Source organism: Pedobacter sp. (assembly GCF_965227205.1).
Lineage (GTDB): Bacteria > Bacteroidota > Bacteroidia > Sphingobacteriales > Sphingobacteriaceae > Pedobacter.
In genome coordinates this window covers 3,460,294-3,921,666 of the sequence record NZ_OZ245727.1, presented here as the reverse complement: position 1 = coordinate 3,921,666, position 461,373 = coordinate 3,460,294, and the positions used below count along the sequence as shown (strand labels likewise).

Below are 461,373 nucleotides of genomic sequence, written 5' to 3'. Positions count from 1 at the left end.
AATAGATTTTTTAAAATCGATTCTATCGCTACTTACAGTTACCATAATTTGTCGGCTAAAACGTGTTGCAGTTATAAATGCAACCTCATCCATAAGGTGCATTGCTGTACCACCGAATAGTGTATCGTAATGATTTGTTGTATTCGGAAAAACGGCTTTGAATATACTTGTTTTTGATGCTTGTATTCTTTCTTCTAGGGTCATGATTGGGGTTTAAAATATTGCCACGGAAACACGGATTTTAGTTTTTATGCTTCCGCGGCAAAAATAATTTAATTAATAAGATTCTCTTCGGCTAAAACGTTTTCCGTTTTACGCATTTCTTTAGCCGCTTCAACCATTTCGATTAATGCTTTTTTGGTTTCATCCCAACCACGGGTTTTTAAACCACAATCAGGGTTTACCCAAAGCTGTGCGGATGGAATAACCGCTTTCGCTTTTTTAAGCAGCGTTATCATTTCTTCCCGTTTAGGCACTCTTGGCGAATGTATATCGTAAACACCTGGACCAATTTCGTTCGGATATTTAAAATCGGCAAAGGCATCTAACAATTCCATTTGCGAGCGAGATGTCTCGATGGTAATTACATCGGCATCCATATCCGCAATGTTTTGAATAATATCGTTAAATTCAGAATAGCACATGTGCGTATGAATCTGCGTTTCATCCTGAACACCGCTTGCAGAAATTTTAAATGCATCAACCGCCCAGTTTAGGTATTCTTGCCAATCCGCTTTGCGTAAAGGCAAACCTTCTCTAATTGCAGGTTCATCAATCTGGATAATTTTAATTCCGGCTTTTTCTAAATCGCAAACTTCATCTCTAATGGCTAAAGCAATTTGTTTACAAGTAACCGAACGTGGCTGATCGTTACGCACAAACGACCATTGCAAAATCGTCACTGGGCCGGTTAACATGCCCTTCATATGCCTTTCTGTAAGAGATTGAGCGTAAGAAGTCCATTTTACAGTCATCGCTTCCGGACGAGAAACATCGCCAAAAATTATTGGTGGCTTTACACAACGAGAGCCATAGCTTTGAACCCAGCCGTTTTTTGAAAAGGCAAAACCATCCAGCTGTTCGCCGAAATATTCTACCATATCGTTACGCTCAAATTCTCCATGAACCAACACATCCAAATCAATTTCTTCCTGCCATTTTACAGCTTTTGCAGTTTCTTCGGCAATAAGCGTATTGTATTCTTCTTCTGAAAAAGTACCGTTTTTGAACTTCGCTCTCCAGCTTCTAACTTCTGTTGTTTGCGGAAAAGAACCAATTGTAGTTGTTGCGTATTGCGGCAAATTAAGCACCTGTTGCTTAATTTTTCTAGTCGAAAACTCGCTCAAACGGTCAGAATCTTGAGGTTTTAGTGCAGAAACCCTTTGCTTAACTTCAGAGTTATGAATTAACGAAGAACTTTTTCTATTAGCGATGGCTGTTTTATTTGCTTCGAATTTTTGCAGGGTAGATGCAGGGTTTTCGTTTGTAGCTAGTTTTTTAAGTATTACAATTTCATCAACTTTTTGCTTCGCGAAGGCAAGCCATTGTTTTACTTCAGCAGAAAGATTTTTTTCGTTCGTTTCGTTGTCTAAATCAACAGGAGCATGAATTAAAGAGCACGAAGATGAAACCCAGATTCTATCAGAACCGATTTTTTCTACTGCATTGTTTATAGTTTTTAATGAGGATTCAAAATCATTTTTCCAGATATTTCTGCCATCTACTAAGCCAAGTGAAAGAATAGTTTTTTCGTTTAAACTTTCTAAAACTTCGTTTAATTGTAGTGGTGCTCTTACTAAATCAACATGTAAAACATCAACAGGTAAAGAAGTTGTTAAGGATAAATTATTACCTAAACCTTCAAAATATGTTGCCAGAATAATTTTTAATCGAGGGAAAGCTTTTCTGATTTGTTTGTAAGCATAATCGAAAGCTTGTTTTTCCTTTTCAGATAAATCGAGTGTTAAAAATGGTTCATCAAACTGAACATACTCAACATCTAAAGCAGTTAAACGCGTTAAAATATCTAAATAAACGGGTAAAAGATTTTTAATTAAATCGATTTTTTCGAAACCGGCTTCTTTTTCTTTTCCCAATAAAAGATAAGATACAGGGCCGATTAAAACCGGCTTAGTTGTAATACCAATTTGTTTGGCCTCATAAAACTCATCAATTATTTTTGTTGAAAAAAGTTTAAAAGGTTGGTCTTTGTAAAATTCTGGTACAATGTAATGGTAATTGGTATCGAACCATTTAGTCATTTCCATCGCAACCACATCAAGTCCATGTTTTTGATAACCCCTGGCCATAGCAAAATATAAATCCAGTTCAGAATTTCCCTTTTTAAGGATAACCTCGTTGTAACGTTGGGGAATTGCACCAAAACTTAACGAATGATCGAGTACATGATCATAAAATGAAAAATCGTTAGAAGGAATTAAATCTATTCCTGCTGATTTTTGAAGTTGCCAGTTTTCGTGGCGAATGTTTTTTCCAACCTGCAATACATTTTTGTAGCCGGTTTTATCTGCCCAATAATTTTCGCAGATTCTTTTCAATTCTCGTTGGCTACCAATTCGCGGGTAACCCAGATTTTGCGTTAGCATTTCTTTTAAAGATTAAGTAAATAAATCGTTTAAAAGCTCTTTTGGCAATATTTTGCAATACGAAAGTTAAAAAACTAAAAGGAGAGATGCGGACACAACAAAACCACTTAACGGCCAGTTTGGCTTAAAGAAAAGCGAATAAAATTTAATTTATTGTTGTAAATCGAACCTGACCAATGGCTTTATAACGCGAAAGCATCGTCAATTCGATATGGGCAGGTCTCCTGACTTATTCCCGATTTTATCGCCTTCCCATACTTTTGTACAGTGGCATTAATGATAAAACCGTTGCCTTTTTACAGGCAGAATTTACAGTTGCGCGACAGCTCGTGATTTGCACACGATTCCCTATTAACTCCAGCATTACCCGGAGACCAACATCGGTTGATGAAAAAATAAAGTTAAGAACTTACATCAACAGCAAATGTATGCATTAACAACGAGGAAAGGAAGCTGTAAATTAAGTAACAAATTTACAGCAGAGAATTTAAAGCGGCTTTTCTCATTATATTTGATATAACCAACCAAACTTTCTTAAATTATGATAAAAAACTACTTTAAAAAGCTGTGTTTTGCTTTTTTAATTTTGAGTAGCTCCACGGCTATTGCTCAAGAAGTGCCAAGCCCTAAAAGCCATTTCGGATTTGATATCGGCGATGATTACCAGCTTGCAAACTACACTCAAACCGAAGCTTATTTTAAAAAACTTGCTGAGACATCGAAAAGGGTTAAACTTGTAGATATTGGCAAAACCGAAGAAGGCAGAAGCCAGTACATGCTTGTTGTAAGTTCTCCAGAGAACTTAACAAAACTTGATAGATATAAAGAAATTTCGCAGCAGTTAGCGCATGCAGAGCTATCGAAAGAACAAGCAAAAGCACTAGCACAAGAAGGTAAAGCTGTAGTTTGGATAGATGGTGGTTTGCATGCAACTGAGGTTGTTGGGGCGCATCAGCTTATTCAAACGGCTTATGAATTTGCTTCGAAAACGGATGCTGAAACGTTAAGGATTTTAGATAATGTGATTATTCTTTTTACCCACGCAAATCCGGATGGGCAAGAGCTTGTAAGCGATTGGTATATGCGAGAGAAAGACCCGAAAAAAAGAACAACTTCGGGTTTACCAAGACTTTATGAAAAATATGCCGGACATGATAATAACCGCGATTTTTTCATGCTTAACTTAAAGGAAACTCAAAACATGGGGCGTCAGCTTTTTGTAGAGTGGCTGCCTCAAATTATGTATAACCATCACCAAGCTGGTCCTGCCGGAACTGTCGTTGCCGGTCCGCCATACCGCGATCCTTTTAACTATGTTTTCGATGCTACAATTTTAACCAGCTTAGACGCAGTTGGCGCAGCAATGCATAACCGTATGAATGTGGAAAACAAGCCTGGTTACACGCAACGTGGCGGTTCTGTTTTTTCTACCTGGTATAACGGAGGTTTGCGCACCACAACTTATTTCCATAATATGATTGGCTTGTTAACAGAAATTGTGGGCAGTCCAACGCCTTCTGAAATTCCTTTGGTTCCTTCCAGATTATTACCTAACGGAGATTCGCCAAATCCCATTACACCACGCAAATGGTTTTTTAAAAATTCGATAGATTATTCCGTTTCGTTAAACTATGCTGTTTTAGGTTATGCACAGCGTTATCGTGATGAATTATTGTTTAACATTTACCAAATGGGCAGAAACTCTATCGAAAGAGGTAAAAAAGATTATTGGGCTTTCTCTCCGAAAAAAATTGATGCAATAAATGCTGCTGCAAAAACTCAAACAGCTTCTGTTGGTGAGTTTGGCAGAAGAGCAGTTAGCCAAAAAGCTTTTGATACGGTAATGACCGCACCTGCTAATCGTGATGCCCGAGGTTACATTTTATCTGCAGAGCAGCCGGATTTTAATTCAGCAATTAAGTTTTTAAATGCGCTGATTAGAACAGGTATTTTAGTTCAGAAAGCTACAGCGCCATTTACTGTTGAAGGTAAGAAATATCCTACCGGAAGTTATGTTGTTAAAACCGATCAGGCATTCCGTCCGCACGTTTTGGATATGTTTGAGCCACAAGATCACCCTAACGATTTTAAATACGAAGGGGCCGCACCTACAGCGCCTTACGATGCTGCTGGCTGGACATTGGCTTACATGATGAACGTTAAATTTGATAGGTTTCAAAATGATTTTACAGGCCCGTTTGAAAGAATTCCTTTTGGACAATTATTAAAGCCTGAAAATAAAATCCCTTCAGGTTCAAATTATGTTTTAAGTGCTTCGCAAAATGATTCTTACGTTGCGGTTAACGATCTTTTAAAAGCAAAGGCTGATGTTTATCGCTCAACAGAAAATGGTGACTTTTATGTTTCTGCTTCTGGCAATGCAAAGAGCATTTTAGAAAAGGCTAATGTAAAATTGAAATCGGCTTCAGCGCCAAACAATAAGGTAAAAATTAATCCGGGCAGAATAGCTATTTGGGATACTTATGGTGGCTCTATGGCTTCGGGTTGGGTACGTTGGATGATGGAGCAATACCATTACAATGCTACAATTATCTATCCGCAAGATATTGATGCAGGAAATTTAAAATCGAAGTATGATGTAATTTTATTTGTGGGTGGTGCAATACCAGCATTACCAAACGCAGGTGCTTCAGGTCGCGGTGGTGGTGGTTTTGGTGCGCAGGCAGCTCAAAATGTTCCTGAAGAATATAAAAAGCAAACCGGAAGAATTACGCCTGATAAATCAATTCCTCAGATTAAAAAATTCTTGGAAGATGGTGGAAATGTAATCACAATTGGATCGAGTACAAATCTCGCTTATCATTTAGGATTACCTGTTCGTAATGCAATGGTGGAAATTGTTAACGGCACAGAAAAAAGACTTCCTGACGAGAAATATTATGTTCCGGGAAGTGTATTAAATGTTGAGGTTGATAATAATCAATCTGCTAACTGGGGCATGGAAAAAAAAGCCGATGTTTATTTTGACAACAGTCCGGTTTTTAAACTTACTGGCGATGCTATTGCAAATGGAAAAATAATACCTTTAATGTGGTTTAATTCTGCAACGCCTTTACGTAGCGGCTGGGCTTGGGGACAAGCTTATTTGCAAGATGGCGTAACTGCTTTCGAAGCAAAAATTGGTAAAGGAAAGCTCTTGGCTTTTGGTCCGGAGGTTGCATTTAGAGCGCAAACACACGGAACTTTTAAACTGCTGTTTAATCAGCTTTACAAATAAAACTCAAAATTAAAGCCGCTAAACTTATGGTTAGCGGCTTTTTACTTTATGCTTACTTTGCTTAAAAATCAATCGCCTAATTTTACAATATGAAAGTAGAAATCTGGTCGGATGTAATGTGTCCGTTTTGCTATATCGGTAAACGTCATTTTGAGCAAGCAATTGAAAAATTGCCTTTTAAAAATGAGATTGAAGTGGATTGGAAAAGCTATCAGCTCAATCCTGAATATCACAATACAAATAATGAAACTATTTACGATTATTTGTCGCGGAGTAAAGGAATGCCAATTGAGCAAGCTAAACAAATGACCAAGCAAGTTGTTGAAATGGCTTCAAATGCTGGCTTAACCATTGATTTTGATAAAAATGTTCCGGCAAATACTTTTGATGCTCATCGTTTAATTCATTTGGCGGCAAAACATGGCTTGCAAGATTTAGCTGAAGAAAAACTTTTCGAAGCCCATTTTGTAAAAGGTTTAAACCTTGGCAAGGCATCAGCTTTACTTAACGTTGCAGAAGAAATTGGACTTGTTAGAGCAGAAGCCGAATCGGTTCTAAAAGGTGATGAGTTTGCAGAAGCTGTTCGTTACGATGTTTACGAGAGCCAAAACTTAGGTATTCGTGGTGTACCATATTTTGTAATGGATAGAAAATATGGTGTTTCTGGTGCGCAGCCTGTTCAGGCCTTTACTGATGCTTTAACACAAAGTTTTACAGAGTGGAAAGAAGCTCAGCCTAAAACTCAAATTACATCCTTAAATAAAAATAATGATGCGGTTTGTGATGAAAATGGATGTGAGATATAGGCAATTTTTATGGTCTGTGGAGACACAGACCATGGCTAATGCTATTTGTTTAAGCTCCCGTCATTGCGAGGTACGAAGCAATCCTACAACTAAAGCTAAATATCAAATGCATTAAGATTGCTTCGTACCTTGCAATGACGATTTCTGAGAGCATGTGCTTACCTTCTCGGTCTGTGTCCTCACAGACCGAAACTTACCTTAATACTTCCCATTCTTCAACGGCGTTAACAAATATTCTAAGCCGTTAACCCGAATTTCGAACATCGTTGCCATTAAATCTCCCAGTTTTCCCTTTGGGAAACCTTTATCTTTATACCAAAGCAAATAACTTTCTGGGATGTTGCAAATTAAATAGCCTTTATACTTGCCATAAGGCATTTGCATTTTTACTAGTTCAAGAAGCAGGTTTGAATCGAACATTAATCAATTAATTCTAATACCTGAATGGCTTCATCAACATTAGCAATGTTATCAAAAGCGATTCTTAAAGTATTTTTAACTTCTTTTAAATTACACATTCGCGGATGATTTTGTGCAAAACCTAAAATTTTAGAGAAGGTTTCGGTATCAAAATATTTCGATTGTTTATCGCTTAAAAAATAGCCACGTAAACTGTTTTTCTTGAAGCTGATTTTCTCAAATCCTAACTTTTTACCAAGCCACTGTAACCTAACTACACTTAACATCGTTTTTACTTGTGGCGGTACAGGACCAAATCTATCGGCCAAATGCTTTTCAAAAGTGGCTAAATCGGTTTCGTTTTCTAATTTTGATAACTCTGTATAAAGATTATATCGTTCAGTAATATTTGTGATGTAGGCATCAGGAATGTAAAGTTCCAAATCGGTATCAACCTGTGTAAAACCAACAAATGGGCGGGTTGGTTCATTCTCAAATAAGCCTTTAAATTCTGCTTCTTTTAATTCCTGAATGGCTTCATCCAGAATTTTATGATACATTTCAAAACCAATTTCAGCAATAAAACCACTTTGCTCCGCACCTAATAAATTTCCGCTACCGCGGATATCTAAATCCCTCATGGCAACATTAAAACCGCTTCCTAAATCAGAAAATTCTTCAATTGCACTTAGTCGTTTTCTCGCCTCAGAGGTTAAAGTTGATAATGGCGGAGAAAGTAAATAACAGAAAGCTTTTTTGTTACTTCGGCCTACGCGACCACGCATCTGGTGTAAATCGCTTAAACCGAACATGTGGGCGTGATTAATGATAATTGTGTTGGCGTTTGGAATGTCCAAACCAGCTTCGATAATAGTAGTGGCCACCAAAACATCTTTTTCACCATTGATAAAATCGAGCATCACATCTTCCAATGCATCACCATCTAACTGACCATGAGCAATACCAATTCTGGCTTTTGGTACTAATTTCTGAATCAAACCACCTAATTGCATCAAATCGTTTACACGGTTATGAATAAAGAATGCTTGTCCACCTCTATCTAATTCGAATTGAATCGCCTCTTGTATCAATTTATCATTAAAAACATGCAATTCTGTGCTTACAGGTTGCCTGTTTGGTGGTGGCGTACTAATTATTGATAAATCTCTTGCACCCATTAACGAGAAATGCAGCGTTCTCGGAATCGGCGTAGCTGTTAAAGTTAAAGTATCAACATTAACACGTAAAGCCTTTAATTTTTCTTTTGCGGTAACGCCAAATTTTTGCTCTTCATCAATAATCATGATGCCGAGATCTTTAAACTTCACATCTTTACTTAGTAATCGGTGTGTACCAATCAAAATATCAACTTTACCATCAGCGGCTTCAGCCAAAGTATCTTTAATTTGCTTGCTGGTTTTAAAGCGATTAATGTAATCTACCGTAACCGGAAAATCTTTTAAACGAGAAGAAAAAGTTTTAAAATGCTGCAAGGCTAAAATAGTTGTTGGAACTAAAATAGCAGCTTGCTTACCCTCTGCAACGGCTTTAAAAGCCGCACGAACCGCAATTTCTGTTTTACCAAATCCAACATCACCACAAACCAATCTATCCATCGGGTGTGGTGATTCCATATCTTTCTTTACATCAAGCGTAGCCTTTAATTGGTCGGGTGTGTCCTCATAAATAAAGGAAGCCTCTAATTCAGTTTGTAAATATCCATCAGGAGAAAAAGCGGTTCCGGCCTGCGTTTTACGTAAAGCATAAAGCTTAATTAAATCGCGGGCAATATCTTTAACTTTTTTTTTAGTAGTTTTTTTTAGCTTATCCCAAGCATCAGTACCCAATTTATTCATTTTAGGTACGCCGCTATCTTTCCCGCTGTATTTCGCAATGCGATTTAAAGAGTTAATGTTTACATACAGTAAGTCATTATCTGCATAAATCAAGCGAATCATTTCCTGCGTTTTCCCGTTAACCTCGACCTTTTCTAAACCAGCGTATTTGCCAATTCCATGGTCAATGTGGGTAACATAATCGCCAGATTTTAGCTCACGCAAATCTTTTAAAGTAATGGCCTGGCTTTTCTGGTAACCCTTTTTAAGCTTGTATTTATAGTAACGATCAAAAATTTGATGGTCGGTGTAAAACGCGGTTTGAATTTGTGCATCAACAAAGCCCTCACGCAACATACTATTTATGGGTGTAAACTTTGCGCTTTTGTCAATATCATCTAAAATGGCATATAAACGCTCTATCTGTTTAGGCGAATCAGTAAAAATAAAGTTTACAATTCCGGCCTTTTCGTTTTCTTTTAAATTGTGAATTAAAAGATTAAAATCTTTATTAAAAGAAGGCTGGGGACGCGTTTCAAACTCAAAACGATTATCAGTTTGATAAAAAAACTGCTTGCCAAATTCTATAATCGGGAAATCCTGAAGATGATCGCCCAGTAGTTTTTCATCTGTAAAAGCAAATTTTGGGTCTATCCATTCCGGGTTTTGGGTTTTATCTGCAGCAGATAAAGCCTTCCAAAGTTCAACCGCTTTTTTGTAGCCTGCTTTTACAATATCCAGTGTAAACTCAACATCTTTAAACCAAAGTTGGGTGTCAGCATCAATATAATCTAGAATGCTAATGTTACTTTCTGTTAAAAATTTGGCTTGTACATTGGGTACAATTGTAAGCGATTTTGTATCGGCTACCGAAAGCTGACTTTCAATATCAAAACTGCGGATACTTTCTACTTCATCTCCAAAAAATTCAATCCTGAAAGGTAAATCCGAAGAAAAGGAAAATATATCTACAATACCACCACGAATAGAAAACTGCCCGGGTTCGTAAACAAAATCACGGCGGTCGAAATCATAATCAATTAAAAACTCATTAATAAAATCGATGCCAAGTTTAGCGCCAACCGCAATTTCTAAAGTGTTTTTCTCTAAAGCAGAACGGTCGATAACTTTCTCAGCAATCGCTTCCGGGTAGGAAACAACAATTTTACCATATTCCGAGTCGTGGTTAAGTTCATTTAAAACTTCGGCCCGGGCCAAAACATTTGCCGTATCAACTTGCGTAAAATCGAAAGATTTCCGGTAAGAAGACGGGAACAATAAAACCTGTTTATCCAGCACACTTTCTAAATCCGATTGGAAATAAGCCGCCTCTTCCCTATCCGGAAAAATAAATAACAAAGGCTTATGAAGTAAAAAGTAAGAAGAAAGCGCAACGATAGCATCGGCAGAGCCAACTAATCCTTTTAATTGAATTTTTGGGTTTTTGGCTGCATTTAACGCCTTTGTAAAAGCAGTAACCCTATCGTCGGTTTTGTATCGGTTTATTAAATCGCGGATATTCACTAATACAAATTTAAGGTTTATTTCTCAATTGCTGTTTCCATAATAGAATTAACCACCAATTTGCCCGATGGTTTTAAACCAGATATAATAATTATTTGAAGCGCAATTGCAGTACAAGAAAATAAATTCGCTCCTGTTTTTCGCTTGTACGCTTCGCTTCGTCGGTTTCCTCCTTGCTGCAGGGTACCGCTGCAACCCGGGGCTAAATGGCGCATTCTGTGGTTCTATTGGTGTACACAGGGTGCAAAACCTGATTTCTAAACCCGACCGAAGCGATCACGGAGTGTAACGAAGTAAAGCGGATGGCGGGACTAAAAGCCGGCATGAGATGCTGAACCGCTCGTTTTCAAATAATACTTAAAAAATTGTTAAATTGCCATTACCTAAATCAAACCAACCATGAAATTTATTTTTCCATCACTGATTTTGCTTGGTGCAATTTCAGCCTGTAACAACCCACAAAAAAAAGAAATGGAACCCATAAAATGGCCCGATGCGAAAGCGCCTGTAGCAGAAATTATTCCGCATAAAAGAATTATTCACGGCGATACGGTTGTAGATAATTATTACTGGATGATTGATTATTTTAAAAAAGGACCTGATAGCACCAAAGTTGTAAATTATCTGAAAGCCGAAAACGCTTATCTCGACACGATGATGAAGGGAACAGATAAATTTCAAGCCGATTTATTTACAGAAATGAAAGGCCGGATTAAAGAAAAAGATGAATCGGTTCCGGTTTTTAAGAATGGCTATTTTTACTACACCCGAACCGAAGACGGGAAACAATACTATAAATACTGTCGAAAAAAAGGAAGCTTAACCGCAAAAGAAGAAATTTTATTAGATGTTGATGATTTGGCAAAAGGACATGCATATTACAGCGCAAGCGGTTTTAGCATTAGTCCGGATAATAAATTATTGGCTTATGGAGTAGATATTGTTTCGCGTAGACAATACACCATAAACATTAAAAATTTAGAAACAGGAGAGATTCTTAAAGACGCAATTACAAACACGCAAGGAGGCGTGGCTTGGGCAAATGACAATAAAACCTTCTTCTACACATCAAAAAATCCGGTTACTTTACTGAGTGAAAAAATTAAAAAACATGTGCTCGGTGCTGATGCAAAAACGGATGCCGTAGTTTACGATGAAAAAGACAATACTAATTATATCGGCGTTGGTAAATCGAAAAATGGCAAGTACATTTTAATTTCTTCATCGGGTACTTTAACCAACGAAATGCGGTTAATAGACGCCGATAAACCAGAATCTGCATTTAAGGTTTTTGCTGCTCGTTCGAAAGATGTTTTATATGATGTGCTTCCTGTTGATAATAAATTCTACATCGTAACAAACTGGGATGCGAAAAACTTTCGATTAATGGAGTGCCCATTAGATAAAACCGGAAAGGAAAACTGGAAAGAAGTTATCGCAAACCGTAAAGATGTTTTACTAGAATACGGCGAAGAATTTAAAGATTATCTGGTTCTATCTGAACGTAAAAATGGCTTGACTGAATTACGTGTTTTGAAAGCCGACGGCAGTGATTATTACATAAAATTTGATGAGCCTGTTTATTCGGCAGGTGTTGGCGCCAACCCGGAATATAATGCGAAAACGCTGCGATATTCTTACACATCGTTAACTACGCCAAGCTCTACTTACGATTACGATTTAGAGAAAAAGGATAAAAAATTAATGAAGCAACAGGAAGTTGTTGGCGGTTACAAACCTGAAGATTATGTAACTGAACGTGTTTTTGCAACGGCGAAAGACGGAACCAAAATTCCGATTGCTTTAGTTTATAAAAAAGGTTTTGAGAAGAATAGCAACTCGCCATTACTACTTTATGCATATGGTTCTTACGGCTCGAGTACCGATGCAACATTTTCTTCGCCAAGATTAAGCTTGTTAAATCGTGGGTTTGTTTTTGCAATTGCAAATATTCGCGGGGGACAAGAAATGGGTCGCCAATGGTATGAAGATGGTAAATTGATGAAAAAGAAAAACACTTTTACCGATTTTATTGCTGCGGGCGAATACTTGGTTGACCAAAAATATACTTCTAAAAAACACCTTTACGCACACGGCGGCAGCGCTGGTGGTTTGCTTATGGGTGCGGTTGTAAATTTAGCACCAGATTTATGGAACGGCGTAATTGCCGATGTACCATTTGTTGATGTAATTAACACCATGCTTGATGAGAGTATTCCATTAACTACAAATGAATTTGATGAGTGGGGAAATCCGAAGAAAAAAGATGCTTACGATTATATGAAAAGCTATTCTCCATACGAAAATGTTGAGAAAAAAGCTTACCCGAATATGCTTGTAACCACAGGTTTGCATGATAGTCAGGTGCAGTATTTCGAACCTGCAAAATGGGTTGCAAAACTAAGGGCAACTAAAACCGATAAAAATGTATTATTGTTAAAAACTAATATGGAGTTTGGACATGGTGGCGCATCTGGTCGTTTCGATTACTTAAAAGATGTATCGCTTAGATGGGCATTTTTATTTGCGTTAGAAGGCATAAATAAATAAATAATTTAAACAACATACATAGCCGTTTAGAAAGTCCGTTTATCGGTTTTCTAAACGGCTTTTTATATAAATTGATTTCTGCTTTACAATTGAAGCAACAGGAAACAAAGGCTTTATAATCAATTACCGTATCTTTGCCAACCAATGGAATACAACGTTCATACTTTACCGAACGGCATTCGCATATTGCATGTGCCTTCGGCTTCAGCAATATCTCACGCCTGCATCATCGTAAACACAGGTTCAAGAGATGAGCCTGAAGGAAAAGCTGGTTTGGCACATTTTATCGAACACCTAATTTTTAAGCGTACCGAAAAAAGAAGTACAAATCAAATTTTAAATCGTTTAGAAAGTGTTGGCGCAGACTTAAATGCCTACACAACAAAAGAATATACTTGCGTTCATGCTTCGTTTTTAAATCCTTATTTAGATAGAGCTTTAGAACTTTTTAACGATATCATCTTCCATTCTACATTCCCCGAAGAAGAAATGGACAAAGAAAAAAGTGTAATTCTAGATGAAATTGCTTCTTATTTAGACCAACCCGAAGAAGCCATTAACGATGATTTTGAGGATATGCTTTTCGCCGGAAATGCTTTGGGTAACAACATTTTAGGTACAACTGAAAGTGTAAGTAATTTCACTAGGCAAGATGTTATAAATTTTCGAAAGGCAAATTACAGAACAAACGAAATTGTAATCGCCGTTTTAGGTAATTACAGTTTAAAAAGTGTTGCAACTAAAGGCACAAAACATTTCGCCGATGTGGAAGAAAACACTCCTGCAAGAAATAGAAAAAAACCTGAAATTTTAAGTACTAAAACAACCAACATTTATAAGCCGATTACCCAATCGCATTGTATACTTGGTGCACAAACTTATTCTATCCATCATAATAATAAAGCAGGTTTAATGCTGTTAAACAACTATTTTGGCGGTAATGGAATGAGCTCTGTTCTGAATTTACAAATCAGAGAAAAGTATGGAATTGCTTATACCATTGAATCTAATTTTTCACCAATAAGTGATACGGGAATATTTTCAATTTATTTCGGAACGGATAAGGAAAAGCACCAAAAGGCATTGTCTTTAATTTTCAAAGAAATGAAAAAGCTTAAAGATAATCCGCTGAACGATTTGCAATTACAAAAGGCAAAAAACAAATTTATCGGACAAATTGCTTTAGGCGAAGAAAATAGAATTGGTTTAATTATTTCGATGGCGAAGAATCTAATCGACTATAATAAAATTGATTCTTTAGAGCAGTTATTTGAAAAAATTAACGGAGTAAAAGCCAGTCAAATTGCCCAAATAGTAGACGAAGTTTTTGCACCAGAACAATTGAATATTTTTACTTTCAGTCCAATACTGGAATAATTGTTATTTTTGTAAGATTAAATTATACTGTCATGTCATCCTGAGCTTGTCGAAGGACTAAAAAGTATATGGGTCTTCGACAGGCTCAGGATGACAAATCATTGAAATAGTACTCAGATTATTAATCTGAAAAACATAACACATAATGAAATTACCAATAGTAGCATACGGAGATCCTGTTTTAAAAAGAGTGGGAGCCGATATAGATGAAGATTATCCGGAATTAAAGCAGTTGATTAGCGATATGTTCGATACCATGTATTACGCGAATGGTGTTGGGCTTGCAGCGCCTCAAATCGGTTTGCCAATTCGATTATTTATTGTTGATACCGGAGATGATGAAGATGGCTCGAAGGGTTACAAAAAGGTTTTTATAAATGCTCAAATTGTTGAAGAAACAGGCGAGCCTTGGGTTTTCAACGAAGGCTGTTTAAGTATTCCCGATATCCGCGAAAACATTTCACGCAAGCCAAACATTAAAATCAATTACCTTGATGAAAATTTTGTAGAGCATACAGATGATGTAGATGGCTTGGCTGCTCGCGTTATTCAGCACGAGTACGATCATATTGAGGGAAAACTTTTTACAGATAAAGTAAGTGTTTTGCGTAAAACGATGTTAAAAAGCAAGTTAGATGCAATTTCGAAAGGAAATATTAAAACGGATTACAAAATGAAGTTTCCGAATAAGAGTAAGAAAAGATAGGTTTTGATGGAAGATATTATAGGGAAAATGGAAACGTTTTCCCTTTTTTTATTTTTTGTAGCGCAAAAACCTGTGTTAATGGGTTAAAGCAGTCCTGCTTTCCATTATAGCTCCAATTTAAAAAAATTGGAGGCTGCCATTCCAATCAGGGCTATGATGATTTGTTTCTGCAAAAAAGCCTAAATATTAAAAAAAATAATGCAGCCTTTTGATAATACTTTGGGTTATGCGTTAGGGATTGTAAGGGTTCAGTACCGATTTTTCATCGGTACCGTAGCGCAGCGAAGCCCTGAAAAGCCCGACCCTTGCGCAGCTTGGGTAACGCCATAATATTCTCTGTTGTTAAATGTATAGAAAATATTAAAGGAGAAATGAAGACGTTTTTTCCATTGAAGATTGCTTCTTACCTCGCAATAAAGGATTTTTTATCTAGTTCTCGCTGCGGCTTCTATCGCCGTCGAAGATAGATTGCATTAGCTTACCCCAGGCAAAAGGATTTAACAATGGGTTCGTTTGAACCATGTTTTTGTTAATCATCCTATCAAAATTATATCGATAATTCTGACTTCCAATTTCCTGTGCATCACGAGGCAAAGCCTGAATCATGCCGTTAATGGATGAACGGGAAAGGTTTCTCTTTGCAATCGCCATATCATCGTCGGCAATTTTCATCGATAAAAAATCTTTGGTAAATTCCTCTGTTGTAGCCCATGGAAAAACCCTAACCGTAGGTAAATTGATTACTTCGGCTTTTAGCTTTACCATAATGGTGTATTTACTATCGGGTGTACTTTGGGGTATTACAGTAGAGAATTTCTTGTAACCAATTGCTGTGAAAAGAATCGTATCGCCAGGATTTACAATGAAAGAGAAATAACCCCGATAATCTGCCGCCACACGTTTGCTGTTGGCAGAAAGATTAGTCATGGTTACATAAGGAATAACATTTGTGCTATCAATATCTGTAATTATGCCCGAAAATTGAATAAGTTTTTCCTGTGCCGGCTTTTGTTGCGCAAAAGCGGTTATCGAAAAAAGAATACAAATTAGGGCAATACAATATCTCATTAAGGCAAATGTAAATTTAAAATATAAATCTGCTTGTTAAATATTGTTAATCTTGTTCGGCCATGTTTACCGCAACAACCGAAGTAATTTCCGGAACTGCTTTCATAATTGCCTGTTCAATTCCCGATTTCATTGTCATGAAACTCATTGGGCAAGAACCACAGTTGCCTAAAAGCTTAAGTTTTACCGTTCCTTCTGATGTAATTTCTTCAACAGAAACATCACCCCCATCAGCCTTTAAATATGGCCTGATAGTTTCCAATGCCTGTTCTACTTGCTCTGTTAAATTCATTATTTGTTTTTTAAGGTATAAAAATAGTAATTTTTTAGCAATTCACCATTTGCGCATTATTGATGGAAATTTGCTGTGCAATTTTGCTTGCAATATCTCCAAATATTTCTTCAATTATTGCATTTTGGTTTAATGCAACAGGTTTTCCATTGTCGCCTGCCTCTGCAATACTTTGTATAATTGGTATTTCTCCCAAAAATGGAACATCAAATCTTTCTGCTAACGTTGTACCGCCACCTTTACCGAAGATGTAATATTTATTTTCAGGTAATTCTGCAGGTGTAAAATACGACATGTTTTCGATTACGCCTAAAATTGGAATATTTATACCCGGCATACGGAACATGGCTAAACCTTTATGCGTATCGGCCAATGCAACTTGCTGCGGTGTTGTAACCACAACAGCTCCAGAAATTGGGAAACTCTGTGTAATGGTGATGTGAATATCGCCGGTGCCCGGAGGTAAATCGACGATTAAATAATCTAATTCGCCCCAGTTTGTATCGTTAAATAATTGCTTTACCGCGTTAGAAGCCATTGGTCCACGCCAAGGTACTGGTTGTCCGGGATCTGCAAAAAAGCCCAGTGATAATAGTTTGATTCCATATTTTTCAATTGGAATAATTTTAGTTTTACCATCTGCAGTTTCCTCAGCACCAGGTTTTGCATCAACCAAATCAAACATGGTTGGTACAGATGGGCCATAAATATCGGCATCAATTAACCCAACTTTTGCGCCATCTTTAGCCAAGGTAACCGCCAGATTACTAGCCACTGTAGATTTACCAACACCACCTTTACCTGATGAAACTAAAATGATGTTTTTGATGTTATCTAAAGATGATGAATTTACAGGTTGCGTAACTCTTGAGGTTATGTTTATCGAAATTTCTGCTTCTGCATCTACAAAATGTTTAATTGCATTTGTACAGGCATTTTTTAGCATATCCTTCATCGGGCATGCCGGGGTAGTAAGTTCAAGTGTAAAATTTACTTGTTTATCAACGATGTTTAAATCCTTAATCATGTTTAAGGTTACCAAATCCTTTTTAAGGTCTGGATCTTCTACATTTTTAAGCGCATCTAATACTTGTTGTGGGCTAATTTGCATCTGATTAATTTAAATTCAAAATTAACAAAACATCGCCATAAATACTTTTATTTAGGGTTTTTAACTGTAATTTTAACACGAAATAAACATTTAATTGTTACGTTTAAGCAATTAACCATTTTAACGACTGTATGCAGATACCGAAAATTAACATCCCAAAGAAATATTTAAAAATTGGCGCCTGGGTATTGGGTGTTTTTTTCATCGTTTGTATTGCACTTGGCGCTGTTGCTTATAGTAAAAGAGAAGCGTTACTTAAAAAAATGGTTGCAAAGGCAATTGCTAAAGCCAATAAAGATTACGACCTGGATGTAAAAATTGGTAGCGCAGGTTTTACAGGTTTAAGTACCGTAAAAATGACTGCAATTTCTGTTGTACCAAAAGATAGAGATACGCTTTCCAACATCAGTGAGTTAAGCGTTGGCGTTAAATTATTCCCTTTAATTTTTGGAAATGTAAAGTTATCAGAAATAAAATTGAACAATGGCTTTGTAAGTGTTGTGCTTAAAGATTCTACAACCAACATCGATTTTATTTTAAAAAGAAAAAAGAAAGATAGCACCGAAACCAAAGGCAAAGTTAATTTAGCTGATATTGCCAACAACGTTTTAAACGAGGTTTTATATAAAATACCCGATGATATGGATGTTAAAAACATGGTTTTTAAGTTCAACGATCATGATACTGCGAAGCTGAGTTTTGCTACTGAAGCCAAAATTGATGGCGGGGATTTAAAATCTACAATAAATGTAAATGAGGGTGAATCAACCTGGCATATTGATGGTTATGTAAATCCTGGAAGTAAGGAATTAAGCTTTACCGCTTATGCTGATGGAAAAAAACTTGAACTGCCCTACTTAAACAACAAACTACATGCAAAACTAAGTTTTGATACGCTGCAAACCGAACTTAAAAATGCCAAGTATAGTGGCGATGATTACAAAATTTCGGGCTCATGGTCGGTTAAAAATATGTTGATAAACCAACCTAGAATTGCATCGAATGATATTATTGTACAAAGCGCAAAATTAGATGCCGATGTTTTGGTTGGTCCGAATTATATTGCCTTAGATAGTACGTCAACAGCATATTTAAAAAATGCCTCTATTCATCCTTTTGTTAAATATACTTTAGGAAAAGATAAAATTTACGAGTTAAAACTTAATGCTGAGGAACAGGATGCACAATCAATTTTCGAAGCCTTTCCTCAAGGTTTATTCGAATCTTTAGATGGTTTGAAAGTTCAGGGGAAAGTTAAATACAACCTTAATTTTTATTTAGATACAAAAATACCTGATAGTGTTCGTTTCAATTCGACTTTAACACCTGTCGATTTTAAAATTTTGCAATGGGGAAAAACCAATCTTCAAAAAATTAACAGTCCATTTGTTTATACGCCGTATGAGTATGGAAAACCAATGCGTGATATTACCATTGGCCCATCAAACCCAAATTTTACACCTTTAAATTCAATTTCTAAAAACTTTATAAATGCGGTTTTAACAGCAGAAGATCCTTCGTTTTTTACGCATAATGGTTTTGTTGAAGAATCGATCAGAAAATCAATTGCGGTAAATTACAAAGAGAAAAAGTTTAAGCGTGGCGGAAGTACAATCAGCATGCAGTTGGTTAAGAACATTTATTTAAGTCGCCAGAAAACTTTAGCCCGAAAAGCTGAAGAAATTTTAATTGTTTGGTTAATCGAACATAATCATCTGGTAAGTAAACAGCGAATGCTGGAGGTTTATTTCAATATTATGGAGCTTGGACAAAATATTTATGGTATTGGCGAAGCATCAAGGTATTATTTTGGAAAACAGCCAGCCGATTTAACTATTGGTGATGGTTTATTTTTAGCGAGTATTGTTCCAAAGCCAAAAGCGTCTATGTATAAATTTATGGCCGATGGAAGTTTGAAACCTTACATGTATAATTATTTCAGGTTTATGGGAAATATTATGGCAAGACGAGGCTTAACACCTTCTGATACTTCTGGTTATGGTTTCTATAATGTTAGATTACGAGAAGGTTTAAGACAATATTTAGCGCCAGATACAGCTGTTATTGATACTACTGTTTTTGATGATGATGATAGCGAAATGCCTCCAATAATTATGCAGGATAAGAATAAGAATCTTTTCGATCGTATTTTTGGTGGCGGAAAAAAAGATTCGGCATCAATAAAACCTGCTGATACAACCAAAACCAAAAAACAATTAAGGCAAGAACGTAGAGAACAGAGAAGGAAAGAAAGAGAGCTTGAAAACGGACAACAGCCATTTTAATATTCTAAATTTTTCAACATTCAACGTTTCAACATTACAACAATAAAATGCACAAAATAAAAGTAGAAGATAAGGAGTTTGAAATTTTTTTAGAGAATGACACATTAAACAAACGCATTAGGCTTTTAGGTATTCAAATGAATGTTGATTACGAGCAAAAATGCCCATTGTTTATCGGAGTACTTAATGGAAGCTTCCTTTTTATGGCCGATTTGATTAAAGAAATTGATGTGCCTTGCGAAGTTGCTTTTATGCGTGTTGCATCCTATCAGGGAACTGAAAGTTCAGGTAATGTGAAAGAATTAATTGGTTTACCTGATGATTTAGAAGGTAGAGATATTGTTATTGTTGAAGATATTGTAGACACAGGCTTAACCTTAACACACATTTTAAAAACGATAAAAGAGAAAAATCCAGCATCGGTTAAAGTTGCATCGTTATTACTTAAACCAGCAGCATTAAAATATCAAATTGAAGAACTTGAATACATTGGTTTTGAGATTCCTAATGAATTTGTTGTGGGTTATGGTTTAGATTACAACGGACTTGGCAGAAACCTGACTGATATTTACAGAGCAACCGGAGAATAATTTCTAAGCACATTAATTTATTTTTCGCACCTTTGCCAAATAATTTCTAATACAATGACGATTCACAAAGAAGGCTATACATCCATCGCCCTAACTATATTATTTATTTTTATCCTCAACGCCTTTGTTGATTATAAATATTACGATGTAACCTGGCTACGCTGGTTTATATACATTCTTTCTGCTTTGTTGTTTTTAACTGTATTGCAATTTTTCCGCAATCCTAGCCGTAGTTTTTCTGCCGGAGAGAATCTGGTAATTTGCCCGGCTGATGGTAAAGTTGTAGTAATTGAAGAAACTGAAGAAGGTGAATATTTTGAAGATAAACGTTTACAGGTTTCGATTTTTATGTCGCCGGTAAATGTTCATATTAACCGTAATCCGATTTCGGGTGTGGTAAAGTTTTTCAAATACCATCCGGGTAAATACTTAGCGGCTTGGAATCCTAAATCTTCTACAGAAAACGAACGTACTACAACTGTTGTAGAGCATAAAAATGGCACATCAATTTTATTCAGACAGATTGCAGGAGCTTTGGCTCGTAGAATTGTTTGGTATGTTAAAGAGGGCGATAACGTGGTACAAACTGAGCAATTTGGTTTTATAAAATTTGGTTCTCGTGTTGATGTTTTTCTTCCGACTGGAACAAAAGTTAACGTAGAGCTTAATCAGGTTGTAAAAGGCGGAATAACTACTTTAGCAACATTAAGCTAAGGGAAATACAAAATATAAAAAGCCGATTTAGAAATTATAAATCGGCTTTTTTTGCTTTTAGCTTTTGATAAGAATTAATCCATCGCATCATTTCCAACTTCTTTATCGTGAGTTGTTAATGGTATATCGCTAATTAACCTTTGTGTTGGATAAGCAAAATCAGACTTATTTCTCATTACAATATCCATAATCTCCAGGTTAATTTCCTGTCTGATTTTTAGGAACTCTGCATAACTTAGAATCGTAACGAAATATGAAATCTCAATATTTAAGCCCGATTCACCAAAGTTTTTGAATGAAACATTTATATCTGCTGTTCCTTCTCTGTTTGTTATATAATTTTCAATCTCAGCTACGATATTCTTAACTGAGCCGGCATTTGTTTCGTAAGTTAAGCCAATTGTAAAGGCTACCTTTCGAGAGTTTCTTAACGAAAGGTTTTCCAGAACCCCATCAATCATCCCTCGGTTTGGAATGGTTGCCATAGTTTTTTCTGAAGTGCGAATTCTGGTGCTTCTAAAACCAACTTTTTCAACGGTTCCCTCAACGCCATCAACCTTAACTAAATCGCCAACTACAAAAGGCTTATCTAAAAATATGGTGAAAGAACCTATCAGGTTTTCTAAACTCTCTTTAGCGGCCAAAGCAATGGCAATACCGCCAATTCCAAGTCCAGTTATCAATGTTAATACATTAACTTCAAAAACGAAGCCTAAGAGCGTAAAAAAGCCAATGAATATTACTAGTGTTTTAAAAAGTTCTTTTAAGAAAGGTACTAACTGGTCGTCGGATTTGTTATCAGTTAATGATGCTTTGAATAATAAAACATGACTAATGAAGTCAATAATCCTTAAAATAATCCAGAATATCGATAAGATAATCATAAACAAGAAAATCCTGTCTATACAATCGCCAATGCTTACCGGAATCGATTCTTTAACCTTGCCAACTAATTTGCTGTAATGGAAAAGCGCAACTTCTAACGGATGTTTTAATTGATTTATGGATAAGTAGAGCGTAGAAAGAAGTATTAAGCTTTCTATCGGTTTTACCAATAAAGCAACAAATGCTTCATCATGAGATTGCTGCGAAAACTTTTTGAAAAGCTTAAATAAAAGCTTACTTAAAAGTTTTGAAACGATACGCTTAAAAATTAATCCGAATAAAAGTATTCCACCAAAAAGGCAATAAGCTCTTACGGTATTGCCCCAGAAAACCTGCTCAAAAAATGCTGAATCTAACATAAAAACAAAGGTATAAACAAAAAAACCTCCACGAAATTAATCGTGAAGGCTATATCTTATTCTAAAGAATATTATTTTCTCAAAGATTTGATACGAGCAGCTTTACCAGTTAAAGCACGTAAGTAGAATAATTTCGCTCTACGAACTTTACCATAGCTATTTACTTCTACTTTCTCGATATTTGGAGAATTGATAGGGAAAATACGCTCAACACCAATACTGTTACTAATTTTACGAACAGTGAAAGTTTCGTTAGCACCCGCACTATTACGTTGAATTACAACACCTTGGTAAATTTGAATACGTTCTTTATTACCTTCGCGAATTTTATAGTGTACGCTCACTGTATCGCCAGACTTGAACGCAGGAAAATCTTTTTTCGCGATGGCCTGCTCTTCAACAAATTTTACTAAATCCATGATTTTAAGCTATTAAATCGATATTTCAACCCGTGAAAATCGGATTGCAATATTAGGGAATTTTTTTTATAAAAAAAAGTAATTTTTATTTTTTCCACAATCTTTATGAAATCCACAATAGAAAGGGCTAAATGCTTCTATTCCAAAAGGTCAGGTCTACGTTGCTTGGTGCGCTCTAAAGCCTGTTCGTGCCTCCATTCGTTAACTTTTGCTTCGTGTCCGCTTAGTAAAACATCAGGCACTTTATGTCCACGCCAATCTGCAGGGCGAGTATAAACCGGAGCATCTAAAAGCTCTCCCTGAAAGCTATCAGATAATGCAGAAGTTTCATCATTTAACACACCAGGAATTAATCGAACTACGGCATCAACAACAATAGCTGCCGGCAATTCTCCGCCACTTAAAACATAATCTCCTACAGAAATTTCACGGGTTACAAAAATATCGCGAATGCGTTGGTCAATACCTTTGTAATGTCCGCATAAAATGATAATATTTTTCTTTATAGAAAGTTCGTTGGCTGTGCTTTGGTTTAGCGTAACACCATCCGGACTCATAAAAATAATTTCGTCATAAGTTCTTTCTGCCTGCAATTTTTCTATACATGCAGCAAATGGCTCAATGCTCATTACCATTCCGCTACCGCCACCATATTGGTAATCGTCAACGCTTTTTTGCTTATTAGTAGCATAATCGCGAAGGTTGTGAACAACGATTTCAGCAATGCCTTTTTTTTGTGCTCTTTGTAAAATAGAGTGTGCAAAAGGACTTTCCAATAATGCCGGAAGAACAGTTATAATATCAAAACGCATGGTACAAATATATGGAAAATGGAAGATGTAAAATGGAAGATGGAAATTGTATCAGGTAGTTTATTTTTCTAGATAAACATCCAATAAACCTTCTGGCAAATCAAGCGTAACCACTTTTTCCTCATCATCAATCTCAACAATAAAATCTTCATTTAATGGGAAAAGAACTTCGGTTTCTTTGTATAAAACCGTAGCTACAAATTGTTGTGGGTATTCATTTACTTCAGTAATCTCGCCCAGTTCTCCCAGGGTTTCATCAACGGCTGTAAATCCTTTTAAATCGGTGTATAAAAACTCGTCTTCGCCACGCTCCGGCATTTTGTCAATCGGTAGATAAAGCTTCTTTTTCAAAAGCGGTTGCGCTTTATCAATGTGGTCAACATCATCAAAATTAAAATAACCAGTTTTATTGGCTTGCAATTTTGCCGATGCTACAAAATACGGAACAAGTTTACCATTCATGTCTGCAAAAAGAATATCAAATTCAAGTTGCTCGTATTCATCAAACTCAAAAAATATTTGAACCTCGCCCTTTAAACCTCTTGTTTTGGTTACGTAACCTATGTAAAATGCTTCCTCGTGTTTCATAAACCCCCAAACCCCTAAAGGGGCTTCTAAATAAATCGTCACCCTGAATTTATTTAAGGGTCTTAATAGATAGAAAGATGCTAAAACAAGTTCAGCATGACGTGCTGTTATAAATAATCGTTTAAATAAAAATAGCGAAGCTCTTTTGAAAGAAACCTCGCTATTTCTGCAACAAAATAATTTAAATTATTCTGCGCCTTCTTCTTTAGTAGCTTCTGCTGCAGGAGCCTCTTCAGTTGCCTCAGCTTCAACAGCTGGAGCTTCTTCTTCAACAACTTCTTCTGCAACTGGTGCATTTTTAGCTGCAATTGCTGCTGCTCTATCTTCTTTTTTCTTAGCTTCTGCTGCTAAAGCCGCCTTACGAGCATCTGCTTTATAAGTTGCTAAACCTTCTGATTTACCAGAAATTTTACCAGCTTTTGCATCTAACCACTCAGCAAATTTAGCATCTGCTTGTTCTTGAGTTAAAGCTCCTTTTTTAACACCACCTTCTAAGTGTTTTTTGTATAAAACACCTTTGTAAGAAAGGATAGCACGAGCAGTATCAGTTGGTTGTGCACCACTGTTAACCCAAGCTAAAGTTTTTTCGAAATTAATTTCGATGGTTGCAGGATTGGTGTTTGGGTTGTATGAACCTAAACGCTCAATAAATTTACCATCACGTGGAGAGCGAGAATCTGCTACCACAACGTGGAAAAAAGGTTTCCCTTTTTTACCGAATCTTTGCAATCTGATTTTAGTTGCCATTTTTCAATTTTATTTATGTATTCAACATAGTTCCCGGAGCTTCGTGCTGCGGGGATGCAAAGATAAGTAAAATACTGTAAATTAAAAACATAGTTTAATTTCTTTGTTTTAAAGATATTTGCCACACAAATATTAGCTGTTACAACATGGATAGAATTGCCATTGATATGGATGAAGTTATTGCCGATGTCATCCCAAAATTTATAAAACTTTACAACCGTGATTTTGGCGTACCATTGGATTTAGTTATTGAACCCGGTAACGAGGTTTTTATGCAAATACCTGAAGATGTTAACCAAAAATGGCACGAATACATTAATGAGCCTGGTTTTTTTCGCGATTTAGATGTGATTAAGGATAGCCAGGAAGTAATTAGAGCATTGCAGGAAAAGTATGATGTTTATATTGTTTCGGCAGCAATGGAGTTTAGAAACTCGTTAGTTGATAAATACGATTGGCTTGCAGAACATTTTCCTTTTTTAGATTGGCAACACATTATGTTCTGTGGAAATAAAATTGTTGAAGTTGATGTTTTAATTGATGACCGAATTAAAAACTTCGTAAATTGTAAAGGCCGCCCGTTGTTATACACCTCTCCACACAATTTATTAATTACCGAATACGAAAGAGTTAATAGCTGGAAAGATATTGCCAGTTTGTTGCTATAATAATTTAAAGTTAATATACCGTCATTTCGATCGAGGTATAACGAAGTGGAGAGATCTTTTACCAAAGTCAACTTTAAAAGATTTCTCCACTCGTCGAAATGACGGATGCTTCTAGAAATTAAATTCTCCTACTAAATTTCCGTTTTTATTATCGGCTGCCATAGGCAATACAATTACTTTTCTTTGTTGGTTACCTGTAGCATAACGGGTATAAATTTCGGCGGTTACAGTAGTTGGTCCACTGATGTTAATTTGCCTGTCGCCAAAATAATTAACTTCAATTTTATACTTTCCTTTAACGGCTTTTTTAATCATAAACTGCTCTGGGCCATAACCCGAAGTAAAGTCGTTACTAATTCTGCCGCCAATTTTAGTTCTTGAGTTTCCGTAGTAACCACGTTCGCCGGTTGGATCTGTTAACCATAAATCGATATCGGTATCGTTTTTATTCCAGTTTAAAACTACTCTAACATCAACCGGAAGTGGTACAATTAACCTTTTATCAATTCCCTTAAGATTTAATTTATTACCATGTTTTGTAATTAAATTATTGATTTCTGAAATGATAATTTCTTCAATTCCCTGATCTCTATCTGCAATTTGCGAATTATAACTTCGGGTTAAAACTTTGTACAAATTATTTAAAGCCTTTTGATATTGACCAGCATCGGCCAAAGCCAAAGCATAATCGCGATAACTTTGCGCATCCATTGGGCGCCATTGCAAAACCTTCTCAGTTATAAAAATTTCGCTATCGTAATTACCTGTCTGCTTTAATTTGTATGCAAGAGTTTTGTATAAATCAGCATTCTCTAAATCTAAATCGGCTATGCTGCTTAATATTGTTAAGGCTCTTACACTATCTTTTTGTTGATAAAACCAATTAGCAACATCAAAATAAAACATTGGTGTGGTAATATAACTTGGCCTCATTTTCAAATAAGCATTATATGCACTATCTGGTGTGCCAGTCAAGTTTTTCATGTAATCCTTATCACTTTTAAATTCAGGAATGATGATAGTTGGCTGTTGTTCTCTTGTGACTTTGCTTTTATTTTGTATGCTAAGACCCGCAACTTGGCCCTGTAAAGCATTTGCAGAACTTATACTTGGAGCGGAAACTAAGTTTTCTGAACTAACTTTTGCGATGGAGGCTGTGGTTATCATTCGTTTAGCCTGTGTAGCATTGCCTGTAACCACCACTTCATTCAATTGGTCTTTTGCCTCTGCTTCTCTTGCTCTTTCTACCCTTGGTGGTGCAGGAGCACTTACTGGGCGTGGTGGAGTGGCATCATTTAACGCCGCTGCTGCTACATTACGTTGGGGGTGAACGGTAGTTGGGGCGGCAACTTCAGCTACAGCATCTCTAACGGGAGCAGGATAGTCGTTTTTATTCTTTATTGGCTCTTTGTAGTAAAAATTTGTGTTCCACCAGGTTTTTAAATCTTTGGTCATGGTAACCGCTGCATTTAATAAATCTGTTTTGCGCTCTTGAATATCTATTCTACGTTGTTTCATAATTGCATCATAATGTTGACGTAACTCTGTAGGTGGAACAATATCGTAGCGAACGTAATCATCTAAATTTTCTAATACAATTAAGCTTGTATTTCTGGTAACGATACCAAACTGCTTGCTTAAAACACTAATGTCATCTTTATTGGCTTCGTATTGAATATCCATTTCGGCAATTTTCTTCTGTGCCCAAACGCGACTAACATCAATGCTATTTAAAGCGTGTTCCGTTCCGTTTAATCGAATTACTTGCTCTGAAGTTACATTATTGCCATACCCAAATTGAAGCGTAATTTCAGTGTTCAGCCCGTTTAAAATGCCTGCTAAAGATAAATGTCCATTTACATTTGTATGTATAGACGGATAAGTTTGACGGACATCTGCTCCATTTTTTATGCCTAAGAACTGTAGGTTTTCTTCACTTAATTGATTAAAACCATCGTTAGTAGAAATGGTATTTAGGTTAATAAATTGCCCACCTGTTTTAAGGCTAATGTATTTTAAAGTACTATAATCTGCCTTAGAGGCCGTATTTATGGAATGAACAGGCTTGTTAAGCGATAAAGTATTCTTGCCAAAAGTAGAAAGACCATCACTAAATAAAATATATTCGTCAGCTTGGATGGATTGTTGATTTGCCGCACTGAAATTAGTGCCGCCGTCGTAAACAATATTTTCGAGCGCATCTTTTAGCTTAGCCCAGTTTCCGTTGGAGATAATAAACGTGCCTGAATTTTTAAATCGATTATTTAGTGTGGCTAAACTTATTGTTAGGTTTTGTTTTTTAGCGATTATTAAACCTAACAGTTCGATTTCTTTTTTGGTATCGCGTTGTAATCCGCTTAAAGAATTATCCCAAATTAAGCCAATATGATTTGACCATTGTCTTGGTCTGCTCTCGCTTTTAGGAAAAACATTAACCAGAAAATAATAGCCATTTGAAGCTTTTTGCATCTGCACTTCGGGCAAATCATTTCTTTTTGGCAAACTGATGGTTAACCCATTTTTAGGTTGATAATTCGTCTTATTAATTTCACCAACGTATGTGTTTCCGTTAGCTTTTAAACCAAAACTTCCATCGGGTTGCTCGCTAAGTTCTGGTTTCAAAATGCTTTCAAAAACGGTAGTTTTTAGGCTGAAATTATCAATTGCCTGATTGTAATCTAAAGGCAAATGATATTTTAATGCTTGGTTTTTGCTAAATCTAAGCTCCTCTTCGTAACCAACAATTATTGTTCTGCTACCATTTGCTGGTAATGGATAAATTCTGGTTCTGAAATTATTTCCTTCTACTTTTTCTAACAGACCTGGGTCGACACGCCGGCGTTCTATACTTTCAAAAACTTCTGTAGCCTTAGCTTTTTCTACCGGAACGGCTTCTCTCATTTTACCGTTGATATCTAAAGCATATCTGCTGATGCTAACACCTTCGGGCATTGGAAACGTAAGTTCACCTTCCAGAATTCTATTGGTGTTATTGTGAAAGGTCATAGTCATTACCGTAGTTGCGATGTTTCCGGTAATCTGAACATCGATGATTAATTTTTTTAAGTTAACAGCTTCTTTTTGCCCATTATTGCCTTGAACTTTTAGCACAGGCATTTGTGCAATAGAAATGAAAGGGATGGATAACAGTGTAAGGATGAGTAGTATTTTAGATGCTTTCATAAAAAATAGATTTTACATATTGATGCAAAACCTTTAAAGATTGCATAAATTTATTTTAAGCAATTTGTTTTGAGCAGAAATATTCCTGTTCATTTTAAATCGCTTGTCTTGGCCAGACAGGCTTTTTTCTTTTGACAACAAAAGAAACAAAATTGCCGGCTGAAAATTTTTGTATTGAAGTTTGTACTTAGGCTTAGATACTGCATCCCCAAAAATTTGTTAGGCCGGATTGAGTGAAACGGAGATTTGGTGGTAAGGCCTTGCTAAGCTTAGCAACAGAGCGTATTAGAATAATGTCAAAAGCGCATACCAAACTTTTCAAAAAAATGTAACATTTGAAGGAAATCACATTCTAATTATAAAAAAACAAGACTATGTTAGTAACCACAACGCCTTCTGTTGAGGGCAAGAAAATAGTAAAGTATATTGGCTTGGTAACTGGAGAAACCATTATTGGAGCCAATATTTTTAAAGATATGTTTGCCGGAATTAGAGATATTGTTGGCGGACGCTCTAGCTCTTACGAGCGTGTTTTACGTGAGGGGAAAGACATTGCGGTTAATGAAATGCAACAGTTCGCCGCTGCTATGGGTGCAAACGCAATTGTTGGTGTAGATTTAGATTACGAAACTGTTGGAACCGGAGGCAGTATGCTTATGGTTACGGCGAGCGGAACTGCAGTAATTTTAGAAGATTAAAATATTGTTTTGGCTTGCGCCGAACATAAATGAGAAAGTCCTTCCGGTGCGGGAAGGACTTTTCTTTTTTATAATAATTTTGGTTTTAGAATGATAAAATATCAATCAATTTTAACCATTTAGAACTTACTTTTTCTGCATCAATGTGTTTTATTGCATGGTCGAAAGGTGTGAAAACGATTTCGCGGTTCAGCTGACCTGCCATAACACTTCTTTCTCCGTTTATTAAACCTTCTACAGCGGCTACACCTAGTTGGCTAGCTAAAACTCTATCCATACAACTCGGTTTTCCTCCGCGTTGTATGTGGCCTAAAACAGAAACTTTTGTATCGTAATGCGGATATTTTTCTTGTAAAATTTCTCCAACTTTGAATGCACCACCGGTATCATCACCTTCGGCAACAATAATGATCTTTGAAGCTTTGTCTCTACGACTATGTTCTAATTTGTGTAAAATGTCATCAGCATTCATGTTTGCTTCAGGAATCATAATCGCTTCTGCACCTACGCCGATACCACTACGCAAAGCAATTAATCCAGAATCTCGTCCCATAACCTCTACAATAAAAAGTCTGTCGTGAGATTCTGCCGTGTCTCTGATTCTGTCAACGGCATCAATTACTGTATTTATTGCCGAATCGTAACCTATTGTAAGGTCGGTTCCGGCTAAATCATTGTCAATTGTACCAGGTAAACCGATAATTGGAAAGTCGAATTCCTGAGCAAAAACATTTGCGCCGGTAAATGTACCATCGCCACCGATTACAACTAAGGCGTCAATTCCGCGGTTTTTTAAATTATTGTAAGCCGTTTGTCTACCTTCTGTTGTTCTGAAAGCCTCACTGCGGGCGGTTTTTAAAATTGTCCCGCCTCTTTGAATAATGTTTGCAACAGATTTACGATCCATTGGTTGTGCATCGTCGTTTATTAAACCTTCGTATCCGCGAAGAAAACCTGTTACTTCAATGTCGTAATAAATTGATGCTCTTACAACAGCTCTGATTGCGGCATTCATGCCCGGAGAATCGCCTCCGGAGGTTAAAACACCAATGTTTTTTATCTTATTCATTTGTTTGTTTCTTGGCAAATTCTGATAATCCCTTATCAAGATATTGCAAATATTTTTCTATGTCAAATTCAACCCCAATTGGAGGAGAAACTAATTCTTTTTCATCGGTACCCAAAAGTACATAATATGGTTGCGAAATTGTGTTAAATCTTTCAGCTTGTAAATGTTTAAACTTTTTACCAACCGTATTTACCTTTGCAGGACTATCTTTCGAACCTAAAATTACAGACTCAAATTGCTCATTTTCTGGCAAATCGGTTTTATCATCAGTATATAATGATACAACGATATAATCTTCTTTTAATTTTTTCAAAACCCTTGGGTCAGACCATACTCTGGCTTCCATTTCACGGCAATTAACACAACCATGTCCGGTAAAGTCTAGAAATAATGGTTTTTTAACCTCTTTAGCATAAGCTAATGCTTCTTCGTAATCAAAAAAGCCATCAATATTATGTGGGATGTGAAGAAAATCTGCATATTTTCTTTTTGCATGGTTAACTGCTGGAGCGGCGGATGAACTTTCTTGCCCAATAACAAAATCTTGGGTTGATAATGGCGGAACCAAAGCACTAACAGCTTTTAATGGTGCTCCGAATAACCCTGGGATTAAATAAAATGCAAAAGTAAATGCTGCACCACCTAAAAATAATCTCGGTATAGAAACGTAAGGAATATCACTATCGTGAGAAAATTTGATTTTCCCTAACAGGTAGAATCCGAGAATAAATGCGATTACAATCCATACTGCGATGAAAACTTCGCGATCTAAAATTCCCCAATGGTAAGCTAAATCTGCAGTTGATAAAAACTTTAAAGCCAATCCAATTTCCAGAAAACCTAGAACAACCTTTACCGAATTTAGCCATCCCCCAGATTTTGGTAACGATGTTAACCAGCTTGGAAAGATTGCAAAAACTGTAAAAATTAATGCTAATGATAAAGAAAAGCCAAACATTGCAACAACTGGAGCAAGGTAATCGCCTGTGCTACTTACTGCAACCAATACGGAGCCGATAACCGGACCGGTACAAGAAAATGAAACAACTGCTAAAGTTGCCGCCATGAAAAATATTCCGCCTAAGCCTCTGGAATCTGATTTAGAATCTATTTTATTTACAAATGAACTTGGCAATGTAATTTCGAAAGCACCTAAGAAAGATATTCCAAAGATTAACAAAACTGCGAAAATGAAAATGTTGAATATACCATCTGTGGCCAGCTCATTTAAAGCTCCGGCACCAAAAATTAAGGTTATGATAAAACCAAGCGCAACATAAATGATTATGATTGATAAGCCGTAAATAATAGCTCCACGTATTCCTTTTCCTTTGGTTTCAGCTCTTTTGGTAAAGAAACTTATGGTTAATGGTACCATTGGGTAAATACATGGTAAGAAAAACGCAATGAAACCACCGATTAATCCTGCAATAAAAATTCCCCAAAGAGAATCTTTAGCTTCAGGTGTTTTTTGAACTTTTGTGTCTTTTACTGCTGTCGTAGTATCTTTCGAAACCGAATCTTTAATTTCACTATTTGCTGCTTTATCTTGCTCTGAGCCAACTTCTGTGAATTGGATATCATCAGGCACGGTTGCGCTAACAGTATCTTGTTGGGTTTGAGCGTTACTTTGTAATGTTGGCAATGCGGTTAGCATGGCAAAAAACATAAGTAACAATATTACCTTTTTCATTATGTGTGTGTTTTTGAAATGGCGAAATTACAGAAAACGATTAATCTATAAGAACCAGCAACGTAGATTTTACTTTAAACAGAAAGAGTTCCGATGTTTCGGAACTCTTTCTGTTATATCTTATTGATTATTTTACTGGAATACTGAATTCTACCTCTTCTGGTGGAAGGCATTCCCTATCATTACATGTCATGAATTCTACTTTGCCTTTTACAGCAGTTGTGCTTTTATTTAATTTAATTCTCTGCTGAAAAATAACCTGATCTTCAAAATAACTAACATTCATTTTAAAAGTGTTTTCGTATTTAGTTATTGCTTTAGGCTCAGCGGTTTTGCCAACAAGTGCATAATCTTTAGAAGGAGTAAATGCAAATGTAGTTTTTACAGGTCCGCCACTTTTTACGTTTTGAGAATAAATATGCCATTTATCATCAATTGAAGCCTTAATATATAAAACAGCTTCAGTTTTGCTTACCTTTTTTGCAACATACGACCATGTTACAGGTTTTTCTATTTGAGCGAATGCGCCCACAATAGTAAATAGTACTAACGAAAGTACTAGGGTGATCTTTTTCATTGTGTGTTTATTTTGTGTGTATGTATTCTATTTCTTTAAAATTGAAATTGCGTATTTCGCTGTCAATCTCCATCGCTAAAATACCGTTTTCTCTAACACCTTTTATAATTCCTTCAAAAACCTGACCGTTTTGTTTGTATTTAGCTGCAGTTTCAAAATTTAAAAGTTGCTCTAAATACGTTTTTTGAAGAAAACTATATCTCTGTGATTTCAAATTTAGATAGTATTTCTCCATATAAACGAATATTTTTTCCAATACGCTCTCTAATTGAACATTCTTATGTAAAATTTGAAATACAGATGTAGCTTTTTCTTCAAGTTCGGGCTGAAATTTTTCCTGATTGATGTTTAATCCAAAACCAATTACCGATGATTTTATAACAGAACCTGACAGTGCATTTTCAATTAAAATACCACCAAGTTTTTTGCCATTATAGTAGATATCATTTGGCCATTTAATATTTACAGCTTCTGGTAAAAAAAAAGTTAACGCCTCGCTTATAGCTACGCTAACCGCCATATTCAAATAAAATTGCTTATTAATTGGTAAGAAAGCTGGTTTTAAAAATACACTTGCGCTAATATTTTTTCCAGGCTCGGTTTGCCAAATTGTATCTTGTTGTCCTCTTCCGGCAAATTGATGGTCTGCCATAATTACAGTACCCTCTGTTAATGGCTCGGATTTTGAAGCCAAATTCTTTAAATAATTATTTGTAGAATCAACCTCATTTAATTTGATGATATTTTGACCAACAAATAGTGTTGAAAAAGTGTTATTTTGCAAGTGTTGAATTTATAGTATTTTAATTCCAAAATTAAAGCATTTTAATGGTAAAAAAGAAAATTGTAAACCTTTCTACATACCTTTCTGAGTTAGCTGTTCATGGCGTTCAAGAAAAAAAGGGAGAAGATATAGTGCGGTTAGACCTTAGAAATATCCACAGCTCTGTTGCCGATTTTTTTATTATTTGCAGTGCCAATTCTGGTACGCAGGTAAAGGCTATTGCAGATAGTGTAGAAAAGGAAATATATAAAGCCACTCAGGCAGACCCAAGACATAAAGAAGGATTTGAATCTGCAGATTGGATAATTTTAGATTATTTTGATGTGGTTGTGCACATTTTTAAAACCGAAAAGCGCCACTTTTATGGCATTGAAGAATTATGGGGCGATGCTGAAAGCACAAATTACCAAAGCGCTTAACCATTCAAAATTTTGAAAAAAAGAAATGAACGATAATCAAAATACAAACGAAAACAAACCAGGTAAGAAATTACCAAACATCCCAAAAAAACCACAGAAAGGACCAAAATTTAATATTTTTTGGGTTTACGCAGCAATAATTATTGCAATTGTAGCGGCACAATATTTTTTTACTGGCGATACAACTAAGAAAATCGATTATAATGATTTCGCTTCGAAAATGTTGTTAAAGGGCGATGTTCAAAGAATTGTTGCTTATAAATCAGAAGATTTAGTAAAAGTTGAAGTATTTATTAAAAAGGATAGTTTAGATAAAAAACCACTTTATAAAGATTTTAGAGCAAAAAACTCTTTCGGTTCTGCAACCGGGCCAACTTTTTATTTTAACGAAGGAAGTTTCGATGCTTTAGATAAAAAACTAGCAGAAACGCAGAAGGCTCTTCCTGCTGATCAACAGATTCCGGCAGAAAAAGATACTAGAAGCAATCCTCTTGCAAGTTGGTTCTTAAGCATTATACTCCCGGTATTACTTTTAATTGGTTTCTGGATATTTATGATGCGCAGAATGGGTGGTGGTGCTGGTGGTGGCGGTCAGATTTTCAGTATTGGAAAATCGAAAGCTACTTTATTTGACGAAAAGAACGATTTAAAAGTAACATTTAAAGATGTTGCAGGATTGGAAGGTGCAAAAGAAGAAATTCAGGAAATTGTAGAATTCTTAAAAAATCCTCAAAAATATACCGTTTTAGGTGGTAAAATCCCTAAAGGAGCTTTATTAGTAGGTTCTCCAGGTACAGGTAAAACTTTATTAGCGAAAGCTGTTGCAGGAGAAGCTCAAGTGCCTTTCTTCTCATTATCAGGGTCTGATTTTGTGGAGATGTTTGTTGGTGTTGGTGCATCGAGAGTAAGAGATTTGTTTAAGCAAGCAAAAGATAAATCACCTTGTATTATTTTTATTGATGAGATTGACGCAATTGGTCGTGCTCGTGGTAAAAATGGTGTAATGGGGGGAAATGATGAACGCGAAAACACACTAAATCAACTTTTGGTTGAAATGGATGGTTTTGGTACAAATACACACGTTATCATTTTGGCTGCTACAAACCGTGCTGACGTTTTAGATAAAGCATTACTAAGAGCTGGTCGTTTTGACAGACAAATTTATGTTGACTTACCAGATGTTAGAGAGCGTAAAGAAATCTTCGAAGTTCATCTTAAGCCAATCAAAATGATCGAAGGATTGGATACAGAATTTTTAGCAAAACAAACACCTGGTTTCTCTGGTGCTGATATTGCAAATGTTTGTAATGAGGCAGCATTAATCGCAGCGAGAAAAAACAAAACAGCTGTAGATAAACAAGATTTCTTAGATGCGGTTGATAGAATTGTTGGTGGTTTAGAGAAGAAAAACAAAATTGTAACGCCATCAGAAAAGAGAGCAATTGCAATTCATGAAGCTGGCCACGCAACTGTGAGTTGGATGTTAGAACACGCTGCCCCACTTATTAAGGTAACTATTGTTCCTCGGGGACAAAGCTTAGGCGCTGCTTGGTATTTACCAGAAGAACGTTTAATTGTTCGTCCGCACCAAATGCTTGATGAAATGTGCGCTACAATGGGTGGACGTGCGGCTGAGAAAGTAATTTTCGATACGATTTCTACGGGTGCTTTAAGCGATTTAGAAAAGGTAAACAAACAAGCCAGAGCAATGATTACCATTTATGGTTTGAATGATAAGCTGGGAAACATCACATATTATGATTCTTCAGGCCAAAATGAATACAACTTTAATAAGCCATATTCAGAAGAAACAGCATTAATTATCGATAAGGAAATTTCTGCATTAATTGAAAGTCAATATCAAAGAGCAATTAATCTTTTGCAAGAAAATAAAGATAAATTGATTCAGTTAGCTGATATCTTAATTGACAAAGAAGTATTATTTAAAGATGATTTAGAAACCATATTTGGTAAACGCCTTTTCGGTACAGAAAATGCCGAAGAAGCAGCTAAAGGTTCTGGAACAAATAATATTCCTCCTGTTGAAGCTTAAAGGATTAATAAAATCCTTTTAAAAAATAACATTTATGCATAAGTTTGAAACCTTGGATTTCTATATCCAAGGTTTTATTTTTTAGGTTGATGAAAGACAATACCACGGCTAAGGAGCAAATGCTAAAGAGGATAAGAAAAGCGCTTTTAGAGAAGCGTGAAAATCCTTATCCTAATTTAGAAGAATCACCTCTGTACAAAAAAAACGAAGATGAATTAGAGGTTTTATTTGCGGAGCAACTTACAGCTGTGGCCGGAAATTTTATCTTTTGCGAAGATGGAATTGATTTTTTCGAAAATATGCTTCAATTGGCAGACCAATATAAATGGCGCAAAATTTATTGTTGGGAACCAGAACTTCAGGCATTTCTTTCTAAGTATGAATTTCCCTTTTATCAAACTGACAAAGATTTTGAGCATGCAGAAGTTGGCATAACCTTGTGTGAAGCCCTAATCGCCAGAAACGGCAGCGTAATGGTTAGTAACCAAGGCGCCGCCGGAAGAAGACTGAGTATTTTTCCTCACCATCATATTGTTATTGCTAAAACCAGTCAATTAGTTTTAGATTTAAAAGATGGTTTTCAGATTCTGAAAAATAAGTATGGAAACCAAATTCCATCTATGATAAGTAACATTACAGGGCCGAGCAGAACCGCAGATATTGAAAAAACTTTGGTATTGGGCGCACATGGTCCGAAAGAACTTTTTGTTTTCTTGATAGATGATTTTAGTTAGGGATTATTACGGATTTATATAGCAACTTCGTTAACTAATATTCGGCGATATTTTATCGTTGGAGTAGAGCCATGAACTTGATCGCAACCAAGTTCAATTCGCCCCCAAGGATCAATAACATAAACATTATTTTTAGTAAGTGGCGGAGTGCCATAGCTCTTCGTTGGTCTAAAACTCTAAATTTTTTTGTTCCGCTTGGGTTAACAAGTAGTCTATTCTACCAGAACCGTAGTCACCACAATTTCCTTCTTTATTAATAGTGCAGTTCATAGTTAATTTTAATGAATTTATACATCCAAAGTGCAGCTTGGTTCTTAAAATCTAAACCCCAAGCTTAATCCTGCCCTAACTCCTGCCCATGGCCCTTTGAAATCTACAACAGCACCATTTGCATCAACTGTGTAAGTAGCTTTAACTATTGGCAAATCTTTAATTTCTTCAAGCTGCTCTCTTAAGGCTTGCTGTTCATTTGCTGTGAGCGGTTTCTTGCCGGCTATGCTGCCATTTGAACCACCATAATGTGGGCCGAGAATCCACCAGTCCAGAGATAGGTGTTTTCCCAAGTTAAATTGAGAACCGAATAAAATTCCTCCGGTTAGTGTTGTCAAATCGCCAGAAAGATAAATGTCCTGACTGTAAGATGTTGTTCCATTTTCTACTTCGAACGGATAATCTAACGCTGCAGAATATCTAGCATATCTGCCAAACGGAGCAATATAAATTCCCTTCAAATTGCCTTTTCCCATGTAAAAGCGAATGGTTGCGGTAATGGCTTGGTTTCCCAATTTTGCGGTTTTAATGCGTTCGTTCCAATTATCTTCATCATCATTTAACAGTTCTGCTATACTGTTGGCAAACGGAATGCTCCCTTTCGACATATATCTGATTCCAATAGCAGCCGATATTCTCTGTGTTAATCCTCGCTCATACTCAACATTAATATTTTTTAATGGTAAGCTGAGTAAGTTAAGTTTAATGATGTTTTTACCTAAATCTTGCCCGAAACAAGATGTTGCAATTACTGCAGATAGTAAAAAGGAGAGCGTTAATTTTTTCATGATATTTATTAATTTAATTTAGAGTTTTGGCTAGGTGATTGAAGAGTAGGATAATACTATAATAATGAATTCATCTGCTATAAAGCTACAGCCAAAATTTCGCTCTATATATACCGATAATTAGGTATTTTTAAAGATAATAAAAGCGTTATTGATATAATTATTGCTGGTATTAGCATTATCTAAATGCGAACAATTTGAAGTTGATGGAAAATATAATAATAGTAATGAAGCGTTTCTTAAACGTAGTGATGTTGAAAAAACTAATTGGACAAAATTTTTCTTCTGCACAAATTGCAACTAAGTTATATATTAGTATTTTCACCGTAGATACGCATCGAAAAAACATGCTGCAAAAGTTAAATGTAGATAAGAAGAATGGTCTATATAATTTTGCCAAGGAAAATAATTTAGCATAAATTTCCATTTCCAATTTATTAACCATAGTTTTATACTACATACCGTTTTAGTATGCGGTATTATAATTATGAGCACAACTATTAATACGGTAATTACCGGAACTGGAAGCTATATACCAGAAAATATTATTTCTGGAAATGAGTTTCTAAATTCTGTTTTTTTTGAGAACGGAAATCGCATAGATAAAGAAAATGCAGAAATTATTCATAAATTTTCTGAGATAACAGAAATCGTTGAAAGACGATATGCCTGTCCTGACCAATTGAGTAATCAAATCGGTGCAAAAGCAGCAGAAAAAGCTATTGAAAACGCGGGAATAGATAAAGAAACTTTAGATTACATCATATTCTGCCATAATTTTGGTGATATCCCATTAAATAGCAATCGTATCGATATTTTGCCTTCATTGGCATCAAAAGTAAAACAACAGTTAAGTATTCTAAATCCTGATTGTGTAGCTTATGATATTATTTTTGGCTGCCCGGGTTGGGTACAGGGCGCAATACAAGCCGATTATTACATTAAAAGCGGCGATGCTAAACGAGTGTTAGTTATTGGCGCAGAAACACTATCAAGAATTATTGATCCGCATGACAGGGATAGCATGATATTTTCAGACGGTGCTGGTGCTGTAATATTTGAAGCTAAGACCGAAGAAAAACAAGGGATACTTGCTCATAAAACTGAAACCCATGCTGTAAATTATGGCAATTTGTTAACGATGGGTAAAGGTTCTCATCCTGAAGAAACAAGTGGCAATTACTACCTTAAAATGAATGGACGCAAACTATATGAGTTTGCTGTTGTTCAGGTTCCACAAGTTATTAAAAAAGCTATTGATAAGGCTGGATTAAGTGTTGAAGACGTAAACATTGTTTTCGTACATCAGGCAAATGGCAAAATGGATGCTGCAATTATGAAACGCCTGTTTAAACTTTATGGTTTAGATACGGTGCCAGAAAACCTAGTTCCAATGACAATTTCATGGCTAGGAAACAGTAGTGTAGCAACAGTGCCAACATTGTTGGATTTAGTGTTAAAAGAACAAGTTAAAGGATATAAAGTAAAAAAAGGCGATGTGGCAGTATTTGCTTCAGTCGGAGCAGGTATGCACATTAATGCTTTTGTTTACAGGTTTTAATTAAGTCGCTTTAACCCTACTTTTGCCTGGCTTTCAATACTGTTTTCGTATTCATGGTTTTTCATGGAGATGGCTGTATTGAAAGCCTCTTTTGCTTTAGCCTTATTTCCTTTTTTCTCGTAAACCTTGCCCATTTGTAATGCTGCATTTGCAGCAAAAAAGTACTTCAAATTTCTACCTTGATTTATGGTAGATTGGTAATAATTAATCGCAGCATCGTCTTTTCCTAAATCATCGTTTATACGTCCCATTCGGTAAGTAAATTCTGTTTTATCCTTTTCTGATGAATAATTTCCAACATCTTTATCATCAAGCTGTTGTAGTGCTTTTGTAAAATATCCACCATCAAAAAGTAATCTGGCTTTCAATAAATCAGCTGGCGGAGCTGGAGCCGTAGCTTCACTCTGAGCTTGTTTGTCCTTGTCGTAATAACTATAGCCACCATCAATAACTTTCTTAGCATATGATGAATAACCACTTTTGTCGCCTTTTAAGAGCGCAATCCATGCTAACCGAAGGTTAGAGTCTTTAATGTAGTTTACGCCCTTATTCGTTTGTAAAAACTTATTTAGATAAGTTGCTGCGGATAAATCTAATTTATTTAAATGCGCTACCCCTTCTAGGTACTCTAAATAAGGAAAAGACTGAAAAGTAGCGCCTTCCGGTCGCTTACTTAAAATTGATATTGCTTCTTCGTTATGGCCAGTTTTAATGCAAATATATCCTTGCAAATAGCTTTTTAATAAACTCGAATCGGCAATACGCTGCGTAAATTTCATGGTTTTTGCATAAGCTGATGGGCTATGTGCTACATCACTTAAAACGTAGGCATAATAAAAAACCAGTTCCTCATAAAATGGCTCATAAGCTGTTTTTGGTAAACTTTCGGCAAGCTTATCCAGCATGTTTAAACCGTTTTGTAAATTGCCTTTGATACCGAAAGTAGCTAGTGTGCTTTTTAATGCGCCGTCTGGTAAATTTCCCATAACCGCATTAATTAAACCTAAGCCTTTTGTATTTAGCAAAAAATTTGGGAATTTTTTAGCATTCTCCTGTAAGAGATTATTTGCTTTTCGAATTTCCAATGCAGCATTAAAATACTCTCCAAAACGACCACGGGCTAAAGCCCACTGAAGATTGATTTCTGCTTGAGCATATAAGTAGAATGGAGAACTCTTATCATCATCGCTTATTTGGTCTAAACGAGCCGATTTATTGCCTTTTAGCCTGTCGAAATCTGCTTTACTATCAGATGTTATTAATACAAAATAATCTACATAATTCTCCAGCAATGGAATGATTGAATTATTAGGCCTCAATTTCTTTTCTGTTGAAATATAAGCTCTTGCATTACCCAGCTTTAACTCAAAAATACTTTTATATGCCTTAAGGCAATTTGCGTTAAAATCGAAATTTGAAAATGCTGAAAATGGAGTCAAGAGAGCGATTAGAAAAAATAATCGTAAGCTTTTAGTCATGCTGTAGTATTCGCGTTTATATTTAAATCGCTAAAGAACAAATATTGTACCTTAAATTTAATATAGGTACAATTAAAAAAGTTTTTGCCTTAAAAACAAAAAAGGCCTTGAGAATTTCAAGACCTTTTAAAAAATTTTATTTTGAATTAAGCTTCAGCAACTTCGTGAGTTAAAGCCTCATCAACCAAAATACGTCCGCAGTGCTCGCAAACGATAATTTTTTTACGCTGACGAATATCTAATTGACGCTGAGGTGGAATTTGATTGAAACATCCAGAACATGAATCGCGATCGATAGTTACAACAGCTAAACCGTTGATAGCATTTTTGCGTAAACGCTTGTAAGCTACTAATAAACGCTCTTCGATAGCAGGCTCTGATTTATCAGCTTTAGCTTGTAAATCTTGCTCCTCTTTTTCAGTCTCTGAAGTAATTACGCCCAGTTCGTTTTTCTTAATATCTAAATCTTTCTTTCTGCCTTCTAAATCTGTTAAAGCAGCTTGGTAGATTTCAGTTTTTGAAGTAATTTCGAAACCGTGCTCTTTAATTTTCTTTTCAGAAACCTGAATGTCTAATCCTTGAATTTCAATTTCTTTAGTTAAAGCATCGTATTCACGATTGTTTTTAACTTCTTTTAATTGAGTATCGTATCTTTTTATAGCTGCTTGCGCATCTTTAATTGTGTTTTTACGGGTTACGATAGAATCTTCAAGATCATCAAGTTCTGACTTAATTTTCTGAATTCTGGTTTCTAATCCTAACACATCATCCTCAAGGTCGGCAACTTCCATTGGTAATTCGCCTCTAACCTGACGGATTTTATCGATTTTTGTGTGGATATTTTGTAATTCGTATAAAGCCTTTAGCTTTTGTTCTACGGTTTGTTCCATTAAAACAAGTAATTTATGGGGTTTGTATTTTGCTCCGTTAAACGGATTGCAAAGTTAGTAAATTTTTTCTGAATAATTTCAACCAATAAATTTGATGTAAATTGTTCAGTTTCAAAGTGTCCGATGTCGGCAATGATGATTTTTTCTTCGGCATCAAAAAACTCGTGATATTTAAAATCGGCAGTAATAAAAGCATCAGCACCTGCAGCAATAGCTTCTTTTAATAGAAAACTGCCTGAGCCACCACAAACTGCAACTTTTTTTATCCTTTTAGGCAAAACCGATGTATGGCGCACAACTTTGGCATTCATTTTATCTTTTACCATGTGGAGAAAATCATAAGATTCCATATCATACTCTAGCCAACCCAACATACCAGAACCAACTTGCTGGTGTTTGTTTTCCAAGTTGTAAATATCGTAGGCTACTTCTTCGTAAGGATGGTTTTCGAAAAGTGCGACTAAAACTTTTCTTTTCGCTTGTGCCGGGAAAATGGTTTCTATGCGTACTTCGGCTTCGTGATGTTGAATGCCCTTTTCGCCGACATAAGGTTCTGCAGATTCATTTCCTTTAAAAGTACCTGTGCCATTTGTATTAAAACTGGTTTCGCTATACTTGCCAATGTTGCCCGCACCAGCATAAAAAAGTGCCTGGCGCAATTGTTCTGCCTGTGCATGCGGACAAAAAGTTACCAGTTTCTTGAGAATCCCTGATTTCGGTGCTAAAACTTTAGTGCCTGTTAAACCTAACCGCTCACATATTCTGGCGTTAACGCCTGTGTGTACACTATCCAGATTGGTATGTATTGCGTATAATGCTACATTATTTTTTATTGCTTTTAGTATAACACGCTCCACATAGTTTTTTCCGTTGAATTTTTTTAGGCCTTTAAAAACAATGGGGTGATGGGTAATAATGAGATTACAGCCTGTTGAAATAGCTTCGTCAACGATTTTTTCTACACAATCTAAAGCCACAAGAGCAGCCCGAACTTCCATGTTCGGATCGCCGACAATTAAACCTGAATTATCGTAATCTTCCTGATAATTTAAGGGTGCGATACTTTCGAGGTAGTTGGTGATTTCTGATAATCTCATGGTATAAAGATAGAAATTTTGAGGTTTTAGTTAGAAAGGAATTTTTTTATGCGCTTGTCATCCTGAGCTTGTCGAAGGACACAATCTTTTGTTTACAATAAAAAAAAGGTCTTCGACAAGCTCAGACTGACAACGGCTTTTCTTAAGTTAATGACATTAGGGGTGGTAAAACCAAACCCAAGAAATACAATATTTACAAGGCTAAACCCGATAGAAATGAAAAGCCCGCAAACCCGATTCTTCATCGGGTGCGGACTTGTAATGTATAGCGGGACTAACGCTTAATTATTGAACTGAACTTGCTTTTCGGATAAAAGATTACTGAAATCCGCCCATTCTAACCATTTGCAAACTTTCGAAAGCCATTTTTTGATTATGCTCAAAAGCTAATTGTTTGTGGTTAATAATATCTACGATTGAACCTATGAAACACAAGCCGATTGTAAACAAATACAATAAACCCATACCAATTTGGCCAATTATAAAGCGTTGTAAGCCCGGAACAACCAATAAACCGATGATACAGAATATTAACATATCTGATGGGTTTTTTCTTTTGCTGCTGTAAACCATCAAAAAGTTACGTAATTGCTGCTCGGTTAAACCTGTAGTTGCTTGTTGTAAGTATGAAAATTCTTCTGGCGTTATACCTGGTAACGACATAAGAGGTGATTGATAAATATCCATAATGTTATATTTTTGATATTGTGTGTTTGTTTTGTGTTATGTTGTTAATTAAAACTATTATTCTGTAACCAATAATTGCCAGCGCCGGAAATCCAAACCAATGTTGTTTAAAACTTTCGCTAAATTCTCCGTGGAAAATATGGCTTATCGATCGGCCTAATCCACAACCGGGGCACCAACTTTCGAAGCCTAAATTTGCCAGCGGGCAAAGTGTAAAATGATGTTCATGAGCATTGGATGTTGCCAATAATACTAAAGCCGTAATCCAGAAAAATAATTCTATCGGGAAGCTTTTAAAGTATTTCATGTTACTCGTTTTATATTAATTAGAAACAATGATAAGTTTTTTGTTACGCCATTTAAAGCCTATTCGACCAACTGAAAGTAAATATCGACAAACTCGCCAATGGCTTCGAAGAAAACGTATTAAATAACTGTGTAGGAGCAAAGTTAGCATTAAGTAAAGCTCCAATAACCAAAAAATTACCACCTATTGTTTAAAAACTCATGCAATTGTACTACTTTACACCAAACAATTTACCGAAAGATTAGAAGATGAAGTTAACGTTTTGGGGCGCTGCACAACAAGTAACCGGAAGTATGCACCTGTTAGAGGTTGGGCATTACAAAATACTGATAGATTGTGGTTTGGATTACGAAAAGGAAACCTATCAGGAAGAAAACCAGCAATTTCCTTTCGATCCATCAGATATAAATTTGGTGATTTTAACCCATGCACACATTGACCATTCGGGTAACTTACCAACTTTAGTACGCCTTGGTTTTGATGGGCAAGTGCTTTGCACACCGCCAACTGCTGATTTAACTTCCATATTATTATTCGATTCTGTTGAGCTTTTTTTACGTAAGCAAAGTCGAAAACCACGTACCAAACGAGGAAATTTTAGTGGCCCAAAACCTTTGTATCTGCATAAACATGTGATGGATACGATTGATAGATTCGTAACCATCGCATTTAACAAGCCTTTTAGAATTAATGGGGATATTAGTTTAACTTTTATTCCGGTTGGCCATTTATTAGGTGCAGCAGCAGCTGTTTTAACCATAAATGATAACGGCGAAGAGAAGAAAATTGCTTTCTCTGGTGATATTGGTAGGGAAAATTATCCGGTTTTGGTAAAGCCTGAGCCAATGCCCGAAGTAGATTATTTTGTTTGCGAATCTACTTATGGGGGTCGGTACCATACCAAAGACCAAACTTTGGAAGAGCGATTGGTTAAAGAAATTGAAGAAGCTTGCATTAAAACACCCGGAAGATTAATTATTCCGGCGTTTAGTATTGGCAGAACGCAATCGTTGGTTTTTGCACTAAACCAGATTTTTACAAAAAAGCTTTTGCCTCCGGTTCAAATTTTTGTTGATAGTCCGATGGCGATACAGGCAACTGATGTTTATCGTAAGCATCATAATCTGGTTAATCAAGAAGCTAAAGATTTTTATAAAACCATGGGTGATGAATTTGAATTTGAGCATTTGGCTTACGTTCAAACGATGAAAGAGAGTAAGGATGTTTCTAATTATTTCGATCCTTGTATCATCATTTCATCAGCCGGAATGCTAGAGGGCGGACGAATTCAAGATCACTTATACTACAACATACAAAACTATTACTGTACCATTCTTTTTATTGGTTATTGTGCCAAAGGAACGCTTGGTTACAAACTTTTAAGTGGTGCACCAATTGTTAGAATTAAAGACCGCGAAATGATGGTCTATGCAACCATTCGCCAAACAGATTTATTAAGTGGCCACGGCGACCATGACGATTTAATGAGAACGGTAAAACAAACAGGGCAACCTAAAAAGGTTTTTCTGGTACATGGTGAGGATAAAAGCTTACAGAGTTTAACCGCTGCTTTGCAGGACGAAGGTTTTAATGTTGTTGCGCCAGAAAGGGGAGAAGTGTTTGAGATTTAATTGGTTCACTAGTGTTTTCGTCATTGCTAGGCACGAAGCAATCTTAAAGCGAAAGGTATAATCCAAATTGTAAGATTGCTTCGTGCCTAGCAATGACGCGTTGTCTATCCCCTCACTTGCCCATCACCTCTAACTACCCATTTATAACTGGTTAATTCCTGCAGCCCCATTGGCCCACGTGCGTGGAGTTTTTGTGTACTAATGCCAATTTCTGCACCTAAACCAAACTGAGCGCCATCCGTAAATCCTGTTGAAGCATTGGCATAGACCGCAGCCGCATCTACCTCATTTAAAAATCTGGTAATGTTTTCTGCATTTTCTGAGATAATGGCTTCGCTATGTTTAGAACTATAATTAGCAATGTGATTTAATGCTGAATCTAAATCTTCAACCACTTTAACTGCTAACTTTAAAGATAAAAACTCGGTGCCAAAATGCTCGGCTGTAGCCGTTTGTAAAAGCGTAGCCGGATAGGAGTTTTTCAAAACATCATAGCTTTTTTCATCCGCGAAAATTTCAACTTTTGCATCAGCCAAAGGCGATAAAAGCACAGATAAATCATTTAACCTGTTTTGATGAATTAATAGACAATCTAACGAATTACAAACGCTTACTCTTCTTGTTTTTGCGTTAAAAATAATTGCCTTTCCTTTTTCTAAATCTCCGGTTTCATCAAAATAAGTATGAACAATTCCTGCTCCGGTTTCAATTACTGGAATTTTACTGTTTTCGCGAACGTAATTAATTAACGATTGACTGCCGCGAGGAATGAGTACATCTACAAATCCTCTTGCATTAAGCAAAGCTTCGGTAGCAGCTCTTTCTGTTGGCAATAAAGTTAAAACATCAGGGTTTATATTGTGTGTTTTCAAAACATTTTGAATCACTTTTGTAATTGCAAGGTTTGAACATTCTGCATCGCTCCCACCTTTTAACACAGCAACATTTCCGGTTTTAAAACAAAGTGAAAATACATCGGCAGTAACATTTGGACGGGCTTCATAAATAACCCCAACAACACCAAGCGGAACCCTAATTTTTTGAATATGAAGTTTATTTTCAAGAGTTTTATCTGAAAGCACTTCGCCCAACGGACTATCTAAATTGACTACGTTTTTAACATCATTTGCAATATCAGAAATACGCTGTTCGGTGAGTTTAAGTCTATCGTATTTCGGATCTTCCTGAGGCATTTTCTCCAAATCTTTAGCATTTTCAGCTAAGATTTCTGCTGTATGAATAACTAAAGCATCAGCTAAATTTGCTAATACTGTATTGATTTTATCTTTGCTCAAGCTTACCATTGTGCGGCTTGCTTGTTGCGCCTTTTCGAAGTATTGTTTATAGTTCATTTTTTGTAGTATCAAGTAGCGGGAATCAAGTATAAAGATTGATGTATTGGAAAGCATTAAGATTGCTTCGTACCTCGCAATGACGATAGTATAAAACTTCCCCATGGCTTTGGTCTTTCTGCTTTAGTCTTTCAACTTATATCGCAGAGTAAAAATAATCGTAATGCACCAAAGCTTTTTGTTTTTTTAATCCGATTCTTTCTTTTGCCTTGTCAGAACCGTACTCGGCTATACCTAAGCCAATAAGCTGGTTTTTTTCATCCATAATTTTAATAATATCGCCTTTTAAAAAATCTGATTGAATTTCGATTATACCAATAGGCAATAAACTTGTGGCTTTGCCAGATGTTAAAACTTCTTTTGCACCATTATTTAGCTTTACTACACCCGTTGCCGAAGTTTCTGAATGCGCTATCCATTTCTTTTTGCCCGATTTAATTTTCTCAGGCACAAAGCGTGTGTGGATAAGATTTTTATCTAATAAAGATGTAAGCACATTATCTGTAGTTCCGTTGGCAATGTGAACTGTGATGCCAAGTTTGGCAACCTTTTGCGCCATGGTCGATTTTGTTACCATGCCACCACGACCAAATTGTGATTTACCAGTTTGAATAAATGAAGCCAGATTTGAAACTGAACCCGAAATCTCTTCAATAACTTCAGAACCTTCTATTTTAGGATCGCCGTTGTAAATGCCATTTACGTTTGATAAAATGATGAGTGCATCGGCATTTAACATTGATGCAATTAAACCTGCCAACTCATCATTATCAGTAAACATTAATTCGGTTACCGAAACAACATCGTTTTCGTTAACAACAGGAATTACATCGTTCTGCAGCAAAATTTGCATACAGTTTTTCATGTTGAGGTAATGTGCCCTATCTCTAAAATCTTCTTTTGTTACTAAAACCTGTGCACATTTTATTTTATGTGGTTCGAAGAAATTGGAGTAAGTATTAATCAATTTTACCTGACCAATTGCGGCTAATAATTGTCTTGTTGTAACGGCATCTTGCTTTTCGGAAACTTTTATAAGGCTTCTACCTGATGCTACCGCACCTGATGAAACCAAAATTACTTCAATTCCTTGCTTTTTTATTTCAGCCAATTGATTAACCAAATGTTGAATTCGGGATTCATCTGGTAATCCGTTTGCCTGAGTTATTACATTCGACCCAACTTTAACAACAATTTTTTTGTACGCTAATTTCATTCTATTAAAACCACATTTGATGCGGCAATTTAACATCTATTTTCTTCAATTTATGTCAATATCAATGCAATGCCAAATTTTTACGAAAATGTTAATTTCCTGCACTGGGTTTTGTTTTGCCAAGGGATTGAGGCTTTGTGCCTAAACCCGACAGCAGCGAAAATACTTTTGATTAAACTATAAGGATTTTAAAACCTTATAGGTTTGAAAAAGATTGAAGTGTATGGCGGGACTGTAAACCGCTATGGTAAACCAGAACGTTAGTTTCTAAATCTTTTTTGGCAATCTATTATTCCATTTTAAGCTTTATCTTTGGTGAAAAAAGTAGCGATGGAAGAACCTTTTGATATAGAAATTGGCCCAGTAAATTATTCGGTTTTCCCGGAAGGAAATGACCAATACACCATTTTTAAAGATGGTAAAGAATACATTCAAATTCAGAAAGATACCTCTTCGATTTGGTTAAAAATGGATTATAAAACTGAGCTTCCGATTTTTGAGGAAGACGAAGAAGTTAATGCGATTGGGCAGGCTATTGAGAAATATGTGCCTGAAGAAGAGGACGAGGAAGAAGAAGAATTATAAAAAAAGTCCTGATGCAAAATCAGGACTTTTATGTTAAATAAACTATCTGGTGCAATTTGCAGTCCAGGTTTCACCATCTTTTGAAACCAATATTTTAAGGTTACTTGCATCGACACTTATGCCTGTTAATCCAGTTCCGACACTTACATAAGTATTGTCGTCTGTTTTCTCAAACCTAACTCCTGTAATATCTGGAATCCCGCTACCGAAGAAAAATCTGTAATTTTCTCCAATTTTAGTTACGGTTACTTTACCATCGGTACTATTTATAGTGGTTGTGCCGCTACGGTAAGATACTGTTCCAGTATAAGTTCCAACAAAAAAATCTCTGTCTGAAGGGGCAGTATCTTTTTTACAAGATACCATTACTGTTAACGCAATTAAAATCACGCTAAAAATTTGAATTGTCTTTTTCATGTTCTGTTTTTCAATTATGAATTTGCCGGGGTAGACAACAAATTCGGTTAGTAAATGTAACGTCAGGTTTACAATCACTATGCCAACGATTAAGTTTTAAGTTGAAAACAACATTGAAAAACATGGAAAAATTACAGATTTTAAGCTTTTGAGGGGCTTAAAACAACTAATATAAATTCTTAACAAAAAAACTAATAGATTAACGATTGCGGAGATAAAGTGATTTATTTACTCCAAAGCGTGTTTACTAAAGTAGAATTTATTTAACGCCGACCCACCATTGTTTAAAAACTTGCTTATCATTTTTTAGGTAAACAAATTCGCCAATTATTGGTGTAACCAGTGGAATTTTCGCTTTCTTATTCAATTCTGTAATTTTCATCAAAGGTTCATCCCAAGGGTGATTTGCCAATACGAATTTTGATGAATGCACAGGAAACAATCGTTTTGCATTTAAATCTTTTGCGGCTTGTAAACCTTGTTCCGGCATCAGATGGATGTATTTCCATTTTTTATCGTACTGACCATCTTCTAAAATCGCTAAGTCTATCGGTCCAAATTTTTTGCCAATAGTAGCGTAATGTGTATCGTAACCACTATCGCCACCAATGTAAATTTTCATGCTCGGGCTTTGAAAAACGTACGACATCCAAAGGGTATTATTTCTGCTGAAACCTCTACTCGAAAAATGTCTGGCCGGTGTGGTGTGAATGAAAAAACCGCTTCCCAAATCGATGGTTTCATTCCAATCTTTTTCTAAAATATCGTTTACGTTGTAGCCCCATTCTTCAAAATCGGCACCCACGCCTAAGCCACAGATAACTTTTTTAGTTTTAGATTTTAGCTTGATTAAACTTTCGTAATCCACGTGGTCGTAATGGTCATGAGAGATAATAAGGTAATCGATATTTGGTAAATCCTCTACTTTATAACGCTCCGTTCCTTTAAATGCTACAACCGTTCCCGGAATTGGCGAGGCATTTCCACTAAACACTGGGTCGACCAGTATTCGTTTACCATCCAGTTGGATGAAATAAGAGGAATGACCGAACCAAACTAAAACATCTTCATCAATTGGCAGGTTCAGTAAATCTACTTTTTTAGATGGAATGCTATCAACAGGAGTCAATCTTGGATAGTTTGTGAATAATTTATCGGCAATAATACCCATAGTAGTGTAACCTTCGGTTACAGCTGGAGTATTATGAATGTTTTGGAAAACGCCATCCTTAAAATTTGGCGATTTTTTCATTCGCTCTAGTCTTGCACCTTCTGCCGCCTTACCAAATAATGGCTTTTTCATGTAGAAATAGGTAACCAAAAATAGTAGCACTATCAGTGCGATAAGAATCGCAAAAAACCATTTTATCGTTTTAAAAACTTTATGCTTCATAGATAAATTATATCGAAAACTTTTTCAAAGTAAATGCAAAAAATGGTGCAAATTAACTTGTTTTCGAAAATTTACAGTGTGCTGTATTTTTATGATGCTGAAATTTGAATTACGCCCCTATTAAATAAGTCATTAATCCTTAAGATTGCCTCGCAATGATGTTCTTATTGCATAGGCTTTCTACAACGATTTATAAAAATCGGTTTCCATTACTTCTTTTGCGAAGCTTGTGCTGGTAAAATTATTACAACGGGAAATACTATAAATGAGGAAGGTAAATCATTTGGTTTTAGCTCTCCTATTCTTTTCCGCAGTTTTATGTTTTTCTACAGGTCCTTCTAATTGTGTTTGATAAGAAAAATAGCTCTCTTCATTAAACCCTTCAAGATAAATTTTGTTGAATTTCATCTTAGTTTTTATGGTTGGGATTTTTACCAATTCGCCTTTTTCGTTATTTGCCAAATGGTCGTAGTAATTCCAATTGCCAATGTAATCTCCCGTTAATAAGTTTGCGCTCGCTTCGCCACTACCCTCGTTAGCAGCGTTGCCAAAAGCATACTCATTTATTCCAATTAAACGTATGCGTTTTTCCTTTTTCTCGTACCTAAACTGACAAGCAAAGCCAGCCCGCATCCAATTATTTCTTAATTCAAATCCATTTCGGGTCGATTTAATAAAAGTATTATTGCTTGACATTTCGAAAGTCTTGCTCTTCAATTTTTTAAAATTTTGCGTCGACAATCTGCATACGATTTGCGCTGCTTTTTGGTCGATGTAAACAGTGTCTTTTTTGCCATCGAAATCGAGGTCTTTCACAAGTTTTTCTTGAGCGAAGGCTGATAATTTTATTAAAAGAAGCGAGGTGATTAAAACTATTTTTTTCATTGTAGGATGATTAATTTATTGCGACTATACATAGATAAATAACAAATGCATAACAAAGCAACGAAAACCCAAATAATGAAAGACAATACTTGACCTAAATTGCTGAATTCCCAGAGCAACTCATCAAGATTTCGAGCTAATCGATTTGTAAGAATCTCAAAACTATAGCTTCCATTTTGTATCAAAAAATTTTAAAAACTCATTTTTTTCGTTTTTAAGTTCGTAATCCTTCACTTGATAAGTTGCAAAATCATAAAGATTATCTGCTTTATTTACAATTGTTCCATTGCTTTTATTGTATTCATCTAGGTCTTCTTTAGACAAGGTATGTCTGGTAATTATGCCGAACTTATCAGCTGGTTTCCTATCTCTTTCGGTAATATCAGTGATGGTTACTTTTGCATTTTTGATTACTTCGTTTAGAAATTGCTCTGTTTCCACATCAGTATATTTGTAATCATTATTACATGAAACCATAGTTAGAATAATTGCGAAAAGAATTAAAAGATTTTTCATTGCTATAATGATGTTATGTATCGGTCAATGTTCATTATTTATTAATTTTCCGTCATTGGGAAATCGGTTTTTCATCGATTGAAGCAATCTTATTAAAGTTATTATGCAAAGCGTATGAGATTGCTTCGTACCTCGCAATGACGACCGCCAAAATTATCTCTTCTGCGCTTGGTTATAAATGGCTCCCGTAACTTTCTCTCCGTTGAGGTAATAATGGGTAAAAAGTGCAGTTCCATCTGGCTTGTACATATGCGCAACGCCGTGGCGTTTACCATTTACAAACTCTGCATCCATATTTTTCTTCCCCATTGAATAAGTGGTCGATAAGCCATTCTGTACATCATCTTTATAATTCGTTTCCGTCATGATTTGACCATCGTTATAGACCCGATAAATACCATCTCGTTTATCGCCTTTATAATTAATTTCTGTAGCTAATTTTCCATCCAAACTGTAAGTTTTGGATGTTCCGTTACGCAAATCGTTTTCATAATAAGCTTCAGTTGTTACCTGGTCGCCAGAAAAAGTTTGAGATAAACCATGTTTTTTATCGGCCTTATAAACTGATTTATTAACCAATTTACCACTGCTGTGCATTTCGCTAGTACCATTTTTCTTGCCATCCTTATATTCCTGACGCAGCCAAACTTTGCCTTCGTTATCGTAATTTTCTTTTAAGCCATTTCGAACGCCGTTTTTGTAATAAAGCTTACATTCCATTCTTCCGCCTTGCGAATACCAAAACGCTTCGCCAGTAATTATGCCTCTTTTAATGTTGTAGAGGGCGAAACCACCTTCATCAAAAGGAATTTTATACTTGCCTTGCAACAACTGGTTATTTAAACTGAGCACCAATTCGCTACTATCGGCATTGTAGGTTTTTTGAAGGTGTTTCCATTTAATTTCTTCGGGCAATTGGGCAAAAATTGCGGTGGAGAAGAAAAGAAGCGTAATTGTAAAACAGAATTTTAAAGTTGTAATCATTATTGCTGTGATTTGTAAACCAATTTAATTAGTTTTTCTTCATCAAAATTTGTTCTCTATTATTCGCTGCAAACAATTTATTATTCGCCGATATTTTGATGATTTACCATCATTCTATGTATTTATTTTTCTTTTGATACTCCCATAGTTCGGTATTTTTTTCGATGTAGCGAGTTGGTGTATCAATGTAATTCGCTCTAGCTTCGAAGCCTTTATCAAGCTTGTTTTTTAAACTATCTGATAAGCGTTCAAAACGCTGCTTAAGGTAAGCTTCTTTTGTAAGTTGGGCACCATAATAAGTATCATCGCCCTGCGGTTGCTTAGCCTTTAACTTCTGTTTTACAAGAAATTTATCTAAATAAATTCCTTGCAACCAAACGGCAAGATTACCATCGTTTGCAATTCCAATTAAAAAGCTTAAGCCTTTTCCGCTAACACCTCCATATTTAGAAAACCCAATGGCTTGCTTATTGCGAATGGCCGATTTGAAAATACTTCTGATTTCATTCTCATTAAGGTTAATCGTATCGTTGTAGAACTTTTTGTCTCTGTAAGAAGCGTATTGAAGCACCAATTTTAACGGTAATCTCTGCTTTTCAAAATCGCTCGAAATGAAATCATCTTGTCCCCAATTTGTATTAAAATCATCAACATCGGTGTGAGTTATAAAATCTGTTTCGCCGTCTGCCAAGATGAAATGTGCATTACGTATCGCTATCGGCTGAGTGCTTGGCGCACAAATACTGGTTACGTAATAGTACCTATCCCAGCTTTTAAAGCTGAAAAATTTAATTGCAATTCCAATGCTTAAGCCTATCGCAATTGCGATATATATTTTATTAATTAGGTTCAGTTTCATTATTAATGTTGAAAGGCTTTAGCCAAACCAGCTACATACCACAATAAAACAAATAGTGCAATGGAAATGATTAAGGCAATGCCGAATAACCATTTTGCAATTCTATAACCTTTGCCATGATAACTGAAAGCATAGCCACCAAGCAAGATAGTACCGCCAATTACTAGAAGAATGTAACTGATTATTTCTTGGTCTTCGCTTAAGGTGCCAATTTTTGCGAAAACCAAAAGAAGAATAATGTTAACGATAATAAGCAAAATAGATAGATTGCTATTTTTTTGCTTGCTAATCTCTAAGCTATTTGATTCCATTTATTTAAGATTTTTTAACAGTCGTAATTTTCGTAGTGAGTTCTTTCTAAAGCTTCTTCAAATATTTCTTTTAGTTTAGCAGGCAAGCTTTGCTTATTTAAAACAACTTTAAAGTGTGTTTTATTATCAGGACTTATCCATACACCTTCTAAAATATTCTGTTTTTTATTTAAGATAAGAACGCCTGTGAAAAGATATTCTGTCATTGCAAAATTCCCTTTGTTGTTTGTTTGAATATGTAATTCTATCCAGTTTTTGCCATTACCGTATTGATAAATTGCTGAATAAATATCAGGAGCACCGCAGTCATTCGTCTGTTGTTTTAAGTATAACCGAACAGGCTTATTGTTAATTAATCCTTTGTAATAGTTAGTAGTTTCTTGAGCCGATAAATTTGTGAAACTCGAAAAACAGATAAAGAGAAATAGATAAATCACTTTCATATTTATGGCTATGTATTAAAAACTTGAAACACCGTTGTTAATAATCTCATCTTCCAGAAATACGGTATCATGATTTAAAAAAGCTTTAAGACATTCAACTACAAAAGGTTTGCTGCATTCTTCCATCCAAATTTCGCTGGAAACCGTTTTCGTTGTTGCAGCACCAAGACCAAAAAAGCCTTTGCTGGTTTTTTCAATTGGGCAAGTGTAGCGAACATCAAACTGCACGCCATTCAGTTCTAAATTTTCACCGTGTGTATAAGCGCCACCAATATTTAGGATGTTTTTATGGTTCCCAAAATCGATGTAGCTAACCTCAAAAAAATAATAGTCGTGTATTACATCATCATGTTTTTCATATATATCGGTATTTAATTTTTCCCAATTTATAGCTAAAAACGATTGTATTGTTTGTTCCTTATTGCTGTAAATAATAGACTCTTCAAATTCGTTAAAAGGATTCTGAAACTTGATAACTACATTCTGCATACTTCTTAGATTTTTACCTATCTAAAATACAATTAATTGCAGGTAGTGTTTACCTTAATTATTATTCGCAGAACTTAAACCTTTATTTGATAGAATAAAGCCGTTTTTTGTTTTTGCATTCTCCAGATTTTATCGGGATAGTAATTGTAACAACTGTACCCAATTTCTCATCGTTTTTAATATCGATACCTGCATTTAAACCACTTTCTTTAGCTATGTATGATAAGCGTTCTTTGCTGATTCTGGTTAATAATGATTGATGAGTTGATGATTTTACAACAGTGGATTTGCCATTTCCGTTGTCTTTAATGTTAACAACAAGAATTTCGTTTTCGATATCGAAATTTATTGTGATAAGCCCATTTTTCCCGTTTGGATTAATACCATGCAGAATTGCATTTTCTACAAATGGTTGCATTAACATTGGTGGGACTAACATACTTTCCGTTTCATGTACTTCATCAATATTTATTTGATAATTGAAAGCATCGTCATATCGCATTTTTTGTAAACTGAGATAGTTTTCCAGCGCTTCAATTTCTTCACTCAATTTTACCCAACTTTCTCTTGATAGCTGCAAGCTACTTCTTAACAAGCGACCAAATTGATGAAGGTATTTTAATGCTTTTTCATTATCGTTAAAAACGGATAAAACTTTGCAAAGCAGAAAGTGTATTGAAAATAAAATGAGGTTCCATTTGTGTGCGTAGAAGTTGCTGGTCCAGCTGCACTTTCTCGCTTTCGGTTTTCAACTTTTTTTGCCTATGGAAAAAATACAGTAAAAACGCTACTGAAATAGCTAATAGAAATGTTAAGGTGCTTACAGCTAACCACAATGTGTTTCGCAGCAATTTGGTTTGCGATAGTGTAACGGTTTCACTTAAGTTGTGTATTGATTTGTCTTTTGCTTCTAACTGAAAAAGGACTCCCATTTCTGCAACGGTACTTGCATTTTCTTTTTCGTAAACAACTTTTACTCTTTTCAATAAAATTTCTTGTTGTTGTTCGGCTTCAGCAAACTTTTTGGCTGCAAATAAATAAGATATCCTAATTTGCTCGTAAAGCATCACATTTTCTTCATCAACATTTTTTGGGTATTTTTTTAAAAATCTGCAGCTTGTTTAAGATATTTTTGCACGCTATCTAATTTATTCAAATCGAGGTAAACACCCGCCATATTAGTATAGCTCAAATATAAATTGCCAGTTATAACGCTACTGGCCATCTTACCATTCTGCAATTCGTCTTTAGCATCCATACTTAATCTTTTTTTACTGTAAATTAGTGATGAATCTTTTTGACCTTTTTTAAAGAAATAATTAGCTTTTCTATCTAGAATAAATCGCTTACTAATTGAATTTGGAGCATCTAATTGCTCCATTTTTTTAATGTAGTAATTTACTGTGTCCAAAATAGTTTTCTAAATCTTCTGATGGGATTTGTCCAGACGCTGCTAAAATTCCAATGGCAATCGGCAAATCGTAAGCAGAGCCCTCTTTTCTAATATCAGCAGGCGCAAGGTTAACCACAATTTTTTGACGAGGCATTCTGAAACCCGCTACATGAATGGCACTTTCTACCCTCTGCAAACTTTCTTTAACAGCGTTATCTGGCAACCCAACCATGTAATATTTAGTGCCAGCGCTAATGCTTACTTCAATCGTTATCGTCAAAGCATTCACGCCAAAAACTGCACTCCCGTATGTTTTTACAAGCATTAATTTCTCGGTAAAAAAAATGGGATGTTATATTATTCGGGGATGAATAAATATTTGGTTCAGGCTAATATATAAAGAAATATCTAAATACAGTTGGTTGAAACTAGCGGCAATGAAAAATGAAATGTTGCAGATTAGACCTATAAGGTTTTCAAAACCTTATAGGTCTTGGATCAAAAAAAATCTCAACCATTTCTGATTGAGATTTTCAAATATTTACAATAAGCTATTTTCGCTTTAAGCTTTAGTCTTTCTGCTTTTAACTTTCGAAAACCCTACCTTCTACCCATTGGCATTTTCGGCATACCTTTCATCATTGCTGCTGCGGCTGCCGGGTTCGAAAACTGTTTCATCATTTTACGCATATCTTCAAACTGCTTAATTAATTTAGTAACCTCTTCAACCTTGCTACCAGAACCTTTTGCAATTCTTAAACGGCGGCTTTGTTGAATCGCATCCGGATTTTCTTTTTCAAACGGTGTCATCGAGTTAATAATTGCTTCAATAGATTTAAAAGCATCATCCTGAATGTCAACATTCTTCATCATTTTGCCCACACCTGGAATCATACCCATCAAATCTTTCATATTACCCATCTTCTTAATCTGCTGAATTTGGTTATAGAAATCGTTGAAATCGAATTTATTTTTGCGGATTTTTTTCTGTAGTTCTGCAGCTTCTTTCTCATCAAACTGCATTTGAGCACGTTCAACAAGTGAAACCACATCACCCATACCTAAAATACGCGATGCCATACGGTCTGGATAAAACACATCAAGTGCTTCCATTTTCTCGCCCGTACCAATAAATTTTATCGGTTTGTTGACTACCGATTTAATGGAAAGCGCAGCACCACCACGAGTATCACCATCTAATTTGGTTAAAACAACACCCGTAAAATCTAATCTGTCGTTAAAAACTTTTGCTGTGTTTACCGCATCCTGACCCGTCATCGAATCCACTACGAATAAAATTTCGTGTGGTTGCGTTTTGGCTTTAACTTCCGAAATCTCGTTCATTAAAGATTCGTCAATCGCTAAACGACCAGCCGTATCGATAATGATTACATTATTTCCGTTTTGTTTACCATGCTCAATACCTTCTAAAGCAATACCAACCGGGTCTTTAGAATCGCGGTTTGCATAAACAGATACACCAACAGAAGTTCCTAAAACCTCCAATTGATCTACCGCTGCTGGGCGATACATATCACCAGCAACTAATAAAGGTTTTTTACCCTTGCCTTTTAAGTGTAAAGCTAATTTACCGGCAAAAGTAGTTTTACCGGCACCATTTAAACCAGCAATTAAAATAATAGTTGGGTTTGCTTTTGTTTCAAGTTCGGTAACCTCGCCACCCATTAAGGCTGCAAGCTCATCGTTCATTATTTTTGTAAGCAACTGACCAGGAGAAACCGCAGTTAATACGTTTTGTCCTAATGCTTTTTGCCTAACCTCATCTGTAAAGGATTTGGCGGTTTTATAGTTAACATCGGCATCTAATAACGCTTTACGAATCTCTTTCATGGTTTCTGCCACGTTAATTTCCGTAATACTGCCTTGTCCTTTTAATACTTTAAATGCTCTGTCTAGCTTGTCCTGTAAATTATCAAACATCTTTTTATAAGCTAAAAGCTTTTGCCTTTGGGCACAAGCTATTTGTTTTTAATAAAAGGCAAATGTATCAATTTTTGATTGTAAATCTTTGCAACCCAAGGTCAAAAATCATTTAATTAAAAATGCTTTGCTGCTTTACTCTTTTGAAAATTATCGTTCATCTCTGTTGATGGGCTGCAGTCCCGCCATACACTTCAATCTTTTTAAACTTCTGTCATTCATCTTTTTGCGTCATTGCGAGGAGGAACAACGTGGCAACCTTATCCATTAAGTACAACAAAGGAGTATTTCCGTTGCTGTCGGGTTTGGGCACAACGGTCGGTTGCAAAACGTTCAAAAAAGCATCAGTATTTTCCATTAGCCCTGGGTGCAGCAGTACCCTGCAGCAAGGAAGGAACTTACGAAGCGAAGCGTACAAGCAAAACACAGGAAGCAACAGAGTGTATTGCAGAAGCATTGCGCTTCAAAAATTAATATATTTTATAGTGCAACATTTCTAAAGTTTAAGAGTCTTATGCTTACCAAACCAAACTTATGAAATTCTATCTAACCCTTTTGTTGGTGTTATCTATGAGCTTTATTTTTGCTCAAGACCCATCTAAACAAAAGGAATTAAAAGCAGTTCGTACTGCTGAAACACCGAAAATAGACGGCGTTTTAGATGATGCCTGCTGGATAAATGTGCCAATTGCAACAGATTTTTTCGAAATCAGACCCGTACCTGGCCGCGTTGAAAAGCAAGATAGACGAACAGAAATGAAAGTTTTGTACGACGATGTGGCGATTTACGTTTACGCCCGCATGTATGATGCGAGGGATAGCGTTTCGCATGAGCTGGTTTCGAGAGATAATATTGGTAACGCTGATTTTATTTCGATAATTGTAGATCCGTTTTACGATAAAATGAATGGTAACGGCTTCTTTGTAACCGCTGCGGGTGTACAGTTCGATGCAAAATATTCTCAAGTTGGCGATGAAGACCCAAACTGGAATGCGGTGTGGGAAAGTGCAGTAAAAATTGACGATAAAGGCTGGACTTGTGAAATGAAAATTCCCTATTCTGCGCTCCGTTTTTCAAGTAAGGATATTCAAAACTGGGGTTTAAATTTTAGCAGGAGAATTCAAAGAAGCAACACACAAACTTTCTGGAATTTTGTTGACCCAAAAGTTAACGGCTTCATTAATCAGGAAGGTTTATGGACTGGCTTAACTAACATTAAGCCACCTGTAAGACTTTCTTTTTCACCATATCTTTCTGCTTATGTAAACCATTTCCCTGCAAATTTGCCAGGCGTTAAAAACACTACAGCTCGCTTTAACGGAGGTATGGATGTTAAGTACGGCATAAATAATAGCTTCACTTTAGATATGACGTTGGTGCCAGATTTTGGTCAGGTGCAATCAGATAACCGCATTTTAAACCTTACTCCGTTTGAAGTAAAATTTAACGAAAACAGGCAATTTTTTACTGAAGGAACCGAATTGTTTAATAAAGGCGATTTGTTCTATTCGAAACGTATTGGCTCGATTCCATCATACTCTAATTACAGTGAAATTGGTGCGGGCGATAAGATTATTAAAGACCAAACGGAAGCTAAAGTGCTAAACGCAACTAAAATCTCAGGCAGAACCGCAAAAGGTTTAGGTGTTGGTATTTTTAATGCAATAACCAATAGCATGCAAACCGAGGTTGAAGATGCAAATGGCAATCTTCGCGAGGTAGAAACCCAGCCTTTAACCAATTATAACATTCTGGTTTTCGATCAATCTTTAAAAAATAACAGCTCAGCAACATTTATAAACACCAACGTTTTAAGGCAAGGCAGTGCTTACGATGCCAATGTTTCGGCACTACTTTTTAACCTGAACAACAAAGACAACAAGTATTTTGTTAACGGCGGTGGTAAAATGAGTTATTTGCGTGGTGCAGAAACAAGTACTGGCTACAGTTACTCTTTAAGGTTTGGCAAGCAAAGTGGGAATTTTAACTGGAGCTATAATCAGGTTTATGCAGATGATAAATTTGACCCATCGGATATGGGCTTTTTTACAAACAACAACTTTTTAGATCAACGTGTGGGCTTTGGTTATAACATTTTTAAACCAAGCAAATGGTACAACGAATGGCAAAGTTGGTTCAGTATGTCTTATTCGAGAAGGGTAAATCCTGGCGATTACCAAAACTATGAAATAGAAACAGGAACATACGTTAGGTTTAAAAATTTATGGTCGGCAGAGTTTAATGCAAATTATGGCGCTAAGGGGAACGATTTTTACGAAGCCAGAAACGGACAAGTTTACAAAGCGCCAGAAACGTATCAAGTTGGTTTGTTCATCAATCCAAATCGGGCTAAAGCGTATAACTTCGGCGGTAACATTCGCTTTAGAGAGCAGCAATTATTTAAAGGCAAGTCTTATCACTATTACTTATTTCAAAACTTTAGGCTAAACGACAAAGTCGCTTTTGGTTTAGATTTATACTTTAACCCAAGTTACAATTATGTAAACTGGGCAACCATGCAAGGCAATCAATCTATTTTCTCTAGGTACGACCGCCGAACGGTAGAAAATTCTTTCGATGCTAAATATACTTTCACAAATTTGATGGGCGTAGCCGTTGTATTTCGCCATTATTGGAGCGATAGGCGAAATAAAGAATTTTATCTGCTTAAACCAGATGGAAACTTAGCCGATTATCAAGGTACTACGCCAACCGGCACAGATAGAAATTATAATGTTTTCAATGTTGATTTAATATATACCTGGCAATTTGCGCCGGGCAGCACATTAACGTTATCGTATAAAGATGCCGCAGAAACGTATCAAACCTACTATTTGGAAAAATACAACCGAAATTTGAGCGGAATTTTATCTGCACCACAGAATAATAGCTTATCGGTTAAGGTTTTATATTTTGTAGATTACCTCGACTTAAAGAAAAAGCACAAAAAGATTTAATTGGAAATGAATGTTTGGTTGCTTGTGGCGGCCATCAGTCCTGCTTTCACTCCAATCTTTTAGATAAATCTTATAGGTTGCTTTCCTTATTGCTATTAAAGCTATAAGGTTTACAAAAAGTATTTCCGTTTAATCAGGTTTATTTAACAAAGTGAGCTCCTGCAAAAACAAAAAACTATCTAGGAAAAACAAATGCAAAACCCAAAGCTAAAGTCTGGCTGGCTTGTATTTTGTTAGTTTGCATATCGGTATCAAATAGCGCAATTCCTGTTAAGCTCGTGTTCATAAAACGGTTAATCTTCGCAGTTAACGCAACATCTAAACGATGATCAATTCTAGAATACCTGAAATTTTCGTAAGGAATTAACATTGCATATCTTGCTTTCAGGTTGGTATTGGTAAATATGTCTTTATCAAAAGCAGATACAATCTGGAATGCAAGGTCGTTCTTTATTTTTTTGCCATATTCTACACCATAAACTTTTTGGGTAAGTCTTTTAACAGGATCTGGCTCATTATAAAGTTCCTGATCTAACACAAAAGTTTGGCGGGCTGTACCTGTACCAAAACGGGTAGAGAAATATTTATTTGGCTTATACTCAAAACCTACAGATTCAGTTAAATAACCCGGACCCATAAATTTTGAAATTAACTTAGCTGTTTCAACACCGTTTACCACGGAATATGAAAAACCATTATCAAACTGAGATTCAAAGTTTATCGAACCAAAGAAATACCAGTTTTTAGATAATTGAAATGAAGCCTTATTATCCCAGAAAATCCTATCGTTGGTTTTCTTTTGCAGCTGATCTTTATTTTTAATTTTTCCGTATTGCAAAATTACCTCACTAACATAGCTGTAACTGTTTTTGCTATACTCGGCTTTCCAGTTAACTAAACCACCTACTGCTATTGAGTTAACACCACCACCCTTCCAGTTATCACTAAATTGTGCCTGGTTAATGTTTATGCCAACCGATGTTCTGGTTTTCCAATAATTAACCTTTGCGTTAACCACCGCCGGACGCAATTTAACAGGTTCGAAAGATAATGGTAATATTCTGCTTGGTAACGGGCTACGCTTTAGCTTTATGTTCAAATCTTTAGTGTCGATAGGAATAGTATCAACTTCCTGAGCATATAGCTTAGTAGAACTGAGGCTTAAAAAGATGATTATGACGGCTAAATATTTCTTCATTAGGTACAAAGAAAAAGAAAATTTATTAGAGATTAAAAGGTTTCAGTATCAATATGATAAATTATAATCCAAAAAGGCAAAATGTTTTTAACGTTTTATGGTAGTTTTAATGCCCTAACATTTTTTATCCAGCCAAACCAATTATTGTTTTTAAGGTAGCTTAAATTATCCTCATTATCATAAGCTTCCTGTTCGAAAACAATTTTCATATAAGCCAGATGATGCTTTTTATAAACCAGGAGGTTAATTAAATAGTTAAATAAATAGATGGCGTAAAATGGTAAAATGAGTAATTCTAATTGCTGCCTTAAATGTATTTTCTCGTGATTTATTAGCGAGACATTATTTTTATCTGTTTTCCGCTTAACTAAAATGAATGGAAATATGGCCATGCCATTGGCTGGTAATCGTTTAATAATTAAAACGGGAGCTCTCACAGTTTATCGATACTTAATTGTGGCAATTGTGGTAATCTTAAAGCACTGGGATTTGCCCTGTAACTTTTATAAGCATTTCTAACAAACATATTAAACGAATAATCAGATGCTTCTAAAACAAACTGATAAGTTGGACGGTATTGCTCCATAAAATCTTTTAGTTCAGCCTCTTTTAAACCCAAAATTTGCTGTACAAGATTCGGATTGTAGCGATAATCAATCAAATCCTCCCGATAATCTTTCTCTAAAATCTTCTGTAAATGTCTGGCGTTTTTGCCTTGTCTGCTCAGCAAATTATAAATAGCATCAATACCCAAACCAACACCGCCGTTTCCAAAATTTAATAAATCTTTACTGCTGCCTCTTTGGGTTGCATAACGAAATTCCTTAATCGATTTTTCGTACTGCTGCTGCGGTGTTAATCTTTTTTGTTGTATCAATACATCTCTTAAACGAATTCCGAGCGGTTTTAATTGAAAATATGCTGCAGACTGACCTTTAAAAATTACAGTATCAACACCATAACCAGCCAAAGCGGCAACCAAAGTATCGCCAGGAACTGCAAAGGTACTAAATTCACCTTTTGTGGTGTTGTAAAGCCCATCACCACTCCTGGTATTGTAAATATAAACTTTTGCTAGCCTTTGTTTGGATTCCTTATCAATAACCACGCCTTGCACAGGTTTTGTTTGTGCAAAGAGCATCGCCGAAAGGCCAATAAAAAAAGCAAACGCTATTAAAAATCTCATTGAATAACAAAACTACAATTAATGGGGCAGTACTTATGCCGATTAACATTATTTAACCTTCAATACCTGCCCAAGTTTAATGCCATCTGTAGTTAAATTGTTTAAAATTTTTAAATCTTCTACACCAATGTTAAATCTTTTGGCAATGTTATAAAGTGTATCGCCTTTAATTACGGTGTAGGTTCCATCGGCTAAAATTGGTTTTGCACCCGGAGGAGGCGTTTCTACTGGTGTAAATTTCTTTTTTTCCAATGGGATGTTTTCATTTATCTCGGAGAAAACCCGATCTTCTCTTGCGATTTTTTGTTTCTCCGTTTCAGATTGATCGTACTGATAAAGCTGATATTTCTCAATCATGTTAATTAACAAATCAGGATATTTTGGATTTGTTGCATAACCAGCTTGCTTTAAACCTAAGGCCCAGCTTTTGTAATCATTTTTATCTAACTGAAAAAGTGCGCTGTAGCGTTTGCGTTTTAAAAACTCTGAGTGGTCTTTGAACGATTCGCGGGCATCTTTGTAAACCCTGAAACAATCATTTTTTTGATCATCATCTCTGAAATAATTTTTGCCTTTCCAATCGGATGTACATTTAATACCGAAGTGATTATTCGCATATTTCGCTAAATCGCTGTTTCCACTACCCGATTCCAGAATACCTTGCGCCAATGTAATACTTGCCGGAATACCAAAGGCATTCATTTCCTCTATCGCTACAGCTTTAAATTCGTCTATATAACTTAGTGTATTATAGCTTTTATAAGTGTTGTTATTTGCTTTGTTTGCAGCCTTTTCTATCTGTTTATTGTTCTTGCTGAATTTTCTTGATGAGCAAGAGCTTAAAAATAGAGCAATAAGAGCAAAGCAAATGTGTTTAATATTCATATTTTGGTTGATGTATTTTGATGATGGCAATTTATAATTTGATTTTCTGACCAGGCTTAAGGTTGGCCTTTTTTAAGCCATTTTTATTCATTAAAGCTTTAACGGTTGTGCCTTTCTTTTTTGCAATTACGCTTAAATTATCGCCTGGTTTTACGGTGTAATTTTTTGAAACTCTGGCTTTACTGCTTTTTCTTCTATATGCCGATTTGTAAACTGGTTCAACGTAATCTTCCGGGCGCTCATCGTATTTGTACAATTCGTACTTTTTAACCATTGCAATTACCTGGCTTGCCCAGGTTCTACTATGTGCATAACCAGAACGCTGTATGCCTCTTGCCCAACCTTTATAATCATACTGATCGTATTTTTCGAAAAGATTATTAAATGGAGCACGGGTTTCCATAATCTCTACAAAATGGCTGTAAGATTCGTCGGCGCTTAAATAATCGCGGTAAGAAGATCGAATTTCAGTATTGTTATTTGGGCCTTTAACACCAAAATGATTGTTTAGGTACTGAGCAATTCTGCTATTTCCGGCAGCCGATTCGTGAATGGCTACAGCTAATATTAAACTCGCTGGTAGTTTATGATCACGCATTAAGGTTTGCGCAAATTCTGCATGATCCGTTATGTATTCTTCTGTTTCTTGTGCTTTCGAAATAAATACACTAAAAAGTAAAAGGCAAAAAGTAAAAATTTTCATCATCGTTGGTTAATTGGTTAACTGTTTAAATGGTTTATCACCTTCTAAATCCAGTTAACCGGTTTAAACAATTACACGCTTAACCCAGTTTCCTTATCACAAAAAGGCCGTCTCTAACCGGTAAAATTAATTTTTCAACTCGCTTATCTTCAGCTATTTTATCATTAAAGCTAGTAATATTCTTGGTGTCTTTGTCTTGTTTTTCCTGAAGTACTTTTCCACTCCATAGTACATTATCAACAATAATAATTCCACCAGGGCGAACACGATCGAATATCAAATCGTAGTAAGTACCATTATTTTTTTTATCAGCATCGATAAAAACGATGTCGAAAATCTCATCAAGCTTATTTACTGTTTGAGTGGCATCGCCTAAAATGTATTTGATTTTATCGTTGTAAGGAGATTTTGAAAAGCTACTGCGCACCATTTCCTCAAGCTCAACATTAATATCAAGCGTGTAAATAATTCCGTTGTTTGTTAAGCCTTCTGCTAAACAAAGCGTTGCATAACCAGTAAAAGTTCCTATTTCTAATATCCTATCTGGAGAAACCATTTTGCTCAGCATACTCAAAACCCTGCCTTGATAATGTCCGGATAGCATTCTCGGCATCAGCACTTTTAAGTTGGTTTCTCTATCTATTTGCTGAAGCAATTCACTTTCAGGCTCGCAATAGTTTAGAAGTAAATCTTGTAAATCGTCGTTTATCAGGCTCATTTTGTTTGGTTATAAACGGTTACTTTCCATAAAATATTGTAAAATAATGGTAGCGGCAATGGTATCAACACGTTCTTTATCTCTTCTGTCTGATTTTTTTAAACCACTTTGCATAATGGTTTGATGTGCCATTTTAGAAGTGAAACGTTCATCAACCCAATGTTGAGGAATTGTTGGAAAAGCTTTTTTTAATGAGGTTGAAAAACCTTTTACGTGTTGTTTCGAATCAGAATCAGAACCGTCCATTTGTTTAGGGTCGCCTATCACAAAAGCTTCTACTTGCTCAGTAGAAATATATTTCTTAATGTATTCGATAGCATCTTTTGGATGAACGGTATCTAAACCTGTGGCTATAATTTGTAATGGATCGGTAACGGCAATGCCGATGCGTTTGGTTCCATAATCGAAGGCAAGGATTCTGGGCATATCGAAGTATAAAACCTAAATTTTATTAGATTAGGTTTGTTAACAAGCCTCAAAGGTAAGATTTTTTAATAAATTGGTTTTTTGCAGAGGAAATTACAAATCAGAACTAAGAGCCTGCCCTTTTCATTTCATCGGTAACACCACCGTTTGACCGTTTAGGTAATTTTAAAGGTTTCCCAAAACGAAAGCTAAAGCTTAAGAAAAAAAGACGGCTATCTCGTGTTAGTTTAAAATATTCTTGCGCCTGTGGAAAATCCGTTAAACCTTCCATCGCCTGGTTAAAGAAAATATCTCTGGCACTAAATTTTAAAGTTCCTTTGCCTTTAAGAATCGTTTTAGATAAACCTGCTGAAATCTGACCGGTTGGATAAAGCAATTCTTGCAAATCGTTACGTGCCTGCGTAATGTAAAAACCAGAAAGTTCGGCACTGAGTGTTTTTAAAATAGTAAACTGGTTACTGATGTTAAACTGAAATTGGTTTACAGATGATCGGTAGCTAACGTTTTGATAGCCGTTAAATTTTTTATAATTAAAATTCCCCTGTCCGTTAAACAACCACCATTTAGTTGGCGATAATTGCAGCGATGCTGATAACCCAAGATTTTTCATCTCCCCAACATTTCCATCTGTGTAAATTAAAATATTTGTGCCTTCTGATAAGAAAAGTTGTGAAAAGTAATCTTTAATAATGTTGTAAGATACCGTTGTGGTTAATAATTGACTGTAGCGGTGACTCAATTCTACATTCCAACTGTATTGTGGAACGATATATGGATTACCTCTTTGAATGGTGTATTTGTTAACAATAAATGTAAATGGATTCAGCTTTTGATAAGCCGGCCTATCAATTCTTCTACTTGCAGTTATTGTAAAAGTGTTTAAAGAATCGGTTTGGTAACTTAAATATCCTGAAGGAAATAAATTTGCATAACTTCTTGAAAACGATGAATCTGGTTTGGCACTATTCCCTAATTGATTGGCATCGTAATCTGTATTTTCAAAGCGTAAGCCAAATTGCGCATTTATTTTTCCAGCCCTATGCTCTAAACTAGCATATAAGGCATTAATATTTTCCTTGTATTTAAAATGATTACTTCTATTTAAATCTCTGGTGCGAATAAGCTCATTAATGTTTACATAATCAGCATTATTATCTGTACTTATTGATGAGGATTTAAATCCAGATTCGAAAGTGTTGTTTTTGTTCAGGCGAATTGTATAATCTGCTTTAGCAGAAAAAATTTTAATTGTTGATGGTATTTGAATATCAGTGCCTTGATTGTAGCTGTTGGTTGAAATCAATCTGTTGGTAAACTGTTGATTGTTATTCATGCTATATCTTAGCAAGTCTACATCAACAGATAAATCCTGGTTTTTGCCAATAGATTGCTTTAAATTAAGATTTAATGCTCCATTTCTAAATTTATATAAGCTATTACTTACTGTAGATATGGCAGAATCAACTGCTCCGTTAGTCTTTTTCCAGGTTGCAATGGCGTCGCTATTTCCATCTCTTTGAATTAACGTTCCACTAGCAGAAAAGCCAATTGTTGTGGTTTTCGAAGCATAGAAATCTACGCCTGTCTTAACAAATTTATAGTGTAAAAGGTTAGCAATTGCGGTATTCTGATCAAGAATTCCGGTTACATTATTATTCTGTCCTAAATAACTTCTGTAAGCGTAAATATCGGTGAAGTTGTTATTAATGTTATAATTTATAGCTGCGAAGGCATTGATTTTGCCTTTTTTGTAGTTTAACAACAATCCATTATTATTTTTATAATCTCTACTCCAACCTCCAATAATACTCACCGAACCATTAAATCCTTCCTGAGTAATTTTTTTGGTCTTGATATTTATGATACCGCCATTCCCACTCGCATCATACTTTGCGGATGGATTGGTCATTAATTCGATTTGATTAACCTGTGCCGAACTCATACTCGCTAACAGATTAGTCAAATCACCACCAGTTAAATAAGTTGGTTTTTCATCAATCATTACCAAAACATTTGATTTGCCTTGTAAACTGATTACCCCATCTTTATCAACCATTACGCCAGGTGATTTCTCGAGCAATTCCAACACGGTTGTACCAACATTTGTAGCGCCCGCATCAATATTTAAAATAACTTTTCCCTGAATATGCTGTATTGGCGATTTGTTGCCTTCAACTACCACCTCTTTGAGTACTTGGCTGCTTGGTAGAATTTTTAAATTAATGGTGCTTAGTACAAAAGGAGATTTAATCATTGTTGATTTACGGCTTTCGTAACCAACAGCTTTTGCATTAAAATAATAATTGCCCTTAATTGGTTCGCTAAAAAGTACCGAACCCTTTTTGTCTGTTTTTCCAGATTTTAAAATGATGTTTTTTGCAGATAAGAGTTGTACCGTTACATTCTCGAAAGGAACATTCTTTTCATTAAAAACAATAATTTTTATAAGCTTAGATTTATTCTGAGTAAAGCCTACTATTGTGTACAGCAACAGGAATAGCCACAATAAAGACTTTAAGAGGTTCATTCTGATAAACAATAGTTAGTTGAGCGTTTCGGTTGGGTGCCAAATATATGAAAAAAATAGTCACACCCATGTTACACAGTTAATTTTGTCTAAGTTTTAATTTCTGAAACCGCTTGAACTATAATTATATAGGTTTGACAGGGTTTGGTCTAGGTCAAAATATAAGGGTAATTTAACTTATTTCAATTCAAATTCTTATTTTGCACCAAATGCAGTTTAAAGAAATAATAGGACAAGAGCGAATTAAGCAACAGTTGGTGCAAACGGTTAAAGAAAACCGGATAAGCCATGCGCAGTTGTTTTTATCACCTCAAGGTGCAGGTGCTTTGCCACTTGCTATTGCCTATGCACAGTACATAAATTGTTTAGAAAAAGTTGCTGATGATAGTTGTGGCAGTTGCGCAAGTTGCAGAAAATATGAGCGTTTAATTCACCCCGATTTGCACTTTTCTTATCCGTTTTTCGCTTCTACAAGTATTAAAACAGCTGTAGATGTTTTAGATGAGTGGCGAAATATGGTTCTTGGAGATACTTATTTCGATATGGATATCTGGCGCTCAAAGCTAGATGCCGGAAATAAACAGCCAAATATTCCAATTTCAGAATGCCATGATATTATTAAGAAATTAAGCTATAAAGCTTTCGAAGCTGAAACGAAAGTTTTAATTATGTGGTTGCCAGAATATTTGGATAAAGCAGGAAATGCTTTGTTAAAATTGATTGAGGAACCACCCGCCAATACATTATTTATTTTAATCGCTCAAAACCAGGAGCAAATTTTAACCACTATACTTTCCCGAACACAAATTGTTAAAATTCCGAAGCTGAGCAATCAGGAAGTGTCTGATTATTTGCTTGCAAACAGTAGCGTTAGCGATAACCAGGCAATTGATTATGCTTTTTTGGCTGATGGAAACATAATTGAAGCAAAGGCTTTGGCGGCTGATACACAGAATGATAGTTCTGGCACTTTTGCTTCTTGGCTAAGAAATGGCTACAGTAATAAAGTACCCGATTTAATTGATTTTACCGACGAAGCTGCAAAATGGGGCAGAGAAAATCAGAAGAATTTTTTAAAGTATGGCATAAATTATTTACGGGAGTGTTGTTTAATTCTCAGCGGAGCTGAAGAGTTGGTGAAATTACCTCCATTAACGCTAGAAACTGCTAAAAAGCTAAGTACGCATGTGCTTACTTTGCCAATGGCAGAAGCCATTATTGCCGAATTAGAAACGGCACATTACCATATTGAAAGAAATGCAAACCCGAAAATTCTGTTTTTAGATGTATCTTTACAATTGGTAAAAATTATCAAGTTTAAAACGCTCCCTGCGGGGACTCAATATATATACAATTAGCTATGGGATGTGGAAGTTGTTCTACAGGTGGTGGTTGCACCCCTAATGGATGCAAAAGTAATGGCTCTTGCGGCACTGGTGGGTGCCAAACAATGGAAGTTCACGATTGGCTATCCAACCTGGATATGCCCTCAAATTATAAACCTTTTCAGGTTACAGAAATAAAATTCAAAGGTTCTCGTAAAGAGTTTTTCGTTAATACTGATAATATTTATCTCGAAATTGGCGAGCTTGTTGCCGTTGAAGGTCCAACTGGAGGCTTTGATGTTGGGCACGTTTCTTTAACCGGAGAATTGGTTCGTGTGCAAATGAAACGCCGTAAAACCAATATCGACCAGGTTACGAAAAAAATATACCGTAAAGCAACAGAAGCTGATGTTGAAAAATGGAATGCAGCAAAAGGGATGGAATGGGAAACCATGCACAAAGCCCGTAAACTTGCATTAGATTTACGTTTATCAATGAAAATTAGCGATGTTGATTATCAGGCAGATAAAACTAAAGCAACGTTTTTTTATACAGCAGATGGACGTGTAGATTTTCGTGAGTTGATTAAGAAAATGGCAGAGAGTTTCCGTATTCGTATAGAAATGCGCCAGATTGGAATGCGCCAGGAAGCTGGACGTTTAGGTGGTATCGGTTCTTGCGGTCGCGAATTATGCTGCTCTACTTGGCTAACCAATTTCAAAACCGTGTCTACAGCTGCGGCACGTTATCAAAACTTATCATTAAATACTTTAAAGCTTGCTGGTCAGTGCGGAAAGTTAAAATGTTGCTTAAACTATGAACTTGATACTTACCTGGATGCTTTAAAAGATATTCCAGATAGAATTGAAAACCTTGACACAGAAGCAGGTTATGCCCGTCATCAAAAAACTGATATTTTTAAGAAGGTAATGTGGTTTAGTTATCAGGGCGATGAAAACTGGATTCCGGTCGCTGCGGCTCGTGTTAAAGAAATCATGGCAATGAATAAGGCTGGCAAAAAAGCGCCAAACTTAAAAGAAGAAGCGGTACAAATTGCTGCTCCAGTTGTTGTAGAGAAATCTTTCGATTATGAAAATGTTGTTGGTCAGGATAGTTTAACAAGGTTAGACGAACGTTCTAGAAATAAAAACAACAAAAATAAAAAGGGTAAAAGTAACCAAAACAGAGGCGATAAAGCTCCGAATGTAAATCCTAATCAGCGTCCGCAAAATCAGGAGCAAAAACAAGGTAACGGAAAGCCGCAACAACAAGGGCAAAAACCACAACAGAATCAAAATCAAAGAAATCAGCCGCAGGCGGTGCCTAAGCCTGCACATGTAAACGGACCAAAACCTCAACATAAAAATCAAAAACCTCAGGGCGAGCAAACGCAAGCTGTTGTTAGTGCTGATGGAAGCATACCAGTTGAAGGGAATAAAACCGAGCAAAATAAAAACAGGAATAGAAATAACAGAAGGAAAAACAATAATCGCCGCAAGGAAAATGGCTCAGATAATAAACCAGCTGCAGAATAAGAAATTTGCACCCTTGTTTTGCATTTTATTAATTGCTACATTTTTTTTAGGATGTAAGCCCGGCGTTGTGGATAGTAATAATGAAATTACCGACCGCAAATGGACTTACAGAAATCGGATAATTACTTCTTTTGATATTAAGGATAATAGCAAAAGCTATAACTTGTATTTTAAGTTAAGGCATACAGCGGATTATAAGTATTCTAACATTTTTATTTTGGCGCACTTTGTTGATGGAATAAATAAAATAACCAAAAGATATCAATATAAACTCGCTAAAAATGATGGTGAATGGCTTGGTAGTGGCTCTGGTAATATTTTCAGTTACAATTTGCCATTATTAACTAAGCATCATTTTCCAAGAAATGGTAAGTTTTCTATCGAGATTGAGCAAAACATGCGTGACAATCCATTATTAGAAATTACCGATGCAGGTATTTTGGTAGAAGAAACACAGTAAGTTATAAATACTGTAGTAAATTCTCCAGTTTCATGCCTCTCGAACCCTTTAAAAGCACCAGATTATTTTTAATCGGTTTTTCTTGAAGATAGGTTGCGGCTTCTGTCGGTGTTTCAAAAAAGATGGCATCAAGTTTATCTTTCAAAACAAAAAAGTATTTTCCTATCAGGATAATTTCCTGTAAACTGCTATCAACGGCTTGATTTGCAATAATCTCGTGCTGCAAGGCTGATTCCTCTCCAAGTTCAAACATATCTCCTAAAATCACCGTTTTATTTTCCGCAGATAATGAAGAAATATTTGTTAGGGCGGCACTCATGCTGCTTGGATTTGCATTGTAAAAATCACAAATCACAGTATTGTTTTTTGTTTTGGTTAACTGAGATCGGTTGTTTTTCGGTTGATAATTAGATAAGCCATTGTTTATTTCATCAACTTCCATATCAAAAAAATCACCTATACAAATCGCAGCTAAAATATTTTCGAAATTGTAGCTTCCCGTTAGGTTTGTTTTAACGGTTGATGAAACTTCGTGATTAGTCCATTCAACCTCAATAAAAGGATCACTACTTTTTAAATTACCTTTTATGGTATTCCCGTTTTCGGTTCCGTAATAAATAAGTTTGCTTAAACCAGCGGTTGCACACATTTCCTGCAAATACGAATTATCTCTATTGATAAAAGTATAACCATTTGTTTCTTTTAAATAAGCGTAAAGTTCTGCTTTTCCTTTCTTCACACCTTCGAAACCACCAAAACCATCTAAATGGGCCATGCCAACATTTGTAATAATGCCATGAGTTGGTTGTGCAATTGTGCAAAGTAATTCTATCTCCTTTTGATGATTAGCGCCCATTTCGATGATTGCAATTTGCACATCATTTGTAATAGAAAGAATGGAAAGCGGTACGCCAATGTGGTTATTCAAGTTGCCAAAAGTTGCAAAGGTTTTGTATCGCTCTGCTAAAACAGCATTTACAAGTTCTTTGCTGGTAGTTTTTCCGTTACTTCCCGTTAAACCAATTACAGGAATTTTTAATTGTTTACGATGGTGGCGAGCTAAATCCTGCAAAGCAGATAAAACATCTTCAACTAAAAGACATCGCTCATTTGCATATTTTGCTTCATCTACAATAGCGTAAGATGCGCCATTATCAACCGCTTGTTGCGCAAATTCGTTAGCATTAAAATTATCGCCTTTTAAGGCAAAAAAGATACTTCCTTTAGTAATACTTCTCGTATCGGTAGATATAGAAGGGTTTTCTAAAAAATAATTATAAAGCTTTTCGGTTGTTAACATACTCATCGTAAAAAATATGCTGTAAAATTAAGCTTTAGCATCAACAAAAAACAAAATTTGTACATTAGGTAAATTTTATTTTAAAATGAAGAAAACGCTAACGCTTTGTTTGCTTTTATTAAGCTCTATACTGTTTGTTTCTGCTCAGGTTAAATCTCCTGATGAATTTTTGGGCTATGAACTCGGTACACATTTTACGCCACATTATAAGGTTGCCGATTATTTTAGGCAAACGGCTTTGGCCTCTTCGAAAAATGTAAAATTAATTGAATATGGTAAAACCAACGAGGGAAGACCTTTAATGGTTGCCGTTATTTCATCACCAGAAAATATTTCAAAAATTGAACAAATCAGGAATAATAACCTTTCGCTTGCTACGGGAAAATCGAGTGGAATTGATTTGGCAAGTCAGCCAGGTATTTTGTGGTTAAGCTACAATGTGCATGGAAACGAAGCAAATTCTACTGAAACTTCTATGAAAATGCTTTACAATTTGGTTTCAGGAACAAATCAGCCAGCAAATGAATGGTTAAAAAATACAGTTGTAGTTATCGATCCATGTTTAAATCCTGATGGTAGAGACCGTTATGTAAACTATTTTAATAGTGTTGTTGGTAGTAAACCAAATTCAGATCCTTCATCAAGAGAGCATATTGAACCTTGGCCGGGTGGCAGACCAAACCATTATTATTTCGATTTGAATAGAGATTGGGCGTGGCAAACACAGCTCGAAAGTAAGCAAAGGTTAAATTTATATAACCAATGGATGCCTCAGGTTCATGTCGATTTCCATGAGCAAAGCTACAATGACCCGTATTATTTTGCACCCGCTGCAGAGCCTGTTCATCAAGACATTACACCTTGGCAAAAAAGCTTTCAAATTGTTGTAGGTAAAAATAACGCAAAATATTTTGATGCTCAAGGTTGGCAATATTTCACAAAAGAACGTTTCGATTTACTTTATCCATCTTATGGAGATACATATCCATTATACAATGGAGCAATTGGTATGACGTATGAGCAAGGTGGAATCAGAGCCGGGTTATCGGTTGTAACGAATGATGGTGATACCTTAACGCTTAAAGACAGAATTGCCCATCACTACACTACAGGAATGTCAACGCTTGAGGTTACATCTTTAAACCACACAAAACTTTTAGATGAGTATAAGAAATACTTTCAGCAAGAATTAACCACTTCTCCAGGTGTTTATAAAAGTTATATTATTAAACCAACAAACTTATCTCGTTTAAAGAAATTAGCAGAACTCTTAACTAAAAATAAAATTGAGTTTGCTTTTGGTGGAGATAAAGGCGGTAGAGGTTACGATTATGATACTCAAAAGGAAGAAAACTTTATAATTGGTCGTAATGATCTAATTGTAAATCTTCAACAATCTCGTGCTGTGCTTGCAAATGTACTTTTAGAACCTCAAACCGTTGTTACCGATTCAAATACATACGACATTACCGCGTGGGCTTTGCCTTATGTTTATGGGTTAAAAGCTTATGCAAGTAAAGAAAGTATTAAGGGCAAGTATAGCTCAATGCAGGATGCTGAAATTATTTCTAATGATTTAGATAAACCGCTGGCTTGGTTATTTGGTTGGGGAACAGGTGAAGATGCTCAGGTTTTGAGTGCTTTGCAAAAGGAAGGTATTAAAGTTAGACAAGCAGATCAGGCTTTTTCTGTAGCTGGAAAAGATTATAGCGCCGGAACATTAATTGTTTTAAGGGTAGAAAATGAGAAAACGGTTAAAACATTAAGAGATAAAGTTGTTAAAATTGCTAAAGAAGTAGGTAAGCCTGTTCAAGCCATTACAAGCGGTTTTGTAGATAAAGGAAAAGACTTTGGTTCATCTGTTTATCCAATTTTAAAACAGCCTAAAATTGCTATTGTTTCAGGTAGCGAAGTTTCTTCATTAGCCTTTGGTGAGGTTTGGTATTATATAGAACATGATTTAGGCTTATCACCAGTAATCATTAACGCCCGAGACTTAAACAACTTAGATATTAATAAGGTTAATACTGTAATTCTTCCAGATGGAAGTTATACCAGTTTTATTGATGAAGGCTTAAAAGGCTGGATTAATAGAGGCGGGAAGTTAATTTTAATGGAAGATGCAATAGAAAGTGTGCTGGATAAAAAAGGTTTCGATATTAAAAGGAAAGAAGCGGTAGTTAAGAAAGATGAAAAGCCAGAGCCAAGTAAACTTCTTTTTAAAGATAAAGATAGAGACGATTACGAAAACAGTATCCCGGGCGCTATTTATAAGATTAACATGGATGCTTCCCATCCGTTTGCTTATGGTTTGGGTAAAAACTACTACTCATTAAAAACTGATCGTAAAATTTACGAACCTTTAACCAAAGGTTGGAATGTTGGTCAGCTATCAGATAAAAGTTTAATGGCTGGAGTTGTAGGTAAAAAAGCTCGCGAAGAGTTAAAAACCGGCTTGTTAATTGGCGTTCAGGATTCTGGAAGAGGAAGCATCGTTTACCTTGCAAATGATCCACTTTTTAGAAATTTTTGGGAAGGTGGAAAGACACTTTTTGGAAATATTATTTTCTGTAGCTACTAGCAAATTCTAATATTGCTTTAATTAATTCAGAGATTTTGGCCGGATTATAATGGAGGTTTAATTCCATTATAATCCGGCTTTAATTTATTAATCACTTTTCATTTTAATGTAACTTTAATGTTGAGTGTATGCGCTTAACATAATTTGAAGTGTTAAATGTTAAAAAATGTTAAAGATAAATTTGGTGTTATTGCCAACTAACTATACTTTAGCACTTTATTAACTATCATTAACTAACCTATTTTCAAATTATGAAAAAACTTCTACAAAGTTTGTTCATACTTATGTTCGTTGCTGTAACGGCAATGGCGCAAGATCGAACAATCACTGGAACGGTTACTTCAGCGGACGACAAATTGCCGATTCCGGGTGTAAGCGTTAGAATTAAGGGAGCTAATACTGGAACATCTACCGATGCAACTGGTAAATTTACTCTTAATGTTGGGGCAGGTACCGTCCTTGAATTTACTTCAATCGGGTACACAAAACAATCAAGAACAGTTGGTACATCAAACACAATTAACATTGTATTGGTTGCTGATGCTCAATCGTTAAACGAAGTTGTTATTACAACATCTTTAGGTATCAGAAGATCTGCAGCTACAACTGGTTACAGCAGTCAAACACTTGATAACAAATCTTTAACAGAAGGTAAAGTAACCAACTTAGTTACAGGTTTGGCATCTAAAGTAGCTGGTTTACAAATCAACTTAAATAACAACGGTGTAAATCCATCTACACGTGTTATTTTACGTGGTAACCGTTCATTAACAGGTAATAACGAAGCATTAATTGTTGTTGATGGTGTTCCTGTTCCAAAAGATGTATTAGCAGCTTTAAACCCAAATGATGTTGAAGATGTAACAGTACTGAAAGGTGCTAACGCTGCTTCTCTTTATGGTTCTGAAGGTGTTAACGGTGTTTTAATTGTAACAACTAAAAAGGGTAAAAGCGGTAACAATCAGGTAAATTTCAGCAGCACTACTTCGTTAGAAACTGTTGCTTACATGCCTAAAATGCAGGAATCTTTTGGTAATGGATACGATTTAAATACTTATGTGCCTTTTGAAAATACATCATGGGGACCAAAATACGATGGTAGCATTGTAACTGTTGGACCAACCTTAGCAAATGGTGCAGAATGGAAATTACCTTATTCAGCTATCGAAAACGAGAAAATGAATTTCTGGGATACTGGTAGAACTTTCCAAAACGACTTATCTTTTTCTGGTGGTGATGATAAATCAACCTATTTCTTCTCTGTTCAAGATGTTAAAATCAAAGGTATCATTCCTAAAGATGAGAACAGAAGAACAAGTGCTAGAATGAATGCTAGTCGTACTTTTGGAAAACTAACTGCATCATTTACGGCTAACTATGCTGTTGCAAATCCAAAAATAACAGCTTCTAACGTTTACAACAACTTATTAAATATTCCTCAAAACGTGCCGATTACTCAATTGAAAGATTGGGAGAATAATCAGTTTGCTACGCCTAACGGTTATTTCTCAGGATATTATGTAAATCCTTATTGGGAAATTGACAATAACCGTAAAAACACTCGTACTGAAACTTTTAACGGTACAGGTGAATTAAAGTATGAATTTGCTAAATGGTTAAGTGCTACATATAGATTGGGCGTTTTTAATACCAACAGTAATTTCAAGCAATATTATCAAAAAGTAGCTTACACAACTGCTTATGATAGACCAACAAATGCAAGTGGTAATGTTACTGATAGAGCAGATAATTTCAGAAGATTAAACTCTGATATTATTCTTCAGGCTAATCACAGCGTTGGAGACTTTAAATTTAGCTTACTTGCAGGTAACAACGTTAGAAACGATTTTACGAAATATACTTCTGAAACTGCAAATGCATTAGTTATTCCTGGTTTATACAATGTTTCTAACCGTGTAGGTGAAGCTACTGTTGAATCTAAATATACTCAAAGGAGACAAGTTGCTGTTTTTGGTGAATTAAATGTTGATTACAAAGATTACCTGCACTTAGCGGTTACAGGAAGAAACGAATGGATTTCTGTTTTAAATGCAACTAATAGATCTTACTTCTATCCAGCTGCTGCATTATCATTTGTGTTTTCGAATGCTTTCCCTTCTATTAAAGAAAATAGCCCGCTTTCATTTGGTAAAGCATATGTGTCTGCTAACAAAACAGCAAACGTTAACTTAGGTGCTTATAATTTAGAAACAGCTTTTAACATTAGTGCGGGCTTTCCATACGGAAACCTTCCTGGTTTCTCTGTAGGTAATACTTTCGCTAATCCTGATTTGCAGCCTGAGTTCGTAAAATCATATGAAGGTGGTATTCAATTGGGTTTCTTTAACGATAGAATTAACTTCGAAGGTACCTATGCTTATAGCGATTCTAAAGGTCAGATTATTCCAATTTCAACATCTTTCTCTACTGGCTATAGTAATGCTTTTGTTAATGCTGGTCGTGTTACTAATAAAACTATTGAATTAAGTTTAAGAGCGATTGCGGTAAGAAGCACAAACTGGACTTGGAACGTTGGTATTAATTATTCTCACTTTAACAATAAAGTGCTTGATTTGTACCAAGGTGTTAATGAAATTCCTCTTGGTGGATACGCTAACTCAGCTTATGTTTATGCAGTAAAAGGTGAAGCTTACCCGGTAATTAAAACAACATCTTACTTAAGAGACCCTCAAGGCAGAATTGTGGTAGATGGAACAACTGGTTATCCAAAAAATGCTGGAGCTTTATTAAATCAAGGTCAAACTAACGCACCTACTAACCTAGGTTTTAACACAAGCGTACGTTATAAAAACTTCACTCTTGCTGGTCAAATTGATTACAGAACAGGTAACGTTTTTTATAACATTTTAGGTAACTTGAATGATTTTACTGGTTTATCTTACACCAGTGCTCAATATGACAGATTGCCGTTTGTAGTGCCTAATTCATCAATTGAATCTCCAGCTGGCTCAGGTAATTTTATTCCAAATACATCGGTTAAAACGCTTGATGGTGGTTTTGATTACTGGTATGGTCAATATAGAAACATTCAGGAAAACTATGTTAATGATGCAACTTTTGTTAAGTTAAGAGAGTTATCATTAACATACAATCTTCCTGCATCTTGGTTAAGCAAGCAAAAAGTTGTTAAAAGAGCAAGTATTGGATTAGTTGGTCGTAACTTATTAACCTGGTTACCGAAAGAAAATATCTTTACAGATCCTGAATTCAGCTTTACTGATGGTAACTCTACAGGTATATCAGATTATATTGCTCCTCCAACAAGAATTTATGGTTTTAACTTAAATGTAACATTCTAGTCTTATGAAGAAGTTATCAAAATATTTATCAGTAGCGCTTATTGGCGCTGCTGTACTTACAGGATGTGAGAAGAATTTCCTAGATATAAATTCAAATCCAAATGATCCTGTTATCGCTTCACCACCGCTGGTTTTGTCATCTGCATTAAACAGAACAACATCTAATGTGGCGGTTTCATTAAACGAGTTAGGCTCAATTTGGTCAGGCTATTGGGCGCCACCTACCGATTATCTATATTATATTGATGAAAAGCAGTATAACATTACATCATCATTTCGTGGTGCAGTTTGGGAAACTACTTATGATAATTTAAATGATTATCAAGCTGTTGAAACAAGCGCAACTGCTGGTGGTTTGCTTAATTATGTGGGTATCGCTAAAATTATGAAAGCTTATAATTTTCAGATATTGGCAGATGCATATAATAACGTTCCATTTACTGATGCTTTAAAAGGTACAACAGCTTTAAGACCAAAATACGATGCTGGACAGGCGGTTTACGAAGGAAGTTTGGCATTAATTGATGCTGGTATTGCAGCTATTAAATCTGCTGGGACCAGTGGTGTTAAGCCAGGTGCAGATGATATTTTCTTCGCTGGAAATATGACGCTTTGGATTAAGTTTGCTAATACCGTTAAATTAAGAATGTTGTTAAGACAATCTGAAATTCCTGGAAGAACAGCTTATATACAAACCGAAATTGCTAAAATAGTAGCAGAAGGTTCTGGTTTTATTGGTGTAGGCGAATCTGTACTATCAAGCCCGGGTTACGTAAGTTCTTCAGGTAAACTGAATCCTTTCTGGGAACGTTATAATACTGATGCTGCTGGTGCGGTAACTGGTAACAATAGAGCAACCCGCCCGACTGTTTATGTTGTTAATAAGTATTTAAATACTGCAGATCCACGTATTACAAGATTATATACACCAGTTGGTGGTATATATAAAGGAGTAGAATTAGGTAGAAATACAGGTGATGCACAAGCAACTTTTTATAAATCAAACGTGCTTTCTCCATTTTTACCTCTTGGTGGATTGTTAAAATCTGCTACTCAGAAATCAGTAATTATGTTATCGTCAGAAAGTTTGTTTTTACAAGCTGAGGCTGCTCAAAGAGGATTTATCACTGGTTCTGCAGAAACATTCTACAATTCAGGAATTAGTGAATCTTTTGTTTACTTAGGTGTAACTAATGCAGCTGCAGCGGCAGCTACTTATTATGCTCAGCCATTACAAAATGTAAATTTTGCAACTTCTACAGATAAAATCCAGGCAATAATTTTCCAGAAATGGTTAGCTTTAAACAGCATAAGTGGATGGGAATCTTGGAATGATTTCAGAAGAACCAAATTCCCTCTTGACAATCCTTTATCATTAGCGGCAATTGGAACTAAGCATCCGGCAAGATTACTTTATCCAAACTCAGAATTAGGAACTAATGGAGAAGAAGTAACTAAACAAGGAACGATAAGTCCTTTTGACTCAAAAGTTTTCTGGGATAAGAAGTAATTCTCCTTAACAACTTATTAGGAAAGACTCGAAGAATATTTATTCTTTGAGTCTTTTTTGCTTTACAACCTGAAAGAATAGAACATACAACTATATTTTGTAAAAAATGGGGAAACAATGAAGAATCCATCTTGTTTGTCATTTAAAAATCATAAAATATTTGATTTTAGTTAAAATTTGTTAAAAAAATCTTTTGAACTCTATATTTAGAGTTGAATAATGAACTAATTAACATTTAACTAACTTAAATTTCATGAAAAAACTTTTACAAAGTTTGTTCGTGATGATGCTTTTCGCAATAACTGCGTTAGCTCAGGAACGAACAATTACTGGTACAGTTACAGCTAAGGAAGATGGATTACCAATCCCTGGTGCAACCGTGCGAATTAAAAATTCAACAGTAGGTACAACCACAAATGCAAATGGACAGTATACCATTAAGGCGCCGGCTGGTGCTGCGCAATTTGACTTCTCATCTATTGGTTACAGCACTATTACTAAGGCATTATCTGCCGGTGCAACAACTTTAAATGCGGTATTAGAAAATGACAACAGAATTTTGGATGAAGTTGTAGTCACTGGTTATGGATCTGGAAGAAGACTTTCTGGTACTGTAGGTTCAGTTGCAACAGTAAGCGCTAAAACTGTTGAAAATAAGCCAGTTGCGAATGCTTTTGATGCAATGCAAGGTAAAGTAGCAGGTTTAACAGTATTTACTTCCTCAGGTGAGCCTTCTTCAGCATCTACTTTAAGATTGCATGGTGTTGGCTCTTTGGGTGCTAGTAATACTCCACTATTTTTATTGGATGGTATCCAAGTAGAAGAGAGTACTATTACCAATATGAATCCAAATGATATTGAAACCATTTCAGTATTAAAGGATGCATCTTCAACATCTATTTACGGTGCACGTGCGGCAAATGGTGTAGTTTATGTTAGCACTAAAAGAGGTAAAATAGCTAGTGATGCAACAATTTCAGTATTAGGACAATATTCTGTGGCGAATCCTGCAAGTGATAAGTTTTACAGAAGCATGTTAAATACAGCTCAGTTGAGCCAATTACAGATAGAACAGGGCTTAAGAACTCCAGCTGCAACTGCTGCATTATTAGCACAATATCCTAATGATACAAAATGGTATGACTACTATTACAAAAAAGATGTGCCTACATATCAAACTGATTTAACAGTGTCTGGTGGTGGAGGTAAAACTGCTTATTACATTTCTGGTAGTTTTTTCCAGGGAGAAGGAAATAGATTCCGTTCAGGATTTGACAGATATACCCTACGTTCAAATTTAACATCAACACTAAATCAATACATTAAAATTGGTATGAATTTAGCTGCAGGTACTTCAAACACACAGCTTAATGATTTAGCTGGTAATGATACTAATGGTCCTTTAGCTTTATTAGCTCAGCCTTGGTTTTCACCATATGATGCAAATGGAAACGAGTATTACGGTACAATTATTCCAGGTTGGGGTAGATATAGTCCTCGATATATTGCTGATAATACACCATATAATAGAAATAGAATAACATTCAATCCAACTGGTTTTGTGGAAATTACTCCGGTAAAAAATGTTACAATTAAATCTCAGGGCGGTATTGATGGATATATTGACAGATTAACTGATGCAAGATTAGCTTCAGATGTACGCTTTCCAGGTGCTGGTTTGTTAGCAGAATCTTACTCGAGAAAATTGAATAAAACTGTTACAAATACTATCGAATACAGGTTTTCAATTGATAGGCACAATTTCACTGCTTTAGGTGGACAGGAATATGTTGATGGTGTGATTCAGAATTTTGCTGCAAGCACTAGTAGACTTCCAAATGATGGTTTATTCATTCTTCAAAATGGAGATGCTACGAATAGAGGCGTTAGTTCATCTAAAACTGAATACTCTTTCAAATCTTTATTTGGCCGTTTAGAGTATAACTTTAGCAATAAATATTTCTTAGATGGTTCAATCCGTGAAGATAAATCATCTCGTTTTGGTGCAAACAAACAAACGGCAACCTTTTGGTCTGTAGGTGGTATGTGGAGAGCTAAACAAGAAGATTTCTTAAAAGATGTTAAATGGTTAAATGACTTAACCGTTAGAGCGAGTACTGGTACAAGTGGTAACTCTGCTATTGGTAACTATGAAAGTTTAGCTACCGCTGCCGGAAGTCCAAACTACAATGGTTTGCCGGGTGTAGTTCAAAATGCTCCAGGTAATCCAGATTTAGGATGGGAAAAACAACAAAAAACAAGTGCTGGATTTAAAGCATCGTTTTTAAACCGCATCAGATTAGACGTTGAATTTTACTATCGCGAAACAAGCAATCAATTAATTAACGTGCCTCAGGTTTTCACAACAGGTTATTCTTTAGTTAGAACAAACGTTGGTGCTTTACAGAATAAAGGTGTAGATATTACTTTAGATTTTGACGCTTACATTAACGATAAGCACAGAGCTTATATAACGCCTTACATTAATGCGAATATGAACAGAAACAAAATCACTGAACTATTTCAAGGTAAAAACTTTTACGTGAATCCAGGAACAGGGGTTTTATGGGCAATTGGCGAACCAGTTTCTTATGTTTATCCAATGTGGGCGGGTGTTAACCCTGCTAATGGTTTACCTCAGTGGTATGTACCTAATGCAGGTGATGGAAGTATCGTTACCAGAACAGATCCTAATGCTGTAACAAGCAGTTTCTCAGCAGCTAATTTACAACAGAACACAGGTATCCAACGTTATGCTTGGTTAAATGGTGGTTTTGGTTTTGCGGCAGGTTACGAAGGTTTATATATTAATGTTGATTTTACATACTCTAAAGGTAAATATATGATCAACAATGATAGATATTTCTTTGAAAATCCAACATCATTCCCAGGTTTTAACCAATCAACTACAGTTTTAGATTACTGGAAAACGCCGGGTCAAAATGCAACCTTCCCCAACTTAACACAACAGTTTACACAATTTGATAGCAGATTAATTGAAGATGCATCATTTATCAGATTGAAAAACTTACAAGTGGGTTACAGCTTACCAAGGTCAATTTTAGATAAAACAAAAGCCATTAAAGGCGCAAAGCTTTACTTCCTTTCTCGTAACTTGTTAACTTTCACAAAGTATACAGGTCCGGATCCGGAGATTGATGCAAACTTATCTTTAGGAGCATATCCTAATACAAGACAAGTTGGTTTTGGTTTACAATTGACGTTTTAATAAATAAAGAATATACTTTAAGATATAATAAAGTTATGAAAAAAATAATTTTAGGATTAGTAGGGGCGGCGATGACTTTAACGGCAATTACATCATGTAAAAAGCTAGATTTAAAGCCGTATGATGCCATAGATATAACTACAGGATTCAATACAGTTCAAGATGCTAAATATTGGAATTCTGGTATGTATAGTGGTTTAAGAGCCCGTACATACGGATCTTTTAATATACCACAGGAGGTTCAAAATGAACAACTAAATGCATCTGGTGATTTCGGTAATAGAAATGGATCATTTCACCGTTGGGGCACTTTCTTAAATGCTGATGATTTTTCAGGTGTTTACGCTTCTTATTATAGTGCATTATCTAACGTTAATGTGATGATAAAAGGTTTCGAACAAATCCAGGCAACTGCCGGAGCCCAAACAGATAGTTTGAATACATACAAGGCAGATGCACGTATGATGAGAGCATATTACTATCATGAATTAGCTACTAGATTTGCAAAAGCCTATAACCCGGCAACTGCTGCTAACGAATTAGGCGTTCCATTAGTAACTGAATTTGATTTAGCTGCAAAACCAGGAAGAGCAAGTTTAAAAGCTGTTTATGATTTGATTTTGGCTGATATTGCAATTGCGAAGAGCTTAAATAAAAGAGCAAATGTTAGAGGAGCGAGATATTTTACTCCTGATGCTGTTTTAGCTTTTGAAGCTAGAGTTAAATTGGCTACTCAAGATTGGGCAGGTGCTTACACAGCAGCTAACACTTTGATTGCTTCTGGTAGGTATCCATTATACACTACAGCTGCAAACTTAAAATCTTATTGGGCAACTGATGCAACTCAGGAAGATATTATGCGTATTAATGCTACACTTACTGAAACCGTTAACACCAATGCTATTTATTTAGGTTTAAATGGAGCAGGTGGTTATTTTGTTCCTGATTTTATCCCAACTCAAACAGTTGTCGACAGTTATGATGCTGCAGATTTACGTAAAAATGTATATTTTGAGCAGAAATTAATTTTGATTCAAGGTGTTAGATATAATAATGTTTGGTTAGTAAATAAATTCCCAGGTAACCCTGCTTTATTTACCACTACATTTACCAATTATCAAAATGCAAATAAGGTTTTCCGTATTGGAGAGGTTTATACAATTGCTGCTGAAGCTGCTGCAAACCTTACAAATGCACCAGATGCTTTAACGGCATTGAATGGTTTACGTACCGCTCGTGGTTTAACTGCAGTATCTGGTCTTACAGGAACAGCCTTAACTACAGAAGTTAGAGCAGAACGTACTCGTGAACTAAACTTTGATGGTTTCCACCTGTGGGATTTAAAACGTTGGGGTTTAGGCTTTACAAGAGGCGCTGCTCAGGTACCTGCTGCAGTTCAAAACAGTACTGGTTTTACTGGCTTAACTATTGCTGCAACAGATCCTAAATTTACATGGGGATTTCCAACAAATGATTTGATTTTGAACCCAAATATTGTTCAAAACCCAGGTTGGTAGTTTAATATGATTCAAAACCCCCAGTTACTAATGTAGCTGGGGGTTTTTTATTTTTAGTCGGTATTTTCATATTTAATTATCCATTTTATTGTACAAAGGAATAAAATACTGTCGTGTTTTTGTGTTAAAATCACTTTTTTGTTGGTGTAATTTGAAATAAAATAGCAATATTCTTATATTGTCCCCCCAAATCAAACAACTAATTTAAATTTCATGAAAAAACTTCTACAAAGTTTGTTCGTGCTTTTGTTTGTTGCATTTAGTGCAATGGCTCAAGACCGAACGATTACTGGTACAGTAACGTCTACTGAAGATGGAAATCCAATTCCAGGTGCTTCAGTCAAAATCAAAGAAAGCGCAAGTGCCGGCGCACTAACAGGTAATGATGGAAAATATTCAATTCGTGTTGGTCAAAATGGCAGAACATTAGTAATTTCTTCCGTTGGTTATATTACCAGAGAAGTAACAATTACTGGTACAACAATGAATTTATCATTAGCTACAGATACTAAATCTTTGGATGAGGTGCTAATCGTTGGTTACGGTACAGCTAAAAAGGAAACTTTTACTGGTTCAACTGCACAAATTAATGCCGAAGAGTTTGCCAAACGTCCCATCACTAACGTACTTAGTGCGGTTGTTGGTGCTGCACCTGGTATTCAAACCAACCTTGCAGGTGGAGCGCCAGGTTCTTCTGCTGCTATTCGCGTAAGAGGATTTGGTTCCATTTCCGCTTCCAATTCTGCTTTAATTGTGGTTGATGGTGTGGTTTATGATGGAACAATGTCAAATATCAATCCTGATGATGTTGAAAATGTTGCAATTCTGAAAGATGCATCAACAACAGCATTATATGGTTCAAGAGCCGCAAATGGTGTAGTAATGATTACTACTAAAAAAGGTAAAAAGAATTCAGATAATTTGACTTTCAAAGCGACTTTGGGATGGTTGGATCGTGGTTTACCTGAATATGAAAGAGTAGATGCAAACGCATATTATCCATTAATGTGGGAAGTACAAAGAAATACATTACAGTATGGTTCTTTAGCAATTCCTCGTAATATTGCTGGTCAAATTGCTGCAGGTACAATTACTAGTTACAATGGAGCCAATTATACCGGTGTAAAATCATTATTGGGTTACAATCCTTATAATGTAGCCGATAATCAAATTGTTTCTGCTGATGGAGTATTAAATCCAAATGCTTCATTATTGTATGGTGATGATTTAAATTGGGCTGATGCAGCAAGTCAAGGAGGTAAGAAGAGACAGAATTACAATATGACCTACTCTGGTGGTAACGCTAAATCCGACTTTTTCGGTTCATTAGGTTATACAAATGAAGAAGGGTTCTTAATCAACTCTGGTTTAAAGAGATTTAACGGGCGTGTAGCAGTTAATGCTAATCCAATAAAATGGTTTAAAACTGGCTTGAATTTAACGGGTACTTATACAAAATCATTAACTGATAATGTTGGAGATGGTGGATCTTCATTTATTAATCCATTCTATATTTCTCGTTACATCGGACCAATTTACCCAGTTTACTTACACAATGCTTCTGGTGAATACTCTTTAGATGCCAACGGTCAACGTCAGTTTGATTTTGGAAATGGTCGCCCATTTTCACAAGGTCGCCACACTATTTTCGAAAATTTAAATGATTCTCAAAGATCGGCAAGAGGTGTAATAAATGCTAGAACTTATGCAACTGTAAATTTCACCAGTGATTTGAAAGCTACAGCAAACGTAAGTTTTGATTTGCAAGATACACATGAGCGTTTATATGATAACCCGCTTGTTGGTGATGGAGCGCCAGCTGGGCGTGCTTATCAATATCTGTACCGCACAACTGGTGTAACATTTAATCAGTTATTAGAGTATAATAAAACATTCGGCAAGCACAATATTAATGCTCTTGCAGGTCACGAATCTTATACTTATAAATATAATTATTTGTCAGGTAGTAGAAGTGGGCAAAGTTTTGACGGTATTACAGAACTGTCAAACTTCGCAACAGTACTAGGAACAACCTCTTATGAAGATAACTATGCAATTGAGAGTTATTTGGGACGTATTAACTACGATTTCGATGGCAAATATTTAATTAGTGCAAACTTTAGAAGAGATGGTAATTCAAGATTTTCATCAATGGTTCGCTGGAATAACTTCTATGGTGTAAGTGCTGGTTGGAATATTCACAAAGAATCTTTCTTTAATGTAAACTGGGTTGATCAATTAAAACTAAGAACATCATATGGTGAACTTGGTAATGATGCAGGTATAGACTATTATGCTTACAAAGCTTTATATAACTTAGGTAATAACAACCAAGCAGAATCTGGAGCTAGACAAGCAAGATTAGCAAACCCAGATTTAACATGGGAAACCGCTAAAAACTTTGACGCTGCTTTAGAATTTGGATTATTTAAAAACAGATTAACTGGTACAGTTGAGTATTTCAATAGAGTAACAGATGGTTTGATTTTCGATGTTCCTCAACCATTGTCAAATGGAGGTTCTACATCAAGCCCGTATTATTTTGCTATTCCAACAAATATTGGTAGCTTATATAACAGAGGTTGGGAGGCACAAATTACAGGTGAAGTTGTTAGAAACAAAGACTTTAGATATACTGCAACTGTTAATCTAACTAAGTTCAAAAATAAAATCACCAGAATGCCAGACAATCAACCTTTGATTCAATCCGGTACAAAAGCTTATAGCGTAGGTCATTCTATTTATGATTTTTATTTAAGAGAATTCTATGGAGTTGATTCACAAACTGGCGAGGCATTATACAGAACAAATAGCTTAACAACTAATGCGAAAATTTTAAATGGCACAGATACGGTAACCAAAGTAATAGGAGAAGCAAATTATAGATATACTGGCAACTCGTCAATCCCTGATTTATACGGATCGATGACAAATACTTTTAGCTACAAAAATCTAAGCTTAAGCTTCTTATTTACTTTCCAGTTTGGCGGTAGAGTTTTTGATAGCGCATACCAATCGTTAATGCACGGAGGTACTTACGGTACTGCTATGCATATTGATGCGATGAATCGTTGGCAGAATCCTGGCGATGTTACCAATGTACCAAGATTTGATAACAACCGCATAACTGATTTTACAGGTTCAAGTTCAAGATGGTTAACAAATGCAAGTTATCTTCAGTTAAATAACATTACCTTAAATTATCAACTGCCAAAACGTTGGTTAGGAGAGATTAATGCTAAATCAGCTAATGTATTTGTAACGGGAGAAAATCTAGCTTTATTTTCACATCGTAAAGGAATGGGTGTATCAAGTACATTCAACGGAACCGTAGGCAACAATTACTATTTTAGTAAAGTAGTTTCAGTTGGTATTAATGTAGGCTTTTAATTCATTATATAGAATATTATGAAAAAGATTTTAAGTAAAGTGATGATTGTTGGTGTGCTGTTAGCTACAATCACTTCATGTAAAAAAAGTTTCCTTGAAACTACCCCAACAGATCAAGTTTCTACAGATGTACTTTTTAGTACGACGAAAAATGCCTGGACGGCAGTAAATGGTATTCATCGGTTAATGTATAATCAGATTTTTGGTTCTCAACCTCAAGGTGGCCAAAGCGGTAATATGTTATATATGGATATCATGGGTGAAGATTTGGTATTTAACACAGCTTCAAGTTCGGGGTTGATTAATGAATACAAATGGATATCACATAGAAATCCAAACAGTACAATGCTATTTTACAATTATCAGTTTTATTATGTAATAATTGGTAATGCAAATATGATTATTGCAAATATTGACAACGCAGAAGGTCCTGCAGCAGATAAAGCAGCCATCAAGGCAGAAGCATTAACTTACCGTGGTTGGGCTTATTACCAAATGGTTCAATTATTTGGAGAGCGTTACGTTGCAGGGCAGCCAAACGGAGGATTAGCAGTTCCGCTTATATTAGCGCCAACCAATGAAAAAAAACCAAGAAGTACAGTTGCACAAGTATATGCTCAGGCAAATAAAGATGTGGATGATGCAATTGGTTTGTTTGCAGGTTATGCTCGTACAAATAAATCACATTTTAATATTGATGTAGCAAAAGGGATTAAAGCAAGAATCGCACTTACTCAACAAAATTGGGCAGACGCAGTTAAATTTGCTAAGGAAGCTAGAGTTGGTTACACTTTAATGAACAACACACAATACCTTGCTGGTTTCAACGATTATAGTAATACTGAATGGATGTGGTCATCTAGAATAACATCTGATCAAACAAATTATTTTTATTCATTCTTTGCATACATGTCTGCAAACTATAATTCAACAGTTATCAGAACAAGTCCAAAGTCAATTAATTCAACACTTTATAATTGGATTCCTGCGACTGATGTTCGTAAAAAACTTTGGGATCCAACAGGAACAAATACTGCAGAGTTTCCAATTCCAACCACAGTATCTAGCCGTTATAGGTACATGAGCCGTAAATTTAGGGTTGCAGATGTTTCTTTAAGTATTGGTGATGTACCGTATATGCGTGCCGCAGAAATGTATTTGATTGAAGCAGAAGCAGAAGCAAGAAGAGGAAATGATTTACTAGCAGCTCAGGCTTTATTTCCACTTGCTGTTAATCGTAATCCATCTTATGTATTATCTACTAATACAGGTGCAGCTTTGATTACTGAAATTATGAATCAAAGAAGAGTGGAGCTTTGGGGTGAAGGCTTTAGATTTTACGATTTAAAACGTACAAATTCAGCTTTAGATAGAACTGGTGCTAACCATAATGTTTCTTATGCAAACATTTTAACAATACCAGTTGGCGATAAACAATGGCAATTTTTAATTCCTCAAGATGAAATTAATATTGGAAACGGCGCAGTAACGCAAAATCCTTTATAAACTCAACCTTTTAATATTTTTAAGGGAGGCAAAATTTGCCTCCCTTTTTTTGTAAAAAATTTTCTTTAAAAAGATTACTACTTTACTCTTCCATTGTCTTCCTAAATCGTTTTATATCATAAATTAAGTCTACTTAAACGCTATACATTATTTGAGTAATAATTGCATTACATTGTAATTTCTATTATATTAGAATTTAATTAATCAGACTAAACTAAAACTTTATGAAAAAACTATTACAAAGTTTGTTCATAATGCTCTTTATTGCGGCTACCGCTTTTGGGCAGGAAAGAACAATCACAGGAACAGTCACTGGAAAGGATGACGGGCAACCGATTCCTGGAGTAAGTGTAAAAATCAAAGGCTCTAATGTAGGAACCACTACAGGAGCAGATGGAAAGTATTCATTAAGAACTTCCTTAACCACAGGTACAATTGAGTTCTCTTCAATTGGGTATCTTAGCCAAAGCAGAAGCTTAGCTTCTACTCCAATTAACGTTTCATTAGCAACAGATTCCAAAACCCTAACTGATGTTGTAGTAACAGGTTACACCACTCAATCTAAAAGAGATGTTACGGGTTCAATCGCCAGCGTGGGTGCAGAAAAACTGAAAAATCAACCAATTCAGAGTTTTGAGCAAGCCTTAGCAGGAAAGGCAGCAGGTGTTAACATCATCCAGCCAAATGGTGTATTAAATAATCCACCAGTTTTCAGGGTTCGTGGTTTTAACTCTATCTCATTAAGTTCTTATCCTTTGGTTATTGTTGATGGTATTCCGGTTTTTACAGGAGACCAATCTGGCAACAGCGCTGCGGGTAATGCATTGGGTGATATCAACCCTGCAGATATTGAAAGTATTGATATCTTAAAAGATGCTGCTTCATCTGCAATCTATGGTTCAAGAGCGGCAAATGGTGTTGTGGTAATTACTACCAAAAAAGGTAAGCAAGGTAATACACGTGTTAATTATGAAGCTTGGGTAGGTTCTACTAAAGCCCAAAATTTAACGCCACTATTAAATGCGGCAGAATATGTACAAATCAAAAATGAGGCTAGAACTAATATTGGTTTAGCGCCAGCATTTTTTCTTCAAACTAGGTCGGATGGTACACAGGTCGAAACCGATTGGTACGATTATGCTTATAGAACTGCAACTTCTCAAAATCATGCTTTAAACTTTTCTGGTGCAACTGAAAAAACATCTTACTATGTATCCTTAGGTTACAGTAAACAAGAAGGTTTTATTCAGGGTAACTCTTTCGAAAGAAAAAGTGGTCGTGTTAACTTAGATCATAAGTTATTCAAAGGCGTAACAATTGGAACAAATTTCTCTTATGGTAATACGCTAAACAGAGCCCCAAATACTGGTTCGTTACCTGGTCAAACTTTCTCTACAGTAGGTTTAGGTCGCTTAGCTATTGTATTACCTCCTAACGTTTCTCCATACAACGAAGATGGATCATATAATATGAATGGTTCAGCTGTTGGTCTTGGTGCAAATACAATTGCATCTAATTATCCAAATGCTGCGGTATTGGTAAAAGAAGATAAAAATACTTCAGAAAGTGATCGAATCATTGCTAATGTGTATGCCTCTATCCAACTTCTAAAAGGCTTAACCTTTAAAACTAGTTATGGATTAGATAATTTAAAAATTGACAATAACTCTTTTGTTAACCGCTTGCAAGGTGATGGTGTTGCCTACAATGGTGGTGCAACCAGTAACTTTGTAAAGAATAACAGATGGAATTGGGCGAATACCTTAAATTATAATAATACCTTCGGAGACCATAGTTTAGGCTTGTTACTTGGAGCTGAGGATCAATCTACCTCTTCAGATGGTTATGGAGCTACAAGACAAAATGTGATTGATCCATTTATTCAGGTATATCAAGGTGCTTTTGGAATCATTACTCCTGCAGGATTAGTTCAAGGAGATAACACATTTCGTTCGTACTTTGCTAATGTAAATTATGACTACAAAAAACGATATTTCTTAACAGGCTCATTCAGAAGAGACGGATATTCTGGATTATCAGCAGGCAATAAGTATGGTAATTTTGGAGGTGCATCTGCAGGGTGGGCAATATCTGAAGAAAACTTTTATAAAGATTCTGGATTCAGCAAAGTAGTGAGCCGTATTAAATTACGTGGAAGCTATGGTGAGGTTGGTAACATTAACATCGGTAACTATCCTGCATTATTTTTATATAGTCCTGGTTTATATGGAGCTGATCCGGCATTATCATTCTCTCAGGCAGGTAATCCAAACTTACAATGGGAAACCAGTAAGAAAACAGATGTGGGTTTAAGCTTAGAATTTTTGAGCGGTCGTTTCTCACTAGATGTTGATTATTATCACAATGACATTAATAACCTTGTTCAATTTGCTCCTCAGGCACCATCTAAAGGTATCCCTGGTAATGCAATCACAACCAACGTAGGTGCAATGTATAACAAAGGTTTTGAGTTCACTTTCAATTCTAAGAACATCAACACTGATAACTTCAGCTGGAATACAACATTAACTTTTAGTACATTGAAAAATGAAGTTACAGCTTTAGGTAACAACAATGCTGATTTGTTTGGTGCAACTCAATTAGAAACAGCAAACATTACTCGCGTAGGTTATCCAATCGGCTCGATCTATACTGTAAAAACTGATGGTGTTGACCCAGCGACTGGTGAACGTATTTTCATCAATAGAAATGGAGAAAGATTAAGATTTAGCTTCCAAAGAGCAACAGCTGCCCGTTATCAATATTTAGATGGTGCTAGAGCAGGACAGAATGCACCTGCTATTGATGCTGCTTTAGACGCTCAAATCATCGGTCCGTCAATACCAAAATGGTTCGGCGGTTTAGATAATAATTTCCGTTACAAAGATTTTGATTTAACCTTAGGCTTAACATTCTCTGGAGGTAATAAAATTTATTATGGTTCATTAGCAGGTCTTCGTGACCAACGTTTCTGGAACAACGAAAAAGATGTGTTAAACAGATGGACAGCTCCGGGACAAGTTACTGATATTCCTCGTTTAGTTTACGGAGATAATACATCAAACGGTTCGGCATTTGCTCAATCTCAAAACGTTTTCTCAGGTAATTTCTTAAAAGTACGTAACCTTGCTTTAGGTTATACTTTGCCTCAAAATTTCTTATCAAAATATGGCATTTCAAGCGTAAGAGTATATGCGCAGTCTAGTAACCTTTGGATCATTTCTAACTATCCAGGTCCTGACCCAGAGGTTTCGGTTAATGGAAACTCAACCGCTACCGGTAACAGTGGTAACCTAGCTCCAGGGGTCGATAGAAACTCAGTGCCTTCTGGCAGAACATTCACTTTTGGGCTTAATGTTGGATTTTAAAAATTAGCGATTATGAAAATTAAATTAAATAATAAAATAAAATATCTTTTTGTAGCGGCACCTATATTGTTTGCCACATCTTGCAAGAAAGATTTTTTAAATACCGCACCGGATACTGCGCTGCCGATTGAAGATGCTTTTTCCAATCCTGCCAGAATTTTATCTCAGGTAAATGGTATTTATTCAGGAGTTAAGAATGGTAATTTTTACGGTGGTAGGTACCTAATTTATAATGATATACGAGGAGAGGAGTTTATTGTAAACAAACCAAATGGTGTTACAGGTTTAGATACCTGGAGATTTAACTTGACGTCGCAAACGAATGAAGTAAATAACCTTTGGGGTGCAGTTTACGCTGGAATTAACCGTGCAAATTTGGTTATTGAGGGCGTTACGGCAAATGCATCATTGTTAACGCCTGCCTTATCCAGACAATACATTGCTGAGGCAAAGTTTTTAAGAGCACTAAGTTATTATAGTCTTTTACAGCTTTATGCTAAACCTTTTATTACTGATAATGGAGCAAGTTTAGGCGTTCCACTAAGATTAAAAGCTGAAAAGGATTTAACTGGTAACGATTTGAAACGTAGTACAGTCGCTGAGGTTTACACTCAGGTTTTAAAGGATTTAAATGAAGCAGAGCCCGATTTAGCCCTTACAGGAGTTGCAACAAAAGCGACAAGAAATACGGCTATTGCACTAAAAACCAGAGTGTACTTATCAATGGGTAATTTACCATCTGTTGTTACCGAAGCAAATAAGATTGTAAGTACAGCTTTTCCATTTACTGCAACTACAGGTAGAGCAAATAAGCTGGAAGCTAATGTAACTACAGTATTTAGTGGTAATTATACAGGTGATGAAGCGTTATTAACTTTTCCAATGGCTGACTTAGATGCACCTGGAACGCAGAATCAATTGGCTTACTATTATAATGTAGAAACTAATGGCGCAGGTGGTAATCAGGAGTTCTTTTTAAATCCAACTGGTATTTTTGGGAATGCAGCTTTTGCTACTGGCTCTACAGATGCAAGAAAAGGATTAACATTAGTTTCTGGTGCTAATACTTATTTAACAAAGTTTAAACGTCCTTCTCCTTATACGGATTATGTTCCTGTAATTCGTTATGCTGAAGTATTATTAAACTTAGCTGAAGCAACGGTAGATTCAGATCCAACGCGTTCTATTGCTTTATTAACAGCAGTTAGACAAAGATCTAATCCAACCTATATTTTTCCTGCAACTGATTTATTGCCGGCAAACCTGAAAAATACAATTCTTACAGAAAGAAGGATCGAATTATTAGGTGAAGGATTACGTTCTCCGGATGTTATGCGTTTAGGTTTGGGTTTTGTTGCTAAAAGTGGTTCTCAAGGTACTGCTCCGGCAATTCCATTCAATACTGCTGGTTACATTTGGCCAATCGCTTCATTAGAAGTTCAAAACAATAAACTGATTGTTCAGAATTAATTAATGAATCAGTAAACGAAAAAGGGTCGGCAATATTTATTGCCGACCCTTTTTTTGTTCAAAGAATTTGATTATTTCTTATCCACACTATATTTACCTGGCCCAATAAAAATTAAACTAAAAAATACAATGCCTAATTCAATTGCATGGCTTGCACCCTGTAAGCCATCCCCTTTACCAAAATGAACCAATGCGGCGATAATCATCGTAAAAACTAATAGAATACAAGCCGGGCGATAAAATAGACCTACAATTAATAGAAAGCCGCCAAAGGTTTCTGTCGCTGCTGCCATAAAACCCCAAAACACGGGTAAGAAATCAATGCCTATCACTTTCATGCTTCCACCCAAGCCTTCCCAACCTTTTGGGCCACCTGCCAGTTTTGGGAATCCATGAATAATAAACATTATACCAACGCCTATTCTCAGTAATAATAAACCTGTGTTGCGGTACTTTCCTAAATTATCTAAAATTGCCATGTTATATATATCTAAATTCTACTTTATTTGTTTCCACTTTTAACCCCACTGTTGCCCCTAAAATCATGGTTAGGTTGTTATCTATATGTCCGCTGGGGAAATTAAAACATACCGGATAATCATAATCCTTTACAATCTCCCAAATCACTTCATCTGCACTCTGCCCGAAAGGAATCTTTTCTTCAGATATTTCATTGAAAGCACCAACAATTAAGCCTTTTAATTTTGCCAGTTTACCTGCCCGATTAAGCATTCTTAGCATTCTATCAATCGAATACTCATGCTCGCCTACATCCTCAATAAACAGAATCTTTCCATCAAAATCCATTTCAGATGTTGAACCTTCAAGAAAACAAAGTAAGGTCAGGTTTCCACCAATTAAAGTTCCACTACCCTCACCCGGGCGATTGTTAAATAAACTTTCGTAATTGTAAGTCTGCTGTTCCCCAAAAATTGCCCTTCTCAGGGATAGTAATGATTCTGGTGTAGCTTCATCAAAAGTATAAGGCATCTGCGCATGCATAGATTGTGTTTCGTAATGCGCAAATAAATGGGAGAGCAATACCGTAATATCACTAAAGCCAATTATCCACTTTGGGCTTTGCTCAAAAACGGTAAAATCCAGTTCGTCAATAATCCGAATGGTTCCATAGCCGCCACGACCGGCAATTATGGCTTTAATCTCTGTATCATCAAGAAATTGCTGTATATCAGCGGCACGCAATTCATCTGTGCCGGCAAACTGATGCGATTCTGCATAAACACTTTTTCCAATCACCACCTCTAAACCCCAGCTTTGCAAAAGGGCTATAGCATAATCAATTGGTTTTGGTAATTTCTTTGCCGGACAAACAATGGCAATCTTATCACCTTTTTTTAAATATGGAGGCTGCTTTATCATGTTCAAAACACTTATCTTTGCCAAAATAAATAATTTGTTTTGGATAATAGTAAAATAAAAAGATATACGGTTACGGCGGCACTCCCTTACACCAACGGACCAGTTCATATTGGCCACTTAGCAGGCGTATACATTCCTGCTGATATTTATGCAAGATACCTGCGTTCTAATAAAAGAGATGTGAAGTTTGTTTGCGGCTCTGATGAAAATGGTGTTCCAATAACGTTAAAGGCTAAAAGAGAAGGCATTACGCCGCAAGAAGTAGTAGATAAATACCATAAAATTATTGGCGATTCTTTTAAAGAGTTTGGCGTTTCTTTTGATATTTACCACCGTACGTCTTCATTAACTCATCACCAAACAGCCTCCGATTTTTTTGAAACCCTTTACGATAAAGGTGTTTTTACCGAAGAAGTTACCGAACAATATTATGATGAAACGGCAAAACAGTTTTTAGCCGATAGATACATTACGGGTACTTGCCCAAATTGCGGCAATGAAAATGCCTATGGCGACCAATGTGAAAACTGCGGAACAACCCTTAACGCAACCGATTTAATTAATCCAAAATCTACCCTATCGGGTGATAAACCTATTTTAAAGGAAACTAAAAACTGGTTTTTACCACTGGATAAATACGAAGAGAGATTAAGAGCTTACATAGAAAGCCATAAAGAATGGCGACCAAATGTGTACGGGCAATGCCAGAGCTGGTTAAATGCCGGTTTACATCCTCGTGCCATGACCCGCGATTTAGATTGGGGTATCCGTGTTCCGGTTCGTGGTGCCGAAGGCAAGGTTTTGTACGTTTGGTTCGATGCGCCAATCGGTTACATCTCTGCCACTAAAGAACTTTGTAATTACGCAAAGCTTGATGTTTGGAACCCAAAAGCCGAAGAATATTACATTAACAATTACGAAAGCGATAAATGTGGATGGGAAGAATACTGGAAAAGTGATGAAACCAAATTGGTTCACTTTATAGGTAAGGATAATATTGTTTTCCACTGCATTATTTTCCCTGCAATGTTAATGGCACATGGTGAATATACCCTTGCTGATAATGTACCTGCAAATGAGTTTTTAAACCTTGAAGGACAGAAAATCTCCACTTCAAAAAACTGGGCAGTTTGGTTAAACGAATACCTACGTGAGTTTGAAGGCAAGCAAGATGTTTTACGTTACGTTTTAACTGCCACTGCTCCCGAAACAAAAGATAACGATTTTACCTGGAAAGATTTTCAGGCTAGAAATAACAACGAACTGGTTGCCGTGTTAGGTAATTTTGTAAACCGAGTTACGGTACTTACCCATAAATATTTTAATGGTGTTGTGCCAACCTTAATGCAGGTTACTGAGCAAGATCAGGCTGTAATTGATGAACTGGCGACTTTCCCTGCTAAAATCTCTGCATCTATAGAAAACTATCGTTTTAGAGAAGCTTTATCAGAAGTGATGAATGTTGCCCGTTTAGGAAATAAGTATTTAGCCGAAACAGAGCCATGGAAATTAATTAAAACCGATGAAGACAGGGTTCGTACCATTCTTAATATTTCATTACAAATTTGTGCCAACCTGCAAATTCTGATTGAACCTTTTATGCCTTTCACAGCAGAGAAGTTAATGAGAATGCTGAATAACGGAAGACAGGAATGGTTAGAAGCAGGCTCTACGCATTTAATTAAACGTGGTCATACCATAAATGAAGCGGTACTTTTATTCGAAAAGATTGAAGATGCTGCAATCGATTTTCAGATTGAAAAACTAAATCAAAGCAAAACCGCTAATGCTGCTCCGGCGCAAGCGCTACCTGCTAAAGAAAACATCCAGTTTGATGATTTTTCTAAAATGGATATTCGTGTGGCCACCATTATTGCCGCAGAGAAGGTAGAGAAAACCAAGAAACTTTTAAAGCTTACGGTTAATACAGGTATAGATGAGCGCACAGTAGTTTCTGGTATTGCAGAATATTATAAACCTGAAGATATTGTAGGTAAACAGGTAAGCATGATTGTAAACCTGGCACCAAGAGAAATCAAGGGGATTTTATCTCAGGGGATGATTTTAATGGCTGAAAATTCGGCAGGAAAACTTACTTTTGTGGCACCTTCAGAACAGTTTGAAGAAGGCAGCGTAATAAGATAGAAGTGATGAGGATTGCGATTGAAAGACTAAATCTAAAATCGTAAATCTAAAATTGTATATCGGTTTGGCCCCGTAGTTCAACGGATAGAATAGAAGTTTCCTAAACTTTAGATAGCAGTTCGATTCTGCTCGGGGCTACCATAGTGGGCAAATCAAATTTTTGTTTGGTTTGCCCCTTTTTTTTGCCCTCAAAAACGGCCTTTAAAGTACCTAGAACGCGGACAGCCTCATTCATTCGAACAGTTCGATGTTGTGTTCCGTCAAAAGTGAGTTTTTGGGGATAGATCGAACTAATTAATCGCCTTTTTCCTTCAGAATCTGCCTCTATATATGTTTCATGTAGGTTTTTGAGCAACCCAGTCGCTTTTCCGATTAGTTCACCAATATTCTCTTTTCCCCTGGATAAATCGATGAGTCTATTTTCAAGAACAAGGATATTTCTTTCACAGTCTGATTTTATTTTCCTGTACTCAAAATCAAGAATTACATCGTTGAGCATCTTGTCCCTAGCCTTCGAAATTCTATTATTAAACTCCTCCAACTGTTTTTTTACATTTGATAATTCATTATTATCTTCACTTGCAAAAGCTTGATAAACCTGCTTCAAAATCATAACATAGGCCTCATGCAACAGTGGATCTATAGTGTATTTTTTTAACTCCTCCACGAAAAGCTTATTGACTTTGTCCGCATTATATCTCACCCCACATTTAGAAAAGCAATGGTAATAGTGATAGTGCTTGCTGTAACCTTTTGAAGCACTACCTGAGAGCATGTAGCCGCACTTTGGACATATCAGAAAGCCACGCAAGGGAAGCGCATCAGGAGAAGATATAGTAGTCTTTTTTGGTTTGTTTCTGCCGTTCAAAACATCCATAGCTTTATAAAAGATGCTTTCCGAAACTATCGCTTTATGTTGCCCTATAACTGTATGGGCTTCCTCGTCCTTATATTTCGCAATGGGTATCCTACCGCAGTAAATGGGATTTCTAATTATCTGCCAAAAATTTTTTCTACCTGTCTTCAGCCCTTTATCCGATGCTGCCTTCCAGATCTGATCAATGAACCACTTACCCGTAGATAATTCGTCATATACCCACTTCATTATTGACGCTTGTGGCTCTACAGGACAAATATACTTTCGCCCGTCTTCGGTTACCTTGTTAGTATAACCTATGGGAGCAGGCCCCATCCATCGCCCTTCTTTTCTTGCTCTTCTCATTCCATGAAAAGTATTGAGTGCTCTTCTATCATTCTCGACCTCGGGAGCTGCGAGATAGAAAGCCAGCATCATTTTGTTTTCAGGAATTGAGATATCAAGAGGCTGTTCAATGGCCTGAGGCTCTATACCGAGATCACCCAAAATTTTTATCATCTGATAGGCATCCCCCGCATTTCTACTGAATCTGTCCCACTTGGTGAAAAGTACCAAATCCGTTTGTCCTCTTTTCTTTTTTAGATCAGCCAATAATTTTTGCCAGGCAGGGCGTATAAAGCTTTTGGCGGAATGATCCTCAAAAACAACTTTCCTCACTTTGATATCTCTGGCGAAACAATATTTCTGTAAAACCTCTTCTTGGTTGCGTTGAGAATATCCCTTATCAGCCTGTTCATCAGTACTTACTCTTATATATAAATCTGCTGTAATCATCTTTTTAAAACTTGCTCTACTTCCAAAATAGCTAAAATATATAGCAAATCCAAGATTTCCTTCGCTTGATTTATAGACATTTTTACTCCTTTTTTCTTTAACATTTCCATTAATTTCTCAGGGGTCATTCGGTCTATCGGAAGATGTCTCATAAGCTGTGGATAAACCTAAAATTAATTACACGTCAAATGAACATTTGTATATTACGTTCGGGATCACGTGTTTTTTTTTGCCATATTTACTGCTTTGGAATAATGCAATTTGGATTTATACCTTTTCTTTCACAATAGTGATTCGGATATTTTTTTGAAATCAAAATTAATCGGTAGAAGCAAATTAGCATTACGCTATGGTGGGGTCCACAATCCACAGATGAGCGCTGGCCATTCTAATTTTGCTCGAAACTTAGATAAGTTCCGACTTTGAAAAGGTTTTTACTACTACCCTTATAGTTATAGGGTAAAAAAGGCATTTTTATTTTTAGCTTTCTTTGCTCTGCATTAGGGATATCTTACTTATCGATATAAATCTCGCATATTCGTAGTGTACAAAAACGTCTTCCATTTAGTATACTGGAGATTTCGGCTTCATTGACCGTGTAATTCCGTAGCGGACTGACCAATCCAAGAAAACACATAACTCATCTTTAGCATATTAAATATTAGTTTATTGGAGTGGTCAATCTAGACCGAAACAAACTGACCTTAAATTCCGAAATGAGTTGATCACTCCTAGCGAAATCTCCAACCTAGCCCCTGTTTCCTGTATTCTTCTTTCACCCAAAGGATGCTGATTTCTAAGCCGTTCCAGCAACCTATGCCACCTAAGACACCGCCAATTTCTATGCCTTCACTGTTTTTGGCAACAAATTGAAGGGGCCTCCAAATTTCAGAAAGCGCAGGCACCTGGATCTGATTGTATTCATTAATTCCATCAACAATATTTTTAATGTTTTCCTTTTCGCATACTTCAATGTTATACTTGAAAGAGTCAGTCATAGTTGTATTTAATTACATTTATTGCAAATATAGGTCATCGGACAAAGGTATTATTATGCATGTAAATCAACGAATATTGCTGACTACTTTGGTCTTCAGCAAAATATCATCAGATCACTGAACAAACATTAAGTTTAACATTCCCAAAAAACGGTGGATTTTTGATAGGTTGAGGGATTTGTAATTATATTTTTCGTCTCAAAAAACGAAGGTATCCTTCCCCTATTCAGTCCTCATTTCTCACTGGTTACAGCAAAAAGAAAAAACTAATTGAGACAAAATGTTAGGGCTAAATATTCTGATGAATAAATCGTAATTTTAGTGCATTATTTGTCAACATGCGGTATAACCCATATTCTGCTGTTAACATAGCCTTAAAGCTGTAAATGAGTATATTCAAAACAAACAACGTTAATATAATAGGTAAAGGGACATCCACAATAATGTTCGCTCATGGATTTGGTTGCGACCAGAATATGTGGAGATTTATCACCGAAGCGTTTGAAGAAACCCATAAAATCATTTTATTTGATCATGTTGGCGCAGGACAGTCTGATCTTACTGCTTATAATCCGGTGAAATACCAAGAACTAGACGGCTATGTTGAAGATATTATAAATATAGCCAATACCTTGGAATTAAAAGGGGTAATTTTTGTTGGTCATTCAGTAAGTGCTATAATGGGAATCATGGCGGCAGAAAAAGAGCCTACTTTGTTTAAATCCTTAATTTTGGTTTCCCCCTCTCCCTCATATATTAATGATAGAGATTATATCGGAGGCTTTAGCCGAATGGAAATAGAAGAACTCTTGCAGTCCCTGGACGAAAACCACCTCGGATGGTCAATGACCATGGCTCCGCTCATCATGGCAAATTCTGACAGGGCTGAACTTGGCGAGGAACTTACCAATAGTTTTTGCAGCACAGACCCAACGATTGCCAAGCAATTCGCCAGGGTAACCTTTCTCACGGACAGCAGAGCTTTGTTGCCACAGTGCAAAACTCCGTCCCTGATACTGCAATGCTCTGATGACATAATAGCTCCTGTTGAAGTTGGTCAGTATATGCATGAGCAGATGGATAATAGCCATCTTGTTATTCTTGAAGCAACTGGTCATTGTCCACACTTGAGCGCCCCCAAGGAAACCACAGCTGCGATTCTGAATTTTCTTAATAACTAAGCCGGACACCTCACATGGATTTAATATCAAATGAGCATGATTACCAGGATTTTCTTGAAAATTCATTATCCGGATACCTCTCCACAGATCAGAACGGAAGAATAAGGAGTGCTAATTCCAAGATGCTTGAATGGCTTGGGTGTGGAATGGAGGAAGTCCTTGGAAAACGCGTTTCATCGTTCTTAACAATAGGGAGTAGAATGTTCTATGAAACTCATCTTCTCCCCTTATTGAAATTAAAAGGGTCATTTGAAGAAATTTCTGTCGAGTTATTAGCCTTGGATAGCAATAAACTTAAGGTATTGATGAATGCATATGAAAGGAAAAGCGTCGATGGCAAAATAAGTTTCATGCGCATGAATTTCTACCGCGCGACGGAAAGAAACCTATATGAGGAAAATTTGCGCCATTCTATCTATTCTGGTGAAAACACTCTGAAAGAGGAACGTGAGTTTGCTACATTACGTGAACAGTTTATTGCTGTACTGGGTCACGATCTTCGAAATCCCCTTGGGGCAATAAAATCTGGCACTTCGCTTTTGAAACGTTCTGCACAATCTGACCGGGAAAAATCAATCTGGGCGACTATTGACAGAAGTACCTCGCGGATGGAGGAACTGATCGCAAACGTAATGGACTTCGCGAGAGTGCGTATGGGTGCGGGAATCTCTCTCGAAAGAAAAGAGGTGTTACTTGAGCCAATACTTAGACATATCATAGAGGAACTGACCATAAAATTTCCCACCCGGAATGTGATTACTGATTTTCAGATAGAAGATACTATCCTATGTGATGCTAACCGTATTTCTCAAATATTATCAAACCTGCTTGCCAACGCCATTACCCATGGTGCAGTTAGCGATCCGATAAATGTTATTGCTAAGCTCGAAAACGGTAAATTTATTTTGAAGATTTCGAATGGTGGAAGTCCAATACCGAAAAACACCTTAAAGACTTTGTTCGAGCCATTTACCAGAGAGGCAACCTCACCCAGCCAGCAGGGCTTAGGACTTGGTTTATATATTGCTTCACAAATAGCCATAGCACATAGCGGAACATTAACCGCGAGTTCCGATCCACACGAGACATGTTTTACTTTCATAATGCCATGCGCTTAATATCATATTCGACTTCTTAATGCATAATATTCTGAGCAAGATTTATACTAAACGATATTAAAGGGTAGATTTCAATTCCAGTTACCATTGTCACCAGTTCTGATTTTATCAAAAAACAGTGGATTTGTGATAGGACAAAAAATGTATCGCGTAAATTTCGTCTCAAGAAACGAACCTTATTTTAATGTTTAAGATAATTAGCAACTTTCACTAATTCCTGCAAATCAGATAAGAAAAAATTCGAAATCCGTCCAGTAACGGCTACTAAATATGCATCAATCATAAAAATGGTTGATGCATTTTTATTTTATAGAGCCTAATTCTTTGCGAAAACTTGATTTAAGTGCTTAACGCAATTGTTCTTCATGTTTAATTTAAAATCACTTGTACTCACAATGAATCATGAGGATGTATATTTACTTCCCCCTTAGCTTCCCCCCTTATCTAATTTTCGTTTTTAAGAATTTGTCCTCTAACCCATCCATTATCAATATTTATCTAGTTAGATATTGATAATTTCTAAAATAACAATTTAGCCATCTATTGGTGAGCCAATTTTTTTGAACAAAAAAAGCCACCATTTAAATTTGGTGGCTTATCTTTTTAACAAAAAACTATCCCTTTGGGGGGAAAGGGTCATTACCGTAAGAATTTCTATCCCGTATTTGACCATTTGGTCTGTGTATAACTACTTCAGACCTTTGATTGATTGCTATATCGCGAGCAATTCTAATTGCCTCCGTCTGAGTATTTACAATGCGGGTAACTCTTTCGTTTCCAGCACCTCTTACACCCCAACTTCCATTGTGGGGTACTACATGTTGGTTTTTAGCCATTTTCTTAGTTTTTTAAAGTGATTAAAAAGAGGGTGTTCTTCACACCCTCTAAACATTTTATGCGTAGGCCTCTAACCTCCACGTTACGGCTTTTCCTCCGTATGGTGGCATAGTGTTGCCTTTAGCAATTGGGGCTGTTGTTGAAGGATTTCCTACAACTCTCCAAACACCGCTTTCAGGGCATGAATGACCTGTCGTTGCTGTTGTACCTATTTGAGCTTTCATTTCAAAAAGATTAACCTCTCCAATTGTATAAGGGCGGAACACGTGACCCCTCTAAGAAAATTTGTAATTCAACAGAAAAAGAGTATTTTCGTTTCGCTAAAAACAATAACCTTCACTGGTGAACGCCAAGTCTATTTTCTTATTGAAGGCTTGGCTTTTTTATGCAAAATATTTTATTTTACCAATTGTAATAATCAATCATTTACAAAACAAAGGTAGGAGTTATTTAAAGTAATCAAAATTTTTACTGACATTTTTTAATCCAAAATAGTCAGTAAAAATGACTAAATGTGTTTCTAAACAAATTTATCCGATATTTGTATTTAAGATAGATAAAAAGTATATTGTGTCAGCGAAAGAAAATCAATCTGAATTTTATAAGAAATTAGGCGTTTCTATTAAACGGGCTAGGCAGAGAGCTTTTCTGAAGCAGGAATACGTTGCTTATCAACTAGGGCTTACACGAACTTCATTAGTCAATATTGAACAAGGTAATCAAAAGATACAAGTGCACGCTTTAGTCCAATTAGCTGAAATTTTAAATATTAGCTTAAACGAATTGATACCATCTACTTTAGACGTTTCAAAAGTTAGTCTTGACAAAAAATCTGAAACGAAATTAACTAAAGAGCTCGATAAGCAAGTTAATAATACAAAAGAGACTTTTGAAATATTGAGTAATTTTTTAAAATTATCACAAAATAAAAATTCAAATAAATAAATGTCCCTAGCAAGAAATTTTCATAGAGAAGTTTTCGAAGTCGTTACAAAGTTATTGGTGAACGCAGGCATATCTATGGCTCCTATACCAATTAAGAAAATAGCGGAAAATTGCGGTGCATCAGTTCTCGCATATAATCTGGGGGAAGAGGTTTCAGGAGTTTTAGTCGTTGAGGCGGGAAAGGGTACGATAGGCTATAATTCATCTAATCATAAGGTTCGTCAAAGATTTACCATAGCACACGAGTTAGGGCACTTGCTGTTGCATGTCAGTGCTAATAACAAATCTGAAGAACTTTTTGTAGACAAAGATTTTATAGTAAAATTTAGGAGTGAAAAACAATATTCTCCAAAAGAGGCTAAGCAAGAACGCGAAGCAAATGCATTTGCTGCGGCTATACTAATGCCGAAAGAGTTGATACTGAAAGAGGTAAGGAATGAAAAATATATTGGTTTTAACGAAACTACTTTGATTGAGGAGCTAGCTAAATTATTTGAAGTAAGTGTACCTGCTATGACATATCGTTTCGCAGATCTAAACATTTTTGCTTATTAATTGATTAATAGCTCAGAATAATCTATACTCAATTTAACTCTCTTGCTGAAGTTGATATTTTAGCCACTCGAGTGGAGCAGAGTTCAATTCATTATCTACGGCTTTTTCGTTTGAAAACAAAACAACGAGCTCAGCCACTAATTGAGAAAAATTCATGTTTATAACCTTTAGAAGCTTAAAGTCAACATCTTGATCTGCTACTATTCGAAATTCATGTACAATTTTATTGCGACAAGCGTAGATTGCTGCTCCGATTGGTGTAGTATCATTGATTTCCTGTGAGAAATGATTCATAAATGGTTTAATGGCAACAATAAGATCCGCTGTTGAGCTTAAACCTTTACGTAAATAATCCTCAAAAAGTCGGGTTATTCGATAGTCCATATTTGCTGTAGCCTCAATTTTTTTCTTAATATCATGTGGGGGAAGGCTTCGAGCTTGGGCTTCATTGAATATTTTGATAATCTCAAAATCATATACTTTGTCGATCAATAACTCAATAATTTGAAAAAGTAAATAAAATTGGACCAAGGGGTGATTTTGCTTCTTTAAGTAAGTCTTGAATAGTGTTTTAGCGAAGTCATTGTCTTCCAAGTTGTCTGATATCTTTTGGATGCTAATACTGGTGACAATTGGAGGTTTGACCGGGTTCTCCACTGAGCTGTCAAAGTCAGCGAGGCTAGGGCAAAAATAATATCCATAAGCATAAAATGATTGCAAATAATTATCAATATTGAATTTTGGAATACCCGTAATAGTATTATTGCTTATAGATAAAACTATTAGGTCTGAAGGATAAATACTTTCCAAAGCGAGTGCCCCTCCTGAACCGATATCATCCATCAAAATTAAAGTTTCTGGGAATAGTTCGCCCCTTAGAAGTTTCTCAAAAGTAACGAATGCATATCTTAAAAAATGCTGATTATCTGCTTCATTATGTTCTTTTGATATTAGCGCCTGAATTGTAAAAATCCATCCAATTCGAGCAGCTTTTACAATATGCTGTTTTAAGTTAACTTGAAATATATTGTTTTCCTTATTGAAGATTGAACTACTGAATCCCACACAAGTAAAATTTTGAGGAAGATAGCCTTCGTAAACATGTAGGGGGAAACTGACCGTATAGTTGATCGAGGCATCTTCAGATGACTCTACTAAAAAATAGCTCTCAACGTCCTCTTTAATGAAACGGATTCTATCTAAAGACCATTCTCTACCTGTTTGCCTGGAGCGAAGCTTTAACATTGAAATTTTAATTATTTTGTCTAAAACGCCTGAATGCACTTTCTACCGAGTTATCTATTGATAGATAAGTGTCTCCTTCTGGATTAAATAGTTCTCGGAAAAAGTAGTAAAAGTATTCGCGCTGAGCATTTCCAATTTTAGTAGCATTTACTTTCAAATCGTCAAGTTTACTGAGCATATAATATATTGCACTTCCTGGATCTCCATCGAATTTAAGCCGTTTTATATCTAAAATAATCTTATTAAGATCAGTTAATTCTCGATCTTTTAGGAAAGCGATGGCAGCACCCAATCCAGTCATCACCTGTGATTTACTAAATATGGTTAAAGCATCTTTACCAAAAGGTGCAGAGGTTAATGTATATTCTGAGTCAATATCATTGTATTCCCAGTTGCCTAAAACTAGTCTCATTCGTTCTAGAAAAGCATGAAATAATTCCAGATAACTTTTGAAAATATCAGCCCCTTGGTTTTCTTTTGAAAGCTTTTCAAGGCTTTTAATATTTTCTAAAAGGTCTCCACGATCAAATGTTAAGTAATCCTGCATTAAATAAGAAGTCAGTCCCTCAATAATGTCCTTGAAAGAATAATGTCCAAAGCCTTTTGAGCCAGTATCTACTTCTCGGATAAGCGTTATACCATTAGTTGAATGCTTCAAATAGTCAGAATATAAGATTTCAATCTTGTATTCGATCCATTTCTGCAATGAAGCCGCTTAAACCATCAACTGTTGTTCGTGAATCTTCAATACGTTTGCGTAGCTTAGGAGAGTTCTCCATTTTTCGTGCTACAGATGGTCGAGCAATTTTCTTTGGATCGGTTGAATCACATAGAACACTCTCTATTAGGCATACGAAATACTCCTCATCTATTGAAAAGCTTTGGTTACAGCTGTTGCAACATCCAACGACTGGCAGATTTGTTGGGTACGGTACTTCCAAAAGACATTTAGAAGGGACGTGATCTCTTGTTTTCGCTGTTGCCCCACAATATATGCATCCTTGAATCAACCTAGTGTCAGCATAGTTATTTAATTGATCCATAAAATATAATTAAATTCTGGTTGTAATATTAGGGTTTAGCGAAGGCAACTCAATGAACTAAATTACAGAATATCTGAGAATAACAATAGCAATGGTTAAAGTGAAATATGCAAAGAAAAAATCGTTGATATCTAAGTATTAAACTGTTTTTCTTTGCATTCTTCTTTGCAAATTTCCAAACTTAGGTACACCGATTTGAGTAGAAGGGTGAAGCTCGATAATATGATCTAGCCTTTAAAAACATTATTCCGATGCCACCCCACAGCATCCCTTTCAGGAAAATGAATTTGCTTATTTGGTAGCAGTATTTTTCGGCCTGCTAAATTGCCTAATGCATAACTGTGTTTATCATTTTCGATAAGGTGTCTGGAAACCAGAATGGTGTATTCATTTGAGATGGAAACCAAGCCCCTATCAAAAGCACGATGCAGATTCGGGCAAAGCGCAATGCCGTTGGTTACTTTATCATTATGGGTTAAACTAAAAGGTACGATATGGCAGGCATCAACAAAACTATGCCCGAATGTGCTGCTAAGTTGCATGCCTGTAAAACTGCATTGGTTGGCGTAAACCTTCGGTACTAGTTTTTTAAACAATCCGTTTCTAACAAATACATCTTCTTCCGTATGGATGATAACCCTTTTATATTTTACGTCGGGTTCATTTAATACAAAATCTTCCTGATCATGTAAATAGCCTCTGCCCTGATGTTTTGCCAGATTGAATGCGGCTTTACTTTCTGCAAAATAAACATCGAGCAATAAGTTGTTTGCTATTGCTCTGTTTTGCGCATCGCTCAATAATAAAAATAATTCTGCATCAAAATAACCGAACGCACAGGTTTCGCTTAAGCGGGTTACCGATTTAATGTGCGCATTGATTTGCATCCCTAAATTGGCTTGCAGAAACCAAAAAGATTGTCCAGCTACTTTTTCGCTTTGCAAATAATAAAATGGTTGTGTAAAATCGGGTTGGTGTAAAGTAGGCACTAACAGTAACCAGTTTTCTTTAAAGGTGGCAACTAAATCGGCATTTACCTCGAACTGGTTATTGCTTACCAAACCTTTTTCCATCAGCTCAATTAAGCTTAACAAAAGTACAGGCTTGTGTGGTGCTAAACCATATTTGGTAACGCCACGTTTAAGACGGCTAAAGGCAGCAAGGTATTTTTGGAATGTAAAGTTCAATTTAAGAGCAGTGATTAAGATGCATAAATGTATCGATTCAACAAGAGAAGTACAAGTTTGTTAGTACAAGTATTGTTTGTTTTAATTGTGATCCTCAATAAAAGACTGTTTAGTCAAGCTCAATATTATTACTTTCTTTGACTTGCGGAAAAGTATCTGAAGGATTATAATTAACGATAAGCTTACGCATATGCCCTTTATTACTAAAGTGCTTACTTACATTGATAACTTTGTCGTTAAAATCCCCATTATAATGAAATAGCCTAATAGATTTACAATTCTCATGCTCGAAAATTTCCTTAAACATGGTACGGTCTGATAAACCACAAGAGTGCCCCATTACAAACACCTGGTAATTACTACTGTTTAAGAAGTTTAATAAGTTCCGATAATTTGGTGTTTGCAAATATTGGTGTGATTTAATATGCTTAAAAAGTTCATTGTTACGATGTTCCTCAAACTCTAAATATTGCTTATCATGCTCATCACCAAAACCAAAAATAATATGGTTATCTACATTATCTAACTGGCCATGAATATAATTTATTTCAGTTTTTGAAAAATGCGTATTTATTGAATTTAATCTATCAAGATATGATTGTACACTATTAGTATAATTAAAATTTAAAAAATACAGTTTGTGTGTTATTTGTGCACCTACAGTTTTATCATATCCTAGCTCTAACTTTGTATCTTCATAGCCCATCACTGGTTCAAAATCTGAAATTTCAAATTTAGAACCTATCGCACTCAAAAGTTCTGGTATAATATTAACACTTGATTGCTTTTGTTGTAAAGCTAAATACTCCTCTAATTTTTGCCTTATATAGCTAAAGTCGCTATTAAGTTGCCTTACTTTCTCTATTTCAAATTCACCTCCATCTTTGCAAGCTTTAAGCTGATCGAAATACTCATTCTCTATATCAACCCAATTGCAGTCTTGGCAGTTAATTATTAAGCTTTTTAAAAAATCAGATTTAATGTGGACACTGAAGGGATATCTATTATTATAATTATTAGTTGAGTGAAATTCATTATTATCAGAAATTACTATTTCAGAAACATTTTCATCATTGATATTCAAGAGCTCTATAATGGTTTGCTCTTTAAAACACTTTTCTACAAAATCATTAAATTCTTTTTCCGTTATCGCAAATGAGCCTAAACCACTTCTGTAAAAGAAAGAGTTAAAAGAATTAAAATCTTCAAAGCTAATTTGCAATAATCTATCTTCATGTATTCTTGGGAGATAACCTCTACTAAAAAGAGATTTGGAAAGGTACCAAAGTATAAAATCTTTATAGCTTGTTTTTAAACCATGAGCTAAATCAAAGCCATTACCTACCAAGATTAATCTATTCATAATAATACAAGTTGTTTGGAGCTACAACATATTTGGAAATTACACTTTTTTGAAATTGTTTATTCTGATACAAACAGCGATTGAAGGGATCTTAAAAACCGCAAAGCCCGGTACATTTCGGGATGTATCGGACTTCGAATCTTTTTCCTCCAAGACTGGCAGGATAAGCAGGTTAAATATAAAGATATTTTTACTGTTTTGAAGTTACTTTTGATTCCCTAAATGTATTTAATCCCCTGCACATGCAAAAATTTTTAAGAATGGTAATTGCGCATTGAAATTTTCCTGAATAATATTATTTTTATCAGCGATTTAACCAGATAAGTTTTTCCTCCCGTTTTCGATCACATCCCATATTCATTTTATGCAGAATATGGCCACCCCAATTAAATTATTGTTTGATGCGCTGAGCAATCAGCTGGAAGATGCTGCGGCACTGGCAAAAAGAACCGACTACCATTCGGCCATCTGGCGGTTGAAGGAATTTAACAACCAGGCTACCGATTTGGTTAATGAAGTAATTGCAGAAATGGAGGTGCGGTTGTTTATAGAGCAGAATCAGGTAGGGCATTTGCTTGGTATGAAGATTTCTAATTTGAAGCTAAGTAAAAGAACCCTAAATGCATTAAACGCTGTAAATATTAACACCATTGCCGATTTGCTACAATACGATTTAAAGGAGATTGTAAAAATGGCAAAAATTGGTTTAAAGGCTGTACATGAAATTCAGAATGCTTTAATTGCTAATAAGCTTACCTGGGCGTTGCTGAAGAAGGTTAGGGTTGAGGGGGTGGAGTTTGAGGTGAAGGATAAGGTTGAGGGTAATGTCATTAACTTAAGAACAGCCGTTGTCTGTCTGAGCTTGTCGAAGACCTTTTTCATAGTCGAAAAACAAAAAAATATTTGTCCTTCGACTACTTGTCCCGAATCTTCGGGAAGCTCAGGATGACAATGTTTTTTTTCTCCTTAATTTAATGGCATTGGGATTTAGGGTTTAAGGTTGAGATTAAGGTTTAGGGTTGAGACTAAGATTAAGGTTCTTGTATTAATTACTTGATTTTAAGTATTTTTTTTCGTGTTTTAAGTTGTAAATTCATGCAAGAATGTTTAACGATTGGGCAGAGGCTTAATCTGTTAGCATAAAATATTAACCTCTCAAATTAATCTTTATGTTCTCAAAATTAGCACTTGCTATTGTAATTCTATTCACAACAGTTTCTGCCGCTCAGGCACAAAATCTATTTAAAGAATCTCAGATATTAGCTGAATTTTTGAAGGGCTCGAAAAATGATTCACTACGTAACCGGGTAGGTGAAATACTAACAAAGTTAAAAACCGAATCTGGTGGGCGGCAAAATATGCCAAAATTAGTAGAGTTAAATGATACGTATCTAACTCAAGCAATATCTAAAAAAACTGCAATCAATAAAGATTTATTTGTGCAGGCCATAATTGATGAAATTAATGCAAGTAAAGATGTTAATGAAAAGCTGGCTCCGATAAAACTTTTGCTTTCTGAGCGTAATGCAATTGATAATAATATAAAAAAATATCAAGAAAATATTCTGCAATGGCAGAATCCAATAGGAAATAAAAATAGTGCATTGATCAAATCGGTTACTAACAAAGACAGTCTTTTGAAAGTGGATAGTACTAAATTAAAGCAGATAACTGATACTCTGAATATTAAAATTAAAGAAGCTAGTGTAACCATTTTACATCTGCAAGAGCAACGTAGAACGCTATCAAAAAAGATTAATGAGCAAGTATCAGATTCTATAGAGGATATAAATGCGATAAGAGGATTGAAATTTGTTGATGAATTATTTACTAAAAATCAAAGCAATATTCAAAGTGTAGTTAAAGAAGGAATTAAAAAATGGAATGAGTCAATACCCCAAGTTCCGGTTCAGGAGGCAGTTGTGGTAAGCCAAGGATTGACAAACTTCAAGTTACCCTCCCAAACTGAAATGATAGATGCCTTGGCAACCTACATTGCCAAGCGGGCTAAACAGGAGGCCATTGTATATTTTTTGAAAAACTGGAAAACCCGCTTTAGCGATTCGGTAGTGTCAAAGTTTCTCCCGGCTACCTCAGAAAAATTTAAGCAATTTGATGACTACAGTACACCTAGTTTTGACGGTTCCTGGCGGTATGCTTTTTCTAAAGACATCAATATGCTACCGGCCAATATCATTAAATATGTAGCAAAAGATACTTCCAGATTAGGCATTGCATTAAGAGATAGCTTTTTTTATTTAAGTGATGCAGAAGTAATGGCTAAAATGGTGATTAAGAAGTATAGTTTTATCGATATCATTAACTTATCTGCAGATAATAGATTCAGAACACCCGGATTGAGAACATTTGCAAGCTTAATGCAAATATTCAATAACGAATTTTATGATGCTACCGATTCAAGTAAGTATTGGATTAGTTCTACAAAATTTCTTTCGGAAGTAAATAATCATAAAGAGTCTTTGGAGATATTTATGCAGCTTTTGGCAAACAAATACAAAGATTTTCCACTATTAACAGAGATTAATGTAAATGCAATGACTGTAGACGATGTTGCAAGAACAAAATCCTGGATTTCCAGCACACTCATTGCATTAATGCACTTAGAATCCAGCCAAAAATCGGTTTATGTAGAATCAAAAGATTACAGTATAAATAATTATTGGCAGGCATTATCCGAACTTATAGAGATATCAACCGGGCAGCAAATGGTTAAATCTATGATTAAACAATCTAAAAGTTTTGCGGCAGGGCTTCGTATGACAAACCAACTCTTGGAGGTATATCAACTCATGCAAAATAAAAACTATGCAGGGGGATCGGTAACCTGTTTGGAACTAATTAAACCTTTTCTGAAAACTTCTCCCGATGGTAGTTTAAAATTTGCAATGAAGGTTACCGCCTTTGTTACTGATGTAATGCAGTCAAAAAATTCTGACGATTTAGCTAAAGTTATTGAAACGCATGCCTTACCACCTGCGTCATTTAGGTTAAAGGGGCAACATAAGGGCAGTATCTCTTTAGGAGCCTATTTTGGTCCTTATGGAGGCATTGAAATAATTAACGACGATGAGAGAAAACCCAAGGCGGTTTTTGGGCTTAGTGCGCCAATTAGTTTAGATTTTAATTTTGCCGCATTTAATGAATCATATTTTACACTGAGTGTAGTATTAGTAGATATTGGTGCTGCGGTATCTTACCGGATTAGTCACGATAACCAGGGCTTACCTGAAAATGTTCGCTGGTCGCAATTGTTCTCGCCCGGATTAGCCGGTCGGGTGGGACTTGGAAATACACCTTTAACCTTTAGTTTAGGCGGTCAGCTTAATCCTCAGTTACGGGATTTTGGTCAGCAGGCAAAAAATGATGCTTTTCGGGTTTATGCAGGATTAATGTTAGATATGCCTCTGTTATTTGCAAAGAAAGGGAAAGAACGTAAAGTAAGACCACCCAAAGTAAATACAAAACCAACGGATGTTAAAAAAATAACGACGGAAAACAAAAAGATAAATCAATCTAAGCCCTAATTAACACAATTTCCAAACCTTTTTTCTGCTTGTTGGTTTTATTTGCCAATACCAACCAAATGTAGCCTGCGGCATTTAGCAAATTGCGGTGCGCCATTGTTGTTGGGTAAAACCAAAAAAGAACCGCTTGGAAACACAGATTAAAGATTCGGCAGAACGCAAAACCTATTTGCCTAAGCTTCTGCTCATTTTCGCACTGGCAATATTGCTGGGTGTAGAAGGTTATTTCGGGCTGAAGCTGCATGCGCTTTCTGAGCAGCAGGAGCAGATTAAGGAAGATTATTCTAATATTAATAACATTACTTACGGGCTGTTTTCGGTACAGCAGTGGAAGGATAATGTGGCAAGCATTGTACATAAGCAGGTGCGTAACCTGAAAATGACCAAGCGCCAGAAAAAGGTTTTGCAGGGCGAGGTAGAGCAGGTATTGCTGGTACTGATTGATAAGGCAGAGGCATTGGTAAATAAACCGAAGAAAACCATTAGCGGTAAAATACAGAAGTTTGCCATTAAAAACTTTGTTAACTCCGATAGTATAAAGGCACAGGTTCCGGGTTTCGCCCGAACCATTATTGCAGAAGTAGATAACCCGAAAAACAAACGCCAGTTAAGTTCAATGGCTATTGGCGAATTTAACGACCTGGCAAAAGAAGAAAGTTTAGATAGTGCCTTTGTAGCCAAAACCGCTGCGGTAAAAGCCATGTATGGCAGGTATAAGGTAAATTCTACCGATGAGCTGAATAAGAAATTAACCGCAACACTGGGCGAAATTCGAAGTAAAACTTACACCTATTCTTTCGGTATGCTGGCTTGTATTAGCGTAGTGCTTATTTTATGGTGGGTTTTGCGCCGCCGCCGCGATTTGCACGTAACGCTTTTTGTAATGTCTTTACTGTTTGCCTTTATTTTACTGGCGGTAGGGCTTACCGCTTCGATGATTGAGGTAGATGCCCGCATACGGTCGCTTGATTTTGTATTGCTGGGCGAACATGTAACCTTTAAAGACCAGGTACTGTTTTTCCAGAGCAAGAGTATTATGGATGTGGTGCGGGTATTAATCGGGCAGCCCGGTATCGATTCGATTTTGGTTGGGGTGCTGATTTTGGCTTTTAGTATTTTGTTTCCGGTGGTGAAGCTGAGTTCTACAGGTATACACCTTCTGGGCAGAAAAAAACTGGCCGAGAATGGCATTATAAAATACTTTGCTTTTCAATCGGGTAAATGGAGCATGGCCGATGTAATTGTAATTGCCATCCTGATGGCCTACATTGGTTTAAATGGTTTGCTGGAGGGACAATTGCAGGCGCTGAACATTAAAAATGATTCGCTAACCATCCTTACAACCAACAATACGGCACTACAACCGGGTTACATCATTTTCATCAGCTTTGTATTGTATGGCTTAATTCTCTCTACAATTTTAAAGTTTATTACACCGCATGATGCGCATTAACGGGCTATGCTCAACGCTTTTTGATTAATTTTATGGCGACGAACACAAATTCTCCTCAAGATATAACGGCAAAAAAAAGCCGATGGGCCGCTCCCCTGCTCATTGTTGGCTTATCTGTATTATTAGTGGCTACTGCTTTTTCGGGCTACCGCTTTTACCAGCTTGCTTTTGAGCAAAAACGCATAAAGGAAGATTACAGCCTTTCGAACAACATTACTTTTGGTATTTTCTCTGTTGATAGATGGGGCGAAAAAATCTCTGCCGTTGTAGATAGGCGGGTAAAGGGCTTTAAGCTTACCAAGAAGCAGAAGTCGGAAATGCAGGAACAGGTGGAAAAGGAATTGCATGGCATGGTGAATAAAGCAGTAGCTGATTTTACCAAACCAAAGAAAGGCCTTGGCGCAAAGCTTAAAAAACTTGCTTTTGATGCTTTTGTAGATGTGGATGAACTGCATGCGCAGGTACCATCTTTCGCCCGCACCATAGTGCAGAAGATTACCAGTCCGTCGAGTTTGAAAAAGATTAAAGGCATTGCCGAGAGTAAGGTAGATGAACTGGAAGCCCAGACTTACGACCGTACAGATACTACCATCACCACGGTTGAGCATACCATTTACCGGAAGTATAAGGTTACAAATTCTGCTGATTTTGATAAGGTTGTGAAAGCGAAGCTTAGCCAGATTAAGGCCTTAAGTCACCAGTTTGCTTTTGTAATGATTATTTCGGTGGCGATTGCCTTGCTGCTTTGGTTAATTTTAAGGAAACGGGCACACCTGCATATTCCACTGTTTTTTATGTCGCTCTTGTTTGCGGTGGTGTTGCTAGCCGTTGGTGTAATTTCACCGATTATAGAAGTGGATGCCCGTATCCAGTCGCTGGAGTTTGCCTTACTGGGCGATAAACTTGTGTTTACCAACCAGGTGCTGTTTTTCCAGAGTAAAAGTATAATCGGTATTATCAGTACATTAATTGAGCAACCTAAACCAGATGCCGTATTGGTTGGCGTGCTGCTGATGTTGTTTGTAGTGGTATTGCCATTGCTTCGCTTACTGGCGAGAGGCATACACATTTCTTGCAGTCACCTGTTTCAAAACCCTAAAGTGTTGCGCTTTATGGCATTCGATTTAGGTAAATGGGATATGGCAGATGTAATGGTTGTCGGCATTGCCATGACTTACATTGGTTTGAATGGTATTTTGAAAAGCCAGCTTTCGGGTTTAAACATCGAAAACGATACTTTAAAAACCATCACGGAAAATAATTCCGCATTACAACCGGGCTTCTTTGTGTTTGTTGCCTATGTTGCTTTTGCCAAGCTGCTTTCCTTCCTGTTGAAGCGTATTGATGAAAGGAATGGAGGGTGTTAAGCAGGGTTTTAATATTCTACTTGTCATGCTGATCTTGTCGAAGCAGCTCTTGTAGTTCTTTCTTCTCACTGTCTTGCCTCGGCTCGCCGTCGCCGAAGGACTCTTACCTTTTTCTTGATAAAAAGGTAACCAAAAATCAAGGCTTGGATCTGATGTCGGATAAATTCGTTAAAACTTTAATTGCGGCAATACAAGTACCCGATGAAGAATCGGGCATGACGCGTTGCCTTGGTTTGTAGTGATTGAAAGTTTTTGCAGAAGTTTTAACGTTTTCTCCTTCTATCATTTCCTATGCCGGATAGCAGGGTGCTTTAAACCCCCATCCGCCTGTCGGCACCTTCCCCCTGAAAGAGGAAGGGTAGCAGAGAGCAGAACCCATTTCCCAGTTGATTGTCATCCTGAGCGTAGTCGAAGGACCGTCATTGCGAGGTACGAAGCAATCTCCTTCCTCTAGTTATTTAATTATCCCCATCGCTGTTATGCCTCGGCTCGCCGTCGCCGAAGGACTTTTTCTTTTGGCTTAGCCCAAAAGAAACAAACCTGAGCGCAGCGAAAGCATGCCTGCCGTTGAAACAAACGACAAAGGGCATAAACCCAAGGCTTGCACCTTTTGTCGCATAAAGCTAAGCGAATACCATTAGCGATATTTGAGGCCAGCCTTTCGCAAGTCCCCTTCGGCTGCAAATCTCCTTGGTCATTCATTAGTTTAAGGGTGGTGCATGTATTCGCTTGCTTTCTGCTTCCAAAATCTGCTATGCCGGATAGCATGGTGCTTTAAAGCCCCCATCCGCCTTTCGGCACCTTCCCCCTGAAAGGGGAAGGATAGCAAAGTGCAGAACCCACTTGCTAATTCTGTCATTGAGGGGATTAAAGAAACTATGAGGGGCAACTCCCCTCTTTATTCAAGGAGGGGTCGGGGGTGGTTTTAACTCAATTCCGTCATTGCGAGGTACGAAGCAATCTCCTCCCTCTAGTTATTTAATTATCCCTCTCACTGGTCTTGCCTCGGCTCGCCGTCGCCGAAGGACTCTTTCTTTTGGCTTAGCCCAAAAGAAACAAAAACCCAAGGCTTGGATCTGATGTCGGCTATGCTTGTCGAAACTTTTAATGCGTCAGCACAAGCCCGATGAAGAATCGGGAGGGTGCGCTGCCTTGTTTCATCTTGTATTGAAGATTGTGCAAAAGTTTCAACAGCCTATCCTTCCATCATTTCCTATGCCGGATAGCAAAGTGCAGAACCAGCTTTCTTTATATTCAATTCGTTATTCCCCTCTAGAGCGGGTCGGGGGGTGGTTTTTAGCACAATTCCGTCATTGCGAGGTACGAAGCAATCTCCTCCCTCTAGTTATTTAATTATCCCCATCACTAGTCTTGCCTCGGCTCGCCGTCGCCGAAGGACTCTTTCTTTTGGCTTAGCCCAAAAGAAACAAAAACCCAAGGCTTGCACCTTTTGTCGCATAAAGCTAAGCGAATACCATTAGCGGATATTTGAGGCCAGCCTTTCGGAAGTCCCCTTCGGCTGCAAATCTCCTTGGTCATTCATTAGTTTAACGGTAGTGCATGTATTCGCTTGCTTTCTGCTTCAAAAATCTGCTATGCCGGATAGCATGGTGCAGAACCCCTCGTTTTTTTATGCGTTTCGCTATCCCCCTTTGGAGGGGGCAGGGGGAGGATAAAAAAACTATGAGGGTCAACTCCCCTTCTTATTTTCAAGGAGGGGAGCCTGCAAGGCGGGGTGGTCATTTGCTGCCCTTCCCTTCGACTCCGCTCAGGGTGACATTAACTATGCGACATTGACTTAGTTGCCATTAATTTAGATGATATTACTGTGGTTAATGTTTTATCACCAACACTAAATCCTCTAATAGAAAAATCCAAAACCTGTATTATATTTGCATTCCTATTAAAAAGTCAGCTATCCTTTCGTCATCCCGATAGCAAACTATTATATTTATTATCTAGATGACGTTTAATATATTTTATTTCCTGAAAATAGATAGCGCAAAATGCAAATCGGTATTGCAGGAGAAGCTATAAATTTTTATTTCTAAAGGATGCTGGTCAGAAAAAATATTACCCTAAAAGGGATATTGGAATTTGCAGGTCACCATTTCTGGTGGCTAACGGCTTATATGTTTATTATCGCTTTGCTTTATAAGCTCGGCTGGCAGTGGATTTCTATTCCATGGCTTCCTGTTTCGCTCATCGGAACGGCAGTTGCTTTTTACGTTGGCTTTAAAAATAACCAATCGTACGACAGAGTTTGGGAAGCCCGGAAAATCTGGGGTGCCATTGTAAACAGCAGCCGAAGCTGGGCGGTAATGATAAATGCTTATGTACGCAAGCCAGATACTGCTGATGCTGAAATTAAAACCATAAAAACTGCCTTAATTTATCGCCACATTGCATGGCTTTACACTTTACGAGAGCAATTGCTCGTACCAACACAGTGGGAACATGTAAGTTTAAAGCACCTTTTCGGACGGCTCGCTGCTCAACGCAGAGAGCGTTTTGGTATCGGTCAGTTTAAAGATTTCCTAAACGAACACCAGAAGCATAACTATTTCCACGATAAACATACCTGGGATTTTGCCGCTAACCACGCCACACAAATTATCAACTTACAATCGCAGCATTTGGCAGAACTGGAAGAGCAAGAATTCCTGCACATGCGCAGGCAACTGGATACGCAAACGGTGTTGAATGATTTTTACGACCACCAGGGAAGAGCCGAGCGCATTAAGAAATTTCCTTTACCTCGTCAATATGCAAACCTGAGTTTTATCTTTAACTGCATATTTATTTTTCTGTTGCCATTGGGCATTGTGGCCGAATTTGCTAAACTTGGTGAGGCAGGTGTGTGGCTGATGATTCCTTTCGGTACCATTGTAGGCTGGATATACGTGGTGATGGAATTAATTGGCGATTATTCTGAAAATCCTTTCGAAGGTTTGGGTACGGATGTGCCGATGCTTTCCATTTGCCGCACCATAGAGATTGATATGTTGCAAATTCTGGGTGAAACGGAAATTCCGAAACCGATTCAGCCGGTAAACGATGTGTTGATGTAACCAAACGATATAATTTAATTTTTTTTAATGCATTCTATTCTACCTTTCTTGCTCGCTATGATAGCCATTATTGTGGTGTTAAATATGTGGGCGGCAAAACTTAAAATCGCCTACCCTATCTTATTGGTCGTTGGCGGGTTGGTTATCAGCTTTATTCCCGGTTTGCCAAGGGTTAAAATTGATCCGAACCTTATCTTTTTTATCTTTCTTCCTCCCCTGCTTTTTGAAGCAGCCTGGGCCATTTCAGTTAAAGAGATGAAAAAGTGGTGGCGCATCATCGGTAGTTTTGCTTTTCTCGTGGTATTTTTTACTGCCCTTTCTGTTGCACTGGTCACAAACTATTATATTCCGGGCTTTACAATTGCATTAGGGTTTTTATTAGGCGGAATCGTATCTCCTCCCGATGCGGTGAGTACAGGCGCCATCATGAAGTTTGTTAAAATCCCAAAGTCTACATCAGCTATATTAGAAGGAGAAAGTTTATTAAATGATGCTTCTTCCCTGATTATTTTCCGTTTCGGATTGGTGGCCGTTGGTACAGGTCAGTTTATCTGGCAGGAAGCGGCAACAAGTTTTTTGTGGATGGTAATTGGCGGTGCAGGCATCGGTTTACTGTTGGGTTGGATTTTTGTAGAAGCGCATAAACGTTTACCAACAGATGCAACTTCTGATATTGCACTTACCTTAATAGAACCTTACTTTATGTATTGGATTGCCGAACAGCTGCACAGCTCGGGTGTAATGGCAGTGGTTAGTGGCGGTTTATTCATGTCGGCAAGGCGATTAATTTTCTTAAACAGCACCAGCAGGATAATGGGCTACAGTGTTTGGGAAAGTTTTGTTTTCATTTTGAACGGTATTGTATTCCTGATTATTGGACTGGAACTACCCGAGATTGTGGATGGCCTGCGTAGCAATGGCATTCCTTTAGGCACAGCTATTGGTTATGGGGTGTTGGTTACGGGTATTTTGGTTGTCGCCAGAATCATAAGTTCATATGCGGCGATGATCGCCACCTTAATCTTCCGTCCGGGGGTTGCACCAAGAGCATCGTCGAACCGGGTGCGTTTTACCATGCCTTTAGTGCTCGGCTGGACCGGCATGCGTGGTGTGGTTTCATTGGCTGCGGCTTTGGCCATTCCGGTAACAATGGAAAATCACCAGCCTTTCCCCCACCGAAACCTGATATTGTTTATCACTTTCGTGGTGATATTGCTTACCCTTTTAGTACAAGGCCTAACCTTACCCTATATTATTAAGAGGATTTCTTTCTTTAATGATATCATTACAGAGGAGAATGAAGCTTTAACCAGGCAGAAAATGAAACAAGGGCTAAAGCAACATGTGTACGAAGTGCTGAAGGCTAAGTATGAAAATGAATTGCAGGGTCATGCCGGAATAGAAAGAATATTAAAACAATGGGAAGAGCGATCTAAAGCAAGCGATGATAGCTGGATGAATGAAAAAACGAAACTCATCTTCGTCGAATTGCTAGAGAGCCAGCGAACATACCTTACCGAATTGAATAAAGATCCGAAGATTGATGAGGAAATTATCCGCCAGCAATTGTATCAGATCGATTTAGAAGAGGAGCGCCTGAAGATCATTTAATCAATATCGTGCGATTCGTATTTGCCACTCACTGCTGTTAGTTCAATTTTATAAACAATGATACTTTGATGCGCTTCCGGAGCAATGCCATGAGAAGGTTTTTCACTGGGTCTGTCAGTTAACGGCATCATTCTATGTATAATACCTTGCATCGCTTGTTGTCGTTCAACACCTTTTAGTTCGGTAAAGTTTCCCCAAAGGATAGCACTTTGCCACCTGAAGGTATCTGCAATTTCATCAACCTGAAAACAGACTTTAGGGTTAAGTCGCATCATTTCAATTTTTTTACCATTTGCCGAATGCGCATAAATGGCATTGTCTCTATAGACATAATTAATGGGTACTATATAAGTTTCACCGTTTGCATGGCAACCTAGTCTGCCAAACACCTGGCGTTCTAACAAATCTATAATCTGCCTTTTATTTAAATCTCCTAGCATTTCTTTATCATTTAATACTATAAATATCAATACGGCATAAGTAAAAAGAAATGATAAGGATCACAATTGGCGGTGATTTAGTTTTAGATTGTTGAGGTTTGGAATGTTATGAGGTTGAATTGTTCCATTGTTGAAATGTTTGAAAGTTGAAATGTTAACCTGTATCGAGCAAGCAGAATCAGGTTACCTTACCTAAATGTCCTTATATTACTTATATGTCTTATATGGTTAAAACGAGCCTGCATTCAGCATACAATCACTTAACTTAGCTGTTCTAAGATGTCTTAGATGGTAAAAACTTGTTTTCGAAGCAAAGAAATCTTTTTCAATCTGCGATATTTATCTGCGTAAATTAGCGGGAAAGCTTTTAAGCGTGATACAAAAACAACATTTTCAAACGATGAAAACCTCTTGAAACAAACTTTGCGGTTAAAAAGTTTTATAGGGGCATGATTTTTTCTCCCTGAAATCCATGCACTTATATGCAATAAGTAAAATAAAAGCGGTGCTGGCTTTGCGTAAGCGGATAATTTTTCTACTTTTGCAACCCGCTTCGGAGGAAGAGGGATTAAAAAATGAGAGACTGAAATCACTGGAAATTATTTTCAAATAAAATTTGGTGATTGATAAAAGTTTTCTACTTTTGCAACCCGCTTCGGAAGGAAGCAGGTGTTCTGAAAAGAACAAATATTGAAGAGCAGGATTAAGAAGAAAAAGGCGACGAAAAAATAAAATTTATTTTATTTGGAAGTTAAAAAAAGATTCTTACCTTTGCACTCCCAACCGAAAGGAAAGGAAAAAAATCAGAACGGCGGATGTCGGGAAGATAGAAAAAAACAAGATTGAAACGGATGAAACATACATAGGACGAACAAGACCTGTGGAAACTGAAACCCGAAGATATATAAAAGGCCGCCGCGAGGTACCGAGCCGAATAAGTTCTTAAAAGAGATGTCAATGTAGCGCAAGCGGGGTAATGAAGTACGGATTCAAGTACAGAGTACCGAAGCTTGATTTTAAAGTCAATGTCTGACAGACATAATTAAAAAAAAAGAAGACTATTTTTAACGATAGTTAAAACTGGTCAGAATCTTACAACACATTTTACAATGGAGAGTTTGATCCTGGCTCAGGATGAACGCTAGCGGCAGGCCTAATACATGCAAGTCGAACGATATTATCCAGCTTGCTGGATAAGAAAGTGGCGCACGGGTGCGTAACGCGTATGCAACCTACCTTAATCAGGGGGATAGCCCGAAGAAATTCGGATTAACACCGCATAAAAACACAGAGTAGCATTACTCAATGTTCAAATATTTATAGGATTAAGATGGGCATGCGTGTCATTAGCTAGTTGGCGGGGTAACGGCCCACCAAGGCGACGATGACTAGGGGATCTGAGAGGATGACCCCCCACACTGGTACTGAGACACGGACCAGACTCCTACGGGAGGCAGCAGTAAGGAATATTGGTCAATGGAGGCAACTCTGAACCAGCCATGCCGCGTGCAGGAAGACTGCCCTATGGGTTGTAAACTGCTTTTATCTGGGAATAAACCTTTCTACGTGTAGAGAGCTGAATGTACCAGAAGAATAAGGATCGGCTAACTCCGTGCCAGCAGCCGCGGTAATACGGAGGATCCAAGCGTTATCCGGATTTATTGGGTTTAAAGGGTGCGTAGGCGGCCTGTTAAGTCAGAGGTGAAAGACGGTAGCTCAACTATCGCAGTGCCTTTGATACTGATGGGCTTGAATAAACTAGAGGTAGGCGGAATGAGACAAGTAGCGGTGAAATGCATAGATATGTCTCAGAACACCGATTGCGAAGGCAGCTTACTATGGTTTTATTGACGCTGAGGCACGAAAGCGTGGGGATCAAACAGGATTAGATACCCTGGTAGTCCACGCCCTAAACGATGAATACTCGCTGTTAGCGATATACAGTTAGCGGCTAAGCGAAAGCGTTAAGTATTCCACCTGGGGAGTACGCTCGCAAGAGTGAAACTCAAAGGAATTGACGGGGGCCCGCACAAGCGGAGGAGCATGTGGTTTAATTCGATGATACGCGAGGAACCTTACCCGGGCTTGAAAGTTAGTGAATTATTCAGAGATGAATAAGTGAGCAATCACACGAAACTAGGTGCTGCATGGCTGTCGTCAGCTCGTGCCGTGAGGTGTTGGGTTAAGTCCCGCAACGAGCGCAACCCCTATGTTTAGTTGCCAGCATGTAATGATGGGGACTCTAAACAGACTGCCTGTGCAAACAGAGAGGAAGGAGGGGACGACGTCAAGTCATCATGGCCCTTACGTCCGGGGCTACACACGTGCTACAATGGATGGTACAGAGGGCAGCTAGCTAGCAATAGTATGCGAATCTCACAAAGCCATTCACAGTTCGGATTGGGGTCTGCAACTCGACCCCATGAAGTTGGATTCGCTAGTAATCGCGTATCAGCAATGACGCGGTGAATACGTTCCCGGGCCTTGTACACACCGCCCGTCAAGCCATGGAAGTTGGGGGTACCTAAAGTATGTAACCGTAAGGAGCGTCCTAGGGTAAAACCGATAACTGGGGCTAAGTCGTAACAAGGTAGCCGTACCGGAAGGTGCGGCTGGAATACCTCCTTTCTGGAGCAGAGTTGACTACTCGCTGCGCAACATGATACTCTAATAAGTTATAGGTTGATGAGTTATAAGTTATACGTTGATAAAACGTAAGACTAAATAACAAACCAACGAAATAACTAAGACACTAAAAGAAGAAACACCCAAAAGATTGAAGCACTTAGTTGCACTAACGAATCTTTGAGAGGCGAGATTAAATTGAATTACGAATTTTGATTTACGATTTACGAATGCTGTAGCGATATACAAATCTAAAATCGTCAATCAATAAATCTAAAATCAAATAGTCCCGTAGCTCAGCCTGGTTAGAGCACTACACTGATAATGTAGGGGTCTCCAGTTCAAATCTGGACGGGACTACAATAATCAAATCCTTTGGGGGATTAGCTCAGCTGGCTAGAGCGCCTGCCTTGCACGCAGGAGGTCAACGGTTCGACTCCGTTATTCTCCACCATTAAGCTGTAAAGCTTAAAGATAAAAGCAGAAAGCTTTTAAAAAACATAATACGATTACCGGGATAGGTAAACTACATTGACATAACTGAAGAAAATAGGAAACGCCATAGGGGCACAAGAAACGGTTCGAGCCCGCAGTTTTTTACTCATCACCCGAACCTGGTACAAAAGGTTTGCGCAAATAGCTAAAGGTATTAATACTTTAAGCGGGGATTGAAAAGTTCTTTGACATATTGGAAGAAGTTAAAAAAGAAGAGCAAACAACAATAGGCGACTGTTGTGTTTGTGTTCACCACTCAAATGAGCAATCAGATGAATGGTATGAGACATCATAACAAGAGCAAAAAAAGCATACTATACGGCGCAAAAGGCGTATAAGTAGAAGAAAGTAAGAAAGAGTACACGGGGGATGCCTTGGCTCTCAGAGGCGATGAAGGACGTGATAAGCTGCGATAAGCTTCGGGTATTTGCAAATAGGAATTAATCCGAAGATTTCCGAATGGGGCAACCCGGCTGGTTGAAGACCAGTCACATATAATGAGCAAACCTGCCGAACTGAAACATCTAAGTAAGCAGAGGAAGAGAAAATAATAATGATTTCCTGAGTAGTGGCGAGCGAAAGGGAAAGAGCCCAAACCTACTTTGTTACGGCAAAGTGGGGGTTGTAGGACTACGATGTGGTATTAACAAACAGAAGTGGAACGGGATGGGAAGCCCGGCGATACATGGTGATAGCCCAGTACACGTATAGAATGTTAGCCTAGTAGTATCCTGAGTACCGCGAGGTCGGAGACGCCTTGTGGGAATCTGCCGGCACCATCCGGTAAGGCTAAATACTCCTGAGAGACCGATAGTGAACCAGTACCGTGAGGGAAAGGTGAAAAGAACCCCGAACAGGGGAGTGAAATAGAACCTGAAACCGTGTACTTACAAGCGGTCGGAGCGTACAAGTTGCGTGACGGCGTGCCTTTTGCATAATGAGCCTACGAGTTACTCTTCTCTGGCAAGGTTAAGTGTTTAAGACACGGATCCGAAGCGAAAGCGAGTCTGAATAGGGCGTATAGTCAGAGGAGGTAGACGCGAAACCTTGTGATCTACCCATGGACAGGTTGAAGGTGCGGTAACACGTACTGGAGGACCGAACCGATAAACGTTGAAAAGTTTCCGGATGATCTGTGGGTAGGGGTGAAAGGCTAATCAAACTGGGAAATAGCTCGTACTCCCCGAAATGTTTTTAGGAACAGCGTGGATATTAAGTTTCATAGAGGTAGAGCTACTGATTGGGTGCGGGGGAGTCAAATCCTACCAAATCCAGACAAACTCCGAATGCTATGAAATATGATCTGCAGTGAGGCGCGGGGTGCTAAGGTCACGCGCCGAGAGGGAAAGAACCCAGACCATCAGCTAAGGTCCCCAAGTGTACGCTAAGTTGAACTAACGAGGTCCGATTGCACAGACAGCTAGGATGTTGGCTTGGAAGCAGCCATTCATTTAAAGAGTGCGTAACAGCTCACTAGTCGAGCGATCGGGCATGGATAATAAACGGGCATTAAGTGTATCACCGAAGCTATGGGATTGAAATATATCGGTAGGGGAGCATTCTATATACAGTGAAGGTATCTGGTAATGGGTGCTGGAGTGTATAGAAAAGCAAATGTAGGCATAAGTAACGATAAGGCAGGCGAGAAACCTGCCCACCGAAAGGATAAGGTTTCCTGATCAACGCTAATCGGATCAGGGTTAGTCGGGACCTAAGGAGAACCCGAAGGGGATATTCGATGGACAACTGGTTAATATTCCAGTACTTTTTATAACTGCGATGTGGGGACGGAGTAGTGACACTGCCGCGAACTGACGGAATAGTTCGTTAAAGGTTGTAGGTATTAGGACGGTAGGCAAATCCGCCGACCTAGCTGAAAACTAATAGTACCGCGAGTCTTCGGATGAGTGGATAGAGCAGGTAAACAGACTTCCAAGAAAAACCGCTAAGCTTCAGGTTATAAAAACCCGTACCGCAAACCGACACAGGTATCCGGGAAGAGGATTCTAAGGTGCTCGAGTGAATCATGGCTAAGGAACTCGGCAAAATGGCCCTGTAACTTCGGGAGAAGGGGCGCTGGCAGTAATGTCAGCCGCAGTGAAAAGGCCCAGGCGACTGTTTAACAAAAACACATGGCTTTGCAAAATCGAAAGATGAAGTATAAGGCCTGACACCTGCCCGGTGCTGGAAGGTTAAGAGGGGATGTCATCCGCAAGGAGAAGCATTGAATCGAAGCCCCAGTAAACGGCGGCCGTAACTATAACGGTCCTAAGGTAGCGAAATTCCTTGTCGGGTAAGTTCCGACCTGCACGAATGGTGTAACGATCTGGGCGCTGTCTCAGCCATGAGCTCGGTGAAATTGTGGTCCCGGTGAAGACGCCGGGTACCCGCAACGGGACGGAAAGACCCCATGCACCTTCACTACAATTTAACATTGACATTGGGTACAGGATGTGTAGGATAGGTGGGAGACTATGAAGCGGCGTCGCCAGGCGTCGTGGAGTCAACGTTGAAATACCACCCTTTCTGTATTCGGTGTCTAACTCCACTAAGTGGAGGACATTGTTTGATGGGTAGTTTGACTGGGGTGGTCGCCTCCAAAAAGGTAACGGAGGCTTTCAAAGGTAAGCTCAATACGCTTGGTAACCGTATGAGGAGTGCAATAGCATAAGCTTGCTTGACTGTGAGACCTACAAGTCGATCAGGGTCGAAAGACGGATATAGTGATCCGGTGGTTCTGCATGGAAGGGCCATCGCTCAAAGGATAAAAGGTACGCTGGGGATAACAGGCTGATCTCCCCCAAGAGCTCATATCGACGGGGAGGTTTGGCACCTCGATGTCGGCTCGTCACATCCTGGGGCTGGAGAAGGTCCCAAGGGTTCGGCTGTTCGCCGATTAAAGTGGCACGCGAGCTGGGTTCAGAACGTCGCGAGACAGTTCGGTCCCTATCTGTTGTGGGCGTAGGAATTTTGAGTGGGGCTGACCTTAGTACGAGAGGACCGGGTTGGACTAGCCTCTAGTGAATCTGTTGTTCCGCCAGGGGCATTGCAGAGTAGCTACGCTGGGAATAGATAAGCGCTGAAAGCATCTAAGTGCGAAACTAGCCACGAGATGAGAATTCCATATAGGACCGTAGAAGATGACTACGTTGATAGGTTATAGATGTAAAGCTGGTGACAGCATAGTCGAGTAATACTAATCATCCGAAGCTTTCAAAGCAAACAGACTGTTGTTTGTTCTTCAAAACTTAACTTCTTTCAATAATATGTCATTTGTTTTGGGTATTTGGTTTATCGTTTTTTAGTTGTTTGGATTCTAAACAACAAAACAACCAACCAACTAACCAACTACAATTAAAAACATTTAGGTGCCTATATCGGTGGTGTCCACCTCTTCCCATTCCGAACAGAGAAGTTAAGCCCACCAGAGCCGATGGTACTGCGGTAACACGTGGGAGAGTAGGTCGGTGCCAAATCTTAAAAGAAGAGCCTTGTAACAATTGTTGCAAGGCTTTCTTTGTTTATAACAATTTCTGCAGGGAGCATGGAGCTTCGAGCAAAGAGCGGAAAGGCTAAAGCTGAAAGTAGAAAGTTGAAAATGCTAGTACACCTGACTATCGACAATCAAACCATTCACTGGTAGACAATGCTCCAGGTACATCTAAATACTTCGTAATGCAATATTTAATATTCATTCCCGCAGATTGGCACAGATAAGAAGCACAGATTAAAGGGGATTCTAAATAAGTTGCAGATTGTTTTACCACCTAAGGCATCTAAGAACAGCTAAGCGTTTGGTGCAGAGGGATTGGTTAGACTGGCTTGAGGTTTCAAGTTGTTAATCGGAGCGCCAAACACTGCCAGCTAAACCTGATGGAAGTGGAAATCCTTTTTGGGTTCGCAGGTTTTCAATAACTTCTAATCCAATCACCAAAAAGATTGCAACACACAGCAGGGCTGAAGAACCGATGGAAGGATGGCTTTCGTTTGCTAATGGTTTGAGATTACAGCTAATAAGATTAAATGGCTATTTCGCTTTTGGCTTTCTCCACTCCCATGGAGCAATAGGGTTTGGCTCTTTCCATAAACCTATCCTATTTTTTCTGGCGTTATTTTCTAATACTGCATAAGTAACATCGGAAGAATATTTTTTGAAATGCCAGGCCATGCCAACCTTAACCATTTCCTGATTAACGGTTTGTTTTTTGCTATTTATGATTATGGCTATTAGCCTTTTATAGCGGTCGTACTTTTGTGGGTAAACGAGTACATTTTGACTGAAACATAAATCGGATAATGCCTTCTTTGCATTATTTCCGAAAGGTTGACTGTTTCGCTTTTCGGGGCTATCTATGTGCGCTAAACGGATTTTAATAGGGGTATTATTGTATAATACTTCCATTGTATCGCCATCCATAATGCGAATGACTTTTGCGTTAAAAGGTAGCTTTTGATGGCTAATTGCCAGCGTATCTGATTTATTGGGGCTACTAAATGAAGTACTGAATAGTAAAGCGCTAATTAATAGAATTACTTTTCCCAACCACATAGCGTTTTCTTTTCTTGCTTAACTTTTTCCATTGTGGATTTAACGATTTTGTACTGGCAATTGCTTAATCCCCGGCAGCTGGCTTTTAAATGATATTTGGTTGTTTTGCCGCTGTTGCAAATGTAAACTTCTTTTGGTGCTTCCTTGCAGGCAAGGTTAATTAAAAGGATGATGGTTAGGGAGAGGGTTTTCATTTGGGAATTCTTAACTTCTAAAGAAATAATTATTTTCCAATAATTATTTTTGTAATAACTGGATCTAAGTCTGATGGTAATTCAGCCGATTTTATATTAAACTTATTAATTCCCATACTTTTGAACCAGTCAGACCAATATTGCGTTATAACCTCTTCTTCAAAAGGATTATTTTTTGAAGGATTAATTCCTAATACTAATACTTCCAAGTTTTGAAGTTTATCAGATGCAGGAATAAATCCAAAATTATTACTCTTAATTTTTACCTTATAATCAGCCGTATTAAGTTTATTAGTTTGAATAAGAGATGGTGTGATATAAGAAGTTTTATTTTCTATATTGAACTTGCTATTTTTATGAAACATGTATCCATCAGTTAATATTACTAGAATATTCCGATGCTTTTCTTGTATACAATAATCTTTTACATTTTTTTGAAAGAATCTCCAAATATCTGAACCGATAAATTTCTTCTCTTTAATCGCGTATTGATATATTTTTGGAGGAATATCTGAAAAGATTTTGTCGACATCCAAAATTTGGTTTTTACTCGAATTTTTATCAAAATTGATTCTTAACTGTTTGCTTAATTTGTTAATCTCTGGATTACTTGGTGTTGGATCAAAGAAAACTTGAATTTGATCATTTAAGCTCATGATCTTTTTTTGTTTAACATGACTGATAAAAGCTTTTTCGACTGATTTAATATATTGAATATCTCTCTGATAATATTCCATTGAAATATTTGAATTTTTCTTGGTGTCTATCCTATCTGATAAGTCAAGTAAAAAACTGATATTGAGGTTTTGTGAGTTATAGCTTTGAATTGAATTACTTTTTTCGCTTTTGAAACTTCCAAAAACCAATATTACAGTGATTAAACTAAGAACATTTTTAAACATGATAATTGATATTAAACTGCTGATAAATAAATTGAATTTTGGGTATCGTGTGTTGCACCAACCGACTCACAGTGAATGTTGTAGGCTTCAATACATTCTCTGACTAAGTTTTCTTTTTCCGTTTTTGCAACAAATAGCTTCTCATGAATAAAAGTTATCCAACCCTGCAAATATTCAGAGGCATATAGAACATATTCCTTTGTTGGGATAATTACAGCATCTATAATTCTTTGAAGCTCAGTAATTCGTCCATATGCTTTAGCAATAAGCTCTTTTATACTGTTCAAATCCTTCATAATTGAATTTTTATTTTCTTCCAAATCTGAAATTCTCTCTTGATGAATTTGTATATCTTTTTTTCTCAATTGCTGTTCATGCTTTATTTTATCTTTTTCTTTATTCTCTTTCATAATAAAATCAAAGACTAATCCCCAAATAATATACACAACAAAACCGGCGAATATTATTCCCCAAAATTGGATTTTTGTAAATGCAATTGGTAAATCGAAAGGCTTCGAATCAAAAGTTTTATTAAGTTCGTATATCTTCTCTTCTATCTGATAAGCAAGAATTGCGTCAAAAATGAATGTGGTTAAAAATAATATGCCGATTTTAATATAGCTAGATATGTTTTTATTCTCACTGAACATGTGAATTAAGTAGCCTAAGCCAATGAATACAAATGGAATTAATGTTACAAATGCTCCTTCTAAAGCTCCATCGCTCCAAGCCTTTTCATAGGCTTTAGGATCTAATACGTTCATCATGATATTACTATCAAGGTCAAATACTTTAAAAAAAGCAGAGTATGAAGTCGAAACATAAAATGTAAATAGATATAAACTTATTGGTATTAAAATGAAAAGTCCAATCCAAAATTTTGTTGATGCACCTTTTTTTGCGTTTATATAATATTTCTCAGGATCTCTAACTAAGTCATTCATCTCAAATTTTAATGTTTCTATTTGATCTTTTATATCTCTGATTTTTACGTCTAACTGCGTTATTTGCTCTTCTTTATTCTCCTTACTTACTGTTAGCGCTTTAACTTCAGTTTCTTTATTCTTTTGCTCAACAAAATATGGTTCTTTAATATGCTTTTGTTTTTCTATAAATTCCTTTTCTTCGTTCTGAAATTTTGCATAAATGGCATTTAAGCATATTTTAAGAGCATACTGGCTTCCGATATTTCTAGAGCCATCCCGAAAACCTGTTTCATGATAAGTTCTCTTCCTAGACTCGTCATTTTCACCTACCTTTGAGTTTATTGCTTCGCTATTTTCACCATCGAAATTAGTATTTGATTTTAAGCGAAATAGATTTTTGATTTGTATAGTCATACTCTTAGTTTTGAAGTTCGCTTATAATAGTTTGTTTAGTTTTATTTGACTTCACAGATTCTAGAAAATATTCAGCAATTGCGGCGATATTCTCTTCCATAAAACCAAATAGCTTAATATACTTTTCTAGGGTTATTCGCTCATTCTCATCGATTTTTTCATCAGCCCATATCATAACAGTTAAATCATATAGGTATTCAATCTTTTCTTCTAGGAGGTCTGGAAAATTACTTTTTGAATCAATTGGATTTAGTAGAATTTCATCCAAGTTTTTTGGAGTTATACCTCGTTCTTCTGCGAATTTATAAAGCATTTTTAGCTCTAACGAACTAAAATCATCATCGCAAATCGCCATCTGATAAAGCCTTAAGAAATGTGCCTTTAATTTTTCTGGTATCTGTAAGATTTCCATAATTTTTTATTTTTTAGGGTAAATTATTCGGTCTCGCGTATACAATTTTTTTGTTACCTCCTCGTTCATTTTGATCATACCCGGCAGTCCAGGTTTTTTTTGGATGAATAGAATTCCTAAAAAAAGTATACCTGTAATGGCATCAAAGATGATCCAAATCATTTTTAAGCGTAAGTAAATTGGAAATATTGGATTGAAGAGAGTAAGAATAACCGAAAAGATAGCTATCCAATAAAAATTCTTATTAACTACTGAATTAGAAATTGCAAACAATGCGCCAATTGAAATTGCATACCTAAGAAAAGTATAATATCCAATTGGTAATTTTAAGATCGCTAGAAAGCAACAAAATGCACAAATAGCGTATATAGTTTTTCTCGGCATTATAAGTAATTTAATTTCCAAAAAACGAGGAATTGCCTGCTTCTGTCCCGAGAAACTTTTGGCAATCCCTACATTTTTTTGAGAGCGGAGCGTTAATAAGTTTCTAAGGTTTGATGTAATTGGTTTCTGAAGCCATAGATTTCATCCAGATTGCTTATTTGTGTTTTTTCGCCTGCATCTTTACCATTGTGAAATAGTTCTACATATTTATTGACGGTGTTAAAGTGGAAACGGCAAATCGGTTTTCGATTGTTATTATCTAACAATACGCCGAAGTAAGATTGAGTGTCTCTTGGAGCAATTCTATCGGCTGTAATCTTTTCTCTTAAAATTGCTTTTACAATATGAAAGGCATCCAATTCTTCTTCTGTTGTAATAACTTTATTTGCATCAATATTATCGTCTATCGGATTTATCTTTGTCTCCTCCTGTTTCTCCAGTTTTTCATTGATGTTTAGTGCCGATTTAAGCCTATAGCTTATGGATTCATTTATAGAAATGGATAATGCTTTCTTGGCATATTCTTTAAATGTGGCCATACGACTTGCTGTTAGAGGCTTATCAAAGAACCTATTTACTAAGAGTTTAACAATCTCATCTGAAGGGTTTTCAATCTCTTTTTCAAATTCTTTACGGATTGCTTTAATGTATTTTAAGGCTTCTGCAGAGTCTAAAATATTCTCCAGGTTATATTCATTTTTCGTAAAGCTTTCGAGTATTTTTATTGAGCCGTCTTTTAAGTCTTCCAGATCTATGGTTAAGAATGGTTTCTCATCCATAATGTTAGGTTTCTCTAAATCTGAGTAGAAATTGTATATGGTTCCATTTGTTAAAACCCCAAATCTGGCTTTTGAAACATGGTAATAGCGATGTAGCTGAGAGTTATGTGCATCTGCATTTTCTTTCCAATGTTTACATTCGAAAATTAATATTGGCTCGTTATTCTTTTTGATTACATAATCTATCTTTTCTCCTTTTTTGGTTCCGATATCACATATGTGTTCTGGAATAACTTCAGTTGGATTAAAAATATCGTATCCTAAAATCTGAATAAAAGGCATTACAAAAGCATTTTTAGTTGCTTCTTCGGTATTGATTTGATCTTTTAAGCCATTTACCCTTTGGTGTAGCTGTTCGAGCTTTAATTTTAATTCCATAATACAGAGATGATTTAATCTGTTGGTTATGAAGTAAATTTACAGTGGTTATAAATGGTTTTTTTACGGGAAACCGTAATGTGAGCGATAAATTGAAATTTAATCGGAAAGTGCTGAATTAGAAACGTTTCGACAGGCTCAACGTGACAATTAGACTAGTTATGAGTTCTTTGGTTTTTGCAAATCTGAATTAAATTGGAGATTTCGCTGAAATTGACCACCCTGTTTCGGTTTAAACTGACCACCTGTTCCGCGGGAAACTGACCACTGGATTTCGGACCAAATTGACCAGTCCGAACGATCGGCAAATGCTATAGATACAAGTCTATTTTTGGGATATACATAATTCCCGAAGATGGCAAATACGACTATTAGCATGAGCAAGATAAGACAGATTCTCAGAATGTACAGCCAGGGGCGAAGCAAGCTTTCCATAGCGACCCAGGTCGGTGTTTCCCGCAATACAGCAAAAAGATACTTCAGTGCGTTTGATTCCGGTGGGTGTACATTTGAACAGATAAATGCACTTAATGACAAGGAGCTTGAGGATTTTTTTGGAAAGAGCCGGGAACGGGCACCCGATAGCCGTCTTTTAACTTTACAACGTTGTTTTCCTGGTATTGACAAAGAACTTAAACGCACTGGGGTAACCCGTGTGATGCTCTGGGAAGCTTATCTAAAGGAATTTCCCAATGGCTTTCATTACACGCAGTTCTGCTTCTATTATAACCAGTGGAAGTCCCGTGTGAACCCGGTGATGCACCTTGACCACAAGGCGGGCGATAAACTCTTTGTTGATTTTGCCGGACAGAAACTCTCCATTGTTGACCAGGAAACCGGTGAGGTGATTGATGTCGAGGTGTTCGTTGCCATCCTTGGTGCCAGCCAGCTTACCTATGTGGAGGCCGTACTCACACAACAGAAAGAAGACTTTATATCTGCGTGCGAGAATACATTCCATTATATTGGTGGGGTCTCAGCGGCCATTGTTCCCGATAACCTCAAGGCAGCGGTAACCAAGAGCAACAAATACGAGCCTACCCTGAACGAGACCTTTGCGGATTTTGCCGACCATTACGGAACAACTATTCTGCCTGCACGGGCATACCGCCCAAGGGACAAGGCACTTGTTGAAGGAGCTGTTAAGATTGCCTATAGCCGGATCTACGCGCCATTAAGAAAACATGTCTTTCACTCCCTGGCAGAACTGAATGTTGCAATACTTGAGGCACTTGAGGTGCACAATAGCCAGCCCCTCAAGGGAAGAAACTATAGCAGACGCTTGCAGTTCGAGGAGATTGAGCGGGAGGCACTCAATCCTTTGCCAGTGCTGAAATACGAGTTCAAGAAACAGCACCACGCAACGGTGATGAAAAATGGCCACGTCAATCTTGGTCCCGATAAGCATTATTACAGTGTCCCATTCCGTTTTATCGGTAAAAAAGTCAAGATACTCTACTCCAGGTCAAATGTGGAGGTCTTCTATCACTATGAGCGCATAGCGATGCACAAACGGATGAAAAGTCCTTATAGTTACACTACGGATAAAGACCATATGGCCACTACCCATAAGTTCGTCACGGAATGGACACCGGACCGTTTTCTGGAGTGGGCATCCAGCATAGATGAGGACGTCAAGCTTTATATCCTTAAAATACTCGACAGGAAACAGCATCCTGAGCAGGCGTACAAATCATGCGTGGGCATATTAAGCTTTTCGAAGAAAGCCGGGAACCAGCGATTAATCAATGCCTGCAGACGGGCCCTTGGCTTTGGGATATACAGTTATAAAACCATACAGACCATACTTGAACGCAACCTTGACCAGTATGAGGAAAGCCTGTTCGCTGATGAACTGCCAATGCCAGCCCATGACAACATTCGCGGAGGCGACTACTACAAGTAACCATTAAAACCATATAGAAATGAATACGAATACACTTGACAAAATGCGAAGGCTGAAGTTCTATGGAATGTTCCATGCCTTCAAAAGCAGTATTGAAACTGGACAGACCACAGAATATACCGCTGATGAACTGTTGGCACACCTGATAGAGGCTGAATGGGATGACAGGCAAAACCGAAAGATTGAACGGCAGATCCTTTACGCCAGGTTCCGTTATAAGGCATCCATAGAGGATCTGCATTATCATGTAGAAAGAAGTATTGACAGAAACCAGATTATGAGATTGGCGGACTGCACCTTTATCGACAGGTTTGAAAATCTACTTATAACAGGAAGCACTGGCATAGGAAAAAGTTATCTTGCCTCAGCAATCGGTTATCAGGCATGTATGCTCGGTTACAGGGTTCTGTATGGAAGTACACCAAAGCTATTCGCAAAGCTAAAGATGGCAAAGGCTGATGGATCTTATATCAAAGAGGTTTCACGTATTGAAAAACAACAGCTTCTGATACTGGACGATTTCGGGATACAGCCATTCGACTCACAAAGTAGGGCTGCACTCATGGAGATCATTGAGGATAGGCATGGTAAGACATCACTTATTATAACATCACAGCTTCCGGTAAGTAAATGGCATGAGGTAATTGGAGAAAAAACGATTGCTGATGCAATCTTGGACAGGATTGTTCACGATGCCCACAGGATAGAACTCAAGGGCGAATCGATGCGCAAGAAAAGGACCGTTGCTCCCGAAAATACCTATCTGTAAAAATTACTTTTAAATCATTACTTTTAAATCATTACTTTTGACATCATACCTATAGCATCTGCTGCACTCGTTCGCCAGCAATTCAGGTGGTCAGTTTGCCACGGAATCACATGGTCAGTTTCTCCGAAATATACAATTAAATAATGTGCCTGTCTTTACAATAGGCAATTAACTGTTCGTTGTTTGAAATGTTTAAGATGGTTTTAATTGTTCCTAAACGTTTTTCTATACTGCTTAAACCTGAGGGTTTAATATTGTTTTTTTGTAGATAAAATGGAATGTCTTTTTGTGGTGTTCCTTTTGCAAGGAGTGAAATAATGGTTTTATCGAAATGTGTAAATTCGAAAGGTATTTTTTCTCCGGTTATTTTTTTAAGATTGGGTGAAAGGTATTTAAGATTTTGAGCGATAGTTTCTATTGCCAATTTAAGATCTTTTGCATCGCCCCGGGCTTTTGGTACAAAGGCATCGATGCCTAAATCGGCCATTATTTTACTTGCAACACTAAACCTGTTTTCAATGGAAAAAACTAAAACTTTTAAATCAGGCTGAATAAGTTTTGCGGCTTTGATAAGTTCTAAACCTGTATTAATTTCCTGTGGTCTATCGTTTTCGAATGACAGATCGGTTATGAGCAGCTCATAAGGAAGCTGTGCTCTCATTGCTTTTTTAATTCGACCGAGTGCATCATCACAGTAGTAAACATAGTTACTCTGCTCGTGGATAATATTTAAATCTGATAACGTTTTTTGAACGGAAATGCTTACGCTTTCGTGGTCTTCAGCTATTAATACTTTTTTAAACATATTGGCTAATTAAGAAACAGGGAATGAAATTACAATTTTCAAACCCTTTTCAACTTTTGTATCAAAGGTAATTTTGCCATTAATATATTCAATACGGTTTCCCGTATTTGTAAGTCCGTTGTTATACTTCACTGGCTCTTTTATGCCAATTCCATCATCGGTATAAGTGATTTGTATATGGTTTTGGTGGTGTTCAAATGTGATTATCACATTGGTTGCAGAACTATGCTTTTTCATGTTAACCATGAGTTCCTGAAGAATATGCTCAATTTCTTTTCTGGTAACATCACTAGTTTCAAACCATAAACTTTCTGTATTTCCGTGTGTATTAATTTTAGTTGAAGCTGTATTAAAGGATTGGAGCAATGCTTCTACTTGTATATGGAAGTTGGGTTCTGTATTTTCCGGTTCCTCAACTTCGTAAGAGATATCTCTGGATTTTTGATACATGTAATCAAGCCTATCCAGTATTTCTTCTCTTTCTATTTCCTCTTTGTTTTCAATCTCGGTCATTACTCTATATAAACCGTTAGCCACAACATCATGTACTTTTTTAGAGGTTTTTAGGAGATTATCCTGTATGGTTTTTTTCACTTCAGCATCTAATCTCTGTTTTCTTTTTTTGGATAGATTATAAACAAAAAATATTGCTACAATTACACTCACCAATACGCTGAAAATGATGATGTCTCTTTTAATGATCTGATATTTTTTATCGGTGTTTTCTTTCTGCAGCTTCAAGTTATCAGCTTTGTGCTTTTCTGTTTCAAAACGAATAAGCGCAAATTGATTTTTTGCAGCATTTCTTGCAGTTTGTAAACTATCATTTAGTTTGTGGTATACTTCAAAATATGACTTTGCTTCTGTAGCCGGGCTAAATTTTATCAATTTCTGTAAGGCAGTCATTAAATCATCAGGACTGCTAAGTTCTTTTGCTACTTCATACATCTTTTTTGCATAATCCAAAGCCAGTTTTGTTTCTACAGTTTCGTAATAATCTGCCAAATGTGCATAACTGGCGTTAAGCCCCCATTTGTCTTTTTCGCTTTGCCTAATTTTTAATGCCGTTAAAAACTCTGGTATAGGATTATAAGTTTTATCGTTTAACCATTTTGCATAAGTTAAATTAGTTAGTGCTCTGGCATATTCGGTATTTGTAGATTTATGTTGAGGTAAAATCTGCTTGTAAATTTTAATGGCTTCGTTATACTTTTTTTGCTCACGTAATGCTAGTGCTTTATTGTTAAGGATTACAAGTTTTGAAGGTGTGTCGGTAGCATATTTAAGGGCCAAATTGCTGTAATTTACAGCTTCGTCGAAGTTTTCTAGTGTTATTGTATTTAATGTAAGTTCATTATAACATGAGGATATTTGGTCGAAATGTGTTGGAGATTTTTCTGATAAATATTTTAATGCAGTAAGTGCACTTTCATTGCTACCGAAGTAATCGCCTGCCTGGCTTTGTATAATTGCCATGTAATTATACGCTAAGGCGATTTGTAAGTTATCTTTTGAATTTGCTGCAGTTTTATTAAAATAATAAAATGCCGAATCGTTATTAGCGTTAAAGAATGATTCAGCTTTTTTGTAGTCGGCATCCTTCTGATAGGCAACTTTTTTTTGCTGCTTTGTGCATGAAAAAATTAAGAGAATGGGAGCGATTAATAGAATTATTTTTTTCAAGAGCGATGATTTGTTCAAATATAAAAAATGGAGCAGTATTACTGCTCCATTTTTTATAAAAAACTATGGTTTTTTAGGAGGAAGGTGACCACCATCTCCACCTGTTCCATCATTGCCATCGTCATCAGGGTCGCCATCTTCGCGACCTCCATTGTCATCTGGATTGCTTTGGGTTGATACTACTGTGCCACTGTTTGGAGCACAGTTACTATTTGTGTTTGAAGGATTAACCAACCCTAACATAATTGCAAGAAATAAAGGAATAAACATAATTCAAAAATTTAGAAATGAAATACTGGTAGTTCCCTGCGTACCTTACGCAGGGGTTGCTACAAACTGTAAATCAGAAGGCCTTCTGAAATTTTTGGGAAGTGTTTTGAGTTTCAATCGCGGTTGCTGTTTGCTACTTCCCGTTCGGCTCATAGTAACCGCGATATTCACTCTAATTAGAAATCAATTTTAATGAGGCTCAGTTAGCTTGAAAGAATCTGCGCTGATTTCTGAAACAAATGTAGAGGAGCTTAATTGATTAATTAGCAGGGGATTCCGAGAATACTGATTTTACTTATTGAATTCTTAAATTACCCTTGGTGATGTCAAAAATTCCGATTTTCTTTGTAAGAATTAATGCTTCCCTAATGTTTGAAGAATATCAAAATAGAGTTATAACGGATTATAAAACCAAAAAAGAAAATGGTTTATTGCCGCAATTTATCGGCATCACTCCTGCTGTTTTAAAGCAAGAATGCTTAAATGTTTATAGGGAAAGAGGTGCTCCTGATAAGGATAATTTTATCATACGAAGTTTCTTCGGAGTGGATGAAAAGAACAAAGGATATGCAAGAATCATAGCTGATTGCCCAACACCAAAATTCAGATCCTTGAGTAATTTTTTTCAGAGTGGAAGCGCAAAGCCAGACAGAGTCAATACTGAAATTATTGCATGGCTTATAGATTTCAAACCCCGACCATATGCAGAAGCATTAGATGCTTATGAAGTTTCTCAGCAAGAAATAAAAGCTGAAAAGGATAATAACATTGAAGAAGTTGATATACCTAGAATCGGGCAAGCTGGTGTTTCAAATGATTCAGAATTCACCAAGTTAACATCGGGTTTTGATGAAGGTAATGGAATATCAGAAGAGATAGCGAAGATTAGAACTTGGAACAATAAAAATATTGAGAGAGCAACTATATCTTTTTTTGCTGCTTTTTTGGTAATCTGCGGGAGTTATATTTGGTGGAAATATGCAGATAAACAATGTATGTATTGGACTGGAGATCATTACGAAATCGTAGATTGCAAGAAAAATTCAAGTGATAAGATCATTCTTGCTTTGGATAAGCAAAAAGTAACCGCACTGAAGATGATAACAAAAAGGGATACCATAACAGCTGCCTCTATTGGAAATGTTCATTATGCTAAAGTAACCGTTGACAGCGTAGATTTCTATACTTCTGGAGGAACACATCCTACTGATAGTAGAAAGAGACTATTGCCTTTAAGTGATCATATTTTTAAGAAATACATTCTTGGTAAAAGAAATTGAGCGTTTATCCAGAAGAAAATATAACTCATAAACTATTGCTATTTCTTCTGGATATATGTATTTATTTATAACTTCCGAAGTTTACCATCCATTGGATGCCGAACTTATCGGTTAAGCTGCCAAAATAATCGCCCCAAAACATATCTTCCATTGGCATTTCTATATCGCCATCTGCTGATAAACCATTAAATAATCTATCTGCTTCCTCACGACTATCGGTATTGATGTTGATGTACATATTGTTTCCCTTTTTCAATATATGCCCTGCAGAAGGGAGACAATCAGATGCCATTAAAATGGTATGTTCGTTAATTGGCAGGGCCACGTGCATTACACGGTTTTTTTCATTGTCTGGTATTTTATCTGCATCAGGTGCATCGCCCATTTTTTGCAACATCAGAAACTCGCCTCCAAAAACTGATTTATAAAAATTAAATGCTTCTTCGGCCTGGCCATCGAAGTTTAGGTAAGGGTGCATTGTATTCATCTCTTATTTGTTTTATTAAGCTAAACTATAAAATATTGCTATTACAATATGGGGGCAAAAAAGACAAATAGAGGGCAGTTTTTTACCGATATAGGGCTGGTTTAAATAACTTTTTTGATACTTATATCAAGAGTGTATCTTTGTTTATAACTTAAGAAATTATTTCGCTCCAAAAGCCATGACCAAACTTTTTACCTGTATTTTCTTTACCCTATTCTTTTGTTTAAAAATAACTTATGGTCAGAATGTAACAAGCGACAGTTTATTACATTCTAGCCTTGCGGAGCACAATACTATTGAGTATTTCAATAAGGCAATCGGTACGCAATCCAGACTTTCTAATGGTCAATCTTACAACAGCTACCGTACAAACATTGATGGTTCAGCTTATTTTCCTGAAGATAAATTATTGCGCAAAGGAATGGTGGTGTATGATGGTTATCGGTTTGAAAATGTACCTCTATTGTATGATATATATAAAGACTTATTAGTAACCACCACTGCTGATGGATTTTTACAGCTTAGTTTAGTTTCTGAGCGAGTAAAAGAATTTACGATTTCCGGGCATAAGCATATTTATATTAATACCGGAAGTGATAGTACAAATATTCCGTTCAAATCTGGTTTTCTGGAGCAGGTTTATAAAGGTAAAACAGAGGTTTTAGTAAAACGAAGTACAAGCTTGCAGCAAGCTTCCGGAACGCGTGATTTGCGCAAATACTTCTTGCTAAGAACTCAGTATTTCTTTAAAAAAGATAATATCTATTATAAAATTACGAGTGAAAGTGCTTTCCTGAAACTTTATAAAGAAAGAAAAGCTGAGCTTAAGAAATTATTAAGGTCTAATTCAATTCGATTTAAGAAAGACCAGATTTCTGCCCTGAAACTTTTAGCCGCACATATCGATAATACTTCTAACTAAACATGCGTAATCTCACGAAAATTTTAACTTTATTTTTATCGTTAATTGCTATACAATCAATTGCGCAGGATAACTCAAAACTTATTTCTGTTGATTTTAATCAGGCGAAAATTGAGGAAGTTGTAAAAGATATTGAGGCGAAAGCCAGCTTTAAATTCTATTACGATTTATCTACAATGGATAGCTTAAGGGTTTCTGTTAGAGCAGAAAATAAAACCGTATCATTTATACTGGAACAAGCTTTTAAAGATTCAGATTTTCACTTTGCCGTAAGCGGAAACTATATTTTTCTAACAAAAGGTAAACAAATAAAAACCTTATTGGCTGATGGTTACTACCCTAACAAAATTGGCACCGATAAGCCGGTTACTATACAGGAAAAAGATTATTTTAACGATAACCAGACTGAGAAAGTTGCAGATGCTACGATAGAAAATAAGATATATGCTGTTGGTGTTAAAACAAATAATTTAAAGCCGGGTAAAGTAACAATGGCAGGTTATCTGCGAGATATTAAATCTGGAGAACCTATTGTTGGTGCAAGTATTTATTCTGTTGATGCAAAAGTTGGCGCCATGTCTGATCAGTTTGGCTTTTATTCGATAACACTTCCAACAGGAAAACATACTTTATTAATAAAATCTGTTATTTCAAAAGATGCCAAAAGGCAGATTATGTTGTACAACGATGGGAAATTAAATATCGAGCTTCAAGAGCAGGTTTTATCGCTTAAGGAGGTGAAAATTTCTGCCGACAAAATAGCGAATATTAAAAGTGTGGAAATGGGCGTTAACCGTTTGAATATTAAAGATATTAAACAGGTACCTTCTGTATTTGGTGAGCCGGATATTTTAAGGGTTGTATTAACCTTACCAGGTGTACAATCTGTAGGTGAGGCAAGTACGGGTTTTAGCGTTCGTGGTGGTTCTCAGGATCAGAACTTAATTTTACTGAATGATGCAACAATTTACAATCCATCTCACTTTTTTGGGTTCTTCTCTGCGTTTAACCCGGATATAGTAAAGGATGTACAACTTTATAAAAGCACCATTCCTGAGCGTTTCGGAGGTAGATTATCATCCGTTTTAGAGGTTAATAACCGCGAAGGAAACAAAAAGAAATTTACGGGTACAGCTGGTATAGGTTTAATTACAAGTCGTTTTAATATCGAAGGCCCGATTGACAGTAATAAAACATCATTTATTTTAGGGGGAAGAACAACTTATTCTAACTGGTTATTAAAGCTCTTGCCTGATGATTACAAAAATAGCAAAGCCTCGTTTACAGATATAAATCTGGGTATAAGTCATCAGTTTAACGAGAAAAACAATCTTTACTTTTCTGGCTATTTTAGTACAGATAAGTTTAAGTTGAATAGCGATACTACATATAGTTACAGCAATAAAAATATCTCACTAAAGTGGAAACATATTTTTAATAACAAAATTTATGGCGTGTTCTCTGCCGGTGCAGATAGATATGAGTATAATATTAATAGTGAAGTTAATCCGCTTAATGCTTACAGCCTTGATTTTAACATTAATCAACTGAATTTCAAATCAGATTTTACCTATTATGTTAGTAACAATCATACAGTAAATTTTGGATTATCCAGCATACACTATAAACTGAATCCTGGTAGTTACCAACCATTAGGTGATGAATCTATTACTCGTCCGGATGTTATACCAGCAGAGCAGGCATTGGAGAGTGCACTTTACATTGGCGATAAATATGATATTGGGAATAATCTCTCTATAAGCGCAGGCTTACGTTATTCGCTTTATAATTATTTAGGTCCGCAAACCATTAACAATTACGCACCGGGCTTGCCTCGTACTTCTGTAAACCAGGTTGATAGTACAATTTACGGTAGCAATAAACTTATCAAAACTTACTCTGGACCAGAAATCAGGCTTTCTGCCAGATACAATGTAAATGATAATTTCTCTATAAAAGGTGCTTACAATACATTGAGGCAGTACATTCACTTACTATCTAATACAACTGCTATTGCACCTACTGATGTTTGGAAACTAAGCGACCCGAATATAAAACCGCAATTTGGCAGCCAGGTTTCTTTAGGGTTCTATAAAAATTTCAAGTCTCAAACTATAGAAACTTCGGTAGAATTCTACTACAAAAATTTAAAAGATTATCTTGATTATCGTAGTGGTGCAAATCTTGTGCTAAACCACCATATTGAAACAGATGTTTTAAATACTGAAGGCAAGGCTTATGGTGTGGAGCTTTTTGTTCGTAAAACCACCGGCAATTTAAATGGCTGGATGAGTTATGCTTATTCCAGAACTTTATTAAAAATGAATGACCCGACAGTTGCTGTGCCAATAAATGACGGCGATTATTACCCGGCAAATTATGATAAACCACATGCTTTTAACTTTACAGGGAATTATCGTTTTTCTCATCGATTCAGCATCTCCTTAAATGCAACTTACAGCACAGGCAGGCCAATTACTTTGCCTATCGCTAAATATTATTACGCTGGTAGCGAAAGGGTTTTTTACTCGGATAGAAATGCATACCGAATACCCGATTATTTTAGAACGGATCTTTCTATGAATATTGAGGGCAATCATAAAGTTCATCAGCGCACACACAACTCGTGGACAATTGGCGTGTATAACCTAACGGGAAGACAAAATGCGTATTCAGCCTATTTCACGCAAGAGTCTGGCGTAATTAAGGGCTTTCAATTATCCATATTTGCAACAGCCATTCCTTTTGTTAACTATAATATAAGATTTTAAGAAAATGAAAATATTTAAGAAATTATATATCGTAATTGTGCTGCTGGTTTTATTATGTTGCAAAAAGGCATATAACCCGGATATTACGGCAACTAATTATAACTTTTTGGTTGTAGAAGGCCTTATTAATACAGGTACAGATTCTACATTCATTCGGCTAAGTCGAACGGTTTTATTGGATAGTAAAACGACTTTAAAACCAGAAAGCGGCGCAACGGTAACTGTAGAGAGCGATGCAAATCAGGTTTATAATCTTTTGGAGAAACCTTCGGGAACCTACTCTTCAGCTCCGCTTAATTTAGATAACACCAGAAAATACAGGGTAAGAATTAGAACCAAAGGCGCTACTTATTTATCGGATTTTGTTGAGGCAAAAGTTTCTCCACAGATTGATAGTCTTAATTATAAAGTGGCAGAAACCGGATTGCAAATTTATTCTAACACACACGATGTAACCAATAAAACCCGCTATTACAGATGGGAGTATAACGAGACCTGGCAATTTAACGCAAAATACTTTTCTGGCTTTAAAGCCGATGGGAAGGCAATTGTTTCTCGTGATATGAATACAGAAAACATATATAACTGTTGGGGTAATAGTATTTCCAGTTCGATAGTATTAGGCTCTTCATCTAAATTAATAAATGATGTTATTTATTTAAATCCTATAACTCTGGTTCCTTCCGATTCGGAAAAAATTGGCATTAAATACAGCATTCTGGTTAAACAATATGCCTTAACAAAAGAAGCTTTTGAATTTTGGGAATTACTCAAAAAAAATACGGAAAATCTGGGTTCGATATTCGATGCACAGCCATCGCAGCTTACCGGGAATATTCATAACATTTCAAATGCAGCAGAACCAGTTATCGGATACATAAGTGCTGGTACTTTTAGTCAGAAAAGAATATACGTAACTAAAGATAAGTTGCCGAACTGGCGAGTTACCTACCCTTTTTCTTGCAGCGAGCCGGATACCGTTTATACTGTTAATCCCAAAACCGGAACAAGGGATGAAGATTTACTTTTTCAAACCAAAAGACTTATTCCTCTTGGAGAAATTTTGAACGAATCTGGTAGCGCTGTTATCGGGCATACAGGTGCAGGTTCAGGATGTTCAGATTGTACAATTAGAGGTACAAATAAAAAACCCGCTTTTTGGCAATAAATTTTTAATATAATGATGCGCTTTTTTAAATTTTTTATATCCTTCTTTTTATTGCTGATGTTATCTGTAAGTGGTAATGCACAAGTATTGCCCGCTATCGAAAAGGCGTTTGCTAATTACTCAGATAATACATTTAAAGAAAAAATATATGTTCAATCGGATAATGATTTCTACTTAACCGGGGAGATACTTTGGTTTAAAGTTTATTGTGTAAATGCACAAAATAATAAACCTGCAGCGGTAAGTAAATTGGCTTATTTAGAGATTTTGGATGAGAAGAATAATCCGGTTTTACAGACAAAAATTGCGCTGAAGGAAGGCATTGGAAGTGGCTCAATATTTATTCCTGTTAATTTAAGCAACGGTAATTACAAAATACGTTCTTACACCAACTGGATGAAAAATTTTGGTGCTGAAACTTTCTTCGAAAAGAAAATTACAATCGTTAATACGCTCAATATACCACAGACCGTAAAAGCAGAAGAAAAAAAATACGATTTTCAGTTTTTTCCGGAAGGTGGAGATTTGGTTGAAGGCATTCAGTCGAAAGTTGGATTTAAAATATTAGGACTTGACGGCAAAGGTTTAGATGTTAGTGGTGTAATTGTAAGTAGCAAAGGCGATACGGCTGCTCGTTTTCAATCTTTAAAATTTGGTATCGGAACTTTTAATCTAACTCCTGCACCAAATACAACTTATAAAGCTGTTGCAAAATCGGGTTCAAAAGACATTATTTTTCAGGAATTACCTGTTGCCAGAAAAAATGGCTTTGTCTTAAAAGTTGTAGAATCGAATAATAATTTAACTGCATCTGTTAGTGCTAATTTGGGTGAAGGAAGAATTTATGTAATAACGCATGATGGAAGCAAAATCTTATACTCAGAAACGGGTACTTTATCTGCAGGCAAAGCAAATTTTAGCTTTAACATAAGCAGATTAAAAGAAGGCACAAATTATATAACTGTTTTTAATGGCGAAGGGAAAGCTGTAGCAGAAAGGTTGTATTTTAAAAAGCCTGAAAAAAGATTAAATATAGTTACAACCACCGATTTAAATAGTTACACCAGCAGGCAAGCGGTAAATGTTGATGTATCTACAGGTATAAATGAAAAATTAAATGAAACAGCAAGTGCTTCGGTTAGCGTTTACCGAATAGATTCACTTGATGTTAAGAATGAGATAAACATCGAAAATTATTTCATGTTGTTTTCTAATTTGAAAGGTAATGTCGAATCTCCCGGATTTTATTTTCAAAGCAATGATACGAACGCTAAAGAAGCATTAGATAATTTGATGATAACACAAGGCTGGAGAAGATTTGACTGGGACAAAATATTATCGAATACAAAGCCAAACTTTAAATATTTACCAGAGTACAACGGGCATTTAATCTCTGGTAAGATTAATGATAAAAACGGAAAACCGGTAAAGAATGTATTTACTTACATGGGCGTTCCAGGCAAACGGATTCAGTTCTATGGTGCTTCCAGCGATAGTACTGGTCATTTTCTATTCAATACTAGAGATTTTTACGGGCAAAATGAAATTGTTTTGCAGCCTAATTACGAATTAGACAGTACTTTGCAGGTATCATTGAATAATCCATTTTTCGAAAGCTATTTGCCTTTTAAATACGGAACGTTAAATGTTGGAGCGAACCAGTTAAGAGATTTAAATACCAGAAGCTTAAACATGCAGGTTCAAAATATTTATGCAGGTAATAAATTAAGACAATTTTACACACCTGATATAGATAGTTCATCTTTTTACCTTAAGCCGTACAAAACTTATAATTTAAACGATTATACCCGTTTTAGAACGATGGAAGAAGTTTTGAGGGAATACGTTGCTCAGGTTTTTGTGTACAAAAAACAAAAAAGATTTCACTTTCATATTTTAGGCGAAGAAGCGATGCTCGATCAGGAAATAGACCCTTTAGTATTACTAGATGGGGTACCATATTTTAATTTGGATAGAGTTATTAATATCGACCCTTTAAAAATCGAAAAACTTGAAGTTTTTAGAGAACGTTATTATTTTGGTCCGTTAAGTATTGAAGGTATTTTGAGTTTTAAAACACCCAAAGGCGATTTAGGAGGAACCGAGATAGACCCGCACGCAGTTGTTTTAGATTACGAAGGAATGCAGTTGCAACGAGAGTTTTATGCACCAAAATATGATTCAGCACAGCTAAAAGCGAGCAGAACACCCGATTTTAGAAATACTTTGTATTGGTCGCCAGAGATAAACTTTGATAAAAATGGTAAGGGTAAAATAAATTTCTATACTTCCGACCAAACTGGTTTATACATTGGTGTTATTCAAGGCATAAGCAACTTGGGCTTACCCGGCAGCGGAACATTTAGTTTTGAGGTTAAAAAATAACTTAAAAGCATCATAACTCATTTTTACTCTGCAAATAACTTGTAGCGCAAATGCTGTGCGATTAGGTTTGGGAAGTCCCGCCAGTACTACTTCCGATGAAAAGTCGGAATTCGATATGTTTAGGCTGTTTAACAACGTGTTGTACTTTTTTGAGGGGTTTTTGATGCAGAGGCTGTTGTAAATAAACCCGATAGAAGCGAGCACGAAGCCCGATTTAAGCACAGTATTTATTATTTTTAGCTGTGTAATGCTTGTTTCACAGGTCTAATCGGGCGAGTAAAGCGGATAGCGGGACTAAATGTTCCGAAGAAAACAGCGCTTTCATTTCTAAAAGTTATTATTCTTTTTAGCTATTAAGCTAAGCTTAAAAACATTCTACTTCCCAGAATCTTTTCCAGCTTTTTCCGGTTTCCAGTTTAATAATTCCTTCTTTTTGAATAAGTTTTTGATTGTGATCAACGCTATCGGCAACACCACACCATGGCTCTAAACAAATAAATGGCGCATCTTTGGCGGCCCAAATTCCGAAGTAAGGGAAGTCATCAAAATGAAAATGTAACCCATAATCGTTTTTGGTGTTAAGTAAGCTTATACAATTGCTTTGCAGTGATTTAAAAACAAGCGCATCATCATAAAAAAGATCGTGTTTTAAATTTAAGCGATGTCTACTCAGCTCAATCGTTTCAGTTTCTGTGGATACAAGTCCATCTTCCAGTTTCCAATAGGTTAGTCTTTCGTCCTCATTAAAGGCTAAATAATAATCTTCATATTTAGTATCTGGCGTATTTGGAACTGCAAAGGCTGGGTGCGCACCGATTGAAAAATATATTTTCTTTGTGTCGATGTTTTTAACCGTGTAATTTAAAACGAGTTTTCTCTCAATAAGTTGATAGCTCAATTTCAGCTCAAACTTAAAAGGGAAATTTTTAAGCATTTCTTCTGTAGATGTTAAGGTAAAAAATGCTTCTGTATCGCTCGTTTTCTCTGCAGCGAAATCATAATCTCTGGCAAAACCATGGCGAGGAAGTTCATATTCTTTATCCTTAAAAGTATAACTGTTGTTTTTTAACGAGCCAACAATCGGAAACAAAACCGGGCTATGCTTTGCCCAATAATTGGCATCGCCATTCCACATATATTCGATGCTTGTTTCCTTACTAAACAGGCTTTGTAATTCAGCGCCTTTTAAAGCAATTTCAGCTTTTAAAAAATCGTTCTCTAGTGTTACCATTTATCATTAAAAATAAACAATTGAATTAAATTGTATTGCATTTATATAAATCAATTAACTGTTTTCTTCCCAAATGCAGGCAATGTTAATAATGGTTTGCACAGCTTTTTCCATATCCTGAACGCTAACCCACTCTTGCTTACTGTGAAAAGCGTGTTCTCCGGCAAAAATATTAGGACAAGGTAAACCCATGTAAGATAAACGCGAACCATCGGTTCCGCCACGAATGCTTTGTTTTTTTGCTTTAATTCCTGCTCTTTCTATCGCCAATATACCATACTCCACAACTTTAGGGTATTTATCTAAAATCTGTTTCATATTTCTATATTGCGCTTTTACGTTTAAGTTGTAATTAGAATTCGGATAATTTTTCAATACTAATTCTGATACTTCTTTTATAACGTTGGCATGCGATTGAAGCTTTTCGTCGGTAAAATCGCGGATGATGAACTGTGCTTCAGCATGCTCTACCTGCCCCTTAATGCTTACCGGATGAATAAAACCTTCTTTAAATTCAGTTGTTTCTGGCGTTAAACCATCTTTTGGAAGTTTATCTAAAATTTCGGCAAGTATTTTTATCGCACTTTCCATTTTCCCTTTTGCAAAACCAGGGTGACTGCTTACTCCATTAATGGTTAACCTTGCACCATCGGCAGAAAAAGTTTCATCTTCAATTGAACCTAAAGTTTCACCATCTATTGTGTAGCCAAAATCAGCAGCTAATTTTTTAAGGTTAGCTTTATCAACGCCTCTTCCAATTTCTTCATCAGGCGTAAATAATATTTTTATTGTACCGTGCTTAACTTCTTTGTTTTGTGCAAAAAAAGCAGCGGCTTCCATAATTTCTGCAACGCCGGCTTTATTATCTGCACCTAAAAGTGTAGTGCCGCTTGCTGTAATAATATCATTTCCTAGCTGATTTTGTAAATCTTTATGCTCAGCTAGTTTTATAATTATCGACTCATCATCTGGCAAAATAATATCGTTTCCGTTATAATTTTTATGAATAATTGGCTTAACATTTTCGCCGCTACAATCTGGTGATGTATCCATATGCGAACAAAAACAAATTACAGGAACGTTTTTATCAGTAGTTGCAGGAATGGTTGCATACACGTAACCATTATCGTCCATGTGCGCATCTTCAATGCCTAATTGTAGTAACTCTTTCACTAGCTCAATTGCAAGATTTTTCTGCTTCTCTGTTGATGGACAGGTTGGCGATTCGGGATCAGATTGCGTATCAATCTTTGCATATTTAATAAATCTATTTTCTAAAGATTTGTTAAAGTTTTGATAAGTATTCATTTTCCAAAGTTAAAAGTTATGGATGTTCAATAAACATATTATTTTTGTAAAAAAACAATATGATTTTCAAGTCACTAAGGATTATATACTTTTCTATTTTTTTATTAGCTGTAGCCAATTTTTCATCTGCGCAATCTAATTATTTTAAATGGTCATACGGTTTTGGTGCAGGGCCTAATTATTCTAAAACTGACGTTCAGGAAGGCAATTGGGGCTATACAATCTATGGTACAATCGATCATCATTTTACTCCTTTTTTAACAGGTGGTTTAGAAGCCCAATATGGAATGGTACAAGGTGGAGATATTGAAACTGATTTACATAACAGACAGTTTGTAAATAAATACAATGGTATAAATGCTAATGTTAAGCTAATGCTTGGCGAGCTGATAGACTATAACAAAACAAACTTTTTGTATAGCATTAGAGGCCTGTACGCAGGGATTGGTATTGGAGCTGTTAAAAATAAAATTACTGATATTGTAAGGTATAAGCCAAGTTGGGCAGCTTACGATCCAGGATATGGGCCTTTTCCAGGTAAAGATAAAGGTGTAGATTTATGGGTACCTATTAACTTCGGGATGAACTTTTATATTAATGATGGTTATGGTTATGTGCGTTATGTTATTAATGTAAACGCACAAGGGAACTTTACTTTTGGCGAAGGTTTAGATGGTTATAATGACCCATCTACCAAGTTTAAAAACTACGATCCTGATACGTACAATGTTTACAGTGTAGGCTTAAAATATTACTTCGGAAATATCAAAGTTTACAGAAAAACACTTTAATTGCATCCAATCATTCCTTTCAACATGAGAAATATTTTCGTGTTTTGTTTGTTGCTTGCGTGTTTGTCAACTTTTGCACAACAAACACCTTATGAGAATAGCAGCAAAAAAGAAACTACCACATATAAAGCTGCTATAGAATATTATCAGGCGTTAGCGAAAAAATACCCGCAGGCAAAACTACAAACTTATGGTACAACTGATTTTGGCTTGCCATTGCATTTAGTTATTTTATCAAAGGATAAAATTTTTGAGCCATCGGCGGTTAAAAAAGCAAATAAGCGTGTCTTGCTGATAAATAATGGCATTCACCCGGGCGAGCCTGAAGGTATCGATGCATCTATGATGCTTGCCCGTGATTTGTTGAAGAATAACAATCTGCCTAAAGATGTAGTAATCTGCATAATTCCTGTTTATAATATTGATGGAAGTTTTAACAGAACGGGTACATCAAGGGCAAATCAAAACGGACCAGTTGCTTACGGTTTTAGAGGGAATAGTAAAAACCTCGATTTAAACCGTGATTTCATTAAAACTGATTCTAAAAACTCGGCAGCTTTTCAGTTGATTTTTAATACGTGGAAACCAGAGGTATTTGTTGATACACATACAAGTAACGGTTCGGATTATCAGTATGTAATGACTTTAATTCCGACTCAGAAAGATAAGTTAAATTCAATATTATCATCTTATTTAACCACAACATTAGTACCCGATTTATATAAAGGCATGGCGCAGGTTGGCTATCCAATGGTTCCATACGTTAATTCTATTGGTGAAACACCAGAAAGTGGAATAGCGGGTTTTATAGAATCGCCAAGATATTCTACGGGATATGCAAATTTGCACAACTCGATAGGTTTTATGCCTGAAACACACATGCTAAAATCTTTCGATTTACGTGTTGATGCTACTTACAAACTTTTAAAAAACTATGTAAATATAGTACAACGTGATGCAAACCTAATTGGAGAAAATAAACGCAAAGCGGACGAATTTATAGCGAAGCAAAAAACTTTTCCTTTAGAGTGGAAACTGAATCGGGAGCAATTTGACAGCATTTCTTTCAAAGGTTTTGAAGGTGCAAAAAAGCCAAGCACTATTAGCGGATTTGATAGGTTGTATTACGATAGAACAAAGCCATATATCAAAGCCATAAAACAATGGAATAATTATGAGCCTTCTGCTAGTATTGAAAAGCCGATTGCCTATATCATTCCGAAAGCATGGGATAAGGTAATTACACTTTTAAAGCTTAATAACGTAAAACTGAATGAACTTAAGAATGATGTTAAACTGAATGTGGAGAGTTACTATATTGCCGATTTAAAAACTGGTGCTCGTCCGTATGAAGGTCATTATTTGCACAATTCGGTGAAACTTAATCCGGTGATGCAGCAATTGCAATATTACGCCGGGGATTTTGTGGTGTATGTAAATCAACCAGAAAACCGTTATATTGTTGAAACGCTGGAGCCACAAGCAACAGATTCATTTTTTAACTGGAATTTTTTCGATTCTATATTAGATATGAAAGAACACTTTTCAGCTTATATTTTTGAAGATACAGCTACTGAACTTCTGAAAAATAACCTAGCATTGAAAACAAAGCTTGAAGAAAAAAAGTTAAGCGATACAAGCTTTGCTAAAAGCGGCTCAGCGCAATTAGATTTTATTTATAAAAATTCAGATTATTACGAGAAAACACATAACAGATATCCTGTGGCAAGGTTAATTAAAGGTGTAAAACTCGACTTAAAATAATATTATGGAGTATTTTAACATGGCTCCCGTAGCCTCATTAATTTTTGTTTTTACGGTAATAACCAGCTTATATGCATTTTACGATAATAGCATTTATGGCAAATTTATGCTGCATCCGTATAGCGTATCAAAGGGTAAAAACATATTTACATTAATTACAAGTGGTTTAATTCATGCCGATTGGATGCACTTATTTTTTAACATGTTTACCTTTTATGCTTTTGCTTTCACGCTGGAAAGGTTAATGGGAAGCTGGCAATTTGGTTTGCTTTACTTTGTAGCATTAATTTTAAGCGATATTCCTACCGTTTTTAGATATAAAGATAGTTTTAATTATAATAGTTTGGGTGCTTCTGGTGCAATTAGCGCCGTGCTTTTTAGTTATATATTATTCAATCCAATGTCTAAAATTTACATCATGTTTATCCCTATCGGGATTCCAGCAGTGATTTTTGGATTTCTATACTTAATCTATTGTGCTTACGCTTCTAAAAATTCCAGAGATGGCATAAACCACGATGCTCACTTTTATGGTGCACTAACGGGTTTAATCTTCACTATAATTTTTGTTCCGGGTATTCTTCAAAACTTTATCGGTATTTTAACCGGCAACAGGTAAGCAAGGATTTTCAAAAAAGCTCATGGGTTCATCAGGGTTTTTAATAATCTCGAAAACTACATAACCCCATGGTTTCCAGAAATTTTCGAGCACTTGCGCATAGACCTTATTTTGCCAAACATCAAATAATGGTTTACTCATATTTCCACGTAACGGCATCGCTTCTATGTAAGTTGTACCTTCAACGGGCATAAAGGTATATTCGGGTAGTCTGTTAAAAAGATAAGCTGAATAATAAAACCTTGCGGTTAGTTCTTCAAATTGTTCAGCTGATAGAGTTTTGCCTTTAATCTCATTCAGTATTTCCTGATGATAACGATTGTTTGTTCCATTATCTTGCAAGCAAGCTATAATCCCAAAATCTTTAAATTTTAGAGAGAATGTTAACGTATTAATTTCATCGCGAAAGCTAAAAGGCGTTTCTGTATTTTCCAGCTTTACCACATTGATAGACCATGGGGTGAAATCTTCGAACTCAATACTAGTGTAGAGATTCTGTAACATGAAATTCAGATTGGCAAATTTCATCATTAAAGATTGAGACATGTTCAGCCCATCAGCAGTCATTTCTTTACGCAGTGCCCCATGCATTTCTGTATATACAAATCCATATAGAAACTTTCCTATCCAGTTAAATAAATCGAGTTCGCTTAATGCTGAAATAGTTTCATAACCGCCTTCAAAAGCTTTTTCAATTTTGTTTTCCAGCGGATTTAGAAACTGCTCGTTAACTTCTGCATTTACCGGAATGAAAATACTGTTATACGAACGAATACTTTCATCTAAAAACTGTATTTGCTCTTCGCCAGTTAAACCAGCCTGCTCCAATAACCATTTTGGAATTAATGGAATTTGTATAATGGGGGATTTAAATGTATTTCCGCTCAGGAAGCAATTTTTATAAAGAAAATCGAAATTTTTGAAAGGATTGTATAAGCCGGTATTCATCACTGCAATATTAACCATTATAATTTTATGGCTTAGCAGCGATGAATTATTTTAACGTTTGGATTACAAGGTGAACTGTTTATTCTAACGCTGTTCCTATCCGCTATGGTCTGTGGAGACACAGACCGAGGCGTGGCTTACCATCGGCAATTGTTCCTCCGATATGTGTACTCAGGCGACTAAAAAATCTTCGAACATCTCTCTTTGTCTGCAGGAAAACCTAATAGTTATTGTAAAAATAGCTTATTGCGTTTACCAAATCACTGTAAATTGGCTTTGTAAATTCAAGAAACAATGCATCTGGTGGCGGCGGAACAACTTCCCTTCTTCTGGTCATTGCTAATTGTTGCTTGGTTAATGCTCGGTCATCACCTTTATAACTAGCCCAACTATCAACCCAAACATATGTACCCGGAAACTTTTGCTGACGAACAATTTTTTTACTTTGCCAATCGCTTATAGTCATATCCAATAAGCCAGAAGAAGAAATATTTTTTTCGAAAATACTTAGCGTTGCTTTAACTGTTCCGTAAATGGGTTTTCTTTCACGTGTTTCGCCAATTACAACACTATCTCGTTTTAACTTTTCTACACGCTCTTTAACGTAGGTTTGACCCACGATAAAATCGTCAAAATTTAAGCTTAATACTTGGTCGGGCACAATTTTTTGTTTGGTCGCTTGTTGTTCAGAATAAAAAAGTACGAATTTATTTCTTGAGTAGTTGCCCATAAATTCATCAATCTGTTGTTGGAAATAATCTCCGCTAAGTTTATATAATCTGCTGTTCACAAAAATTGGTTGCACTACAACTCTGGTTACCGCAATCCAATACGCATCATCCATTTTGGCTTTAACATCTTTATAGTTTGCCTGCAAATTTTGAACTTTTTCAAATTCGTAATAAGCCTTTTTAGCCGACTGGCGATTATTTGCACTTAAGTACTGAATACCTGAATTATATCTTGCTGTAGCGGCATTGTATTTACTTTCATCAATTTCTTTAATGTATTTTGATGGATTTGGAATAACAGTTAAACAAGCCGGGCAGCTATTAATCTCTTCAGCAAGCTGATTGATTTTCTGATAATTGTACATTACCGTCTCCCATCTATATAAATCATTTGATAGCTTACTCTCGTTAATCTTTCTTAAATGATCCTGCAATGCAAAACCATAAGCAGTTTGTAAAACACTTAATGCCTCGCTGTTTTTTGGTGAGTTTTGTAGACGGCTTACAGCTTTTAAAACTGAAGCATCAAAATCGCCTTTTTGTAAGGCTTTTTTTCCTGTGGTACATCCTCCAATAAATATTAAGGATAAATAAATAAAATACCGTAATCTTGAAATGTTTTTCATGGCAGGAATGGTTTGCGTTAATAAAACAAATATACTTCTGTAGAGCTAATAACTCTAATATTATAATAGACGATTGATAATGAAAATAAGTTGCAAGCAGTTTGAATTAGAATTAAAACATCCTTTCTCAATTTCGAAATTTACGCGTACTAGTACACCACTTATGCTTTTGAAAATTGATTTCGAAGGTTTTACAGGTTATGGAGAGGCATCTATGGTGCCGTACATGGGCGAAAGTTACGAGAGCGCAAATGCATTTTTGAAAATGTTTGATTGGAACAAAATTCAATACCCTTTCAACTTCGAAGAAATTATCGCCTATCTGGATAGTCTTGCTCCTGGTCAGCCGGCAATAAAAGCCGCAATAGATATTGCCTTGAACGACCTGAACGGGAAAATTTTAGACAGGCCTTGTTACGAAATTTACGGTGCAAATCCAGATAAAATGCCGGTAACTTCTTACACTATTGGTATAGATACTCCGGAAGTTATTAGAGAGAAACTTAAAGATGCAGAAGCCTTTAAAGTAATTAAGGTAAAACTTGGACGAGATAACGATAAGGAAATTATAGAAACTATACGAAGTATTACGGATGTACCTTTGTATGTTGATGCAAACCAAGGGTGGACAGATAAAATAAAGGCCATCGATTTAATTTATTGGCTACATAATCAGGGTGTGGTTTTAATAGAGCAACCTATGGATAAAAACAATATCGATGGAAATGCCTGGTTAACTGAACGTAGTCCGATTCCATTATTGGCAGATGAAGCGATGCAACGACTGGCAGATATGGATAAACTAAAGGGTGCTTACCACGGCATTAATGTAAAGTTGATGAAAAGCTGTGGAATGTATGAAGGCCATCAAATGATTTTGAAAGCTCGCTCTTTTGGTATGAAGGTTTTGATTGGCTGTATGAGCGAAACCAGTTGCGCTACTCTTGCTGCTGCGGCGCTTGCTCCGCTGTGTAATTGGGCAGATTTAGATGGGCCTTGGTTAACGAAGAATAATCCGTTTGCTGATCCTGATTTTGAGAACGGAAAATATATTTTGAAAAATTTACCTGGTTTAGGATTAGAAGGCGTTACTCCGGATCTTTTTCCCCATACGTTTTCCTAATCTGTTTCATTAACTGGACTTTAAAGTATAGAAAACAAGCTGCCGTACCCACAAGAAATGCACCTGGCAAATATTTATGGTTATTATAGCACCAAACCACACCCAAAACCGAAAGGATAATGGCAAGGTTGTAAAATATATTTAAAGCAAATTTTTTACCCACGGGTGAAATTATTGTTTTTCTAAAAGATTAATGTACAAGAATCAAATTTCAATTATCAAACCCGTTTAGCTTAGGAATGCAATTCGCAAAGTTTGATAATTGAAATTTTATATTGGTTATTTTAATATACCGGCATATTCGGGTCATAAGCTTCTTGCCAAGCCAAAATACCACCTTTTAAGTTATATAGATTTTCGAAACCATATTGCGATTCTAATTGCATAACGGCAGCAGCACTTCTTTTACCACTACGGCATTGAATAATAACCGGTTTATCTTTCGAGATTTTATCAGCCTCAATTAATATACCACCCAAAGGGATGTTTTCTCCATCAAGGTTAGAAACCTCGTACTCAAATGTTTCTCGAACATCAATTAATTGGAAATCTTCTTTATTGTCGATTTTCTGCTTTAGTTCCTGTACTGATACTTCTTTCATGTGAAATTTATTTTTACAAACTTATATAAATTAGTTCATGGCTACAATAATGCTTTTTCTTATAACATTTTAATTACGGTGGCTAAACATTTTGATAGTAAAATATTTAGCTTAGAACTGTAACAACTTAAACCTTTGGGCGTTTAACTATAAAATATTTTTATGAACAAGCTTAACCGATTCTTTTGGTTTTGTTCCGGTGCCCATATCCCGACACTGGAAAAATATTCTACTGAGCAAAATAAATATACAGGCATTGGTGCAACTATCTTTTTTACGGGCTTATTTGCTGCGTTATCTGGTGGTTATGCCATGTATTTTGTTTTTAAAGGCGATGACTTAGCGGTAATTTTTGCACTTATCTTTGGCTTCTTGTGGGGAGCCGCAATCTTTAATATGGATAGATACATCGTATCGAGCATAAATAAAAGTGCATCAACCAATAAGCAAATACTGCAAGCTACACCTCGAATTCTATTGGCAATAATGATTGGTATCGTAATTTCCAGGCCAATTGAATTGAAGATTTTTGATAAGGAAATAAAAGAACGACTAAAAGTTAGTTACCTGAACGGTCAGCGGAAAAAAATTGACACGCTAAATAAGGCTTTTGAAAAAAAATATCAGGTAGAATTTGGACGTTTAAATCAACAAAAAGCAACAAGAGATAGCTTAGAAAAAGGAATTAAAGCCGATAGACAAAAACTTAATTTCGAGATTTTTGGCAATAAAACCAACGAAACCTCTGGTGTTATGGGTTATGGCCCGTATGCTAAAAGGAAGGAAACGGAAATTAAGCAACGTACAGCAGAGCTGGATAGCTTAAAGGCAAATATTAATAAGTCAGAAGCTTTTGTTGATAAACGAAAAGAATTTGATGGTTTATTTACTGAAAAATTATACACCGCAAAACAGTTGGATAGCCTTTCCAATATTGCAGGTTTCGCCGATAGAAATTCAGCGCTTGGTCAGCTTTCCATAAATGCCGATGGTACAAAAGATACCAATACAGCAATGGCTGTAACGTTTATTGGGTTGCTATTTATTTTCTTTGAGTGTTTGCCGGTTTTTGTAAAACTTATGAGTGCCCGTGGACCATACGATTATGTTACTGCCGACGGCGACGAGGCCGATATCTACGAATCTAAAAAACATAAAGATTTTAGGATGGAAGTTGCCAATAACATCCACGAAACCAGAGTTGATTCTGAATCGTCTAAAAGAAAAGAAATCATCAAAGGAAAAGCTTACCGCGATTTAGAAAAATACGACTGGGATGGGGAATAGATGATGTAAAATGGAATATGTGAGATGGATGATGTAAAATGGGGATGTTAACTTATAAGTTGGATTTTTCCATCAACCATATTACATCTTCCATTTATTGATAATTCATCTTCCATTTTTCGTATTTTAAGGCCATCAAATTATTCGTATGAAACCATCATGATTTTTCAAACCACGCAGTGGGATGAACAAATCCGATAGCTTCATCTCCACTAAAAACATTATATATAGATGAAAAAAATTATTGGAGCTGTTGTAATGACGCTCTTATCAATAGGGGCTTCTGCACAAAATGAAATCAGTTATTCTGTTTCGTTTCCAAATGCGATTCATCATGAAGCTCAAATTTCGATGCAAATTCCGAACGTTCCGGCAGGGAAGTTAAAGGTCAGAATGAGCCGTTCATCTCCAGGAAGATACGCTACGCATGAATTTGGCAAGAATGTATACAATTTAAAGGCTTTTGATGAGAACGGAAAGTTGCTTAAAATTAATCAGCCGGCAGGCGATGAATATGAAATTGCAGAACATGGTAAAAACATCAAAATAACCTATACACTTTTCGGGAATTGGATAGATGGCACTTATGCGGGTTTTGATGAAACGCATGCCCACATGAATATTCCTGCAACATTTGCTTTTCCGGTAGGTTTGGATGCCCGTCCCCGATTGGTAAAATTTAATTACAACGAAAAGCAAAACTGGAAAGTTGCAACTCAGTTAAAGCCAATGGGAAATAATACATTTTATGCTGGAAATTTTCAGTATTTTATGGATAGCCCAACCGAGATTGCTAATTATAAATCGGCCAGTTGGCAATTAAAAAACAAAGATGGTAAACTGCAAACCATTCATTTGATTTCGCATTCAAAAGACGAACAAAAAACCATAGATAATTATGCAGAAATGCTTAAGAAAATGGTTGATGAACATTACGCCGTTTGGGGTGAATATCCGGTTTACGATTATGGAAATTATTATTTCCTGCATGATGTTTATCCTGATTATGCAGGCGATGGAATGGAGCATAGAAACTCGACAGTTATTGTTCAGCGCACACCAAAAATCGAAGGCTACGAATCGAACCTTTTAGGTACATTCTCTCACGAATTTTTTCACAGCTGGAATGTAGAAAGGCTTCGTCCGAAAACATTAGAACCATTTGATTTTACACATTCTGATATTAGCAATGAACTTTGGCTAGCTGAAGGCTTTACACAATATTATGGCAATTTACTTTTAACAAGGGCAGGTTTTAAAACGGCTGACAATGCTGCTCAGACTTTTAATGGTTTGGTAAATGCAGCTGTTAACTCGCCTGGAGGGAAAAACTTTTCGCCAATAGAAGCAAGTCGTTATGCAGTTTTTGCTGATGCAGGAGTTGCCATCGACCAAAGCAACAAAGGAAACATATTCCTTTCTTATTACACTTACGGCGCTGCAACAGCTTTGGCGTTGGATTTAAAACTTCGTGCAGATTTTAAGCTTACGCTTGATGATTATATGCGGGCACTTTGGAAAGCTTACGGTAAGCCGGAAATTGCTTACACAATTCCAGATTTGGAAAAAACATTAGGTCTGTTGACTAAAAATCAGGCTTTTGCGGCTGATTTCTTCAAAAGATATATCTACGGAACAGATAAAAATGATTACGCAAAATTGCTGTTAAATGCTGGTTATGTATTACGTAAAGCAAATGCCGGAAAAGCTTATACAGGAATTGGCAGGATAACTTTTGAGGATGGTAAAGCAATTGTTCCGCAAACTTTAACAGGTACACCAGCCTACGATGCAGGTTTGGATTTTGGTGCTTTACTTTTAACGATTGATGGTGTCGAAATGAAAGACCAGGCAGCATTAACGAAGGTTACAGATGCGCACAAACCCGGAGATGTAGTTGATGTTACTTATAGCTATCACGGAATTGCGAAGTCGACAAAACTTACTTTTACAGAAAATCCAATCTTAGAAATCTTATCAATTGAAAAAACAGGTGGTAGTTTGACTAAGGACATGCAGAGTTTTAGAGATAATTGGTTAAACTCGCAGGTAAAATCAAAATAAAGAATTAAATAGACATACTAATAAACATAAATGAAAAAGATTTTCCTTTTTGCGCTAGCCGGAATGGCAACTTTGCAGCTAAGTGCACAAAATATCGATAAAATTATAACTCGAGAATATACCGACAATTTGATTAAAACTTTAAGTAGCGATGCAATGGAAGGCCGTGGTACTTTTACGCCTGGCATTGATAAAGCTGCAACTTTTATCGAATCAGAATTTAAAAAAATCGGTTTAAAACCTTTAACGGGTGAAAGCTCTTTCCGCCAGACTTTTTATAAAATGAGGTTAACACCTGAGCCAACCAAATTGGTTATTGATGGCAAAACTATTCCACAGGAAAATATTTTAGTTTGGGCAAAATCTCCATCAATTATATTTGATCAGACAAACGCTGATGGTATAATAAAACTAGATACTACAAAAACCTTTGCAGCTCAATATCGCTTGCTAAACCGTCCGGGTAAAAAGCAAATTGTTTTGGTTGATGCAAAATTTGCAGCTGATTTTAAGCGTTATAAATCCTTTTGGAATCGTGGTGCTGTTCTAGATGAAAAAGATGCTCAATCGCCAACGCCAGATGCGACAATTTTTGTATTGGGTCTAAATGAAGCAAAAGAATTTACCGCTGAAGTAAAAAACAAAGTAGAAAAACTTTCTTTATTCAATGTTGCAGGCATGATTCCCGGCAAATCGAAAGAAAAAGAACTGGTTGTGTTTTCAGGCCATTATGATCACTTAGGAATAACTAAATCAGTAGAAGGTGATAGCATTGCAAATGGTGCGGATGATGATGCTTCAGGAACTACAGCGATGATTGCATTGGCAAAGTATTATAAAGCGCAAAAAAATAATGAACGTACCTTAATTTTTGTGGCTTTTACAGCTGAAGAAATTGGTGGTTTCGGCGCAAAGTATTTTTCTGAGAAGTTAAATCCTGATGATGTTGTGGCGATGTTTAATATTGAAATGATTGGAAAGGATTCTAAATTTGGTAAAAATTCAGCTTTTATTACAGGTTACGATAAATCAGATTTCGGAAAAATTTTACAGAAGAATTTAGCGGGAACCGAGTTTACTTTCCATCCGGATCCTTATAAAGAACAAAATTTATTTTACAGAAGTGATAATGCAACATTGGCTGCTTTAGGTGTACCGGCACATACAATTAGCACCGACCAAATTGATGTTGACAAATTTTATCACACGGTGAAAGATGAATACAGCACTTTGGATGTAGAGAATATTTTATCAACAATAAAAGCGATAGCGAAAAGCGCAACTTCTATTGTTAACGGAACTGATGCACCAACCAGGATTCCGAAGTTGAAGCAATAAGGAGTTATTTAAAAGCCACAGGTTTACAGATTATATGAATTTTGATTTGTAAATCTGTGGCTTTCTTTTTACAATTCGTCATTGCGAGGCATGAAGCAATCTACTTTATAAAAATCTTTTCATTTGGTCTGTGAAGACACAGACCAGGGCTTGAGTTTTAATCTGCAAATCTGTGGCTTTTTTTTACGGCCGTTTTAGGTATTATCACATTAAAACGTATACTCCATAACATAATCATCCATAAAATAACCATCCCCAATATCAAGTTTTACTGATTCTTTAATATTGAAACCAGCTTTAAGATAGAAATCTTTTGCCTTATTGTTTTTATTTACATTGAGTTGCAATGCAGAAGCCCCGATGTTTTTTACCTGATTAAAAACCTCATTAATTAAGATTTTACCTACGCCCTTTCCATTTGCAGATGGCAAAACATAAAGTTTATGCAGTTTGTAAATGCGCTCTTCGTGGTTAATTATAGAGTATCCTGCAAAGCCATATTGTTTTTCACCATCTTCAGCAATTAAGAAAATATGGCCATCCATAAGTTGTTTTATCAACTCTCCGCGATTATACATTTTCTTCAACATATAATCTATCTGTGCTTGTCCAATAATTTCTAAATAGGCAGTCGGCCAGGTTTCAGCGGCTATGGATCGGATGATTTCAATATCTTCCTCTTTAGCTTTTCTTATTGTAATCATAACAATGGTTCACTAATAAAAATTGGGCTGCCAGAAAATGTAAAGTCAACAAAACCGTCATTAACAACCACAAAAATTTCTTCTTCTGTTTGCATTAAGTTGGTTACTTCTAAGTAAGAATTTCCATGGATTAAGAATTCACTTCCGGCAGGTTTCCAAACTGAAAACCCAGATTTTATTTGATAATGTTTAGCCCTTTCTGTAAATACGACTAAATTAATTTCATCTTCAAAACCAGCGAATTTTTCTAAATCGAATTTTGCGGTAATTACATTTACAGCAGGATATTTTTCGCCCACAAGGTGATTCATGGCTACCATAAAGGCATCAGCCGGACCTTGAACAATCTTTGTGTCTTCCTGCACTTGCTGGTCATTTCCGTTAATCAAAACATCAACCTTTAAGCCAAGAGAAATAATTTTATCGTAATTATCTCCATTAACCAAAAGCGTTGGGCTCCACTCCAAAAGCTGACCCAAAAGTTCCTCATTAAAGTTGCCAAGCTCATCAATATACAAGGCTGGCTCTTGTTTTTCTTTTACAATATGGTGTGAAGACATATTGCGAAGATAAGTTAATTTCAGATTTTTCGAAATTTAAAGCAGAGCGTAAAAATCCTGATATGCCTGAATAAAATCATCAGCATTATTAATTGCACCAGCCACTGCAATGCCATGAATATTAGTTTGCATTAAGGCTTCAACATCGTATAAAGTAATTCCGCCAACGGCCAAAATTGGCAAATTAATTCCCTCTTCAGTTAATTTATCAGTTGCCTTTTTATAGTCTTCAAATGTTAGAACCGGATATTTATTCGGCTTAGTTTCGCTTATTGCGAATGGTCCAAAACCGGCATAATCTGCACCTTCTTTTGCTAAGCGAAGCAAACCATTAACAGTATTCGCAGAACCGCCTAGAGTTATGTCATCACCAACAAGTTTTCGCAAAGCGATGAAATCTGCATCCATATCTTCTATATGAAATCCCTGTATATCGGCTTTGCCATTTAAATGGATGTGATTGGTTACGATTAAAGTTGTGCCCCAGTCATCACATATTTCAGCGATTGTGTTAATCTCTTGCATAAGTTCAGCATCAGCTTTGCTTAAGCAGCGATATTGAATCCATTTTGCACCAGCTTCACAAGCAAGTTGCACTTGCTCTACGTGAGAGAAATTTGGAATATCGTGAGTGATGTAATGGAGTTTTTCTATGTATTTCATAACACTGTTATTTGAATTCTACGTTAAATCGTCATTGCGAGGTACGAAGCAATCTCACTCATAAGATTGCTTCGTGCCTCTCAATGACGGATAGATTTTTCTTAAAACTTAACGTTCAAATTTAGCAAGAAATTAGTGCCTGCTTGGGGATAATAAAAGTTTTCAGTGATTCTGCTTCCACCTAAAAGATAGCCGTAGGTATAACCATTGCTTTCATACTTTTTATCTAAAAGATTATTTACCAGTAAGCCCAGGTTTACATTTTTTACACCAGCAAATTTAAAATCGTAACCTAAACGGGCATTACTAACCCAATAACCGTTAATGGTTCTGTTGTTATTTTGCGTGTTATCTAAATACTGTTTGCTTACATATTTACTTTGTAAAGCTATTGCGAAACCTTTAACAGGTTTATACACAACTTCTCCAAAAAGCACTGCCGAAGGAGAATACGAAATATCAGTTAGCTCATAATTATTTACAACCTGACCGCCGTTATCATAATCATCATAATATTCTGTAAAGTTTCTAATCTTATTTCTGCTAAATGCTGCATTCGCATTTAAGGCGAAAAATTTATTGATGATGTAAGAACCGTCCAACTCCAATCCTAAGCGATAACTTTTATCTACATTCTGGCGGAAGTTACCGCCCGTATCGTTAATTTTTCCGGTTACCACTAACTGGTTTTTGTAGAACATACCATAAGCATTTGCACCTAAATTAAAGTTGCTGTTTTTAAAACGGTAACCAAATTCAACATCGTTAAGTCTTTCGGCTTTTGGAAATGTACCAATTGCTGCATCTGTATAATCATTACGATTTGGCTCTTTGTTGGCTACACTAAACGATGCGTATAAATTACTTTGCGGATTAATAAAATAAGTTGCTCCAATTTTCGGATTGAAGAAGTTAAGTTTATCATTAATAGATAAAAAGTTCAACTTATTTTCTGTTCCTAAAATATCGTAATACACGCGGCGGTACTGTAAATCGGCAAATAAACTTAAAGCCTCAACCGGACTATAATTTACTTTTCCATAAATGTTAAAGTCGGTTTTAAAACCTTCGTTGTCGTAATAATGTCTATCAATATTTCCGTTTGATGCATATTGCGCCCAGATAATCTGTCCGAAATGCGCACCCTTGTATTCATTGTATGCACCACCAAGCGTAAAGTTTAAGTTCTTTTGCGGCACATAGTTAAATGCGTAGGTTACGCCATAAAAGTCGTTATCTAACCATCTGCGACGAATTAAATCTGTACGCGAAATTGTTGTGCCACCAATTACAACAGAGCTTAAACCATAATCACTTAACCTGTTATTTGCTCTGTATTCTTCATAATAACCTTCACCTTGTGTATAATGCAAAGCGCCGTTGAAGGAGAAATTATCAGAAATCTGTCTCGCATAAATTAACTGATAATGATTTTGCCAGTAATTATCTGTTTGATTATTGTAAGTGAAACTATTGTAAGTCCTTCCAGAATTTAAGAGGTTAGCAGCATCTTCATCATTTAGTTCGTTTCTTGCTATATATGCTTTCATGCCCGCAACGTCATTGTTCAATCTCGACTCTGGAATTCCATTCCACGATTGATAGGTTTTCTCTGCACCAGCAAAAACGTTAATGCGAAGTAAATCTTTATTGCCATGGTAAGCTCCAGATAAGAAATAAGATTTAAGAAGCGATGAACCTCTATCTACATAACCATCAGAACTAATTCTCGATAAACGGCCATCAAAACTGAATCGATTGTTTATTAAACCTGTACCAACTTTTACTGTGTTTTTCCACGTATCGAAACTACCATAAGTGCTGTTCACCTCTGCATAAGGTTCTACTTCGCTGGCAGTTGTTTGAATGTTTAAACTTGCACCAAAAGCACCAGCACCATTCGTAGATGTACCTACACCACGCTGAATTTGAATGTTATCAACAGATGAAGCAAAATCGGGCATATTAACATAAAATGTACCCTGGCTTTCACTATCGTTAATTGGAATACCGTTAACCGTTACATTTATTCTGCTGTTATCGCTACCACGGATGCGAATTCCTGTATAACCAACACCTGCACCAGCGTCAGAATTTACAACAACACCGGGTGTGTTTTGTAAAATAAAAGGCAAGTCCTGCCCGAAGTTATTTTCCTGAATTTCTGCTTTGCTTACGTTTTTGTAAGTTGTTGCCGATTTTTCATTCGCCCTGGTTGCTCTAACTACAACTTCATCGGCAAGAAAATTTTGAGCAATTAAGGTAATGTTTAAATTCTCGTTCTGATTTAAATTAACAGAACTTTCGGTGGTTCTAAAACCTAAATAACTTGCTGTAATTACATGCCTACCAGATGATAAATTGCCGATTGTGAAATTTCCATTTTCATCAGCAGAAACCGTAATTTTTGTGTTTTTTACCTTAATTGTTGCGCCAGGTAATGCTTTTTGATTGTTGTCTGTTACTTTTCCGGTAACAGAAAATTGTGCCAATGCAAAGAAAGGCAGCATTGCAGTTAAAGCTGCAAAAAGTAGTTTTTTCAATGTTTTTGTTTTTAGTTAAACCCATCGGAAATAGGGGTACTCCCGATTTCAGTTAAACTTCCATAACTCCAATCCCTACGCCGGCATTACCCGGATCAGGTGCATTTAAAGCTTAAGGCTTAAAGCTTAAAGACTAAAGCTTGGTAATTAACCATAGCTTTTAGCTTTTTTGCTTTCCTCTTTCTGCTTCAAAATGGGTATGATCTCAGCCCGTTTTTGTGTTATTTAAAACAAGGCACCCCTAATGATGTGGCAAATGTAGAAAAATATGTTTAGGATTGCTTAAAATAGCTTTATCTTTTTTTAGAAAAGCAATATTTGTAGGTGGTTCACTCACGATAGTCACGCTTTTTGCTGCAATCTTTTTTGAATAGAAACGATGCCAGCGCTTTCCAAAATCTATAAAGCTAAAAAGTCATCAATCACATCAATGGCGTTTTGTTGTCTTTGCTCGCCAATGCCACCAATTACTTTGTAATTTGCGTTTAAAGCTTTTAATTCCTTATGCCAAATTTCCATAAAATATTCTCGCTGGTTCGGAAAATCTCTCAATGGGTCGTCCTGCCAAGGTAAATCAATATCCATTAAAAGGTATAAATCGTAAGGTCTTTTCGGTAAAGCATCCAAAACCAATTCGGGAGTTTCGCCGAGCATTTCGTCGCTCCAGATTTTTACGGTTATAAAAGTTGTGTCGCAAATAACAAATTCGCCTTTGGTAATGTTGAGAACGGCATCTTCTAATGCAATTTGACCATAATACATGTTCAGCTCATCCTGTAAAGAATATGGTGCTTCTAAATTTGCGCAGTAATAACGGGCATACTCAGGTACCCAGGAAACATTGTAATGGTTTGCCAAAAATTTTGACATGGTCGATTTTCCGGTGCTTTCCGGGCCAACTATAGCTATCTTTTTAATATTCTTGTTCACGGTATGTTTTTCTCCAATCCAGATAGCCTTTGTAGGCAATAATAATTAACACAAAATATAATATTGCACTTAAATTTAAGTGCTTGTAAATAAAAAGCGGAACATAGCAGATGTTTGCAAATACCCATAACAGCCAGTTTTGTAACACTTTTCTAGTCAGCAAAATTTGTGCTACGAAACTTATTGATGTGCAAAACCCATCAGCATATGGTACTGTGCTATTTGTAAAGTTTGCCATAAACCAGCCTAATAAAAAACTTAAGGCAATTATGAATAAAATGGCTAAAAACCAGCCTTCTTTTTTTAATAAAGTAATGGGCTTATCAACTTCTTCTTTTTTGCTGAACCAAAAGTACCATCCATAAAAGGCTGTAAAAAGAAAGTATATCTGCAAAGTCATGTCGCCATACATGGCTTCTCTAAAAAATAAAAAGCCATAACAAACTACACTTATAATAGAGATTGGCCAATTCCAAATACTTTCTTTGGCAGCTAAATAAATGCAGATAAAGCCTGTAATTACAGCAAACCATTCTAAAACTGATGTTTGTAAAAATTGATCGGTTAGAAAATCAAAAAAAGGTGCAGCAGCAATTGTCATGTATTCAAAAATAGAAACAAAAACCACATTAAAGAAAAAATCCGGTCGAGGAGGGCTCCTCTGACCGGATAATAAACCAAACAAACTATTTATGAAGAAATCCTCTTTGCGGGTAACTAAGCCGCTGAGGAAGCTTTAGATCGAACTCTAAAGTATTTACAAAACGCAAATACGATAGGCTTATTACAACATTGTTGCCAATAATATTCAATTCATTCATTCGTGACTTAAACATGACTTGATAATTAAAACGCGATTAAAAATTGGCTTCTGATTAAAAGATCCTTGCTATAATGCTCGTCAAATAGGTTTTTCTACCTGTCCAAGAATTAATACAGTGTGTAAATTACACTTCATTGTTTGAAACTTTTTTGAGTTTGAAGCGTTTATATTTAACATAATTTAACTTTGTGAAAAGTTATCTGAAATATTTTATCAAGATGAAAAAGCAAAATATATTTATTGTAGCATTTTTAATGTTAACTGTTACAATTTTTGCCTTTACCAATGTTAAACTTGGTGGCATAAGCGGAAAAATTACGCCTGCTGATGGTGTTGCAACTATAGCACTTGTTGCAGGAACAGACACGTTAAAAGCTGATTTGAATCAAGGCGCTTTTACTTTTACAAACTTAAAAGAAGGTGTTTACAAAGTTTGGATTAAAGCAAACGCACCATATAAAGATGCAACAATCGAAAACGTTGCAGTAAAAGATAGTTCTACAACAGATTTAGGCGAAATAAAATTACAGCAATAACGTGTTTTGCAAAAGAAAAATTTATAAGGAGGGTTAATTTTACCCTCTTTTTTATTTTAAAAAAATAGGCTTAAAATAACTTCTAAAGGTGTATCTTTGCATCCCGACAGAACAGTTGGGATTTTCTTCCATAAAGCAAAAAACCAACTTGCTTCTTCAGCCTTCAGAGGCGCAAAAACTTTAGAATTTTAATTATTGTATTAAGCTTTATCATGCCTAAAGACACTTCCATACGCTCAGTATTAATTATCGGATCGGGACCAATTATTATTGGCCAAGCCTGCGAATTTGATTATTCCGGTTCTCAAGCGGCACTTTCTTTAAAAGAAGAAGGAATTACCGTTTCAATCATCAACTCTAATCCGGCAACGATTATGACGGATAAAGTTATCGGCGACCATGTTTATCTGCGTCCGTTGACTGTAGATTCGATTGAGGTTATTTTGCAAGAGCATATCAACTCTCCGGATTTGCCTAAAATTGATGCGGTATTACCTACGATGGGTGGTCAAACTGCATTAAACCTTTGTGTGGAAGCCTCTGAGCGTGGTGTTTGGGAAAAATATGGTGTTAGAGTTATTGGTGTTGATGTAGCAGCTATCGAAAAAACTGAAAACCGCGAAGCGTTCCGCCAGTTAATGGTTGATATAGGTGTAGGTGTAGCGCCATCTAAAATTGCCAATTCATTTTTAGAAGGTAAAGAAGCCGCTCAAGAAATAGGTTTTCCATTGGTAATTCGCCCATCTTACACTTTAGGTGGTTCTGGTGGTGGTTTTGTACACAAAAAAGAAGAATTTGATGCTGCGCTTAAACGCGGTTTAGAAGCTTCTCCAACTCACGAAGTTTTAGTAGAACAAGCCGTTTTAGGTTGGAAAGAATATGAATTAGAGTTATTGAGAGACAGTAATGATAACGTGATTATCATTTGTTCAATCGAAAACTTCGACCCAATGGGTATTCACACCGGAGATTCGATTACGGTTGCACCGGCAATGACATTATCTGACCGTTGCTACCAGGAAATGCGTAACCAGGCAATTAAAATGATGCGTGCCATAGGAACTTTTGCAGGTGGTTGTAACGTTCAATTCTCGGTTAATCCTGCTAATGATGATATTATCGCCATCGAAATTAATCCACGTGTATCACGTTCATCAGCTTTAGCAAGTAAGGCAACTGGTTATCCAATTGCTAAAATCGCAGCAAAATTAGCCATCGGTTACAACTTAGATGAAATCGAAAATCAGATTACAAAAACAACTTCAGCATATTTCGAACCTACTTTAGATTACGTAATTGTAAAAATTCCTCGCTGGAATTTCGATAAATTCAAAGGCGCTAATAAAGAGCTTGGTTTACAAATGAAATCTGTAGGTGAGGTTATGGCAATTGGCCGTACTTTCATCGAAGCTTTACAAAAAGCCTGTCAGAGTTTAGAAATAAACCGTGCTGGTTTAGGTGCAGATGGCAGACAAGTGCGTAACATCGAAGAAATAATGGATGGTTTGGAGCACGCTTCATGGAACCGTTTATTCTTAATAAAAGATGCCATGACAATGGGAGTGCCTTTAGAATCTATTCGTAAGGTTACTAAAATTGACAAATGGTTCTTAAATCAAATTCAGGATCTTGTTGCTTTAGAAGTTGAACTTAAGAGATATTCATTAAATAACATTCCTCAGGACTTCTTCTTCACACTTAAACAAAAAGGTTTCTCTGATGTACAAATTGCCTGGTTATTAGGCAATGTAACCGAAGATGAAGTTTACGACCGTAGAAAAGAACTTGGCATAAAGAGAGTTTATAAAATGGTTGATACTTGCGCTGCGGAATTTCCGGCGCAAACACCATATTATTACTCATCATTTGATGAAGAAAACGAATCCAAATCTTCTGATAAGAAAAAAGTTATCGTTTTAGGTTCTGGTCCAAACCGTATTGGCCAAGGTATAGAATTTGATTATTCTTGTGTACACGGATTATTGGCAGCCAAAGAATCTGGCTTTGAAGCCATCATGGTTAATTGTAACCCTGAAACGGTTTCTACAGATTTTAACATGGCTGATAAACTTTACTTCGAGCCGGTTTTCTGGGAACATGTTCGCGAAATTATCGATTTAGAGAAACCTGAAGGCGTCATTGTACAGTTAGGTGGGCAAACAGCTTTGAAAATGGCTGAAAAACTAACGGAAAAAGGTATAAAGATTATCGGAACTTCTTTCGAGAATATGGATATCGCCGAGGACCGTGGTCGCTTTTCTGATTTATTGAAAGAATTAGATATTCCTTATCCAAAATATGGTGTTGCAGAAAATGCTGAGGAAGCAATTGTTGTTGCTAATGAGGTAGGTTATCCGGTTTTAGTTCGCCCAAGTTATGTATTAGGTGGACAAGGAATGAGCATTGTAATTAACGATGAAGACCTTGAAAAAGCAGTTGTAAAATTATTAGGCGATTTACCGGGCAACCGTGTGTTAATCGACCACTTTTTAGATAGAGCAGAAGAGGCAGAATCTGATTCGATTTCTGATGGAGATGATGTGCACATTGTAGGTATGATGGAACACATCGAGCCTGCAGGTATTCACTCTGGAGATTCATTCGCAGTATTGCCAACTTTTAGCTTGCCAGAAACGGTAACTAAAGCAATGGAAGAATACTCTATTAAAATTGCAAAAGCTTTAGATGTTAGAGGTTTGTTAAACATTCAGTTTGCGATTAAAGATGAGAAGGTTTATGTAATTGAAGCCAATCCAAGAGCTTCCAGAACAGTTCCATTCATCGCGAAAGCGTATGATGTTCCTTACATTAACATTGCGGCTAAAATTATGTTAGGTGTTGCTAAATTGAAAGATTTCACCATCGAACGTAAGCTACAAGGCTATGCAATTAAAGAACCTGTTTTCTCTTATGAGAAATTCCCTGAAGTAACTAAAGAACTTGGTCCGGAAATGAAATCTACAGGTGAGGCTATTCGTTTCATCAAAGATTTAGAAGACCCTTACTTCCGTAAGCTTTACAAAGATAAATCAATGTATTTGAGTAAATAATAGCAAAGGGCGATGGAAACATCGCCCTTTTTTAATTAGTAAAAAGCCCGACTAACGATGTTCGTATCCGGGCTTTTGCTTTTCAAAGGATTTGTAATTTAGTTTTTCATTCGGCCTTGTTCGGCTTCTAAACCCGTACTTCGGTTACGGGCAGGTTTAATTTCGTTTTTACCAAAGCGATAAGTGAAACTTACGCTAACGTATTGCCTATCGTTATTGCCGTAAAGCGTGTAATATAGGCCAGGGAAAGCGCTGTTTATTCTATTGATTTGGGTATTGAAAATATCGGTTGCAGCTAGTTTCAAACTTGCTTTTTTGTTGAATAAAGATTTACTTACACCTGCATCTAAACCATATCTGCGGCCAATTTCCATCACTCCGAAAGTAACCGGGCTATCATACCTAAACATTAACTCTGCTGATAAACCCGGGCGAATATTAAAGGTGTGTTGCGATTTGAACTGAAACGATGTGCTTTTGTTATCCAATTTTTGTCCGGCAAGATCTGGCGCTTTAAAACCAATGTGGAAAATGTTTAAACTGTTATTGCTATTCCACCATTTTATAAATTGAACAGGTGCATTCAACACCAAAGAGTAAGCATTTTGCGTAGCAATGTTTTCGTTGGTTTGATATAAAGCCTGTTTTTCATTATCAGGAAGTAACACTTCGGTAATTACATCGGTAGTGCGGCTATAGTTTAAAGTAACCGAATATTTCTTTTTAAGCAGGTAAGTAAATTCGAAATTGTTTGTGTATTGAGGGTTTAAGAACGGGTTACCTTGGTTGTAAGTGTACTGATCTAGAAAATATACAAACGGATTTAAAGCATCGTAACTTGGTCTATCAATACGGCGGCTATAAGATATATTAATGTCGTTGTTTTTATCCAACACCTGATTAATAAAAACACTTGGGAAGAAGTTTAAGTATTCTCTATCTATAACTTTATTAGTTGTAATAGAATTTCCTTTTGAGTTGGTTTGCTCGGCTCTTAAACCCAACTGTACGCTGGTTGTTTTAAACTGCTTATTAAAATTTAAGTAAGCTGCATTTACATTTTCATCGTAAATAAACTGATTACTAAGTAGCTGATTGTTTCGCCAGGCATTATTTACAAACTGTTCGGCAATTAGATTATTATCAGTTGTAACCCAGCTGCTTTTTAATCCGGCTTCTAGCTTCATTTGTTTTTTTAGTGGCAAGGCATAATCCACTTTAAAAGCTTTAATATTTATAATAGATGGTGTAATGTTTCTGGTAATAACCGTTGGTCTGATTAAGCCGCCGTTGTTAAAGAAATAATCGCTCACATAATCTGCGTCATCGTCACCTTTATATCTGCCATAATCTAAATCAATGGTAATTTCTTGCCCTGCGGTATCTAAAACAGATTTATAGTTAAGGTTGTAAGAAATATTATTGTACTTATTTCTGATAATGTTATTAGCTAAAACCGAAGAATCTCTTTGAGAAAACGAAGCGCCAATATTTGTTTTATTTACTGAGCCTTCATTACTAGCTCCATCGTAACCAGTTATTAATACGCCAATGGTGTTATTCTTATTCAAGAAAAAATCAGCTCCGGCTTTAAAATTATGACCATTATTTTTCCTTTCAAACTCGCTAATTTGCGAAAAATACCTGTCACCAGCACTTGCATTGGCAATCCTGTCGATCGTTAAATCGGTTTCTCTTGTGTTATTGTAGTAGCTGTAGTTACCAAATAAGTTTACAGATTTTGTTCGGTGATTAATGCTTCCGCCTGTACTTGCTCTAAATCTCTGGCCACGACCAAAAGCTGCATTAACACTACCATTTGTGCCGCCACCTTTATTTTTTTTAGTTTTAATGTTTATAATACCAGAATTACCTGCAGCATCGTATTTTGCAGATGGGTTGGTAATCAACTCGATGGTTTCAATTTCCGAACTCTGCATGCTTTTCAGTAAAGTGGCTACATCAGCATTGCTCATATAAGTTTGCTTTCCATCAATTTGAATCATTACACCTTGTTTACCAAGCATCGAAATATTATCGTTTTGGTCAACATTTACGCCAGGTGCTTTTTGCAACAACTCTAAAGCCGTAGAACCAATTGCTGTAGAACTGCTAGAAACGTTCATAACCGTTCTATCCATTTTTCGCTCAATTAATGGAACAGTTGCCGCAACGGTAACTTCTTTTAAATTCTGACTTGTAGAAGCCAGCTGAGCTGTTCCGAAATCGATTTTTAAATCATCGCCAAGTGCTAAAGTTTTACTTTTTATTGCAGCGTAACCCATGCTGCTTGCTTTGTAAAAATAACTGCCTTTAGCATTTATCGAAAAGCCAAATACGCCGCTTGGATCGGTAAAGGCGGTTTTCACTATGCTAGAATCTGCTGCTTTATAAAGCACTACTGTTACATAATCGGCCGGTTTTTTATTTTCATCAACAATAATTCCGGTAATATTTGGCTTTGGTGTGGTTTGCGCAATAGCTGCTTCTGATGTAAAAATGCTTGTAACAATTATTGCTATTTTGTATAGGTTTTTCATTGGTTTTTATGCTGTATTCGGTTAAAAAATGGCAAAACAATTTCTATAGCACCAATTTCTCGTGCTTTAATTGCAAGCTTAATTTTTAAAGTTTAGTTAGAAACGAAATGTTTCTTTTGCTTAGTTATAAGTAAGACGACCGTTTTTTTAAAAGGTTACAAGAAATTTAAAAAAGGTTGGCTGTAAATATTTTGGAAGTGAAAACCAGTAGTTTATGGCTCATTTAGTCCTGCCATTTGCTGCAATCTTTTGGCGAAACTTATTTTGGCGAAACTTACGAAGTCTTTACTAAGGGAAATCTCAAGTGACTTCGTAAGTTTTAGACTCTGGTTCGCCAAAAGTATTTTCGCTGCTGTCAGGCTTATTTAACAAAATTTACTGCAAAAAAAACCGCAGATGTACAGTTCTGAATCTGCGCATCTGCGGTCAAAAATTTATTGTGTAATTTATTTTACGCCAAGTACATCAACACCTTGTTCAAAAACAACATCAACCGGAATGTTCTTTTTCATTAATCTGTCTAAATCATTCTGAAGTTCGGTTGAGATATTCGCTTTTTCTTTTTGAGCTTTCTCAACCGCAACCTTATCTCCGTTGCCTTGTAACGTTATAATAAAGGCGCTTAAATCATTCATAGCTAATGCAAATTTTTCATAATTTACACTGTATGTTCCTTTTGCAGAACGTTCAAATGCACCTTTTTCTTTAAAATAATTAAAGCATTGCATATTAGCTTTTCCATGTGCACTTGCTGCTCCAAAACGAACAGAGCGTAAAATGCCGGCCATAAATGTGGTGTAATAATCTTTAATATCGCCTTGCAATTCTCCTTTTTTAAGTAAGCCGGTTACCATATATAAACCTAAAATATCGGCTTTGCCTTCTTCTAACCAACTGTACTGTTCTTTAAGTGCCTCGCGAACAAAACCTTTACCTGTAACCGTTTTTTTAATGCCCAAACCATGCGCAACTTCATGGAACATTACGTTTGCAAAAAACGCATCAAACTTGATGTATTTTTGCTGGTCTGCAGCAATAAGCTCTTTCGAAATCGGAACTAAAATTTTATCAAATTTTGCCTGCATCGCATTTTTTAACTGCGAACGACGTGTACCTTTTTCTTGCTGAATTTTTTCATCGTTAGGCAAATTAACCGCAATTGTTTTCGAACCAGAATTGCAATCTCCTGCGTAATAAACCACATCATAGGCGTTTAATTCAGAATCTGTTCCAGGTTTTTCTGCCTTGTATTTTGCAGCAACGGGTAAGTTTTTCTGCAATTCTGGAAGCATTTTTACATACTTGGCTAAACGCTTGCTCCACTCTTTATCCTTAACCAAAACGTAAGCTTCGTAACTAGTTCTGGCGTTAAATAACTTGTCTTCGTAATTTTCAATCGGACCGATTATAATATCCAATCCATTAGTTTTCATATCTAACCAGGCATAGTCACTCGCTGTAAAATTATCGGATACTAGAGCATCTGCTCTTAAGTTCAGGTATTTCTTTAAGCCGGCATCTTCAGTAATTAATGCAGCTTGCTTAAGCAATGAAGACGCTCTTTGTAATTCTGATGCAAATAGTACGTGGTAAGGAATAGTACTAAGTTTTCCTGTACTATCTCTTCTAACAACAGAATAAGCCCCAAATTTATCGGCTAGGTCTGATTTTTCAATCTCAGCTTTCGTTATTCCATAAGGATAAAATGATGCTCCGTCTGGTTTAGCGCCAACACCACTAACAAACGGTTTATCATTATTTAATCTATCCCAAGGGCCGTAATTTATGTTGAAGAAATCACGTGTTTTTTCATCCTTAATTGTGGCAAGCAAACTATCTTTTTGTGGATAAGTTTGTTTCCAGTAAAGTTCATCCATAATTTCTGCCGCCTGGATAAGTAGCGGTAAAATTTTGCGGTCGCTAATGCTTAAGCTGTTAATGTTTGTGGTAAGCTTCACACGCTCATAAATTGGCAAGCGTTGTGCAACATAACCAGTTAAGCTATCTTTTTGTACTGTAACTTGTTTATTGTTTTCAGTTGTGTTGTTTCCACTACAAGCCGCGAAGATACAGGCTGTAAGCGATATTAGAAGTATATTCGATTTGTATAAATTCTTCATTTTAAAATTGATAAGGGTGCTAAATTAGTAAAATTTAAAAGCTTTGGATAATTTTGATGAATTGGATGAAGTTTAGTATAACTTTGTCGTTTTACTACATTAACAAAAGCTTATATGTTTTCGTTTAAAATATCAAAATTTTCTTCTTCGTTTGTTATAGTTTCTGCTATGCTTGCAGCATCTTGTACAACCAATAAATATGCCGCAACAGAAAAAATTTATAAGCAAAAAGCTAAAGATTTTTCTGAAATAATAAAGACTACACCTCCAACTGGTCAGTTATACGATTCATTGAGCGCTACAAATCAGCAATGGGTTGGTTCCGTAAATTTTGGAATTAGAAAACCAAATTTTGTGGTTATCCACCATACGGCGCAAGATAGTTTGGCACAAACCATTAAAACTTTTCATTCTACCAAAGCCGGAACAAGTGCGCATTATGTAATTAGTCGCGATGGTAAAGTTGTGCACATGGTTAACGATTACCTGCGTGCAAACCATGCAGGTATTAGTAAATGGGGCAAAGATACCGACCTGAATTCATCATCTATTGGGATCGAATTAGATAATAATGGCGTTGGTGATGTTTGGCAAGATGCTCAGATTAACAGTTTAATAAAGCTATTGGCGACACTGAAAAAGACTTATAATATTCCAACTGCTAATTTTATTGGCCATGCCGATATTGCTCCTGGCCGTAAAAATGACCCTAAAAATTTCCCTTGGAAAAAGTTAGCTGATAAAGGTTTTGGTTTTTGGTACGATCAAGTTTTAAAAAATCCACCAGCTGATTTCGATACGGAAAAGGCGTTAAGATACATTGGCTATAATACAACTAATTTACCTGCTGCAATCGAAGCCTTTAAAATACACTTTATTCAAACAGATATTAGTAAAAAGCTTACTCTGGTAGATATTTTGGTGTTGTATAATCTCTACTTGAAGTATTAGGGAAAAGATAAGGGAATAAATCAGGCCCAAAAATCATTACAATTTCTTTGACAACCCTTTTTTCAATTGCAAAAAAAACACGGATAAATCTGTGCTTATCCGTGTTCATCTGTGCTTAAAATTTTTTCTCTTAATTAGGCTTTTTAAAAGTATCTTTTAATGTTACCGTTCTATTGAAAACCAATTTTTCAGCATTAGAATCTTTGTCTAAACAGAAATATCCTTTACGGATGAATTGATAACGTCCATCTAAATCAGCATCTGCTAAAGCTGGCTCTATGTATACGCTTGGCAAAACAGTTAAGCTATTTGGATTTAAATAATCTTTGAAATCGCCTTCTTCCGCATCAGGTGTTTCAGAAGTAAATAAGCGGTCGTATAAACGGATTTCAGCTGTTTTTGCATGTTGTGCACTCACCCAGTGAATAGTTCCTTTAACGTTAATTCCACTTGTATCGCTTCCGCTTTTTGATTCAGGAATATAGGTACAGTGAATTTCGGTTACATTTCCATTTTCGTCTTTTACAAAATCCTCACACTTAACAATGTATGCGAATTTTAAACGAACCATAGCACCTGGCGCCAAACGGAACCATTTTTTCGCGGGAACTTCCATGAAATCTTCACGCTCAATCCAAAGTTCTTTACTGAATGGAATAATACGAGTACCACCGCCATCTTCAGCTTCAGGATTGTTTTCGCCGATTAAATCTTCAGTACCTTTTTCGTAATTGGTAATGATTAATTTAATCGGATCTAAAACTGCCATTACACGATTAGCGGTTTTATTTAAATCCTCACGGATACAAAACTCCAATAAACTTAATTCGATTAAATTTTCGCGTTTAGCGATACCAATTCGCTCACAAAATTCACGTACACTTTTTGGAGTGAAACCTCTTCTGCGTAAGCCCGAAATTGTAGGCATGCGTGGATCATCCCAGCCACTAACTAAATTCTCGTTTACCAACTGAAGTAACTTACGTTTACTCATTACTGTAGAAGTAAGGTTTAAACGGGCAAATTCATATTGTTTAGATGGAAAAATCTCTAACTTTTCGATAAACCAATCGTACAATTCGCGGTGCGAAACATATTCTAAAGTACAAATCGAGTGGGTAATGTTTTCAATGCTATCACTTTGGCCGTGAGCAAAATCGTACATTGGGTAAATGCACCATTTATTTCCAGTACGATGGTGTTCTGCGTGTTTAATGCGGTAAATAATTGGGTCACGCATTAACATATTCGGACTAGCCATATCAATTTTGGCTCTTAAGATATAAGCTCCATCAGCAAATTCGCCATTTTTCATTTTAGTGAAAAGTTCTAAATTTTCTGCTGCGCTGCGGTTACGGTATGGACTATCCTGACCAGGTTCTGTTGGTGTTCCTTTTAATGCTGCAATTTCATCAGCAGAACTTTCATCAACATAAGCTAAACCTTTTTCGATTAGTTTAACGGCAAACGAATATAATTCATCAAAATAATCTGATGCATACAATTCATTTTTCCAGTTAAAACCCAACCATTTAATATCTTCTTGCTGGCTATTTACATATTCAGTTTTTTCAGTTACCGGGTTGGTATCATCAAAACGTAAGTTGGTATAACCGCCGTATTTTTGTGTTAGTCCGAAGTTTAAGCATATTGCTTTCGCGTGGCCAATGTGTAAATAACCGTTTGGCTCAGGCGGAAATCGCGTAACCAAGGTTTCATACTTACCACTATTTAAGTCGTTCTCAACAATTTCTTCAATAAAGTTCAATGACTTTTCTTCACTCATAAAAACCTGTAAATTAGGAATGCAAATGTAAAAAGATTGAGCGTAATTATATAAGGAATAGTGAATAGAATAATTTGGGGTAGGGGAAGTGTAATTACGGGGAATTGGAAATGGGGAATAGGATAATAAGAGGATAGGAAATTGAGAAATAGAGAATAGTAAAAAAATAGGAAATGTATTGAATGATAAAATTTGCAATGACTTAAACCTTCAATCAATTTCCTGTTTTCAATTCCCCAAATCTATGTAACCCGTAATCCATTCCTATTTTCAATTCTCTATTCCCTTAAAGAGAAAATTCGATACATTTACATTAACTTAATATTCATTATGAGCAAAGTATTAAACAGGCCAATACGTGTTTTAGTTGCTAAAGTTGGGCTCGATGGACACGATAGAGGCGCTAAAGTTATCGCAACATCTTTAAGGGATGCCGGTATGGAAGTAATTTACACCGGACTTCGGCAAACTCCAGAAATGGTTGTAAATACAGCTTTGCAAGAAGATGTTGATGCTATCGGCGTTTCGATTTTATCTGGTGCACACATGACTGTCTTTCCAAAAATTATTCATTTTATGAAAGAAAAACAGCTTGATGATGTACTGTTGACAGGTGGTGGAATTATTCCGGAAGCAGACAGAAAGAAGCTTGCAGATTTAGGTGTTGGAGAATTATTTCCACCGGGAACAACAATGGCAAGCATTGTAGAGTATATTCAAAATTGGGTTTCAGAAAACAGAAATTTTTAAGAGATGGCATATCAAAATTTAATATCCGAGGTAAAAGAAAATATTTTATACGTAACGATAAATCGTGAAAAAGCGTTAAACGCATTAAATAAAGATACACTTGCCGAACTAGCAGATGTTATAGATTTTGCAGGAAAAACTGATGAAGTTAGAGGTGTAATTATTACCGGAGCAGGCGAAAAGGCTTTTGTTGCAGGTGCAGATATTAAAGAATTTTCTGATTACAATGGAAAACAAGGTGAGGAGTTGGCAAGACAGGGACAGGAAAAAGTTTTTAATGCAATAGAAAATTCTTCTAAACCATTTATTGCTGCAATTAACGGTTTTGCATTAGGCGGAGGATTAGAATTGGCGATGGCTTGTCACATCAGAATCGCATCAGATATTGCCAAATTAGGCTTGCCAGAAGTTACTTTGGGTTTGATACCCGGTTACGGTGGCACACAAAGGTTAACCCAGTTGGTTGGCAAAGGAAAAGCTGTAGAAATGATCATCACCGCCAATATGATTAAGGCTCAAGAAGCAGAACAAATCGGTTTAGTAAATTACGTTGTACCGCAAGCTGATCTAATTAGCAAGGCTGAAGAAATTTTAGGTTTTGTTAAACAAAGGGCTCCTCTTGCAGTTGCAGGAGCAATAAGGGCTGTGGTTGCATCGCTCAATCATTCAGGTTATCAAGTTGAAATCGAGTCGTTTGGCAAGTGCTTCGAAACAGAAGATTTTAAAGAAGGTGTTTCGGCATTTATACAAAAAAGAGCTGCTGGTTTTGAAGGCCGATAGTAGCTGTATTATTAATTCTATATAGTATTGGTCAAAAGTGTAGAGAAAATTTCCCAAGTTCATTTTTTTTATCTAATTATGCACTACGATTCTCGCATATGAAAAAAAGATATTAATAATTGATGATGAGGTGAATATTGGCCTCCTACTCTCCAAGTTCCTAACCAGAAATGGTTTTGAGGTAGCCAATGCTATCACTGGCAATTCAGCGATGGATATTTTGACTACAGAAACTTTTGATTTGGTACTATGCGATTACAGATTGGATGATACTGATGGCAGAGAAATTCTCATCAAAATAAAAGAAAATTATCCATCTACTGGTGTTATCATTATCACAGGTTATTCTGATATTAAACTTGCAGTAGAATTAATCAAATTAGGTGCTTACGATTATATCACTAAGCCACTATATCCTGATGAAATTTTAAACACAATAAATAAGGCTTTAGAAACTCAACGGGCTTTAAATGAAAGTGTTGGCAGTATCAATACAAAAAGCAACAGTAAAAACGCTGAACAAGAGTACATCAACCATAGTGATTATATCGATGGAATGAGTTATGTTTCTAAAACGTTGCTAAAACAAATCAATCTTATTGCCCCAACTTCTTATAGTATTATTTTAACCGGTAAAAGCGGAACAGGTAAAGAGTATGTGGCAAAAACAATTCACCTAAACAGTTTAAGAAAAGATAAGCCTTTTATCGCTATGGATTGTGGCTCTTTAACTAAAGAACTTGCAGGTAGTGAATTTTTCGGGCATGAAAAGGGGTCTTTTACAGGTGCTTTATATACTAAAATCGGACACTTTGAGCAAGCGAACGGCGGTACATTGTTTTTAGATGAAATAGGAAACTTATCTTATGAAATTCAGGCAACACTTTTAAGAACCGTTCAGGAACGAAAAGTTAAGCGCATTGGCAGTACCAAAGAAATAGATTTAGATGTTCGCATTATTGTGGCCACAAATGAAAATTTGGTGGAAAATATTTCAAAAGGAACTTTTAGAGAAGATTTATACCATCGTTTTAATGAGTTTTCAATTCATATTCCCTCACTAAAAAAACGTGGTAAGGATATTTTAGTTTTTGCAGAAAATTTTTTGAAAGTAGCCAATAATGAATTAGGTAAAAATATCAAAGGTTTTTCTGAAGGAGTTAAAGAATCTTTTTTAAATTACAATTGGCCAGGAAATGTTCGTGAATTGAAAAACGTTATAAGACGTGTTGCCTTGTTAACAGAAGGTAATGAAATTCAGGTCGATGTTTTGCCTTTGGAATTATCAAATCATGTTAAAGATTATGATAGAGACGAAATTTTAACTCAGGTAAAACTTAAACTTAGCGATAAGCCTAAGGATTTGAAAAATGCAGCCTTAGAAGCAGAATACGATACTATTTTAAGAGTTTTAAAAGAGGTAAATTTTAACAAAACAAAGGCGGCGAAAATTTTAAATATTGATAGAAAAACGCTGTACAATAAAATCAAGGCAATCAAGATTGATGATCAGGAGTAAATCTTAATTCTGCAAAAACAAATACTATGTTTTTTGTATTTAGAAAGTACCAAGCAACTAGAATTCTATGTCAGTATTTTCTTATAAGCAACGCAATAATATAAACCTTGTTATTATAATAGCACTTGGGCTGTTAATAGCATATTCTTTACAAGGAATTTTCAGTGCAATATTAAGTACGCTTGTGCTGTACACCATAATGCGTCCTGGTTATATTTATTTTGCTGAAGTAAAAGGCTGGAATAAAAGATTTGTAGCAATATTAATCATCGCAATAAGTGTTGTGCTAATTATATTACCTTTCTATGCGTTAAGCAGCATGGTAATTAGTAAAATATCCGAACTAAAAAATAACGAAATCTTCTTTAAAAACTTACTGGTTAAAATCCAGCACTTAATTCCGGTTAAAATAAACGAAAGTTTAATTCAAGATGGAATGAACAGGTTGGGCAATTGGGCTACTCAGCTTTTTCCATCTTTAATTTCGAGTGCAATAAATATTATACTGAGTTTATTGGTGATGTACTTTTTACTGTACTTTATGCTAATAGAAAGGAAAAAATTCGAATTATCTTTAATAAAATATGCTCCGCTTCGCGAACAAAATGCCTTACGTTTTGGCGATGAAATGCGTAATACAACTTATGCAAATGTTATTGGCCAAGGTTTAATTTGCCTGGTTCAAGGTTCTTTAGTAAGCTTATCTTTTTTTGTTTTAGGCTATAAAGATCCTGTCTTTTGGGGTGTTATAACAACATTTATCTCTTTTGTTCCGGTATTAGGCCCGCCTGTTGTATTTGTGCCTGCTGCAATATTCCAAATTGCAAATGGGAATAACTTCGCCGGATGGGCTATGCTCATCTTTGGCTTCGTAGTTATTATAAATATCGATAATGTTCTTAGATTTATAATAGCGAAAAAAGTTGGCAACATACATCCAATAATTACAGTAATTGGCGTAATTATTGGTATTCCTTTATTCGGAATACTTGGACTTGTATTTGGTCCGCTATTGCTATCTTATTTTATATTGCTCGTTAAAATTTACGAAACCAGTACACTGGCATCAGAAAGATTGGAAAGAATTAAAACAAATAATGAGCAAAATGAGTTATAATTTATAGCTTAACGAAAATAATATAGCACTGTTATATTGTAATGTTAAACCCTTAAATAGATAATTATGAATGATAACTCAAAAGTTGTAGTTGCCCTTTTAGCAGGATTAGCTGCAGGAGCCGCATTAGGAATCTTATTTGCACCAGAAAAAGGTGAAGAAACCCGTGATAAATTAAGCCAATCGTTAAAAGATTTAGGCGATTCTATACGCGATAAAGCTGCCGATGAAATTAACAACCTTTCTAGCTTAAAAGATAAAGTTGTAGACTCAATTAAAACTAAATTGAGAAGTGTTGAAGAAGAATATAGTGACGACGTAGAGCACGCGTAATAAATTTTTTAAAACCGGATGTTTTAACATCCGGTTTCATTTACCCATCTAAACTATGCAAGAAAATAAAGAAAAAAGTATCGAAGATATTGTTGACGATGCCAAAGGCTATTTGGAGGCTAGAATAGAATATACCAGACTTTATCTGGTTGAAAAAGTATCCAAGATTTTCGCCGATTTAGTTACAAACACTGCCGTTATTGTTTGCTTTATACTGGCATTTTTATTTGGTTCGGTTACGCTTGCGCTATTTTTATCTGATGTGCTGGGGAGCTTTGCCCGTGGTTTTGGCTGCGTATCGCTCATCTATATCTTGTTGGCTGTAATTGTTTATGCAACTAAAGATAAGTATATAGAAAAGGCAATTATAAATGTAGCTGTGCGTAAGTATTTTGATAAGTTAGCAGATAAGGAGGACGAAGATGAAAAGTTATAAAAACATTCGCACTCTTGAAGATTTGCAAGCCAAAAAGCTTGAGCTTAAGGTTGAATATACGCTTAAAGAAAATTTGCTTAAATCGGATGTGAAGGTTTATTTAAAGCAATTTACACTGAGTGCCTTAATAAAGAAATATGCTACACCAAGTAATCTTTTTAAGGTTGATGATAAACTGAACTTGAGTGGAACTGCAATGTCTTTGCTTTTGCCAATGTTTATGAACAAAACTGTTTTTAGAGGTGCTGGTTTTTTAACAAAGGCAGCGGTAGGATTGGTTTCAGGTAAAGTTGGCAAATCGCTAGATGCAGAGCATATATCGGCCATTTTTAACTCTGTTAAAGGATGGTTTGGTAAAAGAAAAGAGAAAAAAGATAAGAAGTTTGTAGATTATGGCATTCCACCAGATAGTGAAACTTATTAGTTCATTGGTATCACTTGTTCATTAGTGTCATTGGCTCAATAGTATTAGCTGTTCATCAGTTTATAAGATGAACCGATAAAAATAAAAAACCCGCTTAACAGTGTGCTAATCGGGTTTTTTATTGTCAAAATCCTTGTGCGATTAGCCCAATGAACTAATCAACAATGAACTATTAGGATATCTACAAATCAGTTTTGATTTTAAGTTCTTTCAATTGTTTTTCATCAATTGTACTCGGACTATCAATCATTACATCTCTTCCTGAGTTATTTTTAGGGAAAGCAATTACATCACGAATCGAATCCAAACCTGCAAAAATTGAGGTTAAGCGGTCGAAACCAAAAGCTATACCGCCATGAGGAGGTGCACCAAATTCGAAAGCATCCATTAAGAAACCAAATTGTTTTTGAGCTTCTTCTGCACTGAAACCTAAATGTTTAAACATTAAAGCCTGTAAAGCTCTATCGTGAATACGGATTGAGCCACCACCAACTTCTGTTCCGTTAATTACCATATCGTAAGCATTTGCCCTAACATTTTTAGGGTCGCTATCTAATAAAGCAATGTCTTCTGGTTTTGGAGAAGTAAATGGATGGTGCATAGCATGGTAACGTTCAGTTTCTTCATCCCATTCTAAAAGAGGAAAATCTAATACCCAAAGTGCCGAGAATTTATTTTTATCACGTAAGCCTAAACGGTTACCCATTTCTAAACGAAGTTCGTTTAGTTGTTTGCGAACTTTGTCTGTTGAGCCAGCTAAAACTAAAATTAAATCGCCTTTTTCTGTTGAGAATGCTTCACTCCATTGTTTTAAATCTTCTTCGTTAAAGAATTTATCTACTGATGATTTAATAGTGTCATCATCATTATGGCGAGCATAAATTAAACCAGTTGCACCAATTTGCGGGCGTTTGATAAAATCTGTTAACTCATCTAATTGCTTACGTGTATAACTTGCCGCACCTTTTGCATTAATACCAACAACTAATTCAGCATTATCAAAAACCGGGAAGCCTTTACCTTTTACTAAATCGTTCAGTTCTACAAATTGCATATCGAAACGTGTATCTGGCTTATCTGAGCCATATAAGCGCATCGCATCTGCATATTGCATACGCGGAACTTCAGGTAAATCGTAATTACGAACTTCTTTAAATAAAGTACGGATTAAGCCTTCGAAAGTATTTAAAATATCTTCCTGCTCGATGAAAGACATCTCACAATCAATTTGAGTAAACTCTGGTTGGCGGTCAGCTCTTAAATCTTCATCTCTGAAACATTTAACAATTTGAAAATACCTGTCGAAACCCGAAACCATTAACAATTGTTTAAAGGTTTGAGGAGATTGAGGCAAAGCATAAAATTCACCTTCGTTCATACGGCTTGGTACAACGAAATCTCTTGCACCTTCTGGTGTAGATTTAATTAAAACCGGAGTTTCTACCTCGATAAAATCTAGAGCATCTAAATAGCGACGCACCGATTGCGCCATTTTATGACGTAAAACCAGGTTATTACGAACCGGATTACGACGTAAATCCAAGTAACGGTATTTCATTCGCAATTCATCGCCACCATCAGTTTCATCATCGATTAAAAACGGAGGTAATTTTGCTGCATTAAGTATTTCTAATGCAGAAATTTTAATTTCTACATCACCGGTTGACATTTTTGGGTTTTTGTTACTACGCTCAACAACAGTTCCGGTAGCTTTAATTACAAACTCTCTGCCAAGCGTACGTGCAGCTTCGCAAAGAGTACGATTATCATCCATGTTAAAAACTAACTGTGTTATGCCATAACGATCGCGAATGTCTATAAAAGTCATACCGCCTAAATCTCTTGATTTTTGTACCCAACCACATAGAGTTACACTTTCGCCTAGGTTATTAAGGTTTAGTGCACCACAAGTTACTGTTCTTAACATATATTGTAATCTAAATTGAGCGGCAAAAATACCGATTTTGTTTTAAAGTTTTGAGGAAAATTATGTTGCTGTTTTGTTTGCCACGGAAGCACTGAAAACACGGAATTAGTGATGCAATTGTCTTTAAATAGTTAACATTGAATTCTATGTTGTTCAGATAAACAAGATTCAGCAAAATCAATTATGCTATCTGATTCAAGAATTAACAGTTTACTTTTGACAATTGAGTAATTTACTTCTTCAGGAACGTTAATAACAAAATAGCCTTCAGAAAGCTTCTCTGATTCACAGCCTAAATGGTTAAAAATTTCCCGAATATTATTTGTTTTAGTTGATTTGTTGGTGAGGACAACTTGTATCGTCGAATTATTTGATGCTTTAATTAGTTCTCTATAAGTAAGCATTTCTTGGTCATCGTCATATTCGGCGAAGATGATATCATCACAAGCAAATGAAGCGTAGAAAGGAATATTCTCAATTCTGAAATGGCCTTTGTCCAAGTCAACTATTTCTGTCCACATTGTTTCAACAGTCCATTTTTCTAATGCATCACTATAAAACTTAAAAAGCACCCTAACAAAGCCGTCGTTATTCTCATTCATCCTAATACTTTTCCTCTAAAGTAATTTCAATAGATATGGCTTTCCATTCATTGCCAAATTTCTTCCATTGGTAAATTTCTTCGGTTTGAGTTGTTTTCTTTTTAGTGAATATTAACATATTGCTTTGATGCACAACAGATTTTCTGGCAATTTTTTCGGTAAATATTTCATTATCGAATGATGATTTAATTCGATAATGCGAAGTGCTTAAAGATTTCAAACTTTTAAAATGCCTTTTAATTTCATCAGATAATTCGGTTTTTTTCAATATTGTTCCGTCGGCATTTTTATAATCAATGCTCTCATCAAGAAAATACGCGTATGCGCCAACGTCTTTCTGCTCTAATGCTAAATCAATTTCCCTGTGTATCGCATCTATTTCCGAAATAATTAAATCTGTTTCCATGGTATGAAGTTAATTCTTTGTTTCAGGGATTTCAAATTTATGATGAATTGAATAGGGCGTTTTGCAATTCCCCTCCTTTGGAGGGGTGCCTGCAAGGCGGGGTGGTTATTTTGTTGCAGAAATTAAGTTTACTAAACCCGATTATAGTGGAAATACTTTTTTTTTATGGATTTCCGAAATAGATTGCCACGTCGTGCCTTCTCGCAATGACGGAAATGGCGAGAATTGAGAGAGGTTAAAAAAAGATTGAAACGAAAAACGGGGCTGCAGTATCCTAAAAGCTACTGTAATTGCTTTTCTAAAATTTATAAACATTGCATCTTTACAAGCATAAAACGGTTTCTTTAATTTTTTTATACCTTGATGCAACGTTTTAAAATCTCATATGTCTTATAATCAGAATCATCAAAATTTTGGAGACTGTTTACATCGATAAAAACCTTGAATTAGTAAAAGAATGCATGCAGGGCAGCCGGGCAGCGCAGTTTGAATTGTATAAACTGTATGCCAAGGCAATGTATAATGTAGCCTTGCGGATTCTAAATTACGAAGAAGAAGCAGAAGATGTTTTGCAAGAATCGTTTTTAGATGCCTTTACCAGAATTGTTGATTTTAGGCAGGAAACAACTTTCGGCTTGTGGTTAAAGCAAATTGTAATTAACAAATCGATTAATTACTTGCGTAAACGCAAAATGGAATTTGTGAGTACAGATGAAATAAGTGAAGTGCCTGATGAAGTGAGTTTTGATGAGCATGAAACCGTACTGCAAGCAGAGGAGATTAGAAAAGCCATTACGCAATTGCCAGATGGTTACCGAGTGGTGTTGAGTTTATATTTGCTGGAAGGTTACGACCATGAAGAAATATCGCATATTTTAAAAATTAGTGAAAATACAAGTCGCACGCAATACATGAGGGCGAAAAAGAAATTGAAGAGTATTTTAGAAATGAAAGGGATGAGAGATGAACAATAGATTAGAAACATTTGTTAAGGATAACCGAAAGGCTTTTGATGTAATGGAACCATCGGCAGCACTTTGGGCAAAAATTGAGAAACAATTAGATGAACAGAAACCTGCAAAGATTGTAAAATCGAAAAGGTTGTATTTGTGGACGAGTACAGCAGCAGCAATTGTAGTTGTTTTCGGTTTAGTTTGGTTGTATAAAGGTAGAACTCAAAATCTGGATGTTGAAATTGCAGATGTAAATGCAGCGGCAGCAAAAAGAGAAATTCAGTTTACGAGTTTAATTACTGAAAAGAGAGATAGTTTAGCAATTTTCGCTTCTGCAAATCCGGATTTGTACAAAAAATTTACAGCCGATTTAAAGAAACTTGATGAAGATTACGAACGCTTAAAAGCAGAGTTGCCAACTACGCCAAACCAATTATTTGTGGTTAAGGCAATGGTTAAAAACCGCGAGCTTCAGTTAAATTTATTAAAACAACAACTTTTGATTATAAACCAGGTTGACGATTATAAAAGGGTTAACCAAATATAGGAATAGAGGTTAAAGCTTAAAGATCAAAGAAAAAAAAATTAAATAACAAAACATGCGCTCATAACATTAAAACTTAAGCCAGCCGGCAGGTTTAAGTAATGGTGTTTAAAAAACTAACAACATGAAAAAAGCAATACTTTTAGCCTTTGTGGCTGCAATCGCCGTAAAAACTTACGCTCAGCAAACTGTATCTATTACAACCGCTAACACTAATTATGCCGTTGTAAATACGAAAGTAACCACTAATACTTCATCGGTAGTAAATATTAATAGTAATGATATTCAGGAAAATGGTGGTGATAGTGAACGCTCTAAATCTTTTAGCAAGAGTTTTAGTGTAGATAATGGTGATAAGGTTAATCTGAACAACCAATATGGCTCAATGGTTATCAAAACCTGGGACAAAAAAGAAGTTAAGGTTGAAGTTGATATCAAGGCATACAGTACTTCTGACAGCGATGCTCAAAAATTAATTGATGAGGTTACTATTGATGCAAACAAAAGTGGCGATCAAGTTTCTTTTAAAACTAATGTTGGCGATAGAAGCGGGCGTTATGGTAGAAACGTAAAAAACGGTGTGACTACTTGGAGAAGAGAGGTTAAAGTTAATTATACAGTTTACATGCCATCTGTAAATGCGCTAACGGTTCTACAACAATATGGAAATGTAGATTTAGTTGATTTTTCTGGGCCAACGTCTTTAAAAGTGCAATACGGAAATTTAACTGCCGGAAACTTATCTAACAGTAATAATTACGTTAATGTTCAATACGGTAAGGCAACTATAGAAGAATTAAATACTGCAATTGTAAAACATCAGTATGGTGGTGGTGTAAGCATTGGAGCTGTTAATACGATTGATTTAGATGCACAATACGTTGGGGTTAACATTAACACAATCCGTAAATCGGCAGATTTGAAAGTACAATATGGTTCTGGCTTAACAGTTGGTAATATTGGCGGAAATTTATTGCTGAATGCAGAATATGCAAAAGTTAATATCAATAATGTAAAAGGAAATACCGTAATTAAACAAGGTTATGGCAGCTTGACATTGGCAAGCGTAGGTAAACTATCTTTAAGAAGTGAATATACCAGCGTTTCTTTGGGTACTTTAAATGGCGATGCTAACATCACTATGAGTTACAATAAACTAAATATTGCCGAAATTACACCTGCTTGCAAAACCTTAACTTTTGATGGTGAATATGTAGGTGTTGGTGTTGGTTTTGATGATAGATATGCTGCGAATTTTAACGTAACAACAACTTACGCAGGTTTTAAATATGGTTCTAATGTATCGGCAAGTAAAACCAGCGGAGATTATGACCAAACAAAAAGATATACAGGAAAAGTTGGAAATGGTGGCAATGCCAACATTTCAATTAAATCTGAATATGGCTCTGTAGTTTTTAAATAAGATAATTTCTAGGAAAAGGTCTTGTCTCTTAATCGGGGCAAGACTTTTTTTGTTTAGAGAATTTTATATAACAGCTTCATAAAGAAAAACCAAACTAAATCCATCAATTAGAGTTGTTAAAATCAAATTGCTTTTTTCATATCTTCGCTCTATCAGATAAACAAACTATGGATTTTTTAAGTACGCCCGAAGCGTGGATTTCATTATTAACTTTAACTGTTCTTGAAATTGTTTTAGGGATAGATAATATCGTTTTCATTTCTATTTTATCAGGTAAACTGCCTGCTAATCAACAGAAAAAAGCCAGACAGCTTGGTTTAGGTTTAGCCATGATTACCCGGGTATTATTGCTTCTATCTTTAAGCTGGATAATGACTTTAACATCTCCATTATTTAATATTGGAAGTTGGATTGGTATTACAGATGGGGAATGGTTCGAAAAGTTGGCAATTTCTGGTAGGGATTTGATTTTGATTATCGGAGGTTTGTTTTTGATTTACAAAAGCACACACGAAATTCACAATAAATTAGAGGGCGAAGAAGATGAAGAAGGCAATGCTAAAAAGCATTCTTTTTGGGCTACGATTGTTCAAATTTTAATATTGGATATTGTGTTTTCGCTTGATTCTGTAATTACCGCAGTTGGTATGGCAGAACACATAGAAATTATGATTGCTGCAGTTGTTATTGCTGTTATTATTATGATGTTCTCAGCAGGCGCAATTAGCACTTTTGTAAACGACCATCCAACGGTTAAAATGCTTGCATTATCATTTTTATTATTAATCGGGGTTTCTTTATTAGCAGAAGGTTTGGATCAACACATCCCGAAAGGATACGTTTATTTTGCAATGGCATTTTCTGTTTTGGTTGAGATGCTGAATCTAAAAATGAAAAAAAATACTGGCAGTAAAAAGCCGGTTAAACTTAGAAATATACCTAAGAAATAATCTGTTGCCATCAGCAAAAAAAAATGCTTACCTTGTTTTAGGGTAAGCATTTTTTTTGGCCCGACATTGATAAATCATTCTCTCTCTATTAGTTATGAAGTCACATTCTTTTGCAAGATTTTACGCAGTAATTTCTGTATTAATCATTTGGTTTGCGCTCGGCTTGCAGTTTAAGTTAAGTTTAGGTCTTGAAGATGGCGATGTTGTATCGACCATTAAAATCTATCTATCTTACTTTACTGTTCTTACCAATATTTTATGTGCAGTTTGCCTAACGGCAATTTTGCTATTTCAAAATGCTGCTGTAGGCAGGTTTTTCTCAAAATCTTCAACCATAACGGCAATAACCATTTATATATTAGTTGTTGGTATAATTTATAATTTATCGCTCCGCGGATTAGTAGAATTGAATGGTTGGCATGCAGCAGCAAACGAACTTTTGCATGTGGTTAGTCCGTTGTTGTTTTTAGGTTTATGGCTATTTTTTGTAGATAAGGCTCACCTAAATTACAGACAGGCGTTTGGTTGGCTTATTTATCCTTTGTGCTACGTAATACTGACGATTATTAGAGGCGCAATTATTAACGAATACCCTTATCCTTTTATTAATGTTGTGAAATTAGGTTATCCTAAAGCAATCTTGAATACGGTAATTATAATGCTTATTTTTTGGCTCTTATCCTTGCTTTTTATCTTTATTGGTAAACGCCTGGAAAGCAAAAATTAAAGGATATATTCATCGTTAATCGGTTTTACCGGCTCCGGGATTTCTTCTTCCTCAAGCATTTGCAGTAAATTAATTTCAATTGTTCTAGTAATAGAGTTAAGTGGAACACCAGCCGAATTGTTTTCGAAAGGGTTAACCAAGCTCATACCATTAATTTGGGTTGATACAAATACAAAACCAATTAACCAACCTAAAAAGATAGAATACACACCAGCCGATTGGCTGATTACTAAAGTAAATGTTACTACAAAAAGCCAGATAAACACCTTTGTTAAATAGCTGTAGGTAGTTGGAAATATGGTGTTTTTGATACGCTCGCTCATTCCCATCGAATCAGAAAACCTGACAAGCATCTCGTTAATTTCTATAAACCTAAAACCATCAATGGTATTCGATTTTGAAAGTTTTTGTAAATCTCTCGATTGAATATTTAGTAAAGCATTGTGTGTATTTTTATGCTTCGCGATTTCAGCGAGATCTGCTTCATCAAGATATTTAATGTAGATTTCGTCAACCGTATCTCTCAAACTTGCTTTTAATGCATAAAGGAAAGCAATATGTCTGTAAACCATTCGCTTCACTATAACTTTATCGTCTTCTGCATAGTTTATTACGTTTCTTGCAAACGAACGGGAGTCGTTAACTAATGCGCCCCAAATTTTTCTGGCTTCCCACCATCTGTCATATGCCTGGTTATTATTAAAACCGATAAAAAATGCAATCGCCGTACCTAAAACAGTTGGTATTATAGATGGGATTTCGAAATGATGTGCAATTAAATACTCGCGAACCAGATATGCTACGGTGCAGGATGCAATCATAATCAAATCAACCTGCCATGTATTTCTTAATATTCTACTTAATCTAATGTTCTGTATTAAAAGCATAAATTTTATTTTCCGTATGAAAATACAAAAGTAAAGCTGAAATGTTTTATTTGTAACAATTTAAATCAACCAATAAGGTATTTATTGTTTTGAAGTGCAAATGTTTATCTTAGAAAACCAAATACCTTTTTTATGAGTGAAGTACTTCCAAAGAATAATATTTTTAAAGTTATTGGTGCCTCATCATTGGGCACATTAATCGAGTGGTACGACTTTTATATTTTTGGTAGCCTGGCGGTAATTATTGGTCACCAACTTTTTCCTGAAGATGCTGGTGCTTCTGCGCTAATCAATACACTTGCAATTTTTGCTGCGGGTTTTATTGTTCGTCCTTTTGGAGCTTTGGTATTTGGCCGATTAGGTGATTTAATTGGCCGGAAATATACTTTTCTATTAACGTTAGTGTTAATGGGTGGTTCTACTTTTCTAATCGGATTAATTCCATCTTACAAAACCATCGGTTATGCCGCACCTATTTTAGTTTTAATATTGCGCTTAATTCAAGGTTTGGCTTTGGGTGGAGAATACGGGGGTGCAGCAACCTATGTTGCAGAACATGCGCCAAAAAACAAACGCGGTTTTTTTACAAGTTGGATTCAAACTACCGCAACCTTAGGTTTATTTCTTTCGCTTGGCGTAATTGTAATTACTAAAAACATTCTAGGTGCCGAACTATTTGGCGATTGGGGCTGGCGAATTCCTTTTTTACTCTCTATCCTTTTAGTTGTTGTTTCAATTTACATCAGGTTGAAAATGCACGAATCGCCGATGTTTTCTAAACTTAAATCGGAAGGAAAGGTTTCTAAAAATCCTTTAAAAGAAAGCTTTAACAATAAAGCAAATTTTAAAATGGTTTTGCTTGCTTTGTTTGGCGCAACCATGGGGCAAGGTGTTATTTGGTATACCGGACAATTTTATGCCCAATCTTTCTTGGAGAATACCTGCAAACTCGATTTTAATGATTCGAGGTATATTTTACTTTGGGGAATAGCTTTTGCAACACCATTCTTTGTAGTATTTGGTGCCTGGAGTGATAAAGTTGGGCGAAAATGGATTATGCTAAGCGGAATGTTGCTTGGTATTATCTTTTACAGACCGATTTATAAAATTTTCCTTAACGATACTAACCCTGATAATTATGGCGATGTTAAAACTTTTTCTGCGCTTCAAGGTTCTCCAAAAGTTATTCCATTAATTAATACCAATGATAGTTTAAGGACAGTTGAAACTAAAGTTACTCTAACGAATGGCTTTGGGTACACTAGCATTCATACAGATACTTTAACAAATAATGGTGGTATTTTGCCGGCTGCTGATGTTCTCAAGGATAAAGTTTTACCAACCCCGATATTCTGGAAATTTGTAGGTTTAATTTTCTTCCAGATATTGTTAGTAACTATGGTTTACGGGCCAATTGCTGCGTTTTTGGTTGAGCTTTTCCCAACTAAAATACGTTATACTTCAATGTCGCTCCCGTATCATATTGGCAATGGCGTATTTGGAGGTCTGGTTCCTTTTATAGCAACATTAATAGCAAGTTTTGCAGGTTCAACACCACTTTCTGGCTTATGGTATCCTATCGGGATTGCAACTTTAAGTTTGATAATCGGGACTATTTATTTATCAAACAAGGCAGATGAGAGTATTAACGATTAAATAGAAATTTATGAATACGGTAAAGAAATTCTTAGGCTTAGCTTGGATGGTTTTAGGGCCAATTGCAATGGTTTTTCTATTTATTCAAGCTGTTGATAAAGTTGGTTTGGCACATTCAGATATCGAACGGACAAATACCATTTTGCAATGGGGAATTATACTTTTTATCTTCTTCCCGATTAGCCTTGGACTGATGATTTTTGGTTTTTATGCCTGGAAAGGTGAGTATGAAACAGTTGAAAGTTCAGAGAAGATTTAAAGATTTGGTTTGCCACGGAAACACGGATTAACATGGAATTTTTTTGTGTATTCTGTATTTCCGTGGTATTTTTTTTACAAAACCCTTAGCAGTAAACCTTTTAAATACTCCCCTTCAGAAAATGAAATCCTAACCGGATGATCTTCAGGTTGGCAGAATTGTTTGATAATCTGAACTTCTTTTCCGGCATCAAGCGCCGACCAAGCAATAATTTGTTTGAAAGTTTCAATATCAACTGCGCCAGAGCAAGAAAAAGTTGCCAATAAACCACCTTTTTCCAACAACAACATACCTAAACGATTTAAATCTTTGTATGCTCTTGCAGCTCTATCCATTGCAGAACGAGATGGCGCATATTTTGGTGGATCTAGAACAATTACATCAAACAGTTCTCCACTTTCTTTAAAAGCTCTTAGTTGCTTGTTTACATCAGATTGAATTGCGGTAACCTTGTCTACATCGAACTTGTTTAAAGTTAAGTTTTGTTTTAAGGTTTCGATAGCCAATGCAGAGCTATCAACGCTTGTTACGCTTTTAGCATTTTTTGCCAGACTATTTAATGTGAAACCGCCACTATAACTAAAGCAATCTAATACTTTTTTACCATCAGTGTAACTTGCTAAAATACTTCTGTTATCTCGCTGGTCACAATAGAAGCCAGATTTTTGCCCTTCGGCGATGTTAATATGGTAAGAAATTCCATTCTCTTTTACTTCTAAAAATTCTGGTGGATTTTCTCCCCAAAGCAAACCGTTTTCAATTGGTAAACCTTCGTGCCCGCGAGCGGTTGCATCACTTTTATCGAAAATTCCCTTTGGGTTAAGTTCTGATTTTAAAATTTCAACAATATCACCTTTTACGGTTTCAATGCCCGAACTCAAAATCTGTAAAGAAAGAAAATCGGCGTATTTATCTACAATAAGTCCGGGTAAAAAATCGGCTTCACTGAATACTAAACGGCAAGTATTGGTTTGTTCATTTAAAATAAACTGGCGTGATGCTATGGCTTGTTTCAATCGGTTTTGATACCAATTTTTATCTATGGTTTGATTCTCATCCCATTCTAAAAGTCGAACAGCTACTCGAGAATTGCTGTTGTAATAACCATATCCTAGAAATTCATTATCAAAAGCAAAAACTTTAACAACTTCTCCATTTTCAGGCTTGCCTTTTACTTTTTCTAACGCACCAGAAAATATCCATGGGTGTCTTTGAATAGCCGCTTTCTCTTTGCCTCTTTTTAAAATGATTTCTACCATTTGGCAAAGGTAAGTAAAAGAGATTTAGGCTTTAAATATTTATTGGTTTTGTAGCTTGATGATTTACAAGAAAGGATTACCTACATTTTTCTGCATTCTAACCAATTCGGTATCCAATACTTTGGTTTCAAATTCAGTAACGGGTCTTTTAGCTTCAATCATCGAAATTAACAATTCGGTAGCAACCTGGCCCATTTCAAAAGCGGGTTGTTTTACTGAAGTTAGCGATGGACTAAATAAATCAACCAAATTGGAGTTGGTGAAGCCTGCTATGGCAATTTTATGGGCAATTTCAGGACTGCTTTTCTTTAAAGCCATAATACAGCCTGTGGTTAATCTATCGCTTGAGATGAAAATTCCATCAGGTTTAAAAGGCAGAAGTTCTTTTACTGCATCTTCTAACTCAGCACTGTGCATCCCACCATGTTGACAATATTTTACCAAATCAGGATTAAAATTAATGTGATATTTAGCAAGTGCAGCTTTATAACCGGCCAATCTTTCCTTAGTAATAGAAAGCGTTTCTGAATTGGTAAGATGTGCTATCGTTCGTTTTCCCGATAAAATTAAATGTTCGGTTGCATCAAAAGCACCTTTAAAATTATTGGCAATTACCTTATGTGTTTCGAAATTATCAGGTACTCTATCAAAAAAAACAATTGGCAAGCCTTTTTGGTATAAGTCCTTTAGGTAACTTACATCTTGTGTTTCTGATGAGAGAGCGATAAGTAAACCATCAATAGAACGTGACGCAAGGTGTTCAACATTCAGTTTTTCCTGCTTAAAAGATTCGTGACTTTGAGCTATGATAACATGATAATCTCTCGCATAAGCGATTGATTCCATACCGTTTATCACCTGAGAGAAAAAATTGTTTGCAATTTCGCTTACAATAATTCCGATGGAATAACTTCTTCTTTCTTTTAAACTTCTGGCTATAGGGTTTGCCCGATAATTTACTTTTTCAGCATAAGCTAAAACAACTTTTTTGGTTTCTTCACTAATCTCATAGCGGTCTCTCAAAGCTCTTGAAACTGTAGAAGTAGAAAGTCCTAAAGCTTTGGCAATATCTTTTATAGTGGAAGTTTCAAATCTCATCTTTTGTACTTGCACACAAGTTACAAAAAATATCTCTTTTAGGCTTTTTAAGGAGATTTTTAATAAACGTCAAAAGTACGTTTTTGGGAACGTTTGCACACTTTTTTAGTTAAATCTGATTTCAAGCCGTTTTTAGTTTGTAAAATTGTTACACCATAAAACCAAATATTAGTACAGAATATTTCAGTAACTAGAAATAATATTCTACACGCAAGCAATTGCACAATCAATAAAACCAAATATCAAACAACCAACAGTTATGAGCAGAATTTTACTCTTTTTTAGTGTATTTGCTTTTTACTTCAGCACTGCGCTAGGGCAAACCAAAACGGTTTCTGGCACGGTATCAGAAGAAGGAGGTGAAACCATTCCAGGTGTGAGCGTTTTAATAAAAGGAACTAAGACTGGTACACAAACCGATAACAACGGAAAATTCACAATTTCAGTAAATCAAGGTGCTGTATTGGTGTTTAACTACATCGGTTACAAAAGCAAAGAAATCACCATCGGCAGCCAAAATAATTTAAAAGTTAGTCTTGAATCAAATTCTACAGAGTTAGATGAAGTTGTGGCAATTGGTTATGCTACCGTAAATCGTAGAGATTTAACTGGTTCAGTTTCATCAGTTGGAGCCAAACAATTAAAGGATATTCCGAATAACTCACTTGCTGAGTCAATTGCTGGTCGTTTAGCGGGTGTTCAGATAACAGTTTCTGAAGGTACACCAAATGCAAGCGCTCAAATTAGAATTCGTGGTGGTGGTTCGATTACTCAAGATAATACGCCGCTTTATGTAGTTGATGGTATTCAGGTAGAAAATGCATTATCTGTTTTATCTCCGCAGGATATTGAAAGTATCGATGTTTTAAAAGATGCGTCAGCAACTGCTATTTACGGTTCTCGTGGTGCAAATGGGGTTGTTTTAATTACAACAAAGGGCGGTAAAGAGATGAAAACCACAATAACTTACAATGGTTTGGCGGGTATCAGACAGCTTGCAAACAAGCTTGATGTAATGAATCCTTACGATTTTGTCAAATATCAATATGAAGCAAGTCGAGGTAATGCAACGAGTGAAAGTTTGTACGCAGGTTACTACGGAACTTTTGCCGATTTAGAAAATTATAAAAGCACGCCATTTGTAGATTGGCAGGAAGAATTGTTTGGTAGAAATGCTTTAATGCAAACGCATAATGTAAGCGTTACGGGTGGCGATGCAAAATCTACTTTTAATTTAAGTGTAACATCAAATACCGAAGATGGCGTTATGCTTGCTTCAGACTTCGACAGAAAATTAATCAACTTTAAATTCGACCATAAATTTAACAACAAGCTAAAAGTTGGCTTTAATGTTAGATACAATAACACGGTTGTGAATGGTGCAGGTACAAGTAACGAAGGTTCATCATCGCTTAACAGATTGCGCCAGGCTGTAAAATACAGACCATTGCTGGTTAAGGGTCAGGATATTTATGCTTATGACCCTGATTATGCCAGCGAAACGAATGGAAATAGCCTTTCTTTAGTAAATCCGTTATTGCTAAACGATGCGGAGTATAAAAAAGTACTTACCAATGTTACCAACTTCAATGGCTACTTTAACTATACAATTTATAAAGGTTTATCTTTCAAAAGTACCTTAGGTGTAGATTTTAGTAATAACAGAACCAACATTTTTAATGATATTATTACAAATGAATCAAGACTTGTAGGTTCTTCACAGCCTATTGCTTCTATCGGTACATCGAACAGACAAACAATTAATAACTCGAACGTAATTTCATACACAAACTCAGGTTCAAAATCGGAATTTAGCAAACACCACAGCATTGATGCATTAGTTGGGCAAGAGCTTTATCAGGATAAAGTTCAGGCTTACTTTACCGAAAACAGATTATTTCCTATCGGGATAACTGCCGAACGTGCTTTATCAAACATGGCTTTAGGAACAACACCTGCTGGTGCAGCAACTTCTAGCGATTTAACGGCAAGATTATTTTCTGTTTTTACAAGACTTAATTACTCATTTGATAAGAAATACCTATTAACATTGAGTATGAGAGCCGATGGTTCTTCGAAATTTGCTGAAGGAAATAAATGGGGCTATTTCCCATCAGGTTCATTAGCCTGGAGAATTTCTGATGAGAAATTTATGGATGGAATCAAATCTGCAATCAAAATGAATGATTTGAAATTGAGAGTGAGTTATGGCGAAGCCGGTAATAATCGTATTGCCGATTTCCTGTACACCACTCAATTCAGGCCAACAGCTTTTTACGATATCAATAACACATTGGTAACTGCATTAGTTGCACCAGAACTTGCAAATCCAAATTTAAAATGGGAAACAACCATCTCTAGAAATATTGGTTTAGATGCAGGTTTTTTAAATAACAGATTACAATTCTCTCTTGATGTTTACAGCAACAAAACCAAAGGCCTTTTAGTTAACAATCCATTCCCATCAACAAGTGGATACGCATTTCAACTTCAAAACATTGGTTCTACAAGTAACAAAGGGATAGAATTTCAAATAAATGGAACACCGGTACAAACAAAGAATTTCTCTTGGTCTACCAATTTCAACATATCATTTAATAAAAACAAAGTTGAAAGCCTGGGCGAATACCAAAAATCATTCCTAATAAATTCTGGATGGGCAGGTACAAACGTTCCGGCAGATTATCAGGTTGCAGTTGGACAAGCAGTTGGTAAAATGTACGGTTTAGTAAATGATGGTTTTTACAAAATAGAAGACTTTAACTATGCAAATGGAGTTTATACCTTGAAACCGGGCGTTCCGAACAATTCGAGTGTAACATCATTAACGCCGAAACCAGGTGTTATCAAATTTAAAGATTTGAATGGCGATGGAGTTGTTGATATTACAAACGACAGAACCATTATTGGTGATGCGAATCCAAAATTCACAGGCGGTTTCAATCAATCGTTTACTTACAAAAACTGGGATTTGAATGTATTCTTGAATTTCCAGGTTGGTAATGATATTTTAAATGCAAATAAACTTGAGTTTACAAGTGGCTATACGGCTAACGGTAACCTTTTAGCAACAATGAATGGCAGATGGAGAAACGTTAACGACCAAGGTGTTGTTGTTACCGACCCGACAGAATTAGCGGCACTTAATGCAAACGCAACACTTTGGAGCCCATTAACAAGCAATAGTTCTTTCTTCGTAAATTCTTATGCTGTAGAGGATGGTTCTTTCTTAAGAATTAATAACATCACTTTAGGTTATACCATGCCAAGTGATTTATTAAAGAAAATCAAAATAAACAGAATGCGTTTTTATGCAACGGTTAACAACCTTGCGGTAATTACAAACTATTCTGGTTATGACCCTGAAGTAAATACCCGTCGTTCAAATGGAACAACTCCAGGTGTAGATTATTCGGCATATCCCCGTAGCAGAGCATTTATTTTTGGTATAAACTTTACGCTTTAAACTGAGCAAAATGAAAACTAACTTAAAATTAATTATAGGTGGACTTTTTATCACCACAACACTTTTTACGGTTTCTTCTTGTAAAAAATTCTTAGAGGTAGAGCCTATCTCATCCTTTGGAAACGATTATGTTTTTAGCAATGTTACCAATGCACAAAAAGCTGTGCTTGGGGCGTATGCTGCACTTGGAGGAGACCAGGGTTATGGTATTCGTTTGAGTATGTATTATCCTTACGATAACGATGAAATGATGGGGCAGGGTGGTACACCTTATCCAGATAATGAGCGTAGAGATATTGCACACTTTAACGTTCAGCCAGCAAACACACAACTTGCAGGGCCATTTAACCAATTGTACACAGGTATCGAACGTGCAAATATTTGTATAGATAACATCCCGAAAATGGATGCTTATACAAATGGTAGTGCAGCAGATCAAAAAGAATTAAAGCGACTTTACGGTGAAGCATTAACTTTAAGAGCACAGTTTTATTTTGAAGTGGTTAGAAACTGGGGCGATGTTCCGGCTCAATTTACATCATCTATTAATGTTTCAGACCCGTACAACGGCAGAACAGATAGAGATACAATTTATAATCGCATTATTCGCGATCTTGCTGTTGCTGCACCGTTGGTGCCGTGGCGTACAGAATCTTCAGTTACGAGTGATAGAATAAGTCAGGGTGCAATTAGAGCTTTACGTGCAAGATATGCACTTTTTAGAGGTGGTTATGCGCTACGTAGCGATAGAACAATGAAGCGTAATGCCGATTATAAAACATTCTATCAGATTGCGAAAGATGAGTGTGCAATTATTATGGCCAGAGCCGATCATAAATTAAATTCAAGCTTTCAATCTGTTTTTAAGGATGGACTTAATGCGCATAGATTTGAACCAAACGGAGAAATTTTGTGGGAAGTTGGTATGACTGGTGGAAGTTCTGGCGTTGGTGATAGTAAATTAGGATATTATAATGGTCCTCGCCAATTTACAGTTGCAACACCTGGTACTACAGCTTTGGGAAATGCGGCATTAACCATTTTACCAACTTATTTTTATGCTTTTGATGCAAACGATAGACGTAGAGATGTTACTTGTGCACCTTACGATAATAACCTGGAATTAACTTTGCGTCCACGTTCTATGGTAACCATGCTTGATGGTAAATTTAGAAGAGATTGGCAAACACCATCTGTTTTAACAAGTGCATCGCAATATTTCGGTGTTAACTGGCCAATTATCCGTTTCTCCGACGTTTTGTTAATGTTTGCTGAAGTAGATAATGAACTAAGTGCAGGTCCAACTGCTGCAGCTAAAGCTGCATACGAACAGGTAAGAGTACGTGGTTTTGGCGGTACGGCTTCACTAATTGGAACTACACCTTCAGATTATGCAGGTTTCTTCAATGCTATCGTTAGAGAACGTCAGTTTGAATTTGGTGGAGAAGGTATTCGTAAATATGATTTAATCAGATGGAATATGCTGGCTTCAAAAATTGCTGAAACTAAGGCTAATTTAGCTTTAATGGCTACAAGGTCTGCACCTTATGCTAATTTGCCTGCTACAATGTATTACACGCCAAATCAAGCAACTGTTGTATGGCTTAATTCCTTCTATTCGCCATCTCCAACAGCTCCAGCTGGTTCTGCAAATGTTGCCTGGGTTAATCCAGCGACTATTAACAGTACTTTGTTAGCATATTATGCCGTTGCATTTACCGCAAATAAAAGTGAATTGTTACCATTGCCACAATCGGTTATAGATGCCAATCCAAAATTGGGTGGTCAGTTATATGGCTATTAATTATTAACAAACAATTAATCTGGAAAAAAGGGCTATTTTTATTAGCCCTTTTTCTTTGAAACGAAATTTTAAAAAAGGCCAATTTTTGATAATGGAATTTATTCGAATTAGATTTTTACTATTTTTTCTTTCACTATTTGTAGTCAATAATTTATGCGGACAAAATAAAACTTACCCTTCAAAAATTATTGTAGATGTAAACGGAAATGGCAATTATAAAACCATCCAGGAGGCTGTAAATTCTATTAGAGATTTGGGCGAACAAGAAGTTGAAATTTTTGTTAAAAACGGAATCTATAACGAGAAACTTATCATCCCATCATGGAAAACTAAAATTCTACTAGTAGGAGAGAGTAAAGAAAAAACAATCATCACCAATAATGATTATTCGGGTAAAGTTATCCCAGCTGGTAAAGATGAATTTGGAAATGCAAAGTTTTCTACATTCACATCTTACACGGTGCAGGTGTTGGCTAATGATGTAACCTTTCAAAATTTAACAATTGCAAACACAGCCGGAAGAGTTGGACAAGCTGTAGCCTTACATGTTGAAGGCGATAGATTTTCTGCCATAAATTGTAGTTTTTTGGGTAATCAGGATACGCTTTATTTAGCCACAGATAATAGCAGACAATATTATTTTAATTGTTATGTAGAAGGTACAACCGATTTTATTTTCGGCTCGGCCACGGTGGTTTTTGATAGATGTACAATTAAAAATTTGACAAATTCATTTATAACTGCTGCTTCAACACTAAAAGTTCAACAATTTGGCTTTGTGTTTTTACACTGTAAGTTAATTGCTGAAGCAGATGTTACCAAGGCTTATCTTGGCAGACCATGGCGTCCGAATGCAAAAACTGTTTTTCTTTATTGTGAGTTAGGTAAACATATCAATGTCGATGGATGGAATCCATGGAAAGGTGATGCTATGTTTCCTGAAAAGGAAAAAACAACTTTTTATGCAGAGTTTGAAAATACAGGCGAAGGCTCCGCAACCAACCAGAGAGTTAATTGGTCGAAACAATTAAGTAAAAAAGAAGCTAAAAAATATACTGTTCAAAATATTTTAAAGGGAAATGATGGCTGGAATCCTGAAAAGTAATACAAGGAAAATTTTAATTTATGGTTTGGTTGGTTTACTGGCGATGATGTCTTTTTCGTTTCAGAAGAAGACAACAATTTATATAATCGGCGATTCTACTGCCGCGAATAAAAAGCCTCAAGCGTATCCTGAAATTGGATGGGGAATGGAACTTCAGTCTTTTTTTAAAAATTCGGTTGTAGTTGATAACAGAGCTTTAAATGGTAGAAGTACTAAATCTTTTTTAAACGAAAATCAATGGAAACCCATAACCGAAAAACTTCAGCCAGGTGATTATGTGTTTATTGAATTTGGCCATAATGATGAGAAGATAGACCGACCAGCTATTGGAACATCATTAACTGAGTTTAAAGCAAATCTGGTTAAATATGTATTAGAAACACGAGATAAACAAGCTATTCCGGTTTTGCTAACGCCAATTTCGCGGCGAAGTTTTAAGGATGGAAAACTGGTTGATACGCATGGTGGCTATCCTAATGCAACCAGGCAAGTGGCAGATTCTTTAAAAGTGCCATTAATCGATATGCTTTTCAAAACTGAAAATTTATTAAACCAACTCGGAGATAAATCTTCAATTAAACTTTTTAACTACGTTGATTCTGGTCATGTTAATTATCCGACAGGAAAGAAAGATGATACACATTTAAGCCCGGATGGTGCTAAAACAATTGCAGGTCTAGTTGTAGAAGGTGTTAAAGAATTAATGCTAAGCTTGGCGAAGAAGTTGAAATAAACAGTAAAGCCACAGATTAACAGATTCTATTCTAAAATCTGTCAATCTGTGGCTTATCTTTAATTTATCTCCTTAGAAAATATACTTCGTACTTAGGAAATTAGAATCATCACCACTCACAATCTCATTCAATAACTTTTTATTATTATCGGTAAGTTTAGTAGCAACTAATGATCTGATTGAAAACGAACGCAATGCATCTACAACAGATAAGGTTCCTTCGGCGCTATCTTTTCTTCCCGTAAAAGGAAAAACATCTGGTCCGCGTTGGCATTGGCAATTTACATTTACTCTGCTTACTTGGTTAACCAAAGGATCGATAAGCGATGAAATTACTGCTGCATTATTGCTGAAAATACTAACTTGTTGTCCGTGTGGTGAGCCAATTAAATATTCAATAGGTTCTTCCAAATCATCAAACGGAACAACCGGAATTACCGGACCAAACTGTTCTTCGCGATATAACTTCATGTTGCTGTTAACCGGGTAAACAACTGCTGGAAATACAAATGTTTCTAAAGTTTGTCCGCCGTTTTTATTAACAACTTTAGCGCCATGAGCTACTGCATCATCAATACATTCTTTTAAATATTCTGGTTTGTTTAACTCTGGAAGTGGCGTTAAAGCAACTCCTTTTTCCCAAGGCATACCAAATTTTAATTTTTCAACTTCTGCTGATAAACGTTTTAAAAATTCTTGCGCCAAGCTGCGGTGAACATAAACAATTTTGATTGCGGTACAACGTTGTCCGTTAAAAGATAATGAACCTAAAACGGTTTCAGAAACTGCTAAATCTAAATCTGCATCTTTAGTAATAATTGCAGCGTTTTTAGCATCCAAACCTAAAATTGCCCTTAAACGGTTTACTTTAGGGTGAAGTTTTTTCAACTCATTCGCAACCTTGCTCGACCCAATTAAGGTTAAAACATTTACCTTGCCCGATTTCATTAATCCAGGTACAATCGTATTTCCTCTTCCATAAATTGTATTAACAACACCTTTTGGAAAGCTTGAACGAAAAGCCTCTAGTAATGGATAATGTAATAATGTACCATGTTTAGGTGGTTTGAAAAGGAGCGTGTTGCCCATAATCAAAGCCGGAATCAAGGTAGTAAAGGTTTCATTTAAAGGATAATTAAATGGCCCCATACAAAGCACAACACCTAAAGGAGAACGACGAACCTGAGCGACAATGCCTTGTTCAATCTCAAAACGGGAAGATTGTCTGTCGATATCTTTTAGTGCATCAATTGTTGCGTAAATGTATTCTACGGTACGATCAAATTCTTTGATAGAATCAGCGTATGATTTCCCTATTTCCCACATAATTAACTTCGCAACAATTTCTTTTTGCTCAATCATTTTATGGGTGAAGTTTTCTACGCAACTAATGCGATCTGCCACGCTCATAGTAGGCCATTGCCCGCGGCCATTATCATAAGCTGCAACTGCTGCATCAAGCGCTTCAGTAGATTCTTTTTCGGTACAAACCGGGAAACTACCAATGCGCTTACGCTTTAAGCCATTAGGTGTTTTAACGCATACAGGCGAAAAAACTTCGTTAAATGGTCCGTTCCAGGTTTTCATTTCTCCATTAGAGAGAAACTCTTTCTGTTCTATTTCTTCATGAAGCCGAAATTCCTCCGGAATCTGGCTTTCATCAACGAAAATACTTTCGAGGTTTAAGTTTGTGCTCAATTTGGTTTATTGTTAGGTTTATAATTCTGTAAATCTATAGTTTAAGTATAGATTTACTGTTTAGTTTACTTTGAGGTTCTATTTATGTTTATCATAAAATTGATAAACCTAGAAATTAGATTATTTTAACTCGATAACTTTATATTTTGGCACTAAAGTTTTCATAACTGTCCAGCCGATTAAATAACAAACGGCACAGATTGAAAATATAATGAAATAGCCTGCTTCTTCACCTTTAAAGCCCATAAAAACAATTGAGTTTTTTCCTGTATAATCAAAAAGTACACCTGAGCCTTTGTTGATTATAAAAGCACCAATACCACCAGCCATACCCCCAATTCCTGTAATTGTAGCAATGGCTTTCTTCGGAAACATATCACCAACAGTTGAAAAGATATTTGCAGACCAAGCTTGGTGCGCTGCACCAGAAATGCCAATTATTATTACAGGAATCCAATACGTAATATGACCCAATGGTTGTGCAAGCAAAGCCAAAAGAGGGAAAAAGGCAAAGATTAACATTGCTTTCATTCTACCTTCATAAGGGTTCATACCTTTCTTATCAACAAAATAGGTTGGAAGCCAGCCTCCGATTATTGATAATAAAGTAATCATATACAATACAAACAAAGGCAATGCACTTGTTGTAGAATCCATTCCGTACACAGATTTTAAATATGCGGGTGTCCAGAATAGAAAGAACCACCATACACCATCTGTCATAAACTTACCAAGCGCAAATGCCCAAGTTTGTTTAAATTTAAAAACATCAGTAAATGAAACTTTTTCTTTGGTTTCTTCTACGTAATTAGCAAGTTTTCTATCCGCAATTAAATCTTGCTGTATGTATGCAAGTTCTTCTGCACTTACCCTTTTATGTACTTCTGGTTTATCATACACAAATACCCAAAAACCCATCCAAACAAACCCCAATGCGCCAATAATGATAAACGACATTTCCCAACCGTAAGCTCTTGCAATAAAAGGGATTGTTATAGGAGCAGCTAGTGCACCAACAGTTGCTCCTGCGTTGAAAATACTGGTAGCAAAAGCACGATCTTTCTTTGGGAAATACTCTGCAGTAGCTTTAATTGCAGCAGGGAAATTTCCGGCTTCTCCAACAGCTAAAACAAAACGGGCAAAAATGAAAAGCGCAACACTAACTGAAACTACCATGCCGGTATTGTTGACTAAAGCAATTGCTTCTTTAGCACCTTCAAAACCAACAAACCAGTTCCCCGATACAATTCCTGCAGTTGCAATACCACAAAAGGCGTGTAAACATGCACCCACCGACCAAACTCCAATGGCCCATAAAAAGCCTTTTTTTGTATCTAATTTATCAACCAATCTGCCTGCAAAAAGCATAGAAATTGCATAAAAGATAGAAAATAGCGCTGTAATATTGCCATAATCATTATTATCCCAATGAAATTCTGGCTTGATAAAATCTGTCCACGTTAGTGAAAGTACCTGTCTATCTAAATAATTTATGGTTGTAGCAAGAAACAGAAGCAAACATATATTCCATCTGTACTTACTTGTTTTTGGTTGGCTCATTTCGGTTAGGTATGTTTTAGTTATTTGCTTTGTTGAATCAAATCAAGCGCAAGTTTTGTGTTTTCAAATAAATCATCGTAAAGACCTTTGCTCATAACATCCTTACTAATTAATTTACTACCCATTCCAACAGCGCAAACTCCAGACTTAAACCAGGTTTTCAGGTTGTCTAAATTAATTTCTACGCCACCAGTTGGCATAAAAAGTTGGCCGGCAAATAAATCTTTAATAGATGAAATAAATTCTGGACCAAGAATATTGGCTGGGAAAATTTTAATTAACATCGCCTTATGCTCTTGTGCAACGCTGATTTCCGTTGGCGTCATACATCCTGGAATCCAAAGCATACCTATTTTATTGGCAATTTCTGCAACCGCAGGATTAACAATTGGCGCAACAATAAAATCGGTTCCGGCCTCAATAAATGCATTTGCATCGGCAGGCGTTTTTATGGTGCCAATGCCTAAATATAAATCAGGCATTTCCGCATCGCGGATTTCTTTTAGCTTTTTAAAATTTGGCAAAGCCGATTTACCGCGATTTGTATACTCAAAAACGCGAACACCAGCTTTATAAAGCGTACGCAAGATTTCTACACTACCATCTTCGCTATCTTGATAGAAAAGTGGTAACATACCTTGCTCTAAAATGGCATCTAAAATTTTATGCTTGTTGCTTATCATTTCTTATAATTCTTTGTTCTATATCGGTTACAGTACTTGTTGTCGCATCACTTGGGATATATAATTTATCGTAAGCGGCAGCTGTAGCAAAATCTAAAGTTTCTTGTATGCTGCGGTTATTGTAAAAACCATATATCAAACCACCCATAAAGCAATCTCCGCTACCAACTTTATCTAAAATTTCTTCAGAAATATATTCTGCTGATACCGTTAACTCGTTATTGGTATAAATTGCTGTGTAATATCTAATGCCTTTCCCATTATCAAACCGAAAAGTATTTGCAACCGCTTTACAGGATGGGAAATTGTTAATTATTTCTTTTGAAGTATCAACAGCTTGCTGTAAAAGTGTTTCTTTTTCGTAACCTTCAGCAGGTTTTAAATCATCATGCAAGGCTGTGCCTAACATTTTGTTTGCAGCCCAAACATTGCCCATAATTAAAGTGCAATATTTGGCAAGTTCTGGCAAAACTTCAATGGGTTCTTTGCCGTATTTCCAAAGTTTAGAGCGATAATTCAAATCAAGAGAAATGGTAATATTTTTTGATTGCGCAACTTTTAAAGCTTCAAGGCAAACATCGGCAACACCCTGGTTTATCGCCGGGCAAATTGCACTAAAATGAAACCAGGTTACGCCTTCAAAAACTTCATCCCAATTAATCTGGCCTGTTTTCAAGGTTGCATATGCAGAGTTTGCTCTATCGTAAATTACGCCAGCGTTTTTTAAATCTTTTCCTTTTGGTAAATAATATAAACCCAATCTTTCGCCATGATAAACCATTGGCTTAGTATCTACGTTTTTATTATTCAGGTAATCAATAATTTCATTCGTAACAGAATTTTTTGGCACAGCCGATAAGTAAGCCGATGGAACATTCCACAAAGCAAGTGCAGTAGCAACATTTAGCTCTGCACCACCAATGTAAAATGGCAGTATATTTTCTTTAAGCCATTGTCCATCCATGTCAGGGCAAATGCGTAAAAGTAATTCGCCAAAACTTAAAACTTTTTCTCCTTTTTTTAATGAAGATGATATCGGGTTGCTCATTTTTCTGTTTAATCGGCATATTTAGCGCTATTTTCATAGCTGCAATAGAAACTTAAGGAAAACGATTGAAACGATTTGATTCGAATAGTTTTCATTTAAAAAGCCTGATTTTGGTTAAAATTTAAAGTAATTTTTTGCGTTAAAATACGAAATATCCTGAACTATCTTGCCAATCCATTCGATGTCGTTTGGTAATTCTCCGTTCTCAACATCGGTTCCGAAAAGGTTACAAACTATTCTTCTGAAATATTCGTGACGAGGGAAAGAAAGAAAACTTCTTGAATCTGTTAACATACCAACCAAGCGACTTAATAGCCCCATATTTGATAATGCATTAAGTTGTTTAATCATGCCGTCTTTTTGATCTAAAAACCACCAGGCAGAACCAAATTGAACTTTACCAGCAACAGAACCATCATTAAAATTGCCAATCATCGTTGCAATTAATTCATTATCTGCCGGGTTTAAATTATAGATAATAGTTTTAGCAAGTTTATCCTGAGTATCTAAACGGTTTAAAAATTTTGAAAGCATTCTAGCCTGGCTAAAATCACCAATTGAATCCCAACCTGTATCCGGACCGAGCTTGCTCAGCATTCTTGCATTATTATTTCTTAACGCACCTAAATGGTATTGCTGAACCCAGCCTTTTTCATGATCCCATTCTGCAAAATAAACCAGCATAGCTGATTTAAATTTCAGATTTTCCTCATAAGAGATATTTTGTTTGCTTCTGATTTTATCAAAAATTGATGAAATTTCCGTAGCGGTATAATCTTCAGCATAAATTTGCTCTAAACCATGATCTGAAACCGAACAGCCATTTTCATTAAAGTAATCATGTCTGCTTTTTAAAGCATCAATATAATCCTGAAAACCGCTGATGCTTTTATTAACAACCTTTTCTAACTTATCGATATATTCATTTAAGCCCGAAACATCATCGCTATTCATTGCCTTGTCCGGACGAAATGCAGGCAACATTTTTAGTTTAGCACTTTCATTTGCTAATTGCTGATGAAAATTCAAACTATCCAAAGGATCGTCTGTCGTGCAAACCGCTTCAACATTCATTTTAGCGAGCAAACCTCTAACAGAAAACTCTGGTGTTTGCAGTTTAGCCGAACATTCATCAAAAATCTTTTGAGCAGTTTTGCCGGTTAGCAAATCATTTATACCAAAATAGCGTTGTAGTTCTAGGTGTGTCCAATGATATAATGGATTTCTTAACGTATAAGGAACAGTTTCTGCCCATTTTTCAAATTTTTCAAAATCAGAACCAGCACCTGTAATAAATTTTTCATCTACGCCATTTGCACGCATTGCTCTCCACTTGTAATGGTCGCCCGCAAGCCAAACCTGACTTATATTTTCAAATTGAACATCGTTTGCAATTTGCTCAGGTATTAAATGGTTGTGGTAATCAATTATAGGTAAAGCTTTTGCAAAGTCGTGATATAACTTTTCCGCAGTCTTAGTTTCTAAAAGGAAATTATCATCTAAAAAAGGTTTCATGCTCAATATATTTAAGATGTTTTAGCGCAACAAAAGTTTATTGCTAAAATCTATTATTTTGTAATTATATATTTGTTTTGTCTATTCTGTTTTTTGAGTGATTGCTTGATTATAAACTAACCCCTCTTTTCCAAGGGATAAAATCATCCTGGTTAAGTAAAACTGCTTTAGGGATAACTTCACCGCTTGCTGCTTTAATACAATACTCTAAAATATCCTCTCCCATCTCCTCGATGGTTTTTTCACCCTCTATCACAGGACCGCAATTGATATCAATAATATCGCTCATTCGTTTAGTAAGTGCATTATTAGTAGCAACCTTAATTGTTGGACAAACCGGGTTTCCGGTTGGTGTACCTAATCCAGTAGTAAATAAAATAAGTGTAGCGCCTGATGCTGCTTTACCAGTGGTTGCTTCAACATCGTTTCCTGGTGTGCAAACCAGATTTAGGCCCGGTTTAGTTGCAGGTTCGGTATAATCTAAAACGTCTTCTACTGGAGATGTACCACCTTTCTTTGCGGCTCCAGTACTTTTTATCGCGTCAGTAATTAATCCGTCTTTAATATTTCCTGGAGATGGATTCATGAAAAATCCTGAACCAACATTTTCAGCAGCTTGGTTGTAGCTTGTCATTAATTGAATAAACTTACGGGCTGCTGTTTCATCTTTGGTTCTATCAATAAGTTGTTGTTCTGCACCACATAATTCGGGAAACTCTGCCAATAATACTGTACCACCAAGTGCAACCAATAAATCTGAAGTATAGCCAACCGCAGGATTTGCGCTAATACCGCTAAAACCATCGCTACCACCACATTTAACGCCTAATACTAATTTGTTCAGAGGCGCAGGTTGACGCTCGAATTTATTAATCTCTGTTAAGCCAACAAAGGTTTTGCGGATAGCTTCTTTTACAAGTTGTTCTTCGCTTTGCGATTGTTGTTGCTCAAAAATAAATAGTGGCTTATCAAAATTAGGGCTGCGTAACTTTAAATCGTTTACAAAATCCTGAACCTGTAAATTCTGGCAGCCTAAGCTTAAAACCGTTACGCCTGCAACGTTAGGATGATCTGCATAAGAGGCTAAAAGTTTGCTTAAAACAGCCGCATCCTGGCGTGTACCACCACAACCACCTTGGTGATTTAAGAACTTTATTCCATCAACGTTTTTAAAAATTCTATTGGAAACATGATTTGCCTGAGCGATAGAATTGCTATCCGCTTCGCTTAGGCTTTCGCCATTTTTGTAAGCTTCTACAAGATGGTGCGTATAAGTTTTGTATTTATCGGTAACAGCATAACCTAATTCATTATGTAATGCTTCTCTGATTACATCAAGGTTACGGTTTTCGCAAAATACGGTAGGGATAAACAACCAATAATTTGCTGTTCCAACTCTGCCATCGTTGCGGATATAACCGTTAAAAGTTTTGCCCTCAAATTTAGAAACATCCGGTGCATGCCATTCGTAGTGATAAGGGCGAAACTCGAAAGGATCTGAAGCATGTTTAGTGTTTTCAGTATCCATCAAACCACCTTTTAAAATAAAATGCTGCGCTTTTCCTACCAATACGCCATACATAATGATGTGGTCGCCTGCATTCATATCCTGCATAAAAAACTTATGCTTTGCCTGAATATCATCTTGTAAAATATATTCGTGGCCATCGTGTATAATAGTTTCTCCCTTTGCAAGATTTTGCAAGGCTACTAATACATTATCATTCGGGTGAATTTTTAAAATTCTTGTTACCATTTTAAAGTGTTCTTTCTGTATGCAAATTACTTAAAGTTTCTTTTGCACCTTTATTTTGTAATAATTCTACGTAATTTTTAATGGCTGCGTTAAAGCCAGGGTAGTTGTTCAGGTTTTTATCCCACAAACGTCTATCGCCTAAAATATTATCAACCGCAGTTTCAGGATTTTTCCAGTAATCAAATAAAATTTGTGCAAATTCATCATCAATAGCAAACTTCTTGTCGTTTACATTGGCGGTAAATGTTTCACCTTCTTTTGCAGTATTCATAAAAATAATATAAGCCGCTAAACCAACTGCCATTAATGGCGGCACCTCGTTTTTCTGACTATAATATTTTCTAATTAGCGGCATGTTGCGCATTTGCATTTTTGAAGTGAAATTCAAAGTTATTGCCTGCCACTTGTGCTCTAAAAACGGATTGCTAAATCTATCGATTACACTCTTTGCAAAGTCAACTGCATCGTTATAAGTAATGTCGTCATTTTCTAAAGAATGGGCAATTTCGCCTTGCATTAAGTTTGATACATAATTGGCAAAAGTTTCATCAGCCATTGCTTCTTTAACGGTATTAAAGCCCGAAAGTATTGCTAAGCCACAACTAAAAGTGTGCGTACCATTAAGCAAACGAAGTTTTAATTCTTTAAATTTATTGATTGATGGAACGATGAAAATTCCTTTATCAGCTTTTGCAAACGATAAAATTTCTTTTACCCTTTCACTTGATGATTCGATTGCCCACAAACGGAAAGGTTCTGCCATAATCATAAGTTCATCGCTATAACCCAATTCTTTTTCAATTGATTCCTGAGCTTCTGCCGGAAGTTTTCCAGGAACAATTCTATCAACCAAGGTTTTGCAGAAATGATTTGCCGTTTTTAACCATTGTTGAAAATCCCAGCTTAGTTTATTATGAATGGCAAGATTTAGTAAAATGTCTTTTAATTTATCGGCGTTATCGCTAATTAATTCTGTTGGCACTATAACCATTCCGCTTTCTGCAGAGCCATTAAATGCTGTAAATCTCTCATGTAAAAAAGCAAGTAATTTACCCGGGAAAGATTGCGGAGGTGTTTCTGTAATTTTATCCTCGCTTGCTACAATACCAACTTCTGTAGTGTTTGATATTACAACTTGCAAATCGGGATTATGAGCGGCTTTAAGAATTTCTGCCCAATCCTGCGAAGCAGATAATACTCTGCTGATTGAAGAATTGATGGTATTTTCTTCAACATTTTTACCATCTTCAATTCCCTTTACGCAAAGCGTGTAAAGGTTGTCTTGTTTAGAAAAAGCATCCGCACCACCTTTAGCAGTAGATTTTACAACTAAAACACGGCCATTAAAAATTCCGTTACGATTGGCTTTATCAATAAAATAATCGGGTAAGCCTCGAAGTAAAACACCTGTGCCAAATTGAATAACTCTTTCAGGCAATTCTAAAAGTTCTGCTGCAGGAATATTTACGTTTTCTGCGCTTATGTTTTTTAAATTTTCTTTGTTTAAAATCATTGTTTTCATTTTGCCGTCAACGACGAGTTATACATTATTTTGTTCCGTTGGTGGTTAACCATTTTGGATATTCTTTATCTAATAATTTCTGTGCAAAATTTCCGTACCAGGCATAACCGTTTCTACGCTCAGGTGATAAATCTTCTAGCTTAAGTTTTATGCTGTTATCTCTATCTCCGAAAATTGGTGTGTTCTTTTCCAAATCATAAAAACGAGCCCAAACTGTGCTGTTCGCATCAGCAATTAGCACAGCACTTTTATTGTTGGTTTTTGAATCCGCTGTGCGCTCAAATCTATAACCTGTAATTTTGTATTTATCAAACCACTTAATTGCTGCGGCTACCGACTCCTTAATCTCTGGAGATGGTTTTGGAAGACGCAATAGAAATCTAACAATGCTTACAGATTCTGCCGTACTTAAAGATGCAGGCTCAAAATTTCTTGCTTTTGCAGGTAACATCGAATCTTTGCCGTATTGAGCCGCCCAAATTGTTAAATTTCCATTTTGCTTTACCTGAGTTTTTAAAATGCAAGCAATTCCTTTTTTTACTGCCAATTCTGCTTTTGGAATATAGCTTTGATTAACCGCATCAAAACCGTTTGATTTTGTTGAAATATCTTGAAGAATGTTCAGCACATTAATCATTGCATCATCATTGTATGTTATTTGAGCACGATACAATGCTTTGTCAGGGAAATATTGCGGCCAACCGCCATTTGCATTTTGTGCAGATAAAGCGTAATCCAAACCTTTTTCAACAGCTTTTAAATACTCTGGTTTTTTAGTTGTGTTGTATGCTTTTATCAGATAAACAATTTCTCTACTTGTTGCCTTATTATCAAAAGTTGCATGTGCAATTGTTGTAGCTTTGATTTTAGAAAGCAAATCTTCAGTTAATGGTAAGCCATAATTTACTACACTTTTATCTTCTAATTGCTTCGGCCAACCACCATTTTCCAGCTGATAGACTAACATCTTATCGGCAGTGGAGTCGGTTCGAGTTTGGGCATAACAAGACATTAGTAAAAAACTAAATAGGAGGGATGATAATATTTTTAATTTATTTATCATTATTTAGATTGAGCTTGTTTAATTAACCAGTTTACCAAATCGTTAGTTGCTTTAAAATTTTCTAAGTCTTTGGGTAATTTTCTTCCATCGATATATTCATTGTAAAACCAAGGATCGCCAACTGCAAAAACAGTTCCTTTGCCGTATTTTGCTGTCGCGATGATTACATCGCCATTATCAGTTAAAGCAGAAGTTGCAGGTTTACTAACTTTTATGGTCGAAATTTCTTTGATGTAAACTTTTTTAGCGGTTTTGAAAATTGTATTTCCTTCCGGGATTTTTATTGCGCCTTGCTCAAAATTTAATCCCTGAACTTTATTTCGGCTATCCTCATTAAAGTGAATGCCAAAAGTTTCTGGCAAAACATTAAATTTTGAGATTTCACAATTTCCAACATCATTTAAAAGCAAAACCAAAACACCGCCTGCTTTTACCCATTCGCTAATTTGTTTCGCGTGTTCGGCATTCATGTAATTTGGTGCAGCGGTTTCTTTTTCCGTATCCGGATCTACAATGATGTAAATGTTACTACCTTTTAAATTTGCAGTTGTTGGTGCCACTTTTAGTGTTGAAGTTGCTACGCCTGCATCGTTAAATATTTTCCCGAAAAGAGAGAAACCATTATTGTCGTCTTCATCCCATAAATAATGGAAAGGAATTTTGCTCCCTGTTGGGCCAGTCATGTATTCGTTGTTAAAGAAGTTATCAACCGTAACCTTTAAACCTTTGCCTGGTTTTGGTAAGGCTGCAATCTCCATTTCTGCCGAAGCACAAATAAATGCACCAACACCTTTTGGGTCGTTTGTTATTACCTTCTCACTTATGTAATATTCAAAACTTCCATCACGATACTTCGGTTTGCCACCTAAACCAGATACAGAAACCGTTTTGGTTAAATTAACCCTTTCAGCTCCGGCTTGTTCGATAAATTCTTTCTTTAAACCTGCATAACCTTTACTAGCCGCTGCTGTAAAGGTTTTTGGTAACCATCCTTTTCTAACACCTTTTGCTAAGCCATAAACAAACATGCTCGATGCTGATGATTCCAAATAATTTCCTTCACGCTTCGGCATATCTAAAATATCGAACCAAACACCCGATTTTGCATCTTGGTATTTAACCGTTACAGTAGCTGTACGATTTAAAATGGCTACCAACTCATTATATTTTGGATGATTTTTTGGGAAGTAATCTAAAACATCAACAAGGGACATTATGTACCAGCCCATTGCTCTGCCCCAAAAATTTGGCGATTTTCCAGTTGTTTTATCCGCCCATTTTTCTTCGCGACTTTCATCCCAACCGTGGTAAAGTAAACCCGTTTTTGAATCTCTGGCATTTTTTTCCATCCAGATAAACTGATTGGCAATGTCATCAAATGCAGCATCTTTTTTTATCAATGTTGCATACTCTGCATAAAATGGCTCGGCCATGTATAATCCATCCAGCCACATTTGGTTTGGATAGATTTTTTTATGCCAAAAACCACCTTCTTTGGTACGGGGTTGTTGCTGTAACTGATCGTATAATTTTGTTGCAGCTAGTAAGTATTTCTGCTGCCCGGTAACTTTATAAAGCAATAATAAAGCACGACCGTTTTTTACGTTGTCGATGTTAAAATCTTCTGCTTTGTATGTTTTTATGTTGCCATCTTTATCCAAATAAGCATCCATAGAATATTGGATGTATTTAAAATAATCGCCATTTCCTGTGTTTCTCCAAACCGCTGCTGCTCCTTCTAAAACAACGCCCATATCATAACTCCATCTTGGTCCTTTTGCTGTTTTCAAAACGGTTGTGTCTTGAAAAAGCTTTTCCATTGCAGTTAATGTAAGCTGTTCAGAAAGTTTTTTTTGAGCAAAACCATTTATAGATAAAATGCTTAAGCCAATTGATACAACCGTTGTATATAAAATAGATAATCTCATTTTTAAATTATTTAGAAATTTCTAATACCGATTTATTTACTTCTTCGCCAAAGGTTGATGTTTTCTTTGCTTTTGATACATCCGTTCCGTTTACTTTAACAGCTTTGGTTTTTTCTCCGTTGATGTTGAATAAAAGTTCAGCGCCGTTTTTATATTGCAATCCGCTAATGTTTACATTGCTTGCATTTTGGATATATATAATCGGATTTGTATCTGCAGTGATAACATTTACATTTTTTAAAGAAATGCCTGTTGCTTCGATGATTTCGATACCTTTTTTAGCTTGAATGGTTACATTCTCCAAATAGATATCTTTAATATTCATTTCAGGTAATCCTCTAAAAAATATTGCTTTTTCAGCACCATTTGCCACAACATTTTTGATGTACATATTTTTAAATTGTGGCGTAGCCTCTGTTACGGGAACGGTTACAGTTTTAATCGCTTCGCGTTTTTCGCCAGCAAGCACAATTGGGTCTTGCGCAGCATAATACATATCGAAAAGAATTGCTTCGCCCGGAATATCAATCATGTTAATTCTATCAACATAAATATTTTCTACAACGCCACCTCGTCCGCGGGCTGTTTTAAAGCGTAAACCAATATCGGTACCAATAAACGAGCAATCGTAAACCCAAATGTTTTTAGCACCTCCACTCATTTCGCTGCCAATTACAAAGCCACCGTGGGCATGGTAAACAACATTATTTCTAATAATTACATTTTCTGTCGGCACACCACGTTTGCGGCCTGCTTCATCTCTACCAGATTTAATACAGATGCCGTCATCACCAACATCAAAAGTGCTGCCTTCAATCAGTACGTTTTTGCAAGATTCTACATCAACACCATCACCATTTTGAGCAAACCATGGATTTTTAACTTGTAGATTTCTCAAAGTCAAATCTTCGCAAAGCAGTGGATGCAGGTTCCATGCAGGTGAATTTTGAAAAGTAACGCCTTCTAAAAGAATCTTTTTGCAGTTTGTTAATACCAATAAATTTGGACGAAGAAAATCTTTAATGTCTTCGTAATCGGCGGCTGTTTTGCCTGGCACAATTACTCCCGCATTTTTAGTCTTAGAGCCTTTAACCGTTTTCTCTGAGGGATACCATAGTTTTCCATCATCACTAACCGAACCACCTGATGAGGTAAGGTTTTTCCATTGAGACTCTGTTAACTTATCTTTTTTAACCATTCGCCAAGCACCACCGTTTCCATCGATAATTCCGGTTCCTGTAATTGCAATGTTTTCCAGGTTGGTACCTGATATCGGGCTTTGGTTTCTCCAGGCAGGCTGCCCTTCCCAGTTTCCCTGAACCAGTTTATATTGATTAAAATCTGCCGTAAACTGCAAAATTGCATCACGTTTTATGTGTAAGTTAACGTTGCTTTTTAGTTCAATTGGGCCTGTTAACCATAAGCCAGAGGGAATTAAAACCACGCCGCCACCTTTTTGGTTCATTGCCGAAATCGCCTTGTTAATGCTTTGTGTATTTAAGGTAACGCCATCGCCTTTGGCACCAAAATTTGCAATGCTTATTGTATCTTTTTTAAACTTAACTTGTTGGATGGTTGGTAACTTTTGATTTTGAGCTCCTGCTATGCTTGCAGAAAACAAAATGGCTGTAAATAATAGCCCTTTAAATTGGTTCAGACGACCAGAATTATGTTTCATTAGTTGCTCAGTTAAAATATACTTGGTTGTTAATAAACAAGTGTACGGTGTTTACTGCTAAAATCGAAGAGAAATCTATGCAATCGTTGCCAAAGAAAATGGCATAAAGGCAGTGTTGATTAGTATTAAGTGTCTGTAAATAAGAGATTTGTTGTTTTATTTGGCCTCCGGTATCCATCCTCGGAAAACGTTTTCCAAAGTATATAACTCAAATTCTTGTTGGGTTAATTGATGCGCCCATTTTACTCTTGAGTTCGATTTTGAGCCTGCTCCGCTATTATTGTACTCAGCATAATAAGCAGTTTTTTCATTACTATCTTTGCCCCAGTTGTTCCAGCCTTCGGGTTTAATAACTGCTGATAATTCACAATTTAAGAAAGCCACTTTTGCATACGGACGCCACGGACGGCCTAAGTAAAAGCTGTTATTCGGAGCATCTCCAATTATTTTGCATTTATTAAAAACGTGGCCAAATTTTGTTGTATCAGCGGTGGATGCGGCAGAAATATACCCTGCTTTTTTGCAAAATAAGGTGCAGTTTTCGAACCAGGCCGTTGCTGCTCCAAAAATATAATCTACGGTTCCTTCAATGTAGCAGTTTTTATAATACTGGCGATTATTACCTCCGTAGGTGTATAAAGTATCTTGAAAACCTAAAAAACGACAATTTATGAATGTAGATTTGTCGCCACCTGACCAAACAGCAACAGCCTGACCAACCGGGCCAGCAGAATTTTCAAACGTCAAATTTTCAGCAGAAAAACCTTCTCCATAAATATAAAAACTAGATGAGCCCGAAGTTCCTTTTTCCTCGCCGAAAACATTCTTTTTTTGAGCAAAATCATCATAGGTTAAAATCGTTTTTCTTAAATCTTCTCCAATAAATTTAACATTCTTCTTTGAGCCTGCCAGAATCAGCTTCTCTTTATATGTTCCTTTTTTTATGAAAATAACGGTTTGCTTGTTCCTAAAATCAGGCACCGCATTTATTGCCTCCTGAACAGTTTTGAAATTACCTGTTCCGTCGTTAGCTACTATATAATCCGGCTTAATTTCAACTGCACTAGCTGTAAAGCAAAAGATAGAAAGCAGTAGGGAAATGAGTAATTTCATACAATTTGGTTAGATAAAATTAAAATCGGCTGCATTTTTTGGTAAACCTCAAAAGCAGCCGAGTTCTAAAACTAAAATATGATGGACAATTTTAATCAATAAACTTAAAGCTAAAGAAGGTTTATCAAAATTTAAAGATGCAATCGATGTCGGGAACGATTGCATAACTTGAGTTGGTTTCAACTTAAAATTACGCTAACCTTGTTTAACCAAATATAAGTTTTAACTTTTTCTTCCCGCTAATGAAATCTCTTTTAAATACTATTTTCTGGACATTAATTAGTACCTCTTGTTTCGCACAACAGAATCAAAATATTTCTAAAGTTTGGGTTTCCGATCAAAGGAACGGAACATATAAAAACCCGGTTATTAATGCAGATTATTCTGACCCAGATGCAATTAGAGTTGGAGAAGATTTTTACATGGTTGCCTCAAGTTTCGATGCGGTTCCGGGCTTGCCTATATTACATTCGAAGGATTTGGTAAACTGGAAAATCGTAGCACATGCTTTATTGAGACAGCCGCCGTTTGAACATTTTGAAAAAACACAACATGGAAATGGCGTTTGGGCGCCTGCAATTAGATTCAGAAATGGGGAGTTTTATATTTACTACCCTGATCCCGACTTCGGTATTTACCTAACAAAAGCAAAAAGCGTTACCGGAGCTTGGTCTGAACCAAAATTAGTTGTTGCAGGTAAAGGCTTAATAGATCCTTGTCCGTTATGGGATGATGATGGAAAAACTTATCTCGCTTATGCCTACGCTGGTAGTCGTGCCGGAATTAAGAGTGTGTTAGCTGTTATGCCTTTAAATGCTGATGGAACAAAAGCTACTGGCAATGGACAAATAGTTTATGATGGGCACGAACTTGATCCAACTATTGAAGGGCCAAAAGCTTACAAACGGAATGGTTATTATTATCTTTTTGCTCCTGCAGGAGGTGTTTCAACTGGTTGGCAAGTAGTTTTAAGGAGTAAAAATATTTACGGGCCTTACGAACGGAAAGTCGTAATGCATCAAGGGAAATCTGTGATTAACGGTCCTCATCAAGGTGCTTGGGTTAATACTACTACTGGCGAGGATTGGTTTTTGCATTTTCAGGATAAGGATGCTTATGGTAGGGTTGTGCATTTGCAACCAATGAAATGGGTAAATAATTGGCCGATAATTGGTATTGATAATGATGGAGATGGAATTGGCGAGCCTGTGCTCTCATACAAAAAGCCAAATGTAGGGAAGGTTTATCCTGTTTTAACTCCAGCTGAAAGCGATGAGTTTTCTGAGCAAAAACTAGGTTTACAATGGCAGTGGCAGGCAAATCCGAAACCAACCTGGTTATTTACCGATGCTGTAAAAGGTGTGCTTAAATTGTATACGGCGAAAATACCTGAGGATTCTAAAAATTTGTGGGATGTACCTAATGTTTTGATGCAGAAATTTCCCGCTGATGAATTTCAGGTTACAACTAAACTCACATTTAAACCAAATCCTAAATTGGAAAATGAAAAAACTGGTTTAGTTATTATGGGCAGGAGTTATGCAAATCTATTAGTTGAAAGCAAAAAGAATGCATTGTTTTTAAGTATGGGCATTTGCGAAAATGCAGATAAAGGAAAAGAAGAGCAAACAACAGAAATTCTGAAATTAAAAACCCCAACTATTTATTTAAGGGTGAAAGTTTATGCTGGCGCTAAATGTAAATTTAGTTATAGTGAAGATGGGATTACATTTATAGATATTGATAAAGAATTTCAAGCGGTTGCCGGACAATGGATTGGTGCAAAAGTCGGGCTTTTCGCTACTCGAGATTCACAGACAAATGATTCGGGCGTTGCAGAATACGATTGGTTTAGGTTTGATAAAATTTAGAATATGAGTAGAAATTTGATTTTAACGGTAATTTTCTTTGTGGGTTTGATTCTTCAAGCTTTTATTTCAGTTAAAGAGCCAACCAAAATCTACTTAATTGGCGATTCTACAATGGCTGATTATTCTTTGGAGCCAAACTATCTTCAAAACAGGTACCCACTTACGGGTTGGGGTCAGGTTTTTCAGCAGTTTTTTAATCATAAAAATTTGAAAAAATTAAATAGTCTTATCGATAACGATACTGTTTTGGTTATAGATAAAGCCAAAGGAGGTAGGAGTACGAAAACTTTTCTGGCAGAAGGTAGATGGGAAGAAGTTACGAAAACACTTAAGAAAGATGATTTAGTTTTAATTCAGTTTGGGCATAATGATGCTGCCAAAGATAAACCGGAAAGATACATCGATACGGCTGGCTATAAAGATTTGCTTAGATTATATGTTGGAGAAACCCGCCTAAAAAAGGCAAAACCGATATTAATTACCCCAGTTACCAGGAATTATCCATGGAAAGATAATGTGTTAGGGAGTGCGCATGGAGATTACCCACAAGCCGTTAAAGATGTAGCTACTGAATTAAATGTTCCACTCATAGATTTAACAAAATTATCTGCTGAGTTTTTCACTAAAAAAGGTCGGGATTTTGTATCTAAAAACTACTTTATGAATTTGGATTCTGGTAAGTCCGCAGCTTATCCAAAAGGGCAGAAAGATAATACGCATTTTCAAACAGAAGGTGCAAAGCAAATTGCCGGATTGGTATTTGCTGAGCTTTTAAAAATTAACAAAAGGAAATAAATTTCACCTGTAGGCGCCATTAGGCGAAATTCATTTCTTCCAAATTTAGCCCACCATAGTTCTTGATGTTATTGCAATTCTATTCCATGCATTTATGGTTACAATTGCCATAATAATCTGAGCTAAGTAATTTTCATCAAATAATTTTGCTGCTTTATCAAAAGTCGCATCAGAAACGTGATTGGTAATTAAGGTTACTTCTTCTGTTAACGCAAGTATTGCTTGCTCTTCTTCAGTATACAAATTTGTTTCTTTCCAGGCGTTTAAAAGGTAAATGCGTTGTTCTGTTTCACCTAGTTTTCTTGCATCAACACTGTGCATGTTAAGGCAAAATGCACAACCATTAATTTGCGATGCACGCATTTTAATTAACTCCTTATGAGTTGGAGTTAACTGACTGCCAGCTAAGTATTTTTCTAATGCATACATTGCCTGATAAGCGGCTGGTTCTGTTTTTTGAATGTCGATTCTACTTTCCATTATTTTGTTTTTTTATGTTGATGTAAAGGTCTACATCTTGTGCGTTAAAAAACTTAATGTAGTTTAAGAAATCACTTTCAAGATTATTAACTCTGATAAGGAATCAAATAGTTTTAATTTATATATTTGAATAAATAAATTGTTTTTAACTATATGACTTTAGTTCAGCTAGAATACATTGTTGCGGTAGATACTTACAGAAGTTTTGTAACAGCAGCAGAAAAGTGCTTTGTTACTCAGCCCACATTGAGTATGCAGGTTCAGAAATTAGAGGAATTATTAAGCGTTAAAATTTTTGACCGGAGCAAGCAACCTGTAAGCCCAACAGAAATCGGCGCTCAAATTATAGCGCAGGCAAGAATTATTTTGCAAGAAAGTGGAAAGGTTAAGGAGCTAATTAACAGTCAGCAACAAGATGTTTTAGGCGAACTTAGAATTGGAGTTATACCTACTGTAGCACCATATTTATTGCCGGAAGTTATATCAGCTATGCTAGAAAAATACCCGGAATTAAAACTTCTGATTTGGGAATATACAACTGAAGATATTATTCATCACCTTAAAACCGGTGTTTTGGATTGTGGCATTTTAGCAACACCGCTTACCGATGCAAACATTACAGAAACACCATTGTATTATGAAACCTTTGTTAGTTACATCAGCAAAAACAGTAAGCTGTACAAGAAAAAAGCAGTTGATTCTGAGGATTTGAATGATGAAAATATTTGGCTTTTGAATGAAGGTCACTGTATGCGTAATCAGGTGTTGAATATTTGCCGCTCTACCAAAAATAATCGGTTACAAGGTTTAGAATATAATACCGGAAGCGTTGAAACGCTTATACGGATGGTTGATTTGAATGGCGGCGCAACTTTGTTACCTGAATTGGCAATTGCTGAATTAAACGCAAAACAAACCGGGAAAATTAGATATTTTAAAACACCAGAGCCAGTACGTGAGATTAGTTTGGTAACGCACAAAAACTTTATTAAGAAAAGAATGCTTAATGCTTTAAAAGAAGAAATATTGGAAATTATACCAAAAGCGATGAAGCAAAAAAAGAAAAAAGATGTAGTTGGAATATAAATTACTCTGCTATTTTTTTATCTCTATCGCTTACATGGCTAGCTAATTTGTAGCTTTCCGGGTTTGGATTTTTATCCTCTGAAAAAATTAAAATAATTAGCGATATAATTGGGATCAGAAATGATATAAAGAACCAAAACCAAAAATTTCTTCCGGTTCTTTTGGCTAAAAAGCCAGCTAATAATTGTGGTGAAAGTAAAAGGCCGAGTATAACGGCGGCAAGTAAAATTTCAGGCATTTAAAACCTTAGTTCATTTTATCTGGCTTAGCTAAAAGAAGGCCATTAATGTCACCTTCAACTTCTTCTTCACCTTTTTTCTTCTTTTTATTAGATTTTCCACTCAAACGCTCTTCGATAATTTTATCGTATTGCTTTTGCTGGTCGCCTTTTAAAACATTACGAATGTTTTTAGTGGTTTCGTTTTGTAGCTTGTAGTATTTATCAGCGTCTTCCTCTCTTGAAGTTCCCGCTTGCTGACGTTTAATAAGATCTGCCTGTTCTTTAGCTTGTGTGTAAGTTAAGCTATAGATGATGCTTTTCTGAGTATCGTTTAGTTTTAGCTTTTTATCTAAATCCTCCACATTTTTCTTTGCAATCTCAGTTGGTGTTGGCATTTTATTTTGTTGCGCATTTGCTAATGTGCTGATGCCTATAACCATTAAGAATAAAAATATTATCTTTTTCATGTCTGCTAAAATATATGCGAAGTTATCAATTAATAAGAAAGCCTGCAAGTTGTGTTTGCAGGCTTTCAGTATTTTAACGAAAAAGCGTTGCTTAGATTGCTTTCTTGTAAAGTTCTGCAACAGCATCCCAGTTAACAGCATTCCAAATTGCAGCTAAATAATCAGGACGTTTGTTTTGATATTTTAAGTAGTAAGCATGCTCCCAAACATCGATACCGAAAATTGGCGTGCCTTTTACTTCAGCAACATCCATTAATGGGTTATCTTGGTTTGGAGTAGATGAAACTTGAAGTTTTTTATCAGCACCAACTGATAACCAAGCCCAACCAGAACCGAAACGAGTTGCACCAGCTTCTTGTAATTTAGTTTTAAGTTCTGCAAAAGAACCAAAAGCTGCATTGATAGCTTTAGCTAATTCGCCTGTTGGCTCACCACCTTTATTTGGACCTAAAACGTTCCAAAATAAAGAGTGATTGTAGTGACCACCACCATTGTTTCTAACTGCAGCAGGATATTTTGAAATGTTTTTGATAATATCTTCGATGCTAGAATTTGCCTCAGGTTTACCTTCTAACGCTTTGTTTAAGTTAGTAACGTAAGCTTGGTGATGTTTATCATGGTGGATTTCCATGGTAGTTTTATCAATATGCGGTTCTAGAGCATCGGTTGCGTAATGTAACGCAGGTAATTCAAAAGCCATAATATTATATGTTTAAGTTTAAAAATGTTTCTTGAAGCAAATATAACATTCGAAGGTTAAGTTTTGTTCATGTAATTATCATCAATTAAATTGTTTGAATGTTAAATGATTGTAAAGTTCGAATGTTATTGCTTTTGAATAGATGAATCTACCTTTTCTTTTTAAAAAAATCTGCCATCAGTTTGCTGCATTCATCAGCTAAAACGCCACCTTTTAATTTTGTTTTGGGATGTAAAAGGTTCACTTCTTTTGATAAAAATCCTCTTTTTTCTTCGCGAGCGCCATACACAATTCTACTGATTTGAGTCCAGTAGCTTGCACCAGCACACATTACACAAGGTTCGATGGTTACGTACAGCGTACAATTTGTTAGGTACTTGCCGCCTATGGTTTGCGATGCTGAGGTAAAAGCTTGCATTTCTGCGTGTGCCGTAACATCGTTAAAACGTTCCGTTAAATTATAACCTCTGCCAATAATTCTATTTTTACTCACTACTATTGCACCAATAGGAATTTCGTTATCAGCTAATGCTTTTTGAGCTTCAGCAAGCGCAAGTTTCATATAATGAATGTCTTCAGCTTCGGGATTGCTATCTTCAAAATTGTAAAAACTCATACTCGGTTAAATCAGTTTACTTCCATTAGGAACGGTTTGCTGTGTTGTGCTTAAAACAATTTCTCCTTGTTCATTAGCAAAACCTGTAACTAAAAACTCAGACATAAATTTACCAATTTGTTTTTTAGGGAAGTTTATTACACCAATAATCTGCTTTCCAGGTAATTCTTCTTTTGTGTATAATTTAGTGATTTGTGCACTGCTGGTTTTAATGCCAAATGGACCAAAATCTACCTTTAATTTGTAAGCAGGTTTTCTGGCTTCCGGGAAATCAAAAACCTCAAGTATTGTTCCTGCTCTTAATTCTACTTTTTCAAAATCGTTCCAGCTAATATCTTCCATATATCAAGTTTGTAAATTATCGAGTGTATTTATGTAAAAATAAAAAAGGCCTTTGTTAAGGCCTAAAAATATTATTAATTGCTGAAATTATTGGGCACAAGGTCCATCTGGAATTTCTTTGCTGATTTTTATAACTTTTGTAACTACCAATGTCGAATCAAAATCTGCAGCAACTGTTGCGGTATCAGATTTTGTGAAATAGCCTTGAAGTTCTACATAAACCGGTTCGTACGGTTTTTCGAAATTAAGGTTGCTGTAAGATAGCTCAAGATTTTTAACGCTATCTAAAACCCAATACTCACGGTTATCCTCACATAAAGTAAATGATTTCATTTCCGGGCCAAAGCTGTACAAACCCTTAACTGTCTTAGTATTACTTTCCTCTGGTTTTTCAGCTCTGTTACAAGCGGTAATGGCCACACCTAAAAGTATAACAAATACTATTGCTTGTTTAAATAACTTCATTTTTATATTGTTTGATTAATTTGATCTATCTTCTTTACGCTTAAATTTGATGACAAAGCAGATGCCAAAAATGAGAAAATCCCTACAGTTACAAAAACTAAAATAAAATCTTTCCACTTAAGGCCTATAGGATAAGAACTTAAAAGTGTGTCGCTGCCTTCGCCCATCTTTATTAAACCAAAATTATGCTGTAGAAGATAAAATATCACTCCAATTAAAAGCCCCAGTACACAACCCGACATCGTAATCATCATTCCTTCGAAAAGGAAGATTCTTTTTATCAGCTTTTTGCTCGCTCCAAGGCTGCTTAATATTGCTATGTCTTTAACTTTATCAATCACTAACATAGTTAATGAACCAATTATATTAAATATAGCAATTATTAATATGAATGTTAAAATAATATAAACTGCCCACTTTTCAGTATTTAAAATGTGATAAACCGAGCGATTCTGTTCCGCCTGGTTTCTAACTTCGAAGGCAGCTCCGGCATTATCAGCAACTTCATTTTTAAATTTCTCTACATCAACACCTGGTTTCAGGTTAATTTCTATTGAAGAAACATTTTGCGCCTCACCCAGCAATTCGCGGGCAAAATCTAATGGAACGATGATACCATTATCAAATTCTTGCTGAACTTCAAACACGCCGCTTACGCGAATGCTTTTGGTAATAAAATCTTCGGTTGGATTTAGGCTGTTAACTTTAATGTCTTTCTTGGGTGAAAAAATTTGAAGTTCGGTAAAGGGATCAACTGTATTAACGGCCAAATAACTTTGCAGAGCATTACCAATAACAGAACTATAACCACTTCGATTGCTTAATGTAAATCGACCTTCTTTAATCGTGCTATCTAATTTTTTATTCTTTAAAAAATCCGATCCAACGCCTTTAACCATTCCTACTGCCTGTTTGTTATTGTATTTCAATAGGGCGTTCTCTTGCAAAACCTCGGTAAAAGAATAAACATTTTTATCCTTTTTAAGCTGATTAAAATATTCAGTATCAGGATTAAAAGTTTTTCCTTTAGTTGGTGTAATTGCTATTTCTGGCGTAAGCGTATTAAACATGTTTAAAATGGTAACTTCTAAGCCATTAAAAACAGAAAGGATTATAATTAGCGCGGCACTCCCTACCATAACACCAACCATCGATATACCCGAAATCAGGTTAATCGCATTAGTCGATTTTTTGGCAAACAAATATCGTTTGGCTATGTATAAGGGCGTGTTCACAGATTAAATATAATGTTTAGCTTTTTATTTCAAATTTCTTGTCTGAAGAATAGACATCTAAAAAAAGGGATTGTTTTGTTTTTCAAATCCAATTGTTGTAGAAGGGCCATGTCCCGGGTAAACTTTGCAGTCGTTTGGTAATATAAATAGCTTTGTTTTGATGTTATCAATCAGCTGTTGATGATTGCCTCCAGGTAAATCAGTTCTGCCAATACTTTGATAGAATAGTACATCTCCACCAATTAAAAAATTATCAGCTGTGCTGTAAAAACATAGATGCGCAGGTGAATGGCCTGGAGCGAAAATTAACTCAAGACTGCTATTACCAAAATTTACAGTCCCGGTTTCACCTAAATAAGTATCTGGCTCTGGAGATAATTCGTAATGCGTAAATCCCATTTGTGGCGCATAACTGGGTACAGCTTGCAAAACCTGTAATTCTCCTTTGTTAAACTGAGGCTTTAACCCCCATGTATCGAAAACAAATTTATTACCAAAAATATGGTCTAAATGGCAATGCGTATTTAAAAGTGAAATCGGTTTTAAATTATTTTCTTTAACAAATGAAACCAATTCATTTTGCTCAAAACCCTCGTACATTCCTGGGTCGATAATTACGCATTCGTTGGTTTCATCAAAAAGCACATAAGTATTTTCGCCGTAAGCGTTAAACGTAAATATTTTTATTTTAATCATGATTTATCTTTCTAATTTTTCCATTTAAAGGTCGAAATCATTTTATCAATATCCTTTTTGATAAACTTAACAACTGGTTCGATGGAGTCGTATTGTGGGCGTTCATTAAAATAAAGCGCACCTCTGAAATAATGTTTGGCGCTATCAGTTAAAAAGAATTGTACAGAAGAGGCTGTATTGCCTTCTATCGCATAATAAATTCCATAAACTTTCCGCTCAGGATAATGGATAAGCTTCTGGTCGATTGCACTTGCTTTTATAGTATGTTTAAAAGCTAATTTTCTGGCATCTTCAACCATTTCATCGTAAATAGTTTTATTAGCGATGTCATAATAAGTTAAATGTAAGTAGCCATTAAATTGATTGAAATGCAAGTTGTACCAAAATTTCTTTCCTTTCTTATCATCGTTTTCCATCTTAGCGTAAACAGGATAATCAAAGCTGAAAGGCGCATTGCTATTAAAAACCTGATATTTTTTCTCGGGATAAACAATTCGAAAATAACCTCTTGGCTTCGGACTATAATCGTTGTTTTGGCAGGCCGTAATAAATAAAAGTAGTATTATCGGTAGAAAAAATGGGTTTTTGAAATTCATATCCTGCTTTAAATTTTATTAAACGTTTTTTAACCCAGATTATTCCATATAAACCAAGCTTGTTCTGCTTGTTTGTAAAGCATTTCCAATCCGTTCTTTATACTCGCACCTTGCTGTGCCGCTTTTGCTAAAAATGTTGTCTCCAACGGATTATACACTAAATCGTAAGCCAAATGCTCATCCGTTAAAACTTCATAATCAATATCGGGGCAACCATCATAATTTGGCGACATACCCAACGGAGTCGTGTTGATTAACAGTTTATGAGATTTTAATAGAGCTGTGGTAATATCGGTGTAAAGGATTGCGCCAGCAACTGGTTTTCTTACAACAGTTTTGTATTCAATATTCAATTTATCCAATACATATTTTACGGCCTTTGCTGCGCCACCATCTCCAAATATTAAAGCTTGGGTATGTTGTGGTTTTAGTAAAGGTGTCAGCGATTCTTCAAAACCAAATGCATCTGTATTGTATCCTTTTAGCTGTTTTTCTCCATTTACAGTTTTAACAGAAATACAATTTACAGCGCCAATAATCTTTGCAGCTTCATCAATTTCATTAAGTAATGGCAATACCGAAACTTTATGAGGAATCGTAACATTTAATCCGCAAATGGTGGCATCATTTTCCAATAATGCCGGTACAGATGAAATATGCTCAATTGGGAAAAGCTCATATTGATGATTTTCAATATGCTCATTCAAAAATTTTTCAGTAAAATATTTTTTTGAAAAGGAATGTGAAAGCGGATAACCGATTAAACCGTAGGTTTTCATTTTTATATACGTTTGGGCAATGCGTTAAGATACAGAATTGCTTTTAGGCAACAAAATAAAGGCTTTAGCTGGTTTAGCTAAAGCCATCAATATGTTTAAATATCACTAATTATTGAGAAAACTATTTTCCTAAATTAAGAAAGTGGTCAAAAGTATCGCCTCTTAATCCTAATCTAATTGTTTCTAATGGAATAACCTCAGCTGGTGCAATATTGCCAAGATTAACATTACTACCAATTAATTTAATAAACCATACTTGTTGCTCTTTTTGAGGAGCTTCCCAAATAATGGTTTCTTCAGGTATTTGTGTTAAAATTTCATCAACTAAGCCTTCTCTTACTTCTCCGCTACCACGATAAATACCTACATTTCCACCTTCTCGAGCTTCAGCGATAACTTTCCAAGAACCTGCAGCAATTTCTGCCTGCATCAATTTAATCCATTTATATGGAGCAAATATTTTAGCAGCATCTTTACTTCCAACTTCAGAAATTACAGTTACCTGTTTAGCAAGTTCGCTAATGTAACCGCACTTTAAGTCATGCTCAATTTCTATGGAACCATCAGAAACTTCTGCATATTCCATTCCGTATTGATCTAAAACACGTTGATAATCTGCAAACTGATTTCTGATGATAAAAGCTTCGAATAATGTACCCCCAAAATAAGTAGGAATACCTGCACTTTTATATAACGCCAATTTTTCTTTAAGCTTTGGAGTAACATGAGAGGTAGCCCAGCCTAATTTTACGATATCTGTATGTACGCCCGCAACATCTAGAAAATCTTCTACCTGACGTAGGCTTAATCCCTTATCCATAACCATTGTTATGCCTTTTTGGCGTGGTTTTTCCGGACGTTCGGGAACGTTTAATAATGGGTAATTCATATGTGTACAAAAGTGGAAAAAAAATTGAGATTTATATGTCAAAATTTTCTCACACTCTTTTTACCTGATGTAACGGTTAATAACATTTATAATTGCACTATTATCTTGCAATTGTGGCAAGTATTCGAATAAGATATAGTGCTTTTCTGGGTCGGTTGTTAATGCGGTTTCTAAATAACCCAAAGCATCAGCATAATGGCCAAGCGCAAACAAGTAAGCAACCATTCTATAATACAACTCTGCCGCTTCCGGATTATTTTTTATCGCCTCAGCCATCGTTTCCGAAGCTTCTAAAAGTTTTCCTTGCTCGTATAAAACCGTACTGAAATCTAACCAGGCTTCAATATCCAAAGGGTTGTATTCTAAAACCTTTTCGTAAGCATCAATAGATTCATCAATTTGATTTAATTTATAATAAGCATCGGCCATTGCAAACCAGAAATCAGAATTTTCACCTTCTAAATCAATCGCTTTTTTATAAAAATGTAGCGATTCGAAATAACGTTCTTCATGGTTTAATGTAACCCCGATTCCAAACCAGGCATCAGCCATTTTTGGGTCCATTTTTACCGATTTTTTATAGTAAGAACGAGCCTCATCCATTTTTTCGAGCTTTTCATAACATTCGCCTATCGCACAATAAGTATCCGCATTTGGTTGCTCGTATTCGAAAGTTTGTTTGTAAACATCAATGGCTTCATCATATTTATCAAGCTGAACTAAAGCATTCCCCTTGTTAAAATAAGCCGAACTGAAATCCTCTTTGATTAAAATCGCATAATCATAAGCATCAATTGCTTTTTCAAACAGATTTAATTTATGGAAACTGTTTCCCAAGTTATACCAAGCGGCATAAGAATATGGGTCGGTATCAATATATTGCTGATAAAACTTTATGCTTTCTTCTTGCTTATCTAAAACATCGTAACAAAAGGCAAGTTCGTACAAGCCGTCTTGATTTTCCATGTTTTGCTCTAAACTTAGTTTAATGTAAACGATGGCATTTTCATAATCAGACATGCTTTGGTAAACATAAGCCATCTGCAAAAGTATTTCATCGGTACTTTCTGCCAAACCTAAAGCTTTTTCATAATTCTCTAAAGCTTCGGCATAACGTTCGGTATTTTGATAAATGTTTCCTCGAAGCAGATAAATATCAGGTTCTGATGATTCTAAAAGTTCGGCTTTTTGCAAAGCCACAAAAGCACTATCGTAATTGTTAGTTAAGATGTATAAATGTGCTTGTTTAATTAAAAATACTGTTGCGTAAGGATGCTGACTAATGGCGTAATCTACCACCTGCAAAGCCTTAACCGGATCGTTTTTCTCGATGTAAAAATCTACGATGTATTCAAATGCGCCTGCATCAAAGAAATATTGGTCCTTATTGCGGATCATTTCTTCGTAACGTTCAACCGAACGTTGTGCATCTTCGTTGGATTCAAAAAAGAATTCTTCTTCCATATATTAAACTATTAAAGAACCGTGCCAATAAGCAGATAAACACATTATAAGTTTACAATATTTACATATTAACTGTAAAAATAATTATCAACATTGTTTAAGTTGGCGACCGTAAATCATTGAAAATAAATGATATTGGTTGTTTTGATGTGTGTGAATTATCAATAACTTTTTTCTGCTTCGCGGTTCCTTTTCCCTTCTTTCACAAAAATAGCATAAATTTATTTAATTAACGGTAACGCATAAGTCATGAAAAAAGTAACCTTTTTAGCTGTAATATGTATGCTTTTTGCTAACATTTTGTGGGCACAAAGTGATGAAGAAAATGCAATTAAGCAGAGTGTTAACAATCTTTTTATAGGAATGAGAACTGGTGATAGTACCTTAGCTTCATCGGCCTTTGCTAAAGAAAGTATACTGCAAACAATTGTTAGTAAAGACGGTAAAAATATTGTTAAAACAGAATCTGTTTCGGGGTTTTCAAAGATGATAGGTACACCGCGTAATCAAAAGTATGATGAGCATATTGTGTTCTCAAAAATTTTAATCGACGGGCCTTTGGCTTCTATTTGGACAGATTATAAATTTTATATTGGTGAAAACCATCAAGAGCAATCCACTAGTAAAAACAAAAAAAATGCTCTTGATAGCTCCATTACAGATAAAAGACAAACAGAAATCCAATGGAAATTTAGCCATTGTGGAGTGAACTCTTTCCAAATGGTTAAGGGAGATAAGGGCTGGCAAATTATTCATATTATTGATACGCGAAGAAAAGAAAATTGTAAACCATAGATTTAAAAATATAATAAACAACAAAAAATGAGCGCAGATATTAAATCAATTTTAAATAAACTTGGTATAGAAAATATTAACCCTGCATTTAGTACGGGTAACAATTGGGGAGGTTCAGCTAATAAAGAGAGCATAGATAGTTTTTCTCCTGTAGATGGTGAAAAAATAGCATCAGTTAAGGTTGCTACCGAAAGCGATTATGAAACGATTATTGATAAAGCACAAGAAGCCTTTGTATATTGGAGAACAGTTCCATCACCTAAACGAGGCGAAATTGTACGCCAGTTTGGCGATGCTTTACGTCAAAATAAAGAAGCTTTAGGAACATTAGTTTCTTACGAAATGGGCAAAAGTTTGCAAGAAGGTTTGGGTGAAGTTCAGGAAATGATTGATATCTGCGATTTTGCAGTAGGTTTATCGCGTCAGCTTTATGGATTAACCATGCATAGCGAACGCCCAAATCATAGAATGTACGAACAGTGGCATCCGTTAGGAATTGTAGGTATCATTTCTGCTTTCAACTTTCCAGTTGCAGTTTGGAGTTGGAATGCTGCGCTTGCATGGGTTTGTGGAAATGTCTGTGTTTGGAAACCATCAGAAAAAACACCACTTACCGGAATTGCCTGCCAGAAAATTATTGCAGAGATTTTAAAAGCGAATGATATCCCGGAAGGTGTATCGAGCTTGATTATTGGCGATAGAGTTATTGGGGAATTATTAACGAACGATGGTCGTGTGCCGTTAATTTCTGCAACCGGTTCTACTAGAATGGGAAAAGCAGTTGGTGCAACTGTTGGTGCTCGTTTAGGTAAGAGCTTGCTAGAACTTGGCGGAAATAACGCCATTATAATATCTGAACATGCTGATTTAGATATGAGTTTAATAGGTGCAGTTTTTGGAGCTGTGGGTACTGCGGGGCAAAGATGTACATCAACCAGGAGATTAATTATTCACGAAAGTGTTTATGATACTTTTGTAGCTAAACTGGTAAAAGCTTACGGACAGCTAAGAATTGGCGATCCGTTGGATCAAAATAATCACGTTGGACCACTGATAGATAAAGACGCTGTAAATGCTTATCTCGATTCGATAGAAAAATGTAAAGCTGAAGGTGGTAATTTCGTGGTAGAAGGTGGCGTTTTGGAAGGAGAGAAGTACGCAAGTGGATGCTATGTTAAGCCATGTATTGCAGAAGTTAAAAACGAATTTAAAATTGTTCAGCATGAAACTTTTGCGCCAATTTTATACTTGGTTAAGTACAAAAATCTTGATGAAGCCATCGCTTTGCAAAACGGCGTTCCACAAGGTTTATCTTCAGCAATTATGACGCTTAATTTGAGGGAAGCAGAACAGTTTCTGTCTTACCAAGGTTCTGATTGCGGGATTGCCAATGTAAATATCGGTACTTCTGGAGCTGAAATTGGTGGAGCTTTTGGTGGCGAGAAAGAAACTGGCGGTGGTAGAGAAAGCGGCTCTGATGCGTGGAGAGCATACATGCGCAGACAAACAAATACCATCAATTATTCAAATACCTTGCCGCTGGCTCAAGGAATAAAATTCGATTTGTAAAGAAAAAAATCTGTCGGTTTGAGGATGGAATTAATTCGCCTTAAATCGACAGAATAAAAATTAATAATGGAGAATATATCAGGAAAAAATGCGCTGATTACTGGGGCAGGAAAAGGAATAGGCAAAGCGATAGCAATTGCATTGGCTAAAGAAGGTGTTAATGTTGCGTTGCTCGCCCGTACACAAAGTGATTTAGATAAACTTGCAGAAGAATTAGCAGGTTACAATGTAAAAATTAGTACCGTTACTGCCGATGTTAGTAATATAGAATCGGTTAATAATGCAGTTGCAAAAGTTCAATCTGATTTAGGTTTTATAGATATTTTGATAAATAATGCCGGTATTGGAAAGTTTGCAAAATTTTTAGAAATGGAACCAGAATCCTGGGAAGAAATTATAAAAATAAACTTGCTTGGGCCGTATTATGTTACAAGAGCAGTTGTGCCAGAAATGATTGAAAAGCAAACCGGAGACATCATTAATATCTCTAGTTCTTCGGCATTAAACCCGGCGGCAGTAACCAGTGCATATTCAGCATCAAAGGCTGGTTTAATTGCATTGTCAACTTCGCTAATGCAAGAAATGAGAAAACACAATATTCGTGTAACTTCTTTAACGCCAAGCACAACGGCAACAGATATGGCAATCGAGTTAAAACTTACCGATGGAAATCCAGACAAAGTAATGCAACCTGAAGATTTAGCAGAACTTATCGTTTCTCAATTAAAATTAAGCAGAAGAGTATTTGTTAAGGATGCAGGGCTTTGGTCAACAAATCCTTAAAAAACAAAACATCGGCAGGAATCGCTCCGGCCGATGTTATCATTAACTAAAACTAAACTATATATGTAGATTATTAGAAAAGTTTTTCTAATAAGTCGATTTTTAAATCTTCGTAACGACTTAAGTTACTTGCGTAAACTGCTTTTGGCGCAATGCTGATGTTAGTATTTGTTGAGGCAAATTCGTTCATTTTTAATTTTGCTTCGTTACCTAAAACTGCAGTATGCATTTCTGTAGTGCCTTCTAAATTTAGGCTTGTTCCATCGTTTACAGTAGTAAATAAATTCACTGTATTTGCATTTATAGTCGCTGATGCTTTATCTTTTAAGATAACCTCAAGGTTTAATAAATTAAATTTTCCTGAAGTTGCAATGCTAGAAGTGTTTGATGCTTCTACCGAAGTAATGTTGTTCACATGTGCAATTACTGTTAAAGCTTCTTTAGAGAATGAACTGATGCGAAGAACCGAACCTTGTTGTTGTACTAATGCATTGTTTGCGTAGTATTTATCAAAAACTTCAATACTTTCTTTACTGTCTTGAATCAGAATTAATTTAACATTACCGCTAACAGCGATTTTATTGATGTTTTTAACCTGGTTTATAGTAGTATAACTACTGTTTAATTCTGTTGCATTTGCTACAAGTGTTGCGCTGCTTAAAGTAACCATAACTAAAGCTGCTGCGAATAAGTTTTTAATAGAATTTTTCATGACCTGAATATTTTAAGTTTTATAAATCTGTTTTTTAATCTCCAAATTTTTAGGAGGTTTTGAATATAAGACGACAACATTTCAGAAACGTTTCACAAGATTTAGCAGTAATATACCATTGTATGTAATTTATAGACGAACGGGCATTTTATCTATACCAAAAAAACATCAAGCTTTCTTGGTGTTCAGATAAATCGTTTTAAGTAGAAGTTATTTCTATATAACATTTTTGTTAAAAAATGTTAACACGTATTTAAACTAAAATATTAGTTTTATATTAGTCGGGAAAACCAAATCTCATCTATGAAAAGAATGCTACTCGTTGTATGCTTTCTGTTTCTGATCTTTTGTAATGCAAAAGCTCAAAATCAGCATACTATTAAGGGCCGTGTTATTGATACGGCCGCAACATCAATACTGGGCGGAACCTCAGTTTCAGTTTTAAATGCAAAGGACTCAACTTTGGTAAAATTTACCCGAGCTGCGGATAATGGTTCATTTGAACTTCCAAACATCAGAAATGGAAAATACATCCTTTTAGTATCCTATCCTAAATACGCTGATTTTGTCGATCACTTTGTGCTCGATTCTACAAAGAAAGATGTTGATTACGGAAAAATTAACTTAACAGGAAAAGCACAACTTCTTGCCGATGTAATTATTAAAGGAAACCGTTCTGCCATCAAAATTAAAGGCGATACTACTGAATTTGATCCGCAAGCTTATAATATTGAGCCAAATTCAAAAGTAGAGGATTTAATTAAGCAGTTTCCGGGAATAGAGGTTGATAAGGATGGAAAAATAACCGCTCAAGGCCAAAAAAATGTTAAGGTTTTAGTAGATGGCGAAGAGTTTTTTGGAGATGACCCAACTTTGGTAACCAAAAACATCCGTGCAGATATGGTTGATAAAGTTCAGCTATATGATAAAAAGAGCGACCAGGCTACTTTTACAGGTATTGATGATGGTGAAAAAACCAAAACGCTAAACATTAAACTTAAAGAAAACGCTAAGAACGGTTACTTCGGAAAAGCCATAGCCGGTGTTGGTACTGATGATTTCTATCAAGGGCAACTAATGTTTAACAAATTTGCAGGCAAGAAAAAGTTCTCGGCTTACGGCATATTAGGTAACAACGGTAGAGTTGGTTTAGGTTGGGAAGACAGCCAGAAACTTGGCACGCAAGGTGGGGGTACTGTGAGCGATGATGGTGGAATATATTTTACCAGCAGTGGAGATGAGTTTGAAGGTTGGGGTGGCCAGTATAATGGTCAAGGTATTCCGGTTGCCAGAACTGGTGGTTTGCACTTCGATAACAAATGGAACAGTGATAAAGAAACCTTAAACACAAACTACAAAATTGGTTCGTTAAGGGTTTTTGGTGATAGAAATACAATTAGTCAGAATAACTTATCTACAGGTATAATTAACAACACATCTACACAAAATTATGATAACGATGTTTTCAGACAGAAGCTTGATGCGATGTATGAAATTAAGTTGGATACAACCCTAACCTTAAAAATTAATGTTGATGGTACACTGAAAAATAGCGATACTTTTCAGGATTATTCAACTTTGAGCACCCGCGGGAATAATAGTTTGTTGAATACAAGTTCGAGGGTTTTAACAAACGATGCTGAAGACAAAATATTTAACATCAATGCCTTCTTAACAAAGAAATTAAAGAAAAAAGGTCGTACGTTATCGCTTAATTTAAGTCAATCGGTTACAGACAATAAAACTGATGGTTATTTAAACTCTGCAAATAGTTTTTACAACCTGAATGGTGTTTTAGATAGCATTACAAATGTTAATCAGTACAAGGTAAATAGCATTAAAAACAATGTATTCAAATCAAATTTGGCTTATACAGAACCGCTTTCAAAAACATTAACGGTTGTGTTAAATTATGGTTTAACCTTGTCTAACGGTCGTTCGGATAGAAAATCTTTTAACCAATCTCTTCCTGGTAGATACGATGTTCTCGATACAGAATTTAGTAACGATTATCAGTTAGATCAAATTATTAATTCTGGAGGTGCAATTTTTAACTATAAAAAAGGTAAGAGTGTTTTAAATGTTGGTTCTAAATTTAGTGGTGTAAACTTTAAACAAGAAGATTTATACAATCAAGTACGTTACGACAGGAAATTTGTTAACTACATGCCACAGGCGATGTATCAATATAATTTTTCTCAGCAGAAATCTTTCCGTATAAATTATAATGGTAATACACAACAACCAAACTTAGAGCAGATTCAGCCAATTAGAGTAAATACCGATCCACTAAATATTACTTTAGGAAATCCGGATTTAAGGCCATCTTTCAGAAGTAGCTTAAATGCTAGTTACAATTCTTACAAGGTTTTGAGCAGTCAATCTATTTACATTAGTGGATATTATAGTTTTACAAACAATCCAATTGTTAGCAATGTAATTACTGACGCTGCTGGTAAAAGTACTTTCCAGGCCGTAAATATTTCTGATAAAATGCCATCTAATTTTAGCGTTTACTCAAGTATCGGCAGAAAAATTTTGGGTACAAATATGGGTGTTGGTTTCAATATGAATGGAAATACATCTTATAACTTTATTAATAGTGTATTGAACCAAACTCAAAATATGACCTATTCACCTCAAATTAATGTTAACAGATACAAAGACGGTAAATATAATTTTTATGCTTATTTCGGTCCTCAGTACACTACGACTGTGGCTTCAGTTCAGCAAGCATTTAACAGTAATGGATGGGGTGCTCAAGGTTATTTCTCAGGTTCTGTTCAATTGCCTGGTAAGTTTGAAATTACATCAGATGGTGAATATACTTACCGTGGAAAAACACAGGCCTTTAACGAATCATTTAAACAGTTTTTATGGAATGCGACAGTATCCAAAAAATTCTTCAAGGCGCAGAATTTAAAAACATCAATTCAAGGATTCGATTTGTTAAACCAGAACCAAGGATTTAGCCGTTCAGCAGCAAATGGTAACATTACACAGAGCAGTTACAGAACCATTAGAAGATATTTTATGTTCACAGTAAGCTGGGATTTTACTAAAATGGGCGGTGGCGCAGCTACTCCAGCTCCTCAAAATTAATAGCCATGAAAACAATATTAAAACTTACGATAATTTTAACTGCAGTTTTTATCTGTAATAACTGCATTGCACAAAATGTACACTTCGTTAAAAGTGGTGTTATAGAGTATGAGAAACGCTCGAACATGTATGCCCTAATAAAAAAGCGAATCAACACTAGAAACGAAAGTTATATGACTCAATCTTTTGAGAATTATAAAAAGAATTTTCCTCAATTTAAATCGGCCAAAAGCACATTAAAATTTAATAGCGAAAAAGGCTTGTATAAATTTAACGACGAAGCTGCGCCAACGTCAAATAATTGGTTAAATAATAATCCCATTGCTGATTTAAAAAATATTATTGGTACCGATTTTAATTCTGGCACTAATACCATTCAAAAAAGTGTTTACGAGGCAACATATTTAGTAAAAGATACTATTCGTAAAATAAACTGGAAAATAACAGATGAAACCCGAGAAATTGCTGGATACGAATGTCGCAGAGCGAATGCAATTATAATGGATTCAGTTTACGTTGTGGCTTACTATGCCAACCAAATTGCGGTTTCTGGTGGTCCCGAATCTTTCGCAGGTTTACCTGGGATGATTTTAGGATTAGCACTTCCACACGAGAACATAACATGGTTCGCTACCAAAGTAACCGAAGTTACTGTTCCAGAAAAGGAACTTTTGCCACCTACTAAAGGTAAACCGGTAGATAATGCAGGGTTAAAAAAGGTTTTAATGGCTGCAATGAAAGATTGGGGAGAGTGGGCACAACCAGATTTAAAAGCCTTTTCGCTGTAAGCTTTTAATTATGCTAATTTAGCATGATCATATTAAGCAATAAATGTACAGCCAAATATTAACGCACATAAATAAATTTATCGATTTGAGTAGTGATGAACAGGAAATCCTAACATCATTACTCAAGCCGATAACGATAAAAAAGAAAGCATTTTTATTAGAGGAAGGGCAAATTTGTAAAGCCAATTATTTTGTTGTTAAAGGCTGTTTGCGTTTATACTTTATCGATATAAAAGGTGCTGAACAAACTACCCAGTTTGCTATCGAAAATTGGTGGATTACTGATTTATCAAGTTTCTTATTTCAAAAATCATCCGAATTTTATATTCAAGCGGCAGAAAACACAGAGGTTATTGCAATCGAATATCGTAACTATGATGAATTGTTTAAGCAATTGCCTAAGCTAGAAAGGTATTTCAGGCTCATCCTACAAAAAACACATCAGGCATCGCAAATGCGAATAAAGTTTATGTATAGCCAAACCGCTGAAGAACGATATAATCACTTTAATAGATTATTTCCAGAATTTGTACAGCGTGTACCACAATATATGCTGGCCTCATATTTAGGCTTTACACCAGAATTTCTGAGTAAAATAAGGGCTAAGAAATAATTAGTATCTGCTTAGAAAATCCTGATAAGCTAAAGTAATTCCTTCGCGAAGCTCAATTTTATGTTTCCAGCCTAATCCATGCAATTTGCTTACATCCATTAATTTTCGAGGTGTACCATCGGGTTTGCTGGCATCAAAAACGAGTTCTCCATCGTATTGCAAAACATCCTTAATTAACAAGGCTAAGTCTTTTATCGTCAAATCGTGCCCAACACCAATGTTTATAAGTGTAGACTCATTGTAATTCTCCATTAAGAAATAACAAGCATCTGCCAAATCATCAGCAAATAAAAACTCACGCATGGGCGAACCCGAACCCCAAACCACAACTTGCTTTTCGTTGTTGATTTTAGCTTCGTGTACTTTGCGTATTAACGCAGGCAGAACATGTGAATTTTGTGGGTGGTAATTATCATTGTAGCCGTACAAATTGGTTGGCATTACCGAGATAAAATTACAGCCATATTGGTCGCGGTAGGCATCACACATTTTAATTCCGGCAATTTTTGCAATGGCATAAGGCTCATTAGTTTCTTCTAAAGTTCCGGTTAAAAGGTAAGTTTCTTTTAAAGGTTGAGGAGCCATTTTTGGGTAAATACAACTCGAACCTAAAAACATTAATTTTTTAACGTTGTTGAGATATGCACTGTGGATTACATTATTTTGAATGGCTAAGTTTTCGAAAAGAAAATCAGCACGATAAGTATTGTTTGCAACAATTCCGCCTACTTTTGCGGCTGCTAAAAACACATAATCAGGCTTTTCGGCAGCAAAAAAATCTAAAACTGCTTGTTGATTTCGAAGATCTAATTCATCAGATGTTCTGGTTAACAGATTTGTATAACCTTCTTTTTGCAATTTGCGGTATATCGCCGAACCTACCATTCCACGGTGACCTGCTATGTAAATTTTTGCTGATTTTTTCAATGTTGAATTTTAAAAATACATGCGAAAATACAACACATTAGCCAAATACATGTTAAGATTATTTGGAAAAAAAATTCCGTTAAATGATTTAATTGTATTTTTGACGAAAAAAACTCTTGGGTAAAGATAAACTTAGAAGGTTTGCAGAGATTGAAACATTTGCAAACGTACTGCAATTAGATGAGGGAAAGCCTTTAAAAGGAAATTGGGCTAGTAAACATTTTAATAATGATAATCCAATTGTGCTAGAACTGGCATGTGGAAAAGGTGAATATTCTGTAAATCTTGCAAAATTATTTCCGGATAAAAATTTTATTGGTGTTGATTATAAAGGTAATAGGATTTGGAGAGGTGCTAAAACCGCAATTGAAGAAGGTATTAACAATGTTTCCTTCTTAAGAATTCAAATTGAAAACTTGCTGGATTATTTTGAAGCCGGAGAAATTGACGAAATATGGATTACATTTCCCGATCCTCAACCACAAATTAGTCGCGAAAAGAAACGCTTAACTTTTCCCGGCTTTTTGAATAAATACAAAATCATTTTAAAAGATGGTGGCCGCGTAAATTTAAAAACAGATAACGACCAATTGTATCTTTACACAAATGAAAAAGTAGAGGAATTAAAATTACCAATACATAAAAATACCGATCATTTATATACATCAGAATTTGCAGACGAAGTTCTTTCGATAAAAACTTATTACGAGAAAAAATATCTGCTTCACGATAAAAACATTAATTACATACAGTTTTCGTTTGAGTAATGGATATTAATTTTTACGAGCAGGTTTATGAAGTAGCAAGGCTGATTCCAAAAGGCAGAGTTACTTCTTACGGTGCCATTGCAAAAAGTTTGGGTGCAGCTAAATCATCACGAATGGTTGGGCATGCAATGGCTTATGCAGGTATGGCGCATCCTAAAGTTCCGGCGCATCGGGTTGTAAACAGCAGCGGCTTGTTAACCGGTAAATTTCATTTTAGTTCGCCAGAATTAATGAAGGAATTGCTTGCTAAAGAAGGAGTTGAAGTGAAAAATGATAAAGTGGTAAATTTCAAAAAAGTGTTTTGGAACCCTCTAGAAGAAATTATATAATCGTTTTAGTAGTGTTTTTATAGTCTGTTAACACGAAAACAATTAATATTAGCAAGCCTAAGCAAGCGAAATAAATTTCATCAATTATATTGCCTTTAAAAACGGTGAAGGCCAAAATAACCAGAACAATACTCACTACAAATTCAATTATACCATGAAGTTTTATTGGGATAATTTTGAATATTCCGCCGCTAAACCTGGTTAAAATGGTGAGTAGAAAATGAACACCTCCTAAAATATAAGTTAGTAATGTTGCGGAATCAGATAAGTCAAATAAATCTGATGAAATCAGCAAAAACATAACCATTATATAATCTATAACCGCATGAAATTTTGGAGAGATGATTTTCATAATTTTGTGTTTAATGTTTAACAATTAATAGAAGAAAAAGATTTAACAATTTCAACCATGGGTAAATTAGTAGAAGAGTTTAACGGCTATCGCGAAAAAATGAACGATAGAATTATGGATACTGCAAACACGAACATCAAAAGATTTTTTGCTTTAGATACAACAAGTTACGCCGATGGTGCTTTAGATGTTAAAACCAAAGAAATGTTGGGCTTAGTGGCTTCAATGGTTTTGCGTTGTGATGACTGTATAAAGTATCATTTAGGGAAATGCTACGATGCAGGCGTAAACAGTGATGAGATGAACGAGATTTTTATGATAGCGAATTTAGTTGGCGGAAGTATTGTTATTCCACATTACAGAAGGGCTGTTGAGTATTGGGATGAACTTTTAGTTAGTCAAAAGTCTTAAGTCAAAAGTCATGAGTCTGTGACCTAAAATCTTATATTCGTTTAAAATATTTCGCATGGGAAAGTTCAGAGAATTGATTGTATATAAGAAAGGGTTTTCTTTATTAATGGAAATTCATAATATAACAAAAGATTTTCCGAAAATAGAACAATATAGTTTGGTTGATCAGATTCGAAGGTCTTCAAGATCTATTTGTAGTAGTATCGGAGAAGCATATAAAAAGAGAAAGTATCCAAACCATTTTATCAGCAAACTAACTGATGCAGATATGGAAAACGGTGAAACGCAAGTTTGGTTAGATGTAGCACTTGCCTGCGCATATATTTCAAATGATGCCTATAACATGCTAGATGCTAAGTGTGAAGAAATAAGCAAATTATTAAACTTCATGATTAATAACCCAGCTAAATTCGCGTAATATGACTCAAGACTTCGGACTTAAGACTCATGACTCAATTCGTTGCTCTTGGGCAGGCTCAGATCCACTCTATGTAAAGTACCACGATGAAGAATGGGGAAGGCCTGTTTATGATGATAAGACGCTTTTTGAATTTTTGATTTTGGAAGGTGCTCAAGCTGGTTTAAGTTGGATAACAATTCTTAAACGTAGGGAGCATTATAGAAAGGCCTTTGCAGATTTTGATGTACAAAAAGTTGCTGCCTTTGGCGATGAAGATGTTGAGCGTTTAATGAATGATGCCAGGATAATCCGAAATAAACTTAAAGTAAATAGCGCTATAACGAATGCTAAACTTTTCATAAAAATTCAGGAAGAATTTGGCAGTTTCTCTAGCTATATATTGGGATTTATTCCTGATGGGAAACCGATTTTAAATCGTATCGAGAAAATGGGCGATGTGCCTGCAAGAACAGAATTATCAGATAAAATTAGCAAAGACATGAAAAAACGCGGCTTCAAATTTTTCGGAACAACAATTTGTTACGCACACATGCAAGCGACAGGAATGGTTAATGATCATTTACTAAATTGCTGCGCAAGATGACAAATGTTTTTCCAGAATTGTTAACTGGTAGACTGCGATTAAGGCAATTTGAAGACTCTGATGTAGAAAGTATTTATAATGGTTTATCTAACCCTGATGTTGTTAAACATTACGGAGTGTATTATCAGACATTGGAGGAAACTCAAGATCAATTAATTTGGTTTAAAGCACTCCAAAATGAGGGTACAGGATTATGGTGGGCAATTTGCAATAAAGCAAGTGAAGAATTTATTGGTGCTGTTGGATTTAATAACTTTAATAAATCACACAAAAAGATTGAAATAGGATTTTGGCTACTGCCTAAATATTGGAAAAAAGGAATTATAGATGAATCAGCAACTGCAATTTGTAATTACGCATTTGATAGTTTAAATGTTAACAGAATAGAAGCTTTTGTAGAATCTGAGAATGAAATAGTAAGAATGCATTGCTAAAATTAGCTTTTGAATACGAAGGAACTATGAAAAATTGTGAAATTAAAAATGGTAAGGCGATTAGCTTATCCATTTATGCAAAGCTGAAACATAACTAATCTGGAAATGTCACTTTCATCTTAAAATCCTTAAATCCTAAAAATCCTGTTCCTATTTTTTCACCTCATTATATTCTCTAACAAATTCAACAACATCTTTGCTGTTTAGCGCAGTATTAGCTTCTATTTTTCCTTTTAGAGCTGGTTGGTCGCCTAATTTTTGAAGTAGAATATTACGCACTTCAGCTTTTCTTTCTTCTTCGGTTATCGCTTTTATTGGAATTTCCTGTAGCGGTCCTGTTCCTGGTTTTTCAATAAAATAACGAACAACTGGGGCACCGATCGGTGGTTCTGGAGCACTGTTTCTGCCACCACCGATACTAATTCCTCCGCCCATACCCATTCCACCAAAACCACCCGTTCCGGTACCAATACCAACTGATGGTCTGAATCTTACATTCTTTTCCTTTTTTACAGGGACGAGTGTTCCACCTCCAAATGAATATAGATTTACGGTTCCGGTTTCTATAACCTTTACAAAACGGTACTCAAAGTTTTTCTTGTTAGCAAAACCTTTACTAATGTAGCTGTTACCATTCCAGAAGAAGTTTTTCACATCTTTAGCTAATAGAATTACATCTGCTTCATCATTAGCGCTAATATAAACAGAGAAATAATCTGTGCCTTTAATTGTACCACGAATTACATCATCATTATTTTTAACGATAAAATCTTGAGCGTTAACAGAGAAAAAACTGATAAAAAATATTGCAGAAAAAAAGCTAAAAATCTTCATATGTTAGTGGTATGTGGTATAACGTTGTTGTGCCTAAAAATATTATTAAGCGATAATGATTGAAACACTCTCAACTTATTGGGATTTTTTAAAAAGTCCTAAGCTATTAAAACAAATAACAAACAGAAAAACTCTTTGGAGCGAATTCTTGTGGCTTTTGATGGTAAGCCTGCTATTTGCTGGGTTAATTTTAAGCTTTTACATTGTCCTTGCTCATTTCAAAGTTATTAAAGAATATGAAGAAAAGCTCGATTTTTTGAAGAAATATGGTGTCACTGTAGCATTTATAATTGCATGTGTTTTTGCGCCAATATTTGAAGAGTATCTTTTTCGATGGCATCTTCGAAAGAGATATGCAACAGTTTATTTTTTATGTTTTTCTTTTGCGATAATAACTATTTATTTAATAGATAGCAGTTATTTAATATGGCCAATACTTATATTTTTTTTAACACTATCTTTTGTTTTACATGGATATCTTAAACGAATTAGTACATCAAGGCGACTGTCAATTTGGAATAAAACATACCCATTTGTTTTTTATTTCACTGCCATTTTTTTTGGTATAGTTCACTTCACTAATATGAAGGGGCTTACGCTTAGCGATCCATCTTTTTTGATTTATACCTCATCACAGATGTTTAGTGGGATTTCTATGGGTTATCTAAGAATAAAATTTGGAATAAAATATTCAATTCTATTTCATGGAGTATTCAATTTTATTTTGATGATTCTTGAATTTGTTTTTGGTTAATTTAATTTATAATGTATTCTTAAACCTTAACTTTGGTTACTTTTATCACTTAGTAAAATTTTGCTTTTCGGTAAATATTAAACCGTTTTTCACATGAATAATAAAAAACTCTTTCTTTTAGATGGTATGGCGCTAATGTACAGAGCGCATTTTGCCTTGAGTAAAAACCCTCGTTTTACATCAACGGGAATAAATACATCGGCAGTAATGGGTTTTACAAATACCTTGCTCGATGTTTTAAAGAAAGAAAGGCCAACGCATATAGCCGTTGTTTTTGATACCGAAGCACCAACAGAAAGACACATATCATTCGAAGCTTACAAGGCTCATCGAGAAGCGATGCCAGAAGATTTAGCTGCGGCAATGCCTTATGTTATAAAACTGATTACAGGCTTCAATATTCCGGTAATTACTTCTGATGGATACGAAGCAGATGATATTATCGGCACGTTAGCAAAAAAAGCCGAACAAAAAGGTTATCAGGTTTATTGTATGACGCCTGATAAGGATTTTGCTCAATTGGTTTCTGAAAATATTTTCATTTATAAACCTGCTAGAATGGGTAACGATATGGAAATATTAGGCGTTAAAGAGGTTTTAGCCAAGTGGGAAATCGAGAATGTTTTACAGGTTATTGATATTTTAGGTTTATGGGGCGATGCTGTTGATAACATCCCGGGCATTCCTGGTATTGGTGAAAAAACTGCCAAAGCCTTGATAAAAACTTATGGTTCGATGGAAAACATTATTGCCAATTCACACGAACTAAAAGGAAAGCAACGCGAAAATGTAGAAAACTTTGCTGAGCAAGGTTTAATCTCGAAGAAACTCGCTACCATATTATTGGATGTGCCGGTAGAACTTGATGAAGCCAGTTTAGAACTTTGCGACCCTAGCCGAGATTTATTAGAGCCATTATTTACCGAACTCGAATTTAGAACATTGGGTAAAAGAGTTTTTGGCGATGGTTTCTCTGTGACAACGGCCAGATTTCAAGAAGGAACACAAACCGATTTGTTTGGTAACCAACAAGGTGAAACCGTAGTTTACACCAATACTTTAGAAGAAGAGCCAGCTGAACAATTACCGGCCAAAAACATAGAAAATACCGAGCACAATTATCAATTAATTGATACTGCTGAAAAACGTGAGGGTTTAATAAAGTTACTTCTTCAGCAAAAAAGAATTTCTTTTGATACAGAAACAACCGGTACAGATGCAAACATGGCAGAGTTGGTTGGTTTATCATTTTCAATAAAACCAGGCGAAGGTTATTACATTCCACTTTCTGCTAACCGCGATGAAGTTTTAATCATTCTTGATGAATTTAAAGTTGTGCTTGAAAATGAGCAAATCGAAAAAATCGGTCAGAATACTAAATATGATATTTTAGTTTTAAAATGGTATGGTATCGAGGTTAAAGGAAAACTGTTTGATACCATGCTTGCGCATTACTTGATAGATCCAGACACCCGTCATGGAATGGATGTTTTGTCTGAAAATTACCTTGGCTACTCTCCAATTTCGATAACCAAATTAATTGGTCCGAAAGGAAAAAATCAGGGAAACATGCGTGATGTTCCTGTAGAACAAGTTGTAGATTATGCTTCTGAAGATGCTGATATTACGCTTCAACTGGCGCATGTTTTTGAGCCAAAGTTAACCGAATTAAATGCGGCTAAACTTGCTGAGGAAGTAGAAAATCCATTAGTTTATGTACTAGCTGATATTGAAAAAGAAGGCGTTCGTATAGATATTGAAACTTTGCAGGCTTATTCTAAAGAGCTGGAAACTGAAATTATTAAGTTTGAACAGAATGTTTATGAAAAAGCCGGAGTTAAATTTAACCTTGCCTCACCAAAGCAACTGGGTGAAGTTTTATTCGATAAATTGCAATTAGATCCGAAGGCGAAGAAAACGAAAACCGGTCAATACCAAACCGGAGAAGATGTTCTTTTAGCCTTAGCCAGCAAAAGCGATATTGTGCAGGATATTTTAGATTTTCGCCAGTTACAAAAGTTAAAATCTACTTATGTAGATGCGCTTCCGTTAATGGTAAATCCAAAAACTGGCCGTGTGCATACTTCTTATAACCAGGCTGTAGCTGCAACAGGAAGGTTAAGTTCTAATAATCCTAACCTTCAAAATATTCCAATTAGAACAGAACGTGGTAGGGAAGTTAGAAAAGCTTTTATTGCCAGAGATGAAAACCATATCCTTTTATCTGCCGATTATTCGCAAATAGAGCTAAGAATTATTGCTGAAATCAGCAAAGAAGAAAACATGCTCGATGCTTTTACTAAAGGTATCGATATTCATACCGCAACTGCTGCCAAAGTTTATGGGATTAGCATAGAGGAGGTTGATGGTACACAGAGAAGAAATGCAAAGGCAGTAAATTTTGGTATTATCTACGGTCAGTCGGCTTTTGGTTTATCGCAAAACCTTGGTATACCACGTAAAGAAGCTGCAGAAATTATCGAACAGTATTTTACTCAATATCCGGGTATAAAGCGATATATGAGCGATACAATGAATTTTGCCAGAGAAAATGGTTTCGTAGAAACGATAATGGGCAGAAGACGCTATTTAAGAGATATTAATTCGGCAAATCAAACTGTTAGAGGTTTTGCAGAGCGAAATGCAATTAACGCTCCGATTCAAGGCTCAGCGGCAGATATGATTAAAATTGCGATGATTAACATCCATAAGGAAATGAAATTGCAAAATCTGCAATCTACCATGACTATGCAAGTACATGATGAGTTGGTTTTTGACGTTGTAAAATCTGAGAAAGAAGTTATGAAAGCCATCATTCAAGATAAAATGTCAAACGCAATTAAACTAACGGTACCAATAGTTGTAGAAATAGGCGAGGGCGATAATTGGTTAGCCGCACATTAATCTTTTTAATATGAAAACGTTGTTGCTTTGTGCTTTAAGTTTAATTTCTTTGAGTGTTTTTGCACAGCAAAGCGATACTTTATATAGTTACAGTCACATTGGCGGTAAAGAGATTAAGAAAGAAAAAGCCGTAAACATTTACAAAATTTATAAGTTAGATAGTGCGATTTGGGTAAGAACAACATCTAATCATAACCTTATTCCACTAAAAAGAGAAACTTTTAGCGATGAGAAATTAACAATTTTAAATGGCAGCTATGTTGAATATGAAGAAGGTAAAGTAAAATTAAAAGGCTCTTATAACAATGGCAAAAAGACAGGAACTTGGATAGTTTATGATAAAGATGGAAAGGTGGAGCAATCAATAGTTTTTCCTGATAATTAGAATTTCTACCACTTCAAAAACTTAAAATCCAAAATATGTTAAATTATTTAGGTAACAATATTTATTCCTATCTTCATAAAAACTTCATCCCGATTTATCAATTTTATATCAACCAATTAAAGAGTTAAAAAAATCGAAAAACATGAAAAAGTTATTAAGTTTAATCGCAATTGCAGCATTTGGTTTGTCAACAACATTTGCGCAAACACCAGCAACTGCAACTCAAGCTAAAAAAGCAGTTAAAACAACTACTACAACTACAAAGGCAGGAGCTAAGAAAGTAGAGACAAAAACAACAACAACCGCTGCTAAAGTAAAAGCAGATGGAACGCCGGATATGCGTTTTAAAGAAAATAAAACAAAAGTAGTAACTAAAGTTGCAGGTCCAACAAAGAAAGATGGTACAGCAGATATGCGTTACAAAGAAAATAAAGCTGCTGCCAAAAGGAACTAGGTTTAGGTTTTAATTTTTAGAAGGCTCCAATTGCAAAGTTGGAGCCTTCTGTTTTTTATAACGTTATGGTTTCGCCTATTTCGGGCAATAAAAGATTTTTGTTCTCTCTTTTAAACTTCGAAACAGCGTCTTCTGTATCAATACTTATTGGTGGAAAAGTATTGTAATGAACACCGATAATGTTATCGCAATCAATGTATTTCGCTGCAATAACAGCATCATCAACACCCATTGTGTAATGCCCGCCAATTGGCAAAATGGCATATTCTAAGTTGTGTAAATCAGCAAGCAATTTCATTTCTAAAGTTAACGCTGTATCACCCGCATAATAAATTTGTTTGCCCTCTAAAGTTAAAACGAAACCTGCAGGGTTCCCTCCATAACTGCCATCAGGATTTGAGCTGCTGTGTACTGCCCAAACAGTTCTTAAACTGCCAAAAGGTAATTGCTGGGTTCCAAAGTTAATGTCAATAACATTTTCTACGCCTTGTTTTTTAATCCAGTCTGCAACTTCTACCATTGCAATTACCTGCGCATTTGTTTGCTTTGCCAATTCAACTAAATCAGCAACATGGTCGCCGTGGCCATGACTTACCAAAATATAATCGGCTTCAATTTTTGTTGTATCAACATCCTTAGCTAAAGGATTATGCTTTATAAATGGATCAAAAAGAAACTTTTTGCCGTCTGCTTCTAATACAAAGCAAGACTGACCATAGTATGTAAATTTCATAGTTATATTAAGATTTGAATTGTTTTTAGAATATACAGAGCGTATACTTTATTGACCAAACATGCCGCCTAAGCCACCAAGCATATCTTTGGCCGAAGCTTGCATCTCAGTATTACTAACTTCTTCGGCATTAGCCAAAGCTTTATTTACCGCGATTTGTAAAAGCTCTTCTAATTCTTCCTTATCAGCATTTTTGAAAAATTCTTCATCAATTGCAATACCAGTAATGGCTTTGTTAGCTGTTGCCGTAACCTTAATTGCACCATTTTCTACCTCTCCAAATACCGAAATGGTATCTAAACGTTTCTTTACTTCTTCGGCTTTTTGCTGTGCTGCGAATAATTTATCGAACATAATTTTATTGTTTTAATTAAAAAGCAAAAATCGACAAATTGTTTTAAGAATTTAATTATTCGATATTAATTAAGCATTATTTATTTGCCGATTAGCATGAGGGAATTGTACAAAATTTTATTTTGCGATTTGTATTCCCCTTTTTTAGAGGGGTGCCCGTAGGGCGGGGTGTTATTTGTCTTAGCCAGACAGGCTTTTTTCTTTTGACAACAAAAGAAACAAAATTGCCGGCTGAAAATTTTTCTTTTAAAGGTAGTGGTGTGGGTTTGAAGGTGTGTTCCGAAAAATTTGTTAGGCCGGTTAAAAGTAGAACGGGGAAACAGAGCTTAGGCTTAGTTGGGAGTAAATTTAAATAAATAAAAATTCGTTCATAGCAGCGTACTTAAGGTTCTGCACACTAAAAAGTATTTCCGCGTTTGTCGGGGCTATTTAACTTATTTTAATGCTTTTGGGTGGATTTTCCTTGCGGTCGCCAATCACCATAAACCCCATAGCGCCAAATAGCTCCCGATTTAAGCATCAATTTACTTTGCTTATTTAATTACTTTCCTAATGCACAGGTTTCATCGGGACTATTGGCAATAGCGGGGCTGCCGACCGCCATTGACGCCAAGCGTTCATTTTCAAAAAAAACAAATGATGTAATTTTTAGTCCTCGTCGCTACCTGGTAAACTTCCGTTACCATGATACGCACCTTTGCGGATAACAGGCATATTGAAGTGCTTGTACAAATCATCAAGGTGCATTAAGCTGCCGTTGGTTAGGTTACCTAAAAAGATAATTACAATGTTTTTATCTAAATCTCTAACATAAATATGGCGGAAACCGTGCCACCAACCTGTGTGGTAAACCACTTTATCCATCTTTTCACCATCGAACATTCTCCAACCGTAACCATAGTTAAAGTGCCCATTTACAGGTTTATTACGCCCAACGTAAGATGAATCTAAACTTTTTTTGCTTAGCAAACGCTCATTTTTCAAGTACTTGTCAAATAAAACCAAATCGTGAACGGTGCTGTAAATACCTTTATCACCAACTGGTCCATCAAGAAAGTTCTGTGCTACCGAGTAGCGCCAGGTTCTATCATGCCCAACAACATCAACAGGAATTTTTTCATACTCAGATGTACTGTAAACATGCGTATGTTTTAATCCTGCAGGTTTAAACACGTGTTCCATCATGTACTGAGAATAACGCTGACCTGTAACTTTTTCGATTATGGCACCGAGTACCATAAAATTTGAGTTATTGTAGTGGAAGCGGTTATCTGGCTTGGTGTAAGGATTTGGTTTGCGCTCGGCAATTACATTCATTACATCTTGGTTGGTTACGCCCTTTTTCATTGGTCGTTTTTCTTTTCTCCAGATGTCATCAATAAAATAAACATAATTCATCATTCCGCTGCGGTGACTCAAAAGTAGTTTTACAGTAATGCCATCGTAAGGGAAGTTGGGAAAGAACTTTTTTACATCATCATTTAACGAAAGTTTACCGGCTTCTACCAATTGCATAATGGCAACGCCGGTAAAAGTTTTTGTAATTGAAGCAAGTTCAAATTCCGAGTTAATTTTTAAGCTATCACGATGTAAGTAATCTGCCCAGCCGATTGCTTTTTCGTAAAGAATTTTGCCGTCTTTAGCAACAAGCATATTTCCATTGAAGCCGTATTTTTTATGTAAGTTGGTTACAAAATCAGCAATCCATTTATCGCCCTTTTCAGGATTATATGCAAGTAAAAGGCTATCGGCTTTATCATCTTCTTTAACTCTTATTTTTTTCTCTGCTGCTTTTTTCTCTTCTGTTTTTTTAGGGTTACAGGCGGTAAACAATGTTATAGAAATTGCAAATGCAGAAATTATATGCTTAAAATTCATTTATTCAGGTAGTGTAAAATTTAAAACCCGAAAATTAAAGAATTTTGAATGGTTAAAGGCAAAGAGTTTTACACATTTTCGCAATTTTGGTTGTACCAGCATTCAAATAAATGGCCTTTGCTTCCATAAACCGGATCGCTATCTGGCTTTTCTACTTTAGCAATGTCTTCATCTGCTTGCGGTCGTTCGTTGGCTTCGCCATATTTAATGTTGTAATCTGCACCTTTTGGGTATGCACCAACAACTTGAAAGTCATCGCTTGATTTTAATTTCTTATGCGCAACACCAGCCGGAATTAAAATTACATCACCTTTATCAAGTTCGATGCAAACACCGTGTTCGCCACCAAACTGAACATCGGCTTTGCCGCAATAAACACCCATAACTTCGTGTGTGTTGCTATGGTAATGATGGTAATCGAAAATGCCATCAATCCATGCATTAGTATATCCGTTTTTGGCAAAAACAGTTTTTATAACTTCTATTTCATCATCAGGATGGATTAGAAATGCACCTTTATAAATCATCAGCGGATATAACGGATTGTTTGGGATATTCCCGTTTTCTTCTAATTTATGCGAAACCAGATAAGCTTCTTGAATCAATTTTTCTTTATCCATGATTGAAGGGTTTCAATAATTAACAAAGTAAAGTACTTTAGGTTTGCCACAGATTTACAGATTAGGTGAAACTTATCTAATATGCCTTGGACAATCCTCGAACAATAATCTGTAAATCTGTGGCTATAAAATTTAGAATTACGGATGCATAAAGAAAATCACTAAAACCAAAAAAGCCACTCCTTTACAGGAATGGCTTTAATATTTTATCAGTTTGAAAACTGTTAATTATGCTAACAATCTGATTGGCTCCTCTAATAAACCTTTTAATGTTTGTAAGAATTGTGCCCCGGTTGCACCATCAACCACACGGTGATCGCAACCTAAAGTTAATTTCATTACGTTACCAGGAACAACCGCACCATTTTTAACAACAGGAACTGCTTGGATAGCACCTACTGATAAAATTGCACCATCAGGAGAGTTGATGATTGATGTAAACTCATCAATACCAAACATGCCTAAGTTAGAAACTGTGAAAGTTGAACCTTCCCAATCTGCAGGTTGTAATTTTTTAGCTTTAGCCTTACCACCAAAGTCTTTTACCTCAGCAGAAATGTGTGATAAAGATTTACCATCAGCAAAACGCACAACAGGTACTAATAAACCATCTTCAACAGCCATAGCCACACCAATGTTAGTATGCTCATTGAAACGGATTTTATCGCCACCCCATGATGAGTTAACAGCCGGATGTTTTTTCAATGCTACAGCAACCGCTTTGATTACTAAATCGTTGAATGAAACTTTCACAGGAGCAACTGCATTGATTGCAGTACGAGCAGCCATTGCGTTATCCATATCAATACTTACGGTTAAGTAGAAATGTGGAGCCGTAAATAAACTTTCTGCCAAACGTTTTGCAATAACTTTACGCATTTGCGAAACTGGTTGTTCGGTAAATTTAACTTCACCAACAAATGTTGGAATTACTGGAGCAGCAGCAGAAGCTTTCTCAACAGGAGCTGATTCTGATTTTGCCGGAGCAGCAGCTGGTTTGAAGTTTTCGATATCTTTTTTGATAATACGGCCACCTTCTGCACTACCTGCAACTTGCGATAAATCGATTCCTTTATCTTTAGCAATTTTCTTTGCTAATGGAGATGCTTTCACACGGCTATCTGATGATGAGCTTTCTGCAACAGGAGCAGATGAACCAGCATCAGCAGTTGTAGCTTGTTTTTCTTCTTTCGGAGCTTCTTCTTTGCTTTCAGCTTTTGCAGCCGGAGCAGAACCACCCGCTAAAATACCACTAACATCAGTTCCTTCCGGGCCAACGATAGCTATAATGCCGTTTACTTTTGCCGCAGAACCTTTTTCTACACCAATGTGTAATAAAGTACCAGTTGCATAACCCATAACTTCCATAGTTGCCTTATCGGTTTCTACGTCAGCTAAAACATCATCATCCTTAACTTTATCGCCAACTTTTTTATGCCATTCAGCAATAACGCCTTCAGTCATTGTATCGCTTAGCAAAGGCATACGAATAACCGTTACACCTTTTGCTGCTAATTCTTCTTCGCTTAAACCACCACCTTGCGCAGGGGCAGCTTCTTCTTTCTTATCTTCAGCTTTAGGAGCATCAGTGCTTTCAGCCTTTGGAGCTTCACCACCTTTTTCAGCTTCTAACGCTGCTTTGTAATCTTCGCCTTCTTTACCAATAACGGCCATGATAGCATCAACAGGTACAGCTGTTCCTTCTTCTACACCTACGTATAAAAGAACACCATCCCAGTAAGATTCCATATCCATTGTTGCTTTGTCAGTTTCTACTTCTGCCAAAACATCGCCGCTTTTCACTTTATCGCCTACTTTTTTGTGCCACTTAGCCAAAACCCCTTCGGTCATGGTGTCGCTCATTTTGGGCATTTTAATTACATCAGCCATTATATCTAATTAATTGAAATCTTTATAAAATTAGTCCATTACGTAAGGGTAGTTCTCAGTCATATATACATCTTTGTATAACTCAGATGCATCCGGCCATGGCGATTCTTCTGCAAATTTCACAGCTTGGTCTACCGTAGCTTTAACTTTAGCTTCTACTTCTTCAATCCATTTTTCGTCAGCATACTTTTCATTAAGAATAGTTTCTCTTGCATGTTCAACCGGATCTTTAGCTTTATAATCTTCTAATTCTTCTTTTGAACGATATTTTGCAGGATCAGACATTGAGTGACCACGGTAACGGTAAGTTCTCATTTCTAAGAAAGTTGGTCCTTCACCTTTACGAGCACGTTGAATTGCTTCATCCATTGCATTGTGTACAGCAACTGGATCCATTCCATCAACAGGTGCGCAAGGCATATCAAAACCTAAACCTATTTTATAAATATCGGTCATGTTTGTAGTACGTTGTACTGAAGTACCCATTGCGTAACCATTGTTTTCGCAAACAAAAACAACAGGCAATTTCCACAACATAGCCATGTTAAATGTTTCGTTTAATGCGCCCTGACGCACAGCGCCATCACCCATGTAACAAATGTTAACATTATCAGTACCTTTATATTTTTCTGCAAAAGCAACACCAGCACCTAGTGGAATCTGACCTCCAACAATTGCATGGCCACCATAAAAGTTATGTTCTTTACTAAACATGTGCATAGAACCACCTTTACCTTTTGAGCAACCTGTAGCTTTACCATACATTTCTGCCATAATGCTATCGGCACTTACGCCTAAAGCTAAAGCATGAGCATGATCACGGTAAGTAGTAATCATTGAATCGCCTTTTTGCATTGCAGATATTGCACCTGCAACTACAGCTTCTTGTCCAATGTATAAATGACAAAAGCCACGAATTTTTTGTTGTCCGTATAACTGGCCAGTTTTTTCTTCGAATTTGCGCATAAGCAACATCGACTCGAACCACTTCAACCAGGTATCTTTATTTATTTCTACTGCACTCATTTTAAGGTTATTTGTTTTTTGCGACAGCAAATCTAATTTTTTTATTGTAATTTTTGTCACTTTCTATTGTAAAAACATCATAATAATAGGGCTAAAATATCATTTAACAGTCTTTTACACTTGCAATGTATTATTTGTTCTGTGAGATTTTACCTTTATCGATTTTCCTGAAACAAAACTTAGCCCTTTAACATAATATGGAATTAAAAGATCGTGAAATTTAATTCTGATAATTGATTAGTTTGCCTAATTAATTTACACAAACCTATAAATGTTTAAGAAGTTACGATTAATCGGAAACAATCAAATTTTATTTTACTTTTTTTGAAAAATAAGACTCGAAATCCGGAAAATGTTAATAACTTTCGGTTTTTAACAATAAACATTTGGATAACATTTGTATTATTAATAATTTTGAAGCTCAAACAATAAGCCCTAAGTGGTGTACGTTAATGTGTAAGTGAAGTACCCAAACATAACTGTATAACATGATTAAAAAATTTTTGTTTTCATCCCTAATCGCTATTTGCACGCTCTCCGCCGCATTTGCGCAAACAAAAACAAAAGAAACAGGCAAAGAATTAAATGACCCAGACAACCTAGCTTCACAGTATTTTTCTCAGGTTATGGGTGTAGCTGTAGATGCAACATCTAACTTAAAGCTATACAAATTTGTATACGAATGGATTGGAACTCCTTACAGTTTCGGCGGAAATACAAAAAAAGGCATCGATTGTTCTGCATTTACTAAAGCGATTTACGATAAAGTTTTCAACACAACCATCAGAAGAAATTCTAGGGATATTTTTAGCATGGTAGATCCTTTATCAAAAGAAGATTTAAGAGAAGGCGATTTGGTTTTCTTCAAAATAAAAAGCAGAAGTATTTCACACATTGGTATTTACTTAGGCGATAACAGATTCGCTCATGCATCTAGTTCTCGTGGTGTAGTTATCAGTAATTTAAACGAGCCTTATTACAGCCGCTATTTTTACAAGGGTGGGAGAATACTTGAATCGTTTAAGAAAGACTTTACAGTAGAATAATCCAATTCGGATTTTTATCAAATTAAAAATATATAATCCTCCAGAATTAGTTTTGGAGGATTTTTTTATAACCTAAAATTAATTAATGAAGTTAAGCCATAGTATTATTTTATCATTCCTTGTGTTAATTGTATTTATTAGCTGCACAAGCAACAATGCACAAGTTGTAGTTAATGATGTAAAATCTGATACAATAATTAGGAAGATTAAGGATACAATTTCAATAACTGCCGTTGGCGATATTATGCTGGGTTCCGCTTTTCCTTCAAAAACAAACCTTCCTCCAGATGATGCGGTTAACAGTTTTCAGGCGGTTGATAGCTTGCTAAAAGGAGATATTGTATTTGGAAATTTAGAGGGATGCTTCTTAAACACTGGAAATTCTACAAAATGTAATGGCATTAATCCAAACAATTGTTATGCTTTCAGAATGCCCGAACGTTATGCCGGTATTTATAAAAAGGCTGGATTTAATGTTTTGAGCATTGCAAATAATCATGTTGGAGATTTTGATGCAAAAGGACGTAAAAATACAGCCAGAATTTTAGATTCTCTACAAATTCACTACGCAGGACAATTGAACAAACCTTTTGAGATTTTCCAGAAAGATAGTGTAAAATATGCCTTCTGCGCTTTCGCCCCGAACGAAAATACAGTATCAATAAATAAGATTGATAGCGCCAAAGCACTTGTAGCCAGACTGAAAAGCATGGCAGATATCGTAATTGTTTCTTTTCATGGAGGAGGAGAAGGTGCTAGATTTGAACATGTTCCTCGTAAAAATGAAATCTTTTATAATGAGAACAGAGGTAATGTTTATGCGTTTGCCCATGCGGTTATAGATGCTGGTGCCGATGTAGTTTTGGGTCATGGTCCGCATGTAAGCCGTGCAGTAGAGGTTTATAAAAATAAGTTTATAGCGTATAGTTTAGGTAATTTCTGTACTTACGGTATGTTTAGCCTTAAAGGTTCAAATGGTTTTGCGCCGCTTCTACAGCTCAAAATTAATAGTAAAGGTGATTTTTTATATGCAGATATGATTTCTGTAAAACAGGATAAAATCAATAGATTAACACTCGATGATAATTATACTGCATTCAAAAAGATCAAAGCTTTAACAGACATTGATTTTGTAGGGCATCAACTAAAGTTCGAGAACAATAGAATAAGCCCAAAAGATTAAACTGCGCTTACATCAATACCATTAAAATTAAGAATATTTGCTTAATGAAAAATTTGATTTACGTACACTACATTATCTGCATTAGTGCAATAATTTTAGTTTTTGCAGCGGCATTTTATATCAATCAAAACCCCAAAAATTTGCTTTCTGCGGGCGTAATCATTCTAGCTGGTTCACTTGTGGCTTACAGCCAATACCTCATCATAAAAAGCAAGAAGAAAAATAAATAACTACTGAGAAATAATTTCCTCGACCGGAAAATCTAGCAGTTGCGCAATGTGAAAAAATCTTTCCAAAGGAATATCTTTTGCATTTTTTTCATTTTTAGAATAAGTGCTTATTGATATTTTCAATTCTGCAGCCATTTTTTCCTGAGTAATCTCTAACTGAATTCTTTTTAATCGAATTCTTTCACTAATAAGTTGATAGTGCATTTCTTCTCCCATAATTAATTATATTTTAATAAATTTTGGGATGATTTAGAGAATGCAATTATACGAATATGAAAGCACTATCAAAATAAATTTTTGCCTTAAGTGTTTTAAGACTCGTCTTTAGTATTCTTTACTAGTCCAATACCAGAAACAAAGAAAATTAATCCGATAATCCCATAAACCATAAGTCCTCTTGTTTGCTGGCTGTGGTTTACAAAACCATATCCGGCATAAATTAATCCGATAACACCTAGGATAGTTAAAATAGTTCCGAAAGTTCGTTTTACGTTCATGATTTTAGTTTTTAGTATCAACTAAGACAAAGTTTGGTGGTTTTTGTTTTACAATGGCGTAACGAATTATGCGAAAAACGAAAAGCCACAGATTTGCAGGTTTTGAATCTGTAAATCTGTGGCTTTAAATATTATTCCTGCGCTATAGAGAGCAGAAGAATAAAGTTTTACCAAACGCCCAATCTATTTTCTGGCGCAATGTACATTTTGGCAGTTGTAGGAACATTAAAGGCTTTATAAAAAGCTTCCATATTATAAACCGGTCCGTTTACACGAAACATTTCCGGACTGTGCGGGTCTGTTTTTAAACGAACACGCATCGTTTCGTCACGGTTTTTGATTCTCCAAACCTGCGCAAAACTTAAAAAGAAACGTTGATCTGGCGTGAAACCATCTATTTTATCACTTTCTTTCCCTTGTTTAGTTAATTTAAAGGCATCGTAAGCAATATTTAAACCACCCAAATCTGCAAGGTTTTCGCCCATTGTTAAGGCACCATTTACGTGCTGATTATCTAACAAAGCAAAATTGCTGTAGAATGCGCCAACTTTATCAGCTTTGGTTTTAAACTTAGCCGCATCTTCTTTTGTCCACCATTCTTTTAAATTTCCTGTTGCATCATACTGGCGACCTTGATCGTCAAAACCATGAGTCATTTCGTGACCAATTACCGCACCAATTGCACCGTAGTTTATTGCATCATCAGCATTAAAGGCAAAAAATGGAAATTGTAAAATACCTGCCGGAAACACGATTTCATTATAAGCGGGGTTGTAGTATGCATTTACAGTCGGAGGCGTCATAAACCACTCGCTTTTATCAACTGGTTTTCCAAGCTTATCAATCATTTCTTTGTACTGATTTTTTTCTGCAGATTGAAGATTAGCAAAGAATGTGTTTTTAGAAATTTCTACATCGTCATACTTTTTCCATTTATCGGTATAACCAATCTTTTTAACAAAGGCATTAAGTTTTTCAAGTGCTTTTTTCTTGGTTTCAGCACTCATCCAGTCAAGCTTTTTAATTCTATCCTCGTAAACTTTTTGCAAATTGTTAACCAACTCAAGCATTCTTTTTTTAGCTTCTGGTTTAAAATATTGCTCTGCATACAACTGACCTAATAAATCGCCTAAATTGTTGTCTGTGTTGTTAACCATCGATTTCCAACGCTCTTTTTGCGATTGGCGACCAGATAACGTTTTATCGAAAAATTCGAATCTTGCATCTCTAAATTTTTGAGTTAAAGCATAAGCTTTATCAGTTAAAGCATCAAATTTCAGTTTCTCTTTCCAGATTTCAATTGGCTGAGTTTTTATCAGCGCAGCTAAAGTTTTATAGTATTTCGGCTGGCGAACAATAATTGTATCAGTACTTGTACCTAATTTGCTTAAAACAGATTTAAAATCGATATCAGGAACTTGTTTCTGAAAATCGGCTACGGCAAACTTATTGTAGTTTTTAACCGGGTCTCTTAATTCAACGGGAGTAGAATGAGATTGAGCAATGGCAGTTTCCAGTTTAAGAATATCATCAGCATATTTTTTGCCATTTACAGAATCGCCTGCAAGTGCAAAAATTTTAGAAATATAAGCTAAATACTCAGTTCTTATTTTCTTTGCTTTTTCATCCTGATCTAAATAATAGCTTCTTTCAGGCAGGTTCAAGCCAGTTTGCGAGAAAACCAAAGCATTTTTCGTGCTGTTTTTATCATCTGGTTCAACACCAAAACCTAATAAATCTCCTTCAGCATTTTTATAACCATCAGCAATAAAATTGATTAAATCTTTGCCATTTTTAATACCATCAATTTTTGATAATAATGGTTTTATCGGTTCAACCCCTAATTTTTCGATGGTAACCGAATCCATGCCGCTGGCGTAAAAATCGCCAACTTTTTGTTCTGCACTGCCTTTTGTAGCATTGCCTTTAGCGGCTTGCTCTAAAATACCTTTTAAATTTTTAAGGTTATCATTGTACAAAGTGTAAAAGGAACCCCATCCTGTTTCTGTTTTCGGAATTTCGGTATCCTTAATCCACTTACCATTTGCGTAAAGGAAGAAATTATCGCCTGGTTTTACGGTTGTATCCATGCCGGCGGTATCAAAAAATACCGTTCTTTGGTCGGCTTCATTTGCCTGGTGGCTTTTGTCATTTTGGCAAGCTGCTAAAATTAACAAAGCGGCCGCAGGTAGAATTAATTTTTTTTTCATACGGTTTTAAAAGTTAGTTAAGTAAAGCTACAAAAATGCAGCAGGTAGTTTATATGAAATTTTTTCTAACTTCATAAAAAAATCTAATTATGCAATATACAATCTACATTCTCATCTTCCTCGGGGTAATTATCCTGTTAAGCTCTTTTGTTACTGTTAAACAAGGTACAATAGCAGTTGTAACGGTTTTTGGCAAATATCAACGTCTGTTAAGGCCTGGTTTAAATTTTAAAATCCCTTTAATTGAGCAAATTTATTCTCGCATATCTATTCAAAATCGTTCGGTAGAGTTATCATTTCAAGCCGTAACTCAAGATCAGGCAAATGTATATTTTAAGGCAATGCTTCTCTATTCGGTTATAAATCAAGATGAAGAAACTATAAAAAACGTAGCCTTCAAATTTGTTGATGCTACCAATTTAATGCAGGCTTTAATCAGAACGATTGAAGGTTCAATTCGTGCATATGTAGCTACGCAAAAGCAGGCGAACGTATTGGCGCAAAGAAATGAAATCGTTTTACACGTTAAAGAACAAATCGATCAGGTTTTAGATGGTTGGGGTTATCATTTGCAAGATTTGCAGTTAAACGATATCACTTTCGATGAAGAAATTATGCGTTCTATGAGTCGTGTTGTGGCTTCAAATAACTTAAAAGCGGCTGCTGAAAACGAAGGTCAGGCTTTATTAATTACCAAAACCAAAGGTGCTGAAGCAGACGGAAATGCCATTAAAATTGCAGCAACTGCCGAGCGTGAAGCTGCGCAACTTCGTGGTCAGGGTATCGCTTTGTTTAGAGAAGAGGTAGCTAAAGGTATGACAAATGCTGCTCATGAAATGCAACAGGCAAATTTAGATACATCGGTAATTTTGTTTACCATGTGGACTGAAGCCATTAAACAATTTGCAGAATATAGTGAAGGCAATGTTATCTTTCTTGATGGTAGCACCGAGGGAATGAACAATACCATGAAACAAATGATGGCCATGCAACAAAGCCAGGCAAATGGTAATAAGAAATAATATTTTTAGAAAAGCAAAGGCAGTAGTTCTTCGGGAAAATTAGTCAGGCTGTTTGCTAATCTTTTGTGAAAGTTAGAAATAATATTAAAATCATTGCCACAAAAGTATACCGCTTCCATCCTGTTTATTAACAATGTTCTTTGCAGAAAATAAAAACCAACAAAAAGGCCGCTCGAAATTTTCGAGCGGCCTTTTTTACTATCAATATTTTATTAAAATTTTGGTGTAGAACCTAAGCCTAAATTCATTACATAACTTCCGGCTTGTTGCATAAAATCTCCCATTACATGTAAAGATTCATCCTCAATAAAGTCATAAGCATCCTGCTTAGTTGTTTTCTCGCCTTTTTTCAAAGCAGGTAAACCTCTTGCCGCTCTTAACTCATTAGCACGAGATAAAGTTTTAACCTCTTGAGCATCACGTTCTGATTTAAGTTTTGCTTCGTTTAACGTTACAGAAGTTTCTGCATCACGTTTTTTCATTTCAGCAATATCTTCTTTCAGGTATTTAAAATCTAACGAATTAGCAACACGTTGCTCGCTATTTTTAATCAGGTTAGGTTTAACCGCAGTTAAGTTAGCAACTGATTTAAAGTTCGAACTTGGAATAACATCCCAAGGCAATGCAGATGGTTCTGTATCTTCACCAATTTTATCCATTGGGTAAAGTGAAGGGAAAACCACATCAGGTACAACGCCTTTATGCTGCGTACTGCTACCAGCCACACGATAGAATTTTGCCATCGTAAGGTTGATTTGTCCTAAATTAATATCTGCAGCAGTTGTGCTTGATGGAGCGGTACCAGTCGTTTTGTTTTTAGTAATAATACCAGCTATTCTTTGCAACATACTTGGATTAACCAATTTGTTTAAATCTATAGATGATTGTACAGTACCTTTACCATAAGTTTGGCTACCCATTACAATTCCACGGCCATAATCCTGAATTGCACCAGCAAAAATCTCAGAAGCCGAAGCGCTCAACCTATCAACCATTACACCAAGTGGGCCATCCCAAGTTACGCCAGTAGCTTCATCTTCATCAACTTCAATTTTACCGCGTAAATCTTTAACCTGTACAACCGGGCCTTTATCAATAAATAAACCGGTAAGTGAAATCGCTTCAACTAATGAACCTCCACCATTCCCACGTAAATCCATTACAATCGCATCAACTTTATCAATATTCTTTAAAGAATCGATTAGTTTCCTAACATCACGGGTTGTGCTTTTATAATTTTTATCACCGGCATTTGCAGCTTTAAAATCGGCATAAAAAGCAGGTAAAGTAATAATACCCATTTTATATTCTTTGCCGTTTTGGTTAATGGTTTTAACCTTTTTCTTCGCAGATGTTTCTTCTAAAACAATTTTATCGCGAACTAATGAAATAATAACCGGTTTGGATGACATTTCCTTGCCAGACGGAATTACTTTCAAGCGAACTTTAGTTCCTTTAGCACCTTTGATTTTAGATACAGTTGCGTCTAATCTCCATCCTACAACGTCTACAAACTCTCCATCGCCTTGCGCAACAGCAATAATTTTATCACCAGGGCTTAACTGTTTATCTTTAAAAGCTGGTCCACCTGCAATAATTTCAGAGATTTTTACTACCTCATTTTCTAATTGTAAACGAGCACCAATACCTTCAAATGAACGAGACATGTCTTCGTTAAAAGCAATAGCATTTACAGGGTTAAAATAATTCGTATGTGGGTCGATAGATTCTGTAAAAGCATCCATCAATATTTGAAATACATCCTGATTATTTGTTTTCGAAGTTTGAGATTGAAGATTCTGATAACGTTTTGTTAAGGTTTCGATTCCTTTAGGACCAGTTGTACCAGCTAAATTCAAATTAATTAATTCGTATTTAACACGTTTCTTCCAGGTATCGTTTAATGCAGTAATTGAGCTTGCCCAAGGCATTTTCTCTCTATCGTAAACGTAAGAATCTGTTTGATTGAAATCGAACTTATTTTTGATTTGAGCCAGAGAATAAGCAAAATATTCATTTAAACGTTTTGCATAAACATTGTAGATGTAAAATGGACCACTTAAATCGCCATTTTTGAAATCGTCATCAAGCGTATATCTATATTTTTCAAACTCTTTAATATCCGAAGCAATAAAGTAGTTTTTACCTTGATCTAAAGACTTAATATACTTATCTAAGATAATTGAAGATATCGAATCATTAATCTCAAGTTTTTTATAGTTATAGCTTTCTATTAAGTTTACAACTTCTCTAATTACAAGCTGCTGTTGCTCATCTGGCTTAACATTGGTCACTCCATCCACAACAGGTTGGGATTTTGGAGCTGCATGGCAGGCAAGAACTGCAGCAGTAAAAAGTACAAAAAATATTCTCTTCAACATCTCTTTAAATAATTTAAAATCCATTTCAAATTTTATATAGCCAATATGATACCATTTTATCAAATAAACAAAAAAGCGGAAGTATTATTTCCGTCTCTTTTCAAAAAGTATCAAATCTAACTAAAAGCTTTTTATTTTTCAATCTTATAAAACAACGATAATTTACGCTTTTTGTTTCGAAATGAATGATTTGGCTCTTTTTGGAGGATGAAATTTACATCAAGATTATCACTGTGTTAAATAGTGTTAAAATTATTTATCGAAAGTAAAACTGATTTCTATTTATAAAGAAAAGTATAGGGATTTTTGAATTAATTTATTTCTTAGAAGATGTTTTGCTTGCAATAACATCTCTTGCATCTTTTATCTGCGATTTATATGCAGTGCTTTTTAGCGATTTTGAAAGAAGTTCAACCTGATTTAAATCGCGACTAGCTAATGTGTAGTCTTTTTTCTTAATTTTTACCTGAACTAAGCCAAGTACAGATTCTATGTAAGAATTATTATTGCTCAATTGTTTAGCTAGAATGCCTTGCTGTGTGTAAAACCACATCGATTGAGTGTATTTGTTACTTGCCAAATAAACTTTACCTAATAAGCTGTAGGTATTCATTTGCCCACTTCTGCTACCCATTTTAGAATAGTTTTTTAAAACTACATTAAGCAGAATTTGTTCAGCATCGCTAAAACGGCCAAGCTGATAATGCATATTGCTCATTTTAGTAAGCGCCTGAACGTAAAGATTGAGATTTTTGACTGCGTTAAATTCGAAAGCTGCCTTACCAAATAAGGTTAAAGCCTCATTAAAATCGCCTTTGCGTTCGAAATCTTCAGCATCTTCAAAATAGTTGTTTCCTTCAGCTAAATCATATTTAGAAACTGCGATGTTAATGGCGCTTCCGCCAATACCAGGTTCCTGGAAATCAGATTTATCAATGTTTTGAGCATTAAGTTGTAAGGAGGCAAACAGGCTTAAAAAAGCCACAACTATTTTAGTCATGCAACAAAAATAATACTTTAAATGATATTTCAGCTAAATACCTGTAAATTAACATCAAAAGATGCCCAGACCATGTAAGGATGTGAATCGCAATGATAAATTTCACCCTCAGAAGAAATGCCAACAATACCTGCAAAGCCATCAAATGTTTTAAGCTCTTTAAAAGATTTGTCGGCAGCATCTTTTAAAGAAAACCCATCGGTTACTCGGGTTACAATTTTTGCAGCTAAAGCACCACTCACAATATCTTCACCAACTCCGGTACAAGAAATACCGGCGTATTGGTTTGCATAATTTCCGGCAACCGTTGCAGAATCACTTACTCTGCAAGGTATTTCAAAGCCTTTTCCGCCCGTAGATGTAGCAGCAGCGAGGTTACTATCTTTATCTAAAGCTACGCAACCAACTGTTCCTTTATTGTTTTGTTGATTTAATTTTGCTTCGTATTCTGCTTGTCTTTGTGGAGTAATTGGATTGAAAAACTCGAAGCCGTTTTTTCTTGCAAAATTTTGAGCGCCATCGCCACTCAAAACACGATCGTCATAATCCATTAGTTTTAAGGAAACCTCAATAGGATTTTTAACATCCTCAAGATTAATAACGCCGCTAAATTTTTCAGTTTTACCATCCATCAGCGCCGAACTTAATCTTACTTTGCCATCACTTTGTATTTGTGAGCCAATGCCTGCATTAAACAATTCATTGTCCTCAAGAAGTGCAACTGTATAAACAACTGTTTCTAAGGCGGTATGATTTTCTAAATATTTATAACCAGCCGTTACAATTTCGGCTAAAGCATCTTGCTTAGCCTTTTTCGTTTCCTGGTTGGTAGATGACTCACTAAAAAAGCCACCATGTATAATTAATTTCATTTTGTTATTTTCTAGAATATTATTCTATCCTACCGGAACAACTTTTGGATGGTGAATAACCAGACTATGATCATTCAAGTCGTATACATCGCCATCGCACATCACGTGTACAACCATATTTTTTATCGAAACGGGTTGTCCCATTTCAACATCTGTAAGGTTTGTGTCTGCCATGTGCCTACCATCAACCAAAATTACCATGCCAGAGCCAATTGCCTCCATGGTATGCCCATCTGATATAAACAACCCAGTATCTTCACCTAAGCCAATACCTAAAATGCCCGGGTTACTTGCGGCGGCGTATAATAAACGACCAATTCTGCCTCGTTGTACAAAGTGTGTATCAACAATAACATCATCAATAAAGCCTAAACCACCAGTAATTTTTACTTCGCCTTTAAGTAAAGCATCTTTACTGCTTCCTTGGTAAATCATATTTTTAGAGCTTGCTGCAGCACCAGCAGAAGTTCCGGCAATTACAACAGCTTCATTTTTATATTTTTCTAACAGAATCTGATGAATTTTCGTTCCGCCAAAGATTGATGATAAGCGTAATTGGTCTCCTCCGGTGAAAATGATAACATCTGCAGCTTTGATTCTTTCACAATTATCTTCAGCATTTGCATCTTCTCGGTTCGCGATATTTAAAACACCTAAATTATGAACATCTAGTTGGGCATAAGCCTTTATATATTCTTCGCCAACCTTTTCTGGCATTAATGAAGCTGTAGTAATAATTTCAAATCGAGATTCAGCATCTTTAATAGATTCTGTGGTAATTCTTTTTAAAATCCCACGCTCAAAAAAATTCATGTTTTCAGGCAATCCAAATTGCGTTTCTGCGAAGCTGCCTGTGTTTATTGCCCCACCTATGATGATAAGTTTACCTTTCGGAACCATTCTTTGTGTATTAGTATTTATCAAAAAACTCAAATATATCAGCTTAAGATAAAAAACACGACTTTTTTTGTCAATAATATTCACTTTATTAACATGCGTTGATAGAATTCTTGTTAAAATCTATCTTCTTTTAGCTGAAAATAAAACAAATAGAGGTTAAAATTGATTTAGGTATTTGATTGCCAGTTTTAAAAATAAATGTATAATTTACAGTCACCAATTATCGCTCAAATAATAATTAAAAAGGCCATCCCTACTTTTTTAAACGAATTACAAAACATTACATGAAGATATTAAACATACAAGTATTAAGAGGGCCAAACATATGGTCAATAAGCCGTAAAAAACTTATCCAAATGCGTTTGGATTTGGAGGATTTGGAGCAAAGACCAACAAATACAATCGAAGGATTTAGTGAACGAATAGAAAAACTTCTGCCGAGCATGTTTACACATCGCTGTTCTAAAGGCGTAGAGGGCGGTTTTTTTACAAGGGTAAAAGAAGGTACGTGGATGGGGCATGTGATTGAGCACATAGCGCTGGAAATCCAAACCATCGCTGGTATGGAAACAGGTTTCGGTCGTACACGCCAAACTAAAACCGAAGGTATTTACAATGTTGTTTTTACTTATCTGGAAGAAAAGGTTGGTGTTTATGCTGCAGAAGCGGCTGTTAATATTGCACAAGCTTTGATAGATGATAAGGAATATGATCTGGAGCATGATATCCGCAGGATGAAAGAAATCCGTGAACTTGAGGCTCTGGGTCCAAGTACAGGTTCTATTGTGCAAGAGGCAGTAAGCAGAAGTATTCCGTGGATACGTTTAAATAAAAGCTCGCTTGTACAATTAGGTTATGGCAAAAACCAAGTTCGTTTTCGTGCCACCATGACTGAAAAAACAAGCAGTATAGCTGTTGATATTGCAAGTAATAAAGACGAAACAAAAAGGTTATTAACAGAAGCTGCTATTCCGGTTGCAAAAGGTGTAACAATTTCTAACCCTGATGATTTAGAAGCATCGGTAAATAAAGTTGGCTTTCCTTTAGTTTTTAAACCTCTTGATGGCAACCATGGTAAAGGCGCAACTATTAATGTTAAAACTTTAGAAGATGCAAAAGCTGCCTTTGAATATGCTAAAACCTATTCTCGTAGAGTTATTATAGAAAAGTTCATTACTGGTTACGATTTCAGAGTTTTGGTAATTGACAATAAAGTTGTTGCCGCGGCTCAACGAGATCCTGCCCATGTTAAGGGCAATGGAATTAATACCATTCAAGAATTAATTGATAAAGAAAACGAAGATCCTCGTCGCGGTTACGGCCACGAAAATGTATTAACAGAAATTTCTGTTGATAGAGATACTTTAGATTTACTTGCGAAAAAGGAATATACTCTAGAAACAATTCCTGAAAAAGGTGAAGTGGTTTACTTAAAGTCAACTGCAAATTTAAGCACTGGTGGTACATCAATTGACGTTACCGATATTGTACATCCTCAAAATATTTTCATCTGCGAAAGAATTTCGAGAGTTATTGGATTGGATATTTGTGGTATTGATATTATGGCGCAGAATTTAACTCAGCCACTTACAGAAAATGGAGGTGTGGTTTTAGAAGTTAATGCTGCACCAGGCTTTAGAATGCACCTTGCTCCGAGCGAAGGATTGCCAAGAAACGTAGCAGCTTCTGTTGTCGATATGCTTTATCCTCAAGGGAGATTATCTCAAATTCCAATTATCGCGGTAACGGGTACAAATGGAAAAACAACTACCACCCGTTTGATAGCACATATTGTAAGAAGTAACGGTAAACGTGTTGGTTTTACGACTTCTGATGGTGTTTACGTACACAACACGATGTTAATGAAAGGTGATACAACTGGTCCGGTAAGTGCAGAATTTATTTTGAAAGACCCTACGGTTGAATTCGCTGTTCTTGAAACAGCTCGTGGTGGAATCTTACGTGCCGGTTTGGGTTTCAATGCATGTGATATTGGTGTAGTAACAAATATTCAGGAAGATCACTTAGGAATTTCTGATATTCATACGCTTGATGATTTAACAAGAGTTAAAGCGGTGGTGATTGGTGCGGTAAGAAGAAAAGGTTGGGCGGTTTTGAATGCTGATAATGGATATTGTGTTCGCATTGCGAAGGATGCCCGCTGTAATGTTGCTTACTTTAGTATGGATGAAAATAATCCTGTTATTAAAGAGCATTGTAGAAAAGGTGGTGTTGCGGCAATTTATGAAAATGGTTTTATTACCATTAAAACAGGCGATTGGAAACTAAGAGTAGATAAAGCAACGCATATTCCTTTGACTTTTGGTGGATCGGTTAATTTCATGATTCAAAATGTGCTTGCTGCAACGCTTGCTGCATATTTATGGGGATATAAGCCTGAAGACATTCGTTTATCTTTAGAAACTTTTATTCCATCAGCAGCACATACACCAGGTAGAATGAACGTTTTCAACTTTAAAGATTTTAAGGTTTTGGTTGATTTTGCACACAATCCAGAAGGGTTTAATGGGGTAAAAGGATTCTTACAAACTGTTGAAGCAACTAAACATGTTGGTATAATTTCGGGCACAGGAGATAGGAGAGATGAAGACATTATAGAAACAGCGAGAATCTCCGCTCAAATGTTCGATAAAATTTATGTTTGTCAGGAGAAATATCTACGTGGACGTGACCAGCAAGAGTTAGTTGATTTATTAGTTAAAGGAATTAAGGAAGTTGATCCAAATAAGGAAATCGTAATAAACAACAAAAGTACGGCCTGCCTTCAGGATGCAATAGATACAGCAGAAAAGGGTTCGTACATTACTATTTTAAGTAATACTATTGATAATACCATTCAGCGTGTTACTGAACATCTAGATCGGGAATTAGAAGCCTAATCTAAAAACGATAATAAACAAGAAAGCCCCGAAAATTTTCGGGGCTTTCTTGTTATGTAATAAATTCTAATTATAATTTTCTTGCAACTTCAACTTGTTCGTAAGCTTCTACAATATCTCCAACTTCGATATTGTTAAAGTTTTGAATGTTTAAACCGCACTCATAACCTTTTAATACTTCCTTAACATCATCTTTGAAACGTTTTAATGATGCAAGTTCTCCAGTGTAAATTACAACACCATCTCTAACGATACGAATTTTGCTATTACGTGTAATCTTACCATCTAATACCATACAACCTGCAATGGTTCCAACCTTAGTAATTTTAAACGTCTCACGAATCTCAACGTTAGCAACGATTTTTTCTTCAAATTCTGGGTCTAACATTCCTTCCATTGCCGATTTAATCTCATTGATTGCATCGTAAATGATTGAATATAGACGGATATCAATTTGTTCAGCTTCCGCTAATTTACGTGCACCAGTTGATGGACGAACTTGGAAACCGATGATAATCGCATCAGAAGCTGAGGCTAATAATACATCAGATTCTGAAATTTGACCAACACCTTTACTGATGATATTGATTTGGATTTGCTCGGTTGATAGTTTCAATAATGAATCGGCTAATGCCTCGATTGAACCATCCACATCACCTTTAACGATAATGTTAAGCTCTTTAAAGTTACCAATCGCTAAACGACGGCCAATCTCATCAAGTGTAATATGTTTCTGAGTACGTAAACCTTGCTCACGTTGTAATTGCATACGTTTGTTTGCAATATCACGAGCTTCTGTTTCGCTTTCAAGTGCATTAAATCTATCACCAGCAGTAGGTGCACCTTGCATACCTAAAACCTGTACCGGTTGAGATGGGCCAGCAGAATCTACTTTAGCACCACGCTCGTTAGTTAACGCTTTTACACGTCCACTATAACTACCTGCTAAAATTGGATCTCCGACTCTTAATGTACCAGCCTGAACCAATACTGTAGTTACAATACCACGACCTTTATCTAAAGCCGACTCGATTACTGTACCAGTTGCTCTCTTATTAGGATTTGCTTTAAGCTCTAATAATTCAGCCTCTAATAATACTTTATCTAAAAGTAAATCAACGTTTAATCCGCTTTTGCTTGAGATTTCTTGTGATTGATATTTACCACCCCAATCTTCAACCAAAATATTCATTACTGATAATTGCTCACGTACTTTATCTGCATTAGCACCAGGTTTATCAACCTTAGTAAATGCAAACACTAAAGGTACACCAGCAGCTTGAGCATGGTTAATTGCTTCTTTAGTTTGAGGCATCACCGCATCGTCTGCCGCAACTACTATAATCGCAATATCTGCAGCCTTAGCACCACGAGCACGCATCGCTGTAAAAGCTTCGTGACCAGGTGTATCTAAGAAAGTTACTTTTTTACCAGAAGGTGTTGTTACCATGTAAGCACCAATGTGCTGAGTAATACCACCTGCTTCACCAGCTACAACATTTGCTTTACGGATATAATCCAAAAGTGATGTTTTACCATGATCGACGTGACCCATAATCGTAACAACTGGAGCTCTTTCAATCAAGTCTTCCTCTTTGTCTACTTCTTCGATTACGTTTTCTTCGTCTTCATCTGGCTTAACGAACTGAATTTCATAACCAAACTCATCAGCAACAATTGTTAATGTTTCAGCATCTAAACGTTGGTTAATTGATACGAACATTCCAAGACTCATACAAGTACCGATAATTTTGGTAACCTGTACATCCATCATGCTTGCTAACTCATTAGCTGTAACAAATTCTGTTACTTTTAATATTTTCGATTGAGATTCAAGCTCATTCGCTGCTTCTTCTGCGTTGAATGCAACATCATCACGTTTTTGACGACGTAATTTAGCACGTTGAGCAAACTTTCCAGACTTACCTGCTCCGCTTAAACGGGCAAGTGTAGCCTTAATTTGATCTTGAATTTCTTTCTCAGTAGGTTCTTCTTTAGGTCCGCTTGGAGTAGCATTTCTATTTTGGAAACCAGGTCTGTTGTTATTTCTATTACCTTGATAAGGAGTTCCACCTTGTCCTGCAGGTCTGTTACCTTGGTATGGAGTTCCACCTGGTCTGTTACCTTGATAAGGTTGACGAGGTTGCCCAGGTGCACCACCTTGACCAGCTGGGTTTTGACCTTGCTGCCCTTGGTTACCACCATGTTGACCTGGTTGACCCGGTGCTCCAGGTGTTTTTTTACGTTTACGTTTACGTTTTGCTGCTTCACTATCGCTAGATGATGCAACTGGACCATTTCTCCTATCTGGAGTTGTAGGTAATTCGATTTTACCAATAATATTTGGTCCTGTAAGCTTTACAGTACGAGCCTTTATTACTTCAGGTTCAGAACTAGCTGGTGTTGTAGGAGCAGGTTTCTGCTCAACCGGTTTTTGTTCAACTTTAGGTTGTTCAGTAACTGGCGCAGGTTTTTCTTCAGCTTTAGCAACAACAGGAGTTGGCGCTTCTTCTTTTTTAACCTCTACAGGCTTTTCTTCAACCTTTGGTGTTTCAACAACTGGTTTAGCAACAGCTTCAACTTTTGGAGTTTCTGCAGGTGCATCTTCTTTTTTAGCTGGGCGAGTTTTTGAGTTCAAATCATTTAAGTTGATTTTTCCTACAATTTTTACGCCTGGCAAACCACTTTCTTCAGGTTTTTCTTCCTGTTTAGTTTCTTTAACCGGCTCTTTAGCAACTGGCTCTTCAACTTTAGGTGTTTCAACCCTTTCAGGTTCAGCTTTTGGCTTTTCTACCGGAGGTGCAAATGATTGAGCATTTTTTATTAAAATCTCTTCATTTTTCTCGAAATCGGTATTCTTTTTAGGTGCTTCAGCTGGCTTTTCAGTCTCAGGCTCGTCACGACGTATTTTACCAATCACTATTTGTTTGGCTTCTTCTCTTACGATCTTATCTCCCTGATACTCTTTTAATAAGGCATTATACATATCGCCCGTAAGTTTAAACATAGGACTTTTCTCGGCTGAGAATCCCTTTTTGTTCAAAAACTCTACGGCCGTACCCATGCCAATATTAAGTTCTTTAATAGCTTTAATTAAAATGATTGGTTTGTCGTCTGACATTTAGCTCCTGTTATTTTTTATTTTAATACAAAAGTAGTGTTTATTTGGCAATTACACCACTTATTCAAATTCTGACTGTAAAATCTGAACCACTTCCTTAATGGTTTCTTCTTCTAAGTCGGTGCGTTTTACCAAATCTTCTACTGTAAGTGCTAATACACTCTTAGCAGTATCGCAACCGATAGCCTTTAATTCATCGATGATCCAGCTATCAATCTCATCTGAGAATTCTTCTAAATCAACGTCTTCATCATTTTCTTCTCCAGCTTCGCGATAAACATCAATTTCATAGCCACTTAATTTTCCAGCTAATTTAATGTTGTGTCCGCCACGGCCAATTGCCAATGAAACCTGATCTGGTTTTAAGTAAACCGATGCATGTTTTGTTTCATCATCTAATTTAATAGAGGTAATTTTTGCCGGACTTAAAGCACGGGTAATATATAATGAAATGTTATTTGTGAAATTAATCACGTCAATATTTTCGTTTTTCAACTCGCGAACAATACCATGAATACGAGAACCTTTCATACCCACACATGCACCTACCGGATCGATACGGTCATCGTAAGATTCTACTGCAACTTTAGCACGTTCTCCTGGTTCGCGAACAATTTTCTTAATGGTAATTAAACCATCAAAAATCTCCGGAACTTCTTGCTCGAATAAACGTTGTAAAAATTCTGGTGCTGTTCTAGAAATAATAATTTTTGGATTTGCATTAATCATCTCAACTTTAGAAATTACTGCTCTCACAGAATCTCCTTTTTTGAAATAATCTGCTGGAATTTGCTCCGTTTTAGGCATTAAAAGCTCATTGCCTTCGTCATCTAAAACTAAAGTTTCTTTCTTCCAAACCTGATAAACTTCACCTGTTACGATTTCGCCTACACGGTCTTTATATTTTTTGAAAATTTCGTCTTTCTCTAACTCTAATACTTTAGAAACTAAGGTTTGGCGTGCGGCTAAAATTGCTCTACGACCAAAACTTTCTAAAGTAATTTGTTCAATATAATCATCGCCAACTTCTAAAGTACTGTCTAATTTAGAAACTTCAGCAAGCTCAATTTCTAAATCGTCATCTTCAGAAAATCCATCCTCCATCACCTTTCTTGTTCTCCAGATTTCCAAATCTCCGTTATCAGGATTCACAATCACATCACAGTTTTCATCTGTTCCGTATTTTTTACGCAACATGCTACGGAAAACTTCTTCCAACACACTAATCACCGTTGGGCGATCTATATTTTTGAAATCTTTAAACTCCTGAAAAGAGTCAATTAAATTAATTGTTGTAGTACTCATTTTACTTAAATGAAATTAACACACTTGTTTCTATTATATCATTAAACGGAACAGTTATTTCTACTGAAACCGCCTTTTTCCCTTTTTGTTTAACCGATTCTTCAATCAGTAATTCATTTTCGGTAACTGATAAAAGTTTACCTTCTTTTTTTTGCCCCTCTTTTAACTTCATGCTAATAGAACGGCCAATGTTTTTATTGTACTGGCGGATTAGTTTTAAAGGTTCGCCAACACCCGGAGAAGAAACTTCCAAATTGTAGGCTTGCTCTATCGTGTTTTCTTCTTCGAGATGAAAACCAACGTGCCTGCTAATTGCCACACAATCCTGTATGCTTATGCCCTGATCACCATCAACATGAATAATTAATTTGTTGTTTGGCAACATTTTTACCTCAACTAAAAATAGTTCTGGTCTATCCGCAATTTTTTCCTCTACGAGTTCTGCAACTCTCTTTTCTACCTGCATATTTTAACCTGATTTCATAGAAAAAGGGGACATGGTCCCCTTCTCTTTTCTTCGATTACGATGCAAATGTACAAATATTTTATAAATAATCAAACTCTTATACAGGAATTTACATTGTAAATCATCTTTTTAGTAATTGTTTTTGTGGCTGAAGATTGTGATTTATAGTTCCTTTAAAGAGTTTATTTTTATCAGCGAAAGAAACACCTAAATAACTTTCTACCAAATACGTTTTACCTTTTATAAAGATATCCTTCGGTGTAAAAATTATAGAATCGCCAGCTATTTTTAACTTACCCAAAACACGTTCTTCGTTCTGCAAGCTGTCATCTGCATTAGGAATTGATATCACTGAAATAATATTTAAAGAATTTATATCTTGATTGAGGTTATTTTTAAGCTGATACAAACTCGATTCATCAATTTTTTTTATAATTATTAAATTACTGTCGGCCGAAAACTTAATAACGGGATTGTTGTTTGTATTCGAGCAAGAAGCTAAATTTATAATCAACAACACTAAAAACAAATATTTAACTGCTTTAATCATTTTACTAAATTAAACATTATGAGATTAATTATTGAAGTGCTTTTAATGGGACTTGCATTTTTTATAGGTACAAAATTAGTTCCGGGCGTAAGTATCGATGGATTCGGGAATGCCATAATTGCTGCTGTTTTGATAGCACTGGCAAATGCAACCATTGGTTTTATTTTAAGACTTTTAACATTTCCAGTTAATTTTATTACACTGGGTTTAATGTCTTTTGTTATAACTGTATTGATGATTTTGCTTGTTGATAATATGATGACTTCGTTTAATACAAACGGATTTTTATCAGCAGCTTTTTTAGCAATTGTAGTTGCTTTAATTAAAGCGGTATTTGGAGCGATTGCCGGAGAGAAAGAGTAAGTGTAAAGTCGTGAGTCTATAGTCTCGAGTCGATTAGACTATAGACTATAGACTTCGGACTGAAGACTACCTAATCACTTCTCTCGAAATAACCATTTTTTGGATTTCTGAAGTTCCTTCGTAAATCTGAGTGATTTTAGCATCACGCATTAATCGTTCTACGTGATATTCTTTTACAAAACCATAACCGCCATGAACCTGAACAGCTTCTACGGTAACATCCATTGCAACTTTTGATGCATATAGTTTTGCCATAGAACCTGCCTGAGTATAAGGTAAACCTTGATCTTTAAGCCAAGCAGCTTTATAAACCAATAATCTTGCTGCTTCAATTTGTGTAGCCATATCTGCAAGTTTAAATGCAATAGCCTGGTGTTCGGAAATTGGTTTGCCGAAAGATTTACGTTCTTTAGCATATTGTGTAGCTAATTCGAAAGCACCTTGAGCAATACCCAAAGCTTGTGCTGCAATTCCAATTCTACCGCCTTCTAAGGTTTTCATTGCAAACTTAAACCCAAATCCGTCTTCACCGATTCTATTTTCTTTTGGCACTTTAACATCATTAAACATTAAAGAGTGTGTATCCGAACCACGAATACCAAGTTTATTTTCTTTAGGACCAACAGTAAAGCCTTCCATTCCTTTCTCTACAATAAAAGCATTTATGCCTTTGTGCTTAAGTTCTGGATGAGTTTGTGCAATAACTAAGTATGTTGAAGCAGTGCTGCCGTTTGTAATCCAGTTTTTGGTTCCGTTTAATAAATAATAGTCGCCTTTATCTTCTGCGGTAGTTCTTTGAGAAGTTGCATCAGAGCCAGCTTCAGGTTCTGAAAGACAAAATGCGCCGATTTTTTCGCCAGACGCTAAAGGTTTAAGGTACTTTTCCTTTTGAGCCTCGTTTCCGTAAGCTTCAAGGCCATAACAAACCAATGAATTGTTTACCGAAACCACTACCGATGCAGAAGCATCAATTTTAGAAAGTTCTTCCATGACGAGCACGTAAGATATTGCATCTAAACCGCTACCGTTATATTTTTCATTAACCATCATGCCCAAAAAACCCAGTTCTCCAAGTTTTTTAACTTGTTCGGCAGGAAACTTCTGATTTTCGTCTCTTTCGATTACTTCAGGCTTTAATTCTTGCTGCGCAAAATCTCTGGCAGCCTGTTGTATCATTAATTGTTCTTCACTTAATTCGAAATGCATAACATTTATGTATAAAAGGTTAGTATTTCAAATGTAGCATTAATAGATTAAAATACTATGGCTGCATAGTATTATTTTGAAATATTTACATTCCCTTCGCTTTTTTTGGTAAGCACGGTTATTAAACTTATTGTGCCGAGTAAAAGTGTAATCAATACCTGAGCAGAATGAATGATGGTTGCATAAGTTAAACCTTCATTAAAAGGAATTGAATATAAAACGAGTGCTTTGGCTACCATCCAATGGAAGATACCAATGCCACCCTGAACAGGAGCAACCATGGCAAAACTTGAGAAAACGAGAGCAGTAAACGCAACTGAAAAACCTAAGTTTTGAGTTGAGGCGATTGAGAAGAAGCAAGTGTACATGGATAGAAAGTAGAATGTCCAGATTCCTACAGTGTAAAATGTGAAAAGTGTTTTGCTTTTAACTTTTGTAACAGAGTTGATTCCCTGCTTTAGACCGACGAAAATCCTTAAAAACTTCTTGTTAATTTTGCTTTTGAGAAAGGAGATGATGAAAAATCCCCCAATTATTATGGCGAAACAAATTGCTGCCAAAACATAATAATTGACGGTTTGCAGTCTGTCAATCAGACTTAGGTAGATGGTTTGATAAAGAAAATCAAACACTAAGTTATATTGAAATAACAGAATTAGCACTCCCATTAGCAATAAAACAGCTACATCAAGTAATCTTTCAGTAACTACTGTACCTATTGATGAGCTTAAAGGAATTTTATTGGATCGTAATAAAACGGAGCATCTTGCTATTTCCCCAAACCGAGGTAAAGCCAGATTTGCAAGGTAGCCAATAATTAATGCATGGAATGTTGACCAAAAACCAACATTGTAGTTTATTGAGCGATAAAGCATCCGCCACCTTAATGCTCTTAAAATATTAGCAATAAAAACACAGCTTGCAGATATAAAAACCCAATAAAAATCCGCATGTTTAATTTCAGCCCAAATCTGTTTTAAATCTTGGCCTTTAAAGGCTAAATACAATATACCAAATCCAATTGTTAGAAGGATAAGATATTTTACAGCCAACTTAAAGCTCAAGTTCAAGGGCTTTATTTTAACAAGTGATTATTATCATCAGGGAAAACAAGAATCGGGTTATATTTTTTTGCTTCTTCGATAGGTAAAGAACCGTAAGACATGATAATTAACACATCTCCAAGTTGTGCTAATCTCGCAGTTGCACCATTTAAGCAAATGGTTCCAGTGCCACGCTCGCCTTTAATTACATAAGTTTCGAAACGAGCACCATTATTATTATTTACAATCTGCACCTTTTCATTAGCGATAATGTTAGCTGCATCCATTAAATCTTCATCAATCGTAATACTGCCAACATAGTTTAATTCGGCTTGCGTTACTCTAACACGGTGTATTTTCGATTTTAATATTGTGATAATCATTTTGCAAAGTTAGTAATAAATGAATTATAGAATTAATGAAATGATAGAATTAGTGAATTGCTAAACAAATAATCCAGTCAATCATTCATTCAATCAAACTTCAGTCACTATCTTATAATCATATTATCTATCAACCTTGTTGCACCAACTTTTGCAGCAACTAAAGCAACCTGGTTTTTTTCATCTTTTGATGCGACAGGCTCCAGAGTATCACCATTGGCAATTACAAAGTAATCTAACTCCACACCATCAATTCCTTTATAAAAATCTTTTGCTTTCTCTTGAAGTTCAGGTAGTGGATAGTTATTGTAATTATCAATAACAAACTTAAGCGATTTGCTGAGTACCAAAGCATTAATTCTATCCGTTCGAGATAAATGTATGTTTCTGCTGCTCATGGCTAAACCATCATCTTCTCGTATAATTGGGCAGGTGATAATGGTAATTGGCAAATTAAAATGCGCCAACATGTTTTTTATCATCAGCACTTGCTGAAAATCTTTTTGGCCAAACATGGCAATATCAGGTTCTACAGCATCAAAGAGTTTTTTCACAATTTGAGTTACACCTTGATAATGCCCTTTTCTAAATTCACCTTCCAGCAAAAATTCAGCTTTTCCTAAATCGATGTGCCAGTTTTCATTTTCAGCAGATGGATACATTTCAGTAACATCGGGCATAAATACACCGTTGCAACCAGCGCTATCTAACATTGCTAAATCATGCTCTATTGGTCGGGGATATTTTTCTAAATCCTTAGGATCTGTAAATTGAGTAGGATTTACAAAAATGCTGCATATAATAATATCTGCATTTTTTTGTGCCAGTTCGATTAACGAGATATGGCCGTTATGCAATGCACCCATAGTAGGTACAAGTGCAATTTTTTTTCCTGCTGCCTTTAAAGGTTTTAGGTATGCTTTAAGCGCATCTTTAGTTTTAAATATTTCCAATTCGGACAATCTAAATTAAAGGCGTAAAGGTGTAAATTAATCTAAAACTAAGCAAACAAATACTTGCTATATTGATAAATAGTATTATTATTCTTATCTTTGCAGCTCATTATCTTTTATTTAACTTAATATTTTCTTAAAATATGGAGATGGCAAAAACGAAGCTGCTGATTGTTACACACGAGATGTCGCCTTTCCTCGAGCTTACTAAAATTTCTGAAATCACCCGTCAATTACCACAGGCAATGCAAGAAAAAGGATTCGAAATCCGCATTCTTATGCCAAAATTTGGTAACATCAATGAAAGAAGAAACCGTTTACACGAAGTAATACGCTTATCAGGAATGAACATCATTATTGATGACAATGATAACCCTTTGATTATCAAAGTAGCTTCTATTCCTGCAGCACGTATGCAGGTTTACTTCTTAGATAATGAAGAATACTTTCAGCGCAAGCAAGTATTTAGAGATGCTAGTGGTAAATTCTTTGATGATAACGACGAGCGTACGATTTTCTTTTGCAAAGGCGCATTAGAAACTGTTAAAAAATTAGGATGGGCTCCTGATATTGTTCACTGTCATGGATGGATGAGCTCTTTAGTACCAGCTTATATTAAAACTACTTACAAGAACGATCCAACTTTTAAAAACTCCAGAGTTGTTTATTCTGTTTATGAGGATGGCTTTACTGAAAAATTAAATGCTAATTTTTCTAAAAAAGCTGTAATGGCCAACATGACAGAAAATGATACTAAAGCTTACGAAGGTGCTGATGTAAATAGCCTGCACATGGGAGCAATAACACACTCTGACGCTGTAGTTTTAGGTGATGAAAACCTTGATGCTGCTATGTTAAAATTTGTTAAAGATTCAAATAAGCCAACTTTAGCTTATAACTTAACCGAAAATTTTGAAAACTTCTATACTTTTTACGAGGAGATTTCAAATGAAGAATTGGTTTCTGTAGCTTAATTAGGCATTATTATTTTTAAATATGAAATTTACAAAACAAGACTTATTAACCCTGTTGATAGGTCTTTTTCTTTTTGCGTCTTGTAAAAACCCGAACGGTGTTGGTTTAGATGTAGATCCAAATTCGGCATTGCAAGGCACATTGGTTAACGATCAGTTGGTTACTTCGCAAACGGTTAAGGAGCCAGATTTAACAACATCGATATTATCTTCCCATCCAATTGGTTACATGGTTGATCCAATTTTTGGAAAAACGGAATCGAGTGTTGGGATGACGGTTGTACCTTCAGAAACTAGTTTAGATTTTACTTCTGCTACTTTAGATTCGGCAGTTTTAGTACTTAATTTAGGTACACAATTTTATGGTGATACCGCAACATCTAAGTATAGTATTGATGTTTATCAGTTAAGTAATGCAATTACAAAATATAAATCTTCTGATGTAATTGCGCACAACAGTAATGTACTTGGAAATTTCAATAGTAGAATATTCCCAAATACTAAAGTTAAAGTTACCGAGGTGGTTACTAGTGGGAAGGATACGATAAGAACAATGACTCCTCAAATTAGAATTCCATTGAATAAAACTTTTATTCAAAATACAATTCTAAGCTTACCAACAACAGGCACTTCAAGTAATGCCAAATTTGTTGATTATTTTAAGGGATTATACGCTGAAATTAATAAATCATCTTCTACAGGAACCGGTGGTATTGCATTTTTGGATTTTGCAGGCTCTAATTCATATGTACAATTGGTTTACAGAAAGCCAAATACTACAAGTGGAACTGATACTTTATCAAAGAATTTCCCAATAAGTTCATCAAATATTGTTACTGCAAATATTAAACATGATTACACTGGAACTGCAGTAAAAACACAGCTTGATAATCCTACGGTTCAGTATGGCATAACATACCTTCAGGGATTAGCTGGTGTTAGAACGAAAATTTCATTTCCCTCGCTTAAGAACTTTACTAGTGTTTATGGTAAAGCTGTGGTAAACAAGGCTGAGCTGGTTGTAGATTTAAGCGCAGGAACTTATGCTCTTCCTTTTGCACCATCTCAAAGGTTATCATTATATCGTTGGGATATCGCAGAGCAGGAAGTAAATGTTCCCGATCATGATCAGTCAGGAACTTCAACCGGTGGAGCAAGTTATTCTGGAGATCCAAGAGCTAAAACTGATGCTATTTTTGGAGGATATTATGATTCTCTAAAAAACAGGTATGTATTTAATGTAACGGCTTATGTTCAAGATTTAATTGATGGAACAAAGATTGATTACGGTACATTCATTGCTCCAGAAGCTTTGGCAGGAACTTCTTTTAACTTAGGTACAAGTAGAGTACTAACACCTGCATCAAGAGCAGTTATTGGAACATTTGGAAATACAACAAATCGTTTAAAGCTGAATATCTATTACACAAAGATAAATTAAGCTGAATAAAATAATATTTTAAGCCTCGTATGTTATTCATGCGAGGCTTTTTTTTTATAAAAAAACAAGGCCGTATTAAAACAAACGTTTGTTTATTATATTTGCCGCATATATTTATAAAAACATGTGTGGAATAGTAGGTTACATTGGTTATAGAGAAGCTTGGCCAATTGTTTTAAAAGGTCTCAAGAGATTAGAATATCGAGGCTATGACAGTGCAGGAATTGCATTAATGAATAATAATGGCGAGCATATTTATAAAAAAGTTGGTAAAGTTGCTGCGTTAGAAGAATTTGCTGAAAATAAAGATAAAACTGGTAACATTGCGATGGGCCATACCCGATGGGCAACGCATGGTGTTCCTTCAGACCGTAACTCACATCCCCACACATCAAACAACGGTCAGTTATCTATAATTCACAATGGTATTATTGAAAATTATGCAACTATAAAAGAAGAGCTAATTGGTCGTGGTCACGAATTTAATAGCGACACTGATACTGAAGTTTTAATTCATCTTATCGAAGAAATTCAAAAGATAGAGCAAATAGATTTATTTGAAGCAGTAAGATTAGCCTTGCATGAAGTAAGTGGAGCTTATGCCATTGTAATTATGGATAAGGAAAATCCAGATCGCTTAATAGCAGCACGAAAAGGTAGTCCGATGGTAATTGGTGTTGGAAAGGGCGAATACTTTATTGCATCAGATGCTACTCCAATTATAGAATATACTAAAAACGTAATTTACTTAAATGATAATGAAATTGCTTTAGTAACTAAAGATGATTTATTGGTAAAACATTTAGATAATGTTGTTCAAACACCTTTAATACAGGAACTTGAATTGAAGCTTGAAATGCTTGAAAAAGGAGGCTTTGATCACTTTATGTTGAAGGAAATTTACGAGCAACCTCGTTCTGTTAAAGATTGTATGCGTGGTCGTATTTATCCAGAGGAAGGAAAAGTACAATTGGGCGGCATCAAAGAGTTTGTTGAGAAGTTAAAGAACGTTGACAGGATTATTATTGTAGCCTGTGGAACCTCTTGGCATGCTGGTTTAGTTGGAGAATATTTAATTGAAGAATACGCTCGTATCCCGGTAGAAGTTGAATACGCATCAGAGTTTAGATATAGAAATCCAATTATTTCAGAAAAAGATGTAGTAATTGCAATTTCACAATCTGGCGAAACAGCCGATACTATGGCCGCGATTGAAATGGCTAAAGAAAAGGGTGCAACCATTTTCGGAATTTGTAATGTAGCCGGAGCTTCAATTCCAAGGTTATCTCACGCAGGTGTTTACACACATGCAGGCCCTGAGATTGGGGTAGCCTCTACAAAAGCATTTACAGCTCAGGTAACAGCGCTTACTTTAATGGCCTTTTACATGGCTCAGCAAAAAGGTACAATTACACAATCTAAAATGATTAGTTTGTTAACTGAATTAGAAAGTGTTCCTGATAAAATTCAAATTGCCTTAGAATCAAATGAGTTAATTAAAGAAGTTGCTGAAAAAATAAAGGATTCGAGAAATTGTTTATTCTTAGGTAGAGGTAGTGGTTTCCCAGTAGCTTTAGAAGGCGCTTTAAAGCTTAAGGAGATTTCTTATATCCATGCTGAAGGTTATCCTGCTGCAGAAATGAAACACGGTCCTATCGCTTTAATTGATGAGGAAATGCCGGTTGTATTTATTGCTACTCAAAATTCATCTTATGAGAAAGTTATTAGCAACATTCAGGAAGTAAAGGCACGTAAAGGAAAAGTAATTGCAATTGTAACGCAAGGCGATACTGAAGTTAAAAAGATGGCTGATTACTGTATCGAAATTCCAGATGCTGACGAAGCATTCTTACCTCTACTAGCTACTATTCCACTTCAATTGTTGTCGTACCACATTGCAGTGATGCGTGGTTGTAATGTAGATCAACCAAGAAATCTTGCGAAATCTGTTACAGTAGAGTAATTTATATTCCAATAAACAAAAAAGCTTCTCGATAATTTCGAGAAGCTTTTTTGCTTTTAAGGCTGGTTAAAATGGCAAATCACCATTTTCATCACCTGGTCTTATTGTAAATTCGTCATCTATTTTTGATTCTGTTGGTTGACTGTGATTTACAGGTTGTCCTGGTTCGAAATCACTTTTCCTCCCAAGCATTGTAAAATTTTCAGCTACAATTTCGGTTACATATTTTTTTACCTTTTCCTTATCTTCAAAAGAACGGGTTCTTAACTTACCCTCGATATAAACTAACTTTCCTTTTTGAAGGTATTTTGAAGCTACCTCAGCTAAACCTCTCCATAAAACAATATTGTGCCATTCGGTTTGCTCTACTCGTTTTCCGTCCTTATTGTACGTTTCAGAAGTGGCCAACGGAAAGCTTGCTACCGTAACACCTCCATCTAAGTGTCGAACTTCAGGATCTTTGCCTAAATGCCCAACTAAAATAACTTTGTTAATCCCAGACATAAAATATTTTTTTGGTTAGTTTTTTATTCAGATGAATTATAAAACCAGTTAAATGAAGGTTAGTTAAGCCTTCAAAATATCATCAGAGAACTCCTCAATAAAGTTTCTGATAACATTGGGTTTTGGTAATTCATCCAATGTATTAAAAGAAACCCAAATAAGTCCCTTTTGTTTACTAAAGTTAAATATATAATTATTTAATGCAAAAAATTGCACATGGATTATTTGGTGCGTTAAAATATGTTTTTTATAACTCAAAAGGTTAAAAGTAGCGGTGATTCCAAATGTTTCTTTTACTGTTGATGCAAATTCATCGTTTCCAATTTCTGGAATTTCTGGTGTTTCTATTGATGGAAAATCATATAAGTGTTGCCAAACATCGCCTTTCTGGCGCTCGCGGACTAAGATTTTGCCTTCCTCTACGCAAACAAAATAATTCAAGTATCGATATTTCTTTTCTGCTTTAGGTAATTTAATCGGAAGCTGATTTACTAAATTTTGCCTTAGTGCGATACAATCTAAATTCAATGGACAAACAGAACAATTTGGAGATTTTGGTTTGCATTGAATTGCCCCGAACTCCATAATTGCTTGATTATAAAGAGCAGGATTCTCAGTATATAGCAAGTCGTTTGCGAGTTTAAAAAAATCTTTTTTACCTTTTGGAGTATTTATAGGGGTATCTATGCCGTAATACCTTGCCAAAACTCTGAATACATTTCCATCAACAACTGCTTTGGCTTCGCCAGATGAAAATGAAGAAATGGCCGCCGCTGTGTATTCTCCAATTCCTTTTAAAGTTATGAGGTCGTTATATCCCGTAGGAAATATTCCGTTATACTTATTAAGTACAATTTGAGCAGTAGCATGCATATTCCTGCCACGAGAATAATAACCTAAGCCTTGCCAGAGCTGTAAAACCTTAGCCTCTGTAGCATTTGCAAAATCATTAACTGTTGGGAAATTTTCTAAAAATTTATTGAAATAGGGCAGGCCCTGCTCTACACGGGTTTGTTGTAAAATTATCTCCGATAGCCAAATGGTATAAGCGTCATTTGTGTGCCTCCAAGGCAAATCTCTCTTATTACCTAGATACCAGTTTATGATTTCATTTTGGAATGTCATTAGTGCAAATTACGGTCTATTTATCGGTTTTAAGAAAAAGTTGCATTAGCCTGATGAGAACGCAGATAAAAAAATCATCTTTTATTTCCCTATCTCATTAAAAAGCAATACTTTTGCAACCCCAAATCAGTGATAATATTAAAATACACAATACATAATAAATAATAAAATATGACTAAGGCAGATATTATTTCAGAAATATCAACAAAAACCGGAATTGAGAAGGTTGATGTGCAGGAAACAGTTGAGGCATTCTTCAAGGTTATCAAAACCAGCATGATTGGCGGTGAAAATGTTTATGTTAGAGGCTTCGGAAGCTTTGTTGTTAAAAAGAGAGCACAAAAAACTGCTAGAAACATCTCTAAAAACACTGCAATAATTATCCCTGAACATTTTGTTCCAAGCTTTAAACCAGCAAAAGTATTTGTTGATAAAGTAAAAAGTAACTCTAAAAAAATTAAAGTAGAAGCCTAAGCCATATTATTGTGAATAGTAGCATCAGATTAAAACAAACCATCATTATCGGAGCGATTTTATTGCTTGTTGCTTTCTTATTTACAAGAGATATTAAAGGTTTAGTTAAACCAACTGAAGAAAATGGAAAAATGCCTTCTGCAGGTCAAATTGCTGAGCAAGGCGCACCATCAACTTCTGGATTAACAATTGAACAAACCTCTATCGCTGCTAAAAATGTAATAAACCAAAGCCTTGCGAAGGATATTATAAGTTTAGAAAACAGCTATAAAGGTTCTACAGGTGCAGAAAAGGTAGAACTTGCACAACAGCTTGCTCAGAAATGGGACGATGTTGAGCAAATTACACCATCAGCACTTTATTTAGAAGTTGTTGCTGAAGCAAAGCCATCTACAGCTAGTTGGTTAGCATCAGGTAATAAATTCCTAAAGGCTTTTGAAAGTACACAAGATAGTTTAGCACAGCCTGCGTTGTTGCAAAAAGCTAATGTGTCTTTTACGAAAGCGTTAGAATTAGACAAAGAGAATATCGATGCTAAAACAGGTTTGGGTGTAACCATAGTAAATGGCTTAGGAGCGCCAATGCAAGGTATTGCAATGTTGCTTGAAGTTGTAGCTAAAGAGCCTAAAAACGTTAAGGCGAATATGAATCTGGGTCTGTTCTCAATTAAATCTGGTCAGTTTGATAAAGCAATTCCTCGTTTTAATACTGTAATTGCAACTGCACCAACCCCTGAAGCTTATTTTTATTTAGGTACGGCTTTAGAAAATTTAAACAAAAATAAAGAAGCTGTTGAAGCTTATTTAAAAAGCAAAAAATTAGCGGCTAACCCTACGTTATCATCTTTCATTGATAAAAAGGTTGCTGAACTAAAGAATAAAAATTAATTAACGGATTAATAAAAACATTTAAAACTTAAAATTATGCCAAGCGGTAAAAAAAGAAAAAGACATAAAATGGCTACTCACAAACGTAAAAAACGTTTAAGAAAAAACAGACATAAGAAAAAATAATTTCTTATTGATTTAGCCTGTTTAAACCTCATAGTTATACTGTGAGGTTTAAACACTTATATATGATTTTTTCTTTCGTATAACGTTAGGGCTATATCTCTGTGTTCTTATTTACTATCCATTTGTTAATAGGCGAAAGCCTTAAATCTGTAGCTGTTGGTAAAAGAATTAATTATCAATTCGACTCCTGCCGGAGTTACCATAGCTTTGATTGAAGACAAACAACTTGTTGAGCTTCATAAAGAACAAATTAATAATAACTACGCCGTAGGCGATATTTATTTAGGCCGCATTAAAAAAATTATGCCCGGCCTGAATGCTGCTTTCGTGGATGTTGGTTATGAAAAAGATGCATTTTTGCATTATTTTGATTTGGGCCCACAGGTACAATCTTTAATTAAGCTAACTAAGATCAAGCGGAATGGCTCGGTTACAGGCACATTATTAGATAATTTAAAACTCGAAGCCGATATTAATAAGGCTGGTAAAATATCTGATGTGCTAAGTAAAAATATGCTTTTGCCAGTACAAATTGCAAAAGAACCTATTTCTACTAAAGGACCGCGACTAAGTTCCGACTTATCAATTGCCGGCAGATATGTGGTACTGGTGCCATTCTCCAATACCATTTCCATATCAAAAAAAATAAAAAGTAATACAGAACGTAATCGACTAAAGAAGATTATTGAAAGTATTAAGCCTCAAAATTTTGGGGTAATTATCAGAACCGTTTCAGAAGGAAGAGGTGTTGCCGAAATGCAAAAAGATCTATTGGATTTAATTGCAAAATGGGAAACATTCATTAAAAAACTTCCTACGGCCGAACCTTCTAAAAGAGTTTGGGGTGAAATGGACAGATCATCAACGTTAATTCGTGATATTCTGAATCCTGATTTTACAAACGTTTACGTGAGTACACCAGAATTGTACGATGATATTCGTTCTTATGTGCACGATATTTCTCCTGAAATGGAAAAAATTGTGAAACTATACAAGCAGAAAGAACCTATTTACGACCATTTTGGAGTAGAAAAGCAGATTAAAAATGCTTTTGGAAAAACTGTAAACTTACCAGGTGGTGCTTACTTAGTTGTAGAGCATACCGAAGCACTTCACGTTATAGATGTGAATAGTGGTAACCGCACAGCCAGTAAAGAAAACCAAGAGGAAAATGCTTTACAGGTTAATAAAGAAGCGGCTAAAGAAATTGCCCGTCAGTTGCGCTTGCGTGATATGGGCGGTATTGTGGTAATCGATTTTATCGATATGCACAAGCCAACAAACCGTAAAATACTATTCGATTATTTGCGTGAGCTGATGTTATTGGATAGAGCGAAGCACACCATTTTGCCTCCAAGTAAATTTGGTTTGGTTCAAATTACCAGACAACGTGTTCGTCCGGAAATGAATATTGTTACGGTAGAAAAATGTCCGGCCTGCGATGGGACCGGAGAAATTAAAGCAAGTATTGTTTTAATGGATGATATTGAAAACAACCTTAATTATATTTTACATGAGCAAAACGAAAAAGGCATAACACTTTGTGTTCATCCTTATATAGAAGCTTACATTACAAAAGGGATTTTCAATCTTCAACGCCGTTGGTTCTTTAAATATGGCCAATGGATTAAAGTTAAGGCACAATCGGCCTATTACTTAACAGAATTTCATTTTATATCATCGAAAGATGAAGAAATAAAACTTTAACAAAAGGCCTGATTTTATAAATCAGGCCTTTTGCTTTTTAGATAATTTGGAAAGTTCCATTTTCAAATTGACACCTAATCTTGTTTAAAAAAAATTAAAGCATTTAGGTAGTTAAAATTTAAATTCGTAAATCTAAAATCTAAAATCAATTGGCAAAATCAAAAACTGCATATTTCTGTCAAAGCTGTGGCTATGAATCTGCAAAATGGATGGGTAAATGTCCATCTTGCAATCAATGGAATACTTTTGTAGAAGAAATTGTTGAGAAAACACCAGCATCGGTACCAACATGGAAAAACGAAACTACTGGAAGAAAGGTTAACAAGCCGAGTAAAGTTGATGAAATTGAGCAATCTGTAGAACGAAGGATTTCTACCAATGATAAAGAACTCGATAGGGTTTTAGGCGGAGGCTTAGTTGAGGGCTCTTTAATATTAATTGGTGGCGAACCAGGCATTGGAAAATCGACATTAATGCTGCAGCTAGCCTTAAATCTGGATGGGAAAAAACTTTTATATGTTTCTGGTGAAGAAAGTGAGCAGCAAATAAAAATGCGTGCCGAAAGGATAACAGAAAAGCCATCATCTAACTGCTACATTTTAACTGAAACTTCAACCCAAAATATCTTTAAACAAATAGAAATTCTTGAACCTGAAATTGTTGTTATAGATTCTATTCAAACTTTACATTCTTCACATATAGATTCTACACCAGGAAGTGTATCTCAAGTAAGGGAATGTACTGCAGAATTACTTCGATTTGCTAAGGAAACAGGTACGCCAGTTTTTTTAATCGGGCACATTACTAAGGATGGAGCGATTGCCGGACCAAAAATACTGGAACATATGGTTGACACGGTTTTGCAATTTGAAGGCGACAGGCATCATGTTTATCGTATTTTACGTTCAATAAAAAATCGCTTTGGTGCCGCTGCTGAACTTGGTATTTATGAAATGCAGGGTAGTGGTTTAAGAGAAGTTTCAAATCCTTCAGAAATTTTGCTCTCGCAACGCGATGAAGAATTGAGTGGAATTGCCATAGCGGCCATGTTAGAAGGAGCAAGACCAATGTTAATAGAAACGCAGGCTTTGGTTAGTCAGGCTGCTTACGGAACGCCACAGCGCTCGGCAACAGGCTTTGATACTAAACGAATGAATATGTTATTGGCTGTGTTAGAAAAACGTTGTGGTTTCAGACTTAGCGCACAAGATGTGTTTCTAAATATTGCTGGTGGAATTAGGGTAGAAGATCCTGCCATAGACCTTGCTGTTTTAATTGCCATTATTTCTTCTCATCAGGATATTCCTGTATCAACAAAAAATTGCTTTGCGGCAGAAGTTGGTTTATCAGGAGAAATTAGAGCTGTTAATAGAATTGAGCAAAGAATTGCAGAAGCTGATAAGCTTGGTTTTGAAACTATTTATATTTCAAAATATAATCTTAAAGGTATCGATGCCAAAAAATATAATTTAGAAATTAAAGCTGTTAGTAAGATTGAGGATGTGTTTGGGCTAATTTTCGGATAATTAATTTGATTAAAAGGAGGAACTGCCTCTACAAAATTCCACATAAAAGAGAGTATTTTCCTCATTTCCCCATTTTAATATTTTTTGGCATAATGTTTATTTAATTTCAATTTATTGATTTTCAGTTATTTGCGTTAAAATGATTTAACTTATTGTTTTTGGATTAACATTTGTCTAATACATTGTGTTGTACATCATGGGATGTGATCTATAACAATAGGGATGATTTTCCTCGTTAGTGAGAGCTAGCGAGGATTTTTTTTTGTTTTATACTATTTAGAAAAATTTTAAATAACTTTGTAGTAGATAATTACCGGAACAAACTATTAATATAACCACTGTAAAAAATATTATTATGAAAAAGATTATCCTAAGTTTAGGTTTTTGCTTAATAACTGCGTTAACATTTGCTCAAGCTGATTTTAAAGGTCAAAAATTCGGTGATGGTGTAACTCCTGGAGATGTTAAGCCGGCAGCTAAAATGGAAGCAGCAATGGGCGATAAAAAAGTTGCTGATATGAAAATCGAAGGCAAAGTTGTTGATGTTTGCAAAAAGAAAGGTTGCTGGATGACATTGGAGATGCCAAATGGCGACCCAATGCGTGTTACTTTTAAAGATTATGCTTTCTTTATGCCAATGGATATTGTTGGTAAAAACGTTGTTTTAGATGGTATCGCTAAAAAACAAACGATATCTGTAGAAACTTTACGTCACTACGCAGAAGATGCTAAAAAATCTCCAGAAGAAGTTGCCAAGATAACTGACCCAAAGAAAGAACTCGCTTTTGAAGCTAAAGGGGTTGTTATTTTAGATAAATAATATAAAATATTTCAAAAATGAAAAGGGGCTAAACTCATTAAGTTTAGCCCCTTTTTTGTTTATTAGAATTTTGAAGTAGCTTTTTTATAATTTAAACTTTTCTGGTTACCGATAGCGTATTTTATACCACCAAGTAAATGGTTGAGGAATTTTTCTTCTCCCCAGCTTTCTTTGGTATGTCCCATTGATACGTAAAAAGCTCTGCCTCCATCGTAATTATGATACCAGCTAAAAGGATGAAACTTTCCATTCTTGCCACCTTTGTATGAGCTTTCATCAATTGTCATTAAAACCTTAATATCGGGATTAATATCTTTAAAATTATATAGCTCATCTTTATGCATCCAAACAGAATCTGTAAAGAATTTGGTAGATGGATGGTTTTTATCTTTGATAACAAATCTTGCTTCCTGAACTTCTGGGTGGCTAACAAAATAAGCACCAACTAATTTTCCGTACCATGGCCAATCATATTCTGTATCCGTTGCGGCATGTATGCCAACAAAGCCTCCACCAGCTTGTATGTATCTTTCAAAGGCTATTTGTTGCTTATCATTCAAAACATTACCTGTGGTGCTAAGAAAAATAACTGATGCATATTTTTTTAAATTTTCTTCGGTGAAAGCATCCGCATTTTCGGTAGTATCAACATCAAAATTATTTTTTAAACCAAGTTGCTGAATGGCTAATTTTCCGGTTTCTATTGAGTTATGTCTGAAGCCTTTCGTTTTAGAAAAAACTAAAATTTTTGCTTGTTTTTTCTGCGTAATAAAACTTTGAAATAAAATAATTGAGCAAATGATGACACAAAAGGTGAAAATCTTTTTCATATAAATTGGTTAGGTTGATGATTTTAAATTTAAGAAAGTTGTTTGATAATTTCCTTACATCTTTCTTCAACTTGCAAACAAACAGGCTTAAATAACGTATTATCCCAATAAGGGTCTGTAACTTCATCGTTATCCAAAAATAATTTTACCTTTTTACGCTCTTCGTCTGTTTTAGCTAGGCTTTGTACATCTTTTAGGTTATTCTTGTCCATCACAAAAATCGCATCATAGCTTGCAAACATATCGTGACTAAATTGCTGGGCTCTCTGACTACTAATATCATAACCAAGATTTTTTGCTGCCGCGATGCTTCTACTATCTGGTGCTTTACCGATGTGCCAGTTTCCTGTTCCGGCAGAAGCGATTTCCCAGTTTAAATTTTGTTGATGAACTAAATGGCGCATGATGCCTTCTGCCAATGGCGAACGACAAATATTGCCTAAACAAACCATTAAAATTTTCATTTTTTTGTTTTAATATTAAAATTTTGAGCAAAAAAAATCCTTCATTTCGAAGGATTTTAATTTATTGTGATAATTAAGCATAAATATCATTTAGCATTTTAGCCAAACGAACTCCGCCTTTCAGCAACTGCTCGTTAAGTGTTTCAACCCAATCAAAGTTGTAACGGTAGCTAAGTTTTGAGTCTGGTTTTGTTTTATCGTAAATTTTAGAGCAAACTTGGTAAGATTCGTAAATACAATCTTTTAAGCTTGTGTTTTGCCAGTTATAAAGTTGAACAGCCGAAGGATGATTTATTGCTTTTGTATATTCTGTGTAACTTAATTGTTGATACTCGATTAACTGCTCATCCCAAACGCGGTGAAGGTTTGATTTTTCGTTAAACCATAACACCGATACACGATTCCCGCCTAAATCTTCTTTGTGTGCAACATGCATTGGTTGGCATAAATCTCCAGCCATGTGTACCAGCATACGTAAAGCTAATTGCTTTTCAGTAAGTGTGCTAGTTGGTTTTTTCAAAACGACAGTTAATTCAATTATTTTGTTGTAAAGATTAGGTGCTTTTTCTGTTTCTAAAATATTGTAAACACCTGGTTTATCTAAGCCACCGGGAAGGTTAACAAAATGCCAGTTGTACATGTAATTGTAGCTGGAGTCTGATTTTATAAAATCGCCCCAATTAGCCGACATTGCTAAGCTTTCATTACCAAGAATAGCTTGAATGGCTTTACGAGTTTTTGCTTTTAAATAACTATCGGCAATTTCGCCAACAACTCGATGTCCAATCATACCCCAGGCATTTGCCTGAATTGGTAAATAAGCCAATAAACCAATTGTTGCAATGGTTACAAGTTTCTTTTTGATTGATTTGATTATCATTTTATAATTCTTTTTGTACGCAGGTAATTTTTTGTTTTAGAGAGAGTATAATTTCACGTTGATCGCTTAAGCTTTCTAAAATTAAGCTATCATTTGTTTTTTTCTTAATCAGAAAATTTTTGTCGTAACGGCCAATTCGGTAACAACCCGATATTTTTTGTTTGTAATTTTCGTGAGTAAATGTTGCGCCAACAAATAAAGTATCGCCTTTCACGGCGTAAACGCCTTTAGCATATTCTTTCCAAATACCATTGTTATAACATGAGTCTTCATACAAATTTAATTTGCTTTTGGTTAACAAATCGATGTAAATAGAATCGCAGGATATTTTGAAATGATGTTGGGTGTAATTATTTAACTTATCGCTAAAGGCCACAGAATCTTCGTTCCAAACGCCTTGCATAAATTCTTCACCTTTGCCTTGTATGTTAGGACGAGGGGAACATGCAAGCTGTAATATAGATAAGGCAAAAATGATAATGTAAAGAAACCTGATGCCTATTTTTTCTTGCATTGTATTGGAGATAAAAATTATTCTGTTAGCTTTTGGCTATTAATTGTTAATTGGTGGAAATTGATTATTCGTGGTTTTATTCGCGTTTACTGTATTATAAATTAATAGAAATAAGCCTGTTGCAAAACAGATTCCTGCTATAAAGCTTACTACGCCTAAAATTGAATAATACCGAGTCACCTCTGAAACTGGCATACCATTATTTTGCACTAGATAAGGCATTACAACGCTATAAAAAATATTTAAAAGCAAGGCAACTCCCGAACCAATGAAAAGCAAAATTGCATCGACTTTTGCATTTTTAGAAATGTAATAGCAAGATGCAATAAAAACAAACAACGGTGAGATTAAAGAAACTAAACTGAAAAGCATTGAAGTGATTGAATTATCCATTTTTTTTGTTTTAGCTGTTTCTTAATAGTACTGGTTTAAGTTTACTAAACCCGATTGACGCGGAAAGCTTTTTTAATTGCAGTAACCTTAAATTAATTTGTCATGCTGAGGCACGAAGCATCTGCAAACGATGAAACACCTGCCTGCCGCAGGCAGGGATGCTTCGTACCTCAACATGACAGAAGTTGAAAAAACTTGTAGCAAAAAGCGGGGCTTTCGTAACCGATGCACGAATGGCCCTGCTTTTCTGATATTATTTCAAACTTCCAACCATATCTTCCGGACGAACCCACTCATCGAACTGTTCGTTGGTTAATAAGCCTAATTCAACGGCTGCTGCTTTTAAAGTTTTATTTTCTTTGTGCGCTTTCTTTGCAATTTTAGCTGCGTTTTCATAACCCACATGAGGATTTAAAGCCGTAACTAACATTAAAGAGTTTTGCAAATGTTTCTCAATTTCTGGCAAGTTTGCTGTAATGCCTTCAGCACATTTAACGGTGAAAGAAACACAAGCATCGCCAATTAAACGAGCCGACTGTAATACGTTAGCTGCGATTAAAGGTTTGAAAACGTTCAATTCGAAATGACCAGACATACCGCCAACCGAAACTGCAACATCGTTACCAATTACCTGAGCGCAAACCATTGTTAAGGCTTCTGGTTGTGTAGGGTTAACTTTGCCCGGCATAATTGAAGAACCTGGTTCGTTATCAGGAATTACAATTTCGCCGATACCACAACGCGGACCAGAACTCAACATACGTACATCGTTCGCCACTTTCATTAAAGCAACTGCAGTACGTTTTAAAGCGCCAGAAAGTTCAACCATTGCATCATGTGCTGCTAATGCTTCGAATTTATTTGGAGCAGTTACGAAAGGTAAACCTGTTAAATCGGCAATTTTTTGCGCAACCAAAACATCGTAACCTTTTGGTGTATTTAAACCAGTACCAACAGCTGTACCACCCAAAGCCAACTCAGCAACCATAACCAAAGCATTTTTAATGGCTCTGATGCTGTTATCAATTTGTTGTACGTAACCCGAAAACTCCTGACCTAAAGTTAATGGCGTAGCATCCATAAAATGGGTACGGCCAGTTTTTACGATATCGCTAAATTCTTCCACTTTCGTAGCCAAAGCATTACGCAATAACTCCAAGCCTGGAATTGTATTTTCTACCGTTAATTTATATGCTGCAATATGCATTGCAGTTGGGTAAGTATCGTTTGATGATTGCGATTTGTTTACATCATCATTCGGGTGAAGCACTTTTTTATCATCAGCCAAAGCACCGCCATTAATTACATGGGCACGGTTTGCAATTACCTCGTTTCCGTTCATGTTACTTTGCGTACCAGAACCAGTTTGCCAAATTACCAATGGAAATTGGTCGTCTAACTGACCAGCAATAATTTCATCGCAAGCTTTAGCAATTAAATCAGCTTTATCTGCAGAAAGTACGCCCAATTCGGTATTTGCTAAAGCCGCAGCTTTTTTCAAGTAACCAAAAGCGTGTATAATTTCTTTAGGCATTGAACCTTCAGGACCGATTTTGAAGTTGTTGCGTGAGCGTTCGGTTTGTGCACCCCAGTATTTGTCGGCAGGCACCTGAACCTCGCCCATGGTATCGTGTTCTATTCTGAAACTCATTATGATTTGATTTTTGTTGTCGCAAATTTAAGTTTTTTGCCTATAAAGCAAGGTATTATATTCGTTATTTCCTTCGTGTTAATTGTATCTTTTTTCCTTCGGGTTGATTCCACAGATTTAGTGATTTTACAAATTATTTTGAAAAGATGCTGAAGTATTTCTTCGCTTTGGTTCAGTCCCGCTGATTCGTTACAATCTTTTTGCGATTGTCCGTCTGAGCCTGTCGAAGACCTGCAAACAAAAAGTATTTCCGCTGCCATCGGGTTTAGTTGGCCTGGGAATCTGCAACTATCAAAATTTGCAGAGTGCAGATTTTGGCTAAAGCCTTAGGTGCTTAATTTAAAAACCGTTGGTTGAAACCAACGGCAAAGACAAACATCAAAAACCAATGTGAACGACCGGCTAATGCAATTTCATTGCAGTTTGGCTTTAGCCAACGGAAAAAAATTAAGAATAAATATCTTCGAAATAGCGAACCACTAACGATTTCATTAATAGTTCTTGCTCGAGCATTGTGTACGGAGGAATCGTTTTTATCAATTTCCAATGTGGCCAACCATCCTGGTCTACACCTTCCAGTTCATAGAAATCCATTTCACTTAAAAGCCTGCAGGTTGCAATATGCATTAACTCTTCTTTTTGGCGTTTGCTATATTTTTTTGGTCCTTTTCCTAACTCCTGAACACCAATTAAAAAAAGCATTACTTTCAAATCAGGGAAATCTGAATCAAATTCTTTCGAAATCCTTTCTTGTAAAACTTTCCACTTGGCATTAATCTCCGATGGTTTCATATCTGCAAAGATAACGTAAAAAGGTTATGGCTAAACAACAAAGCTTAATTGATAATTGTACTTTTACCTACAGTTATAACGAAATAATATGAATCAAGATAAAATAATTACAGCCGGTTTATTAGCGTATGGAATGTCTGGCAAAGTTTTTCATGCACCTTTTCTAAATGCTCATAACGGTTTTAAGTTAAAAGCAGTTGTAGAACGTAATACAAAAAAGGCAGCTACAGATTATCCTGAAATTTTAAGCTACAACAGTGTTGATGAATTATTGAACGACTCAGAAATTGAGTTGGTTGTAATTAATACCCCAAATAATCTTCATTACGAACATGCAGAAGCTGCCCTAAAAAGTGGTAAACATATTTTAGTTGAAAAACCTTTTACAGCAACATCTGCACAAGCTAAAATTTTATTTGATTTAGCAGATTCTGTCGGAAAACAAATTCTCTTCTACCAAAACCGTCGTTGGGATAGTGATTTTGCCGCTGTAAAAAAAGTTTTGGCAAGTGGTAAATTAGGCAAGCTTAACGAATTTCACTTACGTTATGATAGATACAGAAATGTAATCGGACCAAAAGCTTTTAAAGAACAAGCAATTGAAGCCAGTGGCTTACTTTACGATTTAGGTCCGCATCTTTTAGATCAGGTAATCAGCCTATTTGGTAAACCTGTTTCTTACCACAAAACTTTAGGCAAAAATAGAAAAGATACTTTGGTTGATGATTATTTTACCATCCAGCTAAATTACGAGAACAGTGTTAACGTTTTTGTAACCTCAAGTATGTTGGTTGTAAATCCGCAGGCTGCATTTGTTTTGCATGGTGTAAATGGTAGTTTTATTAAAGACCGTACCGATAGCCAGGAAGAACAATTGCTTTCAGGCATGAAATTAACTGACGAAGGTTACGGAATAGAAGCAAAAGGCAAAGAAGGTTTATTAACCACAATTGATGCTGAAGGCAATAAAACTGAAGAAATTATCCCTTCAGAAATTGGAAGTTATTTGCCACTTTTTGAAGCTGTTTATCAATCGATAACAACTAATATTCCTTATCCTGTAAAATGTGAAGATGTTTTAATTCAGTTAGAAATTTTAGAAAGCTAAGCTTTAAGTTTTATGAACTCGCTACCATACGCATACCTGATACCGATTTTTTTACTTGCACTTTATTTCATCCTCCGGAAGAAAAAACCCAAAATTGAGCCTTTAACCGAAGTTGATAAGCAGATTTTAAACGACTACGTTTCTTATTATCAAAAGTTAGATAAGCCAAACAAGCTTCGCTTTGAGCAAAAAGTGGCAGAGTTTTTTGCCTCTGTAAGAATTGAAGGAGTAGAATTAGAACTGACTACTTTGGATGAACTGCTTATTGCATCGAGTGCGGTTATTCCAATATTTGGTTTTAACGATTGGCAATATAAAAACTTAAGTAGCGTTTTGCTATATCCTGATACTTTTAACAAAGATTTTCAGTTTGAAGGTGGCGAAAGAAATATTATGGGAATGGTTGGAAGTGGATACATGAACGGGCAAATGATTTTATCGCGTTCGGCGCTTAGGCATGGCTTTTCCAAAAGTGCGGGCAAAGAAAATACAGCCATCCATGAATTTGTGCATTTGTTAGATAAATCTGATGGTGCTACAGATGGCGTTCCTGAAAACCTGATGGCGCATGAATATACTTTGCCTTGGGTAAAAATGATGCGTGAAGAAATTGAAAGGATAGAAGATAATAAATCAGATATCAATCCTTATGCAATAACAAATGAAGCTGAGTTTTTTGCAGTAGTTTCTGAATATTTCTTCGAAAAGCCAGATTTGTTTAAAGATAAGCATCCGGAATTGTATCTTCAACTTAGTAGAATTTTTGCCCAAAAACCAGCAAAGTAAAAAATATTGACAAGATTAAATATCTATGAAATTTCTAACTACACTAACCTGTTTTTTAATTGCTACAAGTGCTTTTGCTCAAAAAACATACTTGCTAAAGCAAGCTTTTCCGGTAGGGAAAAAATATGCATATACCATAAATTCCGATCAGATTATTGGTCAGAAAGCTGATGGAAAGGAATCTAACTACATCCAAAACGTTGGTACAGATTATACATTTGAAATTACCGAAGCTAAAGCCTTAGATAAAAATATAAAAGTTGTTTATAACCGCATCAAAATAAAATCTGCAGGGATGGGCAATGAGTTGATTTTAGATTCAGATACTGAAGAAGCGGGAAAGCCAAACCCATTTGCAGGTTTAAAGAATGCCAGTTTTAATATGTTAATCAGTCCGACTGGAAGTATAAAATCTGTTTCGGGCGTAGATAAAATGGTTAACGATATGGTTACCAAAATGACTACTGATACTGCCCAAATTAAAGCTGTTAAAGCATCGCTTGCAAAACAATTTAATGCAGAAGTTATTAAACAAACAATGGAATCGGCATTGAAAATTTTCCCGGAAAAGCCAGTAAAAATAGGTGATAGTTGGACAATTTCTTCAAAACTGAATATTACGATGCCAATTGAATCTACAGTTACCTACACTTTGAAAGAGGTGAAAGGTAATGTTGCGGTTTTAACTATCAAAGGAAATCTTATATCAAAAGGAGATTTTGAGAGTTTAGGTGCAAAAATGCAAACAGATTTAAAAGGTTTAAATATGGGAGATGCGCAAGTTGACTTAACCACCGGAATGATTTTAAGTAGCCATACCAGATTAGAACTTTACGGTAAAATGAAAGCTGCAGGTGCTGAAACTGATTTTGACCTTGAAGGCATTACTAAAATCACCGGGAAAGAAATAAACTAAATTTTTACAAACTTCCGGTAAGTGCAACTAAAAATTCTGTTGTAATTTCTATGTGCGGAATATGCCCGCAAGCATCAAATTCAACAATTTTTGAACCTGGGATTTTCAAAGCTGTATTTTTACCCAAAAACCTGTACAAACCATGAATTGCTTGCTGGTCGGCATTAAGCAGGCCTTTTCCAACGATGGTTTTATCATCTTTACCAATAAATAAAATCGTTGGAACTTTCAGGTTACGAAATTCATCAACCACAGGTTGGTTGTAGATCATATTATAAGTTAATGCTGCAACTTTTGCATATTTGGGAAAATCTGCACTAAAGGTTACACCTGCGCCAATATTTACCAGGTATTCGTAATCAGGTTTCCAAACGGTAAAATAAGAGGTTCTGTAATATTGGCGAATGCTTTCTGCAGTATTTTTCAATTCTCGCTGGTATTGTTCTTCAACGGTTGATGGCGGTACAAAAGTTTTGTAATCTTCTAAGCCAATCGGATTTTCCAAAAGCAATTTGTCCATTCTTTCAGGATACATCAACGCAAATCTTGTAGCAAGCATCCCGCCCATACTGTGTCCCAATATTGATGTCTTTTGAATTCCTAAAGTATCCAGCAATTTTTTATTCCAGTTTACAAGTTGTTCAAACGTATAATTTATTATTGGTTTAGAAGAACGCCCAAAACCGATTTGATCTGGAGCAATTACTCTAAAACCAACGCCAGTAAGTGCTCTGATTACGTTCCCCCAGTAATAACCACCAAAATTTTTGCCATGGAAAAGCATTATCGTTCTGCCGTTTGGGGTGATGGTTGGTGCAACGTCCATGTAAGCCATTTTTATGTCTTGCCCGTCAATATTCAAAGGCAAATATTTTATCGCATAAGGATATTTTACGTTTTCTAGATTTATAGATAATGTATCTATTTTTTGTGCGTAAGTTGCTGTTAACGAAAGGGTAGTAAGTGCTATAAAAAGTAAGAGTTTTTTCATGTTTAAAATATTTTGAAGCAATGTAATTTGCTAACAGACTTAATTTATATTTTTGAGCCGACCAAATAGACTAAAAACCATGCCCGTTTTCTACATAGGTGATAAACCTTTAAGCTTAAAATCCATTTCAGAAATAATTACAGGTAACTATTCTATAGCATTAAGCGATGTTGCAAAGGATAGAATTAATAAATGCAGAAGTTATCTTGATAATAAATTAAAGCTTAATAATGAGCCTGTTTACGGTATTAACACCGGCTTTGGTTATTTGCAAAACGTAAAGATAGAACAAGAACATTTAACAAGTTTACAGCATAATTTATTGCTTTCTCACGCATGTGGAACCGGGGCAGAAGTGCCTAACGAAATTGTAAAGTTAATGTTGCTTTTGAAAATCCAGTCTTTGAGTTATGGTTTTTCGGCCATTTCTATAGAAACCGTACAACGTTTAGTAGATTTTTATACACATAATATATTCCCGGTTGTTTATACACAGGGTTCGTTGGGTGCATCTGGAGATTTAGCACCACTCGCACATTTGGCTTTACCTCTTATTGGCGAAGGTGAAGTTATTTACGAAGGCGAGAAAATTAGAACCGCAGAACTTAACAAAAAATTAAACTGGCAACCATTGGCTTTGCAGTCTAAAGAAGGTTTAGCTTTAATAAATGGTACTCAGTTTATGAGTGCATATGGGATTCACATTCTAATTAAGACAAATAAGTTGGTTCAGTGGGCTGATAAAATTGCCGCAATTTCCATTGATGCTTTTGATTGTAGAATTGACCCTTTTGATGCATTAAGCCATCAAATTAGGCCGCACAAAGGACAAATTGATACTGCAGAGTTTATAAGTAATTATTTATCAGGTAGCGAAATTATTAAGCAGGAGGGAAAACAAACCCAAGATCCGTACTCGTTTAGATGTGTGCCTCAAGTGCATGGCGCTAGTAAAGACAGCATCAATTACATCACATCGGTTTTTGAAACCGAAGTTAATTCGGTAACGGATAACCCGAATGTTTTTCCTGATGAGGATAGAATTATTTCTGCCGGAAACTTCCATGGGCAACCGCTGGCTTTAAGTTTGGATTTTCTGTGTATCGCATTGGCAGAACTTGGTTCAATATCCGAAAGGCGGGTTTTTCAATTAATATCAGGACAACGGGGATTACCTCCATTTCTGGTTAAAAATGCCGGCTTAAATTCTGGATTAATGATTGCTCAATATACTGCCGCATCAATAGTTAGCGAGAATAAACAACTTTGTACGCCATCATCGGTAGATAGTATTGTGAGTAGCAACGGACAAGAAGACCATGTAAGTATGGGTGCAAACGGAGCCACCAAATGTTTGCGTATAGTTAATAATCTAGAAAATATTCTGGCTATTGAACTTTTAACAGCTTGCCAAGCTTTGGATTTGAGAAGACCTTTAAAGTCATCGCAAAAAATTGAAGAAATTTGGACTGCTTATCGTAGTGTGGTTACTTTTAATGATGCTGATAGAATCTTGGCTAATGATATAAAAAAATCAGTAAGTTTTATGCAGAATTTTAATACATAAAACCTACTGAGGTTGGTTTTTATTTTGTTATAAGGCTCGACAAAAATTCTACTAATTCTATTTTGTCATACTTTTTTGCATAATCCAATGCAGTTTTATGCTCATTGTTTTGTAGAGCTGGATTTGCACCAGCTTTAACAAGGGCTTTTGCCATATCAAGCATGCCATATTTAGCTGCAGACATTAACGCACTTTTATCATCGCAGATTTTGTTTAAATTTATTTTCTGCTTAATTAATGTTTCAAAGATTTTATTGGATGATGATTTTATACTTATTGTTAGCAATGAGTATGGTTTATCTTCTAACAGAAAGCAAGATTCTATAGATTGGTTTTGCGTTTTCAGTTCAGTTAAAAGTATTTCGGGATCATCACTTTTAAAAGCTTTTTTCATTTCATTAGAAAAGGTTTGTGCCTGAACAGTTAAACCAAAAACAACAAGGGATACAAAAATAAATAGCGTTTTCATATTAGTTTTTAAGCATTGATTTAAGGATAGATGCAGAACCACTAATTCTTGTCGAATCTGATAAACTGCCTGTAGATTGAGCAACTTTAACAAAATCAATATTCAACTCTGTTATTCCAGTGGTTTTAATCGCTAAACTGTTGATTTGATATTTTGTTTTGTCTCTTTCATCGCCATAAATTTCGATGTTCGATTTACCAACAGAATTTATATTTACCGATTGAAATATCGATTTTAAACTCCTAAAATTTGAATTGTTCAAATAAATATTGATGTTATTGATTTTAGTGTTGCTAAAATTTAAATCTCCAACCTTATCTGTATTTATTTTTAGATAATTTATAGCAGTTAATTCCTGAAAATTTAAACGATTTACATTTTTTGCATTCACTGTGATGGTGTCTGTTTTAATATCTAAAGTAAATCCTGCTGCTCTAGAAATATTAAAGTTCTTGGCGCTGCTAGAGTAAATGTAGGCCGTTAAAGAATATTTAAGTTTCTTGTCTGAATTTTTTAAGTTGATTTGAAGCGTATTGTTATTGTCAACTTTAATATCATACATCTCGGTTAAATCGCTCGGAATTTTGATGCCTGATTTATCGCTGTTTACAACAACAAAATTAACGTAACTATCATTTCCGTCATTTAAATTAACTGATGAAAAATCTGGTAATTCTTTAACTGTGTATCCATCCAGTTCTGATTTAAGGTCTGTATTTCCCTTTAAATTTTTATAGAAAGCCTTTTCGTTTTTGTAATTTATTTTAACATTTACAGCAATTACAATAATTGGTATTATAATAAGCGAAACGGCTAAGGCGATTAATAATTTATTACTTGTTTTCATGTTTTAAGCGTTAAAATTTTCTTTAACAAATGATTCATATTTGGCTTGCAGTTCATCAAAACCAATGTTTAGTAAATAGATATTTCTGAAAACCACAGGTAGTTCATCATCTATAAACTGTACTTTTCGATAATTTTTTACATTATCAATTGCATGTTCATCAATAAAAAAACCAATGCCTCTTTTATTGTTTATAATGCTTTTATTTTGAAGTAATTCGTAAGTTCTCATAACTGTATTTGGATTAACTTCCATTTCTACAGCCAGCTCCCTTACCGAAGGTACTTTTTCGTCGGCTTTCCATTTTCCTAACAAAATATGTTCGCAAACATAATCTGCTATTTGAAGGTATATTGCCTTATTATCTCTAAATTCCATATTGTAGCAATTAAAAATTAAACCTCTTTTTCTTTAAGGCGAACGTAGGCTATTGTCCAAACTACTAATGTTAAAAGAATAGTAATCAGGAGGAAAATTATTAGCATATCACTTTTATCATTTCTATAGGAGTGATTTACCATTACCATATTTTTTGTGATTAATTGTGAAACCTCACTGATGATGTACATCGCCACGCCAGAAAATATCATAACTGAAACTGTTGTTTTTATATAGTGAAAACGATTAAAGTATATCGACCCTAACAAATAAATACTGGTTAGTAAGAAAGGCATAGCAAAAAAGTAATTGAAAACTTCTTGTGATGGTGCTATTTCTGTTAAGAAAGTTCTTGCCCCTTTAACTTCTAATATTGTTGAACTAGTGGCCTTTAAAGCATCTATTTGCGAATTTATATAAGCTGTGTAACTAATATCTGTTAAATAGAAAATTACGAGATAACTAATAATACTTACAATTCCTGTGTAAAAAATGCCAGCCAAAAACTTTTCAAAAACTGATGCTGGTATTAACAAATCCATTATTGCTTTTGATTTTTGCCCCAGATAGGCAAAATAAGTACTGGCAACAATGCTGATAAAAAGCATACCAACAATTAAAAATACTGGTATCCTAAAATTCATATTAAAGTAGTTCTGTGCATCAAGATATTGAATCCTTCTAGGCACATTCGTATTAAATGCATAAGATGCAATAAGAACGCCAGCAATAACGAGAAGGCTGATTAGATAGATTTTTCCAAAATCTAACCACTGTCTTTTCAATAAAAGCCCGAATCGGTTTATGTTAAATGTATTGTTCATCTCCTAGTTGAATAATGGTTTAAATTTGATTTTTTCTGCAAGGATTGCATTAAACAATAATTCCATATCTAATCTGCTATCCTCATTGTGGTAATTTGGCATTACGGCATTAAAGCCTGATAAAGACGGTTCTGCATAAAAAACGCTCTCATCAACTTCCTTAACTTTTTTAAATGTTAACTTTTCCGTAATTTCCTGTACAGATGCCATTAATGCTACATCATTATCATCAAGCATAATTACCGTATCAATAAGATTATCCAAATCTCTAACCTGATGTGTAGAGATGATAATGCATTTATCATCCGTTAAGGCAGAAGCCATTATTTTTCTAAACTGTGCTTTTGATGGAATATCTAGCCCATTCGTAGGTTCATCCATAATAATCAGCTTTGCTTCGGTTGCCAAACCAAACGCAATGATGAATTTCTTTTTCTGCCCATAACTCATATTTATAAGTTTATTACCTGCCGGAATATCAAATTCTTTAATCAACGAATCGAAATACTGATGATTGAAATTTTTGTAGAAAGGAGCATTCGCTTTTAGATAAGCGTCTATCTTAACAGCTGGTAAGTATAATTCCTCTGGAATAAAACAAATTTGCTCTAATAACTGAGGTTGGCGCTTTGCAGGGTTAAAACCCATTACATCAAGTGTACCACTTTGTGCATAAACTAAACCAGCCAAGTTTTTTAAAAGTGTTGATTTTCCAGCACCGTTTTTTCCAAGCAAACCGTAAATATGGCCATTGCTTAACTGCATGCTCATATTTTTAAATAATGGTTTATGCTTGCTGTAACCAAAATTTAGATTGTTAATTTTAATCATATCTACTGTATTAGTTAAATAATACACTAAAGTATGATGTTCATTTGAATTCACCAAATTATTTTTGATTTTTTTTCAAAATGGAGCTTTATAAGGTTTATGTAAAATGTGGGTTTAATCTTTGTTGCAATCAAACATCAGGCGTTTGCCAATTGTATGTTTGTATGATAACATGTTTCTATGGATAAAAAATGGGCATATCTGTTAAGCAGATTAGCAATCGATTTAAGCTTTTTCGGACATGGCTTGGTTCGCCTGCCAAAGCTTGATGGTTTTAGCAAATGGATGACTGGGCAGTTTTCAAAATCTTTTTTACCTGATGTATTGGTGCTTCCTTTTAGTTATGCACTACCGATTTTAGAATTTGCCGCAGGCTTAATGATCGTAATCGGTTTGTTTACCAAACAAGGATTATTGCTTGCTGGTTTGGTAACCCTCGCTTTAATTTTTGGAACTACCATGATAGAAAATTGGGATGCTTTGCCATCACAACTTATTCATATCGCATTTTTATCAGTGTTATTGGCATACCTTCCGCACAATAGTTATGCGGTTGATAAAATTTTAAAGAAATAATATGGAATACAGAAAAATTGGAAATTCAGATTTAGAACTTTCGGTAATTACTTTTGGTGCTTGGGCAGCCGGTGGCTGGATGTGGGGGAGTACAGATAGAAACGATGCAATTGAGGCGATTAAAGCATCATACGATTTAGGTGTAACTTCTATTGATACTGCGCCAATTTACGGACAAGGTGATAGCGAGGAAATTGTTGGCGATGCTATTAAAGGAATTTCCAGAGATAAACTTCAAATTGTTACCAAATTTGGAATGCGCTGGGATTTAGCCAAAGGCGATTTCGGTTTCAAGAGTAAAGATAATTCTGGTAAGGAAATTGACATTTACAAATTTGCAGGCAAAGAAAGTGTGATTTACGAATGCGAACAATCGTTAAAAAGATTAGGAACAGACTATATTGATTTATACCAAATTCATTGGCCGGATACAACTACTCCAATTAGCGAAACCTTTGAAGCAGTTAGCAGATTAATTGAGCAAGGAAAAGTGCGTTACGCTGGTGTATGTAATTATAATGTCGAGGAATTAAAAGAGGCGGATAAAACTTTGGAAATTGTTTCTAATCAGATTCCTTTTAGTATGGTAAATCGCAGCGTAGAAGATGAAACTGTGCCATATTGCATAGAAAAAAACAAAGCTGTTTTAGCTTACAGTCCGATGGAAAGAGGATTGTTAACCGGGAAATTAAAATCAGATCATCAGTTTGAAGCGGGCGATCATCGTCAGGGAAATCCTTTTTTCACACCAGAAAGTATAGAAAAAACAAATGCTTTTTTAGCAAAAATTAAGCCTTTGGCTGATGAAAAAAATGCAACATTATCTCAACTGGTTTTGCGTTGGACAGTTGAACGTCCGGGGATAACGATAGCTTTAGCTGGCGCAAGAAATGCTGAACAATCAAAACAAAATGCGCAAGCTATAAATGTGAAATTAAGTGCCGAGGAGATTCAATTCATCAATACAGAATTAAATAATGCAGGTTTCTAATCCATCATATATTTAAAGAAACGGAAAAATTTTAATGGAGGATTTGAATACTTAATTCTGCCTTGTTAAAAACTTTCCGTTCTTTGTGATAAAATCTAACTACACATGTCTAAATTATTTTCTCCTTTAAAATTAAAGGATGTAACCTTAAAAAATAGAATCGTAATCTCTCCAATGTGCCAGTATTCGGCTATTGATGGTTTTGCCAACGATTGGCATCTGGTACATTTAGGAAGCAGAGCAGTTGGTGGTGCCGGATTAGTTATTCAGGAAGCTACGGCTGTTCTTCCAGAAGGTAGAATTACCCATGCCGATTTAGGTATCTGGAAAGATGAACACTTAGATAAATTAAAGCAAATCGTTTCATTTATTCATGAAAACGGAGCAATTGCAGGTATTCAACTGGCTCATGCTGGAAGAAAAGCAAGTTGCGAATTACCTTGGAATGGTGGAGAGCAAATCGCCGAAGGCGAAAACAGCTGGCAAATAGTTGGGCCATCACCAATTCCATTTAAAGCTGGACAATTACCGCCACATGAATTGTCGATTAAAGAAATTCAGGATATTGTTTTTGCATTTAGAGCAGCAGCCAAGCGAGCTTTAGATGCAGGTTATAAAATTGTGGAAGTACATGCTGCGCATGGCTACCTTTTACACGAATTTTTTAGTCCAATAAGTAATAAGCGTACAGATATTTATGGCGGAAGTTTTGAAAACAGAATTCGTTTAGTGATAGACGTAGTTGAAGCCGTTCAATCTGTTTGGCCACAAGAACTGCCATTGTTTGTACGTATTTCTGCTACCGATTGGACTGAAGGTGGCTGGAACGAAAATGATTCTTTACAACTTGCTGCGGTTTTAAAAGATAGAGGTGTGGATTTAATTGATACTTCATCGGGTGGTAATGTACCGGATGCGTTTATCCCGGCAGGGCCAAATTATCAGGTTCCTTTTGCTGATAAAATCCGCAACGAAATTGGTATTTACACAGGCGCTGTTGGCGTAATTGTAGATGCGCATCAGGCAGAAGAAATTTTACAGCAGGAAAAAGCTGATTTGATTTTTATTGCTCGTGAATCTTTAAGAGATGCTTATTTCCCAACGCATGCAGCACAGATTTTGGGCGATGATATTGAATGGCCTAATCAGTATATAAGAGCTAAAAGAGAAACTTTTAAAAAGTAATTTTTTCGAAATTAAAAAGGTTGTATCATAAAATTGAATTGTCATCCTGAGCCTGTCGAAGGACTTTTAAACTAACCTTAAAGGCGTTTCGACAAGCTCAACGTGACAATATCAAAGGATGATTTGATTATGATACAACCTTTTCTTTATTGAGTAAATTTTAGGATAATTTTCCTCGTTATTTTGCCAATGTAAACGGTACATATAATCCAAAAGTGATATTTCTACCAGGATTATAAACACCAAGATTTGGGTTTTCATAATCAAAACGACCTGGTTTATATCTGCTCAATGCATCGTAATATTTTTGGTTTAACAAGTTATTTGCCGAAACTGAAAAACGTACAGGCTGTTTACCTAGGTTAAAGGTTGCACCAATACCTGCATTTAAAAGTGTATATCCACCTGTTGGTGTTTCAAAAACTTCATCCACACGATTTTGTTTGAATGCAGAATTTATGCCTACCGATAAATAAGCATCATTTGTTCCTTTAATTTTTGGTTCAAAGCGTAATTCATTTCTTAAAGTTCCTGCCGGGATAAAAGCTAACGGGCGATTAAGCGTTGTGTTTTGCGCATGTACATAGCCAAATGTGTTTTCAAAGTGAATAAAAGAAACCGGGTGAATGGTTAAAGTTGCTTCAGCACCATATAGATTGGCGTTAACTTGTCCGTAACGATAAACCGGATAATTATCTCCTTCGGCATTGATGGTTTCGCCATTGTTTGAAGCATAAATAAAATTATGAACATAGTTATTGTAAATACTTGCACTTGCGCTTACAATTTTACCTTCATATTCTAAGGCAGCATCTACCTGGTAACTACGCTCCGGACTTAAATTGGCATTACCAATCTCATATCTGAACGTACCTTCATGCACACCATTTGAGCCTAATTCGGCAGGGTTTGGCGCTCTGAAAGCAGAACCTGCATTAGCTTTAAAGTTCAATTCATCATTAAACTGATGCGTAAAACCTAAGGCACCGCTAACATTCGAAAATTTGTTTTCAAACGGAGCAAAAACTTCTTCGCCTTCTGCAATTAATTGTTTGCCGTTATTTTTACGGAAATCATAACGTGCTCCAATACTGAAAGTGTTATTCTCCCAATTCTTTTTGGCATAAGCGAAAGCACCAATTCCGTAAGTATTGTAATCAGGAACTAAAAATTCTTCGCCTTTGTTTAAGCTTTTACCTGCATCGGCACTTAAACCAAAAACTGGTTGCCATCCATTGGTTTCATGGATATAGTATTTTAAATCAGCATTGTATGTTTTTAAGTCGAAAAATAACGATGGGTCTGGACCATCTTCCAATTCTCTGCGTTGGTTTTGTTGATAACCGAAATCTGCCTTTAAATTACCATTACCTAAAACAAAATTGTTATTTAAAGCAATTTTGAAATGTCTAATATCCTGACGAGGATAATCCAATGTTCTGTTTTTAAAATCACTATCTAAAAACGGGTCGCCACCCTCTTTAACAAAATTTCCGTTAGCATCTGTTTCTCCTTCAAAAAAACCAATGTTATTGCGGAAACTCGAAACATTTAAATGTGTATAACCCCAGCTTTTGTTCAAGCCAATCATACCACTTAAATCAGTTTCGTTAAAACCAGAGTTTGGAAAATATCCAGTAGGTGTGTTAAACGAATGCGCATTTTTATACGTTCCTCTCGCTCTCCATACAAAACCATTATCGTTGCCATTTAACATTAAAGAGTTTGCAGTTAAACCGTTATTTGTAGAGTAATTCGTAACAAATTCCCCTTTTACCTGCCCTTCAGGAGCAGAACTTGGTTCCAATAAATTGATAACGCCACCAAGCGCATCCGAACCATACATTAACGATGCAGCACCACGTAAAATTTCTACTCTGTCAGATTTAAACTGGTCGATTTCAATTCCGTGTTCATCGCCCCATTGTTGTCCTTGCTGCTTAATTCCATCATCTAAAGTTACAATTCGGTTGTATCCTAAACCTCTGATAATTGGTTTTGAGATTGAAGGACCTGTTGTAATTTGAGAAACACCAGGAACTTTAGCCAATGCATCAATTAAATTGGTAGAAGGCGCTAAAAGCTGGTCTTTACCTACAACTGCTGATGAAGCACTATTCCTTCGGCTAGTACTACTAATCAATGTACCGGTAATTACTACTTCTTTGGTTTCAATTGCCGATGGTTTTAAAGAAAACTCGATGCTACTTGAGCTGCTAAAATTTACAAGTTTCGCAACCTCTTTGTATCCAATGTAATGAACTTCTACAAGATAAATTCCTTTCGATGGAAGATTGTTTAAAGTAAATTCTCCATCAGCATTGGTTACTGCGGTAACCTTTAAATCCGGAATAAATATGGTTGCCCCTGGTAAAGCCTGGTTCGTTTCCGAATCAAAAACTTTTCCTTTAATGTCTTTAAGTGTGTTAGCAAATGCATTTATGCTAAATAATGTATATAGAATTACAAAGCCAATAAGCTGTAATTTTTTCATGTCTGTATGATTAAAATTTTAGAAATAGAAAACATAAAGCAATCCAAACAGATGCTTTTTTCTATCTCATAATAAAAAATGTAAATAATGTATTGGCACGTAATTGTGCCTCAGAAGAAAAAATTAAACTAAGGGAGGGCCACGTAAAGAGCTACGTTTTATTTCAGTGTAGAAACTTTTTAATGTTGCTTCAGTTTGTCCGAATATTTTTACTGAAAGAAAAATTTTATATAGATGTGCGGTATGAACGTAGTTTTTCTCAAAGCCAGCATTACAAATTAAGCAATTATCGGCATGTGCCTGTACATGGCTTAAATGTTTACAATTAACTTCTTTTACAGTTAGGGGAATCTGCTGGTGATGGTGAATTACATTCCACGGCGTTAATGCAATAGCAAAAACCATCAGCATAAATACTGATAGGGTATGGTTTATGTTTTGCTTAAGCTTTTTCAATTCGTCAAAATTAGCAATTCATACGCAATTATATATCTTTGGAAAGTAACATTGCCTTTATAGTAGTTATGACGACAAAGCTAACCAATGGTTTAAACTTAAGCCAAAGACAAACACCAACAGGTTCTGAGCTAACCTGCAAAGGATGGATACAAGAAGCTGCCTTACGTATGCTTTTAAATAATCTCGACCCAGATGTAGCCGAACGTCCTGAAGATTTAATTGTTTATGGTGGAAGAGGGAAGGCGGCCAGAAATAAAGAATCGTTAAGTCTTATTGTTGCGGCACTTAAAGATTTGGAAAACGATGAAACACTTTTAGTTCAATCTGGAAAGCCAGTGGCAGTTTTACCAACACATCCAGATGCACCGAGAGTACTAATTTCTAACTCACAGCTAGTGCCAAAATGGGCAACTCAAAAACATTTCGATGAATTGGAAGATAAAGGATTAATGATGTACGGGCAAATGACAGCAGGTTCGTGGATTTACATTGGTTCACAAGGAATTGTTCAAGGTACTTATGAAACTTATGCGGCCTTAGCTAAAAAACATTTCAACGCTAGTTTAAAAGGCAAATTAAATGTTACGGCAGGTTTAGGCGGAATGGGCGGTGCACAACCTTTAGCCATTACAATGAACGAAGGCGTTTGTCTTGCCGCTGAAGTTGAAGAATGGCGCATTAGAAAACGTTTAGAAACAAGATATATTGATGAAATTATTTTTGATATTGATGAAGCAATAGATAAAGCACTTCAATACCAACGAGAAGAAAAGGCAATTTCTATTGGCGTGGTTTGTAATGCAGTTGAACTTTTGCAAAGATTAATTGATAGAAACATTACACCGGATACTTTAACCGACCAAACTTCTGCTCACGATCCGTTAATTGGTTATTTCCCGGAAGCTTTAACTGTTGATGAAGCAGCAACTTTACGTAAGAATAATCCAGATGAGTATGTGAAAAAATCTTATGTTACCATGGCGAAGCATGTTCAGCAAATGCTCGAATTACAAAAACGTGGAGCCATTACATTCGATTATGGAAACAACTTACGTGGTAGGGCTTTAGAGGTTGGTATTGAAAACGCTTTTGATTTTCCAGGTTTTGTTCCTGCATATATTCGCCCTTTATTTTGCGAGGGTAAAGGACCTTTCCGTTGGGCGGCATTAAGTGGCGACCCTCAGGATATTTACGAAACAGACAGATTAATATTAGAGCTTTTTCCTGAAAACGAGAGTTTACACCGTTGGATAAAAATGGCTCAGGAGCGAATTGCATTTCAAGGTTTACCAGCTCGCATTTGCTGGCTCGGACAAGGAGAGCGTGAAAAAGCAGGCATAGCATTTAATAAACTTGTAGCCGAAGGTAAAGTTAAAGCCCCGATTGTTATTGGTAGAGACCATTTAGATACCGGTTCGGTTGCATCACCCAATCGAGAAACAGAAGCAATGCTCGATGGTTCTGATGCCGTTGCAGATTGGCCGATTTTAAATGCCCTAATTAATACCGCAGGTAGCGCAAGTTGGGTTTCTCTGCATCATGGTGGTGGTGTTGGTATTGGTTATTCTATACACGCCGGAATGGTAATTGTAGCCGATGGAACTCCGGAAGCCGAAATAAGATTGAAAAGAGTGTTGCATAATGATCCTGCAATGGGTGTTATACGCCATGCCGATGCAGGTTATGATATTGCAAAAGACACTGCAAGGAAATTTAGATTAGGATTAAAGGATTAGATAATATGTCGATATTTGAATGGTTATTTGAAATGAATAGTCCCGGGCCAACGGGTGATTTTGAAAGCGGTCACCACAGGTTAAACTGGCCTCGAATTTGGATTGTTATTGCTGGCTTATCTTCGCTTCTTTTCGTGGGATTTGTCATTTACATTGGTCCTTTTAACCGCTTTCTCCACTTTGACGCAATTAATGCAGTGCTCCTTACAGGCTTAATAATTGGTTATTTATTGGTTTCGTATTACATTTATCCAAAACCTAATCTAGATAATTTGGGGTTTTTAGGTTTTATAGATAATCCGTTTCGTTATACAGATGATATTAACCGATATTTATTATGGAGCCAAATAATTTTATTTCCGGGTAAAATTTTAGCCATACCAATTGTAAATCTTTGGTTTATTTTTATTGCTTTAAAAAATGAGAAAAATACTATAGATTGAAACTTATGGTATTCATAAAGAAAAACATATTTAATGCCTTTTTTATTGCTATCCTTTTAGTGATAATTTTTGTGCCCGATGCGAAAGCTTTTTTAATAAAAGGCTTGATGGAAATTGGGTTATATTCACCGAAAGTTGAAAAAACAGAAGTGGTTGAAATGGATCTTTCTGGGATTAGATTCACGAATTTAAAAGGAGAAACAACCGATTTGAATGATTTAAAAGGAAAAGTTATTTTCTTAAACTTTTGGGCCACCTGGTGTCCTCCTTGTCGAGCTGAAATGCCATCGATTAATAAATTGTACAGCCAATTTAAAAATGATAAAAACGTAGTTTTTTTATTTGTAGATGCCGATAGCGATTTGCCAAAATCGATAAAATTTATGACCGATAGAAAATACGAAATGCCGATTTATAAATCGGCAAGCGAAGTGCCACAGCAAATATTTTCGGGTTCTTTACCAACCACTGTAATTTTCGATAAGCAAGGACGCTTATCTTTTAAGCATGAAGGAATTGCTAATTACGCAGATAAAAAGTTTATTGAGTTTATAAATCAATTAAAGAAATAGCACAATAGTTTTTTGAAAAGCAACGGCTGGTTGTTATGGCGGCTTTCAGTCCCGCTATCACCTATAGCCTTCGCTTCCCGAAAAATCGGGACAAGCTGTACCTCGCTTCGGTCTATTTGGTTCTATCGGGTTTAGGTACAATGGTTTGTGCAAGGAACACCCACCGACGACGAACAAAATTTAGTTAAATAGCCCCGACATTCGCGGAAATACTTTTGGCTAAACTTACGAAGTCTTTACTTAGCATTTTGCAAGACTTCGTAAGTTTAAGAGCCAAAAGATTGTAGCATTGGCGGGACAGAACCTAAGCCAAGAACCACAATTTTTGCGCTTCAAATTAAATGTGAGGTTAAAATCATAACGATATCGTCATTTCGAGCACAGCCGAGAAATCTTCGTGGTTAATTTAAAAGATTTCTCCACTACGGTCGAAATGACGGTTCGGCTTTCGTCATCTCGATTGAAGTGCAGCGAAACAGAGATCTTTGTAAATAGTTTAAAGATTTAGCTTCGCTGAGCAATTTGTGGTTCTCCACTACGGTCTATATGACGGATGCCTGATTTTTATAAACAAAAAAATCCCGCTGCATTGCAACGGGATTGGATATATAATGACCTCATAGGTAGAGGGAATTTTAAATTATCCTTGTTTTTGAGCAGTTGATTTTAATGCATCATTTGCAACAATTACAATTTCTACACGACGATTAGCCGCACGACCTGCATCTGTTTCGTTATCTGCAATTGGCTCTGCAAAACCTTTACCAATAGTTACTAATCTTGATGATGGAACACCTTGAGAAACTGCATAAGCTTTTACAGCCGCTGCTCTTCTTTCTGATAAACCTTGGTTATAAACTTCAGTACCACGGCTATCTGTGTGTCCAATTACTTTAATATCTGTATCTGGATATTGATTTAACGAAGCCGCTAAACTTTGTACGTTTGTTTTTGCCGCATCTTTTAAAGCAGTTTTATCAAAATCGAATAAAATACCACTATCGAATTTTACGATAATTCCTTCTCCTTCACGAATAACTTCTGCGTTAGGAATTGCTTTTTGAATTTCTGCAGCTTGTCTATCCATTCTACGACCGATAAATGCACCAGCTGTACCACCAATAGCACCACCAATTAATGCACCAACAGCAGTATTACCAGCTTTCTTACCAATTAAGGCACCAACTACACCACCTGCTGCAGCACCAATACCTGCACCTTTTTGCGTTTTAGTTAAACTATCGCAACTTTGCAATGCCATTGAACCCACTGCTAACCCTATACTTAATGTCGCTATTCTTACTTTTGAAATATTCATAATAATGTTGATTTATAATTCTGAATTGCATTATTCAAACACAATGCCAAAAAATAACTAAAGCTGGTTTTATTGCATTTTATAAGATTAAGAGCTATAAAGAATAATTTTGAGTGCAAAAAAAGGAGTGAGCCATTATAGCTCACTCCTTTTTGTATCATTATTAGTACAAATTAAGCTGAGAAATAGCTCTCCAGTTCTTTAAGCGTATTTTCATCTGTTTTAAAATCTTTAATTACAGTACCTTTTTCAACTAAAATGATTCGGCTGCATACATCTGTAACGTGGTTTAAATCGTGACTAGAAATAAAAGTAGTCATGCTTCCACTTTGAAGCTTTAGCAAATTTTTAAGTCTGATTTGTGTAGTTGGGTCAAGATTTGCGAATGGTTCATCAAGAATTAATATCTCTGGTTTTTGCATTAATGCAGCGGCAATACCAACTTTAACCTGGTTTCCTTTACTAAAATCGCGGATATATTTCCCACTATTTAAAATTTCGCCATTAAAAAATTCCCCGTATTGGGTAAGATATGCAGAAACATCAGCAACGCTTAAGTTATGCAAACTACCAATAAACACGAAATATTCTTCAGGTGTAAGATAATCAATAAGAAAGCCTTCATCTAAAAACGACGCTGTGTAGTTTTTCCAGTTATCGTTTTGCATCACATTTTCACCTTTTGATAATACTTCGCCGCTTGTTGGGCGAATTAAATCTAAAAGCATGCGAAAAAAAGTTGTTTTACCAGCACCATTGTTTCCTACTAAACCTACGGTTTCTCCGGCTTCGATGTGTAAATCCTGAATGTTTACAACGGTTTTATCGCCATAAACTTTTTGTAAATTCTTAACTTCTAGTATCATAATTATTCTCTAAAGCCTTCGGCTATTTTATAACGTTGTAATTCAAATCTTTTTGCAATGTAGTTTACCCAAAAACCACGCATTAGTAACATGGCAAGTCCGAAAACGGAAACAGCAATCAAACCCCAATATGGCTTATCTAACATCCCGAAAGGCACATAAATTAAAATTGGTGTTAATGCGTATGGGAACATTAAAAGCCATTGTGTAGCACCTGTTCCCTGATAATTAAAGCTTGCGGCCTTTGTAATATCTAAGCGTTTGTAGTTTAAAGTTGCTAGATACAAAACAACCACCGTTCCGAAACCTATGTTGTACAAATAGGCTGCTACGTGTAGCAATAATAACTTCGGACTTAAAAAGCCATAAAAACTTGCTAGCAATGTAATAACCGTGCAACCAATTGTAAAAAGCAAAAATTTGGCTCTGATAAAATCTTTAAAATTGATTTTATTAGCCAACAAACCATCAAAATGGGCGCTTTGCCAAGCAAACATAAACTGTCCGTAAATAATGATTGAAATACCTGTCATAAAAATTGCGCCGAACATCATTTGTCCGAAAGCATCTCTATCAATTGCTTTTTCTTTGTAGAATATAAATCCGTAGAAAAGAAAAAAGAAACCCATAATAACCGATGAACGTGGTCTTTTATGACGTAGAATTAATTTTAACTCCAATGCCGCAAGTTCGCCAACTTTGCCAAATCTATTTAAGAAGGCGTAGTCGGTGCTTCCTTTTTTCTCTTGTTTACTACTTAGTTCTTCGGTGTATAAGTTTTTACGTAAAAAATCAGAATTGATGTAGAAAATTGCAACAGCAGCAAGTGTAAAGGCAAAGCCGATGAAAGGTTTAGAGGCAACAGCTTTAAAAACATAATCGGATGCAGCCATTACAGAGATAACTTTGTAATATTCTAAAGCTGCAAAAGCTGCAAAAATAACTAAGCCAACAAGTGTATAAAGCACGTTGCTTATCGATTTTCGTTTAATATAAAGTGCCAGATAGTTGTTAAAAACCGTTATAGAAAATATACTTACAACATACATTAGAGCCGTAAAGAAGCTATAAGTTGTACCGATTTTTAAAAATATAAATGGTAAGAAAATAAAAATCGGCCACAAGTTAAACGCAGAAAATAATGCTTTCAGGTTTAAAAAACTGATGATTTTACTTCTGGAAATTCTTAAATGCAAATAAGGAATAATACTTAAGGTTGGTAATTCCTGCAATTGCAAACGCATAATAAAATCGAAAGCAAAATAATACAGAATTAAGCCATTAAAACTTTTGATAACATCCTGGTTTGGAAAAACTTTTGGTAGTAAAAACTGCATCCCGAAACCAGCACCAAGCGCCAGTACCAGAAAATAAAGCATAAAAAAGCCCAAAACAATTTGGCCTGCGATACTGCTGCCTCGGTTCCGCGAACGCCAGAATGATTTCCATTGATGGCTTAAAAAAGTATTCAGCATATAGTTTAGATATTAGTTTGCTATAGGTTTATTTATTAGTGCACAATAACTGCAAAATGTTACAGCTAATAATTGTATTTATCTTTCCAGTTTTGTCGTAGCTTTTCTCTAAGTTTTTCTTCTGCCGGATTTTTACCCGGATCGTAAAGTTTTGTTCCGCTTAATTCATCAGGGAAATACTCCTGTGGTTCGAAATTTCCATCGTAACTGTGAGAATATTTATAATCTTTACCATAACCAATATTTTTCATCAGTTTGGTTGGCGCATTACGTATGTGCAGCGGAACGGGAAGATTTCCTGTTTGCTTAACCAAAGCCTGAGCATGGTTAATGGCCATGTAAGATGCATTGCTTTTTACAGAACTTGCGAGATAAGTTACGCATTGCGATAAAATAATTCTGGCTTCTGGATAGCCGATTACATTTACTGCGGTAAAACAATTGTTAGCCAGCAATAAAGCATTTGGATTCGCATTGCCAATATCTTCAGAAGATAATATGAGCAATCTTCTGGCGATAAATAACGGGTCTTCTCCACCTTCTATCATTCTTGCTAACCAATAAACTGCTGCATTTGGGTCGCTTCCGCGGATTGATTTGATAAATGCCGAAATAATATCGTAGTGCTGTTCGCCTGCCTTATCGTATAAAGCTAAATTCTGCTGCGCATGGGCAAGCACATTTTCATTCGTTAAGGTAAGTTTATCACCGCCAATGCCATTAATGGCAATTTCTAAAACATTTAGAAGCTTCCTTGCATCTCCACCCGATAATCGAATTAAGGCCTCATGTTCTTTAATCGTTATTTTTTTCTGAGCAAGTATGGTATCCTTTTTAATGGCAGTTTGTAATAAGCCAACCAACTCATCTTCTGTTAATGATTTTAGAATGTAAACCTGGCACCTGGAAAGCAAAGCGGATATAACCTCGAAAGACGGATTCTCAGTTGTTGCACCAATTAATGTAACCAAACCACGTTCAACTGCACCTAGTAAACTATCTTGCTGAGACTTACTGAAACGATGAATCTCATCAATAAACAAAATGGGTAAACCTAAAAAGCTATCTTTTAATTGGGCAGCTCTATCAATAACTTCTCTAATATCTTTAACGCCACTATTAATTGCGCTAAGGTTAAAAAAGGGGCGGTCTAAAGCTTGTGAAATAATATAAGCAAGTGTAGTTTTGCCAACACCTGGAGGTCCCCAGAAAATCATCGAAGGAAGCTGATTACTTTCTATCGCTTTGCGCAAAACTGCATTTTCACCTACTAAATGTTGCTGCCCAACATATTCATTTAGGTTTTGCGGGCGCATACGTTCAGCTAAAGGTGGCAGATTTTGCATAATCGTAAATATATGAAAATGATTTTTGCCTATAGATTTTTTGCTATAAATTTTAGCTAAAAATTGTAACAATCCTAAAATTTCAATTCTCTTTGAATGATTTTAGTCTTCAATTTTAGAATGATGTTTGGTGTCTTTCATTGTAGTATAAAGTATCAATGAAATTAAAATGCAACCGGTTACATACCAATAAAAATAACTTTCGTTACCAATGTTTTTAAACCAAAGTGCAAAATATTCGGCAGTTCCACCAAATATTGCAACCGTTAAAGCATAAGGTAAACCAACTCCGAGTGCTCTAATTTCTGCCGGGAATAATTCTGCTTTAACCACAGCATTTATACTTGTATAACCACTAACAATAATCAAAGCTGCAATCATCAGTAAAAAAATAACGGTTGTATTGGTTTCGTTTGAAATTCCGGTTAAAATAGGGTAAGTACACAATGCGCCCAAAACTCCAAAACCGATTAACAATGGTTTTCGCCCGATTTTATCAGATAATAAACCAAACAAAGGTTGAAGAATTGCGAAAACTAACAATGAAGCAAAGGATAATGTTGTTGAAGTTTCTTTGCTAAGGTGAACCGTATTCACCAAGAACTTTTGCATGTACGTACTAAATGTATAAAAAGCAATTGTACCACCTAACGTTAAACCAACAACTGTTAATACCTCTTTTGGATATTTCATCAAAACTGCAATTCCGCCTTTTTTATCTTCTGCAGTCTTACTTTTAAAGGCTGATGTTTCTGCAATATGTCGTCTTAAATATAACGCAATGAAGGAAAGAATTGCACCAATAAAAAATGGAATACGCCAACCCCAATCCTGCAATTCTTCCGCACTAAGCAACCAATTTTGTAAAATTAACTGAATTCCTAAAGCCAATAACTGTCCGCCAATTAAAGTAACATATTGAAAACTTGAGTAAAAGCCACGATGCTTTTTTGCAGCCATTTCACTTAAATAAGTTGCAGAAGTGCCATATTCGCCGCCTGTGCTTAAACCTTGAATCAGCCTTGCAAAAACCAATAATAGTGGCGCTGCAATTCCGATTTGTTTATAACCGGGCGTTAATCCAATAATTAATGAGCCGATGGCCATAATTAAAACCGAAATTGCCATCGATTTTTTTCTGCCATGTTTATCGGCAATGCTTCCAAATAACCAACCACCAATTGGGCGCATTAAAAAGCCGACGGCAAAAATTCCAGCGGTATTTAAAAGTTGCGCAGTCGAGTTACTATTCGGGAAAAATGCAGGCGAAAAATATAATGCAAAGGCCGAATAAGTGTACCAATCGTACCATTCAACTAAATTGCCAACCGAGCCGCCAAAAATAGATTTAAGCCTGTACTTTACTTCATCAATTTCTCCAGGTTCAAAATTATTGGCGATTTTATTCATGGTAATTTTAGTATTGATTTTCTAGCAGATATTTAAACACAAATTGAAAATTGATTGTTTAATATGCGATTAATGGTAAGATAGCTGTAGAATAATATATTTGCAAACAACTTGTTTAACATCAACTATTCTGTTACTCAAAATTCAATCATTTTAATATGAAAGATAACTTCTCAACACAGGCCGCAGAATATGCAATCTATCGTCCAACTTACCCAAAAGAATTGTACGATTTTATATTCTCGCTAGTTAAAAACAGAAACGCAGCGTGGGATTGTGCAACCGGAAACGGACAGGTCGCTAGAGAATTAGCGCTGCATTTCGATAATGTTTACGCAACTGACATCAGTAAAAAACAGATAGAACAAGCGTTAAAACTGCCAAACATTGTTTATCAGGTAGAATCTTCCGATAAAGTAAATGCGGCAGATGATAGTTTTGATTTAATTACAGTTGCGCAAGCCATACATTGGTTTAATTTCGACGCTTTCTATAGCGAAGTAAAACGAACGCTTAAACCTGAAGGCATTTTTGCAGTAATTGGCTACGGAATTATGAGTATCGATAAAAAAGTAGATAAGGCTGTGCATAAACTTTACGAAGATTTTTTGGGCAAATACTGGGACCCTGAAAGACGATACATCGAAGAAAATTATAAAACAATCCCTTTTCCTTTCGAAGAAATTACAGCGCCACACATATTCATAAAAACCCGCTGGAATTTTAATCAACTAATCGGCTATTTGAATACTTGGTCTGCCTTGCAGCATTACAAAACGGCTAATGAAAGAAATCCAATTGAATACATGTTTACCGAGCTTAAAGAAGCTTGGGGAAGCGATGCAGAAAAAGAAATTAGGTTTCCGGTATTGTTAAGGATTGGAAGATAGATGCTTAGTTAGCACAATGTTTTAGCTATCATCATTGCGAGGAACGAAGCAATCTCAGCCTGTTTAAGGGCCGCCTTAAGCTATGGTTTGTGTCCTCACATGCCATCAAAATTATTTGAAAAGGTTATTTCAGTAATTCTTCGGTTATTTCAGCCCCGCTTTACGTTACAAGTCCGCACTCGTTCCTCGCTTGCGGGCTTTTCACTTCAATCGGGTTTAAGAACGAAGGATTATGCTAAAACTGTTAAAAGTCTAACATGAAACAGGCATCCAAAATAATCTCATTTCTCTAATGGTTTGTGTCTTCACAAACCATCAAGCAAATGTCTTTTAAATTATTTTCTTCTCTACACAATGTATTTATAAAGCTGCTAATATTCATTGCCGTTGGTTTCAACCAACGGTAAAAGAGATTGGAGTTCATCCATTGTCTGTGTCTTCACAAACCATTTACTAATCTCTATTTTTGTTTCAATAAATCCATAATGGCAAGTGCAGTCAGTTTTTTCTGCTCACCACTTTGCATATCTTTTAAAGTAAGCTCGCCACTTGCAATTTCATCGCCCCCAATTAATACCACATAAGGTATTTTCTTTGCATCAGCGTACGACATTTGTTTTTTAAGCTTCGCTGATGTTGGATAAAGTTCCGCAGCAATGCCCGAAGTTCTGAATTGTTGAAGAATTGGTAATGCAAATCGTTCTGCTTCTTCGTCAAAATTGCTGATTAAAACCTTGGTGCCAACTTCTGCCGAAGCAGGGAAAAGATTCAGTTCTTCTAAAACATCGTAAATTCTATCAGCTCCAAAAGAAACACCAACACCGGTTAAATCTTTCAAGCCGAACATTCCGGTTAAATCATCGTAACGACCGCCACCACCAATGCTGCCCATAGCAACTTCGTTGGTTTTTACTTCAAAAATACAACCTGTGTAATAGTTTAAGCCACGGGCAAGCGTAATATCAAGCTCTAATCTCGCTGTTAGCGGTAAAATATAATTAATTAAATTTTCTACATATTCAAAAACCTGCTCAATTTCTTCAATACCTTTTAACCCGGTTTCAGATTCTGCTAAAACAGTTTTTAAACTGGCCAGTTTTTCTTCGTTCGTACCTTCAAGCAATATCACCGGACGAAGTTTTTCCAAATCATTTTCAGTAAAACCACGTTCCAATAATTCTTTGCTTACGCCATCCAAGCCAATTTTATCTAGCTTGTCAATGGCAACCGTCATGTCGATAATTAAATCTGGTTTACCAATAATTTCGGCAATACCCGATAAAATTTTACGGTTGTTAATTTTAATATTGAAATCCTTTAAGCCCAATTTGCTTAATGCTTCATCATAAATTAGGATAAATTCTGCTTCATTTAACAAGCTTTTTGAGCCAACAACATCCACATCGCACTGGTAAAATTCGCGGTAACGTCCTTTTTGTGGTTTATCAGCACGCCATACTGGCTGAACCTGAAAACGTTTAAAGGGAAGTGTAATATCGTTTTGGTGCATTACAACGTAACGTGCAAAAGGAACGGTTAAATCGTAACGAAGGGCTTTTTCTGATAGTTTTGAAGTTGCGAGTTGTGAGTTACGTGTTGCCAGTAATTGCTCGTCAATCTTGCTCAAATAATCGCCGCTATTTAAAATTTTAAAAATCAATTTATCGCCTTCATCGCCATATTTTCCGGTTAAGGTAGATAGGTTTTCCATGCTTGGTGTTTGAATTTCTGCATAACCATATTTTCTGAAAACCGTTTTAATGGTATCGTAAATAAAGTTGCGCTTCACCATTTCAACAGGAGAAAAATCGCGTGTACCTTTTGCTAATGAGGGTTTAATAACTGACATAGCCGCAAAAGTACAAAATGGAATTGAAACGGCCGTCATTGCTAGGCACGAAGCAATCTACCGCATTAAGATTGCTTCGTGCCTAGCAATGACGGAAAATGTGCGTTAAACCAGCTTTCATACTTAAACCCGGTAGAAGTGGATACCGGCCTGTGGTTAAGGCCTGCAGGCGTATGAACGTATAACGGGACTATCGGTTGCGAAGAATTCCTGCCAGAACATTTTCAAATCTTTATAAAAGTTTAAAATATCACAGCCTTTCTTTCTATTAGATTTCCTTACTTTTGCCGCCATGATTTCATTTTTCGAAGCTTCGCTAAAGCAACTTTCTATACACCACACCGGCAATAAATTACTGGAAGAATATTACAAACTATCGGATGCGCCTTTAAAAATTGAGGACGAAATTTTGAGTAATTTGTTAATGCAGTATTTTTTAAAGCCGTTTGAAAAGGTTAATGAAGTTTTTCATTTGTATCATCCGAGCGATAATTTGCAGCTGAATGAGGTTTTTCATTTTGCGAATGAGATTTTCGAAAATAATTCACTGTTTCACGAAAACTCGGAGCAATTGGCTAAACATTTATACGATGTGGCAAACCATCCGAAAATTAAATCGGGCGAATTGTATGTGGCGCATTTCGAAAAGGTGCAAATTGAAGGTGAGCAATTGGATGTTGTCGGCATTTTTAAATCAGAAAATAAAGATACTTACTTGAAAGTTTATCCGGAGCAGGATGGTTTTAATGTAAGTTACGAGCAGGAAGCGATTAATATTAACAAGCTGGATAAAGGTTGTTTAATTTTTAATGTGGAGAAAGAAGCTGGTTTTAAAGTTGTGGTTTTAGACCAGGCAAAGAGCAGCAATGATAGTGCTGTTTACTGGAAGGATGAATTTTTAAAGTTGAAAATCAGAAACGATAGTTATAACCAAACCAACAATGTGCTTGGCGTTTATAAGAATTTTGTAACCCAAAAATTGGATGATGATTACGAAATAAGCAAAGCTGATAAAATTGATTTGTTAAACCGTTCGATGAAATATTTTAAGGAGAAAGAAACTTTTGATATTGAAGAATTTGGTAACGAGGTTATTGGTAATGCCGAGGGAATTGAATCTTTTAAAAACTACAAGAAAAATTACGAAGAGGAATATGAAAGTCCGATTGCGGACAGTTTTGAAATTGCAGATGCTGCGGTTAAAAAACAGGCTCGGGTTTATAAAAGTGTTCTAAAACTAGATAAGAATTTTCACATCTATATCCATGGCAATAAAGAAATGATTGAGAAAGGGTATGATGATGAAAAATCTATGAACTACTATAAAGTTTATTTCAGGGAAGAAGAGTAGTTGTTTGGTTAGTTGATTGGTTTTTTTGAGATTGAGATGATTACCTCTTTCAGCGCCTCGGTCTGTGTCTCCACAGACCGAAATATTAGAGTGAATTAATTGGGATGGTTTGTGGAGACACAAACCATTAGATCTAGAAAAAGATTGAGGGTTTAAATTTTCTGCTGCGCTTTTAACGCTAAATACTGGTTAATTACATTAATGGTTAACTTTTGCGGCGGAGTTAAAATGGAGAGAATCCCGTATTTATTTAGCTCTTTAACCATTAATTTCTTCTCGTAAATAAATTTCTCTGCAATGGTTTTGTGGTAAATGCCTTCAACATCTTTTGCAGGCTCGGTACTTAAGTTTTTTAATTCTGTATTTTCAAAAAATACAACTAGAAGTAAATGGTATTTTGATATTCTCTTAAGATAGGGAAGTTGCCTATTTAATGCAGATAAACTTTCGAAATTTGTAAAGAAAACCACCAGACTACGTTGTTTAATAACCGAACGGATTGTAGTATAAAGTGCTTCCATGTTACTTTCCAAATAACGTGTTTTCTCTTTGTAAAGCACCTGCATAATATGGCTAAGCTGCGTCGATTTTCGCTCGGCAGGCACAATGCTACCAATCTTTTCTGAAAGGGTAATAATACCAGCTTTATCTTGTTTAAGCATGGCTACTTTTGTTAACGCGACGGTGGCATTAATGGCGTAATCGAGCAAGCTTAAACCCTCAAATGGCATACGCATAACCCGAGATTTATCGATTACGCAGTAAATATTCTGCGAACGTTCATCAGTATAAGTGTTAACCATTAAACTGCTTTTTCTGGCAGTTGCTTTCCAATTTATGGTTCTGATATCGTCGCCGCCAACGTAATTTTTAATCTGATCGAACTCTGTACTTTGTCCGATTTTTCGGATTTTTTTAACACCAAATTCAGTTAAATGATGAGAAATTGCCATTAACTCATACTGACCGAGATTTATAAACGACGGATAAACTGGAAGCAGTTTTGAGCCATCAAAATTAAATCGTCGGCTAACGAAACCAAGAACTGAACTTGCATAAACCCTTATAAACCCGAAATCATATTCACCGCGTTTTGTTGGCCTTAAATTGTAGTGAATAGATTTAATATCGCCAGCATTTAAACTCAAGCGAAAATCCTTATCACGCAGTTGAAACTGAAATGGAACTTCATCAATTACCCGAAGATTTACAGCAAAACCATATTTATTTTTAAGCTCAATTTGAATTGGATTTTCATCGCCATTACTTAACCTTTTTGAAGTTATTCGCTGGGCTTCAATTCCTTTTTTAATTCGATATAGAATTGCAACATCAATAAATAAAAGAATAAAAACCACGCCCATAATTATTTCAGGGATTTCGCCAAGCCAGCTGAAAAAAAACTTTAATATAAACAACATCACGCATCCTGCCAAAGCAGCAAAAAGCCTGTTGCTTAAAAATAAGTTTTTGTAATACTGCTGAAATAAATTTTTCAATTGGTGTAAATTTAGCGCTTAAAATTACCTTGGTACTTCTATTCTTTTAATAATTTGATGCACAACATCTGTGGTTGTAATGCCTTCCATTTCTTTTTCTGGCGATAAAATAATTCGATGTGCCAAAACAGGAACGGCAACCGTAATAATATCATCAGGCGTTACAAAATCACGATTTTGAATGGCAGCCAAAGCTTTAGCGCTGTGTATAATAGCCAAAGATGCCCGTGGCGAAGCGCCCAAATATAACGATGGATTATTTCGTGTTTCGTTTACAATTTTTGCAATAAACTCGATAAGTTTAGGCTCAACATATAAACTGCGAATAATTTCTCTAGCCTTTTTAATCTGCTCCACCGATAAAACTGGTTTTACATCATCAAGTAAGGTTTTATTTACTAGTGTATGTTGCTTTAACAAAATTTCAGTTTCTTCTTCCAGTGATGGATATTTAACTTCAATTTTAAATAAAAATCTGTCTAATTGTGCTTCTGGTAGTCGATAAGTACCTTCCTGCTCAATTGGGTTTTGCGTTGCCAAAACCATAAACGGCTCTTCCATTAGGTAGGTTGTGCCATCTATTGTAACCTGCCTTTCTTCCATTATTTCGAAAAGCGCAGATTGTGTTTTTGCTGGCGCACGGTTTATTTCATCAACCAAAATAATATTTCCAAAAATCGGACCTCTTCTAAATTCAAAATCACCAGTTTTGGTATTGAAAATTGGAGTTCCTAAAACATCTGAAGGCATCAAATCTGGTGTAAATTGTACCCTTGAAAATTGGGCGGCAATTGATTTAGCCAGTAATTTAGCACTTAACGTTTTTGCTACACCTGGAACGCCTTCAATCAAAATATGTCCATCAGAAAGCAAGCCAACAATTAAGAAATCGATAACCTGTTTTTGCCCGATGACGATATTACTCAGTACCGTTCGGATTTGATTTACAGCCTCAGTTAATGCGGTTAAATCTGTGCGTTGGTTAAATTGTTCCTCTTCCATTAGGTTTTAGTGTTTTTGTAAAAATCTTCTATAATATGGTTTAAGCCAATCAACTCGGCATCGCTGTAGCTATTTAATGTCGGGATTTGCATTATGTATCTCGTAAGCGATTTTGCCATGGTATCATTAATACCCGTTTTCTGCATCAATGTAGTAGCAAAAGAGCCGTCAATTTCATTTGTTTTTAAATAATATCTGCTGCGTAAATGTTCAAGCAAATAGCTTATTTTCTTTTGTGCAATATCTAAGTTATTGTGTTCATGGTAATAAACGCTGCCTACAACTTGTGCATAAGCCACTGAAGTATTAGTATATGGATCGGCAATTGGAATAATTCTCTGCCTTCTTTTAATATCGTAAAAAACAAAAAGTAACAGGCTAAAAATGCAGAGGTAATAAGCATATTTTAACTCAGGGTGTTTGAAGAATACACGTAAAATATCTGTTTCGCCAGTATCTACAATACTATAATACGTATCATAAATTAATGTGTTTGTTCCATTTAAGTAACTCAAAGTTTTAGCTGCATATTCAGGGCCATACTTATCAAGCATGTTAAAATTGCTGTAAAAACCTGGTCCGGCAATTAAAAATAAAGCGCCTTTACCATAATCGTAGCGAATAAAGTTAGGTTTCTCTTTTGCATCAATACCTAAAATTGTGGTTTTTGAAGTATCAATACTTCGGTAATATTGATTGCCAATTCCTTTTTCAAAACCATAATTTACAACAGTTTTTAATGCTGGGTTTGTAAAGTTTATCGAACTTCCATCTTGATTAAAATTATAAGCCGATTTTAACTTTAATTCCTTTTCTGCATAATTGCCCAAACTGTAACTTGCAATGAATATTTTATTACCAGCGCTTGCAAATTTTTTAAGCTGTTCAAAATCTTGTTTGGTGATTTTTACCTGCGGTGCTACAATTAAATAGCTTGCGTTTTTGTAGTTTTTGCCTTTTAAGGTGTTGTAAATTGGCGTAGCCGATGCTTGCTTTTTCACCTTTGGCAAAACATCCTGAATTCTATTATACAAAATAAATGTTCCGTAAGGTATTTTACTTTCTTTTTTATAAGAAGGCGACCAATCCGTAGGCGTTGGTTTATTAAATTGTGCCACCAAATAAACCAGTATCAATATCAGCCCGATGGCGAAATATATTTTATAACCTTTCATTTAATTGCAGCATTAAAGTGATTAAACGATTGGTTAATTGGCTCAAATTTGTTTTCATCAACCGGAAAATCGCCATACCAGATGTAATCAAACTGGTGTGTAAGTTTTCCAAATTCCGATTTTAATTCAGGCTTACTTATTTCAGTAAAATAATTATAGTTTGTTTTTTCCGGCTTCCAGTCAATTAAATCAGCATCGCTGAGTTTTTTTAAAGTTTTTAAATACAAAAGCCGAACCGCAAGGCGATATTTTCCTTGACCTATTAATTTCTGAAGTTCTTTTTCGTAATCAATTTCGTGGATGTTCTCATTCACAACATCATAAGAAAGAATGGTTTCTTTAGATTTTTTGCTAAAAATGTTTTCAGAACCTACAACTTTGATAATGATGTAAACAAGAATTGCAATGCCTAAAAAGATGAAAAAATATTTTGAGCCGGGAGTAGAGCCAGCTGTGTTAATCAGCCTTGCAATCATATCCCAAAACCACATCCAAAATCTATCCCATAAAGATAAATCTCGGGTAAGGGCTTCATCGTATTGAAATTCCTTCTGCTCAGAGTAGGTTTCAATTGCTCTCTTATCAAAAGATAATGGCGAAACTTTACTGCTATCGATTTTAAGGGTTGCAGTTGGTTTAGGCTTTGTAGTTTGGGCATAGCTATTCGCTGATGCAAAAAGCAATAGAAAACAAATTAAAAACCTAAAAACCAATTTCAACATGCGCTTAATATTCTTCCGGACGAGTATCTGTTGGTTTTTCGGCATTTCCAAAAGTTGAAATGCGTTCCATTAAGCCTGCACTTTCTTTTTGCTCTACTAAGCTGAAATAAGATAGGGCAATAGTAATCACTGGAATAACTGTACAAACCTGGCAAAGGTATTGTAGAACTGTGCCAAGCATAGTGAAAGTTAAAGACATCTGCGGTTTATTGCCAGAAAATAATCCAAGCATACTAAACAATGTTGTTGGTAAAACCACAAACGACATACAGGCGTAAACAATTATCCAGATAATAAATAAAGTGCCAAACGTTATCCAGAAATTATCTTTAATTAATTTAAAACTTCTGCCAAAGGCATAACCTAAAGTGCCATTTTCGATAACAATAATTGGAAATACTAAGGAAATAATTGGCATAAGCCAGAAACCTGGAAGCAAGCAAAACACAAAGCCAATTAAGAGTAATAACCCTAAAAGAAGTGAACTACCAAAAACCCTAAAAAAGTAAAATTTAAAATAACCCCAAACTTCATCGGTAGTTGGCGTTTGGTTTCCCTTTTGCACATAAACTGCAATGTAAGAAAGTGTGGCAACAGTGGTACTTGCATAACCTGCCAGTGAAAATAAAATTGCCAAAAAATATTCTAACCCATATAAGCCTGCTCCAAATCCTGAGCGGCCAGGCTTGAAGGTGCCTAGATTATTAATGATATTAACGGTCTTATATTGCTGCAAAAGCATGGCCAACATTCCTGCTAAACAAAAAAGACCGCAAAAAATAAAATAGGTTTTAACTAGAGGTTTAAAATTCTGGCGGATAAAAGTAAACGTATCATTAATTATCTGACCGAAATCGCGTATTTTTTTAAATTCTATTTTAAGGAGCATATTAATTTAATTGTAAGGTGTGATAAATTTTTCTTGGGTAGATAAAAACATACCATATTATAAATGCAGCAGAGCTAATTAAAATAAAGCTACTAAGTACCCAGTGCATTTCGGTATGTCGGGTTACAAAACTCTCGAAAAAAGCTGCAACAATAAATATTGGCACAAGTCCGAGCACTATTTTTAAACCATCTTTTGCGCCCTTTAAAACAGAAGCCATTCTGGTATAGGTTTTCGGGAATAGAAAGCTGTTTCCTAAAACAAGTCCGGCTGCGCCGGCTAAAACAATTGCCGATATTTCTAACGTACCATGAATCCAGATAACCAGAACAGATTGAATGCCCAAACCTTTGCTAAAGAAAAAATATTGAAATGAGCCAAGCATTACGCCATTTCTGAAAAGCGAAACAATGCTTCCGAAAGAAAAAATTATCCCTAAAACAAAGGTGTATAGCGAAACATAAACATTATTTGCCCCGATTTGAATAAACATCATTACGGGATTTTGCTGTTTGTAAACGCCAAATGGGTCGCCTTTGGAAATGTTATCATTCGTCATGTTTACGTAACCATCGCCCAAAATTAGCCTAATAAAAGTATCATCATATTTGGCAGAAATAGCACCAATTGCACAAGAAATAATAAAAAATGCAAAAGAATATATTATCTGTTTTTTATGCTGAAAAAAAAGTAAAGGGAGTTCTGTTTTCCAGAAAATGATAAATCGATTTGATTTTTCTTTCTTGTTTTTATAAACCGAGCCATGAAGTTTTGAGGCTAAGCCATTTAAATAAGCGGTAGTTTTTGAATTCGGGTAGAAAGTTTTCGCGTAAGCTAAATCATTCGTTATTTCTGTAAACCGATCGGCAAGTTCATCAGGACTTGCAAACTGCAAATCATTAAACCGTTGCCACTTTTCGGTGTTTTGTTTAACAAATAAAGCTTCTCTCATTAATATTACTCAAATCTGTGGTTAAAATAGTTTAAATTTTCTTGCTTACAAAAATTATGAAGCAAATGCTTAATCATTTTACTTTAAAAATTTACGTTAGCAAGGCTACCATCTATGCATAAAAAAAATTATGTTTGAAATATGGAAACCATTACAATTAGCACTGCTCAAAATGTTGATATTGAATATGAAGTTGCCGGTTTGGGCGAACGCATAGCCGCCAGATTAATTGATCTTGCAGGTTTTGCAATCCTCTACATTGTAGTTTTAATTTTAATGGTTGCGGCACAGTTTAGCACATCAGGAAATTTATCAATCATATTAATAATTCTCTTTGCAGTCATTTTTATTTTCTACGATTTGGTTTGCGAAATGACCATGGATGGGCAAAGTTTTGGAAAAAAAATAATGAAGATAAAAGTCATCAGCCTTGATGGCGGACAACCAACTTTTGGGCAATATTTAATGCGTTGGATATTCAGGATTGTAGATTTTGGGGTTATGTTTGGTTGGGGTGTTGTTGCATTAGTTGCCGTTGCTGTTACCGAAAAACATCAGCGTATTGGCGATAAATTAGCCAAAACAACATTAATAAAAACCGTACCGAGAACAAAAATTGATAATGTTGCTTTCAGCTTTTCGTTACCTGAAGATTATGAGCCAACCTTTAAAGAGGTTTTGCACTTAAACGATAGAGATGCAGAACTTATTTACGAAGTTTTAACAGGCTATTACACTACAGGGAATCCGGATTTGATTTATGCTATGGCGGCCAAAACAAAAACCCATATTGCTGTAAATATTCCTGCCGGGATGAATGAACTCCAGTTTTTGGAAACCGTTATGAAAGATTATAAGCATGTTACCGCAAATATGAATGTTTAACGGATAAACATTTTGTACAGATAGTTAAACAAAATAAAATTGCCAACTATAATGACCATAGTTTTTAAAACAACTGTGCTTTTGTAAACCGGGAACTTATACATTATAAAAGCTGTAATAAACACTAAAATCAGCGGAATTGTTGGAGGATAAAATTGCCAGCTTTGCTGAACATCACCCTTTAGTAGTGCAATAAAGGAACGCTGGAAACCACAACCGGGGCAATCTATATGCGCTAATGCTTTAAACGGACAAGGAATTAAATGATTTTGCAGCCAATCAAATAAATTGATTGCGCTGCAAAATATATAGAAGGTATATGCTAACATTAGACTACCGGTGGAGGTGTATCGTTAGGGTTATTTTGATTACCAAATGGATTGTTAAAATTGTTATTTGGGTTATTGAACGGATTATTTCCGAAACCATTATTTTGTGCTTCGGCAGCAGATGGACCTAAATATTTAGCATCTCCGAAACCTAAAATTGGCCAGAAAATATAAGGGAAGATTACTAAACCAACTGTAAAACCTTCTGATTTTCCGAAACTTTTGCTTACAAGATTGTATAACCAAACAAGAAATACAATGTTAACGCAGGGAATAAGTAACCATAAAATCCAAATCATTGGTTTACCAACAATTTCAATTAGGATAATAATGTTATAAATTGGAATTATTGCTGCCCAACCTGGTTTTCCGGCTTTCTCAAAAACCTTCCACATCCCAATAATTAACAATACAATAATTGCCAGGTAAATAATAATGCCTACAGCGCCAATACCCGCAGCTACTCCGCTGCCTTCATAAGATTCGTACTCATTCATAATTTTTCTAGTTTTAGATTAATAATTTAAATAGTTAAACTAATCTAAAATTTTAAAATTAAAAATGAAAGAAGCTGATATTAAATTATTTAAGTACGCTATAGATTTTTGGCTCAAGAGAACTTGCCCAATTAGCGTACATTTTACCACTTGGATGTAATCCGTCGTTTGCTATTAAACTGGGGTCGTTTTTAGCAACTCTTGAGTAAGGTGTGATGTTAGTAAAGCTTACACCAGCATCATTTGATATTTTTTCTGCAGCAGCATTAAATTCATCAATTTCTTTGGCAATAGCCTCGGGCGATTTAAATGTGTTTTTTCCGAAAGGTGTTGCGCCCCAATCGGGAATAGAAACTACAAAAACTCTTGCTTTTTTACCACCAGCAAAACCAATAGCAGTTTCAAGCAATTCGCTAAATTCTTTTTTATAAGTATCTAAACTATAGCCGCGATATTGGTTGTTTACGCCAATAAGCAAGGTAACGAAATCGTATTTCTGTGTAACTTTTGCTTGCACAATTGCATTCTGTAACTCATCCGTAGTCCAGCCGGTTTTTGCAATTATTTTTGGTGTTTCAACATTAAACGAGTTTTTAACTAGCAACTCTTTAAGTTGATAAGGGAATGATTCATTTTGTTGAACAGATTCGCCAATAGTGTACGAATCGCCTAAAGCGAGATAAGTGAAAACGCCGGTCGTGTTTTTTTCTACAACAGGATTATTGGTTGGTGCATCTGCCGGCATAGGATTTTGTTTAGTGCAACCCGAAGATAGAAAAGAAAATAAAATGGCGCTCAATAAAATTTTCATATTCCAATTTACGGAAAAGTAGATTAAATGGTTTTGATAGTCTTCCGTCATTTCGGCCATAGTTGAGAACCACGAAGTGCTCAGCCTAGCTAAATCTTTGAAGTTAATTACAAGGATTTCTCGGCTTCGCTCGAAATGACGATATGGTTTAAATTTAATTTGAAGCGCAAAATCTGTGGTTCTTGGTTTAGGTTTTGTCCCGCCAATGCTGCAATCTTTTGGCTCTTAAACTTACGAAGTCTTGCGAAACGCTAAGTAAAGACTTCGTAAGTTTAGCCAAAAGTATTTCCGCGTATGTCGGGGCTATTAAAACTAAAGTTGCTCATCGTTGGAGGGTTTTCCTTGCAGAAACCATACATACCCGTCATTTCGACCGTAGTGGAGAACCACGAAGTGCTCAGCGTAGCTAAATCTTTTAGACTAGGGGGTGGTTATGTTCCTTTACTAAGAATTACGAAAGAAGTTCTCTAAACCCGATTGAGCCAAATAGCCCGGAACGAGGCACGAGTGAGGACTATAGGCGATAGCGGGACTAATGCCCGCTACAAATTACCAAACCGTAAATTTTCAAAAAACTTTTAATATTAAATCAGCTTCATTTTAAAAAGAGCTGCAATGTGGTTTTTTAATTTCTCCTTAACTTCTTCAATATCTGGTTGGTAGCCCAATTCTTGCGCTAAAGAAGTAACCGCTTTATCGTCGATGCCGCAAGGCACAATGTTTTTAAAGTAATCTAAATCTACATTTACATTAAATGCAAAACCATGCATGGTTACCCAACGACTGCAACGAACGCCCATAGCGCAGATTTTACGAGCCTTTTCGTTGTCGGCATCTAACCAAACGCCGGTGTAACCTTCGTAACGTCCAGATTCTATTCCGTAATCTTTCAAAGTTAAAATCACTGCTTCCTCTAAAGTTCGAAGATATAGGTGTATATCGGTGAAGAAATTATCTAAATCTAAAATTGGGTAGCCCACAATTTGACCGGGACCATGGTAAGTGATGTCGCCACCACGATTTATTTTGTAATAAGTTGCTTGTTTATCTTTAAGACCTTGCTCATCGAGCAGTAAATTTTCCGGGTGACCGCTTTTGCCTAATGTATAAACATGCGGATGCTCGTTAAAAATAAGGTAGTTTGGAGTTGGTAAATTTGTGCCATTTACTCGGTTTTCGCTTTTAATGGCTACGGTTTTATTTAACAAATCTTCCTGCTTATCCCAAGCTTGCTGGTAATCTGTAAGTCCCCAATCTATAAATTGCGTTTCAACTAATTTATCCGCCACGATTTTTTCTCCTGTATCTTTCATTCCCTTAATCGGATTTTAGTTTTCTGCAGCCTGTACATAACCAACCATATAACCATCTGCCGTTTTAAAGTAATTTACTGTTAACTCACGCGTTCCGTTTGGAAGTTCAACTAAGGCATTTAAACTGCCTTCGTTTTTTAGTTTGAATGGTTTAATGTGTATATGCGCTTTAAATTCCAGGCCTTTTTTGCCATGCCATTTGTAAATAGCTTCTTTAGCGCACCAACAAACGTAAAGTCCTTCTGTATTGTCGCCAATTTGCTTTTGAGCAAGCTCAACATCGTTTAAAAACTTATGTTTTATGCTTTTTATTTTATGCTTAATTAGTTCGATATCTACTCCAACGGCATAATCTTTACTAATCATTACGGCTGCGTAATCGTAAGAATGGCTTAGAGATATTTTATAATCGAAGTTAACCAGATAAGGTTTTCCGTCTTCATCGAACTTACAATCGATATATTCGGCCGTATTTAGCAATGTACGCAGCAATAACCTTGTGCTTAACCAGTGTAGTAATCTTTTTCCGTTATTAAGCGAAGAAATGATATCTAGCTCGTGCTGTTTTAATTGCAGTCCGGCTAAGAGTTGCGCTTCTGTTTCCTCAATTTTCCAGATTGCCAGAACAGAATGTTCATCGATATTTTTATTATAAACTATTGGCATTTATAAAATTGAAATTTAACATGCAAAATTATCTTAAATAAATGATAATTTAGGCCAAAAATACGCATAAAAATGATATTATCTGATAAAAGGATTTTGGAGGAAATTGATAAGGGAACAATAATTATTGAACCTTTCGATCGCAGTTGCTTAGGTACCAATTCGTACGATGTGCACTTGGGAAAATATTTAGCAACCTACAAAGACCGTGTATTAGATGCTAAAAAACATAATGAGATTGAGCATTTTGAAATCCCGAAGGATGGTTTTGTACTACAACCAGGTACATTATATCTTGGCGTAACTTTAGAGTATACAGAAACGCATAGCCACGTTCCATTTTTAGAAGGTAAAAGCAGCACAGGAAGATTAGGTATTGACATTCACGCTACTGCCGGAAAAGGCGATGTAGGATTTTGCAATACCTGGACATTAGAAATTTCTGTTGCACAACCCGTAAAAATTTATGCAGGTATGCCAATCGGACAATTGATTTATTTTGTTGTTGAAGGTGAAGTAGAAACGATGTACAACAGCAAAGGAAACGCTAAATATAATAACAAAACAACCAGGCCGGTAGAAAGTATGATGTGGAAGAACAGCTTCTAAACTGACCTGATTTTCATGCAAAATTCATAATAATATGCCTCAGGTTTCGTACCTTGAGGCATATTTATTTTTATATCTACGCCAAATGAAAATTAAAGTATCGCTCTTTCTTAGTTTCCTTATTGTGTTTTTAGGTTTTGCTGCTTTTAAAATGGACGATGATCCGTTTACGCAGTTGCTTAAAAAGTTAGAAGATTACTCAGCAAAATATCCCCAAGAAAAAGTTTACCTGCATTTAGATAAACCTTATTACGCCATTGGCGATGATATCTGGTTTAAAGCATACACAGTAAACACCAAAACACTTGCGCCATCAGAAATTAGTAAGATTTTATACATAGAGCTTATTAATGAAAAAGATTCTTTAAAGAGGCTTGTTAAACTTCCTTTGATGGGAGGCATAACCTGGGGCGATTTTAAACTTACCGATTCACTTGGCGAGGGAAATTATCGAATTAGAGCATACACCAATTATATGCGAAATTTCGGTACAGATTTTTTCTTCGATAAGAATATTAAAGTTGGTAATGGATGGGCAAACAAAGTTTTCACTTTTACCGAATATAAGTTTAGCAAAGAAAACAACGCAGATAAAGTAAACGCAAATATCCGTTTTGAAGATAAAAACGGTGTTGCTTATAAAGATAATGAGGTAAGCTACGAAGTTCAACTGGATTACAGAACAATTGCAAAAGGTAAAGCCAAAACAAATGAGTCTGGTGAAGCAAATCTTAGTTTTACCAACAACCAATCTTTCCTCAATAAAAAAGGAAAAATTATTGCAACTATAACTTTAGAGAACAAGCAAAAAGTTGTTAAATCTATTCCAATAACTTCGACAAGCAACGATGTTGATGTTCAGTTTTTGCCAGAAGGTGGTACAATGGTAGAAGAACTTCCGCAGAAAATTGCAGTAAAAGCTATTAATGGAACTGGTTTAGGAGAAGATGTTAAAGCTAAAATTGTAGACCAAACAGGTGCCGAAGTTACGAGCATTGAAACTACTCACTTGGGTATTGGCAGTTTTGTCTTAAATATGCAAGCTGGAAAAGTTTATACTGCTAAAGTTACTTTTAAAGATGGCTCTCAGAAAGATTTTCGTTTGCCTTTAGCCCAAAAAAGCGGTTATGCACTGTCTGTCAATAATCTCGATACCGGAAAAGTATCTGTTAAGATAATGACTACTGCAGATTTGACAAATTCTGATGAGTTGAAAATTGTAGCGCAACAAGGTGGAAACATTTACTATGTTTCAAAGGCTAAAGTTGATAAACAGTTATTAACCGCAGTATTCCCAAAAAGTAAATTACCTTCTGGAATTGTTCAGTTTACGCTTTTCTCTGCCAATAATCAACCAATTGCAGAACGCTTAATTTTTAATAAGAATAAAGTTGATGTTATAGATGTCAAATTAAACACATCAGGAGCTTCTGGCCAGAAAAAGGGCAAATCGACTATAGATTTTAATGTAACAAATAGGCAAAAGCCATTAATTGGAAGTTTCTCAGTTTCGGTTACAAATGCCAGTAAAGTTACACCCGATGAAGATAATGAGAGTAACATATTTGCCAATTTGCTGCTCACATCAGATTTAGCAGGTTATGAAGAAAAACCAAATTATTACTTCAAAAATGATGATGCTAAAACAGTAAAGGATCTGGATAATTTGCTTTTAACTCAAGGCTGGAGGAGATTTCTTTGGAAAAACGTAATCAGTGGCGCTGGTCCGGCATTAACTTATAAGCCTGAGCAATCTACCTCGATTAGTGGTGTGGTTACAAAAGGTGGTAAGCCTGTACCTAACGGTAAAGTTATGATAATGGCTACCAAAGGCGGATTATTTATTCAGGACACTACAACAAATGCCGAAGGTAGATTTAGTTTTGATAATTTGGAATTTAACGATAGTGTAAGGTTTGTTGTGCAAGCCAGAACAAAAACCGACAGAAAGTTTGTAGAAATTAAGCTTGATGCAGTACCCACACAAATTGTTACTAAAAGCAAAAATGGCGCAGAAGTAGATGTTAATGTAAACAATACCTTGATGAAGTACATTAAAGAAAGCGACAATTACTTTAATGAAATGACCAGATTAGGATTGCTTGAGCGCACCATTAAACTTAATGAAGTTACAGTAACGGAGCAAAGAAACCCTGCCAAAAATTCTGCTAATTTAAACGGTGCTGGTCGAGCAGATTTTATATTAACCGCAAAAGATTTAACAATGTGCGTAACGCTTTCGCAATGTTTAAATGGTAGATTACCTTTTGTTTTATGGAGAAATGGTGTTCCTTACTCAACGCGAAGCCAGAATACGCCAATGGCAATAGTGGTTGATGGAATGAATGTAGAATCAGATTTTCTTGATGTATTAAATCCTAACGATATTGAAACGATAGAGGTTTTACGTACCCCGGGAAATACCGCAATTTACGGAAGCCGTGGAGGTGGGGGTGTATTAGTTATAACGACAAAACGTGGCGGCACTGATGTTGTTTCTAATAGTTATGCACCGGGCGTGGTTACCGTTAATGAAAAAGGTTTCTCTATTTCTAGAGATTTCTATGCACCTAAATATGATGGAGCAACAAGTACATCAAGAGCCGATTATCGCAGTACGATTTACTGGAATCCGCAAGTTGTGAGTGACAAAGATGGAAAGGCAACATTTAACTTTTACAATGCTGATGAAGCCGGAACATATCGAATTGTTATCGAAGGAATTGATGCTGAAGGTCATTTTGCGAGAACGGTATCTACATTTGATGTAAAATAATTATTGCAATAACTAAAAGGTTAGTCTAAAAATAACGATATATGCCTCAGGTTTATTAACTTGATGCATAATCATTTTACCTAACCATTATGAAAAATCTAGTTACACGTCTGCTGCTTCTCTCGGCGGTTTTTGCAACACTTTTAGCATTTAAAGGAGATGAAGATCCGTTTAATGCTATTCTTAAAAAACTGGTAGATTACAATACTAAATATCCCCACGAAAAAGTTTACCTCCATTTAGATAAACCTTATTACGCCGTAGGCGATGACATCTGGTTTAAAGCTTATGCAACAAACTCAAATGCAAAAGGGCTTTCTTTATTAAGTAAAATAATTTATGTTGAGTTAATTGATGATAAAGATTCATTACAGAGACAACTCAAATTACCATTAATGAATGGCGTAAGTTGGGGCAATATTAAAATTGCGGATAGTTTGGCAGAAGGTAACTACCGAATCCGGGCATACACAAACTACATGCGAAATTTTGAGACCGACTTTTTCTATGATAAAACCATTAAAATCGGTAATAGTATTTCGAACAAAGTTTTCACTAAAACAGCTTATAAATTCAGCAAAGAAAATAATTTGAATAACATCAGTGCAACCATACATTTTGAAGATAAAAATGGTATGCCGTACCGCGAAGATGAGATTAGTTACGAGATTCAAATTGATGATAAAACACAATCAAAAGGTAAAGCTAAAACAGACTTAAATGGCGATGCGAAAATTAATTTCACCAGCAATCAATTAAATAAGCAGGGTAAAATATTAGCTCGTTTGCAGCTTCCAAACAAGTCTAAGGTTTTAAAAGTTATTCCAATCGTTAGTACATCAAACCAAATCGATGTACAATTTTTACCAGAAAGTGGTGTTTTATTGGAAGATTTACCACAAAAGATTGCTGTAAAAGCCATTAATTCTACAGGAAGAGGCGAAAACATCTCTGGGGTTGTTCTGGATGATAATAAAAAAGTAGTTACTACTTTCCAAACCGAACATTTAGGTATGGGGAATTTTATTACAAATGTGCAGCCAGGCAAAATCTATACCGCTCTTGTTAAATTTAAAGATGGTTCTGAAAAGGAATTTAAATTTCCGGAAATACAAAAGAAAGGCCACTCAATCTCTGTTGATAATACAAATGATAAAATACTAAAAGTAAAAATATTATCCTCTGCTGATGTAATAAATGGAGAAGAGCTTAAAATTGTAGCACAGCGAAATGGTTCTATTTTTCATGTAGCAAAGGCTAAAATTAATAAGCAATTGGTTTCTACATCGATAGATAAAAGTAAACTTCCATCAGGCATTACCCAGCTTACTTTATTTTCAGGCGATAATCAGCCTATTGCTGAGCGATTGGTATTTTTAAATCAAAAAAACAATCAGTTGTCGATTAAGGTAAATACCGATTCAGTTTCTGCAAATAGAAAAGGTAAAACGGTTTTTAACTTTAATGCATCTGATAATCAGAAAGCAGCAGTTGGAAGTTTTTCTATATCTGTAGCCAATATTAGCAAGATAAAACCCGACGAAAATAATGAAAGCAATATTTTAAGCAATTTGTTACTCACCTCAGATTTGGCTGGTTATGTTGAAAATCCAAATCATTATTTCCTTAATGATGATGAAAAAACTAATCAGGAATTAGATAATTTAATGCTTACCCAGGGCTGGAGCCGTTTTGTATGGAAAAACGTGATTAATGATGTTTCTCCAAATATTACCTATACCCCAGAGCAATCTACAGTAATAAGCGGACAGGTAAAAAAAGGGAATAAACCTGTAGTTGGAGGTAAAGTTATGTTAATGGCTAAAGATTCTAAAGGATTTGTATTGGATACGCTAACAGACGCTCAGGGTAGGTTTAAATTTCAAGACCTGCTGTTTAAAGACAGTACAAAATTTGTGGTTCAAGCCAGAACAAAGAGTAACGATAAAAATGTAAACATCATTTTAGATAAAATACCTGATCAAATAATTACAAAAAACAAAAACATAGCAGATGTTGAGGTTAATGTAAATGAGGTTGTAATGCAGTATATTAAAGCAAATGATACCTATTTTGATGAGATGAGGCGCTTGGGCTTAATGGAAAAAAGCATAAAACTTAATGAAGTAACTATTGAAGGCAAAAAGAATTTAGCACCAAATTCATCTAATTATAATGGGCCCGGAATGGCAGATTTTGTTTTAGGTGGAGATAAAATGAAAAATTGTGTTACCTGGAGTTGTGTTTGGGGCCAACTTCCTGGTGTAATTTCTAAATTAGATACCCCAAGACTGATAAGAGGAGGAGGAGGTTCGTCCACTCTTAAAGATACTCCAATGTTATATGTAATAGATGGTATTTACCCTGGTACTTTGGATGGTCTAATGCCCCGTGATATTGAAAGTATAGAATTATTAAAAACAATTGCTTATACAACAATTTATGGGTTCGAAGCAGGTGGTGGAGTTCTTGTAATCACCACAAGAAGAGGTGTAGACACAAAATATGTAGCGGAAGGCATTGTGAGTTTAAATCCTAAAGGTATTAATGTTTCTAAAATATTTTATGCACCTCAGTATAATACACCTGAGCAAACAAATACCGACGATACCCGAAGTACAATTTACTGGAATCCTGAAGTTATAACAAGTGATAGTGGTAGCGGGCGATTTGAATTTTATAATGCTAACGAACCCGGTGATTACAGAATGATTATTGAAGGTATTGATGTATCAGGACGTTTGGCGAGAAAAGTATATACTTATAGCGTTAAATAACTAAAAAGTAATAAATTTGAATTAGTATGCATGCATACTAATTCAAATTTATTACTTTGCTTCAAATACATTCAAAATATCATTAAATGAATACAATAAAAGTTAGTGTTAAAGATCGTTTGGCTACCATTACTTTAGATAGAGGCAAGTCGAATGCCATGAACCGTGAGTTAATTGTAGAATTTAATGATATGCTAAACAACATCTCCAATGATGATAATATTGGCGGTGTGATTTTAACGGGTAAAGCGCCTTTCTTTTCGGCAGGCTTAGATCTTGTAGAGCTTTATGGGTATAACGAAGAAGAGGCGAAATCTTTCTTCGAATTGTTCTTCAGTTTTACTGCCAATCTTGTATCCTTTAAAAAACCTATTGTAGCTGCCATTAGTGGTCATAGCCCCGCTGGTGGTTGCGTTATGGCCTTGGCCTGCGATTATAGAGTAATGGCAGAAGGACAATTTATTATTGGTTTAAATGAGGTTCCGGTGGGGATTATCGTTCCAAATAGTATATTTCAATTATATGCCTTTTGGATTGGTAGCGCAGAAGCATCTAGAAGTTTGTTAACAGGAAAATTATTTAATCCAGAAGAAGCGTTAAAAGTTGGTTTGGTAGATGAAATTGTAAAAAACGAAAGTTTGCTTACAGCTGCGGAGCGAAAAATAAAGAAATTTATGGAGCTTGAAAGTAATACTTGGTCACAAAGTAAGCTAAACATACGGGCTGAATTAATAGCCGCTGTTAGTGGTAATCAATCTGCAACATTAGAAAAAATGTTGGTTCAATGGTGGTCGCCTTCAACCAGACACATATTGAAAACCATTTTAGAAAACCTGCAGAGGAAATAATCGATTTGGTAAATCAGCAATTAACCAATTTGAACAATTAAACAGTTCACCAATTAACCAATTAACCGCTTAGTCAGTTCACCAACTAACCACCTAACCAACTAAATATATGTTAAATTTCAATCAACCGATGCTTCGTGATGATGCTTTAAAAGGCAAAACCATTGTAATTACCGGAGGCGGTACCGGATTAGGAAAAGCAATGGGGGTTTATTTCCTAAAATTAGGCGCCAACTTGGTTATCACCAGTCGTAAGCAAGATGTTTTGCAAAAAACGGCCGATGAAATGGAAGAAAAAACCGGAGGTAAAGTTTTAGCTGTAGCTTGTGATGTACGCGAAATTGAACAGGTTGAAAACGTACTTGCAAAAACGATTGAAAAATTCGGAAGTGTTGATGTACTTTTAAATAACGCAGCAGGAAATTTTATATCGCCAACAGAACGACTTTCTGCAAATGCATTTTCATCAATAATCGATATTGTATTAAAAGGAACTGTTAACTGCACTTTAACTTTTGGAAAACACTGGATAAAAGAGAAACAGGCAGCAACTGTTTTAAATATTATAACAACATATGCCTTTACTGGGTCTGCATACGTGGTGCCTTCTGCATGTGCAAAAGGTGGCGTTTTAGCCTTAACGCGTTCGCTTGCGGTTGAGTGGGGTAAATACGGAATCAGAACAAACGCAATTGCACCAGGTCCATTTCCTACAAAGGGTGCTTGGGAAAGATTATTGCCGGGCGATTTGGCCAAGAAATTTGATTTTAAAAACCGTGTGCCTCTAAAACGAGTTGGCGAACACCAGGAACTTGCAAATTTAGCAGCCTTTCTTGTGAGCGACTTTTCGGGATATATTAATGGAGAAGTTATCACAATTGATGGTGGCGAATGGCTTCAAGGTGCTGGTCAAATGAACGGTTTAGAAGCTATCCCGAACGAAATGTGGGATATGCTAGAACAAATGACAAGAAACGCAAAGGGAAGTTGAAAGTAAAAAGTAAAAAGTAAAAAGTTGAAATGTGAAGTGAAAAGTTTTGATGCCCAATACTTTCAACTCTAAACTCTAAACTCTTTTTTTATCTTTGCCGAATGAATATTTTACTATTAGGTTCAGGTGGCAGAGAAAGTGCATTTGCCTGGAAAATCAGCCAATCTTCACACTGTGATAAACTTATTATTGCACCCGGAAACGGTGGGACTGGCACTTACGGTACCAATATCAACATCAGCGTAAACGATTTCGATGCTATCAAAAAAATTGTTTTAACAGAGCAAATTGATATGGTTGTGGTTGGCCCTGAAGAACCTTTGGTAAATGGTATTCATGATTTTTTTCTTGCCGATGCTACAATAGCTCATATTCCAGTTATCGGGCCAAAAAAAGAAGGTGCAATTTTAGAAGGAAGTAAAGATTTTTCTAAGCAGTTTATGGAGCGTCACGGCATTCCAACTGCTGCATCTCGTTCTTTTACCCCAGAAACTTTAGAAGATGGCTTGGCTTACCTTCAAAACCATGCTTTGCCAGTTGTTTTAAAGGCAGATGGTTTAGCTGCGGGTAAGGGCGTTTTAATTTGTACTGAAACGATAGAAGCTCAGGAAGAATTAAAGCTAATGCTTGGTGGTAAGTTTGGTGCTGCTGGTGCAACAGTTGTAATTGAAGAATTTTTAAGTGGTATAGAACTTTCTGTTTTTGTTTTAACTGATGGTGAAAACTACATCACTTTACCAGAAGCTAAAGATTATAAACGTATTGGTCAAGCTGATACAGGTTTAAATACTGGCGGTATGGGTTCTGTTTCTCCTGTGCCTTTTGCTTCTGCAAAATTTTTAAATAAAATTGAAGAAAGAATAATTAAGCCTACAGTTGAAGGGTTAAAGAAAGATAATATCGATTACACAGGTTTTATTTTCTTCGGATTGATAAAAGTTGGTGATGAACCTTATGTTATTGAATACAATGCTCGTATGGGCGATCCGGAAACAGAAAGTGTTATCCCAAGAATAAAAAATGATTTGGTCGAGCTTTTCATCGCAACGGCGAATAAAACTTTAAATCAGGTTAAATTAGAAATTAGTGAAGAAACTGCCGCAACCGTAATGATTGTTGCAGGCGGTTATCCTGGCGATTACTTGAAAGGGAAAGCAATTTCAGGAATAGAAAATCTTCGTCATTCAAATGCTTTCCATGCTGGAACTTTATTAGATAATGATGTAGTTAAAACAAATGGCGGCCGTGTAATTGCGATTACAAGCTTGCAAAAAGATTTGTTTACTGCACTTCAATCTGCAACTGCAGATGCCGGAAGAATTTATTTCGACGGCAAATATTTCAGAGAAGATATTGGTTTCGATTTAATTTAACGTTGATGGAAACCAAATTAAAAAAAACACTTAAAAAAATCTCAGAAACTGCGATTAAACAAGGTGAATTCATATTTACTAGTGAACAGGTTGAATCGAAATGGTTAGGAGGCAAACCAGCTACTGCTGATGAAATTAAGCAGCTTGAGGAAAGACTACAAATTGACTTACCAAAAGATTATAAAGATTTTCTATCAATTACTAATGGTTTCACTACACCAAATGAAAACATTGAGCCATCTTTTGAATCAACAACAAATGTTGGTTTTTTGAAAGATATTGATCCTGAAATAATTGAGATTTGGATTAACAATGATGAACTTTTAGATGTCGCAATTAAATTAGCAAGAAGCATTGTTGTTGGTGGTAGAAATCAAGAACAATATTTCCTTTTAGTACCACCTTTGTTGGGCGGTGAATGGGAATACTGGAAATTTGCTTCGTGGATACCGGGCGAAGATCCATATGAAGGAATAGAGAATTATTTCATCAATGCGCTCGATTTTCTAAAATCATCATAAAAAAAAATAAAATTTAATGCCACAGATTTACAGATTTTTATTTGAACTAATCTGCGAATCTGTGGCTTATTAATGTCCATTCTATTTGTTTTGAATAGCCATTGATATAATCTAAAAAAAGTTAGCCATAGATTTACAGATTTTAGTTTGAACTAATCTGCCAATCTGTGGCTTCTTTGTAAAAGCTTAATTATTTGGATTTGCTACCCAATAGCTCTTGTAATTTACTTTGCAAAGCTTCTTCTCTTAAACCTTTAGCAATAATTTTACCTGTCGGGTCAATTAAAAAGTTAGCCGGAATAGAACGGATACCATACATTACCGCAACTTCATTTTCCCAATATTTTAAGTCTGAAACTTGAGTCCAGTCTAGTTTATCATCAGCAATTGCTTTTACCCAAGCATCTTTAGCGCCTGGTCTGTCTAAAGAAACGCCCAATACGGTAAAGCCTTTATCTTTAAATTTATTATATGCTACAACAACATTTGGGTTTTCCTGACGGCATGGACCACACCATGATGCCCAAAAATCAACTAAAACATATTTTCCTTTAAAGTCAGATAATTTTACTGGCTTACCATTAACATCATTCTGAGTGAAATCCATTGCCATTACACCAACAGCTGTCTTTTTAGTAGCCTCTAAAGTTTTTGCTAAAGTTGTACCAATTTTTGTTGCTTTTAATTCCGGACTTAGGCCTGCGAATACAGTTTCAACTTGTGCTTGTGCATCCGGATCTCCAGATAATTGACTTAAGGTCATTAAGCTTACATAAGATTTTGGATTGCTTTTAGCAAAGTTTAAATATATCGGGTTCATTTGCTCCGATATCTTTGAATACCTTTCTCTTAGGCCACCAATAACTGCATTGTCCTTTTTTTGCTCATCAGTAAGTCTGGCGTATTCAGCATCAATAGCGTTTAATTGTGTTGTTACAGGATTTAAGCTCGCTTTTAATTTTGTATTATCATTATTTGCAGCTGTTCCGCTAACAGAAATGGATTTAATCGAATCAACAGAGCTTACAACAATATTTCCAGGTTCTAAGTAAAGGTTTGCGTAATCCAAATTTTTGGTGTTCGCACCCTTTACATAAGGGTTAATGTTTTTGAAAAGATTGCCGGAAATTGGATCGGTAACAGTTCCTTTAAATTCAAATTTGCCGTTGGTAACTGCAGCAGAATCTGTTTTGCGCTGACTGTTTTCGCTGTAAATAAGGTAAACCTTATCGCCTGTTTTTAAAGATTTTGCATCACCTTTAATTGTGAAGGGTTTCTGAGCCATAGCAGCTAAAGGCAAAATAGCCATAGCTGATAAAATTATTTTTTTCATTAGTTGATTTTATTTCTTGTGAGAATTGTAACACTCTAAAAATCAAATGTAAAAAAATGTAACCTCAACAGATTAAAAATTGTGTAAAATTATGATAGCTTTTGATAGGTACGCCACCATAAGTCGGGCATATCGCCATTAACTGCAGTTTGGTAATCATCATAACGGCAAGGAACTAGGTGGTAGCGCTCATTTTTCGACTGCTGCGCAGGATAAGGAACCTGCATCCACCACCTATCCGATTTTTTGCTTTTTACAAATGTCATTTCGCCAGAACCATCTTTTAAGCTGGTTCTGTAAATAATAAATTGAGATTTTGGGGTTAAAGGAAAATCTTTTTTGCGAGCATAAAAACCATCTACAAAGTACCAAACCATTTGTGCTAGTAAAAATGCGGTTTGACCGTTGTTGTCATAAGCCGGATTAAATTCATAAAAACCGATTGAAGTTAATTTATCATTCATGCCAGCATATCGGGCTATTCTACAAGCTTCCTCACCATCAAAGCCATTTGGGGTAGCGTTTGCATTTGCTGCGGCATCCGCAGAACGGATTGCGCCAATATCAAAACTCACCATATTCGCATTGCGAATAATAGGTTCGGTAAGTGTTATATCCTGAGCAAATTCGCCAACACGATGTGCATCAAAATAAAGTTTATCCATTACGTTTAAACTTTCCTGATTTACAAAATAGGTTTGATAGCCAAGATTACTGAAGTTGAACAGATAATTAGGTTGGTGTAAAAATATTTTGTTTAAGTAACAATCAGAACGGGTTTCTATACCTTCGCTTTCGTGTCCATCTATATCAAATTGATTATCAACAACAACCAAGTCTACTTTTTGCTCCAAGTCTTCATAACCTAAATATTGCGCATAAGTTAAATCTTGTCCGCCGCCAATAATTACCGGAATAATATTGTTTTTTATTAATTCAGAAACCGCCATTTTAACGGCAATGTAAGTATCGGCAACAGTTGCGCCATGTCTGATATTTCCTAAATCTACAATTCGACTCTCAAAAGCACCTTCGTTTAACTTATAAAATTTCTCTCTGAAATAGTCTGGAGCAATTCCGCAACCTTCGTTATTTACAGCATTTCGCCCATCTAGAACACCAAAAATTGCAATATCGAATTTATTTTCTTCCAAATCTGGAAATGATTCAGTGTAAAATTCGGTTTTCATTCCCAGCTGACTGGTGAAAAAACCTTGTTTTGGTGTAAACTGATCAATATTTAAGGGAGAAAAGAAATCGGTTAGTGACATATATTTAAAACTATCGCCCCAAATATCTATTTTTGAAAGCGTATTTTCACCAATAGCCCCAAAAAATATAATGATACTCGTAACCGGCGGAACGGGATTTTTAGGATCTGAGTTAATAAAACAGCTAACTGATAATGGTTTAGCCGTTCGGGCTTTAAAAAGAAAAACATCTGAAATTCCTTCATTATTAAACAACATAAAATTAGTTGAATGGGTAGATGCCGATATTAATGAACCTTCTGCTTTGGAAGATGCATTTACAGGAATTACAAAAGTTTTCCACTGTGCGGCTTTTGTGTCTTTAAATTCAAATCATAAAAAGCAACTTTTTCATGTAAATATTGATGGTACATCGAACATTGTAAACCTCTGTTTAGATAATAATTGCAGGTTGGTTCATGTAAGTTCAATAGCAGCTTTGGGTGAGGCAAAAAAAGGAAGTCAAATTACTGAAAAAGATTTCTGGGAGTATGATTCGAAAGCACACGCTTACGGACTTTCGAAATACGAAGCCGAAATGGAAGTTTGGCGTGGAATAACAGAAGGACTAGACGCAGTAATTGTTAATCCATCGGTAATAATTGGTAAAAATGCTGGTTTTGAAGGCAGTGGTGCAATTTTTAAACTTGTTAAAGATGGCTTTCCATTTTATACAAACGGCGCTTCGGGCTTTGTTGATGTTGATGATGTAGTTAAATACATGATTGCACTTATGGACAGTGAAGTTACTGCCGAACGTTTTATCCTCTCATCAGAAAACATTCATTATAAAGATTTATTTACCTCAATTGCAAATGGTTTTGGCGTTAAAGCACCAACCAAAGAAGCTAAACCCTGGATGCTTGGTATTGCCTGGAGAGCATTAAAATTCTTTTCCATCTTTACCCGAAATCATCCATCTATAACAAAAGATACTGCCAAAAGTAGCGTAACATTATGTTACTATTCAAACGATAAAATAATTAAACAAACCGGAATACAATTTAAGCCACTTTCAAATAGTATTGCAGAAATCACCCAACACTTAAAAAATGCCTAAACAAAAAGCCTACTACATTATTGATTTTGATAGCACTTTTACGCAAGTAGAAGCTTTGGATGAACTTGCCAGAATTTCATTAAAAAAACATCCGCAGAAAGAATCTATTTTTCAAAAAATTGAAGATTATACCAATCTGGCGATGGAAGGAAAGTTGTCATTTTCTGAAAGTTTAGCTCAGAGAGTAAAACTTTTAGAGGCCGATGAAGAGCATTTAAAACAACTAATTAAGCATTTAAAGAAAAAGGTTTCAACATCTTTCTCTCGTAATGCTGAGTTCTTTAAAAAACACGCTGATGAAGTTTTAATCGTTTCTGGTGGATTTAAGGAGTTCATTACTCCGGTTGTTAGTCAGTATCATATTAAAAAAGAAAATATTTACGCCAACACTTTTGTAACCACAGGTGATGGAAAAATTATAGATTACGACCATGCAAATCCTCTTAGTGAAGAAGGCGGGAAAGTAAAATTACTTCAGCATTTAAAATTAGAAGGCGAACTTTTTGGAATTGGAGATGGTTATTCAGATTTCCAATTGAGAGAAAGTGGTTTAATAAATAAATTTTTCGCCTTTACAGAAAATATTGCTCGCGAAAGTATTGTTGCAAAGGCCGATCACGTTACGCCAAGTTTTGATGAATTTTTGTATGTGAATGATTTGCCAAGAGCAATTTCATATCCTAAAAACCGCATTTTATGTTTGGTTATTGGCGATGTTGACCCAAAAAGTATCGCCTTGCTGAAAAATGATGGTTTATCAATAAGGCACAAAACAAGTTTCGAAGAAAAATACGTTAAAGATGTTGGCGTAATATTACTTGCTGATGGTGAGAAAATAGATAAAGCACAACTTAAAAATGCAATCAAACTAAAAACGATTGGTTATTTAGGTAATTCTAGAAACAAAGTTGATGCCGAGCTTTGTACTAAAATGGGTATCGTAATTTTTGATGATGTAAAAGCAAATCCGCGTAATTTCGATTTCATACCGAAAAGGATAATTGATTTTATGAATACAGGCGCAACTTATTTAAGTTCAAATTATCCTAATTTACAGTTGCCAAAAATCGATAAATCGCACAGGCTAATTCATATTCATAAGAACGTTCCGGGCATTATGGCGCAAATAAATACGGTTTTTGCTAAACATAATATTAATATCGTAGGACAGTTTTTAATGACAAATACCGAAATCGGCTATGCCATTACCGATATTAATGCAGAGTATGATAAACAACTATTTAAGGCATTGAAAAAGATTGAGCATACTATAAAATTTAGGGTTTTATACTAGGATTATCTTGTAGTGATATTGAGTTTAACCCCTCGGTCTGTGTCTTCACAGACCGAAATTAAAAACTATAAAAAGCATTGTTAAATGCTGCATTACTTTACAAACTGATACCTTTTTAGTAAGCCATGTTTAGGGCTTCCAACAGATTGAGAGCGATAAATTCCGTTGTGACCCGAAAACAAGTATGCAACTACACATGCTATTGCAAGGTAAACTCCACTGCTGCTTCCAAATAATTCAATTCCCATTATAATGCAAGCCAAAGGGGTATTTGCTGCGCCAGAAAATACGGCAACAAAACCCATTCCGGCCAATAAGGCAACAGGCAAAGGTATGAATATGCTTAAAAAACTGCCAAGTGTAGCGCCAATGAAAAATAATGGTGTAACTTCTCCACCTTTAAAACCCGAGCCTAATGTTAAGGCGGTCAAAAATATTTTTATTGCAAAAGCATAATAGGGTTGCTGCAAATTAAATGATTCTGAGATGGCTGGTATGCCCAAACCAATATATTTGAAAGCGCCTGAGGTAAAAATTATAATCACCAATATTATACCACCTAAAACTGGCCTTAGCGGAGGATATTTTATATTAGAAAAAAGCGATGTAAAGCCATGGCTTAAAGTAGAGAATAATCTGGCTGTTAAGCCGAATAATACTCCAGTAATTGCTGCATAAAAAAGGTTAATGGCACCAATTGATGGTATAGAATTTATTTGATAATGTGTGTGACCAACGCCCCAAAGCTTGCAAATATAATCTGCAATTATTGCTGTTAAAAACGATGGAAGTATGGCTGTGTAAAATAAGCTTCCAATAATAAAAACTTCTAAACCGAAAATGGCTCCGGCCAGCGGTGTTCCAAATACCGAAGCAAAACCTGCACTTATTCCACAAATAAGTATAATCTTTCTATCTCTTGGCTTTAATTTAAAAATTTTCGTAAACTGATCTGCAAAGGCTCCACCAATTTGAACAGCTGTACCTTCTCGTCCGGCAGAACCGCCAAATAAATGCGTAATTATTGTGCCTGTAAAAACCAATGGCGCCATAATTAGTGGAATAACCTTTTTAGGCGTTTGAAGTTCTTCAATCAATAGGTTGTTGCCTTTTACCACATCTTTTCCAAAATAATGATAAAAAAGCCCGATAACTAATCCTGCTAATGGAAGAAAGTATATTATTTGTTGATGGCTTGTTCTGTAAGAAGTTACATATTCAAGAGATTCTAGAAAAAGCGCGGAAGCACTTCCAATAAGTATACCTAAAATTGTTGCGATAAACAGCCATTTTAACAGGCTTGTAATCGTAATTTTTAGTTCTAGCTTTACAAATCGGGAAACAGACAGAAGAAAACCTTCCGTTAATTTTTTGACAGGCATTTGAATCAATTTTAATAAATCGTAGGAGTCATCAGCCTGTTTGGGCGGTACCCCATCGCCATGAATTCAAATGTATAAATTTTAGCCTTTTGTTGCAAAATGTTTATCACCTTTGTACAGATCAAATAAATAGAATGGATTTCACCCCGGAAATTAAAGACAAGCTAAATCAATTACAAGAAAAATATACAGCAATGGGTCAGGATATGGCTTCCTACCTTGATGGTTTGTTATATGCAGATTTTCTTACCTATTGGGATTACATCCATTTAGATACTTTGCTGAGCCTGCAAAGTCCAAAAACGCCTTTTCCTGATGAGGAAATATTTATAATGTATCATCAGATAACGGAGCTTTACTTTAAGCTTGCCTTGCATGAGTTTAATCAGGTTGCTGAACATGATAATCTTACTGTTGAATTTTTTACAGCAAGAGTTAAAAGAATAAACGCATACTTTAATGCTTTAACAACTTCTTTCGAAGTGATGGTTGATGGCATGGAAAAAGAGCAATTCTTAAAATTCAGAATGTCGCTTTTGCCGGCTAGCGGATTTCAATCTGGTCAATACCGTATGATTGAAATTAGCGCAACTGATTTTATTCGTTTAACGGATAAAAGTAAACGATCGGAATTAGAAAACGCAACGATAGAAGAGCAGTTCGAACACATTTACTGGAAATTTGGCGCAACAGAATTAGCATCAGGAAAGCAAACACTAACATTAAAACAGTTTATTAAAAAATATGCAGCTCAGTTTTTGCAACTGGCTAAAAATAGAGCATCAAGCAACTTTGCCGCACTTTATCATCAGCTGGAAGCTAAAGGAAATGATGTTAGTTTGTTAGCCGAAGAATTAAGGAAACTTGATTTGTACGTTAATGTCGAATGGCCGCTATCGCATTATAAATCTGCTGTTAGATACCTGGAAAAAGATCCGGTTGATATTGCCGCAACTGGAGGGACCAATTGGCAAAAGTATTTACCTCCGCGTTTTCAAAAAAGAATATTTTATCCGTTTTTGTGGACAGAAGATCAGATGAACGAATGGGGCAAAGGATGGGTACTTAGTGTGCTTAAAACACTAAAGAACAAAGATTAATATCTTCAAATTCTATTAAGATAGCCCGATTTTTTGTAAATTGCGAAAAAAAATGATTGAAATAGAGAATGGTAGAATGATTGAATCGCAGGATTCAAATCCATTCACTCATTCGAAAATCAGTCATTCAAAAATTAATTACATATGACTGAAACATTAGATATAAAAATTGTTCAGGCCGATAAAACACGTTTATCAGTTACAGATTTTTCTCAATTACCGTTTGGTAAAGTTTTTACCGACCACATGTTTACTGCTGATTATGAAGATGGCGAATGGAAAAATCTACAGATTTTACCTTACGGACCAATTCCTATGAGTCCGGCGATTTCTGCTTTACATTACGGTCAGGCAATTTTTGAAGGTTTAAAAGCCTATCGCCAACCTGATGGTAAGATTAGTGTTTTTCGTGCTGATAAAAACTTCGAGCGTTTTAATAAATCTGCAGCCAGAATGTCTATGCCAACTATTCCGGAAGAGATTTTTATGCAAGGTTTGGCTACATTAATCAATATTGATGAAAAATGGGTTCCTGCACAAGACGATTATGCATTGTATATTCGTCCGGTAATGTTTGCAACGGACCCTTATCTTGGTGTTAAAGCATCAGATACATATAAATTTGCTTTATTAACTACACCAACTGGCCCGTATTACAGCAGTGCATTAAAAGTTAAAATCGAAACAGAATTTACAAGAGCTGATGAAGGTGGTGTTGGTTTCGCAAAAACCGCAGGTAACTATGCACGTTCATTGTATCCGTTCGAGCAAGCTAAAAAAGAAGGTTACGATCAGTTAATCTGGACAGATTCTGTAAACCACGAATTTATTGAAGAAGCGGGAACTGCTAACTTAATTTTTGTGATCAACGGTAAATTGGTTACACCTTCTGTACGCAGTACGGTTTTGGATGGTGTAACTCGCGATACAATTATAAAACTAGCGAAGGCTGCAGATGTAGAAGTTGAGGAACGTAGAGTTTCTGTAAGAGAAGTTATCGAAGGAATTGAAAATGGTTCTTTAACAGAAGCTTTTGCAGCAGGTACAGCAGCAACAGTTACACAAATTGGTGAGATTGGTTATTTAGGTAAAACCTATAAATTAACAGATTCTGCTACAAGAACAGTTTCAAATGGTATTGCTAAAAAGCTTAACGATATTCGTTACGGCTTGGCAACAGATGAATTCGGCTGGAATTGGGTTTTATAAACCTAATTTTTAATGGTAAAAAAAGCTCCAAACTTATAATTTGGAGCTTTTCTTTTTTAATAGAATAACTGCGACAATACGTTAGATGTTGTATTGGTTGCAGGTTTTAATGAGGCAAACTTTGAAAGTTGCGCAACTGTTAAAACAGTACTTAACTTAGATTTTAAACCGCTTGCTAATTTGGAAAACTTACTGTTGTAAGCCGCAGGATCAGTTTTTTGAGTTGCGATAATGCTGGCCTTCTGTACCAGAAAATCTTTAACAATTGATGTGACTGAAGGTTTTTGAGCAGTTGTTAAACTTAATGCAGGTGATAATTTTCCCAAAATACCTGATGTAAGGCTACTAACATCAAAACCAGATGCCGAAGCTGCTGCAGCACCTACTTTACCTAAAATACTTTGCGCTTGTGCGGCAAAGTTTAAGCCCAAGAAAAGAGCTGATAGTATAAATAACTTTTTCATTTCTATATTTTTTCTACGAATATAAAATTTTTACTCTTTTTGGGAATTTATTTCTTTTGAAGGTTTGATTTTGAGCTATCTAAATAGATATAGTTAAGCATGCAAAATGAGGCAACAGCACCAAATGTATGCCATAAAAAGTGTGTGCCAATTTTTAAGATTTCCCATTTATCGGCAATTCTAAAAGTTAAGGCAAAAATAAAAGCAAGCAGTGCAAAGCCTACCCATTTTCCATTCTTCCATTCATTTTTTAATAAATAACCAAATACTGGAAACAATACTAAAGCAGCCATAAACGCATAGTTTATGTTTACGAAGATCTGAAAATCGCCACTGGTAAATTGTTTTCTTAATACAAATTGAAAAATAGCATAAACCAGTACAATTAGTACGGCAAAATACCACTTGGTAATTTTAGCCAAAAAGTAAACTCCTGCCGAAAGACATAAGAGCATTATTGGCATCCAATCCATCATAATAAATATTGGCCAGCGCCTTAAGCCATGATATGTTGTACCGCCGATACCACCAATGTAAAGCAGAACTAAAGCAAATGATAAGAATCTGTAAGTTAGGAATTTACCCCAAACTTTAAAGCTAAAGTAAACTGCTATAGCCAAAAAGAAACAGCTTGTAATTGTATTAAGTGGTTCAGGGAAAAAATTTGCCAGGTTGGTTTCGGTATAAGTTGTACCTCCATCTGGTGGAGTTTGAATTAGTGCATTCATATTTTGCAATAGGAATTGTTTTAGTAGTTGCAATGTGCATTTATAAACTCAATGTTTTAACTCAGCATACAGGTTTTTAAGTAAAAAAATTGCGACCGAAAATTAATAGGCTGATAATATTGTCTTAAGCATTATAGCAAATCGGTGTAAGGAATTTATAATATGACAAACCTTTTTTTGATTCTTCGTGTTGCTTAAATACATCGAAACTATAAAAAATAAAAACATGAATACTACAACATTAACTGCAGAGGTTTTAAACGACCTGGTACAAATTAACAACGATAGAATTGAAGGTTATGAAAAAGCTCGTAAAGAGTTAAAAGATGGCGACACAGATTTAAAATCTTTGTTCTTAAATATGATTGAAGAAAGTCAAAAATATAAGCTTGCACTAGCTCAAGAAGTAGGCGTTTTAGGAGAAGAAATTGAAACTGGAACAACCAACTCAGGAAAAATTTACAGAGCCTGGATGGATGTTAAAGCCTTATTTACAGGTCACGATCGTCAAACTGTATTAAACAATTGTGAGTTTGGAGAAGATGCAGCACAAAACGCTTACAAAATGGCTTTGGAAGTAGAAGGTGTTCCTGCAAATATCAGAGAATTAATTTCTGAGCAAAAAGCATCATTGAGAGTTTCTCACGATGAGATAAAAAGACTACGTGATGCTCATGCTTAAGTCGTAAATTTTTAATACCATTAGGTTTTTTATTATATTGTCATCGACTAATACATTAATAAAACCTATTTTGAATATATCTAATTCATTAAAGGCGGGCAACGAATTATGTAAAATTTGTTACTCGCCTTTTTCCGATACTTACCTTGTTAAGGAAATGATGTTCGGCTTTCGCGATAAATTTACATACAATCAGTGTTCAAGCTGCGGTTGTTTACAGATTGCTGAATTTCCACAAAACATCGATAAATATTATCCTCCCTATTATTATTCTTTCAATGCAGAAACGGCAACTTTAAAAAGGCAGCCATTTATCAAGCGTTTAATAGGTAATTTTAGGTTGAAAAAGCTTTTTAAAAAGGACCGTCCAGCCTTGCGTTATTTAAAACCTATTAATGTAAAGTTTTCTGATAAAATTTTAGAGGTAGGTTGTGGTAAAGGCAAGCAAATATGCGATTTGTTTAATCTTGGTTTCGAAAACATCGAGGGTGTAGATAAATTTATTCCTCAAGAAATTGATCATGGCTTTGGCGTTCGTATAATGAAGAAAGACATCCAAGAACTTACACCTAACAACTATGATTTAATTATTATGAATCATGTTTTGGAACACATGCCAGAGCAACAGGATGTTTTGAAAAATTGCCGGAAACTATTAAAAGATAAAGGATGCTTATTAATCGCCATTCCAATCATCGCCGAAGCTTTTGAGATATACAAGGAAAACTGGGTTCAGCTAGATGCGCCGAGACATTTTTTTCTGCATACCGTTAAAAGTATGAATATTCTGGCCGCAGAAACAGGTTTTGAAATCAAACACACCCTTTTCGATTCAATAAGCTTGCAATTTTGGGCAAGTGAATTATATAAAAAGGATATGCCGCTTTTCCCTGAAGAAAACAATCGATTAGCTTACCCGGTAGAAAAGTTTTTTACTTCAGCAGAAATGGAAGATTTTAATGAAAAATCAATAAAATTAAATCAGGAAGGAAAGGGCGACACGGCAGTTTTCTATTTATATAAATCTTAGAAAAGCTTAATTATTGTCCAACAATCCATTTAATTTTATTCGATTTGTTGATTAAATACACAATAAAATAACTTGCAAAATAAGCCATAAAAAATCTTACATACTGAAGTATTACCAATTCAAAAGATGATTTACCAACAGATGTAATTCCTAAAGGATTAAAAATAGTTGGCAAAACCTGTACAATAATGATGTAATGAATTAAGTGGATGCCATAAGTGCTGCTACGTGGATTTAATTTTTTTATCCATTGAGGATTACCTAAGCGATATAGGAAAACAAAGCATACCAGAGAGTAAACAATATTTGTAAATTTTAAAGTATTGTAAGGGTCTGCCTTTACACCAGCATTTATCAAATAATAACTTTCCCAGCAAGAAATAATTAACGCTACTACAGCTGCAAAACCTAAAGTATATACAGAACGTTTTTTAACCCAGGTATTAAACTCTTTAAAATATTTGTGTAGAATTACACCTAACCATAGGTAAAAAACAAATCCTAGTATAGCAGTTGTATGTGTACTGTAAATCCATTCGTGGTATAAATTAACAGAGTAAAACAGCGAACACAATCCTAAAAATATACCAACTTTATAGCTGTATAGATGCTTCCTGAAAATTAATAAAATTGAGATACTCCCAAGAAAATTCAGAATGAACCAGAAACTTGTTTTAACAACAATATCGTAAAGCTGTTGACCAAGTCCCCAAAGCGGTTCTTCGAACATTGGCGACCAACTACCTTTTACATAAACTACAAATAGATTTGCGTAAATAAGTATCAGAAAGATAATAAGCCAAAACAACCAGGGTTTAAATGTTCCATCAAACCTCCTTTTTAAATATTGTAAAGATGTAGTAGTATGAATTTTATCACCAATTAAAAAACCTGCAAGTATATAGAACATGATTGTTCCAAACTTAAAAACCTGCATGGCAAATAGTTGAATTGATTGCTCGTAAACATCCTTGAAAAATTTAGGTTCAGGCCACATGTAAGTATGTTCTATAACAATTGTTATGATGGCTATAAATCGAAGCGAATCAATAAAGTCGTAATTTAACTTTTCTTTTTTAATAGGTTCTGACATAATAATTCTGCAATAATAAGAACTATAGATTAATATTTTGCCAATTTTAACTGTTCATTCTTTCGGAAATAACATTTTTAACATTTCATTAATTTCCGATTTTGTCGTTCTAATCCTTACTTTCGTATTTCTTAAATGGATTTTTTTCGCCAACATTTTTTTCAATGATATCTATAATTATATCTTCAACCAGCCCCGTTTTTTTAGAAAATGTAACCAAAAATATTACCGAAACGGTTGGGCTAACTTTCGAAATCATTAGTTTCGATAATGCAGATGGTAGAAAAGGTTTGTCGGAACTTTACAATGAAGGTGCAAAAAAAGCAAAGTACGATCTCGTCTGTTTTATGCATGAAGATGTTAACATCAAAACTGAAAAATGGGGAGCTATTGTAGCTAATATTTTCGATCAGAATCAAAAAGTAGGTTTAATTGGTCTTGCAGGTAGTTCGTATAAAACCTTAGTTCCATCGGGGTGGTTTTGCGATGCAGGAGCAAAGACTACCAATTATGTAAATATGTTTCAACGGTATAAGTTTAGTGAAACAGAAACCAAGCTCGTTTATCAAAACCCCAAAGATAGTTCGATGGCAAAAGTTACAGCAGTAGATGGAGTTTGGTTTTGTACTAAAAAATCAATTGTTGCTGAATATCCATTTGATGGAAAGCTTTTTCAGAAATTCCACTGTTATGATTTAGATTTTTCTTTTAGCGTAAGTCAATCTTATGATGTAATAGTAACTTTTGAAATATTATTGGAGCATTTTTCTGAAGGAAATTACGATAGAACCTGGATAGAAGAAACGCTTAAACTTCATGAAAAATGGAGTCATTATTTTCCTTTGGATACTGAAGGTTTAAGCAAAAGGGAAAAATTTATTGCCGAGAAATATTCATTTCGGGTTTTTATAAAACAAATGTTAACTGTTGGGTATTCCAGATTTGAGATTTTTAAAATATTCTGGAACAGTTCATTACGCAAACAGAACTTCAGTTTGTTTTTTAAATTAATGAAAGAAATTCGCCGAACTCAAATATCATAACCGGCTGATTTGAAATACGGTCGCCAAAACACTAAATATAAATCCCAGGCATGGCAGCCAAAAGGTAACTTTCCACCAGTTAGTTTAATGGCTCTATCAGGTGCTGTTTCGATTGAAAAAGATGCAGCCTTTTTATAAGATGGAATGGTAATTCTCTTTGCTTTTCTATTTACCTCAATTGTCCAAAACATATCCTCATTAAAATAACCAGAATTTTGGTTTTTGTAAGAATTTACTAAATCTGGTTGTTCAATACAAAAGTTGTAAAAGGCAGATACTTTTCTCAATGAAAAACCTCCATTACCAACATTGTTATTCATTTGGCGCTGAATTTCAGGCTTACCATGCTTATCCAAGTAATTGTATCTTCTGTGGAGATAAGTTCTGATTTGTTCCTTAAATTTTTTAAACTGCGTAGGATACTCCTTTTCCCGCAACCATGGTGCGCCAATATAATCGTAACCTAAACTGCACCAATATTTCAATTCATCAGCAAAAACGAAAGCATCTAATTGATAAATGAGCATGTATTCATAATTCAAGAATGTTTTATAAAAATCAGTTTCGAGCAGCAAATTGTTGTAGCCAAACACATCTTTAAAATATTCATCAGAGAAAGAAATCACATCCTTAACAAAAGAAAAATCAAAGTCAATTGCTTTCTCGTTCAAACTTTCTGGTTTAATTATAATTACATCATGTGATGATAAAATTCTCTGACATTGAGTTAGCGCAATTTTTTCTAATGCTGTTAAATCTGTTTTATATATCGGGATGATTACTGTGTAATTAGACATTACTACGCTTTTTTCTTAGTAAATAATATTAGTACACTCATTAAGCCTTTTAATATTTTAAATGCGATTTTGTTTTCTTTAATGGCTAAAAACTGCCTTGTTCGCTTTGAATTTAATACCTCAATATCTTTATAATCTTCAATAAACAAAGGGAAATATTTTGCCATTGTTATAGCTCTCTCGGCATGCATTAATTTATGGTTATCAATAATAGATGAAATGCCTTCTGTATCGTAATTGCAAATAACCTGATTGATGTGCTGATACGAAACGTTTGCTTTGCAAATTGCATAGATAAAAAACTCCCAATCGGATACTATTTTATAGTTTTCATTGTAAAAAAAAAGCTCGCTAAATAATGTTCTTTTTATAAAGCTCGCTTGATGAGAAAGATTGTGTGCTGCAAAATAACCGAATGAAAGTTTATCCGGATAAGTACGAATATGCGCTCCATTTTTTTCTAAATATGCAGCATCTCCATAGTAGATATCAATATTTTTATCCAGTTGAGGAATGACCTTTTCTAAGGTTGTATTTTCATAAAAGGAATCTCCACTATTCAAAAATAAAACATATTCTCCGATAGCTTTTCTAATGCCTTTATTCATTGCATTATAAACGCCAGTATCAGCTTCGCTAATCGAATATGTGATATTTTCCTGCTCTGTAATTAATATACTTTCAGCACCATCGCTACTTCCTCCATCAATAATAATAAACTCATAGTCTTTCCATGTTTGAGCTTTTACACTATCGATGGTTTTTTGCAACCCGATTTTGTTGTTAAAATTTACAGTAACGATGGATAATTTTACGTTCATAGTTTAATTATTATGCATCGATTTTTTTAAATAATTCGGTTAACTTTTTAGAAACTTCAGTAGGTGTATAATCAAAAATTGATTGATATGCATTTTCTTTTATCGTTTTCCAAAGATTAGCATCCTGATATAATTGAATAATTTTATCAGAGAAATCCTTTGTTTCATTAGCGAGCATTACATTTTTTTCATGGGTTAGATTCATACCCTCAGTACCAATTTCTGTTGATACAATTGGCAAACCAAACTCTAAACTCTGTCCTATCTTACCTTTCATTCCTGCGCCGTATCTCAGCGGAGCAACAAAAATTCTCGAGTTTAGAAAATACTCGCTCACATCTTCTAAAAAACCAGGCACAAATACATTATCGCCAGCTAAATTTTTCACCTCTTCTGGCGGAAAACTTCCTAATAAGTAAACGGGTATGTTACCAAGTTTATTCCAAGCAGAAGGCATAATTTCATTGACTAGCCATTTTACCGCATCAACATTTGGCTCGTGTTTATAACCGCCGATAAAAACAATCCCTTTCCTGTTTTCAAAACTAATTTCCGATTCCGGAATACTTAAAGCATGAACATTCGGGATAACAAAAATATTGGTTATACCTTCTTCCTCTAAAAGCTTCAATTCTGTTTCAGTTACAACAAGTGTAGCATCAGCGTCTTTAGCTAGGTTTAGTTCTATTTTTTTAAACTTTACGGCTTTCTTTTTCAGCTTTTCATTTTGTTCCTTCTCAGCCTGCCTTAACATGCGCACAAAATGTAAATCAACGGTATCGAATATGATTTTAATGTTTTTATTCGATTTTAATATTTTCCTGAATTGGATATTTAAAATCGGCCTGGAAATCCATGCGTAGTCTATGTCTTTTTTTATCCTCTCCAGATTATAAAGCATTCCAGCTCTATCTGGTGAATTTAAAAGAACATCAACGCCCAAATCATTTAACTGTTCGTAGTATGGTGAAATCTTTAATCCGTTATTTGGCAGATAAACAACATTGAAATTTAAACTTTTAAAAATTTTGATGATTTCGAATAACCGTTTTGAGCCAGAAGATTTATCGTGTTGAGGTAAATCATCATCAATAACCAAAATTGTTTTTTTTGATGAATCTAAAAAATTAAAGACCATGGTTATCGGTTGTGTTTTTTTAAACCACGATTTTATTTTACTCAACATATTGAAAATTTCTTGATACGGTTAACGAACAAAAATATAATATTAATCCCTTAATGTGCAGTAATATTATTTTGAACTTTCCCGATATATTAATTTAATCAAAGAGGCAACAGAGCGTTTCCTGATATAGAAAAGAGAATTTATGTTGGAAAGCAAAATGTTAAAAAGCTTTGAAGAGAAACTGTTTGTGTTTAATACTCCGTAGCCCTTTAATAAAGATTGAATAAATTCTTTAAGATTTTTAGGTGTTAAAGGATGGTTAAGGAATAAATTTAGATGCGCTATTCTGGTTGTTTTGGCATCCGTTTTATCTTTACCTGTCGAGCTTTCTTCATGCTTTCTATGCAACACAAATTTATTGGTAATGAATGTAATTTTGCCTGTGCAGGCAGCAGTATAAGCCAGCCACCAATCGTAGTAAAAGTTGGTTGGAAAATTAGGTGTTAGGCTTAAAAGTTCTTTTTTTATTAAGCAAGTGTGACCAGAAACGCAGTTGTAATAAAGTAGGTTTTTTGCACATTCGCCTTTAACAAAGCGATGATGAGAAAGCGTGCTTTTTCCGGTTGGTTTATCCTGATTATCAATATAAGCTGAATCGTGATAAATCAAAAGATTATCGCCAATGTTCTCCATTAAAAGCGAAATTTTGTTTTCCAGCCAAATATCGTCCTGATCTGCAATGGCGATAAAATCACCTGAACAATTATCCATCGCTTTTTTAAAGTTTTGGTTAAAACCTAAATTTGATTCGTTTACCCAAAACTTAATATTTTGATATTTTGCAGCATAGTTTTTTAAAATTGTAGCCGTTCCATCACTAGAAATGTCATCGCTGATGATGATTTCTAAATTTGGATAATCTTGCTTTAAAATTGAATCGAGTTGCTTGGTAATGTATTTTTCGCCATTGTATGTACATAACGCAATTGAAACTAAAGGTTGTTTAGTAGCCATTATTTTCTACGCTTTTGTAATCCGTTCCACATCCTAACAAAAAATAAAAACAATGGATTTCCACTTAATTTCCCCAAAAATGTACCCGATAGATGAAAAACCGTAGAGTTGGTTTGTATCCAGCGGGTTCTAAAAAATCGATTGTATTTGCTTATTAACTCGTTTCTGATTCTGAAAAAATCGCCATCGCGATTGCCGCGGCTTTTATGTGTAAGGTTAAATGGAATTACGTAAGAGGAAAAGCCATTCAGTTCGGCTTGCAAAACCAAATCGGTTGCATATAAATGGAAACCATTTAAGTTATTCGAAACTTTAAGATTCGCACTATTCTTTACAAGAAGAAAATTTTCATCTAAACCTGTAACTTTCAGTGGAAATTTCCCTTTGTTCATAAAAGTTCCATCAGGATAAGAAATGTAATAAACAATGTGGTTTGGTCCGGCTGCGCCGGCATTACCGCAAACGCCCCAATTGGTATCTAAGTTATCAAGTTGACCGAGACATCTTATCAACTCATCGTAGCCATCTTTATTTATCAGAACATCTTGATGGCAAATAATGATGTACCTTCCTTTTGCTTTTTTTAGAAATAGGTTGAATGCAGAGAAAGCATCGAAATTGTTTTTTTCGGTGTTATCTGCATAAATAAATTCGCATTTATCTTCGCTAAAGCCCTTCGCTAAAAATGATTGAAGCATTTCATTGTACTCTTGTTTTCGGGTTACAAGGGTACATATCGAAAATTCAAAGGCGTAATTTTCTGCCTGAATAGAACTTGCGATATTTAAAATACTACTCATTTTTTAATCGTTAAAAGCTTGCATATCAATTAAGCGTTTGTACAAGCCATTCTGTAGCATTAGTTCCTGATGAGAACCCGTTTCAATCACTTCGCCTTTGTCAATTACCACAATTTTATCAGCATGCTGAATGGTACTTAAACGGTGTGCAATTACAATCGAAGTTCTGTTTTTCATCAGATTATTTAATGCTTCCTGCACTAATTTTTCCGATTCAGTATCTAATGCAGATGTTGCCTCATCCAAAAGCATAATCGGCGGATTAGCTAAAACTGCTCTGGCAATACAGACACGTTGTTTTTGTCCGCCTGATAGTCTGTTACCTCTGTCGCCTACCAGAGTTTGATATCCGCTTTCAGTATTTTCTATAAAGTCATGCGCATTGGCAATTTTTGCTGCCGCGATAACCTCAGCTTCAGTTGCATCTGGCTTGGCAAAAGCAATGTTATTAAAGATGGTATCGTTAAATAAAAATGATTCTTGATTCACGATGCCCATTTTAGATCGGATACTTTCTACGGTTAAATCTTTAAAATCGTGTCCATCAATCTGAATTGAGCCCGATTTTGGATCATGAAAACGAGGGATTAAATCCATCAATGTACTTTTTCCACCACCCGATGGTCCAACCAAGGCAATGGTTTTACCCTTTTTAACCTCAAAATTAATGGCTTTTAAAATCTCTTTTTCACCATAACTGAATGAAACATCCTCGAATTTGATCTTATCATTAAATTGCTCAAAATCTTTGGCATCAGGCGTATCAACCAATAATGGTTTGGTATCAATAAGCTCTAAAACACGTTCGCCAGCAGCAATACCAGAATGAATGCCGCTAAAAGAATCAGTTAGTGCTTTTGCTGGGCGCATAACCTGCGAGAAAAATGCAATGTAGGCAATGAACTGGCTCGTTGTTAAAGCACCTGGTTGGTTACTGATAATGAGATTACCGCCATACCAAACAATTAGCGAAACCATTAAAACACCTAAAAACTCAGAAACTGGCGATCCCAATTGCTGTCGTCTAATCATTTTCCTGTTTAAGTTCGAATAAAATTCATTCTCTTTCTGAAATTTATCTTTAATCCGATTGGTAGAATTAAAAGCCTTGATAATTTTAATTCCGCTTAGCGATTCATCTAAAAAGCCAATCATCTTTGCAAAAGATTCATGCGCCTCCATAGCTTGTTGTTTAATTCGCTTGACGATTTTACTGATAATGAATGCAGATATTGGGATAACCAAAAGTGAAAACAGTGTTAATTTAACTGAGATACTGAGCAGTACCACCACATAAAAAATAAGGGTTAAAGGTTCTTTAAATACAACCTGCAGGGTATTGGTTACGGTAAATTGTACCACCTGAACATCAGAAGCCACTTTTGAAATAATATCTCCCTTACGTTCATTATTGAAATAGCCAACATGTAAGTTCATTACATTGTTAAAAACTGTTTTACGCAGATTTAATAAGGTATGTACTCTTAAATCTTCCATAAAGCGCTGAGAGAAATACTTAAAAAAGTTCGATAACAAAACCGATGCAACAATAATAATGCAGACATAATTTAGTGTTTCTGCCCTGCCGTTTACTTGGATAGAATGGGTGACAAAATCAGAAAATTGGCCTGTAATATCAAAAGCAGAACTGGCAGATGATACCGCACTCGCAGCAGTTGGCGTTTTTGATGGAAGTAATGTATCAAAAAGCGGCACAAGCAAGGTAAGGTTTAGTGTGCCGAAAAGCACAGCAAGTAAAGTTACAATAACATAAGGTATGGCAAACTTTTCAATCGGTTTTGCAAAGGATAATAAACGAAAATATGTCTTCATTTTATAAAAAATGGAATATGTATGATTGATGATTAACAAAACATCATCAAAAAAAATCTAATTAAAACTTGGCAAATGTACGGTTTTGAAATAAACCTATAAGGTTTTCAAAAGCATATAGGTTTAAAATTACAATCGCTTTATGTTCTTTTCTTCAAGCGATTGATTTATGATTTGCATAATGTTGGTCACGTCAAGCGATGAATTGTATTTGCTTTTTAAGCTAGATAATTTGTTTCTGCTAACAGAAATAGCATCATTTAAATTGTTATACTCTTGAAAAGCATTCCAAATCCAGAATTTTCCGGTTAAGATTTTCGGAATGATTTCCGCAAAAAGTAAATGCAGTGGTAATAAAGTTAAACGCAAGCCGCTTAGCTGAATTGCCTGAAGTAAAAAACGATTTCGGTAGTATATTTTCTTGATGAAATTCGATTTTATCTGTGTTTTGGTACTTCCACTTACATGATGAAAACAAACAGATTGATGCTCATAATAACATTTCCAACCCAATTGCCATGCTCTTAAACTCAAATCAAAATCTTCTGAAGAGAAAGGTGAGAATATTTCATCAAAACCGCCCAGTTCTTTTAGTTTTTTTGCATCAACTAAAGCATTTGCTCCAGAAAGATAGGCCGTAAAAACATTTTCATCTGTGGTGTTTTCGCTGTAGTAAAATTTATTTGCTTTAATTCGGCAACCACTGTAATACAAAAGTCGGGCAGCATCTTCAATTCTTTTGCCATCAACACTCATAATCCTCCCCATCACACCGAAAGTATCCTGTTTTGCGAAATACTTCCATTGGTGCTCAAAATAATCTGTTGTTAGTTTAACATCAGAATTTAAAAGTAAAATTAACTCATATTTCGCTTTGCGGATACCGTGATTGCAAGTGTATGAGAAACCCCTGTTTTTATCGTTTATCAGCAGCTTAACGTTTGGGTAATGTTGCTGAATAAAGCTGATGCTGTCATCTTTTGAGCCATCATCGATTACAATAACCTCGAAATCTGTATTAGCATTTTCTGCCGCAGTAAGAACTGATGGTAAATAATTTTCTAACAGATGCTTGCCGTTATAATTTGGGATTACAATTGAAACGCTTTTCTGCATCTATTTCACAATTTTATAATTACGATATTCAAATAAACGTAGACCGGTTAAATCTTCAATTTTTTGCAAGAGTTTCCTTCTGAAATTCATTTTTGAAGGAAGCTTTGTTAAATCCTGCTCAAATTTCCAGTTGGCTGTGGCTATTCTTTCGGTCATCACTTTTGGGTGGCTGCCCGTAAAATGTACAAGCCTATCTGCATTATGCATATCAAACAAATTTTGAACCGGATAACGTTCCTCAATCCATTCTTCAGATTGGTAGTACTGATTAAAGTTTCTAACCTTGCCTTGCAAACCTTTTGGTGGTTTTACCCAACCATAATGATAAATATAGGCATCAATCAATTTTACCTTTAACTTTCTATCGTTAATTCGAAAACCTTGCGCATCGCGATAGGAATGAATTCCGGGAAGATTTTTAAGGATTCTAACTTCTCGCCTGTACCATCTTCTTGATTCTGCAATGTAATCGTAAGAAGCATAAAAATGTTTATACTTTAAAAGCAGTGCCTCAACATTGTTGTTGTTAAGCTCGGCTTCCATTTCCTTTTTTATCAATGGCAAATAATCTTCATGTACTGCTTCATCACCTTGAATGTAAACCATCCAATCCGTATTCTTGTCTATTTCTGCCAATGCCTTGTTTGTTTCATCGGCAAAAACAAAACCACCTTCTTTAAGGCTTTCGTTCCAAACAGTATTAATCGTTTTAATTTTTGGGCTGATGCTTTGTACTAAAGCTGTGGTTTCATCAGTAGAATTTCCGAGCGCTACAACAAAATCATCACACAAAGGCAAAACTGAAAGTATAGCTTCTCGTACCGGATAATCGTTTGCAACTGCGTTTCTGATAAAGGTAAATCCGGTAACTTTCATTTATAAAATTTGTTGTTGAATTTAGATTCTTAAAGGCTTATATTTTTGTTTATTTGTACAAATATAGTTTTATTGATGAATACCCACCTATCTCTTATAAGCGAAATTAAGCAGGGAAATGTTAAAACTTTGGCCAGAACTTTAAGTTTGGTAGAGAACGATATTGCCCCTTCAGACTTAATTTTAAGGGATTTGGATAGTAAAACTGATGTTAAGGTTATTGGTATAACCGGCCCCCCTGGAGCAGGAAAAAGTACGCTTGTTAATGCAATAACTAATCACTTCACAAATGATAATAAGCGAGTTGCAATTTTAGCAATAGATCCTACCTCACCATTTAATTTTGGTTCTTTATTGGGTGATAGGATTAGAATGGCAAACCAGTTTAACAATCCGAATGTATTTATTCGCTCTTTAGCAACAAGAGGTGCTTTAGGTGGAATTTCTGCAAAAACGATTGAAATGGTTGATGTTTTAAAAGCTGCAAACTTTGATTTAATTTTAGTGGAAACGGTTGGTGTTGGTCAATCGGAAGTAGAAATTGCTGGTTTGGCAGATAAAACGATTGTGGTTTTAGTCCCCGAATCGGGAGATGAAATTCAGAACATAAAATCTGGGTTGATGGAAATTGCAGATTGTTTCGTAGTGAATAAAGCTGATAGGGAAGGAGCTGATGTTTTTGCTAATAATCTGAAGAAAATGGTTCATCAGGGCACTAAAGAAATATCGGTTTTTAAAACCATTGCTGATAAGAATATAGGTGTTGAAGATTTATGTAAATGGATGATGAAACCTGTTCAGGGAAATCAGGCAGAACGAAAGGAGTTTTTGTTTGCCGAGAAAGCCTGGAAACTTATCCAGCAGGAAAAAATGAAAAGCATCGACAAAAAAAAGCTCCGCGAATCTATTCGCGAAGCTTTAAAAAATGATAATTTTAATATTTATCGTTTTGCTGATGAATGGATGAAGTAGGATTAATGGTTAATTGGAGAATTGATTAATTGTTTAATTGCTCCATTGCATTAGCAAATTACTAAATCTTTATAGTAGTGACAATATGGCGGCCGTCAGTGCGAGGAACGAAGCAATCTCTAGCCTACAGTCTTACTATTTTTAACAATTCATTATATCTTCAATTTCTTCAGCTTCCACCGGAATATCTGCCATTAAATCTATATTTCCGTTCGATGTAATTAGGATGTTATTTTCTAAACGAATACCCAAACCTTCTTCCGGAATGTAAATACCTGGCTCAACAGTTAAGATGTTTCCTGTAGCAAATGGTGTATATCTTCCAGCAAAATCATGAACATCAATGCCTAAATGATGTGAAGTTCCATGCATGAAATATTTTTTGTAAGCTGGCCAGGTTGCACTTTGTTTTTTTACATCATCCGTTGATATTAAACCAAGGTTAATCAATTGCTCAGTCATGATTTCACCAACCTGTTCGTGGTAAGTGTTCCAAACCGTTCCATCAACAATCAGTTTGGTTGCTTCCTTAATTACGTGAAGCACAGCATTGTAAACTTGTTTCTGTCTTTGAGTAAAACGCCCGCTAACTGGAACCGAACGACTCATGTCTGCATTGTAATTCGCATATTCTGCTCCAAAATCAAAAAGAATTACATCACCAGCTTTGCATTCTTGATTATTATCGTTGTAGTGCAAAATATTTGCATTATGTCCTGAAGCAATAATTGGGGTGTAAGCATGACCAGTTCCACCTTGACGAATAAATTCATGGATAATCTCCGCTTCAATTTCATACTCATTAACACCAGGTTTAATAAACTTTAAAACTCTTACAAAGGCATCACGAGTTAGTGCACAGGCTTTTTTAGTTAATTCAATTTCTACCTCTGATTTAACTGCTCTAAGCCCTCGCATAATTGGAGCTGAACGTTCAAAATGATGTAATGGATATTTTGAACGAATTTCATTTATAAATCGGATATCACGATATGGAACTGTATGTGCATATCTATCATTTTCATTTGTATTGAGATAAATATTGTCTGCGTAGTTAACTATACTGTGTAATATATTGTCGAAATCTTCTAGCCAGAATATAGTTTTAATACCCGATGTGGCTAAGGCTTGTTCTTTTGTGTATTTGTATCCTTCCCATACTTTAATGTAATCATTTGTCTGTCTTAAAAATAGGACTTCTCTATACAAAAGATTAGGACAATCGGGATAAAGGAGTAAAATTGTTTGTTCCTGATCGATACCTGATAAATAAAATAAATCGGGATTTTGCTTGAAGATAAAATTCTGATCGCCACTTCTAGGGAATTCATCATTTGATTGAAATATAGCTAACGAGTTGTTTTTTAGTTGTTTAATGAAGTTTTTTCTATTTAAAACAAATAAGTCCTGATTGATTTGAGGATATTTCATAATTATTATTTTGTAATACAGGTGACGGCCAAATGTAAGAAAATGATAATTGATAGCGAAGTTTGGAACGGAGTTTGTATAAAAGTTTGAAAATTTAATATTTTGTTTAATTTTGCAGTTACTGAAAAATTAATCAATTAAATTGTTTAACCCTTAAAAAAGAAAAAAGATTATGAATTATTCTACTTTAAAGAAAAGTGTTGCGCTTTCTTTAGTGGCATTAACAGGAGTTGCTTCTCTTGCTGTCGCTCAGGATGCTCCTGCAACAACTTCTTCAACCAAGGTATTTGGTGGAAGAGCACAGTACAGAACATGGTCAATTGGCGTACACGGTGGTGTATTAATGCCGATTGTTGCTATTGGTGGTACTAACGATTTTAACAAATGGGATGCTAACTTAGGTTACGGTTTAAACATCCGTAAACAATTAAGCCATGCTTTCGGTTTAGAATTAAACGGAACTCGCGGTAAACTTTCTGGTACTAACGAAGGTGTTGTTGGTGCTACTGAAAGAGAATTCGAAACTCAATTACAATATGCTGTTGATTTACGTGGTGTAATCAACATCGGTTCTATCGATTTCTTACGTCGTGAAAACGCTGTAGGTTTCTTCGTCACTGCTGGTGCTGGTTATATGGCTTATGCTCCGAAAGTAACTTATACTAACGGTACTGTAGTTGACTGGAAAGGTAAAGCTTTAGGTCCTGCTGATGACAGACACGATTCTCCAAAAGATTACGTAAAAGGTATGTATATCCCAGTTGGTGCTGGTGTTAAATTCAAAGTTTCAGAGCGTGTTAACTTTAACTTAGGTTATACAATGAACTTTGTTGATGCTGATAACTTAGACGGAGTTTATGCTAAAGGTCAAACTAAAGATAAATTCTCTTACGGTTATGCTGGTTTAGAATTCTCTTTAGGTTCTTCTGCAAAACCAAGTTTAGAGTGGTCTAACCCATTAGCTACTATGTACGATGAGTTAAAAGATCCTACTTTACGTCAAGAAGTTGAAGCATTGAAAAACCGTGTATCTGCTGTTGAAAAATCTGTTGAAGATTTGAAAAAAGATACTGACGGTGACGGTGTTGCTGATCAATTCGACAAATGCCCAGGAACTCCTGCAGGTACTGCTGTTGATGGTTCAGGTTGCCCACTTCCAAAATATGAGGCTCCTGCTGCTACTTCTGATGTAACTGGTTTCGAGAAAATTGGTTTCGATTTCAACTCATCAGTATTAAAAACTGAGTCTTATCCTACTTTAGATAAATTATCTTCAGTGTTACGTGAAAACGGTGGTAAAGTAACTGTAAACGGTTACGCTTCAAGCGAAGGAACTGCTGCATATAACTTGAAATTATCTAAAGACAGAGCTAACTCTGTTAAAACTTACTTAGTAAACTCTGGCGTTAACGCTAGTCAAGTTACTACAAAAGGTTTAGGTGAAGCAAATCCAATTGCTACAAACGATACTGAAGAAGGTCGTATCCAAAACCGTCGTGTTGAAACTGCTAGAAACTAGTATTTCAATATAAAGTTTAAGAAGCCCCGATATTTATCGGGGCTTTTTTTTATGCCTTTTAATTTTCAGGATGCTCCTTTTTTGTTAAGTTTGTTCTATGTATTTCTTTAGGAAAAAGAATCCCGATAGGCCAAATAATATAAACTTAAAAATTATGCATTTTATAAATGCACTGGCAATTATTGTTTTTCTCGCAGGCATAATCTATAAGCTTATTCAATGGCTTTCTAAATCATAATAACATTAAAATGAAACAAATTATTAATACCACTAGTGCACCTGCACCTATTGGTCCATATAACCAGGCTGTATTGGCAGGTAACTTTTTATTCGTATCAGGTCAGGTTGCAATAAACCCTGAAAATGGCGAATTAAATATGCCTAATGTCGAAGAAGAGACGCATCAGGTAATGCGCAATCTAAAAGCGGTATTGTTAGAGGCAGGCTTAACTTTCGATAACATTGTTAAAAGCAGTATTTTTTTAACAGATATGGGGAATTTCGCAGAAGTAAATGAAATTTATGGCAAATACTTTACTGCTGATTTCCCAGCGAGAGAAACAGTTCAGGTTTCTGCGTTGCCAAAAAATGTTAATGTAGAAATTTCTGTCATTGCTGTTGTAGGTTAATTTTGGCAGCAAGCAGAGCAAAGTATTTTATTGCCGGCATTATTCCTTACATTATTTGGGGAACGATGTCGGTTCCATTGCGTAATATAAAAGGTTTTCCGCCACAGGAAATTCTGTATTACCGCCTTTTTATTTCTATTGCAGTAGTATGGACTACAATTTTCTTTTTTAGAAGAAAAGCCTTAACTGATGATTTAAACTTGTTAAAATCAATTACAAGTAGAGAAAAATCTAAATTATTACTCTTAACCTTTCTATCTGCCGTTTTAATTACTGGCAATTGGTTCACCTATATTTATGCAGTTAATAGCGTAAGTTTAAAATCGGCTGCATTCGCTTATATGGTTTGTCCATTGCTCACCGCTCTATGTGGTTTTATTATCCTTAAGGAACAATTATCAAAAGCAAAAATTGTAGCGTTACTAATAGCGTTTGTAAGTATTGCTTTGTTGGCAACTAGTTCTTTGCATGAGGTATTGTGGGCTGTTGTAATTGCATCATTTTATGCTTTGTATGTAATCGTTTTAAAAGTGATTAAGCATATCGATAAGTTTAACTTTTTGGGTGTACAATTAATCATCTCAGGTTTGTTGCTATTACCAATGTACCTTACCAGTGCAGCCGCTTTCCCAACTGATACTTTCTTTTGGTCGCACATATTCTTAATCGCCATAATCTTTACCATAATCCCGCTGTTTTTAAACTCTTATGCACTTTTGGGTATGCCTTCATCCGCCCTTGGTATTTTAATTTACCTTAATCCAATCGTAGCTTTTGCTGTAGCATTTTTTTATTTTAAAGAGAAAATAGATATGCATCAGCTTTTTGCTTATTTGCTTTTGATGCTGTCTATCGTTATTTTTAATATCCAATTGATAAAAGGCCTGATTTATAAAAAACAGTAAATATTTTGTTTAACTCGATTTTAGATACTCCTGTTGAGTTTATAAAAGGCGTTGGCCCAAGTCGGGCTGATGTGCTTAAAAAAGATCTTGGTCTTTTTACTTTCAGGGATATGCTTTCACATTATCCATTCAGGTATATCGACAGAACGAAATATTACAAAATCAATCAAATTAATCTCGATTCTCAGCACATTCAAATTATTGGACGTATTGTAAGCAAGAAGTTAGTTGGAGAAAAACGTACTAAACGAATTGTTGCTGTTTTTAAAGATGAAACCGGGTTAATGGAACTAGTATGGTTCCAAAGTTTAAAATGGGTTGAAGAAAACATTATGGTGGGTGCCGCTTACGTTGCATTCGGCAAGCCGACGATGTTTAACAATACATTTAGCATTTCGCATCCGGAAATGGAATTATACCAAAGTAAAGTTTTAGGTAGAGGAAACCAGACTTTGCAACCGGTTTATAACTCTACTGAAAAGCTTAAGAAATTTAATCTCGATTCTAAAGGTTTGCAACGTCTTATTGCTGGCTTGCTAGATCAGGTCATTCCTCAGGTCGTTGAAAATCTTCCAACCTATATTCTATCAAAATACCAACTTCCTGATAGGAGAACAGCTTTATTGAATATTCATTTTCCAAAAAATCAAGCCGATTTAAATGCCGCCGAAAGGAGGCTAAAGTTTGAGGAACTGTTTTTTATACAACTTCAGTTATTGCACAACAAACAACTAAGGCAATTAAAATTTAAGGGCGTTTTGTTTGATAAGGTTGGCGAAAAGGTTAATCGGTTTTACAATGAATTTCTGCCTTTTGAGTTAACCAATGCGCAAAAAAGAGTTGTTAAAGAAATCAGGTTAGATACACAAAGAGGTGTTCAAATGAACAGACTTGTTCAGGGCGACGTAGGAAGCGGTAAAACGGCTGTGGCCTTAATGAGTATGCTTTTGGCAAATGATAACGGCTACCAAGCTTGTATGATGGCACCAACGGAGATTTTAGCACGTCAACATTATGCTTCGATTACAGATCTTGTAAGTGATGATTTGGTCAAGGTTGCCATTTTAACAGGCAATACAAAAAAGAAAGAGCGAACCATTTTACATGAGCAACTGGAAAATGGCGAAATAGATATTTTAATTGGAACGCATGCATTGATTGAAGATAAGGTTCAGTTTAAAAACCTTGGCTTAGTTGTAATTGATGAACAGCATCGGTTTGGAGTAGAACAAAGAGCAAAGCTATGGCGAAAGAACATAATTCCTCCGCATATTTTGGTTATGACGGCAACTCCGATTCCTCGCACGCTTGCCATGACTTTATACGGCGATTTAGATGTTTCACAAATTGATGAATTGCCTGCAGGAAGAAAACCAATTGAAACCAGACATTTGTTTGAAGGTCAGCGTTTAAGAATGTTTGGCTTTATGAAACAGGAGATAGCAAAAGGCAGGCAGGTTTACATTGTTTATCCACTGATAAAAGAAAGCGAAAAATTGGATTTACTCCATCTTGAAGCCGGAGTTGAACAACTGAGCTATCAATTTCCGCGGCCAGATTACCAGATTAGCATTGTGCATGGTAAAATGCCAAATGCCGATAAACAGTTCGAGATGCAGCAGTTTATTGATGGTAAAAGCCAGATTATGGTTGCCACAACCGTTATTGAAGTTGGGGTGAATGTACCAAATGCATCAGTGATGGTTATTGAAAATGCCGAACGTTTTGGCTTGTCTCAGCTGCATCAGCTTCGCGGTAGAGTAGGAAGGGGAGCAGAGCAATCTTTCTGTATTTTAATTAGCGGTAACAAACTGAGTAAGGAAGGTAAAATAAGGCTCGAAACTATGGTGAGAACCAATAATGGTTTCGAAATTTCTGAAATAGATTTGCAATTACGCGGTCCGGGAGATATAACCGGAACACAACAAAGCGGTGTGCTCGATTTAAAACTTGCAGATTTGGCTAAAGATCAGGCAATATTAGCCGAAGCCAGAGGAACTGTAATTTCAATATTCGAATACGATCCACAATTGGAAAAGCCAGAACACGCATTATTAAAGGCGCATTTGCAAAGGTTGGAACGTGGAATCTCATTCGATAAAATCTCTTAATATCATTTATCGGTAAATTCCGATCTTATGTAAAAAACTAATACAGTTTTAATTTCTCAAAACGTAGTTTTGCATAAAAATTCTAATGGCAGATTCAGACCCCAATTCCGTTATAGTAAAACCAGATACATTCGCCGCATTACGTTATAAAGAATTTCGTTCTTTTCTAGGTATGCGCTTCTTCTTTACACTTGCTTACCAAATGCAGGCTGTAGTAATCGCTTATCACATTTATGATTTAACACACGATCCATTAAAACTTGGTTTAGTTGGTCTTTGTGAAGTAATTCCTGCAATCTGTATCGCACTTTATGGAGGTTACATTGCAGATAAAAGCGAAAAAAGAGGTTTGTTAATCAAGATTTTTTCTGGTGTTTGGTTTGTTTCTGTGCTCATGCTTATTATCACTAGCAAATACCTTCACTTAAAAGAAGATGTTATCGTTCTAATCATGTATGGTCTGGTTTTCTGTATAGGTATCGCAAGAGGTTTTTTCGGGCCTGCAACATTCTCTCTAATGTCTAAAATAGTACCGAGAGAATTGTATCCAAACGCAAGTACCTGGAGCACCAGTAGCTTTCAGCTGGCAACAGTAATTGGTCCATCTTTAGGTGGTTTGGTAAACTGGTTATGGGGTATAACCGCAGCTTACTGCGTAATTGTAGGATTTGTATCAGTCGCTTTAATATGTATCCTTACATTTAAAAAACACGAAGCAACGTATTTGCCAACTCAAAACATTTTCAACAGTTTAAAAGAAGGAATTCAATTTGTATTTAAAACCAAAATGATGGTTTGGGCAATGAGCCTCGATTTATTTTCGGTGTTTTTTGGCGGCGCTGTGGCGCTATTACCAATTTTTGCCAAAGATGTTTTTCATCTTGGCTCTTTCGGTTTAGGTATGATGCGAGGCGCTGCTTCACTAGGTGCAGTAATTACAATGTTGGCCATGACACGCTTTTCGCCTATGGGAAAACCCTGGAGAAACCTACTTATCGCGGTTACCGGTTTTGGTTTAAGCATCATCTGTTACGGTTTATCAAGAAACTTCTATTTAACACTGTTTTTCTTGTTTCTGGAAGGCTCTTTCGATAGCGTGAGTGTTCTTATCCGCCAAACCATTATGCAGTTGCTCACACCAGATGAAATGAGGGGAAGAGTTTCTGCGGTAAATAGTATGTTTATCGGTTCATCAAACGAAATCGGAGAATTTGAATCCGGCCTCACCGCAAAATATATGCGACTTGTTCCTGCCGTTGTATTTGGTGGAAGTATGACAATTGCAATTGCCTTCGTAACCTGGTTAAAAACAAAACCACTTACAAAACTGAGTTTGCAAGATATTAACGAACAAACTGCTAAAGTCTAAATAAAATAAAAACTTGCTTTGGAAAGGCAAGCGCTGCTAAAATTTAAGCATCCTCCTGCCTTTCCTTCAATCTTTTTGTTAAGGTAATTGCAATACAATAACATCAGCAACAAAAAGTATTTTCGTACAGTCAGGTTTATTTACAACAATACTGTACTACTATTATCGTCTCCCAAACAATGTTCTCTATCAAAAAATCAGCGAAAATCTGCGTTTCTTATCCTTTTTAAATCTGCGGGAAAACCACATTAAAACTTCCTGTTCTTACCCCAGATCAAATAAACTATTGAGCCTAAAAACGGAGCCATAATGATAATGATGAACCACAAAACTTTGACAGTAAAATTCATTCCGCTATTTCTCGAGATGTGATAAAGAGCTACAAGAATCAATATCAACCATAAAATAGCCGGAATAATAATAAACAACGCAATTTGATTGCTGTTAACGTTAGTTTGTAATAGCATAACAATAAGATATATTATGCTTCAACAATCCTTTCGCCAATTTGTTGACGCCACATTGCCTGATACAAACCATTTTGAGCAATTAGTTCTTCATGTTTGCCATGCTCAATAATGTGACCTTTCTCCAAAACATAAATAACATCAGCATGCTTAATGGTCGATAATCGGTGTGCAATTAAAATGGTAATGTGATCCGTTAAATCAGATACGTTTCTAATCGTTTTGGTAATTTCCTCTTCCGTAATCGAATCCAGAGAAGAGGTTGCCTCATCAAAAACCAAAATATCTGGTTGTCTTAATAATGCTCTCGCAATCGATAAACGTTGCTTTTCACCCCCCGAAACTTTTACACCACCTTCACCAATTAACGAATCTAAACCTTTATCTGCACGGGCTAATAAAGTTTGGCAAGCAGCCTGATTTAAAACCTTAAAACATTCTTCGTCCGTTGCATTTGGATTTACAAAAAGTAAGTTCTCTCTAATTGTACCAGAAAAAAGCTGCGTGTCTTGTGTCACGAAACCGATTTTTTCACGCAAAGCGTCTAAATCAATATCATTACTCGGAATGCCATTGTATAATATCTCTCCGTCTTTCGGCTGATATAATCCTACCAATAACTTTACTAAAGTAGTTTTACCAGAACCAGATGGACCAACGAAAGCAATAGTTTGTCCGTTATGCGTTTTAAACGAAATATTCTCGAGCGCATTTCTATTCGCAGTTTGGTGTTTAAAACCTACCTCATTAAAAGTTAAATCGTTAATTTTTGTAATTGATTTTGGGTTCTCCGGCTTTTTATCAATCGGTGTACTTAAGATCTTTTTAAAATTACCTAATGAAACTTCAGCCTCACGCCAGGTTAAAATTACATTACCTAATTCCTGTAACGGTCCGAAAAGGAAGAACGAATAGAAAAGGAATGAAAAATATTGTCCGGCTGTAATCGAATTATCAAAAATTAAAAGCAATAAAACCAAAACCATTGTGCTTCTAACCAGATTCACGGTAGTGCCCTGCACAAAACTCATGCTTCGAACATATTTAACTTTTTTAAGTTCTAAGCCTAAAATTTTATAAGTTGTTTTATTTAATCTTTCAATTTCCTGATCGGCCAAACCTAAACTTTTTACAAGCTCGATATTTCTTAATGATTCAGTTGTAGAACCTGCCAAAGCAGTAGTTTCGCCAACAATAGATCGTTGAATGGTTTTAATTTTACGGCTTAAAAACCAACTTACAAAACTGATAATTGGAATGGCAGAAAAGTAAACCAAAGTAACTTTATAACTTACCGAAACCGAGTAAACGATTACAAAAATCATCCCGATTAAGCTCACAAAAAGAATACTGATAAATGCAGTGATGAATTTTTCAGAATCTAAACGTACCTTTTGTAAAATGCCTAATGTTTCTCCGCTTCGCTGATCTTCAAAAACCTGATAAGGCAATTTTAACGAATGCTGCAAACCATCAGCATACATTTTTGCCCCAACTTTTTGAACAATTACGCTGGTAAAATAATCTTGAAAGTTTTTAGCAATACGTGAAACCATCGCGGCACCAATTGCTAAACCAATTAAACCAAGCGAACCCCAAAGGTATTGGCTATAAGTTAGGCTATCTTTTTTGTTGATGAATTTATCTAAAATCCTGCCGGTTATATATGGATCTAAAAGCGAAAAACCAATATTTATACCCGCCAATAGTAGAGCCAAAGCCACAATCCACTTATGGCTTTTAAGGTAATTAAGTAATAATCTCATTAAAGTTTTGTTGTTTGTAATGCAAACATAAAAAAAGGGAACGGATAAAAATCCATTCCCTTTTTTTATGACTTTTTGGAAAGATACAGCGTATCTTTCTGTGACTAAAATCCGTATCTCAAACCTATTTGAGCTTGCCAAGGATTGCCTGTCGGAATTACAACTCCAGTATTATTTAAACGGTAGTTGTAGTTCGAAGTTGCAGCATCAAAACCTGTAACAGCATAAAGTGCTTGTGTACCTAGAGTTTCAGATGTACCCCAAGTTTTCTTAAATAAGTTGGCTACGTTAAACAAATCACCAGAAATTTCTAACCTTTGTTTTTTGCCAAATTTAAACTCATAGGCTAATCTTACATCGAATGTACCATAAAAACCATTTATACCACCATTACGTTGTGCAAAAGTACCTTCGTATTTGGTGATATAATCTTTTAAACTCTGGCTTGCATCGCCATTTGCCAATAACGTTTGTAAAGCAGTTCTAAGCGCTGCCGGTACATTTGCATTTGAAGTACTAAAGATGTATGCTAAATCATTCGTAGCTACAAAATCGCCATTTGTGTTTCCTCCAGATAATAAACTATATCTGGTGCCACCGATACCCGAATAACGAATACCTGCTTTAATACCATGAAACGATGGAAGTGTTCCATAAAAAACAACTTTGTTTCTGAACTGACCATTAGAATAAGTCATGTTGTTTAAGTTTCTTGGATCATCAACAACAGGCAAAGACAAAGTTGCAGAGTTGGCTACGTTACCGTTAAATGAAGTATTATCTTTAGCATCGTTCCAGGTAAAGCTTCCTGAAATTTCTCCATCTTTAAAGTATTTCCAGGTAGCATCTACAACCACAGCAAATTGATTAACTTTTCCTTTGCTGTTTAACTCTAATACCCTACCAAACCCATTCGTTAAACGACCTGTCTTCCAGTCTGTAACGCCGTTACTCGGAATAATAGTGCTTGCTGGTACATATACACCTCTGTTTCCTTCATTTGATAATCTGAAGAAAGGGTTTGCAACCATGTTCCTATCAACATACATGTAGTTATTGCGTGCTAATGTTGCGTAACCGGTAATACCAATACGTATTTTATCATTTATTAATTTGTTATATGATAAGTTCGCTTTATAAACTACTGGCATTTTAGCATCTTCAGCATAAGTATTTATGGTTGGGATTTGTAATGCTGCTAAAGTTGGCGCTGTTGCACTTCCATTTCTGTAACCAATAAAGTTAGGCGTTGGTACACCTGTGCCAGTTACATCAACAGTTGCAAAATGTTTACCATCAAACGTAAGGTTATTAATGGTCATGTAGTTGTTAATGTCAGAACCGAAAATACCTGCTCCAAAACGAACAAAATCTGTTCTGTTTTCGTTAATATCCCAGTTTAACTGTATTCTAGGCTGAACTAAAAATTGTTTCAACTTGTGATCTGTTCTCACGCCAATCGCATCAAATAGCTGTTGGTTAAGTGGCGAAGTTGGATATTTACTAAAGTCTAAACGTAGACCTCCGGTAAAGTCTAAACCTTTACCCAGTTTGGTTTGCATTTGACCATAAACTGCCGTATTCCATAAATTACCAATAACAGTTGGGTCATCAACTAAAGGTACTTCTCTATAGTAGCTGATTGGAATTAAGTTGTTAAAATTTTGCAAAGAAGTTTGCCTGTTTCCTGCTGCAACGGTACCCGATGTGTTAAATGTAAAACGGCCATTCACTTCACTTCCATACAATGATTTTGCATGGGTGTACATAATATCTACACCAAAAGTGTATTTAATTTTATCTGTATTGTAGTAAAAATTATCTACCAATTGGAAAACGTTATTTGTAAAACCTTCTTGGCCGAAACGGTGTCCGCCAATTTGAACTGCCGTTGCTAATGTTGCCCCGGTAGTAGGAGATATAGATTCTAAGTTAGAAACAACAGCTCTTGGAATTGCAAAACCTAGTTCATCATTCTGCGTACTGGCTTGGTATGTATATAAATGTTGTAATTTTAATTCGTTAGTTACTTTGCTGCTTATTGTAGAACGTAATGTAGCCAATAAACTGTTATCAACGTTTTTATCATTACCATAACTTTCATAAAAATTTACCGCTGTATTATCGCCTAAACCTAATGGATTTCTATCATTAGTATAGTTATCTCTAACCGTTAATAAATTCTTATCATTAATCTGCCAGTCTAAACGAAGAAATCCGGCATCTGTACCTCTTTTTTTAGGAAATGAACCAAATTGTTGTGTGTTAGCAACGCCATACTTGCTTCTCGCAACCGCTAAAAAGTTATTTAATGTGCTATTAGTAATGTTAAAACGAGCAACATCGGCATCAGAATTAATATCGGCAATTATTAATGGACGAGAATCTCTTTGATGATCCCAGGCTGCAAAATAATGTAATTTATCTTTAATGATTGGTCCGCCTAAGCTGAAACCATATTGGTAAGTAGAGAAATCATTAACTCTAGGATTTCCTCTAATGTCGTACTTACTCGCTAAGAAATCAGCACGGTTGTAGGCAAATGCACTTCCTGTGATTTCATTTGTACCAGACTTGGTTACCGCACTGATGGTTCCACCACCAGAGCGACCTAAGCTCACATCGTATTGGTTGGTTACTACCTTAAACTCACGAACACTTTCTATTGAGATAGAGTATGGCGCACCACTACGGCTGGTTGTACTACCAGATGAAGTTGGGTTCTTCGCAGTCATACCATCAATGGTAAAATTAGTAGATGAACCTAACTGACCAGATATACCACCGGGACCTGATAAAGGCGATAAATCAGTCAAACTAGAAAAATTACGACCGTTTACAGGCAAAATGTTCATCGTTTTTGATGAGATTTCTGTTGAAGCTCCAAATTGTTGTACTTTATTTCTTAATGAAGAGCCAGAAATTTCAACACTTTCAAGGTTTTGCGCATTTTCCTGCATATTGATTGATACCCTTGCAGCATCACCCTGATTTAGCATAAAGCCAGTTCTGTTCTGTTCAGCATAGCCAATGTATGCTGCTTTTACCGTGTATGGACCGCCTAAAGGAAGTTCTTTAAACGTGTATTCTCCTTGTGCGTTGGTTGATGTTCTGGTTGTAAAACCCGTTGAGTTGTTTCGAACCTGAACAGATACACCAGGAATTGGCTGTTTTTTTTCATCGGTTACAATACCGGAAATTGAGGCTTGTGTTGTTTGTGCTTTTAGGGAATTTGAAACACAGAAACACAGCATTAATACTGCGAAGAGTAAATTTTTGACCATGATTAGTTTTCTGATTTATGGTGCAAAGTTGGTGTTACAGTATTAACTGAAATTCGATTTAGGGTTAAGAAATGGTTTAGGAATTAAGTTTTCAGAATCTTTGTATACAAAAAAACGGTCAGTAAATTAATACTGACCGTTTCTTGTTAAGTTTATGTTAGCTTATTTCTTTTCAGCTTCGTACTTATCGCTGAATTTTTTATCAAGCTGTTTGTGCAAGTTATCCAAATTAATATCTCTACCCTGAATAAATGCCTGCTCTACTTTGTTTGTTCTCATATCCAAAGCATCACCTGCGGAGATAAAGAAAGTTGCATCTTTTCCGGTTTCTATACTTCCTGTCGTTTTATCTACACCCATAACTTTTGCTGCGTTTAGCGTAATGGTTGATAAAGCTTTTTCTTTATCTAAGCCCCAAGCTGTAACTGTTCCAGCCATGAAAGGCAGGTTGCGTTGTTGCCAGTAACCATCAATACTTAATACCACATTTAAGCCTGCATTAGCCAAAACTGCCGCATTTTTGTATGGCATGTTCACATCATCATCATTGTTGTTTGGCAACGCATGAGGTTGTTTAACCACAACAGAAATGTTGTTGTCTTTTAAGAAATCGATAATTAAGTAAGCTTCATCTGCACCAGTAATTACCGGAACAATACCGAATTTTTTAGCAAAATTTACCGCTGCAACAATGTCTTTCTGACTTTCAGCTGCTATAAATAGTTTTTCTTTGCCTGCAAAAACAGGTTTCATCGCTTCGAAACGCGTGTTAATCACTTCCGCTTTGCCCATTTCTGAGTATGCTTTCGCTTCTGCAAAGAAAGAAGTTAGCTGGTTAATTGCCGCTTGTGTTCTTTCGTTAAGCATTTCCGGAGAAACCTGCGGTCGACCGAAACCACCAAAACCACCACGAAAACGAGGTGTTACAGGCCAGGTCATGTGCATTGCATCATCTTTTTTTATGGCTGCATCTTCCCAGTTCCAGGCATCCAACTGTACTACAGATGAACTTCCTGATACTGTTCCGCCTTGTGGTGTAGGTTGTGCCATTAAAACACCATTACTGCGTAGAGTTGCGGGAACTTTCGAATCGGTATTATAAGCAACAATAGAGCGAATGTGCGAGTTGAAGTCGCCGATTTCCTGATAATCTAAAGTAGCTTTTATTGATTCAGTTTCTGCTAAACCTAAATTGGTTGTTGCTGCAATTAAACCCGGATAAATGTGTTTACCCGATGCATTAATGCGAACCACATCATCAACGGGAGCTTGTCCGTTTGCTGAAACAGATACAATTTTTCCATTGCTGAAAACAATTGTTCCATTTTCAATTACAGAACCATTACCCACATGGATAGTTGCGCCTGTGATGGCAATGGTTTTGGTTTGTTTTTTTGCTGGCGATATGTTTGCCTGAGCAAAGCACATCAGGCTAGATGCCGTTAAAGCCAGAGTTACTAAATACTTTATGTTAGTGCGCATGTTCTGTTTCGTTTAATTCTGCTGAATAATCTCCTAAAGTTTCGCAATTGTAAAGACGTGGTGCAGGACCAAACGGACGTTGTGTACGACCGCCAGTGTTTTTGCTTTCCAACATCTTTTGAATTAAGCGAGCTTTTTCTCCTTGTTGTGTTTTAATAACCTGTGCATCTTTTTCAAGATCCCAGTATGCAACACCATCAACAAAAGTTTTTTCTGCTTTTGCATAAATTGATAGTGGATTTGCCGACCAGATAACAACGTCAGCATCTTTACCAGGCTTTAAACTTCCAACTTTATCATCAATATGAAGCATACGAGCCGGGTTTAAGGTTACAAATTTTAATGCATCTTCTTCCGGAACGTTACCATAAAGAACTGATTTTCCAGCTTCCTGATTCAAGTGACGAGCCATTTCAGCATCATCAGAGTTGAAAGCCGTTCTTACACCAACGTTATGCATAATTTTTCCGTTGTAAGGAATGGCTTCAGCAACCTCGTTTTTATAAGCCCACCAGTCAGAAAAGGTAGAAGCTGCAATGCCATGTGCTTTCATTTTATCAGCAACTTTATAACCTTCTAAAATGTGTGTAAAAGTGTTGATTTTGAAACCCAAGCTATCCGCAACATGAATTAACATGTTGATTTCGCTTTGCACATACGAGTGACAGGTAATGAAACGTTTGTTGTTTAAAATCTCAACAATTGCATCTAATTCCAAATCACGGCGAACGTTACTGCCTTTTACAGCTCTTGCTTTTTCATATTCTTTTGCACGGGTAAATTCATCAACAAATGTTTGTTCTACACCCATACGTGTAACCGGGAAACGTGCGCCAGTACCAAAATTACTTTGCTTAACGTTTTCTCCTAAGGCAAATTTTATAAAACCATCAGCACCCGCAAATTTCAATTCTTCTGGTGCTTTACCCCAACGTAATTTTATTAATTGAGATTGACCACCAATTGGATTAGCCGAGCCATGTAAAATTTGAGATGTAGTAACACCACCAGCCAACTGGCGATAAATGTTTACATCTTCAGAGTTTATGATATCTGCAATACGTACTTCGGCAGATACAGATTGTGCACCTTCGTTAATACCACCACTGCCTGCAATGTGCGAGTGCTCATCGATAATTCCCGCGGTAACGTGTTTGCCTGTACCATCTATAACTTTTGCACTTCCTGCTGATAAACCTTTTCCAACCGCTTTAATTTTGCCGTTTTCTAAAAGCACATCTGCATTCTGCAATATTCCTTCTTTTTCGTTCGTCCAAACCGTAGCGTTTTTAATTAAAACACTTTCTTGTTTAGGGATTTCAGTGTTACCAAATGCACCGAATGGATAAAGTAAAGTACCAACCGCTAATACTGGTTTTGGTTCATCGCGTTTTGGAGTTTCTTTTGCCGCTTCCTTGTAAGTAGCAGTAAATTTCCCGAATGTTCCATCAGGTAAAGCCACTTCACCTTTAAAAGTTAAAGGACTAGCCGAAGTTAAGTAACCACTTAAACGAACATCACCTTTAGGGTTTTTCTTTAAATTGAAATTGATACTTACCCAGTCGCCATTTCTGGTGAAGGTTGCAGTTGTTTTTACACTGTCTGCACCACTTCTTTCAATTGCTGCGGTTGTGCCGCCACCAGTTCCGGTAATTTTTAAAAGTAATGCACCGCCAATACCATCAACATTTAAGTTGTAAGTACCACGAACATCAGAAACATCAATTTTATTAACAATGAAACGTTTTCCCTGAACCCAGTTCTCGAAAATGATATTTTCTTTTTTAAATAAGTTATCAGATGAGATTAAGAAGTTGGCTACTTTACCTTTTTCTAATGAACCAACTTTATCGCTGATACCTAAAAGTGATGCAGGGATTTCTGTAACCGAAGCTAAAGCTTGCTTTTCAGTTAATCCGTTTTCTATCGCAGTGCGGATGTTTGTCCAGAAATCGCGTGTGTTATCTAAACCAAATGAAGTAAGAGCGAAATTAACGCCTGCTTTTTCTAATGCCGCAGGATTAGTTGGAGCCAATTCCCATGCTTTCATTTGTGTTAATGTAATGTTTCTTGCTTCAGCAGGGTCTTCAACATCATATGCTTTAGGGAAAGCCAAAGGAATAATTAAACTTGCGCCGGTAGCTTTCACTTCTGCAATTCTTTGGTATTCATCACCAGTAGATTTAATAATGAATTGTTTACCAAACTCTTTTCCAATTTTATCGGCACGAAGAACGTTTGCCCAGCCATCAACCTCAAAAAGTTGCGGCATAGCTTGTTGCTTACCAAACTCTTCTAAAGAAATGTTATATTCTTCTTTTTGCTTTCCATACCATTGTGCATCGTAATACGCTTGGCGAAGCAACGCAATAGAACCCATTAAAGAAGTTGGATAATCATTTGATGATGTTCCTTTATTAAATGAATAATTGGCTGCGGTTTGGTCTTTCAAAAATACATTATTATCTGCACCATCATTTAAAGTTACGGCTGCAGAAACACCACGGGCAATACCATCGCGACTGATTGAGTTTACACTGCCAAAACCAGCTTTACGTAAATCATCAGCTTTTTTGCTATCGATGGTAAAAATGTTTTTCACATAAGTTTCTGGTCTGATAGATTCATTCCAGCCATAAGCACCTTTTTTAGTAGATACAAATATAGATTGGCGCTGACCGCCAAATCCGCGGGCTTGTGTTGCAGCATCTGGCGTACCGTAGCTTGTAAAAGCGTCAATAAGAGATGGGTAAATAAATTTTCCTTTTAAATCGATTACTACATAACCCTTTGGTACTGCTAAACCTGCACCAACGGCCTGGATAGTTTGTCCTTTAATTAGTAGTGTTGCATTTGATAAGGTTTTTGTGGCATTTACTACAATTGTTGCATTAGTAAAGGCAAACATTCCTGGTCTAGTGTCATAAGAACCATTAACAGGATAGGTGGTTTGCTGTGCAAACAGAATTGTAGAGGAAAATACCAGCGCTAAGGCAAGTAAAATTTTCTTCATAATATGTTTAAGGGGGTTTATTTTGTTTAAAACTAATATAAATTAGTGTCGAAATTGCTTATTAACCTATTTTTTACAATTAATAGCTATTTTTGAGGGTTATAAAATTAAAATCATGAACGAAATCTTAAAAAATGCGCATTCAGGTTGGCGCTATGTTGTTTTCACGTTACTAATTGTTGCTGTTATAAAAGCATTATCTGGTTGGTTTGGCAATAAACCATATACAGAAGGTAACAGAAAATTAAATGTGTTTACACTAATAAGTGCCCACATTCAATTGCTTATTGGTTTAGTGCTTTATTTTACCGAAGGTTGGTATGCATTAAGTAGTAAAGGAGCGCCAGCAGTTCGTTATTTTAAAATGGAACACATTAGCATGATGATCGTGGCCATAATTTTAATAACAGTTGGTAATGCAAAATCAAAAAAGGTTGCAGATGCTGTTGCTAAGCATCGTACCATATCTATTTTCTTCGGTTTAGCGTTACTTATCATAATTGGAACCATTTGGCTTATGTTTAAGGAGGTTCCAGGAAGGTCGTTTTTTGGAATTTCAGGTATGCTTATTAAAATCGGAGTTATTTAAACTATTTTTATAAATATTTCCATTTTTCAAAATTCTTTATATTTTTGCTGTACATGATTAACAATATACATACATGGCTTTGGCAAGGTAATTCAAAACAGAATTGCGCTGGCTGCGTGTGATGAAAATATTCTATCATCCTAAATCTTAAAAAGAACCATTAAAGCCCGGCGTAGAACCACACGCCGGGCTTTTTATTTTTTAAAACAATTTAAAAGGGGAGAGATTGCTTCGTCGTTCCTCCTCGCAATGACGAAAAGATAATGTTTAAAATAAATACACAATACAAAAAAATGCTTGCCGATACTACTACTCCGGTAAGTATTTATCTTCGCCTTCGCGATGTTTATCCCAATAGTATTTTACTAGAAAGTTCTGATTACCATAGCAGGGAAAATTCTATGAGTTTTGTTTGCGCAGAACCTGTTGCCGGTATTATTTTAAAAGGTAGCCGTTTGGAAACTTATTTCCCTGATGGAACAGTTGAAATTAAAGAAACCAAAAATTTAACAGAAGAAATTGCTGAGTTTAAAGATAAGTTCAAGGAAACTGAAATTCCAGAAATAAAATTTATTACCAGCGGTTTATTCGGCTATTTTACATGGAATGCAGTACAGCATTTTGAAGATATTCAGTTCACTTCTGAAACGCCAGATGGAGAGGAAATTCCAGAAATGCAATATCATTTGTATCGTTACATTATTGCTATCGACCACTTTAAAAATGAAATAACATTATTTAAAAATTCTTTTGAAGGCGAGGAAAAAGGTGGATTAGAGAAAATGGAATATCTAATTCAGAATAAAAACTATCCTGAATATAAATTTCAAATTAAGGGCGAAGAAAAATCCAATCTAACGGATCAGGGATTTATCGATTTGGTAGAAAAACTTCAAAAACACATTTATCGTGGTGATGTTTTTCAAATTGTACCATCAAGAGCGTTTAAGCAAGCTTTTTCTGGAGATGAGTTTAATGTTTACCGTTGTCTGCGTTCTATAAATCCATCGCCTTACCTTTTTTATTTTGATTACGGCAACTTCAAGCTTTTTGGTTCATCGCCAGAGGCACAAATCACCATAAAAAACAATACTGCAAATATCTTCCCAATAGCCGGAACGTTTAAAAGAAGCGGCAATGATGTAGAAGATGCTGAGCAAGCAAAAAAACTAGAGCAAGACCCGAAAGAAAGTGCAGAACATGTAATGCTTGTAGATTTGGCTCGTAACGATTTGAGCAGACATTGCAATCGTGTGGAAGTTAAATCATTTAAAGAAGTTCAGTATTATTCTCATTTAATCCATTTGGTTAGTAAAGTTAGCGGGCATTTACAGGAAAATGTAAGCGCTTTCAAAGTTGTTGCAGATACTTATCCGGCCGGAACTCTAAGTGGTGCGCCAAAATATAAGGCCATGCAATTAATCGATGAAAATGAAAAGTTAGGTCGCAATTTTTACGCTGGTGCAATTGGTTTTATGGGCTTTAACGAAGATTTCAATCATGCCATAATGATTAGAACTTTCATGAGCAAAAACAATGAATTGCATTATCGTGCAGGTGCTGGAATTGTGGCAGATTCTGTACCTGAAACTGAAATGCAGGAAGTAAATAACAAAATTGCTGCGCTTAGAAAGGCTGTTGAAATGGCGGTTGGACTTTAGGTCTTTTGAGGTAATAGGGAAGATGTGTGATGGATGATAGATTAGGAAATAATACAATGGAAAATAAAGATAAAAAAACGGTTCTTGTTATCGATAATTACGATAGTTTCACTTATAATCTGGTTCATTTAATAAATGAAGTTGGTTATGAGGCTGAAGTTTGGCGTAATGATAAATTTGAATTGGCAGATGTAGATAAATACGATAAAATTTTGCTTTCGCCCGGCCCCGGAATACCGGAAGAAGCAGGTTTATTATTAGATGTGATAAAAACTTACGCACCAACTAAAAGTATTTTTGGCGTATGTTTAGGTCAGCAGGCAATAGCCGAAGTTTTTGGCGGAACGCTTTTAAATTTAGGCAGACCAATGCATGGTATTGCAACTCCGGTTACCGTTGTAGATGGAGATGAATTTTTATTTTGGGAATGCCCGCAAACCATTAATGTTGGCCGATACCACAGTTGGGTAGTTAGCAAGGAAAACTTTCCAGATTGTTTGAAAATTACAGCAAGAGACCATAAAAGTGAAATCATGGCTTTAAGACATGAAACATTAGATGTTCGTGGCGTACAGTTTCACCCGGAAAGTGTACTTACAGAATATGGTAAGCAAATGATGGAAAATTGGTTGACAGCTTAATAAATACGTCATTGCGAGGCACGAAGCAATCTCGTATATAGATTGCTTCGTGCCTCGCAATGACGACAAAAGATATAAAATTGATATGAACGATAGGAATTCAAGTTCCCCTTCAAGGGCGGAGGGGTCTATTTTAGATAAAATTGTATTACGTAAAAAAGAAGAGGTTGCTGATGCAAAGCAATTGGTTTCTATTGCTGATTTAGAAAATTCAGCATATTTTAAACGAAAGCCATATTCCTTTAAAGATTTTCTTTTAGCGGATGATAGAAACGGAATTATTGCAGAGTTCAAACGCCGTTCGCCTTCAAAGGGTTTGATTAATGGCATTGCCGATGTTGCGGAAGTTACAAAGGCCTACAATAATGCCGGTGTATCAGCACTTTCTGTTTTAACAGATGTTGATTTTTTCGGTGGAAAAACCGATGATATTTTGGCTGCAAGAGCTGTAAATGAAATTCCTGTTTTAAGAAAAGACTTTATAATTGATGAATATCAGATTCTTGAAGCTAAGGCTTGGGGTGCTGATATTATACTATTAATTGCCGCCATCTTAACGCCCAAACAAATCAGTGATTACGGGATATTTGCGCAAAATTTGGGTTTAAATGTGCTGCTCGAAGTTCATGATTTGGAAGAACTGGAGAGAAGTATTTGCCCGAATTTAGATGCAATTGGTGTTAACAACAGAAACCTGGCAGATTTTACTGTTAATATTCAAACCTCATTTGATTTGGTTAATAAAATCCCGAATGAGTTTATGAAGATATCTGAAAGTGCAATTAGCAATCCAGAAACGATTAAAGAACTTAGAAGTGCAGGGTTTAATGGATTTTTAATAGGAGAGAACTTTATGAAAACCGATAATCCGGGTTTGGCGATAAAGGATTTTGTAGCGCAGATATAAGCGGCTACTTTTTTTGCCACGGAAACACAGAATACACGGAATTTTTGAATTCTTCAGTCTTGTAAGCTCCGTACCTCGCAAAGACGAGACGGTCAAAACTTTTATTACATCTCTGTGGTTTCTAATGGAAATCACCTTTTGCAAATTTTGTATCTTTGTTGTATTAATGGGAAAACAGAAATTTTATGATACTGCTATAAAGCAGGAACGAGCAATTTTGGTTGGGGTAGTTACGCCCGGCGAAAAGGACGAGCAAACTAAAGAATATCTTGATGAGCTTGCCTTTTTGGTTGATACCGCTGGAGGAAAGGTGGAGAAGGTTTTTACACAGAAAATGCTGAAACCTGAACGTGCTACTTTTGTGGGTACGGGTAAGCTTGAGGAAATTAAAGCTTATGTGAAATCAGAAGAAATTGATACAGTTGTGTTTGATGATGAGTTATCGCCATCGCAACTGCGAAATATTGATAGAGAATTAGGCGTTAAAGTTTTAGATAGAAGTAACTTAATCTTAGATATTTTTGCGAACAGAGCACAAACAGCTCAGGCGAAAACACAAGTAGAACTAGCACAATTACAATACGTTTTGCCACGCTTAACTGGTATGTGGACACACTTAGAGCGTCAAAAGGGTGGTATTGGTATGCGTGGTCCAGGTGAAACGCAGATTGAGAGCGATAGAAGGATTATTTTAACGAAAATCTCTTTACTTAAAGAACGTTTAAGAAATATTGACAGGCAAAACGAAACGCAACGTAAAAATCGTGGTCAGTTAATTCGTGTGGCTCTTGTAGGTTATACCAACGTTGGTAAATCTACAATTATGAATATGCTTTCTAAATCGGAAGTGTTTGCCGAAAACAAGCTTTTTGCTACATTGGATACAACAGTAAGAAAAGTTGTAATTGAAAATCTTCCATTTTTGTTATCAGATACAGTTGGTTTTATTCGTAAACTTCCTCACCATTTGGTAGAGTGTTTTAAATCTACTTTAGATGAAGTTCGTGAAGCGGATTTGTTAATTCATGTGGTTGATGTTTCGCATCCGAACTTTGAAGACCAGATTAATACGGTTAATGAAACTTTAAAAGATATCGGTGCAATTGATAAAGACATGATTTTGCTTTTTAATAAAATTGATGCTTACGTTTCGCCAGAAACGGATGATGAAGACGATGATGGAAAGCTAACGCTTGAAGAATTTAAACGTAGCTGGATGAGTCACGATAAAGTGCCTGTTTTGTTTATTTCGGCAACAGAAAAAGAGAATATTGAAGAGTTTAAAACACTAATGTACGAGAAGATTAAAGCAGCGCATATTGCTAGATATCCGTATGATAGTAATTTGTTATATTAGGTAAATTAAACCGTCATTGCGAGGCTTGAAGCAATCTCTTAAGCATTAGTTTTAAGATTGCTTCGTTCCTCGCAATGACGACAGATAAAAAGAATTATGGAAAGTAAACGTCAGCAAAAATTTGCAGGAGTGCTACAAGAAGAATTGGCACAGGTTTTTCAGCGTGAGGGTGCTGCATTTTTGCCTAATACATTGGTAACCATTACGCGTGTTCGTGTTTCGCCAGATTTAGCGGTTGCAAAAGTTTATTTAAGCTTTTTCAACACCAATAATACCACACTTTCAATCAATACGGTAAATGCACATGCCGGAGAAATCAGATATAAACTGGGTTCGAGAATTCGCCATCAGGTAAGGGTTGTGCCAGAACTTACATTCTTTGTTGATGATACCAATGAATACGTAGAACGTATGGATCATCTGTTTGACAAGATTGCAAAAGAACCAAGACAGCCAGACGAAGAAACAGAATAGTTTTGATGAAAACTTTTGAAGAAGTTATTCTGTCGAAGAAATCTGTTATTGGAAAAGTTGTCGATTTTAATTTAGCTGACGATAAACTTTTGCCTCTTGATTTTACTGCCGCAAACAGAGCACTTACAGATGAAATTTTAGATGATACGGATTTATTTTCATCTTGGATAAATCAACAGCTAAAAACAAATGATGCCAAATATGGTATTGGCGGTTACGATGAGCATAGAACGATTTATTCAAGGAGTGCACATTTTGATACAGATGAAGAACCCAGGCGATTGCATTTAGGTGTTGACATTTGGGCGGCTGCTTTAACACCAATTTATAATTTCTACGATGCAACCGTTCACAGTTTTGCCAACAACAATAATTTTGGCGATTATGGAGCAACGATAATTTTAAGCTACAACATTGATGGTTATCAATTTAATGCGTTATATGGGCATTTAAGTCTTGCTTCGTTAAATGATTTGGAAGAAGGTAAATTTATCTCAGCAGGAACAGCTTTTGCAACTTTAGGTGTTAAAGAGGAAAATGGTTTCTGGCCGTCACATTTGCACTTTCAGATAATAAAAGATATGGAAGGTTGTAAAGGCGATTATCCAGGTGTTTGTAGATTCTCAGAACGAGAGAAGTATTTAAATAATTGCCCAAATCCAAATCTGATTTTAGATTGCACTTTCAAACGGCTTTGAGCTTTTTTACGTAAATTAGATTTATGAAATACCTTGCAATTTTCGGATTGTTACTTTTAAGCATATTTGCCATCGGGCAAGTGCAGTTTAAAAACGGACCTTCAGGTTTTGCCAGTTTCTTAAAAAACAATACTATTTATCCGGCTTTTTCAAAGCAAAACTGTATTCAAGGCAGCGTAAGTGTTAGCTTTAAGTTAGACCAAAACGGCAGAGTTTATTCATCAAAAATTACCAAAGGAATTATTTCTGATTTAGATAATGAAGCTTTAAGGCTGATACGATTGAGCAGCGGAAAATGGCAGGTTCCTGCAGTTTACGATACCGCTGTTTCAGTTGTTGTTCCTGTAAATTTTCGATTGTTAGGTTACGGATGTGAGGGTAAATCCAAAGCGGATATAAATCAGGCCATCACTTCTTATTTAGCTGAAGAAGGTTTAACAAATGCGGTTATCAATTTTTATAAAAATATAGATGCAGCGAAACCTGGCCAGGAAAGCCAGATTTTGGCGATAAAATCACAGTTGGGTATTGATGATGAATACTTCGATGCGCTAATTAACAGTGGACTAAAAAAAATAAAACAAGGAGATAAACAAGGCGCTTGCGAAGATTTTAATCTGGTTAAAAATCTGGGCAGTGATAAAGCCAATAATTATCTTACCAAATATTGTAAATAATGCGCTTAACTGTTAGAATTTTTGCTCTTCTTGATATTATCAGCATTGCTTTATTAGCACAACCATTCTGGCAAATTATTATACACTTTAAAGAAATTCCTGAAGAAACATTATCACAAGTTAGGGTGATTTTAACCTTGCCAATGTTCCTGCTTCTTTTCGTTTCAGCCGCAGGCTTAATTTTTTATAAAAAGTTTGTGCTTATTGCTTACTATATTCAATTCCCCATCCGATTGGTAATCTGGGTTTTTTCCATTGGCTTCATTACGCTTTTGCCAGAATTGTTAAACTTAAAAGAGTTTTGGTTTGATGTTTTCTTTAAACTATGTTTCATCGCTGAGTTTTTCAGACTTTATCTTACCATTAAAGCACACCGAGAAGAATTTTAAGCTGGCATTATTATAGAAATCGCCTCTGGCAATATTTGTCCTTCAACTGTATTTATTTTGCCTACATATTCTCCATCAACCTGAAAATGTGCTTTATGCTTTGATGATATTTTTACTCTTGAAGTTTGGAAAACCTCTATCTTTTTAGGGTTAAAAGGAAGTTTGGTAAACCATATTTTCAAAATCTCTAAGTAAGAATAATCCTTAACCAGGATAATTTCAAAAAGCTCATCATCAAGTTTACCATCAGGATTAATTTTTAAACCCGTTCCATACATTGTAGCGTTTGCAATGGCTACCATTGCGGCTTTAGATTTTACTTTTTCGCCCTTTAATTCTAGCTCAACATCCATCCGTTTATGGTTCCATAAGGCATGCCAGGTCGCTTTTGCATATCCCCACATTCCACGTTCGGGTAGTGTATCAAATTTTTTAACGAGATAAGCATTAAAACCTAAATCAGAAAGATGGATGCAGATTTCGTCGTTCAGTTTCACAAGGTGGATTTTTTTTCTTTCACCAAATTCAATCAGTTTTAGTGCCTCATCAATTTCTTTTGGGATTCCAAGTTCTTTAGCCATTCCATTAGCCGAACCTGCAGGAATAATTCCAATCGGCGTATCTGAATTTAATAAACATTCTGCAACCAATTTCAAAGTGCCATCGCCGCCAACTGCAATTACTTTATTTGCTTTCGATTGCTCGATTTTTGCCTTAATTTTATCAATAGAACAATCTTTAGGCAGTTCAAATAAATCGATTTCTGCATTATTTCCTTCAAAATATTTAGAAATTTCTTCTTTTAAATCTACATCGTGGCTACCCGAGCCTGGGTTAATAATAAATAGTAATTTCATGATAGCCAACATCTTTTGGTGCATTCAAAACAACTAAACCTAAACTCTGTTTTAAAATGGATGAATAAATCTGTAAGTGTAAAAATATATCATGGTTATGGTCACACCAAAAATCTGGTGGTATATGGGCATGTGTTTAAACGCAAAGCGAAAACTAAACAGGTTTACAGCAAAAATTTATTTGTAAATATTCTTCATCTGCTTAAGCTATTCATTTTAAAACCTTATCCATTTGTAAAGGTTCGCTTGCAGTTTTTCGACCAAACTATTTATAATAAAACCGAAGCCGATGGTTTTTTCAAATTTGAGTGGAATGCCGAACGAGATGTTGAAGCCGGTTGGCATTATGTCAAGGTTGAAGCACTTGCCGATGATGATAGCGTTTTAAGTAGTAGCGAAGGGAAAGTTTATGTGCCACATATTACTCAATATGCCTTTGTTTCTGATGTTGATGATACCGTAATGATTTCTCATTCTGCAACTATTGGCCGGAGGTTACGTGAGTTATTTATCAAAAATCCCCGTACACGAAAGACCTTTCCCGATGCTGCTCATCATTACCAACTTTTGGCAAAATCACACACCGAAGAAAACCAGCCAAATCCATTTTTTTATGTAAGCAGCAGCGAATGGAATTTGTATGATTATTTATTAGAAACCTTTAGATTTAATAAGTTACCAGACGGCGCTTTTTTGTTAAATACTTTAAAACGGTGGAAGGATTTAGTGCGAACAGGTAAAACGGGACATGAAGGAAAATTAATCAGAGTGATGCGAATTTTAGATGCCTTTCCAAATCAGAAATTTGTGTTTTTTGGCGATAATTCACAACAAGATCCGGAGATTTATACGTCAATTGCAGAGAAATATCCTGAAAATATAGAAGCCATTTACATTAGAAATATCAGACCTGAAAAGGAGACTGACACTTTAAACTTGTTCGATAAGCTAAAGCGACATCACATCCAGACTTGTCTTTTTAATAACAGTTTAGAAGCAATTGAGCATTCTAAAAAGATTGGATTGATATAGGGAAGTATTATTTCAATTTAAAACCAACTAGAGCAAGTGCCAATACTATAATTGATGCAATTGTTCTGATTAAATTTAGTTTGTTCCAAGGCGATTCAAAAGCGGCTCTGGCATTAGCAATTTCTACTCCTACAGCATTAGTCAAATCAAACTTTGCTAAATTATCATTCAAAGCAACGTTCCCAAAAGCTGTTACACCAAAAACACCTATCAGGTACAAAACTGATGCAGATAGAAAATAGTAGAATGCTTCTGTATTTCCATTTTGATAAGCAAACCAAGTACTCGCGGGTAAGAAGAGTAAAGTTCCGATAAAGCTTACAAAAAAGACTGGATTTAGTATTGCAGCATTGATGGCTTGCATAGCTTTGATATATTCGCTATCGTTCAATTTTGCTAAACCACCATTTACTGAGCATGCATAGCTGTAAAACAGGCCTGCAATTAATGCAGCTAAAATTATGGATACATAAACTGTGATATTATAGAAATTAATCATAGCAATTAACTAATCGATTTGCCAAAGGGTGTAAAAGCTAAATTCATTAACTTAAAATGCTGTCTGCCAAATGGAATGCCTACAACTGTAATGCAAAGCAAAATGCCGAAAAACAAATGCGTTAAGGCAATCCAGAATCCTCCGCATAAAATCCAGATTAAATTCATAATAGTTGATAAACAACCTGTGTTTGATGAAGTGTCTTTTATTTTTACACCAAATGGAGCCAAGCCAACAATTGCAAATTTAAAGCATTGAATACCGAAAGGAATACCGATTATGGTTAGGCATAATATTAAACCGCCAATAATATATTCGAAGAATATAAAAATGCCACCGAAAATAATCCAAATAATATTACCTAATAAGTTCATTCTTGCTTTTATTTTAAGATGAAGGAAGAACTATTTTGTTACATGGCGCATTAAACTTAAAGCAATATATTTTTTATTTTAGGGTACACACAAAGAAACCTTATTATGAAAAAAATTACTTCACTGGCAACGGTTGTTGCCTGCTTTGCGCTATTGAGTGCTAAAGCTCAAAATGTTAATGGTGTCCGGCTCAGCGATATTCATGCTGATTATGTTGAGATTAAAGGCTCTGTCAGACCATTCTCTGATAAAATCTTAATCTCCTTAGAATACGGACAAGTTGTTGGTGAATTTAATGACGTAGTTGTTAAAGATGATGCCGGTAAGCGAATGGAATTTAATTCGGTTCTCGATTTTGTTAACAAATTCAAAAATTACGGTTACGAAGCTTTTCAAGTGTACTCAGAACAAAGTGGAAAGGATTCAAGTAGACCTGTTTATTTTATGAAAAGAAAATAAATTGTTTAGTCATTGCGAAGTGCAAGTATCTTATTTATTAGAGATTGCTTCGTGCCTCGCAATGACGTTTTATTGTTTTTTATATAAAATCCAAGCTGTTAAACTTCTTGCTCAGAATATCACTGTTATTTACATCAAGCCATTTATCTAAAATTGTTCCGTAAACCTGGCGGAAATCCAGTTGATATTTTAAATCACCTGTATCCAAATCGCTTAGGTTCGGTGCGGCATTAAAAATTCCTTGTTTCTTTAATCGTCCACCGAAGATGAACATATTATTTGCTGTGCCGTGGTCGGTTCCGTTACTTGCATTTTGTTCAACCCTACGTCCGAACTCAGAGAAAGTAACCACTAAAGTATCATCAAGTTTGTTGTTGCTTTTTAAATCTTTTAGGAAAGCAGCCATCCCTTCACTATACTGTTTAAGCAAATTACCTTGTTGTCCGATTTGATTTACATGTGTATCAAAACCACTTAACGAAACATAATAAACACGGGTTTTTAAGCCTGATGAAATAAATTTAGAAACCGTTTTAAGTTGATTTGCAAAACCGGATTGTGGATAAGTTGCCTTATTTTGATAAACTTTTGAGGTGTTTTGAATATAACTTGCCGATGAAGAAGTTTCAATCATGGTCTTGTACAAATAGCCTAAATTGTCTTCATCCAGGTGTTCCTTATCATTGTTAATGATGGTTTTAAAAAAGGTATTGTTCGTATTGCGAAACAATGCAGCAGGGTCTTTAAGCGCAATTCCTTTTTTGGTTTCACCTTTCAAAGCCAACGAAAGCGAATCATCAACCTCAATTGCTGTGTAAGGAAATTTGCAGGTTTGGCAATTGCTATCTAAATATCGCCCAATCCATCCCGTAGACAGGAATTGATTGCTATCGCTTCCGGTTTGCCAAATATCCATCGAGCGAAAGTGAGAACGGTCGGGATTTGGATAACCAACATCATTAATTATCGTCATCCAACCTTGATCATGAATTTCCTGTAAAGCCGCCATGTTTGGATTTAGACCCTGCATGTCATTTAGCTTAATCACATCTTCGGGTTTAATGGCGATACTTTTCCTTTTTTGATAGTAAATATCATTTCCAAATGGAACAACCGTATTTAGTCCATCATTTCCACCAGAAAGCTGCACCACAACAAGATTTTTGTACAAACTCAGTTCGTCCAGTGCCATCGCTTCAAGTGGTTTCATAAACGCAGGAACAAACAATGAGCCTGCCGCTACAAAACCTGTATTTCTTAAAAAATTTCTTCTGTTCATGTCCTTAATTTTAACAAAGTTGATATTCTGGCATGCTTGTCAATTCTACTGAAGTGCTCCTTAAGCCTTTATTATCACTTATCATGGTGGTAATTTTGTTATTCAGCTTCGGCTGAAGTAAGAATTCTGCCAACTCAATCGGTGTAGTTCCTTTTGGAAGCGACTCTAAAAATTTTGGCCAATCTGCTTTAGCATCTACATAAGATTTGGGTTTTACCTGAGCATTTACACTTGCTGTTGCTGCTTTACTTTGTGCAATCACAGCTTCATCTTCCGGATCGGCTTTACCACTAAAATCAATTTCGCCATCATTTAAAACTAAAGATGGAATCCGCATCCTAAGCATTAATGAAGAGCTATCAATCCAGTTTTGTCCGCCTGGCCAACCTGCAACATTTGGAGGGTTAAATAAATATTGCCCTAAACTGCTTTGTAGCTGAATTAAAACTTGTGGTTTGTTATACGTAACATAAAATTCTCTGCTTAAGCCAACCAAAAACTCGGCAGGCGATTTAATTTTTGTTCCAACATTTTCAGGACTATGAAACCAATCTGCTGTAAACAGTTTTTTCATCATTGCAGAAATGTCATATCCCGATGTGAAAAAAGTATCTGCTAAATCTTTAACGTGTGTTTCATTAGGTGTATCATTTACAAAAAACTTGTAAATCTTGCGAGATATAAACATAGCCGTTTCAGGTTTTTGCAGAATAATGTCTATAATGTTCTCACCATCAAAATTACCGGTTTTCCCAAAAAAGGTTTTCGGTTGAGTATCATGTAAATTCGGGCGAAAAATAAATGAACCGTCTTTATCATACATCCAACCTGTAAAAGAACGGGCAGATTCTTTAATGTCTTGTTCTGCATAATTGCCTCTACCCAGGGTGAAAAGTTCCATCAGCTCGCGGGCAAAATTTTCGTTAGGTTTTCCTTTTCTATTTTGCTGGTTATTCAAATATTGCAGCATCGCTGGCGATTTTGAAACTTCTACCAGCAGGGTTTTAAAACTCCCTAAACTGTTCGCCCTTTGAATGTTATTGAGTTGTTGTGCAAACATTGGGTTATTACTTCTGCAAGCAAAATGCCCATGCCAAAAAAGCGTCATTTTCTCACGTAAGGGTGTAGATGTATTAATCATTTTCTCCACCCAGGCAATGTTTAAATCTCGGCTTCGCTCGTTCTGCATTTTAACAATTTCCTGGCGTTGCTTTTTCTCCTCATCAGTTAAATCTTTCTTAGCATACAAACCCGATTGCATTAACATTTGCTGCTTGGAAGCAACATTGTCAATCAAGGAAATATCATCTTGTTCTTTGGGCGTTTTGAGTAAAGTATCAACTACTTTTTCGTAATTTTTTCTGCTTAGTTTTTGTAAATCTTTATAAGAAATACCAAAACCAGCACGGCTGTAAAGATGCTTTACTTTATAGAAATTATCTTTCGGGCTCATAATCACAATTTTAAATGTATGACTTATTTAAAACGTCGTGGTTTAATCATTGTTTTGTTTGTTATTTTAGCCTTATGTTTTTTCAATTGCTTGATGATGATTATGCCTTTCCAAATCCGGAACTTGCAGAAGACGACGGATTATTAGCTGTTGGTGGAGATTTAAGCCTTGAAAGATTGCTTGTTGCATATTCAAACGGAATTTTCCCATGGTTTAGTGAAGGCGATCCTATTCTTTGGTTTTCACCACATCAGCGATGCGTAATTTATCCTGATAAGATTAAAGTTAATAAAAACATGAGCAAAATTTTATCAAGTAAAACGTTCACCATAACAATTGATAAGGCCTTTGAAGAAGTTATAAAGAGTTGCGCTACCACACCAAGAATAGGGCAGGATGGAACCTGGATAACGGATGATATGCAAAAAGCTTACATCAATTTACATAAAAACGGCTTTGCCCACAGCATTGAAGTCTGGCAAAATGATAAACTTGTTGGTGGGCTTTACGGCGTAAAAATTAACCGTGTTTTTTGTGGCGAAAGCATGTTTAGTCATGTTAGTAATGCATCAAAAGCGGCACTTATTTTTTTAAGTAAAACTGATATTGATTTAATTGATTGCCAGTTACCAACCGACCATTTAATGAGCCTTGGTGCCGAAATGATTGAACGCGATTTATACATTGAAGTGCTTCACAAGCATAAAAAAAACCTGCAAGGTTAATTTGCAGGTTTTATATTAAAGGTTATAAATTTTATAATTCTCTAACCCAAATATTTCTAAAACTTATCGCCGGACTAGGATCTCCGTGGTCTTGTAATTTAATAGAAGATGGACCGTGTTTTTTGTATTGTGGTGCACCAATGTATCTCGTTTCACCTTTTAAAACGAAACCATTTTGTAATAAAACGCCATTTAAAAATAAAGTAACGCTTGCTGGTTTTAGTAAACTTCCGTCTTCATTAAAACGTGGCGCGTTCCAGATAATGTCGTAATACTGCCATTCGCCTGGTTTTTTGTTCGCGTTTGCTAGAGGCACACCTTGCTTGTAAACACTACCAGTTTGCCCGTTAACGTAGGTCTTATTGTTGTAAGCATCCATTATCTGGATTTCGTAACCATCATCACCTCCACCGGTTGAAGCTAAAAATACACCGCTATTTCCTCTTGCTTGTCCTTCGCCAGAAATATTAGCCGGAATTTTCCATTCCATGTGTAACTGGTAATCGGTAAATTTTTTATTGGTTTCAATGTTTCCCGTTCCTTTTTTTACGGTAAAAAATCCATCGTCAATTGTCCATGCGGCAGGTTTTGAAGCGTCTTTAACTGAGTGCCATGCATCCAAATTTCTGCCATTAAATAATACAATTGCATCATTTGGCGCATCTTGTGGTAAGTTGCCAGGAACAACCGTTTTTGGAACAGGTTCCCATACTTCTGTGGTTTTTGGATCTCTGGAAGGATCTATCTTTTTATCCTGAGCCATAGCATTTACTGCAAAAAGTGCAGGGATAAACATTAGTGCGTACTTTTTCATATATGTGGTTTAACTCTTAAAGTTAACCAGTTTATTAAGAAATGAAAATTTAGTATTCAATTTATTACTTCAAATCGTCAACAACGTAAGTTTCTGTAACAAAAACCTCGTCTGGGGCAACATCTTCAAGCTTTTGTTCAGCAAAATCTCTCATTGGGCAGTAGCCGGTAATGCCTCTATAAAGTAATGATGCGCCAACTGCAACACCAGTTAAGCCAATTATTGGATGCGCAAACAAACCTGTTAAACCTTTATAAAGTAGATAAGTTCCGGCGGCGCCAGATAACCAACGTTCTGATTTGGTTACATTTTCGTAAAGCTCAGGATATTTCCAGGCTTCTTTTATATTATTTATAGTGGTGTTTAAATCTTCGTTTGTCATGATGGTAGAAATTAAATTCTATTGTATAACAAGTTAAAATCAATTGAGTTTTAATTGAATGAGAAAGATTTTTTGTGTTTTTTTGAAAGTGAATTTTAGTGCTTATGGCGGCAGCCAGCCCCGCTTTTCGTTCCAATCTTTTTAAACGGGTTCTGTCATTCTGAGGAACGAAGAATCCCTGCCTTCGGCAGGCAGGTGTTTCATCGGTTGAAGGTGACAATTAATTAAAGGTTACTGCTATTTAAAAAGAATTTCCACTACAATCGGGCTTAGGCACAATGGTTTCTGCACTTTAAAGCAGCCGATTAACAGCAAGCTTAAATTATAGACCCGATTGACGCGAAAAGCCCGGAGACCAATTTTTTTGTGCGAGGACTTGCAGCAAAAGCGGGACCGAAGCCAACATAAGGATTACAGAAACTTGCTCTTCAAAAAATAATTTTTATCCTACTTTAAAATGTCTCTGATATCTTCTTTGCTTAAAGATTTAAAGAAACTTTCTTCGGTGGTGATTAACGAATTGGCGAGCGATTTTTTACGGTTTTGCAGCGCAAGAATCTTTTCTTCGACCGTATCTTTTGCGATAAACTTATAAATGAAAACCTTTTTATCCTGACCAATACGGTGCGTTCTGTCAATTGCCTGTTGCTCTACCGCTGGGTTCCACCAAGGGTCGAGAATGAAAACGTAATCGGCCTGAGTTAAGTTTAAACCAACTCCACCAGCTTTAATTGAAATTAGAAATACCTTTAAATCGCTGTTTTGCTGAAACTCGGCAACAATTTCGCCACGATTTCTGGTTGCCCCATCAAGATAAGCGAAAGGAATATTTTCACTTTCGAAATGCTTTTTGAAAATATCGAGGTGCTTCACAAACTGCGAAAAAACCAAAACTTTATGTCCGCCCTTTAGCACATTATCGAGTGTATGAATAACATTTTCAAATTTTCCTGAATCAGAATCGTATTCACCATCAATCATAACCGGATGGTTTGCCAACTGGCGTAAAGCGGTTAATCCCTGCAAAAGCTGAACCTGTTTTTGGGCGAAAGTTCCATCATCCATGCTTTGCAACAAATCGTTACGGTAGGCCGATTTTGTTTTTTCATAATAGGCAGCTTGATCCTCACTCATATCGCAGTAAATAATCTGCTCCGTTTTTGGAGGTAATTCTGCAGCAACTTGTTCTTTTGTTCTGCGAAGCACAAAAGGTTTTATTATGGATTGAAGCTTTCGGGCTTTTTCTTCATCTTTCTTTTTCTCAATCGCCTGAACGTATTCTTCGTAGAAAAAGGCTTGTGTGCCTAATAAACCTGGGTTTAAGAAAGTTAACTGCGACCATAAATCGCCAACTGAATTTTCTACGGGCGTACCGCTCAAAATTAGTTTATGCCTCGATTTTAAACTTCTAACGGCTTTAAACGATTTTGAAGAAGGGTTTTTAATGTTCTGACTTTCATCGAGAATAATGTAGTTGAAATAGAAGTTTTTCAAATCATCTACATCAACCCGAGTTATGCCGTAAGTGGTGATAACGATATCGTAATTGGCGAAATTGGCAACATCTTTATTTCTGTTTGTACCTGTATGTGCCAGTATTTTTAATTTCGGGGTAAACTTCTTTGCCTCTGTTAACCAGTTGTAAATTAAAGAAGTAGGCATAATAATTAACGAAGTTGTTTGCGTTGCAATAAGCGCATCATCTTCTTTAACCTTTTGCAGCATGGCCAATGTTTGGATGGTTTTACCCAAACCCATATCATCTGCAAGGCAGCCGCCAAAATTATATTCACGCAAGAAACTAAACCAATTGTAACCTGCTTTTTGATAATCGCGTAAGCTACCTTTAAAATGAACAGGCATTTGCGTGTCTGCAATATCTTCGAAATCAGATAAGCGCTGAAGCTTGCGTTCTAACGTAACATTTGCTAAACTATCTTCGGCTAAATCGTTAATTAAACCGATGTGATGTTTTTTTAACTTTAAATTTTTGCCAGCTTCGGCAAGACTAAATAAGCTTCCGTATTGCGTAAACCATTTATCTGGTATAATGGCAACTTCACCATCGGGCAAGATAAATTCTCTGCGTTTATGTAGAATGTGTTGCTTTAGCGATAGAAAAGGAATTTGATATTTCCCGAACCAAACAACAGCATTGATATCGAACCAATCGTTGCCTTCTTTAACTTCTAAATCTATTTTGCTGGCGCCGAAAACAAAGCGTTTTTGTCCGGTAGCTTGCTCTATTTCAAAACCTGCTTCCATTAGCATTTCGATATGCTCGTTTACCCAATTAATGGCTGCATAACTTGGGTTTTCATTTTCTGCCGCAACTTCTAAATTGCTGAATAATGCACTTGTTTTCTTTAAGCCAAGTGATAACAATAAAGCAAGTTGCTTTTTTTCCCAATCGGCTGAGCGTTTAATGCGATGAAATATATAATTATCGCCCACTTTTTCTAAGCGGACGGTAACTTTATGCGCATTTTCAAGTGGGAAAATATATTCGCCGTATTTAAAATAAAGCTGAATTTGAGAAATTCCACCATCAACATATAAAACCTTAATTACCGGAATGGCTTCAAACTGCTCCGTCCTGATTTCGAAACCTTCTGCATAAACGTGGTGTTTCTCTATTAATGGCGCAACAAACTTTTCAAAATACGTCGCTTCTGTTGCTTTAGGTATTGCAATAAAACGCTTGTTTAAAAAAGGTTGTAATTTTTTGCCTTCAATATCCTGATCGAAAAAGTATAAAATATCATTTAATAACAACCAAGCTGGTTTGTTACTAATAATCTGCGCTTCTTTAAACATAAATTCTATGCGCAGGTTTTGATATTTTATAGTTGGAAAGTATCGTGTTTCTGTATCATTCCTTCTGAAATGGAAAAGAATTGAGCCTGGTTCTGTAGCAAGTTCGATTTTACGTTCAACCGGCCAACCATCTTTATCCATTACATAAAGTTCATTTTTAACTTTAAGCAACTCTAAGGCTTCGGCAAGTTTTTTTTCAATTTTTGGGCGAACGGTTTCGTAAAATTTACTGTCGAAAATTTTTGTAAAAAATTCTGTTGGCCTGATTAATTTTTTATAATATTTTTTGATGAGCGAATCTTGTTCGATATCATCTAAAATTTTGATTAGCTTATAATCAATATCACCTAGACAAGCTTTAAATTCATCAGCTGTATGCGTAAAAATTCGCTGATAAGTAAACGAGAAATCACCTTGTGGATTTAGCTGAACAATATGAGGTTCAATTAAATAGCCCAAATACTCATGCTTGCATAAGGAGTACACAATTTTGCAGGATTTTGAGCTGTCTACACGTAACATCGATGGGTATAAAAATTTTTTAAAGTTATCCCCTTTAAAAAACTTTAAACTTACAATATTTTGGTGTTACATCAAAAGAACGGCACATTTTTGCAATAAAAATTATTCTGGAAAGTTTTGGGTATGTTTATAGGGAAGAGGGTAGATTGAAATTCAGAGCTGTTTTTCAATCTGTCATCCTGAGCTTGTCGAAGGATATCCTAAAATTTAGAATCGTTTCGACAAGCTCAACTTGACAATATTAATATTTTAGATGTGATTATTTCCAACCACCACCTAAGGCACGGTAAAGGTTAACTACAGATTGCAATTTTTGTAATCTATCGTTAATCCCACTTAGTTGTGCTGTAAGTAAACTTTGTTCTGATGTTAAAACATCCGTGTAATTTGTTGCTGAACTGTAACGCAATAATTCTTTTGTGAAATCTACAGCTTTAGTTAATGATGCTATTTGTTTAGCTCTGGTTTCTTCTTTTTCTGTAGCTGTTTGATATGCGTATAAAGCATTCGAAACTTCTTGTCCGCCAGTTAAAAGCGTTTGCTGAAAGGTGTAGAAAGCTTGTTGTTGCGTTGCTTCTGCCGTTCTTAAACGTGCTCTGTTTTGACCTTTAGCAAAAATTGGCTGTGTTAAACCACCAACAATATTGTAAAAGATAGAGTTATCAAAAAAGTTTTTGAGCTGCAATGTAGATAAACCACCAGAAGCCGTTAATGTTAAAGAAGGATAAAAATAGGTTTTAGCCAGATTAGTATTTTCAAATGCTGCTCTGAAACCAAACTCGGCTGCAATAACATCCGGACGGTTCTTTAAAAGTTGAGCAGAAACTCCGGTTTGCAAATCTGTATAAGGAACTTGTTGCTCTAAAGTTGTACGGTTAATGCTTCCGGGCGCTTGCGCAATTAAAACACTTAAAGCATTTTCAGCTTCTTTAATGCTTCTTTTCAAATCTGGAAGGGTAACCTGTGCTGCATATAAATTTGCTTCACTTTGTACAACAGCCGCACCGTTTACAACTGCACCTTCTTTAAGGCTTTTCATCGTTTCTACATCTTTCGTTCTAATGTCGATGGTTTGCTGTGTAATCTGTAATTGTTTATCTAAGGCGAGCAAAGTATAATAATTATTTGCTATTGTAGCAATTAGTTGTGTTTGAACGGCTCTTTTAGCTGCATCGCTTTGTAAAAGTGTAGCATAAGCCGAGCGTTTTGCACTGCTTAATTTGCCCCAAATATCTGCTTCCCAAGCTGTGCTTAACTGCGCACGATAAGTCTGGGTTTCCAGGTTAATGTTTATCCCGGGAGGAAAGTTTAAAGATGAAAGCGATTGTTTAGCATCTGTAACGGATGCATCTGCTTGTAAACTAGGCAAAAATGCAGCTTTGCTTTGTTGTAAAGTTGCTTCCGAAATTTTAATACGCTCGATAGCCTGTTTTAAATCCAGGTTTTCATTGATACCTCTTTGAATTAAAGACTGCAAAGTAGTATCAGAGAATAGATTTTTCCATGGCAAATCTGCAATCGTAGTTGTGTCAATTGTATTGTTATCTCGGTATAAGCCTTCATTTTTAACCTGCGGCCTTTCGTATTTTTTGGTTACGCAGGCACTTAAAGTAAGTATTGCAAAACCGATTAAAACCGAATATTTATATCTGAATTTCATGATTTTTTTTTAAAATTAGTGTTTGCTGTTACTTGTAGCCAACTCGTATTCTTCTTTGGTTTGTTCTTTTTCTACACCTTCGTTAAACGGCGATTTGTTACTTATTCTCTCCTGTAAACTTTGGAAAATAATGAACAATGCCGGAATAACAAATACACCGAAAAGCGTACCAATTAGCATTCCTCCAACAGCACCAGTACCAATCGAAGTATTACCCGAAGCACCAACACCCGAAGAAAGCATCAATGGTAATAAACCTAAAATAAATGCGAATGAAGTCATTAAAATTGGGCGTAAACGAGCCGTTGCGCCATCAATAGCCGCATTAACAATGCTCATACCTTTTCTTCTTCTATCAACAGCATATTCTACAATCAAAATTGCATTCTTCGCCAATAAACCTACAAGCATAATCAGGGTAATCTGTGTATAGATATTATTATCAACTCCAAAAATCTTATCGAAAACAAATACACCTGCTAGACCGATTGGTAAAGAAATTAATACTGCCAATGGTAAAATATAACTTTCGTATTGTGCGGCAAGTAAAAAGTAAACGAAGATTACGCAAAGCAAGAAGATAAAAATCGTTTGGCTTCCGCTATTCATTTCCTCACGGGATAAACCTGAAAACTCATATCCATAACCTGCAGGCAATTGCGATGCAGCAACTTCCTGTACCGCTTTAAGTGCATCACCAGAACTAAAACCAGCGTTTGGATTACCTGTAACTGATATTGAAGTAAACAAGTTAAAACGTGAAATGGCTTGTGGACCGTAAACCTTATCTAGTGTGATAAATTCGGAAATTGGTGCCATTGTACCTGATGAATTACGAACATAAATGCTGGTTAAACTTTCCTGGTTTGCTCTGTATTTGGCATCTGCCTGAAACATTACCCTAAACTGCTTTCCGAATTTGTTAAAGTTTGATGCATAAACACCTCCATAATAACCTTGCATTACACCTAAAACATCACTAACTGTTAAGCCTGCCTGTTTTACCTTAGCTACATTTACAGTAATCTGGTATTGAGGGAAATTTGGGTTAAACGAAGTTGAAGCATATTGAATTTCTGGTCGTTTACCAAGCGCTGCTAAAAATGAATTTCCAATTTCATTAAACTTCTTAATATCGCCACCGGTTTTATCTTGTAACTGAAACTCAAAACCGCCACTTGTACCAAAACCTTGAATGGTTGGTGGCGCAAAGAATATAATTTTAGCACCTTTTATTGAAGCAGTTTTTGCAAAAAGTTCTCCGATAATCGCTTTTACATCTCTTTTACGTTCATTCCATGGGGTTAATCTGGAAATTACCATTCCATAAGAACTACCAGAACCACTAATCATACTTCTACCAACAACTCGTAAAGAGCTTTTTATTTCAGGGATTTTGTGTACAATACTATCGATTTGAGCAATGATAACACTTGTTTCTTCTTGTGATGTTCCGGCAGGCAAAGATATATCCGACATGATTGTACCTAAATCCTCATTCGGAACGAAACCTTTTGGCGTAGTATTCATTGTCCAAACCAATAGAACGGTAAAGAAAGCAATACCCAAACCAACTATCCATTTTTTCCTGGAAAGGAAACTTACTGATTTTTTATATTTTCCGGTTACGGCATCAAATGAAGTATTGAAAGCAGCATAGAAACGTTGTAAAAAGTTTTTAGGCTTTTCATGGTCGTCTTTATGCGGTTTAAGGAATATTGCACACAATGCCGGACTTAACGTTAAAGCGTTAATTGCCGATAAAATAATCGAAATTGCTAGCGTTAAACCAAATTGCTTGTAAAATACACCTGATGAACCCTGAATAAAACTCACCGGAATAAACACAGCCGCCATTACCAAGGTAATTGAAATAATCGCTCCACTGATATCGTCCATTGCATCAACAGTAGCCTTCTTGGCATCTGTATAACCTTCATCCAATTTAGCGTGTACCGCTTCCACAACTACGATTGCATCATCCACCACAATACCAATTGCAAGTACGAGTGCAAATAGTGTTAGTAAATTGATGGTAAAGCCAAATAAACTCAGAAAGAAGAATGTACCAATAATCGCAACCGGAACACTAATTGCCGGAATCAAAGTTGAACGAAAATCCTGAAGGAAAATAAATACAACAAGGAAAACCAAGATAAAGGCTTCGATTAATGTATGAATTACTTTCTCAATTGATGCATCAAGAAAATCGTTAACGTTCACTAGTGTTGTATAATGGATACCTTTTGGAAAAGATTTTTGCGCTTCGTTTAAGGTGTTAATTGAGTTCTCAATAACTTCCTTTGCATTTGAACCTGCAGTTTGATTGATGGCAATACCTAAAGCCGGTTTACCATTAAACCTTACCGAACTGGCATAACTTTGCGCACCAAGTTCTATTCTGGCAACATCTTTTAAACGTAGAATTTGTCCGTTTGCATTACTTCTTATGATGATATTACTGAATTCAGCTTCATCTTTTAAACGGCCAGTATATTTTAATGTATATTGAAATGCCTGGTCGCCCTGCTCTCCAAACTGACCTGGAGCTGCTTCAATATTTTGCTCGGCTAAAGCCACATTCACATCATTCGGAACCAAGCCATAAGTTGCCATTACATCTGGCTTTAACCAGATACGCATGGTATAATCCAATGTTCCAAAAGCACTTGCATCACCCACACCATTAATACGTTTAATTTGTGGAATGATGTTAATGTTAGCGTAGTTCTGTAAAAACTTCTGGTCGTATGAATCGCTTTCGCTGTAAACTGCAAAAATTAACACATTACTTGCTTGTCTTTTAGCTGTAATTACACCAGAACGTGTAACCTCGGCAGGAAGTAAACTTGTTGCTCTGGCAACCCTGTTTTGTACGTTAACAGCAGCCAAATCTGGGTTTGTACCCAACTTAAAGTTAATGGTTATGGTTGCGGTACCATCGTTACTGGCTGTTGAAGTCATGTAAGTCATATCTTCAACACCGTTAATTTGTTCTTCAAGCGGAACAACGACACTGTTCATTACCACATCGGCATTTGCACCTTGATAAGAGGTAGAAACCTGAACGGTTGGTGGTGCAATTTCTGGATATTGTGATACCGGTAGCGTTACCAAACCTAATACACCAAGTATTACAATAATGATGGAAATAACCGTTGATAAAACCGGTCTTTCTATAAATTTCTTAAACATAATTAATATTGATTACACTAATTCGTGTGATTGCACTGATTACATTATTTTTTTATTTCAGCATATACTGAATCTGAGCTTTTTTCTTCCGGTTTAATTTTGGTACCATCTTTTAACGATTGGAAACCCTCTAAAACAACTTTGTCGCCCGCTTTTAAGCCCTTAGTAACCACATAAAACTTGCCTTTTGTTAAATCCATAATCTCGATTTCTGTACTGATGGTTTTAGCAGAATCGCCTAGTACATAAACAAACTTTTTACCCTGTAAATCGATAGTAGATTTCTGTGGGATTAAAATTGCGTTATCTACCTTTTGTGGAATTCTAACTGATGCACTTGCACCATTTTTTAGTAAAGAAGTTGGATTAGGGAAAGTAGCCCTTAAACTCGCCGAACCAGTTTGCGTATTGATTTGTCCGTTGATTGATTCAATTCTACCATCTTGAGCATAAACATTTCCATCTGCAAGCACTAAACTTACCGGAGGAATATTTTTCATTTGCTGCGCTAGCGTATTGCCTTTATATTTTTTAGAAAAATCTAAAAGCTGTTTTTCGTTGAGTGCGAAGTAAGCGTAAACTTTAGAAATATTAGAAACCGTAGTTAATGGTTCTGTACTTGTACCACTCACTAAACTTCCATTTCTGAAAGGAATACTGCCAACAACTCCATCAACAGGACTGGTGATAGATGTGTAACTCAAATTAACTTTTGCATTTGCAAGTGCAGCCTTGGCTTGTGCTAATGCTGCTTTTCTGCTTTGAAGTGTAAGTTCTGCAGCTTGTAAATCATATTTACTGATGATATCTTTTTCAACTAAAGGTCTGGTTTTGTTAACCTGAAGTTCTGCCGCATGAACATCAGCTTCAGCGCTACTAATTGCTGCCTTCGCTGTTCTAACTTCTTGCTCGTATTGTGGGGCCATGATTGTAAATAACAACTGACCTTTTTTAACCACCGCACCTTCATCAACTAATATTTTCTGAATAAAACCATCAACTTTAGGACGGATATCGATATTCTGGATTCCTTCAATAGTTGCAGGGTAATCTGAATCTAATTCGGTTGATTGTGCATTAACTGTAAATACCGGGTAAGTTTGTGGGCCAGCTGCAGCTGCGGCAGCAGCTTTTTTAGCTTCATCGTTATTTCCGCAAGATGCTAAAAGCATAGCGATACTCATACCAAAAACGAGAGTTGTTATTTTTCTCATGGATTTATTCTCTGTGTGTTTATATTTTAATTTCCGGGACTAATAGCGTAGTTAAAGCTGTGCCTTGATTTTCGCGATTAGTGCCCAAAAATAGAGCCTAATAAAAAATTAATCTGTCCAAATTCTGTCATTTAATCAATCGATTGATTTATTTTTAAAATGAAAAGTGACTTGTTTAGTATTAATTAGCTGTTTTTTAGTTATTTAGCCATTTTTTACACAGTAAAAATGCCTGTGTAAATAAATTGAGACAGATGTTAAAACCTGTTAATTGGGGTTGAATTAATGCATATTAATTCATACTGATTGTTTAGAAATTCAGGCAGTACAGACTTTTCTTAGTGTATAAAGTACACACATTCAAGTTCTTGTTTTCAGTTAAGCAGAAATTTCTCAAGTCTGTAAAGATTTCTCCATTCCGATTTAATCGAAATGAAGAAAATGATTTAAGTAATATGGAGGAAAGGAAACTTAATCAACCGTTCCTTCAAAAACTAATTTAGCTGGACCGCATAAAAATACGTTTGTAAATGTTGCGCCATCGTAGTCAAATTCAATTTTTATATCGCCACCTAACACCTTTATGTCGGTTTTAATATGTCCGGTTAAATTTTTATGTTTTGCAACCGCCATTGCTACAGCAGTTACACCAGTTCCGCAAGCATAAGTTTCGTCTTCAACGCCACGTTCGTAAGTTCTTACAAATAAGTGGTCGCCTTTATCTTCCACAAAATTTACATTAATTCCTTTTGCACTGTAGGTTTCATTATAACGGATATTTTTCCCTGCACTAAAAACATCGAAGTTTTTTAAATCATTCTGAAAGCTAACATAATGCGGCGAACCTGTGTTTAAAACGTAAGCATTTCCATCATTGGTTATGGTATCTACATCAATCATTTGCAGATCTACCCACTCCCCATTTTCTGAAATTCTGGCATAATGTGGCCCATCAACTGCCAAAAAGTTTGTTTCTCTATCAATAAGACCAAGCTGTTTTGCAAAGGCGACAATACATCTTCCTCCATTGCCGCACATGCTGCCTAATTTACCATCAGCATTGAAATAATGCATTTCAAAATCATAGCTTTCATGCTTGGTAACAAACATCAACCCGTCTGCACCAATACCGAATCTTCGGTTGCAAAGTTCTTCTATTTGTTTGTTATCGATGTTTTTTAACGGACTCATGGTATGATCTATCAAAATGAAATCGTTACCTGCGCCTTGATATTTATAGAAATTAATTTTCATGAAAGCTTCATTTTTTAATGCAATATTTGATTTGCAAAAGTAGCAACAGGGATGTGTTTTTTGATTTAACATTTTTTAACACGGAACCGAGTGCTTTTTTTATACAAATATCGTTTATATGGTATTAAATTTGAATAAACTTACAAAAGAAAATTTGAGCAGATTAAAACTGCCTGAGCAATCTGCTTAAATCAAAGTGATAGGCTCTTGCAAAAAATAGAACATTAGACACAAGGTATTATAAGTTTGCCAAAACAATTAGCTAGCATTATTTGGTTTATAATTTAATTGTGAGGATAAAAAACAATTTAACACAATGAAAAAAATATTAGGAATTACAGTGTTAGCTGCATTTATAGGTGGTGCAGCAGCAATTGGGGGTTACAAGCTTTTCGAGCGTAGCCAAAACGGTGGGACAATTTCTGAAAAACAAAATTTGTACTTCGCCAATAATCCATTAAAAGTATCATCTGCCGGAGCCGCAGATTTTACCGAGGCAGCGGCAGCAGTTGCGCCAGGAGTGGTTCACATTAAAACAACTTATAGCGCTTCTAATAAAAGTCAGGGTGGTTCTTCGCCGTTTGATATGTTCGAAGATTTCTTCGGTGGTGGTGGTCGCCAAATGCAGCGCCAGCCAAAGGCAGCATCTGGTTCAGGTGTAATTATCAGTCAGGATGGTTATATCATTACCAATAACCATGTTGTAGATAATGCAGATAAAGTAGAGGTGGTTTTAACGGATAGACGTAAAGTTGAAGCCAAAGTAATTGGTCGTGATCCAAACACAGATTTAGCTTTAATTAAAGTAAATGCTACAGGTTTACCAGTTGTAAAAATGGGCAACTCTGATAACGTACAGGTTGGAGAATGGGTTTTAGCGGTAGGTTTTCCTCTTGATTTACAAACAACTGTAACTGCTGGTATTGTAAGTGCAAAAAACAGAAGTATTGGTATCATCGGCCGTGAGCAGCAAGGCGGTGGAATTACTGAAGAAGAATACAGAGAATATCAACGTACAGGAAAAAGACCAGAGCGTCCGGCTAATACAAGTATCGAATCGTTTATTCAAACTGATGCGGCCATTAATCCTGGAAACAGTGGTGGTGCTTTAGTAAATGCTAATGGCGAACTAGTTGGTATTAACTCTGCAATTGCATCGCAAAGCGGATATAATCAAGGTTATGGTTTTGCAATTCCGGTAAACTTGGCTCGTAAAATCGTTGATGATTTTATGAAATACGGCTCGGTAAAACGTGGTTATATCGGTGTTAATTTTGTGCCATTAAGCGCAGAAAATCCTTCGGATATTAAAACCAATGAGATTAGCGGTTTATATGTAAATGATGTTGTTGCGGGTGGCGGAGCTGCTGCGGCTGGCATCAAATCAGGTGATATTATTAAAAAAGTTGATGGTCTTGTAATCAATGATTCACCAGATTTACAGGAAAGAATTGGTCGTTTAAATCCTGGTGATAAAGTTAAATTATCGGTTTTAAGAGATGGTTCACTTAAAGATTTCAGTGTAACGTTAAAAGGCGAATCGAGTGTTGGTGTTAATACTAATACTGCTGCAACAAAATCTGTTGAGGTATCAAAATTAGGAGCAACATTTGCACCTGCAACACAAGCCCAAAAATCAGAGTTAAAAATTAACAGTGGTGTTGTAGTAACTTCGGTAACTGCGGGGAAAGCTTTTGATAACATTGGTGTGGAGAAAGGTTTAATTATTACTAAAGTAAACGGACAAGCGGTTAACAATGTAACTGATGTTCAGAAAGCTTTACCTCAAACCAGAAACGGCATGATTTATATGTCTGGTGTGAGTGAACAAGGAACATTTAATTTTAGTTTTCCTGCGCAATAGAAAAGCTTAATAATTTCAAAGGTCTCGATGAAAATCGGGGCCTTTTTTTTGTGGTTATTTGTGGGTTTTGGCGATTTGCAATTAATAGTTGCAGATACATGAGCTATCTAAACCTGACAGAAGCGAACACGAAGTGCAACGGAGTAAAGCGGATGGCAGGACTAACGATGCCAAAAGCCAAAAACCTGCTTTTCAAAAGGAATTTATTTTAATCTAGTGAAGCGATTTAAGGTATTTACTCGTTTTATAACAAATGTGTTCATGTTAATTTCATTATTCGAGCATAGTTTAGTGGTTTAACGATTGAATAAGAGTGTTTACCGATACTTTATAAATTAAAGATTTTAATTATTTCATATTTGATATAGCAACAAAAAACAGAATATTATGGCTTTAGCTTACATCAACCTCAGCTCTACACAATATTTCAATTTCATGTGCAAAACGGATTTTGAGCGTCGAATTTTTCACGATACTTATAAAGAATTTCAAAAAAAATCTAAAACATATAATTTAAATAACAGCTTACACACCTTTGCGCAAATGCATAATGCTAATGAAAAGGCAAAGGTTTTGCATCAAAAATTGCATTACTCGGTTATGGATACCATTACTTCTTTAAACAACAAAATGCCGATTTTAAATGATGAAAGAGGGAAATCAATTTTATTTGATTGGGCTGATTTTCAAATTTTTGCTTCAGATTTAAAAAATAAAGCCGGGCATGTAGTTTCTATTACTTACACAAGTTCGAAAATGATTCTACATGAAATGGTTGGCGATATGCTTATTTTGAGTTACGATTTTAAGGGTGATTTTAATGAAACCTTTATGGTGAAAATGACGAACGATTTGGTGGTGAAATACGAAAAGAACCAAGAACTGGTTTACGATTAATAGCCTACGCTTTACCAAAAAGCTTAAAAATATATTTAATTTGTACAATGCAACGCTTCAAAACCCCAACTTTCATTATTCATATTGCTGGTTGGCTTTTGTTTTTAACCTTTCCGTTACTGTTTATAAATAACGAACAATCCGGCCACAGTAGCTTGTTACTTCTTGCTTCGCCATATTATTGGTTATTCTGTTTAACTTATATGCTGATGTTTTACTTCAATGCTTTGGTTTTAGTACCGAAATTGATGTTTCAGAAGCGATATTTAATTTACAGTGCGGTTGTTTTACTGCTTTTTGGTTTTGTTTATTATTCGCAACCTTACGATAATTTATTAAAGCATAATAAGAGTGTTATTGCTGTTTTAACGGGTGCACCAGAGTCACAAATGAAAGGTTTAAACCAATCGTTACAACCTGGAAAAGACTCTGTAATTGGTCCAAATGTTGGTATGCCTTTTGGTCCTTTGCCAAATGAAGATTTACGGATGCAAGATCCTAATCTAAAAAGAAGCAGGGGGATTCTAGATTTGCATCAATCTGAATTTATTGATGTTATAAGTCTTTTTATTTTTTTGATGATTATGGGTTTAAGCATTGCTACAAGTACTGTTCAGCGCTGGCAAAATGCCGAATCGAAAGTTGTTAAAGCCGAAGCTGAGAAAGCAACAGCCGAGCTTTCGTTTTTAAAAGCACAAATAAACCCACACTTTTTATTTAATACATTAAATAACATTTATACACAATCTGTAATTAATAGCGAGCATACATCAGAAAGTATAATGAAACTATCGAACATTATGCGCTACGTTACGGATGATGTTACACAGGATTTTGTGATGCTAAATGACGAAATTGATTGTGTTAGAGATTATATTGAACTGCAAAAGTTAAGACTTGGCGCCGACGCGGAAATAAATTTTAACGTTCAGGGAAAAGCGGATGGTAAGAAAATAGCGCCGTTAATTTTTATGACGTTTATTGAAAATGCTTTTAAATATGGTGTAACCAAAAAGGAAAAAACAATTATCAATATTAATTTAGGTATTGATGGCGAGAAAATAGATTTTACTTGTCTGAATAAAATTTATCCGCATAAATCAAATCTGGAGCGTACCGGAATTGGTATATCGAACACTCGCCAACGTTTAGAACATTTATATTCAAACCGCTTTAAACTGCATATTAATAACGAAAGAGAACAATTTTCGGTAAACCTTTGCGTAAATTGCTAACCAAATAATTTAAACTATGGCTTTAAAATGTGTTGCTATTGATGATGAACCTTTGGCGCTCGAACTTATAAAAACTTATGTTTCGAGGTTTCCGGGTTTGCAATTGGTACAGATTTTTGAAGACGCACTTTCTGGTGCCGAATACCTTAAACAAAATCCTGTTGATTTACTTTTTGTTGATGTAAACATGCCCGATATTACCGGTGTAGAATTGGTTAGGAGTTTGGTTAACAGTCCGATGATTATTTTTACAACCGCCTATAGAAATTATGCATTTGAAAGTTACGAACTGCAAGCGATAGACTATTTATTAAAGCCTATTGACTTTAACAGGTTTACAGCTGCGGTAGAAAAGGCCATCGATTTTCATAAATACAAATTTGCAACGCAGGAAAGTGTAAGCGATGAAAGTATTTATGTGTATTCTGAATATAAGATGATTAAAATTTTGCTTCGCGATGTTGAGTACATAGAAAGCATGGGCGATTACCTGAAAATTTACCTGGCAGGAACGGATAAGCCAATATTGACGCTAATGACAATGAAAAAAGTGCTTGAAAAACTTCCAGAAGAGCAGTTTGCCAGAATCCACAGAAGTTTTATTGTAGCTCTGAATAAAATAAAATCAATCCATAACCGAAAGGTAAACCTTGTAAATGCCGAATTGCCAATCGGCGATGCTTACAGCAGTTTTATTAATCAACAGAAAGGAAACATATGAGGTTGAAAACTAATATTGCAACGAGTGAAAACGGCTTCATTTTTAATCCTGCTACTGGCGATTCTTTTACAAGCAATTCTATTGCGGCAGAAATTCTTACCTATATGAAAGCTGGTGAATTAACCGAAGATATTAAACAAAAAATACTTAATAAATATGAAGTTGAACCGACTCAACTTGAAAGAGACTGGGATGATTATATGCATCAGCTTAAGGAAGCAAATCTTTTAGAATTATAATCTGAATTAAAACTAATCATGTCCGTTTCTCAAACTTTAAAAAAAGCATTAACCATAGCGGTTACCGGATTAAACGCAAATGATAATCCTGGTCCTGGCGTTGCGGTTATACGTGCATTACGAGAAGGATTTGATGAAAAAATACGGATAATCGGTTTGGCTTACGAAACACTGGAGCCTGCAATTTATATGCATGATTTGGTTGATAAAACTTATCGGATTCCGTACCCAACTGCTGGTGTCGAAGCTTTGAAATCAAGATTGGAACAAATTCAATCAATTGAGAAAATTGATGTTTTGATTCCAAATTTTGATGCTGAACTTTTCAATTTTATTAAGTTAGGGAAGGATTTGCTTTCTATGGGAATTCGCACTTTTTTGCCTTCTCACAAGCAATTGGAACAGCGGGATAAAGTAAATCTAAAATCGTTTGGGGAACAAAATAATTTTAATGTACCTGCAAGTGAGGCAATTTTTAAGGATGCTGAAATTGTTAAAACTGCCGAGCAATTTGGATTTCCGTTAGTGGTTAAGGGCAAGTTTTACGAAGCATTTATTGTTCAAAACTTAAATGATGCATATAAAGCTTTTCATACACTTCAGGCAAAATGGGGCTTACCAATTATTGTTCAAAAATTTATTAAAGGAACAGAAATTAATATTGCCGGACTTGGCGACGGAAATGGAAACGCGGTTAGCGTTATTCCGATGCGGAAATTATACATCACCGAAAAAGGAAAAGCATGGGCAGGCATAACGATTGAAGATGAAAAGTTAATCGCTTTGGCCGAAGATTTTGCAAAATTAACTTTATGGAAAGGTGGTTTTGAGTTAGAAATTATGAAAGAAGAAAGCGGTGACTTGTATATTATGGAGGTTAATCCGCGATTTCCGGCCTGGGTTTATTTAACGGTTGCCGCTGGTCAAAATCAGCCGAAGGCTTTGGTTAAAATGGCGTTAGGTAACTCAGTTGAAAAATTTACAGCATATAAAAGCGGAAAGATGTTTATCCGATATGCTTGGGATAATGTTGTCGATGTAGAAGAATTTCAAAAACTATCGGCTTTTGGGGAGCTTTAATATTTTACTGTAGAAATGTGCTTTTTATTTTAATGTAAATGAAACAAAAATACGAACGACCAACCATTACAAAAATGAATACCGGCTTTATGAATAAGTTCGGTACAAGAACGGATTTCGATCCGGTTTCTGGCATTGATGGTGTTCCTGTTAAAACGCTGGTAGAAAAATTTGGTTCACCGGTTTTTGTGTTATCCGAAAGACAAATCCGCAAAAATTATCAGGCCTCTGTTCGTTCTTTTAAAACTCGATATCCGAAAGTTCAGTTTGCGTGGAGCTACAAAACAAATTACTTAAATGCGGTTTGTAAAATTTTTCATCAGGAGGGAAGCTGGGCTGAAGTTGTTTCAGGTTTCGAATATCAAAAAGCACTAGGCAATGGCGTAGCCGGAAATCACATTATTTTTAACGGGCCCGATAAAAAAGCAGAGGATATTACTTCAGCAATAGAAAACCATTCCTTAATCCACATCGATCATTTTGATGAGCTTTATTTAATCATCAGCATTGCTGAAAAAATTAATAAAAAAGCCAGGGTTGCAATAAGGGTTAATTTTGATACAGGAGTTTATCCAATTTGGGATAGATTCGGGTTTAATTACGAAAACGGTCAGGCTTGGAATGCAATAAATAAAATCTCATCTGATAAAAACTTAGAATTGGTTGGTTTGCATTGCCACATCGGCACTTTCATGCTTTCTGTTTCTGCCTATAAAATTGCCGCTAATAAATTGTGCGATTTAGCATTAAGGTATAAAACTGAATTCAAAAAAAACATAGAGTATCTTGATTTAGGTGGAGGTTTTCCATCAACAAATACATTAAAAGGCGCTTACTTGCCGGGTATAGATACGGTTCCATCAGTCGAAGAATTTGCCGAAGCAATAACCAGCACAATTTTAGAAGCTGGTTTTAATCAAAGTGAATTGCCGCTTTTAATTTTAGAAAGCGGACGTGTTTTAATTGATGATGCCGGTTATTTAGTTGGAAGTGTTATCGCTAACAAACGTCTTAGTGATGGCAGAAGAGCAACCATTCTCGATTTCGGGATTAATATTTTGTTTACTTCTAATTGGTACGATCATAAAATCAGCGTTGCTAAAGAGGTCGGACAATACACGGAAGAAACTGTTTTATTCGGTCCGCTTTGTATGAACATAGATGTGGTTCGCGAGAGCATTAATTTGCCATTGTTGGAGACTAAAGATTTATTGGTTGTACATAAAGTTGGCGCTTATAACATGACGCAGTGGATGCAGTTTATAAATATGCGACCAGCGGTAGTGCTTATCGATATGCAAGGAAATGCACACCAAATCAGGAAACCAGAAACTTTGCAATATTTGGAAATGATGGAACAATTGCCAGAGCATTTAAAATAATTCAACTTGAAAATTAACCTGAAATATTATTTAAGCGCTGCATTAAACAGCTATGCTATTTTGTTTTTTTCGCAAAATAAAATACTCGGCGCTTTATTGTTTTTGGTTTCGATGTTTAATTTAAATGCTGGTTTTGCAGGTTTAATTTGCTTGATTTCGGCAATCGTAATTACAACTGTTTTAGGTTTCAATAAAGAAGATATTAAAGCCGGATTATATAGCTTCAATGCCCTTTTATTGGGAATCGGTTTTGGAACTTTCTATAGTTTTAATTTCACTTTTTGGTTATGGCTTGCCGCCGCAAATTTGCTGTGCGTAGTCTTAAGTGTTAATTTAACCTCATTTTTGGGTAAATATGCATTACCAACATTATCAATTCCATTTGTTATAACTTTTTGGCTGGTTTTAATAGCCGCTAACGAATATGTGGGGATGGGTTTGGTGCAAAAAGAAAGCTCAGTAATTTTCGAGTTGGCTACAATTCAACCCGATAATTTCCAAAAGCTTTGTAATTTTTTCGACACTTTAGGAATGCCTGCTTTTCTGCAATTATTTTTCAGGTCTGTTAGTGCGGTGCTTTTTCAAAATAATATTTTAGCAGGAATACTTATTTGTATTGGTTTCTTTATCCATTCCAGAATAGGTTTTAGTTTATTGATTATGGGTTTCGCTACCGCTTGTTTAATCAATCACTTTACAGGAATCTTTCCTGAAGGCATTAGTAACTATCATTTAGGCGCAAATTTTATGATGGTTAGCTGTGCAATTGGTGGATTTTTTCTAATCCCATCTTGGCGTTCCTACCTTTGGGCAATTGTAATTATTCCTTTTACATTTTTAGTTTTAAATGGCTTTTCAAGGATTTTAGGTACGTATAGTCTGCCAGTTTTTTCAATGCCATTTTGCATGGTTACTATCAGTTTGCTTTATTTTTTTACGTTGAGGAAAAATGCCGGGAAACTTCAACTTACCATACTTCAAAATTATAGTCCTGAAACGAATTTATACCAGTTTGTAAACGGGCTGGAGCGATTAAAGGATTTTAAATACTTTAATATTGGCTTGCCATTTATTGGTTCTTGGACGGTTTCTCAAGGTTATGATGGAGAAATTACACATAAAGGCGAATGGAACGAAGCACTTGATTTCGTACTAAAAGATATTGATGATAAAACTTACGATTTTCCCGGATTAAAGCCAGAGGATTATTATTGCTATAATAAACCTGTTTTAGCAGTTGCAGATGGTTGGGTGCAGGAATGTATTAATAATGTAGATGATAATGTGATTGGTCAGGTTAATCTTAACCAAAACTGGGGAAATACAATTATTATAAAACATGCAGATGGATTGTACAGTAAGATCTCTCATCTAAAAAAGAACTCAAACAAGGTTAAAGTTGGTGATTATGTTTCTAAAGGAGATGTGATTGCTTTATGCGGAAATTCTGGTCGTTCTCCAGAGCCGCATTTACATTTTCAATTACAGGCTACACCTTACATTGGTTCAAAAACTTTGGCTTATCCAATATCATATTTTGTAAATGAAAAAGAGGCTGAACTAAAATCATTTGATGTTCCAAGAGTTAATGATGTGATTTCAAATCCTGATGTAAATCCTTATTTAAAAAATGCATTTAACTTTTTGCCAGGTTACATTGTAAAAGCAAAGGATAATTTAGGTAGAAGCGAAACCTGGGAAGTTTTTACAGATGCGCTGAACTCGACTTACATTTATTGCCATGAAAATTTAGCCACAGCCTATTTTGTGAATAACGAAAACGTTTTTTACTTCACACGTTTTTATGGCGATGCAAAATCTATCCTGAATCTTTTTTATCGTTCAGCTTACAAAATCAACTATTCGGGGCATCAGGCAAAGGATATTTATGCAATAGATTCTGGGCAGTTTCAGCCAAAATTATGGTTGCAAGATTTGCTATCTCCATTCTGCAATTTTACAAAAATTAGTTATGAGAATAAGCTAGAGCCAACAACTGATGGATTTATCTTAAATGCAGAAGGCAAAAAGCAAATTTTTAATAGCAAGGAAATTTTTTTCAATACAGTTTTTAAAATCGACAAAAAAGGAATAGTTGCCTTCGAAGCTCAATTTAAAAACACAACAACAGAAGTAAAATGGGAAACAAATTTGGTTTAACCGCTTTGCTTTTGATTGCTATTTTCACAGTTAGCAAAGCTCAAATCGTAAATCAAAAAAGTGATAGTACTTCATTGGCTTTATTTAATAAAGCAGAGTGGACAGAACTAATCTCATTCGGTGAAAATGAATTTAATAATGGTTATGACGAGCAATTTTTAAGGTTGAGAGTTGCTTACGCATATTTTGTAAGAAATAAATATACCGATGCTTTATATCATTACGATAAAGTGCTCAAAGTTGATAAAGGAAACCAAATCGCATTATATTATTCCTATCTGTGCAACGTTTATTTAAACAGATTTGAAGATGCAGGGTTTTTAGTTTCAAAATTAGATACAAACCTGATTGAAGGTTTTGCAGTAAAACCATATAAGCTTATAAATGCAGGCGTGGAAACTGGAATTAAATTTACGAATGTTTTTGAGCGGGGAAATTCATCCTTCTCTCGGGCTTTTGTAAATATGAGGTTAAACTATAAGTTCAACCTTTCAACATCCTTAAATTATTATAACCAACCAGTTCGGGAAGATAATATTCAACAACCTGGCTATTATGCTAAACTAAGTTTTGCTGCGGCGAGAAAGATAAATTTTATTGGCGCATACCAATATATGCGTTCGAGTTTTCGTAATTTAATCTACCAAAATAACGTTGGCTTGCTTGGATTTAGATACGGAGATAGCCGAAGCGATTTACAAGCAGATTTTATTTTATCGCAAATTGGAGATGAAAAAACAAGGCAGTACAATTTAAAGTTTACAAAATATATAACCGGAAATCTTGATTTTTATAGCGTTACGAGAGCTTCAGTCATCGAAGTCTTATCGCAAAATAATGTCGTTTTTCAACAGGTTTTAGGTTTTAAACCAATTTCAAATTTATGGGTAGAAGGGATGGTAACAGTTGGAAACCAATACAATTATGCTGAGGCAGATGGCGTTTACATTTATAATGGCTTTGATAAAACCAGATTTAAAACGGGTGCAAACTGTTATTTTTTGTTAAAACAACGGCTACTTTTAGGTTTGAGTTATACATTTGAAAAGAAAACAGATAATATTTTCAGATTTAACTATTTACAACATTCAATTAACGGAGGTATTTCATGGAATTTCTAAGGCGATTAGTATTATCTGTAATGCTAGTATTTCTTGTTGTTAAGGTTAATGCTCAAACTAATATTGCATTGCAAAAAGCATTTCAAAATAGTTATAACGAAGAAAGTAAAAAAAACTACGCTGAAGCCATAAGTGATATTATGCCGTTTTATGCAGAAAATAATTACGAAACGAATCTCCGTATCGGATGGTTATATTATCTGGCTAAAAATTATACTGCATCGCAAAATTATTATACCAGAGCAATAAATGTTCGTCCGAATGCTGTTGAAGCTAAGTTTGGATTAATTAAACCTTTATCTCTATCAGGTAGTTGGGATAAAGTAATGGAACAATACAGCAACATTTTAAAGTTAGACCCTCAAAATACGCAGGCCAATTATTGGGCAGGGATAATTATTTACAATAAAAAGCAATACGCTACATCAGCAAAATACTTTGCAAAAGTTGTTGCGCTTTATCCTTTCGATTATGATGGTAACCATATGTTGGGTTGGGCATTGCTGTTTTCGGGCAGAAAAGCTGAAGCTAAAAGCTGTTTTGAACGTGCTTTATTAATAAAACCAGGCGATACATCGAGTACTGATGGACTAAATCGTTCTGTAAAATAGGGCTTAACACCCAATAGGCCAATACTTTCGCATTTAAATCGTTTTTAAAAAATATAAAATTGATTTATAGGTATTTAACCATACCTTTATAGCAAATTAAAATACAATATAATGCAACAAGGAACAGTAAAATTTTTTAATGAAACTAAAGGTTTCGGATTTATTATCCCAGCAAATGGCGATGCCGAAATTTTTGTTCATGCTTCAGGCCTAATCGATAACGTTCGTGAGAACGATTCTGTAACCTACGATGTAGAAGAAGGAAGAAAAGGCTTAAACGCGGTAAATGTTAAAGTAGCTTAAGAAAACTCGAATACATAAATCGTAAAAAGTCCCGATGCAAATCGGGACTTTTTTTGTGGAACAAATTTTATCAGCTTTGCTGCTTTAAATACTTGATAATATCTTCTTCTAAAATTTCTACACTTATATCCTCGCTCATTAATATTTTGCCATTCTTATCCAGAATCATAAAATGAGGAACATTATAATTTCCGATGTTTTTTGCATTAGGAGATTTTGCACCCTTCAAATCAGAAAATTGAGGCCAGGTTAATTTATCATCTCTGATAACATTAACCCACCAGTTTCTCTTACTGTCTAATGAAACCCCAATAAATTCTACACCTTGGCTTTTGTATTTCTCGTAAAGTGCTGTTAATGATTTGTTATTTGTTCTGCATCGATTATTATAAGATGTCCACACAAATACGAGATTTAGCTTTTTTAAAATATCCTTACTAAAAGCTTTCCCATCTGGGGTTTCACCTGCTATACCCACAAAAGTATTTCCGGGTTTAGTGTTGTTTACCCGGGTAATTTGCTCAAAAAGCTTTTTGCCCGGTTTGCTGTTTTTTACGTCCTCATCCAGATAATTAAATATTTTTCCAAATCTTGTACTATTTAAGTCTGTTACACCTAACTGATCCAGTAAAAATATAGTGTTAGGAGAATTTGGGTGTGTCTTAGAAAATGTTTCAATTGCAGTTAAATTTAAGGTTTCGATCCGCTCCATTAAATCCGCAAGTACATCTACCCTCTCATTAATATTTGTTTTATCTGCAGCATCTACAGATCTTTTGGCTATCATAATACTATCTGTTAACGGTTTATTTAGTCTGCTTTTTATTGCGTAAAAATCGATAAAATCTTCACCTTCAGATGATGGTGTTTTTTTAAATGGATAAGTAGTTCTATTATCTGCTGCATCAATAACTAAATTATAACTCCCGCTTTTTAAATAAAACCAGTAAGGTCTAAAATCATTTCCATCCTCAATTTTTATTTCTGCATACCCTTCCTTCGGTAAATTTACTTGAAAGGTTTGTTCACCTTTAATATTCTCTACTTTTAGTTTTTCTCCGGTTTTTGCATTGGAGATGGTTATGGTAGCATTCTTACTAAAACCTTTTGCTGTTAAATTAAATACAGCCGGGCCATCATTACATGAATAAAAAAGTGTTGCCAATAAAAATGCGAGGAGGATTTTTTTCATAATGAATAATTTTGATTACGCAATATAACGAAAAACTTAGTTGATGGCCGAGTTAAAAAAAACATTCTTATTGGGAGTAAATCTAATATTTAAAACATAAAATGATGAAATGCTCTTAGAATGTTTCTAAATAAATGTTTTATCGTTGTTTTGTCATATTCGTTTATAAATTAAACTCATAATTAAATACTTTTGCACATAGAGTTATAAATAAAAATAATCTAATGAGTAGTTTAAGTAAAGCTTTTACATCATCTATAGGTAGAAAGTTTGTAATGGGGTTAACAGGTCTTTTCTTGATTTCGTTCCTTGTTGTTCACGTATCTATAAATGCGCTAATTTTTGTAAATGATGGTGGAGAAACCTTCAACGTTGCCGCCACTTTTATGAGCCACAACATCGTAATCCGTATCCTTGAGATTGGGTTATTTGCAGGTATCATCCTACACATTGTTCAAGCACTTATGCTTACTGTGCAGAACAATGCCGCTAGACCAGAGAAGTATGCTTTCAACAAACCTGAGGCAAACAGTAAGTGGTATTCTCGTAGCATGGGCTTATTAGGTACGTTAATTTTAATGTTCCTGGTTTTGCACCTTTATCATTTCTGGTGGCCAACAAAGGTGGCTGTTTTCTCTCACGAAGAACATAATACTTTTCATGGTATTGTAGCTATTTTCCAGGAGCTTTGGGTAGTAGTAATTTATGTATTGGGCGTAATCTCTTTAGGTTACCATTTGCTACATGGTTTTCAATCGTCTTTTCAAACGATGGGCTGGAACCATAAGAAATGGACACCAGTTGTAAAAACAGTAGGTGTATGGTTCTCGATTATCGTACCTATCATTTTTGCATTAATGCCAATTTCAATCTATTTAGGTTGGATTAGCTAAACCGAAACGTTTAATTAAAAGAGTAAGTAAATGTCGAAATTAAATTCAAACATCCCTGCGGGCGAATTAACCCAAAAGTGGACAAAATATAAATCTTCTGTGCCGTTGGTTAATCCATCGAACAAAAGAAGCTTAGAAGTAATTGTAGTTGGTTCTGGTTTAGCGGGTGCATCTGCAGCGGCTACATTAGCAGAAATGGGCTACAAAGTAAAATGTTTTTGTTTCCAGGATTCACCTCGTAGAGCGCACTCTATTGCAGCTCAAGGTGGTATCAATGCAGCAAAAAACTATCAAAATGATGGTGATAGCACTTACCGTTTATTTTACGATACAATTAAAGGTGGTGATTACAGAGCACGCGAAGCTAACGTACATCGTTTAGCAGAGGTTAGTGCAAATATCATCGACCAATGTGTGGCTCAAGGTGTGCCTTTGGCCCGCGAATATGGCGGTTTGTTAGATAACCGTTCTTTCGGTGGTACTCAGGTACAACGGACCTTCTACGCAGCTGGTCAAACTGGTCAGCAGTTATTATTAGGTGCTTACTCAGCGTTAGAGCGCCAGGTTGGTATGGGTAAAGTACAAATGTACACCCGTCACGAAATGCTTGATGTAGTTGTAATTGATGGAAAAGCTCGTGGTATTATTGCTCGTAACTTAATCACTGGTGAGTTAGAGCGTCATTTCGGTCATGCAGTTGTTTTAGGTACTGGTGGTTACGGAAACGTATTCTACTTATCTACAAACGCAATGGGAAGTAACGTTACTGCAGCTTGGAAAGTGCACAAGAAAGGTGCTTTCTTCGCAAACCCTTGCTATACGCAAATTCACCCTACGTGTATTCCAGTTTCTGGAGATCACCAATCAAAATTAACCTTGATGTCTGAGTCGTTGCGTAACGATGGACGTATTTGGGTTCCGAAAAAGAAAGATGATAATCGCAAAGCTTCGGAAATTCCTGAAGATGAAAGAGATTACTATCTAGAGCGTCGTTACCCTGCTTTTGGTAACTTGGTTCCTCGTGATGTTGCTTCTCGTGCCGCTAAAGAGCGTTGCGATGCTGGTTACGGTGTAGGTGCCTCTAAATTAGCGGTTTATTTAGATTTCAAAGCAAATACAGAACGTTATGGTCGTATCGAAGCTTCTAAAGCTGGTAACCATAATCCCGATAAAGAACTTTGGATGCGTTTAGGTACTGCCGTAATTAAAGAAAAGTACGGTAACTTGTTCGATATGTATGCGCAAATCACAGGTGAAAATCCTTATGAAACCCCGATGCGTATTTACCCTGCGGTACACTATACAATGGGTGGTGTTTGGGTTGATTATGATTTAATGACTACTATTCCAGGTTTGTACTGTACAGGTGAAGCTAACTTCTCTGACCACGGTGCTAACCGTTTAGGTGCTTCAGCATTAATGCAAGGTTTGGCAGATGGTTATTTCGTATTGCCTTACACAATTGGTTCTTACTTATCAAAGGAATTAGCAACTAAGCCAATTTCTTTAGACCACCCGGCGTTTGTTGAAGCTGAAAAAGAAGTAAAAGCAACTATCGATAAGTTTTTAAGCATTAACGGAACTAAATCTGTAGATCATTTCCACAAAAGATTAGGCCACATCATGTGGGAAAAATGTGGTATGGCTCGTAACAGAGAAGGTTTAACAGAAGCGATAAAAGAAATTCAGGATTTACGTAGAGAGTTTTGGGCAGAAGTTAAGGTTCCAGGTTCAGCTGATGAATTTAATCCGGAATTGGAAAAAGCACATCGCGTAGCAGATTTTATTGAGTTGGGTGAGTTGATGTGTAAAGATGCTCTTAACAGAGAAGAGAGCTGTGGCGGTCACTTTAGAGAAGAACACCAAACTGAAGAAGGCGAAGCAAAACGTGATGATGAAAACTATGCATACGTAGCAGCTTGGGAATACAAAGGCGTAAGTGAATTCGAATTGCATAAAGAAGAATTGGTTTACGAAAACATTAAGGTTGCACAAAGAAATTATAAATAGTAGCAGAGATGAGTACAGGAAATATGAATTTAACGCTACAAATTTGGCGTCAAAAAAATAGCAAATCAGCGGGAAAACTGGTTGATTACAAGCTTTCTGAAATTTCTCCAGACATGTCTTTCTTAGAGATGTTTGACGTTTTAAACGAACAATTAATTACTAAAGGAGAAGAACCGGTTGTGTTTGATCACGATTGTAGAGAAGGTATCTGCGGTATGTGTTCAATGTTCATTAATGGGCAGCCACACGGACCAAAGGATTTAGTAACTACTTGCCAGTTACACATGCGTTCTTTCAAAGATGGCGATACAATTGTAGTAGAGCCTTGGAGAGCGAAAGCATTCCCGGTAATTAAAGATTTGGCAGTAGATCGTTCTGCTTTTGACCGTATCATCGCTTCTGGTGGTTTCGTATCAGTAAACACCGGTAATGCACAAGATGCAAACAACTTGCCTATTCCAAAAGCTAAAGCTGATGCTGCTTTTGAAGCTGCCGCATGTATCGGTTGTGGTGCTTGTGTGGCTACTTGTAAAAATGCTTCTGCAATGCTTTTCGTTTCGGCAAAGGTATCTCAATTGGCTTTATTGCCACAAGGACAGCCAGAGCGTTATCGTAGGGTACAAAGCATGGTAGCTCAAATGGATGAAGAAGGTTTCGGTAACTGTACCAATACTGGTGCTTGCGAAGCTGAATGTCCAAAAGGTATCTCTTTAGAAAACATTGCTCGTATGAACAGAGATTACTTATCTGCAAAGTTTATCAGCGAAGAAGAAGTTTAAAAAATACTGTGCCATTCCATTAATTTGGGATTGTCAAGCCTCCATTTTATGGGGGCTTTTTTTGTTTTTTATTTTGATAATCACAGTTATTAAAGAACAACTAACCAAAAGCATTTTTTGGAAATTATAAAATGAAAAATAATTCAATGTAAATAACCGAAAGTAATTGACGACTTTTCGAAACCTTTAGAAAACTGATAGGGCAAATAATAATTCGTAAAAAGAGTATAAAATCTATGTTTGCATATTAATAATTCATTTAAATAAAAATTTTATTTTGTAAAATTTGTATATACATTAAAGATTTTATAAATTTAGTGTTCCGAGACAGGAGAGAAAACATAAAAGCCCGACAAATTTTTTTGCCGGGCTTTGTGTTTCAATATATTTATGAATATTAGAAAAATTGCTAGATAAGATTAAACGTGCTTTAATTTTTATCTAGCTCAGTTGTTGCTGGCTTTAACTTTTTAAAAGTTTTTGTTGTGATTAAAACGACGCCGTTTGATGCGGCTAAACCATAGTTCTTAATAGCGTTATTATCCCTTAAAATAGTAACTGATTGAATTGTATTTGGATCAAGAAATTCTATAGACCCACTTTCAATTTTTATGCCGTCTATAATATAAAGCGGCTGATTAATTTTGCCTGGTGACTTAAAACCTCTGATTTTAACTACACTGTTGTTGTCACTATTAAAAGTTGTAGAGGTGTTATCTTTTTTGTCTTCAGAATTTAATGCCAAATCAGATATCTTACTTGTGCCATTTGTAATGCCTAAGGATTTAAGTTTAGCTTGTAACTCAATATTGCCTGAAGAATTTTTACCTTCCTTGGTTGTAATTAAAACAGCGCCGCCATTTGCTTCAATGCCAAATAGCTTAACGGCATCGTCGCCTTTTATTACACTAACTTCACTAATTTCATTTGGATTAATATTTTTAGCCAAATCTGCATTAAAATGCTTAACTCCATCAATAGTGTAAATTATTGGCTTGGCAGAATTGAAGCCTCTTATTTCGATACCTTTACTTTTCACAGTTGAAGAATCGCTTTTTGCCTGACCAAATACATTTGTAGTTGCAGCTGCTGCAGTAAGCGCCATTAAAAAGAATATTTTTTTCATACTGATTAGTTTAGTTATTCAATGATATCCAAATTTTAATTTGGAGATATTTTATTGTCAGCGGATTTAAGCAAATTGTTTTTATCAACTTTTGAAGTAATTAGTATAACACCATTTGCTCCTTTTGTTCCATAAAGCATTGTAGCAGCTTCGTCTCTTAATACTGATATAGATTCTATACTTTCTGTTCGGATGAATTTAAGCGCATCTTTGCCTTGTGTAACGCCATCTAAAACAACTAAAGGACTATTAGCACTACCGCCCAAATTCTGAATACCTCTAAAAGATAATTTTGTGCCTTCTTGTGCAACAGGCTTTAATTTTGGTGAACTATCTAGTGTAAAGTTTATGTATAAATTATATTTAACTCTTACCGGCTTACCGTTTTGAATGCCCGGAATCCAATTTGGTGATTCATCTAAAACCCTTAATGCTTCTTGGTTTGTACTTTCGCTTAATCCTTTAACAATTTTTAAGTCAGTAAGCTTTCCATTTTTCTCTACCGTAAAAGATAAATGTACTTTACCTTGCACATTGTTTGCCTGAGCATCTTCAGGGTATTTTATACTTTTACTCAAATAATCATAAAAGTTTTTCATGCCTCCATGATATTCAGGTTGTTTCTCTATTGATACGAAATCATAAACCTTTTCTCTTTTTTCAACTACTTCCTTTTTTTCGCCAACATAGCCGATAATTTGAAGTGGAGAAATTTCTTTATAACCGTCTATACTCTGTGATTGTTCTTCTGCATTGGTTTGAGATTGGCCAAGATTGAAAGATACTTTGAAAGCATAATTTCCATCTTTTACACCTTTAAAGTTTTTGTAAGCCAAAATGTTTTTCATCACTTCCTCATCACAACCTTCGCCTAAATCTTGCTTTGAACCTAAATCTGTTATTTTGCCATTTTTAACAGTAAACATAATGTGTGTAGTACCTTCTAAAGCTTTTTCCTGAGCATTTTTAGGATACTTAATATTCTTACCCAGGAATGTATAAAACTCTTCCCAGTTATTAGTCACAGGAGCATGCTTGGCTACAGTTTTAGTTTTTTCCGGTTTAACAACATTTAGTGGTTTAATAACCATTTCTTCAACTAAATCTATTGGCTTATCCAATGGGATAGACTCAGCAATAGAAATAAGGTTTTCGTTTTTGCGAATTGTAGCTGAAGAAAACAAAATAGAAATTGCAAATAGTGGGATAAAAATTCCGTACTTAATTACAGCCGTTTTTTTTGACCGTTCTTTATGAAGCATATAAATACGTTTCTTAACTAAAGATTTCTCGAAAAAATTGCTGGTTAGGTTACTTTGATTTATACCAAACGATTTACTTAGAATAAGCATTGCATATTCAGCCTTATCGCCCTGATAATTTGCCGCGTGCTCATCGGCTAAAAATTCGTGTATGTTTTTAATGCTTTTTTTGTAAAAATAAATTACCGGATTTAACCAGGTAAGTATTCCTACTACTTCGAAAAATAAAATATCCAGACTGTGCCATTGCTTAATATGGGCTTCCTCGTGGCTATCTATAACATCACTATTTGGTAATGATATATCGATGATTTTTTTGCTAAAAAACGAAAATGCAGAACCTTCTTTTACATTTTTTAAAAGTCTTTTAACAAATAGCAGGTTAATTATCAATCGAAATAGAAAGAATAAAATACCTGCACAATAAATACTAACAATTAAGTTTGCCCAATTAAAACCCTCTTGCGCTTCAGCAACAATTGTTGCCTTTTCCAAAACTGCGTCCCATTTAACGGTTGTGTAAACTTGTTGAGCAGCTTTTTGTACTGTTAACCATTCTAAACGTATAAATGGTATGAGTAACGATAATAAGCCTGCAGCAACCAAATAGATTCGGTTTAGCGTGAAATAGGTTTCCTTGTCTAAAAGTAATTTGTAAAATCCGTAAAAAACGATTAGATACAAGTTTACCTGCAAAAGGTAATGGGCGAAACTCATTTTGGTTTGTGTTTAATCTTATTAATCATTTTAAGAATTTCATCCACATCACTTAAATCTAACTTCTCTTCTTTAACAAAGAATGAAAACATACTTTCTACAGAGTTTTCAAAATAATTGCCCAACAGTTTTTCTGTTGCATGGCGCTTATATTCTTCTTTGCTAATTAGGGGATGGTATTGGTGTGCTTTACCAAAGGCCTCATGCCCAATAAAACCCTTTGTCTCTAAAATTCTGATTATGGTAGAAACTGTATTGTAAGCTGGCTTGGGTGTGGGCAATTCATCAATTACCTCTTTAACAAATGCTTTTTCCAATTGCCACAACACTTGCATTATCTGTTCCTCGGCCTTGGTTAAATCTTTAATATCCATTTTATTTTTTGATTATAGGAGCGAGCAAAACCTTACTCGTTATACTAAAGATAAAACTAATTGATTAGTTACGCAAGTTTTTAACTTAATATTGGTTATATTTTTATCATATCGTTTTTGATACCGTAAACTACAAGCCCTGTTCTAGTTTTAATATTTAACTTGGCAAAGAGTGATTCACGGTAATTATCTACAGTTCTTGGACTAATATTCATTAAATCGGCTATCTCTTTATAGGTAAGTTCTGTACTGCAGTATTGCAAAAATGTAAGCTCTTTTTCGGTGATGATTGGCTTTGGATCTTCCTTTTTTAGAGAGAATAATAACCTTCCGGATACCATTTCATTTATGAAAAATCCTTTTTCAATTATCGCTTTTATCGCAATTACTAAATCAGATGGGGTAGAACCTTTTAAAATGTAGCCTCCTGCTCCGGCTTTTAGCATTTCAATAATTGCCTTTTCTTCTTCATGCATGCTTAAGGCTAATACTTTTACATCAGGATATTCCTTTTTTATAACGCGTGTAGCTGCATATCCATCCATAACTGGCATATTAATATCCATTAATACAAGCTGAACATCTGGGTGCTGTTTTATCTGCGTTTGCATATCAACTCCATTGGTAGCCTGAAATACAATGTTTATCTCATCAAATTCAGATAAAAGATTTGCGAGACCTTGACGAAAAAGTGTATGGTCATCAACAATTGCTATTTGGAAAGTAGTTGTAGTCATAATGCTAAGGATATGGAATTTCTATAAAAATTGATGTGCCTTTTTCTGAAGCTGAAATTACATCTATTTTACCATTAATCATTTCAACTCGTTTTTGTATTGAATTTAAACCTAAACCACTTTTACGTTTTCTGGCTTCTTCGTAATCGAATCCAATGCCATTTTCCTTTATCGTTAATAAAAGAAAATCATTTTTTAAGCCAGTATCGATTTGGATTGTACTTGCCTGTGCGTGTTTAATAATGTTGTTTATTATCTCTTGAAGTAATCTTAAAATGATTAAATCTTTATCTGGCGAAGTTGTGTTCACGTGAAGCAAATCGTTGGTAACCTGTAATGTGTAGCCTTCAATTTTGCGAAGCCAGCTTATCTCTTGCTCTATTGCGTTCCCAATGCCAGATTCTACAATTTGCTCTCCATGTAAAATTTTGGCTAATTCTCTTATCTCCTTTATAGATTTGCTAACAAGTGATAAGGAATTGGATATTTTTTCACTTGCTTTTTCATTATCGGTTATTTGGATGGAATTAAGTGTTAATGTTGTTAAGCTTAATAATTGCCCAATGTTATCATGCAATTCTGTTGCAATGGTTTGCATCGTTTGATCCTGAACTTCAATATGCGTTTTCAAAATTTCAGCCTCAAATTTTTGACGCATGTTTTCTTTTTCCACGAAGTGGTTCTTCTTGTGGCGATTGTAAGATCGAATGTACATGAGTAAAGATATTGGCATCAAAAGAAAAACTAATGATGCCAATAAAATTAAAGATAAGATTTGCGTTGACGAGCTCTGCATATAAACGAATAAGACCAAAAACCGTATAAAAAGAAGTTTAATGTTGTGTAAATAAGCAATCTTGGATTCAAATTCCCGCGAATTCTAGTTTGTATTATTTCATCGAAGAAATTGGCTAAAGTACTTCCAAAATAAAAAATTAAAGTGCCGCCAACCCACCAAAATGCTGGGTGAAATTTTAGGTCGATGAAATTCTCATCTTTCAATAAAAAATAAAAATATAACAAGCCATAAATTACAAAGGCAACCGACATAACGCTAACTGTTACTGAATTATATTCGGCAAGCGGGTTATGGGTTAATGTAAATCCAATGTATACGGTCAAAATTACTGCAGTTGCAGGTATGAGAAACTTCTTGATATCAACAAAATCTTTTAAGAAAATGTAAAAAGCATATGTGATGTAGGCTAATTCAACAAGCGCATAAATATTATATACGATTAAATTATTGTGGTAAATCCGTCCAATGTGTTTTGCAAATATTTCCGTGGATGGAACTATCAACATATAAACTATGGTGATTCTCCAAAATAAATTTTTATCTTTTATTAAAAATACAATGGCAAATAATCCACAAATAGATTCTATAGTAGAAACAAATGAAAATAAGCTAAACATTTGGCTTTTTATACTTATTCAAGGTTACATTAATTCACTTTTCTCATCACACTCAGTAGGGCATAAATTTGCTCTATTTTCTGGATCGGTTGGATTTGGATCCTCATCGTCACATATTGGTTCCTGCTCTACATCATTATCAATAAAATAATCTGTTTTAGGTTTGCCGTCAACAACTTTTGTAACTACAAGCAGTACGGTATTCATATCAATATATTTGTCTGGAATCTTATCACCATATTCTAGCTTGTTAATAGAATCGATAATTTCCTGAGTATATCTTGCAAAGTAAATACGAACACCATCACCTTCAAATTTGGCAACTTTCTCCGCTAGTTTTTTGATTTGCTCAGCCGGAAACCAAGCGGCTTCAGTAAATGTTCCTGCATCTGCTTTTTGACTTTCTCTAAATGCAGCTGTCATTTTTTTTGCAATTGAAACTGGGATGGTGTTGTTTGTACCATCTTTTGCCAGTGGGATTTTGGTCATAATTTGTTTGGATGTTTATTTATAAAATTCGTTATTTCTACGCAATACGCTTACCGTAAATTCAACCTTGACTAATACCGTAAAAATACCCCCCTTAAAAAGGGTGTTTAATGCTTAATTATTTTTAGGATGACAGTTAATTTTGGGTATAGCAAAAGCAAAAATAGAATTACTTAGCGATTGAGTAAATATAAAGCAAAACTTAAATATTAATTAAATCGCTTAAAGATATTAACTGCTCTAAATAACGTTGGCACTTGGAATAAAAAACTTGGTCAATCTCTCAAATTTTTAGTTATAGTTAGGATTATGAAAAACAATCCCGAAAAAAAGGCCCCCGTAAACGGTGGGCCTTTTTTTGTGCTTTTTGATTTATCTTAATTTCTAGCTGGAGCAGTTGTGCCGGTAGAAGTTGCAGCTGGAGCAGCCGGTAATTCTTTTCTAGGAATTTGCGCATCGCGTTGCGAAGTATTGTAAACAAAAGATGCAATGATTGTTGCAGATTGTTTTAAATCATCTTCAACCAATCTATCGTAAGTATCCATATTGCTATGGTGTGTACGTGTATTGTAATCTGCAGGATCTTGAATAAATTGAAATCCCGGAATACCAACAGCATCAAAAGCCTGGTGATCTGTACCACCAGTATTACTTACGGTTACTGTTGTAGCACCTAAATCATTAAACGGCGCTAACCAGTTTTTAAATATTGGTCCCGCTGCTTCGTTTCCTTGTAAGTAGATACCACGAATTTTACCTGTACCGTTATCTAAATTGTAATAGGCAGATATTTTTTTTTGGTCGGGTGTTAAAACCATTGTTTTAGGGTCGCCGAAATGTTTTGCAACATAACCTCTAGAACCAAATAACCCTTGTTCTTCAGAACTCCAAAGTGCAATACGAATGGTACGTTTTGGTTTAAAATCAATTGCTTTTAAAATACGTACGGCTTCCATCATAACTGCAGAACCTGCAGCGTTATCAGTTGCGCCAGTAGCTGCATGCCACGAATCGAAGTGACCACCAATCATTACCAATTCTTCTTTTAATTTTTTATCTGTACCAGGAATTTCTGCAATTACGTTATAACCTTGTGGGTCTTGAGTGTAAAAAGAAGTTTTAATATCAGCTTCTATTTCAACTGGTTTGCCGCCGCGTAGAAGGCGTAAGATGTGTAAATAATCTTCGGCTGCAACTTCTAATTCTGGAGAAACTGGTTTAGCATCTAATGCATATGATGCGCCATTGCTGGTGAAAAAAGTTCCTTGTCCACCACGAGCGTAAGTTAAAATTAAGCCAACTTTTTCCTCAACAAGCATTGTGCTTATGGCTGCTCTAACTTCTCTCATTTTCATCATTTGAGCCATCATGTTATTTGCTGCACCCGGGCGTTGACCGCGGTTACCTGCCGGAGTTGGTTTTGCATCGGCCATTTTAGCTAATGTGCTATCTGCATAACGTACAAAATCAGGGCGGGTACCGCTTTGTAATGGATTACCAGAATCCATAATTACGATTTTGCCGGCTAATTTGCCTTTGTATTTAGCTAAATCAGATACGCTATCTGCTTTGATTAATACTACTTCTGATTTTATTGGACCATTTGTACCTGGTGTCCATGCTTTTGGAGAGGCGATTATTGCATGATAAAATGGTAAAGTTGTAGCCGCATAATATTTATCAACTTGCCATCCTTTGCCAAATGTTCCCCACGATTCTAGTTTAGCATTTTTTAAGCCCCAATCGGTAAGTTGTTTAATTGCCCATTCTTGTGCTTTTTTTAAGCCTGGAGAATTTGATAAGCGTGGTCCACTTACATCGGTAAGGTTAAAGGCAATGTCCATAACCTTCGAATTATCAAGTCCTTCTTTTCTTATTTTTTGCACAATGGCTGGATCGGGTGTGTCTTGCGCAAAAACAGATATGCATAAGCCTAATGCTAATGCTGTAGCAGTAAATCTTTTAATCATTTTTAATTAAGTTAGGTTGGTTATTAGGCTTAAAAATACGCTTAAATGGAGTGATGAACTTATTTACAATGAGATTTTTACATCGTAACTAAGTTGCATTTAGATGTTTAAGTTTTTTGCGCTTGCCAGTGAAACTGAGTTTTGTAGCTAAGCCTAAGTAAAATAAACCTTGTTGAAACGAAAAGCCCGCAATCCCGATTTAAGCACTGATGTTATTTTGTTATCGAATACTTAAAATATTCCACAGGCTTTTTCGGGTGAGGACTTGCAGTGTAAAGAAGGACTAACTTTAATTGAAATGCAGGTATTGCTTTTCTGAACAATTATTTTATACTTTTTTTAGATACAACGAAGTAACCTATAATAAAAAATACTGCTGCGAAAATTAGGCTGGTGTAGATTTCTCTGGTAAAAACTTCGAAAGCTAACGGATCGCCACCTTGTTTTACTTTGGTAATTTGCAAAGCTAAAGCAGGTAAACTGTAAGGAATTAAATAGGCGTATTGCCAGTTTAAACTTGCGGTTACAATACCCATAATTGTACCAACAAAACCTACACCCATTGGCTTTAAAAAATCTGCCCAGATTAGGCTTAAAATAAATTGAAGCGATAATATACCTAATGATGAAAGGAAAAGTTTTGCGTATGAATTTAAAAGAAATGTTGTTGGATTGTACTGATTGAAGGTGTATTTTGGAATAAGTGCTTGTAATGCATAGCCAAAGCCTATTGTTAAGGCAGCAAAAAGTAACATACAAATAAATATGAGCAAAACGGCATATAAATATTTGGCTGCGTAAATAGAAAATTTGTTTAGTGGTTGAGCAAAAAGTGTTTTCCAAGTGTCGTTTTTATGTTCGATGTTGTTTACAGAGAAGGCCATGAAAATAACGTAGAAAGGCATAATCAGGATGCCCATAACATTTAATGTTGCGCTACTATATCTTGCCCAAAGCATAACGCCAGAGAATTTGAAAGCCAAAATTTTATCGGCACTTGTGTAAAAACCGAATGATACCAGCGTACATATAATTACAGGCAGAAGAATGGCTGCCCAAAAAGCCAGCGTTTTTCTTGATTTATAAAATTCGGAGATAAGTGAAATGTATAGAGAACGCATGCTAGTTGTTTTTTGTAATGTCGAGAAATAGGTTTTCTAAATCTTTTCTTTGTTTATAAAGTGCCGAAACCATAAATCCGTTTTGAACTAACAGTGTGTTTATAGTTGCACTTTCTTCTTCATTTTTGAAAGGAAGCATTAATTTTTTATTGTTAGTTTCTGAAACCTCGTAACCTGATTTTATTAAAAGCGCTGAAGCATTTGTTGTATCGTTAACTTCAACCTCTAACATTGGTTTGCTGAGTTGATGAAGCTCGTTAATTGTGCCTTGAAACAATAATTGCCCTTTATTTATAATGCCAACATGGGTTGCTGTACGTTCAATTTCGGCAAGTAAGTGGCTTGAAACTAGAATGGTTTTCTGGTGTTTGGTAGCCAGCTCAATCATTAAGTTTCTAACTTCTATAATTCCGTTTGGATCTAAACCATTTGTAGGTTCATCGAGTAATAAAAGTTCGGGGTCGGAAACTAAAGCTAGAGCAATTCCAAGTCTCTGCTTCATTCCTAATGAATATTTCGATGCTTTTTTATTTGCCGCTTCTGTTAAGCCAACAAGCGCCAGCATTTCATTAGATTTACTTTTATTTATGCCAAGTAAAATGCAGCGGTTAATTAAGTTTTCTTTACCGGTTAAGTGCCCGTAAATAGCGGGTTGCTCTACTAATGCGCCAACTCTTTTCAGGGTGGCAATTCGATTGCGATTAATTTCTTTTCCAAAAATAAAAACCTGATCGGCCGGAGACTGAAGCAGGTTTAGTAAGATTTTTATTGTAGTGGTTTTACCAGCGCCGTTTGGTCCGAGGAAGCCATAAATGCTGCCTTTTGGTACTTGTAACGATAAATCTTTTACAATGGTTTGGTTGCCAAAATTAAAATTTAGGCCAACAGTTTCTATTGCGAAAGCGCTCATTTCTATTTAAAAATGGCAGTAGCTTGTTTTACAATTGAGCCAGAAGTTTTAGCTGGTTTTACAACTATTTCTTCAGTACTGTTTTGGTTTGTATTTATGGTAAGTGTAAATACCATCATCATAAAAACTGGTAATAATAAAAGTAAAAATGGCGATGTGTTTGCTAACTTTTTCATAATAGGTTTATTTATAGTTATTGTAATGAAGCTATCATCTGCAATTATTGCGTTATTTAATTTGTTTGCAGATGATGATTTCATAATCGTTTCGTTTTGATAGTTCAAAGAAACAGAAGAAAAACAGGGTGCTAAAATCTATTATACCAAGTGTTAAAGATTATAGATGAACGGGTGATTTTGGCGTTTGTCGATAAATTTCGCCCGATAAGCCGTTGGTAGAAAAAAAATGCCAGTTGGTAGATTGTGTAGTTAATTACAAGTTTCTTTATTTATTTTGGTTGAATGATTTATTGTAAGCTAAAAAGGCTTGCATTTCTGTTTTTATTAATATGAAGAAAAGTAGAGGGCCAATAATACTCCACAGCATTTTTTGGGGTGTAATCATCGCAATAAATATTGCGATGAATGCATTCAGTGATACTAAGCATACTTACACGGATTATATAATTACATATTTGGTATTTGGAATAATTAATGTATCAATCTTTTACATAAATTATATTTTCCTGATTCCAGAACTGATTGTTAAGCGCAAAAAGTATTTTCTATTTGTGATAGCCTTTTTGCTGTTGATTGTTGCTTCTGTTTTTTTAAAAACTGTTGCTGCAGTTTTGTATCGCGACGATGTATTAACCTACATTAATCAGGCTAAACATAAGGTAGAAATGCCAATCCATAGCTTTGTGGTTTTTGTGGTATTTATATCAGGTTTTTTCTTGATATCAAGCTGTATAATAAAATTTATAATTGATTGGTTTGCAACAGAAAGAATCCAACGAAACCTTGAAAGCGAGCGACGTGAAATGGAACTTCAGTTTTTGAAATCACAGCTAAATCCACACTTTCTGTTTAATTCATTAAATAACATCTATTCTTTAGCTTATCAAAAATCAGATAAAACAGCTGATGCGATAATGAAACTATCTGAAATTATGCGCTACATGATTTATGAGAGCAATACCCCAACGGTAGCCTTAAGCAAAGAAGTTGATTATTTGAAAAACTACATTGAATTACAAAAGATAAGATTTAAAGATGGAGCGTTTATTGAAATGACTTTGAATGGCGAAATTGATGATCAAAAAATTGTTCCGTTGATGTTGATTTCATTTGTAGAAAATGCCTTTAAACATGGTGTAGTTACCGATGCGAATGAGCCCGTAAAAATTGACATTATCGCCAACCAAAAGATTTTGCATTTCAGCGTAATTAACAAGAAAAACAACCAAAATAAAGATGCGCAGGGTGGAGTTGGCTTGCCCAATGTTGAGCGTAGATTACAGCTTATTTATCCGGATAGATATAAATTAAATGTTGTAAATTCGCCTACACACTACACCTGTGAATTAATGATTGATATTTAAAATGGAATGATTTTCTAATAATTTATCAAAAAATACTGCCAAATAAAAACTGCCTAAAATGAACTTGAACTGTATTATTGTAGATGACGAACCATTAGCACTCGATATTTTAGAGGATTATATTTCAAAAGTACCTTTTTTAACGCTTGCTAAAAGGTGCGAAAATCCGATTGAGGCTTTGCAAATTGTTCAGGCTGGAGGTATTGATTTGGTTTTTCTGGATATTCAGATGCCGGAACTTACCGGAATACAGTTTTTAAAAATTGCAGGGAATAAATGCCATTTCATATTAACTACAGCATACCCACAATATGCATTAGAAAGTTATGATTTAAACGTATCTGATTATCTCCTGAAACCTATTGCTTTTGATCGTTTTTATAAAGCGGTAGAAAAAGTTAACAATCAGGTTAAACCTGCAGAAGTTGCACCACCACAAATTCAACCTCTAATAACACCAGCTCCATTTTCAGGTTCGCCTAATCCGGTGCAGGATTTCATCTTTGTAAAAACAGAACATAAAATTCAAAAAATATACCTTCACGATATTTTGTACATAGAAGGTTTGAAAGATTACATCTCCATTTTTACTAAAGAAGAGCGCATTATTACGCTTCAAAGTATGAAAAAAATGGAGGAGGCTTTACCGGATAGTCAGTTTATTCGTGTGCACAAATCTTACATTGTGGCTATTGATAAAATCGAGAGTATAGAAAGAAGCAGAATTACTATTAACAAGAAAATTATCCCGGTAGGAGATACCTATAGAGATGAATTTTTTAAAGTAATTGGGAATAAGAATATTTAAGGATGGAAGATGGGTGAGGGAGGATGGAAAATGGGTAAATAGGGAATAGATAATAGGGAATGGATGATGTTCGGACGAATTCACTAATCAACCAAACACCTAACCAACCAAAAAACTAACCAACTAAAAACTCAACAAACTAAACTTGTCCTAATACTTTTCTGATTTCGGTTTCCACTTCCAGAGTAATATCGTTGGGGGTTTTTTCTCCCGGTTCAATTGGTTTTAAAACCGTCCATTTTAAATTATTTCCGGTAGTTAACGGGAACATCCCAAATCGCACAATTTTCCACGAATTTTCTATAGCTACGGGAACAACCAATGCATTTGGCACAACCTTTAATAATGTTGCAATACCACCGAATTGAAAGGTTTTTAGCTTACCATCTTTAGCACGGGTTCCTTCAGGGAAAATTACTGTACTCCAGTTATTTTCCTTCATTCTGCGACCTAATTTTATAATTTCAGAAATCGCTTGTTTATTGTCTTTCCTATCGATGTTTGCCCCACCGCCTAAACGTAAATTGATAGAAATGGATGGAATGCCTTTAGTAAGCTCGATTTTTGAAATAAACTTAGCGTGATATTTTCTTAGAAACCAGATTAACGATGGAATATCGTACATGCTTTGGTGGTTTGCCGCAAAAATTATTGGCCTATCAGTTGGCAGATTTTGTATGTTTTTAAAGCTTATTGAATTGAATAGAAATATTTGGCAATAAGTTAAGAAGAAGTTTAAAGCATCAACAGATGATTTGTGTGCCTTATATCCAAATAATTTATAGCAAAGCCATTGAATGGGGTGAAAAATACAAAGGCTTAAGCCAAAAAAAAGATAAAAGATTGGGGTAAGTATATAGCCAAAAAGTTTGCTCATCTGGTTTTAAAATTTCAGCAAAGATAAAAATTAGATTTTATACAAATCAAGATTATAAATCGCCATTTAAAATCATCAGCTTTGCTTTCAAAATTGCAGCTACACTCATCGAATCTGTGATTTTTCCAGTTAAAACCATTTGGTAAGCTTCTTCAAATGGCAGTTTTTTAACAATAAGCTGCTCGGTTTCTTCTGGCATGGCAATACCTTGAATTAAATCTGTGGCAACATAAATTACACTTAATTCATCACTCACCGAATTAGAAAGATGCATCCGTTGAATTTCCTGCCAGTTTTTAGCACTCATTCCGGTTTCTTCCAATAATTCTCTTTTAGCTCCATCTAAAGGTTCTTTATCTAAAGCTCCACCTCCTTCAGGAATTTCCCAGCTGTACGCTTTTAATGGATAACGATATTGACCAACAAGCCAGGTATTGTAATTTTCATCCAAAGGCAAAATACCAATGGCTACATTTTTGAAATGAACTTCGCCATAAATTCCGTTTCCTCCTGATGGATTGATAACCTGATGTTCAGTTACGCTAATCCAGTTATTATCGTATTTTAATTCGCTTTCTAAAGTTTGCCAGGGATTGATTTCTTCCATAGCGCAAGATATAAAATGTGTCGGTTTTTTTGGAGCATAAAAAAGGCGTTCCGAATTTCGAAACGCCTTTTTTATACTATTCATCTTTCGTCCATCCTTCGTTCATCCCTCGTTGGTAAACCGTTCCTATACCAAGGCTAAATGCAAGTCGGAGTTCTTAGAAAGAACCTTCATCAGGTCTGCTTTCCTGTTGGTCGTCTTTTTTGTTTTTCTTTGTGCTGTTAAATAAAGTTTTTCCGAAGCGGTAAGAGAAAGTTAAATTCCCCATTGTGCCTTGCATACGGCGTTGGAAATCGATAAATGTAAAGTTATCATCGGTTGTCATGCTCCATCTTCTGGTGTTAAATACATCACGAATGTTTAAGCTTAAAGATGCTTTCTTATTCGGGAAATCGTATTTCGCACCACCATCAATACCATACATTGCATTACGCTTTCCTTGCGCCATTACTTCTGCCGCACGGTAATCTCCACGGAACTGAAAAGAAAGATTTTTGATTGCAGTAACATTTGCGGTTAAGTTTGCATTCCAACTGAAACCACTTCTATCTTCAATACCATATCTTGCATCGCCTTCAATTTTTTGTTGATAAAGGTTTACGTTACTCGTAAAGTTTAAGGCTTTAATTAAATCAAAACGACCAATTAATTCTAAACCGCTATTTAGCTGACGGGTTAAGTTTTGAGGTGTTGTGGTAATAATTCCACTTGCATCAGGCACACTTCTTACCCTTTGAATTACATCATTGGTTTGGCGGAAATATAAACTTGATGTTAACGTTACTTTTTTCCAGTATTTATTATAACCCAATTCGAAAGAGTGAACATCCTCCGGTAATAAATTCGGATTACCAGCTCTGTAATTCAATGGATCAGAAACATCAAGGAATGGGTTGGTATCCCACGGACGTGGACGATTTACACGACGTGTATAACTTACCTGAACTTGCTGCTCATTTTTTAACTTTTGAGATAAAAATACACTAGGATATAATCTTTTGTAATGGATGTTACCTTCGCTATTGGTTAGTAAGTTTCCATTGTAACCTTCCAAATAAGTATCTAAACGGGCATCCTCAGCTCTTAAACCTAACTGATAACCAAAATCTTTAATCTGGTTCTGGTAGTTTAAGTATAAAGCATGAACCTGATCTTTACTGTTAAAGTTATTAATCAGTTTGTTGTTCCTAACGTAAATATCTGTGTTTGTTAATATCGAATCAGCATATTGATTGTTATCGCCTAAACGAATCTGACTGCGGTAACCTGCCTCGATTTTTCCGGCTTTGCCAACTGGTAATGTATAATCCGTTTGGATGTTGTAATTTGTATTGTCGCCAGTGTTAAAAATTCTTTGTAAACTAGGATTAATGTTAACAGCAGAGCCATTTATGTTGGTAAATGTTGTGCTGTAATCCTGGTCGTTATTGTTCGTTCCAGAAGAATAACCAAAGTTAAAAGTCAGCTCTTCTTTTGGTTTTTTAAACTTTTGCGAATAATCCAAATTTACGTCGTAGCTATTTCCACTTCCAACATTGTTATTTAATCGGTTGCTTAACAACACAGGATTTGAAGTTCTTCCTAACTGTCTGATGTCAACAAATTCATTTCTATCGTTATCTCTGGCATTAAAACCTCCCGATAAACTAACAACACTTTTTGGCGCTAAATAATAATCTAGTCCGGCTTTAACATTGTGGCCTTTATCTAAAGAGTTTGATGTTGTAGTTTGGTTTGCAAATGCTGTAGAACCTGTACTTTGTTTGTAAATAATGTCCTGAAAACCACCGCCTAAACGATTTCCATAACGATAGCTGTAGTTTCCATAAAGGTTAACTTTACTATTTTGAAAACTAAGGTTGGTGTTTCCGTTATAGTTATCACGATTACCGGCACTTACCGCAACCGAACCATTAAAACCAAGCTTGGTATTTTTCTTTAAAACGATATTAATAATACCAGCCTGACCTTCAGCATCGTATTTTGAAGATGGATTGGTAATTAATTCAACACTTTCTATCGAGCTCGCAGGGATTGAAGCTAAAATCTGCGCAACATTTCCGCCAGCAATTAAAGATGGCTTACCATCAATTAAAACCCTAACGCCTGATGAACCACGTAAACTCACGTTACCATCAATATCTGTTTGCACCGAAGGAACGTTAGCCAATAAATCGGTAGCAGAACCGCCTTCACTAACCAAACTTTGATCAACAGAAAATACTTTTTTATCGATGCCCATTTGCATAGCTGCTTTTTGGGCAGTAACCGTAACATCTTTTAATACTGTTCCGGCTGCGGCATTCATTTTAATGTCGCCAAAATTTAAAGGTCCGGTAGCATCGGTAATCGAAATATTATCTCTAACCATTGTTTGATAGCCTACAAAACTTACTCTGAAAGTATAAGTGCCGTTAGCCAAATCAGGCATTGTAAACTTACCATCAATATCTGTTTGCGCTAATTTTGCATTAGTGTTTGTTGCTTTATTAACCAAAACAGCCGTTGCAAAAGCAATTGGTTCTTGGGTTTTAGCATCTTTTAATACACCGGTAATTTGTGCTTTACCACCGGTTTGTGCAAATAAATTAAAGGAAAGGCAGAGTAAAAAGAGGGTGATTTTTATCGCTTTGTAATGTAATAGTCTCATTAAATTTTAAAAGTTTTTAGTAGTTTTCTTAAAGAGTGACAAAGAAACGGCAAGGAAGTTTAAAATGAGTGCAGTAACTATTTTATTACAGCTGTTTTAGGGTAATATTTTTGTGGTTTTCTGTCTGATGTTTTTTTGCGAATAAATCATCAAGGTTTTATGGCCGATTTTGATTTATAAAATGAGTAAAATGTTACTTTTGCCATACCATGAGTAAAAAAATATTAATTGTTGATGATTTGCACCCTGCATTTAAAGAGCAGGCAATTAAAATAGGTTATTTAGTTGATGATGAGCCTTTAATAACCCGAAAGGAAACTCTGGAAAGAATTAAAGATTACGATGGGATCGCGGTACGTACAAAGTTTAGAATTGATGCGGAGATTTTTGCGGCAGCACCCAATTTGAAGTTTGTTGCACGTGCAGGCGCCGGACTTGATAATATTGATGATAAAATCGCTTTTGAGCGAAATATTCAATTAATAAATGCACCCGAAGGTAATTGTGATGCTGTTGGCGAACATGCTGTTGGTTTGCTTTTATCCTTAATGAATACTTTTAGAAACGCTGATATTCAAATCAGAAATGGTGTTTGGGATAGGGAAGGAAACCGCGGTTACGAGTTGAAGGGTAAAAAAGTAGGCATTATCGGCTATGGTTTTATGGGGCAAAGTTTCGCTAAAAAATTAGAGGGTTTTGAAGTTGATGTTTTGGCTTATGATAAATATAAAACAGGATTTTCTGATGCTTTTGCCCGCGAGGTAAGTATGGAAGAAATTGTGAAACAATGTGATGTTTTAAGCCTTCATATTCCTTTAACTTCAGAAACAAAACAAATGGTTGATGATGAATATTTCTTCCACTTTAAAAAACCAATATTCTTTATAAACACCGCACGTGGTGAAATTGTAAATACAAAAGCAGTGTTGAACAATTTAGAATCAGGTAAGATTTTAGGTGCTGGTTTAGATGTTTTAGAAACTGAAAAATTTCCTGCCCTTAGCGAACAAAGCTGGTATAATCAATTAAAGGAAAATAACAAAGTGCTTTTAACACCGCATGTTGGTGGCTGGACTTTCGATTCTTATCGTAAAATATCTGAAGTGCTTGCAGAGAAGTTGACTGCAATCGAATCTAATTTTTAGCAGAACGCATCGCTTTTACTTTTTTGATAGAAGGATCGGCTATAAATTGTTCGTATTTATCAGTCTCAATTCCAAAAATGGCAATTTTACCATCCTTATCCGAGTGTAAACCAAATCCATGTTTTTTGGTTAGGGGAGAAGCCCGAAAACAAGCCTGACCTTTTGAAAAGAATTTTTCTCGCTCAGCTTTTTGTTCTGAAGTTGCGATATCGTTTCGCTCTGCATAAACATTAAATAGAACATCGTCAGAAGTATATTTGTAAGGATTTTTTGAAATCATTTCAAATTGAATTTCTGCAATCGTTTTGTTATTGCCCTTCGGCTGCGGAGAAATTCCAGCTGTTGCATTGCTATCATCAGCAACCTCTATAAAAGTGTTGTAATAATTTGTTGTGTGTAATTTATCGCCCATAAAATCAAATGTTTTATTATTTCTTTACTATGCTTAAATTACCATTTTCTTAACATTTTGAAAAACATTTTTGTTATCCCTTACTTAATCTATGTATTAATCAATCTTAATTGCTTAAATTGGTTTTACAAATTCTAACTTAATATATCATGCCGAAAGAACATCTATACTCTACAACCGTAACGTGGACTGGCAATAAAGGCTCAGGTACAATGGATTATCGCTCTTACGATCGCGATTATTTAATTTCTGTAAATGGCAAAGCCGATATTTCGGGCTCATCAGATTCTGCTTTTCTTGGAGATAAATCAAAACATAATCCTGAAGACTTGTTACTTGCTTCAATTTCGGGTTGCCACATGCTTTGGTATTTGCATTTATGCTCTAAAAACGAAATTGTTGTTATCGATTATAAAGATAAAGCTGTTGGTACGATGAAAGAATCGGCAGATGGTGGCGGAAAATTTAAAGAAGTAACGCTTAACCCCGCTGTTCTAATTGCCGATAAAGCCCATTTAGAACTGGCAGAATCATTACATAAAGAAGCAAATAAAATGTGCTTCATTGCGAATTCATTAAATTTTCCGGTAAAACATGTTGCAGAAACAAGGGCAGAAAACGCCTGAGTTGTAAAAATACCCTGACAGAAATTTTATAAAACTGTCAAAACTTTAAAATCATAATGAATTATTTGCTTTTGTAATTTAAGCATTTTATCTTCGTTATAATTGAAACAAGACTATGTAGCAAAACTAACTACATAGTCTTGTTTGTTTTTTATAGGCTTTATAACAAATTAATTGAGCAATGACAGAGGTAACGTATTACACACAAGAGGGTTTAGATAAATTAAAGGAAGAAGTTCATTATCTAACTACTACGGGCCGTCAGCTAATTTCAAAAGCAATTGCTGAGGCGAGAGATAAAGGAGATTTATCAGAAAATGCAGAATATGATGCGGCTAAAGAAGCGCAAGGCTTGCACGAAGCTAAGATATCAAAATTAAAAAACACATTGGCTAACGCTCGCCTTATCGATGAGTCTAAATTGGATTTATCGAAGGTTTTGGCATTATCTATCGTTAAAATAAAAAACGTAAAAAATGGTGCAACAATGACTTATCAGTTGGTTGCTGAAACCGAAGCTGATTTGAAAACCGGGAAAATTTCGGTTAAATCTCCAATTGCACAAGGCTTGCTTGGAAAATCTGTTGGTGAATTTGCAGAAATTGAAGTTCCAGCAGGAAAGATGCAATTCGAAGTATTAGAAATATCTAGATAACAAAAGTTACAAGTTACGGGTTTTAAGTTGTGAGACTAGACCTATAACTTTTAACTCATAACCTACAACTTAATCATGACTATCTTTTCAAAAATTGTTTCCGGAGAAATTAATGCACACGTAGTTGCAGAAACTGTTGAATATTTAGCTTTCTTAGATATCCAACCTTTAACTGCTGGTCATGTTTTGGTAATCCCGAAAATAGAAACCGACTATATTTTTGATATGGATGAGGATTTATATGTGGGTTTATGGATGTTTGCAAAAATTGTTGCAAAAGGAGTGAAGGTTGCATTTCCATGTAAAAAAGTTGGCGTATCCGTAATCGGATTAGAAGTTCCTCATGCCCATATTCATTTAATACCGATGAATAATGTTAGCGATATGAATTTCAGCAAAGAAAAACTTAAGCCAACTGAAGAGGAACTTGCTGAAGCAGCTAGAAAAATCAAAGAAGCGTTACTAGAACAGTAGTACTAAATAACTAACGTTTAATAAATTTGCTTTGCTCAGGCAGCGGCACAAAATCTGTTTCGCCAGGAACGGGTTTGTAGCTTTGATTAAGCCATTTTGTTTTGGCTTCTTCTATCAATTTTTTATCAGTAGCAACAAAATTCCAATACATAAAACGTTCTTCCGGAAAAGGTTCTCCACCAAAAATATAAACCGTAGTATTTTCATTCATTTCGAATTCGCATAGTGTGGCATCATTTGCAATTAAAATATTTTTCGGTTCGAAAATATTTCCCTCACTTTCAACTGAACCTTCTAAAATATAAAGCGCACTTTCGCCAAATAAATCTTTGCCAATATTTACTTTCTGTTTTGATTTGCTTTTTATCTCGATAAAATAAAGCGGACTGTAAACAGGAACGGGAGATTTATGTCCGAAAACTTCCCCTGCGATTAACTTAAAACTCAAACCGTTTTCTTCCCAATGTGGAATATCCTGTTCTTCAACGTGAAAAAACTCCGGTTCCATTTGTTCTAATGCTTTTGGCAATGCTACCCAAATCTGTAAACCGTGCAACATTTTATCAGTTTGCCTTAAGTATTCAGGAGTTCTTTCTGAGTGAACAATTCCACTACCCGATGTCATCCAGTTTACCTGACCAGGTTTAATTACAACATTAGTTCCTAAGCTATCGCGATGCGTAATTTCACCTTCAAATAAAAATGTGAGTGTAGATAAGCCAATGTGCGGGTGAGGTGCAACATCCAAATTTTCATGATCGCTCAATGCCGCAGGTCCCATATGATCTATAAACGAAAATGGTCCAACCATTCTTTTTTCACGGAACGGAAGTAATCTCCCAACCATAAAGTTTCCAATATTTGCCGGACGTTCTTCGATAATTAATTTAATATTAGACATGGGATAGGTTTAACGAAGTGAATTTAGCTAAAACTTATAATATGCTAAAACAAAAAAGACATCCCTAAGGATGCCTTCTCCACTTTAAAAAGAAAATCTTTATACCAATTCTGCTAATGCTTCTTTGCTAAAGCCTTTAAGCTCATCTGTTTTGTTGTTTTTAATTTTTTCTACCCAATTCGGATCAGCTAATAATGGACGGCCAACTGCAACTAAATCAAAATCACCTCTATCCATTCTGCGAACTAATTCATCAAGAGAACTTGGTTGCGAGCTCTGACCAGCAAATGCACCGAAGAAATCGCCATCTAAACCAACAGAACCTACGGTAATGGTAGCTTTTCCGGTTATTTTTTTAGCCCACCCGGCAAAGTTTAAATCAGAACCTTCAAATTCAGGTTCCCAAAAGCGGCGTTGCGAGCAGTGGAAAATATCAATTCCTGCATCTGCAAGTGGCGTTAACCATTGCTCCATTTCATTCTCGTTCTTTGCTAATTTGAAATCGTAAGCAGCAGGTTTAAATTGCGATAGGCGAATAATTAAAGCGAAGTCTTCTCCAACACGTTTACGTATTTCTTTAATCACTTCAAAGCCAAAACGAGTACGTTCTGCTAATGTTTTACCACCATAAACATCTGTGCGGTTATTAGTTGCATCCCAGAAAAATTGGTCGATTAAATACTGGTGTGCACCATGAATTTCTACCGTATCAAAACCTAAAGCTTTTGCATCAGCAGCTGCTTGTCCGAAAGCTGCAATGGTATCAGCAATTGCTGAGTCCGTCATGGCTACGCCGTTTTCAAATCCCGGACTGTTAAAAGATGATGGGCCTTCAAATGGAGCACTTGGTAACCAACCTGAGGCATGGTTTGCATGAATGCCCTGATGCCAGATTTGTGGTCCCATTTGGCCGCCTTTAGCATGTACATCGTTAATCACATTTTGCCATCCGGATAAAGCATCAGTTCCATAAAAATGAGGGATATTTGGATCAGCAGATGATGATGGTCTGTTAATAACCGTTCCTTCTGAAAGAATTAAACCAACCTCGCCTGCGGCACGTTTTGCGTAATATGAAGCTACATCAGTTGTTGGAATACCATCTGGCGAGAATGATCTCGTCATTGGTGCCATTACAATTCTATTTTTAATATTTAAAGTTTTTAGGCTAAACGGCCTGAATAAACTATCTGTATTCATGTTATTTTATTTTTAGAGTTCTGAATTAATAATTTTTGATAATTCGGCAATACCTTCCTGGTTTCGTTTGTAATATGTCCATTGGCCAATTCTGGTTGCGCAAACCAAATCTGCCCGCTGTAAAATAGAAAGGTATTCAGAAATTGTACTTTGAGATAAACCTGCTTTATTTTGAATCTGACCAACACAAACGCCAATGTTTTCAAAATCTGCATTTGGTTGTTCTGGAAAATGTATAGCAGGCTCTTTTAACCAGCTTAAGATTTGTAAACGGGTTTTATTAGAAAGTGCCTTAAATATTTCTACTTGATCCATGCAACAAATGTATATCGGTTTTTCCCGATATATCTATGTTATTATGCAAGATTACAAATCGATTAGATTGAATTGTTTTTAGAATGACAAATGTGCGAGATGACGGATTTTAGAGCGATTTCCGTTTTAGAGCAATTGAAAATTTAAGGTAAAAAAGAACGGGGATAAATCATACCGACCTATCCCCGTCATCTAAATTAACGCTCTCAGATATATAAACAACAAAATCTTCTGTTTATTATCTCATCACTAAAATATTTTTATTTTTTTGTAATAGTCTTCTTCGCAGCAGCCTTTGGTTTCTTTGTTTCAGTAGCTTCAATATCTTTAACTGTAGATGCTTTTTTCTTTGGCTCTGCCTTAATCTTTTCAGCAGCTGGCTTCTCAGCGACTTTCTTTGTTACCTTTTTTGTTTTTTCCACAACAGGCAATTCGTCAACTATTTCTGCTGCTTTTGGCTCATCCTTTTGTTGTAAATATATAGCCAGAATTTGTTTTAAATAAACCTCAGGTTTCGGCATATTAATAATTGTACCTGGTTCTTTATCTTGAGATTGTTTTATATAGGCTGATTTAATTTTGCCCCAATCTTTGGAATAAAGTTTAATAAACATTTCTACAAATTGTTCATCAGTATATTTTTTTGTTAGCCTGCCAAGCACTGCCTGTATCTTCTCTTCTTTTTTGTGTAATACCGCCATCGATTTTATTTTCTACAAAGATAACCTAAAATTGTCATTTTAAATTAATTGAGATATTTTACTACGAACGGCACTTAATAGATATGATTACAGGATTATTTTTTCCATTTCTTCTTCATTTTCTTATAAGCTTTTTTACCAATCTTTGATTTCTTTTTCGAACGGGAAATGCCCTTCTTTTTTCTCGCATTGATATTATTTACCAGAGAATTTTTAACACCAAGCTTGTTTTTTTTCTTTTTACCCTTTTTTGCTTTGCGCTGTGTTTTTTTATCTTTTTTCTTTGCCATAAATTTTCAATTTCCTAATCTAAAACAAATAATCAGGCACTAAAGTTTAGATAGATTATACTGGTAATTTTACCTAGCTGAATGATCTTATTAATTATATTCGCCAAAAAATAATTATAAAATGATAGCACATCACGTATTATTCTGGCTTAAAGCCGATACAACTAAAGAACAGAAAAATGCATTTAAGGAAGGTTTAAAATCTTTAGAAAATATTGAGGTTGTTAAAACCATCCATATCGGAACACCTGCTCCAATTGAAAGAGCTGTGGTCGACACAACTTATACATTCAGTTTAGTATTGTTTTTTGAAAACCTTGCTGCTCATGATGTATACCAGGTACATCCAATTCATAAAGCATTCTTAGATGAATTTAGAGAATTGTTTGAAAAGGTAATTATTTATGATGCCGCTTAGTTATGTAAAGCTCTTTTGTAAAGGGCTTTACTCTTTTAAATTCCTACCTTAATTGTTGCATCTATCAATGCAAACGTATCGCTACATGGTTTCTTGTGCCTATATCATGCGATTGGCTTGCCACATTCTTATAATAACTTAACTAACTGTAAATACATAAAATTACTGGTTATTGTTTTATAAAGCTATAACTCTCAATTTGTTGTTGAGGAATTTTAAATATTTTCTATAAATCCTCTTTCTGCATTTTTTCTATTTTGGGGAATTTAAAATTCATTTATGTGGAAATTTTTCTACATTATTGGTCAAATTTCCCCACCTACAATGGAATTGTTACAACTTTCTAGCCTTATTTACGCATCTAAGTACATTTAGTCTTGTTGGTTCAGTTTTTGGATAAATGGGAGAAAAGCTGTTGTTTTTTTTCTACATAATGAGTATTTGAACTAGGCCATATTCCTCTCAATTTCAGCAGCTTTCTAAATCAGTAAAAATTGTCACCTATTAGAATGACCCTTGAGTCTTTATTAAAATTCATATGAGAAAACATTTATTTTTAAGTTTTTTACCCATCGTTATCGGTGTATCTGTTTCTTTTGCGCAGCAAAAAGTTAAGGATGGAACAGTAGCAACAGGAAATTTGCCAAATAAGGACGCATTATTAGAGCTGGAAAGTAATAATAAAGGATTTTTACATACAAGAGTTAGATTAGTGCGTACCACTGATGCTGCGCCATTAACAGCTCACGCAGCTGGTATGATTTTGACAAATCGAATATCAGACCAGATGCTGCTGTAGAATTAGATAAGCTTGTTAAAATTTTAAAAGACAACCCAACAATATGGATTGAACTTGGTTCGCACACAGATAGCCGAGGTAACGATCAATACAATCAATGGCTATCGCAGAGCAGAGCAAATTCAGCTGTACAATACATAATTGATAGGGGTATTGATAAAAACAGAATTACGGCTAAAGGTTATGGAGAGCGTAGACTTTTAAACAAATGTGCAAATGGCATAAAATGTACTGAAGCTGCACATCAATTAAATAGAAGAACCGAATTCACAATAGTTAAACAATAAGTATTTCCGATTTATTCTGTTAATAAAGCCATTCAGAAAATCTGAATGGCTTTATTAATTATGAGATATTATAATATTTTACCGAATTTCATAAATTATTCATTATCAATATCTTAAATGGTTTGTGTTTTTGCGTATGGCTATTTTAGGTATATTTTTTTAAACGTATCGTTCTTTGCATCAACAAAAAACAACAGTTCGTTTTTTGCTATTGTTTAATTAATTATCCCAATGAATAATTTTTACGATTCTCTTTATTTTACTTCTTTGATGGCAATTGTTTTTATCGCATTTGCTATCCATTTACAATACCGTACCAGGCAGAAAATTCAACATTTTTATAAGCAGAATAATGAGTTTGCGAATAGTTACGTTGAGCTGCAAAATAATTGCCACCTTTTGGAACAAGGGCAGATGGAACATTTAAAAGCTACCAGAGCAATTATTCATGATTTACGTAGTCCGATAGCGGGTATCGTATCTGCTTCAAAACTGATGCAGATGGACGGAACACGTTCAGAAGATGATGAGAAATTGTTATCACTAATAGAAGAATCCGGGAGCAGTGCATCAGTTTTAATTGCTGAAATTCTTAATGGTAAAACCGAACTTCAGCGTGCTAAAGAGCAAAGTGATTTATATGAAATTTTAGATACCTGTACTTATCTTTTGAATTTTCAGGCGGCAGAAAAATCACAAAAAATTATCTTGGAAGGAAATCCAATTCAGCTATTTATTCATAAGGAGAAAATTCGTAGGGTTATCATTAACCTGGTTTCGAACGCCATTAAATTTAGTTTCGAGAACTCTTGTATAAGCGTTGGATTAAATAAAGTTAACAACGAAGCGGTAATCAGCATTCAAGATCAAGGAATGGGAATTCCGAATATCATCAGCCATAATATTTTTGAAGGTTCTGTAAAGAACGGACGCTTAGGAACATCAAATGAAGAATCTTTTGGTTTAGGATTATCTATTTCAAAACAAATTGTTGAAGAACATGGTGGAAGAATCTGGTTTGAAAATAACGAATCAACAGGGAGTATTTTTTTTGTCGCTTTGCCTTTAATTGCATAACACACATATTTTGAGAATGAAAAAAAGCATCTGGATAGATGCTTTTTTTATGTTTATACTTTTTTTGGAGGAAGATCAAAGGCTATTGCTTCATGCTCAAAATGACCATTGTGTGCGCCATCGCAAAAAGGTTTATTTTTTGATAACCCACATCTGCATATAGAAATAACAGTTCTGCCTTGTAAGCCGTATTCGTTACCATTTCTATCTACTATTTCAAAGTCGCCTTCTATTTTCACAGAGCCGTTATTATTAATTGTAAGTTTTGTTTTCGACATATTATGTTTTTTATGTCTGCAAAGCTAAAACTTTGTTTGCTGCCAAATAAATCTGTTTTCAATTTAGAAACATTCTCCTAAATATATTTTAGTGTTGATTAATTATATTTAAATACTTAATAATCAATATATTTATGTTAATCAATCTGGCTATAAACTAAAATAAATTATTATGGCTCTTAACGCATACTTAACGCTGAAAGGCAAAAAGACCGGCGAATTTAAAGGTTCAGTATTACAAAAAGGAAGAGAAAATAAAATTCTCGTAATTGCTGCATCTCACGAGTTAGCTGTTCCAACAGACGCTGCTACAGGGCTAGCATCCGGAAGACTGAGGCATATTCCCTTTAAAATTACAAAAGAGCTTGATAGGGCTTCGCCATTACTATACAATGCGCTAGCTACAAATGAAGCTTTAACGGATTGTAAAGTAGAGTTTTGGGGAGCTCCGATAAAATCTTCGGCTGGTGGTGCAAACGAAGTTCAAAAGTATACCGTTCGTTTAACGAATGCCCGCATCACAGGTATCCGTTTTGTTATGCCTAATATTAAAGATCCGGAATTGGTGAAATACGTAGAATACGAAGAGATTTCCTTTGCTTATCAAACTATAGAGTGGATTTGGACGGATGGAAATTTAAGTGCTTCCGACGATTGGTAGAGTTTTTAAAATCATAAAAAAAGCACCAACTATCGCTGGTGCTTTTAATGTTCTATTTCCAATCGTCAATGAAATTCATTCCACCCATACCTATTGGAGCGCCTGGAGGCATTACCTGTGCAGGTGATGGCTGGAATTTGGCAGGTGATTCTTCAAATTCCTTTATTTGTGCTAAACCATACAGAAGATTAGCTTTTTGCTTTGGTTGGGCATTTGTAAGTTTGCCAGTCATCCAGCTTTTTAATTCAACAATTTCTAATAAAGCTTCACCACGAACACTTTCTGCAGCACGGGTATTTGCTGCCAACTGAAGTAAGTATTTTAAAGTAAGGTTATTCACCATTACCTGTAGTTGGCCTTTATAGCCTGTAACGGATTCTGCTTTCCATGTTTTTGCAAGAAGTTTTTCAATTATCGCCATTAAGCCCGGCTGTTCAGAATCTCTTGAATTATATTCTACTAAGCGTGATGCACGTTCAGGATTTAGTATGGAAGATATGGTTTCGTTTGCTGCGGCTTCAGCTGTGGCAATCGGGTCGAAAGTTGGACCAGTATAACCACTAAAAGTTTCTGCTGATGCCGGATAACCTGAAGGTCTCGGCGGAATTTTCTGAATCAGGCCTTCTGGTAATGCCAAAGCTTCCGGACCCACTGTTGCCATCAAAGCATCAAATGCATCCCATTGTTGCTTAGGGTCAACCATTTTTGTAGGTTTTTGTCCATCGTTTTTAACGGCATGTGTAAAGTAAAGTCCGCCAATAGATTTTGCTACTGCTTCAATTTCGTAACGGTGCAACAAATAAATCGGAACCAGCACTTCTTCTAAAGTTGACATTGGTGCATCTTTAACAATCGCTTTCTCAGAGAAACCATCTAAAACCTGTCTTCTGATTTTCATTAGTCGATTTAGCTCTTTTATCGGATTTTCGCCATCTTCCCATTGGTTAGCTGCGGGATGTGTATAGCCACCTATGTCTGGTATGTACTGGAACCCTTGCTTTAGCGTTTCGTTCATGATCTTATCCAGCTCCGCATTTTCATTAGTGCCTTTTGGAAAAACACTGTAACCCCACATAATGGCTCTTTTGTCCCAACTACCGATGCCTTTTGCATAGGCGTCTGATAAATCTATGCTGCCATCTGCCTTTTGTTTAATTCTTGGAAAAGGATAATCCATTACCGAAGCCCTTTCTTTCGGACTGGCGGCAAAATTATGGTTCAAGCCTAACGTATGACCAATTTCATGCGCTGATAACTGTCTGATCCTGGCTAAGGCCATTTCTTCCATTTGCTTGCTAACAGGTTTTCCATCTGTATAAGGTTGCAATAAACCTTCGGCAATTAAATAATCCTGACGATGGCGATCTGAACCTAAAGTGACTACACCTTTAATAATTTCACCTGTTCGTGGATCACTGTAAGATGAACCGTAAGAAAATGCCCTCGGACTACCTGCACGGGTAATCCAGTTTACTACATTATATCGGATGTCCATCGGGTCGGCGCCTTCTGGTAATTCCTTAACCTGAAAGGCATTTTTAAAACCTGCCGCTTCAAAAGCCTCGTTCCAAAATGCACCGCCCTCTATCAGTGCCTTTTTTATCGGAGCAGGTGCGCCTCTATCGATATAATACACAATAGGCTTTACCGCTTCGCTCACCTTCGCACTCGGGTCTTTTTTCTCCAGGCGATGTCTCCTTGTAAAGCGCTTTACTAAAGATTCATCCATAGGAGCCGAAAAATCTGTATAACTAAATAATTGATAGCTCGAACGTGGGTCGAACTTACGCTGATTAAAACCTGCTTCGGGTAGCTCTACAAAAGATTGATGCATCCTTACCGTAACAGCATTGGCGTCTGGAGCAATATTTCCTCTGCCACTTGGCGCACCACCTGTTAAAGTTACCATGGCCTCAAATTCTGTATTTTTTGGGAAGTTGCGTGTATTGGGCAAGTAAACTGCTGAACGGCTTTCATCAATGCGATACGTTCCACCACCAGTAGCAGCACCTCTGCCACCTGCTCCGCCTGATGAGGCCGGAGCACCAATAATGCCACCAATATTTTGGCTATCCCGAATGATAAAAGGTGTCAGGTCGATTAATACTTTATCGCCCTCAGTAGCCACAGGTGCAAAACCCCAGATTACTGATTTCGCAAAAGAACCTTCAATCGTTTTTATTTCATCGGGGTTATTATTGCCTGCACGATAAGCAAGATTCGGTTCTAAGAGAAAAACCTTTGGGCCAACTTTAATAAAACGGGCAACATTGGTTGATGCACCTCCACGTTCTGCATTTCTTCCAGCTCCATCAGTTAATGAATTAAAATAAAGGAAATCTTTATCAAACTGGTCGATTTCTAAAAACAGTTTTCCGGTTTTTTCATCATAATAGAAATTAAAATACCCTTCTTGTTTTTTAAAATCTTTGGTAAATTTGGCAATACTGGTTGCAGGTGCACTAACTTGTTGCCTGTTGCTGGCAGGGTTATTCTGTGCTAGAACTGTAGTTTGTGTACATGCCGATGCAAGTAAGGCTAGAAAGTAAATTTTTCTGGTCATAAACAGTAAAAAAAATGATTTGGTTTAAAAGCTTGGTTGAGGTGGTTGCGAGCGATGCTGCAGTGCCAAACAAATATAATTTAATGTGCGGTTAAGCATTCATTTGCTTGGTAACTTTTTAATTGCGCTTAAAAATATTATCTTTAAAGATAAACGCCTATGATACAGTTGTTTTTAGAATTTTTATATAATTTCTTTACCATTGCTACAGCTAAACAGAAAAGGCTAAAGCTACAGCCAGTTTATGCATTGGTTCTTGTGGTTTGGCTATGCGTTTTGTTTTCTTTAACCTTAATATTTGGTTAATTTATAATTTTAAGTTTTTGATTTGCAGTAGGTTTAATGTTCGCTTAATATTTATTTAAAATAAATTTTGCACGAATGGTTATAATCTCTATATTTGCACCTCCTTAAAACAGGAGCGATTCCGTAGCTCAGCTGGTAGAGCATTACACTTTTAATGTAGTGGTCCTGGGTTCGAATCCCAGCGGGATCACAAAAAAAGCCTTTAACGAAAGTTAAAGGCTTTTTTCGTTTTAAGGGATTCGAACCCAGGTTCGAACTTCAAAAAACCTCAATATTATTCAAAATTATGGGCAATTTACCGCACGGTTATAATCGGCCTCGGTAAATGTATAGGTGAATTTGTAAGTTACATCATTAACACGTTCAGCTGTATAATTTTTAATGTTTCTAATGCTATGTACATCATCATACTTAACATTTACTAAACATTTTAAACTATTAAATTTAATTACTAAATCACTACTATAATATTTAAATGGGCTATTATAGTTTGAAGCTTCAGGTTTTTTACCCTCACCTCTATATTTTTCTTCAAAAATAATTGTTGATTTCGGCAAAATATTAAAATCTTCTAAGCCTGTATTATAAGTAATATTATAATTCGTTTCATTTATAAATTGATATTGACCGTATTGGTCGTAAAAGTTATCCCTTACGCAGCCTCCTAAAATAGAGTTAATACTAATAATTAAGCCAATAATTAAATAGCTTTTCAA

Annotated in this window: 412 protein-coding genes, 4 tRNA genes, 3 rRNA genes, 2 pseudogenes and 2 riboswitches (2 of these 423 cut by a window edge); of the genes and pseudogenes, 189 read left to right on the top strand and 232 right to left on the bottom strand. The window is 35.7% G+C overall.

Annotation, left to right across the window (positions count from 1 at the left end):
- Together ACO05K_RS16935 and metE are read right to left on the bottom strand one after the other, a co-directional pair.
- Positions 1-204, bottom strand: the 5' portion of a protein-coding gene (locus ACO05K_RS16935; RefSeq protein ID WP_421945600.1) for an acyl-CoA thioesterase. 183 nt of this gene lie to the left of the window's left edge; the window shows 204 of its 387 coding nt (coding positions 1-204); it begins with the start codon at positions 202-204; the stop codon falls past the left edge of the window.
- A 68-nt stretch (positions 205-272) separates the two neighbouring features.
- Positions 273-2,606: a 5-methyltetrahydropteroyltriglutamate--homocysteine S-methyltransferase gene (metE, locus tag ACO05K_RS16930; RefSeq protein WP_421945599.1), complete on the bottom strand. Its 2,334-nt coding sequence runs from the start codon at positions 2,604-2,606 to the stop codon at positions 273-275.
- A 197-nt stretch (positions 2,607-2,803) separates the two neighbouring features.
- A riboswitch (cobalamin riboswitch) is annotated at positions 2,804-3,000 on the bottom strand.
- Between the two features lie 192 nt (positions 3,001-3,192).
- Here metE and ACO05K_RS16925 point away from each other — a divergent pair.
- Complete coding sequence (locus ACO05K_RS16925) at positions 3,193-5,844, top strand: M14 family metallopeptidase (protein WP_421945598.1); 2,652 nt, start codon at positions 3,193-3,195, stop codon at positions 5,842-5,844.
- A gap of 89 nt (positions 5,845-5,933) precedes the next feature.
- Positions 5,934-6,650 carry a DsbA family oxidoreductase gene (locus ACO05K_RS16920; protein ID WP_421945597.1) on the top strand — a complete coding sequence of 239 codons (717 nt, stop codon included), beginning with the start codon at positions 5,934-5,936 and terminating at the stop codon, positions 6,648-6,650.
- A 198-nt stretch (positions 6,651-6,848) separates the two neighbouring features.
- Here the strand turns inward: ACO05K_RS16920 and ACO05K_RS16915 are convergent, their stop codons facing one another.
- Genes ACO05K_RS16915 through ACO05K_RS16905 form a run of 3 tightly spaced genes read right to left on the bottom strand, consistent with a single transcriptional unit; the run spans position 6,849 to position 10,623 of the window.
- Positions 6,849-7,070: a DUF3820 family protein gene (locus tag ACO05K_RS16915; RefSeq protein ID WP_421945596.1), complete on the bottom strand. Its 222-nt coding sequence runs from the start codon at positions 7,068-7,070 to the stop codon at positions 6,849-6,851.
- Entirely contained in the window at positions 7,070-10,408 is a 3,339-nt protein-coding gene (gene mfd, locus ACO05K_RS16910; protein ID WP_421945595.1) for a transcription-repair coupling factor, read from the bottom strand. Before mfd ends, ACO05K_RS16915 begins: the two co-directional genes overlap by 1 nt.
- Positions 10,409-10,425: 17 nt before the next feature.
- Positions 10,426-10,623 (bottom strand): hypothetical protein, encoded by a 198-nt coding sequence (locus ACO05K_RS16905; protein WP_421945594.1) that lies wholly within the window; start codon positions 10,621-10,623, stop codon positions 10,426-10,428.
- A gap of 184 nt (positions 10,624-10,807) precedes the next feature.
- Between ACO05K_RS16905 and ACO05K_RS16900 the strand changes: the two genes are divergently transcribed.
- The 4 genes from ACO05K_RS16900 (at position 10,808) to ACO05K_RS16885 (ending at position 15,371) form a co-directional block, all read left to right on the top strand.
- Positions 10,808-12,958, top strand: coding sequence for a S9 family peptidase (locus tag ACO05K_RS16900; RefSeq protein WP_421945593.1), 2,151 nt, complete (start codon positions 10,808-10,810; stop codon positions 12,956-12,958).
- A 144-nt stretch (positions 12,959-13,102) separates the two neighbouring features.
- Positions 13,103-14,335 (top strand): M16 family metallopeptidase, encoded by a 1,233-nt coding sequence (locus tag ACO05K_RS16895; RefSeq protein WP_421945592.1) that lies wholly within the window; start codon positions 13,103-13,105, stop codon positions 14,333-14,335.
- 145 nt (positions 14,336-14,480) lie between these two features.
- Positions 14,481-15,041 (top strand): peptide deformylase, encoded by a 561-nt coding sequence (gene def / locus ACO05K_RS16890; protein WP_421945591.1) that lies wholly within the window; start codon positions 14,481-14,483, stop codon positions 15,039-15,041.
- A gap of 198 nt (positions 15,042-15,239) precedes the next feature.
- Positions 15,240-15,371, top strand: coding sequence for a hypothetical protein (locus ACO05K_RS16885; RefSeq protein ID WP_421945590.1), 132 nt, complete (start codon positions 15,240-15,242; stop codon positions 15,369-15,371).
- Between the two features lie 99 nt (positions 15,372-15,470).
- On the opposite strand, the gene ACO05K_RS16880 is transcribed toward ACO05K_RS16885, so the two are convergent.
- Genes ACO05K_RS16880 through ACO05K_RS16870 form a run of 3 tightly spaced genes read right to left on the bottom strand, consistent with a single transcriptional unit; the run spans position 15,471 to position 17,512 of the window.
- The gene (locus ACO05K_RS16880) at positions 15,471-16,109 is read right to left on the bottom strand and encodes a hypothetical protein (RefSeq protein WP_421945589.1); all 639 of its coding nucleotides are present in this window, start codon (positions 16,107-16,109) and stop codon (positions 15,471-15,473) included.
- Between the two features lie 46 nt (positions 16,110-16,155).
- Positions 16,156-16,401 carry a NifU family protein gene (locus tag ACO05K_RS16875; protein ID WP_421945588.1) on the bottom strand — a complete coding sequence of 82 codons (246 nt, stop codon included), beginning with the start codon at positions 16,399-16,401 and terminating at the stop codon, positions 16,156-16,158.
- Positions 16,402-16,435: 34 nt separating this feature from the next.
- Positions 16,436-17,512 (bottom strand): Mrp/NBP35 family ATP-binding protein, encoded by a 1,077-nt coding sequence (locus ACO05K_RS16870; protein WP_421945587.1) that lies wholly within the window; start codon positions 17,510-17,512, stop codon positions 16,436-16,438.
- Positions 17,513-17,643: 131 nt separating this feature from the next.
- Between ACO05K_RS16870 and ACO05K_RS16865 the strand changes: the two genes are divergently transcribed.
- Genes ACO05K_RS16865 through ACO05K_RS16855 form a run of 3 tightly spaced genes read left to right on the top strand, consistent with a single transcriptional unit; the run spans position 17,644 to position 21,101 of the window.
- Positions 17,644-19,797: a transglycosylase domain-containing protein gene (locus ACO05K_RS16865; protein ID WP_421945586.1), complete on the top strand. Its 2,154-nt coding sequence runs from the start codon at positions 17,644-17,646 to the stop codon at positions 19,795-19,797.
- A 47-nt stretch (positions 19,798-19,844) separates the two neighbouring features.
- Entirely contained in the window at positions 19,845-20,387 is a 543-nt protein-coding gene (gene hpt, locus ACO05K_RS16860; RefSeq protein WP_421945585.1) for a hypoxanthine phosphoribosyltransferase, read from the top strand.
- Between the two features lie 54 nt (positions 20,388-20,441).
- Positions 20,442-21,101 carry a phosphatidylserine decarboxylase family protein gene (locus tag ACO05K_RS16855; RefSeq protein WP_421945584.1) on the top strand — a complete coding sequence of 220 codons (660 nt, stop codon included), beginning with the start codon at positions 20,442-20,444 and terminating at the stop codon, positions 21,099-21,101.
- A gap of 74 nt (positions 21,102-21,175) precedes the next feature.
- Here ACO05K_RS16855 and ACO05K_RS16850 read toward each other — a convergent pair whose 3' ends face one another.
- The 5 genes from ACO05K_RS16850 to ACO05K_RS16830 all read right to left on the bottom strand — a co-directional run bounded on the left by ACO05K_RS16850 (position 21,176) and on the right by ACO05K_RS16830 (position 24,911).
- Entirely contained in the window at positions 21,176-22,345 is a 1,170-nt protein-coding gene (locus ACO05K_RS16850) for a mechanosensitive ion channel family protein (protein ID WP_421945583.1), read from the bottom strand.
- A 71-nt stretch (positions 22,346-22,416) separates the two neighbouring features.
- A complete protein-coding gene (gene rplS, locus ACO05K_RS16845) occupies positions 22,417-22,764 on the bottom strand; it encodes a 50S ribosomal protein L19 (RefSeq protein WP_370633640.1) in 348 nt (115 codons plus the stop codon).
- 137 nt (positions 22,765-22,901) lie between these two features.
- Positions 22,902-23,576 (bottom strand): tRNA (guanosine(37)-N1)-methyltransferase TrmD, encoded by a 675-nt coding sequence (gene trmD, locus ACO05K_RS16840; RefSeq protein ID WP_421945582.1) that lies wholly within the window; start codon positions 23,574-23,576, stop codon positions 22,902-22,904.
- 60 nt (positions 23,577-23,636) lie between these two features.
- The gene (gene rimM, locus ACO05K_RS16835; protein ID WP_421946304.1) at positions 23,637-24,164 is read right to left on the bottom strand and encodes a ribosome maturation factor RimM; all 528 of its coding nucleotides are present in this window, start codon (positions 24,162-24,164) and stop codon (positions 23,637-23,639) included.
- Positions 24,165-24,350: 186 nt separating this feature from the next.
- Positions 24,351-24,911, bottom strand: coding sequence for a 30S ribosomal protein S16 (locus ACO05K_RS16830; RefSeq protein ID WP_421945581.1), 561 nt, complete (start codon positions 24,909-24,911; stop codon positions 24,351-24,353).
- A 146-nt stretch (positions 24,912-25,057) separates the two neighbouring features.
- Between ACO05K_RS16830 and ACO05K_RS16825 the strand changes: the two genes are divergently transcribed.
- Positions 25,058-25,579, top strand: coding sequence for a 5' nucleotidase, NT5C type (locus ACO05K_RS16825; RefSeq protein WP_421945580.1), 522 nt, complete (start codon positions 25,058-25,060; stop codon positions 25,577-25,579).
- A 111-nt stretch (positions 25,580-25,690) separates the two neighbouring features.
- Here the strand turns inward: ACO05K_RS16825 and ACO05K_RS16820 are convergent, their stop codons facing one another.
- Positions 25,691-28,762: a VIT domain-containing protein gene (locus tag ACO05K_RS16820; protein ID WP_421945579.1), complete on the bottom strand. Its 3,072-nt coding sequence runs from the start codon at positions 28,760-28,762 to the stop codon at positions 25,691-25,693.
- 374 nt (positions 28,763-29,136) lie between these two features.
- Here ACO05K_RS16820 and ACO05K_RS16815 point away from each other — a divergent pair, with 374 nt between their 5' ends.
- Complete coding sequence (locus tag ACO05K_RS16815) at positions 29,137-29,460, top strand: heavy metal-binding domain-containing protein (protein ID WP_421945578.1); 324 nt, start codon at positions 29,137-29,139, stop codon at positions 29,458-29,460.
- A gap of 85 nt (positions 29,461-29,545) precedes the next feature.
- On the opposite strand, the gene pfkA is transcribed toward ACO05K_RS16815, so the two are convergent.
- The 4 genes from pfkA to ACO05K_RS16795 form a co-directional block, all read right to left on the bottom strand.
- Entirely contained in the window at positions 29,546-30,529 is a 984-nt protein-coding gene (pfkA, locus tag ACO05K_RS16810) for a 6-phosphofructokinase (RefSeq protein ID WP_421945577.1), read from the bottom strand.
- Positions 30,522-32,222 carry a protein-disulfide reductase DsbD family protein gene (locus ACO05K_RS16805; protein WP_421945576.1) on the bottom strand — a complete coding sequence of 567 codons (1,701 nt, stop codon included), beginning with the start codon at positions 32,220-32,222 and terminating at the stop codon, positions 30,522-30,524. Before ACO05K_RS16805 ends, pfkA begins: the two co-directional genes overlap by 8 nt.
- A 127-nt stretch (positions 32,223-32,349) precedes the next feature.
- The gene (locus tag ACO05K_RS16800) at positions 32,350-32,799 is read right to left on the bottom strand and encodes a protein-disulfide reductase DsbD domain-containing protein (RefSeq protein ID WP_421945575.1); all 450 of its coding nucleotides are present in this window, start codon (positions 32,797-32,799) and stop codon (positions 32,350-32,352) included.
- A 7-nt stretch (positions 32,800-32,806) separates the two neighbouring features.
- The gene (locus ACO05K_RS16795) at positions 32,807-33,583 is read right to left on the bottom strand and encodes a biotin--[acetyl-CoA-carboxylase] ligase (RefSeq protein WP_421945574.1); all 777 of its coding nucleotides are present in this window, start codon (positions 33,581-33,583) and stop codon (positions 32,807-32,809) included.
- Between the two features lie 44 nt (positions 33,584-33,627).
- Here ACO05K_RS16795 and rsfS point away from each other — a divergent pair, with 44 nt between their 5' ends.
- From rsfS to ACO05K_RS16780, 3 genes are all read left to right on the top strand, one after another.
- Positions 33,628-34,002 (top strand): ribosome silencing factor, encoded by a 375-nt coding sequence (rsfS, locus tag ACO05K_RS16790; protein WP_421945573.1) that lies wholly within the window; start codon positions 33,628-33,630, stop codon positions 34,000-34,002.
- A gap of 25 nt (positions 34,003-34,027) precedes the next feature.
- Entirely contained in the window at positions 34,028-36,055 is a 2,028-nt protein-coding gene (ftsH, locus tag ACO05K_RS16785) for an ATP-dependent zinc metalloprotease FtsH (protein WP_421945572.1), read from the top strand.
- An 89-nt stretch (positions 36,056-36,144) separates the two neighbouring features.
- Complete coding sequence (locus ACO05K_RS16780) at positions 36,145-36,789, top strand: LutC/YkgG family protein (protein ID WP_421945571.1); 645 nt, start codon at positions 36,145-36,147, stop codon at positions 36,787-36,789.
- A gap of 314 nt (positions 36,790-37,103) precedes the next feature.
- On the opposite strand, the gene ACO05K_RS16775 is transcribed toward ACO05K_RS16780, so the two are convergent.
- On the bottom strand, positions 37,104-37,847 hold the full coding sequence (locus ACO05K_RS16775) for a DUF3575 domain-containing protein (RefSeq protein ID WP_421945570.1): 744 nt from the start codon (positions 37,845-37,847) through the stop codon (positions 37,104-37,106).
- Positions 37,848-38,053: 206 nt separating this feature from the next.
- On the opposite strand from ACO05K_RS16775, the gene ACO05K_RS16770 reads away from it, so the two are divergent.
- Entirely contained in the window at positions 38,054-38,266 is a 213-nt protein-coding gene (locus ACO05K_RS16770) for a response regulator transcription factor (protein ID WP_421945569.1), read from the top strand.
- A 68-nt stretch (positions 38,267-38,334) separates the two neighbouring features.
- Positions 38,335-39,408 carry a 3-oxoacyl-ACP synthase III family protein gene (locus ACO05K_RS16765; RefSeq protein WP_421945568.1) on the top strand — a complete coding sequence of 358 codons (1,074 nt, stop codon included), beginning with the start codon at positions 38,335-38,337 and terminating at the stop codon, positions 39,406-39,408.
- On the opposite strand, the gene ACO05K_RS16760 is transcribed toward ACO05K_RS16765, so the two are convergent.
- From ACO05K_RS16760 to ACO05K_RS16740, 5 genes are all read right to left on the bottom strand, one after another.
- Positions 39,405-40,886, bottom strand: coding sequence for a tetratricopeptide repeat protein (locus ACO05K_RS16760; protein WP_421945567.1), 1,482 nt, complete (start codon positions 40,884-40,886; stop codon positions 39,405-39,407). The genes ACO05K_RS16765 and ACO05K_RS16760 overlap by 4 nt on opposite strands.
- A gap of 146 nt (positions 40,887-41,032) precedes the next feature.
- Positions 41,033-41,776: a zinc ribbon domain-containing protein gene (locus ACO05K_RS16755; RefSeq protein WP_421945566.1), complete on the bottom strand. Its 744-nt coding sequence runs from the start codon at positions 41,774-41,776 to the stop codon at positions 41,033-41,035.
- Positions 41,776-42,873, bottom strand: a complete 1,098-nt coding sequence (locus ACO05K_RS16750; protein WP_421945565.1) for a Nif3-like dinuclear metal center hexameric protein — start codon at positions 42,871-42,873, stop codon at positions 41,776-41,778. Before ACO05K_RS16750 ends, ACO05K_RS16755 begins: the two co-directional genes overlap by 1 nt.
- Positions 42,874-43,191: 318 nt before the next feature.
- Positions 43,192-43,560, bottom strand: coding sequence for an NINE protein (locus tag ACO05K_RS16745; protein WP_290240845.1), 369 nt, complete (start codon positions 43,558-43,560; stop codon positions 43,192-43,194).
- 4 nt (positions 43,561-43,564) lie between these two features.
- On the bottom strand, positions 43,565-43,867 hold the full coding sequence (locus tag ACO05K_RS16740; protein ID WP_316735640.1) for a DUF2752 domain-containing protein: 303 nt from the start codon (positions 43,865-43,867) through the stop codon (positions 43,565-43,567).
- Between the two features lie 248 nt (positions 43,868-44,115).
- Between ACO05K_RS16740 and ACO05K_RS16735 the strand changes: the two genes are divergently transcribed.
- A complete protein-coding gene (locus ACO05K_RS16735; RefSeq protein ID WP_421945564.1) occupies positions 44,116-45,498 on the top strand; it encodes an MBL fold metallo-hydrolase RNA specificity domain-containing protein in 1,383 nt (460 codons plus the stop codon).
- A 104-nt stretch (positions 45,499-45,602) separates the two neighbouring features.
- On the opposite strand, the gene ACO05K_RS16730 is transcribed toward ACO05K_RS16735, so the two are convergent.
- Both ACO05K_RS16730 and proB read right to left on the bottom strand, forming a co-directional pair.
- Entirely contained in the window at positions 45,603-46,850 is a 1,248-nt protein-coding gene (locus ACO05K_RS16730; RefSeq protein WP_421945563.1) for a glutamate-5-semialdehyde dehydrogenase, read from the bottom strand.
- Positions 46,851-46,986: 136 nt separating this feature from the next.
- A complete protein-coding gene (proB, locus tag ACO05K_RS16725; protein WP_421945562.1) occupies positions 46,987-48,066 on the bottom strand; it encodes a glutamate 5-kinase in 1,080 nt (359 codons plus the stop codon).
- 330 nt (positions 48,067-48,396) lie between these two features.
- Here proB and ACO05K_RS16720 point away from each other — a divergent pair, with 330 nt between their 5' ends.
- Entirely contained in the window at positions 48,397-48,651 is a 255-nt protein-coding gene (locus ACO05K_RS16720) for a hypothetical protein (protein ID WP_421945561.1), read from the top strand.
- 42 nt (positions 48,652-48,693) lie between these two features.
- Here the strand turns inward: ACO05K_RS16720 and ACO05K_RS16715 are convergent, their stop codons facing one another.
- The 14 genes and pseudogenes from ACO05K_RS16715 to ffh form a co-directional block, all read right to left on the bottom strand.
- A complete protein-coding gene (locus ACO05K_RS16715; protein WP_421945560.1) occupies positions 48,694-49,068 on the bottom strand; it encodes a hypothetical protein in 375 nt (124 codons plus the stop codon).
- Positions 49,069-49,327: 259 nt separating this feature from the next.
- Positions 49,328-50,461, bottom strand: coding sequence for an MBL fold metallo-hydrolase (locus ACO05K_RS16710; protein ID WP_421945559.1), 1,134 nt, complete (start codon positions 50,459-50,461; stop codon positions 49,328-49,330).
- A 279-nt stretch (positions 50,462-50,740) separates the two neighbouring features.
- A complete protein-coding gene (locus ACO05K_RS16705) occupies positions 50,741-51,346 on the bottom strand; it encodes a hypothetical protein (RefSeq protein ID WP_421945558.1) in 606 nt (201 codons plus the stop codon).
- A 162-nt stretch (positions 51,347-51,508) separates the two neighbouring features.
- Positions 51,509-51,862, bottom strand: a complete 354-nt coding sequence (locus tag ACO05K_RS16700) for a hypothetical protein (RefSeq protein WP_421945557.1) — start codon at positions 51,860-51,862, stop codon at positions 51,509-51,511.
- 153 nt (positions 51,863-52,015) lie between these two features.
- Complete coding sequence (locus ACO05K_RS16695) at positions 52,016-52,846, bottom strand: toxin-antitoxin system YwqK family antitoxin (protein ID WP_421945556.1); 831 nt, start codon at positions 52,844-52,846, stop codon at positions 52,016-52,018.
- Positions 52,847-52,955: 109 nt separating this feature from the next.
- The gene (locus tag ACO05K_RS16690) at positions 52,956-53,705 is read right to left on the bottom strand and encodes a DUF2931 family protein (RefSeq protein WP_421945555.1); all 750 of its coding nucleotides are present in this window, start codon (positions 53,703-53,705) and stop codon (positions 52,956-52,958) included.
- Positions 53,706-53,707: 2 nt separating this feature from the next.
- Positions 53,708-54,016 carry a hypothetical protein gene (locus tag ACO05K_RS16685; RefSeq protein ID WP_421945554.1) on the bottom strand — a complete coding sequence of 103 codons (309 nt, stop codon included), beginning with the start codon at positions 54,014-54,016 and terminating at the stop codon, positions 53,708-53,710.
- 14 nt (positions 54,017-54,030) lie between these two features.
- Positions 54,031-54,459 carry a hypothetical protein gene (locus ACO05K_RS16680; protein WP_421945553.1) on the bottom strand — a complete coding sequence of 143 codons (429 nt, stop codon included), beginning with the start codon at positions 54,457-54,459 and terminating at the stop codon, positions 54,031-54,033.
- Positions 54,460-54,474: 15 nt separating this feature from the next.
- A complete protein-coding gene (locus ACO05K_RS16675; RefSeq protein ID WP_421945552.1) occupies positions 54,475-54,948 on the bottom strand; it encodes a hypothetical protein in 474 nt (157 codons plus the stop codon).
- 82 nt (positions 54,949-55,030) lie between these two features.
- On the bottom strand, positions 55,031-55,543 hold the full coding sequence (locus ACO05K_RS16670) for a sensor histidine kinase (RefSeq protein ID WP_421945551.1): 513 nt from the start codon (positions 55,541-55,543) through the stop codon (positions 55,031-55,033).
- Positions 55,544-55,586: 43 nt separating this feature from the next.
- Complete coding sequence (locus tag ACO05K_RS16665) at positions 55,587-56,015, bottom strand: histidine kinase (RefSeq protein ID WP_421945550.1); 429 nt, start codon at positions 56,013-56,015, stop codon at positions 55,587-55,589.
- 35 nt (positions 56,016-56,050) lie between these two features.
- Positions 56,051-56,329 carry a hypothetical protein gene (locus tag ACO05K_RS16660; protein ID WP_421945549.1) on the bottom strand — a complete coding sequence of 93 codons (279 nt, stop codon included), beginning with the start codon at positions 56,327-56,329 and terminating at the stop codon, positions 56,051-56,053.
- A 31-nt stretch (positions 56,330-56,360) separates the two neighbouring features.
- Positions 56,361-56,666: pseudogene (locus ACO05K_RS16655) on the bottom strand (magnesium chelatase domain-containing protein); the annotation flags it as partial.
- Positions 56,667-56,941: 275 nt separating this feature from the next.
- Complete coding sequence (gene ffh / locus ACO05K_RS16650; RefSeq protein WP_231458525.1) at positions 56,942-58,282, bottom strand: signal recognition particle protein; 1,341 nt, start codon at positions 58,280-58,282, stop codon at positions 56,942-56,944.
- 234 nt (positions 58,283-58,516) lie between these two features.
- Here ffh and ACO05K_RS16645 point away from each other — a divergent pair, with 234 nt between their 5' ends.
- Both ACO05K_RS16645 and ACO05K_RS16640 read left to right on the top strand, forming a co-directional pair.
- Positions 58,517-58,756 carry a hypothetical protein gene (locus ACO05K_RS16645; RefSeq protein WP_421945548.1) on the top strand — a complete coding sequence of 80 codons (240 nt, stop codon included), beginning with the start codon at positions 58,517-58,519 and terminating at the stop codon, positions 58,754-58,756.
- 60 nt (positions 58,757-58,816) lie between these two features.
- On the top strand, positions 58,817-61,240 hold the full coding sequence (locus ACO05K_RS16640) for a DUF5916 domain-containing protein (RefSeq protein ID WP_421945547.1): 2,424 nt from the start codon (positions 58,817-58,819) through the stop codon (positions 61,238-61,240).
- Between the two features lie 175 nt (positions 61,241-61,415).
- Here ACO05K_RS16640 and ACO05K_RS16635 read toward each other — a convergent pair whose 3' ends face one another.
- The 8 genes from ACO05K_RS16635 to ACO05K_RS16600 form a co-directional block, all read right to left on the bottom strand.
- Positions 61,416-62,438 carry a DUF3078 domain-containing protein gene (locus tag ACO05K_RS16635; RefSeq protein ID WP_421945546.1) on the bottom strand — a complete coding sequence of 341 codons (1,023 nt, stop codon included), beginning with the start codon at positions 62,436-62,438 and terminating at the stop codon, positions 61,416-61,418.
- 95 nt (positions 62,439-62,533) lie between these two features.
- Complete coding sequence (locus ACO05K_RS16630; protein WP_421945545.1) at positions 62,534-62,875, bottom strand: hypothetical protein; 342 nt, start codon at positions 62,873-62,875, stop codon at positions 62,534-62,536.
- Entirely contained in the window at positions 62,872-63,624 is a 753-nt protein-coding gene (locus ACO05K_RS16625) for a hypothetical protein (protein ID WP_421945544.1), read from the bottom strand. Before ACO05K_RS16625 ends, ACO05K_RS16630 begins: the two co-directional genes overlap by 4 nt.
- A gap of 48 nt (positions 63,625-63,672) precedes the next feature.
- Positions 63,673-64,509, bottom strand: coding sequence for a glucosaminidase domain-containing protein (locus ACO05K_RS16620; protein ID WP_421945543.1), 837 nt, complete (start codon positions 64,507-64,509; stop codon positions 63,673-63,675).
- 31 nt (positions 64,510-64,540) lie between these two features.
- Entirely contained in the window at positions 64,541-65,215 is a 675-nt protein-coding gene (locus ACO05K_RS16615) for a glucosaminidase domain-containing protein (RefSeq protein ID WP_421945542.1), read from the bottom strand.
- A 76-nt stretch (positions 65,216-65,291) separates the two neighbouring features.
- Positions 65,292-65,930: an O-methyltransferase gene (locus ACO05K_RS16610; RefSeq protein ID WP_421945541.1), complete on the bottom strand. Its 639-nt coding sequence runs from the start codon at positions 65,928-65,930 to the stop codon at positions 65,292-65,294.
- A 9-nt stretch (positions 65,931-65,939) separates the two neighbouring features.
- Entirely contained in the window at positions 65,940-66,356 is a 417-nt protein-coding gene (ruvX, locus tag ACO05K_RS16605) for a Holliday junction resolvase RuvX (RefSeq protein ID WP_421945540.1), read from the bottom strand.
- 106 nt (positions 66,357-66,462) lie between these two features.
- The gene (locus ACO05K_RS16600) at positions 66,463-68,883 is read right to left on the bottom strand and encodes an outer membrane beta-barrel protein (protein ID WP_421945539.1); all 2,421 of its coding nucleotides are present in this window, start codon (positions 68,881-68,883) and stop codon (positions 66,463-66,465) included.
- A gap of 209 nt (positions 68,884-69,092) precedes the next feature.
- Here ACO05K_RS16600 and ACO05K_RS16595 point away from each other — a divergent pair, with 209 nt between their 5' ends.
- Genes ACO05K_RS16595 through ACO05K_RS16585 form a run of 3 tightly spaced genes read left to right on the top strand, consistent with a single transcriptional unit; the run spans position 69,093 to position 72,203 of the window.
- Positions 69,093-70,241, top strand: a complete 1,149-nt coding sequence (locus ACO05K_RS16595; protein WP_421945538.1) for an ATP-binding protein — start codon at positions 69,093-69,095, stop codon at positions 70,239-70,241.
- Positions 70,242-70,243: 2 nt separating this feature from the next.
- Positions 70,244-71,743 carry a PSP1 domain-containing protein gene (locus ACO05K_RS16590; RefSeq protein ID WP_421945537.1) on the top strand — a complete coding sequence of 500 codons (1,500 nt, stop codon included), beginning with the start codon at positions 70,244-70,246 and terminating at the stop codon, positions 71,741-71,743.
- On the top strand, positions 71,712-72,203 hold the full coding sequence (locus ACO05K_RS16585; RefSeq protein ID WP_421945536.1) for a gliding motility lipoprotein GldH: 492 nt from the start codon (positions 71,712-71,714) through the stop codon (positions 72,201-72,203). Before ACO05K_RS16590 ends, ACO05K_RS16585 begins: the two co-directional genes overlap by 32 nt.
- Before the next feature lies 1 nt (position 72,204).
- Here the strand turns inward: ACO05K_RS16585 and ACO05K_RS16580 are convergent, their stop codons facing one another.
- Positions 72,205-73,503, bottom strand: coding sequence for a UDP-N-acetylmuramoyl-tripeptide--D-alanyl-D-alanine ligase (locus tag ACO05K_RS16580; RefSeq protein WP_421946303.1), 1,299 nt, complete (start codon positions 73,501-73,503; stop codon positions 72,205-72,207).
- Between the two features lie 85 nt (positions 73,504-73,588).
- Between ACO05K_RS16580 and ACO05K_RS16575 the strand changes: the two genes are divergently transcribed.
- The 9 genes from ACO05K_RS16575 (at position 73,589) to ACO05K_RS16535 (ending at position 95,394) form a co-directional block, all read left to right on the top strand.
- Positions 73,589-76,084 (top strand): M14 family metallopeptidase, encoded by a 2,496-nt coding sequence (locus ACO05K_RS16575; protein ID WP_421945535.1) that lies wholly within the window; start codon positions 73,589-73,591, stop codon positions 76,082-76,084.
- Positions 76,085-76,335: 251 nt separating this feature from the next.
- Complete coding sequence (locus ACO05K_RS16570; RefSeq protein WP_421945534.1) at positions 76,336-79,404, top strand: SusC/RagA family TonB-linked outer membrane protein; 3,069 nt, start codon at positions 76,336-76,338, stop codon at positions 79,402-79,404.
- 4 nt (positions 79,405-79,408) lie between these two features.
- On the top strand, positions 79,409-80,914 hold the full coding sequence (locus ACO05K_RS16565) for a SusD/RagB family nutrient-binding outer membrane lipoprotein (protein WP_421945533.1): 1,506 nt from the start codon (positions 79,409-79,411) through the stop codon (positions 80,912-80,914).
- Between the two features lie 253 nt (positions 80,915-81,167).
- Positions 81,168-84,143, top strand: coding sequence for a SusC/RagA family TonB-linked outer membrane protein (locus ACO05K_RS16560; RefSeq protein ID WP_421945532.1), 2,976 nt, complete (start codon positions 81,168-81,170; stop codon positions 84,141-84,143).
- A 35-nt stretch (positions 84,144-84,178) separates the two neighbouring features.
- Entirely contained in the window at positions 84,179-85,660 is a 1,482-nt protein-coding gene (locus ACO05K_RS16555; protein ID WP_421945531.1) for a RagB/SusD family nutrient uptake outer membrane protein, read from the top strand.
- A gap of 213 nt (positions 85,661-85,873) precedes the next feature.
- Positions 85,874-89,050, top strand: a complete 3,177-nt coding sequence (locus ACO05K_RS16550) for a SusC/RagA family TonB-linked outer membrane protein (RefSeq protein WP_421945530.1) — start codon at positions 85,874-85,876, stop codon at positions 89,048-89,050.
- Positions 89,051-89,068: 18 nt separating this feature from the next.
- Entirely contained in the window at positions 89,069-90,556 is a 1,488-nt protein-coding gene (locus ACO05K_RS16545) for a RagB/SusD family nutrient uptake outer membrane protein (RefSeq protein ID WP_421945529.1), read from the top strand.
- Positions 90,557-90,780: 224 nt separating this feature from the next.
- The gene (locus ACO05K_RS16540; RefSeq protein ID WP_421945528.1) at positions 90,781-93,924 is read left to right on the top strand and encodes a SusC/RagA family TonB-linked outer membrane protein; all 3,144 of its coding nucleotides are present in this window, start codon (positions 90,781-90,783) and stop codon (positions 93,922-93,924) included.
- Positions 93,925-93,936: 12 nt separating this feature from the next.
- The gene (locus ACO05K_RS16535; protein WP_421945527.1) at positions 93,937-95,394 is read left to right on the top strand and encodes a RagB/SusD family nutrient uptake outer membrane protein; all 1,458 of its coding nucleotides are present in this window, start codon (positions 93,937-93,939) and stop codon (positions 95,392-95,394) included.
- Positions 95,395-95,465: 71 nt separating this feature from the next.
- Here ACO05K_RS16535 and ACO05K_RS16530 read toward each other — a convergent pair whose 3' ends face one another.
- Both ACO05K_RS16530 and ACO05K_RS16525 read right to left on the bottom strand, forming a co-directional pair.
- Positions 95,466-95,873 (bottom strand): DoxX family protein, encoded by a 408-nt coding sequence (locus tag ACO05K_RS16530; RefSeq protein ID WP_421945526.1) that lies wholly within the window; start codon positions 95,871-95,873, stop codon positions 95,466-95,468.
- Between the two features lies 1 nt (position 95,874).
- Positions 95,875-96,774, bottom strand: a complete 900-nt coding sequence (locus ACO05K_RS16525) for a S66 peptidase family protein (protein WP_421946302.1) — start codon at positions 96,772-96,774, stop codon at positions 95,875-95,877.
- A 39-nt stretch (positions 96,775-96,813) separates the two neighbouring features.
- Here ACO05K_RS16525 and metG point away from each other — a divergent pair, with 39 nt between their 5' ends.
- Both metG and ACO05K_RS16515 read left to right on the top strand, forming a co-directional pair.
- The gene (gene metG / locus ACO05K_RS16520; protein WP_421945525.1) at positions 96,814-98,919 is read left to right on the top strand and encodes a methionine--tRNA ligase; all 2,106 of its coding nucleotides are present in this window, start codon (positions 96,814-96,816) and stop codon (positions 98,917-98,919) included.
- Positions 98,920-98,985: 66 nt separating this feature from the next.
- A tRNA-Arg gene (locus ACO05K_RS16515) sits at positions 98,986-99,060 on the top strand.
- Here ACO05K_RS16515 and ACO05K_RS16510 read toward each other — a convergent pair.
- Both ACO05K_RS16510 and ACO05K_RS16505 read right to left on the bottom strand, forming a co-directional pair.
- Positions 99,020-100,570, bottom strand: a complete 1,551-nt coding sequence (locus tag ACO05K_RS16510) for a recombinase family protein (protein WP_421946301.1) — start codon at positions 100,568-100,570, stop codon at positions 99,020-99,022. The genes ACO05K_RS16515 and ACO05K_RS16510 overlap by 41 nt on opposite strands.
- A 731-nt stretch (positions 100,571-101,301) precedes the next feature.
- Entirely contained in the window at positions 101,302-101,568 is a 267-nt protein-coding gene (locus ACO05K_RS16505; RefSeq protein ID WP_421945524.1) for a hypothetical protein, read from the bottom strand.
- Between the two features lie 386 nt (positions 101,569-101,954).
- Between ACO05K_RS16505 and ACO05K_RS16500 the strand changes: the two genes are divergently transcribed.
- Positions 101,955-102,749, top strand: coding sequence for an alpha/beta fold hydrolase (locus tag ACO05K_RS16500; protein ID WP_421945523.1), 795 nt, complete (start codon positions 101,955-101,957; stop codon positions 102,747-102,749).
- Positions 102,750-102,763: 14 nt separating this feature from the next.
- The gene (locus ACO05K_RS16495) at positions 102,764-103,867 is read left to right on the top strand and encodes an ATP-binding protein (protein WP_421945522.1); all 1,104 of its coding nucleotides are present in this window, start codon (positions 102,764-102,766) and stop codon (positions 103,865-103,867) included.
- Between the two features lie 614 nt (positions 103,868-104,481).
- On the opposite strand, the gene ACO05K_RS16490 is transcribed toward ACO05K_RS16495, so the two are convergent.
- The gene (locus ACO05K_RS16490; RefSeq protein ID WP_421945521.1) at positions 104,482-104,703 is read right to left on the bottom strand and encodes a DUF2188 domain-containing protein; all 222 of its coding nucleotides are present in this window, start codon (positions 104,701-104,703) and stop codon (positions 104,482-104,484) included.
- 57 nt (positions 104,704-104,760) lie between these two features.
- The gene (locus ACO05K_RS16485) at positions 104,761-104,928 is read right to left on the bottom strand and encodes a hypothetical protein (RefSeq protein WP_421945520.1); all 168 of its coding nucleotides are present in this window, start codon (positions 104,926-104,928) and stop codon (positions 104,761-104,763) included.
- A gap of 346 nt (positions 104,929-105,274) precedes the next feature.
- Between ACO05K_RS16485 and ACO05K_RS16480 the strand changes: the two genes are divergently transcribed.
- Together ACO05K_RS16480 and ACO05K_RS16475 are read left to right on the top strand one after the other, a co-directional pair.
- Entirely contained in the window at positions 105,275-105,649 is a 375-nt protein-coding gene (locus ACO05K_RS16480; protein ID WP_421945519.1) for a helix-turn-helix domain-containing protein, read from the top strand.
- Positions 105,650-106,204: an ImmA/IrrE family metallo-endopeptidase gene (locus ACO05K_RS16475; RefSeq protein WP_421945518.1), complete on the top strand. Its 555-nt coding sequence runs from the start codon at positions 105,650-105,652 to the stop codon at positions 106,202-106,204.
- Positions 106,205-106,237: 33 nt separating this feature from the next.
- Here the strand turns inward: ACO05K_RS16475 and ACO05K_RS16470 are convergent, their stop codons facing one another.
- From ACO05K_RS16470 to ACO05K_RS16455, 4 genes are all read right to left on the bottom strand, one after another.
- A complete protein-coding gene (locus ACO05K_RS16470) occupies positions 106,238-107,449 on the bottom strand; it encodes a hypothetical protein (protein ID WP_421945517.1) in 1,212 nt (403 codons plus the stop codon).
- A gap of 7 nt (positions 107,450-107,456) precedes the next feature.
- Positions 107,457-108,107, bottom strand: coding sequence for a hypothetical protein (locus ACO05K_RS16465; protein ID WP_421945516.1), 651 nt, complete (start codon positions 108,105-108,107; stop codon positions 107,457-107,459).
- 612 nt (positions 108,108-108,719) lie between these two features.
- Positions 108,720-109,679 (bottom strand): HNH endonuclease, encoded by a 960-nt coding sequence (locus tag ACO05K_RS16460; protein ID WP_421945515.1) that lies wholly within the window; start codon positions 109,677-109,679, stop codon positions 108,720-108,722.
- Between the two features lie 109 nt (positions 109,680-109,788).
- The gene (locus ACO05K_RS16455) at positions 109,789-111,042 is read right to left on the bottom strand and encodes an AbiH family protein (protein ID WP_421945514.1); all 1,254 of its coding nucleotides are present in this window, start codon (positions 111,040-111,042) and stop codon (positions 109,789-109,791) included.
- Positions 111,043-111,415: 373 nt separating this feature from the next.
- Between ACO05K_RS16455 and ACO05K_RS16450 the strand changes: the two genes are divergently transcribed.
- The 4 genes from ACO05K_RS16450 to ACO05K_RS16435 all read left to right on the top strand — a co-directional run bounded on the left by ACO05K_RS16450 (position 111,416) and on the right by ACO05K_RS16435 (position 117,407).
- Positions 111,416-111,991 (top strand): DNA-directed RNA polymerase subunit alpha C-terminal domain-containing protein, encoded by a 576-nt coding sequence (locus ACO05K_RS16450; protein WP_421945513.1) that lies wholly within the window; start codon positions 111,416-111,418, stop codon positions 111,989-111,991.
- 220 nt (positions 111,992-112,211) lie between these two features.
- Entirely contained in the window at positions 112,212-114,587 is a 2,376-nt protein-coding gene (locus ACO05K_RS16445) for a hypothetical protein (protein WP_421945512.1), read from the top strand.
- A gap of 127 nt (positions 114,588-114,714) precedes the next feature.
- A complete protein-coding gene (locus ACO05K_RS16440) occupies positions 114,715-116,040 on the top strand; it encodes a paraquat-inducible protein A (protein ID WP_421945511.1) in 1,326 nt (441 codons plus the stop codon).
- 32 nt (positions 116,041-116,072) lie between these two features.
- Positions 116,073-117,407, top strand: coding sequence for a paraquat-inducible protein A (locus tag ACO05K_RS16435; protein WP_421945510.1), 1,335 nt, complete (start codon positions 116,073-116,075; stop codon positions 117,405-117,407).
- 136 nt (positions 117,408-117,543) lie between these two features.
- On the opposite strand, the gene ACO05K_RS16430 is transcribed toward ACO05K_RS16435, so the two are convergent.
- Complete coding sequence (locus ACO05K_RS16430; protein ID WP_421945509.1) at positions 117,544-117,693, bottom strand: hypothetical protein; 150 nt, start codon at positions 117,691-117,693, stop codon at positions 117,544-117,546.
- Between the two features lie 1,768 nt (positions 117,694-119,461).
- Between ACO05K_RS16430 and ACO05K_RS16425 the strand changes: the two genes are divergently transcribed.
- Positions 119,462-120,478 carry a bestrophin family protein gene (locus tag ACO05K_RS16425; protein WP_421945508.1) on the top strand — a complete coding sequence of 339 codons (1,017 nt, stop codon included), beginning with the start codon at positions 119,462-119,464 and terminating at the stop codon, positions 120,476-120,478.
- A gap of 57 nt (positions 120,479-120,535) precedes the next feature.
- The gene (locus tag ACO05K_RS16420; RefSeq protein ID WP_421945507.1) at positions 120,536-122,089 is read left to right on the top strand and encodes a Na+/H+ antiporter; all 1,554 of its coding nucleotides are present in this window, start codon (positions 120,536-120,538) and stop codon (positions 122,087-122,089) included.
- Here ACO05K_RS16420 and ACO05K_RS16415 read toward each other — a convergent pair.
- Entirely contained in the window at positions 122,086-122,529 is a 444-nt protein-coding gene (locus ACO05K_RS16415; RefSeq protein WP_421945506.1) for a pyridoxamine 5'-phosphate oxidase family protein, read from the bottom strand. The genes ACO05K_RS16420 and ACO05K_RS16415 overlap by 4 nt on opposite strands.
- A 1,106-nt stretch (positions 122,530-123,635) precedes the next feature.
- On the opposite strand from ACO05K_RS16415, the gene ACO05K_RS16410 reads away from it, so the two are divergent.
- The 5 genes from ACO05K_RS16410 to rrf all read left to right on the top strand — a co-directional run bounded on the left by ACO05K_RS16410 (position 123,636) and on the right by rrf (position 129,125).
- Positions 123,636-125,157, top strand: a 16S ribosomal RNA gene (locus ACO05K_RS16410).
- Positions 125,158-125,439: 282 nt separating this feature from the next.
- Positions 125,440-125,514 (top strand) — tRNA-Ile (locus ACO05K_RS16405).
- 17 nt (positions 125,515-125,531) lie between these two features.
- Positions 125,532-125,608 (top strand) — tRNA-Ala (locus ACO05K_RS16400).
- A gap of 383 nt (positions 125,609-125,991) precedes the next feature.
- Positions 125,992-128,868, top strand: a 23S ribosomal RNA gene (locus tag ACO05K_RS16395).
- Between the two features lie 145 nt (positions 128,869-129,013).
- Positions 129,014-129,125: ribosomal RNA gene (gene rrf / locus ACO05K_RS16390) — 5S ribosomal RNA — on the top strand.
- Together the 16S, 23S and 5S rRNA genes with 2 tRNA genes alongside form the textbook arrangement of a ribosomal RNA operon.
- Positions 129,126-129,676: 551 nt before the next feature.
- Here rrf and ACO05K_RS16385 read toward each other — a convergent pair.
- From ACO05K_RS16385 to ACO05K_RS16355, 7 genes are all read right to left on the bottom strand, one after another.
- Positions 129,677-130,192 carry a thermonuclease family protein gene (locus ACO05K_RS16385; protein WP_421945505.1) on the bottom strand — a complete coding sequence of 172 codons (516 nt, stop codon included), beginning with the start codon at positions 130,190-130,192 and terminating at the stop codon, positions 129,677-129,679.
- The gene (locus ACO05K_RS16380) at positions 130,180-130,392 is read right to left on the bottom strand and encodes a hypothetical protein (protein ID WP_421945504.1); all 213 of its coding nucleotides are present in this window, start codon (positions 130,390-130,392) and stop codon (positions 130,180-130,182) included. Before ACO05K_RS16380 ends, ACO05K_RS16385 begins: the two co-directional genes overlap by 13 nt.
- Positions 130,393-130,421: 29 nt before the next feature.
- Positions 130,422-131,294: a hypothetical protein gene (locus ACO05K_RS16375; protein WP_421945503.1), complete on the bottom strand. Its 873-nt coding sequence runs from the start codon at positions 131,292-131,294 to the stop codon at positions 130,422-130,424.
- Positions 131,295-131,305: 11 nt separating this feature from the next.
- Complete coding sequence (locus ACO05K_RS16370) at positions 131,306-132,634, bottom strand: hypothetical protein (protein ID WP_421945502.1); 1,329 nt, start codon at positions 132,632-132,634, stop codon at positions 131,306-131,308.
- Between the two features lie 4 nt (positions 132,635-132,638).
- Positions 132,639-133,046, bottom strand: a complete 408-nt coding sequence (locus ACO05K_RS16365) for a hypothetical protein (protein ID WP_421945501.1) — start codon at positions 133,044-133,046, stop codon at positions 132,639-132,641.
- Positions 133,047-133,052: 6 nt separating this feature from the next.
- Positions 133,053-133,430 (bottom strand): DUF6804 family protein, encoded by a 378-nt coding sequence (locus ACO05K_RS16360; RefSeq protein WP_421945500.1) that lies wholly within the window; start codon positions 133,428-133,430, stop codon positions 133,053-133,055.
- Positions 133,431-133,522: 92 nt separating this feature from the next.
- Positions 133,523-134,587 carry a type I restriction endonuclease gene (locus ACO05K_RS16355; protein WP_421945499.1) on the bottom strand — a complete coding sequence of 355 codons (1,065 nt, stop codon included), beginning with the start codon at positions 134,585-134,587 and terminating at the stop codon, positions 133,523-133,525.
- 376 nt (positions 134,588-134,963) lie between these two features.
- Between ACO05K_RS16355 and istA the strand changes: the two genes are divergently transcribed.
- Positions 134,964-136,493 carry an IS21 family transposase gene (istA, locus tag ACO05K_RS16350; protein WP_421944705.1) on the top strand — a complete coding sequence of 510 codons (1,530 nt, stop codon included), beginning with the start codon at positions 134,964-134,966 and terminating at the stop codon, positions 136,491-136,493.
- A 19-nt stretch (positions 136,494-136,512) separates the two neighbouring features.
- Positions 136,513-137,262, top strand: coding sequence for an IS21-like element helper ATPase IstB (gene istB, locus ACO05K_RS16345; RefSeq protein ID WP_238414369.1), 750 nt, complete (start codon positions 136,513-136,515; stop codon positions 137,260-137,262).
- Positions 137,263-137,398: 136 nt separating this feature from the next.
- Here the strand turns inward: istB and ACO05K_RS16340 are convergent, their stop codons facing one another.
- The 3 genes from ACO05K_RS16340 to ACO05K_RS16330 form a co-directional block, all read right to left on the bottom strand.
- The gene (locus tag ACO05K_RS16340) at positions 137,399-138,067 is read right to left on the bottom strand and encodes a response regulator (RefSeq protein ID WP_421945498.1); all 669 of its coding nucleotides are present in this window, start codon (positions 138,065-138,067) and stop codon (positions 137,399-137,401) included.
- A 9-nt stretch (positions 138,068-138,076) separates the two neighbouring features.
- The gene (locus ACO05K_RS16335; protein ID WP_421945497.1) at positions 138,077-139,750 is read right to left on the bottom strand and encodes a tetratricopeptide repeat-containing sensor histidine kinase; all 1,674 of its coding nucleotides are present in this window, start codon (positions 139,748-139,750) and stop codon (positions 138,077-138,079) included.
- A 63-nt stretch (positions 139,751-139,813) separates the two neighbouring features.
- Positions 139,814-140,020: a hypothetical protein gene (locus ACO05K_RS16330; RefSeq protein WP_421945496.1), complete on the bottom strand. Its 207-nt coding sequence runs from the start codon at positions 140,018-140,020 to the stop codon at positions 139,814-139,816.
- Positions 140,021-140,343: 323 nt separating this feature from the next.
- Between ACO05K_RS16330 and ACO05K_RS16325 the strand changes: the two genes are divergently transcribed.
- Positions 140,344-141,300 (top strand): hypothetical protein, encoded by a 957-nt coding sequence (locus tag ACO05K_RS16325; RefSeq protein WP_421945495.1) that lies wholly within the window; start codon positions 140,344-140,346, stop codon positions 141,298-141,300.
- 61 nt (positions 141,301-141,361) lie between these two features.
- Here the strand turns inward: ACO05K_RS16325 and ACO05K_RS16320 are convergent, their stop codons facing one another.
- Positions 141,362-141,787 (bottom strand): VOC family protein, encoded by a 426-nt coding sequence (locus tag ACO05K_RS16320; RefSeq protein WP_421945494.1) that lies wholly within the window; start codon positions 141,785-141,787, stop codon positions 141,362-141,364.
- Positions 141,788-141,965: 178 nt separating this feature from the next.
- Between ACO05K_RS16320 and ACO05K_RS16315 the strand changes: the two genes are divergently transcribed.
- The 4 genes from ACO05K_RS16315 to ACO05K_RS16300 are packed head-to-tail and all read left to right on the top strand — an operon-like array spanning position 141,966 to position 149,033.
- The gene (locus tag ACO05K_RS16315; protein WP_421945493.1) at positions 141,966-142,709 is read left to right on the top strand and encodes a hypothetical protein; all 744 of its coding nucleotides are present in this window, start codon (positions 141,966-141,968) and stop codon (positions 142,707-142,709) included.
- Between the two features lie 2 nt (positions 142,710-142,711).
- Positions 142,712-145,480 carry a TonB-dependent receptor gene (locus ACO05K_RS16310; RefSeq protein ID WP_421945492.1) on the top strand — a complete coding sequence of 923 codons (2,769 nt, stop codon included), beginning with the start codon at positions 142,712-142,714 and terminating at the stop codon, positions 145,478-145,480.
- A gap of 4 nt (positions 145,481-145,484) precedes the next feature.
- A complete protein-coding gene (locus tag ACO05K_RS16305) occupies positions 145,485-146,648 on the top strand; it encodes a DUF4249 domain-containing protein (RefSeq protein ID WP_421945491.1) in 1,164 nt (387 codons plus the stop codon).
- Positions 146,649-146,660: 12 nt separating this feature from the next.
- A complete protein-coding gene (locus tag ACO05K_RS16300) occupies positions 146,661-149,033 on the top strand; it encodes a hypothetical protein (RefSeq protein ID WP_421945490.1) in 2,373 nt (790 codons plus the stop codon).
- Between the two features lie 364 nt (positions 149,034-149,397).
- Here the strand turns inward: ACO05K_RS16300 and ACO05K_RS16295 are convergent, their stop codons facing one another.
- A complete protein-coding gene (locus ACO05K_RS16295; RefSeq protein ID WP_421945489.1) occupies positions 149,398-150,264 on the bottom strand; it encodes an aldose 1-epimerase family protein in 867 nt (288 codons plus the stop codon).
- Between the two features lie 54 nt (positions 150,265-150,318).
- Positions 150,319-151,572: a peptidase T gene (pepT, locus tag ACO05K_RS16290; RefSeq protein ID WP_421945488.1), complete on the bottom strand. Its 1,254-nt coding sequence runs from the start codon at positions 151,570-151,572 to the stop codon at positions 150,319-150,321.
- A 59-nt stretch (positions 151,573-151,631) separates the two neighbouring features.
- Here pepT and ACO05K_RS16285 point away from each other — a divergent pair, with 59 nt between their 5' ends.
- From ACO05K_RS16285 to ACO05K_RS16275, 3 genes are read left to right on the top strand one after another with little or no spacing between them, the layout of a single operon-like run.
- Positions 151,632-152,363 carry a hypothetical protein gene (locus ACO05K_RS16285; RefSeq protein WP_421945487.1) on the top strand — a complete coding sequence of 244 codons (732 nt, stop codon included), beginning with the start codon at positions 151,632-151,634 and terminating at the stop codon, positions 152,361-152,363.
- 24 nt (positions 152,364-152,387) lie between these two features.
- A complete protein-coding gene (locus tag ACO05K_RS16280; RefSeq protein ID WP_421945486.1) occupies positions 152,388-154,127 on the top strand; it encodes a M14 family zinc carboxypeptidase in 1,740 nt (579 codons plus the stop codon).
- 4 nt (positions 154,128-154,131) lie between these two features.
- Positions 154,132-154,746, top strand: a complete 615-nt coding sequence (locus ACO05K_RS16275) for a rhomboid family intramembrane serine protease (protein WP_421945485.1) — start codon at positions 154,132-154,134, stop codon at positions 154,744-154,746.
- Here ACO05K_RS16275 and ACO05K_RS16270 read toward each other — a convergent pair.
- Together ACO05K_RS16270 and ACO05K_RS16265 are read right to left on the bottom strand one after the other, a co-directional pair.
- Positions 154,729-155,694 carry a hypothetical protein gene (locus ACO05K_RS16270; RefSeq protein WP_421945484.1) on the bottom strand — a complete coding sequence of 322 codons (966 nt, stop codon included), beginning with the start codon at positions 155,692-155,694 and terminating at the stop codon, positions 154,729-154,731. The genes ACO05K_RS16275 and ACO05K_RS16270 overlap by 18 nt on opposite strands.
- A 220-nt stretch (positions 155,695-155,914) precedes the next feature.
- The gene (locus ACO05K_RS16265; protein WP_421945483.1) at positions 155,915-157,051 is read right to left on the bottom strand and encodes a hypothetical protein; all 1,137 of its coding nucleotides are present in this window, start codon (positions 157,049-157,051) and stop codon (positions 155,915-155,917) included.
- 79 nt (positions 157,052-157,130) lie between these two features.
- Between ACO05K_RS16265 and ACO05K_RS16260 the strand changes: the two genes are divergently transcribed.
- Positions 157,131-158,174 carry a dipeptide epimerase gene (locus tag ACO05K_RS16260; RefSeq protein ID WP_421945482.1) on the top strand — a complete coding sequence of 348 codons (1,044 nt, stop codon included), beginning with the start codon at positions 157,131-157,133 and terminating at the stop codon, positions 158,172-158,174.
- On the opposite strand, the gene ACO05K_RS16255 is transcribed toward ACO05K_RS16260, so the two are convergent.
- Complete coding sequence (locus tag ACO05K_RS16255; RefSeq protein ID WP_421946300.1) at positions 158,140-158,274, bottom strand: DUF6358 family protein; 135 nt, start codon at positions 158,272-158,274, stop codon at positions 158,140-158,142. The two genes, ACO05K_RS16260 and ACO05K_RS16255, sit on opposite strands and share 35 nt — an antisense overlap.
- A gap of 184 nt (positions 158,275-158,458) precedes the next feature.
- Positions 158,459-158,776, bottom strand: a complete 318-nt coding sequence (locus tag ACO05K_RS16250) for a rhodanese-like domain-containing protein (protein ID WP_290242978.1) — start codon at positions 158,774-158,776, stop codon at positions 158,459-158,461.
- 162 nt (positions 158,777-158,938) lie between these two features.
- Between ACO05K_RS16250 and ACO05K_RS16245 the strand changes: the two genes are divergently transcribed.
- The 3 genes from ACO05K_RS16245 (at position 158,939) to ACO05K_RS16235 (ending at position 163,465) form a co-directional block, all read left to right on the top strand.
- On the top strand, positions 158,939-160,063 hold the full coding sequence (locus tag ACO05K_RS16245; protein ID WP_421945481.1) for a DUF4407 domain-containing protein: 1,125 nt from the start codon (positions 158,939-158,941) through the stop codon (positions 160,061-160,063).
- Between the two features lie 231 nt (positions 160,064-160,294).
- On the top strand, positions 160,295-162,127 hold the full coding sequence (locus ACO05K_RS16240) for a M61 family metallopeptidase (RefSeq protein WP_421945480.1): 1,833 nt from the start codon (positions 160,295-160,297) through the stop codon (positions 162,125-162,127).
- A 30-nt stretch (positions 162,128-162,157) separates the two neighbouring features.
- Positions 162,158-163,465, top strand: a complete 1,308-nt coding sequence (locus ACO05K_RS16235; protein ID WP_421945479.1) for a M20/M25/M40 family metallo-hydrolase — start codon at positions 162,158-162,160, stop codon at positions 163,463-163,465.
- Positions 163,466-163,674: 209 nt separating this feature from the next.
- On the opposite strand, the gene ACO05K_RS16230 is transcribed toward ACO05K_RS16235, so the two are convergent.
- The 6 genes from ACO05K_RS16230 to pnuC all read right to left on the bottom strand — a co-directional run bounded on the left by ACO05K_RS16230 (position 163,675) and on the right by pnuC (position 169,466).
- A complete protein-coding gene (locus ACO05K_RS16230; RefSeq protein WP_421945478.1) occupies positions 163,675-164,169 on the bottom strand; it encodes a GNAT family N-acetyltransferase in 495 nt (164 codons plus the stop codon).
- A complete protein-coding gene (locus ACO05K_RS16225) occupies positions 164,166-164,729 on the bottom strand; it encodes a thiamine pyrophosphokinase (protein ID WP_421945477.1) in 564 nt (187 codons plus the stop codon). Before ACO05K_RS16225 ends, ACO05K_RS16230 begins: the two co-directional genes overlap by 4 nt.
- A gap of 36 nt (positions 164,730-164,765) precedes the next feature.
- Entirely contained in the window at positions 164,766-165,392 is a 627-nt protein-coding gene (locus ACO05K_RS16220; RefSeq protein ID WP_421945476.1) for a thiamine phosphate synthase, read from the bottom strand.
- Positions 165,393-165,493: 101 nt separating this feature from the next.
- Positions 165,494-167,935 carry a TonB-dependent receptor gene (locus ACO05K_RS16215; RefSeq protein ID WP_421945475.1) on the bottom strand — a complete coding sequence of 814 codons (2,442 nt, stop codon included), beginning with the start codon at positions 167,933-167,935 and terminating at the stop codon, positions 165,494-165,496.
- Positions 167,936-168,334: 399 nt separating this feature from the next.
- Positions 168,335-168,865: an AAA family ATPase gene (locus tag ACO05K_RS16210; RefSeq protein ID WP_421945474.1), complete on the bottom strand. Its 531-nt coding sequence runs from the start codon at positions 168,863-168,865 to the stop codon at positions 168,335-168,337.
- Positions 168,849-169,466, bottom strand: coding sequence for a nicotinamide riboside transporter PnuC (gene pnuC / locus ACO05K_RS16205; protein WP_421945473.1), 618 nt, complete (start codon positions 169,464-169,466; stop codon positions 168,849-168,851). The genes ACO05K_RS16210 and pnuC overlap by 17 nt, the downstream gene beginning before the upstream one ends.
- Positions 169,467-169,906: 440 nt before the next feature.
- On the opposite strand from pnuC, the gene ACO05K_RS16200 reads away from it, so the two are divergent.
- Together ACO05K_RS16200 and carB are read left to right on the top strand one after the other, a co-directional pair.
- A complete protein-coding gene (locus ACO05K_RS16200) occupies positions 169,907-170,224 on the top strand; it encodes a carboxypeptidase regulatory-like domain-containing protein (protein WP_421945472.1) in 318 nt (105 codons plus the stop codon).
- A gap of 212 nt (positions 170,225-170,436) precedes the next feature.
- Positions 170,437-173,274 carry a carbamoyl-phosphate synthase large subunit gene (gene carB, locus ACO05K_RS16195; protein WP_421945471.1) on the top strand — a complete coding sequence of 946 codons (2,838 nt, stop codon included), beginning with the start codon at positions 170,437-170,439 and terminating at the stop codon, positions 173,272-173,274.
- Between the two features lie 98 nt (positions 173,275-173,372).
- Here carB and ACO05K_RS16190 read toward each other — a convergent pair whose 3' ends face one another.
- A complete protein-coding gene (locus ACO05K_RS16190; protein WP_421945470.1) occupies positions 173,373-175,814 on the bottom strand; it encodes an outer membrane beta-barrel protein in 2,442 nt (813 codons plus the stop codon).
- 446 nt (positions 175,815-176,260) lie between these two features.
- Complete coding sequence (locus ACO05K_RS16185) at positions 176,261-177,934, bottom strand: dipeptidyl-peptidase 3 family protein (RefSeq protein WP_421945469.1); 1,674 nt, start codon at positions 177,932-177,934, stop codon at positions 176,261-176,263.
- A gap of 114 nt (positions 177,935-178,048) precedes the next feature.
- On the opposite strand from ACO05K_RS16185, the gene ACO05K_RS16180 reads away from it, so the two are divergent.
- Positions 178,049-178,885: an N-acetylmuramoyl-L-alanine amidase gene (locus ACO05K_RS16180; protein WP_421945468.1), complete on the top strand. Its 837-nt coding sequence runs from the start codon at positions 178,049-178,051 to the stop codon at positions 178,883-178,885.
- Positions 178,886-179,015: 130 nt separating this feature from the next.
- On the opposite strand, the gene ACO05K_RS16175 is transcribed toward ACO05K_RS16180, so the two are convergent.
- Positions 179,016-180,671, bottom strand: a complete 1,656-nt coding sequence (locus ACO05K_RS16175) for a glutamine--tRNA ligase/YqeY domain fusion protein (protein ID WP_421945467.1) — start codon at positions 180,669-180,671, stop codon at positions 179,016-179,018.
- Between the two features lie 330 nt (positions 180,672-181,001).
- Here ACO05K_RS16175 and ACO05K_RS16170 point away from each other — a divergent pair, with 330 nt between their 5' ends.
- From ACO05K_RS16170 to ACO05K_RS16140, 7 genes are all read left to right on the top strand, one after another.
- A complete protein-coding gene (locus ACO05K_RS16170; RefSeq protein WP_421945466.1) occupies positions 181,002-181,421 on the top strand; it encodes a cobalamin B12-binding domain-containing protein in 420 nt (139 codons plus the stop codon).
- 3 nt (positions 181,422-181,424) lie between these two features.
- Positions 181,425-182,201 carry an enoyl-CoA hydratase/isomerase family protein gene (locus ACO05K_RS16165; protein WP_421945465.1) on the top strand — a complete coding sequence of 259 codons (777 nt, stop codon included), beginning with the start codon at positions 181,425-181,427 and terminating at the stop codon, positions 182,199-182,201.
- A gap of 130 nt (positions 182,202-182,331) precedes the next feature.
- Complete coding sequence (locus ACO05K_RS16160) at positions 182,332-183,720, top strand: sigma-54-dependent transcriptional regulator (RefSeq protein ID WP_421945464.1); 1,389 nt, start codon at positions 182,332-182,334, stop codon at positions 183,718-183,720.
- Positions 183,721-183,787: 67 nt separating this feature from the next.
- Complete coding sequence (locus ACO05K_RS16155) at positions 183,788-184,837, top strand: AI-2E family transporter (RefSeq protein ID WP_421945463.1); 1,050 nt, start codon at positions 183,788-183,790, stop codon at positions 184,835-184,837.
- A 66-nt stretch (positions 184,838-184,903) separates the two neighbouring features.
- A complete protein-coding gene (locus ACO05K_RS16150; RefSeq protein ID WP_421945462.1) occupies positions 184,904-185,170 on the top strand; it encodes a YtxH domain-containing protein in 267 nt (88 codons plus the stop codon).
- Positions 185,171-185,225: 55 nt separating this feature from the next.
- A complete protein-coding gene (locus ACO05K_RS16145; RefSeq protein ID WP_421945461.1) occupies positions 185,226-185,606 on the top strand; it encodes a phage holin family protein in 381 nt (126 codons plus the stop codon).
- Complete coding sequence (locus ACO05K_RS16140) at positions 185,593-186,030, top strand: hypothetical protein (protein ID WP_421945460.1); 438 nt, start codon at positions 185,593-185,595, stop codon at positions 186,028-186,030. The genes ACO05K_RS16145 and ACO05K_RS16140 overlap by 14 nt, the downstream gene beginning before the upstream one ends.
- 181 nt (positions 186,031-186,211) lie before the next feature.
- Here the strand turns inward: ACO05K_RS16140 and aspS are convergent, their stop codons facing one another.
- The 3 genes from aspS to ACO05K_RS16125 form a co-directional block, all read right to left on the bottom strand.
- The gene (gene aspS, locus ACO05K_RS16135) at positions 186,212-187,957 is read right to left on the bottom strand and encodes an aspartate--tRNA ligase (RefSeq protein ID WP_421945459.1); all 1,746 of its coding nucleotides are present in this window, start codon (positions 187,955-187,957) and stop codon (positions 186,212-186,214) included.
- A 131-nt stretch (positions 187,958-188,088) separates the two neighbouring features.
- The gene (locus tag ACO05K_RS16130; protein ID WP_421945458.1) at positions 188,089-188,559 is read right to left on the bottom strand and encodes a DUF4265 domain-containing protein; all 471 of its coding nucleotides are present in this window, start codon (positions 188,557-188,559) and stop codon (positions 188,089-188,091) included.
- 1 nt (position 188,560) lies between these two features.
- A complete protein-coding gene (locus ACO05K_RS16125) occupies positions 188,561-188,965 on the bottom strand; it encodes a hypothetical protein (protein WP_421945457.1) in 405 nt (134 codons plus the stop codon).
- Positions 188,966-189,378: 413 nt separating this feature from the next.
- Here ACO05K_RS16125 and ACO05K_RS16120 point away from each other — a divergent pair, with 413 nt between their 5' ends.
- The 5 genes from ACO05K_RS16120 (at position 189,379) to ACO05K_RS16100 (ending at position 193,562) form a co-directional block, all read left to right on the top strand.
- A complete protein-coding gene (locus ACO05K_RS16120; protein WP_421945456.1) occupies positions 189,379-189,939 on the top strand; it encodes an RNA polymerase sigma factor in 561 nt (186 codons plus the stop codon).
- Positions 189,929-190,465, top strand: coding sequence for a hypothetical protein (locus ACO05K_RS16115; RefSeq protein ID WP_421945455.1), 537 nt, complete (start codon positions 189,929-189,931; stop codon positions 190,463-190,465). The genes ACO05K_RS16120 and ACO05K_RS16115 overlap by 11 nt, the downstream gene beginning before the upstream one ends.
- Before the next feature lie 121 nt (positions 190,466-190,586).
- The gene (locus ACO05K_RS16110; protein ID WP_421945454.1) at positions 190,587-191,885 is read left to right on the top strand and encodes a hypothetical protein; all 1,299 of its coding nucleotides are present in this window, start codon (positions 190,587-190,589) and stop codon (positions 191,883-191,885) included.
- 167 nt (positions 191,886-192,052) lie between these two features.
- A complete protein-coding gene (locus ACO05K_RS16105; protein ID WP_421945453.1) occupies positions 192,053-192,835 on the top strand; it encodes a TerC family protein in 783 nt (260 codons plus the stop codon).
- 94 nt (positions 192,836-192,929) lie between these two features.
- Positions 192,930-193,562, top strand: coding sequence for a Pr6Pr family membrane protein (locus ACO05K_RS16100; protein WP_421945452.1), 633 nt, complete (start codon positions 192,930-192,932; stop codon positions 193,560-193,562).
- On the opposite strand, the gene ACO05K_RS16095 is transcribed toward ACO05K_RS16100, so the two are convergent.
- Complete coding sequence (locus ACO05K_RS16095) at positions 193,559-194,449, bottom strand: bestrophin family protein (protein ID WP_421945451.1); 891 nt, start codon at positions 194,447-194,449, stop codon at positions 193,559-193,561. The genes ACO05K_RS16100 and ACO05K_RS16095 overlap by 4 nt on opposite strands.
- A gap of 132 nt (positions 194,450-194,581) precedes the next feature.
- Here ACO05K_RS16095 and ACO05K_RS16090 point away from each other — a divergent pair, with 132 nt between their 5' ends.
- Together ACO05K_RS16090 and ACO05K_RS16085 are read left to right on the top strand one after the other, a co-directional pair.
- Positions 194,582-196,105, top strand: coding sequence for an MFS transporter (locus ACO05K_RS16090; RefSeq protein WP_421945450.1), 1,524 nt, complete (start codon positions 194,582-194,584; stop codon positions 196,103-196,105).
- A 10-nt stretch (positions 196,106-196,115) separates the two neighbouring features.
- Entirely contained in the window at positions 196,116-196,364 is a 249-nt protein-coding gene (locus ACO05K_RS16085) for a DUF6814 family protein (protein WP_421945449.1), read from the top strand.
- A 74-nt stretch (positions 196,365-196,438) separates the two neighbouring features.
- Here the strand turns inward: ACO05K_RS16085 and ACO05K_RS16080 are convergent, their stop codons facing one another.
- Both ACO05K_RS16080 and ACO05K_RS16075 read right to left on the bottom strand, forming a co-directional pair.
- Positions 196,439-197,623 (bottom strand): class I SAM-dependent rRNA methyltransferase, encoded by a 1,185-nt coding sequence (locus tag ACO05K_RS16080; protein ID WP_421945448.1) that lies wholly within the window; start codon positions 197,621-197,623, stop codon positions 196,439-196,441.
- A 63-nt stretch (positions 197,624-197,686) separates the two neighbouring features.
- Positions 197,687-198,721 carry a LacI family DNA-binding transcriptional regulator gene (locus ACO05K_RS16075; RefSeq protein ID WP_421945447.1) on the bottom strand — a complete coding sequence of 345 codons (1,035 nt, stop codon included), beginning with the start codon at positions 198,719-198,721 and terminating at the stop codon, positions 197,687-197,689.
- Between the two features lie 259 nt (positions 198,722-198,980).
- On the opposite strand from ACO05K_RS16075, the gene ACO05K_RS16070 reads away from it, so the two are divergent.
- From ACO05K_RS16070 to ACO05K_RS16055, 4 genes are all read left to right on the top strand, one after another.
- On the top strand, positions 198,981-202,187 hold the full coding sequence (locus tag ACO05K_RS16070) for a SusC/RagA family TonB-linked outer membrane protein (RefSeq protein ID WP_421945446.1): 3,207 nt from the start codon (positions 198,981-198,983) through the stop codon (positions 202,185-202,187).
- A gap of 10 nt (positions 202,188-202,197) precedes the next feature.
- Positions 202,198-203,991, top strand: a complete 1,794-nt coding sequence (locus ACO05K_RS16065) for a RagB/SusD family nutrient uptake outer membrane protein (protein ID WP_421945445.1) — start codon at positions 202,198-202,200, stop codon at positions 203,989-203,991.
- A gap of 91 nt (positions 203,992-204,082) precedes the next feature.
- Complete coding sequence (locus ACO05K_RS16060; RefSeq protein WP_421945444.1) at positions 204,083-205,096, top strand: pectinesterase family protein; 1,014 nt, start codon at positions 204,083-204,085, stop codon at positions 205,094-205,096.
- Positions 205,071-205,829 carry a rhamnogalacturonan acetylesterase gene (locus ACO05K_RS16055; RefSeq protein WP_421945443.1) on the top strand — a complete coding sequence of 253 codons (759 nt, stop codon included), beginning with the start codon at positions 205,071-205,073 and terminating at the stop codon, positions 205,827-205,829. Before ACO05K_RS16060 ends, ACO05K_RS16055 begins: the two co-directional genes overlap by 26 nt.
- A 72-nt stretch (positions 205,830-205,901) precedes the next feature.
- Here the strand turns inward: ACO05K_RS16055 and ACO05K_RS16050 are convergent, their stop codons facing one another.
- The 11 genes from ACO05K_RS16050 to ACO05K_RS16000 all read right to left on the bottom strand — a co-directional run bounded on the left by ACO05K_RS16050 (position 205,902) and on the right by ACO05K_RS16000 (position 221,393).
- Complete coding sequence (locus ACO05K_RS16050; RefSeq protein WP_421945442.1) at positions 205,902-207,527, bottom strand: NADP-dependent glyceraldehyde-3-phosphate dehydrogenase; 1,626 nt, start codon at positions 207,525-207,527, stop codon at positions 205,902-205,904.
- 120 nt (positions 207,528-207,647) lie between these two features.
- A complete protein-coding gene (locus ACO05K_RS16045; protein ID WP_421945441.1) occupies positions 207,648-209,087 on the bottom strand; it encodes an MFS transporter in 1,440 nt (479 codons plus the stop codon).
- A gap of 20 nt (positions 209,088-209,107) precedes the next feature.
- Positions 209,108-209,770, bottom strand: a complete 663-nt coding sequence (locus ACO05K_RS16040; RefSeq protein ID WP_421945440.1) for a bifunctional 4-hydroxy-2-oxoglutarate aldolase/2-dehydro-3-deoxy-phosphogluconate aldolase — start codon at positions 209,768-209,770, stop codon at positions 209,108-209,110.
- Positions 209,751-210,818 carry a PfkB family carbohydrate kinase gene (locus ACO05K_RS16035; RefSeq protein WP_421945439.1) on the bottom strand — a complete coding sequence of 356 codons (1,068 nt, stop codon included), beginning with the start codon at positions 210,816-210,818 and terminating at the stop codon, positions 209,751-209,753. The genes ACO05K_RS16040 and ACO05K_RS16035 overlap by 20 nt, the downstream gene beginning before the upstream one ends.
- Positions 210,819-210,932: 114 nt before the next feature.
- Positions 210,933-212,333 carry a glucuronate isomerase gene (gene uxaC, locus ACO05K_RS16030; RefSeq protein WP_421945438.1) on the bottom strand — a complete coding sequence of 467 codons (1,401 nt, stop codon included), beginning with the start codon at positions 212,331-212,333 and terminating at the stop codon, positions 210,933-210,935.
- A 109-nt stretch (positions 212,334-212,442) separates the two neighbouring features.
- A complete protein-coding gene (locus ACO05K_RS16025) occupies positions 212,443-214,089 on the bottom strand; it encodes a UxaA family hydrolase (protein ID WP_421945437.1) in 1,647 nt (548 codons plus the stop codon).
- Between the two features lies 1 nt (position 214,090).
- Positions 214,091-215,602 carry a tagaturonate reductase gene (locus ACO05K_RS16020; RefSeq protein ID WP_421945436.1) on the bottom strand — a complete coding sequence of 504 codons (1,512 nt, stop codon included), beginning with the start codon at positions 215,600-215,602 and terminating at the stop codon, positions 214,091-214,093.
- Between the two features lie 34 nt (positions 215,603-215,636).
- Positions 215,637-216,578 (bottom strand): pectate lyase, encoded by a 942-nt coding sequence (pelA, locus tag ACO05K_RS16015; RefSeq protein WP_421945435.1) that lies wholly within the window; start codon positions 216,576-216,578, stop codon positions 215,637-215,639.
- Between the two features lie 95 nt (positions 216,579-216,673).
- Positions 216,674-218,602: a glycoside hydrolase family 88 protein gene (locus ACO05K_RS16010; RefSeq protein WP_421945434.1), complete on the bottom strand. Its 1,929-nt coding sequence runs from the start codon at positions 218,600-218,602 to the stop codon at positions 216,674-216,676.
- A 7-nt stretch (positions 218,603-218,609) separates the two neighbouring features.
- Complete coding sequence (locus ACO05K_RS16005) at positions 218,610-220,280, bottom strand: glycoside hydrolase family 28 protein (protein WP_421945433.1); 1,671 nt, start codon at positions 220,278-220,280, stop codon at positions 218,610-218,612.
- A 156-nt stretch (positions 220,281-220,436) separates the two neighbouring features.
- On the bottom strand, positions 220,437-221,393 hold the full coding sequence (locus tag ACO05K_RS16000; RefSeq protein ID WP_421945432.1) for a pectinesterase family protein: 957 nt from the start codon (positions 221,391-221,393) through the stop codon (positions 220,437-220,439).
- 242 nt (positions 221,394-221,635) lie between these two features.
- On the opposite strand from ACO05K_RS16000, the gene ACO05K_RS15995 reads away from it, so the two are divergent.
- Both ACO05K_RS15995 and ACO05K_RS15990 read left to right on the top strand, forming a co-directional pair.
- Positions 221,636-223,264: a glycoside hydrolase 43 family protein gene (locus tag ACO05K_RS15995; RefSeq protein ID WP_421945431.1), complete on the top strand. Its 1,629-nt coding sequence runs from the start codon at positions 221,636-221,638 to the stop codon at positions 223,262-223,264.
- 3 nt (positions 223,265-223,267) lie between these two features.
- A complete protein-coding gene (locus ACO05K_RS15990; protein WP_421945430.1) occupies positions 223,268-224,059 on the top strand; it encodes a rhamnogalacturonan acetylesterase in 792 nt (263 codons plus the stop codon).
- A 45-nt stretch (positions 224,060-224,104) separates the two neighbouring features.
- Here ACO05K_RS15990 and ACO05K_RS15985 read toward each other — a convergent pair whose 3' ends face one another.
- Positions 224,105-224,539: a carboxymuconolactone decarboxylase family protein gene (locus ACO05K_RS15985; RefSeq protein ID WP_421945429.1), complete on the bottom strand. Its 435-nt coding sequence runs from the start codon at positions 224,537-224,539 to the stop codon at positions 224,105-224,107.
- A gap of 153 nt (positions 224,540-224,692) precedes the next feature.
- On the opposite strand from ACO05K_RS15985, the gene ACO05K_RS15980 reads away from it, so the two are divergent.
- Positions 224,693-225,625: a hydrogen peroxide-inducible genes activator gene (locus ACO05K_RS15980; RefSeq protein WP_421945428.1), complete on the top strand. Its 933-nt coding sequence runs from the start codon at positions 224,693-224,695 to the stop codon at positions 225,623-225,625.
- Position 225,626: 1 nt separating this feature from the next.
- On the opposite strand, the gene ACO05K_RS15975 is transcribed toward ACO05K_RS15980, so the two are convergent.
- The 12 genes from ACO05K_RS15975 to ACO05K_RS15920 form a co-directional block, all read right to left on the bottom strand.
- Positions 225,627-225,863: a hypothetical protein gene (locus ACO05K_RS15975; protein ID WP_421945427.1), complete on the bottom strand. Its 237-nt coding sequence runs from the start codon at positions 225,861-225,863 to the stop codon at positions 225,627-225,629.
- Positions 225,864-225,871: 8 nt separating this feature from the next.
- On the bottom strand, positions 225,872-226,312 hold the full coding sequence (locus tag ACO05K_RS15970; protein WP_421945426.1) for a hypothetical protein: 441 nt from the start codon (positions 226,310-226,312) through the stop codon (positions 225,872-225,874).
- Positions 226,313-226,403: 91 nt separating this feature from the next.
- Positions 226,404-227,012: a superoxide dismutase gene (locus tag ACO05K_RS15965; RefSeq protein WP_421945425.1), complete on the bottom strand. Its 609-nt coding sequence runs from the start codon at positions 227,010-227,012 to the stop codon at positions 226,404-226,406.
- A gap of 148 nt (positions 227,013-227,160) precedes the next feature.
- Positions 227,161-227,628, bottom strand: coding sequence for a nucleoside deaminase (locus ACO05K_RS15960; RefSeq protein WP_421945424.1), 468 nt, complete (start codon positions 227,626-227,628; stop codon positions 227,161-227,163).
- Between the two features lie 6 nt (positions 227,629-227,634).
- Positions 227,635-227,970, bottom strand: a complete 336-nt coding sequence (locus ACO05K_RS15955; protein WP_421945423.1) for a tRNA-binding protein — start codon at positions 227,968-227,970, stop codon at positions 227,635-227,637.
- Positions 227,971-228,057: 87 nt separating this feature from the next.
- Complete coding sequence (locus ACO05K_RS15950; RefSeq protein WP_421945422.1) at positions 228,058-228,435, bottom strand: hypothetical protein; 378 nt, start codon at positions 228,433-228,435, stop codon at positions 228,058-228,060.
- 2 nt (positions 228,436-228,437) lie between these two features.
- Positions 228,438-229,670: an ABC transporter permease gene (locus ACO05K_RS15945; protein ID WP_421945421.1), complete on the bottom strand. Its 1,233-nt coding sequence runs from the start codon at positions 229,668-229,670 to the stop codon at positions 228,438-228,440.
- Positions 229,671-229,727: 57 nt separating this feature from the next.
- Entirely contained in the window at positions 229,728-230,366 is a 639-nt protein-coding gene (locus ACO05K_RS15940) for an MBL fold metallo-hydrolase (RefSeq protein WP_421945420.1), read from the bottom strand.
- Between the two features lie 11 nt (positions 230,367-230,377).
- Positions 230,378-230,962: a gliding motility lipoprotein GldD gene (locus ACO05K_RS15935; protein WP_421945419.1), complete on the bottom strand. Its 585-nt coding sequence runs from the start codon at positions 230,960-230,962 to the stop codon at positions 230,378-230,380.
- Between the two features lie 29 nt (positions 230,963-230,991).
- Positions 230,992-231,741 (bottom strand): shikimate dehydrogenase family protein, encoded by a 750-nt coding sequence (locus tag ACO05K_RS15930; protein ID WP_421945418.1) that lies wholly within the window; start codon positions 231,739-231,741, stop codon positions 230,992-230,994.
- A gap of 121 nt (positions 231,742-231,862) precedes the next feature.
- Positions 231,863-232,630, bottom strand: a complete 768-nt coding sequence (locus ACO05K_RS15925) for a phosphosulfolactate synthase (RefSeq protein WP_421945417.1) — start codon at positions 232,628-232,630, stop codon at positions 231,863-231,865.
- Positions 232,631-232,690: 60 nt separating this feature from the next.
- Positions 232,691-234,094, bottom strand: a complete 1,404-nt coding sequence (locus tag ACO05K_RS15920) for a tetratricopeptide repeat protein (RefSeq protein WP_421945416.1) — start codon at positions 234,092-234,094, stop codon at positions 232,691-232,693.
- 249 nt (positions 234,095-234,343) lie between these two features.
- Between ACO05K_RS15920 and ACO05K_RS15915 the strand changes: the two genes are divergently transcribed.
- The 3 genes from ACO05K_RS15915 to ACO05K_RS15905 all read left to right on the top strand — a co-directional run bounded on the left by ACO05K_RS15915 (position 234,344) and on the right by ACO05K_RS15905 (position 237,241).
- Entirely contained in the window at positions 234,344-234,889 is a 546-nt protein-coding gene (locus ACO05K_RS15915; protein WP_421945415.1) for a hypothetical protein, read from the top strand.
- A gap of 27 nt (positions 234,890-234,916) precedes the next feature.
- Positions 234,917-236,458 (top strand): aldehyde dehydrogenase family protein, encoded by a 1,542-nt coding sequence (locus ACO05K_RS15910; RefSeq protein WP_421945414.1) that lies wholly within the window; start codon positions 234,917-234,919, stop codon positions 236,456-236,458.
- A 66-nt stretch (positions 236,459-236,524) separates the two neighbouring features.
- The gene (locus ACO05K_RS15905) at positions 236,525-237,241 is read left to right on the top strand and encodes a 3-ketoacyl-ACP reductase (protein ID WP_421945413.1); all 717 of its coding nucleotides are present in this window, start codon (positions 236,525-236,527) and stop codon (positions 237,239-237,241) included.
- Positions 237,242-237,314: 73 nt separating this feature from the next.
- Here the strand turns inward: ACO05K_RS15905 and ACO05K_RS15900 are convergent, their stop codons facing one another.
- Positions 237,315-237,953, bottom strand: coding sequence for a GIN domain-containing protein (locus ACO05K_RS15900; protein WP_421945412.1), 639 nt, complete (start codon positions 237,951-237,953; stop codon positions 237,315-237,317).
- Positions 237,954-238,256: 303 nt separating this feature from the next.
- Between ACO05K_RS15900 and ACO05K_RS15895 the strand changes: the two genes are divergently transcribed.
- The 3 genes from ACO05K_RS15895 to ACO05K_RS15885 are packed head-to-tail and all read left to right on the top strand — an operon-like array spanning position 238,257 to position 242,456.
- Positions 238,257-241,055, top strand: a complete 2,799-nt coding sequence (locus ACO05K_RS15895) for an outer membrane beta-barrel family protein (protein WP_421945411.1) — start codon at positions 238,257-238,259, stop codon at positions 241,053-241,055.
- A 5-nt stretch (positions 241,056-241,060) separates the two neighbouring features.
- Positions 241,061-241,843: a GLPGLI family protein gene (locus ACO05K_RS15890; protein WP_421945410.1), complete on the top strand. Its 783-nt coding sequence runs from the start codon at positions 241,061-241,063 to the stop codon at positions 241,841-241,843.
- A gap of 43 nt (positions 241,844-241,886) precedes the next feature.
- Positions 241,887-242,456 carry a Crp/Fnr family transcriptional regulator gene (locus ACO05K_RS15885; RefSeq protein WP_421945409.1) on the top strand — a complete coding sequence of 190 codons (570 nt, stop codon included), beginning with the start codon at positions 241,887-241,889 and terminating at the stop codon, positions 242,454-242,456.
- Here ACO05K_RS15885 and fcl read toward each other — a convergent pair whose 3' ends face one another.
- On the bottom strand, positions 242,457-243,383 hold the full coding sequence (gene fcl / locus ACO05K_RS15880) for a GDP-L-fucose synthase (protein WP_421945408.1): 927 nt from the start codon (positions 243,381-243,383) through the stop codon (positions 242,457-242,459). It abuts the gene before it with no gap.
- A 116-nt stretch (positions 243,384-243,499) separates the two neighbouring features.
- On the opposite strand from fcl, the gene trmB reads away from it, so the two are divergent.
- A complete protein-coding gene (gene trmB / locus ACO05K_RS15875; RefSeq protein ID WP_421945407.1) occupies positions 243,500-244,150 on the top strand; it encodes a tRNA (guanosine(46)-N7)-methyltransferase TrmB in 651 nt (216 codons plus the stop codon).
- Entirely contained in the window at positions 244,150-244,479 is a 330-nt protein-coding gene (locus ACO05K_RS15870; protein ID WP_421945406.1) for an MGMT family protein, read from the top strand. Before trmB ends, ACO05K_RS15870 begins: the two co-directional genes overlap by 1 nt.
- Here ACO05K_RS15870 and ACO05K_RS15865 read toward each other — a convergent pair.
- On the bottom strand, positions 244,472-244,831 hold the full coding sequence (locus ACO05K_RS15865; protein WP_421945405.1) for a hypothetical protein: 360 nt from the start codon (positions 244,829-244,831) through the stop codon (positions 244,472-244,474). The genes ACO05K_RS15870 and ACO05K_RS15865 overlap by 8 nt on opposite strands.
- 57 nt (positions 244,832-244,888) lie before the next feature.
- On the opposite strand from ACO05K_RS15865, the gene ACO05K_RS15860 reads away from it, so the two are divergent.
- The 4 genes from ACO05K_RS15860 to ACO05K_RS15845 are packed head-to-tail and all read left to right on the top strand — an operon-like array spanning position 244,889 to position 246,680.
- Entirely contained in the window at positions 244,889-245,242 is a 354-nt protein-coding gene (locus ACO05K_RS15860; protein WP_421945404.1) for a carboxymuconolactone decarboxylase family protein, read from the top strand.
- 55 nt (positions 245,243-245,297) lie between these two features.
- Positions 245,298-245,660, top strand: coding sequence for a four helix bundle protein (locus tag ACO05K_RS15855; protein WP_421945403.1), 363 nt, complete (start codon positions 245,298-245,300; stop codon positions 245,658-245,660).
- A 1-nt stretch (position 245,661) separates the two neighbouring features.
- Positions 245,662-246,246, top strand: a complete 585-nt coding sequence (locus ACO05K_RS15850; protein ID WP_421945402.1) for a DNA-3-methyladenine glycosylase I — start codon at positions 245,662-245,664, stop codon at positions 246,244-246,246.
- The gene (locus ACO05K_RS15845) at positions 246,243-246,680 is read left to right on the top strand and encodes a GNAT family N-acetyltransferase (protein ID WP_421945401.1); all 438 of its coding nucleotides are present in this window, start codon (positions 246,243-246,245) and stop codon (positions 246,678-246,680) included. The genes ACO05K_RS15850 and ACO05K_RS15845 overlap by 4 nt, the downstream gene beginning before the upstream one ends.
- Before the next feature lie 150 nt (positions 246,681-246,830).
- Here the strand turns inward: ACO05K_RS15845 and ACO05K_RS15840 are convergent, their stop codons facing one another.
- Positions 246,831-247,514 carry a hypothetical protein gene (locus ACO05K_RS15840; RefSeq protein ID WP_421945400.1) on the bottom strand — a complete coding sequence of 228 codons (684 nt, stop codon included), beginning with the start codon at positions 247,512-247,514 and terminating at the stop codon, positions 246,831-246,833.
- 55 nt (positions 247,515-247,569) lie between these two features.
- Here ACO05K_RS15840 and ACO05K_RS15835 point away from each other — a divergent pair, with 55 nt between their 5' ends.
- The 4 genes from ACO05K_RS15835 to ACO05K_RS15820 all read left to right on the top strand — a co-directional run bounded on the left by ACO05K_RS15835 (position 247,570) and on the right by ACO05K_RS15820 (position 252,011).
- Complete coding sequence (locus tag ACO05K_RS15835) at positions 247,570-248,268, top strand: type II CAAX prenyl endopeptidase Rce1 family protein (protein WP_421945399.1); 699 nt, start codon at positions 247,570-247,572, stop codon at positions 248,266-248,268.
- Positions 248,269-248,361: 93 nt separating this feature from the next.
- Positions 248,362-251,172, top strand: coding sequence for a DNA polymerase I (gene polA / locus ACO05K_RS15830; protein WP_421945398.1), 2,811 nt, complete (start codon positions 248,362-248,364; stop codon positions 251,170-251,172).
- A 10-nt stretch (positions 251,173-251,182) separates the two neighbouring features.
- Positions 251,183-251,557, top strand: coding sequence for a hypothetical protein (locus tag ACO05K_RS15825; RefSeq protein ID WP_421945397.1), 375 nt, complete (start codon positions 251,183-251,185; stop codon positions 251,555-251,557).
- 142 nt (positions 251,558-251,699) lie between these two features.
- The gene (locus ACO05K_RS15820; protein ID WP_421945396.1) at positions 251,700-252,011 is read left to right on the top strand and encodes a hypothetical protein; all 312 of its coding nucleotides are present in this window, start codon (positions 251,700-251,702) and stop codon (positions 252,009-252,011) included.
- Positions 252,012-252,066: 55 nt separating this feature from the next.
- Here the strand turns inward: ACO05K_RS15820 and ACO05K_RS15815 are convergent, their stop codons facing one another.
- The 6 genes from ACO05K_RS15815 to pdhA form a co-directional block, all read right to left on the bottom strand.
- On the bottom strand, positions 252,067-252,744 hold the full coding sequence (locus ACO05K_RS15815; protein WP_421945395.1) for a metal-dependent hydrolase: 678 nt from the start codon (positions 252,742-252,744) through the stop codon (positions 252,067-252,069).
- A 48-nt stretch (positions 252,745-252,792) separates the two neighbouring features.
- Positions 252,793-253,098 carry a YbaB/EbfC family nucleoid-associated protein gene (locus ACO05K_RS15810; RefSeq protein ID WP_421945394.1) on the bottom strand — a complete coding sequence of 102 codons (306 nt, stop codon included), beginning with the start codon at positions 253,096-253,098 and terminating at the stop codon, positions 252,793-252,795.
- Positions 253,099-253,746: 648 nt separating this feature from the next.
- A complete protein-coding gene (locus ACO05K_RS15805; RefSeq protein WP_421945393.1) occupies positions 253,747-254,976 on the bottom strand; it encodes a serine hydrolase domain-containing protein in 1,230 nt (409 codons plus the stop codon).
- Between the two features lie 68 nt (positions 254,977-255,044).
- A complete protein-coding gene (locus tag ACO05K_RS15800) occupies positions 255,045-255,596 on the bottom strand; it encodes a cupin domain-containing protein (protein ID WP_421945392.1) in 552 nt (183 codons plus the stop codon).
- 228 nt (positions 255,597-255,824) lie between these two features.
- The gene (locus ACO05K_RS15795; protein WP_421945391.1) at positions 255,825-257,486 is read right to left on the bottom strand and encodes a 2-oxo acid dehydrogenase subunit E2; all 1,662 of its coding nucleotides are present in this window, start codon (positions 257,484-257,486) and stop codon (positions 255,825-255,827) included.
- A gap of 30 nt (positions 257,487-257,516) precedes the next feature.
- A complete protein-coding gene (gene pdhA, locus ACO05K_RS15790; protein ID WP_421945390.1) occupies positions 257,517-258,512 on the bottom strand; it encodes a pyruvate dehydrogenase (acetyl-transferring) E1 component subunit alpha in 996 nt (331 codons plus the stop codon).
- Between the two features lie 488 nt (positions 258,513-259,000).
- Here pdhA and ACO05K_RS15785 point away from each other — a divergent pair, with 488 nt between their 5' ends.
- From ACO05K_RS15785 to ACO05K_RS15775, 3 genes are all read left to right on the top strand, one after another.
- Positions 259,001-259,558: a C40 family peptidase gene (locus ACO05K_RS15785; protein ID WP_316737966.1), complete on the top strand. Its 558-nt coding sequence runs from the start codon at positions 259,001-259,003 to the stop codon at positions 259,556-259,558.
- Between the two features lie 85 nt (positions 259,559-259,643).
- Positions 259,644-260,741 carry a CapA family protein gene (locus ACO05K_RS15780; RefSeq protein WP_421945389.1) on the top strand — a complete coding sequence of 366 codons (1,098 nt, stop codon included), beginning with the start codon at positions 259,644-259,646 and terminating at the stop codon, positions 260,739-260,741.
- A gap of 44 nt (positions 260,742-260,785) precedes the next feature.
- On the top strand, positions 260,786-260,971 hold the full coding sequence (locus tag ACO05K_RS15775; protein WP_421945388.1) for a hypothetical protein: 186 nt from the start codon (positions 260,786-260,788) through the stop codon (positions 260,969-260,971).
- On the opposite strand, the gene ACO05K_RS15770 is transcribed toward ACO05K_RS15775, so the two are convergent.
- The 3 genes from ACO05K_RS15770 to ACO05K_RS15760 form a co-directional block, all read right to left on the bottom strand.
- Positions 260,972-261,187 (bottom strand): helix-turn-helix domain-containing protein, encoded by a 216-nt coding sequence (locus ACO05K_RS15770; RefSeq protein WP_421945387.1) that lies wholly within the window; start codon positions 261,185-261,187, stop codon positions 260,972-260,974.
- Between the two features lie 95 nt (positions 261,188-261,282).
- The gene (locus tag ACO05K_RS15765) at positions 261,283-261,468 is read right to left on the bottom strand and encodes a hypothetical protein (protein ID WP_421945386.1); all 186 of its coding nucleotides are present in this window, start codon (positions 261,466-261,468) and stop codon (positions 261,283-261,285) included.
- 167 nt (positions 261,469-261,635) lie between these two features.
- On the bottom strand, positions 261,636-263,678 hold the full coding sequence (locus tag ACO05K_RS15760; protein WP_421945385.1) for a M13 family metallopeptidase: 2,043 nt from the start codon (positions 263,676-263,678) through the stop codon (positions 261,636-261,638).
- 89 nt (positions 263,679-263,767) lie between these two features.
- Between ACO05K_RS15760 and ACO05K_RS15755 the strand changes: the two genes are divergently transcribed.
- Positions 263,768-264,700 (top strand): SPFH domain-containing protein, encoded by a 933-nt coding sequence (locus ACO05K_RS15755; protein ID WP_421945384.1) that lies wholly within the window; start codon positions 263,768-263,770, stop codon positions 264,698-264,700.
- A gap of 212 nt (positions 264,701-264,912) precedes the next feature.
- On the opposite strand, the gene ACO05K_RS15750 is transcribed toward ACO05K_RS15755, so the two are convergent.
- The 4 genes from ACO05K_RS15750 to ACO05K_RS15735 all read right to left on the bottom strand — a co-directional run bounded on the left by ACO05K_RS15750 (position 264,913) and on the right by ACO05K_RS15735 (position 269,877).
- Entirely contained in the window at positions 264,913-267,105 is a 2,193-nt protein-coding gene (locus ACO05K_RS15750) for a carboxy terminal-processing peptidase (RefSeq protein ID WP_421945383.1), read from the bottom strand.
- A 292-nt stretch (positions 267,106-267,397) separates the two neighbouring features.
- Positions 267,398-268,081, bottom strand: a complete 684-nt coding sequence (locus ACO05K_RS15745; protein ID WP_421945382.1) for a tetratricopeptide repeat protein — start codon at positions 268,079-268,081, stop codon at positions 267,398-267,400.
- A gap of 29 nt (positions 268,082-268,110) precedes the next feature.
- Positions 268,111-268,953 carry an isoaspartyl peptidase/L-asparaginase gene (locus tag ACO05K_RS15740; RefSeq protein WP_421945381.1) on the bottom strand — a complete coding sequence of 281 codons (843 nt, stop codon included), beginning with the start codon at positions 268,951-268,953 and terminating at the stop codon, positions 268,111-268,113.
- Positions 268,954-268,977: 24 nt separating this feature from the next.
- On the bottom strand, positions 268,978-269,877 hold the full coding sequence (locus ACO05K_RS15735; RefSeq protein WP_421945380.1) for a cyanophycinase: 900 nt from the start codon (positions 269,875-269,877) through the stop codon (positions 268,978-268,980).
- A gap of 260 nt (positions 269,878-270,137) precedes the next feature.
- On the opposite strand from ACO05K_RS15735, the gene cphA reads away from it, so the two are divergent.
- A complete protein-coding gene (gene cphA / locus ACO05K_RS15730; protein WP_421945379.1) occupies positions 270,138-272,753 on the top strand; it encodes a cyanophycin synthetase in 2,616 nt (871 codons plus the stop codon).
- Between the two features lie 70 nt (positions 272,754-272,823).
- Here the strand turns inward: cphA and infB are convergent, their stop codons facing one another.
- The 4 genes from infB to ACO05K_RS15710 all read right to left on the bottom strand — a co-directional run bounded on the left by infB (position 272,824) and on the right by ACO05K_RS15710 (position 278,195).
- Positions 272,824-275,874 (bottom strand): translation initiation factor IF-2, encoded by a 3,051-nt coding sequence (infB, locus tag ACO05K_RS15725; protein ID WP_421945378.1) that lies wholly within the window; start codon positions 275,872-275,874, stop codon positions 272,824-272,826.
- Between the two features lie 60 nt (positions 275,875-275,934).
- Positions 275,935-277,179 (bottom strand): transcription termination factor NusA, encoded by a 1,245-nt coding sequence (nusA, locus tag ACO05K_RS15720; RefSeq protein WP_316737951.1) that lies wholly within the window; start codon positions 277,177-277,179, stop codon positions 275,935-275,937.
- 1 nt (position 277,180) lies between these two features.
- Positions 277,181-277,645, bottom strand: a complete 465-nt coding sequence (rimP, locus tag ACO05K_RS15715) for a ribosome assembly cofactor RimP (RefSeq protein WP_421945377.1) — start codon at positions 277,643-277,645, stop codon at positions 277,181-277,183.
- 121 nt (positions 277,646-277,766) lie between these two features.
- A complete protein-coding gene (locus ACO05K_RS15710; RefSeq protein WP_421945376.1) occupies positions 277,767-278,195 on the bottom strand; it encodes a hypothetical protein in 429 nt (142 codons plus the stop codon).
- Between the two features lie 18 nt (positions 278,196-278,213).
- On the opposite strand from ACO05K_RS15710, the gene ACO05K_RS15705 reads away from it, so the two are divergent.
- A complete protein-coding gene (locus ACO05K_RS15705) occupies positions 278,214-278,558 on the top strand; it encodes a phage holin family protein (RefSeq protein ID WP_421945375.1) in 345 nt (114 codons plus the stop codon).
- A gap of 66 nt (positions 278,559-278,624) precedes the next feature.
- Here the strand turns inward: ACO05K_RS15705 and ACO05K_RS15700 are convergent, their stop codons facing one another.
- The 4 genes from ACO05K_RS15700 to panC form a co-directional block, all read right to left on the bottom strand.
- The gene (locus tag ACO05K_RS15700; protein WP_421945374.1) at positions 278,625-279,764 is read right to left on the bottom strand and encodes an acyl-CoA dehydrogenase; all 1,140 of its coding nucleotides are present in this window, start codon (positions 279,762-279,764) and stop codon (positions 278,625-278,627) included.
- Between the two features lie 71 nt (positions 279,765-279,835).
- Positions 279,836-280,834 carry a lysylphosphatidylglycerol synthase transmembrane domain-containing protein gene (locus tag ACO05K_RS15695; RefSeq protein WP_421945373.1) on the bottom strand — a complete coding sequence of 333 codons (999 nt, stop codon included), beginning with the start codon at positions 280,832-280,834 and terminating at the stop codon, positions 279,836-279,838.
- A 5-nt stretch (positions 280,835-280,839) separates the two neighbouring features.
- Positions 280,840-281,190: an aspartate 1-decarboxylase gene (gene panD, locus ACO05K_RS15690; RefSeq protein WP_421945372.1), complete on the bottom strand. Its 351-nt coding sequence runs from the start codon at positions 281,188-281,190 to the stop codon at positions 280,840-280,842.
- Positions 281,191-281,297: 107 nt separating this feature from the next.
- The gene (panC, locus tag ACO05K_RS15685; protein ID WP_421945371.1) at positions 281,298-282,143 is read right to left on the bottom strand and encodes a pantoate--beta-alanine ligase; all 846 of its coding nucleotides are present in this window, start codon (positions 282,141-282,143) and stop codon (positions 281,298-281,300) included.
- A 149-nt stretch (positions 282,144-282,292) separates the two neighbouring features.
- On the opposite strand from panC, the gene ACO05K_RS15680 reads away from it, so the two are divergent.
- From ACO05K_RS15680 to glmS, 3 genes are all read left to right on the top strand, one after another.
- Positions 282,293-283,117 carry a glycogen/starch synthase gene (locus tag ACO05K_RS15680; RefSeq protein WP_421945370.1) on the top strand — a complete coding sequence of 275 codons (825 nt, stop codon included), beginning with the start codon at positions 282,293-282,295 and terminating at the stop codon, positions 283,115-283,117.
- 22 nt (positions 283,118-283,139) lie between these two features.
- Complete coding sequence (locus ACO05K_RS15675; RefSeq protein ID WP_421945369.1) at positions 283,140-284,558, top strand: DUF4270 domain-containing protein; 1,419 nt, start codon at positions 283,140-283,142, stop codon at positions 284,556-284,558.
- Positions 284,559-284,682: 124 nt separating this feature from the next.
- On the top strand, positions 284,683-286,521 hold the full coding sequence (glmS, locus tag ACO05K_RS15670) for a glutamine--fructose-6-phosphate transaminase (isomerizing) (RefSeq protein ID WP_421945368.1): 1,839 nt from the start codon (positions 284,683-284,685) through the stop codon (positions 286,519-286,521).
- Between the two features lie 66 nt (positions 286,522-286,587).
- On the opposite strand, the gene ACO05K_RS15665 is transcribed toward glmS, so the two are convergent.
- Together ACO05K_RS15665 and mutY are read right to left on the bottom strand one after the other, a co-directional pair.
- On the bottom strand, positions 286,588-287,025 hold the full coding sequence (locus ACO05K_RS15665; RefSeq protein WP_421945367.1) for a single-stranded DNA-binding protein: 438 nt from the start codon (positions 287,023-287,025) through the stop codon (positions 286,588-286,590).
- Between the two features lie 63 nt (positions 287,026-287,088).
- Positions 287,089-288,150: an A/G-specific adenine glycosylase gene (gene mutY / locus ACO05K_RS15660; RefSeq protein WP_421945366.1), complete on the bottom strand. Its 1,062-nt coding sequence runs from the start codon at positions 288,148-288,150 to the stop codon at positions 287,089-287,091.
- A 171-nt stretch (positions 288,151-288,321) separates the two neighbouring features.
- Between mutY and ACO05K_RS15655 the strand changes: the two genes are divergently transcribed.
- The 5 genes from ACO05K_RS15655 (at position 288,322) to ACO05K_RS15635 (ending at position 293,690) form a co-directional block, all read left to right on the top strand.
- Positions 288,322-288,624 (top strand): HU family DNA-binding protein, encoded by a 303-nt coding sequence (locus ACO05K_RS15655; RefSeq protein WP_055909222.1) that lies wholly within the window; start codon positions 288,322-288,324, stop codon positions 288,622-288,624.
- A gap of 11 nt (positions 288,625-288,635) precedes the next feature.
- Positions 288,636-289,511, top strand: coding sequence for a tetratricopeptide repeat protein (locus ACO05K_RS15650; protein ID WP_421945365.1), 876 nt, complete (start codon positions 288,636-288,638; stop codon positions 289,509-289,511).
- 282 nt (positions 289,512-289,793) lie between these two features.
- Positions 289,794-291,344, top strand: a complete 1,551-nt coding sequence (locus ACO05K_RS15645) for an Rne/Rng family ribonuclease (protein WP_421945364.1) — start codon at positions 289,794-289,796, stop codon at positions 291,342-291,344.
- A 149-nt stretch (positions 291,345-291,493) separates the two neighbouring features.
- Complete coding sequence (radA, locus tag ACO05K_RS15640; RefSeq protein ID WP_421945363.1) at positions 291,494-292,870, top strand: DNA repair protein RadA; 1,377 nt, start codon at positions 291,494-291,496, stop codon at positions 292,868-292,870.
- A 355-nt stretch (positions 292,871-293,225) separates the two neighbouring features.
- A complete protein-coding gene (locus tag ACO05K_RS15635; RefSeq protein WP_421945362.1) occupies positions 293,226-293,690 on the top strand; it encodes a DUF4920 domain-containing protein in 465 nt (154 codons plus the stop codon).
- Positions 293,691-293,752: 62 nt separating this feature from the next.
- Here the strand turns inward: ACO05K_RS15635 and ACO05K_RS15630 are convergent, their stop codons facing one another.
- The 7 genes from ACO05K_RS15630 to ACO05K_RS15600 all read right to left on the bottom strand — a co-directional run bounded on the left by ACO05K_RS15630 (position 293,753) and on the right by ACO05K_RS15600 (position 299,214).
- On the bottom strand, positions 293,753-294,520 hold the full coding sequence (locus tag ACO05K_RS15630) for a ThuA domain-containing protein (protein ID WP_421945361.1): 768 nt from the start codon (positions 294,518-294,520) through the stop codon (positions 293,753-293,755).
- 29 nt (positions 294,521-294,549) lie between these two features.
- Positions 294,550-294,984: a low molecular weight protein-tyrosine-phosphatase gene (locus ACO05K_RS15625; RefSeq protein ID WP_421945360.1), complete on the bottom strand. Its 435-nt coding sequence runs from the start codon at positions 294,982-294,984 to the stop codon at positions 294,550-294,552.
- A 73-nt stretch (positions 294,985-295,057) separates the two neighbouring features.
- Positions 295,058-295,864, bottom strand: coding sequence for a S1/P1 nuclease (locus ACO05K_RS15620; protein ID WP_421945359.1), 807 nt, complete (start codon positions 295,862-295,864; stop codon positions 295,058-295,060).
- A 1-nt stretch (position 295,865) separates the two neighbouring features.
- Positions 295,866-296,378: a fumarate hydratase gene (locus ACO05K_RS15615; RefSeq protein WP_421945358.1), complete on the bottom strand. Its 513-nt coding sequence runs from the start codon at positions 296,376-296,378 to the stop codon at positions 295,866-295,868.
- Between the two features lie 39 nt (positions 296,379-296,417).
- Entirely contained in the window at positions 296,418-296,771 is a 354-nt protein-coding gene (locus ACO05K_RS15610) for a hypothetical protein (RefSeq protein WP_421945357.1), read from the bottom strand.
- Positions 296,772-297,024: 253 nt separating this feature from the next.
- Complete coding sequence (fumC, locus tag ACO05K_RS15605) at positions 297,025-298,422, bottom strand: class II fumarate hydratase (protein ID WP_421945356.1); 1,398 nt, start codon at positions 298,420-298,422, stop codon at positions 297,025-297,027.
- A 447-nt stretch (positions 298,423-298,869) separates the two neighbouring features.
- A complete protein-coding gene (locus ACO05K_RS15600; protein ID WP_421945355.1) occupies positions 298,870-299,214 on the bottom strand; it encodes a hypothetical protein in 345 nt (114 codons plus the stop codon).
- 88 nt (positions 299,215-299,302) lie between these two features.
- Here ACO05K_RS15600 and ACO05K_RS15595 point away from each other — a divergent pair, with 88 nt between their 5' ends.
- The 3 genes from ACO05K_RS15595 to ACO05K_RS15585 are packed head-to-tail and all read left to right on the top strand — an operon-like array spanning position 299,303 to position 302,024.
- A complete protein-coding gene (locus ACO05K_RS15595) occupies positions 299,303-300,322 on the top strand; it encodes a Gfo/Idh/MocA family oxidoreductase (protein ID WP_421945354.1) in 1,020 nt (339 codons plus the stop codon).
- 12 nt (positions 300,323-300,334) lie between these two features.
- Positions 300,335-301,108: a zinc-dependent peptidase gene (locus ACO05K_RS15590; protein ID WP_421945353.1), complete on the top strand. Its 774-nt coding sequence runs from the start codon at positions 300,335-300,337 to the stop codon at positions 301,106-301,108.
- Between the two features lie 25 nt (positions 301,109-301,133).
- On the top strand, positions 301,134-302,024 hold the full coding sequence (locus ACO05K_RS15585; protein WP_421945352.1) for a DUF6263 family protein: 891 nt from the start codon (positions 301,134-301,136) through the stop codon (positions 302,022-302,024).
- Between the two features lie 4 nt (positions 302,025-302,028).
- Here ACO05K_RS15585 and ACO05K_RS15580 read toward each other — a convergent pair whose 3' ends face one another.
- On the bottom strand, positions 302,029-303,015 hold the full coding sequence (locus ACO05K_RS15580; RefSeq protein WP_421945351.1) for an alpha/beta fold hydrolase: 987 nt from the start codon (positions 303,013-303,015) through the stop codon (positions 302,029-302,031).
- Between the two features lie 79 nt (positions 303,016-303,094).
- Here ACO05K_RS15580 and hutH point away from each other — a divergent pair, with 79 nt between their 5' ends.
- Positions 303,095-304,582, top strand: a complete 1,488-nt coding sequence (gene hutH / locus ACO05K_RS15575) for a histidine ammonia-lyase (RefSeq protein WP_421945350.1) — start codon at positions 303,095-303,097, stop codon at positions 304,580-304,582.
- Positions 304,583-304,601: 19 nt separating this feature from the next.
- Here hutH and ACO05K_RS15570 read toward each other — a convergent pair whose 3' ends face one another.
- From ACO05K_RS15570 to ACO05K_RS15550, 5 genes are read right to left on the bottom strand one after another with little or no spacing between them, the layout of a single operon-like run.
- Positions 304,602-305,051: an ankyrin repeat domain-containing protein gene (locus ACO05K_RS15570; RefSeq protein ID WP_421945349.1), complete on the bottom strand. Its 450-nt coding sequence runs from the start codon at positions 305,049-305,051 to the stop codon at positions 304,602-304,604.
- A 1-nt stretch (position 305,052) separates the two neighbouring features.
- Positions 305,053-305,898 (bottom strand): GIN domain-containing protein, encoded by an 846-nt coding sequence (locus tag ACO05K_RS15565; protein ID WP_421945348.1) that lies wholly within the window; start codon positions 305,896-305,898, stop codon positions 305,053-305,055.
- 3 nt (positions 305,899-305,901) lie between these two features.
- The gene (locus tag ACO05K_RS15560) at positions 305,902-306,276 is read right to left on the bottom strand and encodes a GntR family transcriptional regulator (RefSeq protein ID WP_421945347.1); all 375 of its coding nucleotides are present in this window, start codon (positions 306,274-306,276) and stop codon (positions 305,902-305,904) included.
- 17 nt (positions 306,277-306,293) lie between these two features.
- Complete coding sequence (locus ACO05K_RS15555) at positions 306,294-307,100, bottom strand: hypothetical protein (protein WP_421945346.1); 807 nt, start codon at positions 307,098-307,100, stop codon at positions 306,294-306,296.
- A 3-nt stretch (positions 307,101-307,103) separates the two neighbouring features.
- The gene (locus tag ACO05K_RS15550; protein ID WP_421945345.1) at positions 307,104-307,931 is read right to left on the bottom strand and encodes an ATP-binding cassette domain-containing protein; all 828 of its coding nucleotides are present in this window, start codon (positions 307,929-307,931) and stop codon (positions 307,104-307,106) included.
- Between the two features lie 180 nt (positions 307,932-308,111).
- Between ACO05K_RS15550 and ACO05K_RS15545 the strand changes: the two genes are divergently transcribed.
- From ACO05K_RS15545 to ACO05K_RS15535, 3 genes are all read left to right on the top strand, one after another.
- Positions 308,112-308,507, top strand: coding sequence for a DoxX family protein (locus tag ACO05K_RS15545; protein ID WP_421945344.1), 396 nt, complete (start codon positions 308,112-308,114; stop codon positions 308,505-308,507).
- 1 nt (position 308,508) lies between these two features.
- Positions 308,509-309,498, top strand: coding sequence for an aldo/keto reductase (locus ACO05K_RS15540; RefSeq protein WP_421945343.1), 990 nt, complete (start codon positions 308,509-308,511; stop codon positions 309,496-309,498).
- Between the two features lie 105 nt (positions 309,499-309,603).
- Complete coding sequence (locus tag ACO05K_RS15535) at positions 309,604-310,683, top strand: NADH:flavin oxidoreductase/NADH oxidase (RefSeq protein WP_421945342.1); 1,080 nt, start codon at positions 309,604-309,606, stop codon at positions 310,681-310,683.
- A gap of 178 nt (positions 310,684-310,861) precedes the next feature.
- Here ACO05K_RS15535 and ACO05K_RS15530 read toward each other — a convergent pair whose 3' ends face one another.
- Complete coding sequence (locus tag ACO05K_RS15530; protein WP_421945341.1) at positions 310,862-313,177, bottom strand: TonB-dependent receptor; 2,316 nt, start codon at positions 313,175-313,177, stop codon at positions 310,862-310,864.
- A 123-nt stretch (positions 313,178-313,300) separates the two neighbouring features.
- Positions 313,301-313,633, bottom strand: a complete 333-nt coding sequence (locus tag ACO05K_RS15525) for a hypothetical protein (protein WP_421945340.1) — start codon at positions 313,631-313,633, stop codon at positions 313,301-313,303.
- Between the two features lie 68 nt (positions 313,634-313,701).
- Here ACO05K_RS15525 and hutU point away from each other — a divergent pair, with 68 nt between their 5' ends.
- The 3 genes from hutU to ACO05K_RS15510 all read left to right on the top strand — a co-directional run bounded on the left by hutU (position 313,702) and on the right by ACO05K_RS15510 (position 316,387).
- Entirely contained in the window at positions 313,702-315,372 is a 1,671-nt protein-coding gene (hutU, locus tag ACO05K_RS15520) for a urocanate hydratase (protein ID WP_421945339.1), read from the top strand.
- 5 nt (positions 315,373-315,377) lie between these two features.
- A complete protein-coding gene (locus ACO05K_RS15515) occupies positions 315,378-315,815 on the top strand; it encodes a hypothetical protein (RefSeq protein ID WP_421945338.1) in 438 nt (145 codons plus the stop codon).
- 107 nt (positions 315,816-315,922) lie between these two features.
- Positions 315,923-316,387: a TlpA family protein disulfide reductase gene (locus ACO05K_RS15510; RefSeq protein WP_421945337.1), complete on the top strand. Its 465-nt coding sequence runs from the start codon at positions 315,923-315,925 to the stop codon at positions 316,385-316,387.
- Between the two features lie 640 nt (positions 316,388-317,027).
- On the opposite strand, the gene ACO05K_RS15505 is transcribed toward ACO05K_RS15510, so the two are convergent.
- The 5 genes from ACO05K_RS15505 to ACO05K_RS15485 all read right to left on the bottom strand — a co-directional run bounded on the left by ACO05K_RS15505 (position 317,028) and on the right by ACO05K_RS15485 (position 322,802).
- The gene (locus ACO05K_RS15505; protein ID WP_421945336.1) at positions 317,028-317,705 is read right to left on the bottom strand and encodes an OmpA family protein; all 678 of its coding nucleotides are present in this window, start codon (positions 317,703-317,705) and stop codon (positions 317,028-317,030) included.
- A 173-nt stretch (positions 317,706-317,878) separates the two neighbouring features.
- Positions 317,879-318,571 carry an ABC transporter ATP-binding protein gene (locus tag ACO05K_RS15500; protein ID WP_421945335.1) on the bottom strand — a complete coding sequence of 231 codons (693 nt, stop codon included), beginning with the start codon at positions 318,569-318,571 and terminating at the stop codon, positions 317,879-317,881.
- 2 nt (positions 318,572-318,573) lie between these two features.
- Positions 318,574-320,046, bottom strand: a complete 1,473-nt coding sequence (locus ACO05K_RS15495; protein WP_421945334.1) for a DUF5687 family protein — start codon at positions 320,044-320,046, stop codon at positions 318,574-318,576.
- Between the two features lie 65 nt (positions 320,047-320,111).
- The gene (locus ACO05K_RS15490; protein ID WP_421945333.1) at positions 320,112-321,392 is read right to left on the bottom strand and encodes a replication-associated recombination protein A; all 1,281 of its coding nucleotides are present in this window, start codon (positions 321,390-321,392) and stop codon (positions 320,112-320,114) included.
- Positions 321,393-321,494: 102 nt separating this feature from the next.
- Positions 321,495-322,802, bottom strand: coding sequence for an MFS transporter (locus ACO05K_RS15485; protein WP_421945332.1), 1,308 nt, complete (start codon positions 322,800-322,802; stop codon positions 321,495-321,497).
- A gap of 158 nt (positions 322,803-322,960) precedes the next feature.
- Between ACO05K_RS15485 and ACO05K_RS15480 the strand changes: the two genes are divergently transcribed.
- Positions 322,961-323,692 (top strand): class I SAM-dependent methyltransferase, encoded by a 732-nt coding sequence (locus ACO05K_RS15480; protein ID WP_421945331.1) that lies wholly within the window; start codon positions 322,961-322,963, stop codon positions 323,690-323,692.
- 460 nt (positions 323,693-324,152) lie between these two features.
- Here ACO05K_RS15480 and hisS read toward each other — a convergent pair whose 3' ends face one another.
- The gene (hisS, locus tag ACO05K_RS15475; RefSeq protein WP_421945330.1) at positions 324,153-325,541 is read right to left on the bottom strand and encodes a histidine--tRNA ligase; all 1,389 of its coding nucleotides are present in this window, start codon (positions 325,539-325,541) and stop codon (positions 324,153-324,155) included.
- A 292-nt stretch (positions 325,542-325,833) separates the two neighbouring features.
- Between hisS and ACO05K_RS15470 the strand changes: the two genes are divergently transcribed.
- Complete coding sequence (locus ACO05K_RS15470; RefSeq protein WP_421945329.1) at positions 325,834-326,892, top strand: nucleoid-associated protein; 1,059 nt, start codon at positions 325,834-325,836, stop codon at positions 326,890-326,892.
- 152 nt (positions 326,893-327,044) lie between these two features.
- On the opposite strand, the gene ACO05K_RS15465 is transcribed toward ACO05K_RS15470, so the two are convergent.
- The 6 genes from ACO05K_RS15465 to ACO05K_RS15440 are packed head-to-tail and all read right to left on the bottom strand — an operon-like array spanning position 327,045 to position 333,131.
- Positions 327,045-328,391, bottom strand: a complete 1,347-nt coding sequence (locus ACO05K_RS15465; RefSeq protein ID WP_421945328.1) for a DUF58 domain-containing protein — start codon at positions 328,389-328,391, stop codon at positions 327,045-327,047.
- A 24-nt stretch (positions 328,392-328,415) separates the two neighbouring features.
- Positions 328,416-329,393, bottom strand: coding sequence for an AAA family ATPase (locus tag ACO05K_RS15460; RefSeq protein WP_421945327.1), 978 nt, complete (start codon positions 329,391-329,393; stop codon positions 328,416-328,418).
- Positions 329,393-330,568: a DUF4350 domain-containing protein gene (locus tag ACO05K_RS15455; RefSeq protein WP_421945326.1), complete on the bottom strand. Its 1,176-nt coding sequence runs from the start codon at positions 330,566-330,568 to the stop codon at positions 329,393-329,395. Before ACO05K_RS15455 ends, ACO05K_RS15460 begins: the two co-directional genes overlap by 1 nt.
- A complete protein-coding gene (locus ACO05K_RS15450) occupies positions 330,565-331,335 on the bottom strand; it encodes a DUF4129 domain-containing protein (RefSeq protein WP_421945325.1) in 771 nt (256 codons plus the stop codon). The genes ACO05K_RS15455 and ACO05K_RS15450 overlap by 4 nt, the downstream gene beginning before the upstream one ends.
- Entirely contained in the window at positions 331,295-332,179 is an 885-nt protein-coding gene (locus ACO05K_RS15445) for a hypothetical protein (RefSeq protein WP_421945324.1), read from the bottom strand. Before ACO05K_RS15445 ends, ACO05K_RS15450 begins: the two co-directional genes overlap by 41 nt.
- Position 332,180: 1 nt before the next feature.
- Positions 332,181-333,131 carry a stage II sporulation protein M gene (locus ACO05K_RS15440; RefSeq protein WP_421945323.1) on the bottom strand — a complete coding sequence of 317 codons (951 nt, stop codon included), beginning with the start codon at positions 333,129-333,131 and terminating at the stop codon, positions 332,181-332,183.
- A 141-nt stretch (positions 333,132-333,272) separates the two neighbouring features.
- Here ACO05K_RS15440 and ACO05K_RS15435 point away from each other — a divergent pair, with 141 nt between their 5' ends.
- Positions 333,273-334,016 (top strand): RDD family protein, encoded by a 744-nt coding sequence (locus tag ACO05K_RS15435; RefSeq protein WP_421945322.1) that lies wholly within the window; start codon positions 333,273-333,275, stop codon positions 334,014-334,016.
- On the opposite strand, the gene ACO05K_RS15430 is transcribed toward ACO05K_RS15435, so the two are convergent.
- The 5 genes from ACO05K_RS15430 to ACO05K_RS15410 form a co-directional block, all read right to left on the bottom strand.
- Positions 334,013-334,345 (bottom strand): DUF2752 domain-containing protein, encoded by a 333-nt coding sequence (locus ACO05K_RS15430; protein WP_421945321.1) that lies wholly within the window; start codon positions 334,343-334,345, stop codon positions 334,013-334,015. The two genes, ACO05K_RS15435 and ACO05K_RS15430, sit on opposite strands and share 4 nt — an antisense overlap.
- Positions 334,345-334,842, bottom strand: a complete 498-nt coding sequence (locus tag ACO05K_RS15425) for a DUF5684 domain-containing protein (protein ID WP_421945320.1) — start codon at positions 334,840-334,842, stop codon at positions 334,345-334,347. The genes ACO05K_RS15430 and ACO05K_RS15425 overlap by 1 nt, the downstream gene beginning before the upstream one ends.
- An 85-nt stretch (positions 334,843-334,927) precedes the next feature.
- Positions 334,928-335,653 carry an SGNH/GDSL hydrolase family protein gene (locus ACO05K_RS15420; RefSeq protein ID WP_421945319.1) on the bottom strand — a complete coding sequence of 242 codons (726 nt, stop codon included), beginning with the start codon at positions 335,651-335,653 and terminating at the stop codon, positions 334,928-334,930.
- A 584-nt stretch (positions 335,654-336,237) separates the two neighbouring features.
- Entirely contained in the window at positions 336,238-336,966 is a 729-nt protein-coding gene (gene lipB / locus ACO05K_RS15415; protein ID WP_421945318.1) for a lipoyl(octanoyl) transferase LipB, read from the bottom strand.
- 15 nt (positions 336,967-336,981) lie between these two features.
- Complete coding sequence (locus ACO05K_RS15410) at positions 336,982-337,632, bottom strand: 4'-phosphopantetheinyl transferase family protein (RefSeq protein WP_421945317.1); 651 nt, start codon at positions 337,630-337,632, stop codon at positions 336,982-336,984.
- Positions 337,633-337,704: 72 nt separating this feature from the next.
- On the opposite strand from ACO05K_RS15410, the gene dcd reads away from it, so the two are divergent.
- The 7 genes from dcd (at position 337,705) to ACO05K_RS15375 (ending at position 347,527) form a co-directional block, all read left to right on the top strand.
- The gene (gene dcd, locus ACO05K_RS15405; RefSeq protein WP_421945316.1) at positions 337,705-338,241 is read left to right on the top strand and encodes a dCTP deaminase; all 537 of its coding nucleotides are present in this window, start codon (positions 337,705-337,707) and stop codon (positions 338,239-338,241) included.
- 85 nt (positions 338,242-338,326) lie between these two features.
- Positions 338,327-341,017, top strand: coding sequence for a TonB-dependent receptor plug domain-containing protein (locus tag ACO05K_RS15400; RefSeq protein WP_421945315.1), 2,691 nt, complete (start codon positions 338,327-338,329; stop codon positions 341,015-341,017).
- An 89-nt stretch (positions 341,018-341,106) separates the two neighbouring features.
- Entirely contained in the window at positions 341,107-343,794 is a 2,688-nt protein-coding gene (locus ACO05K_RS15395) for a TonB-dependent receptor (protein WP_421945314.1), read from the top strand.
- Positions 343,795-343,880: 86 nt separating this feature from the next.
- Positions 343,881-344,642: an enoyl-CoA hydratase/isomerase family protein gene (locus ACO05K_RS15390; RefSeq protein WP_421945313.1), complete on the top strand. Its 762-nt coding sequence runs from the start codon at positions 343,881-343,883 to the stop codon at positions 344,640-344,642.
- Positions 344,643-344,751: 109 nt separating this feature from the next.
- Positions 344,752-345,633 (top strand): SDR family oxidoreductase, encoded by an 882-nt coding sequence (locus ACO05K_RS15385; protein WP_421945312.1) that lies wholly within the window; start codon positions 344,752-344,754, stop codon positions 345,631-345,633.
- A gap of 101 nt (positions 345,634-345,734) precedes the next feature.
- A complete protein-coding gene (gene purD, locus ACO05K_RS15380) occupies positions 345,735-347,006 on the top strand; it encodes a phosphoribosylamine--glycine ligase (protein ID WP_421945311.1) in 1,272 nt (423 codons plus the stop codon).
- Positions 347,007-347,011: 5 nt separating this feature from the next.
- On the top strand, positions 347,012-347,527 hold the full coding sequence (locus tag ACO05K_RS15375) for an SMI1/KNR4 family protein (protein WP_421945310.1): 516 nt from the start codon (positions 347,012-347,014) through the stop codon (positions 347,525-347,527).
- Positions 347,528-347,717: 190 nt separating this feature from the next.
- Here the strand turns inward: ACO05K_RS15375 and ACO05K_RS15370 are convergent, their stop codons facing one another.
- Both ACO05K_RS15370 and ACO05K_RS15365 read right to left on the bottom strand, forming a co-directional pair.
- Entirely contained in the window at positions 347,718-348,860 is a 1,143-nt protein-coding gene (locus ACO05K_RS15370) for a redoxin domain-containing protein (protein ID WP_421945309.1), read from the bottom strand.
- An 89-nt stretch (positions 348,861-348,949) separates the two neighbouring features.
- Positions 348,950-350,131: a formimidoylglutamase gene (locus ACO05K_RS15365; RefSeq protein WP_421945308.1), complete on the bottom strand. Its 1,182-nt coding sequence runs from the start codon at positions 350,129-350,131 to the stop codon at positions 348,950-348,952.
- A 70-nt stretch (positions 350,132-350,201) separates the two neighbouring features.
- Between ACO05K_RS15365 and ACO05K_RS15360 the strand changes: the two genes are divergently transcribed.
- Both ACO05K_RS15360 and ACO05K_RS15355 read left to right on the top strand, forming a co-directional pair.
- A complete protein-coding gene (locus ACO05K_RS15360) occupies positions 350,202-351,170 on the top strand; it encodes an NAD-dependent epimerase/dehydratase family protein (RefSeq protein ID WP_421945307.1) in 969 nt (322 codons plus the stop codon).
- Positions 351,163-352,464: an HAD-IB family phosphatase gene (locus tag ACO05K_RS15355; RefSeq protein ID WP_421945306.1), complete on the top strand. Its 1,302-nt coding sequence runs from the start codon at positions 351,163-351,165 to the stop codon at positions 352,462-352,464. Before ACO05K_RS15360 ends, ACO05K_RS15355 begins: the two co-directional genes overlap by 8 nt.
- Before the next feature lie 92 nt (positions 352,465-352,556).
- On the opposite strand, the gene ACO05K_RS15350 is transcribed toward ACO05K_RS15355, so the two are convergent.
- A complete protein-coding gene (locus ACO05K_RS15350) occupies positions 352,557-353,846 on the bottom strand; it encodes a voltage-gated chloride channel family protein (protein ID WP_421945305.1) in 1,290 nt (429 codons plus the stop codon).
- Between the two features lie 15 nt (positions 353,847-353,861).
- Positions 353,862-353,915, bottom strand: a riboswitch (Fluoride riboswitch).
- A 65-nt stretch (positions 353,916-353,980) separates the two neighbouring features.
- Here ACO05K_RS15350 and ACO05K_RS15345 point away from each other — a divergent pair.
- The gene (locus ACO05K_RS15345) at positions 353,981-354,946 is read left to right on the top strand and encodes a tryptophan 2,3-dioxygenase family protein (protein WP_421945304.1); all 966 of its coding nucleotides are present in this window, start codon (positions 353,981-353,983) and stop codon (positions 354,944-354,946) included.
- A 144-nt stretch (positions 354,947-355,090) separates the two neighbouring features.
- Positions 355,091-356,155, top strand: a complete 1,065-nt coding sequence (locus ACO05K_RS15340) for a branched-chain amino acid aminotransferase (protein ID WP_421945303.1) — start codon at positions 355,091-355,093, stop codon at positions 356,153-356,155.
- 56 nt (positions 356,156-356,211) lie between these two features.
- Here ACO05K_RS15340 and ACO05K_RS15335 read toward each other — a convergent pair whose 3' ends face one another.
- On the bottom strand, positions 356,212-356,619 hold the full coding sequence (locus ACO05K_RS15335) for a hypothetical protein (protein WP_421945302.1): 408 nt from the start codon (positions 356,617-356,619) through the stop codon (positions 356,212-356,214).
- 47 nt (positions 356,620-356,666) lie between these two features.
- Positions 356,667-357,347, bottom strand: a complete 681-nt coding sequence (locus tag ACO05K_RS15330; protein ID WP_421945301.1) for a hypothetical protein — start codon at positions 357,345-357,347, stop codon at positions 356,667-356,669.
- A 226-nt stretch (positions 357,348-357,573) separates the two neighbouring features.
- Between ACO05K_RS15330 and ACO05K_RS15325 the strand changes: the two genes are divergently transcribed.
- On the top strand, positions 357,574-358,029 hold the full coding sequence (locus ACO05K_RS15325) for a ferritin-like domain-containing protein (protein ID WP_421945300.1): 456 nt from the start codon (positions 357,574-357,576) through the stop codon (positions 358,027-358,029).
- A 157-nt stretch (positions 358,030-358,186) separates the two neighbouring features.
- Positions 358,187-359,059 carry a class I SAM-dependent methyltransferase gene (locus ACO05K_RS15320; protein WP_421945299.1) on the top strand — a complete coding sequence of 291 codons (873 nt, stop codon included), beginning with the start codon at positions 358,187-358,189 and terminating at the stop codon, positions 359,057-359,059.
- Between the two features lie 10 nt (positions 359,060-359,069).
- On the opposite strand, the gene ACO05K_RS15315 is transcribed toward ACO05K_RS15320, so the two are convergent.
- Positions 359,070-360,152, bottom strand: a complete 1,083-nt coding sequence (locus ACO05K_RS15315; protein ID WP_421945298.1) for an acyltransferase family protein — start codon at positions 360,150-360,152, stop codon at positions 359,070-359,072.
- A gap of 164 nt (positions 360,153-360,316) precedes the next feature.
- Between ACO05K_RS15315 and ACO05K_RS15310 the strand changes: the two genes are divergently transcribed.
- Entirely contained in the window at positions 360,317-361,195 is an 879-nt protein-coding gene (locus ACO05K_RS15310; RefSeq protein WP_421945297.1) for a glycosyltransferase, read from the top strand.
- Here ACO05K_RS15310 and ACO05K_RS15305 read toward each other — a convergent pair.
- The 8 genes from ACO05K_RS15305 to ACO05K_RS15270 form a co-directional block, all read right to left on the bottom strand.
- Positions 361,183-361,992, bottom strand: coding sequence for a DUF5672 family protein (locus ACO05K_RS15305; RefSeq protein ID WP_421945296.1), 810 nt, complete (start codon positions 361,990-361,992; stop codon positions 361,183-361,185). The genes ACO05K_RS15310 and ACO05K_RS15305 overlap by 13 nt on opposite strands.
- Before the next feature lie 2 nt (positions 361,993-361,994).
- Complete coding sequence (locus tag ACO05K_RS15300) at positions 361,995-362,813, bottom strand: glycosyltransferase family 2 protein (RefSeq protein WP_421945295.1); 819 nt, start codon at positions 362,811-362,813, stop codon at positions 361,995-361,997.
- A gap of 10 nt (positions 362,814-362,823) precedes the next feature.
- Positions 362,824-363,951: a glycosyltransferase gene (locus tag ACO05K_RS15295; protein ID WP_421945294.1), complete on the bottom strand. Its 1,128-nt coding sequence runs from the start codon at positions 363,949-363,951 to the stop codon at positions 362,824-362,826.
- A gap of 114 nt (positions 363,952-364,065) precedes the next feature.
- Positions 364,066-364,953 carry a glycosyltransferase gene (locus ACO05K_RS15290; protein ID WP_421945293.1) on the bottom strand — a complete coding sequence of 296 codons (888 nt, stop codon included), beginning with the start codon at positions 364,951-364,953 and terminating at the stop codon, positions 364,066-364,068.
- Positions 364,953-365,753, bottom strand: a complete 801-nt coding sequence (locus ACO05K_RS15285; protein ID WP_421945292.1) for a hypothetical protein — start codon at positions 365,751-365,753, stop codon at positions 364,953-364,955. Before ACO05K_RS15285 ends, ACO05K_RS15290 begins: the two co-directional genes overlap by 1 nt.
- Before the next feature lie 3 nt (positions 365,754-365,756).
- Positions 365,757-367,586 (bottom strand): ABC transporter ATP-binding protein, encoded by a 1,830-nt coding sequence (locus tag ACO05K_RS15280; RefSeq protein WP_421945291.1) that lies wholly within the window; start codon positions 367,584-367,586, stop codon positions 365,757-365,759.
- A 129-nt stretch (positions 367,587-367,715) separates the two neighbouring features.
- Positions 367,716-368,702: a glycosyltransferase family 2 protein gene (locus ACO05K_RS15275; RefSeq protein WP_421945290.1), complete on the bottom strand. Its 987-nt coding sequence runs from the start codon at positions 368,700-368,702 to the stop codon at positions 367,716-367,718.
- Positions 368,703-369,578, bottom strand: a complete 876-nt coding sequence (locus tag ACO05K_RS15270; RefSeq protein ID WP_421945289.1) for a glycosyltransferase family 2 protein — start codon at positions 369,576-369,578, stop codon at positions 368,703-368,705.
- 75 nt (positions 369,579-369,653) lie between these two features.
- On the opposite strand from ACO05K_RS15270, the gene meaB reads away from it, so the two are divergent.
- On the top strand, positions 369,654-370,550 hold the full coding sequence (gene meaB, locus ACO05K_RS15265) for a methylmalonyl Co-A mutase-associated GTPase MeaB (RefSeq protein WP_421945288.1): 897 nt from the start codon (positions 369,654-369,656) through the stop codon (positions 370,548-370,550).
- A 141-nt stretch (positions 370,551-370,691) separates the two neighbouring features.
- On the opposite strand, the gene ACO05K_RS15260 is transcribed toward meaB, so the two are convergent.
- Positions 370,692-371,981, bottom strand: coding sequence for an aminopeptidase P family protein (locus tag ACO05K_RS15260; protein WP_421945287.1), 1,290 nt, complete (start codon positions 371,979-371,981; stop codon positions 370,692-370,694).
- A 172-nt stretch (positions 371,982-372,153) separates the two neighbouring features.
- Between ACO05K_RS15260 and ACO05K_RS15255 the strand changes: the two genes are divergently transcribed.
- The 6 genes from ACO05K_RS15255 (at position 372,154) to ACO05K_RS15230 (ending at position 378,514) form a co-directional block, all read left to right on the top strand.
- Positions 372,154-373,500 carry an OmpA family protein gene (locus ACO05K_RS15255; protein ID WP_421945286.1) on the top strand — a complete coding sequence of 449 codons (1,347 nt, stop codon included), beginning with the start codon at positions 372,154-372,156 and terminating at the stop codon, positions 373,498-373,500.
- Between the two features lie 97 nt (positions 373,501-373,597).
- Positions 373,598-373,738: a DUF6728 family protein gene (locus ACO05K_RS15250; protein WP_421945285.1), complete on the top strand. Its 141-nt coding sequence runs from the start codon at positions 373,598-373,600 to the stop codon at positions 373,736-373,738.
- Positions 373,739-373,748: 10 nt separating this feature from the next.
- A complete protein-coding gene (locus ACO05K_RS15245) occupies positions 373,749-374,129 on the top strand; it encodes a RidA family protein (protein ID WP_421945284.1) in 381 nt (126 codons plus the stop codon).
- A 2-nt stretch (positions 374,130-374,131) separates the two neighbouring features.
- Complete coding sequence (locus ACO05K_RS15240; RefSeq protein WP_421945283.1) at positions 374,132-375,034, top strand: EamA family transporter; 903 nt, start codon at positions 374,132-374,134, stop codon at positions 375,032-375,034.
- A gap of 5 nt (positions 375,035-375,039) precedes the next feature.
- Positions 375,040-377,145: an ATP-dependent DNA helicase RecG gene (gene recG, locus ACO05K_RS15235; RefSeq protein WP_421945282.1), complete on the top strand. Its 2,106-nt coding sequence runs from the start codon at positions 375,040-375,042 to the stop codon at positions 377,143-377,145.
- Between the two features lie 85 nt (positions 377,146-377,230).
- On the top strand, positions 377,231-378,514 hold the full coding sequence (locus ACO05K_RS15230; RefSeq protein WP_421945281.1) for an MFS transporter: 1,284 nt from the start codon (positions 377,231-377,233) through the stop codon (positions 378,512-378,514).
- Positions 378,515-378,762: 248 nt separating this feature from the next.
- Here the strand turns inward: ACO05K_RS15230 and ACO05K_RS15225 are convergent, their stop codons facing one another.
- The 5 genes from ACO05K_RS15225 to ACO05K_RS15205 all read right to left on the bottom strand — a co-directional run bounded on the left by ACO05K_RS15225 (position 378,763) and on the right by ACO05K_RS15205 (position 388,526).
- A complete protein-coding gene (locus ACO05K_RS15225) occupies positions 378,763-378,981 on the bottom strand; it encodes a PLDc N-terminal domain-containing protein (RefSeq protein ID WP_421945280.1) in 219 nt (72 codons plus the stop codon).
- A gap of 14 nt (positions 378,982-378,995) precedes the next feature.
- On the bottom strand, positions 378,996-380,747 hold the full coding sequence (locus ACO05K_RS15220; RefSeq protein ID WP_421945279.1) for an ABC transporter ATP-binding protein: 1,752 nt from the start codon (positions 380,745-380,747) through the stop codon (positions 378,996-378,998).
- Between the two features lie 104 nt (positions 380,748-380,851).
- Positions 380,852-384,031: a carboxypeptidase regulatory-like domain-containing protein gene (locus ACO05K_RS15215; RefSeq protein WP_421945278.1), complete on the bottom strand. Its 3,180-nt coding sequence runs from the start codon at positions 384,029-384,031 to the stop codon at positions 380,852-380,854.
- A 162-nt stretch (positions 384,032-384,193) separates the two neighbouring features.
- Positions 384,194-385,513 carry an amidohydrolase family protein gene (locus tag ACO05K_RS15210; RefSeq protein ID WP_421945277.1) on the bottom strand — a complete coding sequence of 440 codons (1,320 nt, stop codon included), beginning with the start codon at positions 385,511-385,513 and terminating at the stop codon, positions 384,194-384,196.
- Positions 385,503-388,526: an amidohydrolase family protein gene (locus ACO05K_RS15205; RefSeq protein ID WP_421945276.1), complete on the bottom strand. Its 3,024-nt coding sequence runs from the start codon at positions 388,524-388,526 to the stop codon at positions 385,503-385,505. Before ACO05K_RS15205 ends, ACO05K_RS15210 begins: the two co-directional genes overlap by 11 nt.
- A gap of 115 nt (positions 388,527-388,641) precedes the next feature.
- Here ACO05K_RS15205 and ACO05K_RS15200 point away from each other — a divergent pair, with 115 nt between their 5' ends.
- From ACO05K_RS15200 to ACO05K_RS15160, 9 genes are all read left to right on the top strand, one after another.
- The gene (locus ACO05K_RS15200; RefSeq protein ID WP_421945275.1) at positions 388,642-389,115 is read left to right on the top strand and encodes a cytochrome B; all 474 of its coding nucleotides are present in this window, start codon (positions 388,642-388,644) and stop codon (positions 389,113-389,115) included.
- A gap of 263 nt (positions 389,116-389,378) precedes the next feature.
- Positions 389,379-390,776 carry an anthranilate synthase component I family protein gene (locus ACO05K_RS15195; RefSeq protein ID WP_421945274.1) on the top strand — a complete coding sequence of 466 codons (1,398 nt, stop codon included), beginning with the start codon at positions 389,379-389,381 and terminating at the stop codon, positions 390,774-390,776.
- Positions 390,777-390,805: 29 nt separating this feature from the next.
- On the top strand, positions 390,806-391,417 hold the full coding sequence (locus ACO05K_RS15190) for an anthranilate synthase component II (RefSeq protein ID WP_421945273.1): 612 nt from the start codon (positions 390,806-390,808) through the stop codon (positions 391,415-391,417).
- A gap of 85 nt (positions 391,418-391,502) precedes the next feature.
- A complete protein-coding gene (gene trpC, locus ACO05K_RS15185; protein ID WP_421945272.1) occupies positions 391,503-392,324 on the top strand; it encodes an indole-3-glycerol phosphate synthase TrpC in 822 nt (273 codons plus the stop codon).
- A 166-nt stretch (positions 392,325-392,490) separates the two neighbouring features.
- Complete coding sequence (gene hflX / locus ACO05K_RS15180; RefSeq protein WP_421945271.1) at positions 392,491-393,681, top strand: GTPase HflX; 1,191 nt, start codon at positions 392,491-392,493, stop codon at positions 393,679-393,681.
- Between the two features lie 96 nt (positions 393,682-393,777).
- Complete coding sequence (gene rbfA / locus ACO05K_RS15175) at positions 393,778-394,155, top strand: 30S ribosome-binding factor RbfA (protein ID WP_421945270.1); 378 nt, start codon at positions 393,778-393,780, stop codon at positions 394,153-394,155.
- A gap of 5 nt (positions 394,156-394,160) precedes the next feature.
- Positions 394,161-394,853, top strand: coding sequence for a peptidoglycan DD-metalloendopeptidase family protein (locus tag ACO05K_RS15170; RefSeq protein ID WP_421945269.1), 693 nt, complete (start codon positions 394,161-394,163; stop codon positions 394,851-394,853).
- Between the two features lie 23 nt (positions 394,854-394,876).
- The gene (locus ACO05K_RS15165) at positions 394,877-395,530 is read left to right on the top strand and encodes an energy transducer TonB (protein WP_421945268.1); all 654 of its coding nucleotides are present in this window, start codon (positions 394,877-394,879) and stop codon (positions 395,528-395,530) included.
- Positions 395,530-395,919 carry a hypothetical protein gene (locus ACO05K_RS15160; RefSeq protein ID WP_421945267.1) on the top strand — a complete coding sequence of 130 codons (390 nt, stop codon included), beginning with the start codon at positions 395,530-395,532 and terminating at the stop codon, positions 395,917-395,919. The genes ACO05K_RS15165 and ACO05K_RS15160 overlap by 1 nt, the downstream gene beginning before the upstream one ends.
- On the opposite strand, the gene ACO05K_RS15155 is transcribed toward ACO05K_RS15160, so the two are convergent.
- Positions 395,916-396,776: a diacylglycerol/lipid kinase family protein gene (locus ACO05K_RS15155; protein ID WP_421945266.1), complete on the bottom strand. Its 861-nt coding sequence runs from the start codon at positions 396,774-396,776 to the stop codon at positions 395,916-395,918. The genes ACO05K_RS15160 and ACO05K_RS15155 overlap by 4 nt on opposite strands.
- A gap of 60 nt (positions 396,777-396,836) precedes the next feature.
- Between ACO05K_RS15155 and ACO05K_RS15150 the strand changes: the two genes are divergently transcribed.
- The gene (locus tag ACO05K_RS15150) at positions 396,837-397,808 is read left to right on the top strand and encodes an App1 family protein (RefSeq protein WP_421945265.1); all 972 of its coding nucleotides are present in this window, start codon (positions 396,837-396,839) and stop codon (positions 397,806-397,808) included.
- Positions 397,809-397,815: 7 nt separating this feature from the next.
- Here ACO05K_RS15150 and ACO05K_RS15145 read toward each other — a convergent pair whose 3' ends face one another.
- Complete coding sequence (locus tag ACO05K_RS15145) at positions 397,816-398,307, bottom strand: DUF1772 domain-containing protein (protein ID WP_421945264.1); 492 nt, start codon at positions 398,305-398,307, stop codon at positions 397,816-397,818.
- 5 nt (positions 398,308-398,312) lie between these two features.
- Positions 398,313-398,681 (bottom strand): YccF domain-containing protein, encoded by a 369-nt coding sequence (locus ACO05K_RS15140; protein WP_421945263.1) that lies wholly within the window; start codon positions 398,679-398,681, stop codon positions 398,313-398,315.
- A gap of 105 nt (positions 398,682-398,786) precedes the next feature.
- Here ACO05K_RS15140 and ACO05K_RS15135 point away from each other — a divergent pair, with 105 nt between their 5' ends.
- Positions 398,787-399,140 (top strand): hypothetical protein, encoded by a 354-nt coding sequence (locus tag ACO05K_RS15135; protein WP_421945262.1) that lies wholly within the window; start codon positions 398,787-398,789, stop codon positions 399,138-399,140.
- A gap of 79 nt (positions 399,141-399,219) precedes the next feature.
- Here the strand turns inward: ACO05K_RS15135 and ACO05K_RS15130 are convergent, their stop codons facing one another.
- Both ACO05K_RS15130 and ACO05K_RS15125 read right to left on the bottom strand, forming a co-directional pair.
- Positions 399,220-400,419 carry a DUF1501 domain-containing protein gene (locus ACO05K_RS15130; RefSeq protein ID WP_421945261.1) on the bottom strand — a complete coding sequence of 400 codons (1,200 nt, stop codon included), beginning with the start codon at positions 400,417-400,419 and terminating at the stop codon, positions 399,220-399,222.
- A gap of 10 nt (positions 400,420-400,429) precedes the next feature.
- Positions 400,430-401,872 (bottom strand): DUF1800 domain-containing protein, encoded by a 1,443-nt coding sequence (locus ACO05K_RS15125; protein WP_421945260.1) that lies wholly within the window; start codon positions 401,870-401,872, stop codon positions 400,430-400,432.
- A 74-nt stretch (positions 401,873-401,946) separates the two neighbouring features.
- Between ACO05K_RS15125 and aat the strand changes: the two genes are divergently transcribed.
- A complete protein-coding gene (gene aat, locus ACO05K_RS15120) occupies positions 401,947-402,597 on the top strand; it encodes a leucyl/phenylalanyl-tRNA--protein transferase (RefSeq protein ID WP_421945259.1) in 651 nt (216 codons plus the stop codon).
- 31 nt (positions 402,598-402,628) lie between these two features.
- On the opposite strand, the gene ACO05K_RS15115 is transcribed toward aat, so the two are convergent.
- From ACO05K_RS15115 to dapF, 7 genes are all read right to left on the bottom strand, one after another.
- Positions 402,629-403,411 (bottom strand): 3-keto-disaccharide hydrolase, encoded by a 783-nt coding sequence (locus ACO05K_RS15115; protein WP_421945258.1) that lies wholly within the window; start codon positions 403,409-403,411, stop codon positions 402,629-402,631.
- A gap of 64 nt (positions 403,412-403,475) precedes the next feature.
- Positions 403,476-403,793 carry a YgaP family membrane protein gene (locus tag ACO05K_RS15110; protein ID WP_421945257.1) on the bottom strand — a complete coding sequence of 106 codons (318 nt, stop codon included), beginning with the start codon at positions 403,791-403,793 and terminating at the stop codon, positions 403,476-403,478.
- A 447-nt stretch (positions 403,794-404,240) separates the two neighbouring features.
- On the bottom strand, positions 404,241-407,132 hold the full coding sequence (locus ACO05K_RS15105; protein WP_421945256.1) for a DEAD/DEAH box helicase: 2,892 nt from the start codon (positions 407,130-407,132) through the stop codon (positions 404,241-404,243).
- A 259-nt stretch (positions 407,133-407,391) separates the two neighbouring features.
- Positions 407,392-408,792 (bottom strand): efflux transporter outer membrane subunit, encoded by a 1,401-nt coding sequence (locus ACO05K_RS15100; protein ID WP_421945255.1) that lies wholly within the window; start codon positions 408,790-408,792, stop codon positions 407,392-407,394.
- A 15-nt stretch (positions 408,793-408,807) separates the two neighbouring features.
- Positions 408,808-411,987 carry an efflux RND transporter permease subunit gene (locus ACO05K_RS15095; RefSeq protein WP_421945254.1) on the bottom strand — a complete coding sequence of 1,060 codons (3,180 nt, stop codon included), beginning with the start codon at positions 411,985-411,987 and terminating at the stop codon, positions 408,808-408,810.
- A 44-nt stretch (positions 411,988-412,031) separates the two neighbouring features.
- Positions 412,032-413,201: an efflux RND transporter periplasmic adaptor subunit gene (locus tag ACO05K_RS15090; protein ID WP_421945253.1), complete on the bottom strand. Its 1,170-nt coding sequence runs from the start codon at positions 413,199-413,201 to the stop codon at positions 412,032-412,034.
- 471 nt (positions 413,202-413,672) lie between these two features.
- Positions 413,673-414,455, bottom strand: coding sequence for a diaminopimelate epimerase (gene dapF, locus ACO05K_RS15085; RefSeq protein WP_421945252.1), 783 nt, complete (start codon positions 414,453-414,455; stop codon positions 413,673-413,675).
- A gap of 316 nt (positions 414,456-414,771) precedes the next feature.
- Between dapF and ACO05K_RS15080 the strand changes: the two genes are divergently transcribed.
- The 11 genes from ACO05K_RS15080 (at position 414,772) to ACO05K_RS15030 (ending at position 426,068) form a co-directional block, all read left to right on the top strand.
- A complete protein-coding gene (locus ACO05K_RS15080; protein ID WP_421945251.1) occupies positions 414,772-416,319 on the top strand; it encodes a trypsin-like peptidase domain-containing protein in 1,548 nt (515 codons plus the stop codon).
- A 387-nt stretch (positions 416,320-416,706) separates the two neighbouring features.
- Complete coding sequence (locus ACO05K_RS15075) at positions 416,707-417,216, top strand: hypothetical protein (RefSeq protein ID WP_421945250.1); 510 nt, start codon at positions 416,707-416,709, stop codon at positions 417,214-417,216.
- Between the two features lie 47 nt (positions 417,217-417,263).
- Positions 417,264-418,451 (top strand): sensor histidine kinase, encoded by a 1,188-nt coding sequence (locus tag ACO05K_RS15070; RefSeq protein ID WP_421945249.1) that lies wholly within the window; start codon positions 417,264-417,266, stop codon positions 418,449-418,451.
- Between the two features lie 16 nt (positions 418,452-418,467).
- Positions 418,468-419,172: a LytR/AlgR family response regulator transcription factor gene (locus ACO05K_RS15065; RefSeq protein ID WP_421945248.1), complete on the top strand. Its 705-nt coding sequence runs from the start codon at positions 418,468-418,470 to the stop codon at positions 419,170-419,172.
- Positions 419,173-419,174: 2 nt separating this feature from the next.
- Positions 419,175-419,411 (top strand): PqqD family protein, encoded by a 237-nt coding sequence (locus ACO05K_RS15060; RefSeq protein ID WP_421945247.1) that lies wholly within the window; start codon positions 419,175-419,177, stop codon positions 419,409-419,411.
- Positions 419,412-419,429: 18 nt separating this feature from the next.
- Positions 419,430-420,491, top strand: coding sequence for an ATP-grasp domain-containing protein (locus ACO05K_RS15055; RefSeq protein ID WP_421945246.1), 1,062 nt, complete (start codon positions 419,430-419,432; stop codon positions 420,489-420,491).
- Positions 420,492-420,529: 38 nt separating this feature from the next.
- Positions 420,530-421,873: a hypothetical protein gene (locus ACO05K_RS15050; RefSeq protein ID WP_421945245.1), complete on the top strand. Its 1,344-nt coding sequence runs from the start codon at positions 420,530-420,532 to the stop codon at positions 421,871-421,873.
- A 6-nt stretch (positions 421,874-421,879) separates the two neighbouring features.
- Positions 421,880-424,033, top strand: a complete 2,154-nt coding sequence (locus ACO05K_RS15045; RefSeq protein ID WP_421945244.1) for an urea transporter — start codon at positions 421,880-421,882, stop codon at positions 424,031-424,033.
- The gene (locus ACO05K_RS15040) at positions 424,012-425,154 is read left to right on the top strand and encodes a hypothetical protein (RefSeq protein WP_421945243.1); all 1,143 of its coding nucleotides are present in this window, start codon (positions 424,012-424,014) and stop codon (positions 425,152-425,154) included. Before ACO05K_RS15045 ends, ACO05K_RS15040 begins: the two co-directional genes overlap by 22 nt.
- Before the next feature lie 20 nt (positions 425,155-425,174).
- Positions 425,175-425,765, top strand: a complete 591-nt coding sequence (locus ACO05K_RS15035; RefSeq protein ID WP_421945242.1) for a tetratricopeptide repeat protein — start codon at positions 425,175-425,177, stop codon at positions 425,763-425,765.
- 111 nt (positions 425,766-425,876) lie between these two features.
- A complete protein-coding gene (locus ACO05K_RS15030; RefSeq protein ID WP_421945241.1) occupies positions 425,877-426,068 on the top strand; it encodes a cold-shock protein in 192 nt (63 codons plus the stop codon).
- Positions 426,069-426,138: 70 nt separating this feature from the next.
- On the opposite strand, the gene ACO05K_RS15025 is transcribed toward ACO05K_RS15030, so the two are convergent.
- Positions 426,139-427,260: a TlpA family protein disulfide reductase gene (locus ACO05K_RS15025; protein ID WP_421945240.1), complete on the bottom strand. Its 1,122-nt coding sequence runs from the start codon at positions 427,258-427,260 to the stop codon at positions 426,139-426,141.
- Between the two features lie 224 nt (positions 427,261-427,484).
- Between ACO05K_RS15025 and ACO05K_RS15020 the strand changes: the two genes are divergently transcribed.
- The 3 genes from ACO05K_RS15020 to ACO05K_RS15010 are packed head-to-tail and all read left to right on the top strand — an operon-like array spanning position 427,485 to position 430,942.
- Positions 427,485-428,153 (top strand): succinate dehydrogenase cytochrome b subunit, encoded by a 669-nt coding sequence (locus ACO05K_RS15020; protein ID WP_421945239.1) that lies wholly within the window; start codon positions 427,485-427,487, stop codon positions 428,151-428,153.
- A gap of 30 nt (positions 428,154-428,183) precedes the next feature.
- Positions 428,184-430,163 carry a fumarate reductase/succinate dehydrogenase flavoprotein subunit gene (locus ACO05K_RS15015; protein WP_421945238.1) on the top strand — a complete coding sequence of 660 codons (1,980 nt, stop codon included), beginning with the start codon at positions 428,184-428,186 and terminating at the stop codon, positions 430,161-430,163.
- Between the two features lie 8 nt (positions 430,164-430,171).
- Positions 430,172-430,942, top strand: a complete 771-nt coding sequence (locus ACO05K_RS15010; RefSeq protein ID WP_421945237.1) for a succinate dehydrogenase/fumarate reductase iron-sulfur subunit — start codon at positions 430,172-430,174, stop codon at positions 430,940-430,942.
- A 430-nt stretch (positions 430,943-431,372) separates the two neighbouring features.
- Here ACO05K_RS15010 and ACO05K_RS15005 read toward each other — a convergent pair whose 3' ends face one another.
- The 11 genes from ACO05K_RS15005 to ACO05K_RS14955 form a co-directional block, all read right to left on the bottom strand.
- Positions 431,373-432,068 carry a TonB-dependent receptor plug domain-containing protein gene (locus ACO05K_RS15005; RefSeq protein ID WP_421945236.1) on the bottom strand — a complete coding sequence of 232 codons (696 nt, stop codon included), beginning with the start codon at positions 432,066-432,068 and terminating at the stop codon, positions 431,373-431,375.
- 35 nt (positions 432,069-432,103) lie between these two features.
- On the bottom strand, positions 432,104-434,047 hold the full coding sequence (locus ACO05K_RS15000; protein WP_421945235.1) for a TonB family protein: 1,944 nt from the start codon (positions 434,045-434,047) through the stop codon (positions 432,104-432,106).
- Entirely contained in the window at positions 434,044-434,421 is a 378-nt protein-coding gene (locus ACO05K_RS14995; protein WP_421945234.1) for a BlaI/MecI/CopY family transcriptional regulator, read from the bottom strand. The genes ACO05K_RS15000 and ACO05K_RS14995 overlap by 4 nt, the downstream gene beginning before the upstream one ends.
- A 95-nt stretch (positions 434,422-434,516) precedes the next feature.
- Positions 434,517-435,158: a response regulator transcription factor gene (locus tag ACO05K_RS14990; protein WP_421945233.1), complete on the bottom strand. Its 642-nt coding sequence runs from the start codon at positions 435,156-435,158 to the stop codon at positions 434,517-434,519.
- Positions 435,159-435,162: 4 nt separating this feature from the next.
- Positions 435,163-435,816 carry a sensor histidine kinase gene (locus ACO05K_RS14985; RefSeq protein ID WP_421945232.1) on the bottom strand — a complete coding sequence of 218 codons (654 nt, stop codon included), beginning with the start codon at positions 435,814-435,816 and terminating at the stop codon, positions 435,163-435,165.
- Positions 435,817-435,920: 104 nt separating this feature from the next.
- On the bottom strand, positions 435,921-436,574 hold the full coding sequence (locus tag ACO05K_RS14980; RefSeq protein ID WP_421945231.1) for a hypothetical protein: 654 nt from the start codon (positions 436,572-436,574) through the stop codon (positions 435,921-435,923).
- 24 nt (positions 436,575-436,598) lie between these two features.
- Positions 436,599-437,063: a hypothetical protein gene (locus ACO05K_RS14975; protein WP_421945230.1), complete on the bottom strand. Its 465-nt coding sequence runs from the start codon at positions 437,061-437,063 to the stop codon at positions 436,599-436,601.
- 377 nt (positions 437,064-437,440) lie between these two features.
- Positions 437,441-439,033 carry a M28 family metallopeptidase gene (locus tag ACO05K_RS14970; protein ID WP_421945229.1) on the bottom strand — a complete coding sequence of 531 codons (1,593 nt, stop codon included), beginning with the start codon at positions 439,031-439,033 and terminating at the stop codon, positions 437,441-437,443.
- Positions 439,034-439,356: 323 nt separating this feature from the next.
- Positions 439,357-440,154: an ABC transporter permease gene (locus ACO05K_RS14965; RefSeq protein ID WP_421945228.1), complete on the bottom strand. Its 798-nt coding sequence runs from the start codon at positions 440,152-440,154 to the stop codon at positions 439,357-439,359.
- A gap of 1 nt (position 440,155) precedes the next feature.
- Entirely contained in the window at positions 440,156-441,064 is a 909-nt protein-coding gene (locus tag ACO05K_RS14960; RefSeq protein ID WP_421945227.1) for an ABC transporter ATP-binding protein, read from the bottom strand.
- A gap of 2 nt (positions 441,065-441,066) precedes the next feature.
- Positions 441,067-441,324: a hypothetical protein gene (locus ACO05K_RS14955; RefSeq protein ID WP_421945226.1), complete on the bottom strand. Its 258-nt coding sequence runs from the start codon at positions 441,322-441,324 to the stop codon at positions 441,067-441,069.
- Between the two features lie 248 nt (positions 441,325-441,572).
- Here ACO05K_RS14955 and ACO05K_RS14950 point away from each other — a divergent pair, with 248 nt between their 5' ends.
- Both ACO05K_RS14950 and ACO05K_RS14945 read left to right on the top strand, forming a co-directional pair.
- The gene (locus tag ACO05K_RS14950) at positions 441,573-442,607 is read left to right on the top strand and encodes a sensor histidine kinase (RefSeq protein ID WP_421945225.1); all 1,035 of its coding nucleotides are present in this window, start codon (positions 441,573-441,575) and stop codon (positions 442,605-442,607) included.
- 58 nt (positions 442,608-442,665) lie between these two features.
- Complete coding sequence (locus ACO05K_RS14945; RefSeq protein WP_421945224.1) at positions 442,666-443,415, top strand: LytR/AlgR family response regulator transcription factor; 750 nt, start codon at positions 442,666-442,668, stop codon at positions 443,413-443,415.
- 139 nt (positions 443,416-443,554) lie between these two features.
- Here ACO05K_RS14945 and ACO05K_RS14940 read toward each other — a convergent pair whose 3' ends face one another.
- From ACO05K_RS14940 to ACO05K_RS14930, 3 genes are all read right to left on the bottom strand, one after another.
- The gene (locus ACO05K_RS14940) at positions 443,555-444,292 is read right to left on the bottom strand and encodes a lysophospholipid acyltransferase family protein (protein WP_421945223.1); all 738 of its coding nucleotides are present in this window, start codon (positions 444,290-444,292) and stop codon (positions 443,555-443,557) included.
- A gap of 52 nt (positions 444,293-444,344) precedes the next feature.
- Positions 444,345-444,899 carry an NUDIX domain-containing protein gene (locus ACO05K_RS14935; protein ID WP_421945222.1) on the bottom strand — a complete coding sequence of 185 codons (555 nt, stop codon included), beginning with the start codon at positions 444,897-444,899 and terminating at the stop codon, positions 444,345-444,347.
- A gap of 157 nt (positions 444,900-445,056) precedes the next feature.
- Complete coding sequence (locus ACO05K_RS14930) at positions 445,057-447,549, bottom strand: TonB-dependent receptor domain-containing protein (protein ID WP_421945221.1); 2,493 nt, start codon at positions 447,547-447,549, stop codon at positions 445,057-445,059.
- 209 nt (positions 447,550-447,758) lie between these two features.
- Here ACO05K_RS14930 and ACO05K_RS14925 point away from each other — a divergent pair, with 209 nt between their 5' ends.
- Positions 447,759-448,694, top strand: a complete 936-nt coding sequence (locus ACO05K_RS14925) for an NAD(P)-dependent oxidoreductase (protein ID WP_421945220.1) — start codon at positions 447,759-447,761, stop codon at positions 448,692-448,694.
- Here ACO05K_RS14925 and ACO05K_RS14920 read toward each other — a convergent pair.
- Positions 448,684-449,106, bottom strand: a complete 423-nt coding sequence (locus tag ACO05K_RS14920; RefSeq protein ID WP_421945219.1) for a DUF6157 family protein — start codon at positions 449,104-449,106, stop codon at positions 448,684-448,686. The two genes, ACO05K_RS14925 and ACO05K_RS14920, sit on opposite strands and share 11 nt — an antisense overlap.
- Positions 449,107-449,255: 149 nt before the next feature.
- Between ACO05K_RS14920 and ACO05K_RS14915 the strand changes: the two genes are divergently transcribed.
- From ACO05K_RS14915 to ACO05K_RS14905, 3 genes are all read left to right on the top strand, one after another.
- Positions 449,256-449,732 (top strand): OsmC family protein, encoded by a 477-nt coding sequence (locus ACO05K_RS14915; protein ID WP_421945218.1) that lies wholly within the window; start codon positions 449,256-449,258, stop codon positions 449,730-449,732.
- Positions 449,733-449,913: 181 nt separating this feature from the next.
- A complete protein-coding gene (gene greA / locus ACO05K_RS14910) occupies positions 449,914-450,387 on the top strand; it encodes a transcription elongation factor GreA (protein WP_029276724.1) in 474 nt (157 codons plus the stop codon).
- Positions 450,388-450,459: 72 nt separating this feature from the next.
- Positions 450,460-450,861 (top strand): HIT family protein, encoded by a 402-nt coding sequence (locus ACO05K_RS14905; protein WP_421946299.1) that lies wholly within the window; start codon positions 450,460-450,462, stop codon positions 450,859-450,861.
- A gap of 10 nt (positions 450,862-450,871) precedes the next feature.
- Here the strand turns inward: ACO05K_RS14905 and ACO05K_RS14900 are convergent, their stop codons facing one another.
- From ACO05K_RS14900 to ACO05K_RS14880, 5 genes are all read right to left on the bottom strand, one after another.
- Complete coding sequence (locus ACO05K_RS14900; RefSeq protein ID WP_421945217.1) at positions 450,872-451,762, bottom strand: pirin family protein; 891 nt, start codon at positions 451,760-451,762, stop codon at positions 450,872-450,874.
- A gap of 99 nt (positions 451,763-451,861) precedes the next feature.
- On the bottom strand, positions 451,862-452,962 hold the full coding sequence (locus tag ACO05K_RS14895) for an NADH:flavin oxidoreductase (RefSeq protein ID WP_421945216.1): 1,101 nt from the start codon (positions 452,960-452,962) through the stop codon (positions 451,862-451,864).
- 12 nt (positions 452,963-452,974) lie between these two features.
- Positions 452,975-453,277 carry an ArsR/SmtB family transcription factor gene (locus ACO05K_RS14890; RefSeq protein ID WP_421945215.1) on the bottom strand — a complete coding sequence of 101 codons (303 nt, stop codon included), beginning with the start codon at positions 453,275-453,277 and terminating at the stop codon, positions 452,975-452,977.
- A gap of 260 nt (positions 453,278-453,537) precedes the next feature.
- Positions 453,538-453,978 (bottom strand): hypothetical protein, encoded by a 441-nt coding sequence (locus ACO05K_RS14885; protein WP_421945214.1) that lies wholly within the window; start codon positions 453,976-453,978, stop codon positions 453,538-453,540.
- A 95-nt stretch (positions 453,979-454,073) separates the two neighbouring features.
- Positions 454,074-454,268, bottom strand: coding sequence for a hypothetical protein (locus ACO05K_RS14880; protein ID WP_421945213.1), 195 nt, complete (start codon positions 454,266-454,268; stop codon positions 454,074-454,076).
- Between the two features lie 121 nt (positions 454,269-454,389).
- On the opposite strand from ACO05K_RS14880, the gene ACO05K_RS14875 reads away from it, so the two are divergent.
- From ACO05K_RS14875 to ACO05K_RS14860, 4 genes and pseudogenes are all read left to right on the top strand, one after another.
- Positions 454,390-454,686, top strand: coding sequence for a Dabb family protein (locus ACO05K_RS14875; protein WP_421945212.1), 297 nt, complete (start codon positions 454,390-454,392; stop codon positions 454,684-454,686).
- 538 nt (positions 454,687-455,224) lie between these two features.
- Entirely contained in the window at positions 455,225-455,485 is a 261-nt protein-coding gene (locus ACO05K_RS14870) for a hypothetical protein (RefSeq protein WP_421945211.1), read from the top strand.
- Positions 455,440-455,772: pseudogene (locus ACO05K_RS14865) on the top strand (OmpA family protein); the annotation flags it as partial. The gene ACO05K_RS14870 and the pseudogene ACO05K_RS14865, both read left to right, overlap by 46 nt.
- A 231-nt stretch (positions 455,773-456,003) precedes the next feature.
- Positions 456,004-456,849 (top strand): sensor histidine kinase, encoded by an 846-nt coding sequence (locus tag ACO05K_RS14860; RefSeq protein ID WP_421945210.1) that lies wholly within the window; start codon positions 456,004-456,006, stop codon positions 456,847-456,849.
- 53 nt (positions 456,850-456,902) lie between these two features.
- Here the strand turns inward: ACO05K_RS14860 and ACO05K_RS14855 are convergent, their stop codons facing one another.
- Positions 456,903-457,127: a CDGSH iron-sulfur domain-containing protein gene (locus ACO05K_RS14855; RefSeq protein WP_421945209.1), complete on the bottom strand. Its 225-nt coding sequence runs from the start codon at positions 457,125-457,127 to the stop codon at positions 456,903-456,905.
- A gap of 172 nt (positions 457,128-457,299) precedes the next feature.
- Between ACO05K_RS14855 and tssD the strand changes: the two genes are divergently transcribed.
- Entirely contained in the window at positions 457,300-457,788 is a 489-nt protein-coding gene (gene tssD, locus ACO05K_RS14850; RefSeq protein WP_421945208.1) for a type VI secretion system tube protein TssD, read from the top strand.
- A 52-nt stretch (positions 457,789-457,840) separates the two neighbouring features.
- Here the strand turns inward: tssD and ACO05K_RS14845 are convergent, their stop codons facing one another.
- Positions 457,841-460,351, bottom strand: a complete 2,511-nt coding sequence (locus tag ACO05K_RS14845) for a zinc-dependent metalloprotease (RefSeq protein WP_421945207.1) — start codon at positions 460,349-460,351, stop codon at positions 457,841-457,843.
- A gap of 423 nt (positions 460,352-460,774) precedes the next feature.
- On the opposite strand from ACO05K_RS14845, the gene ACO05K_RS14840 reads away from it, so the two are divergent.
- Positions 460,775-460,847: transfer RNA gene (locus tag ACO05K_RS14840), tRNA-Lys, on the top strand.
- Positions 460,848-460,941: 94 nt separating this feature from the next.
- Here the strand turns inward: ACO05K_RS14840 and ACO05K_RS14835 are convergent.
- Positions 460,942-461,373 carry the 3' portion of a hypothetical protein gene (locus ACO05K_RS14835; RefSeq protein ID WP_421945206.1) on the bottom strand. 18 nt of this gene lie beyond the right edge of the window, so only the last 432 of its 450 coding nucleotides appear in the window; its start codon lies beyond the right edge, outside the window — the gene reads right to left on this strand; its stop codon occupies positions 460,942-460,944.

Excerpts from the sequence above, each read along its gene's own strand:
- metE (WP_421945599.1), bottom strand. The coding sequence starts at position 2,606 with ATGCTAACGCAAAATCTGGGTTACCCGCGAATTGGTAGCCAACGAGAA.
- ACO05K_RS16920 (WP_421945597.1), top strand. The coding sequence starts at position 5,934 with ATGAAAGTAGAAATCTGGTCGGATGTAATGTGTCCGTTTTGCTATATC.
- ACO05K_RS16915 (WP_421945596.1), bottom strand. The coding sequence starts at position 7,070 with ATGTTCGATTCAAACCTGCTTCTTGAACTAGTAAAAATGCAAATGCCT.
- ACO05K_RS16905 (WP_421945594.1), bottom strand. The coding sequence starts at position 10,623 with ATGCGCCATTTAGCCCCGGGTTGCAGCGGTACCCTGCAGCAAGGAGGA.
- ACO05K_RS16900 (WP_421945593.1), top strand. The coding sequence starts at position 10,808 with ATGAAATTTATTTTTCCATCACTGATTTTGCTTGGTGCAATTTCAGCC.
- ACO05K_RS16895 (WP_421945592.1), top strand. The coding sequence starts at position 13,103 with ATGGAATACAACGTTCATACTTTACCGAACGGCATTCGCATATTGCAT.
- def (WP_421945591.1), top strand. The coding sequence starts at position 14,481 with ATGAAATTACCAATAGTAGCATACGGAGATCCTGTTTTAAAAAGAGTG.
- ACO05K_RS16885 (WP_421945590.1), top strand. The coding sequence starts at position 15,240 with ATGCAGCCTTTTGATAATACTTTGGGTTATGCGTTAGGGATTGTAAGG.
- ACO05K_RS16880 (WP_421945589.1), bottom strand. The coding sequence starts at position 16,109 with ATGAGATATTGTATTGCCCTAATTTGTATTCTTTTTTCGATAACCGCT.
- ACO05K_RS16875 (WP_421945588.1), bottom strand. The coding sequence starts at position 16,401 with ATGAATTTAACAGAGCAAGTAGAACAGGCATTGGAAACTATCAGGCCA.
- ACO05K_RS16870 (WP_421945587.1), bottom strand. The coding sequence starts at position 17,512 with ATGCAAATTAGCCCACAACAAGTATTAGATGCGCTTAAAAATGTAGAA.
- ACO05K_RS16865 (WP_421945586.1), top strand. The coding sequence starts at position 17,644 with ATGCAGATACCGAAAATTAACATCCCAAAGAAATATTTAAAAATTGGC.
- hpt (WP_421945585.1), top strand. The coding sequence starts at position 19,845 with ATGCACAAAATAAAAGTAGAAGATAAGGAGTTTGAAATTTTTTTAGAG.
- ACO05K_RS16855 (WP_421945584.1), top strand. The coding sequence starts at position 20,442 with ATGACGATTCACAAAGAAGGCTATACATCCATCGCCCTAACTATATTA.
- ACO05K_RS16850 (WP_421945583.1), bottom strand. The coding sequence starts at position 22,345 with ATGTTAGATTCAGCATTTTTTGAGCAGGTTTTCTGGGGCAATACCGTA.
- rplS (WP_370633640.1), bottom strand. The coding sequence starts at position 22,764 with ATGGATTTAGTAAAATTTGTTGAAGAGCAGGCCATCGCGAAAAAAGAT.
- trmD (WP_421945582.1), bottom strand. The coding sequence starts at position 23,576 with ATGCGTTTTGATATTATAACTGTTCTTCCGGCATTATTGGAAAGTCCT.
- rimM (WP_421946304.1), bottom strand. The coding sequence starts at position 24,164 with ATGAAACACGAGGAAGCATTTTACATAGGTTACGTAACCAAAACAAGA.
- ACO05K_RS16830 (WP_421945581.1), bottom strand. The coding sequence starts at position 24,911 with ATGGCAACTAAAATCAGATTGCAAAGATTCGGTAAAAAAGGGAAACCT.
- ACO05K_RS16825 (WP_421945580.1), top strand. The coding sequence starts at position 25,058 with ATGGATAGAATTGCCATTGATATGGATGAAGTTATTGCCGATGTCATC.
- ACO05K_RS16820 (WP_421945579.1), bottom strand. The coding sequence starts at position 28,762 with ATGAAAGCATCTAAAATACTACTCATCCTTACACTGTTATCCATCCCT.
- ACO05K_RS16815 (WP_421945578.1), top strand. The coding sequence starts at position 29,137 with ATGTTAGTAACCACAACGCCTTCTGTTGAGGGCAAGAAAATAGTAAAG.
- pfkA (WP_421945577.1), bottom strand. The coding sequence starts at position 30,529 with ATGAATAAGATAAAAAACATTGGTGTTTTAACCTCCGGAGGCGATTCT.
- ACO05K_RS16805 (WP_421945576.1), bottom strand. The coding sequence starts at position 32,222 with ATGAAAAAGGTAATATTGTTACTTATGTTTTTTGCCATGCTAACCGCA.
- ACO05K_RS16800 (WP_421945575.1), bottom strand. The coding sequence starts at position 32,799 with ATGAAAAAGATCACCCTAGTACTTTCGTTAGTACTATTTACTATTGTG.
- rsfS (WP_421945573.1), top strand. The coding sequence starts at position 33,628 with ATGGTAAAAAAGAAAATTGTAAACCTTTCTACATACCTTTCTGAGTTA.
- ftsH (WP_421945572.1), top strand. The coding sequence starts at position 34,028 with ATGAACGATAATCAAAATACAAACGAAAACAAACCAGGTAAGAAATTA.
- ACO05K_RS16780 (WP_421945571.1), top strand. The coding sequence starts at position 36,145 with ATGAAAGACAATACCACGGCTAAGGAGCAAATGCTAAAGAGGATAAGA.
- ACO05K_RS16775 (WP_421945570.1), bottom strand. The coding sequence starts at position 37,847 with ATGAAAAAATTAACGCTCTCCTTTTTACTATCTGCAGTAATTGCAACA.
- ACO05K_RS16770 (WP_421945569.1), top strand. The coding sequence starts at position 38,054 with ATGGAAAATATAATAATAGTAATGAAGCGTTTCTTAAACGTAGTGATG.
- ACO05K_RS16765 (WP_421945568.1), top strand. The coding sequence starts at position 38,335 with ATGAGCACAACTATTAATACGGTAATTACCGGAACTGGAAGCTATATA.
- ACO05K_RS16760 (WP_421945567.1), bottom strand. The coding sequence starts at position 40,886 with ATGACTAAAAGCTTACGATTATTTTTTCTAATCGCTCTCTTGACTCCA.
- ACO05K_RS16755 (WP_421945566.1), bottom strand. The coding sequence starts at position 41,776 with ATGGAACAAACCGTAGAACAAAAGCTAAAGGCTTTATACGAATTACAA.
- ACO05K_RS16750 (WP_421945565.1), bottom strand. The coding sequence starts at position 42,873 with ATGAGATTATCAGAAATCACCAACTACCTCGAAAGTATCGCACCCTTA.
- ACO05K_RS16745 (WP_290240845.1), bottom strand. The coding sequence starts at position 43,560 with ATGGATATTTATCAATCACCTCTTATGTCGTTACCAGGTATAACGCCA.
- ACO05K_RS16740 (WP_316735640.1), bottom strand. The coding sequence starts at position 43,867 with ATGAAATACTTTAAAAGCTTCCCGATAGAATTATTTTTCTGGATTACG.
- ACO05K_RS16735 (WP_421945564.1), top strand. The coding sequence starts at position 44,116 with ATGAAGTTAACGTTTTGGGGCGCTGCACAACAAGTAACCGGAAGTATG.
- ACO05K_RS16730 (WP_421945563.1), bottom strand. The coding sequence starts at position 46,850 with ATGAACTATAAACAATACTTCGAAAAGGCGCAACAAGCAAGCCGCACA.
- proB (WP_421945562.1), bottom strand. The coding sequence starts at position 48,066 with ATGAAATTAGCGTACAAAAAAATTGTTGTTAAAGTTGGGTCGAATGTA.
- ACO05K_RS16720 (WP_421945561.1), top strand. The coding sequence starts at position 48,397 with ATGGAAGAACCTTTTGATATAGAAATTGGCCCAGTAAATTATTCGGTT.
- ACO05K_RS16715 (WP_421945560.1), bottom strand. The coding sequence starts at position 49,068 with ATGAAAAAGACAATTCAAATTTTTAGCGTGATTTTAATTGCGTTAACA.
- ACO05K_RS16710 (WP_421945559.1), bottom strand. The coding sequence starts at position 50,461 with ATGAAGCATAAAGTTTTTAAAACGATAAAATGGTTTTTTGCGATTCTT.
- ACO05K_RS16705 (WP_421945558.1), bottom strand. The coding sequence starts at position 51,346 with ATGAAAAAAATAGTTTTAATCACCTCGCTTCTTTTAATAAAATTATCA.
- ACO05K_RS16700 (WP_421945557.1), bottom strand. The coding sequence starts at position 51,862 with ATGAAAAATCTTTTAATTCTTTTCGCAATTATTCTAACTATGGTTTCA.
- ACO05K_RS16695 (WP_421945556.1), bottom strand. The coding sequence starts at position 52,846 with ATGATTACAACTTTAAAATTCTGTTTTACAATTACGCTTCTTTTCTTC.
- ACO05K_RS16690 (WP_421945555.1), bottom strand. The coding sequence starts at position 53,705 with ATGAAACTGAACCTAATTAATAAAATATATATCGCAATTGCGATAGGC.
- ACO05K_RS16685 (WP_421945554.1), bottom strand. The coding sequence starts at position 54,016 with ATGGAATCAAATAGCTTAGAGATTAGCAAGCAAAAAAATAGCAATCTA.
- ACO05K_RS16680 (WP_421945553.1), bottom strand. The coding sequence starts at position 54,459 with ATGAAAGTGATTTATCTATTTCTCTTTATCTGTTTTTCGAGTTTCACA.
- ACO05K_RS16675 (WP_421945552.1), bottom strand. The coding sequence starts at position 54,948 with ATGCAGAATGTAGTTATCAAGTTTCAGAATCCTTTTAACGAATTTGAA.
- ACO05K_RS16665 (WP_421945550.1), bottom strand. The coding sequence starts at position 56,015 with ATGCTTTACGAGCAAATTAGGATATCTTATTTATTTGCAGCCAAAAAG.
- ACO05K_RS16660 (WP_421945549.1), bottom strand. The coding sequence starts at position 56,329 with ATGGAGCAATTAGATGCTCCAAATTCAATTAGTAAGCGATTTATTCTA.
- ffh (WP_231458525.1), bottom strand. The coding sequence starts at position 58,282 with ATGTTTGATAATTTACAGGACAAGCTAGACAGAGCATTTAAAGTATTA.
- ACO05K_RS16640 (WP_421945547.1), top strand. The coding sequence starts at position 58,817 with ATGAAATTCTATCTAACCCTTTTGTTGGTGTTATCTATGAGCTTTATT.
- ACO05K_RS16635 (WP_421945546.1), bottom strand. The coding sequence starts at position 62,438 with ATGAAGAAATATTTAGCCGTCATAATCATCTTTTTAAGCCTCAGTTCT.
- ACO05K_RS16625 (WP_421945544.1), bottom strand. The coding sequence starts at position 63,624 with ATGAGATTTTTAATAGCGTTTGCTTTTTTTATTGGCCTTTCGGCGATG.
- ACO05K_RS16620 (WP_421945543.1), bottom strand. The coding sequence starts at position 64,509 with ATGAATATTAAACACATTTGCTTTGCTCTTATTGCTCTATTTTTAAGC.
- ACO05K_RS16615 (WP_421945542.1), bottom strand. The coding sequence starts at position 65,215 with ATGATGAAAATTTTTACTTTTTGCCTTTTACTTTTTAGTGTATTTATT.
- ACO05K_RS16610 (WP_421945541.1), bottom strand. The coding sequence starts at position 65,930 with ATGAGCCTGATAAACGACGATTTACAAGATTTACTTCTAAACTATTGC.
- ruvX (WP_421945540.1), bottom strand. The coding sequence starts at position 66,356 with ATGCCCAGAATCCTTGCCTTCGATTATGGAACCAAACGCATCGGCATT.
- ACO05K_RS16600 (WP_421945539.1), bottom strand. The coding sequence starts at position 68,883 with ATGAACCTCTTAAAGTCTTTATTGTGGCTATTCCTGTTGCTGTACACA.
- ACO05K_RS16595 (WP_421945538.1), top strand. The coding sequence starts at position 69,093 with ATGCAGTTTAAAGAAATAATAGGACAAGAGCGAATTAAGCAACAGTTG.
- ACO05K_RS16590 (WP_421945537.1), top strand. The coding sequence starts at position 70,244 with ATGGGATGTGGAAGTTGTTCTACAGGTGGTGGTTGCACCCCTAATGGA.
- ACO05K_RS16585 (WP_421945536.1), top strand. The coding sequence starts at position 71,712 with ATGGCTCAGATAATAAACCAGCTGCAGAATAAGAAATTTGCACCCTTG.
- ACO05K_RS16580 (WP_421946303.1), bottom strand. The coding sequence starts at position 73,503 with ATGTTAACAACCGAAAAGCTTTATAATTATTTTTTAGAAAACCCTTCT.
- ACO05K_RS16575 (WP_421945535.1), top strand. The coding sequence starts at position 73,589 with ATGAAGAAAACGCTAACGCTTTGTTTGCTTTTATTAAGCTCTATACTG.
- ACO05K_RS16570 (WP_421945534.1), top strand. The coding sequence starts at position 76,336 with ATGAAAAAACTTCTACAAAGTTTGTTCATACTTATGTTCGTTGCTGTA.
- ACO05K_RS16565 (WP_421945533.1), top strand. The coding sequence starts at position 79,409 with ATGAAGAAGTTATCAAAATATTTATCAGTAGCGCTTATTGGCGCTGCT.
- ACO05K_RS16560 (WP_421945532.1), top strand. The coding sequence starts at position 81,168 with ATGAAAAAACTTTTACAAAGTTTGTTCGTGATGATGCTTTTCGCAATA.
- ACO05K_RS16555 (WP_421945531.1), top strand. The coding sequence starts at position 84,179 with ATGAAAAAAATAATTTTAGGATTAGTAGGGGCGGCGATGACTTTAACG.
- ACO05K_RS16550 (WP_421945530.1), top strand. The coding sequence starts at position 85,874 with ATGAAAAAACTTCTACAAAGTTTGTTCGTGCTTTTGTTTGTTGCATTT.
- ACO05K_RS16545 (WP_421945529.1), top strand. The coding sequence starts at position 89,069 with ATGAAAAAGATTTTAAGTAAAGTGATGATTGTTGGTGTGCTGTTAGCT.
- ACO05K_RS16540 (WP_421945528.1), top strand. The coding sequence starts at position 90,781 with ATGAAAAAACTATTACAAAGTTTGTTCATAATGCTCTTTATTGCGGCT.
- ACO05K_RS16535 (WP_421945527.1), top strand. The coding sequence starts at position 93,937 with ATGAAAATTAAATTAAATAATAAAATAAAATATCTTTTTGTAGCGGCA.
- ACO05K_RS16530 (WP_421945526.1), bottom strand. The coding sequence starts at position 95,873 with ATGGCAATTTTAGATAATTTAGGAAAGTACCGCAACACAGGTTTATTA.
- ACO05K_RS16525 (WP_421946302.1), bottom strand. The coding sequence starts at position 96,774 with ATGATAAAGCAGCCTCCATATTTAAAAAAAGGTGATAAGATTGCCATT.
- ACO05K_RS16510 (WP_421946301.1), bottom strand. The coding sequence starts at position 100,570 with ATGATTACAGCAGATTTATATATAAGAGTAAGTACTGATGAACAGGCT.
- ACO05K_RS16505 (WP_421945524.1), bottom strand. The coding sequence starts at position 101,568 with ATGACTGACTCTTTCAAGTATAACATTGAAGTATGCGAAAAGGAAAAC.
- ACO05K_RS16500 (WP_421945523.1), top strand. The coding sequence starts at position 101,955 with ATGAGTATATTCAAAACAAACAACGTTAATATAATAGGTAAAGGGACA.
- ACO05K_RS16495 (WP_421945522.1), top strand. The coding sequence starts at position 102,764 with ATGGATTTAATATCAAATGAGCATGATTACCAGGATTTTCTTGAAAAT.
- ACO05K_RS16490 (WP_421945521.1), bottom strand. The coding sequence starts at position 104,703 with ATGGCTAAAAACCAACATGTAGTACCCCACAATGGAAGTTGGGGTGTA.
- ACO05K_RS16485 (WP_421945520.1), bottom strand. The coding sequence starts at position 104,928 with ATGAAAGCTCAAATAGGTACAACAGCAACGACAGGTCATTCATGCCCT.
- ACO05K_RS16475 (WP_421945518.1), top strand. The coding sequence starts at position 105,650 with ATGTCCCTAGCAAGAAATTTTCATAGAGAAGTTTTCGAAGTCGTTACA.
- ACO05K_RS16470 (WP_421945517.1), bottom strand. The coding sequence starts at position 107,449 with ATGTTAAAGCTTCGCTCCAGGCAAACAGGTAGAGAATGGTCTTTAGAT.
- ACO05K_RS16455 (WP_421945514.1), bottom strand. The coding sequence starts at position 111,042 with ATGAATAGATTAATCTTGGTAGGTAATGGCTTTGATTTAGCTCATGGT.
- ACO05K_RS16450 (WP_421945513.1), top strand. The coding sequence starts at position 111,416 with ATGGCCACCCCAATTAAATTATTGTTTGATGCGCTGAGCAATCAGCTG.
- ACO05K_RS16445 (WP_421945512.1), top strand. The coding sequence starts at position 112,212 with ATGTTCTCAAAATTAGCACTTGCTATTGTAATTCTATTCACAACAGTT.
- ACO05K_RS16435 (WP_421945510.1), top strand. The coding sequence starts at position 116,073 with ATGGCGACGAACACAAATTCTCCTCAAGATATAACGGCAAAAAAAAGC.
- ACO05K_RS16430 (WP_421945509.1), bottom strand. The coding sequence starts at position 117,693 with ATGATAGAAGGAGAAAACGTTAAAACTTCTGCAAAAACTTTCAATCAC.
- ACO05K_RS16425 (WP_421945508.1), top strand. The coding sequence starts at position 119,462 with ATGCTGGTCAGAAAAAATATTACCCTAAAAGGGATATTGGAATTTGCA.
- ACO05K_RS16420 (WP_421945507.1), top strand. The coding sequence starts at position 120,536 with ATGATAGCCATTATTGTGGTGTTAAATATGTGGGCGGCAAAACTTAAA.
- ACO05K_RS16415 (WP_421945506.1), bottom strand. The coding sequence starts at position 122,529 with ATGCTAGGAGATTTAAATAAAAGGCAGATTATAGATTTGTTAGAACGC.
- ACO05K_RS16380 (WP_421945504.1), bottom strand. The coding sequence starts at position 130,392 with ATGAAAACCCTCTCCCTAACCATCATCCTTTTAATTAACCTTGCCTGC.
- ACO05K_RS16375 (WP_421945503.1), bottom strand. The coding sequence starts at position 131,294 with ATGTTTAAAAATGTTCTTAGTTTAATCACTGTAATATTGGTTTTTGGA.
- ACO05K_RS16370 (WP_421945502.1), bottom strand. The coding sequence starts at position 132,634 with ATGACTATACAAATCAAAAATCTATTTCGCTTAAAATCAAATACTAAT.
- ACO05K_RS16365 (WP_421945501.1), bottom strand. The coding sequence starts at position 133,046 with ATGGAAATCTTACAGATACCAGAAAAATTAAAGGCACATTTCTTAAGG.
- ACO05K_RS16360 (WP_421945500.1), bottom strand. The coding sequence starts at position 133,430 with ATGCCGAGAAAAACTATATACGCTATTTGTGCATTTTGTTGCTTTCTA.
- ACO05K_RS16355 (WP_421945499.1), bottom strand. The coding sequence starts at position 134,587 with ATGGAATTAAAATTAAAGCTCGAACAGCTACACCAAAGGGTAAATGGC.
- istA (WP_421944705.1), top strand. The coding sequence starts at position 134,964 with ATGAGCAAGATAAGACAGATTCTCAGAATGTACAGCCAGGGGCGAAGC.
- istB (WP_238414369.1), top strand. The coding sequence starts at position 136,513 with ATGAATACGAATACACTTGACAAAATGCGAAGGCTGAAGTTCTATGGA.
- ACO05K_RS16340 (WP_421945498.1), bottom strand. The coding sequence starts at position 138,067 with ATGTTTAAAAAAGTATTAATAGCTGAAGACCACGAAAGCGTAAGCATT.
- ACO05K_RS16330 (WP_421945496.1), bottom strand. The coding sequence starts at position 140,020 with ATGTTTATTCCTTTATTTCTTGCAATTATGTTAGGGTTGGTTAATCCT.
- ACO05K_RS16325 (WP_421945495.1), top strand. The coding sequence starts at position 140,344 with ATGTCAAAAATTCCGATTTTCTTTGTAAGAATTAATGCTTCCCTAATG.
- ACO05K_RS16320 (WP_421945494.1), bottom strand. The coding sequence starts at position 141,787 with ATGAATACAATGCACCCTTACCTAAACTTCGATGGCCAGGCCGAAGAA.
- ACO05K_RS16315 (WP_421945493.1), top strand. The coding sequence starts at position 141,966 with ATGACCAAACTTTTTACCTGTATTTTCTTTACCCTATTCTTTTGTTTA.
- ACO05K_RS16310 (WP_421945492.1), top strand. The coding sequence starts at position 142,712 with ATGCGTAATCTCACGAAAATTTTAACTTTATTTTTATCGTTAATTGCT.
- ACO05K_RS16305 (WP_421945491.1), top strand. The coding sequence starts at position 145,485 with ATGAAAATATTTAAGAAATTATATATCGTAATTGTGCTGCTGGTTTTA.
- ACO05K_RS16300 (WP_421945490.1), top strand. The coding sequence starts at position 146,661 with ATGATGCGCTTTTTTAAATTTTTTATATCCTTCTTTTTATTGCTGATG.
- ACO05K_RS16295 (WP_421945489.1), bottom strand. The coding sequence starts at position 150,264 with ATGGTAACACTAGAGAACGATTTTTTAAAAGCTGAAATTGCTTTAAAA.
- pepT (WP_421945488.1), bottom strand. The coding sequence starts at position 151,572 with ATGAATACTTATCAAAACTTTAACAAATCTTTAGAAAATAGATTTATT.
- ACO05K_RS16285 (WP_421945487.1), top strand. The coding sequence starts at position 151,632 with ATGATTTTCAAGTCACTAAGGATTATATACTTTTCTATTTTTTTATTA.
- ACO05K_RS16280 (WP_421945486.1), top strand. The coding sequence starts at position 152,388 with ATGAGAAATATTTTCGTGTTTTGTTTGTTGCTTGCGTGTTTGTCAACT.
- ACO05K_RS16275 (WP_421945485.1), top strand. The coding sequence starts at position 154,132 with ATGGAGTATTTTAACATGGCTCCCGTAGCCTCATTAATTTTTGTTTTT.
- ACO05K_RS16270 (WP_421945484.1), bottom strand. The coding sequence starts at position 155,694 with ATGAATACCGGCTTATACAATCCTTTCAAAAATTTCGATTTTCTTTAT.
- ACO05K_RS16265 (WP_421945483.1), bottom strand. The coding sequence starts at position 157,051 with ATGAAAAACATTTCAAGATTACGGTATTTTATTTATTTATCCTTAATA.
- ACO05K_RS16260 (WP_421945482.1), top strand. The coding sequence starts at position 157,131 with ATGAAAATAAGTTGCAAGCAGTTTGAATTAGAATTAAAACATCCTTTC.
- ACO05K_RS16250 (WP_290242978.1), bottom strand. The coding sequence starts at position 158,776 with ATGAAAGAAGTATCAGTACAGGAACTAAAGCAGAAAATCGACAATAAA.
- ACO05K_RS16245 (WP_421945481.1), top strand. The coding sequence starts at position 158,939 with ATGAACAAGCTTAACCGATTCTTTTGGTTTTGTTCCGGTGCCCATATC.
- ACO05K_RS16240 (WP_421945480.1), top strand. The coding sequence starts at position 160,295 with ATGAAAAAAATTATTGGAGCTGTTGTAATGACGCTCTTATCAATAGGG.
- ACO05K_RS16235 (WP_421945479.1), top strand. The coding sequence starts at position 162,158 with ATGAAAAAGATTTTCCTTTTTGCGCTAGCCGGAATGGCAACTTTGCAG.
- ACO05K_RS16230 (WP_421945478.1), bottom strand. The coding sequence starts at position 164,169 with ATGATTACAATAAGAAAAGCTAAAGAGGAAGATATTGAAATCATCCGA.
- ACO05K_RS16225 (WP_421945477.1), bottom strand. The coding sequence starts at position 164,729 with ATGTCTTCACACCATATTGTAAAAGAAAAACAAGAGCCAGCCTTGTAT.
- ACO05K_RS16220 (WP_421945476.1), bottom strand. The coding sequence starts at position 165,392 with ATGAAATACATAGAAAAACTCCATTACATCACTCACGATATTCCAAAT.
- pnuC (WP_421945473.1), bottom strand. The coding sequence starts at position 169,466 with ATGACAATTGCTGCTGCACCTTTTTTTGATTTTCTAACCGATCAATTT.
- ACO05K_RS16200 (WP_421945472.1), top strand. The coding sequence starts at position 169,907 with ATGAAAAAGCAAAATATATTTATTGTAGCATTTTTAATGTTAACTGTT.
- carB (WP_421945471.1), top strand. The coding sequence starts at position 170,437 with ATGCCTAAAGACACTTCCATACGCTCAGTATTAATTATCGGATCGGGA.
- ACO05K_RS16190 (WP_421945470.1), bottom strand. The coding sequence starts at position 175,814 with ATGAAAAACCTATACAAAATAGCAATAATTGTTACAAGCATTTTTACA.
- ACO05K_RS16185 (WP_421945469.1), bottom strand. The coding sequence starts at position 177,934 with ATGAAGAATTTATACAAATCGAATATACTTCTAATATCGCTTACAGCC.
- ACO05K_RS16180 (WP_421945468.1), top strand. The coding sequence starts at position 178,049 with ATGTTTTCGTTTAAAATATCAAAATTTTCTTCTTCGTTTGTTATAGTT.
- ACO05K_RS16175 (WP_421945467.1), bottom strand. The coding sequence starts at position 180,671 with ATGAGTGAAGAAAAGTCATTGAACTTTATTGAAGAAATTGTTGAGAAC.
- ACO05K_RS16170 (WP_421945466.1), top strand. The coding sequence starts at position 181,002 with ATGAGCAAAGTATTAAACAGGCCAATACGTGTTTTAGTTGCTAAAGTT.
- ACO05K_RS16165 (WP_421945465.1), top strand. The coding sequence starts at position 181,425 with ATGGCATATCAAAATTTAATATCCGAGGTAAAAGAAAATATTTTATAC.
- ACO05K_RS16155 (WP_421945463.1), top strand. The coding sequence starts at position 183,788 with ATGTCAGTATTTTCTTATAAGCAACGCAATAATATAAACCTTGTTATT.
- ACO05K_RS16150 (WP_421945462.1), top strand. The coding sequence starts at position 184,904 with ATGAATGATAACTCAAAAGTTGTAGTTGCCCTTTTAGCAGGATTAGCT.
- ACO05K_RS16145 (WP_421945461.1), top strand. The coding sequence starts at position 185,226 with ATGCAAGAAAATAAAGAAAAAAGTATCGAAGATATTGTTGACGATGCC.
- ACO05K_RS16140 (WP_421945460.1), top strand. The coding sequence starts at position 185,593 with ATGAAAAGTTATAAAAACATTCGCACTCTTGAAGATTTGCAAGCCAAA.
- aspS (WP_421945459.1), bottom strand. The coding sequence starts at position 187,957 with ATGTTAAGAACAGTAACTTGTGGTGCACTAAACCTTAATAACCTAGGC.
- ACO05K_RS16130 (WP_421945458.1), bottom strand. The coding sequence starts at position 188,559 with ATGAATGAGAATAACGACGGCTTTGTTAGGGTGCTTTTTAAGTTTTAT.
- ACO05K_RS16125 (WP_421945457.1), bottom strand. The coding sequence starts at position 188,965 with ATGGAAACAGATTTAATTATTTCGGAAATAGATGCGATACACAGGGAA.
- ACO05K_RS16115 (WP_421945455.1), top strand. The coding sequence starts at position 189,929 with ATGAACAATAGATTAGAAACATTTGTTAAGGATAACCGAAAGGCTTTT.
- ACO05K_RS16110 (WP_421945454.1), top strand. The coding sequence starts at position 190,587 with ATGAAAAAAGCAATACTTTTAGCCTTTGTGGCTGCAATCGCCGTAAAA.
- ACO05K_RS16105 (WP_421945453.1), top strand. The coding sequence starts at position 192,053 with ATGGATTTTTTAAGTACGCCCGAAGCGTGGATTTCATTATTAACTTTA.
- ACO05K_RS16100 (WP_421945452.1), top strand. The coding sequence starts at position 192,930 with ATGAAGTCACATTCTTTTGCAAGATTTTACGCAGTAATTTCTGTATTA.
- ACO05K_RS16095 (WP_421945451.1), bottom strand. The coding sequence starts at position 194,449 with ATGCTTTTAATACAGAACATTAGATTAAGTAGAATATTAAGAAATACA.
- ACO05K_RS16090 (WP_421945450.1), top strand. The coding sequence starts at position 194,582 with ATGAGTGAAGTACTTCCAAAGAATAATATTTTTAAAGTTATTGGTGCC.
- ACO05K_RS16085 (WP_421945449.1), top strand. The coding sequence starts at position 196,116 with ATGAATACGGTAAAGAAATTCTTAGGCTTAGCTTGGATGGTTTTAGGG.
- ACO05K_RS16080 (WP_421945448.1), bottom strand. The coding sequence starts at position 197,623 with ATGGTAGAAATCATTTTAAAAAGAGGCAAAGAGAAAGCGGCTATTCAA.
- ACO05K_RS16075 (WP_421945447.1), bottom strand. The coding sequence starts at position 198,721 with ATGAGATTTGAAACTTCCACTATAAAAGATATTGCCAAAGCTTTAGGA.
- ACO05K_RS16070 (WP_421945446.1), top strand. The coding sequence starts at position 198,981 with ATGAGCAGAATTTTACTCTTTTTTAGTGTATTTGCTTTTTACTTCAGC.
- ACO05K_RS16065 (WP_421945445.1), top strand. The coding sequence starts at position 202,198 with ATGAAAACTAACTTAAAATTAATTATAGGTGGACTTTTTATCACCACA.
- ACO05K_RS16060 (WP_421945444.1), top strand. The coding sequence starts at position 204,083 with ATGGAATTTATTCGAATTAGATTTTTACTATTTTTTCTTTCACTATTT.
- ACO05K_RS16055 (WP_421945443.1), top strand. The coding sequence starts at position 205,071 with ATGATGGCTGGAATCCTGAAAAGTAATACAAGGAAAATTTTAATTTAT.
- ACO05K_RS16045 (WP_421945441.1), bottom strand. The coding sequence starts at position 209,087 with ATGAGCCAACCAAAAACAAGTAAGTACAGATGGAATATATGTTTGCTT.
- ACO05K_RS16040 (WP_421945440.1), bottom strand. The coding sequence starts at position 209,770 with ATGATAAGCAACAAGCATAAAATTTTAGATGCCATTTTAGAGCAAGGT.
- ACO05K_RS16035 (WP_421945439.1), bottom strand. The coding sequence starts at position 210,818 with ATGAGCAACCCGATATCATCTTCATTAAAAAAAGGAGAAAAAGTTTTA.
- uxaC (WP_421945438.1), bottom strand. The coding sequence starts at position 212,333 with ATGAAACCTTTTTTAGATGATAATTTCCTTTTAGAAACTAAGACTGCG.
- ACO05K_RS16025 (WP_421945437.1), bottom strand. The coding sequence starts at position 214,089 with ATGGTAACAAGAATTTTAAAAATTCACCCGAATGATAATGTATTAGTA.
- ACO05K_RS16020 (WP_421945436.1), bottom strand. The coding sequence starts at position 215,602 with ATGATTTTAAACAAAGAAAATTTAAAAAACATAAGCGCAGAAAACGTA.
- pelA (WP_421945435.1), bottom strand. The coding sequence starts at position 216,578 with ATGTTAGTCTATCAGCTGGAAAATGGTGGTTGGCCGAAGCAATTAGAA.
- ACO05K_RS16010 (WP_421945434.1), bottom strand. The coding sequence starts at position 218,602 with ATGAGATTATCTATTTTATATACAACGGTTGTATCAATTGGCTTAAGC.
- ACO05K_RS16005 (WP_421945433.1), bottom strand. The coding sequence starts at position 220,280 with ATGAAACATAATTCTGGTCGTCTGAACCAATTTAAAGGGCTATTATTT.
- ACO05K_RS16000 (WP_421945432.1), bottom strand. The coding sequence starts at position 221,393 with ATGAAATTACTCATTTCCCTACTGCTTTCTATCTTTTGCTTTACAGCT.
- ACO05K_RS15995 (WP_421945431.1), top strand. The coding sequence starts at position 221,636 with ATGAAATCTCTTTTAAATACTATTTTCTGGACATTAATTAGTACCTCT.
- ACO05K_RS15990 (WP_421945430.1), top strand. The coding sequence starts at position 223,268 with ATGAGTAGAAATTTGATTTTAACGGTAATTTTCTTTGTGGGTTTGATT.
- ACO05K_RS15985 (WP_421945429.1), bottom strand. The coding sequence starts at position 224,539 with ATGGAAAGTAGAATCGACATTCAAAAAACAGAACCAGCCGCTTATCAG.
- ACO05K_RS15980 (WP_421945428.1), top strand. The coding sequence starts at position 224,693 with ATGACTTTAGTTCAGCTAGAATACATTGTTGCGGTAGATACTTACAGA.
- ACO05K_RS15975 (WP_421945427.1), bottom strand. The coding sequence starts at position 225,863 with ATGCCTGAAATTTTACTTGCCGCCGTTATACTCGGCCTTTTACTTTCA.
- ACO05K_RS15970 (WP_421945426.1), bottom strand. The coding sequence starts at position 226,312 with ATGAAAAAGATAATATTTTTATTCTTAATGGTTATAGGCATCAGCACA.
- ACO05K_RS15965 (WP_421945425.1), bottom strand. The coding sequence starts at position 227,012 with ATGGCTTTTGAATTACCTGCGTTACATTACGCAACCGATGCTCTAGAA.
- ACO05K_RS15960 (WP_421945424.1), bottom strand. The coding sequence starts at position 227,628 with ATGAGTTTTTACAATTTTGAAGATAGCAATCCCGAAGCTGAAGACATT.
- ACO05K_RS15955 (WP_421945423.1), bottom strand. The coding sequence starts at position 227,970 with ATGGAAGATATTAGCTGGAACGATTTTGAAAAAGTAGAATTAAGAGCA.
- ACO05K_RS15950 (WP_421945422.1), bottom strand. The coding sequence starts at position 228,435 with ATGAAGTTATTTAAACAAGCAATAGTATTTGTTATACTTTTAGGTGTG.
- ACO05K_RS15940 (WP_421945420.1), bottom strand. The coding sequence starts at position 230,366 with ATGATTAAAATAAAAATATTTACGTTTAACGCTTACGGCGAAAATACT.
- ACO05K_RS15935 (WP_421945419.1), bottom strand. The coding sequence starts at position 230,962 with ATGAATTTCAAAAACCCATTTTTTCTACCGATAATACTACTTTTATTT.
- ACO05K_RS15930 (WP_421945418.1), bottom strand. The coding sequence starts at position 231,741 with ATGAAAACCTACGGTTTAATCGGTTATCCGCTTTCACATTCCTTTTCA.
- ACO05K_RS15925 (WP_421945417.1), bottom strand. The coding sequence starts at position 232,630 with ATGAATTACCCATTATTAAACGTTCCCGAACGTCCGGAAAAACCACGC.
- ACO05K_RS15920 (WP_421945416.1), bottom strand. The coding sequence starts at position 234,094 with ATGGAAGAAGAATTCTTTTTTGAATCCAACGAAGATGCACAACGTTCG.
- ACO05K_RS15915 (WP_421945415.1), top strand. The coding sequence starts at position 234,344 with ATGAAAAAAGTAACCTTTTTAGCTGTAATATGTATGCTTTTTGCTAAC.
- ACO05K_RS15910 (WP_421945414.1), top strand. The coding sequence starts at position 234,917 with ATGAGCGCAGATATTAAATCAATTTTAAATAAACTTGGTATAGAAAAT.
- ACO05K_RS15905 (WP_421945413.1), top strand. The coding sequence starts at position 236,525 with ATGGAGAATATATCAGGAAAAAATGCGCTGATTACTGGGGCAGGAAAA.
- ACO05K_RS15900 (WP_421945412.1), bottom strand. The coding sequence starts at position 237,953 with ATGAAAAATTCTATTAAAAACTTATTCGCAGCAGCTTTAGTTATGGTT.
- ACO05K_RS15895 (WP_421945411.1), top strand. The coding sequence starts at position 238,257 with ATGAAAAGAATGCTACTCGTTGTATGCTTTCTGTTTCTGATCTTTTGT.
- ACO05K_RS15890 (WP_421945410.1), top strand. The coding sequence starts at position 241,061 with ATGAAAACAATATTAAAACTTACGATAATTTTAACTGCAGTTTTTATC.
- ACO05K_RS15885 (WP_421945409.1), top strand. The coding sequence starts at position 241,887 with ATGTACAGCCAAATATTAACGCACATAAATAAATTTATCGATTTGAGT.
- ACO05K_RS15870 (WP_421945406.1), top strand. The coding sequence starts at position 244,150 with ATGGATATTAATTTTTACGAGCAGGTTTATGAAGTAGCAAGGCTGATT.
- ACO05K_RS15865 (WP_421945405.1), bottom strand. The coding sequence starts at position 244,831 with ATGAAAATCATCTCTCCAAAATTTCATGCGGTTATAGATTATATAATG.
- ACO05K_RS15860 (WP_421945404.1), top strand. The coding sequence starts at position 244,889 with ATGGGTAAATTAGTAGAAGAGTTTAACGGCTATCGCGAAAAAATGAAC.
- ACO05K_RS15855 (WP_421945403.1), top strand. The coding sequence starts at position 245,298 with ATGGGAAAGTTCAGAGAATTGATTGTATATAAGAAAGGGTTTTCTTTA.
- ACO05K_RS15850 (WP_421945402.1), top strand. The coding sequence starts at position 245,662 with ATGACTCAAGACTTCGGACTTAAGACTCATGACTCAATTCGTTGCTCT.
- ACO05K_RS15845 (WP_421945401.1), top strand. The coding sequence starts at position 246,243 with ATGACAAATGTTTTTCCAGAATTGTTAACTGGTAGACTGCGATTAAGG.
- ACO05K_RS15840 (WP_421945400.1), bottom strand. The coding sequence starts at position 247,514 with ATGAAGATTTTTAGCTTTTTTTCTGCAATATTTTTTATCAGTTTTTTC.
- ACO05K_RS15835 (WP_421945399.1), top strand. The coding sequence starts at position 247,570 with ATGATTGAAACACTCTCAACTTATTGGGATTTTTTAAAAAGTCCTAAG.
- polA (WP_421945398.1), top strand. The coding sequence starts at position 248,362 with ATGAATAATAAAAAACTCTTTCTTTTAGATGGTATGGCGCTAATGTAC.
- ACO05K_RS15825 (WP_421945397.1), top strand. The coding sequence starts at position 251,183 with ATGAAAACGTTGTTGCTTTGTGCTTTAAGTTTAATTTCTTTGAGTGTT.
- ACO05K_RS15820 (WP_421945396.1), top strand. The coding sequence starts at position 251,700 with ATGAAAAAGTTATTAAGTTTAATCGCAATTGCAGCATTTGGTTTGTCA.
- ACO05K_RS15815 (WP_421945395.1), bottom strand. The coding sequence starts at position 252,744 with ATGAAATTTACATACTATGGTCAGTCTTGCTTTGTATTAGAAGCAGAC.
- ACO05K_RS15810 (WP_421945394.1), bottom strand. The coding sequence starts at position 253,098 with ATGTTCGATAAATTATTCGCAGCACAGCAAAAAGCCGAAGAAGTAAAG.
- ACO05K_RS15805 (WP_421945393.1), bottom strand. The coding sequence starts at position 254,976 with ATGAATTTTAAGCATATAATTTCTGCATTTGCAATTTCTATAACATTG.
- ACO05K_RS15800 (WP_421945392.1), bottom strand. The coding sequence starts at position 255,596 with ATGGATAAAGAAAAATTGATTCAAGAAGCTTATCTGGTTTCGCATAAA.
- ACO05K_RS15795 (WP_421945391.1), bottom strand. The coding sequence starts at position 257,486 with ATGGCTGATGTAATTAAAATGCCCAAAATGAGCGACACCATGACCGAA.
- pdhA (WP_421945390.1), bottom strand. The coding sequence starts at position 258,512 with ATGAGTGCAGTAGAAATAAATAAAGATACCTGGTTGAAGTGGTTCGAG.
- ACO05K_RS15785 (WP_316737966.1), top strand. The coding sequence starts at position 259,001 with ATGATTAAAAAATTTTTGTTTTCATCCCTAATCGCTATTTGCACGCTC.
- ACO05K_RS15780 (WP_421945389.1), top strand. The coding sequence starts at position 259,644 with ATGAAGTTAAGCCATAGTATTATTTTATCATTCCTTGTGTTAATTGTA.
- ACO05K_RS15775 (WP_421945388.1), top strand. The coding sequence starts at position 260,786 with ATGAAAAATTTGATTTACGTACACTACATTATCTGCATTAGTGCAATA.
- ACO05K_RS15770 (WP_421945387.1), bottom strand. The coding sequence starts at position 261,187 with ATGGGAGAAGAAATGCACTATCAACTTATTAGTGAAAGAATTCGATTA.
- ACO05K_RS15765 (WP_421945386.1), bottom strand. The coding sequence starts at position 261,468 with ATGAACGTAAAACGAACTTTCGGAACTATTTTAACTATCCTAGGTGTT.
- ACO05K_RS15760 (WP_421945385.1), bottom strand. The coding sequence starts at position 263,678 with ATGAAAAAAAAATTAATTCTACCTGCGGCCGCTTTGTTAATTTTAGCA.
- ACO05K_RS15755 (WP_421945384.1), top strand. The coding sequence starts at position 263,768 with ATGCAATATACAATCTACATTCTCATCTTCCTCGGGGTAATTATCCTG.
- ACO05K_RS15750 (WP_421945383.1), bottom strand. The coding sequence starts at position 267,105 with ATGGATTTTAAATTATTTAAAGAGATGTTGAAGAGAATATTTTTTGTA.
- ACO05K_RS15745 (WP_421945382.1), bottom strand. The coding sequence starts at position 268,081 with ATGACTAAAATAGTTGTGGCTTTTTTAAGCCTGTTTGCCTCCTTACAA.
- ACO05K_RS15740 (WP_421945381.1), bottom strand. The coding sequence starts at position 268,953 with ATGAAATTAATTATACATGGTGGCTTTTTTAGTGAGTCATCTACCAAC.
- cphA (WP_421945379.1), top strand. The coding sequence starts at position 270,138 with ATGAAGATATTAAACATACAAGTATTAAGAGGGCCAAACATATGGTCA.
- infB (WP_421945378.1), bottom strand. The coding sequence starts at position 275,874 with ATGTCAGACGACAAACCAATCATTTTAATTAAAGCTATTAAAGAACTT.
- nusA (WP_316737951.1), bottom strand. The coding sequence starts at position 277,179 with ATGAGTACTACAACAATTAATTTAATTGACTCTTTTCAGGAGTTTAAA.
- rimP (WP_421945377.1), bottom strand. The coding sequence starts at position 277,645 with ATGCAGGTAGAAAAGAGAGTTGCAGAACTCGTAGAGGAAAAAATTGCG.
- ACO05K_RS15710 (WP_421945376.1), bottom strand. The coding sequence starts at position 278,195 with ATGATTAAAGCAGTTAAATATTTGTTTTTAGTGTTGTTGATTATAAAT.
- ACO05K_RS15705 (WP_421945375.1), top strand. The coding sequence starts at position 278,214 with ATGAGATTAATTATTGAAGTGCTTTTAATGGGACTTGCATTTTTTATA.
- ACO05K_RS15700 (WP_421945374.1), bottom strand. The coding sequence starts at position 279,764 with ATGCATTTCGAATTAAGTGAAGAACAATTAATGATACAACAGGCTGCC.
- panD (WP_421945372.1), bottom strand. The coding sequence starts at position 281,190 with ATGATTATCACAATATTAAAATCGAAAATACACCGTGTTAGAGTAACG.
- ACO05K_RS15680 (WP_421945370.1), top strand. The coding sequence starts at position 282,293 with ATGGCAAAAACGAAGCTGCTGATTGTTACACACGAGATGTCGCCTTTC.
- ACO05K_RS15675 (WP_421945369.1), top strand. The coding sequence starts at position 283,140 with ATGAAATTTACAAAACAAGACTTATTAACCCTGTTGATAGGTCTTTTT.
- glmS (WP_421945368.1), top strand. The coding sequence starts at position 284,683 with ATGTGTGGAATAGTAGGTTACATTGGTTATAGAGAAGCTTGGCCAATT.
- ACO05K_RS15665 (WP_421945367.1), bottom strand. The coding sequence starts at position 287,025 with ATGTCTGGGATTAACAAAGTTATTTTAGTTGGGCATTTAGGCAAAGAT.
- mutY (WP_421945366.1), bottom strand. The coding sequence starts at position 288,150 with ATGACATTCCAAAATGAAATCATAAACTGGTATCTAGGTAATAAGAGA.
- ACO05K_RS15655 (WP_055909222.1), top strand. The coding sequence starts at position 288,322 with ATGACTAAGGCAGATATTATTTCAGAAATATCAACAAAAACCGGAATT.
- ACO05K_RS15635 (WP_421945362.1), top strand. The coding sequence starts at position 293,226 with ATGAAAAAGATTATCCTAAGTTTAGGTTTTTGCTTAATAACTGCGTTA.
- ACO05K_RS15630 (WP_421945361.1), bottom strand. The coding sequence starts at position 294,520 with ATGAAAAAGATTTTCACCTTTTGTGTCATCATTTGCTCAATTATTTTA.
- ACO05K_RS15625 (WP_421945360.1), bottom strand. The coding sequence starts at position 294,984 with ATGAAAATTTTAATGGTTTGTTTAGGCAATATTTGTCGTTCGCCATTG.
- ACO05K_RS15620 (WP_421945359.1), bottom strand. The coding sequence starts at position 295,864 with ATGATAATCAAATCAATCAAAAAGAAACTTGTAACCATTGCAACAATT.
- ACO05K_RS15615 (WP_421945358.1), bottom strand. The coding sequence starts at position 296,378 with ATGCAAGAAAAAATAGGCATCAGGTTTCTTTACATTATCATTTTTGCC.
- ACO05K_RS15610 (WP_421945357.1), bottom strand. The coding sequence starts at position 296,771 with ATGGATAATTCAATCACTTCAATGCTTTTCAGTTTAGTTTCTTTAATC.
- fumC (WP_421945356.1), bottom strand. The coding sequence starts at position 298,422 with ATGAGTTTCAGAATAGAACACGATACCATGGGCGAGGTTCAGGTGCCT.
- ACO05K_RS15600 (WP_421945355.1), bottom strand. The coding sequence starts at position 299,214 with ATGAAACCATCGGAGATTAATGCCAAGTGGAAAGTTTTACAAGAAAGG.
- ACO05K_RS15595 (WP_421945354.1), top strand. The coding sequence starts at position 299,303 with ATGAATCAAGATAAAATAATTACAGCCGGTTTATTAGCGTATGGAATG.
- ACO05K_RS15590 (WP_421945353.1), top strand. The coding sequence starts at position 300,335 with ATGAACTCGCTACCATACGCATACCTGATACCGATTTTTTTACTTGCA.
- ACO05K_RS15585 (WP_421945352.1), top strand. The coding sequence starts at position 301,134 with ATGAAATTTCTAACTACACTAACCTGTTTTTTAATTGCTACAAGTGCT.
- ACO05K_RS15580 (WP_421945351.1), bottom strand. The coding sequence starts at position 303,015 with ATGAAAAAACTCTTACTTTTTATAGCACTTACTACCCTTTCGTTAACA.
- hutH (WP_421945350.1), top strand. The coding sequence starts at position 303,095 with ATGCCCGTTTTCTACATAGGTGATAAACCTTTAAGCTTAAAATCCATT.
- ACO05K_RS15570 (WP_421945349.1), bottom strand. The coding sequence starts at position 305,051 with ATGAAAACGCTATTTATTTTTGTATCCCTTGTTGTTTTTGGTTTAACT.
- ACO05K_RS15565 (WP_421945348.1), bottom strand. The coding sequence starts at position 305,898 with ATGAAAACAAGTAATAAATTATTAATCGCCTTAGCCGTTTCGCTTATT.
- ACO05K_RS15560 (WP_421945347.1), bottom strand. The coding sequence starts at position 306,276 with ATGGAATTTAGAGATAATAAGGCAATATACCTTCAAATAGCAGATTAT.
- ACO05K_RS15555 (WP_421945346.1), bottom strand. The coding sequence starts at position 307,100 with ATGAACAATACATTTAACATAAACCGATTCGGGCTTTTATTGAAAAGA.
- ACO05K_RS15550 (WP_421945345.1), bottom strand. The coding sequence starts at position 307,931 with ATGATTAAAATTAACAATCTAAATTTTGGTTACAGCAAGCATAAACCA.
- ACO05K_RS15545 (WP_421945344.1), top strand. The coding sequence starts at position 308,112 with ATGGATAAAAAATGGGCATATCTGTTAAGCAGATTAGCAATCGATTTA.
- ACO05K_RS15540 (WP_421945343.1), top strand. The coding sequence starts at position 308,509 with ATGGAATACAGAAAAATTGGAAATTCAGATTTAGAACTTTCGGTAATT.
- ACO05K_RS15535 (WP_421945342.1), top strand. The coding sequence starts at position 309,604 with ATGTCTAAATTATTTTCTCCTTTAAAATTAAAGGATGTAACCTTAAAA.
- ACO05K_RS15530 (WP_421945341.1), bottom strand. The coding sequence starts at position 313,177 with ATGAAAAAATTACAGCTTATTGGCTTTGTAATTCTATATACATTATTT.
- hutU (WP_421945339.1), top strand. The coding sequence starts at position 313,702 with ATGACGACAAAGCTAACCAATGGTTTAAACTTAAGCCAAAGACAAACA.
- ACO05K_RS15515 (WP_421945338.1), top strand. The coding sequence starts at position 315,378 with ATGTCGATATTTGAATGGTTATTTGAAATGAATAGTCCCGGGCCAACG.
- ACO05K_RS15510 (WP_421945337.1), top strand. The coding sequence starts at position 315,923 with ATGGAAATTGGGTTATATTCACCGAAAGTTGAAAAAACAGAAGTGGTT.
- ACO05K_RS15505 (WP_421945336.1), bottom strand. The coding sequence starts at position 317,705 with ATGAATATTTCAAAAGTAAGAATAGCGACATTAAGTATAGGGTTAGCA.
- ACO05K_RS15500 (WP_421945335.1), bottom strand. The coding sequence starts at position 318,571 with ATGATACTAGAAGTTAAGAATTTACAAAAAGTTTATGGCGATAAAACC.
- ACO05K_RS15495 (WP_421945334.1), bottom strand. The coding sequence starts at position 320,046 with ATGCTGAATACTTTTTTAAGCCATCAATGGAAATCATTCTGGCGTTCG.
- ACO05K_RS15490 (WP_421945333.1), bottom strand. The coding sequence starts at position 321,392 with ATGCAAAATCTGCCACCTTTAGCTGAACGTATGCGCCCGCAAAACCTA.
- ACO05K_RS15485 (WP_421945332.1), bottom strand. The coding sequence starts at position 322,802 with ATGAATAAAATCGCCAATAATTTTGAACCTGGAGAAATTGATGAAGTA.
- ACO05K_RS15480 (WP_421945331.1), top strand. The coding sequence starts at position 322,961 with ATGAAAGATAACTTCTCAACACAGGCCGCAGAATATGCAATCTATCGT.
- hisS (WP_421945330.1), bottom strand. The coding sequence starts at position 325,541 with ATGTCAGTTATTAAACCCTCATTAGCAAAAGGTACACGCGATTTTTCT.
- ACO05K_RS15470 (WP_421945329.1), top strand. The coding sequence starts at position 325,834 with ATGATTTCATTTTTCGAAGCTTCGCTAAAGCAACTTTCTATACACCAC.
- ACO05K_RS15460 (WP_421945327.1), bottom strand. The coding sequence starts at position 329,393 with ATGGAAGAGGAACAATTTAACCAACGCACAGATTTAACCGCATTAACT.
- ACO05K_RS15455 (WP_421945326.1), bottom strand. The coding sequence starts at position 330,568 with ATGAAAGGTTATAAAATATATTTCGCCATCGGGCTGATATTGATACTG.
- ACO05K_RS15450 (WP_421945325.1), bottom strand. The coding sequence starts at position 331,335 with ATGCCGAAAAACCAACAGATACTCGTCCGGAAGAATATTAAGCGCATG.
- ACO05K_RS15445 (WP_421945324.1), bottom strand. The coding sequence starts at position 332,179 with ATGCTCCTTAAAATAGAATTTAAAAAAATACGCGATTTCGGTCAGATA.
- ACO05K_RS15440 (WP_421945323.1), bottom strand. The coding sequence starts at position 333,131 with ATGAGAGAAGCTTTATTTGTTAAACAAAACACCGAAAAGTGGCAACGG.
- ACO05K_RS15435 (WP_421945322.1), top strand. The coding sequence starts at position 333,273 with ATGGAAACCATTACAATTAGCACTGCTCAAAATGTTGATATTGAATAT.
- ACO05K_RS15430 (WP_421945321.1), bottom strand. The coding sequence starts at position 334,345 with ATGTTAGCATATACCTTCTATATATTTTGCAGCGCAATCAATTTATTT.
- ACO05K_RS15425 (WP_421945320.1), bottom strand. The coding sequence starts at position 334,842 with ATGAATGAGTACGAATCTTATGAAGGCAGCGGAGTAGCTGCGGGTATT.
- ACO05K_RS15420 (WP_421945319.1), bottom strand. The coding sequence starts at position 335,653 with ATGAAAATTTTATTGAGCGCCATTTTATTTTCTTTTCTATCTTCGGGT.
- lipB (WP_421945318.1), bottom strand. The coding sequence starts at position 336,966 with ATGAAAGATACAGGAGAAAAAATCGTGGCGGATAAATTAGTTGAAACG.
- ACO05K_RS15410 (WP_421945317.1), bottom strand. The coding sequence starts at position 337,632 with ATGCCAATAGTTTATAATAAAAATATCGATGAACATTCTGTTCTGGCA.
- dcd (WP_421945316.1), top strand. The coding sequence starts at position 337,705 with ATGATATTATCTGATAAAAGGATTTTGGAGGAAATTGATAAGGGAACA.
- ACO05K_RS15400 (WP_421945315.1), top strand. The coding sequence starts at position 338,327 with ATGAAAATTAAAGTATCGCTCTTTCTTAGTTTCCTTATTGTGTTTTTA.
- ACO05K_RS15395 (WP_421945314.1), top strand. The coding sequence starts at position 341,107 with ATGAAAAATCTAGTTACACGTCTGCTGCTTCTCTCGGCGGTTTTTGCA.
- ACO05K_RS15390 (WP_421945313.1), top strand. The coding sequence starts at position 343,881 with ATGAATACAATAAAAGTTAGTGTTAAAGATCGTTTGGCTACCATTACT.
- ACO05K_RS15385 (WP_421945312.1), top strand. The coding sequence starts at position 344,752 with ATGTTAAATTTCAATCAACCGATGCTTCGTGATGATGCTTTAAAAGGC.
- purD (WP_421945311.1), top strand. The coding sequence starts at position 345,735 with ATGAATATTTTACTATTAGGTTCAGGTGGCAGAGAAAGTGCATTTGCC.
- ACO05K_RS15375 (WP_421945310.1), top strand. The coding sequence starts at position 347,012 with ATGGAAACCAAATTAAAAAAAACACTTAAAAAAATCTCAGAAACTGCG.
- ACO05K_RS15370 (WP_421945309.1), bottom strand. The coding sequence starts at position 348,860 with ATGAAAAAAATAATTTTATCAGCTATGGCTATTTTGCCTTTAGCTGCT.
- ACO05K_RS15365 (WP_421945308.1), bottom strand. The coding sequence starts at position 350,131 with ATGTCACTAACCGATTTCTTTTCTCCCTTAAATATTGATCAGTTTACA.
- ACO05K_RS15360 (WP_421945307.1), top strand. The coding sequence starts at position 350,202 with ATGATACTCGTAACCGGCGGAACGGGATTTTTAGGATCTGAGTTAATA.
- ACO05K_RS15355 (WP_421945306.1), top strand. The coding sequence starts at position 351,163 with ATGCCTAAACAAAAAGCCTACTACATTATTGATTTTGATAGCACTTTT.
- ACO05K_RS15350 (WP_421945305.1), bottom strand. The coding sequence starts at position 353,846 with ATGCCTGTCAAAAAATTAACGGAAGGTTTTCTTCTGTCTGTTTCCCGA.
- ACO05K_RS15345 (WP_421945304.1), top strand. The coding sequence starts at position 353,981 with ATGGATTTCACCCCGGAAATTAAAGACAAGCTAAATCAATTACAAGAA.
- ACO05K_RS15340 (WP_421945303.1), top strand. The coding sequence starts at position 355,091 with ATGACTGAAACATTAGATATAAAAATTGTTCAGGCCGATAAAACACGT.
- ACO05K_RS15335 (WP_421945302.1), bottom strand. The coding sequence starts at position 356,619 with ATGAAAAAGTTATTTATACTATCAGCTCTTTTCTTGGGCTTAAACTTT.
- ACO05K_RS15330 (WP_421945301.1), bottom strand. The coding sequence starts at position 357,347 with ATGAATGCACTAATTCAAACTCCACCAGATGGAGGTACAACTTATACC.
- ACO05K_RS15325 (WP_421945300.1), top strand. The coding sequence starts at position 357,574 with ATGAATACTACAACATTAACTGCAGAGGTTTTAAACGACCTGGTACAA.
- ACO05K_RS15320 (WP_421945299.1), top strand. The coding sequence starts at position 358,187 with ATGATGTTCGGCTTTCGCGATAAATTTACATACAATCAGTGTTCAAGC.
- ACO05K_RS15315 (WP_421945298.1), bottom strand. The coding sequence starts at position 360,152 with ATGTCAGAACCTATTAAAAAAGAAAAGTTAAATTACGACTTTATTGAT.
- ACO05K_RS15310 (WP_421945297.1), top strand. The coding sequence starts at position 360,317 with ATGATATCTATAATTATATCTTCAACCAGCCCCGTTTTTTTAGAAAAT.
- ACO05K_RS15305 (WP_421945296.1), bottom strand. The coding sequence starts at position 361,992 with ATGTCTAATTACACAGTAATCATCCCGATATATAAAACAGATTTAACA.
- ACO05K_RS15300 (WP_421945295.1), bottom strand. The coding sequence starts at position 362,813 with ATGAACGTAAAATTATCCATCGTTACTGTAAATTTTAACAACAAAATC.
- ACO05K_RS15295 (WP_421945294.1), bottom strand. The coding sequence starts at position 363,951 with ATGGTCTTTAATTTTTTAGATTCATCAAAAAAAACAATTTTGGTTATT.
- ACO05K_RS15290 (WP_421945293.1), bottom strand. The coding sequence starts at position 364,953 with ATGGCTACTAAACAACCTTTAGTTTCAATTGCGTTATGTACATACAAT.
- ACO05K_RS15285 (WP_421945292.1), bottom strand. The coding sequence starts at position 365,753 with ATGAGTAGTATTTTAAATATCGCAAGTTCTATTCAGGCAGAAAATTAC.
- ACO05K_RS15280 (WP_421945291.1), bottom strand. The coding sequence starts at position 367,586 with ATGAAGACATATTTTCGTTTATTATCCTTTGCAAAACCGATTGAAAAG.
- ACO05K_RS15275 (WP_421945290.1), bottom strand. The coding sequence starts at position 368,702 with ATGCAGAAAAGCGTTTCAATTGTAATCCCAAATTATAACGGCAAGCAT.
- ACO05K_RS15270 (WP_421945289.1), bottom strand. The coding sequence starts at position 369,578 with ATGAAAGTTACCGGATTTACCTTTATCAGAAACGCAGTTGCAAACGAT.
- meaB (WP_421945288.1), top strand. The coding sequence starts at position 369,654 with ATGAATACCCACCTATCTCTTATAAGCGAAATTAAGCAGGGAAATGTT.
- ACO05K_RS15260 (WP_421945287.1), bottom strand. The coding sequence starts at position 371,981 with ATGAAATATCCTCAAATCAATCAGGACTTATTTGTTTTAAATAGAAAA.
- ACO05K_RS15255 (WP_421945286.1), top strand. The coding sequence starts at position 372,154 with ATGAATTATTCTACTTTAAAGAAAAGTGTTGCGCTTTCTTTAGTGGCA.
- ACO05K_RS15250 (WP_421945285.1), top strand. The coding sequence starts at position 373,598 with ATGTATTTCTTTAGGAAAAAGAATCCCGATAGGCCAAATAATATAAAC.
- ACO05K_RS15245 (WP_421945284.1), top strand. The coding sequence starts at position 373,749 with ATGAAACAAATTATTAATACCACTAGTGCACCTGCACCTATTGGTCCA.
- ACO05K_RS15230 (WP_421945281.1), top strand. The coding sequence starts at position 377,231 with ATGGCAGATTCAGACCCCAATTCCGTTATAGTAAAACCAGATACATTC.
- ACO05K_RS15225 (WP_421945280.1), bottom strand. The coding sequence starts at position 378,981 with ATGCTATTACAAACTAACGTTAACAGCAATCAAATTGCGTTGTTTATT.
- ACO05K_RS15220 (WP_421945279.1), bottom strand. The coding sequence starts at position 380,747 with ATGAGATTATTACTTAATTACCTTAAAAGCCATAAGTGGATTGTGGCT.
- ACO05K_RS15215 (WP_421945278.1), bottom strand. The coding sequence starts at position 384,031 with ATGGTCAAAAATTTACTCTTCGCAGTATTAATGCTGTGTTTCTGTGTT.
- ACO05K_RS15210 (WP_421945277.1), bottom strand. The coding sequence starts at position 385,513 with ATGCGCACTAACATAAAGTATTTAGTAACTCTGGCTTTAACGGCATCT.
- ACO05K_RS15205 (WP_421945276.1), bottom strand. The coding sequence starts at position 388,526 with ATGAAGAAAATTTTACTTGCCTTAGCGCTGGTATTTTCCTCTACAATT.
- ACO05K_RS15200 (WP_421945275.1), top strand. The coding sequence starts at position 388,642 with ATGAACGAAATCTTAAAAAATGCGCATTCAGGTTGGCGCTATGTTGTT.
- ACO05K_RS15195 (WP_421945274.1), top strand. The coding sequence starts at position 389,379 with ATGTTTAAAATAAATACACAATACAAAAAAATGCTTGCCGATACTACT.
- ACO05K_RS15190 (WP_421945273.1), top strand. The coding sequence starts at position 390,806 with ATGGATGATAGATTAGGAAATAATACAATGGAAAATAAAGATAAAAAA.
- trpC (WP_421945272.1), top strand. The coding sequence starts at position 391,503 with ATGAACGATAGGAATTCAAGTTCCCCTTCAAGGGCGGAGGGGTCTATT.
- hflX (WP_421945271.1), top strand. The coding sequence starts at position 392,491 with ATGGGAAAACAGAAATTTTATGATACTGCTATAAAGCAGGAACGAGCA.
- rbfA (WP_421945270.1), top strand. The coding sequence starts at position 393,778 with ATGGAAAGTAAACGTCAGCAAAAATTTGCAGGAGTGCTACAAGAAGAA.
- ACO05K_RS15170 (WP_421945269.1), top strand. The coding sequence starts at position 394,161 with ATGAAAACTTTTGAAGAAGTTATTCTGTCGAAGAAATCTGTTATTGGA.
- ACO05K_RS15165 (WP_421945268.1), top strand. The coding sequence starts at position 394,877 with ATGAAATACCTTGCAATTTTCGGATTGTTACTTTTAAGCATATTTGCC.
- ACO05K_RS15160 (WP_421945267.1), top strand. The coding sequence starts at position 395,530 with ATGCGCTTAACTGTTAGAATTTTTGCTCTTCTTGATATTATCAGCATT.
- ACO05K_RS15155 (WP_421945266.1), bottom strand. The coding sequence starts at position 396,776 with ATGAAATTACTATTTATTATTAACCCAGGCTCGGGTAGCCACGATGTA.
- ACO05K_RS15150 (WP_421945265.1), top strand. The coding sequence starts at position 396,837 with ATGAATAAATCTGTAAGTGTAAAAATATATCATGGTTATGGTCACACC.
- ACO05K_RS15145 (WP_421945264.1), bottom strand. The coding sequence starts at position 398,307 with ATGATTAATTTCTATAATATCACAGTTTATGTATCCATAATTTTAGCT.
- ACO05K_RS15140 (WP_421945263.1), bottom strand. The coding sequence starts at position 398,681 with ATGAACTTATTAGGTAATATTATTTGGATTATTTTCGGTGGCATTTTT.
- ACO05K_RS15135 (WP_421945262.1), top strand. The coding sequence starts at position 398,787 with ATGAAAAAAATTACTTCACTGGCAACGGTTGTTGCCTGCTTTGCGCTA.
- ACO05K_RS15130 (WP_421945261.1), bottom strand. The coding sequence starts at position 400,419 with ATGAACAGAAGAAATTTTTTAAGAAATACAGGTTTTGTAGCGGCAGGC.
- ACO05K_RS15125 (WP_421945260.1), bottom strand. The coding sequence starts at position 401,872 with ATGAGCCCGAAAGATAATTTCTATAAAGTAAAGCATCTTTACAGCCGT.
- aat (WP_421945259.1), top strand. The coding sequence starts at position 401,947 with ATGTTTTTTCAATTGCTTGATGATGATTATGCCTTTCCAAATCCGGAA.
- ACO05K_RS15115 (WP_421945258.1), bottom strand. The coding sequence starts at position 403,411 with ATGAAAAAGTACGCACTAATGTTTATCCCTGCACTTTTTGCAGTAAAT.
- ACO05K_RS15110 (WP_421945257.1), bottom strand. The coding sequence starts at position 403,793 with ATGACAAACGAAGATTTAAACACCACTATAAATAATATAAAAGAAGCC.
- ACO05K_RS15105 (WP_421945256.1), bottom strand. The coding sequence starts at position 407,132 with ATGTTACGTGTAGACAGCTCAAAATCCTGCAAAATTGTGTACTCCTTA.
- ACO05K_RS15100 (WP_421945255.1), bottom strand. The coding sequence starts at position 408,792 with ATGAAATTCAGATATAAATATTCGGTTTTAATCGGTTTTGCAATACTT.
- ACO05K_RS15095 (WP_421945254.1), bottom strand. The coding sequence starts at position 411,987 with ATGTTTAAGAAATTTATAGAAAGACCGGTTTTATCAACGGTTATTTCC.
- ACO05K_RS15090 (WP_421945253.1), bottom strand. The coding sequence starts at position 413,201 with ATGAGAAAAATAACAACTCTCGTTTTTGGTATGAGTATCGCTATGCTT.
- dapF (WP_421945252.1), bottom strand. The coding sequence starts at position 414,455 with ATGAAAATTAATTTCTATAAATATCAAGGCGCAGGTAACGATTTCATT.
- ACO05K_RS15080 (WP_421945251.1), top strand. The coding sequence starts at position 414,772 with ATGAAAAAAATATTAGGAATTACAGTGTTAGCTGCATTTATAGGTGGT.
- ACO05K_RS15075 (WP_421945250.1), top strand. The coding sequence starts at position 416,707 with ATGGCTTTAGCTTACATCAACCTCAGCTCTACACAATATTTCAATTTC.
- ACO05K_RS15070 (WP_421945249.1), top strand. The coding sequence starts at position 417,264 with ATGCAACGCTTCAAAACCCCAACTTTCATTATTCATATTGCTGGTTGG.
- ACO05K_RS15065 (WP_421945248.1), top strand. The coding sequence starts at position 418,468 with ATGGCTTTAAAATGTGTTGCTATTGATGATGAACCTTTGGCGCTCGAA.
- ACO05K_RS15055 (WP_421945246.1), top strand. The coding sequence starts at position 419,430 with ATGTCCGTTTCTCAAACTTTAAAAAAAGCATTAACCATAGCGGTTACC.
- ACO05K_RS15050 (WP_421945245.1), top strand. The coding sequence starts at position 420,530 with ATGAAACAAAAATACGAACGACCAACCATTACAAAAATGAATACCGGC.
- ACO05K_RS15040 (WP_421945243.1), top strand. The coding sequence starts at position 424,012 with ATGGGAAACAAATTTGGTTTAACCGCTTTGCTTTTGATTGCTATTTTC.
- ACO05K_RS15035 (WP_421945242.1), top strand. The coding sequence starts at position 425,175 with ATGCTAGTATTTCTTGTTGTTAAGGTTAATGCTCAAACTAATATTGCA.
- ACO05K_RS15030 (WP_421945241.1), top strand. The coding sequence starts at position 425,877 with ATGCAACAAGGAACAGTAAAATTTTTTAATGAAACTAAAGGTTTCGGA.
- ACO05K_RS15025 (WP_421945240.1), bottom strand. The coding sequence starts at position 427,260 with ATGAAAAAAATCCTCCTCGCATTTTTATTGGCAACACTTTTTTATTCA.
- ACO05K_RS15020 (WP_421945239.1), top strand. The coding sequence starts at position 427,485 with ATGAGTAGTTTAAGTAAAGCTTTTACATCATCTATAGGTAGAAAGTTT.
- ACO05K_RS15015 (WP_421945238.1), top strand. The coding sequence starts at position 428,184 with ATGTCGAAATTAAATTCAAACATCCCTGCGGGCGAATTAACCCAAAAG.
- ACO05K_RS15010 (WP_421945237.1), top strand. The coding sequence starts at position 430,172 with ATGAGTACAGGAAATATGAATTTAACGCTACAAATTTGGCGTCAAAAA.
- ACO05K_RS15005 (WP_421945236.1), bottom strand. The coding sequence starts at position 432,068 with ATGAAAAAAATATTCTTTTTAATGGCGCTTACTGCAGCAGCTGCAACT.
- ACO05K_RS15000 (WP_421945235.1), bottom strand. The coding sequence starts at position 434,047 with ATGAGTTTCGCCCATTACCTTTTGCAGGTAAACTTGTATCTAATCGTT.
- ACO05K_RS14995 (WP_421945234.1), bottom strand. The coding sequence starts at position 434,421 with ATGGATATTAAAGATTTAACCAAGGCCGAGGAACAGATAATGCAAGTG.
- ACO05K_RS14990 (WP_421945233.1), bottom strand. The coding sequence starts at position 435,158 with ATGACTACAACTACTTTCCAAATAGCAATTGTTGATGACCATACACTT.
- ACO05K_RS14985 (WP_421945232.1), bottom strand. The coding sequence starts at position 435,816 with ATGCGTCAAAAATTTGAGGCTGAAATTTTGAAAACGCATATTGAAGTT.
- ACO05K_RS14980 (WP_421945231.1), bottom strand. The coding sequence starts at position 436,574 with ATGTTTAGCTTATTTTCATTTGTTTCTACTATAGAATCTATTTGTGGA.
- ACO05K_RS14975 (WP_421945230.1), bottom strand. The coding sequence starts at position 437,063 with ATGACCAAAATCCCACTGGCAAAAGATGGTACAAACAACACCATCCCA.
- ACO05K_RS14970 (WP_421945229.1), bottom strand. The coding sequence starts at position 439,033 with ATGATTAAAAGATTTACTGCTACAGCATTAGCATTAGGCTTATGCATA.
- ACO05K_RS14965 (WP_421945228.1), bottom strand. The coding sequence starts at position 440,154 with ATGCGTTCTCTATACATTTCACTTATCTCCGAATTTTATAAATCAAGA.
- ACO05K_RS14960 (WP_421945227.1), bottom strand. The coding sequence starts at position 441,064 with ATGAGCGCTTTCGCAATAGAAACTGTTGGCCTAAATTTTAATTTTGGC.
- ACO05K_RS14955 (WP_421945226.1), bottom strand. The coding sequence starts at position 441,324 with ATGAAATCATCATCTGCAAACAAATTAAATAACGCAATAATTGCAGAT.
- ACO05K_RS14950 (WP_421945225.1), top strand. The coding sequence starts at position 441,573 with ATGAAGAAAAGTAGAGGGCCAATAATACTCCACAGCATTTTTTGGGGT.
- ACO05K_RS14945 (WP_421945224.1), top strand. The coding sequence starts at position 442,666 with ATGAACTTGAACTGTATTATTGTAGATGACGAACCATTAGCACTCGAT.
- ACO05K_RS14940 (WP_421945223.1), bottom strand. The coding sequence starts at position 444,292 with ATGAGCAAACTTTTTGGCTATATACTTACCCCAATCTTTTATCTTTTT.
- ACO05K_RS14935 (WP_421945222.1), bottom strand. The coding sequence starts at position 444,899 with ATGGAAGAAATCAATCCCTGGCAAACTTTAGAAAGCGAATTAAAATAC.
- ACO05K_RS14930 (WP_421945221.1), bottom strand. The coding sequence starts at position 447,549 with ATGAGACTATTACATTACAAAGCGATAAAAATCACCCTCTTTTTACTC.
- ACO05K_RS14925 (WP_421945220.1), top strand. The coding sequence starts at position 447,759 with ATGAGTAAAAAAATATTAATTGTTGATGATTTGCACCCTGCATTTAAA.
- ACO05K_RS14920 (WP_421945219.1), bottom strand. The coding sequence starts at position 449,106 with ATGGGCGATAAATTACACACAACAAATTATTACAACACTTTTATAGAG.
- ACO05K_RS14915 (WP_421945218.1), top strand. The coding sequence starts at position 449,256 with ATGCCGAAAGAACATCTATACTCTACAACCGTAACGTGGACTGGCAAT.
- greA (WP_029276724.1), top strand. The coding sequence starts at position 449,914 with ATGACAGAGGTAACGTATTACACACAAGAGGGTTTAGATAAATTAAAG.
- ACO05K_RS14900 (WP_421945217.1), bottom strand. The coding sequence starts at position 451,762 with ATGTCTAATATTAAATTAATTATCGAAGAACGTCCGGCAAATATTGGA.
- ACO05K_RS14895 (WP_421945216.1), bottom strand. The coding sequence starts at position 452,962 with ATGAATACAGATAGTTTATTCAGGCCGTTTAGCCTAAAAACTTTAAAT.
- ACO05K_RS14890 (WP_421945215.1), bottom strand. The coding sequence starts at position 453,277 with ATGGATCAAGTAGAAATATTTAAGGCACTTTCTAATAAAACCCGTTTA.
- ACO05K_RS14885 (WP_421945214.1), bottom strand. The coding sequence starts at position 453,978 with ATGGCGGTATTACACAAAAAAGAAGAGAAGATACAGGCAGTGCTTGGC.
- ACO05K_RS14880 (WP_421945213.1), bottom strand. The coding sequence starts at position 454,268 with ATGGCAAAGAAAAAAGATAAAAAAACACAGCGCAAAGCAAAAAAGGGT.
- ACO05K_RS14875 (WP_421945212.1), top strand. The coding sequence starts at position 454,390 with ATGATAGCACATCACGTATTATTCTGGCTTAAAGCCGATACAACTAAA.
- ACO05K_RS14870 (WP_421945211.1), top strand. The coding sequence starts at position 455,225 with ATGAGAAAACATTTATTTTTAAGTTTTTTACCCATCGTTATCGGTGTA.
- ACO05K_RS14860 (WP_421945210.1), top strand. The coding sequence starts at position 456,004 with ATGAATAATTTTTACGATTCTCTTTATTTTACTTCTTTGATGGCAATT.
- ACO05K_RS14855 (WP_421945209.1), bottom strand. The coding sequence starts at position 457,127 with ATGTCGAAAACAAAACTTACAATTAATAATAACGGCTCTGTGAAAATA.
- tssD (WP_421945208.1), top strand. The coding sequence starts at position 457,300 with ATGGCTCTTAACGCATACTTAACGCTGAAAGGCAAAAAGACCGGCGAA.
- ACO05K_RS14845 (WP_421945207.1), bottom strand. The coding sequence starts at position 460,351 with ATGACCAGAAAAATTTACTTTCTAGCCTTACTTGCATCGGCATGTACA.